396 protein-coding genes, 6 tRNA genes, 3 rRNA genes, 2 pseudogenes and 4 riboswitches (2 of these 411 only partly in view) are annotated in these 461,373 nt (G+C 61.9%); of the genes and pseudogenes, 190 read left to right on the top strand and 217 right to left on the bottom strand.

Features of this window, described 5'->3' with window-relative positions; all coding sequences use genetic code 11:
• The 8 genes from M1E05_RS15840 to M1E05_RS15875 all read right to left on the bottom strand — a co-directional run.
• Positions 1-1,099, bottom strand: partial view of an ABC transporter permease gene (locus tag M1E05_RS15840; protein WP_461163495.1) — the 5' portion only. Its footprint begins 305 nt before the window's first position; 1,099 of the gene's 1,404 nt are visible here — the first part of the coding sequence; it begins with the start codon at positions 1,097-1,099; its stop codon lies off the left edge, out of view.
• Complete coding sequence (locus tag M1E05_RS15845) at positions 1,092-2,693, bottom strand: ABC transporter ATP-binding protein (protein ID WP_461163496.1); 1,602 nt, start codon at positions 2,691-2,693, stop codon at positions 1,092-1,094. Before M1E05_RS15845 ends, M1E05_RS15840 begins: the two co-directional genes overlap by 8 nt.
• 201 nt (positions 2,694-2,894) lie before the next feature.
• Positions 2,895-4,001 (bottom strand): BMP family lipoprotein, encoded by a 1,107-nt coding sequence (locus M1E05_RS15850; RefSeq protein ID WP_461163497.1) that lies wholly within the window; start codon positions 3,999-4,001, stop codon positions 2,895-2,897.
• A 259-nt stretch (positions 4,002-4,260) separates the two neighbouring features.
• On the bottom strand, positions 4,261-5,277 hold the full coding sequence (locus tag M1E05_RS15855) for an NADP-dependent oxidoreductase (protein WP_461163498.1): 1,017 nt from the start codon (positions 5,275-5,277) through the stop codon (positions 4,261-4,263).
• Complete coding sequence (locus tag M1E05_RS15860) at positions 5,274-5,705, bottom strand: organic hydroperoxide resistance protein (RefSeq protein ID WP_458113590.1); 432 nt, start codon at positions 5,703-5,705, stop codon at positions 5,274-5,276. Before M1E05_RS15860 ends, M1E05_RS15855 begins: the two co-directional genes overlap by 4 nt.
• A gap of 32 nt (positions 5,706-5,737) precedes the next feature.
• Positions 5,738-6,172, bottom strand: coding sequence for a MarR family winged helix-turn-helix transcriptional regulator (locus M1E05_RS15865; RefSeq protein ID WP_458114440.1), 435 nt, complete (start codon positions 6,170-6,172; stop codon positions 5,738-5,740).
• Positions 6,173-6,290: 118 nt separating this feature from the next.
• Positions 6,291-7,490, bottom strand: a complete 1,200-nt coding sequence (locus M1E05_RS15870) for an amidohydrolase (RefSeq protein WP_461163499.1) — start codon at positions 7,488-7,490, stop codon at positions 6,291-6,293.
• Between the two features lie 112 nt (positions 7,491-7,602).
• Positions 7,603-8,736 carry a mannose-1-phosphate guanylyltransferase gene (locus M1E05_RS15875; RefSeq protein WP_458113588.1) on the bottom strand — a complete coding sequence of 378 codons (1,134 nt, stop codon included), beginning with the start codon at positions 8,734-8,736 and terminating at the stop codon, positions 7,603-7,605.
• 301 nt (positions 8,737-9,037) lie between these two features.
• On the opposite strand from M1E05_RS15875, the gene sdhC reads away from it, so the two are divergent.
• The 5 genes from sdhC to M1E05_RS15900 all read left to right on the top strand — a co-directional run bounded on the left by sdhC (position 9,038) and on the right by M1E05_RS15900 (position 13,456).
• Positions 9,038-9,373, top strand: a complete 336-nt coding sequence (gene sdhC, locus M1E05_RS15880; RefSeq protein WP_458114439.1) for a succinate dehydrogenase, cytochrome b556 subunit — start codon at positions 9,038-9,040, stop codon at positions 9,371-9,373.
• Positions 9,374-9,376: 3 nt separating this feature from the next.
• On the top strand, positions 9,377-9,871 hold the full coding sequence (locus M1E05_RS15885) for a succinate dehydrogenase hydrophobic membrane anchor subunit (protein WP_309106176.1): 495 nt from the start codon (positions 9,377-9,379) through the stop codon (positions 9,869-9,871).
• A gap of 115 nt (positions 9,872-9,986) precedes the next feature.
• Positions 9,987-11,792 (top strand): succinate dehydrogenase flavoprotein subunit, encoded by a 1,806-nt coding sequence (gene sdhA, locus M1E05_RS15890; RefSeq protein WP_458113587.1) that lies wholly within the window; start codon positions 9,987-9,989, stop codon positions 11,790-11,792.
• Between the two features lies 1 nt (position 11,793).
• A complete protein-coding gene (locus M1E05_RS15895; protein WP_458113586.1) occupies positions 11,794-12,576 on the top strand; it encodes a succinate dehydrogenase iron-sulfur subunit in 783 nt (260 codons plus the stop codon).
• Between the two features lie 109 nt (positions 12,577-12,685).
• Positions 12,686-13,456: an alpha/beta hydrolase family protein gene (locus M1E05_RS15900; protein ID WP_458113585.1), complete on the top strand. Its 771-nt coding sequence runs from the start codon at positions 12,686-12,688 to the stop codon at positions 13,454-13,456.
• Here the strand turns inward: M1E05_RS15900 and M1E05_RS15905 are convergent.
• The 10 genes from M1E05_RS15905 to glyA (M1E05_RS15950) form a co-directional block, all read right to left on the bottom strand.
• Complete coding sequence (locus M1E05_RS15905; protein ID WP_461163500.1) at positions 13,413-14,585, bottom strand: YihY/virulence factor BrkB family protein; 1,173 nt, start codon at positions 14,583-14,585, stop codon at positions 13,413-13,415. The genes M1E05_RS15900 and M1E05_RS15905 overlap by 44 nt on opposite strands.
• Complete coding sequence (locus M1E05_RS15910) at positions 14,530-15,078, bottom strand: 2'-5' RNA ligase family protein (protein WP_461165267.1); 549 nt, start codon at positions 15,076-15,078, stop codon at positions 14,530-14,532. Before M1E05_RS15910 ends, M1E05_RS15905 begins: the two co-directional genes overlap by 56 nt.
• A gap of 205 nt (positions 15,079-15,283) precedes the next feature.
• Positions 15,284-16,384 (bottom strand): tryptophan--tRNA ligase, encoded by a 1,101-nt coding sequence (gene trpS / locus M1E05_RS15915; protein WP_461163501.1) that lies wholly within the window; start codon positions 16,382-16,384, stop codon positions 15,284-15,286.
• Positions 16,385-16,402: 18 nt separating this feature from the next.
• A complete protein-coding gene (locus M1E05_RS15920) occupies positions 16,403-17,236 on the bottom strand; it encodes an exodeoxyribonuclease III (protein ID WP_461163502.1) in 834 nt (277 codons plus the stop codon).
• Positions 17,237-17,246: 10 nt separating this feature from the next.
• Positions 17,247-17,825, bottom strand: coding sequence for a hypothetical protein (locus M1E05_RS15925; RefSeq protein ID WP_458113581.1), 579 nt, complete (start codon positions 17,823-17,825; stop codon positions 17,247-17,249).
• Between the two features lie 88 nt (positions 17,826-17,913).
• The gene (locus tag M1E05_RS15930; RefSeq protein ID WP_461163503.1) at positions 17,914-18,747 is read right to left on the bottom strand and encodes an ABC transporter permease; all 834 of its coding nucleotides are present in this window, start codon (positions 18,745-18,747) and stop codon (positions 17,914-17,916) included.
• Positions 18,744-19,619: an ABC transporter permease gene (locus M1E05_RS15935; protein ID WP_461163504.1), complete on the bottom strand. Its 876-nt coding sequence runs from the start codon at positions 19,617-19,619 to the stop codon at positions 18,744-18,746. Before M1E05_RS15935 ends, M1E05_RS15930 begins: the two co-directional genes overlap by 4 nt.
• Positions 19,612-20,523 (bottom strand): ABC transporter ATP-binding protein, encoded by a 912-nt coding sequence (locus M1E05_RS15940; RefSeq protein WP_461165268.1) that lies wholly within the window; start codon positions 20,521-20,523, stop codon positions 19,612-19,614. Before M1E05_RS15940 ends, M1E05_RS15935 begins: the two co-directional genes overlap by 8 nt.
• A 276-nt stretch (positions 20,524-20,799) precedes the next feature.
• Positions 20,800-21,705 carry a bifunctional methylenetetrahydrofolate dehydrogenase/methenyltetrahydrofolate cyclohydrolase gene (locus tag M1E05_RS15945; protein WP_458113578.1) on the bottom strand — a complete coding sequence of 302 codons (906 nt, stop codon included), beginning with the start codon at positions 21,703-21,705 and terminating at the stop codon, positions 20,800-20,802.
• 2 nt (positions 21,706-21,707) lie between these two features.
• Complete coding sequence (gene glyA / locus M1E05_RS15950) at positions 21,708-23,009, bottom strand: serine hydroxymethyltransferase (protein ID WP_458113577.1); 1,302 nt, start codon at positions 23,007-23,009, stop codon at positions 21,708-21,710.
• 288 nt (positions 23,010-23,297) lie between these two features.
• Between glyA (M1E05_RS15950) and purU the strand changes: the two genes are divergently transcribed.
• From purU to M1E05_RS15970, 4 genes are all read left to right on the top strand, one after another.
• Positions 23,298-24,158, top strand: coding sequence for a formyltetrahydrofolate deformylase (gene purU, locus M1E05_RS15955; RefSeq protein WP_458113576.1), 861 nt, complete (start codon positions 23,298-23,300; stop codon positions 24,156-24,158).
• Between the two features lie 44 nt (positions 24,159-24,202).
• Positions 24,203-24,727: a gamma carbonic anhydrase family protein gene (locus M1E05_RS15960; protein WP_458113575.1), complete on the top strand. Its 525-nt coding sequence runs from the start codon at positions 24,203-24,205 to the stop codon at positions 24,725-24,727.
• A gap of 63 nt (positions 24,728-24,790) precedes the next feature.
• Positions 24,791-25,618, top strand: coding sequence for an oxygenase MpaB family protein (locus tag M1E05_RS15965; protein WP_458113574.1), 828 nt, complete (start codon positions 24,791-24,793; stop codon positions 25,616-25,618).
• Positions 25,611-26,567 (top strand): DUF817 domain-containing protein, encoded by a 957-nt coding sequence (locus M1E05_RS15970; protein WP_458113573.1) that lies wholly within the window; start codon positions 25,611-25,613, stop codon positions 26,565-26,567. The genes M1E05_RS15965 and M1E05_RS15970 overlap by 8 nt, the downstream gene beginning before the upstream one ends.
• Here the strand turns inward: M1E05_RS15970 and M1E05_RS15975 are convergent.
• Positions 26,535-28,250, bottom strand: coding sequence for a flavin monoamine oxidase family protein (locus M1E05_RS15975; RefSeq protein WP_461163505.1), 1,716 nt, complete (start codon positions 28,248-28,250; stop codon positions 26,535-26,537). The genes M1E05_RS15970 and M1E05_RS15975 overlap by 33 nt on opposite strands.
• Positions 28,251-28,300: 50 nt before the next feature.
• The gene (locus M1E05_RS15980) at positions 28,301-29,827 is read right to left on the bottom strand and encodes an amino acid permease (protein WP_461163506.1); all 1,527 of its coding nucleotides are present in this window, start codon (positions 29,825-29,827) and stop codon (positions 28,301-28,303) included.
• Positions 29,828-29,928: 101 nt separating this feature from the next.
• Here M1E05_RS15980 and alr point away from each other — a divergent pair, with 101 nt between their 5' ends.
• Together alr and M1E05_RS15990 are read left to right on the top strand one after the other, a co-directional pair.
• Complete coding sequence (alr, locus tag M1E05_RS15985) at positions 29,929-31,143, top strand: alanine racemase (RefSeq protein WP_461163507.1); 1,215 nt, start codon at positions 29,929-29,931, stop codon at positions 31,141-31,143.
• A complete protein-coding gene (locus M1E05_RS15990) occupies positions 31,133-32,749 on the top strand; it encodes a PucR family transcriptional regulator (RefSeq protein WP_461163508.1) in 1,617 nt (538 codons plus the stop codon). The genes alr and M1E05_RS15990 overlap by 11 nt, the downstream gene beginning before the upstream one ends.
• An 11-nt stretch (positions 32,750-32,760) precedes the next feature.
• Here M1E05_RS15990 and M1E05_RS15995 read toward each other — a convergent pair whose 3' ends face one another.
• Entirely contained in the window at positions 32,761-33,555 is a 795-nt protein-coding gene (locus M1E05_RS15995; protein ID WP_458114436.1) for a carbon-nitrogen hydrolase family protein, read from the bottom strand.
• Between the two features lie 207 nt (positions 33,556-33,762).
• On the opposite strand from M1E05_RS15995, the gene M1E05_RS16000 reads away from it, so the two are divergent.
• From M1E05_RS16000 to M1E05_RS16015, 4 genes are all read left to right on the top strand, one after another.
• Positions 33,763-34,953 carry an ROK family transcriptional regulator gene (locus M1E05_RS16000; protein ID WP_458113568.1) on the top strand — a complete coding sequence of 397 codons (1,191 nt, stop codon included), beginning with the start codon at positions 33,763-33,765 and terminating at the stop codon, positions 34,951-34,953.
• Between the two features lie 131 nt (positions 34,954-35,084).
• Positions 35,085-36,662: a multiple monosaccharide ABC transporter ATP-binding protein gene (mmsA, locus tag M1E05_RS16005; protein ID WP_461163509.1), complete on the top strand. Its 1,578-nt coding sequence runs from the start codon at positions 35,085-35,087 to the stop codon at positions 36,660-36,662.
• 45 nt (positions 36,663-36,707) lie between these two features.
• Positions 36,708-37,988, top strand: coding sequence for a multiple monosaccharide ABC transporter permease (mmsB, locus tag M1E05_RS16010; protein WP_461163510.1), 1,281 nt, complete (start codon positions 36,708-36,710; stop codon positions 37,986-37,988).
• Between the two features lie 49 nt (positions 37,989-38,037).
• Positions 38,038-39,135 carry a substrate-binding domain-containing protein gene (locus M1E05_RS16015; protein ID WP_461163511.1) on the top strand — a complete coding sequence of 366 codons (1,098 nt, stop codon included), beginning with the start codon at positions 38,038-38,040 and terminating at the stop codon, positions 39,133-39,135.
• 104 nt (positions 39,136-39,239) lie between these two features.
• Here M1E05_RS16015 and M1E05_RS16020 read toward each other — a convergent pair whose 3' ends face one another.
• Positions 39,240-39,710: a GNAT family N-acetyltransferase gene (locus tag M1E05_RS16020; protein ID WP_461163512.1), complete on the bottom strand. Its 471-nt coding sequence runs from the start codon at positions 39,708-39,710 to the stop codon at positions 39,240-39,242.
• Positions 39,707-40,966: an MFS transporter gene (locus M1E05_RS16025; protein WP_461163513.1), complete on the bottom strand. Its 1,260-nt coding sequence runs from the start codon at positions 40,964-40,966 to the stop codon at positions 39,707-39,709. Before M1E05_RS16025 ends, M1E05_RS16020 begins: the two co-directional genes overlap by 4 nt.
• 31 nt (positions 40,967-40,997) lie before the next feature.
• Between M1E05_RS16025 and M1E05_RS16030 the strand changes: the two genes are divergently transcribed.
• The 4 genes from M1E05_RS16030 (at position 40,998) to M1E05_RS16045 (ending at position 46,091) form a co-directional block, all read left to right on the top strand.
• Complete coding sequence (locus M1E05_RS16030; RefSeq protein ID WP_461163514.1) at positions 40,998-42,044, top strand: LacI family DNA-binding transcriptional regulator; 1,047 nt, start codon at positions 40,998-41,000, stop codon at positions 42,042-42,044.
• 142 nt (positions 42,045-42,186) lie between these two features.
• The gene (locus M1E05_RS16035; RefSeq protein WP_461163515.1) at positions 42,187-43,803 is read left to right on the top strand and encodes an HNH endonuclease; all 1,617 of its coding nucleotides are present in this window, start codon (positions 42,187-42,189) and stop codon (positions 43,801-43,803) included.
• A 147-nt stretch (positions 43,804-43,950) separates the two neighbouring features.
• The gene (locus tag M1E05_RS16040) at positions 43,951-45,345 is read left to right on the top strand and encodes an ABC transporter permease (protein ID WP_461163516.1); all 1,395 of its coding nucleotides are present in this window, start codon (positions 43,951-43,953) and stop codon (positions 45,343-45,345) included.
• Positions 45,346-45,347: 2 nt separating this feature from the next.
• Entirely contained in the window at positions 45,348-46,091 is a 744-nt protein-coding gene (locus tag M1E05_RS16045) for an ABC transporter ATP-binding protein (protein WP_461163517.1), read from the top strand.
• Between the two features lie 93 nt (positions 46,092-46,184).
• On the opposite strand, the gene M1E05_RS16050 is transcribed toward M1E05_RS16045, so the two are convergent.
• The 3 genes from M1E05_RS16050 to M1E05_RS16060 are packed head-to-tail and all read right to left on the bottom strand — an operon-like array spanning position 46,185 to position 49,294.
• Positions 46,185-47,366, bottom strand: a complete 1,182-nt coding sequence (locus M1E05_RS16050; protein ID WP_461163518.1) for an ABC transporter permease — start codon at positions 47,364-47,366, stop codon at positions 46,185-46,187.
• Positions 47,363-48,070 carry an ABC transporter ATP-binding protein gene (locus M1E05_RS16055; RefSeq protein WP_461163519.1) on the bottom strand — a complete coding sequence of 236 codons (708 nt, stop codon included), beginning with the start codon at positions 48,068-48,070 and terminating at the stop codon, positions 47,363-47,365. Before M1E05_RS16055 ends, M1E05_RS16050 begins: the two co-directional genes overlap by 4 nt.
• Positions 48,071-48,073: 3 nt before the next feature.
• Entirely contained in the window at positions 48,074-49,294 is a 1,221-nt protein-coding gene (locus tag M1E05_RS16060; protein ID WP_461163520.1) for an efflux RND transporter periplasmic adaptor subunit, read from the bottom strand.
• 138 nt (positions 49,295-49,432) lie between these two features.
• Between M1E05_RS16060 and M1E05_RS16065 the strand changes: the two genes are divergently transcribed.
• From M1E05_RS16065 to M1E05_RS16090, 6 genes are all read left to right on the top strand, one after another.
• Entirely contained in the window at positions 49,433-50,500 is a 1,068-nt protein-coding gene (locus M1E05_RS16065) for a Gfo/Idh/MocA family protein (protein ID WP_461163521.1), read from the top strand.
• A 314-nt stretch (positions 50,501-50,814) separates the two neighbouring features.
• Positions 50,815-51,582, top strand: a complete 768-nt coding sequence (locus M1E05_RS16070) for a hypothetical protein (RefSeq protein ID WP_461163522.1) — start codon at positions 50,815-50,817, stop codon at positions 51,580-51,582.
• Between the two features lie 87 nt (positions 51,583-51,669).
• Positions 51,670-52,893: a hypothetical protein gene (locus M1E05_RS16075; protein ID WP_461163523.1), complete on the top strand. Its 1,224-nt coding sequence runs from the start codon at positions 51,670-51,672 to the stop codon at positions 52,891-52,893.
• A 246-nt stretch (positions 52,894-53,139) separates the two neighbouring features.
• Positions 53,140-54,351, top strand: a complete 1,212-nt coding sequence (locus M1E05_RS16080) for a serine/threonine-protein kinase (RefSeq protein WP_461163524.1) — start codon at positions 53,140-53,142, stop codon at positions 54,349-54,351.
• The gene (locus M1E05_RS16085; protein ID WP_458113551.1) at positions 54,348-54,818 is read left to right on the top strand and encodes a mucin-associated surface protein; all 471 of its coding nucleotides are present in this window, start codon (positions 54,348-54,350) and stop codon (positions 54,816-54,818) included. The genes M1E05_RS16080 and M1E05_RS16085 overlap by 4 nt, the downstream gene beginning before the upstream one ends.
• A 147-nt stretch (positions 54,819-54,965) precedes the next feature.
• Positions 54,966-55,595, top strand: a complete 630-nt coding sequence (locus tag M1E05_RS16090) for an SRPBCC family protein (RefSeq protein WP_461163525.1) — start codon at positions 54,966-54,968, stop codon at positions 55,593-55,595.
• Positions 55,596-55,671: 76 nt separating this feature from the next.
• Here M1E05_RS16090 and M1E05_RS16095 read toward each other — a convergent pair whose 3' ends face one another.
• The gene (locus M1E05_RS16095; protein ID WP_461163526.1) at positions 55,672-57,891 is read right to left on the bottom strand and encodes an NADP-dependent isocitrate dehydrogenase; all 2,220 of its coding nucleotides are present in this window, start codon (positions 57,889-57,891) and stop codon (positions 55,672-55,674) included.
• Between the two features lie 151 nt (positions 57,892-58,042).
• Positions 58,043-58,513 (bottom strand): MarR family winged helix-turn-helix transcriptional regulator, encoded by a 471-nt coding sequence (locus tag M1E05_RS16100; protein ID WP_461163527.1) that lies wholly within the window; start codon positions 58,511-58,513, stop codon positions 58,043-58,045.
• 337 nt (positions 58,514-58,850) lie between these two features.
• On the opposite strand from M1E05_RS16100, the gene M1E05_RS16105 reads away from it, so the two are divergent.
• The gene (locus tag M1E05_RS16105) at positions 58,851-59,828 is read left to right on the top strand and encodes a trypsin-like serine peptidase (RefSeq protein ID WP_461165269.1); all 978 of its coding nucleotides are present in this window, start codon (positions 58,851-58,853) and stop codon (positions 59,826-59,828) included.
• 10 nt (positions 59,829-59,838) lie between these two features.
• Here M1E05_RS16105 and M1E05_RS16110 read toward each other — a convergent pair whose 3' ends face one another.
• Both M1E05_RS16110 and purH read right to left on the bottom strand, forming a co-directional pair.
• Positions 59,839-60,111: a hypothetical protein gene (locus M1E05_RS16110; protein ID WP_461163528.1), complete on the bottom strand. Its 273-nt coding sequence runs from the start codon at positions 60,109-60,111 to the stop codon at positions 59,839-59,841.
• Positions 60,112-60,162: 51 nt separating this feature from the next.
• Complete coding sequence (gene purH / locus M1E05_RS16115) at positions 60,163-61,833, bottom strand: bifunctional phosphoribosylaminoimidazolecarboxamide formyltransferase/IMP cyclohydrolase (protein ID WP_461163529.1); 1,671 nt, start codon at positions 61,831-61,833, stop codon at positions 60,163-60,165.
• 98 nt (positions 61,834-61,931) lie between these two features.
• Between purH and M1E05_RS16120 the strand changes: the two genes are divergently transcribed.
• Both M1E05_RS16120 and pip read left to right on the top strand, forming a co-directional pair.
• Positions 61,932-63,284: an MFS transporter gene (locus M1E05_RS16120; RefSeq protein WP_458113545.1), complete on the top strand. Its 1,353-nt coding sequence runs from the start codon at positions 61,932-61,934 to the stop codon at positions 63,282-63,284.
• A 41-nt stretch (positions 63,285-63,325) separates the two neighbouring features.
• Entirely contained in the window at positions 63,326-64,288 is a 963-nt protein-coding gene (gene pip / locus M1E05_RS16125) for a prolyl aminopeptidase (RefSeq protein WP_461163530.1), read from the top strand.
• Positions 64,289-64,304: 16 nt separating this feature from the next.
• On the opposite strand, the gene purN is transcribed toward pip, so the two are convergent.
• Positions 64,305-64,898 (bottom strand): phosphoribosylglycinamide formyltransferase, encoded by a 594-nt coding sequence (gene purN, locus M1E05_RS16130; protein ID WP_461163531.1) that lies wholly within the window; start codon positions 64,896-64,898, stop codon positions 64,305-64,307.
• A gap of 38 nt (positions 64,899-64,936) precedes the next feature.
• Between purN and M1E05_RS16135 the strand changes: the two genes are divergently transcribed.
• The gene (locus M1E05_RS16135) at positions 64,937-65,365 is read left to right on the top strand and encodes a hypothetical protein (RefSeq protein WP_458113542.1); all 429 of its coding nucleotides are present in this window, start codon (positions 64,937-64,939) and stop codon (positions 65,363-65,365) included.
• 45 nt (positions 65,366-65,410) lie between these two features.
• On the opposite strand, the gene M1E05_RS16140 is transcribed toward M1E05_RS16135, so the two are convergent.
• Entirely contained in the window at positions 65,411-66,724 is a 1,314-nt protein-coding gene (locus M1E05_RS16140) for a cell division protein PerM (RefSeq protein ID WP_461163532.1), read from the bottom strand.
• 273 nt (positions 66,725-66,997) lie between these two features.
• Here M1E05_RS16140 and M1E05_RS16145 point away from each other — a divergent pair, with 273 nt between their 5' ends.
• The 4 genes from M1E05_RS16145 to M1E05_RS16160 all read left to right on the top strand — a co-directional run bounded on the left by M1E05_RS16145 (position 66,998) and on the right by M1E05_RS16160 (position 69,744).
• Positions 66,998-67,459, top strand: a complete 462-nt coding sequence (locus M1E05_RS16145; protein ID WP_458113541.1) for a DUF4383 domain-containing protein — start codon at positions 66,998-67,000, stop codon at positions 67,457-67,459.
• Positions 67,460-67,701: 242 nt separating this feature from the next.
• Entirely contained in the window at positions 67,702-68,130 is a 429-nt protein-coding gene (locus tag M1E05_RS16150) for a DUF1761 domain-containing protein (protein ID WP_458113540.1), read from the top strand.
• A gap of 74 nt (positions 68,131-68,204) precedes the next feature.
• Complete coding sequence (locus M1E05_RS16155; RefSeq protein WP_461163533.1) at positions 68,205-68,825, top strand: L-threonylcarbamoyladenylate synthase; 621 nt, start codon at positions 68,205-68,207, stop codon at positions 68,823-68,825.
• Between the two features lie 73 nt (positions 68,826-68,898).
• Entirely contained in the window at positions 68,899-69,744 is an 846-nt protein-coding gene (locus tag M1E05_RS16160) for an HNH endonuclease (RefSeq protein WP_461163534.1), read from the top strand.
• A 54-nt stretch (positions 69,745-69,798) separates the two neighbouring features.
• On the opposite strand, the gene M1E05_RS16165 is transcribed toward M1E05_RS16160, so the two are convergent.
• Together M1E05_RS16165 and M1E05_RS16170 are read right to left on the bottom strand one after the other, a co-directional pair.
• A complete protein-coding gene (locus M1E05_RS16165) occupies positions 69,799-70,434 on the bottom strand; it encodes a cation transporter (protein ID WP_461163535.1) in 636 nt (211 codons plus the stop codon).
• Positions 70,434-70,760, bottom strand: a complete 327-nt coding sequence (locus M1E05_RS16170) for an ArsR/SmtB family transcription factor (RefSeq protein ID WP_458113536.1) — start codon at positions 70,758-70,760, stop codon at positions 70,434-70,436. The genes M1E05_RS16165 and M1E05_RS16170 overlap by 1 nt, the downstream gene beginning before the upstream one ends.
• Positions 70,761-70,882: 122 nt before the next feature.
• Between M1E05_RS16170 and M1E05_RS16175 the strand changes: the two genes are divergently transcribed.
• The 6 genes from M1E05_RS16175 (at position 70,883) to M1E05_RS16200 (ending at position 78,584) form a co-directional block, all read left to right on the top strand.
• On the top strand, positions 70,883-71,338 hold the full coding sequence (locus M1E05_RS16175) for a hypothetical protein (RefSeq protein ID WP_461163536.1): 456 nt from the start codon (positions 70,883-70,885) through the stop codon (positions 71,336-71,338).
• Positions 71,339-71,408: 70 nt separating this feature from the next.
• Positions 71,409-71,741: a hypothetical protein gene (locus M1E05_RS16180; RefSeq protein ID WP_461163537.1), complete on the top strand. Its 333-nt coding sequence runs from the start codon at positions 71,409-71,411 to the stop codon at positions 71,739-71,741.
• A 211-nt stretch (positions 71,742-71,952) separates the two neighbouring features.
• Positions 71,953-73,104, top strand: coding sequence for a glycosyltransferase family 4 protein (locus M1E05_RS16185; protein ID WP_461163538.1), 1,152 nt, complete (start codon positions 71,953-71,955; stop codon positions 73,102-73,104).
• Entirely contained in the window at positions 73,101-74,450 is a 1,350-nt protein-coding gene (locus M1E05_RS16190) for a UDP-glucose dehydrogenase family protein (RefSeq protein ID WP_461163539.1), read from the top strand. The genes M1E05_RS16185 and M1E05_RS16190 overlap by 4 nt, the downstream gene beginning before the upstream one ends.
• A gap of 79 nt (positions 74,451-74,529) precedes the next feature.
• Positions 74,530-76,281 carry a putative bifunctional diguanylate cyclase/phosphodiesterase gene (locus tag M1E05_RS16195; protein ID WP_461163540.1) on the top strand — a complete coding sequence of 584 codons (1,752 nt, stop codon included), beginning with the start codon at positions 74,530-74,532 and terminating at the stop codon, positions 76,279-76,281.
• 140 nt (positions 76,282-76,421) lie between these two features.
• Entirely contained in the window at positions 76,422-78,584 is a 2,163-nt protein-coding gene (locus tag M1E05_RS16200) for a putative bifunctional diguanylate cyclase/phosphodiesterase (RefSeq protein WP_461163541.1), read from the top strand.
• Positions 78,585-78,792: 208 nt separating this feature from the next.
• On the opposite strand, the gene M1E05_RS16205 is transcribed toward M1E05_RS16200, so the two are convergent.
• Positions 78,793-79,644 carry an SDR family NAD(P)-dependent oxidoreductase gene (locus M1E05_RS16205; RefSeq protein WP_461163542.1) on the bottom strand — a complete coding sequence of 284 codons (852 nt, stop codon included), beginning with the start codon at positions 79,642-79,644 and terminating at the stop codon, positions 78,793-78,795.
• A gap of 125 nt (positions 79,645-79,769) precedes the next feature.
• Complete coding sequence (locus tag M1E05_RS16210; RefSeq protein ID WP_461163543.1) at positions 79,770-80,675, bottom strand: esterase/lipase family protein; 906 nt, start codon at positions 80,673-80,675, stop codon at positions 79,770-79,772.
• Positions 80,676-81,093: 418 nt separating this feature from the next.
• Between M1E05_RS16210 and M1E05_RS16215 the strand changes: the two genes are divergently transcribed.
• Both M1E05_RS16215 and M1E05_RS16220 read left to right on the top strand, forming a co-directional pair.
• Positions 81,094-81,987, top strand: a complete 894-nt coding sequence (locus M1E05_RS16215) for a glucose 1-dehydrogenase (protein WP_458113528.1) — start codon at positions 81,094-81,096, stop codon at positions 81,985-81,987.
• A 119-nt stretch (positions 81,988-82,106) separates the two neighbouring features.
• A complete protein-coding gene (locus M1E05_RS16220; RefSeq protein WP_461163544.1) occupies positions 82,107-82,688 on the top strand; it encodes a dihydrofolate reductase family protein in 582 nt (193 codons plus the stop codon).
• A 24-nt stretch (positions 82,689-82,712) separates the two neighbouring features.
• On the opposite strand, the gene M1E05_RS16225 is transcribed toward M1E05_RS16220, so the two are convergent.
• Entirely contained in the window at positions 82,713-83,768 is a 1,056-nt protein-coding gene (locus tag M1E05_RS16225) for a LysM peptidoglycan-binding domain-containing protein (protein WP_461163545.1), read from the bottom strand.
• Between the two features lie 180 nt (positions 83,769-83,948).
• On the opposite strand from M1E05_RS16225, the gene M1E05_RS16230 reads away from it, so the two are divergent.
• A complete protein-coding gene (locus M1E05_RS16230) occupies positions 83,949-85,127 on the top strand; it encodes a serine hydrolase domain-containing protein (protein WP_461163546.1) in 1,179 nt (392 codons plus the stop codon).
• A gap of 91 nt (positions 85,128-85,218) precedes the next feature.
• On the opposite strand, the gene M1E05_RS16235 is transcribed toward M1E05_RS16230, so the two are convergent.
• Positions 85,219-86,874: an alkaline phosphatase D family protein gene (locus M1E05_RS16235; RefSeq protein ID WP_461163547.1), complete on the bottom strand. Its 1,656-nt coding sequence runs from the start codon at positions 86,872-86,874 to the stop codon at positions 85,219-85,221.
• Positions 86,875-87,049: 175 nt separating this feature from the next.
• Here M1E05_RS16235 and M1E05_RS16240 point away from each other — a divergent pair, with 175 nt between their 5' ends.
• A complete protein-coding gene (locus tag M1E05_RS16240) occupies positions 87,050-87,559 on the top strand; it encodes a DUF2231 domain-containing protein (RefSeq protein WP_461163548.1) in 510 nt (169 codons plus the stop codon).
• 299 nt (positions 87,560-87,858) lie between these two features.
• On the opposite strand, the gene M1E05_RS16245 is transcribed toward M1E05_RS16240, so the two are convergent.
• The 3 genes from M1E05_RS16245 to M1E05_RS16255 form a co-directional block, all read right to left on the bottom strand.
• Positions 87,859-88,155, bottom strand: coding sequence for a hypothetical protein (locus M1E05_RS16245; protein ID WP_461163549.1), 297 nt, complete (start codon positions 88,153-88,155; stop codon positions 87,859-87,861).
• 288 nt (positions 88,156-88,443) lie between these two features.
• On the bottom strand, positions 88,444-92,769 hold the full coding sequence (locus M1E05_RS16250) for a DUF7927 domain-containing protein (RefSeq protein WP_461163550.1): 4,326 nt from the start codon (positions 92,767-92,769) through the stop codon (positions 88,444-88,446).
• A gap of 467 nt (positions 92,770-93,236) precedes the next feature.
• The gene (locus M1E05_RS16255) at positions 93,237-93,632 is read right to left on the bottom strand and encodes a hypothetical protein (RefSeq protein ID WP_461163551.1); all 396 of its coding nucleotides are present in this window, start codon (positions 93,630-93,632) and stop codon (positions 93,237-93,239) included.
• A 104-nt stretch (positions 93,633-93,736) separates the two neighbouring features.
• Here M1E05_RS16255 and M1E05_RS16260 point away from each other — a divergent pair, with 104 nt between their 5' ends.
• From M1E05_RS16260 to M1E05_RS16275, 4 genes are all read left to right on the top strand, one after another.
• Entirely contained in the window at positions 93,737-94,864 is a 1,128-nt protein-coding gene (locus tag M1E05_RS16260) for a glycosyltransferase (RefSeq protein WP_461163552.1), read from the top strand.
• A gap of 117 nt (positions 94,865-94,981) precedes the next feature.
• The gene (gene yidC, locus M1E05_RS16265; protein WP_461163553.1) at positions 94,982-95,953 is read left to right on the top strand and encodes a membrane protein insertase YidC; all 972 of its coding nucleotides are present in this window, start codon (positions 94,982-94,984) and stop codon (positions 95,951-95,953) included.
• A gap of 3 nt (positions 95,954-95,956) precedes the next feature.
• Complete coding sequence (locus M1E05_RS16270) at positions 95,957-96,262, top strand: DUF1905 domain-containing protein (protein WP_461163554.1); 306 nt, start codon at positions 95,957-95,959, stop codon at positions 96,260-96,262.
• Positions 96,263-96,398: 136 nt separating this feature from the next.
• Positions 96,399-96,746 carry a hypothetical protein gene (locus M1E05_RS16275; protein ID WP_458113512.1) on the top strand — a complete coding sequence of 116 codons (348 nt, stop codon included), beginning with the start codon at positions 96,399-96,401 and terminating at the stop codon, positions 96,744-96,746.
• A 113-nt stretch (positions 96,747-96,859) separates the two neighbouring features.
• Here M1E05_RS16275 and M1E05_RS16280 read toward each other — a convergent pair whose 3' ends face one another.
• Positions 96,860-97,063, bottom strand: coding sequence for a cold-shock protein (locus M1E05_RS16280; RefSeq protein WP_024365339.1), 204 nt, complete (start codon positions 97,061-97,063; stop codon positions 96,860-96,862).
• A gap of 291 nt (positions 97,064-97,354) precedes the next feature.
• Here M1E05_RS16280 and M1E05_RS16285 point away from each other — a divergent pair, with 291 nt between their 5' ends.
• The 4 genes from M1E05_RS16285 to M1E05_RS16300 all read left to right on the top strand — a co-directional run bounded on the left by M1E05_RS16285 (position 97,355) and on the right by M1E05_RS16300 (position 100,723).
• On the top strand, positions 97,355-98,128 hold the full coding sequence (locus M1E05_RS16285; protein WP_461163555.1) for an alpha/beta fold hydrolase: 774 nt from the start codon (positions 97,355-97,357) through the stop codon (positions 98,126-98,128).
• Between the two features lie 14 nt (positions 98,129-98,142).
• A complete protein-coding gene (locus M1E05_RS16290) occupies positions 98,143-98,532 on the top strand; it encodes a carboxypeptidase-like regulatory domain-containing protein (RefSeq protein ID WP_461163556.1) in 390 nt (129 codons plus the stop codon).
• A gap of 98 nt (positions 98,533-98,630) precedes the next feature.
• Entirely contained in the window at positions 98,631-98,990 is a 360-nt protein-coding gene (locus M1E05_RS16295; protein WP_461163557.1) for a TfoX/Sxy family protein, read from the top strand.
• 191 nt (positions 98,991-99,181) lie between these two features.
• The gene (locus M1E05_RS16300; protein WP_461163558.1) at positions 99,182-100,723 is read left to right on the top strand and encodes an alanine/glycine:cation symporter family protein; all 1,542 of its coding nucleotides are present in this window, start codon (positions 99,182-99,184) and stop codon (positions 100,721-100,723) included.
• Positions 100,724-100,774: 51 nt separating this feature from the next.
• Here the strand turns inward: M1E05_RS16300 and M1E05_RS16305 are convergent, their stop codons facing one another.
• On the bottom strand, positions 100,775-102,016 hold the full coding sequence (locus M1E05_RS16305) for a S8 family serine peptidase (protein WP_461163559.1): 1,242 nt from the start codon (positions 102,014-102,016) through the stop codon (positions 100,775-100,777).
• Positions 102,017-102,151: 135 nt separating this feature from the next.
• Here M1E05_RS16305 and M1E05_RS16310 point away from each other — a divergent pair, with 135 nt between their 5' ends.
• From M1E05_RS16310 to M1E05_RS16330, 5 genes are all read left to right on the top strand, one after another.
• Positions 102,152-102,418 (top strand): type II toxin-antitoxin system Phd/YefM family antitoxin, encoded by a 267-nt coding sequence (locus M1E05_RS16310; RefSeq protein WP_458113507.1) that lies wholly within the window; start codon positions 102,152-102,154, stop codon positions 102,416-102,418.
• Between the two features lie 8 nt (positions 102,419-102,426).
• A complete protein-coding gene (locus tag M1E05_RS16315) occupies positions 102,427-102,819 on the top strand; it encodes a type II toxin-antitoxin system VapC family toxin (RefSeq protein ID WP_461163560.1) in 393 nt (130 codons plus the stop codon).
• 163 nt (positions 102,820-102,982) lie between these two features.
• Entirely contained in the window at positions 102,983-103,246 is a 264-nt protein-coding gene (locus M1E05_RS16320; RefSeq protein WP_461163561.1) for a DUF4190 domain-containing protein, read from the top strand.
• A 230-nt stretch (positions 103,247-103,476) separates the two neighbouring features.
• On the top strand, positions 103,477-103,755 hold the full coding sequence (locus M1E05_RS16325; protein WP_461163562.1) for a DUF4190 domain-containing protein: 279 nt from the start codon (positions 103,477-103,479) through the stop codon (positions 103,753-103,755).
• A gap of 45 nt (positions 103,756-103,800) precedes the next feature.
• Complete coding sequence (locus M1E05_RS16330) at positions 103,801-104,376, top strand: HNH endonuclease (RefSeq protein ID WP_461163563.1); 576 nt, start codon at positions 103,801-103,803, stop codon at positions 104,374-104,376.
• 378 nt (positions 104,377-104,754) lie between these two features.
• On the opposite strand, the gene M1E05_RS16335 is transcribed toward M1E05_RS16330, so the two are convergent.
• A complete protein-coding gene (locus M1E05_RS16335) occupies positions 104,755-105,474 on the bottom strand; it encodes a hypothetical protein (protein WP_461163564.1) in 720 nt (239 codons plus the stop codon).
• 325 nt (positions 105,475-105,799) lie between these two features.
• Between M1E05_RS16335 and M1E05_RS16340 the strand changes: the two genes are divergently transcribed.
• Positions 105,800-107,389: an alkaline phosphatase D family protein gene (locus tag M1E05_RS16340; protein ID WP_461163565.1), complete on the top strand. Its 1,590-nt coding sequence runs from the start codon at positions 105,800-105,802 to the stop codon at positions 107,387-107,389.
• Here the strand turns inward: M1E05_RS16340 and M1E05_RS16345 are convergent.
• From M1E05_RS16345 to M1E05_RS16355, 3 genes are all read right to left on the bottom strand, one after another.
• A complete protein-coding gene (locus M1E05_RS16345; protein ID WP_461163566.1) occupies positions 107,386-108,126 on the bottom strand; it encodes a hypothetical protein in 741 nt (246 codons plus the stop codon). The genes M1E05_RS16340 and M1E05_RS16345 overlap by 4 nt on opposite strands.
• Positions 108,127-108,585: 459 nt before the next feature.
• The gene (locus M1E05_RS16350; RefSeq protein ID WP_461163567.1) at positions 108,586-108,822 is read right to left on the bottom strand and encodes a hypothetical protein; all 237 of its coding nucleotides are present in this window, start codon (positions 108,820-108,822) and stop codon (positions 108,586-108,588) included.
• A gap of 124 nt (positions 108,823-108,946) precedes the next feature.
• The gene (locus M1E05_RS16355) at positions 108,947-109,633 is read right to left on the bottom strand and encodes a DUF2848 domain-containing protein (protein ID WP_461163568.1); all 687 of its coding nucleotides are present in this window, start codon (positions 109,631-109,633) and stop codon (positions 108,947-108,949) included.
• Between the two features lie 147 nt (positions 109,634-109,780).
• Between M1E05_RS16355 and M1E05_RS16360 the strand changes: the two genes are divergently transcribed.
• A complete protein-coding gene (locus tag M1E05_RS16360; protein WP_461163569.1) occupies positions 109,781-111,172 on the top strand; it encodes an MFS transporter in 1,392 nt (463 codons plus the stop codon).
• A gap of 49 nt (positions 111,173-111,221) precedes the next feature.
• Here M1E05_RS16360 and M1E05_RS16365 read toward each other — a convergent pair whose 3' ends face one another.
• On the bottom strand, positions 111,222-111,878 hold the full coding sequence (locus tag M1E05_RS16365) for a GntR family transcriptional regulator (RefSeq protein WP_461163570.1): 657 nt from the start codon (positions 111,876-111,878) through the stop codon (positions 111,222-111,224).
• Positions 111,879-111,910: 32 nt separating this feature from the next.
• Between M1E05_RS16365 and M1E05_RS16370 the strand changes: the two genes are divergently transcribed.
• Both M1E05_RS16370 and M1E05_RS16375 read left to right on the top strand, forming a co-directional pair.
• Positions 111,911-112,705, top strand: coding sequence for a carbon-nitrogen hydrolase family protein (locus tag M1E05_RS16370; protein ID WP_461163571.1), 795 nt, complete (start codon positions 111,911-111,913; stop codon positions 112,703-112,705).
• Between the two features lie 21 nt (positions 112,706-112,726).
• Positions 112,727-113,683: pseudogene (locus tag M1E05_RS16375) on the top strand (alkaline phosphatase D family protein); the annotation flags it as partial.
• Positions 113,684-113,818: 135 nt separating this feature from the next.
• On the opposite strand, the gene M1E05_RS16380 reads toward M1E05_RS16375, so the two are convergent.
• A complete protein-coding gene (locus tag M1E05_RS16380; protein ID WP_461163572.1) occupies positions 113,819-114,451 on the bottom strand; it encodes a TetR/AcrR family transcriptional regulator in 633 nt (210 codons plus the stop codon).
• Positions 114,452-114,484: 33 nt separating this feature from the next.
• On the opposite strand from M1E05_RS16380, the gene M1E05_RS16385 reads away from it, so the two are divergent.
• The 4 genes from M1E05_RS16385 (at position 114,485) to M1E05_RS16400 (ending at position 116,818) form a co-directional block, all read left to right on the top strand.
• Positions 114,485-115,564 carry a DMT family transporter gene (locus M1E05_RS16385; protein WP_461163573.1) on the top strand — a complete coding sequence of 360 codons (1,080 nt, stop codon included), beginning with the start codon at positions 114,485-114,487 and terminating at the stop codon, positions 115,562-115,564.
• A gap of 189 nt (positions 115,565-115,753) precedes the next feature.
• Positions 115,754-115,888 carry a hypothetical protein gene (locus tag M1E05_RS16390; RefSeq protein ID WP_461163574.1) on the top strand — a complete coding sequence of 45 codons (135 nt, stop codon included), beginning with the start codon at positions 115,754-115,756 and terminating at the stop codon, positions 115,886-115,888.
• Positions 115,885-116,124: a hypothetical protein gene (locus M1E05_RS16395; protein WP_461163575.1), complete on the top strand. Its 240-nt coding sequence runs from the start codon at positions 115,885-115,887 to the stop codon at positions 116,122-116,124. Before M1E05_RS16390 ends, M1E05_RS16395 begins: the two co-directional genes overlap by 4 nt.
• A 115-nt stretch (positions 116,125-116,239) precedes the next feature.
• Positions 116,240-116,818 (top strand): HNH endonuclease, encoded by a 579-nt coding sequence (locus tag M1E05_RS16400; protein WP_461163576.1) that lies wholly within the window; start codon positions 116,240-116,242, stop codon positions 116,816-116,818.
• 298 nt (positions 116,819-117,116) lie between these two features.
• On the opposite strand, the gene M1E05_RS16405 is transcribed toward M1E05_RS16400, so the two are convergent.
• From M1E05_RS16405 to M1E05_RS16415, 3 genes are all read right to left on the bottom strand, one after another.
• On the bottom strand, positions 117,117-117,653 hold the full coding sequence (locus M1E05_RS16405; RefSeq protein ID WP_461163577.1) for a hypothetical protein: 537 nt from the start codon (positions 117,651-117,653) through the stop codon (positions 117,117-117,119).
• A 27-nt stretch (positions 117,654-117,680) separates the two neighbouring features.
• Positions 117,681-118,901 carry an exonuclease domain-containing protein gene (locus M1E05_RS16410; RefSeq protein ID WP_461163578.1) on the bottom strand — a complete coding sequence of 407 codons (1,221 nt, stop codon included), beginning with the start codon at positions 118,899-118,901 and terminating at the stop codon, positions 117,681-117,683.
• A gap of 304 nt (positions 118,902-119,205) precedes the next feature.
• Positions 119,206-120,393, bottom strand: a complete 1,188-nt coding sequence (locus tag M1E05_RS16415; protein ID WP_461163579.1) for an acyltransferase family protein — start codon at positions 120,391-120,393, stop codon at positions 119,206-119,208.
• 638 nt (positions 120,394-121,031) lie between these two features.
• On the opposite strand from M1E05_RS16415, the gene dcm reads away from it, so the two are divergent.
• Genes dcm through M1E05_RS16445 form a run of 6 tightly spaced genes read left to right on the top strand, consistent with a single transcriptional unit; the run spans position 121,032 to position 128,393 of the window.
• Complete coding sequence (gene dcm, locus M1E05_RS16420) at positions 121,032-122,342, top strand: DNA (cytosine-5-)-methyltransferase (RefSeq protein ID WP_461163580.1); 1,311 nt, start codon at positions 121,032-121,034, stop codon at positions 122,340-122,342.
• A 3-nt stretch (positions 122,343-122,345) separates the two neighbouring features.
• Positions 122,346-123,614 carry a type II restriction endonuclease gene (locus M1E05_RS16425; RefSeq protein WP_461163581.1) on the top strand — a complete coding sequence of 423 codons (1,269 nt, stop codon included), beginning with the start codon at positions 122,346-122,348 and terminating at the stop codon, positions 123,612-123,614.
• Positions 123,607-125,394, top strand: a complete 1,788-nt coding sequence (locus tag M1E05_RS16430; RefSeq protein WP_461163582.1) for a DEAD/DEAH box helicase — start codon at positions 123,607-123,609, stop codon at positions 125,392-125,394. The genes M1E05_RS16425 and M1E05_RS16430 overlap by 8 nt, the downstream gene beginning before the upstream one ends.
• On the top strand, positions 125,391-125,831 hold the full coding sequence (locus M1E05_RS16435) for an EcoRII N-terminal effector-binding domain-containing protein (protein ID WP_461163583.1): 441 nt from the start codon (positions 125,391-125,393) through the stop codon (positions 125,829-125,831). Before M1E05_RS16430 ends, M1E05_RS16435 begins: the two co-directional genes overlap by 4 nt.
• Before the next feature lie 3 nt (positions 125,832-125,834).
• Positions 125,835-127,487, top strand: a complete 1,653-nt coding sequence (locus tag M1E05_RS16440; RefSeq protein ID WP_461163584.1) for an ATP-binding protein — start codon at positions 125,835-125,837, stop codon at positions 127,485-127,487.
• Positions 127,488-127,499: 12 nt separating this feature from the next.
• On the top strand, positions 127,500-128,393 hold the full coding sequence (locus M1E05_RS16445) for an HNH endonuclease (protein WP_461163585.1): 894 nt from the start codon (positions 127,500-127,502) through the stop codon (positions 128,391-128,393).
• Positions 128,394-128,824: 431 nt separating this feature from the next.
• Here the strand turns inward: M1E05_RS16445 and M1E05_RS16450 are convergent, their stop codons facing one another.
• Both M1E05_RS16450 and M1E05_RS16455 read right to left on the bottom strand, forming a co-directional pair.
• Entirely contained in the window at positions 128,825-129,841 is a 1,017-nt protein-coding gene (locus M1E05_RS16450; protein ID WP_461163586.1) for a hypothetical protein, read from the bottom strand.
• Between the two features lie 92 nt (positions 129,842-129,933).
• Complete coding sequence (locus tag M1E05_RS16455) at positions 129,934-131,808, bottom strand: DUF262 domain-containing protein (RefSeq protein WP_461163587.1); 1,875 nt, start codon at positions 131,806-131,808, stop codon at positions 129,934-129,936.
• 147 nt (positions 131,809-131,955) lie between these two features.
• On the opposite strand from M1E05_RS16455, the gene M1E05_RS16460 reads away from it, so the two are divergent.
• Complete coding sequence (locus M1E05_RS16460; RefSeq protein WP_461163588.1) at positions 131,956-132,438, top strand: hypothetical protein; 483 nt, start codon at positions 131,956-131,958, stop codon at positions 132,436-132,438.
• A 64-nt stretch (positions 132,439-132,502) separates the two neighbouring features.
• On the opposite strand, the gene M1E05_RS16465 is transcribed toward M1E05_RS16460, so the two are convergent.
• Positions 132,503-133,201: an 8-oxoguanine DNA glycosylase OGG fold protein gene (locus tag M1E05_RS16465; RefSeq protein WP_461163589.1), complete on the bottom strand. Its 699-nt coding sequence runs from the start codon at positions 133,199-133,201 to the stop codon at positions 132,503-132,505.
• A gap of 312 nt (positions 133,202-133,513) precedes the next feature.
• Here M1E05_RS16465 and M1E05_RS16470 point away from each other — a divergent pair, with 312 nt between their 5' ends.
• Positions 133,514-134,692 carry a DUF262 domain-containing protein gene (locus M1E05_RS16470; protein ID WP_461163590.1) on the top strand — a complete coding sequence of 393 codons (1,179 nt, stop codon included), beginning with the start codon at positions 133,514-133,516 and terminating at the stop codon, positions 134,690-134,692.
• A gap of 263 nt (positions 134,693-134,955) precedes the next feature.
• A complete protein-coding gene (locus M1E05_RS16475; protein WP_461163591.1) occupies positions 134,956-136,017 on the top strand; it encodes a P-loop NTPase family protein in 1,062 nt (353 codons plus the stop codon).
• Between the two features lie 80 nt (positions 136,018-136,097).
• On the opposite strand, the gene M1E05_RS16480 is transcribed toward M1E05_RS16475, so the two are convergent.
• From M1E05_RS16480 to M1E05_RS16495, 4 genes are all read right to left on the bottom strand, one after another.
• Positions 136,098-136,712 carry a hypothetical protein gene (locus tag M1E05_RS16480; RefSeq protein ID WP_461163592.1) on the bottom strand — a complete coding sequence of 205 codons (615 nt, stop codon included), beginning with the start codon at positions 136,710-136,712 and terminating at the stop codon, positions 136,098-136,100.
• Between the two features lie 280 nt (positions 136,713-136,992).
• Entirely contained in the window at positions 136,993-138,651 is a 1,659-nt protein-coding gene (locus M1E05_RS16485; RefSeq protein ID WP_461163593.1) for an HsdM family class I SAM-dependent methyltransferase, read from the bottom strand.
• Between the two features lie 474 nt (positions 138,652-139,125).
• Complete coding sequence (locus M1E05_RS16490; RefSeq protein ID WP_461163594.1) at positions 139,126-139,296, bottom strand: hypothetical protein; 171 nt, start codon at positions 139,294-139,296, stop codon at positions 139,126-139,128.
• Positions 139,297-139,341: 45 nt separating this feature from the next.
• Positions 139,342-140,007: a hypothetical protein gene (locus M1E05_RS16495; protein ID WP_461163595.1), complete on the bottom strand. Its 666-nt coding sequence runs from the start codon at positions 140,005-140,007 to the stop codon at positions 139,342-139,344.
• 537 nt (positions 140,008-140,544) lie between these two features.
• On the opposite strand from M1E05_RS16495, the gene M1E05_RS16500 reads away from it, so the two are divergent.
• Entirely contained in the window at positions 140,545-143,196 is a 2,652-nt protein-coding gene (locus M1E05_RS16500) for a DUF3696 domain-containing protein (protein WP_461163596.1), read from the top strand.
• On the top strand, positions 143,196-144,254 hold the full coding sequence (locus tag M1E05_RS16505; RefSeq protein ID WP_461163597.1) for a hypothetical protein: 1,059 nt from the start codon (positions 143,196-143,198) through the stop codon (positions 144,252-144,254). The genes M1E05_RS16500 and M1E05_RS16505 overlap by 1 nt, the downstream gene beginning before the upstream one ends.
• 155 nt (positions 144,255-144,409) lie before the next feature.
• Here M1E05_RS16505 and M1E05_RS16510 read toward each other — a convergent pair whose 3' ends face one another.
• The 7 genes from M1E05_RS16510 to M1E05_RS16540 form a co-directional block, all read right to left on the bottom strand.
• The gene (locus M1E05_RS16510) at positions 144,410-145,081 is read right to left on the bottom strand and encodes a helicase associated domain-containing protein (protein ID WP_461163598.1); all 672 of its coding nucleotides are present in this window, start codon (positions 145,079-145,081) and stop codon (positions 144,410-144,412) included.
• Between the two features lie 560 nt (positions 145,082-145,641).
• On the bottom strand, positions 145,642-146,256 hold the full coding sequence (locus M1E05_RS16515) for a toll/interleukin-1 receptor domain-containing protein (RefSeq protein ID WP_461163599.1): 615 nt from the start codon (positions 146,254-146,256) through the stop codon (positions 145,642-145,644).
• Positions 146,257-146,456: 200 nt separating this feature from the next.
• Positions 146,457-146,660 (bottom strand): hypothetical protein, encoded by a 204-nt coding sequence (locus tag M1E05_RS16520; RefSeq protein ID WP_461165312.1) that lies wholly within the window; start codon positions 146,658-146,660, stop codon positions 146,457-146,459.
• A 64-nt stretch (positions 146,661-146,724) separates the two neighbouring features.
• Complete coding sequence (locus M1E05_RS16525; protein ID WP_461163600.1) at positions 146,725-147,492, bottom strand: amino acid ABC transporter ATP-binding protein; 768 nt, start codon at positions 147,490-147,492, stop codon at positions 146,725-146,727.
• A complete protein-coding gene (locus tag M1E05_RS16530) occupies positions 147,489-148,472 on the bottom strand; it encodes an amino acid ABC transporter permease (protein WP_461163601.1) in 984 nt (327 codons plus the stop codon). Before M1E05_RS16530 ends, M1E05_RS16525 begins: the two co-directional genes overlap by 4 nt.
• Before the next feature lie 4 nt (positions 148,473-148,476).
• Positions 148,477-149,379: an ABC transporter substrate-binding protein gene (locus tag M1E05_RS16535; protein ID WP_461163602.1), complete on the bottom strand. Its 903-nt coding sequence runs from the start codon at positions 149,377-149,379 to the stop codon at positions 148,477-148,479.
• A gap of 103 nt (positions 149,380-149,482) precedes the next feature.
• On the bottom strand, positions 149,483-150,742 hold the full coding sequence (locus M1E05_RS16540; RefSeq protein WP_461163603.1) for an alpha-hydroxy acid oxidase: 1,260 nt from the start codon (positions 150,740-150,742) through the stop codon (positions 149,483-149,485).
• A 54-nt stretch (positions 150,743-150,796) separates the two neighbouring features.
• Between M1E05_RS16540 and M1E05_RS16545 the strand changes: the two genes are divergently transcribed.
• From M1E05_RS16545 to M1E05_RS16585, 9 genes are all read left to right on the top strand, one after another.
• A complete protein-coding gene (locus M1E05_RS16545) occupies positions 150,797-152,506 on the top strand; it encodes a PucR family transcriptional regulator (RefSeq protein WP_461163604.1) in 1,710 nt (569 codons plus the stop codon).
• A 519-nt stretch (positions 152,507-153,025) separates the two neighbouring features.
• Positions 153,026-153,934 (top strand): Ltp family lipoprotein, encoded by a 909-nt coding sequence (locus tag M1E05_RS16550; protein WP_461163605.1) that lies wholly within the window; start codon positions 153,026-153,028, stop codon positions 153,932-153,934.
• 216 nt (positions 153,935-154,150) lie between these two features.
• On the top strand, positions 154,151-154,567 hold the full coding sequence (locus M1E05_RS16555; protein ID WP_461163606.1) for a hypothetical protein: 417 nt from the start codon (positions 154,151-154,153) through the stop codon (positions 154,565-154,567).
• A 644-nt stretch (positions 154,568-155,211) separates the two neighbouring features.
• Positions 155,212-155,673, top strand: a complete 462-nt coding sequence (locus M1E05_RS16560; RefSeq protein WP_461163607.1) for a MarR family winged helix-turn-helix transcriptional regulator — start codon at positions 155,212-155,214, stop codon at positions 155,671-155,673.
• Positions 155,670-156,929: an MFS transporter gene (locus M1E05_RS16565; protein ID WP_461163608.1), complete on the top strand. Its 1,260-nt coding sequence runs from the start codon at positions 155,670-155,672 to the stop codon at positions 156,927-156,929. Before M1E05_RS16560 ends, M1E05_RS16565 begins: the two co-directional genes overlap by 4 nt.
• A 144-nt stretch (positions 156,930-157,073) precedes the next feature.
• Positions 157,074-157,616, top strand: a complete 543-nt coding sequence (locus M1E05_RS16570) for a hypothetical protein (RefSeq protein ID WP_461163609.1) — start codon at positions 157,074-157,076, stop codon at positions 157,614-157,616.
• Complete coding sequence (locus M1E05_RS16575) at positions 157,613-158,170, top strand: hypothetical protein (RefSeq protein WP_461163610.1); 558 nt, start codon at positions 157,613-157,615, stop codon at positions 158,168-158,170. The genes M1E05_RS16570 and M1E05_RS16575 overlap by 4 nt, the downstream gene beginning before the upstream one ends.
• 76 nt (positions 158,171-158,246) lie before the next feature.
• Positions 158,247-158,561, top strand: coding sequence for a hypothetical protein (locus M1E05_RS16580; RefSeq protein WP_461163611.1), 315 nt, complete (start codon positions 158,247-158,249; stop codon positions 158,559-158,561).
• Between the two features lie 141 nt (positions 158,562-158,702).
• Positions 158,703-159,116: a hypothetical protein gene (locus tag M1E05_RS16585; RefSeq protein ID WP_461163612.1), complete on the top strand. Its 414-nt coding sequence runs from the start codon at positions 158,703-158,705 to the stop codon at positions 159,114-159,116.
• 204 nt (positions 159,117-159,320) lie between these two features.
• Here M1E05_RS16585 and M1E05_RS16590 read toward each other — a convergent pair whose 3' ends face one another.
• Positions 159,321-159,524, bottom strand: coding sequence for a hypothetical protein (locus M1E05_RS16590; protein WP_461163613.1), 204 nt, complete (start codon positions 159,522-159,524; stop codon positions 159,321-159,323).
• Positions 159,525-159,757: 233 nt separating this feature from the next.
• Between M1E05_RS16590 and M1E05_RS16595 the strand changes: the two genes are divergently transcribed.
• Positions 159,758-160,462: a hypothetical protein gene (locus M1E05_RS16595; RefSeq protein ID WP_461163614.1), complete on the top strand. Its 705-nt coding sequence runs from the start codon at positions 159,758-159,760 to the stop codon at positions 160,460-160,462.
• Positions 160,463-160,694: 232 nt separating this feature from the next.
• Here the strand turns inward: M1E05_RS16595 and M1E05_RS16600 are convergent, their stop codons facing one another.
• Both M1E05_RS16600 and hisC read right to left on the bottom strand, forming a co-directional pair.
• The gene (locus tag M1E05_RS16600; protein ID WP_461163615.1) at positions 160,695-162,110 is read right to left on the bottom strand and encodes an amino acid permease; all 1,416 of its coding nucleotides are present in this window, start codon (positions 162,108-162,110) and stop codon (positions 160,695-160,697) included.
• A gap of 52 nt (positions 162,111-162,162) precedes the next feature.
• Positions 162,163-163,260, bottom strand: coding sequence for a histidinol-phosphate transaminase (gene hisC / locus M1E05_RS16605; protein ID WP_461163616.1), 1,098 nt, complete (start codon positions 163,258-163,260; stop codon positions 162,163-162,165).
• Positions 163,261-163,353: 93 nt separating this feature from the next.
• Here hisC and M1E05_RS16610 point away from each other — a divergent pair, with 93 nt between their 5' ends.
• Positions 163,354-163,857: an Lrp/AsnC family transcriptional regulator gene (locus tag M1E05_RS16610; RefSeq protein ID WP_461163617.1), complete on the top strand. Its 504-nt coding sequence runs from the start codon at positions 163,354-163,356 to the stop codon at positions 163,855-163,857.
• Positions 163,858-163,977: 120 nt separating this feature from the next.
• Positions 163,978-165,648, top strand: coding sequence for a thiamine pyrophosphate-binding protein (locus M1E05_RS16615; RefSeq protein ID WP_461163618.1), 1,671 nt, complete (start codon positions 163,978-163,980; stop codon positions 165,646-165,648).
• 13 nt (positions 165,649-165,661) lie between these two features.
• Here M1E05_RS16615 and M1E05_RS16620 read toward each other — a convergent pair whose 3' ends face one another.
• Positions 165,662-166,732, bottom strand: a complete 1,071-nt coding sequence (locus M1E05_RS16620) for a methyltransferase (RefSeq protein ID WP_461165270.1) — start codon at positions 166,730-166,732, stop codon at positions 165,662-165,664.
• Positions 166,733-167,100: 368 nt separating this feature from the next.
• Between M1E05_RS16620 and M1E05_RS16625 the strand changes: the two genes are divergently transcribed.
• The 5 genes from M1E05_RS16625 (at position 167,101) to M1E05_RS16645 (ending at position 171,800) form a co-directional block, all read left to right on the top strand.
• Positions 167,101-168,057, top strand: a complete 957-nt coding sequence (locus tag M1E05_RS16625) for a lipid kinase (RefSeq protein ID WP_461163619.1) — start codon at positions 167,101-167,103, stop codon at positions 168,055-168,057.
• A 100-nt stretch (positions 168,058-168,157) separates the two neighbouring features.
• Positions 168,158-168,541, top strand: coding sequence for a DUF1304 family protein (locus M1E05_RS16630; RefSeq protein ID WP_461163620.1), 384 nt, complete (start codon positions 168,158-168,160; stop codon positions 168,539-168,541).
• Between the two features lie 145 nt (positions 168,542-168,686).
• Complete coding sequence (locus M1E05_RS16635; protein WP_461163621.1) at positions 168,687-169,712, top strand: DUF808 domain-containing protein; 1,026 nt, start codon at positions 168,687-168,689, stop codon at positions 169,710-169,712.
• 336 nt (positions 169,713-170,048) lie between these two features.
• Positions 170,049-171,287 carry an MFS transporter gene (locus M1E05_RS16640; protein WP_461163622.1) on the top strand — a complete coding sequence of 413 codons (1,239 nt, stop codon included), beginning with the start codon at positions 170,049-170,051 and terminating at the stop codon, positions 171,285-171,287.
• A gap of 90 nt (positions 171,288-171,377) precedes the next feature.
• Entirely contained in the window at positions 171,378-171,800 is a 423-nt protein-coding gene (locus M1E05_RS16645; protein WP_461165271.1) for a VOC family protein, read from the top strand.
• A 12-nt stretch (positions 171,801-171,812) separates the two neighbouring features.
• On the opposite strand, the gene M1E05_RS16650 is transcribed toward M1E05_RS16645, so the two are convergent.
• The 3 genes from M1E05_RS16650 to M1E05_RS16660 form a co-directional block, all read right to left on the bottom strand.
• Positions 171,813-172,652 carry a sucrase ferredoxin gene (locus tag M1E05_RS16650; RefSeq protein ID WP_461165272.1) on the bottom strand — a complete coding sequence of 280 codons (840 nt, stop codon included), beginning with the start codon at positions 172,650-172,652 and terminating at the stop codon, positions 171,813-171,815.
• A 98-nt stretch (positions 172,653-172,750) separates the two neighbouring features.
• The gene (locus tag M1E05_RS16655; protein ID WP_461165273.1) at positions 172,751-173,911 is read right to left on the bottom strand and encodes a cupin domain-containing protein; all 1,161 of its coding nucleotides are present in this window, start codon (positions 173,909-173,911) and stop codon (positions 172,751-172,753) included.
• A gap of 41 nt (positions 173,912-173,952) precedes the next feature.
• Positions 173,953-174,237: a hypothetical protein gene (locus M1E05_RS16660; RefSeq protein ID WP_461163623.1), complete on the bottom strand. Its 285-nt coding sequence runs from the start codon at positions 174,235-174,237 to the stop codon at positions 173,953-173,955.
• A gap of 296 nt (positions 174,238-174,533) precedes the next feature.
• Here M1E05_RS16660 and M1E05_RS16665 point away from each other — a divergent pair, with 296 nt between their 5' ends.
• The 6 genes from M1E05_RS16665 to M1E05_RS16690 all read left to right on the top strand — a co-directional run bounded on the left by M1E05_RS16665 (position 174,534) and on the right by M1E05_RS16690 (position 179,840).
• Complete coding sequence (locus M1E05_RS16665) at positions 174,534-175,364, top strand: SDR family NAD(P)-dependent oxidoreductase (protein WP_461163624.1); 831 nt, start codon at positions 174,534-174,536, stop codon at positions 175,362-175,364.
• A gap of 120 nt (positions 175,365-175,484) precedes the next feature.
• The gene (locus M1E05_RS16670) at positions 175,485-176,183 is read left to right on the top strand and encodes a hypothetical protein (protein ID WP_461163625.1); all 699 of its coding nucleotides are present in this window, start codon (positions 175,485-175,487) and stop codon (positions 176,181-176,183) included.
• 173 nt (positions 176,184-176,356) lie between these two features.
• Positions 176,357-177,910: a serine hydrolase domain-containing protein gene (locus tag M1E05_RS16675; RefSeq protein ID WP_461163626.1), complete on the top strand. Its 1,554-nt coding sequence runs from the start codon at positions 176,357-176,359 to the stop codon at positions 177,908-177,910.
• A gap of 125 nt (positions 177,911-178,035) precedes the next feature.
• Positions 178,036-178,332, top strand: coding sequence for a hypothetical protein (locus tag M1E05_RS16680; RefSeq protein WP_461163627.1), 297 nt, complete (start codon positions 178,036-178,038; stop codon positions 178,330-178,332).
• A gap of 221 nt (positions 178,333-178,553) precedes the next feature.
• Complete coding sequence (locus M1E05_RS16685; protein WP_461163628.1) at positions 178,554-179,144, top strand: hypothetical protein; 591 nt, start codon at positions 178,554-178,556, stop codon at positions 179,142-179,144.
• A 120-nt stretch (positions 179,145-179,264) separates the two neighbouring features.
• Positions 179,265-179,840, top strand: coding sequence for an adenylate kinase (locus M1E05_RS16690; RefSeq protein ID WP_461163629.1), 576 nt, complete (start codon positions 179,265-179,267; stop codon positions 179,838-179,840).
• 36 nt (positions 179,841-179,876) lie between these two features.
• On the opposite strand, the gene M1E05_RS16695 is transcribed toward M1E05_RS16690, so the two are convergent.
• The 5 genes from M1E05_RS16695 to M1E05_RS16715 form a co-directional block, all read right to left on the bottom strand.
• Entirely contained in the window at positions 179,877-181,466 is a 1,590-nt protein-coding gene (locus M1E05_RS16695; protein WP_458113427.1) for a phenylacetate--CoA ligase family protein, read from the bottom strand.
• Positions 181,463-182,539 carry a hypothetical protein gene (locus tag M1E05_RS16700; RefSeq protein WP_461163630.1) on the bottom strand — a complete coding sequence of 359 codons (1,077 nt, stop codon included), beginning with the start codon at positions 182,537-182,539 and terminating at the stop codon, positions 181,463-181,465. Before M1E05_RS16700 ends, M1E05_RS16695 begins: the two co-directional genes overlap by 4 nt.
• A 258-nt stretch (positions 182,540-182,797) precedes the next feature.
• Positions 182,798-183,607, bottom strand: a complete 810-nt coding sequence (locus M1E05_RS16705) for an alpha/beta fold hydrolase (RefSeq protein ID WP_461163631.1) — start codon at positions 183,605-183,607, stop codon at positions 182,798-182,800.
• Positions 183,608-183,611: 4 nt separating this feature from the next.
• Positions 183,612-185,108 (bottom strand): APC family permease, encoded by a 1,497-nt coding sequence (locus tag M1E05_RS16710; protein ID WP_461163632.1) that lies wholly within the window; start codon positions 185,106-185,108, stop codon positions 183,612-183,614.
• 278 nt (positions 185,109-185,386) lie between these two features.
• Complete coding sequence (locus tag M1E05_RS16715; protein ID WP_458113423.1) at positions 185,387-185,593, bottom strand: hypothetical protein; 207 nt, start codon at positions 185,591-185,593, stop codon at positions 185,387-185,389.
• A gap of 371 nt (positions 185,594-185,964) precedes the next feature.
• Here M1E05_RS16715 and M1E05_RS16720 point away from each other — a divergent pair, with 371 nt between their 5' ends.
• From M1E05_RS16720 to M1E05_RS16730, 3 genes are all read left to right on the top strand, one after another.
• A complete protein-coding gene (locus tag M1E05_RS16720; protein WP_461163633.1) occupies positions 185,965-186,627 on the top strand; it encodes a helix-turn-helix transcriptional regulator in 663 nt (220 codons plus the stop codon).
• The gene (locus M1E05_RS16725) at positions 186,624-187,283 is read left to right on the top strand and encodes a uracil-DNA glycosylase (RefSeq protein WP_461163634.1); all 660 of its coding nucleotides are present in this window, start codon (positions 186,624-186,626) and stop codon (positions 187,281-187,283) included. The genes M1E05_RS16720 and M1E05_RS16725 overlap by 4 nt, the downstream gene beginning before the upstream one ends.
• Before the next feature lie 169 nt (positions 187,284-187,452).
• On the top strand, positions 187,453-187,965 hold the full coding sequence (locus tag M1E05_RS16730) for a DinB family protein (protein ID WP_461163635.1): 513 nt from the start codon (positions 187,453-187,455) through the stop codon (positions 187,963-187,965).
• A 49-nt stretch (positions 187,966-188,014) separates the two neighbouring features.
• Here the strand turns inward: M1E05_RS16730 and M1E05_RS16735 are convergent, their stop codons facing one another.
• The 3 genes from M1E05_RS16735 to M1E05_RS16745 are packed head-to-tail and all read right to left on the bottom strand — an operon-like array spanning position 188,015 to position 189,302.
• Complete coding sequence (locus M1E05_RS16735; protein WP_461163636.1) at positions 188,015-188,416, bottom strand: hypothetical protein; 402 nt, start codon at positions 188,414-188,416, stop codon at positions 188,015-188,017.
• Positions 188,417-188,460: 44 nt separating this feature from the next.
• Complete coding sequence (locus M1E05_RS16740; protein ID WP_461163637.1) at positions 188,461-189,138, bottom strand: hypothetical protein; 678 nt, start codon at positions 189,136-189,138, stop codon at positions 188,461-188,463.
• A gap of 47 nt (positions 189,139-189,185) precedes the next feature.
• Entirely contained in the window at positions 189,186-189,302 is a 117-nt protein-coding gene (locus tag M1E05_RS16745) for a hypothetical protein (RefSeq protein WP_461165274.1), read from the bottom strand.
• Positions 189,303-189,438: 136 nt separating this feature from the next.
• Between M1E05_RS16745 and M1E05_RS16750 the strand changes: the two genes are divergently transcribed.
• A complete protein-coding gene (locus tag M1E05_RS16750) occupies positions 189,439-189,762 on the top strand; it encodes a hypothetical protein (RefSeq protein ID WP_461163638.1) in 324 nt (107 codons plus the stop codon).
• Between the two features lie 167 nt (positions 189,763-189,929).
• Here M1E05_RS16750 and fdhA read toward each other — a convergent pair whose 3' ends face one another.
• Positions 189,930-191,141, bottom strand: a complete 1,212-nt coding sequence (gene fdhA / locus M1E05_RS16755) for a formaldehyde dehydrogenase, glutathione-independent (protein WP_461163639.1) — start codon at positions 191,139-191,141, stop codon at positions 189,930-189,932.
• Positions 191,142-191,472: 331 nt separating this feature from the next.
• Here fdhA and M1E05_RS16760 point away from each other — a divergent pair, with 331 nt between their 5' ends.
• Positions 191,473-192,555, top strand: coding sequence for a glycerophosphodiester phosphodiesterase family protein (locus M1E05_RS16760; RefSeq protein WP_461163640.1), 1,083 nt, complete (start codon positions 191,473-191,475; stop codon positions 192,553-192,555).
• A gap of 135 nt (positions 192,556-192,690) precedes the next feature.
• On the opposite strand, the gene M1E05_RS16765 is transcribed toward M1E05_RS16760, so the two are convergent.
• The gene (locus M1E05_RS16765; RefSeq protein ID WP_461163641.1) at positions 192,691-201,915 is read right to left on the bottom strand and encodes a family 43 glycosylhydrolase; all 9,225 of its coding nucleotides are present in this window, start codon (positions 201,913-201,915) and stop codon (positions 192,691-192,693) included.
• A gap of 350 nt (positions 201,916-202,265) precedes the next feature.
• On the bottom strand, positions 202,266-207,461 hold the full coding sequence (locus M1E05_RS16770; RefSeq protein WP_461163642.1) for a DUF7927 domain-containing protein: 5,196 nt from the start codon (positions 207,459-207,461) through the stop codon (positions 202,266-202,268).
• A gap of 646 nt (positions 207,462-208,107) precedes the next feature.
• Here M1E05_RS16770 and M1E05_RS16775 point away from each other — a divergent pair.
• The gene (locus tag M1E05_RS16775) at positions 208,108-208,437 is read left to right on the top strand and encodes a DUF6457 domain-containing protein (protein ID WP_461163643.1); all 330 of its coding nucleotides are present in this window, start codon (positions 208,108-208,110) and stop codon (positions 208,435-208,437) included.
• Positions 208,438-208,501: 64 nt separating this feature from the next.
• On the opposite strand, the gene M1E05_RS16780 is transcribed toward M1E05_RS16775, so the two are convergent.
• From M1E05_RS16780 to M1E05_RS16795, 4 genes are all read right to left on the bottom strand, one after another.
• Positions 208,502-208,903, bottom strand: coding sequence for an ester cyclase (locus M1E05_RS16780; RefSeq protein WP_461163644.1), 402 nt, complete (start codon positions 208,901-208,903; stop codon positions 208,502-208,504).
• A 407-nt stretch (positions 208,904-209,310) separates the two neighbouring features.
• Positions 209,311-211,638 (bottom strand): FdhF/YdeP family oxidoreductase, encoded by a 2,328-nt coding sequence (locus tag M1E05_RS16785; protein WP_461163645.1) that lies wholly within the window; start codon positions 211,636-211,638, stop codon positions 209,311-209,313.
• 122 nt (positions 211,639-211,760) lie between these two features.
• Positions 211,761-212,144 (bottom strand): DUF7882 family protein, encoded by a 384-nt coding sequence (locus tag M1E05_RS16790; protein ID WP_461163646.1) that lies wholly within the window; start codon positions 212,142-212,144, stop codon positions 211,761-211,763.
• Between the two features lie 75 nt (positions 212,145-212,219).
• Positions 212,220-213,581, bottom strand: a complete 1,362-nt coding sequence (locus tag M1E05_RS16795) for an MFS transporter (protein WP_458113407.1) — start codon at positions 213,579-213,581, stop codon at positions 212,220-212,222.
• A gap of 170 nt (positions 213,582-213,751) precedes the next feature.
• On the opposite strand from M1E05_RS16795, the gene M1E05_RS16800 reads away from it, so the two are divergent.
• The gene (locus M1E05_RS16800; RefSeq protein WP_461163647.1) at positions 213,752-214,747 is read left to right on the top strand and encodes a glycerophosphodiester phosphodiesterase family protein; all 996 of its coding nucleotides are present in this window, start codon (positions 213,752-213,754) and stop codon (positions 214,745-214,747) included.
• Positions 214,748-214,772: 25 nt separating this feature from the next.
• Here M1E05_RS16800 and M1E05_RS16805 read toward each other — a convergent pair whose 3' ends face one another.
• On the bottom strand, positions 214,773-215,123 hold the full coding sequence (locus tag M1E05_RS16805) for a GNAT family N-acetyltransferase (protein ID WP_461163648.1): 351 nt from the start codon (positions 215,121-215,123) through the stop codon (positions 214,773-214,775).
• Positions 215,124-215,297: 174 nt separating this feature from the next.
• On the opposite strand from M1E05_RS16805, the gene M1E05_RS16810 reads away from it, so the two are divergent.
• On the top strand, positions 215,298-216,968 hold the full coding sequence (locus tag M1E05_RS16810; protein ID WP_461163649.1) for a RecQ family ATP-dependent DNA helicase: 1,671 nt from the start codon (positions 215,298-215,300) through the stop codon (positions 216,966-216,968).
• On the opposite strand, the gene M1E05_RS16815 is transcribed toward M1E05_RS16810, so the two are convergent.
• From M1E05_RS16815 to M1E05_RS16825, 3 genes are all read right to left on the bottom strand, one after another.
• Positions 216,952-217,584, bottom strand: coding sequence for a ScbR family autoregulator-binding transcription factor (locus M1E05_RS16815; RefSeq protein ID WP_461163650.1), 633 nt, complete (start codon positions 217,582-217,584; stop codon positions 216,952-216,954). The genes M1E05_RS16810 and M1E05_RS16815 overlap by 17 nt on opposite strands.
• Positions 217,585-217,706: 122 nt before the next feature.
• Complete coding sequence (locus M1E05_RS16820) at positions 217,707-218,012, bottom strand: acylphosphatase (RefSeq protein WP_458113402.1); 306 nt, start codon at positions 218,010-218,012, stop codon at positions 217,707-217,709.
• A gap of 108 nt (positions 218,013-218,120) precedes the next feature.
• On the bottom strand, positions 218,121-218,876 hold the full coding sequence (locus tag M1E05_RS16825; protein ID WP_461163651.1) for a hypothetical protein: 756 nt from the start codon (positions 218,874-218,876) through the stop codon (positions 218,121-218,123).
• Positions 218,877-219,092: 216 nt separating this feature from the next.
• On the opposite strand from M1E05_RS16825, the gene M1E05_RS16830 reads away from it, so the two are divergent.
• Positions 219,093-220,853: a glycoside hydrolase family 13 protein gene (locus M1E05_RS16830; RefSeq protein ID WP_461163652.1), complete on the top strand. Its 1,761-nt coding sequence runs from the start codon at positions 219,093-219,095 to the stop codon at positions 220,851-220,853.
• Between the two features lie 436 nt (positions 220,854-221,289).
• Here the strand turns inward: M1E05_RS16830 and M1E05_RS16835 are convergent, their stop codons facing one another.
• From M1E05_RS16835 to M1E05_RS16845, 3 genes are all read right to left on the bottom strand, one after another.
• Entirely contained in the window at positions 221,290-222,582 is a 1,293-nt protein-coding gene (locus M1E05_RS16835) for an ammonium transporter (protein WP_458113399.1), read from the bottom strand.
• A 253-nt stretch (positions 222,583-222,835) separates the two neighbouring features.
• On the bottom strand, positions 222,836-223,765 hold the full coding sequence (locus tag M1E05_RS16840; protein ID WP_458113398.1) for a pullulanase X25 domain-containing protein: 930 nt from the start codon (positions 223,763-223,765) through the stop codon (positions 222,836-222,838).
• Between the two features lie 213 nt (positions 223,766-223,978).
• Entirely contained in the window at positions 223,979-224,971 is a 993-nt protein-coding gene (locus M1E05_RS16845; protein ID WP_458114430.1) for an adenosine deaminase, read from the bottom strand.
• Between the two features lie 441 nt (positions 224,972-225,412).
• On the opposite strand from M1E05_RS16845, the gene M1E05_RS16850 reads away from it, so the two are divergent.
• A complete protein-coding gene (locus M1E05_RS16850) occupies positions 225,413-226,060 on the top strand; it encodes a transglycosylase family protein (RefSeq protein ID WP_458113397.1) in 648 nt (215 codons plus the stop codon).
• A 137-nt stretch (positions 226,061-226,197) separates the two neighbouring features.
• On the opposite strand, the gene M1E05_RS16855 is transcribed toward M1E05_RS16850, so the two are convergent.
• Entirely contained in the window at positions 226,198-226,770 is a 573-nt protein-coding gene (locus M1E05_RS16855) for a hypothetical protein (protein WP_458113396.1), read from the bottom strand.
• Positions 226,771-226,963: 193 nt separating this feature from the next.
• Between M1E05_RS16855 and M1E05_RS16860 the strand changes: the two genes are divergently transcribed.
• From M1E05_RS16860 to M1E05_RS16890, 7 genes and pseudogenes are all read left to right on the top strand, one after another.
• On the top strand, positions 226,964-227,893 hold the full coding sequence (locus M1E05_RS16860) for an MSMEG_6728 family protein (RefSeq protein ID WP_461163653.1): 930 nt from the start codon (positions 226,964-226,966) through the stop codon (positions 227,891-227,893).
• Positions 227,894-227,973: 80 nt separating this feature from the next.
• Positions 227,974-228,855, top strand: coding sequence for an SDR family oxidoreductase (locus tag M1E05_RS16865; RefSeq protein WP_461163654.1), 882 nt, complete (start codon positions 227,974-227,976; stop codon positions 228,853-228,855).
• 379 nt (positions 228,856-229,234) lie between these two features.
• A complete protein-coding gene (locus M1E05_RS16870) occupies positions 229,235-230,638 on the top strand; it encodes an amino acid permease (protein WP_461165275.1) in 1,404 nt (467 codons plus the stop codon).
• The gene (locus M1E05_RS16875; RefSeq protein ID WP_458113393.1) at positions 230,635-232,020 is read left to right on the top strand and encodes an NtaA/DmoA family FMN-dependent monooxygenase; all 1,386 of its coding nucleotides are present in this window, start codon (positions 230,635-230,637) and stop codon (positions 232,018-232,020) included. Before M1E05_RS16870 ends, M1E05_RS16875 begins: the two co-directional genes overlap by 4 nt.
• A pseudogene (locus tag M1E05_RS16880) lies at positions 232,014-232,178 on the top strand (DUF1622 domain-containing protein); the annotation flags it as partial. The gene M1E05_RS16875 and the pseudogene M1E05_RS16880, both read left to right, overlap by 7 nt.
• Positions 232,179-232,214: 36 nt before the next feature.
• The gene (locus M1E05_RS16885) at positions 232,215-232,994 is read left to right on the top strand and encodes an isocitrate lyase/PEP mutase family protein (RefSeq protein ID WP_458113392.1); all 780 of its coding nucleotides are present in this window, start codon (positions 232,215-232,217) and stop codon (positions 232,992-232,994) included.
• A 150-nt stretch (positions 232,995-233,144) separates the two neighbouring features.
• A complete protein-coding gene (locus M1E05_RS16890) occupies positions 233,145-234,971 on the top strand; it encodes an HNH endonuclease signature motif containing protein (RefSeq protein ID WP_461163655.1) in 1,827 nt (608 codons plus the stop codon).
• A 249-nt stretch (positions 234,972-235,220) separates the two neighbouring features.
• On the opposite strand, the gene M1E05_RS16895 is transcribed toward M1E05_RS16890, so the two are convergent.
• The 5 genes from M1E05_RS16895 to M1E05_RS16915 form a co-directional block, all read right to left on the bottom strand.
• Complete coding sequence (locus M1E05_RS16895; RefSeq protein WP_461163656.1) at positions 235,221-235,580, bottom strand: hypothetical protein; 360 nt, start codon at positions 235,578-235,580, stop codon at positions 235,221-235,223.
• A gap of 108 nt (positions 235,581-235,688) precedes the next feature.
• A complete protein-coding gene (locus tag M1E05_RS16900; RefSeq protein WP_461163657.1) occupies positions 235,689-237,494 on the bottom strand; it encodes a gamma-glutamyltransferase family protein in 1,806 nt (601 codons plus the stop codon).
• An 82-nt stretch (positions 237,495-237,576) separates the two neighbouring features.
• Positions 237,577-240,081 (bottom strand): Tex family protein, encoded by a 2,505-nt coding sequence (locus M1E05_RS16905; RefSeq protein WP_461163658.1) that lies wholly within the window; start codon positions 240,079-240,081, stop codon positions 237,577-237,579.
• Positions 240,082-240,219: 138 nt separating this feature from the next.
• Positions 240,220-240,660, bottom strand: coding sequence for a CBS domain-containing protein (locus tag M1E05_RS16910; protein WP_458113388.1), 441 nt, complete (start codon positions 240,658-240,660; stop codon positions 240,220-240,222).
• A gap of 172 nt (positions 240,661-240,832) precedes the next feature.
• The gene (locus tag M1E05_RS16915) at positions 240,833-241,375 is read right to left on the bottom strand and encodes a nucleoside deaminase (RefSeq protein WP_461163659.1); all 543 of its coding nucleotides are present in this window, start codon (positions 241,373-241,375) and stop codon (positions 240,833-240,835) included.
• A gap of 192 nt (positions 241,376-241,567) precedes the next feature.
• Between M1E05_RS16915 and M1E05_RS16920 the strand changes: the two genes are divergently transcribed.
• Positions 241,568-245,257, top strand: a complete 3,690-nt coding sequence (locus M1E05_RS16920) for a TM0106 family RecB-like putative nuclease (protein ID WP_461163660.1) — start codon at positions 241,568-241,570, stop codon at positions 245,255-245,257.
• Between the two features lie 55 nt (positions 245,258-245,312).
• Here the strand turns inward: M1E05_RS16920 and M1E05_RS16925 are convergent, their stop codons facing one another.
• The 3 genes from M1E05_RS16925 to M1E05_RS16935 form a co-directional block, all read right to left on the bottom strand.
• Positions 245,313-246,383: an alkene reductase gene (locus M1E05_RS16925; protein ID WP_461163661.1), complete on the bottom strand. Its 1,071-nt coding sequence runs from the start codon at positions 246,381-246,383 to the stop codon at positions 245,313-245,315.
• 102 nt (positions 246,384-246,485) lie between these two features.
• Entirely contained in the window at positions 246,486-247,097 is a 612-nt protein-coding gene (locus M1E05_RS16930) for a PKD domain-containing protein (RefSeq protein WP_461163662.1), read from the bottom strand.
• Between the two features lie 344 nt (positions 247,098-247,441).
• The gene (locus tag M1E05_RS16935) at positions 247,442-248,071 is read right to left on the bottom strand and encodes a DUF6318 family protein (protein WP_461163663.1); all 630 of its coding nucleotides are present in this window, start codon (positions 248,069-248,071) and stop codon (positions 247,442-247,444) included.
• 355 nt (positions 248,072-248,426) lie between these two features.
• Between M1E05_RS16935 and M1E05_RS16940 the strand changes: the two genes are divergently transcribed.
• Positions 248,427-248,852 (top strand): very short patch repair endonuclease, encoded by a 426-nt coding sequence (locus tag M1E05_RS16940; RefSeq protein ID WP_458113382.1) that lies wholly within the window; start codon positions 248,427-248,429, stop codon positions 248,850-248,852.
• Positions 248,853-248,883: 31 nt separating this feature from the next.
• Here M1E05_RS16940 and M1E05_RS16945 read toward each other — a convergent pair whose 3' ends face one another.
• Entirely contained in the window at positions 248,884-249,627 is a 744-nt protein-coding gene (locus M1E05_RS16945) for a response regulator transcription factor (protein ID WP_458113381.1), read from the bottom strand.
• A gap of 100 nt (positions 249,628-249,727) precedes the next feature.
• On the opposite strand from M1E05_RS16945, the gene M1E05_RS16950 reads away from it, so the two are divergent.
• Both M1E05_RS16950 and M1E05_RS16955 read left to right on the top strand, forming a co-directional pair.
• Complete coding sequence (locus M1E05_RS16950) at positions 249,728-251,392, top strand: sensor histidine kinase (protein ID WP_461163664.1); 1,665 nt, start codon at positions 249,728-249,730, stop codon at positions 251,390-251,392.
• A gap of 148 nt (positions 251,393-251,540) precedes the next feature.
• Positions 251,541-251,831, top strand: coding sequence for a hypothetical protein (locus M1E05_RS16955; protein ID WP_458113379.1), 291 nt, complete (start codon positions 251,541-251,543; stop codon positions 251,829-251,831).
• A 52-nt stretch (positions 251,832-251,883) separates the two neighbouring features.
• Here the strand turns inward: M1E05_RS16955 and M1E05_RS16960 are convergent, their stop codons facing one another.
• The 8 genes from M1E05_RS16960 to speB form a co-directional block, all read right to left on the bottom strand.
• The gene (locus M1E05_RS16960) at positions 251,884-253,134 is read right to left on the bottom strand and encodes a 5-methylcytosine restriction system specificity protein McrC (protein ID WP_461165276.1); all 1,251 of its coding nucleotides are present in this window, start codon (positions 253,132-253,134) and stop codon (positions 251,884-251,886) included.
• Between the two features lie 22 nt (positions 253,135-253,156).
• Positions 253,157-255,385: an McrB family protein gene (locus M1E05_RS16965; protein ID WP_458113378.1), complete on the bottom strand. Its 2,229-nt coding sequence runs from the start codon at positions 255,383-255,385 to the stop codon at positions 253,157-253,159.
• A 107-nt stretch (positions 255,386-255,492) separates the two neighbouring features.
• A complete protein-coding gene (locus M1E05_RS16970; protein WP_458113377.1) occupies positions 255,493-255,756 on the bottom strand; it encodes a hypothetical protein in 264 nt (87 codons plus the stop codon).
• A gap of 38 nt (positions 255,757-255,794) precedes the next feature.
• Positions 255,795-256,211, bottom strand: coding sequence for an acyl-CoA thioesterase (locus tag M1E05_RS16975; RefSeq protein WP_458113376.1), 417 nt, complete (start codon positions 256,209-256,211; stop codon positions 255,795-255,797).
• 38 nt (positions 256,212-256,249) lie between these two features.
• Positions 256,250-258,325 (bottom strand): ABC transporter ATP-binding protein, encoded by a 2,076-nt coding sequence (locus M1E05_RS16980; RefSeq protein ID WP_461163665.1) that lies wholly within the window; start codon positions 258,323-258,325, stop codon positions 256,250-256,252.
• The gene (locus M1E05_RS16985) at positions 258,322-260,055 is read right to left on the bottom strand and encodes an ABC transporter ATP-binding protein (RefSeq protein ID WP_458113375.1); all 1,734 of its coding nucleotides are present in this window, start codon (positions 260,053-260,055) and stop codon (positions 258,322-258,324) included. Before M1E05_RS16985 ends, M1E05_RS16980 begins: the two co-directional genes overlap by 4 nt.
• Before the next feature lie 213 nt (positions 260,056-260,268).
• Positions 260,269-261,948: a thiamine pyrophosphate-binding protein gene (locus tag M1E05_RS16990; RefSeq protein ID WP_461163666.1), complete on the bottom strand. Its 1,680-nt coding sequence runs from the start codon at positions 261,946-261,948 to the stop codon at positions 260,269-260,271.
• The gene (gene speB / locus M1E05_RS16995) at positions 261,945-263,021 is read right to left on the bottom strand and encodes an agmatinase (protein WP_458113373.1); all 1,077 of its coding nucleotides are present in this window, start codon (positions 263,019-263,021) and stop codon (positions 261,945-261,947) included. Before speB ends, M1E05_RS16990 begins: the two co-directional genes overlap by 4 nt.
• A gap of 324 nt (positions 263,022-263,345) precedes the next feature.
• Here speB and M1E05_RS17000 point away from each other — a divergent pair, with 324 nt between their 5' ends.
• The gene (locus M1E05_RS17000; RefSeq protein WP_461163667.1) at positions 263,346-264,167 is read left to right on the top strand and encodes an endonuclease domain-containing protein; all 822 of its coding nucleotides are present in this window, start codon (positions 263,346-263,348) and stop codon (positions 264,165-264,167) included.
• Between the two features lie 137 nt (positions 264,168-264,304).
• Here the strand turns inward: M1E05_RS17000 and M1E05_RS17005 are convergent, their stop codons facing one another.
• Positions 264,305-264,880, bottom strand: a complete 576-nt coding sequence (locus M1E05_RS17005) for a helix-turn-helix domain-containing protein (protein WP_461163668.1) — start codon at positions 264,878-264,880, stop codon at positions 264,305-264,307.
• Between the two features lie 374 nt (positions 264,881-265,254).
• Between M1E05_RS17005 and M1E05_RS17010 the strand changes: the two genes are divergently transcribed.
• On the top strand, positions 265,255-266,805 hold the full coding sequence (locus M1E05_RS17010) for a sodium:solute symporter family protein (RefSeq protein ID WP_461163669.1): 1,551 nt from the start codon (positions 265,255-265,257) through the stop codon (positions 266,803-266,805).
• A 140-nt stretch (positions 266,806-266,945) separates the two neighbouring features.
• On the opposite strand, the gene M1E05_RS17015 is transcribed toward M1E05_RS17010, so the two are convergent.
• Positions 266,946-267,140: a hypothetical protein gene (locus M1E05_RS17015; RefSeq protein ID WP_309106647.1), complete on the bottom strand. Its 195-nt coding sequence runs from the start codon at positions 267,138-267,140 to the stop codon at positions 266,946-266,948.
• Positions 267,141-267,377: 237 nt separating this feature from the next.
• Between M1E05_RS17015 and M1E05_RS17020 the strand changes: the two genes are divergently transcribed.
• The 3 genes from M1E05_RS17020 (at position 267,378) to M1E05_RS17030 (ending at position 270,432) form a co-directional block, all read left to right on the top strand.
• Entirely contained in the window at positions 267,378-268,514 is a 1,137-nt protein-coding gene (locus M1E05_RS17020; RefSeq protein ID WP_458113369.1) for a VIT1/CCC1 transporter family protein, read from the top strand.
• Between the two features lie 50 nt (positions 268,515-268,564).
• On the top strand, positions 268,565-269,473 hold the full coding sequence (locus M1E05_RS17025) for a matrixin family metalloprotease (RefSeq protein ID WP_458114426.1): 909 nt from the start codon (positions 268,565-268,567) through the stop codon (positions 269,471-269,473).
• Between the two features lie 140 nt (positions 269,474-269,613).
• Positions 269,614-270,432 (top strand): peptidase M10A and M12B matrixin and adamalysin, encoded by an 819-nt coding sequence (locus tag M1E05_RS17030; RefSeq protein WP_461163670.1) that lies wholly within the window; start codon positions 269,614-269,616, stop codon positions 270,430-270,432.
• A 26-nt stretch (positions 270,433-270,458) separates the two neighbouring features.
• On the opposite strand, the gene M1E05_RS17035 is transcribed toward M1E05_RS17030, so the two are convergent.
• Positions 270,459-271,592 carry an LOG family protein gene (locus M1E05_RS17035; protein WP_461163671.1) on the bottom strand — a complete coding sequence of 378 codons (1,134 nt, stop codon included), beginning with the start codon at positions 271,590-271,592 and terminating at the stop codon, positions 270,459-270,461.
• 123 nt (positions 271,593-271,715) lie between these two features.
• On the opposite strand from M1E05_RS17035, the gene M1E05_RS17040 reads away from it, so the two are divergent.
• Positions 271,716-272,684, top strand: a complete 969-nt coding sequence (locus M1E05_RS17040) for an IS481 family transposase (protein ID WP_461163672.1) — start codon at positions 271,716-271,718, stop codon at positions 272,682-272,684.
• Between the two features lie 308 nt (positions 272,685-272,992).
• On the opposite strand, the gene M1E05_RS17045 is transcribed toward M1E05_RS17040, so the two are convergent.
• The 5 genes from M1E05_RS17045 to M1E05_RS17065 all read right to left on the bottom strand — a co-directional run bounded on the left by M1E05_RS17045 (position 272,993) and on the right by M1E05_RS17065 (position 278,536).
• A complete protein-coding gene (locus M1E05_RS17045) occupies positions 272,993-274,114 on the bottom strand; it encodes an IS110 family RNA-guided transposase (RefSeq protein ID WP_461163673.1) in 1,122 nt (373 codons plus the stop codon).
• Between the two features lie 303 nt (positions 274,115-274,417).
• A complete protein-coding gene (locus M1E05_RS17050; RefSeq protein WP_461163674.1) occupies positions 274,418-275,458 on the bottom strand; it encodes a Gfo/Idh/MocA family oxidoreductase in 1,041 nt (346 codons plus the stop codon).
• A gap of 71 nt (positions 275,459-275,529) precedes the next feature.
• On the bottom strand, positions 275,530-276,426 hold the full coding sequence (locus M1E05_RS17055) for an ATP-binding cassette domain-containing protein (protein WP_461163675.1): 897 nt from the start codon (positions 276,424-276,426) through the stop codon (positions 275,530-275,532).
• Positions 276,427-276,439: 13 nt separating this feature from the next.
• On the bottom strand, positions 276,440-277,483 hold the full coding sequence (locus M1E05_RS17060; protein WP_309106640.1) for an ABC transporter permease: 1,044 nt from the start codon (positions 277,481-277,483) through the stop codon (positions 276,440-276,442).
• 57 nt (positions 277,484-277,540) lie between these two features.
• Entirely contained in the window at positions 277,541-278,536 is a 996-nt protein-coding gene (locus tag M1E05_RS17065) for a substrate-binding domain-containing protein (RefSeq protein ID WP_461163676.1), read from the bottom strand.
• Positions 278,537-278,815: 279 nt separating this feature from the next.
• Between M1E05_RS17065 and M1E05_RS17070 the strand changes: the two genes are divergently transcribed.
• Positions 278,816-279,556, top strand: coding sequence for a GntR family transcriptional regulator (locus M1E05_RS17070; RefSeq protein ID WP_458113361.1), 741 nt, complete (start codon positions 278,816-278,818; stop codon positions 279,554-279,556).
• 32 nt (positions 279,557-279,588) lie between these two features.
• Positions 279,589-280,512: a 5-deoxy-glucuronate isomerase gene (iolB, locus tag M1E05_RS17075; protein WP_461163677.1), complete on the top strand. Its 924-nt coding sequence runs from the start codon at positions 279,589-279,591 to the stop codon at positions 280,510-280,512.
• A 47-nt stretch (positions 280,513-280,559) separates the two neighbouring features.
• On the opposite strand, the gene M1E05_RS17080 is transcribed toward iolB, so the two are convergent.
• The gene (locus tag M1E05_RS17080) at positions 280,560-281,822 is read right to left on the bottom strand and encodes an MFS transporter (protein ID WP_461163678.1); all 1,263 of its coding nucleotides are present in this window, start codon (positions 281,820-281,822) and stop codon (positions 280,560-280,562) included.
• Positions 281,823-281,990: 168 nt separating this feature from the next.
• On the opposite strand from M1E05_RS17080, the gene M1E05_RS17085 reads away from it, so the two are divergent.
• Positions 281,991-282,440 carry a MarR family winged helix-turn-helix transcriptional regulator gene (locus tag M1E05_RS17085; protein ID WP_461163679.1) on the top strand — a complete coding sequence of 150 codons (450 nt, stop codon included), beginning with the start codon at positions 281,991-281,993 and terminating at the stop codon, positions 282,438-282,440.
• Positions 282,441-282,443: 3 nt separating this feature from the next.
• Here M1E05_RS17085 and M1E05_RS17090 read toward each other — a convergent pair whose 3' ends face one another.
• The 7 genes from M1E05_RS17090 to iolC form a co-directional block, all read right to left on the bottom strand.
• Positions 282,444-283,319, bottom strand: a complete 876-nt coding sequence (locus tag M1E05_RS17090; RefSeq protein ID WP_461163680.1) for a sugar phosphate isomerase/epimerase family protein — start codon at positions 283,317-283,319, stop codon at positions 282,444-282,446.
• 20 nt (positions 283,320-283,339) lie between these two features.
• Positions 283,340-284,353, bottom strand: a complete 1,014-nt coding sequence (locus M1E05_RS17095) for a Gfo/Idh/MocA family protein (protein WP_461163681.1) — start codon at positions 284,351-284,353, stop codon at positions 283,340-283,342.
• Between the two features lie 26 nt (positions 284,354-284,379).
• Positions 284,380-285,291 carry a sugar phosphate isomerase/epimerase family protein gene (locus M1E05_RS17100; protein WP_461163682.1) on the bottom strand — a complete coding sequence of 304 codons (912 nt, stop codon included), beginning with the start codon at positions 285,289-285,291 and terminating at the stop codon, positions 284,380-284,382.
• A gap of 96 nt (positions 285,292-285,387) precedes the next feature.
• On the bottom strand, positions 285,388-286,905 hold the full coding sequence (locus M1E05_RS17105) for a CoA-acylating methylmalonate-semialdehyde dehydrogenase (protein ID WP_461163683.1): 1,518 nt from the start codon (positions 286,903-286,905) through the stop codon (positions 285,388-285,390).
• 39 nt (positions 286,906-286,944) lie between these two features.
• Positions 286,945-288,894 carry a 3D-(3,5/4)-trihydroxycyclohexane-1,2-dione acylhydrolase (decyclizing) gene (gene iolD / locus M1E05_RS17110; RefSeq protein ID WP_461163684.1) on the bottom strand — a complete coding sequence of 650 codons (1,950 nt, stop codon included), beginning with the start codon at positions 288,892-288,894 and terminating at the stop codon, positions 286,945-286,947.
• 5 nt (positions 288,895-288,899) lie between these two features.
• Positions 288,900-289,865 carry a Cgl0159 family (beta/alpha)8-fold protein gene (locus M1E05_RS17115; protein WP_461163685.1) on the bottom strand — a complete coding sequence of 322 codons (966 nt, stop codon included), beginning with the start codon at positions 289,863-289,865 and terminating at the stop codon, positions 288,900-288,902.
• Positions 289,862-290,875, bottom strand: a complete 1,014-nt coding sequence (iolC, locus tag M1E05_RS17120; protein ID WP_458113352.1) for a 5-dehydro-2-deoxygluconokinase — start codon at positions 290,873-290,875, stop codon at positions 289,862-289,864. Before iolC ends, M1E05_RS17115 begins: the two co-directional genes overlap by 4 nt.
• Positions 290,876-291,162: 287 nt before the next feature.
• Between iolC and M1E05_RS17125 the strand changes: the two genes are divergently transcribed.
• The 3 genes from M1E05_RS17125 to M1E05_RS17135 are packed head-to-tail and all read left to right on the top strand — an operon-like array spanning position 291,163 to position 292,506.
• Positions 291,163-291,516, top strand: coding sequence for an ArsR/SmtB family transcription factor (locus M1E05_RS17125; protein ID WP_461163686.1), 354 nt, complete (start codon positions 291,163-291,165; stop codon positions 291,514-291,516).
• Between the two features lie 2 nt (positions 291,517-291,518).
• A complete protein-coding gene (locus tag M1E05_RS17130) occupies positions 291,519-292,016 on the top strand; it encodes an SRPBCC family protein (protein WP_458113350.1) in 498 nt (165 codons plus the stop codon).
• A 4-nt stretch (positions 292,017-292,020) separates the two neighbouring features.
• Positions 292,021-292,506: an SRPBCC family protein gene (locus M1E05_RS17135; protein ID WP_458113349.1), complete on the top strand. Its 486-nt coding sequence runs from the start codon at positions 292,021-292,023 to the stop codon at positions 292,504-292,506.
• A gap of 122 nt (positions 292,507-292,628) precedes the next feature.
• Here M1E05_RS17135 and sucD read toward each other — a convergent pair whose 3' ends face one another.
• From sucD to M1E05_RS17165, 6 genes are all read right to left on the bottom strand, one after another.
• Positions 292,629-293,531: a succinate--CoA ligase subunit alpha gene (sucD, locus tag M1E05_RS17140; protein WP_247048407.1), complete on the bottom strand. Its 903-nt coding sequence runs from the start codon at positions 293,529-293,531 to the stop codon at positions 292,629-292,631.
• A 9-nt stretch (positions 293,532-293,540) separates the two neighbouring features.
• Positions 293,541-294,710, bottom strand: a complete 1,170-nt coding sequence (gene sucC / locus M1E05_RS17145; protein ID WP_458113348.1) for an ADP-forming succinate--CoA ligase subunit beta — start codon at positions 294,708-294,710, stop codon at positions 293,541-293,543.
• Positions 294,711-294,934: 224 nt separating this feature from the next.
• The gene (locus M1E05_RS17150; RefSeq protein WP_461163687.1) at positions 294,935-295,642 is read right to left on the bottom strand and encodes a hypothetical protein; all 708 of its coding nucleotides are present in this window, start codon (positions 295,640-295,642) and stop codon (positions 294,935-294,937) included.
• A gap of 40 nt (positions 295,643-295,682) precedes the next feature.
• Complete coding sequence (locus tag M1E05_RS17155; RefSeq protein ID WP_461163688.1) at positions 295,683-296,987, bottom strand: glycosyltransferase; 1,305 nt, start codon at positions 296,985-296,987, stop codon at positions 295,683-295,685.
• A 74-nt stretch (positions 296,988-297,061) separates the two neighbouring features.
• Entirely contained in the window at positions 297,062-299,590 is a 2,529-nt protein-coding gene (pcrA, locus tag M1E05_RS17160) for a DNA helicase PcrA (protein ID WP_461165277.1), read from the bottom strand.
• Positions 299,591-299,708: 118 nt separating this feature from the next.
• Complete coding sequence (locus M1E05_RS17165) at positions 299,709-300,497, bottom strand: inositol monophosphatase family protein (protein ID WP_458114423.1); 789 nt, start codon at positions 300,495-300,497, stop codon at positions 299,709-299,711.
• Between the two features lie 96 nt (positions 300,498-300,593).
• Here M1E05_RS17165 and M1E05_RS17170 point away from each other — a divergent pair, with 96 nt between their 5' ends.
• Positions 300,594-301,220, top strand: coding sequence for a hypothetical protein (locus M1E05_RS17170; protein WP_461163689.1), 627 nt, complete (start codon positions 300,594-300,596; stop codon positions 301,218-301,220).
• 12 nt (positions 301,221-301,232) lie between these two features.
• Here M1E05_RS17170 and M1E05_RS17175 read toward each other — a convergent pair whose 3' ends face one another.
• Positions 301,233-301,991, bottom strand: coding sequence for a DUF998 domain-containing protein (locus M1E05_RS17175; protein WP_461163690.1), 759 nt, complete (start codon positions 301,989-301,991; stop codon positions 301,233-301,235).
• A gap of 86 nt (positions 301,992-302,077) precedes the next feature.
• On the opposite strand from M1E05_RS17175, the gene M1E05_RS17180 reads away from it, so the two are divergent.
• The 3 genes from M1E05_RS17180 (at position 302,078) to M1E05_RS17190 (ending at position 303,044) form a co-directional block, all read left to right on the top strand.
• Positions 302,078-302,150: transfer RNA gene (locus M1E05_RS17180), tRNA-Arg, on the top strand.
• Position 302,151: 1 nt separating this feature from the next.
• Positions 302,152-302,646 carry a DUF6314 family protein gene (locus tag M1E05_RS17185; RefSeq protein ID WP_461163691.1) on the top strand — a complete coding sequence of 165 codons (495 nt, stop codon included), beginning with the start codon at positions 302,152-302,154 and terminating at the stop codon, positions 302,644-302,646.
• Positions 302,643-303,044 carry an NUDIX hydrolase gene (locus M1E05_RS17190; protein ID WP_458113342.1) on the top strand — a complete coding sequence of 134 codons (402 nt, stop codon included), beginning with the start codon at positions 302,643-302,645 and terminating at the stop codon, positions 303,042-303,044. Before M1E05_RS17185 ends, M1E05_RS17190 begins: the two co-directional genes overlap by 4 nt.
• Here the strand turns inward: M1E05_RS17190 and M1E05_RS17195 are convergent.
• Both M1E05_RS17195 and M1E05_RS17200 read right to left on the bottom strand, forming a co-directional pair.
• Positions 303,041-304,954 (bottom strand): ABC transporter ATP-binding protein, encoded by a 1,914-nt coding sequence (locus M1E05_RS17195; protein ID WP_458113341.1) that lies wholly within the window; start codon positions 304,952-304,954, stop codon positions 303,041-303,043. The genes M1E05_RS17190 and M1E05_RS17195 overlap by 4 nt on opposite strands.
• Positions 304,951-306,651 carry an ABC-F family ATP-binding cassette domain-containing protein gene (locus M1E05_RS17200; RefSeq protein WP_461163692.1) on the bottom strand — a complete coding sequence of 567 codons (1,701 nt, stop codon included), beginning with the start codon at positions 306,649-306,651 and terminating at the stop codon, positions 304,951-304,953. Before M1E05_RS17200 ends, M1E05_RS17195 begins: the two co-directional genes overlap by 4 nt.
• A gap of 167 nt (positions 306,652-306,818) precedes the next feature.
• On the opposite strand from M1E05_RS17200, the gene M1E05_RS17205 reads away from it, so the two are divergent.
• On the top strand, positions 306,819-307,556 hold the full coding sequence (locus M1E05_RS17205) for a hypothetical protein (protein WP_461163693.1): 738 nt from the start codon (positions 306,819-306,821) through the stop codon (positions 307,554-307,556).
• Positions 307,553-308,290: a hypothetical protein gene (locus M1E05_RS17210; protein WP_461163694.1), complete on the top strand. Its 738-nt coding sequence runs from the start codon at positions 307,553-307,555 to the stop codon at positions 308,288-308,290. The genes M1E05_RS17205 and M1E05_RS17210 overlap by 4 nt, the downstream gene beginning before the upstream one ends.
• 198 nt (positions 308,291-308,488) lie before the next feature.
• On the opposite strand, the gene M1E05_RS17215 is transcribed toward M1E05_RS17210, so the two are convergent.
• The 10 genes from M1E05_RS17215 to M1E05_RS17260 all read right to left on the bottom strand — a co-directional run bounded on the left by M1E05_RS17215 (position 308,489) and on the right by M1E05_RS17260 (position 319,787).
• A complete protein-coding gene (locus M1E05_RS17215; protein ID WP_461163695.1) occupies positions 308,489-311,515 on the bottom strand; it encodes an alpha-mannosidase in 3,027 nt (1,008 codons plus the stop codon).
• A 163-nt stretch (positions 311,516-311,678) separates the two neighbouring features.
• Positions 311,679-312,551, bottom strand: a complete 873-nt coding sequence (gene fdhD, locus M1E05_RS17220; protein WP_461163696.1) for a formate dehydrogenase accessory sulfurtransferase FdhD — start codon at positions 312,549-312,551, stop codon at positions 311,679-311,681.
• A gap of 106 nt (positions 312,552-312,657) precedes the next feature.
• Positions 312,658-314,142 carry a molybdopterin molybdotransferase MoeA gene (locus M1E05_RS17225; protein WP_461163697.1) on the bottom strand — a complete coding sequence of 495 codons (1,485 nt, stop codon included), beginning with the start codon at positions 314,140-314,142 and terminating at the stop codon, positions 312,658-312,660.
• Complete coding sequence (locus tag M1E05_RS17230; RefSeq protein ID WP_458113334.1) at positions 314,139-314,441, bottom strand: DUF6457 domain-containing protein; 303 nt, start codon at positions 314,439-314,441, stop codon at positions 314,139-314,141. The genes M1E05_RS17225 and M1E05_RS17230 overlap by 4 nt, the downstream gene beginning before the upstream one ends.
• Positions 314,442-314,494: 53 nt before the next feature.
• On the bottom strand, positions 314,495-315,127 hold the full coding sequence (gene mobA, locus M1E05_RS17235) for a molybdenum cofactor guanylyltransferase (RefSeq protein ID WP_461165278.1): 633 nt from the start codon (positions 315,125-315,127) through the stop codon (positions 314,495-314,497).
• A 72-nt stretch (positions 315,128-315,199) separates the two neighbouring features.
• Positions 315,200-315,700 (bottom strand): HNH endonuclease, encoded by a 501-nt coding sequence (locus M1E05_RS17240; protein ID WP_247048426.1) that lies wholly within the window; start codon positions 315,698-315,700, stop codon positions 315,200-315,202.
• A gap of 311 nt (positions 315,701-316,011) precedes the next feature.
• Positions 316,012-316,770, bottom strand: a complete 759-nt coding sequence (locus tag M1E05_RS17245) for an NlpC/P60 family protein (RefSeq protein WP_461163698.1) — start codon at positions 316,768-316,770, stop codon at positions 316,012-316,014.
• Positions 316,771-316,872: 102 nt separating this feature from the next.
• A complete protein-coding gene (locus M1E05_RS17250; protein WP_458113332.1) occupies positions 316,873-317,586 on the bottom strand; it encodes a C40 family peptidase in 714 nt (237 codons plus the stop codon).
• 4 nt (positions 317,587-317,590) lie between these two features.
• A riboswitch (cyclic di-AMP (ydaO/yuaA leader) is annotated at positions 317,591-317,768 on the bottom strand.
• Between the two features lie 129 nt (positions 317,769-317,897).
• Entirely contained in the window at positions 317,898-318,725 is an 828-nt protein-coding gene (locus tag M1E05_RS17255; RefSeq protein ID WP_461163699.1) for a M23 family metallopeptidase, read from the bottom strand.
• A gap of 3 nt (positions 318,726-318,728) precedes the next feature.
• Positions 318,729-318,968: riboswitch (cyclic di-AMP (ydaO/yuaA leader) on the bottom strand.
• A gap of 123 nt (positions 318,969-319,091) precedes the next feature.
• Entirely contained in the window at positions 319,092-319,787 is a 696-nt protein-coding gene (locus M1E05_RS17260) for a metal-dependent transcriptional regulator (RefSeq protein ID WP_458113330.1), read from the bottom strand.
• A 313-nt stretch (positions 319,788-320,100) separates the two neighbouring features.
• Between M1E05_RS17260 and serC the strand changes: the two genes are divergently transcribed.
• On the top strand, positions 320,101-321,231 hold the full coding sequence (gene serC, locus M1E05_RS17265; RefSeq protein WP_461163700.1) for a phosphoserine transaminase: 1,131 nt from the start codon (positions 320,101-320,103) through the stop codon (positions 321,229-321,231).
• A gap of 91 nt (positions 321,232-321,322) precedes the next feature.
• Here the strand turns inward: serC and M1E05_RS17270 are convergent, their stop codons facing one another.
• Together M1E05_RS17270 and M1E05_RS17275 are read right to left on the bottom strand one after the other, a co-directional pair.
• The gene (locus tag M1E05_RS17270; RefSeq protein ID WP_461163701.1) at positions 321,323-321,946 is read right to left on the bottom strand and encodes a DUF3027 domain-containing protein; all 624 of its coding nucleotides are present in this window, start codon (positions 321,944-321,946) and stop codon (positions 321,323-321,325) included.
• Between the two features lie 9 nt (positions 321,947-321,955).
• Positions 321,956-322,339, bottom strand: a complete 384-nt coding sequence (locus M1E05_RS17275; RefSeq protein ID WP_309106603.1) for a cold-shock protein — start codon at positions 322,337-322,339, stop codon at positions 321,956-321,958.
• 172 nt (positions 322,340-322,511) lie between these two features.
• Here M1E05_RS17275 and M1E05_RS17280 point away from each other — a divergent pair, with 172 nt between their 5' ends.
• The 7 genes from M1E05_RS17280 to M1E05_RS17310 all read left to right on the top strand — a co-directional run bounded on the left by M1E05_RS17280 (position 322,512) and on the right by M1E05_RS17310 (position 330,741).
• Positions 322,512-322,742, top strand: coding sequence for a hypothetical protein (locus tag M1E05_RS17280; RefSeq protein WP_458113327.1), 231 nt, complete (start codon positions 322,512-322,514; stop codon positions 322,740-322,742).
• Positions 322,743-322,752: 10 nt separating this feature from the next.
• Positions 322,753-325,260 carry a helicase-associated domain-containing protein gene (locus M1E05_RS17285; RefSeq protein ID WP_458113326.1) on the top strand — a complete coding sequence of 836 codons (2,508 nt, stop codon included), beginning with the start codon at positions 322,753-322,755 and terminating at the stop codon, positions 325,258-325,260.
• A gap of 5 nt (positions 325,261-325,265) precedes the next feature.
• Positions 325,266-326,921, top strand: coding sequence for a DNA repair helicase XPB (locus M1E05_RS17290; protein ID WP_461163702.1), 1,656 nt, complete (start codon positions 325,266-325,268; stop codon positions 326,919-326,921).
• Between the two features lie 80 nt (positions 326,922-327,001).
• Positions 327,002-327,712, top strand: coding sequence for a response regulator transcription factor (locus M1E05_RS17295; RefSeq protein WP_309106599.1), 711 nt, complete (start codon positions 327,002-327,004; stop codon positions 327,710-327,712).
• A 53-nt stretch (positions 327,713-327,765) separates the two neighbouring features.
• Entirely contained in the window at positions 327,766-329,190 is a 1,425-nt protein-coding gene (locus M1E05_RS17300) for a sensor histidine kinase (RefSeq protein WP_458114421.1), read from the top strand.
• Positions 329,191-329,287: 97 nt separating this feature from the next.
• Complete coding sequence (locus tag M1E05_RS17305) at positions 329,288-329,575, top strand: WXG100 family type VII secretion target (protein WP_458113324.1); 288 nt, start codon at positions 329,288-329,290, stop codon at positions 329,573-329,575.
• Positions 329,576-329,892: 317 nt separating this feature from the next.
• The gene (locus M1E05_RS17310; protein WP_461163703.1) at positions 329,893-330,741 is read left to right on the top strand and encodes a metallophosphoesterase; all 849 of its coding nucleotides are present in this window, start codon (positions 329,893-329,895) and stop codon (positions 330,739-330,741) included.
• Positions 330,742-330,765: 24 nt separating this feature from the next.
• On the opposite strand, the gene M1E05_RS17315 is transcribed toward M1E05_RS17310, so the two are convergent.
• Positions 330,766-331,776, bottom strand: coding sequence for an RNase H family protein (locus M1E05_RS17315; protein WP_461163704.1), 1,011 nt, complete (start codon positions 331,774-331,776; stop codon positions 330,766-330,768).
• 446 nt (positions 331,777-332,222) lie between these two features.
• Between M1E05_RS17315 and M1E05_RS17320 the strand changes: the two genes are divergently transcribed.
• Together M1E05_RS17320 and M1E05_RS17325 are read left to right on the top strand one after the other, a co-directional pair.
• The gene (locus M1E05_RS17320; RefSeq protein WP_458113321.1) at positions 332,223-333,920 is read left to right on the top strand and encodes a carbohydrate binding domain-containing protein; all 1,698 of its coding nucleotides are present in this window, start codon (positions 332,223-332,225) and stop codon (positions 333,918-333,920) included.
• A gap of 56 nt (positions 333,921-333,976) precedes the next feature.
• A complete protein-coding gene (locus tag M1E05_RS17325; RefSeq protein ID WP_461163705.1) occupies positions 333,977-335,071 on the top strand; it encodes a glycoside hydrolase family 26 protein in 1,095 nt (364 codons plus the stop codon).
• A gap of 93 nt (positions 335,072-335,164) precedes the next feature.
• On the opposite strand, the gene groL is transcribed toward M1E05_RS17325, so the two are convergent.
• From groL to M1E05_RS17350, 5 genes are all read right to left on the bottom strand, one after another.
• Complete coding sequence (gene groL, locus M1E05_RS17330; RefSeq protein ID WP_458113319.1) at positions 335,165-336,793, bottom strand: chaperonin GroEL; 1,629 nt, start codon at positions 336,791-336,793, stop codon at positions 335,165-335,167.
• 293 nt (positions 336,794-337,086) lie between these two features.
• A complete protein-coding gene (locus M1E05_RS17335) occupies positions 337,087-338,358 on the bottom strand; it encodes an ABC transporter substrate-binding protein (protein ID WP_458113318.1) in 1,272 nt (423 codons plus the stop codon).
• Positions 338,358-338,561: a cold-shock protein gene (locus M1E05_RS17340; protein WP_247048443.1), complete on the bottom strand. Its 204-nt coding sequence runs from the start codon at positions 338,559-338,561 to the stop codon at positions 338,358-338,360. The genes M1E05_RS17335 and M1E05_RS17340 overlap by 1 nt, the downstream gene beginning before the upstream one ends.
• Before the next feature lie 175 nt (positions 338,562-338,736).
• Positions 338,737-339,369 (bottom strand): LytR C-terminal domain-containing protein, encoded by a 633-nt coding sequence (locus M1E05_RS17345; RefSeq protein WP_461163706.1) that lies wholly within the window; start codon positions 339,367-339,369, stop codon positions 338,737-338,739.
• A 52-nt stretch (positions 339,370-339,421) separates the two neighbouring features.
• Positions 339,422-339,739 (bottom strand): DUF3263 domain-containing protein, encoded by a 318-nt coding sequence (locus M1E05_RS17350; protein ID WP_461163707.1) that lies wholly within the window; start codon positions 339,737-339,739, stop codon positions 339,422-339,424.
• Between the two features lie 253 nt (positions 339,740-339,992).
• Here M1E05_RS17350 and M1E05_RS17355 point away from each other — a divergent pair, with 253 nt between their 5' ends.
• Both M1E05_RS17355 and M1E05_RS17360 read left to right on the top strand, forming a co-directional pair.
• Positions 339,993-340,760 (top strand): uracil-DNA glycosylase, encoded by a 768-nt coding sequence (locus M1E05_RS17355; protein WP_458113316.1) that lies wholly within the window; start codon positions 339,993-339,995, stop codon positions 340,758-340,760.
• Positions 340,761-341,005: 245 nt separating this feature from the next.
• Positions 341,006-341,845 carry a siderophore-interacting protein gene (locus M1E05_RS17360; protein ID WP_461163708.1) on the top strand — a complete coding sequence of 280 codons (840 nt, stop codon included), beginning with the start codon at positions 341,006-341,008 and terminating at the stop codon, positions 341,843-341,845.
• 95 nt (positions 341,846-341,940) lie between these two features.
• Here the strand turns inward: M1E05_RS17360 and M1E05_RS17365 are convergent, their stop codons facing one another.
• The 10 genes from M1E05_RS17365 to M1E05_RS17410 form a co-directional block, all read right to left on the bottom strand.
• Positions 341,941-343,425: a threonine/serine exporter family protein gene (locus M1E05_RS17365; protein WP_461163709.1), complete on the bottom strand. Its 1,485-nt coding sequence runs from the start codon at positions 343,423-343,425 to the stop codon at positions 341,941-341,943.
• 30 nt (positions 343,426-343,455) lie between these two features.
• Positions 343,456-344,529: a lipid II:glycine glycyltransferase FemX gene (locus M1E05_RS17370; RefSeq protein WP_461163710.1), complete on the bottom strand. Its 1,074-nt coding sequence runs from the start codon at positions 344,527-344,529 to the stop codon at positions 343,456-343,458.
• Between the two features lie 204 nt (positions 344,530-344,733).
• Entirely contained in the window at positions 344,734-346,131 is a 1,398-nt protein-coding gene (locus M1E05_RS17375; protein ID WP_461163711.1) for an L-serine ammonia-lyase, read from the bottom strand.
• A gap of 62 nt (positions 346,132-346,193) precedes the next feature.
• Positions 346,194-347,525, bottom strand: a complete 1,332-nt coding sequence (gene glyA, locus M1E05_RS17380; RefSeq protein ID WP_458113311.1) for a serine hydroxymethyltransferase — start codon at positions 347,523-347,525, stop codon at positions 346,194-346,196.
• Positions 347,522-347,905, bottom strand: coding sequence for a glycine cleavage system protein GcvH (gene gcvH / locus M1E05_RS17385; protein WP_458113310.1), 384 nt, complete (start codon positions 347,903-347,905; stop codon positions 347,522-347,524). Before gcvH ends, glyA (M1E05_RS17380) begins: the two co-directional genes overlap by 4 nt.
• A gap of 451 nt (positions 347,906-348,356) precedes the next feature.
• Positions 348,357-349,490 (bottom strand): glycine cleavage system aminomethyltransferase GcvT, encoded by a 1,134-nt coding sequence (gcvT, locus tag M1E05_RS17390; RefSeq protein WP_461163712.1) that lies wholly within the window; start codon positions 349,488-349,490, stop codon positions 348,357-348,359.
• Positions 349,491-349,501: 11 nt separating this feature from the next.
• Positions 349,502-352,381, bottom strand: a complete 2,880-nt coding sequence (gene gcvP / locus M1E05_RS17395) for an aminomethyl-transferring glycine dehydrogenase (protein WP_461163713.1) — start codon at positions 352,379-352,381, stop codon at positions 349,502-349,504.
• Between the two features lie 201 nt (positions 352,382-352,582).
• A riboswitch (glycine riboswitch) is annotated at positions 352,583-352,681 on the bottom strand.
• Positions 352,682-352,773: 92 nt separating this feature from the next.
• Complete coding sequence (locus tag M1E05_RS17400; RefSeq protein ID WP_461163714.1) at positions 352,774-353,232, bottom strand: SRPBCC family protein; 459 nt, start codon at positions 353,230-353,232, stop codon at positions 352,774-352,776.
• A 24-nt stretch (positions 353,233-353,256) separates the two neighbouring features.
• Positions 353,257-353,631: an ArsR/SmtB family transcription factor gene (locus M1E05_RS17405; RefSeq protein ID WP_461163715.1), complete on the bottom strand. Its 375-nt coding sequence runs from the start codon at positions 353,629-353,631 to the stop codon at positions 353,257-353,259.
• A gap of 171 nt (positions 353,632-353,802) precedes the next feature.
• Positions 353,803-354,282: a Dps family protein gene (locus M1E05_RS17410; RefSeq protein WP_458113305.1), complete on the bottom strand. Its 480-nt coding sequence runs from the start codon at positions 354,280-354,282 to the stop codon at positions 353,803-353,805.
• 203 nt (positions 354,283-354,485) lie between these two features.
• Here M1E05_RS17410 and M1E05_RS17415 point away from each other — a divergent pair, with 203 nt between their 5' ends.
• Genes M1E05_RS17415 through M1E05_RS17425 form a run of 3 tightly spaced genes read left to right on the top strand, consistent with a single transcriptional unit; the run spans position 354,486 to position 358,101 of the window.
• Entirely contained in the window at positions 354,486-355,520 is a 1,035-nt protein-coding gene (locus M1E05_RS17415; protein ID WP_458113304.1) for a nitrilase-related carbon-nitrogen hydrolase, read from the top strand.
• On the top strand, positions 355,517-356,557 hold the full coding sequence (locus M1E05_RS17420; RefSeq protein ID WP_458113303.1) for an agmatine deiminase family protein: 1,041 nt from the start codon (positions 355,517-355,519) through the stop codon (positions 356,555-356,557). Before M1E05_RS17415 ends, M1E05_RS17420 begins: the two co-directional genes overlap by 4 nt.
• A complete protein-coding gene (locus tag M1E05_RS17425) occupies positions 356,554-358,101 on the top strand; it encodes an APC family permease (protein WP_461163716.1) in 1,548 nt (515 codons plus the stop codon). The genes M1E05_RS17420 and M1E05_RS17425 overlap by 4 nt, the downstream gene beginning before the upstream one ends.
• Positions 358,102-358,222: 121 nt before the next feature.
• On the opposite strand, the gene M1E05_RS17430 is transcribed toward M1E05_RS17425, so the two are convergent.
• The 3 genes from M1E05_RS17430 to M1E05_RS17440 form a co-directional block, all read right to left on the bottom strand.
• On the bottom strand, positions 358,223-358,768 hold the full coding sequence (locus tag M1E05_RS17430; RefSeq protein ID WP_458113302.1) for an AMIN-like domain-containing (lipo)protein: 546 nt from the start codon (positions 358,766-358,768) through the stop codon (positions 358,223-358,225).
• 296 nt (positions 358,769-359,064) lie between these two features.
• Positions 359,065-359,370 carry a DUF4193 domain-containing protein gene (locus tag M1E05_RS17435; RefSeq protein WP_309108736.1) on the bottom strand — a complete coding sequence of 102 codons (306 nt, stop codon included), beginning with the start codon at positions 359,368-359,370 and terminating at the stop codon, positions 359,065-359,067.
• 180 nt (positions 359,371-359,550) lie between these two features.
• Positions 359,551-359,772: a hypothetical protein gene (locus M1E05_RS17440; RefSeq protein ID WP_461163717.1), complete on the bottom strand. Its 222-nt coding sequence runs from the start codon at positions 359,770-359,772 to the stop codon at positions 359,551-359,553.
• A 140-nt stretch (positions 359,773-359,912) separates the two neighbouring features.
• Here M1E05_RS17440 and M1E05_RS17445 point away from each other — a divergent pair, with 140 nt between their 5' ends.
• Positions 359,913-360,260 carry a hypothetical protein gene (locus M1E05_RS17445; RefSeq protein WP_461163718.1) on the top strand — a complete coding sequence of 116 codons (348 nt, stop codon included), beginning with the start codon at positions 359,913-359,915 and terminating at the stop codon, positions 360,258-360,260.
• Between the two features lie 6 nt (positions 360,261-360,266).
• On the opposite strand, the gene M1E05_RS17450 is transcribed toward M1E05_RS17445, so the two are convergent.
• Positions 360,267-360,340 (bottom strand) — tRNA-Thr (locus M1E05_RS17450).
• A 201-nt stretch (positions 360,341-360,541) separates the two neighbouring features.
• Positions 360,542-361,432 (bottom strand): DsbA family protein, encoded by an 891-nt coding sequence (locus M1E05_RS17455; RefSeq protein ID WP_458113299.1) that lies wholly within the window; start codon positions 361,430-361,432, stop codon positions 360,542-360,544.
• 268 nt (positions 361,433-361,700) lie between these two features.
• Here M1E05_RS17455 and M1E05_RS17460 point away from each other — a divergent pair, with 268 nt between their 5' ends.
• From M1E05_RS17460 to M1E05_RS17475, 4 genes are all read left to right on the top strand, one after another.
• The gene (locus M1E05_RS17460) at positions 361,701-363,101 is read left to right on the top strand and encodes an alpha,alpha-trehalose-phosphate synthase (UDP-forming) (RefSeq protein ID WP_458114420.1); all 1,401 of its coding nucleotides are present in this window, start codon (positions 361,701-361,703) and stop codon (positions 363,099-363,101) included.
• Entirely contained in the window at positions 363,091-363,978 is an 888-nt protein-coding gene (gene otsB, locus M1E05_RS17465; protein WP_458113298.1) for a trehalose-phosphatase, read from the top strand. Before M1E05_RS17460 ends, otsB begins: the two co-directional genes overlap by 11 nt.
• Before the next feature lie 210 nt (positions 363,979-364,188).
• Positions 364,189-365,271 carry an ABC transporter ATP-binding protein gene (locus M1E05_RS17470; RefSeq protein ID WP_458113297.1) on the top strand — a complete coding sequence of 361 codons (1,083 nt, stop codon included), beginning with the start codon at positions 364,189-364,191 and terminating at the stop codon, positions 365,269-365,271.
• 235 nt (positions 365,272-365,506) lie between these two features.
• Positions 365,507-366,925: a DUF4032 domain-containing protein gene (locus M1E05_RS17475; RefSeq protein ID WP_458113296.1), complete on the top strand. Its 1,419-nt coding sequence runs from the start codon at positions 365,507-365,509 to the stop codon at positions 366,923-366,925.
• A gap of 63 nt (positions 366,926-366,988) precedes the next feature.
• Here M1E05_RS17475 and M1E05_RS17480 read toward each other — a convergent pair whose 3' ends face one another.
• Positions 366,989-368,329 (bottom strand): FAD-binding oxidoreductase, encoded by a 1,341-nt coding sequence (locus M1E05_RS17480; RefSeq protein WP_458114419.1) that lies wholly within the window; start codon positions 368,327-368,329, stop codon positions 366,989-366,991.
• Between the two features lie 341 nt (positions 368,330-368,670).
• On the opposite strand from M1E05_RS17480, the gene M1E05_RS17485 reads away from it, so the two are divergent.
• On the top strand, positions 368,671-370,431 hold the full coding sequence (locus M1E05_RS17485) for a glycoside hydrolase family 13 protein (RefSeq protein ID WP_461163719.1): 1,761 nt from the start codon (positions 368,671-368,673) through the stop codon (positions 370,429-370,431).
• A 3-nt stretch (positions 370,432-370,434) separates the two neighbouring features.
• Positions 370,435-371,469 carry a LacI family DNA-binding transcriptional regulator gene (locus tag M1E05_RS17490; protein ID WP_461163720.1) on the top strand — a complete coding sequence of 345 codons (1,035 nt, stop codon included), beginning with the start codon at positions 370,435-370,437 and terminating at the stop codon, positions 371,467-371,469.
• A 20-nt stretch (positions 371,470-371,489) separates the two neighbouring features.
• On the opposite strand, the gene M1E05_RS17495 is transcribed toward M1E05_RS17490, so the two are convergent.
• From M1E05_RS17495 to M1E05_RS17525, 7 genes are all read right to left on the bottom strand, one after another.
• A complete protein-coding gene (locus M1E05_RS17495; protein WP_461163721.1) occupies positions 371,490-371,981 on the bottom strand; it encodes an SRPBCC domain-containing protein in 492 nt (163 codons plus the stop codon).
• Between the two features lie 90 nt (positions 371,982-372,071).
• Positions 372,072-372,188: ribosomal RNA gene (gene rrf / locus M1E05_RS17500) — 5S ribosomal RNA — on the bottom strand.
• A 228-nt stretch (positions 372,189-372,416) separates the two neighbouring features.
• Positions 372,417-375,550, bottom strand: a 23S ribosomal RNA gene (locus M1E05_RS17505).
• Between the two features lie 564 nt (positions 375,551-376,114).
• Positions 376,115-377,638, bottom strand: a 16S ribosomal RNA gene (locus M1E05_RS17510).
• The 16S, 23S and 5S rRNA genes sit together here, the layout of an rRNA operon.
• A gap of 489 nt (positions 377,639-378,127) precedes the next feature.
• Positions 378,128-381,859: a 1,4-alpha-glucan branching enzyme gene (locus tag M1E05_RS17515; RefSeq protein ID WP_461163722.1), complete on the bottom strand. Its 3,732-nt coding sequence runs from the start codon at positions 381,857-381,859 to the stop codon at positions 378,128-378,130.
• Position 381,860: 1 nt separating this feature from the next.
• Positions 381,861-383,657 carry a maltose alpha-D-glucosyltransferase gene (treS, locus tag M1E05_RS17520; RefSeq protein ID WP_309107021.1) on the bottom strand — a complete coding sequence of 599 codons (1,797 nt, stop codon included), beginning with the start codon at positions 383,655-383,657 and terminating at the stop codon, positions 381,861-381,863.
• 4 nt (positions 383,658-383,661) lie between these two features.
• Positions 383,662-385,731, bottom strand: coding sequence for an alpha-1,4-glucan--maltose-1-phosphate maltosyltransferase (locus M1E05_RS17525; RefSeq protein WP_461163723.1), 2,070 nt, complete (start codon positions 385,729-385,731; stop codon positions 383,662-383,664).
• A gap of 133 nt (positions 385,732-385,864) precedes the next feature.
• On the opposite strand from M1E05_RS17525, the gene glgP reads away from it, so the two are divergent.
• On the top strand, positions 385,865-388,483 hold the full coding sequence (gene glgP / locus M1E05_RS17530; protein ID WP_458114418.1) for an alpha-glucan family phosphorylase: 2,619 nt from the start codon (positions 385,865-385,867) through the stop codon (positions 388,481-388,483).
• Between the two features lie 111 nt (positions 388,484-388,594).
• Here the strand turns inward: glgP and M1E05_RS17535 are convergent, their stop codons facing one another.
• The 8 genes from M1E05_RS17535 to M1E05_RS17570 all read right to left on the bottom strand — a co-directional run bounded on the left by M1E05_RS17535 (position 388,595) and on the right by M1E05_RS17570 (position 396,258).
• Positions 388,595-388,951, bottom strand: a complete 357-nt coding sequence (locus M1E05_RS17535) for a barstar family protein (RefSeq protein ID WP_458113290.1) — start codon at positions 388,949-388,951, stop codon at positions 388,595-388,597.
• Positions 388,952-389,018: 67 nt separating this feature from the next.
• Positions 389,019-391,133 carry a glycogen debranching protein GlgX gene (glgX, locus tag M1E05_RS17540; RefSeq protein WP_458113289.1) on the bottom strand — a complete coding sequence of 705 codons (2,115 nt, stop codon included), beginning with the start codon at positions 391,131-391,133 and terminating at the stop codon, positions 389,019-389,021.
• Between the two features lie 221 nt (positions 391,134-391,354).
• Positions 391,355-392,344 carry a 23S rRNA (guanosine(2251)-2'-O)-methyltransferase RlmB gene (gene rlmB, locus M1E05_RS17545; RefSeq protein ID WP_458113288.1) on the bottom strand — a complete coding sequence of 330 codons (990 nt, stop codon included), beginning with the start codon at positions 392,342-392,344 and terminating at the stop codon, positions 391,355-391,357.
• Positions 392,345-392,435: 91 nt separating this feature from the next.
• Positions 392,436-393,902: a cysteine--tRNA ligase gene (gene cysS, locus M1E05_RS17550; RefSeq protein ID WP_458113287.1), complete on the bottom strand. Its 1,467-nt coding sequence runs from the start codon at positions 393,900-393,902 to the stop codon at positions 392,436-392,438.
• A gap of 32 nt (positions 393,903-393,934) precedes the next feature.
• Positions 393,935-394,264: a hypothetical protein gene (locus tag M1E05_RS17555; RefSeq protein WP_461163724.1), complete on the bottom strand. Its 330-nt coding sequence runs from the start codon at positions 394,262-394,264 to the stop codon at positions 393,935-393,937.
• 91 nt (positions 394,265-394,355) lie between these two features.
• The gene (ispF, locus tag M1E05_RS17560) at positions 394,356-394,865 is read right to left on the bottom strand and encodes a 2-C-methyl-D-erythritol 2,4-cyclodiphosphate synthase (protein ID WP_458113285.1); all 510 of its coding nucleotides are present in this window, start codon (positions 394,863-394,865) and stop codon (positions 394,356-394,358) included.
• A gap of 1 nt (position 394,866) precedes the next feature.
• Complete coding sequence (gene ispD, locus M1E05_RS17565; protein ID WP_458113284.1) at positions 394,867-395,688, bottom strand: 2-C-methyl-D-erythritol 4-phosphate cytidylyltransferase; 822 nt, start codon at positions 395,686-395,688, stop codon at positions 394,867-394,869.
• An 87-nt stretch (positions 395,689-395,775) separates the two neighbouring features.
• A complete protein-coding gene (locus M1E05_RS17570) occupies positions 395,776-396,258 on the bottom strand; it encodes a CarD family transcriptional regulator (RefSeq protein ID WP_026266570.1) in 483 nt (160 codons plus the stop codon).
• A 312-nt stretch (positions 396,259-396,570) separates the two neighbouring features.
• On the opposite strand from M1E05_RS17570, the gene M1E05_RS17575 reads away from it, so the two are divergent.
• Positions 396,571-397,128 carry a hypothetical protein gene (locus M1E05_RS17575; protein ID WP_461163725.1) on the top strand — a complete coding sequence of 186 codons (558 nt, stop codon included), beginning with the start codon at positions 396,571-396,573 and terminating at the stop codon, positions 397,126-397,128.
• Positions 397,129-397,220: 92 nt separating this feature from the next.
• Here M1E05_RS17575 and M1E05_RS17580 read toward each other — a convergent pair whose 3' ends face one another.
• Together M1E05_RS17580 and M1E05_RS17585 are read right to left on the bottom strand one after the other, a co-directional pair.
• Complete coding sequence (locus M1E05_RS17580) at positions 397,221-397,901, bottom strand: response regulator transcription factor (protein WP_247048839.1); 681 nt, start codon at positions 397,899-397,901, stop codon at positions 397,221-397,223.
• Positions 397,898-399,133: a sensor histidine kinase gene (locus M1E05_RS17585; RefSeq protein WP_461165279.1), complete on the bottom strand. Its 1,236-nt coding sequence runs from the start codon at positions 399,131-399,133 to the stop codon at positions 397,898-397,900. Before M1E05_RS17585 ends, M1E05_RS17580 begins: the two co-directional genes overlap by 4 nt.
• A 207-nt stretch (positions 399,134-399,340) precedes the next feature.
• Between M1E05_RS17585 and phoU the strand changes: the two genes are divergently transcribed.
• On the top strand, positions 399,341-400,003 hold the full coding sequence (phoU, locus tag M1E05_RS17590; RefSeq protein ID WP_458113282.1) for a phosphate signaling complex protein PhoU: 663 nt from the start codon (positions 399,341-399,343) through the stop codon (positions 400,001-400,003).
• Positions 400,004-400,215: 212 nt separating this feature from the next.
• Here phoU and M1E05_RS17595 read toward each other — a convergent pair whose 3' ends face one another.
• Positions 400,216-400,962, bottom strand: a complete 747-nt coding sequence (locus M1E05_RS17595; protein WP_458113281.1) for a phosphoglyceromutase — start codon at positions 400,960-400,962, stop codon at positions 400,216-400,218.
• A 79-nt stretch (positions 400,963-401,041) separates the two neighbouring features.
• On the opposite strand from M1E05_RS17595, the gene M1E05_RS17600 reads away from it, so the two are divergent.
• On the top strand, positions 401,042-401,926 hold the full coding sequence (locus tag M1E05_RS17600; RefSeq protein ID WP_461163726.1) for a methyltransferase domain-containing protein: 885 nt from the start codon (positions 401,042-401,044) through the stop codon (positions 401,924-401,926).
• Positions 401,927-401,929: 3 nt separating this feature from the next.
• On the opposite strand, the gene M1E05_RS17605 is transcribed toward M1E05_RS17600, so the two are convergent.
• Together M1E05_RS17605 and M1E05_RS17610 are read right to left on the bottom strand one after the other, a co-directional pair.
• Positions 401,930-402,286 carry a DUF2516 family protein gene (locus tag M1E05_RS17605; protein ID WP_458113279.1) on the bottom strand — a complete coding sequence of 119 codons (357 nt, stop codon included), beginning with the start codon at positions 402,284-402,286 and terminating at the stop codon, positions 401,930-401,932.
• A 9-nt stretch (positions 402,287-402,295) separates the two neighbouring features.
• Complete coding sequence (locus M1E05_RS17610; RefSeq protein WP_461163727.1) at positions 402,296-403,480, bottom strand: trans-sulfuration enzyme family protein; 1,185 nt, start codon at positions 403,478-403,480, stop codon at positions 402,296-402,298.
• A 223-nt stretch (positions 403,481-403,703) separates the two neighbouring features.
• On the opposite strand from M1E05_RS17610, the gene tmk reads away from it, so the two are divergent.
• From tmk to M1E05_RS17640, 6 genes are all read left to right on the top strand, one after another.
• The gene (gene tmk / locus M1E05_RS17615) at positions 403,704-404,360 is read left to right on the top strand and encodes a dTMP kinase (protein WP_458113277.1); all 657 of its coding nucleotides are present in this window, start codon (positions 403,704-403,706) and stop codon (positions 404,358-404,360) included.
• On the top strand, positions 404,357-405,499 hold the full coding sequence (locus M1E05_RS17620) for a DNA polymerase III subunit delta' (protein ID WP_461163728.1): 1,143 nt from the start codon (positions 404,357-404,359) through the stop codon (positions 405,497-405,499). Before tmk ends, M1E05_RS17620 begins: the two co-directional genes overlap by 4 nt.
• Positions 405,500-405,593: 94 nt before the next feature.
• On the top strand, positions 405,594-407,165 hold the full coding sequence (locus tag M1E05_RS17625) for an alpha/beta hydrolase (RefSeq protein ID WP_461163729.1): 1,572 nt from the start codon (positions 405,594-405,596) through the stop codon (positions 407,163-407,165).
• Between the two features lie 262 nt (positions 407,166-407,427).
• A tRNA-Thr gene (locus M1E05_RS17630) sits at positions 407,428-407,500 on the top strand.
• 252 nt (positions 407,501-407,752) lie between these two features.
• The gene (locus tag M1E05_RS17635; protein WP_461163730.1) at positions 407,753-408,361 is read left to right on the top strand and encodes a hypothetical protein; all 609 of its coding nucleotides are present in this window, start codon (positions 407,753-407,755) and stop codon (positions 408,359-408,361) included.
• A gap of 132 nt (positions 408,362-408,493) precedes the next feature.
• On the top strand, positions 408,494-409,348 hold the full coding sequence (locus M1E05_RS17640; RefSeq protein WP_461163731.1) for a class I SAM-dependent methyltransferase: 855 nt from the start codon (positions 408,494-408,496) through the stop codon (positions 409,346-409,348).
• Here M1E05_RS17640 and M1E05_RS17645 read toward each other — a convergent pair.
• Together M1E05_RS17645 and M1E05_RS17650 are read right to left on the bottom strand one after the other, a co-directional pair.
• Positions 409,345-411,789: a hypothetical protein gene (locus M1E05_RS17645; RefSeq protein ID WP_461163732.1), complete on the bottom strand. Its 2,445-nt coding sequence runs from the start codon at positions 411,787-411,789 to the stop codon at positions 409,345-409,347. The genes M1E05_RS17640 and M1E05_RS17645 overlap by 4 nt on opposite strands.
• A gap of 120 nt (positions 411,790-411,909) precedes the next feature.
• Complete coding sequence (locus M1E05_RS17650; RefSeq protein ID WP_461163733.1) at positions 411,910-412,473, bottom strand: YceI family protein; 564 nt, start codon at positions 412,471-412,473, stop codon at positions 411,910-411,912.
• Between the two features lie 239 nt (positions 412,474-412,712).
• On the opposite strand from M1E05_RS17650, the gene epsC reads away from it, so the two are divergent.
• The 4 genes from epsC to M1E05_RS17670 all read left to right on the top strand — a co-directional run bounded on the left by epsC (position 412,713) and on the right by M1E05_RS17670 (position 415,832).
• On the top strand, positions 412,713-413,288 hold the full coding sequence (gene epsC, locus M1E05_RS17655; RefSeq protein WP_461163734.1) for a serine O-acetyltransferase EpsC: 576 nt from the start codon (positions 412,713-412,715) through the stop codon (positions 413,286-413,288).
• Positions 413,289-413,377: 89 nt separating this feature from the next.
• Positions 413,378-414,064 (top strand): SOS response-associated peptidase, encoded by a 687-nt coding sequence (locus M1E05_RS17660; protein WP_461165280.1) that lies wholly within the window; start codon positions 413,378-413,380, stop codon positions 414,062-414,064.
• Between the two features lie 433 nt (positions 414,065-414,497).
• A complete protein-coding gene (locus tag M1E05_RS17665) occupies positions 414,498-415,541 on the top strand; it encodes a hypothetical protein (protein WP_461163735.1) in 1,044 nt (347 codons plus the stop codon).
• Positions 415,542-415,580: 39 nt separating this feature from the next.
• Entirely contained in the window at positions 415,581-415,832 is a 252-nt protein-coding gene (locus tag M1E05_RS17670) for a hypothetical protein (protein WP_458113268.1), read from the top strand.
• 115 nt (positions 415,833-415,947) lie between these two features.
• On the opposite strand, the gene M1E05_RS17675 is transcribed toward M1E05_RS17670, so the two are convergent.
• The 7 genes from M1E05_RS17675 to M1E05_RS17705 form a co-directional block, all read right to left on the bottom strand.
• A complete protein-coding gene (locus M1E05_RS17675) occupies positions 415,948-416,793 on the bottom strand; it encodes an aldo/keto reductase (protein WP_461163736.1) in 846 nt (281 codons plus the stop codon).
• Positions 416,794-416,894: 101 nt separating this feature from the next.
• Entirely contained in the window at positions 416,895-417,350 is a 456-nt protein-coding gene (locus M1E05_RS17680) for a hypothetical protein (protein WP_458113266.1), read from the bottom strand.
• A gap of 8 nt (positions 417,351-417,358) precedes the next feature.
• Complete coding sequence (locus tag M1E05_RS17685) at positions 417,359-417,988, bottom strand: bacterial proteasome activator family protein (RefSeq protein WP_461163737.1); 630 nt, start codon at positions 417,986-417,988, stop codon at positions 417,359-417,361.
• An 86-nt stretch (positions 417,989-418,074) separates the two neighbouring features.
• Complete coding sequence (locus tag M1E05_RS17690) at positions 418,075-418,266, bottom strand: YbdD/YjiX family protein (RefSeq protein WP_458113264.1); 192 nt, start codon at positions 418,264-418,266, stop codon at positions 418,075-418,077.
• Complete coding sequence (locus M1E05_RS17695) at positions 418,266-420,563, bottom strand: carbon starvation CstA family protein (RefSeq protein WP_458113263.1); 2,298 nt, start codon at positions 420,561-420,563, stop codon at positions 418,266-418,268. Before M1E05_RS17695 ends, M1E05_RS17690 begins: the two co-directional genes overlap by 1 nt.
• 165 nt (positions 420,564-420,728) lie before the next feature.
• Complete coding sequence (locus M1E05_RS17700) at positions 420,729-421,373, bottom strand: PadR family transcriptional regulator (RefSeq protein ID WP_461163738.1); 645 nt, start codon at positions 421,371-421,373, stop codon at positions 420,729-420,731.
• Positions 421,374-421,500: 127 nt separating this feature from the next.
• Entirely contained in the window at positions 421,501-422,484 is a 984-nt protein-coding gene (locus M1E05_RS17705) for an NAD(P)H-quinone oxidoreductase (protein ID WP_458113261.1), read from the bottom strand.
• A gap of 147 nt (positions 422,485-422,631) precedes the next feature.
• Between M1E05_RS17705 and M1E05_RS17710 the strand changes: the two genes are divergently transcribed.
• The 3 genes from M1E05_RS17710 (at position 422,632) to M1E05_RS17720 (ending at position 428,574) form a co-directional block, all read left to right on the top strand.
• Positions 422,632-422,719: transfer RNA gene (locus M1E05_RS17710), tRNA-Ser, on the top strand.
• Positions 422,720-422,896: 177 nt separating this feature from the next.
• A complete protein-coding gene (locus tag M1E05_RS17715; RefSeq protein ID WP_461163739.1) occupies positions 422,897-423,682 on the top strand; it encodes a VOC family protein in 786 nt (261 codons plus the stop codon).
• Between the two features lie 317 nt (positions 423,683-423,999).
• A complete protein-coding gene (locus M1E05_RS17720; protein WP_461163740.1) occupies positions 424,000-428,574 on the top strand; it encodes an ExeM/NucH family extracellular endonuclease in 4,575 nt (1,524 codons plus the stop codon).
• 102 nt (positions 428,575-428,676) lie between these two features.
• On the opposite strand, the gene M1E05_RS17725 is transcribed toward M1E05_RS17720, so the two are convergent.
• Positions 428,677-430,656: an FAD/NAD(P)-binding protein gene (locus M1E05_RS17725; RefSeq protein WP_461163741.1), complete on the bottom strand. Its 1,980-nt coding sequence runs from the start codon at positions 430,654-430,656 to the stop codon at positions 428,677-428,679.
• A 74-nt stretch (positions 430,657-430,730) separates the two neighbouring features.
• Between M1E05_RS17725 and M1E05_RS17730 the strand changes: the two genes are divergently transcribed.
• The 3 genes from M1E05_RS17730 (at position 430,731) to M1E05_RS17740 (ending at position 434,743) form a co-directional block, all read left to right on the top strand.
• The gene (locus M1E05_RS17730) at positions 430,731-432,980 is read left to right on the top strand and encodes a prolyl oligopeptidase family serine peptidase (protein WP_461163742.1); all 2,250 of its coding nucleotides are present in this window, start codon (positions 430,731-430,733) and stop codon (positions 432,978-432,980) included.
• A gap of 158 nt (positions 432,981-433,138) precedes the next feature.
• Positions 433,139-433,226 (top strand) — tRNA-Ser (locus tag M1E05_RS17735).
• Positions 433,227-433,312: 86 nt separating this feature from the next.
• Positions 433,313-434,743: an MFS transporter gene (locus M1E05_RS17740; RefSeq protein WP_461163743.1), complete on the top strand. Its 1,431-nt coding sequence runs from the start codon at positions 433,313-433,315 to the stop codon at positions 434,741-434,743.
• Between the two features lie 3 nt (positions 434,744-434,746).
• Here M1E05_RS17740 and M1E05_RS17745 read toward each other — a convergent pair whose 3' ends face one another.
• Complete coding sequence (locus M1E05_RS17745) at positions 434,747-436,996, bottom strand: RecQ family ATP-dependent DNA helicase (protein WP_461163744.1); 2,250 nt, start codon at positions 436,994-436,996, stop codon at positions 434,747-434,749.
• A gap of 124 nt (positions 436,997-437,120) precedes the next feature.
• Here M1E05_RS17745 and M1E05_RS17750 point away from each other — a divergent pair, with 124 nt between their 5' ends.
• Entirely contained in the window at positions 437,121-438,539 is a 1,419-nt protein-coding gene (locus M1E05_RS17750) for a phosphomannomutase/phosphoglucomutase (protein ID WP_461163745.1), read from the top strand.
• Between the two features lie 13 nt (positions 438,540-438,552).
• Positions 438,553-439,104, top strand: coding sequence for a hypothetical protein (locus tag M1E05_RS17755; RefSeq protein ID WP_461163746.1), 552 nt, complete (start codon positions 438,553-438,555; stop codon positions 439,102-439,104).
• Positions 439,105-439,125: 21 nt separating this feature from the next.
• Here M1E05_RS17755 and M1E05_RS17760 read toward each other — a convergent pair whose 3' ends face one another.
• The 4 genes from M1E05_RS17760 to M1E05_RS17775 form a co-directional block, all read right to left on the bottom strand.
• A complete protein-coding gene (locus tag M1E05_RS17760) occupies positions 439,126-440,409 on the bottom strand; it encodes a class I SAM-dependent methyltransferase (protein ID WP_461163747.1) in 1,284 nt (427 codons plus the stop codon).
• A gap of 129 nt (positions 440,410-440,538) precedes the next feature.
• Positions 440,539-441,345 carry an alpha/beta fold hydrolase gene (locus M1E05_RS17765; RefSeq protein ID WP_461163748.1) on the bottom strand — a complete coding sequence of 269 codons (807 nt, stop codon included), beginning with the start codon at positions 441,343-441,345 and terminating at the stop codon, positions 440,539-440,541.
• Positions 441,342-441,866: a PadR family transcriptional regulator gene (locus tag M1E05_RS17770; protein ID WP_461163749.1), complete on the bottom strand. Its 525-nt coding sequence runs from the start codon at positions 441,864-441,866 to the stop codon at positions 441,342-441,344. The genes M1E05_RS17765 and M1E05_RS17770 overlap by 4 nt, the downstream gene beginning before the upstream one ends.
• A gap of 262 nt (positions 441,867-442,128) precedes the next feature.
• Positions 442,129-443,955 (bottom strand): phosphoenolpyruvate carboxykinase (GTP), encoded by a 1,827-nt coding sequence (locus M1E05_RS17775; protein WP_458113249.1) that lies wholly within the window; start codon positions 443,953-443,955, stop codon positions 442,129-442,131.
• Between the two features lie 279 nt (positions 443,956-444,234).
• Here M1E05_RS17775 and M1E05_RS17780 point away from each other — a divergent pair.
• Positions 444,235-444,308 (top strand) — tRNA-Arg (locus M1E05_RS17780).
• A gap of 397 nt (positions 444,309-444,705) precedes the next feature.
• Positions 444,706-446,166 (top strand): dihydrolipoyl dehydrogenase family protein, encoded by a 1,461-nt coding sequence (locus tag M1E05_RS17785; protein WP_461163750.1) that lies wholly within the window; start codon positions 444,706-444,708, stop codon positions 446,164-446,166.
• A 97-nt stretch (positions 446,167-446,263) separates the two neighbouring features.
• On the opposite strand, the gene M1E05_RS17790 is transcribed toward M1E05_RS17785, so the two are convergent.
• Together M1E05_RS17790 and M1E05_RS17795 are read right to left on the bottom strand one after the other, a co-directional pair.
• Positions 446,264-446,890 carry a hypothetical protein gene (locus M1E05_RS17790; protein ID WP_461163751.1) on the bottom strand — a complete coding sequence of 209 codons (627 nt, stop codon included), beginning with the start codon at positions 446,888-446,890 and terminating at the stop codon, positions 446,264-446,266.
• Positions 446,887-447,699: a hypothetical protein gene (locus M1E05_RS17795; RefSeq protein WP_461163752.1), complete on the bottom strand. Its 813-nt coding sequence runs from the start codon at positions 447,697-447,699 to the stop codon at positions 446,887-446,889. The genes M1E05_RS17790 and M1E05_RS17795 overlap by 4 nt, the downstream gene beginning before the upstream one ends.
• Before the next feature lie 182 nt (positions 447,700-447,881).
• Here M1E05_RS17795 and M1E05_RS17800 point away from each other — a divergent pair, with 182 nt between their 5' ends.
• From M1E05_RS17800 to M1E05_RS17810, 3 genes are read left to right on the top strand one after another with little or no spacing between them, the layout of a single operon-like run.
• Positions 447,882-448,526: an ABC transporter ATP-binding protein gene (locus M1E05_RS17800; RefSeq protein WP_461163753.1), complete on the top strand. Its 645-nt coding sequence runs from the start codon at positions 447,882-447,884 to the stop codon at positions 448,524-448,526.
• Positions 448,523-450,559 carry a YhgE/Pip family protein gene (locus M1E05_RS17805; RefSeq protein ID WP_461163754.1) on the top strand — a complete coding sequence of 679 codons (2,037 nt, stop codon included), beginning with the start codon at positions 448,523-448,525 and terminating at the stop codon, positions 450,557-450,559. The genes M1E05_RS17800 and M1E05_RS17805 overlap by 4 nt, the downstream gene beginning before the upstream one ends.
• On the top strand, positions 450,556-451,173 hold the full coding sequence (locus M1E05_RS17810; RefSeq protein WP_461163755.1) for a TetR/AcrR family transcriptional regulator: 618 nt from the start codon (positions 450,556-450,558) through the stop codon (positions 451,171-451,173). Before M1E05_RS17805 ends, M1E05_RS17810 begins: the two co-directional genes overlap by 4 nt.
• 148 nt (positions 451,174-451,321) lie before the next feature.
• On the opposite strand, the gene M1E05_RS17815 is transcribed toward M1E05_RS17810, so the two are convergent.
• The 5 genes from M1E05_RS17815 to M1E05_RS17835 all read right to left on the bottom strand — a co-directional run bounded on the left by M1E05_RS17815 (position 451,322) and on the right by M1E05_RS17835 (position 455,619).
• Positions 451,322-451,501 carry a hypothetical protein gene (locus M1E05_RS17815; protein WP_458113242.1) on the bottom strand — a complete coding sequence of 60 codons (180 nt, stop codon included), beginning with the start codon at positions 451,499-451,501 and terminating at the stop codon, positions 451,322-451,324.
• Positions 451,502-451,507: 6 nt separating this feature from the next.
• Positions 451,508-452,710 (bottom strand): EamA family transporter, encoded by a 1,203-nt coding sequence (locus M1E05_RS17820; protein ID WP_461163756.1) that lies wholly within the window; start codon positions 452,708-452,710, stop codon positions 451,508-451,510.
• 99 nt (positions 452,711-452,809) lie between these two features.
• Positions 452,810-453,337, bottom strand: coding sequence for a SixA phosphatase family protein (locus M1E05_RS17825; RefSeq protein ID WP_461163757.1), 528 nt, complete (start codon positions 453,335-453,337; stop codon positions 452,810-452,812).
• A gap of 460 nt (positions 453,338-453,797) precedes the next feature.
• On the bottom strand, positions 453,798-454,373 hold the full coding sequence (locus tag M1E05_RS17830; RefSeq protein WP_458113240.1) for a hemerythrin domain-containing protein: 576 nt from the start codon (positions 454,371-454,373) through the stop codon (positions 453,798-453,800).
• A 373-nt stretch (positions 454,374-454,746) separates the two neighbouring features.
• Positions 454,747-455,619 carry a winged helix-turn-helix domain-containing protein gene (locus M1E05_RS17835; protein ID WP_458113239.1) on the bottom strand — a complete coding sequence of 291 codons (873 nt, stop codon included), beginning with the start codon at positions 455,617-455,619 and terminating at the stop codon, positions 454,747-454,749.
• A 615-nt stretch (positions 455,620-456,234) separates the two neighbouring features.
• Between M1E05_RS17835 and M1E05_RS17840 the strand changes: the two genes are divergently transcribed.
• The 4 genes from M1E05_RS17840 (at position 456,235) to M1E05_RS17855 (ending at position 459,965) form a co-directional block, all read left to right on the top strand.
• Complete coding sequence (locus M1E05_RS17840) at positions 456,235-456,969, top strand: response regulator transcription factor (protein WP_461163758.1); 735 nt, start codon at positions 456,235-456,237, stop codon at positions 456,967-456,969.
• Positions 456,970-456,975: 6 nt separating this feature from the next.
• Positions 456,976-458,472 carry a sensor histidine kinase gene (locus M1E05_RS17845; protein ID WP_461163759.1) on the top strand — a complete coding sequence of 499 codons (1,497 nt, stop codon included), beginning with the start codon at positions 456,976-456,978 and terminating at the stop codon, positions 458,470-458,472.
• 87 nt (positions 458,473-458,559) lie between these two features.
• Positions 458,560-458,737, top strand: a riboswitch (cyclic di-AMP (ydaO/yuaA leader).
• The gene (locus M1E05_RS17850; protein ID WP_461163760.1) at positions 458,737-459,471 is read left to right on the top strand and encodes an aggregation-promoting factor C-terminal-like domain-containing protein; all 735 of its coding nucleotides are present in this window, start codon (positions 458,737-458,739) and stop codon (positions 459,469-459,471) included. Its footprint overlaps the riboswitch before it by 1 nt.
• 50 nt (positions 459,472-459,521) lie before the next feature.
• Complete coding sequence (locus M1E05_RS17855) at positions 459,522-459,965, top strand: YdeI/OmpD-associated family protein (protein ID WP_461163761.1); 444 nt, start codon at positions 459,522-459,524, stop codon at positions 459,963-459,965.
• On the opposite strand, the gene M1E05_RS17860 is transcribed toward M1E05_RS17855, so the two are convergent.
• The 3 genes in view from M1E05_RS17860 to M1E05_RS17870 are tightly spaced (at most 13 nt apart) and all read right to left on the bottom strand, a layout consistent with a single transcriptional unit that may run on beyond the window.
• The gene (locus M1E05_RS17860; RefSeq protein ID WP_461163762.1) at positions 459,946-460,614 is read right to left on the bottom strand and encodes an HAD-IA family hydrolase; all 669 of its coding nucleotides are present in this window, start codon (positions 460,612-460,614) and stop codon (positions 459,946-459,948) included. The two genes, M1E05_RS17855 and M1E05_RS17860, sit on opposite strands and share 20 nt — an antisense overlap.
• A gap of 3 nt (positions 460,615-460,617) precedes the next feature.
• Complete coding sequence (gene upp / locus M1E05_RS17865; protein WP_309107080.1) at positions 460,618-461,253, bottom strand: uracil phosphoribosyltransferase; 636 nt, start codon at positions 461,251-461,253, stop codon at positions 460,618-460,620.
• Positions 461,254-461,266: 13 nt separating this feature from the next.
• Positions 461,267-461,373, bottom strand: the 3' portion of a protein-coding gene (locus M1E05_RS17870; protein ID WP_461163763.1) for a phosphatase PAP2 family protein. It continues 736 nt past the right edge of the window; only the last 107 of its 843 coding nucleotides appear in the window; its start codon lies beyond the right edge, outside the window; its stop codon occupies positions 461,267-461,269.

Raw genomic sequence — 461,373 nt, forward strand, 5'->3', positions numbered from 1 at the left:
GGACCTTCTCCGTTCCCGCTACCTGGGCCACACCGGACATGCCAGCCAAGGCCCCGGCGAGGGCCATCACAAGGATGGTGGCGCGTGGAACGTTGATTCCTGCAGTCAGTGCGGCCTTGGGGTTGGCGCCAACTGCCCGGAATTCGAAGCCGATGGTGGAGCGGTTAAGGAGCCACCACACCAGTACAGTGGCCGCGATGGCAAGGACAAAGCCGAGGTGGAGCCGGTACTGCGTGCCAAAAATCTGCGGATAGACGGCCGTCGGATCGAGGATGGGGGAAATAGGGTTGGTCTCCCCCGGACGCTGAAATGCGGGGGTATTCAGCAGGTACCGGAGGAAGTACAGCGCTATGTAGTTGAACATGATGGTCAGAATCACTTCGTGGGCACCGGTGCGTGCTTTGAGGTAACCCACCAGGCCTCCCCAGATGGCACCGCCGATAATGCCCGCCACGAGGACCAGCAGCAGATGCAGGCCCAGCGGCAGATGCAGCGCGAAGCCGACCCAGGCCGCAAGGATACCTGCCATGATGATCTGTCCCTGGGCACCGATGTTGAACAGGCCGGCGCGGAAAGCAAGTGCCACACCCAAGCCTGCCGTGATCAGCGGCGTCGCTATGGTGAGGGTCTCCATGAACGGCGCGAACTGGGCAGCAGCCGTGTTCCCCCGGGGGTTGAACACTGACCCTTGGAACAGGGCGACATACGAACGTGTGGCTGCATTCCAGACCGCCAGGAGGAAATCACTGGGCCGGGCGAAAAGGTAGGTGGCTGTGGCTCCCACCTGCTTGTCCGTACTGGCAATGAGCAAACCGCCCAGGATCAGCGCCAGGAGAACGGCCAGGAGGGAAACCATCCCGCTGCCGGTGAAAATCTTACGGAGGAGGGTGTCAGGTCCGCCGGGCAGCGTTCCACTCTGGGCAGACACGGGCACCGCTGAAGGGCCCATCGCGCCGCCGGCCGTGTCCAGTGATACGGCAGCGGCTGTGTCCTCCGCGGGGGCCGGCGCATCAGCGGCGTTGTCGGAATTCTCGGCGCCTGTTGACTTCGTCGGCTTCTTCGAATGGTTGTCCGCCACGTGTTTGTGTTTCTCAGACATGGTCGCCTCCTTCGGCGCGGGAGGTGGAGGGTTCAGAAGATGATCCATCATCCGGTGATCCATGATGATGGGCGCGATCGGCGTGGGCTGCCTCATCGGGAGAAAGACCTGCCATCATCAGGCCCAGCACGTCCCTGCTGGTGCCGGCTGGAACAATCCCCACCAGCTTGCCCTTGTAAAGCACTGCAATCCGGTCTGCCAGCTCCATGACCTCATCCAGTTCAGTGGACACGATCATGACCGGAGTGCCGTTGTCGCGTTCGGCGACGATTCGCCGGTGCAGGAATTCAATGGAGCCTACGTCCACACCACGGGTGGGCTGGGAGGCGATGAAAAGACGAAGCGGACGCGACAGCTCGCGCGCCATGACCACCTTCTGCTGGTTTCCGCCGGACAAGGTGCCGGCGGCCAAAGCTCCGGACGGGGTGCGAATATCGAATTCCCCAATCCTGGACGTGGCGTTCTCCAGGACCTTGGCCGGGCTCATGCCGATTCCTTTGGCGAAGGGAGACTGATCGTAGAGGTCCAGTACCAGGTTCTCGGCGATGGAGAAGGTGCCGATCAGTCCGTCCACTTTCCGGTCCTCGGGAACGAATCCGACGCCGGCCTGGAGCACTTCCTTGACGCTGCGGCCAAGGAGTTCCTTCTCGTCGAGCAGGATGGATCCTTGGACCCGCTCCTGCAGGCCCAGAATCGCTTCGGTGAGTTCCGTTTGGCCGTTGCCCTGGACACCGGCCACGGCAAGGATCTCGCCCCGGGCGATGCTGAAACTGATTCCGTCCACCACGTGCTGCCCGCTGGGGGCAATCACGGTGAGGTCCCGGACTTCGAAAGTGGTTTCCTGGGGGCTGGCCGGCTCCTTGTCCAGCGTGAGGCTCACGGAGCGGCCCACCATCATGGAAGCCAGCTCAGTGGTTGAAGCCCCAGGAGGAGCAGTTCCCACCACCTTGCCTCGCCGGATCACCGTGATGGTGTCAGAGACTGCCTTCACTTCCCGGAGCTTGTGCGAGATAAAGACGATCGAAGTGCCGCCGCTCTTGAGCTGGCGCATGATGTCAAGCAGTTCGTCGGTATCCTGCGGGGTGAGCACTGCCGTCGGCTCATCCAGGATGAGGACCTTTGCGTCGCGGACCAGGGCCTTGATGATTTCGACGCGTTGCTGGACGCCCACGGGGAGGTCTTCCACGAGGGCGTCAGGATCGACGTCGAACCCGTAGCGGTCAGAGATTTCCTTGATTTTCCGCCGCGTATCGTCCAGGTTCAGGAAGCCACCCGCTTTGGTGGCTTCGGCGCCCAGTGCGACGTTTTCGGCAACTGTAAAAACAGGCACCAGCATAAAATGCTGGTGCACCATACCGATGCCGGCGGCCATGGCGTCTCCTGGCCCGCGGAAGCTGACGGGTTTTCCGTCAATGAGGATCTCGCCGTCAGTGGGCTCGTACAAGCCGTAGAGGACGTTCATCAGGGTGGACTTGCCGGCGCCGTTCTCACCCAACAGGCAGTGGATCTGACCGGGTTCAACAACCACATCAATGTGATCGTTGGCTAGCAGGGAGCCAAAGCGTTTGGTAATCCCCTTGAGTTCAAGTTTCAAAACTCTGACCAATCTCGAAGCGTCCGGCGCTTCTGGCCGGACGGGATATGTGGCTGCAGCATCAGCCTAGTACCTGCCGCTGTGGGCGGAGCCAGGCCATGCACAACGAAAAAAGGAGAATGCCAACGAAAAGCGCCACCGCCCGTCCAGTCGTAACTGTCCGGGTGGCGGCGCCTTGCGTTGGGATCAGGGCGTTGGGGATCAGACCTTGGGGCTGGCGGTGGATTCCACCTTCAGCTTGCCGTCCACAATGTCCTTCTTGATCTGTTCCAGTTCCGTCTTCAGCTCTGACGGGACGGCCGATTCCAGGTCGTGGAAGGGGGCAAGCTGGACGCCGTTGTTAGCCAGGGTACCGACGTACGGGGTGTTGGAGAACGTGCCTTCCTTGTCTTCCTTCACCACGGTCTCGACAGCATCACCCATCTGCTTCATCACGGAAGTCAGCATGATGTCCTTGTAATCAGGAGCGGTGCGGAAGCCGTCAGAGTCAACCCAGATGAGTTTGACGTCCTTGCCTGCGGCCTTGGCTTCCTTCAGCGCAGCACCAGCGCCCTTACCGACCGGACCCGCGACGGGCATGACGATGTCCGCACCCTGATCCAGGAAGTTCTGGGTCAGCTGCTTGCCCTTGTCCTGCTTTTCGAAGTCACCGGTAAAGCTGCCGTCCTGGGCTGCCTTGTCCCAGCCAAGGACCTTGACGTCCTTGCCCTTCTGTTCGTTGTAGTACTTCACGCCGTCGGCGTAGCCGTCCATGAAGATGGTGACGGTGGGGATCTTGATGCCGCCGAAGGTCGCAACTGTTCCGGTCTTCGTGGTTCCGGCAGCCAGGTACCCGGCCATGAAGGCTGCCTGCGCGGTGTCGTAGATGATCGGCTTGACGTTGCTGATGGCCGGGGTGTAGTTGAAGTCGATAATGGCGAAGTGGCTGTCCGGGTTGGCGGTGGCGATCTTCTTCGTGGCGTCGCCCAGGAGGAATCCGACCGTGAGGGTGAGGTCGCAGCCTGCCGTGACCATGGCGTTGAGGTTCGGCTCGAAATCATTGTTGGTCTTGGATTCAACCTGGTTGACCTTGATGCCCAGGTCCGCTTCGGCTTTCTTCAAGCCCTCGTACGAGGACTGGTTGAAAGATTGGTCGTCGAATCCACCGGAGTCTGACACGATGCAGCCGGCGTAATCGCTGGTCGTGGCAGTCGGGCCCCCCGCTTCAGGGGGAGCCCCGCAAGCCGTCAGCAGGAGAGCGGCCGCACCTGCGGTGGCAACGCCAACCATGGAACCGCGCTTGACGGTTGCACGCAGTGAGTTCTTCAATGTTCCTCCAGGAAAAAAGAGATAGGCGCTACGACGGTTCAATGAGTGTCCGTTTCTAATGCTCCACACTGAAATTCTGTTTTCACTGATGGGTTCGCAGCACTGCGCCGTAGCGCACTGATACAAGCAACTTTAGTGTCCTGGAACACGTCCTGGCCCATGCTGGACGCCATATCGGCATATCGTTGAGAACTTGTTACCTACGGGTAGGGGTGAGTGCAAGTCACATGACGCCAGTCTCTGAACGTCAACGGGGAACCTACAGGCGTACGAGCATTTTCCCGGTGTTTGCACCGTCGAGGAGATCCATAAATGCCTGCGGCGCGTTCTCCAGTCCGTCCACTATCGTCTCGTCATAACGGACGGTGCCCTCGGCCAGCCAGCCGGCCATCCTGCCGGCAAATTCGGCTGCATGCTGCCGCTGGCCGCCTACCAGGAATCCCCTCAAAGTGAGCTGCTTTCCGATGGCCAGCATCAGGTTGTGCGGGGCAGGGGTTGGCTCGGTGGCGTTGTACTGGGCAATCGCGCCGCACATCGCCACCCGTCCGCCGATGTTCAGGACGGACAACGCGGCCTCAAGGTGTTCGCCGCCCACGTTGTCGAAGTACACGTCGATCCCGGCGTCGCCGGCCGCTTCCTTAAGCTGATCCTTCACGGGGCCGTCATGGTAATTGAAGGCGGCATCGAACCCAAGTTCAAGCAGCCTGTCCACTTTCTCCTGCGAGCCTGCCGAACCGATAACGCGGGGTGCACCCATTGCTTTCGCTATCTGACCAACGAGGGATCCTACTGCCCCGGCAGCACCGGAAACGAAAACGGCGTCGCCTTCCTTGAACTCCGCTACCTTCAAAAGGCCTGCATAAGCCGTGAGCCCAGTCATCCCCAGCGCGCCCAGAAAGGCGGAGGAGGGGGCCAAGTCAGTGCGGGCAACCGTCGTGGAGCCCGCCGCCGCAACAGAGTGTTCACGCCAGCCCAGTGAATGCACGACGACGTCCCCCACCTTCCGGTCAGAGGACCGGGACGCGATGACCTCGCCTACTGCTCCGCCGTCGAGCGCTTCCCCCACCGCGAACGGTGCCGAGTAGGACTTGACGTCATTCATGCGGCCACGCATGTAGGGGTCCACGGAGATGAAAAGGTTCCGCACCAGCACCTCGCCGTCTGCCAATTGCGGGACGGCGGCTTCTGCAAGACGGAAGTTCTCCGGCACGGGACGGCCTGAGGGCCGGGATGCCAGCTGGATGACACGGGTGGTTGTGACGGTTTCCTGGCTCATGCGGCCACCTCCAGGATCTTGATGTCGACGTTGATGTTGCCGCGCGTGGCATTGGAATACGGGCAGATCTGATGTGCTTTGGCAACCAGCTCCTCTGCCGTTGCAAGATCCAGTGCGGGAAGGGCGATTTCGAGTTCGGCGGCGAGGCCGTAGCCGGGTCCGTGCTCCAGTGCGCCGATGTGAATCCTCGCTGCAACGGCGGAATCGGTCAGGTCGGCGCGGTATTTACGGCCAACAGTGCGCAGTGCGGAGTGGAAGCATGCGGCGTAGCCGGCGGCGAACAGTTGCTCAGGGTTGGTCCCCTGGCCGTCGCCTCCGAGCTCCACCGGGGCGGCCAGAGTAACGTCCAGCTTGCCGTCCTTGCTGCGGGCACTGCCTTCACGGCCTTCGCCCGACGCCAGTGCTTCTGCAGTGTAAAGGGTCTTCATGTGGTACCCGATCTGTTGTGGGTGGTTAATTCTCAGAGATGACCGTGGAGGGCAGAGGTCAGCCTGTCCAAGGTTGCGCGCAGCTGTTCCAGCTCAGCGGCAGAGAGCTTGGCGGCATCTGCAAGGTGCTGGGGAATCCCGGCTGCCTTCGCGCTGAGGTTCCTGCCGGCGTCGGTCAGCGTAATTTCCATCCGGCGCTCGTCAAGGGCTGACCGGCGGCGCTCCACCAGCTCAAGCGACTCAAGCCGTTTCAGAAGCGGTGAAAGTGTTCCCGAATCCAGGCCGAGCTCCTCCCCCAGTTCCCGGACGCTCCGCGGCTCGTTCTCCCATAACACCAGCATCACGAGGTACTGCGGGTAAGTGAGCCCCAGTTCCTCCAGGATGGGCCGGTAAACGGCAGTGGCTGCTTTTGACGCCGAGTAAAGGGCGAAGCACAGCTGGCGGTTGAGTCTGGGAGCATCGGTCATGCCGTAACGGTAGCCCACAATTAGATTGTGCACAACTCAATTACCGGAAGAACCACCAAACCACCACTAAAGGAAAGCGCGGACTGGCAGCAGATGCTGCCAGTCCGCGCTGAAGTGACTAGAGGTCGCGGATGGTGCGGAGCGCTGCAGCAGTGAGCACCTGGATGCCGTAGCCGAGGGCCCGCTCGTCCAGGATGTAGTCGCCGCGGTGGAGATCGTATTCTTCCCCGCCGGGGGTCTTGGTGCCTAGCCGCATCATTGCGCCCGGACGCTCGGCCAGGAACCAGGCGAAGTCCTCCCCGCCCATCGACTGCGGTGTGAGCACAACGGCGCCTTCGCCGATTTCGGCACGCGCGGCGGCTTCGATCAGGGCCGTTTCGTGTTCGGAGTTGACCACGGGCGGGACCCCACGGGTGTGCTCGAGGTGGACCTCAACCCCATAGGGAGCGGCAATCTCGTGGACAATCTCATCCAGGAGTTCGCCGGCGCTCTTCCACGCGTCGCGGTCCAGGCAGCGCATGGTGCCGGCCATAAAGCCGTTGGCCGGAATGGCATTGGGCGCCGAGCCTGCTGAAATCTGGCCCCAGACAACTGAGACCCCGCTACGAACATCAACGCGCCGCGACAGGACCGCGGGTACGTTGACGGCGATCTGAGAAAGGGCAAACACGAGGTCTTCGGTGAGGTGCGGGCGGGAAGTATGCCCTCCCCTGCCACTAAGGGTGATCTTGATGGTGTCCGAGGCTGACGTGATGGCGCCGATCCGTGTGCCGATCTTGCCGACGTCGATCCGGGGATCACAGTGAAGCGCAAGGATGCGCGGCACGCCGTCGAGCACGCCCTGCTCGATGCACGAGTGGGCACCCCCGGGCATGGTCTCTTCCGCCGGCTGGAAGACGATGCGGACAGAACCACGCAGCGGCGACTCAAGATGCATCCGGTGCAGCACGAGTGCAATCCCGAGCATGGTGGCAGTGTGCACGTCATGGCCACAGGCGTGCGTCACACCGTGGTTCTTGGAGGCGAACGGGAGGCCTGTTTCCTCAATGATCGGCAAGGCATCGATGTCCCCGCGCAGGGCCGTCGCAATGGGCCCATCGCCGACATCAACGGTGAGCCCGGTACCCTCAAGCCTGCGCGGTTTGAGCCCTGCTGCTTCGAGCCGCTCCACGAGCTTGTCGGTGGTGCGGAACTCCTTGAACGACAGCTCCGGGTGCGCATGGAGGTCACGCCGGAATTCGATCAGTTCCGGCAGGAGAGACTCCAGCCATGGCCCCACCAGGTCGGTGGGCTCAGCTTCAGTAGTGTAATTGCGCACGCAATAACTCTAGCGAGCGTACAAAGAATAGCGGCATCGCCGTCGGCCCGTTACGGTTACAGCCGGTTTTTTAGCCGGTCTTAGCCGATGGAGAGGCCGGCAGAGAAGGCCGTCAGAGGACGTCGGTGTCGCCGCTCGCCTTGAGCGCGTCAACAGCAGCCTTGACGCGCTGGGAGTGCTCCTTGGTGGTCACCAGCAAGGCATCGGGAGTGTCCACGATGACCACGTCCTTGATGCCGATCAGGGCAATGACGCGCTTGGTATCCGAGACCACCACCCCAGAGGCATTCTCCGTGAACACCCGGGCGCCTTCGCCGAGGACGGTGACATCATGTACTTCCTTTGCGCTGTTCAGCCTTCCCACCGAGGCGAAGTCTCCGACGTCGTCCCAGCGGAAAAGACCAGGCACGACGGCGACGTCCCCCGCCGCTGCTGCAGGTTCAGCCACGGCATAGTCAATGGCGATCTTCGGAAGCGACGGCCAGACGCGTGCCGTCACTTCGTCACGTTCCGGACCATCCCAGGCCTGGGCGATTTCCAGCAGGCCCTTGAAAAGTTCGGGCTGGTTGGCCTCGAGGTGCTTGAGCATGAGGGCGACCGGAGCGACGAACATGCCCGCATTCCAGACGTAATCACCGCTATCCACATACTGCTGAGCCACTTCTTCGCTGGGCTTTTCCACAAACTCCACTACCGCCTGGGCGCTGGGTGCCAACGGAACAGCCAGGTTACGTCCGGAGCGGATGTAGCCGAAGCCGGTGGACGGGTGGGTTGGTTTGATACCGATGGTGACGATCTTGCCGGCCGCGGCGGTGTGGATTGCCTGCCGGACTGTGTCCTGAAAGAGGTCGTCAGGGCTGATGACGTGATCCGCGGCGAAGGATCCCATGATGGTGTCCGGATCCCGCTGGTGCAGGATGGCTGCGGCCAGGCCGATGGCTGCGGCAGAATCCTTGGGTTCGCTTTCGAGCACGAGGTCGCTGTCGTGCAGTTCGGGCAGTTGGCTGCAGACAGCCGTCCGGTGCGCTGTTCCAGTCACTACCAGGACCTGCTTACCGGCCAGCGGCTCCAGGCGATCGTAGGTGGCACGGAGCAGCGTGCTGCCGGATCCCGTGAGGTCGTGGAGGAATTTCGGAGCTGCTGCCCGTGACAGGGGCCAAAGGCGGGTCCCCACTCCGCCGGCCGGAATCACCGCAATAAAACGGTCCAACGGTGAATTCTGGTTTGTCACATTGTCGTCTCTCATCACGGCCTACTTTAGCGGAAGCGCCTCAGGGCAGCCCCCGCACCCTGCTTGTAAGCGTGCGCAACCCCTCATTATGTGGCATTTGTCTCATCATTTCGTGAAATCCGCGCTGTTACTGGCCACCAAGGAGTGCCTAAATTGAATAAGCTGTGAGCGAAGCCTAGATTTAGGCCCGAGCTACGAGTGCTCTCGCAGCAGGCGTTCCCCCCGCGTGGATCCCACGCCAGCGCCGCTGTGTTGCAGGGAGGTTTATTCAGTGCCGACAAAACCAGCTGGCACCTTGTACCGCGGCCGTGAAGGCATGTGGTCCTGGGTAGGACACCGTATTACCGGTGTAGTGATCTTTTTCTTCTTGTTGGTCCATGTCCTGGACACCTCACTGGTGCGCGTGTCCCCCGAGGCCTACAACCATGTGATCGCTGCCTACAAGAACCCGCTGATGGCCGTGGGTGAAACGGGCCTCGTCGCAGCAATTGTGTTCCACGCCTTCAACGGCCTGCGGATCATCGCCGTTGACTTCTGGAAGAAGGGTGCCAAGTACCAGCGCCAGATGCTGTGGACTGTCCTGGCTCTCTGGGTTGTCACCATGGTGGCCTTCTCCATCCGCCACCTTTCCCTCGCCTTCGGAGGTCACTAAGCCATGTCTGCAACAGAGATCCAGCCCCCACGCAGCGGCCAGATCAGTGGCAAGCCTGCTGCCGGCGTCGTTGCTCCGCAATACCGCCGGACAGGCGGCTCCCGTGGCAACTTTGAAATGTTCGCTTGGCTTTTCATGCGGCTCTCCGGCGTTGTCCTTGTTGTCCTGATCTTTGGGCACCTTTTCGTCAACCTGCTCGTGGGCGAGGGCATCAAGGCCGTCGACTTCGGTTTCGTTGCCGGCAAGTGGGCGGACCCGTTCTGGCAGGTCTGGGACCTTGCCATGCTGTGGCTTGCCATGCTTCACGGCACCAACGGCGTCCGCACCATCATTAATGACTACGCGGAAAAGGACTCCACCCGCTTCTGGCTGAAGATGGTCCTCTACGCCGCCACCACCGTCATCATCATCCTGGGCACCCTGGTGATCTTTACGTTCAACCCGTGCCCCATGATCGACGGCGTCCCGTTGCAGGGTGGCTTCTGCCCCGCAGTCTAGGGGCTGCCCTACTGCCTGCATCGGCGCTGGCAGTGATTCCACGTTTCAGGTTTTACGGTGCAGGCTCCGCCGGCCCGTGCTTTTATAGCGAATTTTGAGAGAAAGAGCGTCTGGTATGCAGGTCCATAAGTACGACGTCGTTATCGTCGGTGCCGGTGGTGCTGGCATGCGCGCAGCGATCGAATCCGGTCAGCGTGCGCGAACAGCAGTATTGACCAAGCTCTACCCCACCCGCTCGCACACCGGTGCAGCGCAGGGTGGCATGTGTGCGGCGTTGGCCAATGTCGAGGAAGACAACTGGGAGTGGCACACCTTCGACACCATTAAGGGCGGTGACTACCTGGTTGACCAGGATGCCGCCGAGGTTATGGCGAAGGAAGCGATTGACGCCGTCCTGGACCTGGAAAAGATGGGCCTGCCGTTCAACCGCACCCCTGAGGGCCGGATTGACCAGCGCAGATTCGGTGGCCACACCCGCGATCACGGCAAGGCTCCCGTCCGCCGGGCATGCTACGCAGCTGACCGCACAGGGCATATGATCCTCCAGACCCTGTACCAGAACTGCGTCAAGCACAACGTTGAGTTCTACAACGAGTACTACGTCCTTGACCTCCTGACCGTCGAAGAAGACGCCCTCCGTGAGGATGGCACGCCGTACAAGCAGAAGCGCGTGGCCGGCGTCGTCTCTTACGACCTCGCCTCCGGTGAGCTGCACGTATTCCAGGCCAAGTCCGTGGTGTTCGCTTCCGGCGGCGCCGGCAAGGTGTTCAAGACCACCTCCAACGCCCACACCCTCACCGGTGACGGCATGGGCATCGCCTTCCGCCGCGGAATCCCCCTGGAGGACATGGAGTTCTTCCAGTTCCACCCGACAGGCCTCGCGGGCCTCGGCATTCTCCTCTCGGAGGCCGCCCGTGGCGAAGGCGCCATCCTGCGAAACTCGGAGGGTGAACGCTTCATGGAGCGCTACGCCCCCACCATCAAGGACCTTGCCCCGCGTGACATTGTGGCCCGTTCCATGGCCAACGAGGTCCGTGAAGGGCGCGGTTGCGGTCCGAACAAGGACTACGTGCTCCTTGACCTGACGCACCTTGAACCGGCGCACATCGACGCCAAGCTGCCGGATATCACCGAATTCGCCCGCACCTACCTCGGTGTGGAGCCCTACACCGAACCGGTTCCGGTTTTCCCGACGGCGCACTACGCCATGGGCGGCATTCCCACCAACATCACCACGGAAGTCCTGCAGGACAACGACACCGTGGTTCCCGGCCTGTACGCCGCGGGCGAGGTTGCCTGCGTGTCGGTGCACGGCTCGAACCGCCTCGGCACCAACTCCCTGCTGGACATCAACGTCTTCGGCAAGCGTGCCGGCATCGCCGCTGCGGAATATGCCAAGACAGCAGACTTCGTTGAGCTCCCGGAGGATCCGGAGGCGTACACGATCGAGCTGCTGAACATCGCCCGCAACGGGACCGGTGACGAGAAGGTGGCTGTGATCCGCAAGGAGCTGCAGGACACCATGGACGCCAACATGCAGGTGTTCCGGACCGCCGAAACGTTGAACCAGGTTCTGCGGGACATCGCGTCCTTCGAGGAGCGGTACAAGCGCATCAGCGTCCAGGACAAGGGCAAGCGGTTTAACCTGGATCTTTTGGAAGCCGTGGAGCTTGGCTTCCTGCTGGAACTCGCCAAGGTGATGACCGTGGCTGCCCTGCACCGGGAAGAATCCCGTGGCGGTCACTTCCGCGAGGACTTCCCCGAGCGCGACGACGACAAATTCATGAAGCACTCCATGGCGTACAAGGACGAGCACGCACCTGCGGACGGAACCGGTTCCGCAGAGGCAATCGCCGGCATCAGGCTTGGCACCAAGCCCGTTGTCTTCACGCGCTACGAGCCGATGGTGAGGAAGTACTAAGATGTCCGCTGAACTTGCTGAGCCAGCCTCCAAGATCGAACTGCCAGCGCACGTTGGAGGTGGCGGAGAGATCCCCACATTCGACGTCACCATGCGTGTGCGCCGCTATAACCCCGAGGTCTCCGCCGAAGCGACCTGGGATGACTTCAAGGTCACCATGTACGGGACCGACCGTGTGCTGGATGCCCTGCACAAGATCAAGTGGGAAATCGACGGCAGTGTCTCTTTCCGCCGCTCCTGCGCCCATGGTGTTTGTGGCTCGGATGCCATGCGCATCAACGGCCGCAACCGCCTTGCCTGCAAAACGCTTCTGAAGGACCTGGACACGTCCAAGCCCATCACGGTGGAACCCATCAAGGGCCTCCCGGTGGAGAAGGACCTCATCGTGGACATGGAACCGTTCTTCCAGTCCTTCCGCGAAGTCATGCCGTTCCTCATCAACAGAGGCCACGAACCCACCAAGGAACGCCTGCAGTCCGCCGAAGACCGCGAGCGGTTCGACGACACCACCAAGTGCATTCTCTGCGCCGCGTGCACGTCCTCGTGCCCCGTCTTCTGGACCGACGGCCAGTACTTCGGCCCCGCTGCCATCGTGAACGCCCACCGCTTCATCTTCGATTCACGCGATGACGCCGGCGACATGCGCCTGGAGATCCTCAATGACAAGGAAGGTGTGTGGCGCTGCCGCACCACCTTCAACTGTTCCGAGGCATGCCCCCGCGGCATCCAGGTAACGCAGGCAATCGCTGAGGTCAAGCAGGCCATCCTGTCCCGCAAGATCTGACGCGTTTAGTACCAAGGTCTACTAACAAGGCTCTATAGCGACGACGGCGCCCCTCACCCCAGCGGTGGGCCGGCGCCGTCGTCGTTTCAGCAGAACTGAAAGGCAAGCGATGTCACGGTCGGAGAAAATCAGCTTCGAGGGAACAACGGGCGAGATCCTGTCCGGGATTCTCGACGTTCCCGACGGCCAGGTTAAAGGGTGGGGTGTGTTCTCGCATGGGTTCACGCTCGGCAAGGACAGCCCTTCGGCCTCGCGGATGTGCAAAGCCCTGGCAGATAACGGCGTGGGGATGCTCCGCTTCGACAACCTTGGACTGGGCGATTCAGCGGGGTTGTGGTCTGAAGGATCCTTCAGCCACAAGGTGGCTGACACGGTCCGTGCTGCCGAATTCATGCGTGCACAGGGAAAAACCATTTCGATTCTGGTGGGGCACTCCTTTGGTGGTGCCGCCGTGCTGGCCGCTGCCCAGCACATTCCCGAGCTCGACGCCGTCGCTACTGTCGCGGCGCCATTCTCACCGAAGCATGTTGCCCACGTCTTTGACGCTGCCCTGGACAAGATCCTCAGTGAAGGCAGCGCCGAAGTGGACCTCGGCGGCAAACGGGTGGAAATCCGCCGGCACTTCGTCGAGGATCTTGAAAACGCCGACCTTACCGACTGCATCAAGCGCCTGCACAAGCCGCTGATGGTCCTCCACTCCCCCACCGACAACACCGTGGGCATCGAAAACGCCAGCACCATCTTCCAGACGGCACGGCACCCCCGCAGCTTCGTCTCCCTGGAAGGCAGCGACCACCTGCTCACAGGCAAGGGGCAGGCGGCGCGTGCAGGCAGGATTATTTCTGCCTGGGCTGATCAGTACCTCGACGCCGGACGGTAGCCTCCAGCGCACGCTCCGGATCGACCGGTGTTTTGCCGGGCTGCACCCGGCGGGGGCCCCAGCCTGTTATTTTTCCGGCGGGCGCCCTTTTGAGGTCCTCCTCGCGTACCTTGGACCAGGCTGCAGCCATCAGATACACCTGGCTGACCAGGTTGAACCAGATCAACAAGCCGATAATGATCGCGAACGGGGCCAGGATCGGGTTCCGGCCGGCGCTTGCGAGCAATTCCGTGCTGAAGATCTGCAGGACACCGGTTCCCAGCGCCGCAAGGATGGTTCCCTCCAGCAGCGCCCGGCGGGACAGCCGCAACCCGCCTGCCAATCGGAACATGATGACGGCCGTGACCCACGCCAGCACCAGCGGCACGCCGATCTTAATGGAGGTGGTCAGCGGCCCGGAGAGCAGCGTGTCGAGCCGGAACTGCTCCGTCACCCAGCCGGCAGCAGTGCCGAAGACCAGGGATGCGCCGGCGCTGACTACAAGCGCAACACCGAGCAGCAGAAGTATTCCTGCCTCTTTGAGTTTGAGGAGCACAGGATTCATCGTCAGCGGAGGCAACTCATGGATTATGCGCAAGCCGCCGCGCATGCCGCCAATCCAGCGGAGGGACGTCACCACTGTTACTACGGCGGCTATGACGGCTGTCCATCCCAGCCCGTCAGGGTTTAGCAGTTCCTCCGGGGCCACCAGGCCTTCCCTGCCCTCCCTTGTCAACAGTCCAGGAGCGGCAGCCGATACACTGCTGACGATTCTGTCCAGGAGCACAGGCTGACCGCGCAGCAGCAGGCCTGCAATGGAAAAGCCCGTAGTGAGGAGACCAGTGATGGAAAAGAACATGTTGAAGCCAATACCGGCGCTCAGGAGTGGTCCGCGCTGAAGGTTGTACTGCTGCATGGCCCGTACGGGGCGAAGGGCGTTGAGCCGGGCGACGAGCCACTGGACCATCGCCGTCAGGGATTTGAGGGCGCCGCCGCCAGCACGGCGGGTTTTGCCCCACTCGAGCTTCCTGCGGATAATCTCCAGCTGCAGCTGGGCCAGGTTGGTGGGCAGGGGCCTGTCAGCGGGGGTCGGGTCAGCGGGACCGCGCTGAGCTGTCCGCCCCTCGGGGGTGGTCAGTTTCGATACCAAAATCCAACTCTTCCCGTAGCTGCCAGATGCCGTTGGTGTCGTGCTCGTAGAGTCCCATGCTAACCACAGGGAAGGTGGCCCTGTAGTCCTTCAACACCGTTTCGGCCTCGTCGAGGCTCTCGGGGGCGACATCGTGGGCGATGGTCACATGCGGGTGGTAGGCAAAAGGAAGGTCACGCTCAAGAGGGCCGGTCTGGAGCCTTTCATGGAGATCCACACAAGCCCCGAACCCGTCCTCCACGTTGAGGAACACCACCGGGGAGACGGGGCGGAAGGACCCGGTTCCGGCGATGCTGACGGTGAAAGGTTCCTGGTTCCTTGCCACTTCCCGGACATGGCTCAGCGTCGCTTCCCAGTCGTCCGTCAGTGTGGTGGTGACCAGCGTGATGTGCGCCGGGACCACATCAGCCATGGGGTCGCCAAACGATGCCCGCCACTGCTGCAATTCCAATGCGATGTCCGGCGGAAAGCCCAGGATGACCCCGACGCTCATGCCTTCCGTCGGTGTATCAAGATCACGCTGTGCTTCAAGGTCACGCTGTGTCGAACGGCCCCGCTGCGCTTCAACGTCAGGCTGCGCCGAAAGTCGCCCTTGCGCGTTCTTCCGGGTCACAGCGTCATCAACTGACTTTCCCGCGCCACGTCCTGTGGTGTTGGAGACTTGGTTTGATGAGACTTTACTCGCAGCGGCCATCGGGTTAGCGGACTCCTTTGGCTCCGGCGTACGGCAGGAAACCCACCTTGGTGTAAACATCCTGCAGAGTGGCACCCGCGATGGCCCGTGCCTTGTCTGCGCCGTGGGCCAGCAGGCGATCGAGTTCAGCCGGATCCCCGAGCAACTCGTTGGCGCGCTCCCTGATGGGTGACAGATGCTCGGTGACAACCTCGGCCAGATCGACCTTCAGATGGCCGTACATTTTGCCCTGGTAGGCCTCAACGAGTGCTTCCACGCTCTGGCCGGTGATCGAGGAGTAGATAGTCAGGAGGTTTGAAACGCCGGGCTTCGTTTCCCGGTCAAACCGGATCTCGGTTTCGGCATCCGTGACTGCCGACTTGATCCTCTTGGCTATGAGCTTGGGCTCGTCCAGGAGGTTGATGAGGCCGGCAGGAGACTCAGCCGACTTGGACATCTTGGCTGTCGGGTTCTGGAGGTCATAGATCTTTGCCGAAGCCTTCTGGATGAAGGGTTCGGGCACCGTAAACGTTTCGCCGAAGCGGGTGTTGAAGCGGTTAGCGAGGTCGCGGCTGAGTTCCACGTGCTGGCGCTGGTCCTCGCCTACCGGAACACCGTGCGGCTGATAGAGCAGGATGTCCGCCGCCTGAAGCACGGGGTAGGTAAACAGCCCCACGTTGGCCTGGTCCGAGCCGTGCCGCAGCGACTTGTCCTTGAACTGGGTCATCCGCGAAGCCTCGCCGAAGCCCGTGATGCAATTCAGCACCCAGGCAAGCTGGGCATGCTCGGGCACCTGGGACTGGACAAACAGCGTGCACTTTTCCACATCGACGCCGCCGGCAATGTACTGGGCGGCCGTAATGCGGGTCCGTCGGGCAAGTTCCGCGGGGTCGTACGGGATGGTGATGGCGTGAAGATCCGGAATGAAGAACACGGCGTCGTATTCATCCTGCATCCGGACCCAGTTGACCAGCGCGCCGAGGTAGTTGCCCAGGTGCAGGGAATCAGCCGAAGGCTGCATTCCCGAAAGGATGCGGTGCCGCGCCGCCGTTTTCCGTTGACCGTCAGCAGAAGGCAAGGGCTGGGCGGAGGCCCCGGGGTCGGTCACGGTGGAAGGAGAGGTCATTCGGAGAAGCCTTAAGGGTTAGAGCCGGTAGTCCACTACCAGCGGTGCATGGTCGGAGAAACGGGTGTCCCATGAAGCGGCCCTGTCCACAACCGCCGAAAATGCTGCGGCGGCGAGGCCGGGAGTAGCCATGTGGTAGTCGATGCGCCAGCCTGTGTCCGCGTCGAAGGCCTTACCCCGCTGTGACCACCAGGTGTAGGGGCCATCAACATTTCCTGCCAGGCCCCTGTGGACATCCCTCCATCCGATTTCCTCACCAAAAAAACGGTCAAAGTAAGCGCGCTCTTCAGGCAGGAAGCCGGCACGCTTTACGTTGCCCTTCCAGTTCCTGATGTCCAGTTCGGTGTGTCCGACGTTCAGATCGCCCACCACCAAAGCGTGGTCGCTGTGCTTGGCCAGCTCCGGAAGTCGGGTGCTCATGACGTCCAGAAAACGGTACTTGTCGTCCTGCTTGGGTGTGCCGGCCTCCCCTGAATGTACGTAGGCACTGGCGACGGTCAGCTGCGCCGTTTGGCCTGCCGTATCGGTCACGTAGAAGTCCGCCTCAACCCAGCGGCCGGTGGTAGCGAAGTAATCGTCCCCGATACCTGAACGCGTGGCCACAGGGTCCGTGCGGGAAGCGATCGCGACACCGGCACGGCCTTTGGCCTCGGCTTCAGCATGCAGGATGTGCCAGCCCTCGCCGAGGAGTTCCCGCACGACGGCGTCCGGCGCGCGGACTTCCTGGAGACAAAGGATGTCGACCTCGCGGGGCTCCAGCCATGCGGACATGCCCTTCTTGTAGGCAGCACGTAGTCCGTTGACGTTTACTGATGCGATACGAAGGTAATCCTTCTTCAAAGCCGAGGTCACCCGCACTACTCTAGTCGATGATGGTTCCGCTGACGGGCTGGTCGTTACCGCCCGAGGACTTGATCATGTCCCTTGCATTGGTGGCTGTGATCTCGATTGTCTCCAAGGCACGGCCAATGGTGTCCTGATCAGCGGCTGCACCCTTTTCCCGCTCTTTCTCCACCACACGCACCTGAACCTGAACGATCTTGAAGGAGTGATCCAGCTTCAGGTCCCGCACCTCATCGGCATTGCTGCGCTCGGCCACCAGACGTGTTCCACCGCGGCCGGAGCTGGACGGTGAAGGCGCCAGGCCTGCGGCGGAGTTAAACGCGTTCTGCGCCTCTGTGATTTTTGCCCCCGCCTTTTTGGCCGCCCTTTGGATGCTGAGGACCACGAAGGCCGCCAAGGCCAGCCAGAAGAAGGCGATGATGGCGATAACCCAGCCCACGACGTCGTTCTGGTTTGCTGCGAAAATAACAGCGACCAGGAAGGCGATGATGAAAACCGTCATCCCCAGTCCGCTGATGCGGAACATACTGAACCCGCGCTTGGCCGGTTTGGAGTTACCTGGTTGGGAGGGGGACGCGGGATTGCCCAGAGATCGCATACACCAAGTATGGCAAACGCAACAGTGGCTCCATGCCCGCTTCCACCGCGGGCGAACGGACCAATGGCTTCAGGACAACTTGAGGAGCTTACTTCAGGAACAACTTGCGGAGCCGTCCGGTGGTCAGGAGTACACCCAGCACGATCATCACGAGGTAGTAGCCGATGTGGATCGGAGTGGCCGGGGTGAACACGCCCACGCTGATTTGCCGCAGCAGCTCGACCCCATGCCAGAGCGGCATCGCCTGGATGAACCACTGGATAGTCTGCGGGTAGACGCTGAGCGGGTAGAAGGTGGCGCTGAAGAGGAACATCGGGAGCATCACGAAGTTGATCCAGTCCATCTGCTGGAAGGTCTTCATGAAACTCGTAACACCCATGCCGAAGCTGGCAAACCCAAAAGCTATCAGCACCGCCGCTGGAATCATGAGCAGCGCCCACGGCGTGGTGATCAGGCCCATCAGGCCCATCACGGCGGTGAAGCCTGTGGCGTACAGCAGCCCGCGCAGCAGCGCCAGGAAGATCTCCCCCATGGCCACGTCCAGGGGACCCAGGGAGGTGTAGAGCATCCCCTGGTACAGCTTGGCGAAGTTCATCTTGAAGAACACATTCCAAGTGGAGTCGTAGACCGCCCCGTTCATGGCCGAAACCGCCAGCAACGCCGGAGCGATGTAGGCGGTGTAACTGATGTCGGAACCGCCCGGCCCCTGGACAGTACCAACAATGGCTCCGAGCCCGACCCCCATGGAAATGAGGAACAGTACCGGTTCGAAGAAGCCGGAGAGCATCACCATCCAGTTGCTGCTCTTGGTTGCCATGAGGCCGCGCGCCACTACGGCCTTTACGTTGCGTGAATAGAGAGGACCGAAGGACCTGTTGCGAGCGGCCTCGGTAACGCTGTGACCCTCCGTGAGGACGTTCATGAGGCCATCCTTTTCTCGAACTGACGTTTGGTCAGAACCCATCCCACGGCTGCCAGGCTGATGAGGAAAACGATGTGGACGATGGTCAGGAGCGGAGCCTCCTCGTAGCCGTAGCTGAAGACCCGCCCCAGCTCGGTGCCATGCCAGATGGGCGAGATCCAGCCGATCCACCGCACCACCAGCGGCAAGGTGTCGAGCGGAAAGAACGTGCCGGAGAACAGGAACAACGGCATCACGATGAAGCGCATGACCATAGCGAACTGGCCTTTGTCTTCCTTAATCGAAGCTGAATACGCCATCAGGGGCAGCCCGAAGGACAATCCGGCGAGAGTGGCCACAAGCACGGATACCCATCCCCAGCCGCTCGGCGAGGCGCCGAAGAGCGCCACAACCACGAAGTAGAGGGCGGACTGGACCACAAAGCGCAGGGTGACAGCCATGGCGTGCCCGCTTGCGATCTGTGAAGGAGTCAACGGCGAAGCATGGGGGCCGTAATAGGTGCGGCGCCACTTGAAGCCGTCCATCACGGGGAAAGTGAATTCGTTGGCTGCTGTCATCACGGAAGCAGAGACCAGCAGGGCAGGCGCGATGAACACAAGGTAGCTCACGCCGCCGAATGCTGAGGTGCTGTTTGCATCCACAAGGGTCGCCAATCCCACGCCCATGGCGAACAAGTAGGCGACGGGTTGCCCGACGCCGTACATCACGATGGTCCAGGTGTAGCCCTTCATCACGCGAAGGACCTGTTCCATATAGTAGAAAGCACCCCAGCGACGGGCGCGGGCGGCCGAGATCTCCGGAGAATGCGCTCGGCGGAGTGTAGCTGCACCCGCCCCGCCGCCTGAAGCAGTTGCTGCCTTAGGTTCAGTCAACGAGGCTCCTCCCCGTGAGGCGGAGGAACACGTCTTCGAGCGATGACCGGCGGACCAGTGACGTGAGTGGATGAAGGCCGCGGGCAGACACCTGTTCAAGGGCGGCCTCTCCGTCCTCGGCGTAAATGAGCACCCGGTCGGGAAGGGTCTCGATCCGTTCACCGATGCCCTCCAGCTCTGCACCGATGGACGTGTTGCGTTCGGACCCGAACCTCAGTTCCAGCACTTCCCGGGTGGAGTACTCCCGGATCAGGCTGGCAGGGGATCCTTCAGCCATGATCTTTCCCTTGTCCACCACAATCAGCCGGTCGCACAGCTGTTCAGCCTCATCCATGTAGTGGGTAGTCAGGATCAGCGTGACGCCTTGTTCCTTGAGCCGGAACAGCCGGTCCCAGAGGATGTGCCGCGCCTGGGGGTCAAGGCCGGTGGTGGGTTCGTCCAGCAACAGGATCCGCGGCTCATTGATCAGTGAGCGCGCAATGGTCAGGCGGCGCTTCATGCCTCCGGACAGGGCATCCACCTTGGACTTCGCCTTATCCGTCAGCTGCGCAAATTCGAGGAGTTCGTCGGCCTTGGGCCGCAGGTAGCTCATAGGCAGGCCGAAGTAGCGTCCGTAGACCAGGAGGTTGTCGCGGACACGCAGTTCCTCGTCCAGGTTGTCCTGTTGCGGCACAACCCCCAGGTGGGCACGCACCTCAGGTCCATGCTGGTCGGGGTCGAGGCCCATGATGGTGAGCCGGCCCGATGTGCGCTGCGAGACGCCACCGATCATCTTCATGGTGGTCGACTTGCCCGCGCCGTTCGGCCCAAGCAATCCGAAGGCTTCACCAGCCGGGACGTTGAAGGAAATATCGTCGACGGCGGTGACGTCGCCGTAGGTTTTGCTCAGGTTCTGCGCGGTAATGACGTACTCGTCTGTGTCTTTGCGGTCATTACGGGGAGGGCGGGAGGATGCTTTTTCTTTCGACACGAGTTCTGGCACCCACCTAACGCTAGTACTCGTATTCGAACAAAGAAAGAGTTCTCTCTCGAAATATTCATTCGATTTGGGATATTGTCCAGAGCTTGCCCGGAATGCCCAAATACGGGCCAGTCGTTAAACACGAGGGGTACCCGGCCAGTGAATGGCCGGGTACCCTTTCACGTTCAGAGCTCGCAAGCTTTAGGCGATTCCTGCGGGTCAGGCCAAACCTGCTTGCCGCTCCGCTGATTCCACTACGTTCTCGAGCAGCATCGCGCGGGTCATCGGACCCACGCCGCCCGGGTTGGGCGACAACCACGCCGCAACATCGGCGGCCTCGGGATCAACATCTCCGGTGACAACAGCCTTACCGTTGCCGTCGTCGACACGGCTCACGCCGACGTCGAGCACTATGGCCCCCGGCTTGAGGTCCTGCGCCTTGATCATGTGCGGCTGGCCGGCAGCAGCAATCACGACGTCGGCCTGCCGGAGTTCGGCGGGCAGGTCCCTGGTGCCGGTGTGGGCCAGAATAACCGTGGCGTTGACGTCTTTACGGGTCAACAGGAGTCCGACCGGTCGGCCGATGGTGACACCGCGCCCAACCACCAGCACCCGCTTGCCATTGAGGTCGATTCCGTGACGGGTCAGCAACTCCACACAGCCCTTGGGCGTACAGGGCAAAGGGGATTTCATCGGTCCGCTGACGTTGGCCACCAGCCGTCCGAGGTTCATCGGATGCAGGCCGTCGGCGTCCTTGTCAGGGTCCATGGCCTCAAGGATGACGTCCTGGTCGATGTGCTTGGGCAACGGAAGCTGGACGATGTAGCCGGTGCAGTCCGGGTTCTCATTCAGCTCCCGGACAACCTCCAGCAACTCCTCCTGGGTGGCAGTATCCGGAAGGTCGCGCCGGATGGAGGTGATGCCAACTTCGGCGCAGTCCTTGTGCTTTCCTGCCACGTACCAGGTGCTTCCGGGATCGGAGCCCACCAGGACGGTGCCAAGCCCGGGCACCACTCCCTTGGCCGTGAGTGCGGCAACGCGCTCCGTCAGTTCCGTCTTGATGGCAGCAGCCACGGCCTTGCCGTCAAGAACCTGGGCAGTGCCCTGAGAGCCAGTGGAAACCACGCTTACCACTGCTCATGCTGCGGATACAGCGGGAAGTCGGCGGCGAGTTTGTCTACTCGGGCCTGGAGTGCCTGTACGTCAGTGGCAGCACCGGACTTGAGGGCGGTGGCGATGATGTCTGCAACCTCGGTGAATTCCGCCGCGCCGAAGCCGCGGGTGGCCAGAGCGGGCGTACCGATGCGCAGGCCGGAGGTGACCATCGGCGGGCGCGGGTCGAACGGGACAGCGTTTCGGTTGACGGTGATACCCACCGAGTGCAGGAGATCCTCGGCCTGCTGGCCATCCAGCTGCGAGTTGCGGAGGTCCACCAGGACCAAGTGGACGTCGGTGCCGCCGGTGAGGACCGAGACGCCGGCTTCGGCGACGTCGGACCCGGTGAGGCGGTCAGCGATGATCTTGGCGCCTTCAAGGACGCGCTCCTGGCGCTCCTTGAACTCTTCGGTGCCGGCGATCTTGAACGCGACAGCCTTGGCGGCAATAACGTGCATGAGCGGGCCGCCCTGCTGGCCCGGGAAGACGTTGGAGTTCAGCTTCTTGGCCCACTCCTGCTTCGCCAGGATCACGCCGGAGCGGGGACCTGAAAGCGTCTTGTGAACAGTGGAGGTAACGACGTCGGAGTGCGGCACCGGGCTCGGGTGCAGTCCTGCTGCCACCAGGCCGGCGAAGTGTGCCATGTCGGTCCAGAGCAGTGCGCCTACCTCGTCCGCGATGGAGCGGAAGGCAGCGAAGTCAAGGTGGCGGGGGTAGGCGGACCAGCCGGCGATGATCACCTGCGGCTTCTCTGCAATGGCCTGTGCGCGCAGCTTGTCCATGTCGATGCGGAAGTTGTCCTCTTCCACCTGGTAAGCGGCCACGTTGTAGAGCTTGCCGGAGAAGTTCAGCTTCATGCCATGGGTGAGGTGTCCGCCATGGGCCAGGGACAGGCCCAGGATCTTGTCACCCGGGGTGATCATGGCCGAGAGCGCCGCCGCGTTGGCCTGGGCGCCGGAGTGAGGCTGGACGTTGGCGTACTCAGCACCGAACAGTGTCTTGACGCGGTCGATGGCCAGCTGCTCAGCGACGTCGACATATTCACAGCCGCCGTAGTAGCGGCGTCCCGGGTAGCCTTCTGCGTACTTATTCGTCAGGACAGAGCCCTGGGCTTCCATCACGGCGCGGGGGGCGAAGTTCTCGGAGGCAATCATTTCCAGGGTGCCGCGCTGGCGGCCGAGCTCCTGATCCAGGACTGCTGCGATTTCGGGGTCAAGCTCGGCCAGCGATTGGTTGCTGACCACTGACGAGGTCGTGGGAGTGGAAGTAGTCACGAAGAACTCCTGGCTAGGGAACGGTTACTGCTAAAGGTCAGGCTACCGGCTGGCGAATGGCTCCGCCCGTTGGTTACGGGTCCCCTGGACACAGGACGGCCGCTACGGAGAACCACAGCAAGAGGCGGCAGCATAGTGCACTGCCATCCGGCAAAACATGACCCTCGGCCCAGGCGTACGATCCGTGGTCTTCGTGAGTGCCGCTCCCTGGTGGTTAGCCACCCAACGCCAGTTGCGACCGGTTAAGCGTACAACAGGAGCCATGCCCGCGCAGGTAGGCTGGTCTCCGTGACTGAAGACCTGCTGAACGACTCGTACGTTGTAACCCTCTCCTGCCCGGACCGTCCCGGGATTGTGCATGCCGTCGCCGGCGCTCTCCTGCTGGCCGGATGCAACATTAAGGACTCGCAGCAATACGGAAGCCAGGCGACCGGAACGTTCTTCATGCGGGTGGAGGCCACCACCACCGCCTCCCAGGCAGAGCTGCACACATCGTTGGATCCCGTTGCCCGGGCTTTTGACATGCAGTGGACGCTCAACCCGGCCGGACGCAAGGTTCGGACGCTGCTGATGGCCAGCAAGTCTGCGCACTGCCTCAATGACCTGCTGTTCCTGCAGCGCTCCGGAACGTTGCCGATTGAGATCCCCGCCATCGTCTCCAACCACCGGGACCTCGAGGGCCTTGCTGACTTCTACGGAATCCCGTTCCATCACATCCCCGTCACCCCTGAAACCAAGGTGGACGCCGAGGATGCATTGCGGGCCATCATGGCTGCGAACGACGTCGAGCTCACGGTACTTGCCCGCTACATGCAGGTCCTTTCAGACTCCTTGTGCACCGAACTCACAGGCAAGGCGATCAATATCCATCACTCGTTCCTGCCCTCCTTCAAGGGTGCGAAACCGTATCACCAGGCCCATGCCCGCGGCGTGAAACTGATTGGCGCCACCGCCCACTACGTCACTGCTGCCCTGGATGAGGGACCCATTATTGAGCAGGAGGTCATCCGCGTGGACCACCGCCAGACCGCCGAGCAGTTCGTGCAGATGGGCCGGGACGTGGAAGGCCGCACACTCGCGCAGGCTGTGCAGTGGCATGCCGAACACCGTGTGCTGCTGGACGGCAACAGGACTGTTGTCTTCAACTGACGGTCGTTGACCGGCACTGGAGAGGCGTCCTCTAGGCTGTACCCATGGCTCCCCTCTACACCTTTGACGGCAACACCCCGGACGTCCACGACTCAGTTTTTGTGGCCCCCACGGCTTCGATCATCGGCAGGGCATCGCTTGCTGAAAATGCCAGTGCATTCTTCGGGGTCTCAGTAAGGGCCGACACCGCCGCGATCACCGTCGGAGCGGGAAGCAACCTCCAGGACAACGTGGTGCTGCACGCGGATCCGGGCTTCCCCTGCACTGTCGGGGCGGGCGTCAGCGTCGGGCACAGCGCCGTCGTCCACGGCTGCACCGTTGAGGATGACTGCCTTATCGGGATGAGCGCAACCATCCTGAATGGGGCAGTGATCGGCGGCGGTTCTCTCGTGGGCGCAGGCGCCGTCGTCCTGGAGGGGACGGTAATTCCGCCGCGTTCGCTCGTTGCCGGCGTGCCCGCGAAGGTACGGCGGGAACTGAGCGAGGAAGAGTTCGACGGCGTCCGGCGCAACGCCGAGCGGTACGTGGAGCTTGCCCGTGCCCACCGCCAGGAACAATCCGGGCTCTAAAGCTGGCTCACTCGACGCTAGCTGACGGGACACCATTCCGCCGCCCTCGGGTATGGTGTCTGAATGGTTCGTAGACTCGCCGATATTGGGGCCGAGGGCGTCCTGCTGGCCGGGGCAGGGCGTGCCATCCTGCTGCAGATTGCCAATCCCTCGATCGGCCACGCCGTGGCTGAGCACAGCAATTTCATGGAACGGCCGCTTGACCGGCTGCGTACCACCATGAGTTATGTCTATGCCGTGATCTATGGCTCACCGGAGCAACTGGCCGCCATGCGACGAAGCGTCAACCGTGCCCACGCGCCGGTCCGCCGCCAGGCTGGCGCCAATTCCAAGGGCTACAACGCTTTCGACGCCGAGTCCCAGCTTTGGGTGGTGGCCACCCTTTACGACACAGCGGTGACTGTTTACGAACGCATCCATGGCCCGCTCGACGACGATTCCGCCGATGCCGTTTACCGCGAGTACGCGAAAATCGGGACAGCCCTGCAGCTCCCGGACGAGATGTGGCCGGCTAACCGGTCAGCGTTCCGTGAGTACTGGAACCGAAGCCTTACCAACATGAAGGTGGACGAAGTTGCTGTTCGGGTGGCGCGGGACCTGCTGTATCCGTCGGCTGTACCGGTGTGGCTGCGGCTCACCATGCCCCTGGCCCGGCTCCTGACCGCTGGCCTCCTGCCTGACTCGCTTCGGGAGGATTTCAGGCTGCCTTGGAATAAGGGACGGCGTCGGCGCTTCGAAAGGATCGTGCGCCTGCTGGCGGTGGTCAATCCGCTTCTGCCGCAGCGGGTCAGGCATTGGCCGAGGGATTACTATCTGGGCCAAATCGACAGCGTGGCTCACCCACCCCGCTCAATCGTACCGTCAGCCGATCTACGCCGGGCAGATGCCTGAGCCTGCTGCCGGAGGCGACGGTACTTCCACCGAACAGTTCCTGCATCAACGGGCTCACCAGTACCTGGACAAGGTAACTCCATGGGGCCTACGTTCGGGGCTGGTCGAGTTCGGAGTCTTTGGACTGAAACAGGCCTGGGCGTGTGTTTTTGGCGCACTGCTCCTCGCCGTCATCCTGGCGGTGCGCCTCTGGTATCCGGACAGTGCGCTACTGGCCAGGAACGACTTCCTGACGTTGGCCGCCATAGCCATCCAGGTCCTGATGGTCGTCACCAGGCTTGAAACCCTCCGCGAGTTGCGGGTGATCTTGCTGTTCCACGTAGTGGGAACGGGCATGGAGCTCTTCAAAACGAGTGTTGGGTCCTGGTCCTATGAGGCCGACGGTCTTCTCCGCCTCGGAGCCGTTCCGCTCTTCAGCGGTTTCATGTATGCGGCCGTGGGCTCCTACATGGTGCGCGTTTACCGCATCTTTGACCTGCGATTTTCCCGCTATCCCAAGCGCTGGATCACGGCTGTCCTGGCCAGCGCCATCTATGTGAATTTCTTCTCCCATCACTATCTTGCGGATGCCCGGTGGATTTTGCTCGCCTCAATTGCTGTCATCTTCGGCCGGTGCATGATGCGCTTCCGGGTGTTCCGCAGGCACTTCAGGATGCCGTTGGTCCTATCGTTTCTGCTGGTTAGCCTGTTCATCTGGATCGCCGAGAACATCGCCACCTGGTCCAATGCGTGGCTGTATCCAAGCCAGGTGAACGGCTGGCACCTCGTGTCGCTCGACAAGCTGGTCTCCTGGTTCCTCCTGATGATCATCTCGGTGGTGCTCGTCGCCTGGGTCTACAAGCCTTATCCACCCGACCCCGAGCCCGCCGAAGGAACAGAAGAAGAAACAGGCGCTGGTCAGCCATCCATCGGGAGTTCAGTCGAGGGCGATCGGACCCAGGTCCTCTAGCAATTCACCCGGTCCCGGATTTTCCGGAGCGGACTGCCCGCCCAGATGGTTAACCACTCCCCAGACGGCGTTCAATCCTGTGGTGACTGCGCCTTCCGCCCAGCCAGCAGTAAACGAGACGTCGTCCCCGGCCAGGAAGATCCCCCGCTGGTGCTCCGGGAGTTTGTCCTGCTTGAAATGCGAGAAAAGCCGCTGCTGGTAGCGGTAATGCCCGGGCAGATTCGCCTTGAAAGCTCCCATGAAGTTGGGATCGGCTTCCCAGGAAACAGTGATGGGCTGTCCGATGATGTGGCTGGCGATATCCACACCGGGATAGATCTGCTGCAGCGAATGCAGCATGAGTTCCACACGCTGGTCCGCATCCAGGGCCAGCCACTTGAGGGCGTCATCATTCCACGTATAGGACAGGAGAATGACAGCAGGCTTGTCGGGACCGTCGTCGAGCAGGTAAGTGGCCCGGTTCAGCCGGTCCGTTAGGGTCATCGAGAGAACTTCCCGTCCCGTGCCCGGATCGATGTCCTTCCAGAACGGCCTGTCCACCATCACGAAAGTCTTGGACGACTGCATGTAGTGGGAGCGTTCAATTGCTGTCCACAGCTGGGCGGGAAACAGCGCCTCCTCGGTATGGATCCTGGTGGACAGCAACCAGGACTGGCAGGTGGTGACGACAGCCGGGTAGGCAGCTTCGCGGCCCCAGCGTTCCCGGACCAGGAAATTACCGGACGGGAGATCGCCATTGTTTGCACGGACGATCCTGTCAACAGCGCCGCGGGGCGATCCGGAATGCAGTGAGGAAAGGGAAGTGCCTTCGGGCCAGTGGGCCATGCCCGACGGCGCATGCTTCCACAGTGCCTCCGGCAGCCGCTGCGCGCCGCCGCTTATCATGCGGTGCTGATCGTCGGCGTCGGTATAAACAACCCGCAGGATTTCCAGAATGGAATTAGGGAAGTCGGTGTCCCAGCCGCCGGTCCCGAAACCCACCTGGCCGAACGCTTCCCTGTGCGCAAAACCCGCGTCCTTGAAGGATTTGCTTTCCGCAATAAACCCGTAGAACGTCTGTTCATCAAGCTCCGGGAGCAGATCGTTCCAGATTTCCTTGATCCGGGCGGTGTCCCGCGCACGAATGGCCTGCTGCATCTCACTGAACCGGGCGCCGTCGTTCACTGCATGCTTCCAGGCCTCCGCCACTTCACGGAAGAACGGCGGCAGGTCCGCTGAAGTGGTGGCATAGTGCTTCTCCCCCGCGAGCTCAATCACCGTACTGGAGGTGCCGGGGGCAAGCGGGTTGGGAAAATCTTGCGTCTGCAGCCCAAGCAGGTCCACGTAGTGGTAGAACGCCTTGCCGGAAACAGGGAAGCGCATGCCACCCAGGTCCGCCACCACCTCAGGGGCCGACGGGAAGTTGGCCGTCCGCAGCCGCCCACCGATCTGGTCGGCCTCGTACACCACCGGGCGCAACCCAAGTTTCATCAGTTCATAGGCCGTGACAAGTCCCGAAAGCCCGGCGCCGATGATGGCCACTTCTGTTCCATACAACTCCGGCGGCACCGAGCCGAGGCCATTGGGGTGGGCCAGATAGTGGTCGTAACTGAACGGGAAATCCGGGTTCAGCATGGTGATGGGGCCCGGAGTGTCCAGGGTGCTTGAAGGATCGGAAGCCGGCAATTCAGTGGCGGTGGTCATGGGAGGTATGCCTTTGTCAGTTCAGGATTGGACTGGAGATACGGAGGTAATCACGAGGACTGATATTCGGAGGACCGGTGACGTGTTAGTTCACCGTATTCCTCCTGGCTCAGTGCGGCTACCCGTGAGTTGCGGCGGCCGTAGCTGAAGTATGCGGCGATGCCCACGAGCATCCATAGTCCGAAGACCACCCAGGTATCGGCGCCGAGGTTGAGCATGAGGTAACCGCACATGGCCGCGCCGAGGATGGGCGTCAGCGGAAACAGCGGAACACGGAAGGTCCGCTCCAGTTCGGGCCGGGTGCGCCGCAGGTAGATGACGGCGACGTTGACCAGGGCAAAGGCAAAGAGGGTTCCGATGCTGGTGGCGTCCGCGAGGGCCCCGAGCGGCACGAGCCCTGCTGTGAGGGCGACGGCGATGCCCACGATGAGCGTTCCGGCCACCGGCGTTCCTGTCCGGCGGGAAACACGGCCAAAGATCCTCGGAACCAGACCATCGCGCGACATCGAGAGCAGGATGCGGGTCTGTCCATAGAGGACGGTGAGCACAATGGAGGCGATGGCCAGGACTGCACCCACCGAAAAGACGAGCGCGATCCACGGCTGGCCGGTGGTTTCCTCAAGGATGCGGACCAGGGCGGCATCAGTGCCGTCGAACCAGCCCCAGGGCCTGGCACCGATCGCAGCCACGGCAACGAGGACATAGATGGTGGTGACGATGACCATGGACAGCATGATGGCCCTCGGCAGGTCGCGCTTCGGGTTCCGCGCTTCCTCGCCCGCGGTGGAAGCGGCGTCAAAACCGATGTAGGAGAAGAATACGCTGGAAGCGGCGGCGGAAACACCGGCTGCCCCCATCGGCAGGAGAGGTTCGAAGTTGCCGGCGTTGAAGGCCGTGAAAGCAACTGCGCAGAAGAAGACAAGGATGCCTACCTTGACGACAACGATCGCGGTGTTGATCCACGCGCTCTCCTTGGCGCCACGCACCAGCAACAGCATGGCAAGCACCACGATCACCATGGCCGGGATGTTCATCATCCCGCCTTCACCCGGCGGCTGTGAGATCGCATCCGGAAGGACGTTACCGAAGACAGCGAGGGTTTCGTTTACGTATTGTCCCGCCCCGACGGCTACTGCAGCGACAGAAACCGCATATTCCAGGACAAGGCACCAGCCGCAGATCCACGCCATGCCCTCGCCCATGGTGGCGTAGCTGTAGGAGTAGCTGGAGCCCGCGACGGGCACGAGGCCGGCCATCTCGGCGTAGGAAACGGCGGACAGCAGCGCAGCGAGTCCGGCGATGGCGAAGGAGATCCAGATCGCCGGACCGGCCAGCGGTACGGATTCGCCGAGGATCACCAGGATCCCGGTTCCGAGGGTGGCTCCCACACTGATCATGGTCAGCTGCAGCACGCCAAAGCTGCGGACCAGCCTGGGAGCGTCCTGACTGCCTTCCGCCTCGCTAAGCATCTGACCGATCGGCTTTCGGCGGAGCAGCTGCGCCGTCAGCCCGGTGCGCTGCCCACCCCCTTCCGGTGCGGCGGCGGGCTTCTGTCCGGTGATGGTTGGCAGAGTCATCGTTGACGTCCGTTCGTGAGTAGTGAGCCAATTTCCCTCGACCAAGCTTGGCATGTGAGCCACCTCTCACAGTTGTGCAAAATGACCTATAGTGATCTGCCATGAGACAAAATGCACAGAACGCAAGCACTGCAGGCGCGGTGTTTTCAGGGCAGGTCAGCGTAGACCTCTCGGCAATTGCAAGCAACGTCCGTAGGCTCCGGGAGCTTTCACCTGCACGGCATTTCATGGCGGTTGTGAAGGGAAACGCGTACGGGCACGGGCTGGTGGACGTCGCCAGAACGGCAGTTTCCGCCGGCGCCGACTGGCTCGGAACCGCGCAGCTCACAGAAGCGATCACCCTTCGCAAGGACGGTATCACCGCGCCGGTGTTGTCCTGGTTGTACCTGGCTTCAGCCTCCAGCGAGGTCATCCGGGAAGCCGCCGAACACGACGTCGACATGTCAGTGGGCAGCGTTGCCCAGCTCGACGTGCTGGCCGGGGTTGCCCGTCTGGCAAAGCAGCGGGTGGCGGTGCACCTCGAACTGGACAGCGGGCTAAGCCGTGGCGGTGCGCGCGCCGAGGACTGGCCGGAACTGGTGGCTGCTGCCCGCGTGGCCGAGCTCGAGGGGACCCTCATGGTGCGCGGGGTATGGACGCACCTGGCCTGGGCCGATGTTCCTGCCCACCCCGGAAATGCCGCAGCCGTGGCCGCTTTCGAGGACGCAGTGCAGCAAGCACGGACAGCAGGACTTGAACCCGAACTGTGCCACGTTTCCAGTTCAGCGAACATCCTGGACCGCCCGGAGTTCGCCTTCGACATGGTCCGGGCGGGCCTGGCTATCTACGGATTGGCCCCGGCTGACCATCTCGACCCCGCAGCCTTCGGGCTTCGCCCCGCCTTGACCGTTACGGCACCGGTGGTACTGGTGAAGAAGGTGCCCGCCGGCACAGGGATCAGTTATGAACACCAGGCCATCACACACGAACCCCGGTATCTTGGCCTGATCCCGTTGGGCTACGCCGACGGCATTCCCAAGGGCATTTCGGGTCGCAGCGTGGTGCAGTTGGGTGGGCGCCGCGTTCCTGTGATCGGGAAGGTCTGCATGGACCAGTTCATGGTGGATCTGGGCCCCGAAACGGGCGGTGTCTGCGTTGGTGACACGGCTGTGCTATTTGGAGATCCAGGCACCGGGGCCGCGAGCGCTGATGACTGGGGAGCTGCAATCGGCAGCCATGGCGATGAGATCATCAACCGGATAGCACCCCGTCTGCCGCGTGCTTACGAGTGCCCTGATTACGAGGAACTCCACAGAGGCGCCCCCAATGTCGCCTGACGCCGGAACCGAAGGGCTGACCGCTGTTACGCTCGAACAGTTCCTGGCGCAGTTGCCGCCGGAGTTAAGCACCCTGCACGACGGCGGCAACCGCACCAGGACGCTGCGGTGGGTTGAGCCAAGCGAGCTGGAGGACCCAACGCCCTATCTGCTCGATGGCGAGTTCCTCCTCACCTCCGGCCTACCCTTCGTGGGCGAAGGCGGTGCCGCAGAGAAGGTGGATGCCTATGTGGCGAGGCTCGTTCAGGCCAGCGTGACCGCCCTTGGCTTCGGCCTGGAACCCTATTTCAAGGCGGTTCCGGACGCCGTGGTTCAGGCTTGCATCCGCCACAACCTGACCCTTGTGGAGATCCCGCACACGGTGCCGTTCGCGGCCCTGGGCCTTGAATTCTCCCAGCTGCTGGAATCAGATAAGGCCAGGCTGCTGCGGGAATTGGCGGACACCAACAGGCAACTGATGAGAGCCGTGCTTTCCGCCCGGCCGGAGCACGAACTCCTCGCCGCCCTTGTGCAGCGGGTCCCCGTGTGGGCTCTTCTGGTGGGTGCTGACGGAAGGGCCAGGGCACGTGCGGGTGCAGTCCCGGAGCTGGCCAAGCTGCAGCCACTGCTGGGCCGCCTTCTTTCCGGGAGCGGACCCCGGGTGGAAACGGATACCCTGGACTCCCCCGGCTCCTCCCAGGTATTCGGACACCCCTTGCGCAGCACGCGGGATGCCAATCTGGGCGGCCTGGTCCTGGGCAGCGACAAGCCCCTGACGCCAGCGCAGAACAGTGTGGTGTCATCCGCCGTCGGCCTCCTGGAACTTCTGGTGCGCCAGCGGACCAGCGGTTCCCTGGCGCCAAGCCAGCTGGCGACGGCGCTGCTGCTGCATCCGGACAGCCTGGCAACCGGGGGAACCCGGCACGTAAACGCCATGAGGGACCTGCTGGCGCAAAGCACAGGCTCCTCGCGCTCGGCATCTCTCCGCGTGGTTCAGGGGATCAAGACCGAGCAGGCTATCAAGAGGGATTCCCCCTCCTGGCCTGCGGGCGACAGTCCTGTCAGGGAGCTCCTGCAGTGGCGGCGGATGCTGGACACCAAGCTCGTGGAGATCACCGATTACGGCTTCACCGCAATCACGCGGCTGAAGGTGGACGACGCCCTTTTGGCCGACGTCGAAAAGCTCGGTTGGCGTCTGGCTATCGGAGATGCCACCGAATTGACCGGCCTTGCTGCCGCCCATCAGCGTGTGACCTCGCTTCGTCCCCGGGTCAAAACCACAGGCAGGAGCGCCAGGGTGGACGAGGTCAGCTGGTCAGTTGAAGGACTTTTGGGGCGCGACGCCGGGACGATGCTTGCCGCCCGGCTGTTGGAGCCGATCCTCAATCAGGACGCCGAGCGCCGCACCACACAGCTTTCAGTCCTGCGCGCGTGGCTGGGCGAAAACGGGAGTTGGGATGCCACAGCGAAGGTCCTGGGCCTGCATCGGAACAGCGTGCGCCGGCAGATCAACGCCCTGGGCGAGCTGTTGGACATGGACCTTAACCAGGCCCGCGTACGTGCGGAACTCTGGTTCGCACTCCAGTATGCCCACGAAGTTCCCGGCCTGCCGGAGGTTTCCGCCTAGTCCTCTGTGGCTCATCCCTCCCAGGAGCGGTAAAGGTCAGGCCTGCGCTCCCGAAGGTAGGGAACTGCAGACCGGGCGGCCTTTGCTGCCCCCGGATCAACGGTGGCAAACAGCAATTCGTCGTCTGAGCCAGCAGCGGCCAGCAGGGCGCCATCCGGACCTGCCACCACGCTGCCGCCAAGGAATGTGCAGCCGTCTTCCACGCCGCTGTGGTTGGCGTAGGCCACCGTCAGCTGGCTTTCGAGGGCCCTGGCGCGCAGCAGAACCTGGGGTACGGAGTCGAACCCTTCGGACAAAGCCGTAGGGACCAAGAGCAGTTCGGCGCCCCGGACCGCCGCCGCGCGTACCGGCTCCGGGAACTCGACGTCGTAGCAGATCAACAGCGACGTTGGAATGCCAAGGAAATCGACGACGCCGGGAGGCGCCTCTGCAGAGGTGAATGCCTCGCGCTCCTCGGCTCCGAACAAATGCACCTTTTCATAGCTGATTAGCTCGTTCCCCTGATCATCAACGAGGGTGGCAGCTATGCGCCAATGGCCCTCGTCAGTTACCGCGGGCAGGCTGTAGACGAGCGCAATCCCCTGCTTCCGGGCTGTTTCGGAGAGCATTCGCCGAATGGCGGGAAGTCTCTCCGGATCAAGCTCGTTCCGCACCCTAAGGGGCGCGTAGCCGACCGGAAAGAGCTCGGAGGTCAGCAGCAGGTCGGCACCGGCGGCAGCAGCTTTTCCCGCAACCTCATCCAGTGTGCGGCAGTTCGCGTCAACATCCAGCACCACCGAGTTCGCCTGCATCACGGCCAACAGCACCAGCACCACTCCACTTTCCCTGTGTGGATCCGCTCCCTCGTCGGATCTCCCTCTTCAGACTAGCGACGCTTCCGCCATCCAAGGGCGTGCATTTGGACCCGTGCGGCCGTCTAGGTGGGCAGTTTGTCCACGAGTTCTTGACCGCAGGCTTCGATGTTTGCGTTAACTTCTTGACTGCAAGGGCCGTGATGGTGCACGCTTCATTTTATGCCCGGCACACCGCGCTCGACGAAGAGCAGACCCCAAAACCCTGGTTCACAGTCGGCTCTGAGACATCTGAACCAACAGCGGATCATCCAGTGCCTTCTGAATGGTCCGTCGACCCAGGCTGACCTCGCGCGTCAGACCGGGCTCTCCACTGCCACGGTTTCCAACATCGTCAGGATCATGCTCGACGCCGGTCTGGCGTCCACCGAGCCGACCACCAGTTCAGGGCGCCGGGCCCTGAATGTTCGCCTCAACAGCAATGGCGCTGTGGCGGTCGGAATCGACTTCGGACGCAGGCACCTGCGGGTCGTCCTGGCCTCGCTCGGGTACCACATCATTGCCGAGGAAACGGTACTCCTGCCGCTGGGCCACAGTGCTGAGGAAGGCATCCGCACAGCAGTTGAACTGCTGGGAAAACTCCTCGAGGAAGGCGGCGTGGAGCGCCGCGCAGTGGTGGGTGCCGGCGTCGGCATACCCGGCCCTATCGACCGCCGGACGGGCACCGTGGCGCAGGGCGCCATCCTGCCAGAATGGGTCGGGATCAATATCCTTCACAGTCTGGAAGAAGCCCTCAATTTCCCCGTCTTTGTTGACAACGACGCCAATCTCGGCGCTCTGTCCGAGGTGACGTGGGGGCCTCATAGCGGAATCAGCAACCTCATGTTCATGAAAATCGGATCCGGTATCGGCGCCGGGCTGATCCTCAACGGTGCCCCCTATTACGGCAACGTTGGGATCACCGGAGAAATCGGCCACGCCACCATTCACGAACACGGGCTGATCTGCCGCTGCGGCAACCGCGGATGCCTGGAAACCATCGCTTCCACCACCACCATGATCGAGCTCCTCAGCAGGGGTGAGGAGAAGCCCCTGGCCCCGGAGGACATCGTCCGGAAGGCACTGGCGCGGGACTCGGCAACCCTTCGGGTAGTCGATGATGCGGGCCTGGCTGTGGGCCGAGCCTTGGGCAATGTGGCCAACCTGATCAACCCCGAAGTCATCGTTGTGGGCGGTCCGCTGGCTGGACTGGGCGCCCTGCTCCTTGACCCCATCAGGCGTGGGCTGGTCCGGCACGCAGTACCCGTCATTGGCGAAACCACCACCTTGACCATGTCCTCCCTGGGCAACCGGGCAGAAGCGCTTGGAGCTGCGGCTTTGGTATTCCAACACTCGGGAATCAGAAGGGAGTAACGTTTTTGTTATCGGCCTGTTGCGTTAACTACTTGACGACAAGGGCAGCGATCCAGTTTACTTTCTCATCAGACGGCCCTGCGATTTGCTGGGCGGACAACGAAGTCAATGCATTGGAGGCGTAAGGGCAAATGACGTCCCTGGATACGCAAGGTGAATCCCTCAGCACAGACAACGAACCGACAATCCTCGAGATGCGCTCCATCACCAAGGAGTTCCCCGGCGTTAAAGCATTGGCCGATGTGAACCTCCGTGTGAAGGCCGGCGAGATCCACGCTATCTGCGGCGAGAACGGTGCCGGCAAATCGACTTTGATGAAAGTCCTGTCCGGTGTCTACCCCTACGGCAGCTACAGCGGCGACATCGTTTACCAAAACGAGGTCCAGCATTTCAAGGACATCCGGGCCAGCGAGCACGCCGGCATCGTGATCATCCACCAGGAGCTCGCCCTGATCCCGGAACTCTCCATCATGGAGAACATCTTCCTGGGCAACGAACCCACCAAACGCGGCGTGATCGACTGGGCGGAAGCCCGCATCCGTTCCACGGAACTGTTGGCGCGGGTGGGGCTCCGCGAGGATCCCGATACTCCCATCAAGGAGATCGGCGTCGGCAAACAGCAGCTCGTGGAAATTGCCAAGGCCCTGAACAAGTCGGTCAAGATCCTGATCCTCGACGAGCCCACCGCGGCGCTGAATGAATCGGATTCCCAGCACCTCCTGGACCTGATCCTGGGCCTGAAGGGCAAGGGAATCACGTCCATCATCATTTCCCACAAGCTGAACGAGATCGAGCAGATCGCCGATTCCATCACCATCATCCGCGATGGCAAGTCGATCGAGACGCTGAACGTGAAGGCCGACGGCGTGGACGAGGACCGCATCATCAAGGGAATGGTAGGCCGGACCCTCGAATCGCGGTTCCCGGATCATGAGCCCAAGATCGGTGAGGTTTTCTTCGAGGTCAAGAACTGGACAGTGGGTCACCCCCAGATCCAGGACCGCTTGGTCTGCAAGAACTCCAGCTTCTTCGTGCGGCGTGGCGAGATCGTCGGCTTCGCCGGTCTGATGGGGGCGGGGCGCACAGAGTTGGCGCGCTCGGTCTTTGGCCGCTCTTATGGCAGGTTCATTTCCGGGCACGTCTATAAGGACGGCAAGGAAATCCATCTACGCAGCGTCCGCCAGGCCATCGACGCCGGGCTGGGCTATGTCACCGAGGACCGCAAGAGCCTCGGACTGAACCTGCTGGATGACATCAAGACCACCACCGTCTCGGCCAACCTGAAGGCAATCAGCAAAAACAGCGTGGTGGACACCGATAAGGAATTCGCCGTCGCCGAGCAGTACCGGAAGTCCCTCCGGACCAAAACGCCTTCCGTTCAGGAAGGAGTGGCCAAGCTCTCCGGTGGCAACCAGCAGAAGGTGGTGCTCGCCAAGTGGATGTTTACTGATCCGGACCTGCTGATTCTCGACGAACCCACCCGCGGCATCGACGTTGGGGCCAAGTACGAGATTTACGGCATCATCCAACAGCTGGCCAACCAGGGAAAGGGCGTCATCGTCATTTCCTCAGAGTTGCCTGAGCTCCTAGGGCTCTCTGACCGCATCTACACCATCTTCGAAGGCTCCATCACCGGTGTCCTGAACAAAGAGGAAGCCAGCCAGGAGAGCCTCATGAAACTGATGACTTCCGCCCGTAAGACCGCCTGACCCTCTGGAACACTCCAGATCCTTCCAGATACGAGGACTGAAACCATGAACCCGCTCAAGAAGCTATTTGGCGGAAACACCCGTCAATTCGGCATGATCTTCGCCTTGGTTGCCCTGATCATTTTCTTCCAGATTGCCACAGAGGGCAGAACGCTTACCCCGGGCAACGTCATCAACCTCTTCAACGGCAACTCCTACATCCTGATCCTTGCCATAGGCATGGTGCTGGTGATTATCGCCGGGCACATCGATCTTTCGGTTGGATCGGTTGCTGCCTTCGTTGGCGTCACTGTTGCTTTGGCCATCCGTGATTGGGGCATCCCCTGGTACCTTGGTGTACTGCTCGGCCTGGGCCTCGGCGTGGTGATCGGTGCCTGGCAAGGGTTCTGGACCGCCTATGTGGGTATTCCGGCGTTCATTGTGACCTTGGCTGGCATGCTGCTCTTCCGCGGCTTCAACCAGTTCGTCGGCAAGTCCAACACCATCCCTGTTCCCGCCGACTTCCAGTACCTCGGCTCAGGCTATCTACCGGAGGTGGGACCGAACACCGGCTATAACAACCTGACACTGCTGCTTGGCCTCGTGGCCGCCGCCTTCGTGGTTGTCGGGGCTATCCGCTCCCGCAACCGTGCGAAGGCACTTGGTGCCGAGGTTCCCGAAATGTGGGTCACAGTCCTGAAACTGGTCCTCATCTGTGGCGCGATTCTCTATGCGACGTACCTGTTTGCAACCGGGCGTCCAGGCACCTCGTTCCCCATCCCTGGCCTCATTCTGGCCGTGCTTGTCCTGATTTACGGCTTCATCTCCTCCAAGACCATCATTGGCAGGCACGTTTACGCGGTTGGCGGAAACAGGCACGCAGCAGAACTTTCGGGTGTGCAGTCCAAGAAGGTCAACTTCCTGGTCATGATGAACATGTCAGTCCTGGCCGGGCTGGCAGGCATGATCTTCGTGGGGCGCTCCACAGCCTCCGGCCCGTTCGACGGCGTGGGCTGGGAACTGGACGCCATCGCTGCAGTCTTTATCGGCGGTGCCGCTGTGACGGGTGGCGTGGGGACGGTAATCGGCTCGATCGTGGGTGGCCTTGTGATGGCCGTCCTGAACAACGGTCTTCAGCTGTTGGGTGTCGGCGCCGACCTCACCCAGATCATCAAAGGCATGGTGTTGCTTATCGCTGTGGCCTTCGACGTCTACAACAAGACTCAGGGCAGGCCATCCATTATCGGCCTGCTGACCAGGAACTTCAGCCGACCTGGCGGCCCCAGCACCCCACTGCAACCGGACGAGACCACCTCTACCAAAGAGGTCATTTCCAAAGAAGCCTGAACGGGCTGCAAAGCACTTCTCGCTACCCCTATAGAAAGTGAATCAAGAAATGCAACTGATTGGTAAAGCAGGAAAGGCAGCAGCAATCGCTGCCATTGCGGCACTGGCGCTGACAGCCTGCGGCCGCGCCGAAACTCCCACCACCGGAGGAACCGCCGGAGGTGAGGCGTTCCCCAAGGACTCCCCCATCGGCGTCGCGCTTCCCCAGAAAACCAGCGAAAACTGGGTCCTCGCGGAGAAGCTGTTCAACGACGGTCTTTCGAGCGCCGGTTTCAAGCCGGACGTTCAGTTCGCCAACGGTGGCGTTTCCGAACAGCAGAACCAGATCAGCGCGATGATCACCAAGGGTGCCAAGGTCATCATCGTTGGCGCAATCGACGGCGCCCAGCTGGGTACCCAGCTCAAGCAGGCCAAGGATGCCGGGGCTACCGTCATCGCCTATGACCGCCTGCTGCTGAACACTGAGAACGTGGACTACTACGTGGCCTACGACAACTTCAAGGTGGGCGAGCTCCAGGGGCAGGCGCTGCTGGACGGTTTGAAGGCCAAGAAGCCCTCAGGCCCATACAACATCGAACTGTTCGCAGGCTCACCTGATGACGCCAACGCGGCTGTCTTCTTCAACGGCGCCATGAGCGTCCTGAAGCCCAAGATCGACGACGGCACGCTGAAGGTGCTCTCCGGGCAGACCTCCTTCGAGCAGGCTGTCACCCAGGGCTGGGAGGCAGAAAACGCCCAGAAGCGGGCCGATACCCTGCTGACCGGAAGCTACAGCAATGCGACACTCGATGGCGTACTGTCCCCGAATGACACCCTTGCCCGCGCTGTCCTGACTTCCGTCAAGGCCGCGGGACAACCGATCCCTGTCATTACTGGGCAGGATTCGGAAGTTGAGTCTGTCAAGTCCATCATGGCGGGTGAGCAGTACTCCACCATCAACAAGGACACCCGCAAGCTCGTTGAGCATGCCATCACCATGGTGAAGGACATTCAGGCAGGCAAGACTCCTGAGATCAACGACGACAAGTCCTACGACAACAAGGTCAAGGTGGTCCCGGCCTACCTGCTGGAGCCGGTCATTGTGACCGCCGCCAATGTCAAGACGGCCTACACTGACGATCCGGTTCTCGGACCCATCACCAAGTAGTTCGCCTTTAGGCAAGTAGCACCGGAGCCCTGGCTTCCCTAGTTCGCTAAGGGGGCCGGGGCTCCTTTCTCTAAGACGAGCGACTCTTTAAGACTGGCTAGGGGCTAGGAGAGTTGCCGGCTCATGGCGTAGTTGGTCAGGATGACTCCGTCACGGAGGATCCGGCGATGTTCACCAACCGTAAATCCCTGCTTCTCAAAGAACTTTTTGGCAGCTTCACTGGCGTTGGTGCTGAGGCTATTGGCCCCTCGTCTGGAGGCTTCAACAAAAATCGAAGACATCAGAGCTGTTCCCACACCCGTCCGGCCATGTTCCGGCGCCACGAACATCATGTCGATGTATCCCTGCGCGTCAACATCACTAAAACCCGCAACTTCACCGTCCACTTCAGCGACAACACCATTGCGTGTGGTCTGCTTGCGCCCCCAAGACTCCACGTCGATATCCTCAGGAGCCCACACCGCAATCTGCTCAGGTGAATAGCTTGAGGAAGCAGTCACATGAACGGCCCGATAGAAGATGTCCTGGGTCGCTGCCGCGTCCCGGGACTCATAGCGGCGGAGAGTGATCGTCATTGTTCCAGCATAGGGATGTCGCTTTGCACTTTCTTCCTGGCTTTCTGCGAGAGGCGCTGGCAGATCGGTAGGAGGACCGGGGTCAATGCGAGCAAGGCCGCGCAAAGTCCAGCTACGGCCAGCATCGCTCCACGAAGGCCGGCGGCTTCGGACCATAGGCCAACATAGACCGGACCAAGGAGAAACCCTAAGTAGGACACGGTGGCGAGGAGGGATGTGGCCCTGCCTCGGGCTTCCTCACGGATGGAGCAGGATAGCATTCCCAACAGCGTCGGATACAGAACGGCCGTGCCTGCAGCGGAGACCGCCAGCCCGATCCAGGCGGTGCTGGTCGTTGTCGCAATGGCCAGAATTGCCGCGCCGAGGCTGGCGCCGACCGCGCCAAGGATCAACATGCCGCGCGCCTGGGTTGCTTTCACGGCTCCGGCACTGAAACGGGTGATAGCGACCACGGTCGCGAAAACAGCAGGGGCCGTGGAACTCAATCCGGGACCGGTTCGCAGCTCGTCTTCAAAGAACACAGCTGACCAGCTCTGATGGGCATTTTCGCCCGCGAAGGCCAAGGCGCCGAGAGTTCCGAGGAGGAGGACGGGTAGCACGGCCACAGCAGGTCTGGCGCTGTTACTGTCGCGGTCTCTCGATTCAGTTCCCTCTTCCCTCACCCCTGGATCGGCACCGGGTGGAGTCTGGACAGGAAATGCGCGCAGAAGAAACAGACCGACAAGAACCGACGCCACACCAACCACGGTGAAGGAGAATACGACAGTTGCACCAAGCGTGGCTGACAGACCGGTGCCAAGGCTGGAGACGACCACGAAGGCGGAAAACATGCCGTGGGATCGCGTAATTACCGGCCTTGCTGCTGCCTGCTCCGCAGCCCCGGCCGCGGCGTTGATTGCGACGTCGGCCGCGCCGCTGGCCGCACCTACAAGGAGCAGGCCAAGACATAGGGTAGTGAAGTCCATCGCACCCAGTGCGATGACCAGTCCTGAAACGCCTTGGGCAGTAAGGGCCGCCGCGGCTGTGAGGCGGACCCCCAGCCGATCAACCACCCGGCCGACCAGCAGCATGGCGGGCAGTGCCCCGGCACCAATGAACAACAGAGCCATCCCCAGCTGGCCGTCGGAAATGCCAGTCTGTGTTCTAAGGCCCGGAATCGACGCGCCCCAAGTGCCCCAAAAAATGCCAAATGCTGTGAACGACGTATAGGAGGCCAGAGGCAGGTTTGGAGCAGCAGACATGGATAAGCGATTCATTTGTGTAACGATACACAAGTATGCTGGGTTTATGCCATCTTCCCCTTCGGGCTCCCGGGTCACGCTCAGTGAGGTGGCCCGCACAGCAGGGGTCTCCGTGATGACGGCTTCATACACTTACAACACTCCATCGCGAGTGTCTGCTGCATCCCGGGAAAAAGTTTTGGCCGCTGCGGAATTGTTGGGCTATCCCGGACCGGACCCCAGCGCAAGATCCTTGCGTCGGGGAACCAGCGGGGCGCTCGGAGTGGTCTTGGGAGAGAGCCTTCCCTACGCATTCGACGATTCCCAGGCAACACGATTCCTTGCCGGGATAGCCGATGTTTGCGCCCGGCACGGACTAGCCATGACCATCCTTCCCACCAACGGTACGACTGAAGACGCTCAGCGCATCCGAGCGGCGGCCGCCGACGGCTTTGTGGTGTGGACGACTACGGATGATGACCCGGTCCTTGACGCCTTAGCTATGACAGGCCGCCCGGTCAGCATCCACGGCGGGCCGCTGAGAAGCGAATTCAGCCTGATAGGTATCGACGATCGGGCGGCGGCACGGGCTGTCGCCGAGGAGGGGCTCCGTCAAAGCAACCGCCCGGCCATCGTGAGCTTTCCGTTTTCGAAACTAAGGGCTGAAGCGCTCACTCTGGGGCTGCACCCCGCAGAAGCCACCTTCCCTGTGACCCGGAACCGGCTGCTTGGATTCCAGGACGCCATCACCGCCGCTGGGTTCCACTGGAGCCGAATCCCCATTGCAGTATGTTCGACCAACAGCGCCACCGAGTCAGTTCGTGCCGCCGAAAGGCTGCTCAGCAGCGGCGACCGACCGGATCTGATCCTCACAATGAGTGATGAGCAGGCCCGAGGAGTCCTCGATGCCGCTACCCAAGCCGGCATCCAGATTCCAGCGGACCTTGCCGTAACCGGCTGGGATGCGTCCGCCAGTGGGCAGGAACGGGGCCTCACGACAATAGAGCAGGATCTCCGTCAACAGGGAGCTGCCTGCGCTGAGTCCGTCATTACCGGCAACCGCATATTCCAGTCGCAACCCTGGCGCCTGCTTGCCGGGCGAACCACGCGCTAACCGCCACGAATTCTCACTACATCTCGAAGTGAAGTTGCTTCCAGCAATGGAGCGTGCAGGTCTGGTGCCGGATCACATCCTGCACGAGATACAGCGCCGAAAATGGGCCTTTATTGTCAGTGGTCGCTGAAAGACTCTTTTCATGGGGGATATGCAGGGGTCGGCGGCGGTACCGGCTTTGGCGGGCAGCCGCGGCAGGTCTGCGGGGCACGCGCATGTGAGTGTCGCGTCTGTGGGCGTCGTGTCTGTGGGCGATGTGCTGTCGGCCTTGGCGGGGATTCGTCCCTGCGGTGACGGTGCCGGGCTCATTGGGCAGTTGCGGGACCTGGAGGACCTGAAGTCCGCCGCGGCAGCGCTGCAGGCCCGCATCGCCGTGGCGTTCGACGCCGACCAGCGCCGCACCCAGCGGGAGGCCGGGGTGCCTGCTGCCGAACTGGGCAAGGGCGTGGCCGCGCAGATCGCCCTGGCCCGGCGCGAGTCCCCCGCCCGCGGCGGCCGGCTCCTCGGCCTGGCCAAAGCCCTCGCCACCGAAATGCCCCACACCCTCACCGCCCTGCAGACCGGACAGCTCAACGAATGGCGCGCCACCCTCCTGGCCAGGGAAACAGCCTGCCTTACCGCCCAGGACAGGTGCGCGGTCGATGAAGAACTCGCCGCAGACACCGGAGCGCTCTCCGGGCTCGGGGACCGGGCCCTCATCGCCGCGGCCCGCACCGCCGCCTACCGGATCGATCCCCGCTCCCTGGTCACCCGCGCCGCGAACGCCCACACCGACCGGCACGTCAGCCTCCGCCCGGCCCCGGACACCATGACCTACCTCACCGCCCTGCTCCCCGTCACCGCAGGCGTCGCCGTCCACGCCGCCCTCACCCGCCACGCCGACACCCTCACCACCACCAACACCGGCACCGGCGGGGAGACCGGCCCGGATACCCGGTCCCGCGGGCAGATCATGGCCGACACCCTCGTCGAACGGATCACCGGAACCCCCGGCGGGATCACCGGCATCGAAATCCAACTCGTCATGACCGACCGCACCCTCCTCCAAGGCCACAGCGAACCCGCACGCCTGCCCGGCTACGGCATCGTCCCCGCCCACTGGGCCCGCACCACCATCCACCCCACACACCTGCAGCCCACGGACCCCGGGCACACGGGGCCCAGCCAAAACGCTCTCAACTCCACGAACAACGCGCTCAACCCCACGGACCCCGGACAGGCTCTCGAGGCCACTCCCGACACCGGCCCCAACACAAACAAGCCCCTGAACGTCTGGCTCCGCCGGCTCTACACCGCCCCCGACACCGGCGACCTCATCGCCATGGACTCCCGCGCCCGGCTCTTCCCACCCAGGCTCCGCCGCTTCATCCAGACCCGCGACCACACCTGCCGCACCCCCTACTGCGACGCACCCATCCGCCACGTGGACCACATCATCCCCTGGCACCAAAACGGCACCACCACCACAACCAACGGCCAAGGCCTCTGCGAAGCCTGCAACCACACCAAAGAAACCCCCGGCTGGACCACCCACACCCACCCCGGCCCACGACACACCACCGAACTCCACACCCCCACCGGCCACACCTACCACTCCACCGCCCCACCCCTCCCCGGCACACCACTCCCGGGGACAGCGTTACCCGGTGCTCCCCAACGCGCTGCTCCCCAACGCGCGGCCCACCGGCAACGACGCGATCTCCTCCACCGCGCCAAGACGCGGAAGCGCGCCCGCAACAAGGAACCTGCTGCCGCATAGGGCACCCGGGAAACCACCCCCTGTCCAGATGACCGTCTCCCTCCTCACAGGCAATCCATAGCTTCTCCCGGTGCCTCACACAGCCGTTCGGAGAAGTCTTGGACCAGATGCCAGGCCTTCGGCCGGCCCAAATTTTCGAGGAGTACTGTGAGCGTCCTTGCCCGAAGTGTAGGCAATGCCTTTAGAAACAAGATCAGGACAGCCGCCGTCGTTGCTGTCCTTGCTGTGGCAATCGGTCTGGCCCTTGCCATGCTGGTAGCTAACCAGGCGGTTGCCGCGAAGGTCACGGAGTTGAACGCCTCCGTCGGCACTGTCCTGACCGTCAACCCCGCCGGTGGTCAGGGTTTTGAAGGAGGCGGGGAACCTTTGACCGTGGAGCAGGCGGCCACCGCCGCCGCAGTTCCCAATGTGACTGACGTTGTGGGCACAATGGCCCTCCGGCTTCGAAACGCCGCAGAGGTGGCAGCTCAAGCGGCTACAGGCCAGACTGGCGGGCCAGGCGGAGGCCTCGGGGGCCAAGCCACAACAACAATGACCACGAGCCTCACCCCGGCAGTTGACGCCGGGACGCTCGGCAACCGGAACCAAGAGACCGGAACAACCGGAAATCAGCCTCCACGCACGTTCGCCTTGCCCATTACGGCTACAGGAATCGGAGCGGAGGTGGACAGCACCGGGAAGGCGCTGCAGATAACCGAAGGAACAGGGCTCGGCGATTACAACACCGCCTCTACCAGCGCCCTGCTCGGGACCACGCTGGCGGAAAAAAACAGCCTAAAGGTGGGCTCCACTTTTACCATCAACGATCAAACCTTCACCGTCGCAGGACTCTTCGACGCCGGGACGGCCTTCGGCAACAATGCCCTCTACCTCACGCTCCCCCAGGCCCAGACGCTGGCCGCGCTGCCCGGCGAGCTCAGCACCATGATCGTCACCGTCAACAGCATGGAGAACGTTGACGCCGCGAAGACCGTCCTCCAGGCAGCGCTCGGCGCGGACAAAGCAGACGTAACCCAGAGCCAGAATCTGCAGACAGCCGTCAGCTCGCTGGACAGCGTCAAGAACATTTCATTCATGGCCTTCGTCGCCGCCCTCGGTACCGCCGGCCTCATCATCCTGCTAATCATGGTCATGCTGGTCCGTGAACGCCGCAAGGAAATCGGAGTACTCAAAGCCATAGGCGCACCGAACAGGACCATCGGGCTGCAGTTTGTCCTCGAGGCTCTGGTGTTGGTGACCTTGGGCAGCGCGGTGGGCGCCGCCGTCGCCTCCTTTGCCAGCGGCAGCATTGCTACCGCCCTCATCGGCTCGAGCACAACCACAACAGCGGCGCCTCCACTTCGTGGCGCCGCGGGCGGATTCGCTGGTGGAGGCCCGCTCGGTGGTGCCAACCAATTCCTGACCTCCGTCACGGCAAGCGCATCACCCGGAGTAATAGCCGCCGGCATCGCCGCTGTGTTCAGTGTGGCCATCATCGGGGCCTTGGTCCCGGCCTTGCTTACCGCCCGCATCCGTCCTATCGAAATCCTCCGAGGAGAGTAGCCATGATCGAAGTCAAGAACCTGGTCCGCACGTTCCAGAGCGGCGAACGCACCATTAAACCCGTCAACAACGTCAGCTTCGAACTCGCCGAGGGAACACTCGCGTCCATCGTTGGCAAGAGCGGAAGCGGCAAGAGCACACTGTTGTCCCTGCTAGGGGCGCTGGACAAACCCACCAGCGGAGACGTCGTCGTGAACGGCGTCAGCCTGGCAGGCATGCCGGACGGCAAACTGACGGAATACCGACGGCGGGACATCGGCTTTGTTTTCCAGCAGTTCAACCTGATCCCCAACCTCACGGCGTTGGACAATGTGACGCTGCCGATGGAGTTTGCGGGAGTCCGCCGTTCCGTGCGGACGAAGCGGGCTAAGGAGTTGCTGGAACAGGTGCAGCTGGACGTGGACAGGCACGATCGCCGGATCAACCGCCTCTCGGGCGGAGAACAACAGCGCGTTGCCATCGCCCGGGCCTTGGCCAATGAGCCGAAACTGATCCTCGCGGATGAGCCCACCGGCAACCTTGACGAGCAGACCGGCGGGCACATCATTGAGCTCCTGAGCTCGCTAAGGCGGGAGCACAACACCACAATCCTGGTAGTCACCCATGACCGTTCCCTGGCCAACAAGACCGACAGGCGTTTCCGGCTTCAGCAGGGTCGGCTGACGGAGGAAACGGCACCCAAACAGGCTCAGGGCATGGCTGCCGCCGACCCAAAGGCGGTGGCGGCAACGGCAACCGTGGGCTAAGGGACCAGGGGGCAGGATTCGGCTGAGCATGGTCGCCGGAAAAGATGGGCGGCGGCCCGGGGTTTTCTCCGGACCGCAGCCCCAACCTCGTCCTTAGAAACGTATGGCGTCGATGACCTTGACCCGTACCGCAACCGTTGCCGGTATGGCACCCGCGAGCGCCCCGACCAGCACCGCCGCACCCAGGCCGAGCATCGCCGCCTCAATGGGAAAGGGCGGATATTCGGTGAGCCCGGGCGCAATCTTGGACTCGATCCACGGGTTTTTCACAATGGCGACGCCGATCATCACACCGATCACGCCGGCCACAGCCGTCGCCACTACCGATTCCATCATGACCCCGAGGAAGATCCGCCGGGACGTTGCGCCGAAGCTGCGCCGGATGCCGATTTCCCGCACCCGGTACCGCACAGTGACCATCGAGATGTTCAGCATGCCGACGGCGCCCAACAGCAGCACGAGGCCTGCCACCCCACCAATGGCAAGTTGGGCCACGGCGAAGGGATCTCCGTAGCTGGCGTAGTCCATACGGTCTACGTGAATCTGCATGCCTGGAAACTGCTGCTGGAGATCGGAGGTGATGGCAGCCTTGAGGGGTCCGGCCTGAGCGTCCTGCACCCAGAGTTTGAATTGCCCGCCGTCGGTTGCAATTCCAGCCCGTTCCGCAGCACCCATCAGCATGAAGGCCTGAGGCGGAGCCTGGGGATGCTGGTCCGCGACTACGCCGATCATGACGGCTGTGGTTTTTGGATCGCCGGCAAGTGCAACCTTCGGGTGAGTAATCAGGCTGGGGCGGCCGGCCGCGTTGTAGAAAGCCTCTGACACCACTACGGCTGGAGCAAGGCGCTCTTCGTCGTTGGCGGCGAACCAGGATCCGGCACTCACGTCCACGCGGTGTATGACTCCATACCCAGGATCCACCAGCTGCATCTGGACTTGCTGCACTCCATACGGAAACTGGAAGCCGTGCTGAGTGTGGCCGACGTGGGTGTAATACTCCACCCCATAGCGCTGGATTATGCCCTTGTACGCTTCCTCGAGTTTGACGGGATCCGGCATCGTAGGTCCAAAAACGCTCATGCCCAATGTGGCAGACCGGCCGCCGTTGCGCTCCGAGCTTGCCTTGAGCCCTTCACGTGCAACGTCGCCCACCCCTACCACCGAGGTGAGTGCCCCTACGGACAAAGCCACGCCAATGAGTGCGAGCAGAATACGGGTTTTGTTGATGCGCAACTCCTGCCACGCTTCAACGAGGGCGGACACAACCCCGGTCATGCGGGCACTCCCACGGGAACCTCGGTCGGCGTCAACACACCGGAGTCGAGCCGGTAGCTGGCACGCGCAAGGGCAGCCACATTGACGTCGTGCGTGATGGTCACCAGCGCAGCTCCCGATTCGGTGGCCACTGTATCGAGAAGGGCCATCACAGCCTGGCCCGTGTCGACGTCGAGCGCTCCGGTCGGTTCGTCGGCGAGAATCAGCCGTGGTCCGCGGACCAGCGCCCGTGCGATCGCAACGCGCTGCTGTTCCCCGCCCGAGAGCATGTTGGGAAACGTCTCTGCCCGGCCGGCCAGGCCAACCCTGTCCAGCATGTCCATGGCCAGTCCCCGGCGCTTCCAGAAGTGGGACGGGCCGGCATACAGGAGTGGTGTAATCACGTTGTCCAAGGCGCTGCGCCCAGGCAAGAGGTTGAACTGCTGGAAGACGAAGCCTACGGAGGACCCGCGGAGCCTCGCCCTGGCGTTGCCGCGGATCTGCTCCACCGGAGTCCCCTGAAACCGAAGTTCCCCGCTTGTCGGCGTGTCCAGCAGTCCGAGGAGGTTCAGCAGCGTGGACTTTCCGCAACCGGAACGCCCGACGACGGCGGTGTGGTCACCGCTGTGCACGGTCAGGTCCACACCACGCAAAATGTGGAGCTCCTGGTCGTCCGGCAAGAGAACTGTCCGCGTTACTCCGCGCAGGGAGACGAGTTCCTCCACAGCTCAGCCTCCCATCGGGCCGGGGCCGAACTGCGCTCCGGGCTGCTCCTGGGCGGGGGCACCCGGAACAAACTCCAGCACGGACTCGCCCTCGGCCAGTCCCGAGACTACCTCCACCACCGTGCCGTCGTTGAGGCCGAGCTGAACCTTCCGCTGTTCCGGAGGCGCTGCATTGGCAGGCGCTCCCTGCGGCGGACCTGCTGCAGCACCATCAGCACCTGGTCCCGCCGGAACGCCCTCGCCTCCTGGGGCTGGGGCGCTTCCGGCTGGAGCGAGCCAAACAATTCCATCCTTAACACTGCCCTGAACAGCAGTAAGCGGCACGGTCACGACGTTGGCGGACTCCCCCGCCGTCACAGTCATAGTGGCGCCCAAACCTGCAAATACTTCGACGCCGGACGGGATGGCGCAGCTAAGGGTCCCGGTGGGGGTGGTGTCCTGCTCAGGCGCCGCCCCTCCTCCGCCTGGACCGGCCTGGGCATATGGCACTGAACGCCCCACGCTTCCCCCGCCGGCACTAGCGAGACCGCCACCGGCATTCGCAGGGGTGCCACCGGCAGCGTTGTTTTTCAAAACAACGCTGGGACAGGTGAAGGGGGCAGGTCCACCCACAACCGAGACCAGCGCCGATCCCGGCTTGGCAAGCAGCCGGAACTGCTGGGCGGCGTTGACGGAACCGGAAACCGTGAACGTGCCGGGGTTTACCGTTCCCGTCGCTTCACCCACGCCCACCTGCTGCTTCAGCAATACGGTCAGCGTTTCCAATGTCCCGGAGACAGGAGCCAGCACATCGGTGTACGTGTAGAGCGGAACGCGGGCCGTCATCTGTTGGGGAGCGGAAGCACCAGGCTCCCCCGCCGTCGTCGTACTCTGTACCGTTTCCTCGGTGGGTTCGGGCGGAAGCTCTGTGCGAACCTGGTAGAGGCGGTCTCCGAGCGCAACCTTGGCTCCGGCTTCCATGAAGATGTGCGACACCACACCGGCGGCTGTGCTTCGGACGCCGGCAGGGGCGTCGCTCTGGACGGTCGCCTTGATTTCCACCGAATTGGTGACAGTGGCGCGCGCCGCCTGCACCACCGGAATGGCGACCTGGGCGCTTGGCCCGGCCACGGCGTCGTCGGGCTTCAGGCCGTCCACAAAGGCGATTTTCACCAGGGTTACGGCAATGACGGAAAACACCGCCAGCCAGGCCACGGGCAAAATGACGCGCCTGAATACTCTCATCTCTTCTCCATTCGGTGACTCCCCACAGAACCTCTCTGCGAGAGATGCCCTCACAGCCTAACCCTCGCCGAGGACTGCCAATGGACGCGGGTCTCACCACGCCCAGGCTTTCCTCGCTGCAGTGAGAAGATGGGCACCATGACTGCCCCGATCGCAAAGCCATGGCTCTTCAGCCAACCTGACCAGGATCCCCGCACTGCCACCGGCCGGACATTGCGCTGGGGCATCATAGCCACTGGCGGGATCGCTAATTCGGTGTCCAAGGACCTGGCGCTGCTCGCCGACGCCGAAATTCATGCCGTCAGCTCACGGACCCAGGGGGCGGCGGACGCATTCGCTGCCCAGTTCGGAATTCCCCACGCATTCGGCGACGACGACGCCACCGGCTACCAGCGGTTGCTCGCCCAAGAGTCAGTGGACGTGGTGTACGTGGCCACTCCCCACGCCAATCACTTCCAGATCACTCTTGCTGCCTTGAACGCCGGCAAACACGTCCTGGTCGAGAAGGCCCTGACCATTAACGCCAGGGAGGCTGCCGAACTCATCGCCCTGGCAAGGTCCCGGAATCTCTTCATGATGGAAGCTGTCTGGAGCCGTTTCCTGCCCAGCATGCAACGAGCCTTCGAGATCGCCGCGTCAGGAGAACTCGGGCAGATCCAGTGGGTGAACGCCGATCTCGGCTTCCCGGCGGAGTACTCCCCCACCGCACGCCTCTGGGCCGTGAAAGACGGTGGCGGTGCCCTACTGGATCTTAGCGTTTATCCCCTGCTGTGGGCGTTGGGCACCTTGGGCTTCCCGCAAACCGTCAGCGCCACCGGCTCAGTGAACGACGACGGCGTGGACGCCCAGAACGCGCTGACGCTTGGATACAACCATGGCGCCCAGGCCCAGCTCACCTCATCACTGTTAGCTCATGGGCCACGCGCCGCCACTGTCGCAGGCAGCCTCGGCTACCTTCACACCATCGGATCCATCAACAATCCGCGGGAGCTCACCGTGAAGATCGGCTTCGAGGCACCGAGGATGGAGCACTTCGACGTCGTCGGGCGGGGCTATTCGTACGAACTCCGTGAGGTCACCCGGTGCATCCAACAAGGTCTCACGGAAAGCCCCGTGATGCCGCTTGATGATTCGTTGAACGTTATGAGGCTCTTCGACGGTGTGCGAGCACAGCTGGGCGTCACCTACCCAAACGACGCGCACTGACTCGGTGTGCTGACAGGGTGTGCTGATCCGGTTTCCTGAGCCGTGATGGCTTTTGTGACTCAGATTCTTCCATTCGACAGATTTCTGCACTGTGGCTATGGACTCTGGAAGGCGTACCGGCATACGCTGTTGCCAAGTCGTCATAAATGGGAGGGGGGCGACCATCTATGGGTTTTTTTGAGCCTTCTTCGCGTGCGCCCCGATCCCTGCGGTCCCTTCGTTCCCTGCTTTTGGGCGGAGCAGCAGCCGTCGCGTGGCTCGCGCTTTCTTCGCCTGGAGCCAGCGCTGATGCAGGCTCTCAGCCAGACTCAATTTTGGGCGGACTCACGTCACCTGTTTCTTCAGTAACCTCAGCCGCCGCTGATGCCTTGTCCGCTGTTCCTCCGCATTCGCCTGCGGCTGATCCTTCTCCCGCGTTTGGCTCGAGAGGGTTGCTGCAGCCGCCGGACGATGCAGTTACCAACGTTACTTCGCCGGTGCGCATAGCCGCCGAAGGTGCAGTCGGCGGTCTTGCGGAAGCCGTAATTCCGCCCGTCACCGAAGCAATTCCAGTTCTGCAACCCGTCCTGGCCCCCGTCGCCGACGTCATTTCGGGTGGACACGTGACCTTACCGGAACCGGTGGCAGGTGTCGTAACGGAGTTTGTCGGCCAGACCGCTATACCCGGACCGGATTTCCCTGACGTTTCTGACGCAGCAGGGGACCCGGAAGCGGCTTTGCCGGACATAGCTGAACCAAGTGCATCTGCTGCCGCCCCGAATGTCACTGCAGCCTTCGCCACTGGAGCTACTGGCAGGTTCTGGTCGGCCTCCATGCTGGCACATACCTCCGGTGGAAGCGGTGTTTCCGGCCAAACTGGTCCACCTGACGGAAGCAATGGACCTCCCGGACCTGAGACGGTTCCAGCCGTACCCGGATCGGGATCAGGCAGCGGCCAATCATCCGGCGGGTCTTCCGGCGGTGCTGCCTGCCTGACTGATGTCTCCCTCAATCTTCCGCAGCCGGGAAGCACTGCGGCCGACGGACCCCCTCAGCATGCTCCTGCTCCGGTGTCGCTCGACCCCGGTTCATCTCCTGACTAGTTGGGTCCTTCCTGCCCTTTTTCGCGGCAGAAACGGCCATCAGGGCAGCCATGGGCTCCCTACACCAACTCTCCAGGAGAACTTCCTATGCATGCACATCTTCGCAGAGGGCTGCTAAGCACCCTCTTTGCCGGCGGGCTACTTGCCCTCGGCGCAACCGCTGCCAATGCAGCGGACACCACCAGCGCAGCGGACGAGTCCGTAACCGCTTCGGTCTCAGCGGCTGTGGCCGCAAACACGACGTCGTTGGGCCTGCTGGGTGACTCAACGCCGTCAACCTCATCCGGGCTGAACGCCACTGCAAATCTCGCATTGGGCACGGCAGCTCCTGCCACCACCGGTTCAACGGCACTCGTGGCTGACGTCGCAGCGGACGTGAACCTGGGAACCGGCACAGGCACCGTTGACGACACCACCGTCATAGCTGATGCTGCCGCCGCCCTCAGCCTGGGCGCAGTTGACGACACCACCGTCATAGCTGATGCTGCCGCCGCCCTCAGCCTGGGCGCAGGAACAGGCACCGTTGATGACACCACCGTCATAGCTGATGCTGCCGCCGCCCTCAGCTTGGGCGCAGGAACAGGCACGGTTGACGACACCACCGTCATAGCTGATGCTGCCGCCGCCCTCAGCCTGGGCGCAGGAACAGGCACCGGCACAGGCACCGTTGCCGACACAACCGTCATAGCTGATGCTGCCGCCGCCCTCAGCCTGGGCGCAGGCACAGGCACAGGCACCGTTGCTGACACAACCGTCATAGCTGATGCTGCCGCCGCCCTCAACCTGGGCCTCGGCACCGGAACCGGAACCGGCATCCTTGACAACACCACCGCCGCCGCTGACGCCGCTGTTGACCTCGGTGTGGGCGCCGGCACCGGAGACACGGGCACCGGCACCGACGTCGCTCTGGATCTTTGCCTGCGACTTGGCCTAGGCTCCGCTGTGGATTGTGGCGGAACTGCTCCCGGCACCGACGGTCCGGGCACCGATGGTCCCGGCACCGATGACGGAACAACCGGCGGTACTGGCACGCCAACCACCCCCGGCGGCAATACCGGCACCACGCCTGGTGGCAACTCCGGCACTCCGGGAAGCACCACGGGCGCTGTTTCCGCTGGATCGGGTTCAGGGCTGGTAGTGAACACCGCGGGCCTGGTGAAGGCACCTGCAGTCGCCGCTGCTGGTGCCGGTACGGCCACAACAAGCCAGCAGACCCTTGCCAAGACTGGCGTTGATGCATCGCTGGTTCCGGTAGCCCTGCTTCTCATGTTCGCCGGCCTGCTGATGATCCTTCGGCGTAAGAAGGCCTGACGGGGCTGTTTACTCACATCTCCAGAGGAAGACAAAGGAGTAAAGGAGGCGCCTAGAAGCCAGAAACACACCTACGTCCTTGTTGCGTCGGCGGTTCGACCGTGAAGGGTCCAGGATTCTTCACGGTCGGACCATCGGCATGTCCGCTTTGGGTCACAGAATGGTGTTGAGGACCCTCCGGCAATGGGCGGAAAGCCGTCACCGTATTATTCTTGAAGTACGGCGCGACATTGTGCCCAGTAGGAGATGGGGACGACGGTGGTGGATTCGCCAAGCGACACCAAGAGCGAGGTTGTCGGCGGACGCTACAGACTGGGTGAGGTGATCGGGCGCGGCGGAATGGCCTCCGTCTACAACGCCCGGGACGAGAATCTGGGCCGCGATGTGGCCCTCAAACTGTTCGCCCCGCAGGCCCCGGACGCCGAAGAGCTTAAGCGCCAGGAAGCTGAAATAACGCTGCTGGCCACCCTTAACCACCCTGGTCTAGTCACCTTGTTCGACGCCGGAATTGATAACCGGAACCCGGACGAACCAAGGCCCTTCCTCACCATGGAACTCATCGAGGGCGAGGACCTCCGGACAAGAATCAGACGCAGCCCGGTGTCGCTGGACGAACTTGCCGTTATCGGAGCAGGCATTGCCGATGCGCTTGCTTACGTCCATGGCCTTGGCATCATCCACCGCGATATCAAGCCGGGAAACATTCTCTTGGTCCCAGGCCGGCCGGGCGAGCCAGATCGGCCGAAGCTTACAGATTTCGGCATTGCCCGCATCGTCGACGGCACCCGTTTGACTGCCACCGGGACCATGGTGGGTACCGCGGCATACCTCAGCCCGGAACAAGCCAAGGGCGCCGAAATGGGCCCGGCCAGCGATATTTTCTCCTTGGGCCTGGTGCTTCTGGAGTCCATCAAAGGCACCGTGGAATATCCCGGCAGCGCTGTGGAGTCCGCTGTGGCGCGGCTTTACCGCGCACCGGAAATCCCGCCGGATGTTCCTAAGGAATGGGCTGATCTGCTGAGGGCAATGACTGCCCTTGATCCCTTGGAGCGGCCTACTGCCGCCGACATCGAAGTAGCTTTGCGGCAGGCCCTCTACTCCACTGAGTCCGTTCCGGGACCGCTGGTGGAAGAACATACCCGCATGCTCCCAGCCATTCCGTCCCACGCGCCGCTGTCCTTGCAGGGGGATTCGCAGGACTATGTCTCCGATATCTCACCCTCCCCTGCCTCGATGGGGAATGGTGACAACCGTGAAGCTGGTAAGTCCAGGATCCGGCAGTTGGGGAAGCGCGGGCGGATTGCACTGGTTTTGCTCATCCTGGCAGTCATCGCCGCAGTATCCGCCGTCGGACTTTCCCTCGCCGCCCCCAAGGCTCCCGACGTCGTCCCGTACCCGACCGTCACCGGAACGCTCGGCGAACACCTCGAACAGCTGCAGAAGAGCGTGGAACCATGAGCCGCCATGCACTTCGGCGGGCTTGCGCCGCCGTCACAGGCTGCTTGCTGGTGTTCTCGCTGGCGGCTTGCGGACCCACAGAGCCTGAGTTGGGGCACGACGCCGCCAAGCGGCTACAGGCCCGGGTCCTCACCGTGACTGATCTTGCGGCTGCCAACGACCCGGCTGGTGCCCTCGTCGCCTTGGCGGAGTTGGAAGAGCAGCTTGACGCTGCCGGGGCCAACGGTGAGGTGTCCTTCAAACGGCATCAAAGCATTACTACCGCCATAGAGGCTGTGCGGACTGATCTTCTTGCAGCCCAGTCAGCCGCTCAGGCCAAGGCCGCGGCCGATGCTGCTGCGGCTGCAGCATCGTCCTCTCCCATACCGACCGCTCCCCCGCAGGACGCGCAAGTAGAGGGGCCCAAGAAGGACGACGGCGGAAACGATAATAAGGGCGGCGACCAGGGCAAGGGCAAGGACGGCTAGCCTTGTCCTCCGGCTACAGCCTGGCACTTTTGCTCAGCTAGCTTACTATTTTTTCTCATTCCGGCTACGTTGGTTAAGCAGGCCCATGAAGCCTGCGGAATCAGAACCGCGGACCGCAGGTCCGCCAGCTGAAGGAGTGAACTACGCATGGCAACAGTTCAGGAATCCATCAACGTCAACGTCCCGCTCAGCCAGGCCTACAACCAATGGACGCAGTTTGAGGACTTCCCGCATTTCATGAGCGGCGTCGATTCTGTCACGCAGATTGACGACACCACCGTCCATTTCAAGACCAGCATCGCCGGCGTCAAGCGGGAATACGATGCCGCGATCACGCTCCAGGAACCAGACAACCGCGTCACCTGGGAGAGCCTGGACCAGCCAAGGAATGCCGGAACCGTCTGGTTTGAGGCGCTTGGCCCAACAGAAACGCAGGTCACCGTTGAGCTCGTCTGGGAACCGGATTCAGCCGCCGAGAACATTGGCGCAGCCATCGGGCTGGATTCCCGCCAGGTAGCTGCAGACCTCAAGCGTTTCAAGAAGTTCATTGAGGAACGGGAAGTGGAAACCGGTGCATGGCGCGAAAGTGTAAGCGGTGGCGAGGTGAGCGGTTCTTCCGCCTCGGCTTCCGGCATGACATCCGCCTCGGGCACATCAGGAACCACCGTGCCCATGGAGGAAGAGATGGGCTACGGCGCCGTCCCAACCGAGCGTCCTGTGAACACTGATCCGGATATGGCTCCAGACGCTCCCTACGGCCGGCCAACCGACCGCTAAAAGGTACTAAGACAACAAAACGCCTCGCTGCTTCCCAAGGAGCAGCGAGGCGTTTTTCGTTATTAACCCGGCCGGGCTACTTCAGCGCGGCGAGGACTTCGTTGAACTTGGCAGAGGGACGCATGACGGCGGCTACCTTCTCAACGTCGGGGCGGTAGTAACCGCCGATGTCCACGGGAGAACCCTGCACAGCGAGCAGCTCGCCTACGATGGCGTCCTCGTTGGACGTCAGCGCCTCGGCGATCGAGATGAAGGACTCGGCGAGCTCGGCGTCGTTGGTCTGCCTTGCCAGTTCACGGGCCCAAAACTGAGCCAGGAAGAAGTGGCTGCCACGGTTGTCGATTTCCCCTACGCGGCGGCTCGGGGACTTGTTTTCCAGCAGGAACGTACCGGTGGCCCGATCCAGGGTGTCAGCCAGCACCTGGGCACGGGCATTGCCCGTGCTCGTGGCAAGGTGCTCGAAGCTGACGGCAAGGGCGAGGAACTCACCAAGGCTGTCCCACCGCAGGTGGTTTTCCTTCAGGAGCTGCTGGACGTGCTTGGGGGCGGACCCGCCGGCCCCGGTTTCGAAGAGGCCACCACCGTTGATCAGCGGAACGATGGACAGCATTTTGGCGCTCGTACCGAGTTCGAGAATCGGGAACAGGTCCGTGAGGTAGTCGCGGAGGACGTTTCCGGTGACGGAGATTGTGTCCTCGCCCTTGCGGATGCGCTCCAAAGTGAAGGCGGTGGCCTTCTCCGGCGACATAATTTCGATCTGCAGGCCTTCAGTGTCGAAGTCCTGCAGATACTCCCGTACCTTAGCGATCAGGTTTGCATCGTGGGCGCGGGTTTCGTCCAGCCAGAACACTGCGGGAGTCTCTGAGGCACGGGCCCGGGTGACAGCGAGCTTGACCCAGTCGCGGATGGGCACGTCCTTGGTCTGGCAGGCGCGCCAGATGTCGCCGGGAAATACCTGGTGTTCGATCAGGACGTTGCCTTCGCCGTCCACGAGCTGCATGGTGCCGGCAGCCTGGACTTCGAAGGTCTTGTCGTGGCTGCCGTATTCCTCGGCGGCCTGGGCCATGAGGCCTACGTTCGGAACGGTGCCCATAGTGGTGGGATCGAAGGCGCCGTGTGCACGGCAATCGTCCAGGACCACCTGGTAAATGCCTGCGTAGGAGCTGTCCGGCAGGACCGCCAGGGTGTCGGCTTCCTTGCCGTCCGGGCCCCACATGTGGCCGGAGGAGCGGATCATGGCAGGCATGGAAGCGTCCACGATGATGTCGCTGGGAACGTGGAGGCTGGTGATGCCCTTGTCCGAATCGACCATGGCCAGTGCAGGGCCATCTTCCAGGCCCTTCTTGATGGCAGCCTGAACGCCTTCACGGACGTCCTCGGGGAGGTTTTCGAGCCCGTTCAGGATAGCCGCGAGACCGTTGTTGGGGTTGATGCCGGCGGCTGTGAGCTGCTTGCCGTATGTCTCAAACAGTTCTGCGAAGTAGGCCTTCACTACATGGCCAAAGATGATGGGGTCGGAGACCTTCATCATGGTGGCCTTCAGGTGGGCGGAGAAGAGCACGCCCTCTTCCTTGGCGCGGGCTACCTGGGCAGCCAGGAACTCGTCCAGGGCCGCCGCACGCATAACCGTACCGTCAATGACCTCGCCGGCGAGGACGGGGAAGGCCTTCTTGAGTACCTTGACGGTGCCGTCTTCGCGGACCTGCTGGATCTGGATGGTGCCGTCGGCAGGAATAACCACCGACTTCTCGTTGGAGCGGAAATCATCCGCTTCCATGTGAGCGACGTTGGTCTTCGAGTCGGGGCTCCAGGCACCCATGGAGTGAGGGTTCTGGCGGGCATAGTTCTTCACCGAGAGCGGAGCCCGGCGGTCCGAGTTGCCTTCGCGCAGGACCGGGTTTACTGCCGAACCCTTGATCTTGTCGTAGCGGGACCGGATGTCGGTCTCTTCGTCCGAGGTGGGGTTGTCCGGGTAATCCGGGAGCTGGTAGCCCTTACCCTGCAGCTCCGCGATGGCGGCCTTCAACTGCGGCAGTGACGCGCTGATGTTGGGGAGCTTGATGATGTTTGCTTCGGGGGTCTTTGCCAGCGCGCCGAGTTCGGCGAGATCATCATTGATGCGCTGCTCGTCAGCGAGGAAGTCTCCGAATGCTGCGATGATACGACCAGAGAGCGAGATGTCCCGGGTCTCCACTTCCACACCGGCAGTCGAAGCGAACGCTTCAATCACGGGCAAGAACGAATAGGTGGCCAGCATGGGCGCTTCGTCAGTGTGGGTATAGATAATCTTGGCCATTCAGGTGTCTCCCTGGTGTATGCGTATAGCTGGAGTCTGTGTTATTTCAACAGGTCTAACTTACCCGAGGACGCGAGGTTGGCGCCCACGCCTGTGTCCAAAAGCACTTGCGTTACCGCCGCGCGGCCGCCTGGGCCCGGAAGGGCCTCGTTTAGAAAGCAATTCTCCGCAACAGGTCCCTGAGCTGGGTACGTTCGGTTGCGGTGAGATTACCCATGGCCTGGTCTTCCGCCTGCTGTGTGGCCACGGCCGCCTGGGCAAGCAGCCGCCGACCCTTGGCCGTGCCTTTGATGACCTTGGAGCGGCGATCCTGAGGGTCAGTTTCCCGTTTGACCAGCCCCCGTTGTTCCAGCCCGTCCACCAGGGCCACGATCTGGCTCGGATCCAGCAGCAGGAATTCAGCGAGTTCGCGTTGTGACGGCGCCGCGGCGCTGCAAGCTAATGACAGCACGGCGTACGACCTGATCTTCAGGTCCAGTGGCGCCAGCAGCGCGTTGGCCTTGGCACTCCCCAGCGCCCGTGCACGCGCCGTCAGGAATTCGATCTCGGTTACGAGGGGACTTCCCAACAGCCGCTCGAGGCCTCCGGGCGGCGGGATCTCCGTGGTGCGGGGCCGGGTCATTGCTGAATCCTATAGTTGATAGCCGCCACGATCCCGCCCTCGCCGACATCCTGGCTCCGGTGGAATGCATGGCGGAGTAGTACGCGGAGACAGTGCGTTAAGCCCAAGCCACTCCATTGCTGCGCCAGGCGTATGTGGAGCTGCGGAGTTCGTCGACTTCCACCCTGAAGAGTTCGTCAACGACCGACTTTGAAAAATGGGCGGAAGCTTCCTTGAGCATTGCTTGAGCAAACAGGCGCGAAACCTTCGTTTACAAAGTGGTCATATCTGGATAGGTTCAAGCTCACTACTCGGGCGGCTATTTGGGGGCCGCCCTTCCACGGGTGTAAGGAAAATGATGAACAGGTCCAGGTCTCTCGCCACGAGTTTACTCAGCCTTTCGGCTGCAGCGCTCCTTGTTATATCAGCCGGAGGGGCGGCTACGGCTGCACCTGCCGCGGTGGACGAAGGCGGTTCGAGCGGCGTAACAAGCAAAGCGGTTAATGCTTCAGGTGCCGCCGAATACTGGACCGCGGAGCGGATGCGTAATGCCATCCCTGGCGACGTTCTGGCGAACAAAGCCGTGGCCCGGGGCAACAAGTCCAGCGCGGACACCGTGGAGAGGGGCTCAAGCACCAAAATCTCCGGTCAGGCGGCGCCGAGCAAGCCCAGCCTGCATACCGATGAAGCGCCGGTGTCCCACATCGGGAAGGTCTTCTTCACCCTTCCCAGCGGGAACTACGTCTGCTCAGGCAACTCCGTGGCGTCCGCCAACGGAAGCACTGTGTCCACCGCCGGCCACTGCCTTAACGAAGGGCCCGGCGCTTTCGCCACTAACTTCGTCTTCGTTCCCGCCTATCTGAACGGCGCGGAACCGTACGGCAGGTTCGCTGCCACCTCCCTGCACACGCCCACCCAGTGGAGCTCTGCAGGTGACATGCAATACGACACCGGGTTCGCCGTCGTCGCCCCTGTTAATGGCAAGACCCTGGCGGATACCGTTGGAGCCTCTGGTGTCGAATTCAACGCCCCCCGCGGCCTGAGCTACACCTCTTACGGTTACCCCGCCGCAAAGCCCTTCGACGGCACGTCCCTGGTAAGCTGCACCGGGACAGCCAGCGATGATCCTTTCAACCCGCAGTTCAACTCCCAGGGCATTTCCTGTGACATGACTGGCGGGTCCTCAGGCGGCCCCTGGTTTATCGGCTCAGGGTCCGGCGGCGTCCAAAACTCAGTCAACAGCTACGGCTACGGGAAGAAGTACCCCATCATGTACGGCCCGTACTGGGGATCAGTCATCCGTCAGGCGTACTCGGATGCCTCATCAGCCAGGTGAGTCCAACGACTCAGGCCATCCCCAGGTCACTTCCCATCAGGTAGAGGAGACGCCTGAGGAGGTCCTTGAGTACTGGACTCCCGAACGGATGGCGCAAGCAAAGCCTGCAGGGCGGACCCTTGAGGTACCCGACCCTGCGAACGGCTCCGCCCATGATCAGGCCCAGGATCAGGACGGCACGGAACGCTGAGGTCAACAACTGAACATACGACGACGGCGACCGTCCCGCGAAGGGGCAGTCGCCGTCGTACTGTTCCCGGCTGGTGCCCGGTGCTGGGCCCACGCCGCCCGGGTTCCCTAGCCGAGCGCAGCGAGGCTAGGGAGGCGGTGGGGATTAGTGGAAGAAGTGGCGGGCGCCGGTGAAGTACATGGTGATGCCGGCGGCGTTGGCCGCGGCGATGACCTCGTCGTCCCGGACGGAACCGCCGGGCTGGACGACGGCGCGGACGCCGGCGTCGATCAGGATCTGCAGGCCGTCAGCGAAGGGGAAAAACGCGTCTGAAGCAGCCACGGCCCCGCGGGCACGTTCCGGCGCTCCAGTGGCGTCGGCGTTTGAGGCGCCCCCGGCCCCTTCGACATCCGACTGCACACTGACACCCAGAGTGTTGGCCCGCTCTACGGCGAGGCGGCAGGAATCAAGCCGGTTGACCTGGCCCATGCCGATGCCGACGGCGGCACCGTCGGACGCGATCAGGATGGCATTGGACTTGGCTGCGCGGCAGGCGGTCCAGGCGAAGGCGAGGTCGGCCAGGGTCTTCTCGTCGGCTGCCTCACCGGCGGCGAGGGTCCAGTTGGCGGGGTTGTCGCCGTCGGCGTCCACCTTGTCGGTGACCTGGACGAGTACGCCGCCGGAAACCTGACGGATTTCGCTCGGGTAGCGGCCGTAACCCTCCGGCAGGGCGAGCAGGCGGATGTTCTTCTTTTTGGAGAGGATTTCCACGGCTTCCGGCTCGAAGCCCGGAGCGATGACAACCTCGGTGAAGATGCCTGCGACGGTCTTGGCCATGCCTGCGGTTACGGTGCGGTTGGCGGCGATTACGCCACCGAACGCGGACACCGGATCGCAGGCGTGGGCCTTGGCGTGGGCGTCGGCGAGCGGGTCAGCCGAATCGGCGGAACCAACGGCGACACCGCACGGGTTGGCGTGCTTGATGATGGCCACGGCCGGCTCGGCGAAATCGTAGGCGGCGCGGAGGGCGGCGTCGGCGTCCACGAAGTTGTTGTAGCTCATGGCCTTGCCGTGCAGCTGGTCCGCCTGGGCGATGCCGGCGGGAGCTGCCTTGTCCACGTAGAGCGCGGCCTGCTGGTGCGGGTTTTCGCCGTAGCGCAACACCTCTGAGCGTTCCAGGGAAAGGCCGGCGTAGGCAGGCCAGTCGATCACGCCGTCGCCGTCTTCATCCAAGAACTGGCTGGCGGTCCAGGTGGCCACCGCGTTGTCATAGGAGGCGGTGTGCGCAAAGGCCTTGGCGGCCAGGCGGCGCCGGGTCTTCAGGTCGAAACCGCCGTCGGCTGCCGCGGCCACGACGTCGCCGTAGAACTTCGGGTCAACCACAATGGCGACGGCGGCGTGGTTCTTCGCGGCCGAGCGCACCATGGCGGGACCGCCGATATCGATCTGCTCCACGACGTCGTCCGGTGCCGCACCGGACTTCACGGTCTCCACGAAGGGGTAGAGATTCACGACGACGAGGTCGAAGGTTTCGATCTCCATGCCCGCGAGGGTTTCCATGTGGGCCGGGACCCGGCGGTCGGCAAGGATGCCGCCGTGCACGCGGGGGTGCAGGGTCTTGACGCGGCCGTCCAGCATTTCCGGCGAACCGGTGACTTCTTCGACTTCCTTCACCGGGATGCCTGCGGCGGCGATCTTCTTGGCGGTGGAGCCGGTGGATACGAGGGTGACGCCTGCTGCGTGCAGGCCCCGTGCGAGCTCCTCCAGACCGGTTTTGTCGTAGACCGAGATGAGGGCTCGGCGGATGGGAACACGGTCAAGCTGCGTGAAGCTCACAAAAGTCTCCGTCGTATGTGGGTGGGATGAAGCCAGTTTATCGTGTTGCGGGGCCCGCTCATCCGCAACGTAAAGTTCTCCTTGGAGGAGGCCGAGAGATGAATACTTACACCACTGTGCCCAGCGGCGAACAGGTGGTCCAGGAACTGCCGTGGCGTTGGAAAGTACAGGGCCGGATCTTCCTGATTGGCGGCCTGGGCTTTATGTTCGATGCCTGGGATGTCACCCTCAACGGAATCCTCATTCCGCTCCTCTCCACGCACTGGGCCCTGGCTCCCGGTGAAGCCGCCTGGATCGGCACCGCCAACCTCATCGGCATGGCCTTGGGCGCCTTCGCCTGGGGCACCATCGCGGACACGATCGGCCGCAAGAAGGCCTTCACCGCGACCCTGCTGATCTTCTCGCTCTTCACCGTCCTGGGCGCCTTCTCCCCTGATTTCGTGTGGTTCTGCGCGTTCCGGTTTATGGCCGGCTTCGGCCTGGGCGGCTGCATTCCCGTGGATTACGCGCTGGTGGGTGAGTTCACGCCCCGGAAGCAGCGCGGCAAGGTCCTCACGGCCATGGACGGCTGGTGGCCCATCGGCGCGGCTCTGTGCGGCTTTGTTTCGGCCGGACTGATCGCCCTCTTCGCCGACTGGCGGCTCACCATGCTTGTCATGGTGCTGCCGGCGCTCCTCGTGTTCTGGGTCCGCCGCAGCGTCCCCGAATCCCCGCTGTTCCTCATCCGCAAGGGCAGGCGCGAGGAAGCCGCAAAGGTCATCGACGACCTAGTGCTCGCAACCGGCGCGGAGCAGCGCGCCTACAGCCTTCCGGATGCCCAGGAAGCTCCACGGCTTTCCGCCGGCAGCGCCTGGCAGCAGTTGCGCCTGGTGTGGCAGTTCAACTGGAAAATCACGACGGCGGCCTGGGCTTTGTTCTTCAGCATCCTCCTCGTGTACTACCTGTCGCTGACCTGGATGCCCCGGATCCTGATCGGCGCCGGTTTCGAGGAGTACAAGGCGTTCCTGACGACGGCGGGAATGGCCGCCGTCGGACTTCTCGGTGTAGTGGTGGCGGCAGCGCTCGTAGAACAGGTGGGCCGCAAATGGATCCTCGCCATCACGGGGCCGCTGTCGGCTCTGATCCTGGTGATTGTGGCGTTTGTGGTGGACATTCCCTCGGCGGCGGTGTTCTGGTTGCTGGCCTTCGGCTTTGTGGTGCAGGTGGCCATCCCCGTCCTGTACGCCTACGTATCCGAGCTCTACCCGACGGAACTGCGCGGCAGCGGCTTCGGCTGGGCGTCCACGTTCTCACGGGTGGGGGCGGGCCTGGGCCCGCTGATCTTCGCGAGTTACTTCTGGCCGGAGCTGGGGCTGGCTTCATCGTTCGCCCTGGCCGGCGGGCTCGTGGTGCTGGCCGTGCTGTGGATGGTGTTCTTCTCCCCCGAGACGAAGCAGCGCCGGCTGGAGTAAGCGCCCCCTCTCCCCCATCTCCAATCTGAGCGAGCGGCCTTATGTACCCCTTGAGTGAACCCTTCGACCATGGCCTGCTCGACGTCGGCGACGGCAACCGGGTCTACTGGGAGGTCTGTGGCAATCCGGCCGGCAAACCCGCCGTCGTTCTTCATGGCGGACCTGGCTCCGGCTGCACCCCTGGCTGGCGTCAGTTCTTCGACCCCTCTCCGTACATGGTGGTCCTGTTCGACCAGCGTGGCTGCGGCCGGAGCGAGCCGGACGCGGGCGAGTACGGCGTCGACCTCAGCGTGAACACAACCCATCACCTGATCCGGGATATCGAACAGCTGCGCGTGCATCTCGGCATCGACAAGTGGCTGGTGCTGGGAGGCTCATGGGGTGCGACTCTCGGCCTGGCTTATGCCGAAACCCATCCTGACCACGTCTCTGAGATGGTGCTTTTTAGTGTCACCAGCACGTCCCGTCGTGAGGTGGACTGGGTTACGCGGGATATGGGCCGCATCTTTCCAGCCGAGTGGTCTATGTTCCGCGACGGCGTTCCGGCCGAAGACCGCGACGGAAGCCTCGTCGACGCGTACAGCAGACTGCTGGAGGATCCCGACCCTCTGGTCCGCAAACAGGCGGCAAAGGACTGGTGCCGCTGGGAGGACACGCATGTCGCAACCCACCCAAATTACCGACCGGACGCGCGGTATGAAGATCCCCATTTCCGGATGGTGTTCGCCCGGTTGGTCACTCACTACTGGCGCCACGCTGCCTGGCTTGAGGATGGCGTCCTGATCCGGGAAGCAGGGAAACTGGCCGGAATCCCGGGCGCACTGGTGCATGGCCGATTGGACATCAGCGGCCCGGCAGATATCGCCTGGCACGTCGCCCAGGCATGGCCGGACGCCGAACTCCATTTGATCGACGAGGCCGGTCACGGTACCGGTCATCCAGCCATGGTCGAAACGGTACTGGAAGTCCTGGATCGCTTCGCCCGCCTGGGCTCGCCCTTGTGAGTGAAAACCCCGCTGTTTAGCTGCGGGGCGCCAGTTGGCCGGTCTTGTGCTCGGCTGCCAGCATGGCCAGGGTCGACACCAGCAACCGTCGCTCCACCAGCTTGATCCGCTCGTGGAGGCTCTCTTCGGTATCGGCGTCCTCGATGGCCACGGCCTCCTGCGCGATGATGGGGCCTGTGTCCACCCCGGCATCGGCCCAGTGAACAGTGCAGCCCGTAACCTTCACGCCGTAGGCCATGGCATCGCGCACTCCATGGGCACCCGGGAAAGCGGGCAACAGGGCAGGATGGGTGTTGAGGTATTTGCCCTCGAACGCCTCGATGAATCCCGGGCTCACAATGCGCATGAATCCCGAGGAGACCACAACATCCGGGTTGTAAGCGGCGACGGCGTCAGTCAGCGCCGCGTTCCATTCAGCACGGTCGGAGTAGGCCTTGAAATCGACCACAAAAGTATCGATGCCAGCTGCGGCTGAGCGTTCCACGCCGTAGGTCCCGGGACGGTCTGCGCCCACAGCGGCGATCTCGACATCCAGCTCGCCTGCCTTGACGGCGTCGATGACTGCCTGGAGGTTGGAGCCGGTGCCGGAAACGAGGACTACGATGCGCATGGCTCTAGCTTAGGGGCCGCTCGCGTAGGCTTGAAAACATGAACCCCACACAGGATCCCGGCAGCATGCAGCGCGCGAGGCAGCCGCTCAGCGAGGCCGCCCAGGCCTCGCTCGCCAAGACGCACACCCTCTTCCGCCTTTTTATCGTGGTGGTCCTGGGGTCCCTCTTCGTGATCCAGCTGGATATCGCCTACGTCTGGCTGTCGGCCATCCTCACGGCGGCCAGCCTTGCGCTGGGTGTCATCGTGTTGATCCGCGCCATCACGCGGAAGGAATCCAAGCTGGTGCTGTTCGGGGTCATCACCGGGCTGCTGGTTTCCGGCGTCATGGTCATGGTGCTCCTCATGGTGGGCGCGTTCTTCAATCAGTTCAGCGATTTCCAGCAGTGCCAGCGTGAAGCCCTGACCCAGCGGGCCACCTCTGAGTGCCGCACGGAGCTGGAGAACAAGCTGCCCGGGATGTCCTGACCGGCTTGAGCTGCTGGTGCACAAATCGCCGGAAGGGAAAAGGCACTAAACAGCGCTTTGCAGATCTTCTTCCGGCACGTTCTGTTGCCGTTCCAGCCAGGGTCCTGCCGCGTAACCGATCACGACGCCGGCGCCCACTTCCGCTGCCAGCCAGACTGCCGTCCACAGCGGGTCCGGGCCGATGTCGGTGAGCCGTCCCATCCCGGCGGAACCGCGTGCCAGCCAGGCCAATGCGCCTGCCAGGACTCCGGCCACGCCGCCGATCATGGGCCCCAGGGCGAGGGTGGAAACCGTGGCAGTAAACCAACGCGCCCGGATCTTGATAGCCAGCCATTCATCGAAGTGGTTCTCCCCTGCCCGCAGGAACCACCAACCACCCAGAACCCCCGCCAGGACAGGCACCACAAGCGCCACAAACCCGTACTCGAGGTAGCCCGCAGGCAGGGCGGCGAAAACGGGAATGGACGGCAAGGGACCCACGGCGGTGGCCAGCGGCCCGGCCTGGGATCCCACCCCGAGGGCAAAGCCCGAGCCGGACGTCCATGCGAGCGCGTAGATGGCGAGGTTGGGCAGGTATCCCAGTTGCGCAATGGTGAGCACGGCACCGCCGATCGCCCCGGCGTCGAGCCCTTCATACACCGCGATAATCAGGTCCCAATGGATCAGCAGATTCACAGCCAGCAGCGCCGAGGAGAGGGCGAAGGCGGCAATAACTGCCACTGTGGCGGCTTTGACGACTGATGCAACGTACGAGCCCGCCCAGCGGGAATGCTGGCTGGTCCGCGAGATCCAGGCCACGGCGTCGACGCCGATCAGCCGGCTCCAGGAGCCTGCTTCCCGGCGTGCGCCAACCACCATGCCCAGGGCGAAAGGCACAAGCGGTATCAGGGCAGCGAACCAGAGGTTGATCGCGACGTCGGCAGTCCGGCACACGAAACCGGTGGCGGCTCCGAAGGCTCCGTATACCAACCAGGAGCCCAGCAGAGCCTGCCACAGCTGATCGGTGTAGGAGGCTCTGGCGAGGCGGCGTCCTGCACGCCAGGCGAGCAGGAACGGGATGAGGGTCAGTCCCAGGGGCGTCAAGGAGAGCGTACCGCCGTCGGCCTGGCTTGCTACAGAACCTTCAACGGTTGTGAGGTGCAGCGGCACTCCGTGAATCAACAACCATGCCTGTCCTGCGAGGCGGGCCAGGACCTCGAAGCCGGAGTTTTGGAAGCCGGACGTAGCCCAGACCGCCACGATGGGTGCAACCACCACCAGCGCTGAAATGATGGCTGCCTGCGCCGACTCGAGCGCTCCCTGCATCCACAATGGCATGGGAAGGCCACGTTCTCCGGTCTGATCAGCGCGCAGTTTCATCGTGTTCCATCGTGCCATGTAGGGGGCACTTCCCCCGGTTTCGACAGGCACCCCCGGCAACTACCAGAGTTCGTAAGTGTCCACCCCTGATCAGGAATCCATGGCCGGTCCGCAGGTGGGCGCAGGTGACGGCGCCAGTCCAGCAGAAGAGACCGGATCTGTCGCTGGGCAGAGGTACCCATCGGGCAGTCCCGAAGGAGGCGCTATCCAGCGCTTTTTACGTCCACGCGCCGTAAACTTGTAGTGTCCGCAAGTCAGTGGTTGGAGGCAGAAATGACTACCGCATCCCCACATGCCCACGGCATGCATTTTGGACGAACAGACGTCCAAAACGTGGGCATGGGTGTTGGTATCCTCTTGATCGTGGTCGGCATCCTGGGCTTTATCCCGGGTATCACCACGCAGTACGACGAACTAAGGTTCTTTGGACCCGATTCGCAAGCGATGTTCCTTAACCTGTTCCAGGTTTCCATGCTGCTCAATATCGTGCACCTGGTTATCGGCGGTATTGGTTTGGGAATGTGCCGCAGCGGTATGGGCGCCCGGAACTTCCTGATGGGATTTGGTGCGTTGTACATCGTTCTCAGCATTTACGGGCTTAGTGTCGGAGTGGATTCGGCGGCCAATTTCCTGTCGCTGAACACCCCTGACAACTGGACCTTCATGGTGTTGGGTCTTTTGATGATTGGCGCCGGCTGGATTCTCTCCCGGCATCTGGCCGAGGACCGCAGGTAACCCGGATATTCGTAAGCCGGGAATAAGGAGCCGCGAATGAGGAAAGATTCATAGCAATCTGAAATGTTCGTAACTACCGGTCGGTGCAGTTGTTCTGCGATTCCCGCAGGCAACTGCACCGACTTTGTGTGTGCATGGATAGACTTCCGAATAAGTCACAATGAGGGTTATGCAGGGTAGCAAGTGCGCCATCGTTTGAATTTGGCAGTTGTCGAATACAGATCGAATCCAAGGAGCAAGCCATGATTCCAGAGATCAACTTTTGGGCCGTGCTGTTGGCCACGCTTTCCAGCATGGTGGTTGGCTCCGTCTGGTATACCCCCAAGGTGTTCGGCAATTACTGGATGAAGACGGCCAACGTCAAACCCAGCGGGAACTCGCGGGATGCCATCCGGCCCATCGCGATAACCCTCGTGGTCAGCTTCGTGACGGCCTGGGTCCTGGCCGGTTCGGTTGCCATTGCCCAGGGTTTTTACGGTGGCAGTTTCCTGGCCAACTCACTGATCACCGCCGCGATTCTGTGGGCAGGTTTCACCGCTGCCCGCTTCATCACCCACGATGCCTTCGACAACCGGCCAGCCGGGCTGACTGTACTGAACTGCGCCCACGAACTGGTAACCATCCTGGTTATGGCCCTCATCATCGGGCTCTTTGGCATCAGCGGAGCCTGAGCGTCCTCTTTCCTGCGTGGCCGGCCCATCGTGTCCCCCTGCCCGTAACTGCGGCGCAGCCGTAAGCTCGTGCCATGGCCAGATTCTTTGATGTTCATCCTGAGGACCCCCAACCGCGCGCCATTAACCAGGTAGTGGACATGCTCCGGGACGGTGGGCTCATCGCCTACCCCACCGACTCCTGCTATGCCCTTGGTGCACAGCTGGGCAATAAAGAGGCATTGGACCGGATCCGCACCATCCGACAACTGGACAGCAAGCACCACTTCACCCTGGTGTGCAGCGACTTCGCGCAGCTGGGGCAGTTCGTGAACATCGGCAACGACGTCTTCCGCCAGATCAAGGCTGTGACGCCTGGCAGCTTCACTTTCATTCTTCCCGCCACCCGGGAGGTTCCCCGCCGTCTCCTGCACCCGAAAAAGAAGACGGTAGGCGTCCGGATCCCGAACCACAGGTTTGTCCACGCCCTTCTCGCCGAGCTGGGGGAACCCTTGCTGACCAGCACGCTGCTGCTGCCGGACCAGGCGGAGCCGCTTACCCAGGGCTGGGAAATCAAGGAACGCCTGGACAATGAAGTTGATGCCGTCATTGATTCCGGCGACTGCGGAACGGAGCCGACGACGGTGGTGGACTTTTCGGGAGGAACCGCGGAAGTTGTTCGGCGCGGAGCAGGCGATCCATCCCGGTTCGAATAGGCGCCCCGGTTTCGCTTAGGGGAAGCGTTCAATCAGGGGCAGAGTTGGATTTGAGGCAGTGGAGAGTTGAGCCATGACAGCCGTCATCCTGGCATGGAATCCGGATCGCTGGCACGACTGGGACTATGAGGCCGTCAGGAAACAGGTGACCGAAACGGGCCAGTTCCTGCGCAGCTGGAGTGTGGGCGGGAACCAGGACATTCCCCTGGGAGCAGACGCGTGGCTTCTTTTGCAGGGCCGCCTCGGCCGGGGGCTCATTGGTCACGGCAGAATCCTCTCTGAGCCGTACGCCACTGCTGGCGAGGCGTCCCTCAGCGTTGACGTCGCCTTCGACGCGTTCTTGCCTTTCGGTGAGCAAATTGCCCCGGAGATACTCCTGGATGCAGTCCAGGGTGTGCCCTGGGAGGGCATTTCTGGTTCCGGACTCACCATCGAGCCGTCCGAGGAGCTGAAAGTCCGTCTGCTGTGGAGCGAGTTGGGGCCGCCGCCAATCGCCGATCCCACCCTTCCTGCGCCTGGGACATATCCGGGAGAGGCCCTGAGCCGGGTCGAGGTGAACCGCTACGAGAGGGACCCGGAAGCCCGTCGTGCCTGCCTTGCCCATCACGGCACGGCCTGCGCCGCCTGCGGGCTCTCTTTCGAAATCACGTATGGCGAGATCGGGAAGGACTTCATCCACGTCCATCACATCGTTCCGGTCTCGCAGCTCGGGGTGGACTACGAGCTGGATCCGGTGACAGATCTCGTTCCGCTGTGTGCCAATTGCCATGCGATGGCCCATCACGGTGTGGGCATCCCCCGTACAGTCGCCGAGCTGAGGAGGATCATCTCCGGCGCCGGTTTCCTCGCGGGCCAAACCCTGACCCCCGAGGAGCTGGAGGCGCAGAACGAGGCCAGGCGAATCCTCGGCCCGCCGTAGCCGTGCCCGCCTTGGCTATACCGGCGGTAGCCGTACCGGCCTTAGCGACACATTTCAGTGTGGGCAGCAGGAGTCGCCGCGCCAGGCTTCACGGCCTTCCTTGATCGCAACTCCGGCGATGACCAGGGCAGCGATGGGGTCGGCCCAGGTCCAGCCGAGAGTGCTGTTCAGAACCAGGCCGGCGAGCAGGACCGCCGAGAGGTAGGTACACAGCAGTGTCTGCTTGGAATCGGCCACGGCGGATCTGGACCCCAGTTCCCGTCCGGCACGGCGCTGAGCCCAGGAAAGCACGGGCATAACAGCCAGGCTCACGGCTGCCAGGCCGATACCCACTGGCGAATGCTGCGGTTCGGCAAAGCCCAGCAGGCTGCGCGATGAATCGATCGTCACGATGGCGGCGAGCGCGAAGAAGGAGAAGGCAACGAGTCTCAGAGCCGTCTTCTCCCTGGCCTCTGAGTCCGGGCCGGCGAACTGCCAGGCAATAGCGGCCGCGGAAAGAACCTCGACGATGGAGTCAAGACCGAAGGCCACAAGGGCAGCAGAAGAGGCCACCGTTCCCGCACTGATGGCCACCACCGCTTCGATGATGTTGTAGGTGATTGTTGCCGCGACAAAGAACCTGATCCGGCGGGACAGGACGGCGCGGCGCTCCACGGTGGATGCCGGCGGGTGCAGTGCCTCAGCGCTCATCAGCAGCAGTCCTTCGAGTCGCCGCCGCAGCTGCACTCCGGCGCCACGGCAACGACGCCGAGCAGGTCGGTGAGCGCGTGGCCCAGTTTGGGGTCCGCCAGTTCATACTTCGCCTTGCGGCCCTCGGGGGCTGAAACCACCAGCCCGCATCCACGCAGGCAGGTCAGGTGATTCGACATGCTTTGGCGGCTGACCCCAATCAGCTCGGCAAGGTCACTCGGATAGGCAGGAGCCTCCCGCAACGCCAGCAGGATCTTCGCCCGTGTCGGGTCCGACAAGGCATATCCGAATCTTGCCAATACTGCCGAGTGCGTGAGTGTCTCCATGACAGCCAAACGTACAGGGATGGCTGGATTCACGCAAAGCTGTACAGTGCATTTCGTAAAGCTTGGGCTTCACCTGTTCGTGCGCATGTGGAATAGTGCCATCAATAAATGGGGGAATAAAAATGACGAAACGCAGGCGTTGGCTGGACATCGCAGTACCGACTTTTCTTGTAGCAGTAGCACTCACGGGGTGTGCGGCCCAAGCCCAAACGCCAGGCGAAAACCTGCAAGCATTCAGCTCCATCGATGAGGCCTACGCCGCCGTCGATGAGCTACTGGACTGCACGCCGGATCCTGTTGGCGAGCCAATTGTCCCGATGGGTGATGGCGTCCCGCTGACCTCAGCGCAGACACTGTGCTTTGAAAATGTCCAGATAGACGTCTACACGGACCAGAAGGCCCTTCAGGAGAGCTACAGGATGTTGTCTGACTCCCATCAGGGCAAAGTCCATCTCGTGCACGGGAAGAACTGGATGGTTGTGGATCTCAGCGAAATGGCGACCGGCCAGCCGTCGACGAGGGACATTGAACACCTGGCCAAGGAACTGAACGGCCTGTACGCCGTCGTCGGCGTATAGCAGGAAACCAACCCCAGCCGTTTCCGATGAGCTTTGGTCACGCTGGAAGTTCCAAAGAAGGGGCCTCACCATGAAGCGTCAGAGATATCAATTGCTGGGTTTGTGCCTGTTGACCCTTGCCTTGGGAGGCTGCGGAACTGCTCCAGGCGAAACAGACATCACTCCCGGAACCTCTGACCGCTGGTTCGTGAGCCTGTTCGACTCGAGGGGCATAGGGCCAATAGACCAGTGTTTGGAAGACCCAATTATCGAAGAATCAATTGAAAGCGCGAATCTGCCATCGACGCACTTGAGCATCAAGTTCAAGGAAGCAGCGACGCAGGAGGACGCTGAGCGAATCGCAGACTGCCTTCGACAGAGCTCGGGCGGCGGCAACGTATCCATCACCAGCCCAAAAAGCTGACGGCCCTTAGACGCAGAGAATAAGCGGCACTCTTTATGCGTAACTTTTGAGCCCGGCAGCCCAGGCCAACCCCTAGATCGCGCGGAACTCTTTCCGGCACAGCCCTAAAAGTCACGCATTCCGGTCGGCAGCAGACCTTGTTAACCCAATCTTCCCCTCGCCGTCACGCTCCCTCCCCCGCCGGGTAAGCCGCCGCCAGCACGGTGGAGGGGTGAGGATCGCAATTGTTGCCGAATCATTCCTGCCGTTGATGAACGGGGTTACGCACTCCATCCTGCGGGTGCTGGAGCATCTGCAGGAACGGGGGGATGACGTGCTGGTCATTGCGCCATCAACACAGGACGTGGAAGTCCTCGATGTTGTCCATGGCGCCTATGTTCACCGGCTTCCCTCGGTACCGCTGGCCGGGTACACCAACGTGCGGGTGGCGCTGGGAGGTGTGAATCGGGTCAAGCGAATCCTTGCCGATTACGCGCCTGACGTCGTCCACCTCGCCTCTCCATTTGTCCTGGGTTGGCGGGCCGTCCAGGCGGCACACCAGCTCGGCATCCCGTCAGTGGCCATCTACCAGACTGAGGTCCCCAGCTACGCAGCCCGCTACGGCGTCCCGTTTATGGAGAACTGGGCCTGGAACCGCGTGGAGAACATCCATCTCCTCGCCAGCAGGACGCTGGTGCCTTCCACTTTCGCGCTTAACCAGTTGCGCGGGCGCGGGATTCCACGGGTGGATTTGTGGCGGCGCGGTGTGGATACCGCGCGGTTCAGCCCTGAAAAGCGCGACGACGGCTGGCGGGCTTCGGTGGCACCCGGCGGTGAGAGGATCATCGGCTATGTAGGGCGATTGGCGGTCGAAAAACAGGTGGAAGACCTTGCCGTCCTGGCCGATATCCCAGGCTGCAGGCTGGTGATAGTCGGCGACGGCCCCCAGCGCGAAACCCTCCAGGACGCCCTCCCTCAAGCCATGTTCACCGGATTTCTCGGCGGCGACGAGCTGGCCCGCGTGGTGGCTTCCTTTGACCTTTTCGTCCATCCCGGCGAGCTGGAGACCTTCTGCCAGACCATCCAGGAAGCCATGGCCTCGGGAGTACCGGTGGTGGCTACCGGCCGCGGCGGGCCCCTGGACCTGGTGGAAAACTCCCGCACCGGCTGGCTCTATGAGCCGGGAAACCTCGCCGAGCTGCGGCGTCGGGTGGTGGACCTGACGGGCGACGACGCCAAGCGCCGCGCCTTTTCAGCGGCAGCCCACTCTTCGGTCCAAGGCAGGACGTGGCCCGCGCTCAGCGCCGAACTGGTGCGCCACTATCGGCAGGTCATGGCCGGGCAGAGCACTCCAACCACTCCGACAGCAAGGAACCCGGCATGAATATCTCCGTGATTGGCTGCGGCTACCTTGGCGCTGTCCACGCCGCCACACTGGCCTCGATGGGCCACAGCGTGGTGGGAATCGACGTCGACGCCGCAAAAGTTGACCAACTGGGGCGTGGCATCGCACCGTTCTACGAACCCGGCCTGGACGAACTCCTGCAGCACGGGCTCACCACGGGCAGGCTGAGGTTTTCCGCCGACTTCGCGGACGCCGCCGACGCCCAGGTGCACTTCCTCTGCGTCGGGACACCGCAGTCCAAAACGTCCGGCGACGCCGACCTCAGCTACTTGCTCGCCGCCACCGAGGCGCTGCTCCCCCATCTGGCCCGACGCGCCGTCGTCGTCGGTAAATCGACCGTGCCCGTCGGCACTGTCGACGTGCTCAGCGGTATCCTGTCCGGACGCCCTGACGTGCTCCTCGGCTGGAACCCTGAATTCCTGAGGCAGGGAACCGCGGTGAAGGATTCGCTGGTGCCGGACCGGCTGGTGTACGGCGTGCCTGGCGGGAAGAACTCCGTGGAAGGCCGGGGCGTAACGGCCGCCCTGGACACCGTATACGAACCCCTGCTCTGCGCCGGGATCCCGCGGCTCGTCTGCAACTACGCGACGGCGGAGCTCATCAAGTCGGCGTCGAACGCGTACCTGGCCACCAAGGTCAGCTTCATCAACGCCATGGCCGAGCTGTGTGATGCCTCCGGCGCTGACGTCAACGAGCTCAGCAAAGCGATGGGCATGGACCCGCGGATCGGCGGCCGGTACCTGCATGCCGGGCTGGGCTTCGGTGGGGGCTGCCTCCCCAAGGACATCCGCAGCTTCCGGACGCAGGCTGTTGGGCTGGGCGTGGACTCTGTGGACGAGTGGATGGGGCTGGTGGATTCCGTCAATGTCGGCCAGCGCACCCGCACCGTGGAGATCGCCCGCGAGCTGTGCGGCGGCAACCTGTCGGGCCGGACCGTTACCATCCTGGGCGCCGCCTTCAAACCCGACACCGACGACATCCGTGACTCCCCCGCCCTGGACGTGGCCCTGCAGCTCGCGGTGGCAGGAGCCCACGTGACAGTGACCGATCCAAAGGCCATCAACAACTCCTGGATGCGCTACCCGCAGCTGCGTTTCGAGCCTTCCCTCGAAGCTGCACTCGATGATGCCGAGCTGGTGTTGCTGCTCACGGAGTGGGATGAATACCGCGGGCTGTCTCCCGCCGTCGCCGGAAAGCTCGTACGACGCCGGGTGGTGCTGGATGCGCGCAACGTCCTGGACCCCGGGTTGTGGCAGGCGGAAGGGTGGACCCTTCGTGGTTTGGGGAGGAATGCAGGGCTGAAGAGCTCTTCCCTTGCGCTTTAGTCTCTGCCCCCTATGATTTCCACAAGGGGGAGGAAAACAAGATGGCTCGATTTAGTACCGAATACCTTGTTTCTATCGGATGATGTCGGATGCCCAAGGGGATGCGTCCGCTTCAGAGCTCGATTTCAGCCCGGACGCGCTGCTGATTCTTGGCCGTGACGGCACCATCCGCCGGGCGAACCTGGCGGCGGAGCGGCTGTTTGGACGGTCCAGGGAAGAGCTAGTGGGCTCGGACCACCGGATCCTGCTCGCCGACGGGTTCCTTGAAGCCATCGTCTGGGAATACGACGTCCTGCGGAAAAGCTCTGATGCGGTTCTCGGGAATCCGCCGATCGAGCCCGTTTGCCTGCGCGGTGACGGTTCCGAGTTTCCGGCCGAAATCGTCTGCTCACTGCTGCCGGCATCACAACTGCCGACTCCGTCGGGAAATGCGGCGCCGTCGCTGGCAGTATCCGTGCGGGATGCCACGTATCGGAAGGCGGGCAACGCGCTGGCAGAGGAGGCGTCCCAGCTGCGGGCGATGGCATTCCAGGATCAACTGACGGGGCTCGCCAACCGGCAGTTGTTCAACGACCAGCTGGCGCAGGCGATGCGGCGGCCTCGGCACATCGCCGTCGATCTCATCCTGCTGGACCTGGACGACTTTAAGGAGGTCAACGACATCCATGGCCACCAGGCGGGCGATCAGATGCTGATCGAAACGGCCCGCCGGCTGCGTTCCTGCGTCCGGCCCAATGACACTGTGGGGCGGCTTGGCGGGGACGAATTCGTGGTGCTCCTGACCAACGTCGCGGATCCGGCTGCAGTGGCGGAACGCATTATGGAAACGCTGAACGCTCCAGTGAGCATCGGCGGGGCGCACCTCAAGCCGAGCCTCTCACTGGGCCTCGCGTCCATGAGTGAAACCACCATGGAGCCTTCGGACCTGCTTCGGCAGGCGGATGTGGCTATGTATGCAGCCAAGGCCGGGGGCAAAAACCGGTACATGCGGTTCCGGCCCGAGATGCTTATGGTCCTGGCCCAGCGCAACGACATGGAAGCCAGGCTCCGCGTCGCGGTGCTTCATGGCGAAGTGAAGGTGCAGTATCAGCCTGTTGTTGCCACAGGTTCAAGGCGGGAAGTGCAGCTGGAGGCGTTGGCCCGCTGGGAGCGCGACGGCGAATTCATTCCTCCGGGGCAGTTCATTCCCATGGCAGAGCGCAGCGGGCTGATCAGCGATCTGGGCAACAGCGTGATGGCGCGCGCCTGCGTTGAGCTGCAGCCGTGGCTTGCCGCGGACAAATCCCGTTCCCTGAGCTTCAACGTGTCCGGCGGCCAGCTGCACGAGCAGGATTTCGCCGACGTCGCGCTGCGGATCGCTTCCTCCTGTCGGGTTGATCCTGCACAGTTGGTGCTCGAGGTGACGGAGAGTGTTTTCCTGGATCCTGGCACGCAGGTGATCGACCAGCTGAAGCACCTCCGCCGGGCACGGATGCGGGTGGCGCTCGATGATTTCGGCACGGGCTATTCGTCACTGGGTCGGCTGCAGGACCTGCCGGTTGATTCAGTGAAGATCGACGGCAGTTTCGTCTCCATGGTGCGAACCGGCGCGGAGAAACTTCCGCTGCTCAGTTCCATGATCACCATGGCGCACGCCCTGAACCTGTCCGTCACTGCTGAGGGCATCGAGACCCCTGCACAGGCTGAGTACCTGATGGACCTGGGCTGTGATTTCCTGCAGGGCTATCTCTTCTCGCGCCCGGTTTCTGACAACAGATTGGACATGGCCATGACGAGGGCAGAGACGGCCATGGCTTCTGTGCGGGGGCTGCGCGTTGGTGGCCCGCGGTGAAGCTGGAATGGCTGCAGGAGAACCCGAAGAAATGGAACGCAGAATTGATTCGCCGCCATTGATAATTGACCTTTGCACCTTATGATGTGCTTGGGGGAAGGCGCATTATGAATAATTCTAGGTCTCAAAAAAAGGGCTCTATGGAACCGTCTTTACGCCGTGCTGCCGATATCAGCGGTGAGGTAATTCCCATTTCGGGGATTGAACACCGCTCTGTGCTGGAGTCTAGCCCGGACGCGGTCCTCGTCCTGTCCGCGGACGGCACCATCAGTTTGGTGAATTCGGCAACTGAACGCATGTTTGGTTATTCACGGGCTGACTTGATTGGCGCAGATCACCGGATACTGCTGGCTGAAGACTACCGCCATGGATTCCTCAAAGTCTTCGATGCCCTCCGGCGCAGCTCGCCGGATACTCCCCTGCAGCCGTTCGAGGCGTACGGTCTAAGGGCTGACGGCAGCGAGTTCGCCGGCGAGGTGGCATGTTCCCTCTTTGAAACTTCGACCGGGACCTATATGACGGTCACGGTCCGCGACGCCGGCCACCGGAAGGAAACGGACGCCAGCCTCCGCCAAGCGATGTCGCTACTCACCGCTACGCTTGAGTCGACGGCGGACGGCATCCTGGTGGTCAGCAGCGACGGCCAGATCGCCGGGCTTAACGATCAGTTTGTGTCCATGTGGGGCATCCCCCGTGAATTGCTGGACACCCACGACGACGAAGCCGTGATGAAGTTCGTGCTGGAGCAGCTTTCCGAACCAGAGAGTTTCCTGGAGAAGGTCAAGGAGCTCTACACGAATCCGGATGCTGAAAGCCACGACGTTTTGGAGTTCCTCGACGGCAGGACCTTTGAAAGGTACTCCCGCCCACAAAAAGTCGCGAATGAGGTTGTCGGACGCGTCTGGAGTTTCCGCGATGTCACGCTCCGGCGGAAAGCGCAGGAGCAGGCCAGGAAGGCTATGAATGACCTGGCCGAACAGGCCGCACAATTGAAGGATCTAGCCTTCAAGGACCCCCTGACGGGGCTGGCGAACCGGCAGTTGTTTAACGACCAGCTCACCGAAGCCCTGCGGGATCGGGCAGGCAGTTCCGTGGACGTCCTGCTGATTGACCTGGACGATTTCAAGGAAGTTAATGACATCCTCGGGCACCATGCCGGGGATCAGATGCTCATTGAAGTGGCGCGCCGCCTTCGCTTCTGTGTGCGACCCAACGACACCGTGGCCAGGCTGGGCGGTGACGAGTTTGTGGTGCTGCTGACCGATGTTGAGAACGCTGAGGACGTGGCCGAGCGGATTGTCGATTCCCTCAATGTTCCCGTCTTCCTTTACGGCACCATGCTCCGGCCGAGCCTGAGCCTGGGGCTGGCTTCCCTGAGCGAGAAGCCGGTTGAGCCCTCAGACCTGCTCCGGCAGGCCGACGTCGCGATGTACGCGGCGAAAGCTGCCGGCAAGAACCGCTACATGCGGTTCCGGCCGGAAATGATGGCGGCCCTGGTCCAGCGCACCGACATGGAAGCAAGCCTGAGGCTGGCCGTGGACCGTGGCGATATCTATGTGAACTACCAGCCGGTGCTGACTCCGCGGCTTGACGCTGTGGTGCAGTTTGAGGCGCTGGCCCGCTGGGACCGCGACGGCGAGATCATCCCGCCCACCCAGTTCATCCCCCTTGCTGAGCGCAGCGGTTTGATCGGGGCCATCGGAGCGCTCGTGCTGCGACGTGCCTGCACCGAGATGGGCCCGTGGCTGGCCGAGGACAGTACCCGCTCCCTTGCCGTGAACATCTCCGGCGTGCAGATCCAGGAACCGAACTTCGCCGAAGGCGTGCTACGGGTTGCTGCCTCCTGCAACGTGGATCCTGGGCAGATGGTCATCGAAGTCACCGAGAGCGTGTTCTTCGATGCTGACTGCGGGGTGCTGGAGCAGCTGAACCAACTGCGCGACGCCGGCGTACAGGTTGCGCTGGACGATTTCGGTACAGGGTACTCGTCGCTGGGGCGGCTGCAGGAGCTTCCCGTGGACGCCGTGAAGATCGATCAGTCGTTTGTGTCCATGGTCCGCACCGGGGCGGAGAAGCTGCCCATCCTGAGCTCCATGATCAACATGGCGCATAACCTCGGGCTCCTGGTGACTGCCGAAGGCATCGAGACCCCGGAGCAGGCCGCGTACCTGCTGGATCTGAAGTGCGATTCCCTCCAGGGCTTCTACTTCTCGCACCCGGAGCCGGAGGCCGGCTTGGAAATGGCCACCCTGCGGACTCTGCACGCGTTCGAGTTGATCCACAAGCTGCGGGTGAAGCCGTAGCCTGGGACGCTCCCTGGCCGTTACGCGTCAGCTCTGAACGTACTGGGCAGAAAACTCAGCTGAGGGCTCAATGGGCTGGATCACGTCGATGAGTACTTGATCGGGTCCTATAAGGATGAAGTGACGCTGCCCGAAATCTTCCGATCGCATCGGCGGAACGTGCTCTGTCACGCGTTCTCGGTTCCCTGAGATCCCCTTGAGTTCGGCGCTAGCTGTCCAGCCTGACCATGCGCTCGCTGCGGTCCCAAAGCTCGCGAGCCAGGTCGGCGTCGTAGGCCTGCTTGTTAGCCTTCGCCAGCGCCCGCTTGGCGTAGTACGCGCCCGAGACCCAGTCCTCCCCCGGCTTTGACGTCGCGAGCCAGACGAGCGTGTCCGCGCCCTGCTCGGACGTGAGCAGGAACCGGTTCAGGATGGTTTTGTAGGCGTGCCTGAAGGGGCTGGTGGACTCCGCCGCGAAGTTGGTGGCCACGACGCCGGGGTGGAACGCCGCCGTCGTGATTCCTGTGGTGGTTCCTTCCAATGCGGTTCCGTGAGCGCCGAAGCGGCGGTGGAGTTCGCTGGTGAAGAGGATGTTGGCGAGCTTGCCGGAGCCGTAGGCGCGGTTGGTGGAGTAGTTGCGGGAGGAGTCGAGATCGGCGAGGTCCAGCTTGCCGAAGCCGTTGGCTGCGCTTGCGGTGTTGATGACGGTGGCCTGGCTGGCCGTGAGCACGTCCATCAGCAGGGTGGTCAGCAGGAACGGGGCGAGATGGTTCACCTGGAAGGTCTTCTCGTAGCCGTCGGCGGTGAGTTCCCGCCTGCCCATGATGCCACCCGCGTTGTTGGCCAAGACGTCAATCCGTGGGTAGTTACTCCTCAACGCCGCGGCGAGCTCCCGCACCTGGGAAAGGTCCGCGAAGTCGCTCACGAAGTAGTCGGCGTCGAGCTCTTTGGCCACCGCCTGTGTCTTCTCCGGTGAACGCCCGACGACGACAACCCGCTCCCCCGCCCTGCTCAGCGCCCGCGCGGCTGCTGCGCCGATGCCATCGCTGGCTCCGGTGATGACGATGGTGTGCTGGCTCATGGGGTCCTTTTATTTGGGGCTTTTGGGATGGCTTTCCTGGCCGGCCGGCGCTGTTACAACGACGGCGCCGCCGGATCCGTTCCGCCTCCCCTGGCGCCGGGCGGGCGGAACGGGCACCCGCATCCTCAGAGGCAGCGTGGCTGGTAGGCCGGATCCGCTGGTCCGGAAGTCCTGCCGAGGGCATGGGTGACCAGCTGGTGGACTACAGGATCGTTCGGTGTCTGGTCGTGTTCGAACACGTCGGCGGGGCACTTGTCCTGGATGGTGATGTTGGTGACCTGGCGGGCGGGGCCTGTGAGGAACTGGCTGTTGTAGGGGATAACAATCTCGTCGTACCTGGTCGAGATCACTGTGTATGACGGGCCCGCCACGGTATCGCCGATCGAGTTCAGCTTCTGCATAAACGCCGAGTCGGCCTGCTGGTCGGCACAGGCGGCGCAGTCGAGGGCGTTGGAGTCCGCCTCCGGGAGGAAGCTTGGCGGCGGCACGATCACACCCTCAGTGCCGTGGTTGGAGGGGGCAATGCCGACGAGCTGATTGACGTACTTCGCTCCGCCGAGGAAGCCCATGTAGTAGCGGGGCATCATTCCACCCTGGCTGTGGCCCACCAGATTCACCTTTTTGGCTCCGGTTGCGGCACGGACGGCATCCACGAACGGGGCCAGTTCCCTGGCTGAGTCAGCCACCGGTGCCGTTGCGTAGACGCCGTTCGTCTCGCCGTAGTTGAGGGCGAAAACGCAGTAGCCAGCGTTCTTGAGATAGGGCGACAACGTGATCCAGTTCTTCGCCATGCTCTCGAACGTTCCGGGAACCAGGATGACCGGATAGGGGTGCTCCTCACTCGGTTTACAGGACCAATCATTGGCGCCAGGAGGGGAAATCTCGACGACGGCGGCCTGGGCCGGGACCGCCGTCAGGGAGGCAGCCAGAACGAGGCCAGCGGCGAGGGACGTAATCTTCTTCAGCGGTGATTTCTTCAGCGAATTCTTCAGCGGTGATTTGCTGGCCTGGGTCTGCTTTGACTGCGACATTGAAACCTCATCGTTTTAGTGTCTATTGGTGCCGGGGTGAGAACTGAGGACGGGCGGGAGTGTGGGCCTCGTCATCGAAGGTTGGGTGTTTCGATATTAAGGAAGGCGGTCGCTTTCTCGATGCCACTTGCACGAACGTGCGGCAAGAAATGACCAAGCCCTGGGCGCCCGCTTCAACAACCCGCTCGACCTCTGGCGGCTAAGTTACTGGCGAGTAGAGCCTAGTGTGGCCAGCGCGGCAGCGCGCGCCGTTCACGCGGCGTGCACGAATGTTCACACAACCAAAAGCTTCGCCCACCCTCTTTGCGGCATGGAAGCACTCTCGCTACGCTGGAAAGGTAAGCATGCTTAGCGTCATGCCGAAACGCTGGATTCCAGCCATAGTCCGTGTTCAGACCAATCTTTGCGGAGGAGCACCATGACCGATCAGTACACGTTCCAGAACCCTGTTACCGCCTACGAGCACATCGAACCGCCCAAGCAGCACCAGCCCGAACCCGGCTTGGACGCCAAGCTGCAGCCGAAGGCCGACCTGGGCGAGGACACCTACCGCGGCACTGGCCGCCTGGACGGCCGGAAGGCGATCGTCACCGGTGCGGACTCTGGCATCGGAGCAGCGACCGCCATTGCCTTCGCAAGGGAGGGCGCCGACGTCGTACTTTCCTACCTTCCCGAAGAGGAAGAGGACGCAACCCGAATCGCCAACCTGATCGAGAAGGCCGGCCGCAAGGCGGTCAAGGTGCCAGGGGATCTCAAGGACTCCACGGTCTGCCGCGATCTGGTGGAGACGGCCCTCCGCGAACTTGGCGGAGTGGACCTGTTGGTGAACAACGCCGGGAAGCAAGTGGCGCAGGAAGATATCGGTGAGATCAGCGACGAGCAGTTCGACCATACGCTGAAGACCAACGTCTACGCCATGTTCTGGCTCACCAAGGCCGCAGTGCCGCACATGCCTGCCGGCTCCACGATTATCAACACGACGTCGGTCCAGGCGTACAACCCGTCGCCCACGCTGCTTGATTACGCCACCACCAAGGCCAGCATCAACAACTTCACCAAGGGCCTCGCGCAACAGCTGGCCCCCAAGGGCATCCGCGTGAACGCTGTGGCGCCCGGGCCAATCTGGACGCCACTGCAGGTGAGCAGCGGCCAGCCGAAGGAGGCGCTCCCGGAGTTTGGGCAGAGCACTCCCCTGGGCCGTGCCGGGCAGCCGGCGGAACTCGCCCCTGCCTATGTGTTCCTGGCGTCACCGGAGTCGAGCTTCGTGATCGGCGAGACCCTTAACGTCAACGGCGGCAGCCCCACGCCTTAGGTGTGATCGAAGCCGGACGGGCCCTTCCTCATTGCACGGGGGAAGGACCCGTCCCTTTCAGATTCTGAAGGAAACCCCGGATTTCGCGCGGGGCCCAGCCGGTTGAGATGGAGAAGAGCATGGCAAAGATCAGTGTTTTCCAGAGCATTACCCTCGACGGCGTTATGCAGGCTCCCGGACGGCCGGATGAGGACACCCGGGGTGGCTTCAAACATGGCGGGTGGGCCAACGGCTACCAGGATTCGGTTTCGATGGAGTTCGCGGCGGAGGGAATGGCGGCCGGGGGTGCTCTGCTGTTCGGCCACCGCACATACGCAGACCTGCTCGGCTTATGGACGACAACGCCGGAGCCAAATCCGTTTACAGACGTCCTCTTGAACTCGCAGAAGTACGTGGTCTCCCGGTCCTTAGACACTCAATTGGAATACGCCAACTCGACTCTGCTCGCCGGCGAGGCCGCCCAGACTGTTGCGGCACTTCATGAGAACGACGACGCCGATCTCACCATCCTGGGCAGCGGGGAGCTCGTCCGGACGCTGCAGGCGGACGGGCTGATCGATGAGTACATTCTGCAGATCCACCCGATCCTGCTCGGTTCCGGCACGAAGCTGTTTGATCAGGGCGAACGGATCGATCTGATTCTGGAACGTTCGATCACGACGACGACGGGCGTCATCATCGCTCAGTACTCGACGCACTGATACTGGAATCCTCGAGGCTAGGGCCTACTTGTTGATCGGTTTGTTCAAAGCCAAGCTGATGGTTTGTCCTGGTGCGAGCTCTCCTGACGGCACGTCATTGTAGTCGTACCAGACTCTGCCGTGGCCAGTGAGTGGACGGTTCGCCCATCCCAGGTCCGCCTGGCCCGTCAGGCCGAAACGGAACACTATTTGCTTCTCGATGTCCCCCGGTGCGGTGGTGTAGGTGAGCGGGGTCCCCTCGGCATCGGCAGTGAAGGTGCCTTGGGCGCCATCGATCTTTTGATCGCCGTGCATCAGACTCACTTTGGTGCCCGCGGGAATCGGCTTGTCAGCCACGAGGAAGGGGTTGTATTGCAGCAGTTGCGCAATAGTGGATCTGAATTGGTAGCCGAGACTGTCGAATGAGTCGCCATCGACGGTGGTGTAAAAGATGGTGTGGCCAAAGGAGTTAGCGACCATTTTTCCCTTGCCGGACCTGCTGTCCACAGGGTTCTTCTGCAGCTGGATGTGCTTACCGGCGCGGACAAAATATTGGTTGCCCTGCTCATAGACGAATGGGACCTTGTTCGCTTCTGCCAGCTGCTCCTTGGTAAGTCCGAACCGGTAGATGATGCCATCAAGAGTGTCATTGGCTTCGATCACATAGGTGACGGGGATGCCATTGGCGTCAAATGTAGCGGCCCCCTTCGCGCCGCGGATCGGGCTTGGTGCGGGGATGAGGCGAAGCTTCGTATTTGGGGAAACCGGGGTCCCTGGCTCCATCCCGTTGAACTCACTGAGTTTCGCTTGGGAGATACCGAAGGAGGCAGCCACCATTTCAGAGGTGTCCCCGGAGACGGTGGTGTAGAAATCCGCGTTGCCGAAGGAATCAGTAATTGTGGGCCCGGCCAGTGACGGCTTTCCAGGATGGGCCGGTGCTGTCCCTGCAGCGGTGGCAGTGGGTGTCACCGTCGTCGGTTCCGGAGAGGCCCCAGCGGACGTGCACGCTGCCAGTCCTGATGCCAGGAAAATTGCGAGTACAGCAACTCCCCAGCCCTTTGACCCGCACGTCCTGATGTCTGAGAAACCGCAAATGTCCATTGCCAACCCCCAAAGTGTCCGGCGCCAAGCCTAGCGGGTCAGCGGGGTCCTTCTGGGCCCTCGACCTGTGCGGTTGTGAACCCTAAGATTGTGATGCTGGGGCTAGGGCGCCGGGCGAACCTTGACCGGGGGCGGCGTCGCGCGGTCTTTCCCTGTTCGTGTCGATCCCCGGCGGTTGCCATGCACCCCAAGACACGTTTCTTCCCGGCATTCATCGCGGCAACCGTACTGGTGCTCGCCGGCCCGCTGACATCTTGCACCAGTCCCAGCCCGTCTCCGACGCCGCCGGCAGCTCCACCCCCGGCAGAGGCAGAGTCACTTGATATAGCCATGCGGTCCGTCGTCGAAAAGGGCGCCACTGCTGTCGTTGCACAGGTCCGTTGGCCTGGAGGGGAATGGTCCAAGGCCTACGGCGTCCGCGACCTGGATTCCCGGAGCCCCGCGCAGCCCGGGGACAGGGTGTCCATAGCAAGTGTCACAAAAACAATGACCGCGGTATCGGTCATGAAGCTGGTCGATGATGGCCTGATCAAACTCGATGACCATGTCAATGACATCCTGGAGAGCTTCACGACTGTGCTGAAGCCCCCGCGTCCGATCACGGTTCGTCAACTCCTCGGCCACACGTCAGGGATGCCCTCGTACCAGGACGCAATGTTCAAAACCGTCGACGACATCCTTCCCGCAACCAAACAGAGGCTGAGCCTGCAGCGGGGCCTTCAAATCACCGGCACACTCCCATGGGAGTACGTTGGTAATTTCCGCTATTCAGACTCGAACTACCTGGCCCTTGGCCAGCTTCTGGAGAAGCTGCGAGGCAAGCCCTTCTCCCAGGTTCTCGACGACGACATCATCAAGCCGCTGGGCCTGACCCACACAACTGTCGATAACCCCCTCGATGGGGCTCCCGACATGATCCAGGGATATGTAACGATCAGGGGCGAGCGCGTGGGTGGCGGACCAACACCTGACCAGCTCGGTTCACCGGCCCATGGCGTCGTTTCCACGATGGCGGACGTCAATACGTTCCTCGCGGCACTTTTCCAGGGCAAGGTGGTGTCGCCCGGCTCGCTGGAGGAGATGAAGAAGACCACCCGTGAGCCCTCCATCGGTTTAGGCCTTTGGAAATGGTCGCGGGACTGTACCGGCGCTCACAGATATGGCGGCAGGGGTGGCTACCTGACCTACCGCACGGTTGCCATCAGCAGTGCTGACGGCCGGTATCAGGCAACAATGACTATGGTCCCTCCGCCCTTGCCATCACCCCTTGAGGACCCGGAGGCTGAAAACAAGCGCGGCTTATGGACGGACCAACTGGAGTCAGCCCTCCTGGAGGCCCTGTACGGGCTCTGTGAATAGACCGCCGCTGAACGCAAGTCCCGTTGACCACTAAGGCAAGGCCCCTTAGCTGTCCCTGGGCAGTACACTTAGCCGGCAATAACTCTTGGCGTCACCGCTCCGGGTACAGCTCCTTGCTCCACAGCACACCCCCGTTGGCGTTGCTCAGGCTGACCGTGAAGACGTCGTGCTCGCTCAGGTCCACATGCCCGAAGTACTGGCTCTCGCCGCTTCGCGGTGATTCGTTGGCGTAGGCACCGGCCTTGAAGAATGCCACCTCGGGCCCGAACGTGCCGTCCAGTTGGCCGGGGCCGAAGGTTCCGGCGTTGATGGGGCCTGCCACAAATTCCCAGAATGGGTCGAAGTCCTGGAAGGCCGCGCGCTCGGGTGAGTAGTGGTGCGCGGCGCAGTAGTGGACGTCGGCTGTCAGCCACACCACGTTCTTAACCCGGTTGCGCTTGAACGCCGACAGCACCCCGGCGATCTCGAGCTCCTTACCCAAGGGGGCTCCGGCGTCGCGGTTTGCGAGGGATTCCTGGTTCACCGGGCCGTCAGGCACGATCAGTCCGAGCGGCAAGTCAGCGGAGATGACCTTCCAGGTGGCCTTGGAGCGGCTGACTTCCTTGACGAGCCAGTCGGCCTGTTCCTGGCCCAGGATGTGGGTGAGGTGCGTTTCCTTGCCGTCCGTGTTCGGGTCCTTGAACGTGCGCATGTCCAGGCAGAAGATGTCCAGCTGAGGGCCGCGGGAGACCTTGCGGTAGATGCGAGCGGGCTCGAAGCCGGTGCTCCCGTCGCTCAGATCCGCGATCGGCTGGTACTCCTGCCACGCCTGGCGGCCCCGGGCGGCGAGCACGTCCACACGGCGTTCGGTGTAGCGGGCGTCGGTGAGGATCTCCCCGGGGTACCAGTTGTTGGTGGTCTCGTGGTCGTCCCACTGGGCGATTACTGGAACGTCCGCGTACATGGCCCGCACATTCCGGTCCATCAGGTTGTAGCGGTGCCGGCCGCGGAACTCGTTGAGTGTCTCGGCCACCTTTGACACCTCCTCAGTAACCAGGTTCCGCCAGATCTGCCCGTCCGGTTCAGTCACCTGGGCGGCGATGGGGCCGTCGGCGTAGATGGTGTCGCCTGAGTGGATGAAGAAGTCCGGGCGGGTGGCGTGCATGGCAGCGTAGCCGCGCATCCCGCCGATGTCCTCGTTGATTCCCCAGCCCTGGCCTGCGGTGTCGCCGGACCAGACGAAGCTCTGCCCACGGCTCGTCCAGCCGCCGCCAGTGCCGCCACGGCCGTTCCCGCCGAGGCCGTTGGTGCTGGAGCCGGGCGCGGTACTGAAGGAGCCCTGCGCGGTTTCCCCGGCGTTGCCATCGGGGTCCTCGAAGTGCATGCTCAGCGCGAACCGGGTACCGCTGGGCAGCTGTTGGGCGTTGATCTTGGATGTGAAGTCAGTGGCTTCGCTGGCGATACTCCCCCGCAGCACCCGCTGGAAGGCGCGGCCACCGCGGAGGGGTGACCCGCCGTCGTCGACCGCCAGCAGGCTGGCCACCAGGCGGCCCGGACCCGACGTGCGGGACCACAGGACACCCGAATCGGCGGTGACATCACCGGTGGCGATTCCAGAGGGAAGCAGTAGCCTGTTACGGACCAGCGCGACGGCGGACGGCCTGGGAGCGTACGCAGCGGCGGTTCCGGCAGCGGCGGGAACGACGGCGGCAGCACCGGCAGCGGCAAGAGCACCTTTGAGGATGTTTCGGCGGGTGAAAGCAGTCATGCGCTCATCCTCGACGGCCGGAGTGAACCGCCGGTGGCTGGGGCATGAACGTCAGTACAGCAAGGCTCTGAACGGCCTGAAGTGCCCTAGATTCTAAAAGCAACGGGGGCTAGTCTTGGAGTTGGAGGCGGGTTTTCGTCTTCGCCTCCCACGTTATTGGTCCAGGGAGGCGGACATGGAGAGCAGGGCAAAAGCAGCAGGTCACGCAATTCACCAGCAGTTGGTGGTCTTCCCGCTGGGGTTGCTCACCGGCGCGGTTGTGTTCGACATCATCGGGCTTGTGCTGAACGACGGGCGCTTCACCACCGCGGGATACCTGATGATCGCGGCGGGCGTCCTGATGGGCCTTCTTGCAGCGGTTTTCGGACTCATCGACTACCTTGCAGTACCGAAGGAGTCCCGGGCCAAGCGCGTAGGCCGGCTCCACGGAATCGGCAACGCGGTGATGCTGGTGCTTTTCGCGGTCAGCTGGTTCCTCCGGGGAGGCAACGAGGACTATCTGCCAAGCACCTTGCCTCTCGTGCTGGAACTGCTGGCCATTGTCATCGCTACCGGTACTGCCTGGCTGGGCGGCGAACTCGTCAGCCGGCTGGGAGTCGGAGTTGACGACGAAGCCAACCTAGACGCACCTCCCAAGCTCACCACCGGCATCTTCCTCAGGCGCGGAGCAGGCCGAGCCCACTAAATAGTCTTCAGCCTGGTAAGCGCGGACATGGCCCCCCATCAGGCTCTGAGCCATGTCCGCGCCAGCCTATTTCTTCCCCCTGTGTCCATCTGACTGCTGCTCCATTCCCTGGCTGAGAGCACGGAGATGGAGTTCATCATCGATGATGCGCAGGAGATCGCGGACCGGATCCGGCATGTAGAGGTCCTGGGTTTTACGCAGGGAGCACTGTAACTTCAGAAGGTCTCCGGTGGGCAAGAGTGGCCACCTTCTGGATTTGTGGAATATGCGCTGGCCCTGTTGGTCCGTGCCAGTGCCGGTCATCCGGCCAGCCGCCTTGCGGGTCGAGGGAACGACGATTCATGAAGGGTCTCCCTTGGATCCGGTCGAACGGTCCTCAGGCCAGCGTCGGCCAGGGCTTGAAGCGCGTCAGGGGAAACGGCACGCAGCCGGTCCAGATTAACTTGGACGGTCAGGCTGGGCAGCATGCGCTGAGCGCGGTGTGCGATTGCAATGAGTCCACGCACATTTTCGGGAGTAAGGGTGCCGGCAGTATTCAGCGTGACAGCCGTAACATCCAGGTCAACTGCAACAGTCACAGCAAGCTTGGTGGCCATAGAAAATACCTCAAGGAAAAACCGGGTGGCCGCCTGCATAACCACGTCCAGATTATCAAAACTGGCTTTTACCCAAGTAATCCTTCGTAACCCAGACCACATGACGTGACATTCACAAGCGACATGCCGGTATTCCCTTGTGCCCGTCGCCTTCAACAGGGGGCCAACAGGGGAAAAGCAGATGCAGGCTCCCTGTCTCAGGGGGAGCCTGCATCTGTTGTTACGGCTGCTTCTTATCAGAGCAGCTTCCGGTCACCGCTATATCGGGGGCAGTGGTGAACCGAAGTTTTAGATTGTGGGGGTTGCCCCTTCCTCTGTTTGTGATGCCTGGCGCCGCCGGATGCTAACCAGAACGGTACCGGTGAGCAGGGCCAGCAGAGCGAGAACCGCTGCGCCCGTGACGGTGGCTCCAGTGTTGGCCAGCGGTGCAGGTGCGGTTGGTGTGCTGATCGGGTTGGTAGTGCAGAGCGGATCGCCAGTTCCACACGCCGCTGCTGGTTGGCCGCCGGTCTGGAACAAGAAGTTGGCCAGGGTGTTGTCTCCGCGGGCGCCGTCTGCCTTGACCTGGACTGTATAGGTCACGGTCGCCGTCTGGTCGGCAGCGAGCTCACCGGTGATGGTGAACGCGCCGTTCGTTATAGCCGAAGCAGCCAGGGCCGGATCCGAGGATACGGGAGCTGTGGTTACATCAGCGTCGTCGAGCACACCGGCGATCAGGTCGGTGTAGTCCACTGCGAACGGGCCGGTTCCGGTGTTCTTGAACGCCAGCGTGTAGGTCAGCGTGTTTCCGGCAGACACTGCAGTGCCCGATGATGGATCAACACTCTTGGTCACAGTCAGGTCCGAGACAAAGTGCGTGGTGCTGCGGTTCCGGGTGGTCCCGCCGGGTGTATCGGCGGTGATTGTATTGGTGACGGTTCCGTCGCCGGTGCCCTGCGGGGCGATGGTGACGGAGTAGGTGATGGTGACGACGGCTCCGACCGGGAGGTCCCCGGTCCAGGCCAGCGTGGGTGAGGTGACGTTCACTGTTCCCGCGGACGCGGTGGCGTCGTTGTTGAACGTGGCGTCATCCAGAACGGCTGACAGGTCATCGCTGATGCTCACCCCGGTCAGGGCTCCGGGCCCGGTCTGGGCCACCGTGATCGTGTAGGTGATCTTTTGACCGGGGGTGGTAGTGGCACCGGAACCGGGGTCCGAGGACTTGTCCACCGTGTAAGCGCCCACCGGGTGGGTGGTGGTGCAGTCCGGGGTTTGACCGTTGACCGGAACGCATCCCGGCGACGTCACGACGTTCGTCAGGATCTGGTCTCCTGCCGGGGGCGTATTGACCGTTACCGAGTAGGTGACCGTTGCCGTGCCTCCGACAGGAACTGTGCCGTTCCAGGACAGTCCGCCGTCAGCCACAGAGACAGCGCCTACGGAAGCGGCGGCGTCGTTGTTGTAGGTGGCGTCGTCCAGAACCGCGGTCAGGTTGTCCGTGAGCATGGCGTTCGCCGGAACAGAACCGGTCTGGGTAACGGTCACCGTGTAGGTGACTTTCTGGCCGGGGACAACGGTGGAACCAGTGGCCGGGTCCGAGGTCTTCACCGTGGTGTAGTTGGCAACCTCAATACCGGCGGAGTCCGCGTTGATCGTGGGAGGCACCTGCGAGTCAGCCGGGGTGTCCGCGGTGGCCGAGGCCGTGTTCACGAACGTCGACGCCACGCCTGCTCCCAGGGTGATTTCGAATTCGTGGCTCTGGGTCGCGCCCGGAGCCAGGGAAGCAATAGTGAAGCCGCCCTCCGCCGGGTACCTGTCATCGGAGACGACAACGTTTGTCAGTGTGCCCTGGCCCATGTTCGTGACCGTGATCCGGTACGGGACCGTGTCGCCGGTACGGAACGTCGGGTAGTCCACCGCGTCGTTCGCGTCGTGCCAGACACCGTTGGAGTCCCTGACTTCCTTCTTCAGCGATGCCGAGTAGTAGTTAGCGACCGTGATTGACGCTGAAGTGCGCATCACCAGTTCGGTGTGCTGGGCCCGGCCCTGGGCCCGGTTCACCAGCACATCCCCGCCGGTGACACCGGCGGTCCGGATCGCTACCGTAAACGCCTGGGTAGCCCCAGGTGCCAGTTCCGGACCGATCACGCGGACCGCGGTCGGGTTGGCCGGCTGGGTTGTGGTCCACCCGACGGTATTGCCGGTGACGTTTCCTGCAGCGCCGTTTCCGGCATGTGCCGGGTCATCGCTCAGCGAGGCCGGATCAGCCGTGGTGTAGTACACTGTGGAACCCGCGACGGCGGTGACTCCCGTTACCGCGTATGAGCCGCTGTAGGAGGTGCCGCGGCCGTCACCGTTGTAGGGCAGGATATCGATGGTGTCGGTGAAAGACTGCGGCAACGGGTCGAAAGACTTCATCGTGACAGTCCACGAGCCCTCGCCAACGCCGTCGCCGTTGACGTTCGGAATGAACGCCTCGTCAGCGGTCTTGCCTATCGAGGTGAAACCATTTGTCGCCACGGTGACCTGCGCCGTTGCCGGCCCGGTGGTAATGCCGCCAAGGGAGGCGGTTGCAGTGTTGGTGAGCGTCTGCCCCGGCGTGACCGTGCTGTCAGCAACAGCCTGGTAGGTCAGGGCGTGATCAGCATTCGTGCCCACCCCGTTCAATGTCCAGGTCAGCACCTGCTGTCCGGAACCATTAGCACTCACAACGGGTTCCGGCGTCGCTGATCCGGCAACATAAGTCACTCCCGACGGGAGGGTGTCCACGATCTGGTAGCCATCCACAGTCGCCGGGATAGCACCTGCACCGTTCGCCGAATACGTGAGCGTGTAGGTCGCCGGGGCACCCGGGCTCACCACACTCCGGTCAACGGACTTGGCGATGGCGGGCGCAGCCGTCACGATCCGAAGCACGTCCCGGAAGCCCGTGGTGCAGGGGTACCGCGATCCCGACGTGGGCGTAATGCACCCGGTCCCGTTCCACCAGTTATTCAGCGGGGCATCGAGAACGCCCGAGAAGAACGACCACACGTCCGTCCCGGCGGGCGTGCCCGGCCGGATCGTCTGGGTGACCACCGGGGTGATGTGCGGGTAGCTCGAAAATTGCTCGAACTGTCCCTGGGTGCCCGTGATGCGCATTGCCTTGACAGTGGTGAGGTCTGCCGGCTGGCTGGTCGTCCAGCCACTGCTGGAACCGCAATCGAACACGTTCGGGTCATAGGAGAGGCTGGCTGGATCCAGGGTGGGGTCGTTGCCGACGTAGTACTCGGTCGTCGTTCCGATGCCCGCGGCGGCGGGTTGTCCCCAATGCCATCCAGCAAAGGTTACGTACTTGGTGTCGAGGGCCGAGCACATGCCCACGATCCTGTCGTCAGGACGGTCTGTGTGCAGTTGCATGGCCGTGTCCATGTACTGCCCAACTGTCGTACCTGCGGCCACGCGGTAGGTGTCGTCCCATTGGGTGCCACCGCTGCCGGTGTAGCCGCGGCCCCAGCCTGACGAGTAACTCCCGGGCGTTGTCCACGCCTTCGACTCTGTGTTGTTCGACGTGTCATCCTGCGCTATCTGCCCCGAAACCGACGTGTACGTGGGCGCATCTGACGTCAGGAGTGCTGAGCCTGAAGACGCCGTATTTACCCGGAGCCAAATCGAACCGGACGCCAGCGCGACCTGGTCCACGGGCAGCCGATTGCCGGCCGAATCAAGCGTGGGTGGATTGGCCGGTGCATAGTCGATACCGGAGATCGTCAGCTGGAACGTTGTCGGACCTGTCTGAATGATGTTGCAGGTGCCCGCGGGCGCCGTCATCTGATTGGCGGGATGGGCGCCCCCGGACCATGGGTGACCGTCTGCAACGCCCGGGCCTTCAAAAGGCGTGCAGCCCTTCGGATCAACGGAGATCGCACCACCCTGAGGGGAGGCAATAGTCAGGTTATAGGTGATTGACTGCGGCCCGGCCTCACTTGCCTTCGCCTTACTTAGCGTCCACTCGTAGTCAATCAGGAAACCACCGTCGCCAAAGGAAAAGTTCGGCGTACCAACGCCCCAGCGCATGTCCATCCCGAAGGTGTTGACGATGTTGATCGGGCTCAAGTCGGCAGTCTGGCTGTCGATGGTGCCTGCCGCGGTGACTTGGCTGCCCGTGGGGCCTTCCGCCACTATGGGCGTCTGGATCACGACGGCGGTGCCTTGGTTAAGGGTTCCCAGGTTGCAGGTAAGTGTAGTTCCGTCAGCCGAGATGGATGAGACGGGGGTGACGCCGGTGGTCAGGCACAGGGTTGGAACGGCATCGAACCGCCCATTGGCGACTGTCGCCGTGAAAGTGACGTTCTCTACCGGGGCATTCGATGGAGCGGCGGCGTCGTCATTGACGTTCAACCGCCAGATGCCGGTGACGACGTCTCCAGAAGTGACCGAGGCGGGAGTTCCAGCCTCCCAGGCAGCCGTTAACTCATATACCGGGGCTGCATTCGCTGCCCCCGCCGGAAGCAACGCCAGAGTCAAAGCTGAAATAACCGTCACCACGCCGGCTGCGAGTCCGCGTTGCTTTCCTGTCCCCTTGGGAGGACCGTCCGCACGGGGCACACCACCCCGGAACTTCCCAAAACTCAGCGACTTGCGTAAAAGGTTCAACGGACTACCACCTGACGGTTGGATCAGGGTACAACTCGACCCCAATGGTTCTTTGGGTCACATCATTCGCAGCTGAACGCGCTGGAATTTGCTCCCCCCCATGTATGAATAGTAGATGCAAAAAGTTCCATGTCAATTATCTTGATTAACGCTAACAACCGAGACACAAATGTAAGGCTGCTTAGCAATTTTGGGAAAATAAGGCTACTTATAATAAACGCAAGTTTGTCCTAACAAAGCTGCAGCCTGGGGCGGTTTGGCAAGACTCATGCGCCCAGAGTACGGTCACACAGTCTTTGAGTAGGGAGGGTCTCTTGCCTGCTAACCGTTCCTTAGGTGCGCTCTAACGTTCCGACCGACCGGTTTTATTTACGCAAAGGTGAATACGATTTGCCCAATACGTACAAGGAAAACTACGCCAAGAATTCATTCGCTCGACATTCATACTTTGTTTATCTTTGGGAATGTCAGAACATCAGCAGAACGAACCCGCCCAGGGTGCAGACCATCCCGGTTGCCGTCAGGATCCACCCGATGGTCATGACGGTGTTGTCGGGCTGGTGCGGGCCGAGGCTCCACCTGCCGGGGTGGCACACGTCGTAATGGAGCGCCACTTCGCTGCCTGTTTCGAGTCCCTTCGTTTCCTCTGCGGTGAGAAGGGAATAGTGGGAGGTGTTGTCGCCGTCGGACCAGCGGAAGCCCTTGAACCCTCCGGCTTCGACAACCTCCGCGGTAGTCACAGTCCACGGGCAGCGGCGTCTCGCAAGCACCCAGCCGGCGATCAGCAGCGGGATACCGGGGATGAAGCCCACCCAGGTCATCAGTTCCAGGATGGGTCCAAGAACTTCTACGGGTCCGGGCATGATTCGATCATATCCGCCGATTTCCCAGAACTCTGCCCAGGAAGCGCACGGAGGACTAGAATCCAGCCCACCGGATGTGCCGTTCCTGACGCCAGGAGGATGCAGTGTCTACCTTCCTCTTCGCAACGCTCGACGCCGGCGGGAACCTGCCGCCCGCCGTCGGCATCGCCCGCGAACTGGTGAGGCTCGGTCACCGGGTGCGTTTCCTGGGCCATCCCCGGCAGGAGACCGCGATTAAAGCATCGGGTGCCGAATTCCGGCCGTACAGCCATCCGGCGAGGATGGCGTTGGCGGAGCAGATGCCCACGCTGCAGCAGATCTCCATGCTCGTGTCTGTGTTTACCGACGCCGGCATCGCCCAGGACGTGGTGGAGGAAGCCCGGAGGGAACGGGCTGACGTGGTGGTCGTGGACTGTCTGCTGCTGGGTGCCCTGGATGCCGCCGCCAAGGCCGGGCTATTCACAGTGGCCCTGGTTCACAGCTTCTATGCATTTTTCGACGGCCCGTTCCGCCGGACACCCATCACGGCCGCGCTGGCACTGACGGGGTTGGGCCCGCGCCGGGTGATGAGCCGCGCCAACCGCATCCTGGTGTGCACCGACCGGCGGCTTGATCCGGCCGGACGCCCCGGCAGGAAGGGCGCAGGGGACCAGAACGGGAGGGTGGTGTGGTCGGGAGCAGTGGTCGACGTCGAACGCCCGGCATCCGCTCCCGCCCCCGGTTCCACACCGCGTGTACTGGTGAGCCTGAGCACCACAGCCTTCAACGGGCAGGAAGCGTTTATGCAGAAGGCGCTGGACGCGGTGGCGGACCTGCCGCTCGAGGTGATCCTGACAACCGGACCGGCGATCAACGCCGCCAGAATCTGGGCACCGCCGAACGTCACCGCGCACGCTTATCTTCCGCACCGAGAGGTCATGCCGGAGTGCGTTGCGGTGCTCGGGCACGGCGGGCACGCCACCACCATGCTCGCTCTGGCGCACAATCTGCCTCTGGTGATCGCCCCGATGCATCCCCTGCTCGATCAGCGGATGGTGGGCCAGGCTGTGCAGGATGCCGGGGCAGGGCTGTTGATCAAACCCTCGGCGTCTGCCGAGGAGATCGCGAGCGCACTCCGCACTGCCGCGGACTCGGCGAGCCTGCATCTTGGTGCCGCGACGATCGGGCGACGGCTCCGGAGGGCAGACGGCGCCCGCACCGGCGCACTGTTCCTCGAGGAGATCGCTTGCTGATCACAGGCGCTGGCCTCTCCCCCGGCCCGAGTCCAACCATACGGATCGCTGCTGGGCTAGGCTCACGTTATGACGCCTTCCGTCGGCCGCCTGCGGCCTAACGATTAGGGATAACGTATGGACCTGTTTGAAACAATCATGTTTCCGTTCCAGTGGCTGGTGTCCGTCATTATGGTCGGCTTCCACGAGGGCCTGAGCAGCATCGGGATGCCGCCGGCCAGCGGCTGGACGTGGACGTTGTCCATCATCGGGCTGGTGCTGGTGATCCGCGCGGCTCTGATCCCGGTGTTCGTCAAGCAGATCAAAGCCCAGCGCGGAATGCAGCTCCTGCAGCCCGACCTGAAAAAACTGCAGGACAAGTACAAAGGCAAAAAGGACCAGCTGTCCCGCCAGGCCATGGCGCAGGAGCAGATGACCCTGTACAAGACACACGGCACCAACCCCTTCTCGGCTTGTCTCCCCCTCCTGATCCAGATGCCGTTCTTCTTCGCGCTCTTTACGGTGCTCGCGGGCATCAGCCCGGCCCAACAAGCCGGTGAGGGCATCGGCGCCATGAGCCCGGAGCAAGTGGCACAGTTCGATGCGTCCACGATCTTTGGCGCGCCCCTGACTGCCACGTTGCTTCACAATCCAGAGGGCAACCCCACCGCGGTCATGATCCTGACCATTGTGATGATCCTCGCTATGACGGCCACGCAGTTCATCACGCAGAAGCAGATCATGGCCAAGAACATGTCCGAAGAGGCCATGGCCAGCCCGTTCATGCGGCAGCAGAAGATGCTGCTCTACATCCTGCCGATCGTGTTCGGGGTGGGCGGCATCAACTTCCCCATCGGCGTGCTGATCTACTGGACCACCACCAACCTGTGGACAATGGGGCAGCAGTTCTTTGTGATCCGCCGGATGCCGACGCCGGGATCCCCCGCCGCGAAGGCCCTCGCCGAGCGCCGTGCTGCTAAGGGGCTTCCGCCCGTGCCCAACCCCGGAGGAAAAAAAAATCCTCACGCTGAGACCGCCGCTGCAGCTGCCATTGCGCATGCCAAGGGCCACCAGCGCGTCCAGCCGCACCGGAAGAAGAGGAAGAAGTAGCGCGTGACTGTGACTTACGGGTTCCGGGGCGAGCTATGGCATCTTCCCGAGGAAGCCGGATGGCACTTCGTCACTCTGCCGCAGGACCTGGCGGAGCAGCTCAGGCAGGATTCAGCACCGTTCCGGAAGGGCTTCGGTTCTGTAAGGGTCAACGCTTCCATCGGCGGGCACCGCTGGTCCACTTCGGTGTTCCCGGACGCCAAGACCAGCTCGTACCTGCTTCCGGTGAAAAAGGCGGTCAGGACGGCGGCGGGCATCCGCGCCGGAGACGAGGTCGACGTCGAACTTTCCCTGCTGCTCGATAGCTGATTTCGTTCCGGGGGGCTTCGCCCGCAGCGCTTTACAGCGGCTCTATCCTGCCGCATTTCACAGGACTACTATGCAGGTGCGGTGCTGACACCGCACAGCGGCGATTGCCGAAGCAACTTCATGGAAGGACATTGTCATGGAATGCATCACCTGGTTCGCTCCGATCCTGCCCGGGAGGATGGACGAGTGGAAGTCGCTCATCGAGGAGATTCACGGCCCCCGTGGGGAGGATCACCGGCGTTCGCGTGAGCGCATGGGGCTGACCCGGGAAGTAGTGAGCCACATGCAGACGCCGCAGGGGGACTTTGCCTGCCTGTTCCATGAGGGCGAGGATCTGACCAGGTCCTTCCAGGCGGTGGCCAACTCAGACGATCCGCACGATCAGTGGTTCAGGGAGAAAATCCAGGCAATTCACGGCATCACGGATGACATGCTGCAGGGCCCGCTCCCTGCCTCCCTTAGCCTGGACTTCAAGACCGCCTGAGCCGCCGCCCTGGAACGCGCGGGGGGTTAAACAAAAGCAGGGCCGGTCAATGACCGGCCCTGCTCGAAACCTTTACGGCTCCGGACTCAGAAGAGTTAGCTGAAAGCTAAGTCTTAGAGAGCCTGGATGTTTACGGCCTGAGGACCCTTGGGGCCCTGCTCGGTTTCGAAGGAGACCTTCTGGTTCTCTTCGAGTGAGCGGAAGCCGGAGGAAGCGATCGCAGAGTAGTGTGCGAAAACGTCCTGTGAGGAGTCATCGGGGGAAATGAAGCCGAAGCCCTTTTCAGCGTTAAACCATTTGACGGTACCAGTAGCCATTATTTTTGTCCTTCGTGAAGGTGGAGGAAAAGTCCCGACTTTCGGGTCCTCCGGTGTGGGGTGTTCAAAACCGCTACTTCAGAAGAACGCGGACTTTCGACCGCGCGTACTGCCTGAACTACGAACTGCTAAAAACACAACAACAAAAACGACTCTACACGAGAATCTGCGGCAGCGCTTAAAACCTCTCCGCCCGGGCGCGTCCTGCAGGTTTATAAGTTGCCAAGCGGCCCCTCTTATCTGCCTCCCAGCTCCCCTTGTAAACGGAGCGGCCGGGCGTATCGTTCTTCCATGGGACCGATTAGGGCCATCCTGCTTCCTGGGGGCGTGCTCCCCGCCCGGCCTGCCTACGAAGCGCTGATTGAGGCCTTGGGATCCGACGTCGAGGCGGTTGCCAAGGACCTGGAACTCTACGCTGACGACCAGCCTCCACCCGGCTGGAGCCTGGACACCGAGATCGACGGCGTCCTGCGCGAAGCCGACGCGCGGGGCTGGGAGACGTTCCATCTCGCCGGGTACTCCGGCGGCGGGGCGGCTGCCTTGGCCTTGGCTGCGAAGCATCCCGAACGCCTGCTGAGCCTGGCCCTGCTCGAACCGGCGTGGGCCGGCAACTGGGATTGGAGTCCGGCGCATGCGGAGTTCTGGAAAAAGTTCGAAGCGCTGGAAACACTTCCGCCGGAGCAGTTCATGCCCGCCTTTGTGAGGCTGGGAGTGAGGCCCGACGTCGTCCTTCCGCCTCCGCCAGAGGGTGACCCGCCGCCGTGGATGGCCAAACGGCCGGCGGGGATCAGGGCGTTCCTGCAGGATTTTAAGAGCTACGACCTGGACAGGCCCAGTCTGGCTTCCTTTAGCCGGCCCGTGTTCTTTGCCCTTGGCGGCCTCAGCAACCCGGATCATTACGGTGAGATTGCCAGCCGTCTGGCAAGAGTGTTCTTCCCGGACTTCCACTTAGAGGTGTTCCCCAAGCGCCACCACTTCGACCCGCCCCACCGGATCGAGCCCCAGCGGCTGGCTGAATTACTGCGGCGGCACTGGGAACAGGCGGAAGCCAGCGCGGCTGCCTGAGGCGTGAGGGGTTGGTGAGTGACGTGGCACGCTTCGCCGTAACGGTGCTGGCGGCAACCGCCCTCCTGCTATCCGGTTGCATCAACCAAGCGGACCAGGCCAGAGATTCAGGGCTTGTCGAAGGGTATGTCCTGACTGCACCAGTCTGCCCCGTGGAACGTTTTGATCAGGAGTGTCCGGCGCGGCCTGTCCCGGGCGCTGAGGTCGTCGCATTGGACGGAGGTGCCGTCCGCGCCTCAACCATCACTGACAACACCGGCGCCTTCCAGCTCACCGTTCCTGGCGGCCGCTACGTCATAAGGGCGACCAATGTGGACGGCTACGCTTCCACGGCAACTCAGGAAGTTGCCGTCTCGGACACTCCCAGACACATCACACTGGTTGTTGACAGCGGAATCCGCTGAGCCTCCTGACGGTCTAGCCCCTCCTGGCTAACAGGCATATTCTGCAAGCAAGTCAGAGCCAGCCATCACGCCTTTTCGCAACCCGGGGAGAAGTTCACATGCAGATGCCCAAAGCGTCCGACGCCGACAAGGAGCACTTCCGCTCCGTCCTGCCACAGGACGCCAACGTTGTGGTCAAGCCGATGTTCGGCAATCTCGGCGCCTTCGTCAACGGGAATATGTTCGCTGGCCTGTTCGGTCCGACCATCGGGGTCAAGCTTTCCGACGCCGACCGTGCCGAGCTTGAAGGCACCGAGCGGACTGTTCCGTTTGGTCCGGCTGAACGTCCGATGGGCGGCTATGTCGGGCTGCCGGAAGTCTGGAACGCTGACGGCGGTGACGATACTTCGAGGGAAAGAGCCTGGATTTCGAAGGCCTACGCCCATGTAGCCGGGCTGCCGGCCAAGGCTCCCAAGTAGACGGCTCCGCCGTAGAAGAGGAAGCAAACCCGGAAGTGTAAGCGGGGTTGCCCGGGCAAAGCCAAATGGACTAACACCTTTACGTTGTGAGAAGCTTCACAGGTTTTGGTGTGGTGCGCGCCACTGCCTCCATTGGCCTCGCGCAGCACCAACCGCATTACCCGCGCTCTTCCTGGAGGGAACCCATACTTATGAGCGACGTCTTATCAGCCATCAATAGCGTGATCTGGAGCGACTGGCTTGTCTATCTCTGCCTCGCCACCGGCGTCTACTTCTCCATCCGCACACGCTTCCTGCAGGTCCGGCACGTCAAGGGAATGATCCTGCAGCTGGTTCGGGGTGAGAAGTCCGCCTCCGGCGTCTCCTCGTTCCAGGCCCTGGCGATGTCCCTGTCCGGCCGTGTCGGCACCGGCAACATTGCCGGCGTCGCCACCGCGATCGCCTTCGGCGGACCGGGCGCGCTGTTCTGGATGTGGGTTGTCGCCTTCCTGGGCGCGTCGACGTCGTTCGTCGAGTCGACCCTCGGCCAGATCTACAAGACCCGCGACCCGCTGACCGGCGAATACCGCGGCGGCCCAGCCTACTACTTCTCCCGCGCATTCGCCCACACCAAGGGCGCCGGGTTCTTCAAGGTCTACGGCTACGTCTTCGCTGCCGTGACCGTTCTGGCCTGTGGCGTTCTGATGCCGGGTGTCCAGGCCAACTCGATGGCCACCGCCATCGGCGGTGCATGGACCATCGAGCCGTGGATCGTTGCCGTTGGCTCCGTTATCCTCCTGGCGTTTGTCATCATCGGCGGCGTTAAGCGAATCGCCAGCGTCGCGGCATTCGTTGTGCCGTTCATGGCCGTCGGCTACATCGTCCTCGCCATGATCGTGGTCTTCATCAACGCCGCCCAGCTGCCGGAGATCCTCGCGATGGTGTTCCGGAGTGCCTTGGGCATGGATTCCGCCCTCGGCGCCATCATCGGCCTGGCTGTGATGTGGGGCGTCAAGCGCGGCGTCTACTCGAACGAGGCCGGCCAGGGAACAGGCCCGCACGCCGCTGCCGCCGCCGAGGTGTCACACCCGGCGAAGCAGGGCCTGGTCCAGGCCTTCGCGGTGTACATCGACACGCTGTTCGTGTGCTCGGCCACCGGCTTCCTGATCCTCTCCACCGGCGCCTACCGCGTCTTCTCCGGTGGTACAGAAGACGGCGATATCCTCGCCGAGGGCGGCCTGCTGTCGGCCACGGCCACCGTAGGGCCCCAGTATGTGCAGACCGGATTCGACTCCGTCTTCCCCGGCGTCGGCGCCGCGTTCATCGCGATCACGCTGATCTTCTTCTGCCTGACCACCGTCATCGCCTACTACTACATGGCGGAGACCAACCTGCGCTTCCTCGTAGGCAGCTCCTCCAACAAGCTGATTCCCGGTATCCGGGCCAGCGTCGGACGCGTGACCACCATGGCCCTGCAGGTGTTGATCCTCATCGCCGTCGCCTACGGCTGCGTGAACACAGCCGCCGACGCGTGGGTGATGGGTGACATCGGAGTCGGCCTCATGGCCTGGCTGAACATCGTGGGCATCCTGATCCTGCAGAAGCCCGCCCTCAAGGCGCTCAGCGACTTCGAGAGGCAGCAGAAGCTCGGCCTTGACCCGGTCTTCGACCCGCAGCCCCTCGACATCACCGGGGCCACCTTCTGGGAGTCCTACAAGACGGCCCGCGCCGAGAAGGAATCCGCGCGGATCTAGCCTGCACGGCACCGTGCGCCGCGCCGTTCACGCGGCGCGCGGTGGCTGTAACTACCGAACGGCTCTGTCAGCGTTCACGCGGCCGTTTGCCCAGTAGGTGCCCGTGCCGGCAATCTTGTCGGCGGTTGATTCAACCTTTGACCGGATTATCGTGTGCGTTGCACTTGGAGTGGAGCTCCAGGCGAGCGCGGCAGTGGCTGCGACGATCGGCGAAGACATCGAGGTCCCGTTGCCGACGTCGTAACCGAAAGAGCGCTTGTTCTGGGTGCCGAGGACGAAAGTGTGGTTCGGGAAGGTGGAGTAGACGTTGACGCCGGGCGCTGCGAGGTCCACCCAGCTGGCGCCGTAGGTCGAGAACGATGCTTTGGCGTCGTTGTTGTCGGTAGCTGCGACGGCAATAACGTTGGGGTAGGCGCCCGGATAGATCTTGGTCTGATTGGCGCCGTTGCCTGCTGCGCCAACCAGCACAACGCCTTTGTTCCAGGCGTTGTTGACGGCAGCTTCGAGGGTGCGTGATGCCCGCACGCCGAGGCTCATGTTGATCACCTTGGCCCCGTTATTGACGGCCCAGTTGATCCCGTTGGCAAGGGCCGACGTCGATCCAATCCCGCTGTCGTTCAGTACTTTGCCGTCAAGGATGGCGCACCCGGGGCATGTACCGGCTACGCCGTGGGTGTTGTTGTAGGTGGCGGCGACGATGCCTGCCACGTGGGTGCCGTGACCGTAGTTGTCGTCACCGGTTTCCCCGCTGGTGAAGTTGGCCCTTGCGTCAACTTTCGGCGTGATGTCGGGGTTGTCGTTTGCCACACCCGAGTCGAGGACGGCAACTTTGATGCCGGCACCGGTGGTGACGTTCCACGCTTCGACGGCGTCGACGTCGGCGTCCGCTTTGCCCGCTGGTTGAGTCAGCGTGCCGGCGGTGTTGGTGAACTGCTGACCATTGTTTTGAAGAGCATACTGGCGGGGGAAATACTCGTCGGCCGTGGCGGCTGTCACGAGTTCGTCCGGCTCGGCGTACTCAACTGCCGCATTCCGGCTCAGAGCTTCTATCAGCTGACCTTCTTTGCCCACCGGTACTTTGACCAGTTGCGCGCGGGTACTGCCGATACTCTTGCCCTCGCTAAGGCCGTGCTGGCGGAGGGCGCCTGCCGCAGCATGACCGTCGCGGAACTTGACGATGATTTGCCCGTCGACGGCCGGCGGCTCAACCGCCGCGTTGCCCGGGGCTGCAAAAGTGATCGCGCCAAAGCCCATGGTCAAAGCGGCGAATCCGGCCAGGACAACTTTCTTCATCTCATCATTTTGCTCCCTGACACCATCGGCTAAATAGGGCCTGCCGGCACATTGACATGCGGACCTAGCATCCGCCTCCCTGCCAGATCGTTTCTTTCAAGCCTTACGCTTGCTACGATTGCTACGGAGGCAACCATGACAACCATTCCGCACCGTGAATTGCGCAACCAGAGCAGCAAGATCCTGGACCGCGTCAAGAACGGCGAGACCATTGATGTAACGAACAACGGTGAAATAGCGGCAACGTTGATCCCGCCGTCAGCATCGCCGTTTGAACGTCTTTTGCAGGCGGGACAAATACGGCCAGCCGCTAAGGACGCCGTGGACTTCCGAGTTCTGCCACGAATCACGTCTGCAACTAGGACGGCAGAGATTCTGAATGATCTTCGCGGGGACCGTTGATCATTTACGTGGACACGTCAGCTGTCCTGAAACTGGTAGTCGAGGAAAAGGAATCGTCCTCCGCCGCGGAGTACCTCACAAATGCCGCAGCCGATGGCCATCAGCTGGTGGCGTCGATGCTTCTCTACACAGAGCTCCACTGCGCAGGGCATCGCCGCGGGATTCCCGGCGAGCTCGTAAATGCGGTCGTAGGCGGCATCAATCTCCTGGACGTTGCACGATCGGACCTCATGTACGCAGCCGCCTTGCCTGGCGGACTTCGAAGCGCGGACGCGATCCATCTGTCCACGGCGATACGGTTGCAGTCAGATCTTTTGGTGGCTTACGACGCTGAGCTGTTGGACGTGGCCGTTGAGGTGGGCCTCAGCGTCCTGTCACCGGGTGCGGGGAACCGCCCGTAAGAAGCGGGCGGGTTGCACCGTTCCCTGAGAAATATCAAGCACAACCATCTTCGCCCGCCTGATTGATCTTCGGGTTCGCCTAATTGTTTGATAAATTTTGATTGCCGCTCCGCAATGTGCGGGCCGGGGGGACCCACCATTCGGAAATTGAAAGGCACTATTCATGAGCACTCCGCAGTACCAGGGCTACGCGCCCGCACCCGTGCAGGCCAAGACCAACACGCTGGCTATCGTGGCACTTATCTCAGTGTTCTTCATCAACGTGCTCGGGATCATCTTGGGGCACATCGCCCTGAACCAGATCAAGACCACAGGTGAAGGGGGCCGCGGCCTCGCTATCGCCGCTCTGATTATCGGCTACTTGTCAGTGGTCATCGGCATCATCGTCGTCATCGCGCTCGTCGGAGCCGCGGCTTCCCAGCGCTGACCGTACTTCAATAGCCCCCGTCTGGCACGTCCGGACGGGGGCTTTGCCGTCTTCTGGCAGTGGACCTGGCTGCTGCTTCCCCCGCCACCACCCAATGGTGTCGCAGCGTCGCCGTCCAACGGATTTGTTCTTTACAAACCAACTTCTTGACCTTTGTGTTGGTACGTTGTGTTTGCCGCTCCGCGATGGCGGGCCGGGGGACCCATATTCGGACTAGGCAGGCATCGCCCATGAGCACACCCCAGTACCGGCCGCAATACCAGGGCTACGCCCCTACGCCGGCCAAAACCAATGCGCTGGCCATCATAGGGCTGATCTCAGTACTGTTCATCTACCCGGTGGGCATCGTCGTGGGGCACATCGCCCTGAGCCAGATCAAGACCACTGGTGAACGCGGACGAAGCGTGGCCATCATCGCCTTGGTTATCGGCTACGTGTTGCTGCTCGCGTACTTCCTTGGGGGCATCATCCTGCTGTGGGCAGCGCACCAGTCAGCCCTGGCCCCCTAGCCCTGCTTACTGCATATCACTCACGACTCGATGGGGGACGACTGAATGTTGGAGCTGAAGCGCATCTATTGGACCAGGCTATGCCTCCGCCTGGCGTACTCAGCGGTGATGGTGTGGGTTTCCATGTCCGTCGTAGCAGCGCTCATGCCGAAAGCGGCGGCCGTTGCCGGGGCCAGCCCGGCTTCCGCCACGGAGGTTCTGCGCGGACTGTTCGACGGCGTCGTTGCCGCGGTCACGCTGCCGGGCCTGGTCGCCGTCGTGCTGGTCATTGTCGCTGCCGTCACCAAAGCCCGCGATGTCCGGCGGCGGGATCCCGTGCGGCGCTTCGCGCGCCAGCAGAGCCGCGAGGGTATGGCCCGGGCCGGCGGCCAGTGTGAGATGGAGGCAGGATTCCGGCGTCGTTGTTCCCGGCCCGCCGAGCACGGCGACCATTTCTATCCATGGTCCAAAGGCGGGTCCACAAGCCTGCAGAACTTCGTCGCCGCCTGCGCCAGATGCAACCGTATGAAGGGCGCCAAGATTCCTTCGCCGGGCCAACAGGAACGACTGGAACGACGACGGCGGGGGGACGTTGCGTTCGAAGGCCCTGTCAGTGTGGGCGAACGGCGGTCGCTCCGCTAAGACACATCAAGGGTGCGGAAGCAGAAGATGACGACGTATTGAGACACTGATCGTCCGCACTGGAAAGTCGGAGTTCGGGGAGGGCGCAAAAGGGGCGTATTAAACAGAAATGCGGCAAGGATTCCAGCCTTTACAGAATGGGATCCTTGCCACATTGAAATTCAAGAATAGACAGACAGCCTATTTCAGATTCTTGTCGTCCTGCGGTGGAGTCTCAGCATGAGGGCTAGATAAAGGCGCCTTAGACTTAGCCTTTCGATACGCCTTGGAAACGTAGTAAAAGACAATCGCCAGTGCCGCCAGAAACATCAAGATCAGCGGGCCAAAGGAAAGGACTGCTTCCGAGAAAGTAGGAACTACAGGGTCCATAACTCTAAATCACACCCATCCGCAGGAAACGACTCCGGGGCCACTGGTTACCAGCCTGAGGTTACCGGACCGTGTGGAGTGGTTCCACCCGAAAAGGCTGCGGGTCACGGTGACGGTGGTCTGGAATTGACCTCGTCCGCCGGAAGCAGAGTGGCTGAAGTTGCTAAAGGAGACACTCGACCCGGGTTCGTAGGAGTGCATCACATAGGCAGTTGCGTTGCTTGTTGACAACACCACGCCGCTTCCCGTGACGTACGATCCGGTGAGGCGTACCTTGGTCACGCTGACTCCCGCAAAGCTGAAGTCGGCGTCGCAGTTGGCGGTCACGCTGTATGTTGACTGGATCGAGAACATCCCACTGGCCCTTGCAGCAGGGGATGTGCAGTCGCCCGTCCGCAGAACCTCAACGCCGCTACCAGCACGCTGTGAGGCTTGAACCACTCCTTCACCCAGGATGATCCTGGCGAGTTCTGATTTCTTGTCCTTTCCGAGGCCGTCCAGCGCTGCCAAGGAGCTTGTAGCTGCCGCGTCTCCTGTGTTCGCCGCTGAAGTCAGCTTCTGCCTCAGCTCAGCAATAACCTGGTTCTCTGCTGCCACCCCCGACGGAGCTGCTGCAACCTTTCCAGCTGCTTCCCTCGAGGTGTCTGCGTACGCGGGTGCGACTGTCCCCGCCGCCATCAAGGCGGACAGAGAAATGGCTACGAGAGCGGCTTTGATATATTTCGACAAAATAGTACCCCCAATTACAGAATTTGACCTTACCAGCCAAACACATATTCAGACCATTGGCCAATTGGACGTCGCCCATTATTTGGCTACTTTAAAACCAGCTGAATCACAAAATCATGTGACTGGAGGATCAGAATTTATTCTGATACGGTTTATATGCGGTACTTATAATTCACGCAACGAATTGAATAGTATCTAACCGCGTATAAGAATTAATGGCACCCCAAATCGGCCAGTACCCGGTTAGCAGCTTTTGCCGCGCCGTTAACCGCGCATTCACGTCCTCCTCAGGACCCGTCCAACCGGCCTCCCTACGTTGGAAGTCATGGACAACATTTCACGCAGGTCCCTTCTTTCCGTCGGCCTCGGGGCCGGGCTGGTCGCCGCTCTGCCAGGTGCCGCCGTCGCCACCTCGATAGCCGACGACGCCGGTCTCCGCACCGATCCCTTCCTGCTGGGCATCGCCTCGGGCGAGCCGTGGCCGGACGGCTTCGTGATCTGGACCCGGCTGGCGCTGGACCCCATCGCTGAAGACGGACTGGGCGGCATGCCGTCCCGCAACGTCGCGGTCGCTTGGGAAGTGGCTGAGGACGCAAGCATGCGCACCGTGGTGGCCCGCGGCGTCGAGCAGGCCCGGATCGAAACCGCACATTCCGTCCACGTGGAGCTGAAGGGCCTCAGCCCCGGGCGCGAGTACTTCTACCGTTTCCGCACCGGCCCGCACATCAGCCAGATAGGCCGCACCCTCACCAGCCCGGCGCCGCACGAGACCCCGGCGGCGCTGGCCATGGCGTTCGCCAGCTGCTCGCAGTACGAGCACGGCTACTTCACCGCCTACGCGCGGCTAGCCCAGGACCACCCAGATCTGGTGCTGCACCTGGGTGACTACCTGTATGAGTACAAGAAGGACAGCTACGTGATCGGCGGCGGCAACCCGCGCGACCACCAGGGTCCGGAGACCTCCACCTTGCAGGGTTACCGGCAGCGGCACGCGCAGTACAAGTCCGACGCCGACCTGCAGGCAGCGCACGCCATCGCACCATGGCTGGTGGTGTGGGATGACCACGAGGTGGACAACAACTGGGCTGACGAGGTCCCAGAGAACACGGACGCAGCCCAGCTGAACGACACCACCGAGCGGTTCCGGCAGCGCCGCGCCGCCGCGTTCCAGGCGTACTACGAGAACATGCCACTGCGGGCTTCGTCCGTGCCGGCCGGGTTCGACATGAAGATCTACCGCACCATCCAGTGGGGCCAGCTGGCCAATTTCCACATGATGGACACCCGGCAGTACCGCGACGACCAGCTCGCAGGGGACGGCTGGAAGAAGAATGTGGCCGAACGCCTGGCCGCGGACCGCACCATCACTGGGGCGGAGCAGGAGAAGTGGCTGCTGGACGGCTTCAGGAACTCCACCCAGCGCTGGGACATCCTGGGCCAGCAGGTGTTCTTCGCCGAGAAGGACAGGAACCAGGCCCCGGACATCGACGACGTCTCCATGGACGGCTGGGACGGCTACGCCGCATCCCGACGCCGGATCACGAAGGGCTGGGTGGACGCGAACGTGCGCAACGCCGTCGTCCTCACCGGCGACGTGCACCGGAACTGGGCCAACGACCTCAAGGTGGACTACAAGGACCCGGCCTCCCCCGTGGTCGGCTCGGAACTCGTCTGCACCTCCATCACCTCCACCGGCAACGGCTCAGGCTCCACCACGGACCCGGTGATGGCATGGAACCCGCACCTGAAGTTCTACAACGACAACCGCGGCTACGTGAACACCCGCATTACGAAGGATGCGATGACAGCTGACTTCCGGGTGCTGGACTACGTCACCACGCCGGGCTCCCCCGTCAGCACGAAGGCCTCCTTTGCCATCCGGGACGGGGTGCCAGGGCTGGTGGCGCGGGGCTAGGGCTGGACAATGTTCACGAGCTCTGACCGGCTTCCTGTCTCCAGGTCCTCGGTAAGGACCAGCGCAGCGACCTCGGGGCAGTGATATTTATGCTCCCGGGCATTCTTTTCCAGCGGCGTCCAGTCATAGACCTTGACGCAGTTGGTGTAGGTGCGGTTTTTCGTGGTGACGGTCTCGCCGGTAGCTAGGGTGTCCCGGATGTCTTCGGCATGGCCAATGTAAAATTCCTGCCTATAGGAATCGCCGATGCGCTGTTCGGCCTTCATCCAGATGCCTGCTTTTGCCCCGTCTTTTCCATGAAGGAAGCTGCCGGCGCGGTTCAGCAATATCCCGTTCCAGTAGTTGTTCACGTCCTCGCCGAAGTACCAAACATCGCCGTTCTTGTGTTGGGCCAGGTAATCCCGGGTTTCCTCCACGAGCTGCCCGTTCTTGTATTCCTTATCGAGGTAGACCACTGCCTCAACGCCCTCAATGGTCTTGGTCTCCGGCAGGATTTCGATTTCGATCCTCTCGGTGACTTTTCCTTGCTCGGTGGTCTCGTACGTCATTTTTTTGCCGACAGGGAGGGCGAAGTATTGATTGGTGATGTTAGTGGTGAAATCGGCAGGGTTGATCTGGGGGGTGTACTCCGCGGCCCTGCTCCTTTTGGTGTTGTCAAAGAGAAAAAGCGCCGTCCCGCCACCAATCAGCAGCAGCACGACGACGAGAGCAAAGATTATTCTGGTTCGTTGATTCATGACCTTTCCCACTCCTTCTGAGTAGAAATTCCTGCCGGCGGTCAGAGCACCGTTGCTTGCCCATGGCCATAGGAAAAAGGTAGTGCAGCCAGTCCTGAACTTGAATACCCTCGGCGAACACTCCGAGTGGAGAGAGGCGCCTTGCAATAGCATCGGTGAAGGTACTATCTGTCTCAGCGAGGGGACATCGCCCCACATCACTTGCGGAGTCTTCTGGGGAGACCAAATGCCGCGCCGGGATCCCGTTCGCCGCTTCACACGCCAGCGCCCGCCCGGAAGGAAAGACTGGAACGACGACGGCGGGACGACGTTGCGTTCGCCGGCGCGGTTAGCGTCGGCGAACGGCAGCCGCTCCCCTGACCGGATAACTCCGATGACGTCCGGCAACCCTCCACCGGCAAATCCCCACCTAGCCAGCAGGAAGGAGCCCGGAATAGCGACGATCCGAAGCCCCTAGACCTAGCCTTCGGAGGGCTCGCCCGAGCTGTCTTGTTCCCGCACGTCATCCTCGTATGCGTATGGCCACTGACGGCGCACCGCTACTTCGTCCCAGCCAGCCTGCAAGCGATTGTGCGCCCGATTTGCCAGTATTTCGAGGGATCGCACAATTTCCCGTGGCGGCAGCTCGGGCCTCCCGGCAAAGTAGCCCAGCAATACGTTCACAGCAGTCGCTTCCTGGGGTGTCATTCGAGCCATGAGGCAACCGTAGAGCGCGAGGTCCGAGTAAGAAAGGCTCGGGGAGAACGTAGTTTTCAGGATCCAGTTCGGGACGGGCGGCGGTAGTGCTGGGGTCACGACCGAGCACTCCGCCGTGAGCCGGTCAGCCGATAGGCTCGGGCATCTGCTCTACGACGTACTGGGCATCCACCGAGGTGCCTGTTACGGGATCCGACATTTCTACTTTCCAGCTGCGGGCGAACTGGTCGACGCCGTGGGTCATTGCCACTGTGCCGGAGATGAGGACCGTACCGGGCTCGTTGAGGCCGCGTTCGCTGAGGACGTCCAGCCAGTAGTCGGGGCTCAGCAATGCTGCCAGCGAGCTGTCCTGAATGAGTTTGTCCGGGGTGTCACCCTCCCCAACCCATCCCTTCAGGGTGATCTGGTCCAAATGGTCCCGCACGTCATCGAGCCGCCAGGCCTTACTGCCCAGAACGTCCGGGCTCGCGTTCTTGCTCCAGGCCACCCCATGGACCTCAAGCTCGCGGTCTGTGTGGTCGCACGCCACCGTCAGCAGGACACCGTCCTCGGCAATCACCAGCGCCCATTCAGCTTCCCCGGAGGTCCGGCCGTGCTGCACCCGGACTTCGGCAACCTGCTGCGCCAGATACGGCGAAACCGGGTACAGCGCCGGCGTGGTGGCTGGGCCTGGCACTCCCAGTTCGGCCAGTTCGGCAATGTGGGCCTGCACTTCCTTCTGCTCCCGCCCTGCATAGCCGGCGTTCAGGAGGTGCTTGACCTGCACCTTGCGGGTGCTGCCGTCGGGAAGTTCGAAGATCAGAGTCGTCATGTCCTGTCCATTCTTTGCGTGTCCTGTTGAAGAAATTTACAAACCAGTAACCGAAAACGTTGGCTAATGTACAACCAGTATGCGTAATGTATACATTTAACGCCAGCGTGACAGGTCACCTGCAAACTTCTCGTGGAGGACAACACCATGGCCAACGTCCCAGTTCCGGCTTCCGGCTCAGCGCTGCGTCCGGACAAGCCGATTCACCCCAAGGGCCTGTACAAGGCCTTCGCCGCCAGCCTCACCGGTACTGCCCTTGAGTGGTACGACTTCGCTGTCTACTCGGCCGCGGCCGCGATCATATTCCCCATCGTTTTCTTCCCGTCGTCCGATCCCCTGACCGGCACCATCCTGGCTTTCTCCACCTATGCGGTGGGTTACGTGTCCCGCCCGGTCGGCGGCATCATCTTCGGCCGGCTGGGTGACCGGATTGGCCGCAAGAAGGTCCTGGTGACAACCCTGATGATTATTGGCGTGGCCACCGTGCTGATCGGCGTGCTGCCCGGTTACGACAGCATCGGCATCAGCGCACCGATCATCCTGGTGCTGCTGCGCTTCGCCCAGGGCGTTGGGGTTGGCGGCGAATGGGGCGGCGCCGTACTATTCTCCAGCGAATACGGCGATCCCCACCGGCGCGGTTTCTGGGCGTCTGCAGCCCAGGTGGGCCCGCCTGCCGGTAACCTCATGGCCAACGGCGCCCTGGCCGTCCTCACCCTTACCCTTACCGAAGAACAATTCATCGGCTTCGGCTGGCGCATCGCGTTCCTGGTCTCAGCCCTGCTGGTCGGTTTCGGCCTCTGGATCCGCCTGAAACTGGAAGACACCCCGATCTTCAAGGCCATCGAGGCTCACGGCGAACAGCCCACCGCACCCGTACGCGAGGTCCTCAGCAAGGAACTCCGGCCGCTGGTCGCCGCCACACTTTGCCGGGTTGGCCCTGACGTGCTCTACGCCCTTTTCACTGTCTTTACGCTTACTTACGGCATCCAGGCCCTCGGGTACGAACGCAGCCAGGTGCTCACCGCAGTGCTGATCGGTTCCGCATTCCAGCTGTTCATGATCCCGCTGGCCGGTGCAGTATCCGACCGCTTCAACCGCCGCCTGGTCTACGGGACCGCGGCCGTAGTGGGCGCTGTGTGGACGTTCATCTTCTTTGGCATCCTGGGCGGGGACAACGAGCCGATGCTGATCGCCGGAATTGTGCTGGGCCTCATGGCGCACTCCTTCATGTACGGGCCGCAGGCGGCCTTCATTGTGGAGCAGTTCTCCCCGAGGCTTCGTTCCACCGGCAGTTCCCTGGCCTACACTTTCGCCGGCGTGATCGGCGGCGCCATCGCCCCGCTGATGTTCACGCTGCTGCTGGCTCAGTTCGGCACCTGGATCCCGGTGGCCATCTATGTAGCCGTCGCAGCTGGCGTCACCGCGGTGGGTCTGGCGCTCGGCAGGGACTCCAACACTGTTGAAGACGAGGACTACCGCCTGCTGCTTGAAGGAACCGCAGCAGCGCCCCAGGAGTCCGCGGACAGCAACTCCAAGTAACTGGTCCAGCTGATAGTGCGGTCGTCAGGTGCGTGTTCAGGTGCGAAGTTCAGGTGCGAAGCAGGATGTCCCGGGTGACAGCCAGGTGATGGTCAATGGCTTTCTGCGCCCTCGCCGCGTCGCCGGACACCAGGGCATCGAGGATGTCCTGGTGTTCGGCGCACACCTGCTCGCGCCGGCCGCCGGTGCGGAAAAGGGCCGAGATACCCACCAGGATCTGCCGGACATGGAGCTTGCTGTACGTGCGGGAGATGAGTTCGTTTCCCGCGGCATCAATGAGCAGCTGGTGGAAGAGGGTATCCAAACGGATGAACTCCTGGGCAGCCTCCGCGTCCAGGTCCTGGGGAAGCTTGGCCTGCCGGTCCAGCGTTTCCTGCATCGTCCCGGCAGGCACCTGGCCCTGTTCGATAACCAGCCGTGCTGCATGGCTTTCCAGCACACCCCGCAGTTCCATCAGCTCCGACATTTCGCGGCCCGTTACAGGGGGAACGTAGGCCCCGCGCTGCGGAATCAGTTCCACCAGACCATCGGAGACAAGCAGGAGGAGTGCCTCCCGGACCGGAGTGCGCGACACACCGATCTCGGCGGCCAGCTCCTGCTCATTGAGGAATTTTCCCTGCACATCCGGATCGATGAGGATATTTTCACGCAGGTACGCGTACGCCTTCTCCCGGCCGGACGCCGCAGTCACCGAACTTTTTCGCATACATTATGTATACAACAGACTGGAGTTATTTCATGCGTTTAGCCGTCGCCCAAGTAATCACCGGAGCGGATCCCCTAGCGAATCTGGAGCTGGTTCGAGAATACGCCACGCGGGCCAAAGCCTCCGGCGCAGGGCTCGTGGTGTTTCCCGAAGCGGCGATGCAGGCCTTCGGCAACAGCCTGGCGGACATTGCAGAACCCCTGGACGGGCCGTGGGCCACCGCCGTCCGCAGCATCGCCAAGGATCTGGACATCGCCGTCGTCGCGGGCATGTTCACGCCGGGAACGGGCGGCCGCGTGCGCAACACGCTGCTGGTGACCGGTCCGGGGATCGACACGTCCTACGACAAGATCCACCTCTTTGATGCCTTCGGCTTCGCCGAGTCCGATTCAGTGGACGCCGGCACATCACCGGTGACCTTTGAACTCAATGGCACGGTGATAGGCCTCGCCACCTGTTATGACGTGCGCTTCCCCGCACTGTTCACGGCCAACGCCCGCGCCGGCGCCCAGGTCAACATCGTCTGCGCTTCGTGGGGTGCCGGCGAAGGCAAGGCCGAGCAATGGGACCTGCTGATCCGGGCCCGCGCTGTAGACAGCACCACGTTCGTGGTGGCATGCGGACAGGGCGATCCCGCGAGCATCGGCCTGCCGCCCACCGGCGCCGCGCCCACCGGCGTTGGCCGTAGCGCCGTGATATCGCCCCTCGGGTCACCCATATTCACCTTGGGCACGGAGCCGGAACTCGCTGTTTTAGACATCGATCCGACGGTGGTGGAAGACGTCCGCGCAAAGCTGCCCGTGCTGGCCAACGCCCGAAGCCTCTGAGGCGAAACAACTATGAATACAACCTCCACCTTGCAGGGTTACCGGCAGCGGCACGCGCAGTACAAGTTCGACGCCGACCTGCAGGCAGCGCACGCCATCGCACCGTGGCTGGTGGTGTGGGATGACCACGAGGTGGACAACAACTGGGCGGACGAGGTCCCGGAGAACACGGACGCCGCCCAGCTGAACGACACCACCGAGCGTTTCCGGCAGCGCCGCGCCGCCGCTTTCCAGGCGTACTACGAGAACATGCCGCTGCGGACCTCGTCCGTGCCGACCGGGTTCGACATGAAGATCTACCGCACCATCCAGTGGGGCCAGCTGGCCAACTTTCACATGATGGACACCCGGCAGTACCGGGACGATCAGCTCGCCGGGGACGGCTGGAAGAAGAACGTGGCCGAACGCCTGGCCGAGGACCGCACCATCACCGGGGCGGAGCAGGAGAAGTGGCTGCTGGATGGCTTCAGGAACTCCACCCAGCGCTGGGACATCCTGGGCCAGCAGGTCTTCTTCGCAGAGAAGGACAGGAGCCAGGCGCCGGACATCGACGACGTCTCCATGGACGGGTGGGACGGCTATGCCGCGTCGCGCCGCCGGATCACGCAGGGCTGGGTGGACGCGAACGTGCGCAACGCAGTGGTCCTCACCGGCGACGTGCACCGCAACTGGGCCAACGACGTCAAGGTGGACTACAAGGACCCAGCCTCCCCCGTGGTCGGCTCCGAACTGGTGTGCACCTCCATCACCTCCACCGGCAACGGCTCCGGCTCCACCACCGATCCCGTGATGGCCTGGAACCCGCACCTGAAGTTCTACAACGACAACCGCGGCTACGTGAACACCCGCATCACGAAGGATGCGATGACCGCTGACTTCAGGGTGCTGGACTACGTCACCACGCCGGGCTCCCCCGTCAGCACGAAAGCGTCGTTCGAGATCCGGGACGGGGTGCCGGGGCTGCAGGCGCGGGGGTAGCGTCCCAGCGAAGCGCCCGACCGGGTTTTGCCGGCCGGGCGCTGCTCGGCAGTCATCCGGATGCCGGCGTTTGCCCCGTCTTTTCCGTGGAGAAGGCTTCCGGCGCGGTTCAGCAATGCCCGTTCCAATAGTTGTTCACATCCTCGCCGAGGTACCACACATCGCCGCGAGCAGTCGCGCTGCTGCGCTTCGCGCTACCGCGAAGGGCTGCGGGAAGGTACGCATTCCCGTTGTCACGAGCCCGCCCTCGTACAGAAGCATCAACGCATCGGCTGTCTGGGCAGCATCGGCAACGGACGCTTGCCTGCACAGTTGCTCGAGCAGGTCCCTCAACCACTTCTTTTGGCGGATCGCTTCCGCCGCAATAGGGCTCTCCGGGTCATCTGTCTCTGCCCGCGCGTTGATCGCGCAACACCCTTTGTCGCTGTTGTCGATGGCCCACCGCCCGGAGATGTCGAAAATCGCGAGGATCTGCTCGTTGCCGGCTGCGGGTACCTGCGCGAGTTCATTTTCGAGGTACTCACGCCACCGGGCGTCACGCCGTCGGAGGTAGGCCACCGCCAGGGCCTCTTTCGAACCGAACTGGTCGTACAGTGTCTTCTTGGTTACGCCAGCCGCCGCGGCGATCGTATCCACCCCTACCGCGTGGATTCCTTCTCGGTAGAACAGCTCGGACGCGGCCTGCAGAACCAGTTCCGCTCCTTTCGTGTACTTGGGCAGCTGACTCGCTTCTCGGGCCAGCTCTTTACGGCGATCTTCGGTCATCATGCATCCACTATACCGTTCTGTATACTAATTGGCATGAGTAAACAGAGCGGTATACCCCAACGCATTGTCCTGATCGGTGCTTCCCTCGCTTTCGTTCTCAGTTGGAGTTCCGGTTTTCTCGTAGCCAAGATCGGCACCGCCGGCGCCCCGGCGCTCACGGTGGTCCTCTGGCGATTCCTCATTGTCGCGGTGATCCTGGCGCTCGCCCTCGCCGGAACCGCCCTCCGAGAAAACATCATCCGTCGTCGGGCGGGCGGCATCGGTTCGCAAAACCACCCCGGGAGACCCTCCCGCGGCTCAGTCATTCCCGGCGCGGACCTGCCGGCTTGGCGCGACATCCGTCCCCATATCGTCATCGGCTTCTTCGCCCAATTCGGCTACGTCGTACCTATCTACCTGGCCATCGCCGCCGGCGTCTCGTCGGGGACCACCGCGCTCATCGATGCCATCCAGCCACTTGTCGTCGCCACTCTCGTCGGCCCGCTCCTCGGGCTCCGCGTCCGCGCCCTCCAATGGCTTGGACTCGTGTTCGGCGCCAGTGGCGTCGCCCTGATCGTGGCTTCGGACGCATCCGCAGTCGCGTCTCCGGGCCCCGCTTACTTACTCCCGCTCGTCGCCCTCGCGAGCCTCGTCACGGCCACCTTCGTGGAGCGCCGCACCTCGGCACGCCTGGGCGTGGTTGCCACCCTGTCCACGCATGCCGCCGTCACTCTCGTGGCGGTTGCCCTGCTCGCGTGCCTCACCGGAACCCTAGCCCCGCCGGCCACCCCTGCCTTCTGGATCTCCACCCTGGTGATCGCGATCGTCCCCACCCTCGTTGCCTACGCCCTGTATTGGTTCCTCCTCCGCCGGATCGGCATCACCAGGCTTAACGCCCTCCTCTTCCTGGTTGCCCCTACCACCGCAGTCGCCGGGGCCCTCCTGTTTGCCGAACCGTTCACTCCCGCCACCCTCGCCGGCCTGGTCCTCGGGTCCGCCGCCGTCGCACTGGTCCTGTGGCCCGAGCGTTCCTCCACGCATTCCCCCTGCGCTTCCCCAGCCGATTCGGTCGACGCCGATTTCCAGACAGGCGAAGCGCCCCTTCACCAGCGCCTTGAAGAAACCAGTCGCTAGGGCAGGAGCCGGAGGTGTGCGGACGAGGCGTGCGTGAAGCGAGGTTGCTGCCGAGCAGAACCAATCCGGGATGGTCCGCCTGGCCTGGCGGTCGAAGATCACTACGCCCAGCCCGGGTGGCCAGTAGGCAATATCTCCGACCTTTGTAGGTGGTGTTGACGTTTGTCAGAATCGGCCAGAGGGCGAGGCATGAAGGAACTTCTGCTGCTCAACCAGATCGTATACCTCATAGTCATCGGGAGCAGGGAGGCCTCCTTCGCTATCCAGGACGGGGCTCCGGGGCAGAGGTTGGCCGGGACCTCGCGGAGCGCTACGAGGACTTGAAGACCGTCCTCAACGTTCACCTGCGCCGCGAAGTCACCGAGGTGATGCCCGTCGTGGACAGGGTACTGACCGAGAAGGAATTGCAGGAGGGCGCGACGCACGGCATCGATCAGCTCGACAAGAAGTTCCTGGTCGGCTACCTCGGGATGGTGTTGGCCACGAATCCACCCCAAGACCAGAAGGAAATGTTCAAGGACGTCCCACCCCCGGAGGGGCAACGCATCGGAATCCCATAGGGCTGCGGGCGGGTCTCGTCGTGAAACAACCACAGCCTGGCAGGAGCGGTACGATCTGTCTCACCGGTCGGTCGTCAGCATGGACGACGCTGACGATTGATGGGGGAACTGCTCGATGGTGGAACTGAAACGTATCTACTGGGGCCGGCTGGCGCTGAAGCTGGCATACACGGGTGTGATCTTGTGGTTAGCCGCCTCAGTTGTCCTGGCGCTCATGCCGAACAAGGCTAACACCGCGGTTGGTCAGGGCCTGCCTTCTGTGACCGCCATTTTTCGCGGAATGTTCGATGGCGTCCTGACTGCGATCGCTGTGCCCGGCATATTCGTCGTCGTCCTGACCATAGCGGCGGCCATCATCGTTTCCCAAGACGTTCGACGTCGGGACCCGGTGAGGCGGTTCACGGGTCAACAGCGTCGCCAGGGTATGGCACGGGCGGATGGCCTGTGTGAGATGGAGGCGGGGTTCCGGCGTCGCTGTTCCCGGCCCGCTGAGCACGGAGACCACTTCTATCCATGGTCTAAAGGCGGATCCACAAGCCTGCAGAATTTTATCGCCGCCTGCGCCAGATGCAACCGTACGAAGGGCGCCAGGATCCCCTCGCCGGGCCAGCAGGAAAGACTGGAACGACGACGGCGGGAGTACGTTGCGTTCGAAGGCGTTGTCAGCGTGGGCGAACGGCGGTCGCTCCCCTAAGACACGCCAAGTGCGCGGAAGCCCCGAGAGATGACGAGGTGTTGAGACACTGCTGGCTGGACCCGCACCAGTTCATGGAGAGCAGCCTTGGAGGCAGCAACAGTGACCACATGGATGTTCGTGGCCGAATGTCCGATCCCCAACGATGTCGCGGGACTAATGGTCCCGGGTGAGCGCCCAACCGCTGAGTTGAAGGCGTTCCGGAACAATGGAGTTGCGGTTGGGGTGGCCACGGTTCCGCGCGCGCCGCGGTTTCGTGACTCTCTCCCCCCGCCATGAGGGTCACGCTGGTTTCCTGCTAGATCCCCTTGATCTTGGCCTGGACCAGATTGGCAAAGGGCAGCCTTCCGTAGAGGCTGACAAACTCTGCCTGGTATGCGGCTTCAGCGGAATTGACCTCGTCCGCTGCCAATTCTTTCCAGGCGATGATCAATGACGGAGATCCGGCGAGCTGCCAAAGAAGCCTCCCGCCCCAATGGCCAACGGGCTTGCCGCGGCCGAAGTCAGCGAACTCTTGAATGCGCTTTCGGAGTCCCCGGTTGCCGCTGCTTCCCGGACCAGCTTTTCCGATGTAGAGGACATCCGCGTCCTCAATCCATTCCTTTTCCAAGGCGGGTTGGAGCAGGGATGGATCCTGCTTCTTGAAGTGTCCTCCCACGCTTGCCGCAAGGAACAACCGTTCGAAGCCCTCGGGTTTGAGCACTGCATAGATTCCAGGGATCTGTGGAATCTGCTTGATTTCCAGTTGTTCGAACGATTGAAATCCCATAAATCCGTCGTTTTGGAGCGTTAATTGGTTGATCTGCAATGGGTATTCCTTATTTCGTGGCGTCATGAAAGTTTGCTTGCAACAGGGCTTAACTCAAATCCGCAGCAGCTTCGGCAGGTAGCCCTCACCTACGACGGGAATCCCATAGCTGCGGGCCTTTTTCGCCTTGCCGGACAAGCTGTCCGGATCTGCGGCAACCAGCAGCTTCACCGCTTTTGTGATGGCAGGGTGAGGGGCAAAACCCGCGGCGCGAAGGTCAGCTTCGATGTCAGAACGATCCCGCGACATTTCACCAGTGAGGACAACTTTGTCACCTGCTGCCAGCGCCAGGGACTGGACTGCCCCTCCCGTTTCTTCGTCCTGCCCGATGACGGGCCCAGCAAGTCCCTGAGTAATGGACTCTTGGCTGATGTCGAGGAGATCGCCCACAAGACGAATGTCAGCTGCCTCCTCGGGAGTGATGACTCCGTCTTCCCAGGCGGCGGCGAGCATGGAAATCATGTACTTGATGTGGAGCTGTTCCGCGGTGCTTCGGCTTAGGCCCAGGGAATCGGCAAGGGTCACGAGCCCATCCGCCTCAGACGCCGAGATCTGCCGGTCCAAGAGTGCCCTGTCAAGCATTGCCAAGTATGCACTGTGTTCGTCAGAGCCCCCGACCTCTGGCAGGCGGTTGACCAGTCTTTCCAGGAAGTGAGGTTGGGGCTCGCTTCCTGAACGACGAAAAGCCCGCGGCAGACGTTTCGGCTCCACCGTGGGCCACGACGCAAAGTAGGCCCTGTCCAGGGAGGCGAACCATTCCGGATTCTCCCCATCCATCCGGATGTAGTTGCTGAGAACATGGGCGGCCGCTTCTGCGTCGTCACCGGCCGAGTGCGCGTTTTCGAGATCCAGCCCGAAGCTGTCGCAGCAGTCCTTCAGTGAGCGGCCCGCACCGGGAAGGTAATGGCGGGCCAGCTTCATCGTGCACAGGCATTCGTGAACTTCAAACGGCAACGCCAAACCCGCGCGGTCCATTTCGTGTGAAACGAAGCGATAGTCGAAGTGAACGTTGTGGGCGACCAGTACTCGGCCGGCCAGCAGCTCCATCACGTCATGGGCGATGTCACCAAAAACTGGAGCATGCAGGATGTCGGCAGCCCGGATGCCGTGGATGTGCTGGGGCCCCAGATCCCGCTGTGGATTCACCAGTGTCTCCCAACGGTTACTGACCGTACCGTCCGGATCGACGTGCACCACAGCGATCTCGGCAATGCGGTGGCTCCCTGGAAAGAGTCCGGTTGTTTCCACATCGACGACGGCGAATCCTGCGTTCATGGTGTTGTCCCCTAATTGACTACTGCGTCCACTGCGGAAGAGTTCTTGGTCCGCGCCTGTGCCACTATCGCATTTAGCTCTGACATCTTGGGGGTACGCCACTACAGTTTGGGTGGTATTCCTTGGCACGGGCCGTGACAGCGACTAACGTCACGGTTGCGGGGTCAGACTCCTAGTTCCCGATTGGTCACCCGACGTCCACCTTGCGGGGTTAGCGGCAGCGGCATCCCCAGTACTAGATCGCCGCCGTTGAGTCCGTCGGACCCGGTGGTTGAGTCCAGCGGTCTCCTATGGAGGCCACAAACTACGCGCCGCGGCCAGCAGACGCCAGTTGACGCTCCGCCACGTGCTCACGGGCTGGGTGATCGCCGGAGGACTCCAGCCGTTTGTTTGCCCAGCGGCGGAGGGGCTGCTCCACCAGGCGGAAGGACGCGTAGGCCAGCAGCACGGTCAGGGCCGCAGCCAGCGCGATGCGTAGCGGCAATTCCGGAATCAAAGGCATCAGCAGGAGGTACACAGGGATGTGCCAGAGATACATCGCATAGGACAGGTCACGGCCGGGTCCGGCAAGCCAGGGGTGGCTGAGGACCCGTGCCATGAAGCCGGCGGGCTCCAGGACAAGTGAGCCGATCAGCATCGCAGTCAACAGGGAAAGCACTGTGGGGCCGGCGGCCCAGAAGGCGTCGAACCAAGGGCCCGGCGTGTCCGGTTCCTTCAGCAGGAACAGCGCTGCCACCAGGGTGAGGGCCGCCAGCGGCGCACCCCGCCGTGCAGCAGACTGAAGGGAAAGGTGAAGCGTGGAACCCGGGCGGATACTGGTGAACAGCAGGGCCAAAGCACACCCGATCAGCAACTCATCGGCCCTGGTGTCCGGCCCGTTGTACAAGCGCCCCAGCGGCGCACCGGCCAAAACCAGCAGGGACCGTTCCAGCAGGAAGGCCGCCGCCAGGCCGGCAGTAGCCCAGGCGACGGTCGGGACTCTCCAGAACCGCAACATCACCAGCAGGAGCAGCGGCCACACCAGGTAGAACTGCTCCTCCACGGCGAGAGTCCAGGTTGGGCCGAGAGTCTCCCCTGTGATGGAGCCGCCGAACACGCCGACGTGGGCCAGGTTCATGACGTACGCGGCCGCCGGCAGGACAAACCCCGCTTGACCGCCCCACGCGGAGTCCGGACAGACTAAACCGACGGCGACGATCACCGCGCACAACGCTAGGAGTGCGGGCCAGAGCCGGGCCAGCCGCTTGGCATAGAAAATGCCGAGCGGCAGCCGTCCGGTGGCTAGCCGCTCCTTCAGGATCAGCAGGGTGATCACAAAGCCGCTGAGCGTGAAGAAGACGTCCACGCCGATGAAGCCGCCCGGAAGGAGTTCCGTAGCCGTATGAAAAAAGAAAACACCGATCACAGCCACGGTGCGGAGCCCGTCGAGGGCGTGCTTCCGCCCGGAGATCAGCCCGTTTTCGGGGGCTGCGGGACGTTCTCGGGCTGACAATTTTCCACTGCTCGACCTAAAATCCATCCGTCCAGCCTACATAACGTTTCGGTAACTGCCCTGAATGAAGTCTGGACACATGCTTGAAACGTGGGACTGAGCCCCTCGAACTCACACACGTCTTGATCTCGAGACCGCACAGGCCCAGTCCCGTCGACAGTAGAGCGATGCGCGGACTCACAGCAGCAGCGCAAACCCTGAATCGGTCTATTGCACGCTAGTCGTTGGGGATTAGTTCAACGTCCCCGCTTGGCCACTGCCGCGCCTCAACGCTTCTCCAGCCGCGTCGGCCGGCACCTGATCCTGCCTTCATCGACGCCGCCCAGCTGCCAGAGAACATCTCACTGGAGCGCGGCAGCACCTGGCAGGAATTCGACCATGGGTGCCGGCATCCACCTTGCGGTTTTATGAGGCGTGGCGTTACTCGAACGAGGCCAAGGAACGCGTCCGGCCAAGCAGGGAGTCCGCTTGCCCGGCCGCTGCCAACCGAATCTTTTCAGGAGCCACCGAAGCCGCGGCGTCCTCGTCGAGGGTGGTCTGCTTTCGTCCAAGTCAGCAATGAGGAGGGCACGGATCGAATCCATGTTCGATCCGCGCGCCTTTCGCGTTCCAGGTCAAAAACCTGACAGGATGTCGCCATGACGTCACATTCTCCCGAGCAGGTCAAGACTCTTCTCACCCATGCACTGGAACGGTTCAAGAAAACCGAGCTGGCCTCAGCATTAGGGGTGGAAACCCGAACCATTGCCCGATGGGCTGCCGGAGAGAACACGCCCAAACCTTTCGTTGGTGCAGCGCTGGAGTCGCTGCTGACGCCCTCCTCAATCCAACTTCACGAAAACCCGGACTTCACGTTTATCGACACCTTCGCCGGAATTGGCGGAATACGCCAAGGCTTTGAGAAACATGGTGGCCAATGCGTGTTCACGGCTGAATGGAATGCATTTTCCAAAAAAACCTACACGGTGAACTTCGGTGAAGGGCACGAGTTCATCGGGGACATCGTCGGCCAGCAAGGCAACGTTCCAGCCCATGATGTCCTGCTCGGCGGGTTCCCATGCCAGCCGTTCTCCATCGCCGGCGTAAGCAAGAAGAACTCACTCGGACGCCCTCACGGCTTCGAAGACCCGACCCAAGGGACGTTGTTCTTCGAACTTAAAGAGATTATCAAAACCACCCGCCCCGCGGCATTTGTGCTGGAGAACGTGAAAAATCTGAAGTCTCACGACCGCGGGAACACTTTCAAGGTCATCATGGCAGTGCTTCGGGACGAATTGGGCTACGACGTCTATGAGAAGGTGATCGACGGCGGACACTTCACCCCGCAGCACCGTGAGCGCATCATCATTGTCGGGTTTTCGAGGAAGACCGAGTTCACGTGGGACGACTTGGTCCTCCCTGAGAAGACCAGCCACAAGCTCGGGGACATCCTGCACCGAACCGACGGCACCGAACCTGTTCTGCCGCACGATGGCGACAAATACTTCAACCATGCAGAAAATAAGGTCAACGACAAGTTCACCTTGACGGAGAACCTGTGGAAGTACCTGCAGGATTACGCCAAGAAGCACAAAGCTGCCGGGAATGGGTTTGGCTTCGGGCTCGTCAACTCCGAAGGCCGTACTCGCACCCTCTCCGCCCGCTACCACAAGGACGGCTCGGAAATCTTGGTCGAGCAGCTAGGACAGCGCCCCCGCAGGCTTACGCCCCGCGAATGTGCCCGTCTCATGGGCTTCGATGACTCCTTTGTCATCCCCGTCTCGGACACCCAGGCCTACAGGCAGTTCGGCAATAGCGTCGTCATGCCCGTATTCCAAGAAGTCGCGCGCATCATGAAACCGCACCTGATGCAGGTCAAGGCGACTCTAGACGCGGAGCAGGCGGAACTTGAAGCAGCCAGCGCACATGAAGACTCGGCCACAACGGCCGCTGTGGAAGCAGCAGCCTGAGCAGTGATCAATATTGGGGACTATTTCCAAGGCTTCGCTGTCAAGGTCCTAGCCGACGTTGACGTCAACAAGCTCTCATCCAACCAGCACGAGTTCAATGGCAGCAAAGGATTCCGGAAACTCCTGGGTACGCCTGTCGGCAAGAACTACCTGCCGACTAAAATGGCTTACCTCGATGATGATCTGGAGGAGATGCCTGAGCTCTTTGAAACGTCACTGACCTGGTACGACACTCGGGAGAAAGACGAAACTAGGGGGCCGGAGTACCGACTCCTCTATCTCTCGGAGGCCGAGCACATCATCTACCGCGCCACGGCCGGGGACGTGCTTTTCCTTGTCAAGGAAGAAGACGGGAACCTGATTCTCGTGATTGCCAAGCAGGGATCGACGATCCTGCGGCAGCTGCAATGGATCTTCGACGTCCAGCGAACCAACGAAGACCTGTTCGTCGCCACCGATATGGGCAAACAACCCGGTCGGGAGGAAATGGCCAGCGAGGAACTCCTCGCCCTTCTCGGCATCGACGTAGATTTGGGCGACGACGACCTGCTGGATTCCATCCTGCGGCGCTTCAACAAGACCATGTGGCCGTCTACGCTGGAATTCGCCAAGTACGCTCGCTCCATGGTCAAGTACGCCGAGCCGGTTGTAGATCCAGATGAGACCCTGATGCGCTGGGTGAGCATGGAGCATCGGATGTTCCGCACTCTCGAGAAACATCGCATCAGTGAAAGCATCGCCAACGGATTCCTTGGACAAGACGGTGCGGTGGACGTCGACGCGTTTCTCAAACTGTCGCTGTCCGTTCACAATCGGCGGAAATCCCGGGCAGGGCTTTCCTTAGAGGAGCACATTTCTGCCATCCTCAGCGCCAACGGTGTTCGGTTTGAAAAAAAGGCCAAGACTGAAGGTAAGAAGGAACCCGACTTCCTGTTTCCCTCCAAGGCCGCATACGACGACCGGACATTCCCGCCCTCGTGCCTGACGATGCTGGGATCCAAAACCACACTCAAAGACCGGTGGAGGCAAGTCCTCAACGAGGCAGACCGCATCCCGGATAAACACCTGCTCACGCTCCAGCCTGCAATTTCCGAGGATCAAACGGCCGAGATGCGCGCTGAAAGGCTCCAACTCGTGATCCCACGCGAGTTGCACACCCAGGGATTTAGCCAAGCGCAGCAGATATGGCTGATGGGGCTGGATGATTTCATTATCGAGGTCAAGGCCCGGGAAAATTTAGCCACTCGCCCTGAACGGTCCGCCCATGGCTGAGTGGAAAATCCAGGATGCCCAACTGTTAGTAAGTGAGCAGGCCATCTGGCGGCCAGCCACGGTGCAGGAGATTGCCAAAGCGGCCGCCGACCCTAGCCAAAATATCCGTCCGGCCACCGGACTGCGCTTCGGGCGCATCGCACTGGCCCCGGTCGTGGTTCTTCGAGGAGCCTTGCCCGATGCGGCGAGTGTATGTGTAGGTGTCCGGCGGGGCACCTCGTTCATCCCAGTTCCCGGCGCCGACGCCCAGGGGGTTATCCATGACTCCCGTTGGCATCCGTTGGACGTGGCTGCATCGCGCGCCTGCTTCGCGTTCCTCGATAAGCACGCACTTGCCCAGGACTCCGAGATCTCCCTCGGTACTTATCTAGCCGTAAAGGCCGACGCCACCGGCGCGGGGCTGGTGGTTGATGACACGGGACCGGACGACAAGCTATCACCGGCCAGTGTGGCCAGTGATTTCACTGCCCTAGGTTTAGGGATCGATCTGTTTCCCTACCAGCAGATTGGCGCGGAGTTTCTCGTAGCTATGGCCGGACGAGGCGTCGGAGTGCTGTTGGCAGACCAGATGGGCCTCGGCAAAACCGCACAGGCGATCGCCCTGCTGCTGGACCAGCACAATCACGGCCCCTCCCTGATCGTTTGTCCAGCGTCACTGCTGCGGAACTGGTCCCGGGAAATTGGGCACGTTGCTCCGGCCCTCACGGTCACTACCCATGCAGGGCCGCTGCGTACCGGAGTGGCTAGCGGCTTGACCGGGCATGACGTCGTGATTACCTCCTACGAAACCTTGGTGAGCGACCTGAGCTTCCTTACCGACATTCCCTGGAACGTCCTCGCTTTGGACGAGGCGCAGATGATCCGCAACCCGGAGACGGCCCGAGCCCAGAGCGTCAAGTCCATGAACCGGCGGGTCTCCCTGGCGCTGACCGGGACACCGGTGGAAAACCGTCTCCTTGACCTGTGGTCCATCGCCGAGTTCGTCGTACCCGCACTGCTTGGCACCAAGGAAGTCTTCGAAGAAGCCTTCCCTGACGAGCTTGAACGGGCCGAATCTCTCGGACAAATCATCGCTCCCGTCACGCTCCGGCGTCTAGTAGCTGAGGTCGCAACCGACCTGCCAGAACTGGTCAACACCGAAACCGCCTTCGAACTGCCCTCGGACGCGACACACCGCTACACTCAGGCGGCCTCCGCCAGCGCCGGCCCCCTCGCTGCCATTACAGCGCTGCGGGTCCTGTGTGCCCACGCGGACGGGCATGGGTGGGATCCGGGGGACAGCACTGCTCCCAAAGTCGAGCACACGATGAGAATCATTGCAGAGGCCTTCAGTAGTGGGGAAAAGGTCTTAGTCTTTGCCTCTTTCCAACAGGCCCTCGACCGGATGTTCGAGACCGTGGAGAACCGGCACCCCAACGCCTTCCTGGCCGTCCTAGACGGAAGGGTTTCGGTATCGGACCGGCAAACGATCATCGACCTCTTCACTGCGTTCCCGGGTCCAGGGGCTCTACTCATGAACCCCCAAGCCGCCGGCATCGGGCTCAACATCACGGCAGCGAACCACGTCATCCACTTCAACCCCGAATGGAACCCCGCGCTGACCAGCCAAGCCACGGCACGCGCCCACCGCAGAAAACAGACCCTGCCGGTCACCGTCCATCACCTCTTCTACGAAAATACCGTGGAAGAGGATGCGCTCCTCCGCTCCGACTGGAAACGCGCCCTCGCACGACGCGTGGACGACGGCGCGATCACCACGAGAAAAGGACCCACAGCATGACGCGGCTTGGCGAGGTCAGGAAACTCCTCAGCGCAAACGATCTCGGCCTTACGGGGAGCCATCAGTCTGGTATCACCATCCCGAAAAATCCGGACATCCTTGCGTTCTTTCCTCCTTTGGATTCTGCCGTCTACAACCCTGACTTCTGGATGAGTGTCGCAACACCGCAAATAGGTCAGCATTGGTCGCTGCGCTTCATCTACTACAACAACGAAACCCACGGCCAAGGAACTCGGAACGAGTACCGGCTGACGCATACCACCCAAATGCTTCGCGCCTTATCAGCATCCGCGGGAGATGTGCTTGCGTTCCGACGCAACAGCTTCGGCGACATTGAAGCCGTGCTCCATGAAGCCAAAGACCTAGCCGAGCCAGCAGCCACGGAAACAGTGCTGCGCAATGGATGGCGCATGATCATCACCAACATCGAGGACTGAATTATGACAAAAAACACGAAAATCGTTCTTCCCGACACGACGCGAGTCATCGAGGGTTTCCGCGATACCGGATACACCTTCGAAGCATCGATCGCTGACATTGTAGACAACTCGATCGGCCCCGGCGGCGCGCAGAATGTGTCTATCAGGATAGGACTGGACACAGAGAACGACCCCATCGTGGAGGTTGCCGACGACGGAGTCGGCATGGACCTCGACGGCTTGGAGAATGCCATGAGATATGGCGCCGACAGGCAAGAGAACCCGAACAGCCTGAGCAAGTTCGGCCTCGGGCTGAAGACGGCATCCACGCAGTTCTGCCGCCGGCTGGTTGTGGTCTCACGTCCTCTCGACGCCGAGCAGTCCTACGCAGCGGCTTGGGATCTTGACACGGTGGCAGAAACTGGCCGCTGGGTCCTAGAACACGATGTCGCCGACGAGACTGAAGCAGCGGCCCTCGACGATGCCTTGGACGAGCTGTCCTCCTTTGCTGGCAGTGGCCCGGGAGCTGGCACGCTGATCATATGGGACAAGATCGATCGGCTCCTCAGGACGCGAAACGGCAAGGAAGCCAAAAATCGCCCCATCGCCATGAAACGCAGCGAAGCCACCCTGCGTGAGCACCTGCGCATGGTCTTCCAGCGCTTCTTGGATCCCGACGACAGCAGGGCGCGCAATGTCAACATCTACTTGAACGGTGAAAAGCTCCGCCCTTGGGACCCCTTTGCTGAAGGCGCAGGTGGGGACATGGTGAAGCAACAGAAGTTCACTTTCGAGCTCTCCGAGGGAGACCCGCACACCGCGCTGCTGCGCGCCTTCATCCTGCCCCGAAAGGACGAAGTTGAAGATCTCCAGGCATGGCAGGAAGCCGCGGTATCGCTGGGACGCCAAGGAATCTACCTGTACAGAGAAGGCAGGCTCATCGATGGGCCAAGCTGGCTCGGAACTGGAGCGGCGGAAACACACATCAACAACCTCAGGGTCGAGCTGTCCTTTGACGCCCAACTGGACCCTGTGTTCGGGGTGGGGATCAAAAAATCCGGAGTGCACATCGATGAAACGCTCGTCGAGCAACTGACAGACATCCTCGCACCGCTCCGGCGTGAAGCCAACAAGCGCTCCCGGGCTGGAAACGCAAAAGACGCCGCAGGCGGCATAAGCAGCATTCGGCCGACGGAGGTCACCCTGGGCCGGCTTAAGGGCAACCTCACTATCCCGACTATCACTGCGGGTTCCGACGGTGCTGTCGTAATGGTGAACAAGACCGGCAATGTCCCAGTCATCGGAGCCGACGGTCAACCGTCTGGAATCATCAACGTCACCGTGGAAGACGAATTCGCCTCCATGAACGTCGTCCGACGGGAATCGCTCAAGGACGGTGTGCTCTGGGATATGTCCCTCTCAACCAACAACATCCTCCAAGTAGAACTGAACGCCGGACACGACTGGTACCAAAAGGCCTACCTCCCGGTCGCGTCCAACAGCACCATGGCTCAGGCCATCGAATTTCTCTTCTACGCGATGGCCCAAGCTGAGCTCGATGCCACGAACGCGGATTCTCAGGAAATGTTCGAAGAAATCCGGGTCGACATCAGCCGCAACCTGCGCAAGCTGGTTAAGGACCTGCCATCTCCCAAAACACCCGACGACGCCTAACCCGGCCTGCCAGTGAGTCACACCCTCGACATCGCGTTGGCACGGCTGGGCGCATTCATGGCACTGCCACTGGAACCATGCGCCATCTCGCAAGCAGGCATATCCGGTACGGGAGCACGCCTTGCGAGCCTCGAGCCTGGCCGCGGACTGGTCATCGCCCTCTCAAGGACTCTGACCAGTGCCACGGCAACCGTCATGCCCGAAGACTCCGCTGGTGGGCTCGTTCGCCAGCTCGGGCAGTGGACCCAGGATAACCCGGACGCATGGAGAACTGCCGTCAAGGAAGTTAGCGCCCAAGACGTCCAATTGACCCTCAGCGTCAATCACGAAATACTCGACGACCCGCGGGAGCCACCCGGCGGTCTCTGGCGGGCCTTCAGCATTGAATCCTGGGCGCGGATGCCAGCACGGACGCCTGAAGAGATCACCCACAGCCTCATCACCGTCGCGTCCCCCGTCTTGGCCCTAGCACTGATCGGGCTCCTCGGACAGGACGACGGGATGGAGCTGCCTTCGTTCGAGCCATTGCCCGAAGGCGCGGTAACCACTGTCAAAGTGAACCGCTATGAACGCAACCCCATCAATCGTCTCCGTTGCATTAGCCACTATGGAGCCGAATGCTGGGTCTGCGGTCTCGAATTTGGAGAACGCTACGGTCCGGCCGCCGCGGGTTTCATCGAAGTCCACCACCGGATCCCTGTCTCGGCAATGGGCTTTGGGTACCTCGTTGACCCCATCCGCGACCTCGTGCCGCTCTGCAGCAACTGCCACTCGGCCGCGCACCGTCGCAACCCGCCCTATCAGCCGTCGGAAATACGAGAGCTCCTCGGCCTGCCGCCAAAACTTCCATCGCTCCCTGTGGTCGAGAGTCCCCCCGCCACACACAGCTCAGCCAAGGGGGTTTGAGGGAATGAGCTTGCCAGCTGCCAAGGCAGTGTCCACACCCACAGCCTGCCCCTAAGCCAAACGGTCAGCATTGTGATCGGGCCTATGCCGGGCGTGCCGCAAGCCCCTCCGATAGTTCATTCAGAAACCGCTGGAGCTGCTCTTTCAGAACGGCGCCCTCAATACGAGTGCCTTTGGCTCCGGTTGAAAGCAAACGTAAGCACTGGCTACCGGCACTAAACGGCTGGCATTTGCGAGAACATCTCCACACGGAGATGATGAAAAGATTCCTCGACCGGCTCGTACCGATTCCGCGCGCGTAACCCTCCCGGCCGCGGCCAGGATGTGCGGACGCCGGGTACCCTCGCTTGCATCGCTGAATCAGGCAGCGTCTGGCAAGGGCCAGACCTCATTCACCCACTGACGACTGCGATTCCAAAGGATGCGTGGTATCAGTTCAGTCGCTTGTCCAGCTCGCTGAGAAAGTACAGCATCGCATAGTATCTCGAACGATAAACGTCGGTCAGAACCATCTCAGGTTTTGCTTCAAACCGGATGCCTCGATCGTTCTTGAGCTGAATAGCCAGCTCAAATTTTTGTGCCAGAGGCACGGGTATTATGCGCGACCAGTCAGAGGCCGCATCCATGAGCGTGGGATCCAGCAGACAGTAAATTTCTTCGACTGCCTCTGCTGCGAAAAGGATTGGGGAGCCGTCGTTGAGGTCCTCCGCGGCCAGGTCACCGCCGTCGAAGAAACCGAGACGGTTGCCGGATTGGATGAATACACCCTCAATGGCCTGTCCTTCCGGGCCCAGAAGGTTGCAAATCATGGCCAGGTCGTCAAACTCCCGGGTTTGATCGATAACAGCATCGAGGTGATAGAAGCCCAGCCCATCACGACTAGTGTCAAAGTATTTGCGACCCAGCAGTGCCACGGCTTTCGATTCGCCTAGGATCGTACCGAGGGCCTCTGTAAAGTTGCCGTCATTTCCTAGGCCTTGGGTTTCACCAGATACCCAATCATGGCCGCCCCAGTAGACATGGGATTCAAGGAAATCGGCACTAAATTCCGCGCTGTCGGCTATGGCCGATTTGAAGATCGCGGTGGCCTCCGGCGAGGCTTGTTGTTGGACCGTCTCCTGCCATCTATCCTGCGAGTACTCGGGATATGATCCGACAAACATGGCCTCTCCGTAGGGTCCGAAAATCCGGTGACAGAGACCTTGGACAAGCGCAATGGACGCCAGGTCCCCTGATGTTGTTGCGAGCTCCCGTTCATATCGGGAAACAAGCCACGTTGTTTCCGATTTCGAAACTGCGGCCGGGGCGACCCAATCAGGAATCTTCCGTGGCGACATATAAGCCACCTGACCAATTGCAAAAGCCAAGGCAGGTCTGACGCCAACATGCTCCAGCCGCATTCGCAGGCCATTCGCGGCCCCATGCATGATTCCCATAGGGAGAATCATGCATCAACTCCGTCAAACCAACGACTTATTCCCGTTGGCCTAGTCTTTTGTGTCCTGCCGGTTCCAAGGGATTACGCAGAAACCGTTGCCCATCAGCCTTCATCCTTTGCGACAGCACAGAGGTCGTCCGGGTTCCAGACCTGCTTGGCAATGTCGCGGTACAGGTTTCCTCGCTCGATGACATCAGCAGCCTTGAACTGCTCACAATGCTTGAACGGGAGCCCGCTGGTCTTGACGAAGGACATAAATCCGGGGTTTTTCTCGTAGCTCAAGGAGTTGAGGCTGGCAGCCAATAAGTTCTGACCAAAGTAGTGCGGCAGCTTCTTCTTGTAGGGGTCGTCGTTGTAGCTCGCGTTGAACTGCTTTGGAAGGAGTAGCAGGTCGCCGATGCGGTTGCGATGTCTGGTGAAATCCGCTTCGTGACTGAACTCGTCGGTGTGTCGCTCGGGGTGGTCCGCCCAGACATGCTCGACCTCGTAGCGCACCTTCGTCCCGTTGGTCAACTCAATGTAGCAAGAGCTGCGGCCGGACCTGACGCTGATGTAGTCCGTGATCCTCGCGAGGATCTTGTGCAGCTGGCCGCGGTTCTGTTGGTGGACGTACAGGTTGTCGTTGCCGTCAAAGTCTTCGTCGATCTTGAGCAGACTGTCCCGTAGGGCCGTAGCGAGTTCAGGGACCGTGAGTCCCCGGATATCGCGCATGACGTTGAACATCGCGTACTGCATCGTTGAGTAAGCGGTGGCACGAAAGTTCCAGATGCGCCAGGCGAGCAGGATGTCCGTAAAGCGGCCGACGATCTCCAACTTCTGGTCAATGACATGCTTGCTATCCTCGACCACGAGTGGGGCGAGAAGCAGCTGGTCCTGCAGCGTGAAGCCTAGGTCAGCGTTGTATCGAATGAATCGCAGGGGGCTGTCCGGATGGAATGTTCCCTGAGATGCCTGGAGAATGCGCCCGTACTGGTGACTGTAAAAGTCGAGGTCGCGGGTGACGAATTCGTGGAAGTCTTGGCGGGACTTGAGCCCAATACTCTCGTGGGCGCCGCGGAGCCAGCGATGAAATTCCGTTCCGATGCGGTCCCAATCCTCCGGTCTAGCGCCCTTCTTGCGTTCGCGGATCTTGGTCGAGTATTGGCTGCGAAGCCAGGTCTTGAGAAAGTCCGAGCTTGCGTCGTCGGCGTGGTCGTCAAGGGTGCGGAGTCGTTTGCGCCAGATGTCGTTTGCCGTCGTGCGGGGCTTGCCCTCTTCCATGTTGGCCAAGAGATAGCCCTTGAGCATGTCGGCCGGAGTGAGTTTGAGGCCGCGGTCATTCATCGTCTCAAAGATTGCATACGCATCGTCGTCGGAATAGGCGGTGATTTGCACGACCTGGACCCGATCTTTGAGCCAGTCGATGAAGAATGGCAGAGCTTCTTGCCTCAGTTCGTCGGGGAAAAGCCCGTCCAACTCGCTGAAACGTCCGACGAGAGTGTGGACTGATTCCGGCGCCTCAGCATATGGCTCATACTCGCCGGCCTCGAAGAGTCCCTCCATGCAGTCGGTGCGGTCAGGAACATCTAGGTTGAATGACTTCTCGCCGAACTTCTCGGAGAAGATCAACTGGTCAATGTCGACTGCATCGTCCCGGCCGTGCTGCAGGCGCCGCAGGTAGGTGAGCAGTAGGGTAAGGCTGGTCAGTCGCTGTTGGCCATCAACAATAAATGGCTGGCTGCCTTTCTGCGAGACGATAATCGAGCCAAGGTAATACCCTGGGTACCCAGCGACGTCCTTTCGGGCGTGATCAGGCTGGTAGAGCTCGAGAAATTTTCGGGTCAGGTCGGCGACGAGCTCGGCGAGCTGCTTGGTTTCCCATTTGTACTCGCGCTGGTAGTAGTCGATCGAATACTTCTTCTTCTCCAGCACCTCTTCGATCGTTTTGGCCACGCCGTCGACAGTGCGATCAATATCATTCTTTTCTCTGATGCTCACATCATCCCCTTTTCCGCCACTAACTGTTCAGCTTCCCGAAGCCTATCTGCGGACTAGCCACCATTGACTTCCTTGGCTGCAGAAGCCTTCGTCAGCCTCCTATTCACTATTTACCATCCAATCAACCAAGAAGTTGTCAGCCCCCAAGTGAGCGTGAGATCCACGACCTTAACCCCGAGCGTCCAAAACATCCGGATTGAAGACGCTGGTGAGGTCCACCAGATATCTCTGGTCCAGAAGGACACCCACGCCGGCAAACACTCCACCATGATGGCCTTCGACAACGCCACCGTGACCGAGGTGAACGCCGGCGCCCAGGCCTACCGGATCGCCACAGGTGCGCTCGAGGCCAAAACCCAGGCTGCGATGCTTCGGGACGGTCTGACAGCACGCGTCGGGGAGATAATTGTTACCCACGAGAACAACCGTCGCTTGTCCACCAACAGGGGCAAGGACTTCGTGAAGAACAACGATGTCTGGGACGTCCACAGGGCCCACAAGGACGGTTCCCTCACCGTCCGCCACCATGGCCACCAAGGCACCCTGACACTGCCGGCAGAGTACAAGGCCAATCGAGGTAGAGGTATCGAGGATCAGAGAGTAGTCCCACGTTCCCGGATTCCAAGCTAAAGGAGCAAAGTTATACTGGTCCACTCGGCTCATCCTACTGACCCAGCTATGCGGGTGTATCGCCTTACACGCGAAGGACGGGACGCCCGTCTTTCGCGAAAATGAGCTGTTCGACCTGATCGGGTTCAATGTCCAACTCTTGTGCCCATTTGGCCATGCATTCGGTGTACCGGCGGTAGCTGCTGGCGCTGTGCCAGTTGAGCCGAAGCGGGCCAACCTCTTTGCAGTGGTTTCTGAACCATTGCGCCACAATACTGTCCATGATCGGCATCGTGGGCATCTGGTCGGCGGCCTTTGTGGCGAAGCTGATGAACTTAGTTGCGAACGCCGGCCCCCACTGGTCGAAGAACTTCCTGTGGCTCTGCCTTCTGTCTACGACGTGCTGGAATGCGGCATTCCCACCATTCGTCATCGCGATCTGGGCGAGAGTGTGCAACTCGACGGCGAAGTCCTTCCCGTTCTCGGGATCGGTGTTCAAACGGATGACACGCTCTGCGCGGTACGGGCCGAAGTTGGCTTTGGCGTAACCCCAGAGGTAGCTGGCGATGTATGCGTCAAGCGCCGAGTCCCGGTCCTTGATGAGCTTGAATGTCTCCAGCACGCACGAGCGGCCAATGGGGTTCGGAAGCGTTTCCAGAATGGCGCTGTCGTCGAGGTACCTTTGCCAGGTCTTCTGCTTCCACTCGAAGGCGTCCTGAGGTGGGCGGTCGTTGGCGTCCCACTTCTGGAATCTTCTTTGCAGGTCATCGGGCACAGCTGGCATGGTCGGTCTCCCCCGTTTACATGGTTCTCTAACCTTCGCACGGGCCGCCTCGTGCCAGGTTGTTGGGGCATGTTGTTCCGGCCGCAAGGATGACCTGTCGCACCCGACCCTATCTGTGGGGCGACAAATGGGCCAGGCTTACTTTGGCGGCCGGATTATGGCCAGTCTTATTTAGCTAGCAAGAGATATTGTCAATTCTTCTTCATATGTACTTGTAAAATCTCTAATACGAAGCACATTCGGCAGGGGTCTGATTCGCTATCAACCTCTCCCCTAGCCACGCGAAGTGGTCTGAATGCAAGGTGGTATGAAGTGGACCTTAACCGTTCCGAGCTGGAACTGGAGTCGATAGTTCGTAGGATCATCGATGGAGAGCTCGACCTCCAGCCAGACTTCCAGCGCGGGGAGATTTGGGACAATCGCCGCCAGCAGCGGCTTATCGACACCATTTTGCGCAAGTGGTATGTCCCCGCGGTTCACATCGTTCAGAGCCAGGACGGTGTTGAAATCGTGTTGGACGGACAGCAACGTTTAGCGGCCATACGCGATTTCTTCCTGAATAAATTCAGGGTTGATGGGTTCACTCAGCCTGCAACACCGGAAATTGAGGCTCTCCATGGACTTTATTTTTCACAGCTTCCCGAAGCAACTCGGCGTGCGCTTAATCGCTTTGCTCTTCCCGTGGTGACTTTGAAGAATTTTAGCCCTCAAGAGCCAAATGAACTATTTTTCCGATTAAACCAGTCCTACAATCTCACTCCTTCCGAGAAAAGGAACGCGCTTCATGGGCCCGCTAGAGATCAAGTAAAACATCTCGTAACCACCCTCGAATCGGTTGGACTCCTCAGTCGGGAAATTGTTGGATTCTCAAATGGACGACTGGCTTTCGATGACATTATTGCTAGAACCTGTCTGGCGCTTGAGCGGGGTGACCTAACTCAGCACATCAACAATAATGTTGTGGAGTCATTCTATCGCGGCGACAAATTCTCGGAAGAAACTGTGCGGGGTGTCGAAGAGTCGGGCCGCCAATTGCTAAGACTCATCCAAGTTAGTCACGAGCGGATCCGGTTCAACAAAGCAACGCTTTTCTCATGGCTCATTTTTTGCTATTGGAGGCCGCGATTAGGAGGGCAGCCCCTGCCGTCTGATCTTCTTGCAGGTTTTGAAGCCGAGCGTACTGCCCTAAAACGGGGCATTGAAGGCGACCTTCCCGACCCACGGGACCCCATCTTGGGCGCAGTCGCCCTATATGACGACCGAGCCTCTTACAGGGTTACCGACGTGAGCTCCGTATTGGCCAGAGATCTGGTACTACAGATATACGCAGAGGACCGTTATGGCGTCCAGAGCATCTGTGGAAGCGGTATGTTGCTGGGCAAGCTACGAAAGGGATACCGGGACGACGCTCAGCATCTTATTTTCCAGCACTTGGAGTTGAGCGATTGGAGCCAGCTTCTGCATAGGTCGAAGGAAGCTGCAACACGATGAGAGTGCGCGCTGAAAGAGAAGTCTGGCGCAACGCCCGAAGGCAGCACAGCTCTACGACTGTCGCCCCTGTTCCTCTGCCGTCTGGCAAGGATCTAAGACTTTCCGTGCCGTGTACAGTTCTAGCCGGGCTCAACGGAGCAGGAAAGACAAGGGCTCTCCGGATCCTAAGTGATTCGGTGCCGCAACCAACCCTTTTGATCCAACTTCACGAGCTCTGTGAGCATGCGAGGGCCAGTCTTCGGTCCCGGGTCGACGTATTGGACATGGAGGAGGAATCAGGCCCAATCGATTTGGACTATAAGATGGTCCAAACTCTCAGTAGAATAATTGGTCGTGACTACGAGTATGTCCAGTGGTATTCACTGGAGTTTGAACCTAACGAGGAATATCGCGACAGTTTTCAATGGCCTGGTGGTCAAATACTTGTCCCGCACTTCAAAGTAAAGCATAGAGGCATTGAGTACTCATCACTGGACATGGGGCTTGGTGAGTTCTCAGTGCATCTTTTGTTCTGGGTGTTTGAAATATATCGAGATGCGGAAGACCTCCATGTCCTTCTTGACGAGCCCGATGCATTTTTACCTCCGGTGACGGCCGAGCGTCTTGCTTCTCGACTAATCCAAACAGCAAATTCGCGAAGTTGGACGCTTACAATTGCCACTCATTCCGAAGCGATCATTGAGCTCGCTTGCGAAAACGACTCCTTCGTTCTTTTGCGCTCAAGTGAGGACGGCATAGAAGCCTATGCTTCTCAGGACTATGGCGTGGAAATCGCCGCAGAGCTTCTCCCACCTCGTGGTGTCTCGGCTGTGCTCTTCTGCGAAGACGAGTCCGCTGCGGCGCTAACCCGAGCAATCCTGCACACTCATAGGAGCTGGCTGGCAGCTTCCACTGCTGTGATTTGGAAGGACGGCGACGGGTACCTCCGTATGCTGGCCAGACACCTCCCTAGATACAAAGGGATGAGCATATCGTTTGGACTCATCTTCGACGGCGACCAGCGAGGGAAAGTCGAAGATGCCGAAACCGCTACCGGATGGCCTTCCCTCTTCCTACCCAGCGGAATCTCCCCGGATGCATTGTTCCGGTCTCTTTCTCTATACCCCTCTGCGTTGGCCTCATCCCTTGGCGTGGAGTCCCACAAAATAAATATCGCCCTAGATGCCCTCCAAGGGGCTGATGATCATGATTGGGTCAATGGTATCTGTGACCGTTTTGGGGCAAGAACGTTCGTGTTAGACGCCCTGGCGGATCTGTGGGTTATAAAAAATAGCCAAGACACCGCTGACTTCCTAGAAGAACTTCAGACTAGATTGGGGGTCTAGTTGTCAAGGACCGGTGCCAGCCAGAGGGAACGCAGAGACTCATAGAGTCCGCGCGGCCCGCGGCGGCTCTCCAGTGCTTTTCATTTTTCGGGGAGGGGAACATCCGACTCTTGAACCGGCAGACTGCGATTCTCATATAGTTCACGCACGCGGACGTGTTCATCCACGGGGGTCGCTTCAAGAATTGTCTCGATAACGGAACGCATGAATTGTGCGGCACCGATGTCCTCAGGGACTACGTTATTGATGAACCTTACGGTGTCGGCAGGATCTGAGTCATCCCAGTCGATCAGGATAAGAGACGTGGCAGTATAGCCATTACCGTCTCCCCTGTCCCTGAGCTTTCTCATCATGTCAATGGTGCGAGTGAAGGCTCCAGGCTCCTCCCGCACTATACTGCCGCGCTGAAGGAAAGCAAAGCCGACAGCCGATAAGGGGTACCTCGCTCGAAGATTGCCAGCATCTCCATATGCTTCTTCGAAACGGTTAGATAGGTTCTTCCCAAAGGAAGAACTCATGGCTTTCGTCGAAAGAATCAGTTCTGGACCCCTGTCCCAGCGGGCAATGGCGACATCGACCTGCTTTACATAGGCTCGACCCAGAATTCGTGCGTCTGCAGCCCCTAGGCCTTTAGTCACCAGTAGTTCGCGCACCTCCTCGGCCAGCCTGCGCGGCAACTTAGCCAAGAGTGCCATGACATCCTGGGATATAACGCGGGGCCTGGAGGCCCGTGGCCAAACCTCATCCGCTCCGAATCCGGAACGCCGGAGCTCGTGTGCAAACCAAGCGTCTATTGCTTTAGCAAACCTACCGCTTTGCGTCTTGTCTCCGGCAGCGAGTGGCACTGCTAGCAACCGGCAAAGAAGTTGATAATCAGGCACAAACGCTGGTTCGTGGCCGACACCGTGGGACCAGGGGCTCTGCACGGATGTCTCGGCGAGGATGGCGTCGAAGTCCGAAAAGGCGTCGTTATCCTTACGCACGGGCTGCCGACTTGGATCGCGCCTTTCGACGGCCCAGGAGGGATTCTCGGGCCCTCCTCAGATCACTTATCTGCTCGTCCGTCAGTTCAAGTCCTGACCTGAGCACTAAATTGTCCACCAACTCCATTGCCTTGGACATTTCGCCATTTCTCAGGGTGGAATCCACTTTGGTTCGAATGGCCCGAAGCTCTTCGGCAAGCTTGGTGATCAACGCCGGACTGGGCATGGGCAGCAGGTCCGCTTCCCCAGGTTCAACCTTGAGCATTCCGCCTCCATAGGCCCGCCCCACCGTTTCGGCACCGAGAACGGTCAAAGTGTTAATGGATGCTAGCGGTAGGAATTCGCGACCTAGCTCCCTATTATCCAGGGATAGATACACTCCGTGGACTGAATTAAGGTGATGAACTCCTGCATTATTGGTCGTCAAACGTGGAGTGTCAGCGTTCATGTATGTGAGGAAGAGATCTGGTATAGCCACGAGCGGCACCCTCCACCAGGGTTTGCGCACGCGGCATTTGTATGCGGTGTGCACCCCAGCTTTTTCGCCTTCTTCAATAAAAACCTCTCCGGCTGCCGACGGATGGCCAGCAGGCCGGAAGAGATAGGTCGGCTTGCCCTCTTCACTCAGCTGACGTAGCTGACGCGAGCTCAATTCCAGGCCGCGGAGGTGACGGCTTCCCGGCGGCGAGATGCGTACTAGGTCTGACCTGCTAAAGCCGCGTTCCTTGGCCTCTTGCCATGTCGTAGTGAAATATGAATTGTTGCCAGTAACAGCCCCCAACGAGGTCTCGCCCCAATGTTGAAGGAGTGAGAATTGCGGGCCGCTTAGAACGGTCTCATAGATTTGACGGGCGCTCGTCCCAACCATGGAAGCCGTCCACTTTTCCCCTGCCACTGCGGGAACCCAAGTACTGGGTTGGTCCATCGAAGGAAGATCGTTAACCGTCGCCGCTTGAAACAGAGTGAACCGGTCTGTGGGTCCTTGTCTGAAACCCTCAGCCAGAAGCAGGACTACTTCTTCTTGTACCGAAGGAAAGACACGTTCCCCAAAGAGGACAAGCTCGACCTTGAAAAAGCTGTCCAGAAGGAACTTTCGAATTGGCGCTGCATAATTTACGGACAGGAGTTCGGCAGGAAGAACGAGACCTAGACGGCCGCCCTCGCGTAGGAATCGTGACGCATGAACAACGAACGCGGCCCAGCTGGATGCGAGCTCGCTGAGACGGACACCTCCAGCTGCAGCGGCTGCCCGCGACTTACCACGGGATTCACCTGCGTGCTCGTGGTATCGGATGTAGGGAGGATTTCCAATGACAGCGTCATAGTCGGCTGTCGGTGCCAAATCAAAGAAGTCAGCTACTTGAATGTCGGCGTTCAGGCCAGCCTCCGCAAGCAGAATGCGGGCAAACCGCGCGGACGTATCGTGAAGCTCCACGCCTGTCATGTAAGGGGTGGGCAAGCCTCTATCCTTGGCCATCATTCCAGTTGATAGGAGAAATGAGGCTTCACCACACGAAGGCTCGAGCACCCTTCCTGCGGACCCAGTCAAGGCCCAAGTCGAAATGAAGTCGCTGACAGGAATGGGTGTAAAGAAGGCTCCTCGCGACTTCCGGAGCTCACTCGTGTCGTCTTCTCGCAAAACATCTAGCACTCCCCAAGTCTTCCACAGGAGCCCGTCAATATAGGCGTCGACACCGCCAGCGATCGACCCGGCGGGATGTCCTGGGCGTCCCTCGCCTGGAACGGCGAAGTCAACGGGAATGCGTCACACGTAGCGTAGGAACCGCTGCGTTTGATCATTCCCGATGAATGTTCGATTCATCCGGCCCGGATACTCACCTCATGGGGTAGGAGTTCGTCGAGTTAGAGCACACTTCAACCTGACGTTAGGCGGCGCCTCAAACACGTCAAAATAGGGTCCTAAGGCGTTCCAATCTGACAGAAAGCCAGCGGAACTGGCTATGTGAGCGGTGGTTGCAAGCTTGCAGGAACATCCGTTTTTTTGTATCCGGGAACTTCCTTGAGCGACATGCGTGGCGCGACGGCTCTTCGCAGGCCTCAGAGATGAACTAGGACCCCACTTTGTCGAGAGGAGTGATGACCCCTTGACGGTGGGCAATTGAGTTCAAGCTATCATCACCGGCCTCGACCACTCCCCCGAAATCTCGTCATCTGAATTCAGCTCAGCCCATTCCAAGGCTGCGACGATGTGCCCCTCGTCGGGGAGGGCTTGCTGTTCGCCCGGCGGAAGTTTGTCGTAGGTGTAGGCGGCCACTGCCATGGGTAGCGTGCTCACAAGAGCCCCCTCTCTCAGAGCCAGGTACTTCGGCCTGCAAGTGCCCTACGCGGCGTCGCCGAAGATCTTCCTCTGGACGGCGAGGTTGCGTCGCAGGGAGACAACAGCATCATTTGTTGCGTCCTCAGGCTGGTCTGGTTCTGGTGCCTGTGCTTGCCCCCGAAACGCACTCAGATCAGCGCCATTCGCTTCGGCGAGTTTGCTTGTGTAGTCGTCAACGAAATTCACAATCGATCTCCCCTGCTCCGTGCTCAAGTCGAGCGCGCAGCTGCCATGTTCCTCGGAATATTGCCTGAGCACATCAAAGTCTGAGATGAGTTTGTCGAGAATCTCCACGTCAAGGCGCCGTTCACGAATTGCATCCTGATATCTATCAAAGGATTCCCCGAAATTGCTGATGCATTCCGGCATGGCCATTTTCCGCTCGGCCTTTTTTTTCACTGTGTGCACTACGCCTCCGGTAACAAGGGCAGCTGTCACCAAAGCAGCGGAGGCGACGATGATAACGCGTTTGCTTGGCATCCATTTCATGCGTGCTGCGGCATCGGCCACCTTCTCCATGATTTCGCTGGTATCCGGGACTTCATCCAGATGTGCGACTATCTGTCCCAATGCGTTCCGGACGACACTGCCTCTCCGAAAAAGCTCGCCCATATTTATCCCTGCCTCAATAAGTGGCGGTATATAGACATTAACTGGTTGGATTGTCATCGATCATCCTTCGCCCAAGGGGCAGCGCGTCCCCTTCTTGGCCAGATAGTAGGAATAAAACCTGGTCGTCCATGTCACAGTCGTTGCCCGCAACGAGCACCCCGCGGTTAGGCTAACACCCCTCGAGCCAAAGGTCGGCCTCCAGCTACGCCGCATGCAGATTCAGCGGCAGCAAGGGCTCCCTCCCAAGTGACCAAGCGTGGGCCGATCTCCTTACAGTCGTTTCCGAACCACGACGACGATACTGTCCATCAACGGGTTGTGGCCACCGACGGATACCCCGGCCCGCTGGCCGCGAGATCCGCCTCGTCGCTTATGTTGACGGACGTGGATATGGCATGACTGTCTTGTTCAGCGCGTGGTACGCGGAGTTGCAGTGGACCTTGGCCTTCTTTGCGTGAATAAGAGCACATCTTGCGTGTCACGAGCAGTCATGAGTCGAGATCGAGGTGGAAAACACAGGCAATATCGCGGGACGTCTCACAAATACCCATTAGTCTGAACGTCAACCGTTCCGTCACCACGCAAGGAAACCAGATGCCGTCTGCCACTAACGTTCGGGGTACCGGGAAGAAGATAGTCGCGTTGTGCGGACAGGTAGGCTTGGAGCGGGGAATTGATCTGGCTCTCGAACTGGTCCATGCAAGGTGGAGTGCACGCTCTCTCAACGACCTCTGGGCCAAGTCGACAATGGAGTTTGACGCTGCCGAGCGGAAGACACTTTCCCGGGCCGGATCGTTCAATTACGAGAACACGTCCAAGCTCATGGCGCATTTGGGCGTAGAGAATGTCAACTTCCCCTTCGCCCCTCAAGTGGCACGTGAGATTTACCTGCTCACAAGTCACGGGGAAGCCACGGATTCCGAGCTACGCCAGTTGTTGCACGAGCTCTTCGAGTGGCTCCTTTCGATGAAGCTCTCGAAAGTAAGTCTCGCTGGCCTCCAACACATAACGTCCGAAACACATGCCCGATTACTGGCAGCTTTGGCCGTCCCGACCGCGTCCGTTTTTGACCCGGCTTGCGGCATGGGCTCCGTTCTTCTCGAGGCTGCTAGAAGCGGCAGCCGAGAATTGTTCGGGATGGAGATCGATCCAGCAGTGGCCCGCCTGGCACGGATGAGACTTGAACTTGCCGGCCATTCTGCTGAGATCCGTGTCGGAGACGCCCTGCAAGAAAGCTGGCCTCGACATGTCGAAACTATCGTCATTGACCCCCCATACGGCATCAAGAGAACGGGTCTTCAAAGCCCCCTTGAATCGCAGTTGGAGAAGACGATCGGAAGAAATCTCGAGACATCGTGGGTCATGAAAACGGTTCACGACTTGGCAGAGGGACAGCAGGGCCTACTGCTCCTTCCACTTACTACCACCTTCGGTTCTTCGGGGGAGTTCTTGATTGGCTCTCTCCTTGATGTGGGATGCATTGAAGCGGTGGTGCGTCTTTCTGCTGCGGATGGAGGACGGTCAGGAATGCTTCTTTCGCTGTGGGTGCTACGCCGGCCATCTCGCCACGTGGACAGCCGAGAAGTCTTGATGATTGACGGGGACACAATTAGCTCGCCCCTCACCGGGTCGCGCGGACTCGCCGAAGAGTCAATCAACGTGATCGCGGATGTCTTCCGTCGGTGGCGTGCTGATAGCGGCAAGCCAAGCGACACCACGATTGCAAAATCCGTTCCTTACGCGCACATACACCGCGAAAACGTATTGGATCCCGCAAGATACCTGGACAAGAACCCGAATTCGCGGGGTCCTCGGCTCGTTGCTCCCGTACATCTTCTCAGCGAATTACGTGTATCCAACTTCAAGGCATTTGGCCGGTCAACTAGCGTCCCATTTAGGCCCCTGACCCTGCTATACGGGAGGAATTCCTCAGGTAAATCCTCTGTACTCCAGGCCATCCAGTTGTTGCGGCAGTCACTCCCTGAGGACTGTCTCGTAACTCAAGGACAACATACGGATGCTGGATCGTTCAGAACGTGCGTCCATAACCATGATGTGGATAGGGCGATCCACATCGGGCTAACTTTTGGGAATAATCCCGCCGTCACAATCCGGGACGGAGACCCCTCTCCGGCGCTAATACGGCGCGTGGATTACTCTTTCTCGATGGGCGGCAATCAATGCGCGGACAGAGTTGACGCTAAATACTCGCTAGGCTCCGCGGCCTTTGGTTACCAAATCAAGCCTGCTCATGAGGACGAGAGGGCAGCTAGTGAGCTTTCGCTGGATATGCATCAAATTCAGCAACTCATGAACATCGTGGCCGACGCAGATAGCACCTATGCATCCCGGCCGCAACGAAGCAGTCACGCCAGCAACGGAGCCGTGACCAGGCTGCTCAAGAAAATAAACCTGGATGGGATAGACGTAGCAGCCGACGGATTGGTTCCCGGGACAAGCATTGCGACCGACCTATCAAGGGGCGGCGTTACAGAACGGGAGCTGACCACAACCGAGTCGTACGTCCGCAAGGGGCTTAAGCTTGCAGCGGGAATCGGGCGGGAACTCGTAGAAATTCTTGGTCCCATGTCGTACCTGGGTCCTCTTCGCCAAGCACCACAGCGCGTACATGTTCGGTCAAACGCGGCTGACGCGAGTAGCGAACTGGCGTTGTCACTCTTCGACAACCGCTCCGAGCAAGTTCAGATCTCCGCTTGGATGCAGAAAATAGGCATTCCCTACGAGTTAGAAGTGCTGGCCCTAGATGCGGGAAAGGGATCCGACATTTTGGGAAACCCCTTGGCTATCTCCCTGACGGACAAACGCTCTGGAGTCATCCTGAGCCCATCTGATGTTGGGTTCGGTGTTAGTCAGGTGCTCCCTATCCTCGTTGAGCTATCTGCCCGACAGAGCAGCCTCATTTGTATCGAGCAACCCGAGATCCACCTGCATCCAGCAATGCAGTCCGAGATGGCGGACTTACTGATCGAATCGATCGACCCTACCGGGCGGGCAAACCAAGTAATTGCGGAGACCCACAGCGAGCATCTGGTTTTGAGAATACAACGAAGAATCAAGGAAAGAGCCTTGGATCCGGAACTAGTATCGATCCTCTACGTCGACCAAGATGACGAGGGAGATGCCATTGTTGTTCCGCTGCGAATCGACCGTGAGGGTGACTTCGTCGATCCTTGGCCCAACGGATTCTTCGAGGAACGCCTCGACGAAGTCTTTGCGAGGCTCTGATGCTTGCCAACGTTGCCCTCTCACCGCATGCCATTCGGGAACTTTCCGATTTCGGTACTGCCTCAGTGGTCCGAAGCTTGAATCGGACCCTTCGCGACACCTTGAGTGCCCACGGGTCCCTTCACCTGGCAAACGCCTCTGAGAAGGAGAAACTTCTATCCCTCCTGAAGGGCGACACCGGAGTGCCACCTCATGAGGTGGCTGCGTGGAAGGAGACGATTCTTTCTCTCGTGGATCAAGGACGTCTCCGCGTTGGTCGACCTGATGTGCCATTCGGAATGGGTGACATCTCCAGTCTCGAACAACTGGCTACCTTGGCGGAACTTCACCCCGAATGCCCCGTCTATGTCCTTACCGAGGGCCAACTGGATCTCCTATTCCCGGGACGACGTGAAGGACGCTCTCCGGACAGTGCGATCTATGTGTCGGGCGTGTCCATCGGTGAGGCCGAGGCTATCGCCACGCTGACTGACGCCGCGCAGCGGGGTAATTTCCCGCGCGGCTCGAAGAGAGACGATTTCTGGGACCAGGTTCTGGCGCCATTGGCACGGTCCGCAAAGAACATTAGCATCCTCGATCGCTACATTTTGAAGGGGATGCAGACCCGCGAAGACAATCGTCCTCAGTCCAACCGTTGGGATGAAGACGTTCTCACTTGGCTGCTACGCAAGATCGATTGCGTCGAGGGCCCCGCTGTGGAAGTTGACATATGCGCGGGCATCGGCCGACAAGGAACACCGCACACTCCCGCATACGCACTGGCACTACTCCGCCGCTCATGGAAGCCCGGAGACCGCACTCGAATCACAGCCATAAATCTGCACGTTGGCGAGTGGGAACGCCCCGACGGCTGGCTCCCGCATGACCGCCATATACGTTTCGGCAAGGTGAGCGTAGTTGCCCTTCCGGGCGGCCTCGACAGACTCAGTAGCCACACGGTGAGGGATTTGGATGGAATGAATTGGACATATAAGTGGAACGTCGATCAGGCTCAGAGTTTCCGTAGCGCCGAGGCCAGAGTCCGGAAGGCACATCCTAGGTTGACCTGCACACCGTGATGGGTGTAGCTACGGGCAGATGCTCGTCGAGATGGCCTACTGGCCAAATTGTGCCAATTGCCAGCAGCAATAGTTTGGGCGTGCCTTTCTGCACTTCTGGCAATCACGACCATAGAAGTGAGGTCCGCACTCGACCCGCCGCAACATAAGCGACATTAGGGTGTGCCTTTTGGGCGTGTTAAAAGGATTCTGTCCCGAGGCTTCCATGTGTTCCAGCCAGGGATCTCTCTATCGAGGGCTGTGCGCTGGTCTTTGGGCATGGCATCCCTAATGGCCTCTTGGCGGCGCGAGTGCAGCCATACTCCTAACACCCGTTCATGTTCGGAAGCACTGGCTCGGTGCCTGGGCCACCGCTGGTTCTCGACTCTGAAGGTCCTGAGCTGGCCAAGCCTTTGCTCCCAGCGCTCGGCATCGATCCGTGGACGCTGATTAGCCGCCCAATCAGGTAAGCCTGCCATAAGGTCCTGCTTCGCTTGGCTGAGTGTCCCCGCCTTAAGACGCGCTCGCTGATCCGTCAGCCAACGGGCTAAACGACGGGCTACATGATCAGGATTCTTCGAGGTAGGGTAGCGCCCATGCTTATCCCGGAACTCCTTAACTCCTTCCAAATTGGCCTGCCATACTTTGCCAATTGGATGCGTTTTCGAGGCGGGTAAATTCCTATCATGAGCCGTTCTCAAACTCGGATCGCGCTGCTTCTGTATGTGGATATGTCTATCAACCGTCCCACGCACCACCCCACAAAGCTCTGCAATCTGCTTAACAGTTAGCCCCTGCCGATACATCAGGTCCCACTCAGGATGTAGGGAGCCAGAAACGCCGGTCATGGGTAAAAGACTACAAGGGGGAAAGTGAGTCTTAGCCGCTAACGCTCCACCAGTGGTGAAAGTAGATGTTGAGGCGGCGGACAAGATGCTCGGTGGGCCACGTTGTACATCTCAGTGACATCCACCTGACTCCCTCACCGATTGGCTGCCACTAGCCATCAATCATGAGATATCAGACAGTTTGGTTCTGAGACATCGGAGACCGAAACCCGTGAGCCACGGGAAGCCGGCTATCCACAGGGGAAGCTCTGTCCCGTCGCCCTCGGCCCGGAGGCGCAGCGCGAGTTGGGCCAGGAGCGCGGAAGCCCATACCAGCAGGAAGGTCGAGCCCACGATATTGAGGACGGGTAGGACCATCTCGGGAAAGCCAATTGAATGTCGCGATGGTTCATTCGCCAGCCATCGATCTTCTCAACCAAGGCGGCTTGATAAAAGTGAACCCGACTCACCTACGGGACGTTGTTCGGTAGCAGAATGAGAGCCATTGGGACTTGCAGCTAAACACCTGCAAGGAAACCGGTTACGGACATACTTAGATCGCACCGAAAGGCCAGGGACAATCAGTAGTACTCGACTTCTCCTCCACCACCAGTCCACTCACACTTGGTGCAGCGCAGATATCCATAGCCGGTCTCGCGTCTGGGATCAGGCACTGCAAACTGTTCCATTTCACCGATGCCAGCACCACAATCGGGGCAACCAGCGTAGGGACCATAGCCTTCGCTAAAAGCAATGTCGATACCCCACGTATCCAAGGTGCTCTGCACCGCTTTAATTAACCGTGCTCCGTGCTCCAGCCCGAGAATTTCCCGAGCAATCCTCTCTCGAGCGGCCTCCGTCCGGCCATCGATGTACTTCTTGTAGGCGAGCGTGGTTGGCAATGGGGTGTCATCCAGCACGACGATTAGAAAGCGCTCCTCCTCGACCCGAAATTTACCCCACGCGGCTTGCCTTTCTGCTGTCACCCAATTCGACTCTGCTGCGGTTGACGACCAAAAAAGAACGAACACGTCAACTGTTTCGAGTGCCGCTTCGATTCGTCCAGGTATCACCTCGCCATTGAGGATGCTCAATTCGTCGAAAAAAGGTTCTGCGCCCATCAACATCAGTTCGCCCTGCACCAGACGGACAATTGGCTTATCGTCACTCTGGTGCGACAAGAAGATCCTCTGCATCCTGCAATCCTAGTGTTAGACCCTCCTGGAGCTATTACCTGAGGCGTTGGAAGCCGCTAGACCGCGAGTCGTCCATAGTGCGTTAACTCGTGGTTGAAGACCAGAAACTTTTCCAAGTGAGCGCTTGCAACGAATGACCGAGCGAGCCTCTCGGATGAAATGGTCCTACCGGAAGAGCTGTGTACGGGTTTCTCGGACCACTAGAGATTCTGGACATATCCCGTTGCTAACGTCGAGATTTCCCCTACCATCAGCCGGCGGTAGGAACCCTTTGGCTTTGACAGTCCTGCCGCGCTGTTGCCAGCCGCTATCTTGACGCTGTCCGGATTGGCGGCAGCCATCTCGCCCAGAGCCCACATCACCAGAATGATGAGCGTGCCGGCTACGAGGTAGGAGATCAGCACGGATCCCCGCAACGCTCAGCGTTGCGGGGTTCATCTACCTATCGTTTGGCAAGGCGCCCGTCCCTCACAGCACCTTGGACAGGAACGCCTTGGTCCTTTCCTGCTGTGGGTTGCCCAGCAGCTCGCGTGGCGGACCTGACTCCACCACTACGCCGCCGTCCATGAAAGCTATGGAGTCCGCCACTTCCCGGGCGAAGCCCATCTCGTGGGTCACCACGATCATGGTCATACCGCTCGTTGCCAGTTCCTTCATCACGTCCAGTACTTCACCGACCAGCTCCGGGTCCAAGGCACTGGTGGGTTCATCGAAGAGCATCAGCTTGGGGTCCATGGCCAGCGCACGGGCGATGGCCACGCGCTGCTGCTGCCCGCCGGACAGGTGCGCCGGGTAGTGATCCGCCTTGTCCCCGAGCCCCACGCGCTCCATCAGCTCCCTGGCACGCAGGGTGGCCTTGGCTTTCGGAACGCGTTTGACCCGCATTGGCGCCTGGATGATGTTTTCCAGCGCCGTCATGTGCGGAAACAGGTTAAAGCGCTGGAACACCATCCCGATGTCCCGCCGCTGGAGCGCCGCTTCCTTGGGCCTGAGCTCATGGAGTTTCTCGCCCTTTTGCCTGTAACCCACCAGCTGCCCCTCCACGAAGAGGCGGCCGGCGTCGATCTTTTCCAGGTGGTTGATACAGCGCAGAAACGTCGACTTGCCGGAGCCGCTGGGCCCCACCACGCACAGCACCTCGCCGGTCTGGACTTCCAGGCTGACACTGCGCAGAACATTGTTTGAACCGAAGCTCTTCGAGACCCGGTCCGCCTGGACCATTGGTGTAGTGCTCATCCCTTGCCTCCCATTTCGTTGCCGAGCGGCGCCGCCGTGACAGCCGCCACCGCGGGGTCCATGTCCGCCACCGGGCCCGTTTGCCGCCGTCCCGTGCCGCGGGAGAACCGCTTTTCGATGAAGTGCTGGCCCACCATGAGGACCGAGGTGAACAGCAGATACCAGATGGACGCCACGATCAGCAGCGGGACCGGCGTAAAGGTCACCGCGGAGATCCCGCGGGACACCCCGTAGAGGTCGATGCTGAGGGGAATGGCCGCCACCAGCGACGTTGTCTTCAGCATGGAGATCACCTCGTTACCGGTGGGCGGAATGATGATCTTCATGGCCTGGGGCACCACTACATATCGCATGGTCTGCCCCCAGGACATCGCGAGCGCGGTCGACGCCTCCTCCTGCCCTTCATCCACGGACAGCAGCCCCGCGCGGACGATCTCGGACATGTAGGCGGCCTCATTGAGCGCCAGCCCGATCACCGCGGTGATGAAGAGGTTGGTGAACACGCCGTTCTCAATGGTGATCCACGGCTCCATGAACGGTATCCCGATGGTGAACACCGGGTAGATCAGCGCCACGATGCCCCAGAACACCAGCTGGACGTACACAGGGGTCCCGCGGAAGATCCACAGATACAGCCAGGCGATGCTCTTGACCACCGGGTTGGGCGAGAGCCGCATGATGGCCAGGAGAAGCCCCAGGATGATGGCGGCGATCATGGACAGGACCGTGAGCGCCAGCGTCACCCACGCCGCCTGGCTGACCCGGCGGTCGAAGATGTACTTGCCCACGTCCGCCCAGCCGTAGTCGGGCCGCTGGGCGGCGTCCACGATGAACAGCGCGATCAGAAACACCAGCACGACGGCGATCGAGATCCGCCAGGGGTGGCGCAGGGGAACCGCCACAATGGCGTCCCCCTGCGTTTCAGTTTCGCCTGTGGCGGGATTCGGCCGGGTCGCCTCGGCAGGCTTGGAAACAGTCACCTGGTTACCCGTTCGACGACGCCACGTTCAGCGCCGCCGTCTTCACGCCGCCGCTTTCCACGCCCCACTTGGACAGGATCCTGGTGTAGGTGCCGTCGTCGATCAGGGCCTGGAGTGCCTTCTGCAGCACAGGGGTGAATTCGCTGTCCTTATCCACCGGGATGCCGTACGGGGCCACTTCGAAAGCGTCCCCGGCGGTCTGCAGCTTCTCCTTGGTCTGGGAGATCGCATACAGGGTGACGGGCGAGTCGGCGCTCATCGCGTCCACCTGGCCGACAACCAGGGCGTTGGTGGCCTGGTCCTGGGCGTCGTACTTGAAGATCTGGATGGCAGGCTTGCCGGCATCGGTGCAGGCCTTGGACTTGGCCGGCACCTCGTGGGTGTCCTCGTACGTGGTGGCCTGCACTGCAACCTTCAGCCCGCAGGCATCGTCCGGGTCCACGGTCTTGCCCTTCAGCGAGGCCCACTGGATACCTGCCGAATAGTAATTGACGAAGTCCACCTGCTTTTCGCGTTCCAGCGTGTCAGTGAACGATGACATCCCCATGTCGTCCTTCCCGGCCTTGACGGACGGGAGGATGTTGTCGAACGTGCCGATATCGAAGTTGACCTTCAGCCCGAGCGACTCGCCCAGCGCCTTGGTGAGGTCCACCGACCAGCCGGCCGGGGCGCCGTCGGCATCTTTGAACTCGTTGGGCGGGTAATTGTTGGCCATTCCCACATTCAGGACGCCCGCGGATTTCATTTTCTCCGGAAGCAGGGCCGCGAGCTCCTCGTTCTTTGGCACGGCTGCGTCTGCGGCGGCGGATGCTTTATCCGCGGCGGGAGGGGCGCTGTTGTCCACGCAGCCTGTCAGCAGGAGTGCTGTTGCCGCGGTCAGGGCAGGGAGTACGTATCTGGTGCGCATGTGGATCCTTAGATTGGTTGAGTTGAAGGTCCGGCACCGCGAGGCTTCTGGGTGCGAGGCTCAAGGGTGCGATTTCCTCTGATTGCTGGAGCAAGTCAGGAATTCAGTGGGGCATGATGGCGCCATCGGAACGGACGGCATGACGCACGTCGCGGATAACTTCCGGGCCTCTGGCCTTCAACTCGGAGATAGTGGATACGCCTACCAGCGTCATGGTACGCCTCAGTTCGTCGGCGAAGATGTCCAAAACGCGGGTGACTCCCTGTGATCCTGCCGCCACGAGTCCGTAGAGATAAGGTCTGCCGATGGAGCAGGCGTCAGCCCCCAAGGCCAGGGCCTTCAGGATGTCACTACCGCGGCGGATTCCCGAATCAACGTAAATTTCGATCCCGTCCCCCACACGTTGCCGCGATTCCTGGAGGACATCCATGGGGCTGAGCATGTGATCCAGCTGGCGGCCGCCGTGGTTGCTCAGCTGCACAGCGTCCAGTCCGATTTCGGCCGCCCGGGCAACGTCATCGGGGTTGACGCATCCCTTGAGGATGATCTTGCCCGGCCATGCCCCCCGCAGGCTTTCCAGTTCATCCCAGCCGCTACTCGCGTCGGAATGACCCAGAATCTGCTGCCACATCGACGGCGTCACTACCGTTGACACTGAACCGCCCGGAGACAGGTTGGGAAAGCTGATGCCCTCCGCCTTGAGGAAGTTTGCCCACCACGCCGGACGCCTGGCGATGTCCATCACTGTTGAAAGAGTTAAAGCCGGCGGCGCCGTGAAGCCGTTGTGCAAATCCCTCTCCCTGGATCCGAGGGCACGCGTGTCCACTCCCACGATCAGTGTGCGGTAGCCGGCCGCCAGGCAGCGGGCCAGTTTGTCCTTCCGGGCTTGGGAATCGGGGGTGACACCGAGGTTGAACCAGCGGTCCAGCGCAGGAAAGTCCGCGGCAATGGTTTCCATGGGCACAGTGCTCAGAGCCGCCAAGCCGTAGGGGATCCCGGCGTGTTCTGCTGCACTGGCGACGGCGTGCTCCCCCTCCGGGTGGAAGAGCCTGGTGGCGCCGGTGGGAGTGAGCGTCAGGGGCAGGGCGCTCGCCTTGCCCAGCAGCGTGGTGGAAGTGTCCGGCCCGGTCACCGGTCCCCAGCTGGGCATAAGCCCCCACGAATCAAACACCGTCCGGTTACGCCGGAGCGTCACCTCGTCCTCCGACCCTCCTTCCAGATAGTCGAAGATGCCCGCGGGCAGCACCTGACGCGCCGCCTGCCGATACTGCTCCACGTTGAACGCATGAGCCAGCACCCGGCGTTTGCGTGAGAACACGGGCGGCCTCATCTGGACGAGCTGCCTGGCATCACTGAATTTCAAGGGGCGCCTTTCGGTTGACGGGCTTGCGCTATGGTTCAGCGTAGGAAGATCGCCGTGTCCGAGCTATGGATAATCCAACGAATCGAGGACACCTTTATTAGGACCAAGTACCAAGGTCAATCAGGGCATGCCGCTGCGTCCCGGCCTGCTGGTGCGAGCCATGCCCTGCCCACCCTCGCGGCCTTGGCCACTGCGGTGGGTTCGGAGTTGGTGAGCCTGGTGGACATGCCGGCGGACGACGGGCAGATTGTGGCGGGTTCGGTGTTCTACGACTCCACCGCCAAACCCGCGGCCTTTCCCAACGCCTTGGCTCTGGCCATAGGGCTATCCCTTACGGGCAAACGGCTTGGCATCCGGCTGGAGGAGCTGAAGGCAGCCGGGTACGTGGGGCTCGTTTACAAAAGGAACGGAGCACCGGATCACGCGCTGCGGGAGCTGGCGCGGCCATTGGGACTTGCCCTGTTCCGGGCCTCGGACTCGGTGCCCTGGACCCACCTCAGCGAAATCATGGACGCCGCCATCGACACGCATCTCCACGCAGGACGCACGCTGGTGGATATCCGGCCGGGAGACCTCTTCGATTTGGCCAACACGGTTGCCGCCCAGGCCGGGGGCGCTATCGCCATCGCGGACCCGGCCCAGATGGTGCTGGCCTATTCAACGCTCCCGGACCAGCCCATCGATGAGACGCGCAGGACGGCAATTCTGCAGCTGCAGGTTCCGCACTCGGAAGAGAACGACGCCGACTACCGCCGTGTGCATGCGGCGTCCGGCGTGGTGGAGGTGGCCACCGCGGAACCAGCGCTCACGCGCTCGGCCATTGCCATCCGGGCAGGCGGCACGGTCCTGGGCTCGCTGTGGCTCCTCAGATCGCTTGAGAACGTCGGGGCGGAGGTCGAAAGAGTCCTGCAGGATGCTGCCAATGTTGCCGCGCTGCATATCCTGCACCGGCGGACCAGCTATGTATCCAATCTGTCACGGCAGATTGATCTGGTGAAGCCGCTGCTGTTCGAGCCGGAACAGGTGGAACTGACCGCAATGAAGCTGGGCATTTCTGCGTCCGAGGTGCGGATTGCTGCGTTGAGCACTTGGCCGCCAGAAGTAAAGGCGCCCGAATCCCTCCACTCCAGGCTGCGGCTTTTTGACGTGATCCGCACCGCCTGCGCTGTCCGCCTGCCATCTGCGGTCTGCGGCCTGGTAGACAACATCGTGTATATCGTCCTCCCCCAGACTCCCCAATCTTCCCCGGAGTTCCAGCGGAGTGCCGTCCTGCGCATAGTCCAGAATGCCGCGCGTCAGTTGTCCCGGCCAGTACTCGCTGGGCTGGGAATTACCTCGCCCATCGACGTCCTCGAAGATTCCCGGATCAATGCCGAAGCGGTTCTCGCGGAACTGCTCCGCAACGTGGACGAGGGACGCATCCAGACGGAATCCGACGACATCGTTGCGGATAACGAGTCGCTGGGATCCAGACTTTATCTGCGGCAGATCGTCACGGCGTTGACCGCATCCGGCCAGCTGCCGGGGGCTCTGGCCGCGAAGATCGCCAAGTACGACGCCACCGGCAAGAAGTCGTTCGAGGAAACGCTGCGGGTCTACCTGGACTGCGGCGGAAATGCCATTGTGGCTGCCGAGCGTCTGGGGCTCCACGTCAATACGGTCCGCTACCGCCTGTCCCGCGTGGGGGCTCTGTTCGGAGTCAACCTTGACGATCCGGAGACGCGGCTGCTTTTGTGGCTCCAGCTCTGGGCACGGCACAACTGAGGCCTGCGATGCGGACGCGTCAAGCTAGGGTCTTGCCCTCACGACGTTAAGCAGCATGAATCGGACCGGTGGCGGGAACCAAGCCAGCGCAGAAAATGGAAGTATCGCTGCGAACGACAGGCAAAGGGGCAGGGCGTCGAAACGCGGGCGCTGGACGTCTGCTGGCAGTTACGAAAGCTGACTGCGGTTGGCGCAGCAGTCGCCGTCGGACTCGAGGAAACGCTGGGAAGCGCGGCCGCTTCCTCTTTGTACGCATGCGCTTGAGGGGAAACGTCTGCGATGTCATTCTCATGCTATCGGATGCGATCTCGGGGACAAGGTGTAGCATCCGATCTACGGGCATCTACGCCCGTGACGCTTATTGGGGGAAGCGAACATGCTTGCAACTGTCGGCTGGCGCCATGTACCGCCTCTGCGCCGCGCGATTCACACCGAATTCCCTCCATGCGCGTCCATCACCGCACCCACCCCGCACGATCCGCATCGCACGTCGGTCAGGTGTCCTCTGAAAGGACTCTCATGAGCCACCCCAGCCTCTCCCCCTACCCGCCGACATACGGCTATGGGCAGGTGCAGCAGAGCAACAAGTCTTTCCTCGTGACTTGGTTGCTGTCCCTTTTCCTCGGCGTTCTCGGCGTGGATCGGTTCTATCTTGGCAAGGTCGGGACCGGCATCGTGAAGCTGGTCACCTTCGGTGGTCTGGGAATTTGGGCCCTGGTCGACCTGATCCTGGTGCTGGCGAACAAAACCCGCGATACGCGGGGTCTTCCGCTGGAGGGTTACGACAAGCACAAGAAGGTGGCCTTGATCGTCACCGCCGCCGTCATCCTCCTGAGCATTATCTTCAACCCCGGCCGCGGCGGGTCTGGGGCAACTTCCGCCTCAGACGTTTCCACTGTGAATGGCTCCGTTGCGGCCACCTCTACTGCCATGGCGACGCCCACCAAGGATCCCGCCGTGGCAGCCGCCGAAGCTGAAACGGCTGCTAAAGCGAAGGCTGATGCCGACGCAGCTGCCAAGGCCAAGGCAGAGTCTGACGCAGCTGCCAAAGCTGAGGCGGACGCGGCGGCTAAGGCCAAGGCTGAAGCGGACGCCGCTGCAAAGGCTCAGGCTGAAGCTGAGGCCGCTGCCAAGAGGGGGACGATCAGTCAGCAGAACGCTCTGAGTAAAGCTGCTGATTACCTCGATTACAGCGCCTTCTCGCGCACCGGACTGATCGGGCAACTGGAGTACGAGAAGTATTCGGCCGAGGACGCGACCTGGGCTGTGGACCGCGTGACCGTCGACTGGAACGAGCAGGCAGCCAAAAAGGCCAAGGATTACCTCGAATACTCCTCGTTCTCGCGTTCCGGGCTGGTCGACCAGCTGCTCTATGAGGGCTTCACCCCGGAGCAGGCCGAGTACGGAGTGAGCACGACGGGTCTCTAGCGGTCTAGCTCAGTTCCATTTGTGATGGCGTCGACGCCGTTGCCGCCCTTGGAACTGCGCCACGGGATACTTGCCTGCCTTCGCGGCCGAAGACCCATGGACGCTGGTCTCTAACAACTTCGCCATTCGTGCTCGTCAGCCTCCCAAGAGTGTCCGAACTCGCAAAGGTGCGGCAGAGGCATCGATTTTTGCTGAAACATAATGAGGGGAATTCATATGAAACTCACTACAACTTTGGCCAGCGGCGCACTCCTGTGCTTGGCCCTTTCGAGCTGCGCTGCGGGGTCTCCACAAGCAGTTCCGACTGTCACGCACACCGTCACGCAGACGGCCATGGCAACAGTGACGGCGACCGCCACGGTAACAGCTGAACCTGTTGCTCCTGCCATCGTGCCGGCCCCAGCGCCGGCTCCTGCTGCTCCAGCGACTGCGATTATTCCTGCCAACGCTGCGGGAATGAATGCGGAGGCACTTGACGATGAGCTATCGGCGCTGGGCTTCAAAAAAGTCGTTTACAACTCTGACAGCGGCAAGACCGTGCTATTGCTCAGTAACTGGACAGTTACTGGGATTGACAACGCAGGTGCGGAACAAGACGTCGACAAGGCAGTAGTAGTTCACGTAACGAAGTAGTTTCCACGCCCTCCCGAGGTAACGATTCTTGAGGACAGGACTGCGGGCGCTGTATGCCGAGACTAGACTCGGCTGGTTGCAGCCACGTTGCCCTTCCTGCTGTTCTCATACCGGTGGGCTCGCCGTTGTGTTTCCACAGGCGGCCCTCTTCGCCCATGAAGTAGACGCCCTGACCGGCCCTCTGGACGAGGACTGGGTCCGGAATTCATTGTCCTGGCTTCCCCTAGTGCATGAGGTTCCCCGTGATTCATTGAGGACCGGACGCGCGACGGTCTCAGGATGCCGGCCCACGCGTGGAAAGGCATCCTGAAAGGCCTGTGCACGACGACCCGCAGGGAAACCGGAACCATCCACGCTCCCACGCTGATCCTGTGGCGCCTAGGATAACCTGCTTGCACGCACCGGCCAGCAAATTCTGGCGGACCGAATAGCGGGCTCGGAGTTGAACGTCTACCCCGACGTCGCTCACATGGTTCCGTGGGAGTGCCCCGATCAGGTCGCGCAGAACGTGACAACGTTCCTCAGTTCCCTCGACTAAGACCAGCGCGGCTTCCGGCCAGTTGCAGCCCTTCTCCACTAGGAGCATAATGGTTAGCGTAGCTAATTAGCACTGCTAAGCATTCCGCAGAAGGAGCAGCGGCATCATGAGCACCACCGAAACGTCGAACACGGAGCCCAGAGACAGCATTAAGCCAGACATCCTGGCCATCGACCTTCGGACTGCAGTGATGCGCACCTCCCGCAGACTCCGAGTCGAGGCAACAGGCGACGTCATCACACCCGGCCAATACACGGTCCTGGCCCAGCTCAACGCCAACGGCCCGCAAACCCTCCGAACCTTGGCCGAACGCGAACACGTGCAGGCGCCCTCCATGACCAGAATCGTCAATGCCCTCACGGACCAGGGATTTGTCACCCGGACAGCCCACCCCGACGACGGCCGCCAGATCCAGGTGGGAATCACCCCGGCCGGGGAGTCTGTCCTGGCTGAGGCCCGCGAACAGCGCACAGCGTGGCTGGCCCAGCGCGTCGCTGGCCTCAGCGCCGAGGACCGCGAAATCCTCAGTCGCGCAGCACACATCATGCAGGAGATGGCCGGCAAATGAGCGCCATGTTCCGAGCCCTGGAGAACCCCAACTACCGCATCTGGGCGAGCGGGGCACTGGTTTCCAACATCGGAACCTGGATGCAGCGGGTGGCACAGGACTGGCTGGTCCTGACGGTCCTCACCAACCATTCGGGCGTCGCCGTCGGCATCACCACGGGCCTTCAGTTCCTTCCCATGCTGCTGCTCGGACCGTACGGCGGTGTACTGGCCGACCGCTACCGCAAGCGCACCATCCTGCTGTGGACCCAGCTGGCCATGGGCCTGTGCGGGCTGGCCATCGGACTCCTGGTGGTGACCGGCACCGCCCAGCTCTGGCACGCCTACCTTGCCGCCCTCTGCCTCGGGCTTGCCAGTGCGATTGACGCACCGGCACGCCAGTCCTTCGTCTCCGAACTCGTGGGACAGGACAAAATAGCCAACGCCGTGGCCCTGAACTCCGCTTCCTTCAACACCGCCAGGCTCACCGGCCCCGCCATCGCTGGTGTCCTGATCGCCTGGGTGGGCACCGGACCGATATTCCTCCTCAACGCGGCCAGCTTCGCCGCCGTCGTCATCTCGCTGTTCCGGATCCGCGCGGCGGAACTGGCTCCTAGCTCCCCCGCGATGCGCGGCAAGCACCAGGTTGCCGAGGGAATCGGCTACGTGCGGCGCCGCCCCGATCTGGTGCTGATCCTCGTCCTGGTGGGCCTCCTTGGAGCGTTCGGTATGAACTTCCCTATTACCAATGCACTGATGTCCACTACCGAGTTCGGAGTTGGGGCAGGCGAGTTCGGGCTTTTGGGCTCCATCATGGCGGTCGGTACGCTGGCCGGTGCGCTGTTCGCTGCGCGCAGGGCGGGGCCACGGTTGCGGTTCCTGCTCGGCGGGGCGCTGGGGCTGGGGTTCTTCACGCTGGTTGCCAGCGTATCGCCGTCGTTCTGGCTCTATGCAGCAGTCCTGATCCCTGTGGGCCTGGCGTCCATCACCTTCCTGAACAGTTGCAACACCAGCATCCAGCTCTCGGTGGAGCCGCAGTTCCGGGGGCGCGTGCTGGCCCTGTACCTGGCCGTGCTTCAGGGCGGGACTGCCTTGGGGGCTCCCCTGATGGGATGGATCGGCACCGAATTCGGCGCGCGCTGGTCTGTTGCCGCCGGCGGCATCATCGTCCTGCTGGCCGGCCTGGCCGCCGTGATCGTGGTCAGCCGGAGGAACCGGCTCACCTTCCGGGATGCGCTTCGGGTCGCGTTCAGCCGGAACAACCAGCCCGCCGTTTAGGGATCGACGGCGACCCGCCAGCTGGGCGCCTAGCTCAGAGGGGTGGCAATGGCCCCCTCCCGGGCGGAAAATTGGAATCCAAGGCTGGAGCGAAAGAGGCGGCTGGAAAGGAACCATCGCCGTTCCCCGTGGGAAGGGCGGGCAATGGACAATTACGAGGGATTCATCGAGCGGCTCGACTCTGCCACCGCCAATCTCGAGAGGCGGAGGGACCTGCTGGATAGGTCCCTGGACGTCGTGCAGGTACTGTTCAAGCAAAACATTACCGGCCTTCAGCTGTGGAGCCAGCGAAGAGGGCGCGTCAGCGATTTGCTGGACAGTTACGGCGGGAAACCAGCCGGATACCGCGCCCTCGGCGAGCTTAACGACGCCGCCGTCAAGATGGAGACCCTGTTCCGGAACCGGACGCGACGGATCGATGAGCACATGGCCGTAATCCGCGAGCGCTCCAACATCATTGATAATTCGCTCGGCGAATTGGAGAAAAGCAGGGCGAAGCTCCACTCGTCCCGAATCGTGTCGCAGGACAGGGAAAATCTCAACAAAGCCATCGCGGAGCTCTCCGGCACCCCTGACAGGGCCATCAGCTCTGTGCCCGACGCCGGCCTGCGGGATGCTCTTCAGGAAGCGCGCCAGGCCATCATCCTGGCCGAGGCACTATTGGAAGTTAAAGGAATCCAGTCATGACGCTTTCAACACCCGAGCGGAGAGTCCTCGCCGACTTCACATCCGAACAGTGGATCGGGAGGCCAGGCCAGAACGCTTTCAGCCGGTTCATCGGAAACGGCCTGATGGGCCTGGTGGTGTGCTTGCTCCTGATGATCCCCGTTCCTTTTCTCAGGAACCCCGGAGCTCTGATCCTGTTTACCGTCCTATTTGCAGCCCTCTTCACAACCGTGACGGTCAGAACCAGATTCTCCAATGAAAACCAGTTCCTCCAGGAACTGATAGCCGATGTGAACGAGACCATCCTCCAACTCACCGGCAACCCAAAGGACCAACTGTCAGTCGAAGACTTTCAGGAGCTGATCGAGACGGGGAACAAACTCCCGCTGACCATCAACGGGCTCTCGGGAATTGACCTCCGCGTCATCCAGAAACGCACGCAGGATGCTCGGGATCCTGCTGCAAAGTGGGATCCAAAAGTCACCACAACAACCCGTGTGGTCCTAACCATCACTCCGCCCGATTACGGGATCGAGAGCTTCGACCGTTTACTGGCTGCCGCCAAAGATATGTGAGCGGTTCATGTGAGCATGGCCCGGTCCGCCGTCATCGCGGCCAGCCACAGGAACCGCCGGTTGGGATAATGGATTCATGACCGATCAGGATCAGGACCGGGACCCCTGGGAGGAGTTCGACAGGCTTAAGCCGGCCGCCCCCGACCGTGTGCCAGGCTATCCCGGCGGAGAGCCGCTGGGCTTTGGCTTCCGGACCGGCGTGCGCAGTGCAAGCGTGGCCTTCGGCTTCGCCATCTATGCGCTGGCCCTCGGAACCGCACTGGTCCTCACCGGCGTCGTTGTCTTCATTAGCCAGGGCCAGTGGCCGCTGCTCGGACTGATGGTGCTGATCGAAGCCGTCTTCGTCCTTGGGTTCATCCGGCTCGTAAAGCAGGCCCGCAACCGTCGCTGACCCAAGTAGCCCCTCCCGCAGGCAACGAGTGCCGGGGTCGGGGATCGCTCAACCCACCCACCACGCCTATGTACTCCGCGTTCTGAAGAGCGTAGTTTCTGAAACGGAATCGATGGCGCCATCACGATTAGGGGGTCGACAATGGGGAAGTCGGCGCCGTACATTGCTTCACTCACCCTGGCCGTTGGCCTGTGCAGCTGCACGTATGAGTATCCCGGCCCTCAGGAAACTTCAAGGGCCGCTGCGTCATCAGCTGCACAGACCGCTGCGCCGGTCGGCACGGGATCGTCACCGATTGCAGGAGCGGAGCCGACAACCTTCACAATGGACCCCGGATATGTCCCCGGCATGTGGGGCGACTTAGCCGGCGACGGCGGAGTCAGGGTTCTGGAGGAACGCGGGCTCACATATCGGGTGCTTGAGTATCTGGGCCCGGGCAGCGGCTATGGCAACGGCAGGGACGTGGACCTCAGTACAGGGCTTCAAGGGTGGGACATCCTTTATACGATTCCCGGATCCGGAAGGAACGTTGATGTGAAGGCCGCGAACCGGTAGAGATCTTCGTCATGCGATCAACACCATCCCCGGCTGAAACTCCTCCCGCACCTCCGTCGCAGCCATAAAGCTCAGGCCGTGCCGCGCCCGCGGCATCGCGCCAGAAGGGCGCGCTCGGCCAGACCGGACGCGCCCTCCAAGCGCTGAAACCCGCAGTGGTTACAGCGCCGGAATCAGTCGATGAGCACCTTGGCGCGCTCCGCCTCAGGGAACCGCACGTCGTAGCAGGTCAACAGCCCGAACCGCCCCCCTGGGCTCGAACACCACAGGGGCCGTGGACGGGCCGGGCTTGATGAAGGTGGAATAGCCGAAGCCCTGCGCGTCGAGAAAGTGGATCTTCCGGTCCGGTGACCGACCTCCGGCAAGGTTGAGGAAGCCGTGGAGATCGCCCGGAAGTACGTCCTGCATGGCGCATGTTTATGGGCTTGTGCAGGGAGGAGACGAAACTAAAATTGACTATATGGTTTTTCATGAAATAGCAAGTTTTTCTTATCTCTCACAGTGATGCCATGACCATACCAGGGCCCCCAGGGGCAAGCTCAGAGCAGACTGCACCCCGGCAGCAACATGCAAAGAAGCAATTAAATGTCGTCGGGCTTATCGCGCTAATTACCGCGGTTCTAGGGTTCATATTCGCCTGTATGCCTGGCGCTCTCATCGTTGGCTGGGTATTGCTGCCGATTGCGTTCATTTTGGCTATTGTCTCCCTCTTCGTCAAAGACAAACCCAAGGGGATGGGCATCGCGGCTCTGATTGTCTCGATTGTGGGAACGATCGTCGGATTCGTCGTCTTCTTTGCCGTTGTTGGATCGTCATTTGACAACGCAATCGGCAGTGGCGACACCACAGTCGCACCGCCGTCCGGCGATCCGGGTTCTAGTGCCGAGGCGACAGAAAAGGATGCAGGCGCCGAAGCGGGAACTCGGGAAAACCCTTCTCCGCTAGGTTCGGTTATCGAGTCTGACGATTGGCGAGTTGTGATCAACTCGGTCACCCTTGCCGCGTCCGATGCAGTAATCGCAGCCAACCAGTTCAATGACCCACCCGCTGAAGGGTCGGAATACATTCTGGTCAACTACTCCGTCACGTATATCGGCGATGACCCTAACGGGCAAAGGCCCTCCTCTGTCTCAGTCGATTACGTCACTGCAGATGGACGAACCATCACCAGTTTCGACAAGTCTGTTGTTGAACCAGAGGCGATCAATACCTCGAACATTCTCTACAAAGGTGGGACCGAAACAGGAAACACCGCCTTTGAAGTGCCAAGTGCCACAGCAGGCCAAGGCGTCCTCGCTGTCAGGGCGGGCATGCTGGGCGAAACGGTTTTCGTAGCCGCGCAGTAGCCCTCAGGGACAAGTCCAATACCGAGCCATATCAGTTGAGCCGTTTCTGGAGAGCTGCGTCCCTTATCGCGAACAAGGCGCGGCCAACAACTTGGTTTCGCCCATTGCGCCTGATCATAAAATGTAGTCAATGTACCGGATCCCAGGCCCGGCATGCGCGCAGAAGGGGCGCGCCCGGCCAGACCGGACGCGCCCTCCAAGCACGCAACGCGAAGCGGTTACAGCACCAGACTCAGTCGATGAGCACTGATTGCTTGTCACAGTCCGGAGATTCGACAGCTGGCGCAACCTTCCCCGACCGGTGGTTGAGCCAGTTAGCCACCGCCAGAAGCGCTACGAGTCCGAAAGTGCTCAGGAGCTGGGGACGGGAATCCTCGCCGATGAAGCCCACCGTGAATATCGCAGCCAGGATCAGGAGACCGAAACCCGTGAGCCACGGGCAGCCGGCCATCCGCAGGGGAAGCTCAGTCCCGTCGCGGTCGGCCCGGAGGCGCAGCGCGAGCTGAGCCAGGAGCGCGGACGTCCACACCAGCAGGCAGGTGGAGCCCACAATGTTGAGCAGGACGGGAAGGACCATCTCGGGGAAAGCCAACTCCAGCACAACCGTGACAACACCGAAGGAGACGCTGGCCAGGACCGCAACAACCGGAACCCGGGCCTTGGACACCGAAGCGAGCAGGCTTGGTGCTTCGCCCCGCTCGGCGAGGGAGTAGGCCATCCGGGAGGCACCGTAGAGGTTGGCGTTGAGCGCGGAGAGCAGCGCTGCGACGGCCACCAGGGTGATGGCGGCGGCTGCGCCGGGCATACCCGCGGCCTCCAACACGGCGGCAAACGGGCTCTTCAGCCCCGTCGACCCCACGGGAACCACCGCCGCGATAATGAAGATCGCACCGATGTAGAACACCAGGATGCGCCACAGTACTGTCTGGACTGCTTTCCGCACGCTGCGGGCCGGTTCCGCGGTCTCAGCTGCCGCCACGGACACAATCTCGGTGCCGCCGAAGGCGAAAGCCACCACGAAGAGTGCAGTGGCAATCCCGGCAAAACCGTTGGGAGCGAATCCGTCTCCCATGAAGTTGGCCAGCCCCGGCGATTGAACGCCCGGCAGCCAGCCGAAGAGCAGCGCGGCGCCGACGAAGAGGAACGCGACGATGGCCGCCACCTTGAGCAGCGCGAACCAGAACTCGAACTCGCCGAAGTTCTTCACACTGGTGAGGTTCACTGCGGTGAGCACCACGATGAACACGAAGGCCATAAGCCACACCGGCAGCCCGGGGAAGATGGTGGACAGCAGGCCTGCTGCGCCCAGCGCTTCCGCGGCGATGACAACCACCAGCTGAAGCCACCAGAGCCAGCCCACAGTGGCACCAGCTACCGGCCCGTAGGCCTTGGCGGTATAGACGGAGAAGGCACCGCTGTCCGGATTGGCGGCGGCCATCTCGCCGAGAGCCCACATCACCAGGATGATGAGCGTTCCGGCGACGAGGTAGGAGATCAGCACGGCCGGGCCGGCAGCCTGGATACCTGCGCCGGAGCCGATGAAGAGGCCCGCGCCGATGGCGCTTCCGAGCCCCATCATGGTGAGTTGGCGGGGTTTGAGGGCGGCGCCGAGTGCACGGCGGCCAGACGTCGTTGTCTGTTGTTCCATGGGGATTCCTCTGGTTGTTGGGGAACGGAATTGGTTTGAGGTCAGGAGTTTGTCAGGCGGTGTGGGCTTCCAGAATGCGGAGCACACGGTCATTGGATGCGGGGCTGGCAACGGTGATCCGGACGCCGTCGCCCTGGTAAGCCCGGACCATGATGCCCGCCCGGTCAAACGCGTCCAGCAGCTTCGCCTGGAGGCGGTCATCCGCACGGATCCACAGGAAGTTTCCCTGGCTCGCCTGCAGCTTCCAGCATTGGGCTTCCAGCTGCGCGGCCATCCGTGCGCGCTCCCGCTTGACGGCGGTCACCCGGGCTTCCATCTCCTCCCCCGCGTCCAGCGAAGCGATGGCCGCCTTCTGGGCCAGCGCGCTCACCGCGAAGGGAAGGGCGGTCCGGCGCAGTCCCTCAGCGATGGCTGGCGCCGCCACGGCGTATCCCACGCGCAGGCCGGCGAGTCCGTAGGCCTTCGAGAAGGTGCGCAGGATGGCGACGTTCGGGTACCGGCGGTAGAGCGCCAGGGAACCGGGACCGCTGCCCGCTTCGGCGTATTCCACATAGGCCTCGTCGATCACCACGAGGATGTCGGAGCGGACGGATTGCAGGAAGGCCTCGATACGTTCATGGCTGATCGGGACGCCGGTGGGATTGTTGGGGGTGCAGAGCAGGATCACCTTCGTGCGGTCAGTGACGGCCGCGGCCATCGCATTGAGGTCGTGGCCCTCAGCATCGTCCAGCGGAATACGGACCGGCCGGGCGCCTGCAAGCTCAACCAGGATGGGATACGCCTCGAAGGAACGCCAGGCGAAGATCACCTCATCTCCGGCATCGCAAAGGCCGGTGATGATCTGCTGGAGAACGCCGACGCTGCCGGGTCCCACCGCGACCTCTTCGGCGGTGACGCCGAGGTGGCTGGCAATCCGTTCACGGAGTTCGACGGCGGCCATGTCAGGGTAGCGGTTCATGGAACCCGCCGCTGCGGCCACCGCAGCGGCGGCAGCGGGAAGCGGCGCGTAGTGGCTTTCGTTGCTGGCGAGGGCTGCGATGTCCGTGCCGGCGCTGCGCCGGCCCGGGACATAGGGCGGAAGGCCGACGACGGCGTCACGAAGGGTCGGAAGCGCTGTCTCCGGTGCGGTCAGGAGCTGATCACGGGTCATGAAGATCGATCATGAGAGTGACCTGCCCCACATTGCAAGATACCCTCTACCCATTGGGACTTCTGCTCAACTTCTACTTTCTACGGTGAAAATATGACCACCCCGAACCCCCGCACGCTGGATTCTCTCGATGGCAGGATCATCCTGGCCCTCGACAAGGATCCCGAAGCCAGCGCCCTGGCACTCTCCCGGACGCTCGGCGTCGCACGGAACACTGTCCACGCCCGGCTGGCACGACTGGAGCGCAGCGGCGCACTCCGCTCCTTCAGCCGCAGGCTGGATCCCGCCGCGCTGGGCTATGACCTGATGGCCTTCCTCTCACTGTCCATAAGCCAGACCCGGACAGGCTCGGTGGAAGACGGGCTCGCCGCCATCCCGGAGGTCATCGAGGTCCACGCCACCACCGGGGACGCGGACCTCATGGCCAAGGTGGTGGCACGAGGTACGGCCGATCTCTACCGCATCACCAACCAGATCCTGGAAATCGACGGGATTGAACGGACCAGCACGGCCATTTCCATACTGGAACTGATGCCACCCCGCTACGACGGCCTCCTGAGCCGGCTCTCGAAGCAGGAATCCGGCCCTTCCGACTAAGCACGGGTGATGCACACCACATCTGGGCGTATTTTCAGTTGTGCCTCCAACTTTCTGCCAATTGTCCCAATCAAAATCGACTCTCTTGCCTATCTGTGAAGCAGGCCACATGATTCCTGCATGACTTCAATTACCGTCTCCGGCCGCGTAGCGCAGGTTCTCAGCAGCTATCTCAGCGACGTCTTCGGTGTCATGGGCAACGGAAACGTCTACTTCCTGGACGCCGCCGAAAAGCTGGGCCTCCGCTTTTCCGCCGTCCGCCATGAAGGCGCCGCCATCGCCGCGGCCGACGCCTACTACCGTGCGTCAGGCCGTCTCGCAGCAGGCACCACCACCTACGGCCCCGGCTACACCAATGCACTCACCGCCCTCGCAGAGGCGGTCCAGGCGCAAACCCCCGTCGTCCTGGTCACCGGGGACGCCCCGAGCAGCGGCGCCCGGCCCTGGGACGTGGACCAGGCGGCCATCGCCGCGGGTCTCGGAGCGGCCACTTTCACCGTCACCCGCGAATCTGCGGGCTCCATCACTCAGCAGGCGGTGGAGTACGCGCTCACCAAGCGGACCGCCGTCGTGATTGCCATTCCGTATGACCTCGTGGCGCTCGAGGCTGCCGAAGAGGAGCTTTCCGGGCCGCTGGCACCGGCGAGTGACGACGTCGACGGCGGCCTCCTGCAGGTCGCCAGCCTGCTCGCCGGGGCGAAGCGGCCGTTGATCCTCGCCGGCCGTGGTGCCCATCTCGCCGGAGCCGGTCCGGAGCTCGGGGAGCTCGCCGACCGTCTGGGGGCACTGACCGCCGGAACCGCCCTTGCGCTCAACCTCCTCCAGGGCGAGGGATACCTCGGCGTCGCAGGCGGCTTCGGCACGGATACCGCGGCCGGGCTTATGAGTGAGGCCGATGTGGTCCTGGTGGCCGGGGCGAGCCTGAGTCAATTCACCATGCGGTTCGGGCATCTCCTTGGCCCGGACAGCACTGTTATCCAGATCGACACCGCCCTGCAGCCGACGCACCCCCGGGTGGATACCTTCGTCCGTGCGGATGCCAAGTCTGCTGCCGGACACATCCTCCGGCTGCTGGATGGCCCGGCCTCGCCGGACATCAGCCACAGAGAGGCCTGGCGTGCGGAAGCCCGCACGCGCCTGACCGAAGGCGCGGCCCATCATCCGGGCTCCGCCGAGACCCCGGACGGCCGGCTGGACCCGCGCTCCCTCGCCACGGCACTGGATGCCATCCTTCCGGAGCGCCGCACAGTGGTCCAGGACGGAGGGCACTTCCTCGGCTGGGCACCCATGTACTGGCGCATCCCGCGGCCCCAGGACCTGGTGATGGTGGGGACCGCCTACCAGACCATCGGGCTCGGCCTTGCCAGCGCCGTCGGGGCAGCCCGCGCAGTGGAGGACGGCCGCACCCTGGTCCTGGCCTCCGGCGACGGCGGTTTCCTGATGGGCCTGTCCGACCTCGAGTCGCTCATCGCAGCGGCGAGCAGCGCCGTCGTCGTGATCTACAACGACGCCGCCTACGGAGCCGAAATCCACCAGTACGGCTCCCAAGGCCTGACCGAAAAACCCATGCTGATCCCCGAAGTGGACTTCAGCGGCATTGCCCGCGCGCTCGGTGCCGAGTCGGCGATCATCCGTTCGCTGTCGGACCTTGCAGAGCTCCAGGACTGGATCGACGACGGCGCCAAGGGAACCTTCGTGGCCGACTGCCGGATCACAGCGAGCGTCCGGGCCCCGTGGCTGAGCGAGTGGATGGAGGCCTCGCAGGCGGCGAAGGCGGTTGTGGCGGGCTAACCCGTTCTACGGACTATCGGCGAACAAGCCGCCACAGCGACGTGACCTCGGCCGTGCGCGCCTCGAACAGAGGATCATCACGGTCCGATGCCTTCGGATGCGTTGGCTTAGCATCCAGCCGTTCCACCACCTTCAGCCCAGCCGCCGTGATGGCGGCCAGCAGGTCGTCACGCGTCCGCAGGCCGAGGTGCTCGGCCAGGTCGGAGAGGACAAGCCAGCCCTCACCGCCCGGCTCCAGATGGTCGGGGAGTTCGTTCAGGAAGCGGAACAGCATCCTGCTTCCGGGGTCGTAGACGGCGTTGTCCAGGGTGGAATGCGGCGTGGCCGGAATCCAGGGCGGGTTGCACACGATGAGGGGCGCCCGCCCGGGCGGGAACATGTCGGTCAGGACGGCCTCAGCACGGTCCTGGACGCCGAGGTTCCGGAAATTCTCAGCGGCGCAGGCGATTGCACGCGGTTCGTTGTCCGTCGCCACCACGCGGTGGACGCCACGGCGCGCGAGGACGGCAGCGAGCACGCCCGTGCCGGTTCCGACGTCGAACGCCAGTGTGTCAGAGGGCAGCGGGGCGGCGGCCACGAGATCCACATACTCGCTCCGGGTGGGGAAGAACGTGCCGTAGTGCGAGTGGATGCGATCCTGCAAAGCGTCGACATAGACGCCATTCCGCCACCATTCGTAGGCGCCGATGGCGCCCACAAGCTCCTGCAAGGACACCACGGAGGATTCGCCGATGTCACCGTAGGCTGCAGCGGCGGCCTCCCGGATGTCGGGTGCGCGGCGCAGCGGCACCACCGGGCCCTGGTCAAGAGGTACCAGCAGCAGGCCGAGAATGCGTGCACGATGCGAGGCGGACTGGCGGTGCCGGTAGAACTTTTCGGCCGGAGTTCCTGATGTCTTTCCGGCCCCTATCCGCCGGTCCAGTGCGTTGAGAATCTGCCGTGCGTTGTGGAAGTCACCGTGCCAGAGCATCGCGATCCCCTGTGACGCCATCCGGTACGCATCATCGGCGGTGAGGGAGTCGGAGACCACTTCGACGCGCGTCGGCGCCGGCCTGCCGTTCGCCGAACGCCATCGCGCGGTCATGCTGACACCAGCCTCGGCCCAGGTCACCACGGCGGGCTCATCCACCGCAGCCGTCCGCGAGGACTCGGGGGCCGACGTCGGGATTCCCACGGGAGCTGGCTTGTCGCTAGTGATAAAGATCCGTTCCAAGCGTGAGAGGAGCCGATCGGCGACTGACGATTGCGGCGGTGATTCCACGACGTGGATGGCTGCGGCCCAAGATTCCGGACCGTCATCCGGCCGCGAACCGAGCTTGGTCGATGGCCTCTGTGGCCATTCAACCTGCATTGTCAGGATACAGGTGTGCCGTGGCCGCCGAGCGCGCGAGTCCTGGATCCCACCCAGTCCCCTAAGGGAATTTCATAGGTCAACCGCCTAGCATGTCCCATATGAAAGCTGCCCGGGACGCCCGCTCCGCCGCCGTCGTCATCAACGCCGGATCACGCCGAGGGGCGGCCCACGAACTTGCGGTGGACACGATGAGAAATGCAGGCGTGCCGGTCTCCGCCGTGCACCATGTGCTGTCGGGAGCAGAGCTCGCCGGGACGCTTGACCGGGTGGTTGCGGACGGGCACGACCTGATCGTTGTCGGTGGCGGCGACGGGACTTTGACGTCCGCCGCCGGCCGCGTCGCCGGAACCGACGTTATGCTCGGCGTTCTTCCACTGGGCACCGCCAACGACTTCGCCCGCACGCTGGAGATACCGAATAATCTTGCCGAGGCGTGCGCTACCGTCGCAGACGGGAAGGTGGTGGACATCGACCTCGGCCGGGCCAACGGCGAGCCATTCCTCAACGTCGCGTCCGTTGGCCTCTCGGTGGCTGTTACCGAAGCTCTCAGCCCCCGCCTGAAGCGGTACATCGGGCCGCTGGCATACGCCATTGCCACCCTGAGCGCTTATGCCCGACACAAGGCGTTCCCGGCCCGTCTCGAGTTCCCCGATGGAGATCACGAGCCGCTGGAGTTCGAAAACCTGCTTCAGGTGGCCGTCGGCAACGGCCGGCACTACGGCGGCGGCAACACGGTCTCCCCCACGGCCGGGATCGACGATCACACCCTCGACATCTACGCCATCCTGGCGGGGCCGCTCCGTGAGCACGTGAGTATCGCCCGGCTGCTCAAGGACGGCAGCTTCATCAAACACGACCGGGTGCACCACCTGACCAGCCGACGTGTCCGGCTGGTCACCGAGCAGCCGCTGCCCGTAAACCTCGACGGCGAAATCGCGACCACCACGCCCACCGACTTCACCGTCCAGCGCAACGCCGTCCACGTCGTGGTACCTCAGAGCAGCACCAGCGCGCTGTTCGACGGACCGGGCGCCGGGAACTGGCCGCCCGTTTAGAAAGTCTGTTGGCTCACGGCTCTTGAAGGCCCTTGCCTCAACCGCCTATCCTGCACGGAAAGGCAGCGTGATATGCCGGTCATCGCTTGGGAGCGTGCGGATGAACCTACTGAGTCAGATCTTCGCCGGGGCCACCGCCTTGGCCCTGATCGTCGTCGGCCTTCTCGAGATTTTCGCTCACGGCGACCGCCGCTTTTACCGGATCTTTCTGATCAAACCGGAAGATGTTCAGGCCGTCCGGATGTGGGCGATGAACATTGGCGCCTACAACATCGCCTTTGCCCTGGGCATCGCCACAGGACTGTGGATGCTGAACTTCTCCGGCAATGCTGCCGGCGGATCAGCAATCGTGATCTTCTGCTGCACGGCCCAGGTCCTCCTCGGCATCTGGCTGTGGATTACAGAGAAGAGGCTGCTCACCAGCGCTATCGCACAGGCGCTCGGTCCAGGCCTGGCCCTGGTCTTCTACCTGTTCTTCCGATGATCCCGGAATGCATCACAGCAGTTAACGCATGCCACTTCGGTTCGATGGCTGCCCGCCGTCGATATACTCCAAATATGCCGATTACACGCCTCGACAGGGGCATTCACACTCAGCCGTCCGCCCTCGAGCCGTACGGGGACGACCTATGAGCGGCGGTCTCGTCGCCCTGCTGGACGACATCGCAGCCCTGGCCCGCATAGCGGCCGCCTCGGTGGACGACGTCGCTGCCGGAGCGGCCAAGGCGGGGGCCAAGGCCGCCGGCGTCGTAATCGATGACGCCGCCGTCACCCCGCAGTACGTGTCCGGGGCGGACCCGTCCCGCGAACTGCCCATGATCAAGCGGATATTCTGGGGTTCGCTCAGGAACAAACTGCTGATCATCCTGCCGGCCCTGCTGCTCGTCAGCGCCTTCGCCCCCTGGGCCATCCCGTTCATCCTCATGCTGGGCGGCACGTACCTCTGCTACGAGGGTGCCGAGAAGGTCTGGCACAAGATCCGCGGCCACCACACCGCGGAGGAAGAAACGCCGGCGGTCGAACGCGGCCCGGAGGCCGAGGCCAAGGTCATCAAGGGCGCCATCACCACCGACTTCATCTTGTCCTGCGAAATCATGGTCATCTCGATGAACGAGGTGGCCGCAGATTCCCTGTTGTCCCGGGCTACTATCTTGGTGGTTGTTGCCATCGTGATCACGGTGGCCGTGTACGGCGCCGTCGGACTGATCGTCAAAATGGACGACATCGGCATGCACCTGGCCGCGAAAAATTCCGCGGGTTCCAAGCGGGCCGGCGAGCTGCTCGTCAAGGGGATGCCCGCCGTGCTGACCGCGATAACCTTCGTCGGGACCATCGCGATGCTTTGGGTTGGTGGCCACATCATGCTGCAGGGAGCATACGACCTCGGCTGGCACGGCCCGTATGACATAGTCCATGTCCTCGAGCACCCTTTCGAGGGGATCGCGGTTGTGGGCGCCTTCCTGGCCTGGCTCGTGAACACTTTGTGCTCGGCCGTCATCGGACTCGCCTGGGGCCTCGTCGTCATGGCGATCGTGCATCCGCTGCTGAAAGCGCTGCCGTTCGGCAAAAAGAAGGGCGGGCACGAGGAGGGCGACATCCGCGCCGAACTTGCCGGCTATCGGCCGACGAAACGTAACGCTGATCCCTCGCCTTAGCTCGTATTCACCGGGGGAAAGAATGATGCCCGGCGACAACTGACGGCTACCCCATCGCCGCGGGGTGGCCGTCAGTTTCAGTTAGCTGCAGGTGTTAGTGCTCGGCTTCTCGAGTTGTAGCCGAGTCCCACCCTACGCGTGCCGCCTCCCAGGGTGACGGCCCGAAGGGTCATCAGCGTCTAAGCCGAGTAGGTCCTGCGTCCGGCAGGTGGAGTGTCGATAGTCACTGCCTCTGGACCGGGAGAAGGCGTAAACGTCGGGTAAAATTGAGGGAGGAATTGTTCGGCCAGCAGCGCCCGGTTCCCTCCTCTCCCCCTTGAATGGAACCCCTCCCCCATGTCCTCCGCGATTTCCGCGCCGGCGCCCCAGCGTTTCCCGTTGGCAGCCATGATGGTCCTGGCCACCATCGCCTTCACCGCCATCACCACTGAACTGCTTCCCTCCGGCCTGCTCCCCCAGATCAGTGCCGGCCTGAACGTGTCCGAGCCGGTTGCCGGTTACCTTGCCGCCGCCTACGCCGCCGTCATCGTGGTCACCGTGGTGCCCGCCGCGCGGCTGCTCGGCAGAGTACCGAAGCGGCCCCTGCTCGTGGCGCTCGTCCTGACGTTCGCACTCAGCAACGCCCTGGTGGGCCTCGCCCCCGACTTCACCGCAGCGATGGGAGCCAGGCTGGTTGGCGGCCTGGCCCACGGACTGCTCTGGACCACCGTGGCCCCCTATGTCACCCGGGTGGTCCCGGCCCATAAGTTAGGCAAGGCCCTGGCCATCGTCTTCAGCGGCAACAGCCTGGGCCTGGCAATCGGGGCTCCGATCGGCACCGCACTGGGCGGTTTCCTCGGCTGGCGCGCGTCATTCCTGTTCCTCGCCGGCTTCAGTCTGCTGCTCGCCGCCCTGGCCTTCTGGCTACTGCCGTCCTCCCGCCGCGCCGCCGGCGAGGCCCGCCCCTCGCTGCGCAAGGCCATCGCCCAGCCAGGAGTGAAGCCCATAGCCATAGCGTGGCCGCTGATGATCCTGGCCCACTTTGCGCTCTTCACCTACATCGCCCCCTACATCCGCGACGCCGGCCTGCCCGACTACGCCATCAGCCTCGGACTCACAGTCCTGGGTGTCTCGGGCCTGCTCGGCATCTGGATCGCCGGACTCACCGTCGATTCCCATCCCCGCCGTTCGCTCCTGATCACGACGGCGGCAGTCTCCGTCTCGATGCTCCTGTTGCCGTTTGTGGGTGGCAGCCTTCCCTTTGCCCTGGTGCTCATGACGGTCTGGGGCGCAGGCCTCGGAGCCATCGGCATCTACAACCAGTCCGCAATCCTCCGGGCTGGCCGGGAAAACAAAGACGCCGCCAACGGCCTCACTGTCCTCACCATCCAGCTGGGCATCACCATCGGCGCCCTCTATGGCTCCGCGGCCCTTCTCGTCGCTGGCCCGCTGCTGGTGCCGGCTGCCGCAGCGCTTCCGGTCATCGCCGCCCTGCTCGTCACCTTCGGTGGCAAGACGGCTGCCTATCCGCCGGGCCCGCGTGAATCTCTCTGGAAGAGGCCACGGCCGGTCGACGAATCCGAGGGCAGGCGCTAGACGGACGGCCGCTACGGCTGCAGAACCAAACGATATGCGCGGGGGTTAAGCATCCCCATTTTGGGAGCGATGCTTTAGGGTGGTCGCATGATTCATCCCCGACTCGATTTCATCACCCTCGGCGTACGCAACGTGGACGCTTCGCGCAGATTCTACGCCGACGGCCTTGGCTGGCCCATCCACAAGGAGGTTCCCGGCGAAGTGGTGTTTATTCAGGTCAACCACGGCCTGATGCTGTCCCTCTGGGATGCCCGGCAGATGCAGGCCGAGGCGGGCGTGGATGCTCCCGGAGGCGTTCCCTGCTTCATGTTCAGCCACAACGTGGAAAGTGCCAAGGACGTAGACAGGGTGTTGTCCGAGGCCGAACTCGCTGGGGCTACCATCGTTGCGCCATCTAAGACCCAGCCTTGGGGCGGATGCGCCGGCTACTTCGCCGATCCAGATGGCTTCCGCTGGGAGGTGGCCTTCAATCCCACCTGGCGAGTGGACGGCGAAGGAAATGTCACCGTCTAAAACACCAGTCCTTCAGCCTGCCGAGATAGAAGTGACCTCGTAGACCAGGGCCGAGCTCATGGCTGTTCCGCGGCAGGTCAGCTGGTGGGGCTGGGCGCGGCGGGCCTGCAGTTCGACGTCGACACGCGCCGGGTGGGGCGGGCGCCCGGTAATGCTGATCCGCCAGTAATCGCCGTCGCGGAAGGTCCCCGCGACCAAATAGTCATTCCGACCGGCCGGGCCGAAACGGCTTAGCATGGCCGCGACTGCGGCCTGCTGCGCTGGGAAGAGATCCGTGTAGCCGCGCAAATACTGCGCGTGGATACGTCCGGCGAGGTGTTCTTCGATGGTGGCGACAGATGATTCGGCATCCAGACGGCCGTAGTAGACGCCGTCGGGCGCGACAACGACGTTGCCTGCGAACCTGTCACCGCCTACGTGCGAGCACTCCCACACGAGCTCCGGCCAGCGCTCGCTCAGTGCACGTCCAACGGGCCGCCCCCAGACGGCACAGCATTGGTCGCGCTGACTGTGGGTGCAGACCAGGATGACGGGCGGATGGCTGAGCTCTCCGGGGCTGCTGAGGGCAGAGGCAATCTCGGCCAGATCCTGATCCTTGCTCCACGTTCCCCACTGCTGGCGATAGGCGCCGGAGTCCTCATGGCGCAGTACGGCCCAATGGCTCTGACCCTCACGCCGGCGGGGGCCTGGCCGCCTCACCAGCAGCACCCGCGCCCGCGCCGCCTTTGCCGCGGAGAGCACGAGTGCTTTGGTCTCAGGCTCGACGTCAAGCCCCTCGAAGCCATTTAGCGGCCACCCGCCCCGGTACTCGATGAGGACCCAGACAACGCCATGCGACGCCGTGCCTGCAATCGGGTCGCCGCGCAACCGTGCGCTTTCAGAGCAGAAGAAGCGCTCCGGGGCCGCCACTGCGGCGGAGTCACTGTTTAGATCACTGGTCAAATCACTGTTCAAGGGGAAACGAGGACCCCCGCGCGCAAAAGTCTTTCAACGAGTTCGACGCCGAGATCACCCGCGGTGTGAATCTCCCCGTCGAGGAGGCGCGTCACGGACGGCAGATCGGTCTCCGGGAAGTCGAGCCAACCCACGCGCGTGGTCAGTCGCGATCCCTCCAGCCGTGCTTCCAGGGCATCGCGAAGCCGCACCACAGACTGGGGGCTTAGGCTGTTGACGGCCGCGAGCTGGGCCAACGGACCCAGCGGTGCCGGGCGAGCCTGTCCTCGCCGGGTGCGGTGGAACAGGGCAGTGGAATCAGCTTCAGCGAGGGCAGCGGCGAGGTGCTCGCGGACGACGTCGATCTCGGCACCCGGCCCGTCAACGCCCAACGGCAACGTACGGCGCATCTCGGGATCGTCGCCCAGCGCTGCAAGGGCGGCCTGCGCGAGCTGTTCGGCCAACGCGTAGCGGGTCCAGCTGTGGACTCCGAGCGTGAGGTGGATGGAGACCTCGCCCTGCGCCTGCGCGGCATGCAACCAGCCACGCGGCAGGTAGAGGACATCCCCTGGCTCGAGCACAGTGTCAATGTAGGCCTCGCCCTTCGCGGCGTCGGCGACGGCGGAACGGCGATCGGTCCAGGGCTGATCACGCAGCGGGTCCGGGTGGACGGGCTCGTGAATGATCCAGCGCTTGGTGCCCTCAATCTGCAGAACGAAGACGTCGTGAACGTCATAGTGATCGTCGAACCCACGGTTCTGGGGCGGCGTGATGTAGGCATTGGCTTGCACGGGATGCCCGAGCTCGGTGCTCAGCCTGCTGCTGAAGTCCGCGACCGGCTCCCACGTGCGGTGCAGAGCCTGCAGCACGAGCGTGGCACCGTCGGCGAATTTCCGCCAAAGAGCGGTGTCGTCGAGCTGGTCGCCGATGGTGGCGCCGACGCCGGCGGGAGAAGTGAATGACGAGTCCGGAAATGTAGTGCCGCCCTTGGCGACGCGGAGAAAAGGTGTGCGCAGTCCCCGGCGGGAGATCATTTCGTCCGCGGCGTCGGCAGAGAACAGGTCGGAGAAGTCGCTGATGCCACGCGTGAGCAGCGCTGTGCGCCCCCAGATGTCCCCAGCGAACCTCTCACGGCCAACGTTAATAAGACGTGTCTCCAGGACCCCGGCGCCTTCCATGGCGGCGGGGTCCTGAAAGTCAGTGCGGGTAGTGCTCAAATTCACATGCCCCGTTCTGCGGCTCCTCCGTCAGCACCGCCGTCAGCACCGCCGTCGGCTCCGCTATCGGCACCGCCGTCGGCTCCGCTGTCCGCACCACCAGCGGCTCCGCTGTCAGCACCACCGTCGGCTCCGCTATCGGCACCTCCGTCGGCTCCGCTGTCGGCACCTCCATCGGCTCCGCTGTCAGCACCACCGTCGGCTCCGCCGTCGTGCATACCTGGGACGCCGGCCGCGCCACCGTCGGCGGGGCCTTCCTGGTTCGGATCCTGCTCTGGACTGGTCATGCTTCCTCCCGAGAATCGAATCACTAGGATCAGCTCCGTTTACCGGCACCTGATCACCCAACCGGGCGATCCTTTAGCGACACCGCCCGTGATCACACTAACGGCACGGACCTACTGCGGAACAGTCCTTTTGCACCTCTGAAGTCAGAATCTTAGGGGGCCGCTCTTGGGGCGGCGAGCGCCGCCGTCGTACTCTCCCGCTGTATGCAGCAGATGCGTTGTTTTCCGGCTGACCACGCCCTACCGTGAAGAGACCGTCAGCCGAACTGACCACCTCATCACCGCGGGAGCAAACCATGGCGAGACTGACCGGCCGGACCGTGCTGATCACCGGAGCGACCGACGGCTTGGGCTACGCGCTTGCCCACCGGCTCGCGGACGACGGCGTCGCACTGGTTCTGCATGGCCGTCGGCCCACCGCCCTCAAACAGACCGCCGACGACGTCCGCCGTCACGGCGTCGAGGTGTCCACTGTGCTGGCCGACCTGGCCGAGCTCGACCAAGTACGCACCATGGCCGATGAACTCACCGCCGCTGGAATCAGCATCGACGTCCTGGTGAATAACGCTGGAGTCGGCGTCGGGCAGCCTGACACCACCACACGGGCCAGCACCGTCGATGGCAACGAGCTGCGGTTCGCCGTGAACTACCTCGCGCCTGCACTCCTGATGGCCCGGCTCCTCCCGGCCATGCGGCAACGGCCGGGATCGCGGATTGTGAACGTCGCGTCCGCGGGACAGCAACCCATCGACTTCGACGACGTCATGCTCACCCATGGGTACGACGGAACCCGTGCCTACCGGCAAAGCAAGCTCGCGCTCGTCACCCTCGGGTTCGTCCTCGCGGAGCGGGTCCCTGCACGTGAGGTGACTATCAACAGCCTCCACCCTGGGACCTACATGCCAACCAAGATGGTGCTGGAATCAGTGGGCCGCAGCATCGACACCCTTGAAACAGGGGTCGAGGCCACCGCACGGCTTGTCGGCGATCCGGGCCTCTCTGGCACGACCGGCGAGTACTTCAACATCACCCAGCCTGCCCGCGCCAACGCCCAGGCCTACGACAACACTGCCCGTCAGCGGCTGATCGAGCTCACAGAATCCCACATCGGCCAGCCCATTCTCTGAGGGCCGTCGTACGCTCCCCCGAAGGTGCCGCACCGCCCAGACCCATCCCGCTCCCCGCGTGCAACGAATCACAAGCAACCAGCGGGAAAGCCTCGTTGGCCCCTGACGAAGGAGTCAATTGTGAATCGAAATATCAAGGTGGCCATCGGGGCTTCCGCCGCTGCACTGGTCGCCGCCGCATCGCTGGGAGCGGGGCCGGTCCTGGCCCAGAATTCCAAAGGGTCGGAAAAGACCGTCACCCTCACCGCCGACCTGAAAGAGCTGAATGGCTCCGGTGCCTCCGGCACTGCAACGGCTGTGGTGAGTAACCAAAAAATCAAGCACATCGAGGTTCACGCCCACGGCCTTAGTCCTGATGCCCCGCACGCGCAGCACATTCACTACGGCGAGCAGGCCATGAACGAGTGCCCCACGCTCGCACTGGACAGCAATGACGACGGACGCATCAACACCGTGGAGGGCATCCCCGCCTACGGTCCCGTCGTCGTCTCCCTTAACACCACCGGGGACACCACTCCTGCCAGCTTCCTGGACGTCAGCCGGTTCCCCGTCTCCACGGACGGCAGCTATGACTACAGCCGCGACAACATCGAGTTCACGGATGTTGCAGGCACCGGCTACCCGGGCCCCGGCGGGTCAGGCACAGCCAAGCAGATCGCCGACTCCATCCGCGCCGGAGAAGGTGTCCTGGTAATCCACGGACTGGATTACGACGGGAACGGCACCTACAACTTCAGTGACCCTGAAGGGGCAAGCGAACTTGACCCGAACCTCCCGGCAGAAGCGACCGACCCCGCGGCGTGCGGCGTCCTGCGCTAAATCCACCGCCCAACCGCCCCAGGCTAAACCCCCGATGGCCCGTCCTCAAAGACGGGCCATCAGTCTGTTTGCTGGCAGCAGTTCGAGCACAGCAGCGCGCTCGTCGGGGTTTATTGTTTTCGGCTTGGCCACGCCCTACCGTGAAGGAACGATCAGCGGAATGCGGGTGGGGCATGCGAACTAGTTCTTGGTCACCGCGACGCCTTCCGTCGTGCTTTCTGGTTGTCCTTCTCTTCGGCGGCCTCAGCGTGGCCGCCGAAGAGCCCGCAACCGGACCTGGCACTGCTACTGAGCAGGGCTACGAAGCATTGGACCGCTTCCTGCAGGAGCAGATCGACGGTATCGGCATTCCGGGAGCTGCCGTCGTCGTCGTCCAGCACGGTGTCCAGGTGCACTCGGCTGCATTTGGCAACGCTGACTCCGGACGGCCCATGACAGTACAGACCCCGGTGCTGCTGGCTTCAACCACGAAGTCCCTCACCACCATCGCGGTGATGCAGCAGGTCGAGGCCGGCCGCCTTCAGTTGGACGAACCCGTCCAGACCTACCTGCCCTGGTTCACCTTGAAGGACAGCCGCAGTTCAGAGATCACCGTCCGGCATCTGCTGCATCAAGCCAGTGGAATGGCTACCAAGGACACTGCGTTCGAAGCCTCCACCGCCCAGGACCCTGCCGCGCTCGAAGAAGGTGTGCGCGCCTTGTCAGATTCCGCTCTTGCGGGCTCCCCGGGTGAAGCTTTCGGGTACGCCAACGCTAACTTCAACATCTTGGGTGTCCTGGTGCAGACGGTCTCCGGGCAGCGGTTCGGGGATTACATGGATCAGCACGTCTTCGAGCCCTTGGAAATGGCGCATGGCCATACGACCCGGGCCGACGCCCGCGAGGACAACATGGCTGCCGGTCATTCGCTGTGGTTCGGCTCATTCTGGCTTCAGACCGAGGTACCCGCGGGCACCACCGGAATGCCCTCCACCACCATGTTCGCCTCGGCCGAGGACAAGAGCCACGAGCTGATCGCTCTGCTGAATGAGGGCCTTTACCGCGACCGGCGCATCCTTCAACCCGAGAGCGTGGAGGCCATCCTTGAGCCGCGGGTGCGGATTGACGAGTCCAAGGAATACGCCATGGGATGGTTCACCCGGCCGCTGGTGGAATCCGTCGATCCTAGACTGCAACCCGATCCTGACACCTTGCCCTTGCTGGTGGAGCATCAAGGGGAATGGGGCAATTCGCACACTTACCAGGCCTTGGTTCCAGCCTCCGACCTTGGCGTCGTCCTGATGATCAATGGGAACGACACGTCGGCCCCGTCCCGGCTCAAGGCCATCGATACCAACGTTCTGCGCATCCTTCACGGGCAGTCCCCCATACCGACGGTGGTGCCCGAGGACTGGCTGCAACGCTACAGCTGGGCGGTCTCGCTGGGGCTCCTGCTGGCCGAGCTGCTGAGCTTGTGGCTTTCCTTCAGGGTTCTCCTCCGTCGGGATCCCCGGGCCCGACGGCGGTGGCCGCCTCTAGCGCTAGGTGCTGCCGCGTTGGTCCTCGACGGCTTCGCGCTGTGGCTGTGCTTCATCTACGCGCCCACCAAGTTCGACACCAGCCTGGCCGTCATCGTCCGCCAGTTCCCCGACGTCGGGCTCACTCTGGTGCCGGCGCTCGCGCTGGCCATTATCTGGCCGGTCCCCCGTACCCTGTGGCTGCTCGTGAAGATGCGGGCACGTTCATAGCTGCGTCGGGCAGATCCAGGGGTGGCGGCAGTCCTGGACCGAGCGTACGCAAACTGCTTGACATCCCAAGTGACGAGGCCGATGGTTGGCATGTCCAGCACATCCAGACCATCCAAGGAGCAGATATGGAAGCCACGCCCTATGGTGTAGTGCACTTCTTCCCGGGAGGCACCAAGGAACAGTACGAGGCGTCAATTGCCGTCACCCACCCAGGCGAGGGGCGCCTGCCCGAAGGGCAGATCTTCCATGCCGGAGGCTCTTCTGCCGGTGGTTGGACGATCATAGGTGTCCATGAGTCGAAGGAGAGCTGGGAGACATTCCGTGACGGCATCCTGCTTCCCCGGATGCAGCAGGGCATCGAGGGCGGATTCACATCCCCGCCCGAGGAGACGGTCGTCGATCTGTACAAGATCATGCCGTAGCGGACCTGGTCAAAACGTGGTTCTGGGTCAGGGAATCTGACCCGGGCTCCTACGTTTCGGCAACCACTGACACTCTGCGCAAGTATTGATTCAATGCTGACCGATTCCGGTGGGCACTTCAGAGGTTGACCCGGCAACGTTGTGCCTGCCGGCCGTATTGGCCGGCTGCCGTGATCGTCCGAGTGGCGGTTCCGGCAAGGGAACGGAGCTTGGGGGGTCCGATGATGGGCACAAAAGTTGGTTCATGCCGGCGGGCTGGAACACCATCTACCGGCCAAGCCGCCGCAGGGCATGGTGCGCGGGTCATCCCAACAGCACTCGTCGTGTTCTGCTCGGCGGTCCTCGTCGCGAATCAGGCGCTCCCGGCTTCCGCCGCCGACACCCTGACCACCGTGACGGTTTCGCAGGGGTCGCTTGGCTTCAGTTCTGCTCCCGGTTCTGCCACCCTCGGTCTGGTGGAGCCGGGCACCACAGCCGCAATAACCCTGCACGGCATTCAGGTGAGCGACAGCCGAGCTGGAATCTCCGGCTGGAGCGCCAATGTTGTCCTCACGGATTTCACGGGTGATGCGACTGGCGCTCGTCTATCCGCCGCAGGAGCCGTTTACACCCCGACGGCAGCCACCACCACTGGCACCGTCGCCGTCACGGCAACCCCGGCGGTCAATCCAACCACGCCCAGGATCATTCAGACCGCCACGGGAGTGTCCGGCAACAACACTGCAACCTGGAACGCGGGACTGACCGTAGACGTACCAAACGACGCCGTACCGGATACCTATACAGCAACGCTGACATACTCCGTTTCCTAACCAGCCGTCAAATCTCCGCGAAGCGGCTGGCATACATGGTGGGACAATAGAGAAACAAACGGCGCCAGCCAGCAGGAGCTACCTGCAGGTCTCCTGCGCGGCCGGCCACAGGAGCCCGTGATGACGCGAATTCTGATGATGGGTCCTCCCGGAGTGGGCAAAGGCACCCAGGCGGCGCGACTGGCAAGCCACCTCCAAGTTCCATGGATCTCCACGGGAGACTTGTTTCGTGAGCAAGTGCGCAACAAAACGCTGCTCGGCCTCCAGATTCGGGACTTGATGGGATCAGGGCACTACCTTCCAAACGAGATCGCAGATGAGCTGGTTTCCCGCCGTCTCGCCGAACTCGACGCGCAGGACGGATTTATCCTGGACGGCTACCCGCGCACCGCAGCGCAAGTGCAGGCACTGGATCTTGTGCTCACTGCATCATCCGTGCAGCTCACCGCCATTGTCGTTCTGGATGCCGGCAGATCTGACATCATCGACCGACTTCTCCAGCGCGCCGGCGAGCAAGGCCGCGCTGACGATACTCCCGAGGTTATCGACCGCCGCCTGCAGGTTTATGCCGACGAGGCCGCGGAACTTTTCGGCTGTTACGCCGATCGCGGTGTCCTGCTCCACGTGGACGGCATGGGACATCCCGACGCCGTCGCGGAGCGAATTTGGGAGGCACTGCAGCTACCGAAAGGCTGAGCGAGGCGCCAAAGCCAGGCGCCGCCGTCGTACTCCCTATGCCGCCTTCTTCTTCACCTGGAAGGTGAGGTCCAAGCCCCAGTCCTGGGGAGCCGAGGGGCCGAGTTGCCAGACGTACTCGTTCTTGAGCTTCGCGCCGTCGGAGCGGAACGGGCCTGTGTGCAGCGGATAGAACGCAACGGTGGGCAGGCTCGTGTCAGGTGATGTGAGGATCGCATTGTTGAAATCGCCGTTCATGCGCCTTAGTTGCTCCACGATGTAGGTCCTGTAGGCAGCCTCGTCCAGGGTGCCATCTTTGCTGGCTTTCGCGGTCAGCTGCAGCGCGATGTGAAGTTGCCGGTCTCCCCGCTCGTCTTCGAAACTGACCAGACGGTGGTTCTCTACCGCTGAAAGAAGGGCCTGATCGCCGCTGAGGACGTCGCGCACAGCATCCGGCGCGACGACGGCTCCGTTGAAGTCGACGGACAGGTCGCTTCTGCCGTAGTGGAAGAGCAGTGGGAGATCGAGGAACTGCTGCCTGATGACGTGTTGCAACCCGAATTCCTTGAGCACGGCATTGAGGTCGCGCACGCGCATTACGTGCCCGCGGTCGTGGATGTTGTAGCGGATCCGCGGATTGACGTTCTCTTTCCGCACGATCGTGACCACCAGCTCTCCGTCCTCGTTTGTTTCCATGAGGTAGTCGTAGGGGTTGAACTGGAAGATCATCGGCAGCACACCGTACTCCGCCTGCTTGGTCAGGCGCGCTGACAGTTCAGGGTTGGCGGCAATGGCCTGACGGAGCGCCACAGTGTAGTCCGTTTCGATTGCCAGGTTGATCTCAAGGTCGGAGGCCCCGTAGGAGCCGAAGGCACTGTGGGCGTACTTGGTGATGTGCGCCCGCATGTTCTCGCTGATGCCCTCGCCGCCGAACGCCGCCACGATGTCATAGGCTTCCCAGTTGATCCGGTCATCTTCGAACAAAGCCTTCAGGAACGGCGGGTAACTGAGGATGATGTATGTGTAGTCCGTCCCGAACTCCAGCATCGTCGCGATGACCTTGTTCCGGTCAGGGCCGATGGATTTGATCATGGTGACGTCAGTGAGGGAAGTACTGACGTTCATTCCCGTCGCCCACGCCCCGAGTGAGAAGCAGTTGAGCACGAACGGCTGCTTCGTGAGGGTCTCCGCAGTACGCGAGAAGCCGACCTGGAGCAGCTGCCGGGTGGCCAGGCGTTCGTCGAGGCCGCGCACCCAGCTGGTGGGAACGCCTGAGCTTCCCGAGGATTCATCAACCACCACACCGTGGCGGGGAAGTACGCCGTTGACGCTGCGGGCCGGAATGGGCCAGCGTTTGATGTAGCTGTCTTTGTCCATCTCCGGCAGTGCGGCGAATGCCTTCGCAAGGGTGTTGCCCTTGAGGGAAAGCCTTCCCGGCACACCACGTTCGAGGAGGAAGGCTTTATAGGCCGGCACCCGTTTGGCGGCCATTTCAAAAGTCCGCCAGGCCCTCCAGCGTCCGGCGGCCCACCGGAAAGGCTCAATGCCCGGCATCAGCAGGATCCGGTGAGTGGACACCCTCGGCGTGAAAAGCCCAACGAACCTGTCCATCAGAAACACGAAGGTGAAAATCAGCACTTTACTCATGGAGTGGCTCCTGTGGAGACGTGTCCCTCGGGCAAAAGACCGAGCAGCATCGAGGTGGCGGGGCGGCGGTGTGCAGTTGGAGGCGTGGAGCTGTAACCGAATCTGAAGAGCATCCACGCCATCCTGTTGCCGGTTTCGTGGATTCCTGCCTCCGCAACAAAATCCGCGTGAGAATCCGGGTTGGTGATGACTGTGCCGAAGGGATGCAGGTAGACGCCTCTTTCAGTGAAGAAGAGCCAGACCCGCATAAAGGTACGCCCGGCTTCGAGATAATGGGCAGGTTCGGCGAACGGCCCTTCGAGCCATCCGAGCTGTCGCACTCCGCGCATTGTGCGCAGATACATGGACCGGATGAGGCCGCCGACTATCGGGAAGGACCACAGCCCGCGGTTCCGCATCGCGAAGCGAAGGACCCGTCCCGGCATGATCATGGTTTCAGCGCTCAGCCCGTCGGACTTTGCCGCCGCTTCATCCTTTGAGAACCGCAGCCACTGCATGATCTCCGCGTAGACGGCGTCGTTCCCTAGATCAGAAAAGAGAGTCTTCTGATTGATCTGCACCAGCGAAGAGACCTTGCGGGCATCAGCCGTCGAGCGGAAATCGTATCCTTGATCGGCGGCGATGGCGGAGGCTGCCTTGAGAATCTCGTCGCCCACAACCCTGTTGTCATAGGGCCGCCGGGACGTCTGCCTGGATCTGAACACAGCCAGCCGACGTTCAGCCGCAGACCGGGTTTCAACGTTCTGGCTGGCCGGTTCCAGCCGCACCGTGCCGATAAGATGCAAACGGTCTACGGCATCGAAATCCATTTCCGAGTGGTCAAGGGTCTCGACGGCGCTGTAGCCGCGGGCTGCAGCGACCACAGACAACGACTCCAGGAAGACGCCTGCGCAAACGTGGGCGAAAGGGATACCAAACGGTTCGGCAGGCAGCCCTAGGTCGAGGTCATAGTAAATCTGTGCCGTTGTTTCGTTGATGGGCCGGAGCTTCATCGGCTGGGAGTTGTGGGGCGATGGATACCAGCGGACGTCCTCGACGATATCGAGCCACACAACCTCGGCATCGCTAGGCACGTGGCCAGCCTCTGAGACACCAGTAACCACAGCTGGCCACGGGAGCACTTCCCTTCGGTGAGTAGTTCGGAGAGATCAGCGAACTGTGACAACAAGGACTCAGGGAGCGTCAGCACGTGCACCTGCAAGTTGCCGATCATCCCCCGCCTTGAAGGTATCCCGACACGGCCACCTGCACTATGAAATTAAGGCAATCCTGCGGGAATCTTGCGGGCCGGCGCTGTCTCGTCGGCCCGGGTGGATTCCAGACGACGGCGATTACAGACGACGGCGGGCGAAGTCCCGGATCACTTCGGCCAGGAGCGCCCCGCGGTCGGAAGATGGTCCCTCATGGCCGAGGGACGGCACAACGGCCAATTCGGCATCGGGCAGCGTCTGATACAGCCTTACCGAGAGCTCGAGCGGGATCAGTTCGTCGCGGTCGCCGGCAAGCACCAGCGTCGGGGTCTGGATTGCCTGAAGCTCCCCTTGATCGAGACCTTCGTAGCCCAGCCACATCTTCGCGGTCTGTTCGATCAGCGTCTGCCAATGCCGCTCTCCCCCGCGGTGCAACTTCTTGACTTCGGCTGCCCACTCGCCGAGTTGGGCGTCGAGGTACGCGAGGTCAGGGACGCCGTCGTCGTCAGCTCCGAGCAGCGCCCGGTGAGCCTCCCGGAGGCCGCCGGCGTCGAAGTCAGGATAAGCGGCTCCCACGATGAGCGCCCCGGCGAACGTAGGGTGACTGGCGGCAAGCTCCATGGCAACCTGTCCGCCGTCGCTCCATCCACCCACCAACGGGCGCTGGAGTCCCAACACTTCAATGAGCGCCGCGATGTCGTCCGCGATTCCGCCGTAGGAGAGCTTCCCGACCGGGTTGGTCGACCGACCGTGCCCGCGGCTGTCCGGCATGATGACCCGGAACTCGCCGTCCAGCAACGAGGCAATCGGCCTCCATTCCGATCCTGCGCCCAGCCCACCGTGGATCAGGATGATCGCTGGTCCGTCGCCGCGGTCCTCGTAGTAAATCGAGGCGCCGTTCAGCTCGAGGCGGCGGCCGCCCTCGTCGTCGTTTATGCCCTCCAAAGACATGCGCTCAATGGCCGAGCGGGGGCGGCGGGACCTGGTCGTCTTTCCCGATGTTCTGGGTGCCGACCGGTTCGCCCGGCTGGTTGTTGGATCTCCTCGTGATCAGCCAGGTGATGAACCACAGCACGATACCGAGGGCCATCAAACCTCCGGCCACCTGGTACTGGATCGGGTTCCGGCCCACCCATGGACCGGCGAGGAAGGCACACAGCAAGGCCGCCAGCAACGGCAGCTGCCCCGGCGAAGTGAAGAACACCTTCCGGTCCGGATCCCTCTTGCGGCGAAGCACCAAGCAGGCCACGTTAACCACAGTGAACACGCAAAGGAGCAGGAACGCCGTCGTGCCCGAAAGGTTGGCGACAATATTGCTTTCGGGATCACTGCTGACGTACCAGATAAGCCCCAGCGCGAGGACGGTGGAGAACACGATGCCGGCCCACGGCGTCCGGCGGGTCGGCAGCACCTTTCCCAACGGCCGCGGCAGGACGCGCGCCTTGGCCATGCCGTAAATGAGACGGCTGGCCATCAGCATGTTGATCAAGGCGGTATTGGCGACGGCGAACACGGCCAGGAACGGGAAGATCCTGTCGATCGGGAAGTCGGGTGAGCCCTTGTGCACCACTTCGAGGAGCGCGGCACCTTCCGCCTCGCGGATGTTCTCAAGCTCGGTGGGCGTGAGCACGCTGACCACCGAAACTGCCACCAGCATGTAGAGCAGCACCGCTATGCCGAGGCCGGTGAGCATGGTCCGCGGGAAGATCTTCTCGGGCTCCTTGGTCTCCTCCACCATGTTCACCGAGTCCTCGAAGCCCACCATGGCGAAGAACGCGATGGAGGTGGCTGCGGTGACGGCCAGGAACAAGCCCTTGTCCTGGTAATCGTTGAAGACGAAGATCTCGCCGGCATTCCCGGTGCCCTGCGTCAGCACAAAGAAGCCGACGCCGATCACGATGCACAGCGCGATCATCTCCACCAGGGTGAGCACAACGTTGAACTTCACGCTCTCCCCCACGCCGCGCAGGTTGATCGCCGCGAGCAGCAGCATAAAGCCCATGGCGACGGCGGTGATCGTCTCCCGTCCGGGCACCCCCATCCAGCCGTTGATCTCCATGCCGCCGAAGAAGTTCTGGGCAAGGACGTTCGCCGAGGTGGAGGCGCTGGTGATGCCGGAGCAGACGACGGCGAACGCGACCAGGAACGTGACGAAGTGGATCCCGAACGCCTTGTGCGTGTAGAGCGCCGCCCCCGCAGCCTGCGGATACTGTGTGACCAACTCCAAATAGGAGAAGGCCGTCAGCGTCGCCACAATGAAGGCGAGCAGGAACGGCAGCCATACGATCCCGCCGACTTGGCCTGCCATCGTTCCAGTGACCGCGTAGACGCCGGCGCCGAGGATGTCACCGACGATGAAGAGGAGCAGGAGCTTGGGTCCGAGGACCCGTTTGAGCTTCGGTTCGTCCTTCTCCGGCGTTACGTCGAAGACTTCGTCACGTATGGTGCTCATGGCTGACCTCCACGGCCGGTACACGTTCCCCTATAGGCGCGGCCGGGCTCCCGGCCCTATGAGACCTACTTCACTGTCTCTCTGTGGGTGCCGTATTGGCAAGATGGTGGCGGAACCCCTACTGGCTGGCTGGAGCGCAGCAATCCATCCGCTAACGGTGTGGGGGCTGTCCCTGCCACGTCTGCATCATCCCTCGATCTGGCGCGCCAACTTCCCAGGCGGGACTTGCCCGCCTGGTTCAGGAGCGCAGTGTTCAGTCTGAGGAAGCGCTGATGACCTCAAAGCACCTTTTCGGCCAGAGGCTGGCCGGGCGCCGGAGGCTGTTGTGGCCGGGCAGCTGAGGCGCTGGTGCCCTCAGCGGCAAAATCAGAACCCTCAGCCGGATCCTGGGAGTGGGAGCGGATCTCGGGAAAATCCCGGGAGTCGTCTCCTTCAACCGGAGCCTCGCTGTGGATCCGGATATCGTCTGGATCTGATGTGCCCATTTCCCCATCCTTTGTTCGCTCGTATCTGACAGGCCTACCGGCGTCGCCAGTCCAGAAGAAAATAAGTGCCTGTTCCCATCAACAGGAACCCAGAGACGCCGACGACAACAGTCTGCGCCGCCACTCCTGCAATGAGAAGCACTATTCCGATCAGGCAGGCCATGGCCGCGAAGTAAGTACTTGTCCCGGGCGGGATTAGGCTCCCGCAGACTCCCGCCGATGGGGTATGCAGCAGTGCTGCCGCACTGATAGTTGGCGACTCTCCCGTGCCGCACGGGCGGGGCAGACTGACGGCCCTCTAAAGTTGAATATCGTGAACTTAGAGTGCTAAACAGGTTCCGCCAAACCTATGGAGGTGTTTGAATTTCCGTATGAATTCCTCATCAATTCCAACCCAGGGTCCGGACGCGATGTCGCTGGCGGACCCTGTACGGCGCTCTCTTTACCAGACACTGATACGCAGCCCCGCCCCCATGAGCCGGGACCAGCTGGTCAGGATGCTGAACCTGGCCCCCAGCACGGCCACGTTTCATCTGGAGAGGATGGTGCGCGACGGCCTTCTGGAAACTGAAAGCAGGAAGCTCGGCCCCAAGACCGGGCCTGGCTCCGGGCGTCCCACCAAACTGTATAGACCGGCCGCCGACGAGATCCACGTTTCCTTCCCCGCCCGGGAGTATGAATTGGCAGGCCGCCTGCTGGCTTCTGCCATCCAAGCTTCGATCCAGACCGGCGAACCTGTGGAAGCGGCCTTGCAAGCCGTCGCCTATGCCGAGGGCCAAAAGTTAGGGCTTCTAGCAGGAAACCTTGAGAAAGCCTTGGTTGACAACGGTTTTGAACCGGAGGCCGACTCCCAAGGGCTGGTCTTAACAAACTGCCCGTTCCACCGCCTCGCCAAAGACAACTCCCGGCTCGTCTGCGGACTCAACGCCGCCCTCCTCGAAGGCACTCTTGATGGCTGTAATGACAAGCAGCACCGCGTTGCGCCAGCATCCGAGGGCTCAGCCTGCTGCGCCCGGCTCACGACAACAGAATGAACCAGGCCGCGGCATGTGCCATCCAGGCCTTCGTGGAAGAGCTTGCTGCAACCAAAGCCGGTCAGAACAGCGACAATTTCTTCGACTTCACTATCCCGGACAACGCCGGGCGCCGACGTAACCTCGAGCTGTATCTGCAGGAGATGTTTCAAAGGGAACCAAAGGTGCTGCTCCTAGGGGAAGCACCCGGATTTCGAGGGATGCGAATTACTGGAGTCCCGTTTACCAACACAAACATTCTCCAGGGCGGAATTGACCACTTCGAACTATTTGGGCCGGGAAAGGGCTACATCCTTCCGCCCGGAGCCCCAGCTGTAGCACCGGAACCGACAGCCACCGTGATGTGGCGGGTACTGGAGGAACTTGATTTCCTTCCTCTGCTTTGGAGCGCCTATCCGCTCCATCCCCACCTTCCAAACCGATGCCTATCGAATCGCACTCCCACTACCGCTGAAGCATTGGCCGGTCAACCTTTTTGGCTGACCCTGACACATTTGTTCGGCATCACCTCAGTGGTGGCCGTCGGAAACGTGGCCTACCGCAGCATTCTTGCCAGCGGAAGATCGGTGCCCAAAGTGCGGCATCCCGCCCACGGGGGCAAGGCCAAGTTCCGGCTGGAATTGCAGGAACTACTGGATGCAGGGATCACTCCTTAGCCCGGCCCCATCCGTGGCGGGCCCATGGTCCTTCATTCAAAGGTGAGAATCGACCTTCTTGGCGACCATCGTTCACCTCGGCGCTACCTCCAAACCCGGCTGAGCGGCCTCTCGGGCTGAACCGTCCCACCAAATTGCTCCCGGCCCGGAGCATTGGCATACTTCACGCATGTCCTCCCTCCCCGTGACGGCCGCCGACGACGTCATCAACCAGCCAGCCCGCGCCCAGTTCGAGGCCTTCCTCAACGAACACCGCAACGCACTCAACGCCTGTCTCGACGGACTGACCGAGGAGCAGGCTCGCAGGCCCCTGGTGCCGTCCCGCACCACGCTGCTGGGTCTGGTGAAGCATGCCACGTTCGTGGAGAAAGTCCTGTTCGACGAAGCCATTACATGCCGTCCCCGGTCCGAGATCGGTATCCCCGCCACTCCCGATGAGTCGTTCATCCTCGACGACGGCGACACAATCGCCACGGTCCGGCAGGCACACCTGGAGGCCTGCGAATCATCGCGCCAGCTGGCTGCCTCACTCGGCCTCGACGATCTGCTCCACGGCAACCGGCGCGGCCCGCTCCCACTGCGCTGGATGTTCCTCCATTCGATCCGCGAATTTGCCCAGCACTGCGGCCACGCAGACATTCTGCGTGAGCAGCTGATCGATCAGCAGACGGCTGGCGCCTGAGGGCACCCACTCTTACCGTGGCCACTTTCTAAGGAGCGGGCACAACCAGCTAACGGTATGTCGTACCAACGCTGTCCAATTGATCAGGTGAGCGGAGCCATGCCAAGGCGCCAAAGATGAGGGGCAACTCGGCCAAGGCGTAAATACCGTGGAACAGATAGTGGCTGACGGTTTGCTCCGGCGAGAACGGGAGAGACGGCAAAGGCAGGACGCTGAGCACGCCGCCGCCGAAGAAATGCAGCAGCCCCCAGAACAGCAGGGCAATCGTCGCCGGGCGCCGAAGCCGCGTGAACCATCCGGCCACCAGAAGGGCAGTCACCAGGAACGGGATGAACGATTCCGGACTTAGAAAACCCTGCCCGGGCAACTCGGTGAGGTTGTGAACGAACATCCCGGCCCACCCGATCCCTGCGCCCGCAGGGACAACAAGTGCCCAAATTGAGGGGCTCATGCCGCTGCCCGACGGTTCTCGGCCTCCAAACTGCACATGCTTGCTCAGCCTGCGGCCACGGTGGCCGTATACGGACGCTCCGCAATCGTCCACATGAAAACCCCGACAGTTGCCACTGCCAGGGCAAAGGGTATCGCCAGGAGAACAGCTGCCGTTTGCTCATTGGCCGCCAGGAGAAGCACGCTGCTGACAAGGAGGAAAATGCCAAGCCAGCGAGGGAGCACGCCGGAGCGAAGAATAAAGACACCGATAAGCACGAAGCCGGTAATGACAGCCAGCAGTCCTGGAATCACGAAGAACGGCATCCAGGGAAAATCGCCATTGAAGAAAATGGCTTGGATGAGTCCGCCAAGGAACAACACGGCGAGGCCGGCAAATGCACACATTACTCCCCCATCCGCCAGTTTCTTGAAGCGGCTGATTTGACGGGCCACCCAGGTTAGACCGGCAATCCCGATCAGTATCAGAATTGTTGCCACTGGAGAGATCAGCGGAACAATGCCCGTAGCTGAACGCATTTCCCGGGTTTCGCACTGGAGGCCAATACATCCGGCGGGTTCCAGGGAATGCAAGAAGACAGCAAGGCCACAGAGCAGCCCGCCCAATACCGCAGCCACTCCGGTCCAACGGGGAATCTGTTTCTTCCAGACCCGGTCTTGGGAATTTCCTAAGGTCATGGCCGCCCGCAATTCATCGGGAGACCAGGGAATAATTGCTCTCATGGTGGCCCTGACGCCGTGCACAGTCAACACCTAACACGCACCCCTTTTCAGGGGTGTTCCACCCGATGTTCCGCAATTTCGGCGAGTTGCTTCGTGACGGTGCCCCATCCGTCGTCGAATCCCATTTCCTGATGGAAGTTTCGGTCTGCGTTGTTTTTGTGCATCACGTGGGCGAAGTACTCCGTGCCGCTCGGGTGATCCTTCAGCGTGATGATTGCCGTAACTCTTCAAGGACCGTGCCCGGTTCGGTGCGAACGCCTAAACTGAGACTTAAGGTTCCGCCGTTCCCGGGAGCACATCATGGAGACCGAATTCGCCGACGTCACCGGTCATGATGTCACCACCATCACCTGCGTCTGCGGGAACACTGTCGACGGCGAAGGCCTGATCCAGGCCAATGCAGAAGGTATTCCTGTTCACGGTGACGACAACACTCCTGTTCCAGCCGGGCTGGCAGAGTGGCCGGAAGATGAGGACATCTACACACTCTGCCCCAAATGCGGCCGGGTATACCGCGACGCCGTTATTGAAGAGACAGGCACTGCGCCGGTGGCTTTCCGGGTGGACACAGCCCACGGTCCGGTTGCTGAGGCCATCCGGATCCACTGGGAGCAAAACCCGTAGATCAAAGCCAATCCTGCCTTTCTCAGCGGGGCGGCTCTCCGACCGCTGCTGCGGCGACTCGACGACCAAGGTGAAGACGGAAGACCGTGACCCTGGCAAACAAGCCAAGGGTCACGGTCTTTACAATCACCTCCCGCTGTGTGGAGGCCACCAACTCCGGAAGGGACTCAGCTCAAATACCCGTTCGGGTCCAGGACATACTTAGTGGCGGCACCGGCGTCGAACTCCGCGTAGCCCTTGGGCGCCTCCTCCAAGGGGATGGCCTTGGCGTTCACATTCTTGGCAATGCTCACCTTGTCATGCAGGATGGCCATCATCAGCTGCCGGTTGTACTTCATCACCGGGCACTGCCCCGTGGTGAAGCTCAGGGACTTGGCCCAGCCCGTGCCCAGGCTCAGGCTCAGTGAGCCCTTCTTCGCGGCCTCATCCACGCCGCCGGGATCGCCGGTGACATACAAGCCCGGGATGCCCAGCGCGCCGCCTGCCGCCGTGATCTCCATCAGCGAGTTCAGCACCGTCGCCGGCGCCTCCTTGGCGTCACGCCCGTGGCTGCGCGCTTCGAAGCCCACCGCATCAACACCACAATCCACCTCCGGTACACCCAGGATCTGTTCAATCTGCTCCGCGGGCCCGCCTTGGGTCAGGTCCACCGTCTCGCACCCGAAGCTGCGTGCCTTCTCCAGCCGCTCCCCATTGAGGTCGCCCACGATCACGACGGCGGCACCCAGCAGATGGGCGCTGGTAGCCGCTGCCAAGCCAACAGGTCCGGCACCGGCAATGTATACGGTGGATCCCACGCCCACCCCCGCACTCACAGCGCCGTGAAAACCGGTGGGGAAGATGTCCGAGAGCATGGCCAGGTCCAGGATCCTTTCCATGGCCTGATCCTTATCCGGAAACTTCAGCAAGTTCCAGTCCGCGTACGGGACAAGCACATAGTTGGCTTGGCCTCCCACCCAGCCGCCCATGTCCACGTAGCCATAGGCGCTGCCGGGGCGGTCCGGATTCACGTTCTGGCAAATGCCCGTCTTGCGTTCCTTACAGTTGCGGCATCGGCCGCATGAAATGTTAAAGGGAACCGAGCATATGTCTCCCACCTTGATGAATTCGACGCCGGGACCCACCTCCACCACTTCGCCGGTGATTTCGTGCCCCAGCACCAGGTTGGTTGGTGCCGTTGTGCGTCCGCGGACCATGTGCTGGTCGGAACCGCAGATGTTGGTGGCAACAGTTTTAAGGATGGCCGCGTGAGGCACCGGACGCCCCACGTTCGCCGGGTTGACGCCCGGTCCGTCCTTGAGTTCGAAGGTCGGGTAGTCGACGTCGATCACCTCGACCTTGCCTGGCTCTTTATAAGCAACGGCTTTATTGCCAGTCATTTCAATCTCCCTCTTGTCCTCACGGCGAGCGATAGGGCGGCGCCGTGATTTTCGACATTTTCGATGGACCTCAACTGGTGGGCATTTCCGACGCAATCAATTGCTGGGGGCTTCCAGGAGTTGGGGATCTGTCCAGTTTAAACAACCCGGTGCGGGCCGTCTACGACACTCTAAAAGTCTCTTCTGCGAAAGCGCTTTACGCTCCCGGCCTCCATCCACCCCCGTTAACCTTGGCTCCAACTCCCCGCACACGGCAGGCCACCTGGACGGCATACGTTGGACGGGTCCCGGCACCGTGCCGGCCATTCCTTACTCAGGAGGAACCCTTCCAATGCGAAAAGTTCTGACAGCAGCGGCCGCCGCCGCGCTCCTTGTTTCCCTGGCGACCCCCGCTGTCGCCTCCCCTAACACAGAAGCCGGCCCCGCGCCGACGTCGAACACTCCGCCGTCAGACGCTTCCGGAGACCCGATTGCCATCAAAACCAACGAGCGCAACGGCTCCTTCGACCTGCAGTCCCACCGCGGCGGCCGCGGCGAGTGGACCGAGGAATCACTGGCTGCGTTTGCCAACTCCCTCGAGCTGGGCGTGACCACCCTGGAGCTGGACACCCACCTGACCGAGGACGGCAAGGTGATCGTCTGGCACGACGACACCATCCAGGCCAACAAGTGCATAGACACTGCCCCGGCTGTTGCGGGCGACGCCGAGTTCCCGTACGTGGGCGACCGCGTGGCCGAACTGTCCCTTGCCCAGGTGGAGACCCTGAACTGCGGATACACCCAGCTGGCCGGCTACCCGGAACAGGACGTGATCGAGGACAACCGGATCGCCGAGCTCACGGACGTCTATCAGTTGGCCCGGGACTATGACGCACAGAAGGTCCGCTTCAACGTCGAGACCAAGGTGGAAGACGGCAAGGCCGGCGGCGAGGGCATGGTTGCACTCACCAAGGCCGTTGTCGCAGAAATCTACAAGGCCGGCATGGCTGAGCGCACCACCCTGCAGTCCTTCGACTGGTCCTCACTGAACCTCACGCGGGAGATCGCGCCCGACCTTCCTCTCGTGGCCCTGTCCAGCGGCGATGCCTGGCTTGAGGTCGGGAAGCCTGGCGCCAGCCCCAATCTGGGCGGCCTCGACATCGACGACTACGACGGTTCACTCGCCAAAGCCGCAGCCGCCCAGGGTTACGACGTCGTCTCCCCCACCTTCCGCTCCGTCACCCCAGACATGATCGCCGAAGCCCACCAGCTGGGCCTGCCCGTTATCCCGTGGACGGTCAACACCACCGAGGACATGGAACGCCTGATGGACCTCGGCGTGGACGGAATCATCACCGACTACCCCACGCGCCTGCGCACCCTGATGGACGAGCGCGGACTCAAACTGCCGAAGGCGTACAGAGCCACCGCCTAAGACCGCGCCGCTTAGGACCGCACCGCCCAAAGGCCAGGAGTACGACGGCGGGCCTGCTGCAACCGCAGCAGGCCCGCCTTTTGTGTCGGTCAGCCTGCTTCTAGACTGACCCGCATGGTAGAGACCACTTAGCTTTTATTTCTTTACCGTGACCTTCACAGTGGCCACCGGATCCCCGTCCGAGCCCTTGGCCGTGATAGTTGCAACGCCTGCCGGGGTGTCAGCGGGGATGGTCAGGGTGACCTTCGCCGCGCCCTTCTCGTCCGTCAACACCGAGCCGAGCGTGGTGGCCGCGTTGCTCAGGGCCACCTTGTCCCACCTGTCGAATCCGGCCACTTTGAAGGTCAACACACCGCCGGGTTTGACGCTGTCCGCGCTGGCCTTCAACGACGGCACCACGTCCGCCGTGATCTTCACTGTGACGGTACGGATCTTGTCGGCATTGCCGGCCTCGTCGAAGGACCGGTAGCTCACCACAAAGTCACCCACAGCGGAGAATTTCACCGAGTCACCTGCCGGGACACCGGTCCAGGCGCCCTGGTTCAGGGTGTACTCGATCCTGGCGATGCCGGACAACGTGTCCCTCGCCGAGAAGAGCACACTCACCGGGTTCCGCGGCGTTCCAACTGCCGAGTCGGGTGTGGTGAGAGCCGTCGTCGTCGGCGTGATTTTGTCGATTTTCACCGAAGCACTGCCCGCAGACCCATCAACTACCACGTTGTTCTTAAGCAGGCGGTGGTCAACGGTATGCGGTCCGCTGATGGAGATGGTGAACGGCTGCGCCGCGGACTGCCAGGGCCCGCCGTCGAGACGGTACTCCGCTGCGTAACCTGACGGCGCTGTGACGGTCACGGTCACGTCCTTGGCATACCAGCCCTCCGCGGACGGCTGGGCAGCCGACGTCAAAGTCACAGTTGCCTTCGCGACGGCGGCTGCCGGCACCAGCGCTGACTGTGCTGCGCTCATGTTGCCCGCAGCATCCACCGCACGGTACTCAACGGTAGCCGCCCCTGCACCAACGGTGATTTCTGCTCCCGCACCTGCCACTGGCGTCCACGCCTCGGCGCCGTCAACGCGATACTCCAGGCCAGCCACACCGGAACCTGGCTCCGCGTCGGCTCCGGCGAATGTGACCTTCCGGGCAGCGGCGTCCACCATTGCCGACGCCGAGGGAACCACGCGATCGATCTTGAAGGCACGGTCCACGACGGCGGATACGTTACCCGCCGCGTCCACGGCACGGAGCTTCAACGAGGGACTTCCATCAGCGAGCACCAACGGGGCGAACACGTCCCAGGTCACGCCGCCATCGCGGCTCACTTCGATCCGCGGTGCCACACCGCTGTCATCAGTGGCAGTTGCCGACACGTTCACAATCGACTTCCACCACCCGTTCGTCCCGTCAGGGGCGTCAGGGGCGACCGTCACGGTCAGTTCCGGCGCCGCCGAGTCCGAAACCACAACCTTGACCTGCACGTTCTTGTGCGCATCAGCCAGCTCTTCGGCTGCTGTCATGTTGAAGACCGGCTGGCTGTCAAAACCGAAGTGCACCGTTGCTGCCCGGGCATGCCGCCCTGGATCAAACAGGCCTCCGTCACCCTGATCGCCCGGGCCGGATACCTCTCCGATGGTCCGCGAGTGGAAGACGATGACCGGGTTTCCGTGCTCGTCCACGGTGAAGGAGTTGTGGCCGGGGCCTGCCTGCCCGGGAACGTCCGCAGTGGTCAGGATCGGATACGGGTTCTTGGTCCATGACGCCGGGTTCATCAGATCGGCACCCTCAGAAGCCGTCAGCAACCCGATGCAGTAAGCCGCGTCCACGGTCGCCGCCGAGAAGGTGAGGAACACTTTCCCGTCCTTCTTGATCACGGCCGGGCCCTCGTCCACCGACTGGCCCGCGTTCTTCTCCCACGCCATGGTGGGCGTGGAGAGCAGGATCGACTTGCTGGTCAGCTGCGAGGGATCGGCGGGATCGATGGTGGCCATCCGCAGGTTCGAGGCACCGGGCTTTTCGGCCCACACCACGTAATGCTTGCCGGCGTTCTCGAAGTACGTCATATCCAGCGAGAAGCCACGGAAGGCCTCCGTGTCACCGGCTGCGGGCTTCATCCGTCCCAGTTCGCTCCACTTGCTGCGGTCCATCAGGTCGCTGCCATCGAGCTTCAGCACCACGGGCCGGATGCTCCACACACTGCCGTCGATGCTGGCCGTGAAGAACACGTACCAGCTGTCGCCCACCTTGTGAAGTTCCGGCGCCCAGATGTACCGGTTCAGGGCGGAGGTGTTCTCGTCCCAGATGGTGACCTCGGGTGCAGTGCCCAGCCCTGCGATCGTCGTCGCCCGGCGCAGGGTCACACGGTCGTAGCCCTCCGGGTCTCCGCTGCCCACCATCGGATAGGAAGCGGTGAAGTAGTAGTACCCGTCATCGCCCTTGATCACATCCGGATCGGCCCGCTGTGCAACGAGCTTCTCCGGGTAGGTGGGCCGCTGCACCGTGCCGTTGACCGTGTACGTTCCCGGCTTTCCGGATTCGACGGCGGCAACATCGGCAGCGTTCCACTGCACACCCATCTTTGTGGTGGAGCCGTTGTTGTACTGCACGTCCGACGTCGTGGGCAGCGCGAGCTTCGCACCGCCGTCGAGCTTCACATCACTGAACGGAGCCACACCGGTGTTGAAGAGACGGCTGTACTTGGCGATGACGCGGTCGTACTCACCCTTGGTAAGCCCGATGGACGACGACTCCAAGGCCCCCGCGGGGAACGTACCTTGACCTGGTGCGGGCACCGCCGGCACCTCAGCCGGGTCGCTGAAGGAGGTGAAGTTCTTCGTGGTGACCTGGTACGTCTTGCCGTCGCCCAGTGCCACAAACGTCAGCCTGTAGGCCGCGCTGCTGTTGTCGTACTTCACCGCAACCGACTTCGCCGCCAGATTCCTGCTGTTGAAAGCGACCAGCCGCTCCCCTGTGAACGCGGTCAGGTCAGCCGAGTCGTAGACGTAGATCGACGAGGAGTTGCTGTCCACAGTGGCGACGAGCCCGAAGGACCCGTCAACCTTCCGGAACAACGTCGGTGAACCGAACTTCACAGCGCCGAGGGTCGGGTAGAGCACTGCACGGCCGTTGTTCAGGCCGGCGTACGCGCCGCCGTCTGCGTTCTGGGAAGCAAGGTGCAGTGCATCGGTGCGGGCAGTGTTGCCCGACTGGATGTACGTGCCGATCCGTCCGGCATCCGCTGCCAGGACCTTCACGGTGTAGTTGCGGACCTCGGTCAGGCCGTTGGCCGTGAAGGTTGCCGTCAACACGATCGAGGCTTCAGTGGACGGCCGGGTGACCTTGCCGTCGGTGGAAAGCACCTGCGCGTTCGAGGACTCCCAGCTGACCGCGACGTTCGCGACAGTTGTCGGGAGGCTGATGTCCTCCGTCACGACGCCGAGGGCCGGGTTGTAGGAGTCTGCCACCAGTTTCAGGTCCTTCTGCGGCGTGTTCGCCAGGATGGTGAAGGTGAAGGTGCGGGTGGTGGTCTGGCCTGCGAGTTCCAGTGTCGCGGTCAGGGTGACCGTGACATCCTCGGTGGCGGGCCGGGTGACCTTGCCGTTCGCGTCCAGGTGCGCCGGGTCCGAGCTGGACCAGGTGATCCTGGACCCCTTGGTTCCGGCCTGCGGCAGTGTCAGGTCAGCCGCGATGGTCTCCGGGCCCAGGTTCAGGGCGGCAGCATCGGCATCCAGGGCAGCCTTGGCCACCGCCGGATCCGAGCCCGAGTAGAAGGCGTTCGCCACATCAGCATCAGAAAGCGCCGTGCTGTAGACCGACACGTCCCGTACTCCGCCCTTGTAGAAGTTATCCGGATATGAAGACCGCCCGATGTAAGCGACCAGGCCAGTGCCGAAGTCGCTCACGTTCCGGGTGGTGGCCACGGTGCCGATCTTGACGCCGTTGTAGTAGCCCGTGATCGAACCGGGCTTGATCACGGTGGTGTACAGCGCCCAGTCTGTGCCCGTCGCCGGACCCGCAATACCCTTGGACGCCGTCGTCGGGGAGATACCTGCCTCGGTACCCCATGGCGCGGACGCGTTCAAACTGTCAGTGATGACCGATTTGAACAGCCCCTGCTGGTTCCGTGGGTTCAGCAGCCAGTACTGGCTCGGCGGGTTGGCGGCCGAGCCGAAGAACATCGCAGCGTAGTTCCCTGAGCCTGTCTCGTTCTTGAGCCACGTGGACACCGTCAAGGTGTTCTGGCCATCAAACATCCCGGTGGGTAGCTTCACGTGGGCCGCACCGCTCGTCGACGAGCCACCCGGCAGCATCAGGTCCTTACCGGCAACCGTCGCCCCCGAACCCACAATTGTGGCCGTCTTCCCGTTCCCTGAAGCGTCCGGAACAGACGTTCCTGCAACGGCCGAGAAGTCATAGCGGGCCAGCAGCTTCTGCCCCACCACCTGCGGTGAGGACTTTGCCGACGCCGGGGAATCACCGATGGCGTTGGTGGCCACTACCGTTGCCTGGTAGCTTCCGGTTTCCAGCTCAGAGAAGCGTGTGGAGGTGACGGAGGCATCCACCTGGGAGGTCCGGTAGACGGCACCATCCGACCGGTAAAGGGTCACGTTGTAACCCGTAATGGGCGAGCCGCCGTCGCCCGGTTTTACCCAGGAAGCGGTCAGTGCGGAGGGGCCATCCACCGTGAGCGACGGCGCGGCCGGAGCGGCCGGAGCAACCGCATGACCGGTCGAGGAGACGGTTACGGTGATGCTGACGGCAGCCTTGTCCGGCGCCACTTCCTCGCTGGTGCTCATGTCCAGGACGGGGCGTCCGTCCCCGGCCCAGTGCACGCGGCGCAGGTAGGTGTCCCGGAAGGAGGTGTTGGAGGATTTGGCGTGGTAGACCATCACCAGGTTGCCGTCCTCGTCAGTGGTGAAGCTGTTGTGGCCCGGACCCAGTTGGGCGATCGCCGGATCGCTCTTGAGAACGGGGGTGTTGCCCTTCGTCCAGTTGGACTGCTCGGTCAGGTCCACTTCTGAGGACGCGGTGAGCAGGCCGACGGCGTAGGTGGTGTCGATGTTGGAGCCGGAGTAGGTGAGGATCACTTTGCCGTCGCGCTTGATGACGAACGGACCCTCGGCAACGTTGCTGGTGTTGGTGTCCCAGCCGTACTCCGACGTCACCAGCTTCTTCGGCTCGCTGATCAGGCGGGTCGGGTCGGCCGGGTTGATTGTGGCGATCCAAATCTCGGCGTCGCCGGTCTGGGTTCCGATGTAGCGCTGGGACCAGGCAACGTAGGACTTGCCGCCGTCCTCGAAGTAGGTCATGTCCAGGCTGATGCCGGGGTGGCTGGCATCGCGCTGCAGCGGGGTGCCGTCGGCCTTCAGGACCGGCTTTGCGGGTTCCCAGTCGGCGGCAATCGTCGGATCGCCCCCGGTCTTCAGTTTCTGGACGTGGGCCTGAACCTTGGTCCAGCTGGCCTGCCCGATGCACGGTGCGAAGAAGGCGTAGAGCTCTCCGGCCACCTCGTGCAGCTCGGGAGCCCAGAAGCAGCCAGCAATGTTTGCGCTGCCGCCCGTTGTAGCGACGGAGTGGTCGGCCGCCGTCTTCAGGCCCTCGATGGTGCTGGCCCGGCGCAGGTACATGTTCGTGGCGTTGATGCCGCTGCCGGCGTCGTCGGTGGAGATAAAGAGGTAGCTGTTCTTCCACTTCAGGATGGCCGGATCCGCCTCCGCGCCGATGAACGGACTCGAGTACGCCCGCTGCCGGACAGTTCCGCGCACTGTGTAATCGCCGGGCACCGCGGTGTTGACGGCGGCCAGGTCTTCGGCTTTCCAGTCCACCGGCAGTGAGGCCTTGGAGCCGTCGGAGTAGTCCAGCGCCGCGGCGAGCCCGTTGAGGTCCACCTGCGAGTTCCGTTCGACTTCCTGGTTCGGAACCGAGACGGCAGTGTTGGTGATCCGCCCGTACCTCTGGCCGAGTGCGGTGGCCACGGTTTCCGTAACCGGTAGGACGTTCGACGGCGCGGCGCCGGGAATCGCGGTGGTGACAGCGGCGTCGTCGAAGGTCAGCGTTCCGGTCCCCAGGTCACCGCGGCTGCCGGGGATGCTGAGGCTCCCGAACGACGTGTGGTAAGCCGTGCCGTCGTCGGCAGTCCACGCCACGCGGTACGCCGACGCCGCGGAGTCCCATACGGCCTTCGGCTTGTTGACCCCGCTGGTGACGCCCAGGTCAACCAGGCCGACCTCCGTGTACGTCTTCAGGTCCGGGGAGGTGAAGTACAACAGCGAGCTGGCTGTGGAGGAGTCATCGGATCCGTTGCCCAGTGCCCGGGTCGCGACGATTCCGTACCCGCCGGCGTCCAGCTGGAAGACGTAGGGGTTCCGCAGGGTGCGGGTGTTCAGAATGTCCAGCGAGCCGGTGGGTGCCGCCTTCGCGAACAGGATCCCGTAGTTGTCGTTCAAAGGCTTGAAGTCCCCGGTCGAGGTGCCGAGGCCGAGGTGCATGGAGTAGGCGAGCTTTCCGCTGTAGGTGGCGGTGTCCACCACTGCGCGCTCGTAGCTCAGAACGTACCTGGCCAGTTGCTCAGGCAGGACTGTAACGGTGAAGTCCTTGGTGACCTGGGCATCGATTGAGGGGTCAGAGGACCGGAGCGTCAGGGTGACCTTGGCGGTCACAGGGGCGCTGCCGCTGGTGCGCAGCACGTTGTCGGTGACGGAGACATCGGCGGTGCCGGTGCTGTAAGCGACGGCGTGTCCGGCCTGCGCAGCCGGCAGGGTTGTCCCCGAGACAACGGTGGGCCGGAGCACGTAGCGCTTGGCGGCCAGGGTGAGGTCGGCCACCGGGTTCTGGGCAACAACAGTCACCTGGTACTGGCGAGTGACGGTCTTGGTGCCGAGCGTAAGGGTTGCCGTGAGCGTTACCTGGGCGTCGGCGTCGGTGGGGCGGGTAACCTGGCCGGTGACGGAGATGACGGCAGGATCCGACGACGCCCAGCTGATGGCCGATCCCTTGGCGCCGCTCGTGGGGAGCGTGAGGTTGCCCGTCACCTGGGTCGGGCCCAGGTTGATGGCGTCGGCATCTGCCTGGAGGGCGGCGTCAACGACTGCCGGGTCCACGGTGCTCAAGTAGTAGTCCTTTATCTGTTCTGCTGTCTTCGCTGTGCTGTGCACGAGGACATCCTTGACCCCGCCCTTATAGAAGGGGTCGGGGTAGGACGACCGGCCGATGTAGGAGACCAGGCTGGTGCCGAAATCACTTACCTTGCGCGTGGTGGGGACGGTGCCGATCTTGGTGCCGTTGAAATAACCGGTGATCTGGTTGGGTTCAATCACGGTGGTGTACAGGCCCCAGGAATTGTCCGTCACAGGACCTGCGACGCCTTGCGCGGCGTTGGTCGGTGAGATGCCGGCCTCGGTTCCCCACGGCGCAGAGGTGCTGTTGCCATTCGTGATCACGGACTTGAACCGGCCTTGGGAGTTGCGCGGATTCAGCAGCCAGTACTGGCTCGGCGGGTTGTTTGCTCCGCCGAAGAACATTGCGGCGTAGTTTCCGGAGGCAGTCTCGTTCTTGAGCCACGCGGAAATGGTCAGGGTGTTCTGGCCATCGAACGTGCCGGTGGGCAGCTGCACGTACGCCGCCGTGCTGTTGGCCGCGCCTCCGGGCAGGGTCAGGACGTTGCCGGCGACAGTGGCCCCGGTGCCTTTGATTGCCCCGTCACGTCCCCACGGGGACGAGTCCGGAACCACGGTGCCGGTGACCTTCGAGAAGTCATAGTGGAGCAGGGTGTCGCTGCCCGCGGGAATCATGGAGATGGTGGCAGTGGCGGTCAAATCCGTGCCGGTGACTGCTCCGGTCACCGTGACGTTGCCTTCCCGGGTGTAGTAGTCAGCGGGTTCCGGAGCGTTCCATGTGACGGCGAGATCCCGGGTGCTGTTGTCTGCGAAAGTCACCGTCGCGGTGCGGGGCAGCTTTGCAGGGGTTCCGACGACGGCGGCTGTCCTGACCTCGGCGACGGACGTCGCCTTGGGCAGATAGGCGCCCATGAGGGCCTTCTGCTCGGCAGCCGTGATGGGCATGATGGTTCCGTGCCGCGGGGCCGGGGACGGCAGCGAGTATCCGGTTGGGACCGCCCAGTTGGCGTTCTGCAGGCTCTGGGAGAACAGCGGAATGTACTTACGGCCGCCGAATTCGTCAACGAACAGGTAGTAACCGGGGCCGTTGACGTCGCCGTCGTTCGCCTTGAACACGGTGGGACCTTCGACGGCGGCGGTGCCGGCCTTCTTGCCGATGCAAGTGGCGTCGAGCTTCCAGGTGTCAGAGGTGGCGGAAGTAACCGTGGTCACGGCGGTGAGGCTGGTGGAGTGCTCTTGCATAATGTCCAGGCAGCCGCTGGCCTGGGCCTCGTCCTTGGTGAAACGGTAGTAGGTGCCGTTCTCGGCGATCACGGTGCTGTCGATCCTGGACTTGCCGGTGTTCTGCCACACCTTTGCCGGGCTGAACGTCACGAAGTCCCGAGTGGTCGCGTAGAGCATCTGGTTCGGCTGACCCTCGCTGTGGTCAGCGGTGGTGTACAGCTTCGATGCCCAGAAAACAACGTATTCGCCGAGGGTGGCGTCATAGTAGGCCTCGGGCGCCCAGGTGTTGCCGGCGTTGTCCGGGGAGACCTTCACGTGGCGCTGATCCGACCAGTTCACGAGGTCATTGGACTCCCAGATTTCGATGTACTGGCTGCCCTGCCGCTGGGAAGCATCCCAGGTGGTGCCGCTGCCGATCGAGAGGTCCGTGGCAATCATGTAGAACTTGTCGCCCTCCGGGGAGCGGACGATGAACGGGTCGCGCAGGCCCTTGGTGCCCATGGTGGAGGTCTTCACCGGCTGGCCGCCGTTGAGGGTCAGCCAGTTGCGGGCATCGTTGCCGTTGCTGGCGCCGAAGTAGATCTTCTCACCGGCGATGGAGTCGCCAGTGAAGTAGGGAAACATATACGCCTCGAACTTCGGCGTCTCAGGGAGGGCCGGAACCACGGCGCTGAACGTCTTCGTGGTGGACGCGTCGTTCCTGGTGATGGTGGCGGTCAGCGTGACTTCGTCAGTTGCCTGTCCGGTCGCGGGGCGGTGCACGACGCCGCTCGGGTCGACCACTGCGCTGTCCTCTGAGGCCCACGCGATCGAGGTGCCTTCCGCGCCTGCCGCTGGCAGAGTGAGGTTCCCGCGAACATCGTTGATGTTGGTTACACCGAGAGCGCTGGCGGCTGCCTGCACTGCGGCAGCGTCCTCAGGTGCGACGGCGAGCGCCGGTTGCGCCGGCACGATCATCAGGGTGGAGGCGATGCAGAAAGTAGCAAAGGTGGAAGCCACCCGTAGCCAGGTACCGCTCGTTGTCATGAACACTCCTCTGTGTTTGACTCCCGCCCGGTGCATTTGGGGAACTGACTTGCACTGTGGCGGGTCGAGCGATGTGAGCGCTCACAAGTTGGAACTTTAGAACGCCTGGGGACTTTAGGCAATAGGCAGGTACCAAAGTTGCCCGGTGCAAGGGTAACGGCGGTGATTGTTACGCGCGTCCCCATAGGCAAAGGCGGAATGTGTTACCTGAGGCGAAGCAACGGGTTGTAAAACGGATGCAGGCTCCCTTTATTCGGGAGCCTGCATCTGTTCGACAGCTGGTTGCCTCAACCAGTGTCTCGTTCCGGTCATCGCCGCGTCGGGGGAAGCGGCGATGACCGAAGTTTGGGTTAGAGCAGAACTCCTTCTTCTTCCTGTGCGGCCTTGCGGCGGATAAAGATTAGGCTTCCACCGGCTGCCAGGAGCAAGGCCCCGAGGAGCAGGAGTCCGCCGACGGCCTGGGCGCCGGTGTCGGCAAGATCAGCTCCAGGCGGGATGACCGGCACCATCAGGGGATCGATGGGATTGTCGGTGCAGAGCGGGCTGCCTGCTGCGCAGATGGGCTCTTCACCGGTGGCCGCAACAACGTTACCGAGGCTGTGGTTGGCACCCTGGGCGTAGGGCTTAACCGTGACAGTGTAGGTCACCTTCGCGGTGTCTCCCGAGGCCAGTGCCCCGGTAAACAGGATGGTCTCGCCGCTGGTGGTGGCACTTACGCCGTTGCCGGTGCTGTTTGGCCCGGCCTTGAGGGTCGCGTCGTCGAGAACGTCCTTCATATGGTCCGTGTACGCGATGACCGCTTCAGCCGCTTCCTCATTGGTGGAGGTGTTGGTGAACGTCACTGTGTAAGTAACGTCCTGTCCATCCATGACCTTCGTCCCGGACCCCGGATCGGCGGTCTTGGTTACCACAATGTTGGAGACGTAACTGAGCGTGCAGGCTGGGCGTTCTGCATTTGTTGGTACACACTCCGCCGCAGGCTCGGCACCCTCGTTGACCAGGAAGTTTCCGAGCCGATCATCACCGCGTTCCCCGTCAGGGTTGACTGTCACAGCATAGGAGACGGTGACCAGCTGGCCGGGCGCCAGCGAACCGGCGACGGTGAAGCGGCCGTCTGCCACGGGGGTAAGGGTGAGGGCAGGGTCAGAGCTCACCGGTGCGCCGGTGATGGTTGCGTCATCCAGTACCTGGGTCAGGACGTCGTCCTTGTTCACCGCCACCTCACCTGTTCCGGTGTTCTGGAAATGCAGGGTGTAGGTCATGACCTTCCCCGGCTGCACGGCTGTGCCAGATACCGGGTCAACGGTCTTCCAGGCATCAAGTTCACCAATGAAGTGCTCGGTGGCCGGCGGCGGGCAATCCTGCGCAACCAGACACATCGGTACGTCCGGAGTGAGGATGTTCCGGCCGCTGTTGTTGCCCCGTTCGCCGTCAGGGTTGATGGTTACCTGATAGGTGACGGTGACGGTTTGTCCCGGCTGGATCATGCCTGTGGTCCGGATCTGGTCGCCCGACCTCACCGCCGTGACGGCCGGGACTGAGGAGAGCGGCTCCGAGGACACGATGGCATCGTCGAGGACGTCCGCGAGGTTATCGGTGGAGTCCACCGGACCTTCCGCCTGACCATTGTTAGTGAATGAAAGGGTGTAGGTTATGACCTGACCGGCCCTCACTCCGCTGCCTGTGGCCGGGTCCGAGGACTTGGACGGCACTACGTGGGGCAACAGCGTGATCACATTTACAGGAGGATCACAGATCTCCGGTGCCGTGCATAGAGCCTGGGCGGAGTTGGAGAGCGAATGGTCCCCGGCGTTGGTTACTCTCACGGTGTAGGTGATGATCGCGCTCTGCCCGATGCCCAAAGCTCCCGTCCAGTTCAGGGCCGGTGCCGAGTAGGAGAGCTGGCCGGTGGTTGAGGTTGCATCGTTGTTGAATGCCGCATCGTCCAGAACTCCGGTCAGATCATCAACCGCCGCGGCGGGTGCATTTGCTGGATAGTCAGCTGCGCCGTCGTTCGTGACCGTCACGGTGTAGGTCACGGTTCCACCGGTGTTCACGCCTGTGGTGGCATTGGAGGTCTTCGTCACCGAGACGTGATTGATGGGGTTGGTGGTGCGGCAGGTTGTGTCGTTGGGAAGGCAGTTGGCATCCCCGCCGAGCACGTTTGCGAGCACATGATCACCCTGCTGGGCGAATGCATTCACCGTCACCGTGTAGGTGATTGTATAGGTGGCCCCTGCCGGGACGGATCCAGCGATGTCAATCCGTGATCCGTTCACCACAGCGGTGAGGGCAGGATTGGACGCTGTCGGGCCGGTCGTTATAGTCGCGTCATCGAGGACGCCGGAGGCATCATCGAACTCGGCTACCGTGGCGGCAGCCTGGCCGGTGTTTTCGAAGTGCAGCGTGTACGTCACTGCCTGACCGCCGGTCACAGATGTCCCGGAGGCCGGGTCCGCACTCTTGCGTGTCTGCAAGGCCGAACCGGGAATCCGGACCGACCGGCAGGGATCGACGGCGTCCAGGGCGAGTCCCGCCGGTACACACGCGACGTTCACCAGACTCTGGTCCCCGCCGGTTGAATCGTAGGTCACCGAATAGATGATGGTCGCGGTGCCCCCGGCAGCAAGCGGACCGGACCAGTTGAGCTCCTGCGCCCCGGAGTCAAAGGAAACCGTCCCCGCACTAGCGGTGGCGTCGTTGTTGTAGGCAGCGTCGTCGAGAACGTTGGAGAGGTTATCGGAAGCTGTTCCAGGGGCGGCGGCCGTGAAGTCACCGGGTCCGGCGTTGGTGACGGTGACTGTATAGGTCACAACTCCGCCGTCGACAGGCAGCTCTGTTGTGTCCGCGGTTTTCGAGATGGTCAACCGTGGCAGCTCCGTCGTCGTGTCTGCACAAGCCGAACCGTCTGCTTCAGCGTCCGGGACGCAGGCACTGTTGCTCACCTGGCCATCGCCGCCGGGCTGCAACGTGGCGGTGTAGGTGATGATTGCGGTCTCGCCAACCTTCAACGGACCGGACCACGTCAGACTGCTGCCGGTGAGTGCCGGCTGCGCCGAGGTTGACCCGTCGGAGAAGGACACTGTGGCGTCGTTGTTGAACTCCGCATCATCCAGCACACCCGAGAGGTCATCAGTGATGGTCGCCGGCGCCCCGGCAGTGTAGTGGCCGGTTCCGGTGTTTGATGCGGTCACGGTGTAGGTGACCGTGTCCCCGGGGCGGGTGTCCGCGGTGGCGTCCGAGATTTTCTCAAGCGACAACGCCGGATTTAGTACGGTCACAGCGTAGTCCTCGACCTCACCGCCGGCGGCGCTGCCTGTCGGCTGGGGATCACCGATGACTTCACTGAAGATCCGGAACCGGGCATAGGTGTCTGCCCTGGCGGTTCCGCCCGGAAAGTCCAGCTGGTAGCTGTTCGTCCCTGAGTTCGCCGGGACCGTCACCGTCACCCGTTCCGTGGTCTGGAAGGCACCGTCACCGTTCAGGTCGATCCAGCCGGCCAGCGTCACGTCAGCGTTCGAGTCATTCGTCGCGGACACCGAGACGGTGGAGGCCTGGTTCCGGGTGATGACGATAGGGCCTGCAATGCCGTCCTCGTCAGCACCGTCGCCCGTTGCGGTGGCACCTGGCTGGCCGTCGGGCTCGATGTCCCGGAGAGTGCCCAGGGTGGGGCCACTGGCGACATGCGCTGCACCGTCGGCGGCAATCAGCGTGCCGTAGGAGGCGGGTGCGTCACCGAACTCACACGTGGGCATGAAACTGATGTCGTCGATCGCCAGGTCGTTACCGCTGCCGCCGGGTGCGCTGTTCATCAGCTCCAGCCGTACTGTTGACTGCGAAGCTGCGAACTGCAACGCGAACCGGTGCCACTCCAGCGACGAGGTACCCGCAATGTCGCCTGTGTCCAATTCTGACAACACCACTCCCGTGGCGGGATCCACTACCCGGAACTTCACGTTCGGCAGAATGGGAGATCCTACGTTGTTCGCATTCGTGATCCACGCGGCGAAATCGTAAGTGGTACCTGGAACCAATCCAGTGAACGTTCGCTGGAAAAAGAGCCCGGGAGTGAATGAAGCGTTGATCACCATCATCCGGCCGTTGGCATCGTCCATTGTGTGATCTGAGGCTGTATGCCACCACCCGCCTGCGGCACCCGGCAGGGCTGACAGCAGCGCATATTCGCCGTCGTTAACAGCGGCGGAACCTTCGTAGAGGTACGTCGTCTGACCACCGGGCAGGGGTGCACCGTAGCCTGTCCCTGCACCGAAGGTCTCTACGAACGGCGCCGCGCACGAGACAGGAACCAAAGTGGCGACGCGCGCGAGGTAGTCTTCCACCTCTCCGTCGGTTGCTGCACCCAATGCGCGTTCGTCTACGGCCGGGGTGTTGGGATCGTCCAGGAGCTGGTCCGTTGTGAGACGTAACCTGATGGGCGGCGTAGCGCCATCCTGGAACGCGGTCAGCCCGGAGAATTCCAGACTGGCGCTGGTTGCACCAGCTGGCACCGCAACCGAGGTGAACTCGTTGGCTTCGAAACTGCCGTTGTCGTTCGCGTCGATCCACCCGTAGAGGGTTGCATCGGCCCCGGAGCTGTTGGTGACTGACACCGGAAGCGTCGCGTTGGTCGCCCCAGGGTTCAGGGTAATTGGTCCGGCGACACCGTCTTCGTCTGTACCGTCACCGGTGGCGGCTGCGTTGGGCTGACCGTCGTGTTCAAGGTCAACCCTTGCCCCGAGCATCAAGGGCGCGGTGCCGGTTGCCGCGTTGAAACCGGTCACGATGTGGCTGGGCCCGTCATCAGCTTGAAGCGTTCCTGTTGGTGCGTCGCCGAAGTCCTCGCAGGGGCTGTCGCTGCCAAACCGGAAGTTGTCTATGAACAGGCCAGTGTTTTGTGTCGCAGGTGCGGTCTGGTTCTGCAGCCGGATTGTTGCCGATGTGCCAGTGGCAGTGAAGGTCTGGGTGAAAGTGGACCAGGTGACTGTGTACGCCCTCGTCTCCGGTACTCCGGCCGTGCCGTTGCTGACGGCGTCAACCGAGGGTGAGAGCGAGGCCAATGAGGTGAACCCTCCACCTTGACTCAGCAGCACGGACCCACGCGAGGCCCCCGCTTGGAGACCGCTGTAATCGATGGAGAACGTGTACTCCGCTCCCGGGACCAGACCAGTGAACGTCTGCTCCATCGTCGCCGGCGCAGTGCCCCAAAGATCGATGCTCTGATCCCCATCGCTGGCGTTGTTGTAATACCGGAGAATGTCGACCGTACCCGCGACCGTGCTCCAGCCACTCATCGTGGCTTGCGAGGTACGGAACATGTTGTAGCCGCTGATGTAGGCGTCGCCTGCCACCCGGTTGTCCGGGTCCTGGATGTTCGGCGTCTCAAACGAACCGTTTTGGGCAAGGCTGCATGCCGCAGATACTGCTGCGCTGGCGGGGACCGCGGTGGTAAGGGCGTTGGTGAACGTCAAAAGGCCGAGCAGCAGCATAACAACTGATGATGCAGCGACGGTGCGGGTCGCTTGGGGCAGGCACCGTAAATTCCCCATGACTAAATACGGACTCTGACTTGGATAGTTCAACTGCGTACCACCTGACGGTTGGATGAGGGCATCAACGCGCCCTAACGATTCTTGGGGTCGCATCATTCACAGCTGAAGGCTCTGTAATTTGCTCCCCCAGCGTAAATACTAAAGGTAAATTTTGGTCTGTCAATTATTCTGTTTTAACGCTAACAACCGCAAGAGAATGCAAGGTTACTTACTAGTACAAAATCATAAGTTGGCTTGTTTATAGGCCGTCTTTGTCCTGACATGGCCGGGCGGCTTGGCCACTAGATCCCGCTCCTTCAAGGAACTGGGCGGCAGCCCTCCTAAGGCATAGCCAAATACATAAGCACTTCAATTCCTTTATTGACTTCAAAGGGAAGCGACGATTTTGCAGAAGGGATATAAAGCCTTCCTTGGAGATATATGTATTAGGCAAATGTCCACTTTTATCAGCAGCAAACAAGGCAGCAGGGAACTCTGACGGGCGCCCACACAGTTCTAACCACGGAGAGAGTGAAAGATGACGCCGCGGCTGGGACGGATGCCGGCAAGCTCTCTCCGGTGACTTAGCGGACGAAGCCTTGTAGTGTCTTGGGCACCGGACCAGCGCATGTATTCGTGCGCACATCCCAAGCAAGGAGGAACGATGGCTGCCGCCGATGACGAACTACAGATCCTTAATGAGTGGAGCCAGCGGCTGTCCCAGGCTCTGCAGCTCCTGGATCTCGAGATCGACCAGGAATTGCTCCTGGATCTGGCCAGGAAGTCTGCGGATTCGGTGATTCACGCATCCGCTCCGGTTACTACCTTTTTGGTGGGCTACGCTGCCGGACTCGAAGCCGGTACGGGAAGCGCTGGCTCCAAAGCGTCGTCGGGAGCCGCGATCCGCAAGGCCGCCGATGTCGCCTTCCAGCTGTGTGATCGCGGAGCCGACGGCGGCCCGGCCAGCAAGGGCTGGGCGGACACCGCGCAGTAGCGGCATGTCCGCCCCACCTCTGCATCACCGGGGAATGTGAGCTCCCCCTGGGACAATCTGTCTCTCAAGCTCCTGGCTTGGACAGGGATTCGGAGAGCAGTCCGAGTTGTCCCAGGAACTCCATCTGGTCAAAGTAGAACGTGTGCTGTTTAATCAGGCCACCCTCTATGTGGGCAACGTCGCAACTCCTGACCCTGATGCTTTTGCCTGTGGGAGGCAGGCTTTCGCCGGATGGCAAGGGCAGCGGTCCTGTGTTCGTTCCAGTGACAAAGCCCTCATCGATCGCTACATTCCCAGCCTCATACTTCGCCACGTACTCATAGTCGACGTCAGGGAATGATTCCCCGAATTGCGACAGGTAGCTGCTGATTGCTTCCTGCCCGGTGATCTCGCCCTGATCGGGAGTTATGGCCACGGCATCCGCGGCGTAACATGCTGCCTGGGCGCCTTTATCTTTAGCTGTCATGGCCGAGGTTAAGCGGTCCATTACCTCGCGCGCCTGTCCCATTTTTCGACCTCCTTCTAAAGGGCGGCCGCACGGAAAGGGCGGGCCGCTCCATGGCTGGGCTTCTGTTCAGGCAGAAGCCGACTCCAGTACACGCCCGGCAGGGGAGAGAGTCAATGGCTCCAGCCAGGAGATGCTGTGCCGGAGTCCGTCTCCCCAGCAAGGCCTGTTAATGGACGTAGTTGAACTCGAGAAGCTCAGTTCCTCGGCCGGTTTGAAGCCCAAACGCTCGTAGAGGCGGCGCGATTCGGAGGAGGGCGAGAGGACGATTCGAGCCGCTCCGATACTCCGCGGGGATTATCGTCAGTGGTTCCCTCACGAATAATCAGCATGGAAGTACTTTAGTGGGCGCCGTCAACCGACGGTGTCTACCCGGCCGCGGACGGCTCATCGGCCAGCTTCGCAGCTGGCTCCAGCCGGACAATGACTCCCTTGGAAACCGGCGTGTGGCTTCCCTCGGCAACGCTCTCCAGCGGAACCAGCACATTGGCTTCGGGGTAGTAGGCTGCCGCGCACCCGCGGGCGGTGGGATAGGAAACCAGCCGGAAGTTCCGCAGCACCCGATCAACGCCGTCAGCATAGACGCCATGGACGTCAACGTACTGCCCGTCGCTCAGGCCAAGCTCGGCAAGATCCTCCGGGCTCACAAACACCACATGGCGTCCCTTTTTGATCCCCCGATAGCGGTCGTTGTGCCCGTAGATGGTGGTGTTGAACTGGTCGTGTGAGCGCATGCTTTGCAGGATCAGCGTCTTGTCCGGCCGCTCCAGGTATTCGAGTTCGTTGACTGTGATCATGGCTTTGCCCGTTGGCGTGTTGAACGTCCGTGAATCACGCGGGCCGTGCGGCAGAAGGAAACCGTCCCGCTGCCGGATCCGTCCGTTGTAGTCGTCAAAGCCCACCACCACGCGCGAAATGTGGTCACGGATGAGGTCGTAGTTCCGCTCGTAGCCTGCCCAGTCCGCCTGGATCCGGTCACCTACCACGTTCGCTGCGAGCCGGCTGATGATGGCCACCTCGGATAGAAGCTTCGGCGCCACCGGATCGACTTTCCCGTAGGAGGCGTGGATCGCGCAGACAGTATCCTCCACTGACACAAACTGTTCGCCGGACTCCTGGATATCGATCTCGGTGCGTCCGAGGGTGGGCAGGATCAGCGCTTCCTTGCCAGTAACAGTGTGCGAGCGGTTGAGCTTGGTGGAGACCTGGACTGTCATCTCCGTGTTTTCCATGGCCGCTTCAGCGGCCTTCGTGTCCGAGATAGCAGCCACCAGGTTGCCACCGACCGCAACGAAAACCTTGATCCCGCCGTCGCGCATCCGCCGGATTGTTTCGACTGAATCCGCGCCGTGTTCACGCGGCGGCTCGAAGCTGAATTCCTTGCCCAAAGCTTCCAGGAAAGCGGGCGGCATCTGCTCCCAGACCCCCATGGTCCGATCGCCCTGGACGTTGCTGTGGCCACGGATCGGGGAAGCTCCGGCGCCGGGTTTGCCGATGTTTCCGCGCAGCAGCAGGAGGTTGATGATCTCCTTGATGGTGGCGACAGCCTTTTTCTGCTGCGTGAGCCCCATAGCCCAGGTGATGATGACCTTATCGGCCTTCAGATAGCGCCCGGCCAGTTCGTCGATTTCTTCGCTGCGCAGGCCGGTGGCCTTGAGCACCACGTTTTCGTCAAGGGTGGCGAGGTGATCCTTAAGCTCCTCCAGGCCCTGGCAGTGCTTCTGGAGGAAGTCATGATCCAGCACTGTTCCGGGGCTTTTTGCTTCGGCTTCGAGCACCCGCTTGGAGATTGCCTGCAGGAGCGCCATGTCGCCACCGATGCGGATCTGCACGAACTGGTCCGCGAGCTCCGTCCCCCGCCCGATGATGCCCTTCACCTTTTGCGGATTCTTGTACCGCATGAGGCCGGCTTCAGGCAGGGGGTTGATGGCGACGATCTCAGCTCCGGCCTCCTTGGCTTCCTCCAGTGCAGTCAGCATGCGCGGGTGGTTGGTGCCCGGGTTTTGGCCCATCACAATGATCAGGTCCGCCTTGGCGAAGTCGGCGTAGGTGATGCTGGCTTTGCCGACGCCGATGGTCTGGCCCATGGCCCAACCGGAGGACTCGTGACACATGTTGGAGCAGTCAGGGAGGTTGTTGGTGCCATAAGCCCGCACGAACAGCTGATACAGGAAGGCGGCCTCATTGGACGTCCGGCCGCTGGTGTAGAACGCGGCCTCATCCGGGCTGTCGAGGCCTTTGAGCTTGTCCGCAAGGATGGAAAAGGCGTCGTCCCAGCTGACCGGGCGGTAGTGGTCCTCCCCGGCCGGCTTGTACACAGGTTCCGTGAGGCGTCCCTGCATCCCCAGCCAGTACTCGGTTTGCCCGCGAAGTTCGCTCACGCTGTGCTCGGCCCAGAACTCCGAACCGATCACCACCGGCGTGGCCTCCCAGGTGACGGCCTTGGCGCCGTTCTCGCAGAACTCGAAGGTCTTGCGGTGGTCAGGATCCGGCCAGGCACAGCTCATGCAGTCGAAGCCGTCTTTCTGGTTCAGCGCAAGCAGCGTCTTCCGCGACCGTTCGAGTCCCATATGCTCAATTGCCGGCTTCATGGAGTGGTACACACCGGGGATGCCTGCCGCCCACTTCTTCGGGTGGTCCTTCACCTCGACGTCTTTCTCGTCGACCTCTTCCACCCGCGGGTTTTTGTCCGTCACGCTGCCCACCTCTTGGCTGTCAGAACGGCATTCAATCGGCTCCACGTATTCAGCACCGAAATGCGGCCGGTTGCCGTTATTTCAGGATTAGCAGGTGCGGACAGGCAGCGCAAGCACAAGAATCAGTCCCGCTGGCCCGCGGTGGCGTTACTGTCCGAATCAATCGAACTGTCCACTTCATCTTCCAGGCGCCAGGAGTCGATCTCGCCCTGGGAAGGCAGGACAAGTCCACCTGCGCCCTTAATCACCGTCCAGTAGGTTTCGGCCAACTTTTCGTTGAGTTCGGGAAGCTTCTCGTCGTCGTACTCAAAACGCAGGGAACTTGCCGGTGAAATCCAGATCACTGTAGTGACCGGTTGTCCGTCAGAATCACCGGAACTGCGAAGGAACATTCCATCGCCCAAGGAGAGACGCCGGATCAGTACGCTTTGTACCGCCCGGCATACCTCTTCCTCGAAGTCCATCACCATGTCCCGCCCGTAGCCCCCCACTATCAGCCTTGGCATATAAAATCCCCTTTATTTAGTCTCCGCGGACGATGTACTCCAACCCTACACACGCCAACTGATTACCCGGCAGTACTACTCTGTCCGCTCCCGCCAGAGCAGCGCCACCACGAAAGCCACGGCGCCGAGCCCCAGCATCACAAGTACCATAAGGCCCCAATTCGCCTGACTGACGCCGCTGCCATAGAGGAGGCCGATCAATACAGTGGCAGTGATCGCGCCAAGGTACCGGGAGGTCTGGTAGATCCCTGCCGCCACTCCCCTTTCCTGCGGCCTCGTGGAGACAAACATTCCCTGGCTGGAAGAAATGCTCACCATTCCGTAGGGCACACCCAGCAGCGCGGTGAGTGCAAGCACCAACGGAACGGCGAGGGACCCGGTCAGGGACCACATGGCGCCGGAGGCAAGGGTCAGGAGTACGACGCCGGCGATCAGCACCCGCCGCACACGGAACCGCTCGATCGCCCGGACGGCGAACGGCGTCGAGACCACTGACATAGCTGCCAGGGGCAGCATCAGCAGGCCCACGATTCCGGGGTCGTAACCCCCTGCTTCCTCCAGCAGTTGAGGCAGCCCGAAGAAGGCGAAGTAGTAGAGGCCATTGAAGAGGGCGAAGCCCACATAGACCAGCAGGAGCGGCCGGTTCCTGCCCAGCAGCCGCAGGTCCAGGAACGGCGGGCTGAAGCACAGCTCACGCCAGACAAACAGCACAGCCAGCAGCATACCGCCGGCCAGAAGCCACCAGCGGAAGTCAGGAAGAACGTTCAGCAGGGACATCATCACCAGCATGAGTGAACCTACGAAAGCCAGGATTCCCGGAATATCGGAGTCGCGCAGCAGCTCGGATAGTTTGCCGCGCTCCCGCTCGGTATCGGCGGGTGCGTACTTCCAAACCAGGAACAGAGCTGCGAGCGATAACGGGACATTGATCAGGAACAACGCCTGCCACCCCAGCAGGCTCACGAGCACACCACCGATGACCGGCCCGACTGCAGCTGCGGAGGTGTTGGACATCTGGATCCTGCCAAGCGGCCGGGTTGACTCGACGTTCGCCAGGCGAGCAAGTGGCCCCACCATGACCACTGCACACGGATAGGCGCTCGCTGTCCCCAGCGCCATGAAGGCGCGGGCAACGCAGACCAACAGGAAGTTCGGTGAGAACGGGGCGAGGGCACACGTCACAGCCACCAAGGCCATACCGAACAGGTAGAGCCTCCTCGGTCCGAACCGGTCCGCCAGCCGGCCCATTACCGGCTGCCCGGCAGCTGAAGTGAGGTAGAAGACGGTGATGACCCAGGTGACGGTAGGGACATCGAGCCGGAAGTCCGCGCGCAGCACCACCAGGGCGACGGCGATCATGGACGAGTTCAGCGGGTTCAGCGCGGTGCCGAGGCTGAGGCCGGTGACGGCGAGTCCCGTCCGGGGAGTGTTGCTCACGGCAACAGTCTGGTCCACAGCATGGATGCACCACGAGTCTGTTACAAGTGATTTGCGTCCTAGCGGTGCTGTCCAGGATGTAATCAGAGGCGATTGTGAGAAAATCGGAGCTATCGTTTCTGGTCTGATGCAGCTCGGACCTTCGGTGATTTCAATAGTGTTGGGAAGCAATGAAGAGAGTCATGGCTTGCGGCATATTGCTTGCCATCGCCCTGTCAGGCTGCAGCGGAAGCCCCACCCCGCCGTCGGATGGCAGGTTCTTCGACCTGCAATCGCACCGCGGTGGCCGCGGCGACTGGGCAGAAGAGTCATTGACTGCCTTCGCCAGGTCGCTGGAGCTGGGCGTGACCACTCTTGAACTCGACACCCATCTGACCGACGACGGCAAAGTGATCGTGTGGCACGACAGGGTCATCCAGGCCGCCAAGTGCAAAGACACGGCCCCGGCCACCCCCGGTGACATGGAGTTCCCTTACGTCGGTGACCGTGTGGCCGAGCTGTCCCTGGCGCAGGTCAGGACGCTGATCTGCAGGCCTATAGACGTCGCCGGCCAAGCGAATCAACACGACGGCGAAGGCAGCAGGATTGCCGAGCTCAGGGACGTCTACAGACTGGTCCGCGACTACGATGCCACGGAGGTCCGGTTCAACGTGGAGACCAAGGTCCAGCGGGGCAAGGACGGCGATGACGGAGCACTGACCAAGGCAGTGGTGGACGAAATCTACCGGGCCGGAGTGGCAGAACGGACTACTGTGCAATCCTTCAATTGGTCCTCGCTGAACCTGGTCCAGAAGATCGCCCCGCAGCTTCCCCTGGTGGCCCTGTCCCATGGGCCCGAGTGGCTGGGAGTCGGAATGCCCGGGGAGAGCCCCGAGCTAGGCGGCATCGACATTGACGACTACGATGGCTCCCTCGCAAAAGCCGCTGCCGCCCAGGGCTACGACGTCATTTCGCCTGCGGTCGAATCGGTCACCCCTGAGATGATCGCAGAAGCCCACGACTTGAAGCTGCCGATCATTCCGTGGACCGTCAACTCTACCGAAGAGATGGAACGCCTGATCGATCTGGGCGTTGACGGGATGGTAACGGACAACCCCGCCCGCCTTCGGTCTGTCATGGAGGAGCGTGGGCTGAAGCTGCCGAAGGCCTACAAACGTAAAGCCTGAAACGGCAACGTGAGCGAGGCTGGCTTCAGGACCTTGCGCCTTGGGCAAGGGCTGCGTCGAGGAACTCCAGATGGACAGCCGTGACCGGGACCCTGCTCTCCTCGTACTCCGGGTGCTTGGTTAGGAATTTCTTGATGTACGGGCAGACCGGGACTATTTTCAAGCCCTCCTCCACAGTCTGATCAAGAGCCTGTACAGCCAGCTTTTTTGCGAGACCCTGGCCGCCGTACTCCTCATTAATGACGGTGTGGTAGAAGATACGCTGGCTGGGATCTGGGCCGTAAGTCCGGTAAAGGGCCTTGCCAATGACCTTGCCGTTGTCCAGCACTTCGAATCGTTCGCGCTCCGGGTTGTGCCGGATGGTAATCCCCAACATCTGCATCTCCTTGGTTCTTGAGGCTTACTACTGCCTCGCCTGGTTGCCCCCAGCCTAGCCGTGGCCAGCACGGGAAGTGGAAGCCCGGGCTTTGCCCGCACCTTCGCTCCAGCTACTCTGTAACTCACGGCTAAAGCAACCTGGCCGAGGATCGTTCCGCCGGGGAGCAGCACAATGACGCACCAGCCAGCCGACACCGAACTTCGAGAGACAGCCTCAGCCTGCTTCGGTTGGGAAACGCTCAAAGATGGCCAACTCAGCGGTATGCGCGCGCTTGTCGCGGGCCGCGATGTGCTGGCCGTGATGCCCACAGGCTACGGAAAATCAGCCATCTACCAGGTCGCAGCGCTTCACCTGCACAGCGAAACGCAACGCCCCGCCGTCGTGGTTTCCCCTTTGATTGCCTTGCAGGAGGATCAGGTGGAGGGACTGCTCGAGGTGCTGGGACCCGGCGCAGCGGTGGTCGTCAACTCCTCGCACAGTGACTCGGAAATCCAGGACGCGTGGGAATCCGTGGAAGACGGAGATGCCGCTTTCCTCTTCCTCGCACCGGAGCAACTCGCTAAAACCGGAACGGTGGAGCGGCTCGCAGCGCTGAATCCGTCGCTGTTCGTGGTCGACGAGGCCCATTGTGTCTCTTCCTGGGGTCACGATTTCCGTCCGGACTATCTGCGGCTGGGCGAAGTGCGGGCTCAGTTGGGCAACCCGCCGGTGGTCGCCCTCACCGCCACCGCTTCTCCCCCGGTCCGCGACGATGTTAAGCAGCGCCTGCGGATGAACGATCCGCTGGTCCTGGTGCATGGTTTCGACCGAGCCAACATCGGACTGGAAGTGATCCGCCATCATGAGGATAAGCAGAAGCGGAACACGGTCACAGAGCAGGCGGCACAACTCGTATCCAGCCTCCAGGGTCCCGGACTCTTGTATGCGGCCAAACGCAAGGACACGGAAAAGTACACCCTGAAGCTTGCCCAACGCGGGCTCCGCGCCGAGGCGTATCATGCTGGCCGTGCCGCCTCAGATCGCGAGCGCATCTATGACGACTTTATGGACGGCAGGCTCGACGTCGTAGTCGCCACCACCGCGTTCGGCATGGGAATCGACAAGCCCGACGTCCGTTTTGTCATCCACGCGGATATCCCCGAATCCTTGGACAGTTACTACCAGGAGATCGGCAGGGCAGGGCGCGACGGCGGGCCGGCCGTGGCGGTCCTGCACTACCGTGCCGAGGACCTGGGCCTGCGCAAATTTTTCAGCACGCACACTCCTGATGAGGAATCCCTGCTGGCAGTCCTTGAGGCCCTCCGCGCCGCCGACAACTTCCTCGCTGCGAAAGCACTGGCGGAATCAACAGGTTTTTCAGCCCGGCGAGTCACTGGCTTGCTGAACCAGCTCCAAGAGACCGGCTCCGTCAAGAGCGGCAAGAAGGGCGCAAAGCTCAAAGCGAAAGCCGCGCTGTCCGAGGTGGTGGACCGCGCCGTCGAACTGGCCGAAGCCCGCCAGCGCGTGGATACTTCACGCATCCAAATGATCCGCGGTTATGCCGAAACAGATGGCTGCCGGCGTCAGTTCCTGCTCAGCTATTTCGGCGAGGACCTGCCGGAGCCGTGCGGAAATTGTGACACCTGCACAGACGGGTCGGCGTACGACGTGGATGACACTACGAGCAACGGTGAAGACGAACCCTTCCCGCTGCAATCCAGCGTGGTCCATAAGGAATGGGGCCCTGGCCTGGTGATGCGGCACGAGGACGACGTGATTACAGTCCTGTTCGAGCAGGAGGGCTACAAAACGCTTTCCCGCCAGGCTGTGGAGGAAAACCACCTGCTCAAACGAGAGGCCTGAATTCGTCCAGGGTCAGGAATTCGTGCTGGGCTGAGGGCGACAGGGTGAGCCGGACAAAGGCTGCCAGCTCTTCAACGCGTTCCGTTAGGTCCTCGCGGGCCGTTAGAACGTTCGACACCATCTGAACACCGGTGAAGCTTGCCACGAGGTACCTTCCAAAAGCACCCGCGTCTACCTTGCTGGAGATCTCCCCGGAGGCCTGGCCCTCAAGCGTGAGCTGTTCCATGATTTGCATCCAGTCGGTATAGGGGCTCCTGATGCGTTGACCGAAGGTTGATGACTCCAGAGTCAGCCGGATCCCTGCCCGCACCACAGGATCAGTCTGGAGAAGGCTGGCAAAACATGAGCACAGCGCGCAGATAGTTTCAATCGGTCCAAGGCTGCGGGAAAAGACGTCGGCAGCTGACTCTTTGGTCCGGGCATGCTGGTCTTCAATGACGGCCAGGGCGAGGAGCTCCTTGGATTTGAAATGGAAATAGAGGGCGCCCCGGGTCACTTCCGCTGTCTCCGCAACCATTTGAAGGCTCGCAGGGCCGTACCCCACGTCTTCAAACACGGCGGCCGCACCGCGAACTATCGCCTTGCGGGTTTCCACAGCCCGGTCCTGAAGTGGCACGCAGATTTCCTCTCCCCAGTTTCCGCTGCTTTCCCAGCTTCCTCTGCGCAGGGTCCGGATCCGGAGGCGCAGCGAACATGGTCAGTCTAGGCGTATCTGCGGCCGATCAGTCGACAATCCGGTCAGTCGACAATCCAGAACTCTTTGAATTCCCCGGTCGCCGGCGTCACTGACTCCTCGACGTTGTCCACGCGGCCAGGCGGATGGCCTGACCTAAGCCAGTTCCGGAAATCCAGCACCAGCGGCTGGGGACCTTCGACGACGACGGCGACAGTCCCGTCGTCGTCGTTCCTCACCGTCCCGGTGAGTGCAAGCTCGTCTGCTTTGCGCTGGGTCCAATACCGGAAACCCACGGCTTGGACCATGCCTTCAACACGTGCCGTCAGCCGCACATTTTCTGCTGCGTCCGGTCCGGAACTCTCACCCATGCCTCCAATGTAACCGCCGTTCTCGGGCCGTAGAAAGAGCCCCTGTCCCGGGACCCGTTCCCGAGGCAAAGGCTCTTTCTGCTGACCGCACCGACCTGCTGCGCGGCCCTAGCTGGCTGGCCGCAGCGAGGTGATCATCTTCTTGATGTCCTTGTACTCCTGGGTTTCCATGTAGGCGTGCGGAGTGTCCACGTGCGGCTCATTGCCCGGGGTGGTGTCGAAGGGGTTGTAGACCCCGGAGAACATAGCGGCGTTTGGCGGCCAGGTGAAGAACTGGAAAATCGGGCAGGCGTCAGGGCCTGTCGGTTCCGGGCCTGAAGTGATCCCGTAGGCAAGAACATTCATCTTCATCGGATCCGTCTGGGTGGCATCCATCCTGGATTCGAAGATGAAACGCGGGGTCTCACCGGACTGTGCCAGAGCGGGAACGGGTTCGGAATCCAACATTGCGTATGGCTGCCTGTCGGTGCACGTCGAACCGACGGCCATATGGGTACGGAGGGTCGCCAGCGGCTTTCCGTTGGGGTTCGTGATCTCCAGGAAGACGCCACCACTGGCAGGAGTTTCACCGGCCGGATCCTTGATGGTCCACGTTGAGGGGTAGTCAAACGTCAAATCGCCGTCGGTCGTGGTGTACGTGGCCCAACCTTCTGATGGCGTTGATGCTGTCTCGGTGGCTGAAGCGGTGGCCGTCAGTGTCGACGTCGACGTCGGGCTTGCGGAGGCCGTGGAAGTTGCGGTGGGGGTTGGGGAACCGGCCGCTCCTGTTCCGGGGGCCGACGCCGGCGCTCCGCAGGCGACCAGCAGGAAGGAGAGGCATAGGGCCCCTGAAAGGGCAAGGACGGATGGTGCGGTGCGGTGCATCTGTAGCTCCTGGTTATTCATGAGACCGCCAATAATTCCTCAATTGTGGACTGCCGAAACTTGGGGGAGAAGCATTAATTCCAATCGATATCGAAACGTTGCCGACGTAACGAAAACCGCTAAACAGGGCGGCTGCAGATGGAGGGTTCGTTGCCCGCTTGTGGCATCTGTTCAATAATCGGAACCGTTGACCAAGGCTAAATGAGGAGAACTGCGATGACGATCCAGATGGAACCGGCAAACGAATCTTCAACAAGCACTGAGGACGACAACGGTGAACTGGAGGCCGGCCGGGACTGGTTCCACAGCGCCGTCGTATACCAGATCTACCCCCGCAGTTTCGCTGATTCCAACGGGGACGGGATTGGCGATCTGCGCGGCATCATCAGCAAGCTGGACTACCTTCAGAAACTGGGGGTCGACGTCGTTTGGATCTCCCCCATCTACGCCTCGCCGCAGGACGACAACGGCTACGACATCAGCGACTACCGAACTGTCGACCCCATCTTCGGCACCCTTGGAGAGCTTCAGGAATTGAGCGACGGACTCCACAAGCGGGGAATGAAGCTGGTCATGGACCTCGTGGTGAACCACACCTCGGACGAGCACCCCTGGTTTGTGGAATCCCGCTCGTCCAAGGACAACCCGAAGCGGGACTGGTATTGGTGGCGCCAGCCACGCGACGGCGTCAAGCCCGGAACTCCGGGCGCGGTACCCAACAACTGGGGGTCCGCTTTCTCCGGTCCGGCTTGGGACTACAACGAAGCCACCGGGGAGTACTACCTGCACCTTTTCGCAAAAAAGCAGCCCGACCTCAACTGGGAAAACCCCGAGGTGCGGGCAGCCGTGTACGACATGATGAACTGGTGGCTGGACCGGGGCGTGGATGGCTTCCGCATGGATGTCATTAACTTCATCTCCAAGGACACCTCGCTACCCGACGGCCCACGCGCTGACGGCAAGCTTTATGGCGACGGCAGCCCCTACTTCATGTCAGGGCCTAGGATCCATGAATTCCTCCGCGAGATGCACCGGGAAGTCTTCGCAGGCCGGGACAAGCCCCTGTTGACTGTGGGGGAAATGCCCGGCGTTACGGTGGAGGACGCCATTCTGTTTACGGACCCTGCCCGGAAAGAAGTGGACATGGTGTTCCAGTTCGAGCACGTCGCTTTGGATCAGGAGGGAGGCAACAAGTGGCGCCCCAAGAAGCTGGAACTGACCGAGTTGAAGCGTTCCCTTGGCCGCTGGCAGGATGCCCTTGCCGACCGGGGCTGGAACAGCCTTTACTGGGGCAACCACGATCAGGCCCGCGCAGTTTCAAGGTTCGGCGACGACGGCCAGTACCGTGAACTGTCCGCGAAGATGCTCGCCGGCGTCCTGCACCTCCACCGCGGCACACCCTATGTGTACCAGGGCGAGGAACTGGGCATGACAAACATGACCTTCGGCGCTATCAGCGATTACCGGGACATTGAGGTGCTCAATCATCACCGTGAAGCCACAACCCACCTGGGGCACACTGATGCCGAGGTCCTCGCTGCCCTGGCTCCGCTGAACCGGGACAACGCCCGCACGCCGGTCCAGTGGGATGCCACCCGGCACGGCGGGTTCACCACGGGATCCCCCTGGATCGCGGTTAACCCGAATGCCAACCACATCAACGCTGCATCCCAGGTGGACGATCCGGACTCGGTGTTCAGTTTCTACCAGAAGGTCATCGCGTTCCGTCATGAGGATCCGGTGATCTCCGACGGCGACTTCACCATGCTGCTGCCCAATGACCCCCACGTCTACGCCTTCCGGCGCTCGCTGCCGGGCGTTGAAATCCTGGTGCTGGGAAACTTTTCCGGCACGGAACAAATTGCCCACGTGGATAAAAGCTGGGCCCAGGCAGAACAGGTGTTGGGCAACTACACCTCCAGGCCTGACCTTCTCCTCAAGCCGTGGGAACTGAAGGTTTTCCGCCGGCTCGGCTGAGGTCTGCGGGACGGGTAAGGGCTGTCGGGCGTGGCCTGTTCTTCCGAAGCTGGCCTGTTATTCAGAATCGTCCGGACGTATCCTGATGTCGCCGTCCAACAATCGGAACCGAGCCACCATTGAGGGGGCACCATGACTATCCCACCTACCCGCGAACCTGATCCCTTCCCGCCGGAACCTGGCCCCCATCCGGGATCACCCGATCCTACGAACCCATTCCCGCCGGAGCCGACTCCATCACCGGAGCCAAATCCAGCTCCGTCCCCCGGGCCCCTACCCATTCCGGATCCCGGGCCTGTTCCGCCGCATCCCGATCCCACAAGGTTGTAGCGGAACAATGATGTTTTAGGGGCAGCATCGCATTCGACAGGACAACCCGCCAGTGTTTAAAGCATTGACGGGTTGTTCTATGTTGAGATCCCCGGGGGTCAGCTTGTCATGGCCGGCTGGTGGCCGATCCCAGATTCACCGGGTCTTCGTCGGTGAGGTACGCATCCTCGGCGTGGGCGGCGAGGTCGATGCCGCGCAGCTCATCCTCCTCGTGGATCCGCAGGCCAATCGTCATGTCCAGGACCTTTGCGATAACCCAGGTCAGGACGAAGGAATATGCAAGCACTGCGCCGGTCGCCACAGCCTGGATGCCCAGCTGCTGCGGCCCACCGCCGTAGAAGAGGCCGCTGACTCCATTGGGGGCGCTATCCGTTGCGAAGAAGCCCACCAGGAGTGTGCCGATGATGCCACCCACCAAGTGCACACCAACGACGTCGAGCGAATCGTCGAAGCCGAGCCGGAACTTCCATTCAATCGCCAGTGAGCAGACGGCACCGGCGATGGCGCCGATGGCGACAGCACCCAGCGGGCTGACGGCCCCACAGGCAGGGGTGATTGCAACGAGCGCCGAGACGAGCCCGGAGGCCGCGCCCATGCTCGTGGCCGCACCCCTCCGCAGCCGCTCCACCAAGGCCCACGCGAGTAAGCCAGCAGCCGCCGCGACAGCCGTGTTAAGGAAAACTACGGACGCCGACTGCCCGGCGCTCAGGGCCGAACCGGCGTTGAAGCCGAACCATCCGATCCACAGCAGGCCTGCACCAACGAGTACCAGGGGCCGGCTGTGCGGCTTGCTGTGTTCCATCTTGGGCCAACCTGAACTGCGGCCCAGGACAAGGGCCAGTGCCAGGGCCGCGACGCCGGCATTCATGTGCACTGCTGTTCCGCCGGCGAAGTCGATAGCTTTGATTCCGCTCGCTATCCAGCCACCGGTGACTGAACCGTCCGCGGAGGTGAAAGCAAAGACCCAGTGGGCGATCGGGAAGTAGACCAGCGTGGCCCACACACCCGCAAAAACCATCCATGCCCCGAATTTCATGCGTCCAGCAGCGGCACCGGCAACCAGGGCAGTGGTTACGCAGGCAAAAAACAGCTGGAAGGCTGCGAAGAGGGCCGGAGGTATGGCCGCGTCGGGGTCCTCCACCAGCAACTTGTCCATGCCCAGGTACTCGCTCACATCCCCAACGAGGCCGAGTCCGCCAACAGAGTTTCCGAAGGACATCGAATAACCGAAAAACGCCCACAGTACGGCCACCAGGCTGGCACCGCCAAAGCACATCATCATCATGTTCAGGATGCGGCGCGATCCCACCATGCCACCGTAAAAAAGTGCCAAGGCGGGGATCATCATGCAGACCAACGCGGAACTCGCGAGGATCCAGGCGACATCTCCAGGGTTCATTGGGGTAACTCCACTCATAGTCGGGTCCGGGCAGCTTGCTGAGACCGACGCATGCCGTCACCTAACATCTTTATTCCTGGACGATGCCTTTGGGTTTCGCCAGCGTTTAATTCGTTGGAATGTTGGGTTACCTGATGAACCGTGTACGGCGATGATGATGAGTGGAGTCCCACTGCGGTGGAAAGCACAAGAGCCGGATCCGTTGCCCGGATCCGGCTCTCAAACCCCGAGCAGCAGGGTCAGGCGAAGGTGCTTACGAGTAGCGGATATCGTGCGTGCGGTGATCGTACTGGATGGTCAACGGTCCGCCGACGTGGTGCAGCTCATGGTTGGCGCCGTCGAACGCTCCAAACGCACCGTAGTTCTCATCCCAGGAACGGTTGAGCGCGATCTTGAAGGTGTAGTACCCGGCGGGCAGGTCAGCTGAAAGCTTCCACAGCTGGTCCAGCTGATCCAGCTCCAGCTGGACCTCGTCATACTGCGGTGCCCAGTTGTCCGGGGCACCCAGGAGGGTATTGAAATCACCGGCGACGGCGACTGCCTCCGGCTGGTCAAACGTCTCGACGGTGGTTGCCGGTGCCGTATGGTCAGCCGACGCTGCGTCGACGTCGGGGACAACCGTCGGAGCAACGGACCCGGACTTCTTGGCAGCAGGCTTGCGGGTGCGGACGGCCTTCGCCACCGGCTTCACAACGTCCTCGATCAGTTGCGTGGCTTTGTCCTGCACCTTGTCTGCAACCTTGGCAGCTTTCTTGGCGGCAGGCTTTTTGGCTTCGGCCTTTTTAGGCGCCGCCTTCTTCGCCGCCAGGTGGGCAGGTGCCACCGTGGGAACGGGAAGATCGGCCGGAACGGGAGTACCGGCGTCGAGCGCTGTCCCAAAAGCGGAAGGGTCCGGGAAGGCGACAGTAGCGCGCAGGCCGTCGTCGGTGATGGTCCAGCCTGAACGGCCTTTGACCAGCCACCCTGCCTTCACGAGTTTGGCGGTTGCCGAGGTAAGGGTCTTGTGTCCGCGGGGAATGCCACCGCTCAGCAGCACGCCCTCATGTTCGTTGAAAGGAACGCGGGCAGTTGCTTCGCCCAGCACGGCGCCGGCGTTCGCCGATTCGCCGGACCACACCCCTTCGGCTAGAACCTCCAGCACGGCTTTCAGACGAAGGTTGGTGTTTTCAGCGGTGTTCCCCATGGGTCTCCTTTAGAAGCGATTGATGCACCAACAATTTTGCCAAGGAAATATTAAATTAGCCCACTGAAAACGGTTAACTCTGTGTGTCGTGAACCACTGTGACAGCAGAAACGGGGCGTTTATCCTGTTTACCGGTCAGTAACCGTTATTGTGTCGGCTTTACCGGGGGCTCGGCCGCTTGGCCGTTGGAGAGCACATCAAACGGCACACCAATCAGACGCCTGAAATACCCAGCTCCGCCAGCAGTTCGGCCTTCCGCTCCTCCGATGCAAACGAAGACCGGATGGAATTCGAGGCGAGGCGTACGCGGTCAAACTCCGACAGCCCCAGCACTTCCTGCAACTCCCTGAAGTTGTCATCCATATAGCCGCCGAAATAGGCAGGATCGTCCGAGTTCACGCAAACGTTCAGCCCCACCGCCAGCATGTCGGGCAGCGGGTGTTTAGCCAGGGAATCCACCGCCCTGAGCCTCACATTCGAAAGCGGGCACACGGTAAGCGGAACCCACTCCGCCACCAGACGTTCCACCAGCGCAGAATCCTCCATGCACCGGATTCCGTGGTCGATCCGCTCCACGCCCAGAACGTCAAGGGCCTCCACAATATACTCCGGCGGCCCCTCCTCCCCGGCATGGGCAATCAGGTGGAGTCCCGCATCCCGTGCCATCGCGAAGAGCCGCTCGAACTTCGCTGGAGGATTGCCTACTTCAGCTGAATCAAGCCCTATGGCAGAAATCGGCGCTTCCATGGCGAGCAGGTGCTCGAGTACGGCGAGCGCTGACTCCTCACTCAAATCGCGAAGGAATGCAGCGATCAGCAAGGTGGATATTCCGAATTCTTCTTCCGAGGTGGCAAGGACCGACGCCACCCCGTTGACGCACGTTTCGAGCGGGATGCCTCGCGCCAGGTGGGCCTGCGGATCCATCATGATTTCCGCATGGCGAACGCCAGCCTGTGCAGCCCGGGCCAAGTACGCACGGGTCAGGTCCGCGAAATCCTGCTCCGTCTGCAACACGGACATGTTGGCGTAGTAGAGATCCAGGAAGGACTGAAGATCAGTGAACTCGTACCGTGCACGGAGCTCGTCCAGATTCGTGTACGGCAGCTGGATTCCGTTGCGCTCGGCAAGCGCGAAAATGAGCTCCGGTTCAAGCGTCCCCTCAATGTGCAGATGCAATTCCGCCACCGGCAGCATCCCCGATGGCATGGGTTCCGGCTCGGGCGAAAGGGAGTCATCAAGCGGCAGGTCAGCGCCGTCGTCGTGCGTGGTCATCTCGCAAGAATAGTCGTCCGGCGCCAAAAAAGATCGGGGGTGATGAACTGGCTTCAGCGGAGGGCCTCAGGGCCGTACTGGGGCAGGCTCGGGGCCATTGGTCGGGCGGGATTGGCTGCCGTTCGGCGGCTACCCGCGACACACCTTCCGGCTCACGATTTGGCTTCCGCAACCACCTGTCTTAGCGTGGAAGACAGGCCCGCCAAGCGGGACCAGGCCCGCCAAGCGGGACCAAGAATGCCCGGTGCTGCCACTACCAGATACTGCCCGGCCGGCAGACACCGAATACGACCTCTATTTGTCAGGGGCGGGCAGTGGCGCAACGACCTCCGGGGACGGATCGAGCGCAGGTGGCCCTCAGGAGCATCCTCACCCATGAAATCATCAACTCTCACTACTGCCGCGCGCCGTGGAATCACTGTGGCCGCCGTTTCCGTTGCAGGGCTCGCTCTATCTGCAAACGCAGCCAACGCCACAACCGCTGCTCCCACAAACACTTGGGACGCCCTTGCCGAGTGCGAGAGCGGCGGGAACTGGAGCACCAATACGGGTAACGGCTACACCGGCGGCCTGCAGTTCAGCTCGAGCACGTGGGCTGCCTACGGAGGCACGGGGTCAGCAGCTGATGCGAGCCGCGAACAGCAGATCGCGGTAGCTGAGCAGGTCCAGGCCAGCCAGGGCTGGGGAGCCTGGCCATCCTGTGCAGCCCAGCTCGGTTTGAGCGGGGGCGCGACGGCGACGGTTCCGCAAAGCGTCCCGGTCCAGCAGGTTCCCACTGAAGTTCCGGCCACGGCAGCCGTGGCGCCGGTTGAAAGCGCTCCGCTCGAATCCGCTCCTCGCCACGCCGCCGCCGTTCCGCTCAGCGGCGAGACCTACACCCTGGAGAAGGGCGACACCCTCAGCAAGGTCGCCGAAAAGCTCAACGTCACAGGCGGTTGGCAGACCCTTGCCGACGCCAACCTCGATACGCTCGCGGACCCTAACCTGGTCTTCGAGGGACAGGTACTGCAGCTGCCGGCGTAGCCAGGCAAACGGGTAGTACCTCGTCCAAAAAGAGAAGTACGACGCCGGAGCGTCCCCCATGAGGGAACTCTCCGGCGTCGTACTGCTTTGGGTTATGGGAAAAGCTCTTGCTTCTTGTGGGCTATGCCGTTTGGTGGCTATGCGGCGACGGGCAGTTCGCGGACGATCCGGACTTTCCACGCGGTGTCGTCGCTCGTGTCCAGCAGCGCCACGGTACCCAGTGCAAGATGCAGGGCGACGCGCTTGGCGGCCAGCAGCTCCAGATAGAGCTGTTCGTTCATGCGCGAAGGAGAATCAATGACAAACTTCACGGCGTTGCGCATTTTGCGGTAGTTGTCGCTGCGCTCACGGTGCATGTGGAGCTCCAGCTCATGACGCTGGCGGAGCTTCGGCTCATGCTTGTTCAGCCAGGAAACTGAAGCATGGACTCCAATTACGAGGGCAAGCGAGACTGCGTAGATCCACCAGCCGGTGGACAGCAGGAAGAGCGGAAGGTTGGCGATAGCCACAACCGCAATGATCACCCGGGCCGCCACAATGCGGTTCAACGCCTGCGCCACAGAGCCGAGGGCGGCGCGGAAACCGTGCTGCTCCTTGATCGCTGCGGCGGGATCAAGGGTGAATTCGTCAAGCACCAGAATGCCGTTCGCGTCCGGGCTGAGCATCTGTCCGTACTTTGGCTGCGGTAAGGCGGCTGGAGTGAGTGTCATGGGAGTTCTTCCGGGCGGCGGGCGGCTGATTAGGTCCATTAATTTTAGTCCTGCTACGGCGTGTTGTCGCTGGTGTCTCACCATATGGTCGAGTACGCTACGCCGCACACTTCTCCAACCATGATAAGGCATCCCATTTTCTGCTGTCGGGCGGCCATTTGGACTCTAACCGCGGCGGCTCCACACTGGAAGGATGCAGACCTTCCTCCCGTACCCAGATTTCCACCAGAGTGCCGCGGCTCTTGATCCCGCCCGGCTCGGCAAACAACGCGTCGAAGCCTTGCAGATCCTGCGCGCCCTGGTCATTCCGGAGTACGGCTGGCAGTCCCACCCCGCAACCCGGATGTGGATGGGCTATGTCCCGGCCCTGACGCTCTACGGCCTGGCCATGGTGGACGAATGGACCATCCGCGGCGGCCCCGACACAACCCGGGACAAGATCATCGAGTTTGCTCCGCAGGCCGCCCATCCTGCCTATGCCGAAAAGATCCTGATGCCTCCGTGGCTTGGCGATGCAGATCTTCACCTGAGCCACCGCTCCAAACTGATCGGCAAGGAGCCGCGCTTTTACACCGAGGTTTTCCCCGGGACGCCTGCAGACCTTGAGTACGTGTGGCCCGAACCAAAGCATGTGTTCCTCCCTGAAGACCCCGAGGAGAACCTGCTCTGGATTCTTCGGGCGCCGGTGGGTGATTCCGATCCCGAAAAAATCGACACCGTCAGCCTGCCGGCAGTGAGCCGCTCCGGGGCTGTGGCAGCTCCTGGCAACGATCCCGAGGGCGAGGACTACCAGTTTGTTTACGCGGAGACGGGATCGAGGCGTCCCGCCAAGCAGGCCAAGAAACTGCCGCCGAAGCAACTCGTGAAGAAGCCGTCCCGGAAGCGCCAGCGCCAGGAGGAGGCCTTCCGCACCCTGCCCGGCAAATCAGACGTTGCCATACCGCTGGGAGAGGGAGGCTCTTTCGCAGTAGGCAAGGTTCTGGGACGCCCCATCACGCTCCCGGACGGTAGCTTTGGGCGCAACTTTGAGGTCACAGAAGTCATCAGCCGCTCCGCGTTCGACTACCCGGCCCTGCTGCAGGATCCCCGGGTGTTCTTCCCGGTTCCCGCGCCGCTGGCCTAATCGCCGAGGTACGCCCACCGGCGAAGTACGCCCAGAGACGAAGTAGGCCCACGAAAGAGGGCTCTGGCAGACTGGCGGGCATGACAGTGCTTATGGCCGGTTGCGGCGATCTTGGTACCGAGGCGGGGCTGCGTTTTGCCGCTGCCGGCCATCGGGTGGTGGGTTGGCGACGCTCACCCCAGAAACTTCCGGGCGAAATTGAGGGAGTCGCGGCCGACCTCACATCGGCCGAACTGCCGCCCGTCCCTGCTGACACCTCATCTGTAGTCATTGCCGTTGCTGCGGACTCGTCAACCGAGGCAGCCTACCGGGCTGCCTACGTGGACGGGCTTGGGAATGTTTTGGATGCGCTCAAGCGTGATGCCGTCAGACCCCGCCGAGTGCTGTTTGTCTCCTCGACCGCCGTCTACGGCGATGCCGACGGCGGCTGGGTGGATGAAGACACTACGCCGGCTCCTGGCGGATTCTCCGGCCGCATCATCCTCGAGGCAGAAGAACTGCTGCGTGGCCGCTTTGAGGGCACTGACACGGATACCGTGGTGCTGCGCCTGGGCGGGATCTACGGCCCCGGGCGGACGCGCCTGATCGATCAGGTCCGCAGCGGTAGCGCAGTCATCCCAGCCGAAGTTCGCTACACCAACCGCATCCACAGGGACGATGCAGCTGCAGCCATCGTTCACTTGTGCACCATGGAAGCCACTCCCCATCCCGTTTACCTGGGAGTGGATAACCATCCCGCCGACATTGGCGAGGTCCTGCTGTTCCTGGCCGAGGAACTGGGACTCCCCCACCCACCATCCTCACCACGGGAACTTGAGGGCTCAGCTGGCCAGCCGGGCAGGGGCGGCAACAAACGGTGCAGCAACAAGCGGCTCCTAGACACAGGCTTCGAATTCAGCTTTCCCACTTTCAGAGAGGGGTACCGGGCACTTTTGGAGGGCAAAGGCGTCCGGCACCCGTAACGATGGCGCACCCGTAACGGCGGGAACCAGCAACGGCGGGGCACCAGTAACAACCGAGCGCCGGTAACGGCGGGGCACCAGCAACGGCGGGGCACCAGCAACAACCGAGCGCCGGTAACAATACGCAATTGCGTGTGCGTATATTGCAACACTCTGTAACGAATGCGGAGGCTGGGGCGCTCTCGACCTAGCGTGAGGGGGTCCGACTTCCCGGCCCCTCCCCCTGAACCGGAGCCCACAGATGCCGCAACACCTAAGCACGGCCTTGCAACCACCGCAGGCGAGCGCGTCCACAGACTCGTCGGTTGAAGACCCGTTGGCCGCAGACCCATTGGCCGCAGATCCGTTGGCTCAGGAAGGCAGCGGGCTGCTGCGAACCATGGGTCCGCGGCACCTGATCATGATTGCCATGGGCGGCGTGATTGGCTCCGGACTGTTCCTTAGCTCCGGCTACACCATCTCGCAGGCCGGTCCGTTTGGAGCAGTGCTCGCCTACCTTCTTGGCGCCCTCCTGGTGTATCTGGTGATGGCCTGCCTGGGCGAGCTTGCTGTCGCCTATCCAGTCGCGGGAGCCTTCCACATCTATGCTGCGAGGTCCATCGGCCCAGCAACCGGGTTCGCTACGGCGTGGCTCTACTGGCTCTGCTGGGCAGTGGCTCTGGGCTCTGAATTCACGGCCAGCGGGATTCTGATGCAAAGGTGGTTCCCGGGAGTTGACGTCTGGATCTGGTGCGTGGTGTTCGCCGCGCTGGTTTTCGGCCTCAATGCCTTCTCCGCCAGGTTCTTCGGCGAAGCAGAGTTCTGGTTCTCGCTTGTGAAAGTTTCGGCCATCGTGGCGTTGATCGTCCTCGGCGGTGCGGCCCTGTTCGGCATCCAGCCCCTGAACGCCGACGCCGGCCCTCCCCTCCTGCTCACTAACTTCGTGACGCCGGACGGGCTCTTTCCCAATGGACTGACAGGAGTGCTGGTAACCACGCTTGCGGTCTTCTACGCCTTCTCGGGGTCGGAACTGATCGGCGTTGCCGCTGGCGAAACCAAGGATCCGTCCACGTCCATTCCCAAGGCCCTGCGGGCAACGGTACTTCGCCTCCTGATCTTCTTCGTCGGCGCAATCACCGTCATTGCGGCGACAGTTCCCTACGGGCAGGTGGGCCTGGATGAAAGCCCCTTCGTCACTGTCTTCAGCGGTCTGGGCGTGCCTTACGCTGGCGACATCGTGAACTTCGTGATCATCACAGCCCTTCTGTCCGCCGGTAACAGCGGCCTTTTCTCATGCGGACGCATGCTCTTCTCTCTCGCCGACGAAGGCCATGCGCCGAAAGCCTTCCGTCGCGTCACCCGGCGTGGGATCCCGCTGATCGCCCTGGGCGTGAGCATGGTGGGCGGCCTGGCTTCCCTGCTGTCAAGCGTGATGGCTGCCGAAACTGTTTACCTTGTGCTCGTTTCCATTGCAGGCTTCGCAGCGGTGGGCGTCTGGATGTCCATCGTCGCCTCGCACTTCTTCCATCGTCGGGCTTTTGTGCGCGACGGCGGCGACGTCACCACGCTGCCCTACCGCGCCCCGTTCTTCCCCTTTGTACCGTTGCTGGCCTTTGCCATCTGCCTCATATCCCTCATTGGGCAGGCAATTGATCCCAATCAGGTAGTGGCCCTGGCCTTCGGCTTGGCCTTTGTGGCCGGTTGCTACCTGTACTTCCGCTTGCGCTACGGCGCGGGCAAAACCGGGCCACGCACCGCCGTCGACCCTTCCTCCACAACGAAAGAAAGCGAAGTGTCCCGATGAGCTCATCCACCTCTCCACTGCTTTTTGCCCTGTACGAACAAGCGAGCGCCGGCTGCGGCGGGGCGCCCAGCTTGTGGACCCACCCGCTCGATGACCGCCTGCAGGTGAACTCCTTGGACCGGTGGCGGAACGTGGCAGTAACCGCCGAGGAGGCCAACCTGGACGCCCTCTTCTTCGCGGATGTGCTGGGCCTTTACGATGTCTACGGCGGCTCGGCCGACGCCGCGCTCGAATGGGCGGTCGAGGCGCCCGCGAACGATCCCTTTATGTACGTGCCGGCCCTCGCTGCTCTGACCGAGCGACTTTCCTTCGTCATCACCGCCTCAACCACCTACGAGCACCCCTTCTCCATGGCCCGGCGGTTCGGCACCCTCGACCACCTCAGCAACGGACGCATCGGCTGGAACATCGTGACGTCCTACCTCTCTAGCGCAGCCCGCAACTTTGGTATGGATGAGATGCTCAAACACTCAGACCGCTATGCCCGCGCCGACGAGTTCATGGATGTCTTTTACAAACTGTTGGAAGGCAGCTGGGCGGCGGACGCCGTCGTCGGCAGTAAGAGTCAGAAGCTGTACGCCCGGCCCGGTTCTGTGCGTCCCATAAAGCACGACGGCGAGCACTTCCGCGTCGACGGACCGTCGCTGACGTCGCCGTCACCCCAACGGACGCCGACCCTGTTCCAGGCAGGCTGGTCACCGCGCGGCCGCGAATTCGCAGCGAAGCACGCCGAAGTGATCCTGCTGCCCAAGAAGGACCCGCAGGAGATCGCTGCAGGGTTGGCGGATATCAACCAGCGAGCGCTTGCCGTGGGCCGGCCCGTAGGAGAGGTGCGGTCAATGGCTTTGGCGCGGATCATCACTGCGCCCACCGCCATTGAGGCGCAACAGAAGTACGACGAGCTGCAGCGGAACTACCATGTGGAGGCCCAGCTGGTCAGTTATGCAGGCGATACCGGAATCGATCTCAGCAAATACGCGGACGACGAGCCGCTCACCACGGTTTCCAACGGGCTGACTTCATACGTCGTCAAGGGTGGCACCGGAGAGAAGCCCCTGACCGCTGGCGATGTCCGTAAGAAGTTCGCCGACGTCACCCGCGGCACAGACCTGCTGTTCATCGGCACGCCGTCAGATGTTGCCTCCCAGATCCAGGATCACGCTGCCGTGTCCGGGCTGGACGGATACATGATCAACCCGCTTGTGAGCCCGGGATCGCTCAATGACTTCGCGGAGCTGGTGGTTCCGGAACTCGTGGAGCGCGGGCTGTACAGTGCCGAGCTGAAGCAGGGGACGTTGCGCTCGAGGCTTCGCGCTGATGGTTCTGATCTCTTGGCTGATTCGTCGTACGGTGCGGGATTCAGGCAGGGCGTGGAAGTTTAGGCGTACTCGCGATGATCGTCCTCATCCGGACGTTCCTCAGCTTCTCCCTGGAACTGGAAATAACAGGGCGGTGGCCATGGCAAAAGACATCTCACGGTGACCGGGAGCGTGGGCCTGCGGGTGCGGGTGCTGGTTCGGGTGCTGCAGCACGGGGGTAGGCGCATGGCGACAAGACAGCACGCTAGGCTCGCCCTATGACTGCATCCACCACCGCAAAAGCCGCCGAACTCCTTCGCCTGCATGAGGCACCCCAGATTCTTCAAGTCGTGAATGTGTGGGACTGCATTACCGCCAAAGTGATTGCAGACCTCCCCGGTACGTCCGCCCTGGCAACGGCCAGCCATTCAATCGCGGCGTCACTGGGCTACAAGGATGGCGAAAGCATACCCGTGGATCTGATGGTTGAGGCTGTAGGACGGATCGCCGCGGTCACAGAACTTCCCGTTTCAGCTGACCTCGAGGCAGGTTACGGCGATCCTGGTGAAACCACTCGGAAGGCAATCGGCGTCGGGATTGTCGGTGCCAACATCGAGGACCAAATGCAGCCCATCGACGACGCCGTTCTCCAGATGACCTCCGTCATCAAGGCTGCGGAGTCCGAGGGCATTGATTTCGTCCTCAACGCCCGCACCGACGCTTTCCTCAAGGGTAAGGACCGCAACCGGGCCGACGTTTTGGCTGACGCAATCGAGCGCGGCCGAAGGTATCTCGACGTTGGCGCAACTGTTATTTTTGTTCCGGGCCTCCTCGACGAAGCCACTGTTGCTGCCCTTGTGGAGGGAATCGGCTGGAACAAGGTATCAGTCATCAATGTGCCGGGGTCCTTGCCGCCCGCAAAGCTCCAGGAACTGGGCGTATCGAGGATTTCCTATGGTCCTTGGACCCAGCGCGTAGCCCTCACGGCATTGGCGGATACCGCCGCTGAGCTGATGGCTGGCGGCACCCTGCCCGAAGGGATTCGGGTACTTAACTAGTTCTCGACTCGGCTAGGTCATTCCTTGCGATGCCAGTCGTATCGTTTGCGTTTTCGGGACTAACTAGTTCGCGTTTTGGGGTTTGACCTTTCGCATTTCGGGCTTGAAACCTGGGCTTATTTTGTCAGACCCTGCTGACAGAGTTATTCCATGGAAGCCGTTGGAGAACACGCCCCGAACCAGGCCACGCGCCTTGGGCTGTTCTCCAACGCCCGCTTCCACCAGGAATCAGCTTTTGCCGTTGCAGCCTCCAGCCTTCCTGGGTCCAGCCTTCCCGGGTCCAGGCTTCCGGGGCGGGCTGCGCTGCGGGCAGTGCCGTCCGCCGCGGCATCCCAGCCGGGCGTGGTTCCGGAGGAGCGAGCCGTCCCCGTGACGCCGGCTTTGGACGGCGGCGTCTCCGGTGCGGTGGCGGCCAGTCTTGAGCTGTTAGGAACGGCGCAGACGACGGCGGCCGGTGAGCTCGCGCTGTCCGGCTTCACCGACGCGGCGGACTTCGCCGGCCAGGTCGAGGAACTCTCCCGCACCGTGGAATACCTCCAGGTCCTAGCCGCCGCAGCCGTGGACCGCACCCGCCACGAAGCCGCCCGCCCTCAAAATTCCACAGCAGCCGGTTCCACCAACGGCTGGACCACCGGCTGGGGCACGGAAACACCCGAGACATCTCCCGGGTCTGCTGTGCCTGCCGGGGACGGGTGCCGGAACACCGCCGAGTTCCTCCGGGCCAGGCTGAGGATCAGCGCCGTCGAAGCACGACGCCGCCTGGCCCTGGCCGCAGCGCTCGTACCCACCACCGGAATCACCGGCCAACCCATCCCGCCCGCCAGAGAAGAACTCGCCACCGCCCTCGCCACCGGAACCATCCCCTCCCGCGCCGCGACCATCATCACCCTGGCCCTCGAACGCGCCCAACACATCGCAGACCCCCACACCCTGGCACGGATGGAACACGCCCTGACCCGCACCGCCGCCACCGAAGACCAGGACTTCCTGACCCGCATCACCCGCCGCTGGGCAGACGCGATCGACCAGGACGGCGCCGAACCCTCCGAAGAAGAACTCCGCCACCGCCAAGGAGCCTTCATCCGCCCCACCCGCCGCGGACTCCACCACCTCGAAATCTTCGCCACCACCGACCAATTCGAAAACCTCCTCACCGCCATGAACACCGCCACCAACCCCCGCCTCCACACACCACCAGAACCCGGGACACCAGGAGCCACCGTTGGCGAAGCGACAGAAACACCTGCAGCTGCAACCGCGGCGGAGACAGGTGAGCGGGGAACCACAACATCAGTGGACGGCGCAACCCGAGAGCCGGTAGCCCTGGACCGCCGGACCCGGCCCCAGCAACTCCTCGACGGCCTCATCGGAGCCTGCAAAACAGCCCTCACCACCACCAGCCTCCCCGCAGCCGGCGGCCTCAGACCCCAGATCATGGTCACCATCGACTACCGCGACCTCCTCACCCGCCTCCCCAACCCCACGCAGACAAACGCCAGCACAAGCGCCAGCACCAGCGCCGACGATGAGACAGGCCCCGGAACCGGTTCCGGTTCGGGCACAGGCACGTTCGCGTTCACCGGGCCCGTGACCGCCTCCACCATCCGCAAAATCGCCTGCGACGCCGACATCATCCCCATCCTCCTCGGCAGCGAAGGCCGCATCCTGGACATCGGCCGCACCACCCGCATCTTCCCGCCCCACATCCGCAAAGCCATCACCGCCCGCGACCAAGGCTGCACCTTCCCCGGCTGCACCATCCCCGCCCCCTGGTGCGAAGCCCACCACACCACCTACTGGTCACACAACGGACCCACCAGCACCGAAAACGGCACCCTCCTCTGCACCCACCACCACCACCTCATCCACAAAGAACAATGGACCATCCACATGCCACACGGCATCCCCTGGTTCATCCCACCACCACACATCGACCCCACCCAACAACCCCGCCAAAACCACTACTTCCACCAATAACCACGGAAGCCGAGCCAACAACCGGAAGTGGATCAAACGCGGGTGCAGCCGTCCTCCCGGTGACCGATGAGGGAGGGTTTACGGGGACACAAGAATGCCCCAAGCGGAACCATCAAATTCCGATTGGGGCAAACTTGCCTTCGGGAAACTCGTCGCGTGCGCCGCCCAGAAGCTTGGACGGACTTGTTTGCCGGGCCCTCTCTTCATGAGTGCTGCTTCGCAACCTTCACGGAAGGGCTTGCCCGAGCCTTAGTCCTCAGGCAGCTCAGCGGGCTCGTAGCCTCCAGGCTGAGCGTCCTGCCAGCCGCGGTCTTCCACATAGGTAGCTACCAGCGTTCCCACTCCATCCTGCAGGGAATTAGACGGGTCATCATACAAAGATCCTTCCGTAGCCCGGCTGTGGAGAATGAGTTGTTCAGCCTCAATCTTCGCTTCCGGAACTGTCGCCCCGACGATCGCCGTTCGGGCAGGCAGTTCGGGAGTATGGATGATTTCGGCGCGGGTCTCCGAGAGGGGAATGGTTTCCCCGGCGTTTATTTCATCGTGCGGGAACTCGAACTCGGCGTTGTCCGGGGCGGCAGGAATCGTGTACTCAAGGAAATACGTCATTGACCCAGCCTTGCAGAAAGCCCGTACAGCCGGAAGCCCAAACCTCGTGGCGCGTCCAAGTCCCCGTGGAGGCCAGGGGCCCCAAATAAGAGACCCCCAGACAAGGGTTCATCGCCCGGCAGCATACCCTTGGGCGCCACGGGGATTGGCCGCAGCTTGCAGTATCCCGGTATGGGGATCCCGGGTCACAGCGGACAATCGGCCTAACGTCCATCCTCCGGCCACGGTGATCCGATGCCCTCGGTCCTCCAGAGCGGCAATGACGTCAGCACCTAGCCGATCTTCGAGAACCGCCCCACCAGGTTCCCACGTACGAGGCCAGAACGAACCGGGCATAGATGTTGTGTGAAACGTAGGCGCATCGATGGCCTGTTGCGGTGAGTAGCCACCCACGATGGTCCGCAAGAGGTAGGGCAGCTGCCACTGGTCCTGCTGATCACCGCCAGGAGATCCCAGAGCGGCCACCGCCTTGCCGTCGCGAAGGACCAAACTAGGGGTGAGAGTCGTCCGCGGCCGCTTTCCGGGCGACAGAGTTGAGGGAGTTCCGGGCTCCAACCAGGTCGTCTGCAGGCGCGTGCCCAGGCAGAAACCGAGTTCTGGAATCGCTGGCGACGACTGCAGCCAGCCACCAGAGGGAGTTGCAGAGATCATGTTCCCCCAGCGATCAACGACGTCAATATGACAGGTGTCGCCGCGGGTCTCCCCCGTCGGCTGCACTGTAGGTTCGCCCAAACCTGGGGGCACCTGTCCCGGTGTCGGCGGAACGTAATCTCTACGAAGAGGTGGCATGTACCGTCTTCGGCCGGGCACACTTCCCGGCCGGAACTCCAAAGAGGCGTCCTCTGTGATGAGTCGCCTGCGCTCCTCGCAGTACTCGGCTGACAGAAGGTACTCGAGCGGCACATCCGTATCGCCGTAATAGGCCTCGCGGTCGGCCAACGCCAGTTTTTGCGCCTCTAAAATCGTGTGGATTCCAAGTTCAGTGGAGGGATCAAGGTACTCGTCGTCGAATGTCTCAAGAATCGCGAGCGTCTGCAGAAGCGCCGGACCCTGCCCCCATGGTCCTGTCTTCGCTATGGTGTGGCCGCGGAAATCGAAAGTCCTCGCGGGCTCGTAACCCGCCTCAAATCGCGCGAGGTCCTCCAACGCCAGCACCCCCGAGTGATCACAGCCGGACGAATGCCGGTGCGGGGTCTTCACCGAATCCGCCATCGCATGTGCAATGAAACCCTCCCGCCACTCACGTCTGGCAGCATCAATCCGGTCCTCCCTCGACCCCGGGCCGGAACTCCCAGCCTCGACCAGTCGCTGAAGCGTGCGGGCATACGCCGGGTTCCTGATGAGTTCACCATCCGTGGGTATCCTGCCGTTCGGGATCCATAATGCCGCCGACGTGGGCCAATGGTCTCTGAACAGCTCAGCGACGGCAGCGATAGTGTGCCCGACGCGCCCCAGCATCGGATGACCGTCCCGCGCGTATCCGATCGCAAACTCCAGCACGGATTCCAGCTCCCACGTTCCGTGGTCCCGCAAGAGCAGAAGCCAGGCGTCGACGGCGGCAGGAACCGCTGCGGCCAGCGCCCCTGATCCCGGAACCAGGTCAAGGCCTTGAGCCAAATAGTGTTCCCGGGTTGCCCCCAGTGGCGCCGGGCCTTGGCCCATCAGAACCACCGCCTTTTCTGGTTCAGCCGCAGTGGCAAATACGCCGGTTACGTCACCGCCCGGCCCATTCAAGTGCGGTTCGACAACATGGAGCACGAAAGCGCCTGCGGCGGCGGCGTCAAAGGCGTTGCCTCCACGTTCAAGCACGGCTTGGGCTGTTGCCGTCGCCGTCCAATGGGTAGAGGCACTCATCCCGAACGTGCCTTGCAGCGTGGGCCGCGTAGTGAACGGAGCCGGCTCGGTGAAAGTCATGCGTCAATGCTAATTCTCGCTGGCCTCACTGCCTCGGCCCCGCGCTGAGCCGTTGGTTGGTTCGGCAGGAGCCAGCCGTGTCCTATTTCCCGAGCCCGGCCTTCCGCAAGGCTTCAGCCATCGCTGTGTTCACGGGCGCAGGTTTAGTGGATTGTGCCGGTTTGCTGGATTGGGCCGGTTTGCTGGACTGGGCCGGTTTTCCGCCCTGAGCAGGCCTGCCGGACGAGGCCGGTTTGCTGGATTGGGCCGGTTTTCCGCCCTGAGCAGGCCCGCCGGACGAGGCCGGTTTGCTGGATTGGGCGGCCTTGCTGCCGGAGGCAGGGCGAGCAGGGCCCGGTTCGTCTTCAAGCCTTAGGGTGAGTGAGATCCTTTTCCGCTCAGGATCTGCTTCCAATACCTTGACGCGGACAACCTGGCCGGACTTCACCACCTCACGGGGGTCTGACACAAAACGGTTGGCAAGCGCGGAGACGTGGACCAAGCCGTCCTGATGCACTCCCACATCAACAAAGGCGCCGAAGGCTGCCACGTTGGTGACCGTCCCCTCCAACACCATGCCGGGCCGGAGGTCCGAAATCTTCTCGATCCCATCAGCAAAGGCCGCAGCGGCGAAGGCGGGCCGCGGATCACGCGCTGGCTTCTCCAGCTCCGAGATGATGTCCTTCACCGTGGGCAACCCGAAAGCGCCCTCGACAAAGTCCTGGGCGTTGATAGTCGCCAGTGAACCCGCGGCAATGGAAGTACCGTTGCCGGCACCGGAAGCAGCCGTTTTCACACCGGCGGCGGCCATGATCTTGCGCGCCACTGGGTAGGCCTCGGGGTGAACACTTGAGGCATCAAGGGGCTCAGGTCCGCCCATGATGCGCAGGAACCCGGCACACTGTTCGAAGGCTTTGGCTCCGAGTCTCGGGACTTTCTTGAGCTCGCTGCGCTTAGCGAACGGCCCATTCTCGTTCCGGTAGGCAACGATGTTCTCGCTGAGCAGCGGACCCACTCCGGCTACCCTGCTGAGCAAGGCCGGCGAAGCCGTGTTGACGTCCACACCCACGGCATTGACGCAGTCCTCCACCACAGCATCAAGGCTGCGGTCCAGCTTGGCGGGCGTGACGTCGTGCTGGTACTGCCCGACGCCGATCGCCTTCGGCTCGATCTTCACGAGCTCGGCCAGCGGATCCTGCAACCGCCGCGCAATGGATACGGCACCGCGGAGCGAGACATCCATCCCGGGCAGTTCGGCCGCCGCGAGGGCGGATGCAGAATAAACGGAAGCCCCGGCCTCAGACACCACAAGTTTCTGCGGTTTCTTGCCTGTGCCGGCACCCACCCTTTTGATGAGTTCAGTGGCCAACTTGTCCGTTTCCCGGGATGCCGTTCCGTTGCCGATGGCGATAAGTTCGACGTTGTGCTGCCGGGCCAGGCGCTCAAGAGTTACCAATGACTCGTCCCACTTGCGCGCCGGAGCGTGGGGATAAATGGTTTCCGTGGTCACCACCTTGCCGGTCCCATCCACCACCGCAACCTTCACGCCCGTCCGGAGTCCCGGGTCCAGGCCCAGCGTGGACCGGTTGCCGGCAGGCGCAGCGAGCAGGACATCCCGGAGGTTATTGGCGAACACCCGAACGGCTTCATCTTCGGCGGCGGCGAACATGCGCGTCCGAAGGTCGGCAGTCAGCCGGGCAAGGACGCGGGACCTCCACGCCACCTGGGCGGTCTGGATGAGCCAAGAGTCCGCGGGGCGGCCACGATCAGCTACCCCGAGGAACCTGGCCACAGCGGATTCGTAACGGCCGCGCGCAGCGGCGAGGGCGGCGTCGTCGGACGGTTCTGCTTCGGCGAGATCGAGCTCCAGGACGCCGTCCTTCTCGCCCCGTAAGAGCGCCAGTACGCGGTGGGACGGCATGCCGGAGGGGGCCTGGGAGAACTCGAAGTAGTCTGCGAACTTCTGGCCTTCTGACTCCTTGCCCTTCCGGACTCGGGAAACCATCCGGCCCTGGGCCCAGAGCCGTTCCCGGAGAGTGGCAGCGAGATCGGCGTCCTGCGCGACACGTTCCACCAGAATGGAGCGCGCTCCGGCGAGCGCCGCAGCGGCATCATCAATAGAGTGCTCCCCGTTCAGATACTTACCGGCCTCGCGCTCGGGATCCAGTTCGGGCCGCTTCAGCAGGGACTCGGCCAGCGGCTCCAACCCAGCTTCCCGGGCAATCTGGGCTTTAGTGCGCCGCTTGGTCTTGAACGGCAGATAGATATCCTCGAGCCGGGACTTGGTGTCAGCCGCGACGACGGCGGCGTGGAGTTCCGGAGTCAGCTGGCCTTGGGCAGTTATTGCCTCCAAGACAGCCCGACGGCGGCCCTCCAGTTCGCGCAGGTACCGGAGGCGTTCCTCAAGCTCACGGAGCTGGGTGTCATTCAGCGTCCCGGTGGCTTCCTTGCGATACCTGGCGATGAACGGCACCGTTGATCCGCCGTCGAGCAGCTCCACAGCAGCCTTTACCTGCCAGGGCTTGACTCCGAGTTCCTGGGCGATCTGGGCATGGATCGCGGTGTCAGGCGAAGCGGAAGGAGACGGTTGTTGCTGTTGCTGGTTCACCCGAATCATTTTGCCTTACCCCGCCGACATTCTGTCAGGCCAGCCCCGGAGGGCTGTTCGATCGGGGCACTTTTGGTGCAGAAAGAAGCGCCACAGAGTTGTCTCCGTGGCGCTGGTTTGCCTATGAGTTTGTCTGACTCACGAGCTGCTGGACTGCATCCTCTTGCGTTCCGAGATGTGCTCCACCAGTTCGCCCACTTTCTCCTCAGAGTAATTGCGGGCGATGTCTCCTTGGCTAATGATGCCTACCATCTTGTGATCGGCAATAACCGGGAGACGGCGGATCTGATACCTTTCCATCATTTCGATGGCTTCGTCAATGTTGGCGTCGGCGTCGACCCAGTGGGGCTTGCCGGTGGCGAGCTCGCGGGCCATCATCTCGCCTGGATCACGGCCAGCGGCAACACATTTGAGCACGATGTCCCGGTCGGTGATCATGCCCTTCAACTTGCCGTCATCACCACAGATCGGCAACGAACCGCAGTCAAGATCCATCATCATGCGGGCGGCATCCACGAGGGACTGATTTTCAGTAATACACTGGGCGTTCGTAGTCATGAATTCACGGACTGCACTCATTGGTCCTCCTTCATCGATTGGAATATCGACGCAGGCCCCCGGCTTGCGCCGACAGATCCAGCCTACGCCGGGGCGGTCACCAAGTCGACGGGGTATAAGCGCCTCCTCTGGGGTCCTCAACGAGGTGGTTCAGCGAAGTTGCTTTGTGAGACGCGTGCCGGATCCCGGCAGCCTACTCGGCGATGTCCTCTGCCCAGAGCTCGGGGTGTTCCTGCTGGAATGCCACCATCATGTCGATGCACCGTTGATCATCCAGAACCACCACCTCGACGCCGCGGGAACGCAGGAGCTCAAACTCCCCCGGGAAGGTCCGGGCCTCGCCCACCACTACCCGCGGAATCTTGAACTGAATAATGGTTCCAGTACACATCGCACACGGTGCAAGGGTGGTGTACAGCGTGGTGTCCCGGTAACTCTTCTGCCGGCCGGCTGCGCGAAGGGCTGACATCTCCCCATGGGCAATGGGATCGCCCTTCTGGACGCGCTCGTTGTGCCCACTGGCAATCACTTCGCCTCCCCGCGCCAAGGCCGCACCGATAGGAATTCCGCCTTCTCGCAAGCTCTGTACGGCGGCATGGACCGCTGCTTCGAAGCCAGGACCATCGGCCAAGAGGGCGGCAGGGCGCACTGGTGCGCCGGGCTGGTTCAGGGGAGGCTGGTTCAGGGGAGGCTGGTTGAGGGAGGGCTGGTTGAGGGAGGGCTGCTGGTCCGTCATATGCCTCAGACCCTACCTGTCTGGACCGGGTCGCAACAGAGCTGCTGATCCCGAGGCAATAATGTCAGCCGCCTTTGATAGCTTGGCAACAGAACGTCAGCCAACGGAGTTAGCGGAATTTTGCAACCCAGCTCCAGCCGACGGCAAGGTGGCAGCAAATGTCACGACGCATCAACGAGGAGCGGGGACAGCGTGTTTCTTCTTGAACCAGAAGGTCCGGGGCGGGAACAGGACCTGGTGTTCTCCGCGAGCGACCTCGTGACAGCGGCCACGTGCGAATATCAACTGCTTCGGAAACTCGACGAAAAACTCGGACGATCCCCCAGCGCTATCTTCCCGGCCGACGCGATGTTGGAGCGAACAGCGAAGCTTGGCGACCTTCATGAACACAAAGTCCTGGACAAGTTCGTTGAAGAGTTCGGTCCTTGGGACCCGTCCCGGCAACGCGGCGTGTACGACGTCGCGCCCGCCTCTGAAATGGACCGCGCCACGCTGCTGGCCAAACATGCAGAGTCCATCGCCGCTCTGGAATCAGGCGCCGACGTCGTTTTCCAGGCTGCTTTCTTTGATGGCACCTTCCACGGGCGCTCTGACTTTCTCGTGAAACAGCCTGACGGCCGCTACGCCGTTTACGACACCAAACTCGCCCGGCACGCAAAAGTCACGGCATTGCTCCAGTTGGCTGCCTATGGTGATCAACTGCTGGGAGCAGGTCTCGAACCCGATCCCCTGGTCACGCTGATCCTCGGTGCCACAGTAGTCGCCGCGGATGGCAGCTTTGAGAATGTGCGCAGCAGCCACAAACTCGCGGACATCCTTCCGGTTTTCCGGGAGCGGCGTGAGCGCTTTCTGGAACTTGTTGGCGAACACCGGGCTGCCCCGGCCCCCGTGAGCTGGGGAGCATCTGGAGTCGTTGCCTGTGGAAGGTGCGATTACTGCCAGGAACAGGTGAAGGCGACGGACGACGTCTTGCTGGTGGCCAGAATGAACTCCAGCCAGCGCAAGAAACTTCATGAGCAGGGTATCTTCACTGTGCATCAGCTCGCCGAAGCAGATTTTCCTGACGCCAATCCCCCGCTCCTGCGACTGCAGGATCAGGCGCGGATGCAAACCGGTTTCGGTCCGGTGGACGGAAGCGTCCGTTACGTCAAGGACGGCGAAGAACACGCCCTGAGCTACCGTGTGATGCCGGAAAACAGCTTGAGGGAGCTGCCACCTCCCAACGACGGCGACATCTTCTTCGACTTTGAGGGAGACCCCCTATGGCAAGAAGATGCAACCGGCACCTGGGGGCTTGAGTATCTGTTCGGTGTGGTTGAAGCGCCTCTCAAGCCCGGCGTAGCGGGAGTGTTCCGGCCCTTCTGGGCCCACACCCGCGCCGCCGAAAAACAGGCGTTCCTGGATTTCCTTGACTATGTCCAAGACAGACGGGCCACATATCCGGACATGCACGTCTACCACTACGCCGCCTACGAAAAGACGGCGCTGCGTAAACTCTCGGTGATGCATGTCGCCGGTGAAGAGATCGTGGATCAATGGCTCCGCGACGGGCTCTTGGTGGATCTCTACCAGACCGTCCGCAACAGCATCCGCATCTCCGAGAACTCCTACAGCATCAAGAAACTTGAACCCCTGTACATGGGCAACAATCTCCGTTCCGGAGATGTCACTGACGCCGGAGCTTCTGTGGTTGCCTACGCTGACTTCTGCGAAGCACGCGACAATGGACTGGACGATCTTGCGGCTGAAATCCTCGCCGGAATTTCCGACTACAACCAGTACGACTGTGTTTCCACGCTGGAACTGAGGAACTGGCTTCTCGGCCTTGCCCGGCAACGTGGCATCGAACCTGATGTATCCTCACCGGCAGTTTTAGCTGACTCCTCGCAAGCGGATCACTCTTCAAAACGAAGAGATAAAAGTCAGGCGGTCGCGGCCGGTTCTGGCCCTAGGACCTCGGAAGTCGTCCTGCACACGTTCTTGGACGAGTGGGCAAAATCCCGGACACAGGCCGCAAAGGTTGCCGGCACCATCGAGGACAGCGGGCCCGACGCCGATAGCCATGCCGTTGCGATGGTGGCAGCGGCTGTCAGCTATCACCGCCGCGAGCGGAAGTCATTCTGGTGGGCCCATTTCGACCGGTGCGAGAACGGTCCCGAAAGCCATCATCACGACCGGAATGTCTTCCTGGTCGAGCGGGCGGAAATCTTAGACGACTGGCGCAAAGAGGGAACCAGGCTGCCCGAACGCAGAGTGAAGCTCACGGGCAACGTCAGTGCCGGGTCCGATCTGCGGGTCGGCAGCACATGGTTCCGAATGTACGATCGCCCGCTCCCGGCCGGGCTGAAAGGCACGGGGAAAGACGGCTCCGGTCGCGGCGGATGGTTCGGAACGGAAATCCTGGAGTTGGGGCATGAAGATGGCCAGGACACCGTCGTTATCCGGGACAGGCTCCACAAGAAGGTCGACCCCTATCCGGCGGTACCCATAGCCCTTACAGAAGACCAGCCTCTCGCCACCAAAAGCTTGGAGCAGGCTCTGGCATCGTTGGCTGACCAGGTCGCTGCCTCACTGTTGGACAGCAAGCCGGGCCACCCTCGTTTCCCGGAGCACCCGGGCCTGGATCTGGTTCGCAGGGTTCCGCCACGCCTTCGGAACCGTGCTGCTCTGCCGGACGTCGGACAAGGCCCGGACCGTTTCATCGATGCCATCACCGATGCTGTCCTGGACCTCGACCGCTCCTACGTGGCCGTTCAGGGCCCTCCTGGCACGGGCAAGACACACGTGGGTTCCCACGTGATCGCCCGGTTGGTTGACCGTGGCTGGAAGGTGGGGGTAGTTGCTCAGTCTCATGCCGTAATCGAGAACCTCATGCGGACTGCCGTGCAAAAAGCGGGAGTGGACCCGCGAAAAGTGGCCAAAGACGTCAAGCACAGCGAATCCCTTCCGTGGGCCAACCGATCTGCCGCCGATGTGGAGCGGCTCCTCAGTTCCCCCGATGGGGCGCTGGTAGGCGGAACTGCCTGGACCATGACCGGGGCCGCGGTCCCCGCTGGTTCGCTGGACCTGCTGGTGATAGACGAGGCCGGCCAGTTCTCGCTCGCCAATACCTTGGCAGTGGCTCAAGCCAGCCCTCGGCTTTTGCTGCTCGGCGACCCCCAGCAGCTTCCCCAGGTAAGTCAAGGAACGCATCCGGAGCCCGTTAACGAGTCCGCGCTGGGCTGGATTTCCGACGGCCATGCGACGTTGCCGCCCGAGCTGGGTTACTTCCTTGCGGACTCGTGGCGGATGACTACAGAGCTGTGCAGGGCAGTCTCAGAGCTTTCCTACGACGGACGACTGCAGTCCTCACCCGCAGCGGATCAGCGCATCCTCGACGGCGTCCCGGCCGGAATCGAGACCGTTTTTGTTCCCCACACGGGAAACACCACCTCCTCCGTAGAAGAAGCGACAGCAGTAGTCCAGCAAGTCCAGCGGCATCTCGGTCTTAAATGGCACGACGACGGCGCCGGGAGCCGTCTGCTCGGCGAACCGGACATCTTGGTGGTCGCAGCGTACAACGCGCAGGTAAACGTGGTCCGGGATGCCCTGGACCTCGCCGGGCTCAGAGCGGTACGGGTGGGAACCGTGGATAAATTCCAGGGGCAAGAAGCCGTCGTGGTGGTCGTCTCGATGGCATGTTCTGCCGTCGCTGACGCTCCCCGGGGCATCGAGTTCCTGCTATCCCGGAACCGGATCAACGTTGCAGTTTCCCGGGCCCAGTGGCGTGCCGTGGTGGTGCGATCTCCCCAGCTGACAAACTACCTTCCCTCCCATCCGGAGGGCCTGGCGCAACTTGGCGGATTCATCGGCCTGTGCCAGCGGGGAACCGAACACAGTTAGATGCACCATCACAATGCGACCGTTTACGGTACCCCGCTGCCACTGCAGCTGGATGTTAGTTCTGGTACGCGGGGTAATCGGTATAGCCCTCGGCACCATCACCGTAGAAGGTCGCGGGGTTTGCCTCGTTCACGGGAAGGCCTTCCCGCCACCGGCGGACCAGGTCAGGGTTGGCGATAGCCGTGCGACCGACCACGACGGCGTCGGCATGACCGTCCGCCACCAGTCCCATAGCCTCATCGCGGGTGGTCACCATGCCGAAGCCGGAGTTGACCAGGAACGGTCCCCCGAAGCGCTTCCTGAGGCCCTGAATCAGCTCCCCTGAAGGATCCTGGTGGAGGATGCTCAGGTAAGCGAGGTTCAGCGGCTCGATCGCATCAACCAACGCTCCATATGTGGCCAGGACATCGGATCCGTCCGTTTCCAGAACGCCCTGAATATTGTGTTCCGGCGAGATGCGGATACCCACGCGGTCGCCGCCGACTACAGCAGCCACAGCCTGGGCAACCTCGATGACGAACCGAGCCCGGTTTTCAGGAGAGCCACCGTAAACGTCATCGCGCTGGTTGGATGCCGGGCTGAGGAATTCATGGAGAAGGTAACCGTTGGCGGAGTGAAGCTCAATGCCGTCGAAGCCAGCCGAAATAGCGTTCACTGACGCTTGAACGAACTCCTGAATAACTGCAGGCAGCTCCCCTGTTCCCAGCGTGCGGGGCTTTGGGTAGGCCAGCTTGCCCAGCGGAGTGTGAATTTCGCCTTCAATCGCAATGGCGCTCGGGGCGATTACTTCATACCCGCCGTTCACAGCTTCATGGCTGACCCTGCCGGCGTGCATGATCTGGGCGAAGATTCGGCCTCCTTCGGCATGAACAGCTGAAGTGACTCTCCCCCATCCTGCCTGCTGCGCTTCAGTAACGAGTCCGGGCTGCCCCGAATATCCCTGGCCTGCATGGCTGGGGTAGATTCCCTCGCTGATGATGAGCCCCAATGAGGCCCGCTGGCGGTAATGCTCCGCCACTAAAGATCCTGGAACACCCTCTTTTCCTGCACGGACGCGGGTAAGGGGTGCCATTACAAGCCTGTTGGGCAGTTCGAGCTCGCCAAGAGTCAGCGGAGAAAACAACATGTGCAAATCCTTTGGTTGTGAAGAGTGTCCACCCACCGCAACTTGTTTGCACAAGCAACTATTCCGCGTGAGACGCAGATCACCCTCCGGCCCAATACAGGACTACGGGATGCTTGGAACGCCAGGACATCCTTGGCCCTGTGGATTCTCAATGCAGTCGTCAGCGTAGTTGCGCGTGGTCGACCTCCACACGCTGATCGTTTGGGGAGGCGAACTGAATTGACCCTCTTCCGGGATAGGCAAAGCCGGTCCATTGTTTACTGAGTAGGTGCCCTGGAAATAGGTGGTCAGGACAACCTGAAAGTCTCCGGTTTCGGTATAAACGTGGCTTGTCCGGGTCTTTTCGCCCCAACGGTCCTCGGGCAGAGGACCACCCATCAAGGTGGTGGGCCCAAGGCTACCGCCATCCCCGTAATCCCATTGGTATTGCACGGGTTTTGCGACGATCGCGACACTCTGGCCGAGCATATCGACGGTGAAAGTCTGCTCCGCCGCTTCTGCATAAAAGTTGGTCTCGGCGCCCTTCAACGTGTGCGGATTGGGCTGGATCCCCGAAGTTCCTGCCACAACAGGCAATTGCTCAAACTTGGTCTGGATCTGAGCAGCAATCTGACCTAAGACATCCGCGGGATCTTCTGTGTAAATGCATCGGTCCGGCCTGATGGACGACCAGATGGGGGGATCGAAGACTCGAAGCGATGAGAACCAACGCACTGGCCTCCCTGACTCCCCCTCGTTACATTGAGGAGCGCCGGCAAGACAGGCGACGTCGTAATTGTTCTTTCCATCATCAAGACACAGGTACTCAAATTTATAGGTATTTGGGTCGTCCGGAAGTGTGTTCGGTGAATCCACCCAAACCCCTGATCCCGGATCGAATCGCCAGACCCCGATTCCGGGTCCATTCCACGACAGATCCGAATCTCCTGCTTGAGCCTTCACCGCCGGCAGATATCCCAGCGTAGCGAAAGCCAGGAATGCAATGAGGGTTAACAGTGACAGCGCTTTCCTCCCCCAGGATTCCATCCACTATCCGCCTAATCTGTCGACATTGGTGACTAACCATTCGCCGCTGACAAACCTAGCAATGAGCAGGTCACCCAGCATGCTCGTTTCCTCGACGGTTTGACCAACGGTTGAATCCGCATTGCGAAGTGTCCCTGCACGCTGTTGGGACTGAATAGCAACTTGATACTCTCCTGAAGGCGTCTGCGTAAACTTCGTTTGTAGTGCATGGACTTCGATGCTTGCCCTTCAACCCAGCGTCCCTCGCTGTTCCACTTCTCTACGGCTGGAAAGATCTTGTCGCATATCGCGCATGAGGAGGCCGGAGCTGCCAGAGACTTGATAGGTTCCAGGTTTCCTGTCTCGTACGCATAATTCATCAGCGCGTACCAGTACTTCGCGAACGCTTCCAGGCCTTCCTTGGTCTCGGCCTTCGCCGCCTCGGGCATAACCGGCAGCGGGACGTTCTGCGCCTTGCCCTTAGCATCAGCCGGTTTGTAGACAGCAGTGGGAGTCGGCGAAGGAGTTGGGGCCGATGTTGACTGGGTAGGCGCGGGGGTCGAGGGCGTTCCGCCTCCGCCAGGGGCGCCGCCGGCACATGCTGAGAGTGCCAACGCACCGGCGGTGACCACGGCTGCCGCTAGAACACGTAGACGCATATAGACGGAATTGCGAGCAGTCATGAGCAGCTGTCCCCCGATAGGTTTCGTGACACGTGGTCCGAACAATGCTTAAAGGGTAGCTGAGGTGACATTTACTCAGCCGAAGTTATCCACAGGCACCTGAAGTAGCTTTTTACCACCATGGCGCCCAAATTAGAAGTCACATGGAGTGGGACAAGGCCGTAAAGCCTCCATGACTGGAGAATTCTCGCTGCAAAACGTCGTTTATCCAGCCCCGGCGTCCACAAATTACATTTCCTAAACGCAGCAGAACCGGAGAACAGTCTGCGAGACCACGATGCACACCGCTCTGCACCCGGCTGCATCGCACCACTGGGAGAACGCGAGGAGAGCCCGGGAAACCTAGACTGGAACCATGGCAGATCGGCTGACCCCTGAACGGCGCAGCTGGAACATGTCCAGGATCAGAGGCAAAAACACCAAGCCTGAGATGCTGGTCCGCCGGTTTCTGCACGCCAAGGGGTACCGCTACCGCCTACATGGGATCGCCTCCGGCGGAAAACTGCCCGGCAGGCCAGACCTCGTCTTTGCCAGTCGCCGCAAGGTTATCTTTATCAACGGCTGCTTCTGGCACTTTCATGAGTGCCGCGTAGGGCAACATGCACCAAAGGCCAATGCAGACTTCTGGGAAACCAAGCGAACCAAGACGAGAAAGCGCGACGCCGAACAACGCCTCCTGCTGGAGGGCTCAGGTTGGGATGTGCTCACCGTATGGGAATGCGAGCTCAAGAACCTGACCCAATTGGAACATCAACTGGATGAGTTCCTGTCAGCTGGCTAAAAGTTCCTGTCAGCCGGCGCCTAAAGCTGAATCATTCCTGGGATGGAGCAAGCCTGTAACCAATGCCCCTGACCGTTTGCAGCCACCGGGGGTTCTGCGGAGTGTCGCCGAGTTTCTTTCGCAGGTTTCCCATGTGGACCTCAACGGACCGTTCGTCGGCGTCGGAAATGTACCCCCCGACGTCGTACGGCTCGTCGCGAAGCCGGCGCACCAGCTCCGATTTTGTCCGAACGCGCCGTCCGGCTTCCAACAGCGCGTACAAGAGCGTGAATTCAGTCCGTGTCAGGTTGAGCTCCACCCCGTCCACAACGACCGTTCGTGCTTCGTAGCTCAGCTCCAGGCCATTGTGCACAATCAGCTGCTCAGAGGACGGTGCAGCCGCCGGTTCGGACGCGGGAGCATCTAAACGAGGCCGCCGCATCATCGCCGCGACACGAGCACGCAGTTCCCTTGGCCGGAATGGCTTAGTCAGATAATCGTCCGCACCGGACTCAAGACCGATGAGGGTATCGAGCTCTTCCGCCCGCGCGGTAAGCATCACAATGTAGGCGTCAGAGAACTGGCGGATCTGCCGGGCAACCTCAAAACCGTCGATATCGGGCAGGCCAAGATCCAAGGTAATAACGGCCGGGTTCAGCCTCTTGGCCGCCTCAACGCCTTCTGAACCGGTACTGGCAGCATGCACGTCGAACCCTGCCTGCGCCAGGACGACACGCACGAGTCCTCGAATGTCCTCATCGTCTTCAATGACAAGACCTACACGTGATTCGCTCATCGCAGCCCCCTCAGTCCGCTAGCCCCGTCTGCAGTATAGCTCCCGACGGATACCCTGTTGTTATGAATGCAGATAACCGCCCCATTTCGGCATTATGCGCATGAGTGTAGACAAAACATGGAATATCCCTTCGGGGCGCCTGATGTTTTTCAGGCGGCCTTTCCATAAGTACTCTCTGCGTGGCCGCGTGGGCCTCAGTCAAATGCCGTTGTCAGTGACGACGGCCCTTACTGCGGTGCTGGTTATCGCCTATTTTCCGTCGTCCCTGGCCCATCCGCTTTTCATCAGCTTTCTGGTTTCACAGGCTGTCATCCTGGTTCTTTGTTACGCCGTGCCTTGGGAGCGGCTCCCGTACCCCAGTTTCCTCATCGTTCCGTTACTGGATTTCGTTTCCATTGGGCTGGGCCGGGAGGGCGGCCAGGAAGGACTCGCCGGCATCAGTCTGATGGCCGTTCTCCCTGTGATCTGGTTGTGCGCCTCGGGCCTGTATCCCCGTGCGGCCATCGCCGCCTCTTTTTTTGCTCCCCTGGCCATCATCTGGGTTCCGCTGGTTGTCCACGGGCACTTCAATGGGCAGGACTTTGCCCGCTCCCTGCTGCTGCCTGTTGTCACCTTAGGGATCGGCATTTCCGTTAGTGTCCTTACGCTCAGCATGATGCGGCAGCAACGGGATCTTGAGGCGAAAGACGAACTGCTGAGCACCGCCCTGGCCGCGAGCACCCGGCAGGAAGACATCCTCAACACCGTGCTGGAAACCGTCCATCTGGGCGTCGTCGCCGTCGACGCAGACGGCCACGACATCCTGATGAACCGCAAGCAGCGCGCGCACCACAGGCTCGCCACTCCTCCCGGCATCAGCGATCCCAATGAAACGCAGCTGCTGGTCTTCGAAGCCGACCGCGTCACCCCGGTGCCGGCCGAGTCCCGCCCGGTCCGTCGCGCTGTTAAGGGAGAGACGTTCACGGACTATCTGGTCTGGTTGGGGAAGGGCGAGGACCAGCGGGCCATGACTACCAGCGCGCGGGCCATGAAGGACCGGGACGGTAACTTCGCTGGCTCTGTAGTGGTTTTTGGGGAGGTGACCGAACTCGTCAACGCGCTGGCGGCAAAGGACGATTTCGTGTCCAACGTTTCGCATGAATTCCGCACACCACTGACGTCGATTCTGGGATACGTGGAAATCCTGATGGACGAAGGCAAGCTCACGGAAGCGCAAACCTACTTCCTCAAGATCATCAGCCGCAACTCAGAGCGCTTGCTGTCCCTTGTTTCGGACCTGCTCGCCAGCCGGAGGGGACAGCTCATCGTCAGTCCGCGTCCGGCAGACATGGCCGAGCTGGTGCGGGCAAGCGTGAGTGCTGCCATCCCGCGTGCCGACAACTCCGGCGTGCGGCTCCTCGCGGAAACTCCGCCAACGATGGACGCCCACGTGGATTCGTCCCGGATATCGCAGGTATTGGACAATCTGGTCTCCAACGCCATCAAATATTCTCCTAACGGGGGCGAGGTGGTGGTCTCACTGAGGCCGGACGACCGGTATCTGGTGTGCGAGGTCAGGGACATGGGGATGGGAATGAGTGAACATGACCAAGCCCACGCCTTCACCAAGTTCTTCCGGTCCAGCACTGTGCGCAGCACCACCATCCCCGGGGTGGGCTTGGGGCTGTCCATCAGCAAGGCAATTATCGAAGCCCACGGCGGCACGATCGAGCTCGAAAGTGCCGTGGGCGAAGGAAGCACCTTCACATTCAGAGTCCCGGTGTAAAGCCCCTGTGTAAACCCGCCCGTGTAAGCCACTGGACAGCCAGTTCCCAGGCAAGCTCACAGGAGACAGAACCCACTCCTGCCGGTACCATTTATTCAAACCGGCAGGTGGTCTCGCCAAAGGTAGAACTGACCTAGGAGAGTAAGCGATGCCCCGAAAACGGATGACCAAAGCAGGAACGCCTGAGAGCGGATCCGACGCCGGTAACCCGCTAGCGACCGACAAATTCCTTGATGTTGAAACGCTTCGCCATCAGGCGTCGGACATCATCGATTCGATCCTCGGCGAGACTGAGCCGGAGGGTTCAGAAATCCGGGACAGGCTCAGGTTGTGCCTGAGCCTCAATGCCGGAAATCCAGAGCGCGCGCTACTTCAGCACCTCATGTCCCTCCGCAGCCGGAGCCAAGCAGCCCGAAAAATTGCCTCAGAAGTAGGGTGACCGCAACTGTAGGATGACCCCAACCGTCGGCGGATCTCCAAGCGGGTTGATCTCAGGCGGGCTGTGATTGCCGCACCACATCGCCCCACGATTCCCGGGCAAGGTCCGCAATGGAAGCCAGGATCTTGGGCGCGGGCAGGGACAAGTCAATGGGATACTCCACGACGTCGATATCCGTGTTCAGGATCCGGCGCAGCTTAATTTCGCCTTGGCCCGCGTACACCAGCCAGGCGGTGGGAACCTGCAGCGCTGTGCAGTAGGCCAGCATCTGGAAGTGGTCCGCTGAGACTGATGCCCCAATGTCCGACGCCGCGCGGTACTTTGCGTCGTAGACCGCCACCGGCCGGCCGCCCAGTAGGTGGACGGCGTCGGGAGTGACCGTGAGCCGGTCAGAATCCCTGACTGCCTCGTTGAGCATGGCGTCGTACCGCAGCCTGGTTTCCCCAGGGTAGGCAGCCATGGCTTGCCGAAGCGCTGTCCCCACGAAGTCGGCGAAAACCCGCGACATGTCCACCACAAAAGCGGCAGTGTGCTGGTCTCCCTCTCCGGCCTCGGCCGAAGCATTCCTGAGAATGACTTCAGACAAGCGGAGCACAGCGTGATACCGCAGGTTCATCCGGCTTGCCCGCCAGCGCGGCAGCGGAGCGCCCGACTGAAGCCGGGTGACGGCGTCGAGCTTTCCTTTGAGCTGGCGCAGCCTGCTCAACACGTCCGGACGCACCCCGGGGACTTTGGACATGCGGTCAAGGGCAGCCCGGAGGATTCGGTTTTCCGGGATGTCCTCAGTGAACTCGTCATAGGAAACTTCAAGCGGTACCAACATGCCCGGGCGGCGGGAGATCTGGTCCGAAATCCGGATCCGTCCCTTCACTGTACGCAGGGATTCATCGACGTTCAGATAACCCTGTAACAGGCCGCGGGTCAGTGCGCGCTCCGCCAATTGGGCGAGGGATTCGGCCAGAGCGCTCCAGAGCTCGGAGTCCTCCACTGCGTTTACAGCGTCGTCGCGGAAGCCCTGATTGCCTGCGTAGCTCAGCAGGAAAAGGAGCCGGCTCAAACCCAGCCGGTCTTTGGGCCTTACGTCCAACTGAACGGTCCCGGTCCGGACCGACCCCACCATTCCCACCGGTTCGATCCGATATAGGCCGAGGCCCATCGGCGACGCCTTGGCCAAGCCGCTGGCGTTGATGAACGCAGCGCTGGCGGGGTCGAGCTTGTCCACGACGCCGCCGGACAGCTCATCCAGGACTATGTGCTGCCGCTTTTGGATTCCCCTCCCGGCCGACTGACTCTGCTTGGCCAGCTTGGCAGTCTCCAAGATGCGCTCACCGGTCTGCAAGGCGCTCCAGCAGCTGGTCCAGCCCGAACCGCTCTTCCAGTTGAGCCCGGTTCAGCTGGCCGTGATAGTGCTCCTCCAGGAGCGGCATCAGCTCGTACTTCCAGATCCGGCGAAGCCCTGAGGGCGTCTGGGCCGCCTTCTTCATAAAGTACGACGGCCCGATCATCAGGTCACGGTCCCACTCATCGATGGCCTCGTTGAGCGCGTCCAGGAGCAGGGCCGGTGTGGTATCCAGCTTGCGGGATTGCAGGAAACGCAGCAGCGTGCCCTTCACCGGCTCAGTTGTCGGGTGCAGCTCAATGAAGGAGAAGCGACGGCGGATGGCGGCGTCCATCATCGCGATCGAGCGGTCGGCGGTGTTCATGGTGCCGATGATGTAGAGGTTGTCCGGCAAAGTGAACGGCTCGTTGGGGCTGTATTGCAGGTAGATGCGGTCGTCACGGTACTCCAGGAGGAAGTACAGCTCGCCGAAAACCTTGGCCAGGTTGGCCCGGTTCATTTCGTCGATGATCAGGAAGTACGGCTTGGTCTCATTGCCCGGCTTGGCTGCCTCCTCGGCCAGCCGCCGCAAGGGCCCGGCCACCAGCTTGAAGGACACCTGCCCCTCGTCGGTTTTGTCCGGGCGGAAACCCTCAAAGAAGTCCTCGTAGGCGTAGGAAGGGTGGAACTGGACAAGCTTCACACGCTCGTCGGTGGTGTCCCCGGCCAGTTCCGCGGCGAGGTGCTTGGCCAGGTAGGTCTTACCCGTCCCCGGCGGGCCGTAAAGGACCAGCTGCCGGTTTTCCTCGAGAAGTTCAGCGATCTCCTGCAGCGGTTCCAGGTCCATGTGTAGCGACGCGGCGAATTCCGGCGTCAGCGGACGGAACCCCTCCGGAACGGGATCGACGACGGGGGCCTGTGCGGCGTCGTCGTCCTCGGCTTCCGCCTCGGCCGGCAACAGCGCCTGCAGGGCCTGGATCACCCGGGTCACGTCCACGATGATGCCGGAGGCGGCGAGTTGCCGCTGGACATGGCGGGGAAGGTTGGTCATGATGTGCGTTTCGTCGAACCAGCGCACCTTCCGGTGCATCCGCCGGTTGTCGTCGTTCTGCTCCGGTTCGCCTAGCACCACGCCTATTCGGACACTGCCGGAACTCTGGTAGAGGGCAAGGTCGCCGGGCTTCATGACGCTCAGGAAACCAAAGACCGCAGTCTTGGTGTCTTCGCGTTCCACGTAGCCAAGGTGCTTGTAGTCCTCATCCACCGCATGCTGGACCAGCCCAGCTGTAACGCCGGGGTCAAGCAGGCGGAGGTGTTCGACGTCGAGAGTAACTTTCTCATCGCCCTGCCAGGAGGTGAGGAGCTCGCTGTTGTCGTGGTGCGTTCGCAGGAGCCAGGCGCGGCGCCCAGGGTCCCCGACTTTTCGCCACTGGCTCACAAGCTGCCGGGAGTACCAGTCGATGCGCTGCCCGGCCTGATCGTCCAGGTGCAGGCGGATCCTGTGAATGTCAGCGGTGATTTCCTCATCGCTGTCACCTTTGGCCCCGCCTACCAAGGACGCGAAAGCGTCCCTGATTTCCTGGCGCTCAACATCAGCTACAACGGGCTCGAAGTAGCTGGGCCAGGCGAGGTACTCAATGCTTCTACGGATAGCCGGCTGATCCTCAGGCGTTCCGACCGCAAGCTGGTGGAAGGACAGGGGGTCCTGCAGCGCTCCGGCGATAACAGCTGTTGGCTGCTGGTCCACGTGCTGCACAAAGCGGCAGAGCCACTTCAGGTGGTCCCAGATTGTCCAGTTGAATTCGGCGGTGCGGTCCCGGATGACGCCATGGTCCGTCATGCCCTGGTACAGCTCGTTGGGCAACTCCAGCGGGGGTTCCAGCCAGGAAGCTGCTTCGGCCACCCGTGCGCGCTTGACCTTGAGCGACTTGACCTCGTGTGCCAGCGGCAGGGACTGGAGGAACAGCAATTCCACGGCCAACTGCTTGGCGTTGCGGGAAGCGTCCTGCAGGTTCTCCCGAAGGTTGGTCATCATCGGTGCTTTGGAGTCCGAAACCCCGCGCTCCAGGCGTTCCAGGAGCTCTGAGGCAGCGTCAGCGGTCCAGGTCAGCGTGAGGCCGTCCAAGGCCGAAGGTCTCCCCTGCAGACCCGCCCCAAGTACGAACCAGGCAGCATCTTCGATCTCCTTGGAGATACCGAGGGCACGGGGCATGGAAGTCTTTAGGGCAGGGGTCATCCGACAAATTTACAGCCTTAAGCTGGGTGTCAGCACCATAAAAGTTATATTTCAGAAGCCGCAGCGGCGAGTCGTAGCCGACACGGCTTCACTTGCTTGCCGGCTGGTTACTTTACTGTTGGTAACTTCTTCCGGCCGAAGGCAAAATAGCTTCCCGGACCGATGAAATTGATTAACGTGGCAAGCCTCCACATCGTCTTGCTGCCCCTGATCTGTTCAGCTGGACGCCGGGAGATGTCACGCTGCGCGGCAAGGAGCAGGGTGAGCTGGATGGCTCCCACCACCACCGTCCCAAAGCGCGCCTGGGGCGGCATGTCCTTCCACTTCATCCGGTTGAAGGATTTCTTGTCAGCCCGTCTCTTGCTTGCCATGCTCGGCTCCTCTTCCGGTTCTGATTCCTACGTTGAAGCTAATGGACGAAGGGAGCAAGCCTCTGCTTTTGATCGGGGGTCAGCCTCAACACCCGTCCACTCGCCTCATCCACAAAGGCCAGGTGGGTGGTGGCCTTGACACAATCCTCGCGAGTGACGGGATCTTGCACAAGGTAGTGGATATCGAAACTGGCGCCTTTGACTGCACCGATCCAGATTTGCACCACCGCGGGCACATTCCGGTATTCGAGGGTACGCATGTAGCGGATCCGATGCTCCACCACCAAGGCCAGGGTTCCCTCCTCAACGTCGTTGAAGAGGGCAACCTGGGGTTCGATTCCGGGCAGGCCTGCTCCACGGGGCGGGCCGAAGGCGGCAATCCGTGCCTCCTCCAGCATGCGCACCACTTGCACGTTGTTGATGTGGCCGTAGGCATCCATGTCCCCCCATCGCATGGGTACGAGTACCTCGAGGCGACGGGCTTCCGGGGCGGTCAGCTGCGCACCCCTGCTGACTCGGCGGTGAAGGCCGATTCTTCGGCATCCTCACCGGCGAACTGAGACATGTACAGGCGGTAGTAAGCGCCCTTGAGCTCCAGCAGCGCCTGGTGGTTGCCTTGCTCCACAATCCTGCCGGCTTCCATCACGAGGATGGTGTCGGCGTCGCGGATGGTGGACAGGCGATGCGCGATAACAAAGCTCGTACGGTCAGTCCTGAGGGCTGCCATCGCCTTTTGCACCAAGACCTCGGTACGGGTATCCACCGAGCTGGTTGCCTCGTCCAGGATGAGCAGCGACGGATTGGCGACAAAGGCTCTTGCGATGGTGATGAGCTGCTTCTCACCGGCGCTGACGTTGTTGCCCTCCTCGTCAATGACGGTGTCATATCCCTCGGGCAATGCCCTGACGAACCGGTCTACGAAGGTTGCCTTGGCTGCTTCCATCACCTGGTCATCTGTGGCGTCCAGGTTCCCGTACTTGATGTTGTCGTAGATGCTTCCCCCGAACAGCCAGGCGTCCTGGAGAACCATGCCCACCTTGCACCTCAGTTCGGACCGGCTCAAATGCGTGATGTCCACGCCGTCCAGGGAAATACTGCCGCTGTTCAGTTCGTAGAAGCGCATCACAAGGTTCACGAGGGTTGTCTTGCCCGCACCGGTGGGTCCCACGATCGCCACTGTGTGGCCCGGCTCGGCGTTGAAGGAAAGGTCCTCGATGAGGGGCTTGTCCGGTGTGTAGCTGAAGGTGACGTTGCGGAACTCAACGTGGCCGTCAGTCTTGGCCGGCAGGTGCTCCGTGGCTGTCTCGGCGTCCTGTTCGTCGGCGTCGAGCAGTTCAAAGACCCGCTCGACGGAGGCGACGCCGGACTGCAGCATGTTGGCCATACCCGCCATCTGCCCCAGGGGCTGCGTGAACTCACGCGAGTATTGGATGAATGCCGTGGCGTCGCCCAGACTCATCCCGCCGGAAGCCACCCGCAGGCCGCCGACAACGGCGATGCCGACATAGCTCAGGTAGGAGACGAACTGCATCACGGGAAAGATGATTCCGGAGACGAACTGGGCTCCGAAGCTTGCCTTGTAAAGAGCCTCGTTCCGCTCATCGAAGCGGTCCAGCATGTCGGCGTCACGCCCGAAGACCCGCACGAGGTCGTGACCGGAGAAAGACTCCTCGATCTGACCATTGAGCTGGCCGGTGTTCTTCCACTGGGCAGCGAAGAGCTTCTGACTGCGGCTGCCGATGATTCCCGCGGCGACGCCTGACAGCGGCAAGGCCAGCAGGGCAATCAGGGCGAGCTGCCACGACACAATGAACATCATGATCACGATGCCGATAACGGTCAGGAGTGAGCTGATCAGCTGGGCAAACGCCTGCTGGAGTGCCTGCTGGATGTTGTCGACGTCGTTGGTCACCCTTGAAAGGAGGTCGCCGCGCTGCCGGGTATCGAAATAGTTCAGCGGAAGCTTGTTCAGTTTCTTCTCGGTATCGTCTCGGAGCTTCCGGACGACGCGCATGACCAGGACGTTCAGGACATACCCCTGCAGCCAGAGGAACACGTTGGCCACAAAGTACATCATCAGGACGACGCTGATCAGAAAGGCGAGTTTCTGGAAATCGATGCCCACTCCGGGTACGAGTTCCATCCTGCTGACCATGTCGGCGAAGTTATCCTGGCCCTGGCTCCGCAATCCTTCGACGAACTGGTCCTTACTGACGCCGGCAGGAAGTTGTTTTCCCACCACACCGCTGAAGATCACGTCCATTGCCTGGCCGAGGATCTTCGGAGCGACCACATTCAGGACCACAGCTACAGTCACCATGGCCAAGACCAGGTAAATACCCGCGGCCTCGGGCTTCAACAGGCCCATCAGCCTCTTGGCGGAGGGCCAGAAGTGTTCAGGCTTCTTAGCCGGAACGGATCCGAACATGCCGCCGTCGGCCTCGCCTGGTACAAACTCTTCCTCGACGAAGTCATCGTCGTCTTCCAACGCATCCGTTACTGGTGCGTCCGCTGACTGGACGAGATCTTCCTCGCCGGGGCGGGTGGACATCTTCTCGTTGGTGCTCATGCCACTTCCTCCGCGCTCAGCTGGGACTCAACAATTTCCTGGTAGGTGGCGGAGTTCTCGAGCAGTTCATCGTGGGTGCCACGGTCCACGATGCGGCCCCTGTCCAGCACCAGAATCTCGTCGGCGTCGGCGATGGTGGACACGCGCTGGCCAACGATGATGACGGTGGCATCGGCCGTTTTCGCTTTCAGGGCCCGGCGCAGACGTGCGTCCGTTGCGACGTCAAGCGCCGAGAACGAATCGTCAAAAAGGAAGACCTTGGGTTCCGTCACCAGTGCCCTGGCAATGCACAACCTTTGCCGCTGGCCGCCGGAGACGTTGGTGCCGCCTTGGGCGATCCTGGCGGCAAGACCATTCTTCTTGTCCCTCACGAAATCCGCCGCCTGCGCTACCGTCAGGGCGTCCCATAGTTCCTCATCGGTGGCCTCGGTCTTGCCGAAACGCAGGTTGTGTTCGATGGTGCCGGAGAACAGGTAGGGACGTTGTGGCACCATGGCCACCCTGTCGGTGATTTCGGAGCGGTGCAGGTTGGTGACAGGTACGCCGTCGAGCAGTACTTCACCGGACGCGACGTCGTAAAGCCTGGGGAGCAAGGACAACAGACTGGTCTTACCCGCACCGGTTGAACCGATGATGGCCAGGGTTCTCCCTGGCTCAGCCGTGAAGCTGATGTTGCTGAGGACAGGCTCCTCGGCCCCCGGGTAGGCGAAGGAAACGTCGCGGAATTCGACGCGGCCGGATTTGTGGGTTGGCGCCACCGGGCTAAGGGGCTCATGGATGGACGGCTCGACGTCGAGCACCTCGCCGATGCGGTCAGCGCAGACTGAAGCGCGCGGAATCATCATGGCCATGAAGGTGCCCATCATCACGGCAATCAGGATCTGAAGGAGATATTGAAGGAAGGCTGTCAGTGCGCCTACCTGCATTTCGCCTGCCTCCACCCGCTGGCCGCCGAACCAGAGGACAGCGGCGGTGGAAATATGCAGGATCATGCCGATGGCCGGGAACATAAGGACAAAGAGGGCACCGATCTTCAAGGAAACGTCGGTGAGTTCCTTGTTGGCTTCACCAAAGCGCTCTGCCTCATGCGGTTCCCGGACGAAGGCGCGGACCACTCGGATGCCGATGATCTGCTCGCGGAGGACTCCATTGATGCGGTCTATCTTCGTCTGCATCGAGCGGAAGAGCGGCATCAGCCGAACCACGAGGTAGCCCACAACCAGAATCAAGACCGGTACTGAAACCCAGACAAGCCAGGACAAGTTGAGGTCTTCGCGGAGTGCCATGATGATGCCGCCGATGCACATGATGGGCGTGGCCACCATAAAGTTCAGACCCATCAAGACCAGCATCTGCACCTGTTGGACATCATTGGTGCCACGCGTGATCAGCGTAGGCGCACCGAAAACGTTGACGTCCTTTGCCGAGAAACTGCTGACTTTCCGGAAAACCCCACGGCGAAGGTCGCGGCCGATTGCCATGGCCGCCTTGGAGCCGTAGTACACCCCCGCTATCGCAGTAGCCACCTGTACCAACGCGACGCCCAGCATCAAAGCTCCGGTGCGCCAGATGTAGTCTGTATCGCCGCGCGCCACGCCTTCGTCAATGATTTGGGCGTTGAGGCTGGGAAGGTAGAGGGCGGCGATGGTTGATGCCAACTGCAAGGCGATGACGGCAACGATGTACGGCAAATACGGCTTGGAAAAGCGCCGTATGAGGGTGAGGAGCATGCCCACGGGTCCTTAAAAGAAGAAGAGCACAGATTGGATAAGAGAAGTAATAGCAGCCAGCGCTGACAGTATTAGCGTTCTCACTCTACGAAATCTGTTGCCTGTGCGAAACATTCTCCGGAAAAGATCATCCGAATGGAGTATTTCATCGCGCATGCGTGGTTGTGGCTTCCCCAGTCGCCACTAGGCAGTTCCTGCTGGTTCCGCTGGAGCTTACTGGTCCAGGTGAGTGGGGGCGAACATCTTGAGCAGGGTCTCAACCACGACGACGTTGGGTCCCTCTGCAGCAAAGGCTGTCTTAAGGGCGTCCCCCACTCCCTGCGGTTCAACACGGGTGGCAGGAACGCCGAAAGCTTCGGCAAGCTTCACGAAGTCAGGTCGGGCAAGCTCCGTGGCGGTTGCCTTTCCGAATGCATCGATCATGTACTCACGCAAGATGCCGTAACCGCCGTCGTCGACGATCAACCACGTAACCGGCACATTATGCTGTTTGGCGGTGGCCAGCTCAGAGATGGAATACATGGCTGAACCATCGCCCGAGACTGCAAGCACCCGCGCAGCGGATCCTGATCGACCCGTTGTGGCCAGACCGACGGAACCACCTATGGCGGCCGGGAATCCAAAGCCGAGGCCACCGGCGCCCTGGGCAGAGTGGAACTGCCCATCCTTGGCGTCCCAACAGCTCCAACCCCAATAAGCGGAGATGGTCATGTCCCAGAAGGTCTGCATATCCGCCGGGACGGCCTCGCGGATATCAGCCATAAAGGTGAGCTCCTTGGCCAGGTCCTGGGATTCCAGCCGCGCCCCGACTTTGGCCAGCGCCTCCCGGACCAGGTCCTCGGGGGTTGAACCGTGCCAGTCAGGTGCGACGGAGACGCCGGCACGTTGCAGGGCTTCGTCCAGCGCGCTGAGGGCCTGCCCTGCGTCGGCGCGGATCCCCAGGCCGGGGCGATTGGATTCGAGGACCCGGGGTTCGGCGTCGATCTGGATAATGCGGCCGCGCGGTTCAAACGTGAAGTAGTTCGACGTGACCTCGCCCAGTGACGAGCCGATAACAATCAGCACGTCGGCGTCTTCGAGGACGTCTGTGACGAACCTGTCCTCGATCCAGGACTGCAGGGAGAGCTCGTGGTTCCAGGGGAAAGCTCCATTTCCGCCTGGAGTGCAGATCACGGGAGCCCGAAGCTTTTCGGCCAGGGCCAGAAGGGTTTTCTCCGCCCTGCCACGCCGCGTGCCGCCGCCGGCAATGATGGCGGGACGTTTCGCCGTCGCCAGCCAATTCACTGCCTCACGGATCAGCTCCACGCGCGGCGGATTATCAGCGGCCTCGGCGAGCGCGTCCTCAACCGGGGGCACCATGATGGGATCGAGCAGGACATTCTGCGGAATCTCCAGCCAGACCGGCCCTTGCGGGGAGGAAATGGCCTCTGTCCAGGCGTCCTGAATGGCCGACGGGATCCCCGAGGCGTGCTGGATGAGCCGTTGGCTCTTGGTGACGTTGGCAGCCGACGCCTTCTGGTCGTCAAGCTGATGGAGCATGCCTTTCCGGCGTGCCCCAAGTCCTTCGAGAGGAATCTGGCTTGCAACCACCACCATGGGAACCCCGGTCGCATAGGCTTCCTGCAGCCCCGCCAGTGACATGAGGGCCCCGGGGCCGGTGGACAGGAAGAGAACGCCTACTTCTCCGGTTGCCCGCGAATAGCCGTCAGCTGCAAATGCAGAATTGTTCTCAACCCGCGAGGAGACGAAATGCAGGTTTCCCCGGCCCATGGCATCAAAGAGCCCCAGGGCGTGCTGGCCTGGAATGCCGAAAACGGTTTTGGCACCGAGCGCCTCGAGGGTTTCGACGACGAGATCCCCGCCGTTGCGGACTGGCGCCTCCGTACCGGTCACTGCGCATACTCCTCGGTGGAGGACGGCGCGAAGCCGGCAGGCCGGTGCGATTCCTGGCCGAGGGCCTGCTGAGCGTATCCGTTGGCGGCTCCGAAGCGGTCCCCTTCGACGGCATTATCTGCCATCAGCGTCACCATTTCGTAGGCCACGTGACTGGCGGCGACTCCTGTGATCTCGGCATGGTCGTAGGCCGGAGCGACTTCGACGATGTCGGCTCCTACGAGGTTCATTCCACGGAACCCGCGAAGAATTTCCAGCAGTTCCCGGCTTGAGATGCCGCCCGCTTCCGGGGTGCCCGTGCCTGGTGCAAAGGCAGGATCCAGGACGTCGATGTCCACCGAGATATATAAGGGGCGGTTGCCGATCCGGTCCCGGACTTTGGCCACTGTCTCCAGAACGCCTTGGTAGTAGACGTCCGCAGAAGTGACGATGCCGAACCCAAAGCGGTGGTCGTCGTCGAGGTCTTTCTTGCCGTACAGCGGACCACGGGTACCAATGTGGCTTATGGCTTCGGTGTCAAGGATGCCCTCCTCCACTGCTCTGCGGAAGGGCGTCCCGTGCGTGTATTCGGCGCCAAAGTACGTGTCCCAGGTGTCCAGGTGGGCGTCAAAGTGGAGCATGGCGAGGGGCGCGCCGGCACGTTCCGCGGCCGCCCTCAGCAGCGGAAGTGCGATGGTGTGGTCCCCGCCGAGGGTGACGAGCTTACTCCCCCGGGCTGTGAGATCGAGGGCGTTCTGCTGAATGGTCTCGATGGCCTCGTTGATGTTGAAGGGGTTCACAGCCATGTCCCCGGCGTCCGCCACCTGAATGTTCTCGAAGGGGCTCACATCCCAAGCCGGGTTGTACGGGCGAAGCAGACGGCTGGCCTCCCGCACATGGTTGGCGCCAAATCGTGCGCCGGGCCGGTAGGAAACTCCCGAGTCGAACGGCACGCCGACAACCGTGACATCGGCCGCAGCAACCTGGTCCAGCCGCGGCAGACGCGCGTAGGTGGCTGCCCCTGCATAGCGCGGAATACGGGCCGAATCGATCGGTCCGATGTTGCCATTTGCTTCAATACGGAGCTCTTCCAAAGGAATGCCTCTCCTTCGAGGATGGATCACTGGTTGTGACTGCCATCATACACTCGAAGTTGTCTTATGTGCATCAACTGTTTACTTCCCCGACTGGGTTTTGTTCCGCTCCCGGCGATCCCGCCCAGTTACCGAATCCCTGTAGGGGAATTCGACGGCGGTTTGCCCCCGACACGCGTTCGGGCCACCGGTAACTGGGCGGGAAGGTGTTTGCACCGGCGTGGTGGGACCTTGCCCACTCAGTCTGACCGAGACCCCGCGGGGTTATGCACATAGCCGGCTCTGGCACTTTCGAATCGACACCTCCCCCGGTCTCCTTGAGGCATGGATCCCGTCCTTTACCTCAGGGAGATGGGCGGCGTGGCCCGAGTCCACCAACTGACGAAGGCGGGTTTCAGCCGCGGCGACCTTGCCTCCCTGGAATCGGCAGGAGCGATGCGGCCCAAGCGTGGAGTCCTGGCGCTCCCCGGTTGCGACCCGGATTTCCTGGCGGCCGTCAAGAACAACGCACGGGTCAGCTGCGCCAGTGCTGCAAAGCACTACAGCCTCTGGTTGCGGCGCGCCCCGGACAAGCTGCACCTCAGTTGTAATCATGGCCACGGCGAGGGCTTTGTCCGTCACCGGACCGAGCGCTTTCCGACGTCGGGCCCCACCCCGCTTGCCGCCGTCGAAGACGTCATCCTGCACGCGCTGACCTGTCTTCCCGTTCCGATGTCTACAGCCCTGGCCGCTTCCGGAATGAGGCTTCACGGTGTACCCCTCGCGCTCCTGGAGTCCGAGTTGACTGCAGACCGGTCCGGAACCGCCCTATCGGCACTTCGGCTCGTGGATCCGAGGTGCGAGTCATTGGTTGAAGTCGAGGCACTTCAGCTGTTTTCAGGCCAGGGGTGGCATGTGGAACTTCAGGTACCTCTCGAGGGCATTGGCCGGGTGGATTTCCTGATCGAAGGATTCCTCATCGTGGAAGTTGACGGGTTTGCCTACCACTCTTCACGTGAGGCAATGCGTAGGGACGTTGGCAGAAACAACGCCTCGGCCCTGAGCGGCTATCCAGTGCTCCGCTACATGCCCGAACACGTTTGGAACGAACCCCAGAGGGTCCTGGCGGAAATTCGCGCAGTGCTAAGAGGCAGGATCATCCGCTGAATGTCGGTCCCGACCCTTCCCGCCCAGTTACTCCCTCCACCCGGTCGGATTCGCCGGCGTTTCCCGGGCGACACGCCAATCCAGTACCAGTAACTGGGCGGGAACGCAGCGAGGGCCGGGGCGGGAAGGCAGCGGGACTAGCGGCTGGCGGCAGGAACCAGGATCCAGAGCACTTCCACAGGCTCATTGGTCGGGTTGACCCAGGTGTGCGGCTCGCGGCCCGGGAAGGTCACGGTATCGCCCGAGCTGAGCTCATACTCCTCGTTGGTGAGGATCAGCTTGATGGTTCCCTTAATGACGTGGAGCACGTCAACGTCGCAATCAACGGCGTAGAGCTCGGATTCGCCCCGCCCTCGCGGCTCGATCACGGCCTGGATGAGCTGAATCCGCCGCTCCGAGCGAGCCGTAAGCAGCCGCTCCACAATGCCCTGGCCACCAAGGGAAATACGCGGGCCGTGATCCTTCTTCGTCAGGTGGGTTTCCGGGGCTGCAAACAGATCGCCGATGGAGATGGAAAGCACCTGGCAGAGAGTCACCAGGGAGGCAACCGACGGCGAGGTCAGGTCGCGTTCGACCCTGCTCAGGAAGCCTTTGGTTAGCCCGGTGGCGTCTGCGACCTGTTCGATGGTGAGCCGCTGGGATTGACGCGCTGCCCGGATCCTTGAACCGATGGCAACCGGAATATTGCTGGGTTCAACTGGTAGAGCCTTCATTTCTGAACCTTTCACGGCTGGCCGCTCGGCCCATCTCAGGAGTCATCCTAACGGCCAGGAACGAGTGTGACGCGGCAATTCGTCACCCGTTACCGCGCGTCTTGACCGTTACCCACGTCACAGTTTACTCTCTTAGGCAACAAGTGTTGTCTATCAGCAAACTCAGTTGATCCGGGCCAACTGCCTAGTCAGGCGAGTAGGCGAAAATCCCGGCAATCCGTCCTCACAACCAAGGCGGTCAGCTGCAGAGACAAACCCGTCTCCAGGCGAACTGCGTGCACTCCTCCGTGCCTCCCCTCCAAGCAGCGGTTCCCTCTACGTCGGCAATTTGCCGTCGAAGAGGAACCTCCAAGCAGCTCCAAGGAGCCCTTCTCATGGATGCAAATTTCATCAATATCGCCATCGTGGTGGCCTATCTGGTCGCCATGCTGGCTTTCGGCTGGTGGGGAAAGTCCCGCACCAAGAACAACAGCGACTTCCTCGTAGCTGGCCGCCGTTTGGGCCCGTTCCTCTACACCGGCACTATGGCAGCGGTGGTCCTCGGCGGCGCTTCGACTGTGGGCGGCGTTGGCCTCGGCTACAAGTTCGGAATCTCCGGCATGTGGCTGGTGGTGGCCATCGGAGCCGGAGTGCTGCTTCTTAGCCTTCTCTTCGCCGGAACTATTCAAAAGCTGAAGATCTACACCGTGTCCCAGATGCTGACCTTGCGTTATGGAAGCCGGGCTACGCAAACATCAGGAATAGTGATGCTCGCGTACACCCTGATGCTCTGTGCCACATCCACCGGTGCGTACGCCACCATCTTCGTGGTTCTCTTCGGCTGGGACAGGGCTCTCGCCATCGCGATCGGCGGGGCAATTGTGCTGGTGTACTCCACGATTGGGGGGATGTGGTCAATTACTTTGGCTGACCAGGTCCAGTTCGTGATCAAGACTGTGGGCATCTTCCTCCTGATGCTCCCCTTTACGCTCAACGCAGCGGGTGGCCTGGACGGCATCCGCAGCCGTGTGGAAGACAGCTTCTTCCAGATCGACGGCATCGGCATTCAAACCATCATCACGTACTTCGTGGTCTATACCCTTGGGCTGCTGATCGGTCAGGACATCTGGCAGCGCGTCTTCACCGCCAAGACACCCCAGGTTGCCCGTTGGGGCGGCGCCACTGCAGGCATTTACTGCATCCTCTACGGCGCAGCCGGCGCGCTGATCGGCCTCGGTGCCCGTGTCGCACTGCCGGAAATCGACGTCGCGAACCTGGGCAAGGATGTGGTTTATGCCGAGGTGGCAACCACCCTGTTGCCGATCGGGATTGGCGGACTGGTCCTGGCAGCGGCTGTTGCGGCGATGATGTCCACGGCTTCGGGGGCCCTCATTGCAGCCGCTACAGTAGCCCGTGCCGATGTACTCCCCTTCGTTGCCAGTTGGTTTGGCAAGGAGATCAACACCGAGGACAGCGAGAATCCCGAGCACGACGTGAAAGCGAACCGCATGTGGGTACTGGCGCTCGGCGTGGTGGCCATCCTGATCGCGATCATCACCCAGGACGTCGTAGCCGCCCTGACCATCGCCTATGACATTCTTGTAGGCGGCCTGCTGGTGGCCATCCTCGGTGGGTTGGTCTGGAAACGCGGAACAGGAGTTGCTGCGGCGACCTCCATGGCGGTCGGTTCCGTTGTGACACTGGGAACCATGATTGTCCTGGAAATCAACGCTGCCGCACCATTGGACGGGATCTACGCTAATGAGCCCATCTACTTCGGTCTGATCGCTTCCGCCGTGTTGTACGTCGCAGTATCGCTGCTGACCAAGCCCACAGACCCCCGCGTGATGAGGACCTGGTTTGCCCGGGTAGCTGGCCGCACAGAGGTGGAAGAGCCCGTTCCGGCTGACGCACTGCAGCCGGCTGTCAGGAAAACGGTCCTCTAACCCGCTGTTCCTCAAAATAACTGACCTTCAGAACAAAGTGCCCTTCAAAAAAAGGCACAATGCGCGACGGCGGTACCTCCCAGGGTGGGACCCACCTTCGGGACGTATCGCCGTCGTGGCTTAAACCTCGGCGTTAACTGTCAGTCTTCCTCGAAGTCCGGCTCACGGAAGTCGTCGTCCGTGTCCAGCGGCACCACTCTTTCCTCTTCGTCTAGGGCATCGTCCTCCACATCCCATTCCTCCACAGGTACGTCCTCGGCGAAGTCATAGGCGGGATCGGATTCGACAGTCGGCCTGACGGGCTGGTTGTTGGGAACTGGTTCAGTGGAATCCATAGTGCAACCTCCGTGTAGTAAGACATCGATCGATAGGACTGTAAAAACATCACAACACCGACGGCACAGGGGGTCAATAGCGGGAGAACGCCCACTCGCACAGCCGGGTCCGTGCCGTAATTTTGAGGCATTCCTAAACTTCACCCTAAGGATTACCGGCCGAAAATCCGCGCAAATGCGGGGTACGCTGGAGAGGCAATGAGGCCGAACCATGCCTCGTCAAGCCCAGGAGTCTTCGTGTCTCAGCACGCTAAATCTGATCACCCCACCGATCCACTGCCCTCAGCGGCCGGAACCCCCAGCCCCGCCGATCTCAAACGGTGGCGGCAGTACCTCGCCGATGAGCGGGCCGAAGCCGCCGTTTACCGTGACCTCGCCCAAAACCGCAGCGGTGAAGAACGCTCCATCCTGCTGGCTCTCGCGGAAGCTGAAGGCCGCCACGAAGCACATTGGCTCAGACTGCTCGGCGGCCACGCAGGCAAACCCCGGCCGGCATCATTCCGGAGCCAGATCCTCGGATTCCTGGCCAGGCATTTTGGTTCAGTTTTTGTCCTTGCCCTCGCCCAGCGTGCTGAAGGCCGTTCTCCTTATGCCGAGGATCCCTCGGCCACTCCTGCCATGGCAGCTGATGAACAGATCCACGAAGAAGTAGTGCGAGGCCTCGCCACGCGGGGACGAAACCGACTGGCCGGCACCTTCAGGGCAGCAGTCTTTGGGGCAAACGACGGGCTGGTCAGCAACCTTTCCCTGGTAATGGGCATGGCTGCCTCGGGCGTGGGCAGCCAGGTGGTGCTGCTCAGCGGCGTTGCCGGATTGCTCGCAGGGGCACTCTCCATGGGGGCTGGCGAGTTTATTTCAGTGCGGTCCCAGCGGGAACTCCTCGCAGCCACCCGCCCCACCCAGATCACCCTGGCCGCTGCCCCCTCGCTCGACATCGAGCACAACGAGCTCCTGCTGGTGTACCTGGCCCGGGGAATGTCCCGCGAGGCTGCGGAACACAGAGTCAAGGAACGCATGGGCATGCTGCCTTGCGATTGTGATCCGAGCCTGTCGCTCCATCCTGAGAGCGGCGAGGCTCCCGATCAGCATGAAGCCGTGGGCACGGCGTGGAGTGCAGCCGCTTCGAGCTTCTGCTTCTTCGCCTCCGGGGCCGTGGTGCCCATCCTGCCGTTCGTGTTTGGCCTGACGGGTGTGGCGGCCCTTGTGGTGGCCTGCGTGCTGGTGGGCCTGGCTCTGTTGGTGACAGGCGGCATCGTAGGCCTCCTCTCGGGAACGTCTCCTGCGTCCCGCGGACTGCGCCAGTTGGCCATCGGCCTTGGTGCAGCCGCCGTCACTTACCTCCTGGGCATGGCCTTCGGCGCGGCTGTGACGTAGGTGGTGACGTAGTGGACGGACCTTCCAACGGGGACAATCTCCGGCAGCACATGACACCTCACCCACCGCCTAAGCACCGGAGTCCCCTCCGGAAGGCCGGGCATTGGCTCCGGAACGTTCTGGTCACTCTGCTGATCGCCGCGACGGCGTTTCTGGTGGCCGGGCTGGTTTACGACGATCCCCGGGTGACCGGACTGTTGGGAATGGATTCCGGGAGGCACTCTCAGTCTGAACCTATTGCTACAGCACCCGTACAACAGACCGAAGCTGCGGGGGTGGCCAGGCCGGCCGACGCCCCTCCTCCAGGGCTCGAGGAAAGTGACGCTCCCCTGGGTGTCCCGGAATTGCAGTCGGTTACCAGCCAGTCCTACAAGTTCCTGGTGGTGAACGACGACGGCAGTCCGGTGGGCTATTCGCCTTGCCGGCCGCTGCATTACGTTGTGAATGAAACCCTTGCTCCTGAGGGCGCCGCCCATCTCGTTCATGACGCCATCCGCACCATAAGCTCGGCAACAGGAATCACCTTTATCCATGACGGCGAAACGGCCGAAGAACCCTCGGGTGAACGTGATCCCTATCAGCCTGCCACCTATGGAGACCGCTGGGCCCCCTTGCTGATTTCCTGGACCACGCCGGAAGCCGCTCCCAAGCTCAAAGGCCAAGTGATCGGGACCGGTGGAAGCACCCATTACAGCTTCAACGGCGGCCCCAAATCATTTGTCACGGGCAGCCTGGAACTGGATGCTCCCCAGATTGACCTTGAGTTGGAACGCGCGGACGGCGCCCAGTACGCGACTGCCGTTATTCTCCATGAACTCGGCCACGTAATGGGACTGGAGCACGTGGATGACCCTCTCCAGCTGATGTATCCGGAAATCGGCACTCCTGACGGACTGGCGGCGGGAGACCTGAGCGGCCTGAAGGAACTGGGACAGACCCAGTGCCGCAAGGACCTGTAGACGCGGATCCCTGCTGGGCCTAGGCTGACTCCAACCATCAGTTCCGGCCACCTCCGTCAGCCGCCCAGAGGGCAGGGGTCATCAAAATTCACATGCCATCCGGGCCATCTGGCCCTTCCGCTCAACACTTGCATCAACCGGTGACGCACTGGGGAACCCGGCTGATCGCCTTCTTTGCCGCAACCGTTATGTTCATTTCCGTCGGCGTGTTTCTTTATGGCGGTTTCAGACCCCTGACATTGCTCGGCCTCGGTTCCGGTTCTTCCGGCTGGGCCCCGATGATGGGCCAGCGCAGTGCACCAACACCAGGCCTGGACGAAGGTCCTGAGCCATTGGGCGCCCCTGCACCTTTGACAGAGCTCAGCAGCTCCTACGTTTTCCTCCATTCCAACGAAGGCACGCCGGTCAGCTACTCCCCGTGCCGGCCCATCCACTACGTCGTGAATGCCGAAGCGGCACCACCGGGCTCAGGCCCTCTGATTGAGGCTGCGGTACGGCGGATCAGCGAGGCCTCGGGCTTCCGTTTTGTTTTTGACGGGCATGTAGATGAGCGGCCTGCGCTGGACCGTTCAAGCTTCCAGCCCGACCGCTATGGGAACATGTGGGCACCCGTCCTCATTTCGTGGACTGATCCTGAAACAGTTCCCCAACTCAGCGGGGACACGGTGGGGGTCGGCGGCAGCACCCGAGTGAAGCATTCGTCCGGACACGTGGGCTACGTCAGCGGGCAGGTATCGCTTGATGCGCCACAAGTTCGGAAAATCATCAGGACCACGGGCGGAAGTGCACGGGCTATTGCCATCATCCTCCACGAACTCGCCCATGTCCTGGGCCTCGGACACGTTCCCGACCCTTCCCAGCTGATGTTCGAGCATGGAACGCCACTGAGGGACTTCGGGCCGGGCGATCTGACCGGACTGGCCAGGCTGGCGGAGGCACCCTGCACCAGAATGCTATGAGCACTGATTGAGGCCCTGTTCCGGTGTCAGTAACCCTCCAGGACCTGAAGTGCTTCCTCCACCGTGTCAACCAGATGCACTTTGGCAGCCATCTCGCGGCCCTCAGCCAGGCCGGCCAGCAACTGCCAGGCGGGATACCGTTCCTGCCAATGCGCCCGCCCCACCAAGATCATGGGTTTGATGGTCTCGGGCACCCCATAGTAGTTCTCACACGCGTCCTGGAAGATCTCCTGGACTGTACCGGCGGACCCGGGCAGGAACACGATGCCGCCGTCGCACAACTCGAGGAGGATGGCCTCCCGGATCGCGTTCGCGAAGTACTTGGCAATGTGGCTGGCGAAGTAGTTGGGCGGCTCGTGGCCGTAGAACCAGGTCGGAATCCCCAAAGACGGCGTCCCGTCCGGATGGCGTTCGACGACGGCGGCCGCCTCCCGCGCCCAGGCAGAGACCGAGGGCCGGTATCCGGGAACGGCCGCCATGCTGGCAAGCTCCTTGCGGAAGGTTGCTTCCGGAATTTCACTGAGATAGGCCCCCATGTTTGCTGCCTCCATGGCACCCGGACCGCCCCCGGTGGCTACGACGTGACCGCTGCGGGCGAGCAGGCGTCCAAGGGTTCCCGCCGCCGCGAACTCAAGTGTTCCACGCTGGGCAGCGTGCCCTCCCATCACCCCGACGGTCACCTGGCCTGTGCTCGTCCCGTTGCGCCGGAATGCTTCGAGCGCCTCCCCGATTGAGTGGTCATGAAGGGCTGCAGCGAGCGTCGCGTCGATCCGGCGGCGCCCTGGTTGGATGCTCCACTGATACACCTTGGCGTCCGGTGAGGCCTCGTACCGTGCGTCAGCGATACCCTCATAGAGTTCGCGGGCAGTGTAGAGACGGCTGCGGTAAGGGTTGAAGGGAACGCCGTCCAGGCGCGGAAAAATCAGGGCTCCGCGGCTACGCAGCGACGCCTCCACGCCGTCGTCGAAAGTGCAGCCGAGGAAGATGCTTCCCTCGGCGTCGAGACTCAGCAGCGGCTCCGCCCTGCCGCGAAGATCAAGCGATTGGGCATGCCACCCGTGCATGGAACGGGCACCGGTAACCACCAGCCTGTCGAAGCGTTCCAGGCTGTCCACGTCCAACGTCCGGGGGCTCGGATTCAAGCTGCCGTGGGCGTCCATGGAGCCAGCCTAGCTGTATTGACCACGGACATTAGTGACGCTCGGCGTGGTTTGGTGACATGAAGAAGACCTCCCGGTGGAGTGGGGCTTGTCTAGAGTCCAATTCCACGCACGGAGGTCTTCATGTCCCACCCTAACGCTTTCCTGACCCCACGTGGCAGGCTGCACCTCGCGCAATGTGTTGTTGAGCAGGGCTGGAGCCTGCGCCGCGCAGCTGAGCGGTTTCAGGTCTCGGTACCCACGGTTGCGCGCTGGGCACAGCGTTACCGCGAGCACGGTCCGGCCGCGATGACCGACCGTTCCAGCCGGCCGCACTCCTCGCCGCAACGGACCGCAAGGCGTACGGAGCGGCGGATCATTGCCGTGCGCGTGAACCGCCGGTGGGGTCCGGCAAGAATCGGGTATCTGCTGGGCATCCACCCCTCCACCGTGCACCGCGTCCTCTCCCGCTACCGGCTGGCGAAGCTGACCTGGCTGGACCGAGGCACAGGACGAGTGATCCGCCGCTACGAACACGCCCAACCCGGAGACCTGGTCCACGTTGACATCAAGAAACTCGGCAGGATCCCCGACGGCGGCGGGCACAGGGCCCTCGGCAGGGCCACCGGAATACAGAACAGGACCAGGACCCCGTCCAACCGAAGGCCCGGCTACCACTACCTCCACAACGCCGTCGATGACCATTCTCGCCTGGCCTACACCGAAATCCTCACCGACGAGACAAAGGAAACCGCAGCAGCGTTCTGGCAGCGAGCCAACGCGTGGTTCCAGTCCCGTGGCATCACGGTCCAACGGGTTCTGACCGATAACGGAAACTGCTACCGGTCCCGCCTCTTCGCCGAGGCCTTGGGCCCGGATGTCAAGCACAAACGCACGCGCCCCTACCGGCCCCAAACCAACGGTAAAGTCGAACGGTTCAACCGCACCATGCTCGAGGAATGGGCCTACGCCCGCCCCAACCGATCAGAAACTGAGCGTGTTGCCGGATTCCCGGACTGGCTCCATGCCTACAATCACCACCGAGCCCACACTGCCCTCAAAGGTCAGACACCGGCCAGCCGCGTCACTAACCTCTCCGGTCAATACACCTGATATGTAGGTCTCGTTTGTCAAGAGCATGAGGAAGCGGTCCGCGGGCGGGGTTGCCTGGGACCGCTTCCCTTTGTGGCCGGGATGGGCAGCCGATGGGTGGTCAGCGTGTCGTTGGCGACGGCGCGGTCAGACTGATATGCGCGGGTTGGTTACCGCAGGACGAGGTGTTCGGCTGGAGGTTACCGCTGGTCTAGCAATGACGGGCGTGGTCCGTTTCTGGTTGCCCATAGGTGTATCGCGGGTTTACTCCACGCGCTGCAAGGAACCACTCACGACTTAACTTCCCGGGGTTTCTCCTTGCCCCTGAATCAGGGGCTGGAAGCTGACGAGCGGGGGCCAGCGTCCGCCTGATGTGCGCCGGCGGCAAGGGACCAACACCAGCCGGCAAGCTCACGCGCGACGGCGACGTTGGCGATGACCGGACGCTTACGGCGTTCGAGATAGTTGATCCAGCGGTTATGCAGACGCCGATTACCGGCATGGCCGCGGGTCCGTGCTTCAGAGCTGGCTTCTTCCCACCGTGACCGCATCAGCCGTGACGGATTGTTGTATGGTCTGCGGTGGTGCCAAGCGGCTTCAACGAGGAGCCGCCGGGCGTGGGTGTTGCCGGTTTTAGTGATGGACCCCAGAGACCTGGACGCTCCCGAGGAATGCTCTGTCGGGACCAGCCCGAGGTAAGCCCCGATCGTGGCGCCGGTAAAGCGGTCCCAGTCACCGATCTCCACGGCCAATCCGAAGGCAGTCAGGGTCGAGATTCCCCGCAGGCACTGCAGCGCCCGGACAATCGGCGTGTATTCACTCCCGTAGGCCATCGCTGCGATGGCCTCATCGAGGCGGTCGCGGCGATCCGAGATCTCGTGCATCGCCTCAAGAGAAGACTCATAGGTCAGTTGACGGGCCGGGGCTTCGAAATGCTGCCGGGCCAACCAGAGCTCATGGGTTCCGGTCCAGGCCTGCCCGCCCGAATACACAATGCCCTGGCGCAGCAGGAGCTTGGAGATCCGGTGCCGGGAACGCATCAGGTCCCCGCGGACATCTTCCCGGGCGCGCACCAGGTCCCGCGCCGCTTCCTGGTCAGCTGACGGGATCCGCACCGCGGTAATCTCACCAAGTTTCAGCAACCGCGCCAGATGCAGTGCGTCCTTAGCGTCAGTTTTCACCCGGTCCCCGGACGGGCGCTGAAGCTTGGACGGAGCCGCGACCACCGTATCGATCCCCGCCGCGAGCAGGAACCGGGCCAGCCCAAAACCCGTCGGGCCGGCCTCATAGACAACCCTCACCGGGGTAGGCAGGGATACGATCCAAGCAAGAATCTCGCCATGGCCCGGAGTCATCCGGTGCGGAACGACTTCACCGGTCTGCCCGTCCAACGCGCATGCGACAACGGTACGGGCATGGACATCCAAGCCAACGCTTGTACGCTCGAACATAGCTGGAACCTCCAAATTTCAAATGTGGCTCTACCTGTCCGCCAAGTGTGGCAGGCAACCCACGCCTTGCTTTGAAAAGGAGGTTCCAGCCCCTTCGGGCCACACTTCCCGGTCCTTCTGACAAAGGCCATCAGCGCCGGGACCAGGATCCGGAACGCCACTACACCCCAACAAACGCCCCCCGAACCTGGCGATCCGGATCCGCCCGGCGACAATGGCATTCAGAAGGACCCACCCTTCGGCAGCCAGCCCCTCCTGCCTCATATCGTCTAGCCTGCCGGGAGGTCCCGGCGCCCAGACCCTCTAGCGGTCCACTTCCTGCGCCACAGTAACCGGGATCCCCGATTCAAGGGAGGCCTGGGCAGCATCGGCTACGCGTGAAGCAGCAACGGCGTCTTCAGGAGTGCAGGGGTTCTCCCGCTTGCCCAGGATGACCTCCATAAAGGCCACCAACTCGCAGCGGTAGGCCTGATGAAATCTCTCGGCGAAGGTTTTGTGCGGTGTTCCTGATGGGAAGGTGATCCCCGGCTCCGCAGATGCCAGCGCTGCCTGGTCATCCAGGCCCACCATGACTGATCGGGCGGAGCCTTGAATCTCCAAGCGCACATCATGGCCGGCCCCGTTGTAGCGCGAGGCAGACACCGTTCCTACAGTGCCGTCGTCGAACGTCACCAAAGCGAGAGCCGTGTCCACGTCCCCCACCGCGCCGATGGCGGGGTCACCATTGTTCGAACCCTTGGCATACACCTCGACGATTTCCCTGCCCGTCAGCCAGCGGAGAATATCGAAGTCGTGGACTGAGCAGTCCCTAAAAAGCCCGCCGGAAGTGGCCAGGAACTCCACGGGTGGCGGGCTCATGTCGCACGTGACTGCCCGCAAGGAGTGGATCCAGCCCAGTTCCCCTGCCGTGAAGGCACGTTTCGCTTCGACGTATCCGGCGTCGAAGCGGCGCTGGTGTCCGATCTGGACGACTCCGCGATTTTGCCTGATGTGCTCCAGCACGGGCAGCGAGTCCGAAACGTTCATGGCCACGGGCTTCTCGCAGAACACAGGTATTCCAGCCTCCACCCCGGCCCGGATGAGGCCGGGGTGCGTGGCAGTACCGGTGGCTATGACCAGGCCGTCAATGCGGGAATCAAGGAGCTCCTGGACGGTGGGTACGAAGCCGGCACCCAGTCCGGCCGCCACGGATCGGGCATGCTCGGCAGCGACATCCGTGACCTTCAACCGCACCTCAACTCCGGCCATAGGACCGTCGGATCCCTCGTTCAGGGAAGCGATGTTGTTGGCATGCATCACGCCAATGCGTCCCACCCCAACGAGTCCTAAAGTAATGCTGTTCATCCTGCTCCTGCGGGTCTGTCCGGGGTTCTGGTGCGGGTTCGGTCTGTGAGACCGGTGTGTGAGGGGCTGGACTAGCGCGTCGTTCCCGCGACTTCGGCCTGGACTTCCTTGACCACATCGCTGTGGCCGCCGAGCTGTTCCAGTTCGTGGGCAAGCTCGGCGAGTTCGGCGCCGCCTGCCATTTGCGCCGTCAGTTCATCGAGCGTGATGTCCTTTTTGTCGTAGTAGCCGATTGACTTGCCGCGTTTGAGCAGCAGGAACCGGTCGCCGACGGGGAATGCGTGGTGCGGGTTGTGGGTGATGAAGATGACGCCCAGGCCCCGGTCCCTTGCCTGCAGGATGTAGCGCAGCACCACGCCGGACTGCTTGACGCCGAGCGCGGCGGTGGGTTCGTCCAGGATCAGGACCTTCGCGCCGAAATACACCGCCCTGGCGATCGCGACACACTGGCGTTCACCGCCGGAGAGCTGGCCGATGGGCTGCTCCACGTCGCGGAGGTCGATGCCCATCTCGGCGAGTTCCTTCTTGGTGATGTCCTTCATTTTCTGGACGTCCAGGCTCTTGAACGGGCCGAAGCCGCTGGTCAGCTCGGAGCCGAGGAAGAAGTTGCGCCAGATGGGCATCAGCGGAACCACGGCGAGGTCCTGGTAGACGGTGGCGATGCCGGCATCCAGGGCATCGCGCGGAGAATCGAATTTCCGTTCCTCGCCCATGATGTGGAGCACGCCTTCGTCATGCTGGTGAAGGCCGGCGATGATCTTGATCAGCGTGGACTTGCCAGCGCCGTTGTCCCCGAGCACGCAGGTGACGCGGCCGTTGTCCACTGCCATGGTGACATCGCGGAGGGCCACGATGTTGCCGTAGTGCTTCCCGACGTTCTCCAGGGACAGCAAGTGCACCGGGGTATGGGTCAGCGGGTCCTTCTCGTCCTTGAGCAGTTGCTGCTGGTCGATCTGTTTGGCGTTCATGGTGTAAACCCCTCTACTTAAGTTCCGCGCGGCGTTTGACGATCAGGTTGACGATGGTGGCGAGCAGCAGCATGAGCCCGAGGAAGAACTTGAACCAGTCCGGGTTCCACTGCGCGTACACAATGCCCTTGTTGGCCATCCCGAAGATGAAGGCACCGATAGCGCCGCCCACCGCTGAACCGTAACCACCGGTCAGGAGGCAGCCGCCGATAACCGCAGCAATGATGTAGAGGAACTCGTTGCCCACACCCTCGCCGGACTGCACTGAGTCGAAGGCGAACAGGTTGTGCATGCCAAGGATCCAGCCACAGAAGCCAACGGCCATGAAGAGGCCGATCTTGGTGCCCTTGACGGGTACACCCACGGCGCGCGCTGCGTTGGCGTCGCCGCCCACAGCGAAGATCCAGTTGCCCACCTTCGTGCGCAGCAATACCCACGAGGCAACGGCCACAAGGGCAATCCAGATGAACACAGTGATCTTGACGTCTACGCTGCCGATCGTGACGGAGGAGGCGAAGATGGCCTGGGCGGACTTGAACCCGTCCATGTTGGAGATCGACGGCGACGAGACTGAGCCTCCAATGAGGCGGGTCAGGCCCAGATTCAGTCCGGTCAGCATCAGGAACGTGGCCAGGGTGACAATGAAGCTGGGGAGCTTGGTCCTCATCAGGATCCAACCGTTTACATAACCGATACCCACGGATACGACCAGGGCCAGGATGACGCCTACCCAAACGTTCGTGGAGAAGTACCAGCTGAACATCGAGGCAGTGAGAGCCGAGCTGATGACCGCCACACCTGTGGAGAGATCAAACTCCCCGCCGATCATCAGCAGGGATACGCCCACGGCCATGATGCCGATGGTGGAACTGCCGTAGAGGACGGTGGCGATGGCGTTCGGCTGCAGGAACGTCTGGGAAACGAGGGCAAAAAAGACAAACAGTACGACGGCGCCAACCAGCGCGCCCACTTCGGGTCGCCCCAGCAGATTCTGGAGAGGATTGCGGACAGCCACGCGTTCATCGACGGCAGGCGGTCGGATCAAAGTCTGAGTCATGATGGTTCTCCTTAGTGCCTGGCCCGGGAGCTCCCGGGCCAGGCTGGAAAGCTTGATCTAGCGGATGCCTGCTTCGGCGAACTTAAGGGCGTCTGTTGCTGCAGCCTTATCGATGATGGCCGGTCCGGTCAGCACCGGCTGCCCGCCACCGATTTCGAATCCGCCGCGCTTGTTCTGCCAGAGGGAATCGATGGCCCCGTACCCTTGGAGCCACGGCTGCTGGTCCACAGTGAACTCGATCTCGCCGTCGGCGATCTTCTTGGCAAGTTCCGCGTTCAGGTCGAACGAGGCCACCTTGGCCTTGCTGCCCGCCGAGGAAATGGCCTTCAGGATGGTCAGGGTGTAGGGAGCTCCCAGCCCAATAACGACGTCGGCATCAGCTGTGGCCTGGAGCTTGGCAGTAACGGTGGAGGAAACCTGGGCCATGTCGGTTCCGGTCACGTACAGGATTTCAGTACCGGGCACCTTGGCTTTCACGCCGGCACAACGGGCCTCAAGTCCTACGTGGCCCTGCTCCTGGATCACACAAACCGGGTGCTTCAGGCCGAGAGAGCTCAGCTTGGTTCCAACGGCTTCGCCGGCCAGTCTCTCGTTCGAGCCGAAGTGGGTGAAGGCACCCAACTGTGCGGAGACTGATTCACCGGCGTTGAGGCTGACAATGGGAATGCCTGCATCCGCGGCCTTCTTCAAGGCGTCCTTCAGGGCATCGGGCTTGGCCAGTGTCACCGCAATACCGTCAACCTTCTGGTCCACGGCCTGCTCAATCAGCTGCGCCTGCCGGCCACCCTCAGGATCCGAGGTATAGAGGAGCTCCACATTGTCCTTTGCCGCTGCTTCCTCGGCACCCTTCCGGACGATGTCCCAGAACGTATCTCCAGGCGCGGCGTGGGTGATCAAGGCAATCTTGATCCTGTCCGTGGAAGCCACTTGGCCGGCTGCCCCGGCGTTCCCTGAATCGGAGGGCTTGCCTCCCGTGCTCGAGCAGGCGCTTACGGCCAGTAATGGAACAACGGCCGCCGCCAGGACAGCCTTCCGCCACGAAAATCTCTTCACGTTTGATCTCCTTAAATCGGCTTCGTCGTCAGCTCCGTTGCCTCAGCCCGCTCGCCGTCTGTAGATGATCTTGGTAAGTGGCAGCAACAAAGTCAATAGTTTGTCCTGACATTAGGATGTTTTTACGAAGTAAAGCGCTTTCCCTTGCAGTTATTACCGTGGCAAGATGCGCTCCCTGCTATTATTCAGAAAAGGCAGTATGTCCTATCAAGCGAACATGCAACCTGACAGGAGCGGCCTCCTGAAGGCAGGTAGGCCGCAGCAAAAGGGAGCGCTCATATGGCGAAGCAGCTAAACCTCAGTATCGACCGCTCATCCCCGGTGCCGCTTTACCACCAGGTGGTCCAAGGTATTGAGTCAGCAATTCATTCCGGGCTGCTGGAGCCCGGAAGCCGGCTGGAAAACGAAATCGACCTTGCCGCCCAACTGAACCTTTCCCGGCCCACCATGCGCAAGGCCATGGATGAACTGGTCCGCTCAGGCCTGCTGGTCCGTAAGCGTGGAGTGGGAACGCAGGTGGTGTCCAGCCAGGTCCGCCGCCCCCTTGAACTCTCCAGCCTCTACGACGACCTCACCAACAATGGCAGCAAGCCAACAACAGATGTCCTGATGTTCGCCCATGACGAGGCGGATGCTCCCACCAGGGAAGCGCTGCACTTACCGGCGGGCGCGAAGGTCTACCACTTCACGAGGCTCCGGAAGGTAGGTGGTAAGCCGCTTGCACTGATGGAGAACTGGGTTCGTGACGATATCACCACCATCACTGAGGCCCTCCTGCGGGAACAGGGCCTGTACGCCATACTCCGCAACGCCGGCGTTAATTTCCGGCTGGCAACACAACGCATCGGGGCGCTCGTGGCCAACGATTACCAGGCTCCCCTGCTCGAAACACAGGTGGGCTCAGCACTTGTGAGCATGGAGCGCACCGCGGTGGATGACACCGGCCGCAATGTTGAGACGGGTCATCACGTTTACCGGGCAGATTCCTACAGTTTTGAAATGACCCTCGTCCAGCGCTGAGCGAGGACTGACACGAACCGGAGAGTTTACTTATGGCCGAATGGGTGTACCCACTGGGAACCGCTGCTGAAGGTGAGTGGGACGTCTCGCTCGGAACCTCGGACTCATCCCTCGCTGTTGAAGGATGGGAACATACGGGGCTGAAGGTGGCCACCCTGGCCGCCGGCGCCGTCGTCGAGCTTTCCGCAGCGGCAGAGGAGCGGATCGTCATCCCGCTCAGCGGTGCTTTCACTGCTTCCGTAAATGGCAGTAAGTACGAGCTGACCGGCCGGGCGGACGTGTTCAGCGGACCCAGCGACGTGCTGTATTCAGGCACCGGCAACGCCGTCACCATCACAACGGCCGACGGCGGGAGGGTGGCAATTGCGACTGCCCCCGCCAAGGTCGAGTACCCGACGAGGCTTATTACCGCTGCCGAAATACCGGTTGAACTCCGCGGTGCCGGTAACTGCTCGCGCCAGGTCCATAATTTTGGCACCCCGGCGGCGTTGGAGGCGGACCGTTTCATCGTCTGCGAGGTCATTACGCCCGCAGGCAACTGGTCCTCCTACCCTCCCCACAAGCACGATGAGGAGAAAGAAGGCGAAACGCGCCTCGAGGAGATCTACTATTTCGAGACGCAGGTGGCGGCTGGCGGCTCCGGTCGCGGATCTGATCACGGATCTGATTATGCGTACGGCAATGCCGACGCTATCGGCTACCAGCGGGTCTATGCCTCAGATGAGCGCCCCATCAATGTGACGGCGGAGGTCCGTACCGGCGACGTCGTCCTGGTCCCCTATGGCTGGCACGGGCCTGCCATGGCCGCCCCCGGCTATGACCTGTACTACCTCAACGTCATGGCGGGTCCCGGCCAGGTCCGGGACTGGCTCATCAGCGATGACCCCCACCACGGCTGGATCCGGCAGACCTGGGAGGGCCAGGACGTGGATCCCCGGCTGCCTTTCGGAGGCTAAACGGCCCGATCTGCTCCTGGTGCTGACCCCCTTCAAGGAACCGCCTGTCAGGGGACAGCAGCAGGCTCGACATCGACGTGCTTCTTTTCGGAATCCTGTGACTCCCGCTCGGCATTGGACTGAACCGCTGCGGATTGAGTGGACGCGCTTTCGAACGCCGCGCTTGTCCGGGCACTCGCCGCTGCGAATGCCATCACTGCAAGCCCCAGCAGGGTCATCACCGCCCCGGCCCAGATAGGTGAGGTATAGCCCAGGCCCGCAGTTATAGCGACCCCGCCCAGCCACGCGCCAAGCGCGTTGCCCACGTTGAACGCGCCGATATTTGCGCCGGATGCCAGTGTGGGCGCACCCTTCGCGTACTTCATCACGCGCATTTGCAGGCCGGGGACAGTGGCGAATCCGAATCCGCCCATCAGGACAAGGGATGCGACGGTCAGCATCTGGTTGCCGGAAGTCAACGCGAACATGACAAGCACCGCCACCAACACGGACAGCACCACAAGGAGAGTGCGGTCCACGTTTCGGTCTGCAGCCTTGCCGCCCACCGTATTGCCGATGAAGAGGCCCACGCCGAAGACAATCAGGAGCCACGGCACAGCAGAAGAGGAGAAGCCGGAGACCTCTGTAAGTGTGTAGGCGATATACGTGAAGGCACCGAACATTCCGCCGTAGCCGAGCACCGTCACCACAATGGACAGCCAGACCTGGCTCGAGCGGAAGGCCAGCAATTCACGGCGCAGGCCACCGGGAGCCGCATCTGCGTGGCTGGTTTTAGGAACCAGGGCCAGGATGCCCATCAGCGCAAGCACTCCTATAACGGTGATGGCCCAGAAAGTGGAACGCCAGCCTGCCGCTTGGCCGAGCATCGTTCCGAAGGGGACGCCCAGCACGTTGGCGGCAGTGAGCCCAGTGAACATAATGGCGATGGCACCGGCCTTTTTGGTGGGGCCAACCATATCGGCCGCCACCACAGCTCCAATGCCGAAGAAGGCACCATGGGCCAGGGCTGCGATGATGCGCCCGAGCAGCATGATTCCGTAGTCCGGGGCCACGGCAGAGATGAGGTTGCCCGCGATAAAGAGCACCAAAAGCGCAGCCAGCACGGGTTTGCGTTCGAAGCGGGTCACTCCCGCAGTCAGCAAGAGCGCGCCGACTACTACCGCGAGGGCATAGCCGGAGATCAACCAACCGGCTGATGCTTCAGAGACGGTGAAGTCGGCTGCCACCTCCGGCAGTAATCCCATGATGACGAACTCTGTCAGTCCGATACCGAACCCGCCAAGCGCGAGGGCGATCAGGCCAATGGGCATAGTAGCTCCTGGGAAAGTGCGCGGAAGAGTGCGGGGCGCGTAGGCTAGTAGTTGCACGCGCGGTATTTATTGTTGCACAAGTAGATATCACGCGCAAGAAGATATAACGCGTATGCAACTATTATCTGGCAGGCGTGCCCTATACACGCTGCCTGGGAGGAAAAGCTGATGGGCATCAAGGATGACGCCGTTGAGGTTCGGGCGCAGGGCTGGCGCACGCTGGCAGCGCTGCACGGCCTTATCGAAGCCGAACTGGAGCGCTCTCTCCAATCCCAAGCCAAGTTGTCCGTTGTGGAGTACACCGTACTCGATGCACTCAGCCGACAGGATGGCTGGCACATGCGAATGCAGCAGCTCGCGCGGGCCACCGCCCTGAGCGCCAGCGCGACCACCAGGCTGGTCAACCGCCTCGAGGACCGCGGCCTTCTGACAAGGATTTTGTGCGCCGACGACCGGCGCGGCATCTATACAGAACTAACGGAAAACGGCGTCAAACTGCTGGAGACGGTCCGTCCGGTCCACGATGCAACGCTCGAAAGGACACTGAGTAAAGCCCGGGAGATTCCTGAACTCGCGCCGCTGGTTGACACGCTGCCGCGGCTGCACGCGGGCGTGTAAGGGCTATGCGCTGACTTTTTGCACGTACTGCTTCATGGTTTCCAGCTGGTAGCGGGAAACCTCCTCGGCTGCGTCGTCTTCGGCGAAGACGCTGGAGACCATCACGGTGTTGTCCCTGTCCAGGAAGCCGATCTCCTTGAGGCCGCTGAAGAATTCGTCCCAGTTGACGTCGCCGTCGCCGATTTTCAGGTGCTGGTGCACCCGGACAGGGTTTCCTGGCGGGTTCGTGATGTAGCGCAACCCATGCGAGGCGTGATGGTCCATTGTGTCCGCGACGTGGACCAGACGCAGCTTGTCCCCTGCGGCCCGCATGATCTCCAGCGGAGCGTCCTTCATATGGAAGCTGTGCGAAGCGACGTACACCAGCCCCACGTTCTTGGAATTCAGCCCACGGATCACCCGGATGGCGGCGAGTCCTTCCTCCACAAAATCGTCCGGATGCGGGTCGATGAGCAGGTCGATGCCTTCGCGTTCGATGATCGGCAGGAGCTCCTCCATGGAACGGTAGAAAGCACGCTCGGACTCCTCAGCCTTCTCCGGCCGTCCGCTGAACTCAGTGTTGATGGTCCCCACGCCGAGGTCCACCGTGATCTGGATGGCGCGCTTCCAGTATCGGACGGCGGCTTCACGGGCATCTTCATCGGGTCCGGACCAGCGAAGCACCGGCAGGACCGAGGCGATCTCAATCCCGGCGTCCTTGCACGCCTTCCGCAACTGGCCTACCAGCTCGTCATCGGCCTTGGGATGGTTGAAGAACGGGATGAAATCGGCGTGGGGTGTCAGCTGCATGTACTGATAGCCGAGGTCGGCAACCAATCCGGGGAATTCCAGCAGACTGTGGCTGTGATGGAAAGGCGTGGGATCAAGGGCGATCTTCAAAGCGGTGGCTCCTTCACTTTCTAGTTGTAGAGTGCCGGCTTCGCGTTCAGCTTGACCGCTACCTTCTCGCCGTTTTTCTGGGCTTCCACGCCGGCTTCACAGCAGGCGGCGGTGGCGTATCCGTCCCAGGCGGAGGGACCGCCGAGTTCACCACGGCGCGCCGCGTCCACCCAGGACTGGATTTCGACGTCGTACGCTGCCACGAAGCGCTCCTCGAAGCCTGGGGTCACCTGGCCGCCCCAGCGTCCGGCGGTCCGCGTGTACAGGCCCCGGTCACCGCCGATATTGACTACGCCCTCCTCGAAGGTGGCTTGCGTGGCGACTTCATAGCCGAACCGGGCGTTGACGAAGATTTCCACATCGGCGAGGACGCCGGACTCGGTTTCGATCAAAACGTGCTGCGGATCGTGCTGGCCGGCCGGAGCGTTCCTGCTGGCCTTGCCCAGCCGGACCTGCACACTGGTGATTTCCTCGCCCGTAAAGAAACGGACGGCGTCGAACTCGTGCACCACAGAGTCGTTGATGAGCATCTCGTTCGTGAAGCCCGGCGGGGTGTCGGGGTTCCGGTGCTGGTGGTGAAGCATCAGCAGTTCGCCGAGATCGCGGTTGCGGATCACGCTGCCCAAGGCAGCGTATTCGGCGTCGTAGCGCCGCATGAATCCGACCTGGATGCGCTTGTGTCCCAGTTCCTGCTCCGCCTGCACCACCCGCCATGCCGATGCGGCGTCCGGCGTCAACGGCTTTTCGCACAGGATGGGGAAACCCTTGGCCAGCGCTTTGAGCAGGATCTCCTCGTGCAGAAAGCCGGGGGTTGCGATCAGGACCGCGTTGACGTCGCCATTATTGAGGGCCTCCTCGGCATCTGTCAGCGCCACAGCTCCCGGGATATCCGCCACGGTGGACTGAGCGCGTGCCAGGTCAACGTCGACGACGGCGGCGACTTCAGCGCCGTTGATGCGGCTGTTGAGACGCTGGATGTGGTCCGCGCCCATGCGCCCGGCGCCGATGACGGCAACGCGAAGGGTTTCAGTCATTTGTTCGTTCCTTTGAGTGAAAGTTGCTAGTTGACTGCGGTGCGTGAGCCGCAGGAGAGCAGGTAGTTACGCGTGCGCTTGGCGATGGGCATGGGCACATCAAAGGCCACGGGATACATGTCCTGTTCAACGATGCCAAAGATCGGCCGGTTCAGTGCCTCGACAGCCTCAATGACTGCGCGGAGATCGGGCAGACCAGTGGGTGGCTCCGTCATGACGCCTGCCAGGTTGGCGGCCGCCCAGGTCATGTTCTCCTCGTTCACCTTTCTGAGGATGTCCGGGTTGATCTGCTTCAGGTGCAGATAACCGATGCGGTCCGGGTAATTCTTGATGAGTTCCAGGCTCGAAGCGCCGCAGTACTCAGCGTGGCCGGTGTCCAGGCACAGGTTGAGGTACTTGCTGTCGGTGGATGCCAGGAGGGTTTCGATATCCTCTTGCGCTCCGACATGGGAATCGGCGTGCGAGTGGAACTGCTGCTTCAGGCCGAAGTCCTCCAGGAGCGTCTTGCCCATCCGGTTGTGGCCTTCGAAGAGATCACTCCAGCTCTTGTCGGTCAGCTCTCCGCTTTCCACCGCTTCCCCGGTGACGTCATCGCGCCACATCGCCGGAATCACCACGATGTGCTCACCACCCATGGCCGCAGTGAGCTCGGCAACCTTGCGTGCGGGCTCCCAAGCCGTTTCCCACTGGTCCAGCCCTCGATGGAAGGCGGTGAACACGGTTCCTGCGGTGACTCTCAAGTCCCGCTGCTTCAGTTCCTCGGCGAGGCGTGCGGGGTCTGTCGGCAGGTAGCCGTACGGGCCCAGCTCAATCCACTTGTACCCGGATTCCGCCACTTCATCCAGGAAGCGTTCCCAGGGAGTCTGCTTGGGGTCATCTGCGAACCAGACACCCCAGGAGTCCGGGGCGGTGCCGATGATCAGCTTGTTATCAGTCATGTTCTTTCCTTTTGCATCGGTTGCTGAGTTGATGCCCTTTTGGAGGTGCAGAACGCCATCTGCTCAGCACTCGATGTTGGTAGGGCGCGGAGCGGATCAGTTGGAGGGGAAGTTGTAGGAGGCGCCGGAGGCGTGGGTGGGTTCTGGCCAGCGGGAGGTGACCACCTTGCCGCGGGTGTAGAAGGAGACGCCTTCGGGGCCGTAGATGTGTTTATCCCCGAACAGTGAGGCTTTCCACCCGCCGAAGGAGTGATGCGCGACCGGGACGGGCAGCGGGACGTTGATGCCGATCATGCCCACGTGCACGGAGCGCTGGAACTTCCGGGCGTTCGCTCCGGAGGAGGTGAAGATCGCTGTGCCGTTCCCGTACGGGTTGGCGTTGATCAGGGCGATCCCTTCGTCCAGGCTGTTGACGCGGACGACGACGAGGACCGGCCCGAAGATCTCCTCCGTGTACGCGGTCATCCCGGCCTTGACGTGGTCGATCACTGTCGGGCCCACCCAGAACCCGTCCTCATGCCCTGGAACCACCAGGTCCCGGCCATCCACCACCATCGCAGCCCCCGCCTGTTCGGCTTCGGTGACGATCCGCACGATCCGGTCCCGGGACTCCGGCGTGATCACAGGGCCCATCTCCGCCCCGGGCACCGTCCCGTTGTCCACCTTCACGGCCAGGGCCCGCTCCTGAACCTTTTTGACCAGCAGTTCAGCGGCGTCCCCCACGGCGACAGCGACGGAGATGGCCATGCAGCGTTCCCCGGCGGAACCGAACGCGGCCGCGGCGAGATGGTCGGCGGCGTTATCCAGGTCAGCGTCGGGCAGGATGATCGCGTGGTTCTTCGCCCCGCCCAACGCCTGGACCCGCTTCCCGTGCCTGGTGGCTGTTTCGTGGACGTACCGGGCGATCGGGGTGGACCCCACGAAGGAGATTCCGTCCACGTCCGGGTGCGTCAACAACCCGTCGACCGTTTCCTTGCCCCCGTGCAGGACCTGGAACACCCCGTCCGGCAGGCCGGCGTCCTTCCACAGCTTCGCGATCAGCATCGACGCCGACGGGTCCCGCTCCGAAGGCTTCAAAATGAACGCGTTCCCGGTCGCGATCGCCATCGGCGCCATCCACAACGGCACCATCACCGGGAAATTAAACGGCGTGATCCCCGCCACCACCCCCAACGGCTCCCGGAACGAAAACACATCAATGCCAGTAGAGACCTGGTCCGAATAATCGCCCTTGAGCAACTCAGGGATCCCGCACGCGAACTCCACCACCTCCAGGCCCCGCCCGATCTCGCCCTTCGCATCAGAAAGAACCTTCCCGTGCTCGGCAGTGATCAACGCCGCCAGCTCATCCACATGGGACGCCACCAGCTCACGGAATCTGAACAACACCCCCGTACGCTTCGCCAACGAAATATCACCCCACGAATCAGCAGCAACCCGCGCCGCAGCAACCGCCGCGTCCAAGTCAGCACGGTTCGCCAACCGCAACTCCCCGCTGACGGCCCCGGTAGCAGGATTGTAAACGGGCTGGGTGTGGCCGCCCTTACCCGGCGTTTCAGCACCGTTGATGAAGTGGTTGATCGTGGTGGTGCTCTGGTCAGTGATAGCGGTCATGATGCTCTTCCTTGAGTTCTGGAAAGTTCGAAGGGGGATTCAGCCGAGCAGCTTGCGCTGACGGGTCTTGTGGTCGGTGTAGGTCTTGAAGGCCTGCCGCGTGGATTCCAGCTCGGAAACCTGGGAGACAGGAACATCCCACCAGGATTCAGAGGCGGGAGCGTCCAAAAGCGGATCAGATTCCACATGGATCAGGATGGGGCCGCCCTCTTCCGGCGCAGCCTTGGCGTCGCGGATGGCCTGTTCGAGTTCGGCGATGACCTTCTCCCCCGGCTCGATCCGGATCACCTTTACGCCAAGGCTTTCGGCATTCAGGGCCAGGTCCACCGGAAGTCTGTCACCGTCGTCGAAGCTGTGCTGTTCCTCATCCAGCGCCCGGTACTGGGTGCCGAACCGCTGGGAACCGAGGGATTCGGACAGGGACCCGATGGAGGCGTAACCGTGGTTCTGGATCAGGACCACAATCAGCTTGATCCGTTCAGCGACGGCGGTGACCAGTTCGGTGTGCATCATCAGGTAGGAGCCGTCCCCCACCATCACGACCACGTCCCGGACAGTTCCGCCAGAAGCGCCTTCGGCCAGCGCCGCGCGCTTCACCCCGAGGCCACCGGGAATCTCATAGCCCATGCAGGAGTAGGCGTATTCGACGTGGTACCCGAACGGGTCGCGGACACGCCACATCTTGTGCAGGTCCCCAGGGAGGGAACCTGCTGCGCAGATCACCACATCCTGCGCTTCCATGGCCCGGTTGGTGGCGCCGATGATCTCGTTTTGGGCCGGCAGCGGGGTGAAGCGTGTGTCGAAGACTTCATCCACGGTGGTGTCCCAGCGCTGCTTTTCCGTCGCAATGGTCTGCTCCAGGTCCGCACCGACGCGGTACCCGCCCAGGGCCCGGTTCAGCTTAACCAGAGCCTTGCGGGCATCAGCCACGATCGGCAGCGAGGTGCCGTGCTTGTAGGCATCGATGGGTGCCACGTTGATGTTGATGAACTTCACGTCCGGGTTCTGGAACGCCGTGCGCGAAGCGGTGGTGAAGTCCTCGTAGCGGGTGCCGATCCCGATGATGAGGTCTGCTTCCGCAGCAATTGCGTTGGCCGCCGTCGTGCCCGTGGAACCTATGGCCCCTAATGAAAGTGCGTGGTCCCAAGGCAGGACGCCGACGCCGGCCTGGGTGTTGCCTACCGGGATTCCGGTGAGTTCGGCGAACCTGGCCAGTTCATCATTGCCGTAGGCGTAGAGCACCCCGCCGCCAGCGATGATCAGCGGACGCCTCGCAGCCTTGATTGCCTCTGCAGCGCGGCGGATATCGTCGTCGTCGGCATCGGGGCGGCGGATTCGCCATTCATGCTCGGCGAGAAACTCCTCCGGGACGTCCAAGGCCTCTGCCTGGACGTCCTGCGGAAGGGAAATGGTGACAGCGCCGGTTTCGGCCGGGTCGGTAAGGACCCGCAGCCCGTGGTGGAACGCTGAAAACAGCTGCTCCGGCCGGGAGACGCGGTCAAAGAATTTCGACAACGGCCGGAACGCGTCATTGACAGTGATGTCGTAGGCGTAAGGCTGCTCAAGCTGCTGCAGCACCGGGTCAGCAGCGCGCGTGGCGAACGTGTCGCTGGGCAACAGCAGCACCGGAAGCCTGTTGGCGGTGGCAAGCGCAGCGCCAGTGAGGAGGTTCGAGGAGCCCGGACCGATCGAAGTGCTGACAGCGAACGTCTGGCGTCGGCGGGTGTGCCGGGCGTAGCCCACGGCCTGGTGCACCTGGGCCTGTTCGTTGCGGCCCTGGTAATACGGCATGATGCGGGGATCCTGCTGCTGGTACTGCTTGAGGGCCTGGCCCACACCGGCGACATTGCCGTGGCCAAAAATTCCGAACGTTCCAGGGATCAGCCGCTCCCGGTAGTCAACACCCCCAATGGAATCAACGGTGTACTGCTTGGAGAGATATTCGACGACGGCCTGCGCCACTGTCATTCTGCGTGTAGCTGTTGCCATATGAGTTACTCCGTTACTTCTGCTGGTGTGCCAACGCTGGCATGGCTGAGGCGGCTGTTCCGGAGGAGGGAAGCGGCAGTGGCTACGGCGCCGGCCACGTCCCCATCCTGCGGGTACAGCAAGGTGCGCCCGACTGTAAGGCCCTGCACGTTTGGCAATGACAACGCAGCCTCCCAGCTGGCGAAGATCTCATCCTGGCTACCGTCAGGATCGCCACCCAAAAGAACCGTCGGCATAGTGGTGGCGGCCATAACCCGTTCCATGTCGGCCACCACGGGCAGCTTCATCCAGGTATAGGCGCTGGTGGATCCCAGTCCCTCGGCGATGGCCACCGATTTGATAACGGCTTCGGTAGAGAGATCGTTACGCACCCGGCCATTCTCGCGCAGGGACAGGAACGGCTCCACCATGGCGATCAGCTTTCGCTCTGCGAGTGAGTCAATGGCCTTAGCTGTTGCTTCGAGAAGCGATACCGTGTCCGGATCACTGAGGCAGATACGGGTAAGCATCTTGCCACCGTCTGCACCCAGCGCTTCAAGTGCCGCGGCGGTGTGGCCGGTGAAGCGGTCATCGAACTCGTTGACGAGACCCGCCAGGCCGCCTCTGTTCATCGAACCGAACATGAGTTTGCCGTCAAGGGCACCCAGCAGAAGCAGGTCATCCATCACGTCCGGCGAGGCGAGGATCCCGTCGACGTCCGGGTTGGCCAAGGCTATCTGAAGGCGGTCCAGGAGTTGGCGGCGGTCCGCCATGGCTATTGGATCAGCGCCAACGCTCAAGGCTCCCCGTGCGGGATGGTCGGCGGCCACAATGAAGTTCTGTTGGCCGTACTTGGGGCCCGGGTGGCGGCGCCTCGTTTTCGCGGCACGCGCTATGGCATCAGGGTCCTCAAGCCGGATGGTGCTCAGGTGCTCATAGCGGCGGGGATCGTCGTTGACCGTCCCGGTAGCGTTTCCGGCGGCGACCGTCACAGCGATGCTCCTTCTGCGGCGTAGTTGCCCTCTGCGTACTCCGCAGGGACGAGGCGGCCGCGTTCCGACAGCAGGGAGGTCACCTCGGCCGGTGTGGGCATCGCATCTGCGCAGGAGAGGCGGGAAGCCACGATGGCTCCGGCCGCGTTGGCGTAGTCCAGGATCTGCGGGAGGGGCCAGCCGGCAAGGAGTCCGTGGCAAAAGGCGCCGCCAAAGGAGTCCCCCGCCCCCAGGCCGTTGACAGTAACAACAGGTACGGGTGCGGACACCACACGTTCAGTGCGTGTCTTGGCCATCACACCCTCCGGTCCGAGTTTCACAACGGCGATTTCGACGCCCGCAGCCAGCAGGCGGTCTGCCTGCTCGTCCGGCGTTCCCTCGCCCACAGCAACCGCGCATTCCTTGTCATTGCCGATGGCGACAGTGACGTGCGGCAGCACCTTTGCAATTTCTGCACGGGCGGCAGCCTCATCGGGCCAGAACATCGGACGGTAATCGAGGTCAAGGATGGTGTGCTGTCCCGCTTTCAGGTCGGTGCGGGGCCGGGCCCCGTGAGCCTGGAGGTGCGCTTCCCTGCTGGGCTCCTGGCAGAGGCCTGTCACCGTGGACCAGAAAATCCCGGCTTCCTTTATTGCGGCGAAGTCCAGCTCATCACCGTTGATCTGCAGGTCAGGCGCGGTTGGAAAGCGGTAAAAATAGAGGGGAAAGTCATCCGGGGGCTTGATGGCACAGAAGGTTACCGGCGTCGGCCATTCCGTAACCGGGAGGACAAAGGAATCATCAACGTTGAACTTGCGGAGTTCCCTGTGGAGGTAGTTTCCGAAGGCATCGTTTCCGGTCCGGGTGATCACAGCAGTGCGCCGTCCGTGGCGGGCCGCGGCAACGGCAACGTTGGAGGGAGAGCCGCCGAGGTACTTTCCGAAGGAGGTCACGTCCTCAAGGTCAACGCCAATTTCGTTCGGGTAGATGTCTACGCTGATTCGCCCGATCGTGAGCAGTTCGTGGGTCACGGTAATCGCGGACCTTTCTGGTTTCAACTCTGTACCACTAGCAGCCAGGGTTCCGGCAATTTCAGCCCCGTCCGAAGCGGAACTACACGCTCTACTTTGCCCTATGTCTCATGTCCTGTCAAAGGTTTGTACTGACATATTTACAACTTGTTTTTTCACAAATAGTGGCGAATGGAGCTTGCGGTATCCCCGCTCTTTGATTAGTCTTAAACAACCAAAAGGTTGATAAAGCTATTGGTTGATTACGCTTCTAAAGGAGCGAATGGAAGGGAGGTGGGGAAACCGGAATGGACGGCGACGACGCACTCCTCAACTCGGCATTCCTCGCCTTGGCTGACCCAGTGCGCCGCCGCATCATCTCCCGGCTCAGCCGGGGGCCTGCCACAGTCAACGAGCTGGCCGAACCGTTTGAGATCACCAAGCAGGCCGTCTCCAAACACATCCAGGTTCTCGAACAGGCGCAACTGGTCACCCGGACCCGTGATGCCCAGCGCCGCCCCGTACACCTGAATCCCGCACAGCTTGAGGCCCTTACCGCATGGATTGACCAGTACCGCCTGGTCCGGGAAGGGCAGTTCCGAAACCTCGATGCCGTGCTCCGTTCCAATGCCGCCGCGAGCGGCAACCAGGCAAAGGATTGATCATGAGTAACGCCCTGAAACTCACCGTCCCGGACGGTGCGCCCTTTATCGACTTCGAACGCGAGTTTGATTTCCCTGTGGCCGACGTCTTCCGGGCCCACAAGAGCCCTGAGCTGATCGCTCAATGGCTCGGTCCGCGGGGCACCAGCGTTGAAATCGACCACTACGATTTTCGAAGTGGAGGCAGCTACCGGTACCACCACACCGGGCCCGACGGCGTGAGCTACGCCTTCAGCGGTATCTTCCACACAGTGCGCGAGAACGAGTTCGCCATCCAGACCTTCGAGTTCGACGGGTATCCGGATGTAGTCAGCATCGAGTTCCTCACTTTTGAGGACCTGGGCGGCAACCGGTGCCGGCTGAAGGGCCACTCGGTATACCCCAGCCAGGAAGCCCGTGACGGCGTGGCCGCCTCCGGCATGGAAGGCGGCATGTCCGAGGGTTACGAGCGCCTCGATGAACTCCTCGGCAGCGCCGTTCACGGCGATCAGGGCAGGTGAGCATGTGAGCAATTCACTGAAACTCGTCGCCCCGGAAAACGAGCCCTTCGTGGACACCGAGCGTGAGTTTGAGTTCCCGGCGTCAGCCGTCTTCCGTGCACATTCCGATCCAGAGCTGTTCCGGCAGTGGATCGGGCCGCGCGGCTTGAATACCAGGATTGACGTCTTCGACTGCCGGTCCGGAGGAGCCTACCGCTTCGTCCAAAGCGGTGATGACGGCGTCGAGTACGCCTTCCGGGGTGTCTTCCACACTGTCCGCGAGAATGAGTTCGTGCTGCAGACCTTCGAATATGAGGGATACCCCGATGTGGTCACGCTGGAGTTCGCGAGCTTCGAGGATTTGCCGGGCGGTCGTTCCAAACTCACCGGCCGCTCCGTGTACCCCAGCGTGGAAGCCCGCGAAATGTACCTCTCAGACGGAATGGAAGCGGGCATCGCCGCAGGCTATGAACAGCTGGAAGAGCTGTTGGGCCCAGGAAACACGAATTAAAGTACGACGGCGTCCGTCACCTTCCCATGGAAGGCGACGGACGCCGTCGAGTCCCCAGGCGCTACCACTGCTCGCAAGCTCGCAGCGGGTCCCTTGCGCCTGTGGGCCCTGGTTTGCAGTGCCTAGAGGGCTGCGTAGACCTCGCGCAGCAGCTTGGCGGTCTCGGACGGCGTCTTGCCGACCTTCACGCCGGCCGCCTCGAGGGCTTCCTTCTTGGCCTGGGCGGTTCCAGCAGAGCCGGAGACGATGGCACCTGCATGGCCCATGGTCTTGCCTTCGGGAGCGGTGAAGCCAGCGACATAGCCGACTACCGGCTTGGTGACGTTGGCCTTGATGAAGTCAGCGGCGCGCTCTTCAGCGTCGCCACCGATTTCGCCGATCATGACGATCGCCTTGGTTTCCGGATCAGCTTCGAAAGCCGCCAGAGCATCGATGTGGGTGGTCCCGATAACCGGGTCTCCGCCAATGCCGATGGCAGTGGAGAAGCCGAGGTCGCGGAGCTCGTACATCATCTGGTAGGTCAGGGTGCCGGACTTGGACACCAAGCCGATGGGGCCCTTACCCGTGATATTGGCCGGGGTGATGCCCACGAGGGCCTCACCCGGAGTGATGATGCCGGGGCAGTTGGGGCCGATGATGCGCGTGACCTGGTTGCCTTCGGCGTCAACCTTGGACTGTGCCAGTGCCCAGAACTCGGCGGAGTCCTGCACAGGAACGCCTTCAGTAATGACGACGACCAGGCCAATGCCTGCCTCGATGGCTTCGACGACGGCGTTCTTGGTGAATGCCGGCGGGACGAAGACGATGGAAACGTCAGCGCCGGTCTCGGCCATGGCTTCCTTGACGGTGCCGAACACGGTGATTTCGTTCTCGCCGTGCAGCACGGTGGTACCGGCCTTACGGGCGTTGACGCCACCCACGATGTTGGTGCCCGCCTTGAGCATCAGGGCGGTGTGCTTGGTACCTTCGCCACCGGTGATGCCCTGGACGATGACCTTAGAGTCCTTGTTCAGATAAATAGACATGTCAGTCCCTTACTTAGCTGCGTAGGCGAGCTCGGCGGCCTTGTCGGCGCCCTCGTCCATGGTGGCGGCCAGCGTAACCAGCGGGTGGTTGGCCTCGGCCAGGATGCGGCGGCCTTCCTCGACGTTGTTGCCGTCAAGACGGACCACCAGCGGCTTGTTGGCTGAGTGTCCCAGTTCGGCGAGTGCGCCAACGATGCCCTTGGCAACTGCGTCACAAGCTGTGATACCACCGAAGACGTTCACGAACACGGACTTGACCTGCTCGTCGCCCAGGATGACGTCAAGGCCTGCAGCCATGACCTCAGCGGAAGCTCCGCCGCCGATGTCCAGGAAGTTGGCGGGCTTGACGTTGCCGTGGTTTTCACCGGCGTAAGCTACGACGTCCAGAGTGGACATCACCAGGCCTGCACCGTTGCCGATGATGCCAACTTCGCCGTCCAGCTTGACGTAGTTCAGGTCCTGCTCTTTGGCCTTGGCCTCAAGAGGATCGGTGTCTTCCTTGTCCTCAAGGAGGGCGTGCTTTGCGTGGCGGAACCCGGCGTTTTCGTCCAGGGACACCTTGCCGTCCAGGGCAACGATCTCGCCCGCTCCGGTCTTGACCAGCGGGTTGACCTCCACCAGGGTGGCGTCTTCCTTCTTGAAGACATCCCAGAGCTTCAGGATGACGGCGGCGACTTTGCCGCGCAATTCCTCAGCGAAGCCTGCTGCAGCAACGATTTCGTCAGCCTTGGCCTGGTCGATTCCGACGGAGGGATCGATCGAGATCTTGGCGAGGGCCTCGGGACGTTCGACGGCGAGCTGCTCAATTTCCATGCCGCCTTCAACCGAGCACATGGCCAGGTAGTTGCGGTTGGCCCGGTCCAGCAGGACGGAGAAGTAGTACTCCTCGGCTATGTCAGCACCCTGGGCGATCATCACCTTGTTGACGGTGTGGCCCTTGATGTCCATGCCCAGGATGTTGGTGGAGTGCTCAAACGCCTCATCGGCGGACTTGGCAACCTTGACGCCGCCGGCCTTACCGCGGCCACCGGCCTTAACCTGTGCTTTAACAACAGTTACGCCACCGATTTTCTCGGCAGCTGCCTTTGCTTCTTCAGGGGTGTGCGCCACGATGCCAGCAAGCACGGGTACACCGTGCGCCTCGAACATATCGCGCGCCTGATATTCAAACAGGTCCACGGTTTAGTGTCCTTCTACGTCGAAGTAGTTTCTGTACAGCCGGACCCCACGTACTCGCGGTTACCGGGCTGCGGATTGAAAGCACCCTGGGACAAGCTTGGAAACGAGCCACACGGCGCAGTGCTCCTTCCGGAACTCTAGTCCTTCGCGGGGACCAGCCCGTTCCAGAGTACCGGTTAAGTGAGTAAGGACACTATTCTATGGAACGTAGAAAAAGTGCGGGATTACGGGGTTTTTCCGGCTTCCGAGGGGCTTGGTGAAGCTGTTTTACCGCTGTCAAAAATAAGTTCGTAACGGTCCCGCGAAACGAAGAAAGCGACCCCTGCGGAGACGTTACCGCAGGCAACACCGCCGTTGTAGGCAGAGCAGCGCAAACCGTTGCGCTCAATATTCTGGCCGTCAGCCAGGACAGGAAGCTGTGAGATCGGGCCGCTTCCTGTGCCCTTGGGGCCGGTTTCGGATTCCAGCTGGGTCACGCCGGAGCGGCACTCGCCGTACCCTGCCTTCTCCGGTGTGAGCAATGCAACCCCGCCCAGGTATCCCACTCCCGTACCGGCGCAGTCATCCTTCACGTCAGCTGGCTCAGGTTTGGGATAAACAGCCAGTTCGCAATGGGCTACGGGCACGGTGGGGAACTTGTTGTTGGCGCTGTCACCGTAGCCGTTCTGCTCATAGGGCAGATTGATGTGTTCCCCCTTCGCAGAGGTCAGGGAGCACGCGGCGTTCCCGTCAGCAGTGATGAAACTGACGGCGTCCCCGCCCGAGGAAAAGAGTGCAGGGTCTGCCAGCGGAGCCTGTTTCAGCTGTTCAAGGGCAGTCAGTGGCGGCGGGGGGACGTAGTTCGGATCCTTCGCCTGAAAGCTGCAGCCGGTGGCAGCCAAGAGCAGGAAGGCGGCCAGTATCCCCAAAAACGTCCGTCGCATGGCACCCATTATGCCCGTGGGCAGACTGTGCCTGTTGATGGAGAGAGGACTAGGGGTGGGGTGAACTGGCCTTGCCGGCTGAGCGGACAACTTCTTCGATGACCTCTACAGCCCCACCAGCCCCGTCCTCTGCCTCGAACTGCTCCTGAATGGCGCGGGCACGGGACTTCCACCCCGAGTCGGTGAGTATGGCATCTACCGCTTTTGCTATCGCCGACGGAGTGGGAGACTCAGTCTTCAGGTTGATACCCGCCCCCGCGTACTCCAACCTCGCGTTGACGTCGCTCTTGCCCTCGTTGATCCCGGCAGCCACCACCGGCACACCATGGGACAGACTCAGCAGCACTCCCCCAAAGCCCCCATTGGTGATAAAGACGTCAGCTAACGGAAAGATCTGGTCGAAATCAACGAAGTCTTCCACCACCACATTGCTCAGCGGATAGCGTTGCCTGAGCTCCGCTGTTCCCACGCCTCCGGTGGCCACAACAATCAGGACGTCCCGGTCCTTCAGCGCCTTTATCGCAGGAATCATCAGCTTATTGGGGTCCTTGTTGTCCACGGTTCCCTGCGTTACCACGGCGGTATGGGCGTAGCGCCCAGCGGGGATGGTTGCTTCGGAACCATCCCCCGCCACCCCGTAGGGCAGAAGCGCACCGACGTACCGGACTTTGGGATTGACGTTTCTGCGGGGGAAATCAAGGGAAGCAGTTCCGGTTTGAATCACGGCATCAGACCATCGGTATGTCTCGTCGGCTAAAAGTCCTTTACGGCTTGAGAGCCCGTAGTGTTTCAGCTGCCGGACATAACTTATCCACGCGGGCCGGAGGACGATTTGGGTTGACGCGAGTCTTGCGGCGGCCTGGAGCATCTTCTGGGGAAGTGTTTTTGCGGGTGAGAAGCCGAAAAACAGAGGAGGGACGAGTGGGTCGCTTTCCATGTTTCCCACCGCGACGAAGCTGACGACAGGCTTGCCCAGCAAGGTGCCGACGAGCCGCTGGATGAACATGGAACCGTCCATGACGACGGTATCGAATGGAAATTCCTTCTGGACGTCCCGGATATCCTCAAAGAATCTCGAAGCGTTGCTGGCAAAGATCCGCTCTGCGTCGAAGCGGATGGCTGCCGGTCCTTTGAGCTTGGCCCGCTGCGGATAAAGCTCATTAAGGTTGTCAGCCGTGTGCTCAATGGCCCGGTCAAAAGGGAAGTGCCGGACGCCGAGCTCAGCCAGCTTCCCCGCGAACACTTTGCCAGTGTAAAAGCCGACGTCGTGCCCGCCGTCTTTCAGGCGTTTGGCGATTCCAGTCATGGGATTGAAGTGCCCCGCGATTGCCTGGCTGGCCAGCAGAATCTTCACACCATTGCCCCCTAGCGTTCCTCAGCTGACTGTATGCCTGTTGGCACTCCCCCACAATGCCCTTGGAAAGACGGTCAGGCGTCCAGCTTGGTCAGGGGCGCGTACCGCAGCAGGAGCCGCTTCTCACCCACGTCGAACTTCACCTTCGCTACGGTCTTGTCCCCGGCGCCTTCCACGGCGAGCACCGTTCCGTTGCCGAAACTCGTGTGATTGACTTTGTCCCCGACGCTGACGGCAACAACTTCCTTTTGGGGTTGCACCCTGTTCTTGGCGACGGCGGCCGGAACGTCGGCGTTGAAGCCGGCAGTTGGGCTGGCTGCCGCACCCCGCGATGTCCCCGCTCCCCAGAATGATCCACCGTAGCGGCTGGAACCGATGGGTGCACCGCTTCCCCAGCCTCCGGACTGGCGGATGGAACCTTCCCGTCGCCATTCCACGAGTTCGGCCGGGATTTCCTCGATGAACTGGCTGGCCGGGTTGTACTGGCTCTGGCCCCACATGCTGCGGACCTCCGAACGGGTCACGTACAGGCGCTTCCGGGCCCGGGTCAGGCCTACGTACGCCAGCCTGCGCTCCTCGGCAAGTTCCTTGGGATCAGTGGCGGAGCGCTGGTGCGGGAACAGCCCGTGTTCCATACCGGTGAGGAAAACCACCGGGAACTCCAATCCCTTTGCGGTGTGAAGGGTCATCAATGTAATCACCCCAAGCCGCTTTGCTTCGGCCACGGCGGCGGCCGCGTCTTCGGCGTCACCGCCGGGCGCGTCGGGAATCTGGTCGGCGTCTGCCACCAACGAAACCTGCTCTAGGAAGGCCTCCAGGGAACCTTCGGGGTTGTCACGTTCATATTCCCGTACGACGGCGACCAGTTCCGCGAGGTTCTCCACGCGGGACTCGTCCTGCGGGTCAGTGCTGGAACGCAGTCCGGCCAGGTAACCGGTCTGCTCGAGGACAGCTTCCAGGGCTGCGGCGGCGCCGGAACCTGCTGCAACTACTGAGAGGTCATCGAGCAGTTTCACGAACCCAAGCACTGCGTTAACGGACCGTGTGGCCATGCCCGGGGCTTCCTCGGCGCGCCTGGCCGCAGCCATGAAGGACATCCGTTCGCGCGTGGCCAGCGCTGCCACTGCACCCTCGGCGCGGTCGCCGATACCGCGCTTGGGTTCGTTGAGCACACGGCGAAGGTTGACGTCGTCGTCCGGGTTAACCAGGACCCTCAGGTAAGCGAGCGCGTCCTTGATTTCCTTGCGTTCGTAGAACCGGGTGCCGCCGACCACCTTGTAGGGCAGCCCGACCCGGACCAGAACATCTTCTATGGAGCGGGACTGCGCGTTGGTGCGGTAGAAAATGGCGACGTCGCCGGGACGGAGGTTGTCCTCGTCCTGCAGACGGTCGATCTCCTTGGCGATGAACTGGGCTTCGTCGTGTTCGTTCTCACCCACGTAGCCGATGATCTTCTCGCCGTCGCCCTCTGCCGTCCAAAGCCTCTTCTCAGGCCTGTTCGGATTGCGGGAAATGACCGAGTTCGCGGCATTGAGGATGTTCTGGGTGGAGCGGTAGTTCTGTTCCAGCTTGATGGTGCGGGCATCCGGGTAATCGTTCTCAAACTCGACAATGTTGCGGATATCCGCGCCGCGGAAGGCATAAATGGACTGGTCGGAATCACCCACCACGGTGAGCTCGGCTGCCCCTTCTCCCTCTCCCACGATTTCCCGCACCAAGGCATACTGGGCGTGGTTCGTGTCCTGGTATTCGTCCACCAGGACATGCCGGAATCGCCGCCGGTATGACTCGGCTAACGCCGGGAAGGCGCGGAACATGTAAACGGTCTCGGCAATGAGGTCATCGAAGTCCATGGCGTTCGCCTGGCGCAGACGCTGCGTGTAGCCCTTGAATACCTCCGCAACGGCCTGTTCGAAGGGGTCGTTGTAGTTGGCGCTGGACGCGTAGGAGTCAGCGTCGATGAGCTCATTCTTGAGGGCGGAGATCTTGTGCTGAATGGCCTTGGGAGCGAAGCGCTTGGGATCCAGGTCCAGCCCTTTGGACACCAGGGTGATGAGCCGGAGCGAGTCCGCGGAGTCGTAGATGGAGAAGTTGGATTTCAGACCGACGTTGGGTGCTTCACGGCGCAAAATTCGCACACAGGAGGAGTGGAAGGTGGAAATCCACATGGTCTTGGCCCTGCCGCCCACCAACGCCTCAATGCGTTCACGCATTTCCGCGGCCGCCTTGTTGGTGAAGGTGATGGCCAGGATCTCCCCGTGATGGGCACGGCGGGTGGCGATAAGGTAGGCGATCCGGTTGCTGAGAACGCGTGTCTTGCCGGAGCCCGCGCCCGCAACGATCAAAAGGGCACTGCCCGAGTGCTTAACAGCCTCTTCCTGCTGCGGGTTGAGCCCGTGGAGAAGTTCGGCGGCGTCAGGGTTCCTGGGCCTGCCCTCCCGTGAGGTTTTCTCCGTTGAAAGGTGGCTTCCGCTGTCCGTTTCAGGTTCATTGCCGCCGCCATTTTCAGGCGCCGAGCCACCGCTGCCGGCGCGCACTTTAGTCAGTGCAGCCGGGTGGGAGGCAGCTTTGAAAGGACCGTCCGCGTACGGGTCAAACAACATATCCATGATGGGTACAAGTCTAGGCGGTGGGGCCGACAGCAAGTTCGCACAGGCAATCCAGGCCCGAATCACTCCAGTTCAGGCTCCGGTTCCCGGCTCTGATCTCAGACCGGGGTTCTTATCCGACCGAACCGGACAACAACGCCTCACGGAGCTCGCGGACCGCCGTCTGCCCTCCGGCCATAAACCAGTCCAGCCCGTTGACCCGAACCGTATCCGCGGAGCCGCCAGCGGCCCGGACGATCGCTTTCCCCGGGAGCCAGTCCCACTCGGGGCAGCTGTGCTGGAACCAGCACCCCAGTTGCCCGTCAGCCACGCGGCCCAGGTCGCAGGAGCCGGAGCCGAGCATTCGAAGGGCGGCAGCGGACGTGGCAGCAGCGTGCCACGGCATCGCGCACATGGGGTCCGCCAGCCAGCCGGGGTGGATGTACGTGGCTGCGCCAAGTTCCGCCAAGGGAGTGCCGGAGCGCCCTGCGCCGTTGGAATGAAAGGTGGAAAGGCGTTCACCGTTCAACGTTGCGGTCCGGGCAAGCCCGCCAAGCCACAGTTTGTCCTCCTCCGGCTGGAAGATCGCGCCCAGCACCACCCCGGACGCGTCTTTCAAAGCGATAGCGGAGCACCAATACGTCGAACCGTGGAGGAAGTTGTAAGTGCCGTCCACGGGGTCGATCACCCAGGTCCGTCCGCTGCTCCCGGCGATTGAAGTACCCTCCTCCCCCAGGATTCCGTCCTCGGGGCGGCAGCGCTGCAGCTGCTCCAGCACGTAGGCTTCAGCTGCGTGGTCTGCTGCCGTGACGACGTCGGAAATCGACGTTTTACGCTGGCCTTCCAGCCCTCCCTGGCGCATCATCAGGGCGAGGGTTCCGGCTTCCCTGACCAGTGCTTCTGCCAGCTGGTAGTCGTCCATGGACGCGGAAAGTTCCGCGGCGCTGTGCTTGCCAAGTTTGTGTCTTCCAAGTTCGGTCACGCGTCCCAGCCTATCTGCACGGGCAATAATGGAGCCATGGCCAAAACACCCGCACAGCGGATCAAAAAGCATGGAACCAAGGCTGAGATCCCTCAGCACCATCTTCCTGCTGTGATGAACCCAAGCACGGCGCGTAGCCCCCAGAAGGCGCAGAACAACAGCAATCTGATCCTTATTGCCGGTTTGGTGGCCAGCCTCTTCCTCTTTTGGTATCTGCACCTGCTTACCCTCGATCAGCTGACCCAGCTTTCGGGCGGGCTGGCTATGCCGGATTCCCTGTTCGGCGGCTTTGATGCCTCGTACGTCGAGCAGTTGCGCCAAGCCATGGATGCGGATGCCGTGGGACAGCTCAACTACCTGCACAAGACGGCTGGAATCCTGTTTCCCCTCATTTTCGGCTTTACCTGGCTCCTGCTGATCGGCACGAACGTTGCCCGAAAGCCGCTCCGCTGGGCTCTCTGGGCCATCCCCCTTCTCTTCGTCGCTGTCCGTTTGTGGGGCAATGCGGCCATCGATTCCATGATGGCGATGTCAACGCCCGACGCCGGTGCTGTTGCGCTTGCCTCCACGCTCACCGTTGCCGGCTGGGTGCTCTTTTTGCTGAGCCTGCTGGGCGGCGCGGTTGCGTCTTTCCTGGGACGGAAGCCCCGGAAACACCGATAGAAGGGTCCCCGCTTACTGAGCCTGGATGCGCGCTGCTTTCCGGATCTTGCGCTCTTTGTGGACCCGCTGGGCGATCACCAGGCCCGCCGCTGCAATGCCAGTGGTCACCGGATAGCCCATCAGCCGCTCCAGGGTACCTGGCTCCGGGACGTCCATCCGGGTGATGCCACCCACCACGAGGGCAGACAGGGACACCACTCCGCAGCCGAGGATGAACCATGCCAGCGGTGTCTTGCTGAGCCAGATGGCGCCAAGGGTGGCCAGTCCCAAGGCACCCGCGATGAAAAACATCAGCGCCCCGGCAAAATGCAGCGGAGATCCAACGTCCTCCGGAACCAGCCCCACCAGCATTGTTCCGGCCCCCGCTGTCGCCATGAAGAGCCGGACCACTATGGCTGCATGCCAGGGTTTCTCGCCCGGCAGTGCTCGCACGCCCGGCTTGGCTGCAACGCAGAGCAATCCTGAACTGAGCAGCAGCGCGCCCAGCAGAATGCCAAGCCCTTGGACAAAGAATGAAGCGTTCATGAGGAGGTGCAGCGGAGAGCACACAGCCCGACCATCGAAGATTCCGCAGGTCACCGCGCCCAGATCGCTGATAAAACCCGTTCGGCGGTCATACGGCTGCGGGCCTGCCCAGGCACCGATCACGGCCGATTCAGCCGCAAAATACTGAAGAACACTGAGAACGGACCAGGCTCCGATGTATTGCCGCGTCGAGGCTGTATCAGGAATATAGACAAGGGCGGTGGCTGGCAACGGGGCAGAACTCATGCCAAGAGCGTAGTACGCGCCAGCACCTTGTATGCTTGTAACCGTGCCCGAACAGGATGGCCTCGTGCCGGCCGGTTCGGACGCCCGCCCTCGTAGCTCAGTGGATAGAGCACGGCTCTCCTAAAGCCGGTGTCGTTGGTTCGATTCCAATCGAGGGCACTTGAATTCGCACACGCCGGACGCCGCTTCCGCTGTAGACCTGCGCGCGTATCTTGTTGGCTCTTGGTCGGTGGACCGTACCCTATGGGATCGGTCCGCGGACACCCGCGGTACGTTCACCGGCGTCGCCATTTTTAGTGAAACGGACGACGGCGGCCTCCGCTTTCGCGAAGAAGGAACGGTGCACTGGGCAGCTCCTGGCGGCGAACCCTTCACCGGCCCTGCGCAACGTGAGTATGTTCTGCACGCCTCTGACAGGCCCGACACCCTTGACGTTTTCTTTCCGGACGGACGCCCCTTCCACCGGATGAGTTTCCTCCCCGCTGATGACTCCGAACTCCATTGGTGCGATCCCGATACCTATCGAGTGAAATACTCGCTGGTCAGCCGGGACGAATACCGCTACAGCTGGGACGTCAGCGGTCCCGGGAAGAACCTCTTGCTGGAATCGGTGCTGCGCCGCGCCGTCGTGCCAGGCGCCGGAGGCGGGCGATGACACCGCGCATCGTGGTTTCCGCCGTCTGTGTCTTCGACGACGCCGGGCGCCTGCTCACGGTCCGCAAGCGGGGCACCGACAAGTTCATGCATCCCGGCGGCAAGCCTGAACAGGGCGAAACTGCGGCGCAGGCTGCTTCCCGTGAGCTCCTCGAGGAGGTAGGGATCGCCGTCCCGCCGGAGCATCTTCGGCTCATGGGGGTCTGGATCGCAGCGGCTGCGAATGAGGCCGCCACGGACATCGAGGCTACTGTGTACACCGCTCCCGGCGTCTGGTCGGCCCACCCCTCAGCAGAAATTGCTGAGATCCGCTGGCTGGATCTCACCGCCGAGCTTCCGCGGGATCTGGCTCCGCTGCTCACAGACCACATCCTGCCGGCCCTGTCCGGGACAACCTAGAGCTCGGGAACGGCCTCTTCGGCAACGGCGTGGGCCTCTGCGAACTGCGTGTGATAGAGCTCGGCATAGCGGCCATCGGCTGAAAGCAACTCGGTATGCGTCCCGCGTTCCACGATTCGGCCTTCCTCCACAACAAGAATCATGTCCGCTGCACGGATGGTGGACAGGCGGTGGGCAATCACGACGGCGGTGCGCCCCTCCAGCGCAGCCCCCAACGCAGCCTGGACTGCTGCCTCGTTGGTGGAGTCCAAGGCAGCTGTAGCCTCATCCAAAATCACCACCCGCGGCTGTGCAATGAGCAGGCGGGCAATGGTCAGACGCTGCCGTTCGCCGCCGGAGAGCCGGTATCCGCGCTCCCCCACAACCGTGTCCAGTCCGTCCGGGAGGGACCTGATCATGTACTCCAGCCGCGCCCGGCGCAGCACGTCCCACATGTCGTCTTCTGTGGCCTCGGGCCGGGCAAGGCGTAGGTTGGAGGCGATGCTTTCGTGGAAAAGGTGCCCGTCCTGGGTCACCATTCCCAATGTCGCCCGCATCGAGTCGAAAGTGACGTCGCGGACGTCTACTCCGGTGCCGGGCAGGGTGCCACCGAGGCGCACGGCGCCGGAATCGACGTCGTACAGCCTGGCGAGCAGCTGGGCGATGGTGGACTTACCTGCTCCCGAAGATCCTACGAGTGCTACGGTCTGGCCAGGCTCCACCCGGAAGTTGATGCCGTGCAGCACTTCCTCCCCACCCCGGGTGTCCAGGGTGGACACGTCCTCGAGGGAAGCCAGCGATACTTTGTCCGCGGATGGGTAGGCGAAGCGGACGTCGTCGAACTCCACGGCCACCGGTCCCGGTGGTACCTCGACGGCGTCGGGTTTCTGCTGGATGAGGGGCTTGAGGTCCAGTATTTCAAACACGCGTTCGAAGCTGACCAATGCACTCATGATCTCGACGCGCGCATTGGAAAGGGCGGTCAGGGGCGCGTAAAGCCGTGTCAGCAGCAATGCCAGCACCACGACGTCGCCCGCGGCCAGCTGGCCGCCGAGCGCCAGCCAGCCACCCAGCCCGTACACCAAAGCGAGCGCCAAGGCGGAGACGAGTGTCAGTGCGGTCACGAACGTGAACTGAAGCATGGCTGTGCGGACGCCGATATCCCTGACCCGGCCGGCGCGGACCGCGAATTCCCGGGATTCTTCATCCGGGCGCCCGAAGAGCTTCACGAGGGTGGCACCGGGAGCCGAGAACCGTTCGGTCATCTGCGTGCCCATGGCCGCATTGTGCTCGGCGGCTTCGCGTCGAAGGTCCGCCAGCTTCGACCCCATCCGGCGGGCCGGGATGAGGAAGATAGGCAGCAGGACCATGGCCAGCACTGTCACCAGCCAGGATTTCTCCAGCATCACTACGAGGGTCAGCAGAAGCGCCACCACGTTGCTGACCACCCCCGAGAGGGTTCCGGCGAAGGCCGCCTGCGCCCCGATCACATCGTTGTTGAGCCGGCTCACCAGCGCCCCGGTCCGCGTCCTGGTGAAAAACGCTATGGGCATTTTCTGGACGTGGTCAAACACCCTGGTGCGAAGGTCAACGATCACGCCCTCGCCAATGGTGGAGGAGAGCCAGCGTGTCAGCAGGCCGATGCCCGCTTCCGCCACCGCGACGGCGGCAATCAGCACAGCGAGCCAGATCACTACTGAAGCCTCAACTCCAGCGATGATCGCATCCACCACCTGGCCCGCAAGGAGCGGAGTCGCCACAGCCAGGACCGCCATGACGATCGAAAGCAGCACGAAGACAAACAGCTTCCGACGGTGCGGGAGGGCAAAGCCGAAGACCCGCTTAAGCGTCTCCTTGGAGAACGATCTGGAGCCGCCTGAGGCCCGGCTGATCTTGTAGAGGGAGCTCCAGGCCACCCCGTCCATGCTCATCGGTTACGCCCGGTCCTTGCGGCGGAACGGTCTTTCGCGCTTTCAACAAAACCGCTCCCGGACGATTCCGTGACCGTTCCGGCGAGGACGTGCCATCTGACATCGAGACGGACATTTTCGAGCAGGCGCCTGTCGTGGGTGACCAGCAGAAGAGCCCCGTCGTAGCTTTCCAGGGCCTCCTCCAACTGCTCGATGGCGGGAAGATCCAAGTGGTTGGTGGGTTCGTCAAGGACCAGCAGATTGACTCCCCGCGCCTGGAGCAGGGCGAGCGCAGCCCTGGTCCGCTCGCCAGGGGACAGTGAGTCGACAGGCCTGGACGTATGATCCGCTTTCAGCCCGAACTTGGCCAACAGTGTTCGGACCTCGGCCTGCGTCATGTCAGTAAGCACAGCCTCCACTGCGGAGGAGAGCGTCAGGTGTCCCGCGAGGAGGCCACGTGCCTGGTCAATCTCACCGATGGCCACCGAGGCACCCATTGACGCTGTTCCCTCAACGGGTTGCTGCGACCCCAGCAGGAGCCTCAAAAGGGTGGACTTTCCGGCGCCGTTCGGGCCGGTTATCCCGATCCGCTCCCCCGCATTGAGCTGCAGGTTCACGGGACCCAAGGTGAACTCCCCCTGCCGCACCACAGCGTCCCGCAGCGTAGCCACTACGGAGCTGGAGCGGGGAGCCTGCCCGATGCTGAACTGGAGCTGCCATTCCTTGCGGGGCTCCTCCACTTCATCCAGCCTGGCGATGCGCGATTCCATTTGGCGCACTTTCTGGGCCTGCTTTTCCGATGATTCGGTGCTGGCTGCGCGCCTGATCTTGTCATTGTCCGGGCTTTTCTTCATGGCGTTCCGGACACCCTGGGAGCTCCATTCCCGTTGCGTACGGGCGCGCGACACCAGGTCGGCTTTGGTGGACTCAAACTCCTCATAGCGCTCCCGGGCGTGCCGCCTTGCGACGGCGCGCTCCTCAAGGAATGCCTCATAGCCGCCGTCGTAGACGGAAACGGAATTCTGGGCAAGGTCCAGCTCGACGATGGTGGTGACACAACGGGCCAGGAATTCACGGTCGTGGGAGACCAGGACCACACCGCCACGAAGGCCCTGCACAAACGCCTCAAGCTTTGCCAGTCCCTGAAGGTCCAGGTCGTTGGTGGGCTCGTCAAGGAGGACGACGTCGAAACGGCTGAGCAGCAGAGCAGCCAGTGCCACCCGTGCTGCCTGGCCGCCGGAGAGACCCGTCATAAGGGCATCGGTGCCGGTTTCGAGGCCGAGATCGGCCAGGACCGGAGCGATACGCTCCTCCAGGTCCGCTGCCCCCGAAGCCATCCACCGGTCAAAGGCCAGCGAGTAGGCATCCTCGGATCCCGGCGCTCCGGATCCCAGGGCCTCGGCCGTCGCCTCCATGGCCATCGTCGCTTGGGCGCACCCGGTCCGGCGCGCAATGTAGCCGCCGACGGTCTCGCCGGCGATCCGTTCATGCTCCTGCGGCAGCCACCCGACAAAGGCATCCGACGGCGCCAGGCTGACGGTGCCGTCCTGCGGCTGATCCACACCGGCCAGAAGGCGAAGCAACGTCGATTTTCCGGCTCCGTTGGCTCCAACTACTCCTACAACATCGCCCGGTGCCACGGTGAGGGAAAGATTTGAGAAAAGGGTGCGGTGATCGTGACCGCCGGAAAGGTCTTTGGCAACAAGGGTTGCAGTCATTGGTCCATCCTCTCACCGCGCCAAACAGCGGAAAAACATCCGGACGTAGAAGAACCCGTTGATCCGGACTTGGGGGGTGTACGGACCAACGGGTTCGACCATCTAGCATAGTTGATACATCCCGCCGGCGCAAAGCCGGGCACTCCTCCCAATGCAGGAAGCCGTCCATGCCAGTCCCCGCCAAGGCTTTCCAACGATGGCTCCAAGGAGTTGCACCATCAGCGAGCATGGCCGATATCAGCCGCCTATCGGGCATCAAGCGCACCACCTTGGCGCAGCAACTGGTTCGTGGCAAAGTGGCCGAGTCAACCCTCGTCAGCGTCAGCCGCGCCGTCGGCATCAACCCAGTGACTGCACTTGCCGTCTTTGACACGTTCGCAGACCTGCGCAAGGAACAATCACCACCGAGGCCGGCGGAGCTGGTCAGCCAGATCGCCACGACTGATCTGCTGCATGCGGTAATTGCACGTTCGATCCCGGACGATCCGGGATCGCCGCCGGTGCCGCAGCCGCCGCTCATCCCCGCACCTCACGCAACCTCCGTGAGGAACTGGGTGGACGCCATCGACGACGGCGAGTTGAGGCACCGGGTCTCAGCCGCTACCGGCATCGCCCCCCAAAATTATTCTGCCCAGCTGACAGCCAACCGGCTGACCCCGGAGCTGGCAATTGCAACTGCCGTGGCAGCGGGTGTGGCTCCAACGAGCGGTTTGGTCGCAACCGGCCTCATCACCGAAGAGGAGGCAGGGTGGGCCCCTGAAGCACGGCAACGCGCTTTGGCCGGTTTGTCTGACGGGGAACTCGCTTCCTTGGCGGGAGACCGGCTGCAAGCCATCGGCAGGACACTGCGCCGCCAGGAACAGGACCATGAGCGAACAGAAAAAATTTGGGAGAACCTCGGATGATCGAAATCCTGCAGTGGTCCACGCTGGCGGTATGTAGTGCTCTGGCTCTGGCCCGGATACCCAGCGCCCTCCGTGGCCGTAACCGTTCCCTGTTCGCCATCTTTGTCCTTGCTGCGCTGGCGATCCTCCTGAGCATCGAACAGCCGTACATGGCCGTGGATTTCTGGCTGGGTTCCGAAAACTACGCCAACCTGGTTCTCCGGTTCATCATCTATGTGACCGTCTTTCTTGCTGGACGGGGTGTGGCCAAGGCATTCGATGACTCCCGGGCCCTGCGCCGCCTTACCGGGCCTGTTGGTGCCGGCGTTCTTGGCCTCATCATGCTTGCCACCGTTGTTCTTTTTCTCCTAGCAGACACAGCCGGTTCCTCTACCGGACTGGCAGCCCTTCCCGGCAGGAGCCCGGAAAACGGCCTGCTTATCGGGCTTTACGCTGCTGCCGGTCGGCTCTATCCGGCGTATGTAGCGGCATGCCTGTTGCCAGTGACGCTTAGGGCTGTGACCCAGTCACTCCCGGGCGCCGTTCGCTGCGGGGCGGCCCTGCTGTCCCTTGGATTCGTTGCACTGATGCTGGGCATGCTGTTCCCCGTCATCCCGGCCTCCCTTGGATTCCTCCAGCCGGTCATCAACTACACAGCCGTCCTGGCCCTCATGGCCGGACTGGCCAGCATTTGGATCGGCAGGGTCCTGCTGAGGCGGACCAAGCCGTCACTGAGGTCATTTACCGAAAAGTAATCACAGGACTTTCACAAAATCATTAGAACATGAGACAATCATGAATGTGTGAACACCTTGTAGCGGCGTCGGGGGTAGGGATAATCTGCTCGATGCCCGCTCGGTGTAAGCAATGTTGGGGGGATGAGTGGTGGCGGGCTGTTGGGGACCGCCCCCACTCAGCCTATTTAACCGCCTCGTCGGGGTAGAGAGCGTCCGCTACCGCACGAACCTCAGCGTCACCAACTGGAACGGCCGCAGTGTCAACTCAGCAGAATCATTGCCGGCGCTGACGCCAGGGGCATCAACCGGACGTTCCAGCAGGTCAACGGAGTGCACCGACGCAACCGGGAAGTTGGCTGTAATCAGGCCAGCGGACCGTTCCCCCAGTGATTCATAGAGCCTGACAATCACATCCCCGGAGCCGTCTTCTGCGAGTTTGACGGCCTCAATTACCAGCGCCTGGTTGAAGACCGAAAACAACGGCTCCACAGGCTGCCCGCCCCTGACGATCCGCGGGGCCAAGTTCGTGCGGTAGCCCTCTTCGACTGCGTCCGCTATCGTCGCTCCCGGACGGATGCTGACTGTGAGCTCATGCACCCCCCGGTCGGCTGCAGGATCAGGAAACTTCGCAGCCCGGAGCAGCGAGAGGCGAACGGTGGTGGTGGTGCCGCCGTCGTTCCTTACACTCCGGGTCACGTCATGGCCGTACGTGGAGGAATTCGAGATCGCCACGCCGTAACCGGGTTCGGCCACGTGGATCCACCGGTGGGCACAGATTTCGAACTTGGCGGTCTCCCACGATGTGTTGAGATGGGTCGGACGGAACACATGGCCGAACTGCGTCTCGGACGCAGAGCGGTCAGCCCGCACATCCAGCGGGAATCCGAGCTTAAGCAGCTTTTGACTCTCCTGCCAGTCAATGGCAGTTGAAATGGTCAGGGAGTCGGCTCCCGCCTCCAGGGAGATCCGCTGGGTCACCGCTGATGAGCCGGCCAGCCGCTCCACGACGACGACGGCGTCCCAGCCGCCGCGTTCGAGCGTTACAGACCGCGCCTCCTGCAGTGAGGTGACGTTGCGCCGGTAGAACTCATCGATGTCCCAGGCATCCCATTCGTTGGGAGTATCGCGGTGGAGTTCCAGATGGTTGCCGAACTGGCCGGGTGCTATCGCTTCGCGTCCGCTCGAGTAATCCATGAGTGAGGTCAGGAGTCCGTTGCCATCCACTACCGCTCGGATGACGCCGTTATCCAGGACGTACCCTCCTGCTTTTTCCGTCACTGTCACCGGAGTCTCTGAGCGCACTGGTTCCGCTGCCGCGAGCGCCGGGACCCCATTGCGTTCATGAGGCGCGGCATTCAGGAGGAACTTTTGATCGCCTTCCCCCAGCAGGGCAGCAGCTGCATCTCCGATGATGGCGTCGAGGCTTTCCATGACGGCCGCGTAGTTCCGCTCAGCGTCCTGATGGACCCAGGCGATCGAACTGCCGGGCAGGATGTCGTGAAACTGGTGCAAAAGGACCAACTGCCAGAGCCGTTTTAGCTCGGCCTGGGGATAGTCAAAGCCGCCGCCGGTGCGCACGGCGGCGGTTGCACACCACAACTCCGCTTCCCTCAGCAAATGCTCGCTGCGGCGGTTCCCCAGTTTGGTCTTGGCCTGGCTGGTGTAAGTGCCCCGATGCAGCTCCAGGTACATTTCGCCCACCCAGACGGGCAAGGGGCTGTACTCTGCTTCGGCTTCGGCAAAAAAGCTTTGGGGGGTCCCGATGCGGACCCGCGGCGAGCCCTCCAGATCAGCCGTCCGGTGCGCCGCTGCGACCATTTCACGCGTCGGTCCGCCTCCGCCGTCGCCATAACCGAAGGGAACGAGGGAAACGGTGCCGCGCCCGTGGTCCCGGTAGTTCCGTTCGGCATGGGCAAGGTCCCGCCCGCTCAGTTCCGAGTTGTAGGTGTCAACCGGCGGGAAGTGCGTAAAGAGGCGGGTACCGTCGATTCCTTCCCACTGGAACGTGTGGTGCGGCATCCTGTTCACCTGGTTCCAGGAAATCTTCTGCGTCAGGAACCACCGGCTTCCGGCCGCTTTCACGATCTGCGGAAGGGCAGCCGAGTAGCCGAACGAATCAGGAAGCCATGCCTCCTGGGAGTCCACGCCGAACTCCTTCAAAAAGAAGCTCTTGCCCTCAATGAACTGGCGCGCCATGGCCTCTCCGCCGGGCATGTTTGTGTCCGATTCGACCCACATTCCCCCCACGGGGACAAACTGTCCGGACGCGACTTTCTCCCGGATACGGCCGAAAAGCTCGGGGTAATACTCTTTCATCCAGGCCATTTGCTGGGCCGACGAGCAGGAGAACACAAAGTCAGGGTATTCGTCCATCAGCGCCACAACATTTGAGAACGTCCTGGCGCATTTGCGGATAGTTTCCCGGACGGGCCACAGCCAGGCTGAATCGATGTGGGCGTGACCTGTTGCAACGAGCCGGTGGGAGGACGCGTAGGCCGGCCGGGCCAGAACGGCGGCCAGCGCCTTACGGCCCGCAGCAGCAGTACCGGCGATGTCCTCCGGGTCCATGACGTCCATCATCCGCTCAAGGGCCCGGAGAATCTCGTGGCGGCGCGGAAGCTCCATCGGGAGTTCGTGCATCAGCCCATGGAGCGTCCAGACATCCTGCTGAAGCTCCCAAACCGTCTGGTTCAACTCAGCGATGGCGATGGTGCCGAGCCTGTACTGGGGCTCAGTTCCTGCGGTTACCTTGTCGCCATAGGGAGAGGGCGCAAAAGTCCAGCCCTGGGCCACGTCGGGGTTGGCGGCGGCTTCCACGTAGAAATCAATCGCCATGCCACTGCCCAGGAGCTTCAGCGGAACGTATTGGTTCCGCGGCGAAATGGCCTTAATGATGGTGCCGTCGGGACGCCAGGCGATCCCCTCACACTGGAAGCCGGGAAGTTCCGTTGTGAATCCGAGGTCGACGACGATTTCCACCGTTGTGTCCGGCAGCGTACCCCAGGAATCCGGCACCTCACCCTGCAGCCGAAGCCATTTTGTACTCCACGGCTTTCCCCAGGGGGCTCCGTGCTCCTGGGGCAGGAACTCCTGCCGGAGGGCTTCCATGACTGGAAGGGGCTCGTCAGGAACATCCCAGCTGCTCAGGGACAGTTCTGTGGTGCGGGTATATACGGCAGCACTGATACGTTCGCGCATAAAGCGGTCGAGACGCACTTCCGTGATCCGGCGGTCGTCGTGCACGTGATTCCTCTTTAGGCTCGTATCCGGGTAGCTGCTGACAAAGTCTCTGGCTGGGCCGTCACAATCAGCGTTCGCGCGGTCCAGTCATCCTCCCTGGCAGAAGACTGTTTCCATTCGATGGATGAAATCTTCTTGTCGGAAAGGGTAACACCAAGCCCGGATCCTATCCTGCCAGCGGCGTTGGAACCGTGATCCTGTGCTCCCCCGCGTAAACGTTAAGGCTGGTTGCCCGGCTGAAACCCACCAGCGTCATTCCGCTTGCTTCAGCCAGTTCCACAGCAAGGCTGGACGGAGCGCTGACCGCAGCCAGAGCCGGAATTCCCGCAAGCCAGGCCTTCTGGACAAGCTCAAAGGAGGCCCGTCCTGAGACCTGTAGTACGGTGCCGGCGAGGGGCAGGAGCCGCTCCCGCAATGCCCAGCCCACCACTTTATCCACAGCGTTGTGACGCCCTACGTCTTCCCTGAGGCAGAGGAGTTCAGCATCGCCGTCCTCCTGTATCCGGAAGAGGCCTGCAGCATGGACTCCCCCCGTGGAGTCAAACAATGACTGGGCCGCGCGAAGCCTCTCGGGAAGGGAAGTGAGGGTGGCGAGCGGTATCGGCGTGGCGTCTGCCGCCGGGCTGAACCGGGACGATTTCCGTACGGCTTCGATTGAGTCTGTGCCGCAAATGCCGCAGGAACTTGATGTGTAGACGTTCCTCCCGGTTTCGGGAACTGCTACGTCAGGCCGCAACTGTGCCTCCACCACGTTGAAAGTCTGCACCCCGTCCTCGTCCTCGCCGGCGCAAAACCTCAAGGAGAGGAGCTGATCCGGATCCCAGATGACACCCTCGGAGACGAGGAATCCGGCCACGAGGTCAAAATCATTCCCCGGTGTCCTCATAGTTACGGAGAAGGAGAGAGTTCCGAGCCTGATCTCCAGAGGCTCCTCGACGGCCAGGACGTCCTCTTTGTGCCGGACCGGAAAGTCGATTGCGCCCGGAGAGCCGTCCATCACGAACTTGCGGATCTTGCGGCGTACGCTCATGCGTCCCATGGGTCAACCCTGGCTTTCGTTCATGTCTCCATCATTGCAAGCGCGGGCGGGCTATGCCAGCGAGCGCTGTTCACAAGGAAACGAGCGCTGTTCACAAGGAAAACGGTCAATCCAGGAGTGCACTCCAGTCCACAGGACCATCCGCCGCTGCGCCTTTCCTTGCAGTCCTTTTGCCGGGCTTTTTCCCCGCTGTCTTCCCGGCTCCCGCGTCGGCACCGGATCCCGGGGCGGCAACGCTTGATCCCCAGGGCAGGGCGAAAGCGGGAACCAGCTCCCCGAGTTGCACCCCGTGAGGCGGCACCACCAGCACGCCGTCAGCCGAGGCAAGTCCGCGCATCATGCCCGGTCCCGCATGCTTCGCCGGCGACGCCATGCCATAGAGCAACCGGTAAGGCATCAGCCGGGTCCGCCCGGGGTCAGGCTCGATGGTCGTCCCGCTTGGTACTTCGCTGACGGGCGGCATCGGCTGGTGTCCAAGGGCAGCCAGAAGGGGTGCCCCCACGGTGGACAGGGCCAGCATCGCTGCCAACGGATTTCCCGGCAACCCCAGTACGAACCTGCCGTCAGGCAACTCGGCAAGCACCACCGGGTGGCCGGGCCGCATGGCCACTCCATCAATCAGGAGCCGTCCGCCCAGGTCGGCAACTGCCTGCCGGAGATGGTCGGTGCCGCTGCGTCCTGTGCCTCCGGTGGTGATGACGACGTCGGCCGGGAGGCTTTCCGGGGCCGGGAGGCTTTCAGGGGCCGGCAGGCTCTCCGCTGCAGGCAGGCCGCCGTCCGGTTCAGGAACGCTGTCTTCCAGGCCCGCGCGCCAATCGGCATAGCCGTCCCCGATCTTGGCCTGGGACGCGCAGATCCCCCCCAGCATGGCCACGACGGAGGCCAGTTGCGGTCCGAACGTATCCCGAACCTGCCCCGGCGCAGGCAAGCCGTCACTGACCACCTCCGCGCCTGTCAGGAGCAGCTTTACCACCGGTTTGCCCAGAACTTCGACGGTGTCATGGCCGGCAAGGGCGGCAAGCGCAATGTGGGCGGGGTTCAAAACCGTGCCGCTCCGGACAAGCGTCTCCCCGTTCATGGCCTCCTCCCCTGCCTTGCGGATGTGCTGGCCATTCCGGGGCTCACCTGGACGTGCGCCCCCGCCTACAGCAAGGACCGGAAGGCCGTCCTCGTCAGTTGTCAGAACTCCGCTCTCACTCCGTAACACCGCTTTTGCGCCGGGCGGGACAAGGCCCCCGGTCACAATGGGGCTGGCCTCATGGGGAGCCAATCGCTGTCCCGGTTCCGAGAGGATCCACGGTCCGGTGCCATTCACCGCCCAGCCGTCCATAGCCGAGGACGCGTAGTGGGGGATGTCCTGCAGCGCCACAATGTCTGTTGCCAATGTCCTGCCAATGGCATCGGCTAGCCTGACTGGCCCGGCCGGAATGGGGCTGGCGCAGTTGAAGGATGCCTGCCTGGCCTCTTGCCAGGTGTGGGCAAGGTGCTGGGGAGGCGTGTCGACGCCGTCGTCGGGCGATTCTTTCTCTGTGCGGGGCTGGGAGTGGTCAGAGGGACTTTCCCCTTCGGCCTCCGGAAGACCCGTTGTCATGCGCTGGGAACTCCAGTGTTTGCCGGCGGCTCGCCCGCGTAGTCCTTGGCCACGGTGCGGGCCACGCCCAGGGCGGCCTGCATCGAATGGGCATCGTTGGCCTGCCCGGAACCCGATGCCAGGCCGGCGGCAAAACCGGCAATGAACGTGGTCAGCGGGGCAGCGGGTCGCACGATGGAGTGGGCCGCTACTCCGGCCACGGCGAGCACTTCGTTGATGTCCACTTCGACGTTCTCCAGTTCGAAGGCCTGAAGCAACGCCCGGCACCACTCTTCCAGCGTCTCGTCCTGGCTTTTCACGAAGTGCCTCCAAATTCACCTGCCGTTGCGGACGCCACAACCAATGCGGGCCTTTACTGCTCCCGGTTGGACACCCCTAATGCGGCGGCATCGTCCCACGTGTCCACGTCGTCCGTGGACCCGGCAGGAACGGTAACCAACCTCACGTCAAGCCTAGCAAGGAGCGAGAAAACGGAGGCGTCCCTGAGTCCGCCCCGCAAACGGGCCTCGTCGACGGCGCGTTGCAGTGAATCCGTCCGGTAGAGCCCGGCCAGAGGCTGTTTCCTGCCTTGCGGGCTCACCGCCATCACTCCGTCGCTGCCGGAATCCGGGTTGGCGGCAGCAGCGGAAAAGCCAAGGTTTTGCCGGAGCACACCTACCGCGACGGCGGAGCGGGGCATGTCGCACGCCAGAATCAGTGTCAGCGGTGACGGCCTGCCGGTACGCCCTTCGGCCAGCGCTGCCACCCCTGCGGCAATCGCCGACGCCGGACCCGAATACGGCGGGTCCTCCCTCACGGCGAGGACCCCTGCTGGCAGCCCTCCGGGGTCCGGGCCCACTACCACCGTCTTAGCCGCTCCTTGCGCGGCTGCAATCGCACGCACAAGGAGGGTTTCGCCGTCGTACATCAACCCGGATTTGGGCACTCCGCCCAGACGAGAGGAACGGCCTCCGGCCAGGATCAGGGCATCAAAGGCCGCAGACATTGGTTCCACAAGACAAGCCTAAGCGGCCGGTGCGGGCCAGAACGCAACTCTGCCCGCGGGCTCGTGAACTCCCTACGCGGCGGATTCAGGGAGGAGGAAGGGATCCCATTCGGGCGTGGGCTTCTCAAGTTCTTTGATCTGCCAGATGGTGCCTACCGGAGGCGCGGGGGAAAACCTCAGCTTCCAGCCCATCTCGGATGGGGTGTGGTCTCCCTTGGCGTTGTTACAACGCAGACAGGCGGCTACAAGGTTGTCCCACGAATGCGCGCCACCCCTGGATTTTGGGTGGACGTGGTCAATGGTGTGGGCTGCCTTGCCGCAGTATGCGCAGCGGTGTCCGTCGCGGCGCAGCACGCCCCGCCGGCTCACTGCCGTCGCAGTGTTGTACCTTGGCCGGATATAGCGGTTGAGCAGGATCACGGACGGTCGGCCCAGGATCTCCTGCGGCCCGACGACGGGATCGTCGCCCTCGGCCACCACGCTGGCTTTTCCAGCGAGCACAAGCACCAGCGCCCGGCGGAAGGTGACTACCGCCAGCGGTTCATATCCAGCATTCAGAACGAGTGTGCGCATGCGCATACCTCTTCACGGCCGCACCCGTCAGGGGCACGAGGGCCGGCTGCCCTCGGCATGTCCGGGCTAAGGATCGACATCACCAGAGTAAACACTGAATGCCCGAATTGCCGAATCCAGCCTTTGCGGCGAGCCGCAATTCCGATTACGCTCCGTCTCCGAATCCTTGAGCGATGGGCAACGTCGTCGTGAAAAAAGCAGAAAGACCCCCGTCCTAAGACGGGGGTCCTTCCGAGAAGTTTCTCCTGGCGGCAGTTCCAGACCGTATGGGTCCAGAGCCAGGATGGGCTGCTGTTTGCTTGGAGCCGGTATTAGCCGCCTACGCGGATGAAGACCGGGCCGGAGCCGACGTTGACGCTGAACAGGGCGGTGGTTCCGCCGTTCCAGCCACCGTGGACTGCCTGGCCGTTGCCGACGTAGACCGCGATGTGGGCCATGCCCATTCCGCCGTTCTCGTAGTAAGCAAGGTCACCGGGCTGAGCTTCGGCAGCGCTGACCGTGCGGCCGAGGGACAGGTAACCTGCCGGCCAGCCGTGGTAGTTGATGCCGACGGCAGCCAGGGAGTTGGTTGCCAGCATGGTGCAGTCCTGGGCAACGCCGAGCTGGGCGTAGGCGGCAGCGGCGATTGAAGCGCCCATGCCACTTGAAGCTGCGGGTGCGGGAGCGGAAGCGGTAGCAGCGACCGTTGCCGTAGCGGCAGCGGCGGGAGCTGCCGGGGCGGCTTCCTGCACCTCGACGACAGGCTTGGGTGCTTCGACGACCGGAGCCGGCGTCGTGGAGACAGCAGGCTTCTCGTACGAGATAGCAATCGTGGAAGCGGCTGAAATTGTCGCCGGGGTGGCGGACTTCACTTCGAGGGTGGACGCAGAGGTGGATTCGCGCTGAACGCTCGTGTCTGCCGCGTTGGCGGCAATTCCACTGGTCAGGACCAGACCGGAGGCAGCAGCGATAACCGCAGCCTGACGGCCCACACCACCGGCGTTATCGCCGACGGACTTGGCAATGACAGCCAGCGAGTTGGTCTTGGTGACCTCGGCGCGGTGCCGTGCAATGGTTGCACGTGTAGTCATTAATTTTCTCTCTTTCGTATTCCTCGGACCGCGCTGGGCAGGCCGTGGGCTATGGACGTTCCGGCATCTTGGGGGTAGGCCGGAACGCCCCGAACGGGTTACTTAGCGAAGGGTGTAAAACGAGGAGGTGCCTGTTGCAGACACCGCGTGCAGGATGGTGCCCTGCGAGGGGTTCAGCGCGCTGATCATCATGCCGTTGCCAACGTAGATACCAACGTGGGCACCGCCGTTTTGCATGACCAGGTCACCGGGGGCGGGAGTGGAAGTGGGCGTCATGGACGTCCAGGCATTCGTACGGGGGATGCTGATGCCGGCCTGGGCGTAGACCCACTGGGTAAAGCCTGAGCAGTCCCAGCCGCTGGGAGTGGTGCCGCCCCACAAGTAGGGGCTGCCGATGCCGGTGTAGGCGATTGCTGCCAGGCCCGATGCAGCCGCTGACGAGGCGGCCGGCTTGTCGGTGGTGGCAGTCAGCTCGATTGCCGGTTCCTCGGACTGTGCCTGGACAGTCTCGATCTTCGGCGCTGCTTCGGTGGTCACGGACGGACGCTCAAAAACGACCTTGGCGGTCGGCTCCGCGGTTACCGCGATCTGAGTGGACTGTGAGCCTGATTCCGCGGTGGCGGCAACTCCAGGATTGCCCTCCGCCGCACTGGCTGGCAGGCCGGCAGCAAGAATGAGCCCTGAAGCAGCTGCAATGACAGCAGCTTGGCGACCAACGGTTCCCGCGTTGTTAGCAACGGCTTTAGATACGGAACCCAAGGGGTTCATGCGCACCGATTGAGCACGGTGGCGCGCAGCATTGTGGCGTGAAGACACGAAAGTAGCCTCTCCCAATGCCTACGAGGTGAGCTGTCGGATTCGGATGGGAGTCACCCGGCCACTTGGCTTCCTGAGAAGCTTCGCGACTTAACCCCAAGGTCTTCTTTCGAAGACCAAAATTGGTTCCCCCGCCTCTGCCAGACGATGTAATGCGAACGGACCTTGAGCGGTGGCAGAGTTAGGCAATCCACTCAAGAGCGCCAACTTCGGAAAAGTTGGCGTGGTTTAGACGGTACAGGACTTTGGATTGAATGTCACATTCAGGTCACGGCATGTCACAGAAATGTGAGAGTAATCCATCATCTAAATCAGAGCCAGCCCATGGGGTCGACAACTTCGCCGTTGACCATTACTTCGAAGTGGAGGTGGCAGCCGGTTGACGCGCCTGTGGTCCCGCTCAGGGCCACAGTGTCGCCCCGGGTTACTGTCTGGCCCACCTGGACATCGGACGAGGACAAGTGGTTGTACGTGGTTTCGAGCCCGTTACCGTGATCGATGACCACGCGGTTTCCGCCTCCGAAGGGATGCCAGCCGGCAAAAGTGACCGTGCCGCTGGCTGCTGCATGGACGGCGGTACCGCACTGGGCAGCGAAGTCCTGGCCGCGGTGGAATTCTCCGTAGCCGCCGGTGATGGGGCTGACGCGGTAGCCGAAGGGGGAGGCAGTTATGAGCGAATTCAGTGGGGCCCCAAGGCTTCCGGCAGACGCTGCCCGGCTGACGCTGCCGGCGGACTGCGCGCTGAGGAGTTGCTTGAGCTTGCCGTCGGGATCACCGGTGGTGGAAACGGTGGTGCGGCTGAAATCAACCTTTGCGCCCGCAGCTGCGGAGACTTCAGGCTGGACAGAGGCGGAAAGGGCAGCACCCGTGGAGCCGACGCCGCCGGTGGCTGCCAGGGGGCTTGTGGCCGGAACCGTGACTGTGAGGATCAAGCCTGTGGCTGCCAGGGCGATGCCTGCCTTTTGCCCTACACCACTGGCGCCGGCGAATTCTGTGACCTGACGAAAAGGGCTGCGTTTGCGGCGTGCATCCCGGTGCGGGTCCCGGGGACGGCCAGCGGCGGCGACAGCTTCGGATACTTGCAGCTCCAAAGCAGGACCGGTCGCACGGCGACGGCCCCTGGCGTTCTGGGTGGTCAAAGGTCTTCCTCTCTGGATAGCCTGCGAAGTTAGCTGTCGGATTCGGATCAGAGAGTGCAAAGATCCGGTCCGCCACGCAAGCTTTCCGGCACAGAGGAACCCTAAGAGGGACCCTTCGTTGGTGTGCTTGCTGCTGGCGGACTTCACCCCAAGGCTGTTTCTCAACAGCCGGTTGTGGTTCCTCCACCTCTGCCAGTAGGTGACTCGTGCACCTGATCTGCTGGCAGAGCTCGGCTTCAGATCAGGTAACGCTTTAGTATCGGCGCTAGTGCTCAACTATAGGCGATTAAATGGCGCAGTAATAATTTCGTTATATTTGGTCTGCTCCCACGCACACTGTCCCGGGCGGCCGCTGATGAGGGACGGTCAGCTGACCGTAACAAACACGTGAGCCGCAACTTCGGGCGGAAGTTCCAGCGCACCTTCGATGTCCGGCACGCGCACTGAGATGTATTCGCCCACTCGCTCCAGCGAAATGGTTGCCCCGGGCCGGATGCCACCTTCGTCCAACTGAACGAGGAGTTCGGGCTCCACCTGGATCGGTTCGGCAAGCCTGCTGATCCGGACATTGGAGTTGACCCGGTAAGCCGACATTGCCACCAGGAGATTAACTGCCCCGTCGCTGAGGGGCTGCGAGGCTTCCCCGCCCAGTGCAGCGAGCCCGGGGATGGGGTTCCCGTATGGGGACTCCGTTGGATGGTCGAGCATTTCGTAGATCCGACGTTCCACCCGCTCACTCATTACATGCTCCCAGCGGCATGCTTCATCGTGGACGTATGCCCAGTCCAGACCGATCACATCGGCGAGGAGGCGCTCGGCCAGGCGATGCTTGCGCATGACCTCTGTGGCGCGTTTCCGGCCTGTTTCCGTCAGCTCCAGGTGGCGGTCACCCGAAACAACCACAAGCCCGTCCCGCTCCATCCGCCCAATGGTCTGCGAGACAGTGGGCCCCGAATGACGCAGTCGCTCTGCAATGCGGGCACGAAGCGCCACAATGTTTTCTTCTTCAAGCTCCAAAATCGTCCGAAGATACATCTCGGTTGTATCGATCAGATCCGTCATCCAGCTCAGCTCCTCGAGCTCAGTATCTTGCGTCCGTCAGCCGTACCTCATGCCGGACCGTGCCGGCGGTCCCATGGGGCCTCCGCAACGCAGCCCGGCCCCGGTGCTGTACGTCAGGCCAGCTTAACGTATTTTGAACTACTCCGGATAATCACTACCCAACCAAATGAGCGACGGTGTTGGTCATGACCGCAGTGTGACGATCAAATTCCGTCAGTGGGCCCCGTCAGGCAGAATAAACGGGAGTCTTAGTTGCAGCAACCGTTACCTGCCGGGCCATCTCCTACGTCCAAAGTCGAAAATTGGAGCCATTGTGAGCGACACCAGCATCACTATTCCCGCCAACCTCCTACCCAAGGACGGACGGTTCGGTGCCGGCCCTTCCAAGGTCCGTCCGGAGCAGATGGATGCACTGGCCGCGGCTTCGGCAACGCTGCTGGGAACCTCCCACCGCCAGGCACCTGTAAAGAACCTTGTTGGATCCGTCCGTCAAGGCCTGAGCGAGTTCTTCCAGGCCCCGGAAGGCTATGAAGTCATTCTCGGCGTCGGCGGGTCCACTGCATTCTGGGATGTCGCCGCATTCGGGCTGGTGGAACGGAAAGCCCAGCACCTGTCCTTTGGTGAGTTCGGTTCGAAGTTTGCCGCTGCCACCAACAAGGCGCCCTTCCTTGAGACCTCCTCAATCATCAAGGCTGAGCCCGGCACCCGGCCCGCCCCTGCTGCTGAAGCCGGCGTTGACGTCTACGCCTGGCCGCAGAACGAGACCTCCACCGGTGTTGCCGCCCCCGTCAAGCGTGTCCTCGGCGCTGACGAGGGTTCACTGGTCCTGGTGGACGCAACCTCCGCTGCGGGCGGGCTCGCCGTGGATGTGGCCGAAACTGACGTCTACTACTTTGCGCCGCAGAAGAACTTCGCCTCCGATGGCGGCCTGTGGCTCGGGCTGTTTTCCCCGGCAGCTTTGGAGCGGGCAGCCCGGATCAAGGCGAGCGGCCGGTGGATCCCCGATTTCCTCGATCTTCAAACGGCAATCGACAACTCCCTGCTGAACCAGACCTACAACACGCCCGCGTTGGCCACGCTGGTGACATTGGACGCCCAGGTGCAGTGGCTCAATGCCAACGGAGGCCTGGACTTCGCAGCGAAGCGGACAGCAGACTCTGCCGGCCGCATCTACGACTGGGCGGATGCTTCCGAGTATGCGACGCCGTACGTCGTCAATCCTGAGGACCGCTCCAATGTCATTGCCACCATAGACTTCGATGACTCCATCGACGCTTCCGCGATCGCCAAGGTGCTCCGCGCCAACGGAATCGTTGATACCGAGCCCTACCGCAAGCTGGGACGCAACCAGCTGAGGATCGCCACGTTCGTTGCCATCGAGCCCGATGACATCACCGCATTGTTGGCCAGCATCGATTACGTGGTAGCTGAACTGAAGAAGTAGCAGCCTGCAAGTCCTGCAGAGAAAAGATCTAAAGACAGCGTCCGACGGCGCCGCCCGGGATTACGTCCGGCGGCGCCGTCGCCGTCTTTGGTTAAACGGTTCCCTCTGTGGAAGGGCCGGCCTCATCAACGGGCTCAGCCTCATCGAACGGCTCAGCCTCATCGAACGGCTCGTCCTCATCGAAAGACTCAGACGACTCGGCTGAAGGCGCCGTCTCTGGATCGGAAACTTCCGGCACAGCGTCAGCCACTGCTGCGGCGATAAGCCCCTTTGCCGCGGCGTCAATCCCGGTGTCCGCTTCTTCAGAATGTTCTTCGCTGATAATCTCATCGTCTTGGCGGGCATCCTCGGGGCGCACGCGCTCCGCCCAGGGAACCCATTCAGGGGCAAGAATCGAGTCCTCGGACGGAAGCAGACCCAGTTCATTGACGGTCACGGTCTTGGACCGGGAGTTCCTTGTCAGAACGGCGTACCACTGCCAGCCCTGATAGCCGGCAAGCTTCGATTCGAAAAGGTGCGTTACAACACGGTCCCCTTCCGTCCGGGCAGCCAGATGCCGACCGACCTGCGAGGCCGGGGCGATTCCCTCTACTGCTGTCCTGGCAACATCCACGGCCGCAGCCAGAAGCGCATCCGGTTTTCCGGTACGCCAGACCGGCACGCCTGTACGTCGCTTTGCAGGCTTTGATTCAGTCTGATCGGATTCCGAAGTCATGTGGGGGCCTTAAGCGTCCAGCTCGTCGGCGACCTTACGCAGGGCAGCGGCAATGGCCTTGCCCTTGTTACCCTCCGGGTACTTCCCGGCGGAAAGCGTTCCCGAGAGGTTGTCCAGCACGGTCACCAGGTCCTGGACCACCGGCGCCAGGTCCTTTGCGTTGGTGCGCTTGGCCTTGGCTATGGACGGCGTCTTGTCCAGGACACGCAAACCCAAGGCCTGGGCGCCCTTCCGGCCATCCGCTACGCCGAACTCAACACGTGTTCCTGCCTTGAGTTCCGTGATGCCCTCGGGCAGCGAAGACTTGGGCAGGAACACCTCTTGGCCATCTTCCCCTGCAAGGAAACCGAAACCTTTGTCCTTGTCGTACCACTTGACCTTGCCGGTGGGCATGCAATCAACCTTCTTCATTCTTCTGCGACTGGGAAACAGCCGTCCGCCGCCGCTAATTGGGCGGGTTTGGGCATGACGCCTGATCCATATTGGTCTGTTACGTCAACATTATCCTGCCGGGCCCCTGTTTCCTGCTTTCAGCCCGTCGGAGCCAGGCTGTTAGCGTTGCATCATGATTCCCTCCCGCTTCCAGCGGCCCTTCCAGATCTTGGCCGCTGCCGTGGCCATTCTGTCCCTGATCGCAGTTGGCGCCGTTATGGCCCTGGCTTTTGCAGGCATTGTTGCACCTGTCTGGATTACGTCGACGGCGCTGTATGGCTTACCGCTCGCGTTCCTGCTGATGCTGGCCCTGATTGCAGACGGAGTGGTCCGCCGGCGGGCAGGAAAGCCGTCCGGGCGGTAACGTTGGACTGATGTCCCTTATTCGCGCGCTCAGCAAGGAATTGGAGGCGCGCAGCGATGAATCGTTGCGGGCTCTTTTCTCCGCGCGACCGGACCTCATCTCTCCTGGCGTACCGGATTTCGCAGCCTTGGCGGCCCGCGCCAGCGGCAGGGTCAGCGTCCAGCGTGCCTTGGAGCGGCTGAACCGCCCCCAAATGCAGGTGCTGGAGGCACTGCACCTGTGCACCAACACTGACACCGGCCACAGCGCCTCCGCACCGGTCCTGAAAAAAGTGATCGCTGGTTCCACCCTCTCGGTGATTGAGCAGCTGCTGCACTCGCTTCAGGAGCTGGCACTGGTGCAACGTGCCGAACCTCCCCACGGTACGCCGCCTGCGGCCACCAGGCATCGCTTTTATCTCCCCGTTGGGAGCCTCAGGGACGTCGTTGGAATCTATCCGGCAGGGCTGGGTCGGAGCTATACCGAACTGGTCCGCCTGCAACCGGCCTTTTCCCAACGCGTAGTGCAGATCGTGGCAGAGCTGCGGGCAGCAGGTGCAGACATCCATCCCGCCACGACCCCCATGGACGCGGCCCTGTCCCTTCAGCATTGGACCTCGTCGCCCGAGTCGCTTCAGGAGATCCTTGCCTCTGCCCCGGGCCGGACCACTGCCCTGCTCGCCCGGTTTGGAAACTGGGCGATGGGAGCTGTTCCCCAGGCACAGCGCCGGACGTCGCTGGCAAACGAAGGTCACGACGTCGGGCCTGTCGACTGGCTCTTGGCCAGGGGCCTGCTTGTCCCCCTGGACGCTGCCCATGTGGAACTCCCCCACAGCGTGGGCATGTCCCTCCGCGGAGGGGCAATCATCGAGCACTTCACCCTGAAGCCACCGGTACCGAAACTCGGGTTCACCACCTCGGCACTGCGCCGCAACGCCGCCCTTGGCGCGATCGCCGAAACCCTTCGCCTCACCGGCGAGCTGCTCTTTGTTGTCCGTGGCCAACCCCTGGTAACTTTGCGCAGCGGGGGCGTCGGGGTACGCGAAATGAGGCGCCTTGCAGAGGCGCTGCGGATTGAACTGCAGCAAGCCAACCTGCTCGTTGAGCTGTGCGCCCTCGCCGGGCTCTTACGGCTCGACGTCGACAGTTCTTCGTGGGTTCAGCCGCCCCAGCTGGAGTGGCTAACGCTGCCCCGCCAGGAACAGTGGCTGTGGCTCGTCAATGCCTGGCTTGCCAGTGAACGTGCTCCTTCGCTCGTCGGTCAGCCCGTGTCAACCCAAGGAGCCGCCACAAACCGAGGAGCGGCGGGCAGCGTCATCAATGCACTGTCCGCGGAGGCCCAACGGCCCGATGCCCCGATCGTGCGCAAACGGATCCTGGAAATACTCCATGAGTTGACTGTTGAGGCTGCGGCGCCTGACGGGAAGGCCCCGGTGCTGGATGCTGCCGCGGTCCTGGAGCGCGCCGAATGGGCCCAACCCCGGATGGCCCGGCGCTTCGGCTCCCTGATCCGTGGTGTCCTGGCCGAGGCGGAGATGTTGGGCTTGATCGGATCCGGGGCACTCAGCCAACTTGGCGCTGCCGTGGCCTCAGGCCGGCCTGACGATGCTCTGGATATGCTGGGCGAGCACCTGCCGGCTGCCCTGAACCATGTGCTACTGCAAGCGGATCTTACTGCTGTTGCGCCTGGCTATCTCGCGCCGGAACTCAGCGAAAAGCTCCTCGTGATGGCCGACGCGGAAGGCCAAGGACCGGCAACCATCTACCGCTTCTCCGTACCCTCCATCCGCCGCGCCCTCGACGCCGGAATGGACGCCTCCATGCTCTTGGAATTCCTGCGCAGTCATTCCGCCACGGCGGTCCCCCAGCCGCTGCAGTATCTGGTGGAAGATACCGCGGCCCGGCACGGGAGGCTCCGTGTTGGGGCGGCAGCAAGTTTCGTCCAGGCCGATGATGAAGACGCTCTCCTGGAGCTGCTCAACAACTCCAACGCTTCCGGCCTGGGTCTGGTCCGACTCGCCCCGACAGTCCTCGTTTCGTCCTCCACTCCCCGGGAGACCGCCCAGGTTCTGCGGGACTTGGGTCTCTCTCCAGCTCTGGAAGACCACGAGGCCGCCGTCGTCCGGTTGCGGCGGACCACCGCGGTGGCCGGCAGTGGCGTTCCCGTATATACGGCGCCCAGAACAGCGCCCCTGGAATCGGATGTGAACGCCCAGCTCGCGGTTCTCCGGCAGGACCGCAGTGAAAACGGCGCGCGGCAGTCAACCGTTCCTGGGGATTCCCGGACAAAGGGCCTTGCAGAGGGGCGCAATAACAGTGAAGAGGTCACTCAACTCGGGCTGGAGACGCTCCAAAAGGCGATCCGGCTCAAGCAACGCGTCACGATGAACATTGTGGACAACCTCGGGAACGCGAACAGGGAAACCGTTGTTCCGGTAGCTGTATCCGGCGGCAGGGTCCGTGTGTTCGACCCCCACAAAGAAATTGAGCGGGTTCTCTCCATCCACCGCATTATCGACGTTGAACCAGCAGAGGAATAGCAACAGTGTCTGACGGCCCATTAATCGTCCAGAGCGATAAGACCATCCTCCTGGAAGTGGACCACGAACTTGCCACGGAGGCCCGCCATGCGATCGCGGCGTTTGCCGAGCTGGAGCGGGCCCCGGAGCATGTCCACAGTTACCGCCTCACTCCCTTGGGTCTCTGGAATGCCCGCGCCGCGGGACTCGACGCCGAACAGGTCCTTCATACGCTGCTGAAGTATTCGCGGTTCCCCGTTCCCCATTCGCTGCTGGTGGACGTCGAGGAAACAATGTCCAGATACGGCCGGCTTCGTCTGGAGAAGGACCCGCAACACGGGTTGGTTATGCGCACCGATGACTATCCCGTGCTCGAGGAGGTCTCGCGGGCGAAGAAGATCCAGCCGTTGCTCGGCCCCCGGATTGACGGCGAGACGGTGGTGGTCCATTCGTCCGCACGGGGGCAGCTCAAGCAACTGCTGCTCAAAATCGGCTGGCCCGCAGAAGACCTCGCAGGCTACGTTGACGGCACACCGCATCCCATCCTCCTGAACGAGACAGGATGGAAGCTCAGGCCCTACCAGCAGCTGGCGACCGAAAACTTCTGGGCCGGCGGCAGCGGCGTCGTCGTACTTCCCTGTGGTGCGGGAAAGACAATCGTTGGCGCGGCGGCCATGGCCATCAGTTCCACCACTACGCTCATTTTGGTGACCAACACGGTAGCGGCCCGGCAGTGGAAGGACGAACTGCTGAAGCGGACATCACTGACTGAGGAGGAGATCGGCGAGTACTCCGGGTCCGTCAAGGAGGTCCGGCCTGTCACCATCGCCACATACCAGGTCCTGACGACGAAGCGAGGGGGCCTGTACCCGCACTTGGAACTCGTGGACGGAAATGACTGGGGCCTCATCATTTATGACGAAGTCCACTTGCTGCCCGCTCCGATTTTTCGGATGACAGCCGATCTTCAGGCCCGCCGCCGCTTGGGTCTCACCGCTACCCTGGTCCGGGAAGACGGCCGGGAAGGCGAGGTCTTCAGCCTTATTGGTCCGAAGCGCTACGATGCGCCGTGGAAAGACATCGAGGCCCAAGGCTATATTGCTCCCGCCGATTGCGTCGAAGTCCGGCTTGATCTTCCTCGCGATGAGCGGGTTGCCTACGCCATGGCCGACGACGCCGACAAATACCGCCTGTGTGCGACGTCAGAAACGAAAACCCGGCTGGTGGAGGATCTCGTGGGCCTGCATCAGGGCGAGCAGCTGCTGGTGATCGGACAGTACATCGATCAGCTTGACGACATTGCGGAGAGGCTCCAGGCACCTGTGATCAAGGGTGAGACGCCGGTGCGGGAGCGGCAGAAGCTTTTTGATGCCTTCAGGTCCGGGGAACTCACAACCCTCGTGGTCTCCAAAGTGGCGAACTTCTCCATCGACCTGCCCGAAGCCTCGGTGGCAATCCAGGTTTCAGGGTCCTTCGGCTCCAGGCAGGAGGAAGCCCAGCGGCTGGGCAGGCTCCTCCGGCCGAAACAGGATGGCCGCTCGGCCCGTTTCTATTCTTTGGTTGCCCGAGACACACTGGACCAGGATTTTGCCGCCCGCAGGCAACGTTTCCTGGCCGAGCAAGGTTACGCATACAGGATCATGGACGCCAAAGATGTCGGCAGGAACCCCCAGGAAGCCTGAGGGACGAAGGGTTACGTTGCCCGTGAAACATACTGCTTTCGTCCAGAAAACTCCCAGACACTGGGAGCATTATGGGAAGTATGAAAAAGAATGGGCCCGAAGCCAAGCTCCTTGTTGTCGATGACGAACCGAACATTCGCGAGCTGCTGTCCACCTCGCTTCGATTCGCAGGCTTCGAAGTGGTCTCGGCCGGGAACGGACGGGACGCCCTGGCTGCAGCTGACCTCCATGCGCCGGATCTCGCCGTCCTCGACGTCATGCTGCCCGATATGGACGGCTTTACTGTCACGCGACGCCTTCGGGCCGCGGGCAAACACTTCCCCGTCCTTTTCCTTACTGCCAAGGACGATACGGAAGACAAAGTGACAGGGCTGACCGTTGGCGGCGATGACTACGTGACCAAACCCTTCAGCCTGGACGAGGTGGTTGCCCGCATCAGGGCGGTGCTGAGGCGCACCCAGCCGCTGATCGACGACGATGCGGTCATCCGTGTAGACGATCTGGAGCTCGACGACGACGCACACGAAGTCCGTCGGGGTGGAACCGTTATTGAACTCTCCCCCACGGAATTCAAGCTTCTGCGGTACCTCATGCTCAATCCGAACAGGGTGCTCTCCAAGTCCCAGATCCTGGACCATGTGTGGGAGTACGACTTCAACGGAGACGCTTCGATCGTGGAGTCCTACATCTCCTACCTGCGCCGGAAAGTGGACATCGACCCCGATGCCCCGGCGCTCATCCAAACCAAGCGCGGCGTTGGATACGTACTGCGAACGGCTGAGAAGCGCTGACGTTGCTGCACCGCTGGAAGTCGGCCTCCCTTAGGTCGCAACTCGTGGCCATCATGATGGCGCTGATGCTGGTCGCCCTGACTGTCACCGGGGCTGGAACCCTGACGCTTCTGCACAGCTATCTGCAGGGCCAGGTGGATGACAAGCTCAAGGCTGCCCTCGACTCCGCGCGCCGGCAGCAGTCATTCAGCCAGTTGCAGGAACAGAACCCGTCTGTGCCCACCGACTACTCGCTCATCCTGTACAGCCCCGGCCAGCAGCCCTTCCCGTTCGGCGGCAGCAAGGTTTCCCGTCCTGCCATCGACGGCATTTCCCCTGCCCAGGCTGATGCACGCAAGAATGTCCCGTTCCAGGTGCGCGGGACAGACGGCGGCAATTGGAGGGTCGTGGCGGTTAATGTGCTGGATGGAAACCAGCGCAATGCAGTGGTGATTGTGGGGCTTCCGCTGGCTCCGGTGGACGAGGTCATGGAGCATGCCGTCCTGGTGGTCGTTGGCGTGGGGCTCCTGACATTGGTGTTGGCGTTCTTCATAGCCACCTGGACTGTCTCGCGCTCCTTCCGGCCGCTGGGGAGGGTTGAAAAAACAGCTGCGGCGATCGCCGCCGGAGATCTTTCACGGCGAGTGGACGTTGAAAACCCCGGTACCGAGGTTGGCAGGCTGGCAAGCTCGCTCAATGCCATGCTGGCGCACATCGAATCGGCCTTCGCTGCACGCCTCGCCTCAGAAGAGCGCATGCGGCGTTTTGCAGCAGATGCCTCCCACGAGCTCCGCACACCCTTGGTTACCATCCGCGGCTTCTCGGAGCTGTATCGCCACGGCGCCCTGGCTTCAAAGGAGGATGTGGGCACCGCTATGGGCAGGATCGAAAGCGAAGCCAAGAGAATGGGCAGCATGGTGGAGGACCTCCTGCTCCTGACGCGCCTTGATGAACAGCGCCCCCTGCAACAAAAGCCGGTTGACCTGATGCTCATTGCTCACGACGCTGTGGTGGACACCCAGGCCAGCCAGCGTAAGCGGGACATCAGTTTAATAGGGCTCGACGGCGGCCCCACCGCACCGGCGCCCGTCCTGGGAGACGAGGCCAAGCTCCGCCAGGTTGTGGGCAATCTTGTGGGCAACGCCCTCCGGTATACCCCCGAGGGCACCCCCATTGAGCTCGCTGTGGGCGTCAGAGCCGACCACGAGGGCGGCCGGCGCTCTGTTATTGAAGTTCGGGATCATGGACCCGGCATCCCCGACGAGGAGGCACCCAGAATCTTCGAGCGCTTCTACCGCGCGGACACCTCAAGGACCCGCGAAACGGGAGGCAGTGGATTGGGACTGGCCATCGTGGCTGCCATTGTGGGCTCTCATGCCGGAACTGTCAGGGTTGAACACACGGAAGGAGGAGGCGCCACGCTGGTTGTCACCCTCCCGCACCATGATGGTCTGGCTGACACGAAAGATGACGTCGAAGTTATCCACATACAGGGATAGGCCATGACAGTGGCCTCCGCCGTCTCCGTAGGCTTGATGCAAGGGCCGGGACAACCGGTTTTGTGTTACCCACTAACAAGCATCGAGAGGCATCTCCATGACCATCATTTCCGTCGATACCGAACTTCTCCAGGTCAAGTCAGCAAATGTAAAGGCCACCGTGGACCGCATCAGCTCGGATGTCCAGACAATGAAACGCGGCCTGGACGAGCTGCAGGCCACATGGCGTGGTTCGGCTGCCACCAACTTCCAGTCCCTTGTTACCGAGTGGACGCTGACACAGGGCAAAGTGGAGGCGTCCCTGGCATCCATAAATCTTGCCCTGAGTTCGGCGGCTGCCAGTTACGCGCAGGCTGAACAGGGCAACGCTCAGCGGTTCAGCTAGGTGCCGTTTCTGTTAGTGCCCTTTAGGTCAGCTCCGCCAGCGTTGCCTGCTGGCATCTCCGCTCTGCCCACTCGTCAGGTCACCGCCGCGAAAGCTATGCTCGGAACTGAATGGCCAACCTGCAGGGTCGGTGAACGAGGGGATGCGTGTTTGCCATGGGATTCAGCAAATCTTCCATCCGCGTAGGGCTAGCGGCAGTCTTGTTCTGCCTCGGCATGACAGCTTGCCAGCCGGCCTCACAGTCTGATGAAAGATCGGTCCACTTCACTGCGGCAGGAGATATCGGCGTCGGCAAAGGTGCAACAAGGGTCCTCGACGTGATCGCTGATTTGAAGCCGGACCTCAATATTGCACTTGGCGATCTTTCCTACGAGGCCGGCATCGAGGAAAAGTTCTGTGACATGGTGAAGGAAAAACTTGGCAAGGAATTCCCGTACCAGCTGATCACCGGGAACCACGAAAGTGACGGGCATGACGGCGATATTGCCAACTTTGTCAAATGCCTGCCCAATAAACTGCCAGGGCTGCAGGGAGAGTACGGGACTCAATGGTACGTAGACGTCCCGCAGGATAAGCCCCTTGTCCGATTTGTTCTGGTGTCACCTGGAATTGATTTCCATGGGGGCGAGCGGCTTGATTACTCCGAGGGAAGCGAGCGTTGGAGGTGGACTGAGGCCGCCATTGACGGTGCCCGGGAGGCAAACATTCCTTGGACTGTGGTGGGTATGCACGCTTCGTGCTTCAGTATGGGCCGCTACGAATGTGAGCCCGGAGCACCCTTGATTAACATGCTTGTCAGCAAGAAAGTTGATTTGGTTCTCTCCGGCCACGAGCACGTTTATCAACGGACCCACCAATTGAATGTTAATGACAGCTGTCCCCGACTGGTTCCGGGGAAGGTATCGGGAAATTGTGTGGCGGACGACGACAACGAAATGAAGGAAGGTCAAGGAACGGTTTTCGTTACCAACGGCGTTGGTGGAGTCTCGCCTAACGAAGTTTCAGATACTGATTCTGAGGCCGCGTATTTTGCTGTCTGGTCAGGAAAGAACCGCGATCCTGCACAGGGAACGCTCGACGTAAGAGCCACGGCTTCCCGGCTCGATGTCCGCTTCGTCCCTGCGGCAGGATCTTCCTTTACGGACGATTTCGTACTTGAGAGGTAGCTGAAGCTGAGGGGACTGGTGCGCTTATGCTTCCTCTGTCCCCTGGTGAAAGCGGATCCGCCATTGAGCCCCGTCAAGAACCCAGAGGGAGCTGCGGAGCGTCGTCCCGGTCCGCGTGTGGCTGCGGTAGGTCAAAAGCACCGCAGTGGGGCAGATACGGTCGGCTGCCAGAAGTTCCAGCTCAGTCCTCGACCCCGGATTCTCCTCCAGCTCCGTCATCATCGCGTCCCGGGTCCAGAGCCGCCCTGAGCTTCCGATCTCAGTAAAATCCCGATGCAGCAAAACTCCAGTCCGCCCGATGTCTGCCCGCACTTCCGGGCTGAGTAACTCGCGTTCAAGCTCCTCCACGATAACTTCCGGGGCAGGCTCGGCGGCAGACGGCAGGGCAAAAGGATCGGCGTCGAGTTCGCTGAAAAGGTCAGGTTCCTCGTAAAGTGCCGCCTCCCCGTAGCCATGCGAGGGTTCCGGGCGTGAGGCTCCCGCCTTCGTAGGCACGGGAGCTGCAGGTAGAGCCTCCAGGGGCTCCCTGCGGGGGGTGGCTTCGCTGGTGCCTGTCCCAGCTCCGTGGACGCCGGGGAAACCGGGTCCCGTTCGGACGGCAATACCCTGCTGATAGGCGGTAGCGGCTGCCCGGGCACGTTCATCGGCAGCCTCGTTCAGCTCGTGACCGGCATGCCCCCGTACCCACTCAAAAGTGTAATTGCGTCCGGTCAAGGCCTTATCAATCTCTTTTAGAAGCTCGACGTTGAGCACAGGCTTGCCGTCCGCCTTGCGCCAGCCCTTGCGCTTCCATCCCGGCATCCACTTTGTAACCGAGTTGATGACGTACTGGCTGTCGCACAGGATCCGCAAGTCCTCGTCCGGCAAATGGGCGGTTGCATGGAACAAATCCAGCACGGCCATGAGCTCGCCTTGATTGTTGGTGCCATGCGGCCATCCTCCGGCTCGCCAGCAGTCCTCATCTACGAACCAGGCCCATCCGGCCGGACCAGGATTTCCTAAAGCCGAACCGTCGGCCGCTGCAATTATCGTCACCTGAACATCCTGCCAGAACAGTCCGACAGTGAGCAGCTTGCCCCATGTTTGGTGGCGACCCGGGCACTGCCGTCAGAGCACCTCTGGCCCGAACACTACGAAGACGACCGCAATTATGACCTGATTTTTTTCTCGGCCTCCTCGTAGCTGCCCGGCCAGGTTTTGTAACAGCCAATGATGAAATAGCAGGTCCCCCGGGTTCTAGGGGCAAAAGGCCCGGTTTTTAAGTGACGCAGACCTCAAAATGGCATTGTTAGCGCGCGCACATACACATCGTTTCAATGTCATCTGAAAGACAGGCCGAGCACCCTAATGCCGTTACCAAAGTGTGACATAGGGGATACCCGCTGGTAGTCTCGGCTACCGACATCGACGGCCGCAACGCAATGGCATCCATTGATGCCCGTGTCGACAGCCGGTCCCCCAGCCAAGGAAGTAGTTCAAACTTGAATACGACCCCCCAACGAGGACGGCATGTCCTCGTCCAATCAAACACGCCCCCGGCAGCTGAACGCCGCAGGTTGTCCCCCCTGGCAGCCAAGGCCCTTGCCCTCGGAGGCGCGGTGTCTGTCCTCGCCACCGCTATCCCTGTTGGCCTCGCGGCAACGGCAGCCACATCGGAATACGTAGTCAATGGAGGCTTCGAAAACGGCACGACGGCCTGGAAGACCAATACGGCAGCCCAGAGCATCACTGCTGTTTCCGGCGGCCGTACCGGTCAGGCAGCATCGTTGGCGACGTCCACCAGAGGTGACGTCGTCCTGAACGACAAAGTCGCTACTATCCCCACGACCACCAGCGGAAAGACTTATTCCGTAAGCGCATGGGTAAAGACTCAGACGCCTGGTGTCTCAGGCCAGCTCCGTATCCGCGAAGTATCTGCATCCGGAGTCAAATCTCATTCAACACCTTTCAAGCTGAGTGACACCCAATGGCACGAAGTGAAGCTTTCAATGACCACTAGCTCCAGTGGCGGCCACCTGGACCTGAATGTTGTGGGCACCTACTTCGCCACAACAAGTAAACTCCTCGTCGACGACGTCTCTCTGAAGGACGCCTCGACCGGCTTGGCTACTACCTCGGCAGCACCCGCCCCGACGACGACGTCCCCGGCGCCCACCACCTCGGCACCCGCACCCACGACGACGTCCCCCGCGCCGACGACCTCGGCATCCGCACCCACCACAAGCACTCCGGCACCAAGCACCAGCGCCCCGGCACCCGCACCCACCACAAGCACTCCGGCACCGGCACCAACGACGGCCGCTCCGGCGCCGGCGCCGACGGCGGCTGCACCCGGTACAGCGACCCTCACAGGTACCCAAACACCGGAGATGGGGATTCCCAGCAAGGTACTGGTCGGAGCCGCCTATGGCGGAAATACAGATCCTGCCGATTTTGAGCAGAGGATCGGCGGAACCCTCCAAATCCGACGGACTTTCTGGCGTGGGGACAACGTTGACTCAGCCGTCCGCATGGCCACCGGTGACGTAGCCAAGGGTCGTCTCCCATGGCTCAGCTTCAAGCTGCCGTACACCTGGTCAGAGATGGCTGCCGGTAAAGGCGACGCTTGGGCCAAGGATCTCACGCAGAAGCTGGCCGCCCTCAACGCGCCTGTCTGGGTCGCCTTCCACCACGAGCCTGAAGGGGACGGGGACGTCACCCAATGGGTTGCCATGCAGCGAAGGCTGGCACCAATCGTTCACGCCAACTCCAACAACATTGCGTTCAGCACCATTCTTACCGGCTGGCACCAGTTGTACGGTGATTCGCAGTACTCCCTGGACGCCCTCTACCCCGGCGACGGATTGGTAGACATCATGGGCTTTGACCCGTACAACGAATACGGGGTAGTCAAGGACGGAAAGACCATCACGAATCCGTTCAAGTTCAATCTTCCAGCTCTCTCGGCCTTCGCGAAATCGAAAAAGGCGGCCTGGGGCCTGGCTGAAACAGCATTGACTGATGAGGCTTCCAGGGTAGACCCGACCTGGATGGACCGGACCTACTCCGAGCTTTCCGCCAACGGAGCAATCGCCATGACGTACTTCAACACCGAAGTCAACGCCTATGGTTCCTGGCTCATCAATGACCCGGCCAAGACTCAGCAGTTTGCTGACATCCTCAGGCGCGCAGAGGAATAACACGTCAGCGCTAGAATCAGACTCACGAGCTTGAGCAAGCGTGGGGAGGGTGCTGGGTGAAAGTGATCGCCGCGGTCAGGGCCGTCCGGCTCGACGGCGATCGCGCACGCCGCACCCTCCTCTCGCCTCAGCGTTGTGTCAATGAAAAAGCGCTTGGACCAACGGGCAGCATCCTTGCCCGGAAGCTGATCCGAGTGGCCCTCGCGCTGCTGCTTCTCATCCAGCTGGTAGCGTGCGACTTCCCTTTCGGCCGGGATCCCGGCGCAGCAACACCCGTTCCCCCGGCCTCCCCCACCCCCGTTGTAGAACCGATGCCGGCCTACTCGCACCCACCCGAAATGGGAATTCCGAACAAAGTGCTCGTGGGCGCGTCCTACGGAGCAAATACGGATCCGGCCGAATTCGAGCAGAAGATCGGCGGAACTCTGCAGATCCGCCGCACCTACTGGGATGGAGACAAGGTGGACTCCGCCGTCCGGACCGCGAGTGAAGACGTCGCCGTCGGACGTATCCCCTGGATCAGCTTCGAACTGCCGTACAACTGGGCAGAAATGGCCGCAGGCAAGGGCGACGACTGGACGATAGACCTTATCCTGAAGCTTGCCGCCCTGAAGGCGCCCGTTTGGATTGCCTTCCACCATGAGCCTGAAGGCGATGGGGAAGTCAGAGACTGGGTCGCCATGCAACGCCAGTTGGCACCGATAGTCCATGCCCACTCCGACAACGTGGCATTCAGTACTATCCTCACAGGCTGGAATCAGCTCTATGGTGAAGCGCAGTACTCCCTCGACGCCCTTTATCCCGGGGACGGGCTCGTGGACATCATGGGCTTTGACCCCTACAACGAATACGGCGTAGTCAAGGACGGCGTGGTAATCACTTACCCGTTCGACTTCGGCCTGCCCACCCTCGCCGCCTTCGCCAAATCAAAAAAGGCGGCCTGGGGCCTTGCGGAAACCGGCTACACGGACGACGCCGCGATGGCGGATCCGCTCTGGCTGGACCGCACTTACTCTGAGCTCTCGGCGCATGGGGCAATAGCACTCACCTACTTCAACACCGAACTTAACGCCTATGGATCGTGGCTCATCGACAGCCCTGCCAAGATCAAGGCTTTCTCCAACATCCTCAAGCGGGCGAAGGAAAAGTAGCCGCTTCGCACCTCGGCAGGCCATGGACACATAAAAGTACGGCCCCCTCAAAAGAGGGGGCCGTACTTTTGATCTTCAGGCTAAAGCAGGGGGTTAGAAACCGCCCATGCCGCCCATCTCGTCGCCGCCACCCATGGCCGGAGCGTTCTTCTCCGGCTTGTCGGCCACAACGGCCTCTGTAGTGAGGAACAGTCCGGCGATGGAAGCCGCGTTCTGCAGGGCAGAGCGGGTTACCTTGACGGGGTCGTTGATGCCGGCAGCCAGCAGGTCGACGTACTCGCCGGTTGCAGCGTTCAGGCCGTGGCCGGCAGGCAGGCCGCGGACCTTGTCCACAACAACACCCGGTTCGAGGCCGGCGTTGAAGGCGATCTGCTTCAGCGGAGCGTCAATGGCTACACGGACAATGTTGGCGCCTGTGGCCTCGTCGCCCTCGAGCTGCAGGTTGGCGAATGCCTTCAGGCCGGCCTGAATCAGAGCAACGCCACCACCGGCGACGATGCCTTCTTCAACGGCAGCCTTGGCGTTGCGGACAGCGTCCTCAATGCGGTGCTTGCGTTCCTTGAGTTCAACCTCGGTTGCGGCACCGGCCTTGATGACTGCAACGCCACCAGCCAGCTTGGCCAGGCGCTCCTGCAGCTTCTCGCGGTCGTAGTCCGAATCGGAGTTCTCGATCTCGGCACGGATCTGGGAAACGCGGCCAGCAATCTGGTCTGCGTCGCCTGCACCTTCAACGATGGTGGTCTCATCCTTGGTGACAACAACCTTGCGGGCACGGCCAAGGAGTTCCAGGCCGGCGTTCTCAAGCTTGAGGCCGACTTCCTCGGAGATGACCTGACCGCCGGTGAGGATGGCGATGTCAGCCAGCTGGGCCTTACGGCGGTCGCCGAAGCCAGGGGCCTTGACGGCTACGGACTTGAAGGTGCCGCGGATCTTGTTGACGATGAGTGTCGCCAGGGCTTCACCCTCGACGTCCTCGGCAATGATCAGCAACGGCTTGTTGGACTGCATGACCTTTTCCAGGACCGCAACCAGTTCCTTGACGTTGGAGATCTTGGAGTTGACCACCAGGATGTACGGGTCCTCCAGGACGGTCTCCTGGCGTTCTGCGTCGGTGACGAAGTACGCGGAGATGTAGCCCTTGTCGAACCGCATACCCTCGGTGAGCTCAAGCTCGAGGCCGAAGGTGTTGGACTCTTCGACGGTGATGACGCCTTCTTTGCCCACCTTGTCGAGGGCTTCGGCAATCAGCGCACCGATTTCGTCGTCACCGGCCGAGATGGAAGCCGTGGCTGCGATCTCTTCCTTGGTTTCAATTTCCTTGGCATTGTCCAGCAGCTCGCGGGTTACCGCTTCGACTGCCTTCTCGATGCCGCGCTTGAGGGACAGCGGGTCCGCCCCGGCTGCTACGTTGCGCAGGCCTTCCTTAACCAGGGCCTGTGCCAGCACAGTTGCCGTGGTGGTGCCGTCGCCAGCGACGTCGTCCGTCTTCTTGGCAACTTCCTTGACCAGCTCGGCGCCGATCTTCTCGTAGGGATCGTCCAGCTCGATCTCCTTGGCGATGGAAACACCATCGTTGGTGATCGTGGGGGCGCCCCACTTCTTTTCGAGGACGACGTTGCGTCCACGCGGGCCGAGGGTGACCTTGACGGCGTCGGCGAGGGTGTTCAGGCCCCGCTCGAGGCCGCGGCGTGCCTCTTCATCAAATGCAATGATCTTGGCCATAACGGCAGTAGTCCTTTCGGGACAGTCGTTAAGAATGAACCCAGCTGCGGTGCCCGCGACGGACGATCCTTCCCCCTTGGCCTCTGTACACCAATGGTTGGAATCTCACCCCAGTCAGGTATTTCTTTCGCTCCTGTGTCCGGCTTCCGTACCCGGCGACCGGCCTGAACCGGACACCGCATTAGCAGTCGATACATAGGAGTGCTAACTCAATAATTAGCACTCCACCGGGGAGAGTGCAAGCAGAAGCCATCAGAGCGGTTCAATACCGGGGCCGGCTTCACTGCCAGCGATCATCCTGCGTCCTTGGCTGCGGACTCGGTACCGGACATTTTGGCCGTATTATCCGCTCCGTAGGTGAACACCATGTAGTTGGCACTCGTGATGTCCCCGCTGGAGTCAAAAGCTATGGCACCCGATTCGCCGTCGTAATCCACCGTCTTCCCCGACCGGATTCCGTCTGCACACTCCTGATATGTCTTGCAGGCCAGCGCGTCCGCTGCCCGATCGGCTTCGCTCGCCGCCCGTCCTCCCGAGACGGCAAGCAGGTGTGAGGCGATGGAGGCGCCGGCGTCGTCCTGCGCTGCGGCCGCCGCGATCGCGGCCAGATTTACGGCATCGTAGGTTTCCGCAGCGAAGGTCATGTCTTTGAGCTGCGCGTTGACCGCCACCAGCTCGCCTTGGAAGTGGGCGGACGGGAAAGTACCCGGGAGCACTCCACGGGAGCCATCGAGGGCCTTGGAACCAAGCCTTGAGCCATACTGGTCCACGGCCCCGTCGCTCAGAATCAGCTTCTTCCCTCCCAGGCCTGCATTGTTCAGTTCAGCAATGGCTCCGACGGCGTCCTGGCGCGCAACCAGTATGACGGCGTCGGGCGCCGAATCCTTGGCCTTCGCCGCGGCCCCCCGCGCATCCCCTGGCGTGAATTCAGCATCCACGGCAATATCCAGATCGGCCTGGCTGGCCGCCGACTTCAGTGCGCCCGAGACGTCGGCCCCATAGCTGCCTGCTTCATGAATCACCGCCACGCTGCGGGCACCACCGTCCTTGGCGAGTTTGGCCAGCACCGAAGCCTGGGCGACGTCAGCAGCCGCGGTGCGGAAGTAGTAGCCACCGCTCTTATATTTGCTCAGTGCCATTGCCGTATTGGCCGGCGAGATCAGGGTGACGTTGGCACGGGCGAGCACATCGATGGCTTCACCTGCATGGCTGGAATCCGTTGGGCCGATCACGACGTCAGCCTTGGCAGCGACCAGTTCCCTGGCCTGTCCGGAGGCATCCTCGTTGACCATCTCCGGCAGCAGCTCAACAGGCTTCCCCTTATGGCCGCCGGCAGCATTGATCTCCTGCACCGCAAGCCGGGCGGCCGTCCGCTGGGAATCATTGAGGAACGACCGGTCCCCCACGTTATCCAGGATCAGGCCAATCCGCAGGGTTCCGTCACCGCTTGCCTCGGCCTGCGCCAGACGCGCGTTTCCGGCCTGACCGGCGCATGCAGTAAGGGCAAGGACAAGGCAGGCACACGCCGTCATGACCGCCCTGGCGGCGGCTCGTTCGGCCCCCATCAGGCGGGCCGGACGTTTTCTGCCTGCGGGCCCTTCTCTCCTTCGCCCACTTCCAGCTCAACACGCTGGCCCTCTTCGAGCGCGCGGTAGCCGTCGCCCTCTATCGCGGACCAGTGGACAAAGACGTCATCCCCGGATCCGTCCACGGTGATAAAGCCGTAGCCCTTTTCGGCGTTGAACCATTTGACGGTTCCCAGAGCCATGTTGTCCACACTTTCATTGCTGCTTCCGGCCCACGTCACTGTGCTGCGGTCGCGTTATTGCCGTCGCTGTGCTGCCCATACTTCAAGGCGTCGTTAATCACTGTAACGAACCCCGGGCCCGCTGTCCGGCGGCTGGCCGAATGGTGCCCAATAGTTATTCAGGCCTAACTGACACCTACTCGTAGCCGGGTCCGAGAACCACCACAAGGGGCTGCTGGAACTCTGCCGAATCGACCAGAGTGGGGATGCTGAGCAATGTCCCCAAAGCCGCAGCTGCTCCCTTTTGGCCCTCGCCCTTGTAGTAAATGACGGAAGTCTGCTGCGGCAACCCGCCCCAGTTTCCGATCGGGTCCGTCGTCCAGCCGTCTTTTTGGATCTGCTCTGCCACTCGTCCGGCCAATCCCGGCGTCGTGGTCCCGTTGTAGACGGCGACATGCTGGCTCTTGTCAACCAGCGGAGTGGTCGGCTGCGGACTTGGCGATGGAGGGTTGGATTCCGCGGTGGTAGCCAGAGGAGCCGGGCTCTGGGACGGCTCAGGCGTTGTCGAGGGGGTGGCGCCGGCCTCAGTCGTGGGGGCGGATCCGGAGGCGGAGCTGGATCGTCCGAACATGGCCAAGGGATCCGCAGTGGAGAGACCAAGTTTTGGGAAAAAGAAGAAGGCCGCCAGTCCAACGGCCAATGCGGCTACGCCAACAGCCAGCACGGGACCCAATTTACGCTTGGAAGGACCAGCAGCCACCCGGTGGACACCTTGGCGCGACGATGCCTCCGGAATTCTGTCAAATTCATCCCGTGCGTACTTGGTCATGATTGAACGGTGTCCTTGCTGGTAGTCGCTGATTGCTCAGCGCTGGCTCACTTTAGGCGTCCGAACCCAGGCGGCGTGCAGTACGTGCCCGCTGGCGTGACGTACGTAGTCTACGCAGTCTCTTCACGAGCATCGGGTCATGCGCCAAAGCAGCTTCAGTATCAATCAGTGCATTCAGGATCTGGTAGTAGTGCGTAGCCGAGAGGTCAAACAGCTCCCGGATGGCCTGTTCCTTGGCACCTGCGTACTTCCACCACTGCCGCTCCAGTGCGAGCATCTGCTGCTCCCGATCGCTCAGGGATGACTCGCCGCTAGGCTCTGCTGCGGGCTGTACCTGCTGAAGCAGATGATCCTGTACGGGTTCGGCCACGGCACGGTCCTTTGCTGGTCCTGATGAATGCAACTGATTCTGCAAGTGGGTAGCGGACTGCGCCTGGCTGGTTCCGGCGGAGAGTCCCGCTCCCATATTACGGAGGAATAACACTCTTGTCATTTGGGCTGCAACGACTCGCTTCTTCTTCAACTCGGAAGTGGCCCGCATATGCCGGGCCTTCGCCTGCTATCTGTCCAACCTTGGGTACCCTGCTACCTGTCCAACCTTGGGTACAGGGACAATAGGAACTGTGTTTGACTCAGATGCTTTGTTCGACCTCGAGCCGGCGGCTTCGGACTCTATGGGATTTGCCGAGCTTGCGAGCCTCCCGCTCTCCGGCCTGGTAGCTGAAGACTGGGCAGAGGCACTCGCCCCGGTGGAGAGCGAATTGCGCAGCGTCTTGAGCTTCCTCGCCTCCGAAGTGGAGGCCGGGCACACTATTCTGCCATCGCCGTCGAACGTTTTGCGCGCGTTCCGGCAACCCCTCATGGCGGTAAAGGTCCTGGTGGTGGGGCAAGACCCCTATCCGACCCCCGGTCACGCCGTCGGATTATCCTTTTCGGTGGATAGGGCTACCAGGCCCATTCCCCGGAGCCTGACCAACATATTCACTGAACTCCAAGCTGATCTTGGCCTCCCCCCGCGGGTTCACGGAGACCTCAGCGGTTGGGCGGATCAGGGAGTCCTTTTGCTCAACAGGGTAATGACCGTCCGGGCCGGTGCTGCGGGGTCCCACCGGGGCAAAGGCTGGGAAAAGATTACGACGGCGGCCATCGCCGCTGTGGCCACGCGCAGGCGTGCGGACGGCAGCACCCCTCCCCTCGTGGCCATCCTTTGGGGCAAGGACGCTGACACCGTCCGTTCCCTCCTGGGGAACACACCGGTAGTGGCCAGCGCTCATCCGAGCCCGCTGTCAGCGTCCCGGGGGTTCTTTGGTTCCCGCCCGTTCAGCCGGACCAACGCCCTGCTGCAAGAGCAGGGCGCCGAGCCGGTTGACTGGGAACTTCCGGTCCTCTGAGTCAGCTCTGTGTGGAGCCCCCCAGCCTTACGGGCATGTCTGCGTTGGTGCGTTGAGCTGCTGCCCGGCCATCCGGAAATAACGGGCGGCTGAGTGGGTGCTCCCATGTCCCCACAGATTGCCGGGGAGCCCCGGAACGTGTAGCTAGCGGCAGTAGAGGTGCAGTTTAGTCCCTGCAGCGTGCCACAACGGGTTCATAAGTAACCATGTGCGGCACGCCATTAACTTAGCCTAGGCTTACCTCCATGACGTCACTTCCCGCTGCCACCTCCGCGACGCGCAACTCGCGCCCTCAGACCGCACTTACAGTTCTCCGGCGGGAAGAGCTGTCACCGCACATGGTTCGGATCATCGCCGGTGGTGAAGGATTCTCCACGTACACCAACAATGCGTTCGTGGACCGTTATGTGAAGATCGCCTTCCCGCAACCCGGGGTGGCCTATCCGGAGCCGCTGGATCTGTGGACCATCCGGGAAACCATGCCACGCGAGCAGTGGCCGCATACCAGGACCTATACCGTCCGCTGGGTTGATGAAGGGGCCCGGGAACTGGCCATTGATTTCGTGATCCACGGAGACGAGGGCCTGGCAGGACCCTGGGCAGCAGCAGCGGCGCCCGGTGACACCATCATCTTCACCGGCCCGGGCGGCGGTTACAACCCGGATCGAGCAGTCGATTGGTACCTTTTCGCCGGCGACGAGGCGGCCTTCCCTGCCATTGCCGCTGCCATCGAATCTTTGCCGCCAGAGGCGCTCGGTAAGGCCTATCTGGAAGTAGACAGCGAGGCGGACATCCAGGCAGTGGCGGCGCCCGTAGGGATGGAGCTCAACTGGCTCCTGCGTCGCGGAACCGCGGCGGGTTCCAGCGAGCTCCTGATCGATGCTGTACGGAACGGCGAGTGGCTGGACGGGCGGGTGCAGGTTTTCGCGCATGGGGAACGGGGCTACATGAAGGCCCTGCGTGACGTGTTCTTCGTCCAGCGTGGCCTTGAGCGTTCCCAGGTTTCCCTGTCCGGCTACTGGGCCAAGGGAAGAGTGGAAGATGACTTCCAGGCCGAGAAACAGCTCCCGATCGGAAAGATCTGAATGGATGAGATCTGGAGCTGACGCGTCGTGAACAACGCGACACCTAGCGCCTCCTGAACGACGCGGCACCTAGCGCCTCCTGAACGACGCGACACCTAGCGGCGTCTCGCCCTCCTGCGCTCATTGCTCGCCAGATTCCGCGTGAGCGGTCTGGCCAGGGTGTCGCCCAAGACGATTCCCGCGGCGACTCCGAGGACAATAGCGCCGGCGTTCAGCATTCCCCCGGCACCAATGAGGATCTGCGATTCCTCGATGGTCAGCACGTACATGGAGCGGAATATGGTCAAGCCAGGAAGCAGGATCAGGGCAGCCGGGACAGCGACTACAAGTTGGGGAGCCCCCATTTTGAGCGCCACAACGCGTCCCAGAAGGCCTATGACCACCGCTGCCAGAGCCGGAGAAAACCTGTCGCCGACGCCGAGGGCAGTTGCCCCCCACAGCACCAGATAGCCGACGACGCCGACTCCGGCAGTAGGCAACAGGAGCTTCCACGCGGTTTGTTCCGTGATACCGATGGCCAGTACGGCAACAGCCGTGAGAATGATCAGGGCCCACCAGTCGTACGCCGGCGGGAATGTTTCTGTTACTTCGATTTCTTCCATGCCGGTGACGGTACCCACTACCAGCGCAACGGCAATCCCAGCGACCAGGGCCCCGAATGTGAGGACCGTGGAGAGGAATCGACCCGCGGCAGTCACCGGGAATCCGTTAATGGCGTCTTGGACCGATGAGACGAGTCGGCCCGTGGGAAGCAGCAGCAAAATACCTCCGACCACGACGATAGCTGGCTCGATCGGGACGCCGAACTGATACAGCAGCAGTGCTATGAACGTCACGACAAAAGCGCAGGAGGCCGTGATGAAGAAGTCCGGTACCCGCCGCTTGCTGAGCTGGCGGGCCAGCAGGCTGATGAGCAGGTTGGAAAGAAAAGCAATTCCGGAGGCGCCCACTCCGCCACCAAGAATTCCCACAAAAACAGCCGAGAACACCCCGAAGGCGACTGTCACCATCCAGCGCGGATACGGCTTGGAGCTGTGGATGATTTCATCGAGACGACGGACAGCTTCATCCCGCCCCACACCGCCTGCCACGACGTCCGTCACCAGCTGGTGCACCTGGGCGAGCCCTGCGTAGTTGTTGGTCCAGGACCTGACAACGCGCAGCAGGGAAATGGGGGTCTGGTCCTTAGGCGCATAATTAATCGCCACCGACTGATTGGTGATGTCCACCTCGATGTTCTTCAATCCCAAGGCGGCCGTTACGGCAATGATGCTGGTTTCCACCTCGAGGGCACCCGCACCGTACCGGAACATCGATTCAGCCAGGTGAAGGGCGAAGTCGATCGTCTTACGGGCTGACGTATCCACTCCGCCAACCTGGATCATCGGGTTGGCATAAGGGCTTCCCGCCAGCCGGTCAACGATACTCAGGGGCGCCGTGGGCGGATTCTCCCCCTGCACGAGCCGGCGCAGCATGCGTTTGGCAGCGACATTCTGCTGCAGTTGCGACGGCGAGAGCGGCTCAGTCTTGGGCAGCCCGTCCGTGTGCGGCTTACGCCGGCCGTCTGTTTCCTTTGTCATTCGGCCTCCCTCCCTGGCGTTGACGCTGACTTAATAGAACTGTTGTCCTGTCCGACGGGTGTAGAGCTGGCGTGCCACTCGTTCTCCGGCCACCATCCACGCCTTGTATTTCAAGGGGTTCAGGATCTGGTCATAACAGCCCACGAAGTCCGTCACCGTCTTGCTGAAGCTGGTCTTGAACAGCCCGAGGCCGTGGAACGGGTTAGACGTGTCCTTGAGCTGGTCGCTGGGCGGAGTCCCACAGAAATCGTATTCAGTGCACCCGAGGTTCTTCAGCTGGTTGATGGCCGTCCATTGCACCAGGTGGGAGTCGCCATACTGACTGCGCTTCTGCAGCGACCCACCGTCCTTGTACGTTCCTTTGCGTCCGTAGTTGACCACAAACGCACCCACGGACGGAACTCCGTTCTCGTAAACGAAGAGCAGCCTGCCTTGACCCCTGTTGATGAAATTCGTCCAGAATTGCCGGTAGTACTCGTACTCACGGACCCGCACCTGGGATTTAGCCTCGACAGTTGTGGTCATGAGCGAATACATGGCTTTGAAGTTTTCTTCGCTGGGTTCTACATTCTGCACTTCAACTCCCTCCCGGATAGCACGGCGCACAGCGTTCCGGCCCCGGGAATGGAGGTTCCGCAACAACTGGTTCGGCTCAGGGGAGATATCCAGCAAGGCGGTGGAATCGTTAGGCTGCAGGTTATGCGTCTTGCTCAGGCCTGCACCTTCGATGACTTGGCGCGCAGGATCCGACAGGACAATGTCGGGCTCGATCTTCACGGCAAAGACGCCCAGCTTCGCCCTCTTGATCAGATCAGCGTTTGCTGCGGCGATCCCGGGGATGTCCTCGACGTCAGCAACATCCGGGCCCTTGATGAGGTACCAGATCTTGCCCAGCAGCGGAATGGACTTTTCCAGGGCCAAGTTATAGCTGGTGTAGTCAGCGGTCTCATATACGAGGTGCAGTGGCTTCCAGCCGAAGTGCTGTTTGACTTCAGCGAACGCCTCGGACTGCAGCAGATTTCCACCATTGGGATTTGCAGTCACATGGTTGTCCCAGTTGGCGATCTCCTCGGCGGAGGCAAAACGGGCAGTAAATTCTCGCAAGTCTGCGGTGTCCAATCGTTGCGTTCAGTAAGGCGGCTAGTCCCAGGCGTGCAGCCTCAAGTGTATCGGCCGGCCCTGACCCAAGGACCAACCGCAGCTCGGATCCGGCCCGGCCTGCCAATGGCTGGTACGTCAACGCGGGCAAGGCACCCTGGAGCCCGCCTAATGCAGCCTTTGGCCCTGTGGACTTTGCGTTTGCGGGCCTCAGCACTCCACTACGTTGACCGCAAGGCCGCCCATGGCGGTTTCCTTGTATTTGGAGCTCATGTCCCTGCCCGTTTCCCGCATGGTGACGATCACTTCATCGAGTGACACGCGGTGTGATCCGTCACCCCACAGCGCCATCTTGGCGGCATTGATTGCCTTGGCTGCGGCAATGGCGTTGCGTTCAATGCAAGGCACCTGCACCAGCCCGCCAATCGGATCGCAGGTGAGGCCCAGGTTGTGTTCCATCGCAATTTCGGCAGCGTTCTCCACCTGGGCGGGAGAACCGCCCATCACTTCGGCCAGACCTGCCGCCGCCATGGATGAAGCCGAACCAACCTCCCCCTGGCAGCCAACCTCTGCCCCGGAGATCGATGCTTGTTCCTTATAAAGCACGCCGACGGCGGCCGCCGTCAGCAGGAACCTGACTACGACGTCGTCGCGATCAGATTGGGTGGCCTCTTCCATCCCCGGCGCAAAATGCAGGGCGTAGTAGAGCACGGCCGGGATAATCCCGGCAGCGCCATTGGTCGGCGCAGTGACCACCCGGCCGCCCGAAGCGTTTTCCTCGTTCACCGCGAGCGCGATCAAATTGACCCATTCCTGCCAATACTTCGGGTCCCGGTCCTTGTCCTCCTTCATGAGCCGCTCATGCCAGTCGGGCGCACGACGGCGGACCTTGAGTCCGCCGGGCAGCAAGCCTTCGCGTTTAAGACTGACGGCGACGCAGCTCTCCATCACCGAATAGATGTGAAGCAGCCCCTGCCTGATCTCCTCTTCCGGTCGGGACGCCCGCTCATTGACGAGCATGACCTCGCCGATGGACAGTCCATTCGCCTGGCAGTGACGCAGGAGTTCAGCGGCGGTCCGGAAAGGAAACGGCAACTCCTTCTTGGATTCTTCGAGCTCTTGCTGGGCCGCGTCTTCTTCTCCCTCGCGGACAATGAAGCCGCCACCAACAGAGAAGAAAGTAGCCTGATGCAGAACCTGACCAGCCGTATCGGACACGGCAAACTTCAAGCCATTTGTATGCCTCGGCAGGATGGTAAGCGGGTGCAGGATCATTTCTTTCACCGCATAGGGAAAGGACACCGAGCCCGCCAGCTGCAGTTGACCCGTGTCAGCGATGGCAGCCAGTCGTTGCTCCACCTCAGCGGGAAGGATCAGCTCCGGGTGGAACCCTTCCAGCCCGAGAAGGATGGCTGTCATGGTCCCGTGGCCGTGCCCGGTTGCGGCGAGGGAGCCGTAGAGGTCCACCCGCAGACCAGCCACGCGGTCAAGGACTCCGCTGGCCCTAAGTTCCGCCGCAAAAACAGCGGCAGCCCTCATAGGACCCACAGTGTGTGAACTGGACGGTCCTATGCCTATTGAAAAAAGGTCAAAGACTCCAACAGCCATGATCTGTTCCTAACTGGGTAAAACTTTGTTCCGGCAGAGGACTCTGCCGGATGCCCTCGCTTTTATGCGAGGTTTGCGACGCGCGGGTAGAGAGGGTGGGCTGCGGCGAGCGCCTCTACGCGCGAGCGCAGTCCCGAAAGGTCAGAGCCGGCGTCGGCGATCAACGCCTGGGCGATGATGTCGGCTACCTCCCTGAAGGCGCCTTCCCCGAAGCCGCGTGTAGCGAGGGCGGGCGTGCCGATGCGCAGACCGGAAGTCACCATCGGCGGACGCGGGTCAAACGGCACAGCGTTGCGGTTGACGGTGATGTCGATTTCCGCAAGCCGGTCCTCGGCCTGCTGGCCGTCCAGTTCACAGTGGCGCAGGTCAACCAGCACAAGGTGCACGTCGGTGCCGCCGGAGATCACATTGATGCCCTTTGCCGTGACGTCCGGCTGGACGAGGCGTTCGGCGAGGATCCGTGCTCCGACCAGGACGCGCTCCTGGCGTTCCTTGAATTCGGGCGATGCGGCAATCTTGAACGACACGGCCTTGCCCGCAATGACGTGCACCAGCGGGCCGCCCTGCTGACCCGGGAAGACGGCCGAGTTGATCTTCTTGGCGATGTCGGCGTCGTTGGTGAGGATGATTCCACCGCGGGGACCTGCGAGGGTCTTGTGCGTCGTTGAGGTGGTGACGTGCGCGTGGGGAACCGGTGACGGGTGCAGTCCGGCGGCGACCAGGCCCGCAAAGTGTGCCATGTCCACCATGAGGTAGGCCCCCACGGAGTCAGCGATCCGGCGGAACTCAGCAAAGTCGAGCTGGCGTGCATAAGCGGACCAGCCGGCAACGATCAGCTGGGGTTTGTGCTCGTTGGCGAGCCGCTCCACCTCTGCCATGTCAATCCGGTGGTCCTCTTCGCGTACCTGGTACGGAATGACGTTGTACAGGCGTCCGGAGAAGTTGATCCGCATGCCATGGGTGAGGTGGCCGCCATGGGCCAAGTTGAGGCCCATGATGGTATCGCCGGGCCTGATCAGGGCGTGCATAACGGAAGCGTTGGCCTGTGCGCCGGAGTGCGGCTGGACGTTGGCGTACTCTGCGCCAAAGAGGGCCTTTACCCGGTCGATCGCCAGCTGCTCCACCACGTCAACGTGCTCGCAGCCGCCGTAGTAGCGCTTGCCCGGATACCCCTCGGCGTACTTGTTGGTCAGCACCGAGCCTTGGGCCTGCATCACGGCGACGGCGGTGTGGTTCTCCGAGGCGATCATCTCCAGGCCGGTGCGCTGGCGGGTCAATTCGTCGTCGATCTTCGCAGCGATTTCCGGATCCAGATCAGACAGCTGTGCGTCAAGGCTGGGTGAAATGACCTGCTCGAATGCCGCCGGAGCGGTGCCTGCGGCCGGGGTGCTCACAGTTCTCCGCCGTTCTTGGAAGCGTAGTCCTCCGCGGAGAGCAGGGGGCCCTCGGACTCCGCAGCCACCTTGAACAGCCAGCCCGCACCGTACGGGTCGTTGTTAATCAGCGCCGGGTCATCGACGACGGCGGGGTTCACTTCAGTGACTTCGCCGGTCACGGGGGCGTACAGGTCTGAGACGGACTTGGTGGACTCGACCTCGCCGCACGTCTCCCCCGCCGTCACCATCGATCCGAGCTCGGGAAGGTCAACATAGACGATATCGCCGAGGGCATCCGTGGCCACGGCGGAAATCCCAATGGAGACCAGGTTCCCGCTTTCGCGGGCAACCCACTCGTGCTCGTCGGAGTACTGCAATTCAGGGGCAACCTTTGCCATGTCTTTTCCTTTACGTTTGAAATCTAGTGGTTCCGTAGAACGGCAGGAAACCGAATTCCTCCGCGTGCTCGCTCGTTCCTCGCTTAGACGCACGCTTCCGGAATCCGCTCACCTGCCGCTTCGTGCCAGTGTTCCGTTGGAAAAACACTGGCCCTTCAAGATCTATTAGTCCGAGCTATCTCCAGGCCGTGGGTTTCGACTAGCTGAACCCCCGGCAGGCGCTCATCCCCCAGCACCTTTGGCTTTCGAAAGAGTGAAAGCTGCTGTGTACGGAAGGTGAGCTTTCCTTGAGGGGCTGGCTGGCCCCTTGGGGCCGGCATCCGGCAGCGGGCGTCTAAGGGAGCGTCACGTCCGACCAGCGGGCGTCTTCGCGACCGAGCCCGCAGAGGATGTCGGTCCCGAGGGCTGACACAACCAGCCCAGGATGTTGGATCCTCACCGGATGGTAGGGCTACTTTGCGCGCTTGTAGAACGGCAGTGCGACTACTTCGAACCGCTCCGCCTTACCCCGGAGGTCGATGTCCAAGGCTGTGCCAATTTCGCCGTGCTCGACGTCGACATAGGCCATCGCTACCGGATAGCCGAGCGAGGGGCTTGGTTGGCCTGAGGTCACTTCACCAACAACGGCCCCGTCCTTCAGTACCGGGTAGTGCCCCCGCCCGGCACGGCGCCCCAGTCCTTTGAGCCCCACCAGCTTGCGTCCGGTGCTGACGCCGGCGCCGGCTTCCTTTTTGGCGGCCAGGGCGGCCTTGCCCACAAAGTCGCCTTCCTTGGACAGCGCGACGATTCCGCCCAGGCCGGCAGCGAACGGATCGCCGTCGATCGAGAGCTCGTTGCCGTACAGCGGCATGCCTGCCTCGAGGCGCAGGGAGTCCCGGGAGGCCAGGCCTGCCGGCGTCAGCTCCCCCTCGTCAGCAATCGCGACGATGGACTGCCAGAGAGCAGCGGCGTCGTCGTTATCAATGAAAATCTCGAAGCCGTCCTCACCGGTGTAGCCGGTACGGGCCAAAAGCAGCTCCTGGCTGCTTCCCCCCACGAGGAAGGGGACCTCGACGGCTGCGTAGTACTTCAGCCCCTTCACCAGGTCGTGCTGGGCGGCAGGAACCAGGCGGAGGAGGATTTCCTCAGCTTTCGGTCCTTGGACGGCGATCAGGGAAGTAGCGGCGGACACGTCCCCCACGACGACGTCGAAATCCGCAGCGCGCTGCGCCAGCGCCTCAGCCACTGTCTTGGCGTTGCCTGCATTCGGCACCACCAGGAACTTGGTGTCCCCGCGGCGATAGGTGATGAGGTCGTCGATGATGCCGCCATCCTCGTTGCAGATGAGGGAGTACTTGGCCTTTCCTACGCTCATCGCAGAGATCTTTCCCACGAGGGCGTAATCCAGGAACGCAGCAGCGTCAGGCCCGGTGACCCAGACTTCGCCCATGTGGGAGAGATCGAAGATACCGGCCGATTTCCGAACTGCGTGGTGCTCCGCTAGCTCGGAGCTGTACTTGAGCGGCATCTGCCAACCGCCAAAATCTGTGAAGGAGGCGCCGAGCTTTTTGTGCTCCTCGTACAGGGCAGTGTAGTTCTCAGTCATGGTTGCAGTCCTCAGTTGGCGGAGTCGGCGGAGTGGTCCTCGAAGGCTTCGAGTGGCGGGCACGAGCAGATCAGGTTCCGGTCCCCGGCAGCGCCGTCAATTCGGCCCACCGGCGGGAAGTACTTGTCCTGCTTCAGCGACTGCACGGGGAAAACAGCCTGTTCTCGGGGGTATCCCCGGTCCCAGCCAGTGCTGATCGCTGCCGCTGCCGTGTGGGGCGCATTCCGGAGCGGGCTCTCGGCCACGGAGAAGTCCCCGTCCGCCACCTGGTCGATCTCGGCGCGGATGGAGATCATGGCCTCAATAAAGCGGTCCATTTCACCGAGATCCTCCGACTCTGTGGGTTCCACCATAAGTGTTCCTGCTACGGGGAAAGCCAGCGTCGGAGCGTGGAAACCGTAATCGATCAGGCGCTTGGCAACGTCCTCAGCCGTGACGCCTGTCCTTGCCGTGAGCTCGCGGAGGTCAAGGATGCACTCGTGCGCCACCAGCCCTCCTTCGCCGGTGTAGAGGACCGGGAAGAAGTCGTTCAGCCTGGCAGCAATGTAGTTGGCTGCGAGCAGGGCAGACTTGGTGGCGTCTGTCAGGCCCTGGCCGCCCATGAGCTTCACATAGGCCCAGGAGATGGGCAGCACGCCCGCGGAGCCAAAGCGCGAGGCCGAAATGGGAACGTCGTTGCCTTCGGTCCAGGTGGCCGCGTTCCCGGGCATGAACGGGGCCAAGTGTGCCTTGGCTGCAACAGGTCCGACGCCGGGTCCGCCCCCGCCGTGCGGGATGCAGAACGTCTTGTGGAGGTTGAGGTGGGAGACGTCGCCGCCGAACTTGCCGGGCTGGGCCAGCCCTACGAGTGCATTCAGATTGGCGCCGTCGATGTAGACCTGTCCACCCGCTGCGTGGATGGCATCGCATACCTCGCGGACGTCGGCGTCGTACACACCGTGTGTGGACGGGTAGGTGATCATGATCGCGGACAGCGCGTCCTTGTGGGCATCGATCTTCGCCTGCAGATCAGCGTGGTCAATCGTTCCGTCGGAGGCGGTGGCAACAACCACCACTTTCATTCCGGCCAGGACAGCAGATGCCGCGTTGGTGCCGTGGGCGGAGGCGGGGATGAGGCAGATGTTGCGTTGGGAATCGCCGCGGGAGCAGTGGTAGCCGCGGATGGCCAGCAGGCCGGCAAGTTCCCCCTGGGAGCCTGCGTTGGGCTGGATGGAGACCTGGTCGTAGCCTGTAATCTCCGTCAGTTCGGCCTCGAGGTCTGCGATGAGTTCCCGCCAGCCCTCAGTCTGGGAATCGGGAGCGAACGGATGGATGGAGGCGAATTCCGGCCAGGAAATGGCTTCCATCTCGGCTGTCGCGTTCAGTTTCATGGTGCAGGAACCCAGCGGGATCATGGTGCGGTCCAGGGCAAGGTCGCGGTCAGAGAGTTTGCGGACGTACCGCAGCAGCTGGGTTTCGGACCGGTGGGTGTTGAATACAGGGTGCTGCAGGAAGTCGGAGGTACGCTCGACGACCGGCTCCAGCCCAAAGGACTTCTCTGAACCGGTGCCTGCCTCCACTACTGCGACGCCGAAAGCGGCACAGACCGCGGCGACGATGTCTGCCGTCGTCGCTTCATCCGCGGAGATCCCCAGGGTGTCCGCATCGATGGCGCGGAGGTTGATCCCGCGGGCCTCGGCAGCGGCAAGGATTTCAGCAGCCTTGCCCGGAACCGAAACCGTGATGGTGTCAAAGAAGCTGGTGTGCAGCACGTCCAGGCCGCCGGCTGTCAGGGAGGCGGCCAGGGACTTCGCGTGCCCGTGAGTGGTCTCGGCGATGGCTTTCAGGCCGTCCGGACCATGGTAGACGGCGTACATGGAAGCAACGATTGCCAGCAACGCCTGGGCCGTGCAGATGTTGGACGTGGCCTTCTCACGGCGGATGTGCTGTTCACGGGTCTGCAGTGCCAGACGGTAGGCCGGGGTGCCTGCGGAGTCCTTGGAGACTCCCACCAGGCGGCCGGGCATGGACCGCTCGAGGCCCTTTTGAACGGCCATGTAAGCCGCGTGGGGGCCGCCGTAGAACAGCGGCACACCGAAGCGCTGGGCCGAACCGACGGCAATGTCTGCGCCCTGTTCTCCCGGAGGCGTGATGAGGGTCAGTGCCAGCAGGTCGGCAGCGACCGTTACCAGGGCGCCCCGCTCTTTGGCGTCCGCAATGACCGCAGAGTGGTCAAAGACCCTGCCGGAGACGCCCGGCTGCTGCAGCACCACACCGTTGATGACGCCGTCGGGCAGTCCCTTGGAGAGGTCCGCCACCTCCACCTCGAAGCCCAGGGCCTCGGCCCGGCCTTTGACGATGGCAATGGTTTGCGGCAGGCAGTCAGCGTCGAGGACCGTTTTGCCATCAACTGCAGCCTTATTCTTGTTGGCCCTGCGCATCATGAGCACAGCCTCTGCCACCGCGGTGGCTTCGTCCAGGAGCGAAGCGTTGGCAATGGGCAGGCCCACCAGGTCCTGGACCATGGTCTGGAAGTTCAACAGGGCTTCGAGGCGGCCCTGTGAAATCTCCGGCTGGTAGGGGGTGTAGGCCGTGTACCAGGCCGGGGCCTCGAGGATGTTGCGGCGGATGACCGGCGGAGTCAGGGTGTCGTAGTAACCCTGGCCGATCATCTGGACGGCTGTTTTGTTCTTCGCCGCCAGCTTGCGCAGCTCCGCCAGGGTTTCAACCTCACTCAGTGCCGGAGAAAGCGCCAGCGGAGAATCCTGGCGGATATCTTTCGGTACCGCGGTGTCCACCAGCGCATCAACGGTGTCGTAGCCCACTGCCTTGAGCATGGCGTCAACGTCCGACTCGTGGCGGGCGCCGACGTGCCGATCTACAAAGGACGTGGAGGCTGATTTAACAGTCACAAGGAACTCCAAAACTAAGGCGGCGCAGGGTACGCCACATTGACTGGGTTCCTCCCCGCTCTGTATTGGACCTGAGAGTTTCCGCGCAGCCGTGCTTTCGCATGGCTCCGCTTGCACCGTCGGTGAGCACAGTTTGTTCGGCAGAAGCCCCGATATGATCCCGGTGCTGGAGCGGACAAACTTGCTGCTTTCCAGAGTTGCCTTGCCGCGGCGGTACGTGGGCCTGAGAGATTCCTGGGGAGGGTTTGCTCCTACGGCGCCTGCTTGTACCTACTTGCAGGACTCTCCCGCCGCAGATCAAAGGCATATATTTAGTTTGCGGTGACAACAGTCACAGAGGCTATTGTCCTATGTCCCGGGCTGTGGGGCAAATGTGAGTTTGGCGGGCCCGGTCAATCGCTTTCCACGTAGATCTTCAGGGCGTCGAGGAGGCCCTCTGTACCCTCTTTGCGTCCTTCGACGTCATCTTCGCTCGTAAAGTAGACGCCCTGTTCGGTTAATGTCAGCTTTGTGCCGCTCCCGTCGGGCTCAAGCTCCACGCTGCTCAGAGACACAGACATTCTCTGGCCGTCGATAAGCATTTCGTAGCTGTAGACGATCCTCTCGTCCTGGACGATGTCGTGATAGGTCGCATGCATGGTGGAGACGAATCCGCCTTCCGGCCCTCCGACATCCGTCTCACGGCCACCCTCGCGGAAGTCCAGGCTGGATTCGCCCTGGACCCATGCCGGTGGCCCGCCGAACCACTTCTTCTTGCTCGCAAAGTCGGAGAACGCACGGAAAACGCGCGACGGCGGGGCGTTCAGTTTGCGCTCGAGTGTGAAGCTTGCGTGCGTGATGGGAGTCTTCATCGGTTTCTCCTAGTTGTCTCGTGCCTAGTTGTCTTCTGGTTGTGATTTGGATGGATCATCTGATTCAAGGAAAGCTTCGAGCCGGTCCATGCGGCGCTCCGCAGGAGTCCGGCAGGCAGCGAGCCAGTTCTCCGCAAACCGGAGGGTCGCGGGGACGATGCTGCAGCTACGGACCCTGCCGATTTTTTCGGTGTGGATGAGCCCGCAGTTTTCCAGGACCTGAAGGTGCTGCACAATCGCAGGCAGGCTCATCGCAAAAGGTGCTGCCAGGTCCGACACCGAAGCCGGCCCTTGGCAGAGCCGGACGATGATCGCCCGTCGGGTTGGGTCCGTCAGCGCCTGGAAAACAGAATCAAGCTGGGCTCTTCCGGACTGGTCGGCATGCTGATTGTTAAGCACATACTTAAGTATCGGCTAAACGCTCCGGATGTCAAGAGTGGCTGAGCGCTCCGCGGGAAACACAAAAACGCCCGACGCCGGGGGAAGTCCCGGCGTCGGACGCTCTAGGCGCGGCATGGGCCACGCGGACCGCTCTGTGACGTGAGTACAGAACGTGGAGTTTGGACGGACCTACTGTGAATCGGGTCGGGTCACACTGGCGGTCGCCTTCAGGTTCTCGGCACCAACCAACCAGGCGAATTGCTCCAGCTTTTCAATGAATGTGTGAAGCAGATCAGCCGTCGTCGGGTCTTCGTCATCCACCTCGTCATGGACTTTGCGCATGGTCCCGACGGCAGCCTCAAGGGCTGCGACAATCCGGTCGATGGCGTCTTTGGTGCTGATCAGGCCTTCCGGGAACTGGGCCAGGCTCGTGGACTCGGACACCGTTGCACTGCGTCCGTCCGGCAGGGCATGGAGTGCCCGCATGCGTTCAGCCATGTCGTCCGCAAACAAGCGTGCCGCATCCACGATTTCATCCAGCTGAAGGTGAAGATCCCTGAAGTTGGTACCCACGATGTTCCAGTGGGCCTGCTTTCCCTGGATGTGCAGTTCGATGAGGTCCGCAAGCACTGCCTGCATGTTGTTGGTCAGGGTGGGTGACGCTTTCATATGCTCCTCCTGAATGCTTTTCCGCCGTATGTTCCGGTCCTTCGAAGCTATCCCAGCGGCAGCGCCGGTGCCAGCAAATCTCGCCCGCGGCTTAAATCAAATGAATTTTGTTCATTTTTCCCTTGCCCTACGCCTCAACCTTGGGGATACTAAATGAACGTCATTCATTTAGTGACGACCGTCTCACTGGAGAAATCACCACCATGATTGAAATAACCTGCCTCGCGCCTCTGGCATCACCTGCACGGATGACGCCTTCCACTCGTCTGCCCTTGAGGGTCGGCGTGGTTCAGCACCGCTGGCACTCAACCGCGTCAACCCTTCGGGCGGAACTTGATGAGGGAATAGAACGCGCCGCACGTCTGGGAGCCACTGTTGTCTTCCTTCCCGAACTTACTCTTTCCCGCTATCCCGCAGATGTTCTTCCCGAAAACGACCTGACTCTCCCGCACCAAACCCGGCCACGGCCGTCCGACGCAGCCGAGGACCTCATGACAGGCCCCACCTTCCGCTTTGCCGCTGAGGTTGCTCGGCGACACGGAGTCTGCGTCCATGCCTCGCTCTATCAGCAAGCGGAGAATCCCGACGGCTCCGACGACGGCCTCGGCCTGAACACCTCGATCCTGGTGTCCCCGGAGGGAGAATTGCTGGCACGGACCCATAAGCTGCACATTCCTGTCACGGCCGGGTACTACGAAGACAAGTTCTTCCGCCAAGGCCCGGATGCCGAAGATGCCTACCAGGTCCACTCCCCTGCCGAACTCGGTGGCGCAAGGTTGGGTATGCCCACATGCTGGGATGAATGGTTCCCCGAACTCGCCAGGCTCTATTCCCTTGGCGGAGCAGAGTTGCTGGTCTACCCGACTGCCATCGGTTCCGAGCCGCTGTTCCCGGACTTCGACACCCAGCCGTTGTGGCAGCAAGTGATTGTCGGCAACGGAATAGCAAACGGGTTGTTCATGGTTGTTCCGAACCGCTGGGGACAGGAAGGAAGCCTGAACTTCTACGGTTCTTCGTTCATCTCGGATCCCTACGGAAGGATCCTGGTTCGGGGACCCCGGGATGAATCGGCCGTGCTGGTAGCGGACCTGGACCTTGACCAGCGCCGGGACTGGCTCACGCTCTTCCCCTTCCTGGCCACCCGCCGGCCTGACACTTATGGGCGTTTGACCCAAGCCATCGATCCGTCGGCCCCGCTCGGCCTCGAGGCCGCTGTCCCCGTGGAGGCGACGGCGTGACATCCTGGCGCATGCCCGCGGAGACTGAGGACCAAGATCGGATCTGGATGGCCTTCCCCACCGGCGGCTATACCCTCGGGGATGGCCGCGAGGCCGCCCACGCTGCACGTAAGACCTGGGCAGCGGTGGCCAACGCCGCTGTCGTATTTGGACCTGTCACCATGCTGGTTAACCCTTCCGACGTCGGCATCGCCGCTCATTACCTGGACCCGGCCGTCGAGGTGCTCACGGCAGATCTCAACGACGCCTGGATGCGTGATATCGGTCCCACATTCGTCCTCGACAACCGTGGCCGCCTTGGCGCGGTGGACTGGGTCTTCAACGGCTGGGGTGCGCAGGAGTGGGCAAGCTGGGACAAGGACGCCTTGATAGCCGGTGAAATCGCGGGAAGGTCAGGAGCTGAACATGTTGTCTCACGGCTGGTCAACGAGGGCGGCGGAATCCAGGTGGACGGACAGGGAACCGTGCTGGTCACCGAGACCGTTCAGCTCGATCCGGCCCGCAACCCCGGCTGGGGGAAGGCGGAGGTTGAAACTGAGCTTGCCAGAACTATCGGCGCCACTCACGTGATCTGGCTTCCCCGCGGCCTGACCAGGGACTCCGAACGCTTCGGTACCCGCGGCCACGTGGACATTGTTGCGGCCATTCCCGCACCGGGAAAGCTTCTGGTCCACTCCCAGCAGAACCCTGAACACCCCGACTTCGAGGTATCGCAGGAAATTATCGAGTTCCTGCACACCACCCGGGATTCTGCGGGAGGTGAATGGGAAGTCACCGAGGTCCCCGCCCCTGCTGTCCTCACAGACGACGAGGGTTTTGTGGATTACTCCTACATCAACCATCTGGTGGTCAATGGCGGAGTCATCGCGTGCAGTTTCGAGGATGCCATGGATGAGAAAGCACTGCGCATCCTCGCCGACGCTTACCCCGGACGCCGCCTCGTCAGTGTTGACGCCCGCGAGCTCTTTGCCCGCGGCGGCGGCATTCACTGCATTACCCAACAGCAGCCTGCTGCCTTCCAGAAAGGGCTCTCATGAGTCAGACAGTTCAGCGCCATGAGGATGCCGCTACCGGCGGCCCCTCCTCCGCTCACGGTATCTCCGGCAAAGGCCTGAAAGGCGGACAGCTTGGGCTGCTCGCCGTCGTGGTCCTCGGCATCTCCACCATCGCCCCGGCCTACACGCTTACCAGCGCCTTGGGCCCCACGGTCAGTGAAGTGGGGTTGCAATTGCCCGTCATTTTCCTCATCGGTTTTATTCCGATGATCCTGGTGTCGCTCGCTTACAGGGAACTCAACGCCGATTCCCCTGACAGCGGGACCACCTTCACCTGGGTGACCAAAGCCTTCGGCCCGTGGGTGGGCTGGATGGGTGGCTGGGGCCTGCTGGCAGCAAACATTATTGTGCTGTCCAACCTGGCGGGTGTGGCGGTGGACTTCTTCTACCTCTTCCTTGCGCAGCTGACCGGCAATGCCGAGCTGGCTGACCTGGCCGCAAACAAGCCGCTGAACGTGATCACGTGTTTTGTCTTTGTGGCCCTGGCCGTCTGGATCAGCTATAGGGGGCTTCACACCACAAAGATCGTCCAGTACGGATTGGTCGGATTCCAGTTGCTGGTGCTGGGGCTGTTTGTGGCGATGGCGTTCGCTAACTGGTCAGCGTCGGAGACCGCCATCCCCTTCAGCTGGGAGTGGTTCGACGTCACAAGGATCGAGACTTTCGGCCAGATCGCTGCAGGGATCTCGCTGTCGATTTTCGTCTACTGGGGCTGGGATGTGTGCCTCACCGTAAATGAGGAGACCACCAACGGCAAGAGGACGGCGGGCGTCGCCGGCACCCTGACGGCCGTCGTCGTCCTGGGCATCTATCTCATGGTGACCATCGCCACCATGATGTTCGCCGGAGTAGGCACCGAAGGGCTGGGCCTGAATAACGAGGAAAACCATGCAAACATCTTTACGGCTCTGGCATCGCCCATCATGGGACCGCTGGCCATCTTGATGTCGCTTGCCGTCCTGTCCAGCTCCGCGGCGTCGTTGCAGTCAACGTTCACCTCGCCCTCACGGAGCCTGCTGGCCATGGCGCACTACGGTGCTTTGCCCAAGCCATTCCGGCGGATGACCAAGTTCGCAACGCCTGGTTTCGCCATCTTTGCAGCAGGCATTCTCTCTGCCGGCTTCTATGCAGTGATGCACGTGATCAGCGAAAACGTCCTCAATGACACCATCCTCGCCCTTGGCCTCATGATCTGCTTCTACTACGGCCTGACGGCGATTGCCTGCGCCTGGTACTTCCGTCAGAGTGTCTTCAGCAGCACCCGCAACTTTCTGCTCCGCCTCGTCTGCCCCCTGCTGGGAGGAGTCGGCTTGTTTGTGGTGTTCTTCCAGACGGCGGTAGACAGCTGGGCGCCGGAATTCGGCAGCGGATCCGAGGTATTCGGCGTCGGACTCGTCTTTGTCCTTGGCATCGGCATCCTGGCCATGGGCGCAGTGTTCATGGTCATCATGGCTAAGTTGCGTCCCGGATTCTTCAGGGGCGAAACCATCCGCAGGGACACGCCAGCACTGATCGTTCCCGAGTAGGGGTTCTGCGCCAGTAGGGGCCGCTCAGAGGGAGAACGGCCGACGACGAGCCCTGGCGGGACTACCCGCCAGGGCTCGTCGTGGTTGGCAGTGCGTCGTCGCCTGCTGTCCGGTTATCCGATCACCAGAAATGCGCGACGTCGACGACAAGGCGGGAACCGGCGCCCGGACCGTCCAGGGTGAAGACGCGGAACGGAAGCCGCGCCCGGACACCCAGGCCAATGCTCGTGTAGCCTTCAAAGCTTCCTGCAAAAACTACTTGCCGGAAGGTCTGGTAGCCCGAGACATTGGAGAGTTCAGCCTTGGCTGGCGGGTTATAGGTTGGGTTGTTGTTCTGGTCGTAGGACGGAGCGTTGACCGTAGCCTGGATCCTCGCGCCGCCGTTTACCGGAATGGTAAAACCGGAGCCATCTTGAACAACTGCTGGGACGTAACTCACCGTATAGCCGGCGACCGGACCGTTGAGGTCAACAACCAGCCGGTCAAAGCAATAGTGGCGCCCCGTCCGGACGTTGGTGACAGACGCGGTGCTCATTGCCGGATTGGATTCCGTCGTTGACCCCCACACCTGCCCGCAGTATGCAGCAGCCGAGGCGGGCCCCGGTGCCAATAGGCCTAGCCCGGCTGCCATAAGAATGGCAACGAGCCACGCATGAATTTTTTTCATTTGGGCCACCCCCTCGAGTGAATTGGATACCTCAAGCGTAGGAGCGGAAAGCGCGGCAGCCGAGGGATGTATCCGCTTCGGCACCTAACCGTTAACAGCAGGTTTTGATGGTCACAAGCCTGTAATGAACCGGGCGGTTCGGGCCCCCAATGACCCTTTCCTGCCCGCCTTTATGACCGTTTTCGTTACCTCGAATAACGACGACGAAGCGCCGGCGTCCTCGATGGACGGCCGGCGCTTGTGCTGTTGCTGTTTAGTTTGGGAAAGGTGCAGTCCGTGACCGCTGTTGCGGCCTTCTAGCCTTCGCAGTCGCGGCAGTACTTCATGCCGTTCTTTTCAAGGGCAACCTGTGACCTGTGACGGACCAGGAAGCAGGACGAGCAGGTGAATTCATCCGACTGCTCGGGTACAACAATGACCATCAGTTCTTCGCCCGAGAGATCAGCGCCGGGAAGGTCAATGCCCTCGGCCGTATCATTCTCGTCGACGTCGATCACAGCGGTCTGCGCGCCGCCGCCACGAGACGCCTGAAGGGCCTCCAGCGATTCAGCGGGGGATTCTTCTTCTGTCTTGTTGCGTGGGGCGTCGTAATCGGTAGCCATAGCGGGGGTTCACTTTCGTTGCTGCGCAGCGCCATTTCAGGCACCTCAGTGAAGCAGTTTAGGCCATTACCACGTGAGTTGAAGAATAGTGTGTTCAACCCAACAAATTACGTCGGCAGAAGACAGTTTAAGTCGCAAAGCCAAGGCGCCGAACAAGGTGGCAACCCTCGCCTCAGACGGTCACTCCTCAGGAGCGTTGACCGCTGCTTCATGGGCCTTCCTGGCATGGTCCCCGGCCAGCGATACACCACTGAGCGCCGGCAACCATGCCCAGCGGGTGACGTCGGCCAGTTCCGCGTAAGACCTGCCTTCCATGGCGGGGCCGGACAAGGCCGGCGCCGTATCCCGCTCGACCAGGGACCGCAACCATGACCGCGTCCGCGGCAACGTCCTTTTCGTCATGCTGACCAAACTAGGGCCGAATTATTGTGGGGACGTTTCCGCACGATCTCCCCAGGGTTACATCCCCGCACAGAAGGTTTAGCTTTGCATAAGGAACTCGAACCGCTGGTACACCTATACGGAACGCTGGAGGCAAAGCCATGGCCGTCAAGCTGAACAAGAGGGCACTGGAGCACGCGCGCAGCCTCATCAAGAAGGGGAAAGTCGAACGGGATATCCGTGACGACTGGAGCGAGCATGCGCCTTCCACTGATGACGAAAACAAGTACCTCGACAAGCACGGTTTTGACGACTTCGCGAAATGGCATCTGGGACTTGACGGCGAGAAATCCGAGGGCACAAAAGGGAGCGTCAGCTTTCCCTTCGGCGACTTTAAGAAAGCCCACCGTTGCGCGATCATCTCCCTTGAGAGCCGCGCCGCACAGTACGACCACGATGACATCGCCAAGGCAGCGAAAGAGTTGCTTGAGCTGATTGACGGGGAGTAAAAAGTGAGCCCCCTGTCGGATTCGAACCGACGACCCCCGCTTTACAAGAGCGGTGCTCTGGCCAACTGAGCTAAGGAGGCGTTGCGCCGTCATATTCGACAGGCCGTCAGAAACAGTCCGTCAATTCGGCGCTAGACAAGGTTATCCCACGGACGGGCTGCAGGTAAAAACGGGGCCGGCCTGAGGTTCAAGAACCGCGGGGTAAAACGATAGGCCCAGCTCCGGAATCTTCCGAAGCTGGGCCTCTGCCCGGGCTAGTGCCCAGGATCGAATCCCTCAGGTTAGCCCTTGGCGTCGATCGCTGTCTGGACAAACGGGATGAGGTCGACGTTCGCGCTGTCTCCCTTGCCCCACTGCTTTCCATCAACAAATGCGGTCGGAGTTCCCGTGACGCCTGTTGCTGCGGCCGCCTGCGTCGCGTACTTCACGTAAGGACGGAATACTTTGTTGTCGACACAGCTGTCGATGTTCTTTGCCCCCACATCGGTGGCAAGCTTCTTCAGCTCGTTGTCAGAGAGGCCGGCTCCGCCTTCAGCAGGCTGCTTTTCGAACAGCGTGTTAAGGAAGTCCGCGTATTTCTCGGGGGACTCGTTGACTACACAGGCGGCGGCATTGGCAGCGCGTGAGGAATAGTTGGTGGTCGACTTGCTGTCCAGGAAGCCCAAGGGACGGTACTCCAGGCTGATCTTCCCTTCGTTCCGGAGGTTGGTGAGGTCGGCGCCGTACGTGTCCTCAAACCTCTTGCAGACGGGGCAGATGAAGTCGATGTAGACCACAACTTTTACGGGCTTGCCTGCTTCTGCGTCAGCGCCCGGGGCTTTGATTTCCGCAGGCGGTGTAGCCGGGGCCGCCGGGATGTCAGCAATGTTGACGGTTGCGGGATCCGACTTGGCAACTTCTGTATTGGCCAGCAGGGTGACACCGCCATGCACGTTTGCGTTGGCAGGGGTTGGTCCTTGGTCCGCAATGGGAGTGTTGTCCCTCATCGACGTTGTGATAACCAGGGCCACCACGGCCAGAATGGCCACAACGGCAACCACGATGCCCCAGCCGATCAGCAGGCGGTTGCGTTTGTCTTTCGCCATCTGTGCCTCACGGATCTTGCGGGCATTCTCGCGTGCCTCAGCAGTGCGTTCTGCCTTGGACTTCCGGACTTCGTTTGCGGGGCTCATTAAGTTCCTCGTGTCGATCGGGTCCGGGGACCACCCGGTAGCAACTTCACTATTTTAGGCGAGAAAGCTGGGAGCTTGCACTTTCAAGTTTCTCCTCCACGTTCCCAACGGACGAATAGCTCCGAAGATTCCGTGCAAGTAGGGTGGATTTGAGCCACAACAACCCCAGGGAGCACCAATGCACAGACCTGCACGCGGGACAGACGATGCACAGGCAGGTGGCGCGCCGTCCGGAAAAGGCCGGGCATCTTCCGCTAAATACGACTTCATGGTGGTGTCCAACCGCCTGCCGGTGGACCGCTGCCCCAAGGAAGACGGCGACGGCTGGCGGCGCTCTCCCGGCGGACTTGTCACGGCATTGGCCCCGATGATGACCAAGACCGAAGGTGCCTGGGTGGGATGGCACGGAGCACCTGATGAAACCGTCCAGCCGTTCAGCCACGACAACATGGACCTGATTCCCGTACAGCTGAGCGAGGACGACGTCGAGCTGTATTACGAAGGCTTCTCCAATGCGACACTGTGGCCGCTGTACCACGATGTCATTGCCCCGCCGGAGTTCCACCGTACCTGGTGGGACGCCTACCGCAGAGTCAACCGCCGGTTCGCCGACGCCGTCGTGCGTCACGCCGGACACGGGGCCACTATCTGGGTGCAGGACTACCAGCTTCAGCTGGTTCCCCGCCTGCTCCGGGAGGCCAGGCCCGATCTGCGGATCGGCTTTTTCAACCACATTCCGTTTCCCCCGCCCGAGATCTTCGCCCAGTTGCCTTGGCGCCGTGCGATCATCGACGGCCTGCTCGGTGCGGATCTGGTGGGCTTCCAGAGAAACAGCGACGCCGGAAACTTCATGCGGTCCGCACGCCGGTTCCTTGGTGCGAGCGTTAAGCAGCAGCAGGTCCATGTAAAGGGCGGCGACGGCGAAATCACCCACATCGCGCGCGCCCAGGCCTTTCCCATCTCCATCGATGTCAAGCACATCGGCGAACTTGCAGCCAAGCCGGAGATCGTTGAACGTGCCCGCCAGATCCGGCGGGACCTGGGCAATCCGAAGATCATCATGCTCGGCGTCGACCGTCTGGATTACACCAAGGGGATCAGGCACCGGCTGAAGGCCTACGAGGAACTGCTGAACGAAGGCAAGGTGAAGGTGGAGGATGCCACCCTCATCCAGGTGGCAAGCCCCAGCCGTGAACGGGTGGAGCACTACCGGCTGCTGAGGGAGGAAGTCGAAGGCACCGTTGGCCACATCAACGGAACCTACGACACCATCCAGAACACAGCCGTCCGCTACCTCCACCACAGCTACCCGGTAGAAGAGATGGTGGCGCTCTATCTGGCCGCCGACGTGATGCTTGTGACGGCGCTGCGTGACGGCATGAACCTGGTGGCAAAGGAATACGTCACGGCACGCACCAACAATGACGGCGCCCTGGTGCTCAGTGAATTTGCCGGTGCGGCCGACCAACTGAAGCAGGCCCTCCTGATGAACCCGCACGATATTGACGGACTCAAAGACACCATCATGCGGGCCGTGAACATGACAGAGAAGGAAGCCGCGAGGCGGATGCGCTCCATGCGCCGTCAGATCCTTGACCACGACGTCGATCATTGGTCTGCGGACTTCCTGCGCGCGCTCAACGAGAAAGTAATCCGCGATGACTCCTGATCCCATTCAGCCCGATGCCGCTGACTCCCCAGCCGCAGGCAAGGCACAGCTCACCCTGGCTCCGGAGCTCCTGGATGCCATCCGCCGGATTGCCTGCACCGACCACCTCCTGGTTGCCATGGATTTTGACGGCACGATGGCACCGCTGGTGGACCATGCCGACGACGCCCGCGCCCTCCCGCAATCGGCAGCCGCCTTCGCGGCACTGGCGGCCCTCCCCCGCACCAGCACTGCACTGATCTCGGGCAGAGCGCTCGACAGCCTCCGGGCCGTGGCATCACCGCCCGCTGAAACCCTTTTGATCGGAAGCCACGGGGCAGAGGCCTGGCTGGGCCCGGACTCTGCACAACTGACCCTCGACGCGGAACAGCGTGACCTCCTCGCTGACGTCCGAAGGATCCTGGAAGAGATCGTCGACGTCGCTCCCGGAACCCTGCTTGAAGACAAGCCTGCCGGGGTCGTGCTCCATACGAGGCTGGCTTCGGACGACGTCGCCGAAGACGCTGTTGCCGCCGCCCGGGCGGCACTTCAGGACCGGCATGGTGTCTACCTGAAAAACGGCAAGCGGGTCCTGGAGACGTCCGTGGTCCATGCCTCCAAGGGCGAAGGCGTGGAGTTCCTGCGGCAGTCCTCAGGCGCTACAGCCGTGGTTTTTGTGGGGGACGACACCACGGACGAAGACGCCCTGGGCCGGCTTGTCCCCGGCGACCTTGGTGTCAAAGTCGGCTTCGACTTTACGCAGGCGGAGTTTCGGGTGGAGGCCCCCGTCCACGTAGGAGAGTTCCTTGAGGCGCTCCTTCGGGAAAGGACCCGATGCCTGGCCCTCGGCGCTGATCCGGAAAGTGCCGCAACGGACAAGCCGGACAACGCCGGGTAAGAGACCTCACACGTGACATTCGTAACATTTATGACCGAATTCACTTTTTCTGACATACTCTTCAAGGTGATGTGGCGCACATAACCGTGCGGCGTCACTCGATGCTCCCCGGCTTCCTTTAGCGGAAAACGGGGAGCATATAACTGAATTACATGAACCATTCACTACGGATCGTCCGGCACGTACCTGCCGGTGAAGGGATTGATAACTGTGGCAACAGTTACTTTTGATAACGCTACGCGTCTGTACCCGGGCACAGAGAAGCCCGCTGTTGACAAGCTCAACATTGAAATCGCCGATGGCGAGTTCCTGGTCCTCGTTGGCCCCTCCGGCTGTGGCAAGTCCACTTCCCTCCGCATGCTTGCGGGGCTGGAAGATGTAAATGCCGGCCGCATCCTCATCGGCGACCGCGATGTCACCGATGTTCCGCCGAAGGACCGCGACATCGCGATGGTTTTCCAGAACTACGCGTTGTACCCGCACATGACTGTTGCTGACAACATGGGCTTCGCACTGAAGATCGCCGGCGTTTCCAAGGAAGAGCGCGCCGAGCGTGTTCGCGAAGCCGCCAAGCTTCTTGACCTCGAGCCGTACCTGGACCGCAAGCCGAAGGCACTGTCCGGCGGCCAGCGCCAGCGTGTTGCCATGGGCCGTGCCATCGTGCGTAACCCGCAGGTGTTCCTCATGGATGAGCCGCTCTCCAACCTGGACGCCAAGCTCCGTGTCCAGACCCGTACCCAGATCGCATCCCTGACCCGCCGTCTTGGCGTCACCACCGTATACGTGACCCACGACCAGGTTGAGGCCATGACCATGGGCGACCGCGTTGCTGTTCTCAAGGACGGTCTGCTGATGCAGGTCGACACCCCGCGCAACCTCTATGACAAGCCAAAGAACGTTTTCGTTGCAGGCTTCATCGGCTCCCCCGCCATGAACCTCCTCGAGCTCCCCGTCGTCGACGGCGGCGTTCAGTTCGGTGGAACGGTTTACCCCGTTCCCCGCAACGTCCTCGAAGAGGCACACGGCAGCACCGTTACGTTGGGATCCCGCCCTGAAGACCTCGAGACGGCCCCCGCCGGAGAAGGCCTCAAGGTTGAAGTGGACGTCGTCGAAGAGCTCGGTGCCGACGCCTACGTCTACGGCCACACCACGCTTGACGGCAAGGACCACGACATCGTGGCACGCGTCGACGGCCGCCGCCCCCCGATGAAGGGCGAGGTCATCTACGTCCGGCCGCAGTCGGGCCACGTACACCTGTTCGACACCAAGACAGGCGATCGTCTGGGCGCCTAGTCCCCACCGGTTCCCTAACCTCGCTCCGCTTCGGCCAGGGAACCCTGCCGGCGTGGGCCCATCCACCGGTTCCCTAACCTCGCTCCGCTTCGGCCAGGGAACCCTGCCGGCGTGGGCCCAGGAAAACAAAATGAACGACGGCGGCCCTCCTCACCGGAAGGCCGCCGTCGGGCGTTAACGCCTGTTCCTGACCAGGATTTAGGCTCGCTGGCCCTCTCTACGGAAGAATTGCTTCATGACCGAGGAAAACAATGCCCAATGGCACGACGAACCGACCGACTACGGCCAGATCGGGAAGCTGCCTCGGTTCCAGGCGGCCAGCGCGAATGATGAAAAACACGCAGGCGTATCGAGTTCCCTGAGCATTACCGCTGCAGCCGCCGACCCCGAGCTCTTGGACCTTCCGTGGCACATTGCGTTGGAGGAATGGCCGGCGGAGAATCTCGCGGCCCTCCCCCGGGGCATCTCGCGGCACATTGTACGCTTCGCACACCTCGGTCATTCGGTCATCGCCATCAAGGAGACCTCCGAACACGTCGCCCGCCACGAATATCACATGCTCCGCAAGCTCGCCCGGCTCGATGTCCCTTGCGTCGAACCCGTTGCGGTCATCACGGGCCGCACCACCCCTGACGGCAGGCCGCTGAACCCGGTGCTTGTCACGCGGCACCTGAAATTCTCGATGCCATACCGGGCCCTGTTTTCGCAGATGCTCCGAAAAGACACCCTCACCCGCCTCATTGATGCCCAGGCACTTCTGATGGTGCGGCTTCACCTCATCGGCTTTTATTGGGGCGACGTTTCGTTGTCGAACACCCTGTTCCGCCGTGACGCCGGCGCTTTTGCTGCTTACCTCGTGGATGCTGAAACCGGGGAACTCTATCCTGACCTCTCCACCGGGCAGCGCGAGTACGATCTCGAAATTGCCAGGGTGAATATCGCCGGAGAACTGATGGACCTCCTCGACGGTGGCCTCATCGAAGACAAGGTGGACCCGGTCGCCACCAGCGAGCTCATTATGGACAGCTACCGCCGGCTCTGGGCAGAACTCACTGAGAAGGAATCCTTTGAACTCGGCGAGCGGTGGCGGGTGGGCGCACGCATCAGGCGCCTGAATGAACTTGGTTTTGATGTGGAGGAATATGCCATCAAGACCACCCAGAACGGCTCAACCATCCAGCTGCAGCCCAAGGTAGTGGATGCCGGCCACCATCAGCGCCGCCTGCTGCGCCTCACGGGCCTGGATGCCCAGGAAAACCAGGCCCGCCGCCTCCTCAACGACATGGACACCTTCCGCGCGGACAACAATCCCGGGATGGACGAGGAATACAGCGCCCACCTTTGGGTCAGCCAGATCTTCGAACCGATCGTCCGCTCCATTCCCCGGGATCTCTCAGGGAAGCTGGAGCCGGCCGAGGCGGTTCACGAGGTCCTGGAGCACCGCTGGTACATGTCCGAAAAACAGGAGCGCCACATACCGCTGGCCGAAGCCGTTCAGTCCTATATTGACTCCATCCTGCGCCATCGCCGCGACGAGGCAGCCATCATGCTGAATCCCGATACCGAGCTTCTGAAAATCCTGGAAGTGGAAACTGAAGAATCACGGTACGGTGCCGACGAATCCATCGACGAATATCCCGACGTTGACGACTGACTAAGATCGCAACGGCCTTTCGATCCACGGAAGTTTTAGCACTAGCGGGTTAAGTGGAATGGCTTAGATGGCCTTGCCGGGGTTGAGGATTCCCAAGGGGTCAAAGAGCTCTTTGATGCTGTGCTGGAGCTTGCGCAGCGGTTCGGGCTGCTCGAGCCCGAGCCAGCGCAGTTTGTACTGGCCGATCCCGTGCTCTCCGGTGATGGTTCCCCCCATGGCCAAGGCCACGGAGATGGATTTGTCCAAGGCCTCGTTCAGCCGCTTCATGTCATCCTCGCCTACGGAGGCATCCGTCCGTTCCACCCAGAACGTCGGATGAAGATTGCCGTCCCCTGCGTGGGCCACGACCTTGAGCATCACGTTGAACTCTGCGGCCATCAGCTCCAGGGCGGCTACATAGTCCACCAGTCTCGAGCGCGGAACAGCCACGTCTTCGCCAACCCTGTATTCGTCGTCCACCTCAGCGCCGCGGCTGTGGCGCCTCAGGGCCACCAGCCTCTCGGCTTCCTCGCTGAAGGCTGTGCTGACCAAGGCCCCTCCGGCTGTCAGAACATCCCGGATGATTTCGGCTTCCACGGCAGCGCCGAATCCGTCGGTCTGGATCAGGAGCAGGGATCCTCCCCTGGCGCTCAGGTCCGAACCATGGATGGCATCCAGCTGGCGCAGGGTGGCGCCGTCGAGCAATTCCATGATGGCCGGCTGGACCCTCGCCTTACCCACCGCAAGGACTCCGGCTGCTGCGCTTCTGAAGTCGGGATGAAATGAAGCGATGGTTTGAACTTCAGGGGGAAGGTACCTGAGCCGGACAGTCACGCCAACAACTATGCCCAACGTGCCCTCCGAGCCAACAAACAGCCCGGTGAGGTCATAGCCCGCAACGCCTTTGAACGTCTGGTGGCCGGTGTGCAGGAGCGATCCGTCTGCCAGAACGACGTCCAGGGCAAGGACGGAGTCCCTTGTCACACCGTATTTTGCGCACCTGAGGCCGCCGGCGTTGGTCGCAACGTTGCCTCCGATTGTGGAAACCCTGTAACTTGCGGGGTCCGGTGCATACATCAGGCCGTGTTCCGCGGCGGCATCGTTCAGCCGGGAGTTGATAACGCCCGGCTCCACCACGGCTGTCTCATCCTCCGGGTTTAGAGCCAGGATGCGGTCCATTCGTTCAAGGCTCAGGACAACGCAGCCTTCGCTGGCGTGGGCACCGCCGGAGACACCGGTCCCTGCCCCGCGGGCGACGATCGGCACGCCGTGGCTGGCACAGAGGCGGACCACTGTTTGGACGTCATCAACGGATTCCGCCCATACAACGGCCACCGGAAGGTGGTAATCCAGCACCGGTGCCTGATCCACCGCAACAGCAGCGAGGGACGAGTCGTCCGAGGCTACCTTCCGGGGATCCAGCATGCTCCGCAACCCTTCAACAATCGTGGACACACTGCCTCGCTTCCTGTCACAACCCGGACTCCAGTCTAGACCGCGCCCGGTCCCAAAGCGGGAGAACCCGTCACGTTACTGACCAAGCTCCAAATCGCCTGCAAACGCTTCCACTATTTGGCAATAAAACAGGTCGACAGGAATGTTTATCTGCTTATTCCTGAAGTTGAACCTTGACGATCTTCAGTCGCTATTTTGCCGTGTTTCAGGGAAATAATCAGTTTGCTTCGCGTCTAAAATCCATTCATTAGTGTGACGCCCATTACTGGAAGCGTTTTCAGTTTTTTCACGAGGGGGTCTACCATCGATGCATGTCAGTCGACTCTCTACTTCAGACGCCCGCTCCTCTCGCAGGACCCCTGACCCTGATTCATGGGAAAGACGAGGCTCCGGGGTGGTGGCGTTCCGCCGTCATCTATCAGGTGTATCCACGCTCGTTCCGGGATCTGAATGGCGACGGAATCGGAGACATCGCGGGAATCACCGCCGAGCTCCCGCAGCTCGCCGATCTCGACGTCGACGCCGTGTGGTTGTCACCCTTCTACAGGTCCCCCCAGCGGGATGCCGGATATGACGTCAGCGACTACTGCGACGTGGATCCCCTCTTCGGGACGCTCACCGACTTCGATGTAATGATTGCAGAAGCCAACCGACTGCATCTGCGCGTCATTGTGGATCTTGTCCCGAATCACTGTTCTGACCAGCATGTAGCCTTTCAGGCCGCGCTTGCATCCGCTCCCGGCAGCCCTGAACGGGACATGTTTATCTTCCGGGACGGGAATGGCGCTTCGGGCGAAGAGCCGCCGAACAACTGGGGGTCCCACTTCGGCGGACCTGCCTGGACCCGGGTCACGGAGCCGGACGGCACTCCCGGACAGTGGTACCTCCACCTCTTCGACTCCTCCCAACCGGACTTCAACTGGGATAACCAGGCGGTCCATGAAGAATTCGAACGGGTCCTGCGCTTCTGGCTTGACCGCGGCGTCTCGGGCTTCCGCGTTGATGTTGCGCACGCGCTCGTCAAAGCACCCGGACTTCCGGATTGGGGAGGCAGGGCGGACGGCGGCAGCTCGGATGGATTCCCTGGCCATGAAGCCCCAATGTTCGGGCAGCCTGCGTTGCACGCCATTTATCGCAGGTGGCGCCAGATCCTGGAAAGCTACGGTCCGGACAGGATCCTTTGCGCCGAGGCAAATGTTGATCCGCTGCCGCGTCTGGCTGACTGGGTCCGTGCCGACGAGATGCATCAGGCCTTCAACTTCCCCTATCTTCACGCAGGGCTTGATGTCCACCGCCTTCGCGGTGTCATCACAGAATCGCTGCTCACCCTCGACGCCGTGGGCGCCCCCAGCACCTGGGTCCTCTCCAATCATGACGTCATCCGCCACGCCAGCCGCTTCGGTTACAACGGCCCTGGACCCCGGGACGGAGACGGCATAGGGGTCTGGGATCACCAGCCCGACGAAGCCCTGGGCCGCCGTCGTGCAGCCGCAGCATCCATGTTTATGCTGGGCCTTCCGGGTGGCGCCTACCTTTACCAGGGTGAGGAACTCGGACTCCCCGACGGCATCGACATCCCCGATGCCCAGCGGCAGGATCCCACCTTTGCCCGGACCGGCGGAGCAAGACTGGGCAGGGACGGCTGTCGCGTACCCCTGCCTTGGAGTGCAGAGGAGCCGCACAACGGCTTTGGCAATGGGCAGGAGCCTTGGCTCCCCCAGCCCGAAAGCTTCAAGCAACTGGCCCGCGATGCTCAGGCTGCATCCCCATCGTCGCACCTGAACCTGTACCGCCGCATGCTTTCCACTCGACGGGAACTGGGGCTCGGCGCCGGTTCCCTGTCCTGGTTGGAGAATTACTGCACTGCCTCATCCCTCGCCTACCTCAATGGCAGCACGCTGGTCGTGATGAATCTCAACCACGAGCCCCTGGACTTGCCGGGGGGAAGGGTGCTTCTGCGTAGCGGGTCTGCTGCACCTGTAAGTGACCAGTCCCTTGCCGACCTCGGACATCGGCTAGGCTCAAATGAAACTGTTTGGATGAAGATCACAGTCGAGGACGCGGAGAACTAGAGTATGGCCGGCATTAAGGACGTAGCGGAACGGGCCGGCCTCTCCATCGCCACCGTTTCCCGCGCCCTGAGCGGGAAGGGACCTGTCTCCTCCCGCAGCCGGGAACGCGCCCGGGCTGCCGCCGCCGAGCTGGGTTTCGTGCCTTCCTATCATGCCTCCAGCCTCGCCTCCGGACGGAACCACAATATAGGCGTGGTGGTTCCGTCCGTTCACCGCTGGTATTTCTCCTCGGTGATGGAAGGCATTTCAGCGACCCTGATCGACGCCGGTTACGACCTCACGCTGTACAACGTCAGTGAAGGGCCCAAGCATCGCCACAGTGTCCTGAACGACTTCCTCCTGCGCAAGCGTGTGGACGGCGTCATTGCGGTAGCTCTCAAGCTAAGCGAAGCCGAGATCCGCAAGCTGCTCGCCGTCCACAGACCGCTCGTTGGCATCGGCGGAACACTGCCCGGGGCCGCCAGTATCAGGATTAATGATTTTGACCTCGCGGCGGACGCCACCAATCACCTGATCCGCTTGGGCCATACCAGGATCGCGCATCTGACGGGTGGATCCGCTTATGAGCAGGATTTTGAACTGCCCGGCACCAGGCAAAGGGGATATGAGAAGGCTATGCGGGATTCCGGCCTCGCTGTTCGCCCTGAGTGGCATATCCCGGCCGATTTCACCATCCAAGGTGGCTACGCCAGCGCGCGGGCACTCCTGGGAAGCACGGCGGAACGCCCCACAGCTATTTTTGCCGCGTCCGATGAAATGGCTATCGGGGCAATTCTTGCTGCCCGCGATTTCGGCCTCCGTATCCCTTATGACCTTTCCGTCATCGGCTTCGACGGCCACGAGCTCGGGGAGGTGTTTGGCCTGACCACCATTGACCAGGGCGCACGGGACCAGGGTTCCCTTGCTGTTAACATGCTGCTCTCGGGACTCGAGGGCGATGCCGGCCACGTCGCCGCCGAGGCCGAGTATCCTGCAAAGTTCCTGATCAGGTCCAGCACCGCGGTTCCCCCGGAGGATTCTCCGCGCACCCGCCACTAATTTGTTTGTAAGGGCTCGTCCTAGTCCGCTGCTCCGCCCATGAATCGGACGAACCGGCCCAAGACTTGGGGCCAGGCCCCCATCCACTTGCTACGGGCCTGCAGTGGATCGTCAGAACCTTCCCAGCCACTGTGCACAAGCCTGACCTCTGTTCCGCCATTGACAGCCTTGAAAGCGACCCGGAGCTCTGTGGACCAGACGGCAGTGCTGTCGGGGTGCCAGCTGGCATGGAAGGAGAGTGGTGGCTGCCAATCGTCAATCGACCCCCAGACGGAGGTGCGGCCATCAGCGGCCGTTTCGAGTATGAGGTTCTCTTCGAACTCCACATAGGATCCAACGCCAAAGACGCTGATGGTTTCCATAGGCCACCACAGGTGGGTGTGCTCCGTGAACCCAATGAACGCCTGGGAAACCGGGCCTGGTACCACCACGGTGTTCACCATGGGTTCGAGCGCTTCAGACGCCGGCGGTAGATCATCATCCAGGGGCGCGTGGCTAAAGAGGTTGTTCATGGTCACCAACTGTACCGGCCCCTAAAAGACTCAGGCCCTTAAAAGACTCAGGCCCCGACATTCCTTGTCGGGGCCTGAATCATAAATAATGTCCGGCGGTGACCTACTCTCCCACACCCTCCCGGGTGCAGTACCATCGGCGCTGTGGGTCTTAGCTTCCGGGTTCGGAATGGGACCGGGCGTTTCCCCCACGCTATGACCGCCGTAACCCTGTGTCCCGTACCCCTGGGGGTGGGAAATCTGGTGGTTACAACATGTTCTCTCTGCCCTTTGGGGGGCAGGTGTGGTGTTGTTATTCAGTTGTGTTCCCTTGTCAGCAAACCGGTGGTGCGGGTTTGTTGGTTGGGAACCACATAGTGGACGCAAGCAGTCTTGTTTTCTTTTTACCGCCCCCTGGGTGCAAACGCTTTTGAAGTTCGTTTGCGGGGGTGGTGTGTGGTGTAAGTTATCGGCCTATTAGTACCGGTCAGCTTCACGAGTCGTTAGTCCTCGCTTCCACATCCGGCCTATCAACCCAGTGGTCTGGCTGGGGGCCTCTCACACACAAGGTGTATGGAAATCTCATCTCGAAGCGAGCTTCCCGCTTAGATGCTTTCAGCGGTTATCCCATCCGAACGTAGCTAATCAGCGGTGCACTTGGCAGTACAACTGACACACCAGAGGTTCGTCCGTCCCGGTCCTCTCGTACTAAGGACAGCCCTTCTCAAATTTCCTGCGCGCGCAGCGGATAGGGACCGAACTGTCTCACGACGTTCTAAACCCAGCTCGCGTACCGCTTTAATGGGCGAACAGCCCAACCCTTGGGACCTACTCCAGCCCCAGGATGCGACGAGCCGACATCGAGGTGCCAAACCATGCCGTCGATATGGACTCTTGGGCAAGATCAGCCTGTTATCCCCGAGGTACCTTTTATCCGTTGAGCGACGGCCATTCCACAATGTACCGCCGGATCACTAGTCCCGACTTTCGTCCCTGCTCGAGATGTCTCTCTCACAGTCAAGCTCCCTTGTGCACTTACACTCGACACCTGATTGCCAACCAGGCTGAGGGAACCTTTGGGCGCCTCCGTTACTTTTTAGGAGGCAACCGCCCCAGTTAAACTACCCATCAGGCACTGTCCCTGACCCGGATTACGGGCCGAAGTTAGATGTCCAAAGTGACCAGAGTGGTATTTCAACGATGACTCCACCCGAACTGGCGTCCGGGCTTCAACGTCTCCCACCTATCCTACACAAGCCACTCCGAACACCAATACCAAACTATAGTAAAGGTCTCGGGGTCTTTCCGTCCTGCTGCGCGTAACGAGCATCTTTACTCGTACTGCAATTTCGCCGAGTTTATGGTTGAGACAGCGGGGAAGTCGTTACTCCATTCGTGCAGGTCGGAACTTACCCGACAAGGAATTTCGCTACCTTAGGATGGTTATAGTTACCACCGCCGTTTACTGGGGCTTGAATTCTCAGCTTCGCCTTGCGGCTAACCGGTCCTCTTAACCTTCCAGCACCGGGCAGGAGTCAGTCCGTATACATCGTCTTGCGACTTCGCACGGACCTGTGTTTTTAGTAAACAGTCGCTTCCCCCTGGTCTCTGCGGCCCCTGCACGCTCCGGACAGCAAGTGTCCATCACGATGGGGGCCCCCCTTCTCCCGAAGTTACGGGGGCATTTTGCCGAGTTCCTTAACCATAATTCTCTCGATCGCCTTAGTATTCTCTACCTGATCACCTGTGTCGGTTTGGGGTACGGGCGGCTAAAACCTCGCGCCGATGCTTTTCTAGGCAGCATAGGATCACCGAATCCCCCCTTACGGGAGTCCCATCAGATCTCAGGCATCATGAACGGCGGATTTGCCTACCGTTCGCCCTACATCCTTAGACCGGGACAACCATCGCCCGGCTCGGCTACCTTCCTGCGTCACACCTGTTAATACGCTTACCTCCCAGGATCAGGTCCCGCGCTCCACCAAAAACCTCACACCACAAGGGTGATCGGTCAGGTCTCGGGCGGTTAGTATCCCCTGTTCAGCATGGACGGTTTTTCGCCGGTACGGGAATATCAACCCGTTGTCCATCGACTACGCCTGTCGGCCTCGCCTTAGGTCCCGACTTACCCAGGGCAGATTAGCTTGACCCTGGAACCCTTGATCATTCGGCGGACGGGTTTCTCACCCGTCTTTCGCTACTCATGCCTGCATTCTCACTCGTGTAGGCTCCACCGCTGGTTTACACCGCGACTTCACTGCCCACACGACGCTCCCCTACCCATCCAGACGCCTGAACCACAAGGGCTTAGCAAAAATCTGAATGCCACAACTTCGGCGGTGTACTTGAGCCCCGCTACATTGTCGGCGCGGAATCACTTGACCAGTGAGCTATTACGCACTCTTTTAAGGATGGCTGCTTCTAAGCCAACCTCCTGGTTGTCTTCGCAACTCCACATCCTTTCCCACTTAGCACACGCTTAGGGGCCTTAGTTGGTGGTCTGGGCTGTTTCCCTCTCGACTATGAAGCTTATCCCCCACAGTCTCACTGCTGCGCTCTCACTTACCGGCATTCGGAGTTTGGCTGACGTCAGTAACCTTGTAGGGCCCATCGGCCATCCAGTAGCTCTACCTCCGGCAAGAAACACGCAACGCTGCACCTAAATGCATTTCGGGGAGAACCAGCTATCACGAAGTTTGATTGGCCTTTCACCCCTACCCACAGCTCATCCCCTCCATTTTCAACTGAAGTGGGTTCGGTCCTCCACGACGTCTTACCGTCGCTTCAACCTGGCCATGGGTAGATCACTTCGCTTCGGGTCTAGATCACGCCACTGCAACGCCCTGTTCAGACTCGCTTTCGCTACGGCTTCCCCACACGGGTTAACCTCGCGACGTAACACTAACTCGCAGGCTCATTCTTCAAAAGGCACGCCGTCACAACTACACAGCAAGCTGCGGCTGCTCCGACGGATTGTAAGCACACGGTTTCAGGTACTGTTTCACTCCCCTCCCGGGGTACTTTTCACCTTTCCCTCACGGTACTGGTCCGCTATCGGTCATTAGGGAGTATTTAGGCTTATCAGGTGGTCCTGACAGATTCGCACGGGATTTCTCGGGCCCCGTGCTACTTGGGATACTCTCCAGGCGGTACACAACATTTCGGTTACGGGGCTCACACCCTCTCTGGCCGGCCTTTCAAGACCGTTCACCTATGCCCGTACTCTCACCTCACTGTCCCGGCAGAGACAGAACGGAAAGTCCCACAACCCCGACCATGCAACGCCCGCCGGCTATCACACATGGAACGGTTTAGCCTGATCCGCGTTCGCTCGCCACTACTAACGGAATCACTGTTGTTTTCTCTTCCTGCGGGTACTGAGATGTTTCACTTCCCCGCGTTCCCTCCACGCACCCTATGTGTTCAGATGCGGGTCACCAGATCACTCGCGCGTCTGGCGGGGTTTCCCCATTCGGACACCCTGGGATCACAGTCCGGTTATCGACTCCCCCAGGCTTATCGCAGATTCCTACGTCCTTCTTCGGCTCCTAATGCCAAGGCATCCACCGTGTGCTCTTAAAAACTTGACCACAAAAGATCAAAAAAACATTTCGAGAGAACCTATGGGAACCACACCACAAACACAGCCACACCAAACCCCGAAGGGAACAGCACAACCACATCCGCAGCACAGATCCAGGTTCATATTCTTGGAAATTGCTTCTTATAAAAGATGCTCGCGTCCACTATGTAGTTCTCAAACAACAACCCCATGCCACACACCCCACACACACCCCCACCAAAGGGAGCAAAAAACGTGCATGATCGGTCCGACCAGGAAACCAGAAACAAACAAACCCGGACAAAGAGTCACCCCTTCCCCCGGCCCTGTTGCCTCAGGACCCAACAGTGTGCCAAACACTACCCAACAACCCGCACCGGAAACCTTCCTGAACCCCGCACCCCACCCCAATAAAGGAGAAGAGCAACCAGGATCCGTACTAATAACCGGCCCGTGCCACCAGGCACCTATTCGTTGATATTCCACCCTTGAGCACCCACCGCAGAACAATCGCCTGCGCAATGGGCCTTTACTCCTGACAACCCCTCCACACTCACATACATGAGGCAAGGTGACTGTAGGTGCTCCTTAGAAAGGAGGTGATCCAGCCGCACCTTCCGGTACGGCTACCTTGTTACGACTTAGTCCCAATCGCCAGTCCCACCTTCGACAGCTCCCTCCCACAAGGGGTTAGGCCACCGGCTTCGGGTGTTACCAACTTTCGTGACTTGACGGGCGGTGTGTACAAGGCCCGGGAACGTATTCACCGCAGCGTTGCTGATCTGCGATTACTAGCGACTCCGACTTCATGGGGTCGAGTTGCAGACCCCAATCCGAACTGAGACCGGCTTTTTGGGATTAGCTCCACCTCACAGTATCGCAACCCTTTGTACCGGCCATTGTAGCATGCGTGAAGCCCAAGACATAAGGGGCATGATGATTTGACGTCGTCCCCACCTTCCTCCGAGTTGACCCCGGCAGTCTCCTATGAGTCCCCACCATCACGTGCTGGCAACATAGAACGAGGGTTGCGCTCGTTGCGGGACTTAACCCAACATCTCACGACACGAGCTGACGACAACCATGCACCACCTGTGAACCGGCCCCAAAGGGGAAGGACTGTTTCCAGCCCGGTCCGGTCCATGTCAAGCCTTGGTAAGGTTCTTCGCGTTGCATCGAATTAATCCGCATGCTCCGCCGCTTGTGCGGGCCCCCGTCAATTCCTTTGAGTTTTAGCCTTGCGGCCGTACTCCCCAGGCGGGGCACTTAATGCGTTAGCTACGGCGCGGAAAACGTGGAATGTCCCCCACACCTAGTGCCCAACGTTTACGGCATGGACTACCAGGGTATCTAATCCTGTTCGCTCCCCATGCTTTCGCTCCTCAGCGTCAGTTAATGCCCAGAGACCTGCCTTCGCCATCGGTGTTCCTCCTGATATCTGCGCATTTCACCGCTACACCAGGAATTCCAGTCTCCCCTACATCACTCTAGTCTGCCCGTACCCACTGCAGAACCGGAGTTGAGCCCCGGTCTTTCACAGCAGACGCGACAAACCGCCTACGAGCTCTTTACGCCCAATAATTCCGGATAACGCTTGCGCCCTACGTATTACCGCGGCTGCTGGCACGTAGTTAGCCGGCGCTTCTTCTGCAGGTACCGTCACTTTCGCTTCTTCCCTACTGAAAGAGGTTTACAACCCGAAGGCCGTCATCCCTCACGCGGCGTCGCTGCATCAGGCTTTCGCCCATTGTGCAATATTCCCCACTGCTGCCTCCCGTAGGAGTCTGGGCCGTGTCTCAGTCCCAGTGTGGCCGGTCACCCTCTCAGGCCGGCTACCCGTCGTCGCCTTGGTGAGCCATTACCTCACCAACAAGCTGATAGGCCGCGAGTCCATCCAAAACCACAAAAAGCTTTCCACCCCCCACCATGCGATGAGGAGTCATATCCGGTATTAGACCCAGTTTCCCAGGCTTATCCCAGAGTTAAGGGCAGGTTACTCACGTGTTACTCACCCGTTCGCCACTAATCCAGGAGCAAGCTCCCTTCATCGTTCGACTTGCATGTGTTAAGCACGCCGCCAGCGTTCATCCTGAGCCAGGATCAAACTCTCCGTTGAAGTAAAACAAAAACGAAACACAACCAGGAACCACGGGAAAACGCGGAAACCCGGCCGCACAAAATTTGAAACCAGCCAAAAAAACCAGACCATCCACGGGGTGGACAACCTGGCCAATTCAACCAATCAATAAAACAATTGGTATCAACAAACTTGGCACACTATTGAGTTCTCAAACAACAGACACACCCGGCACCACCACAACCAAAACCCAGCCGTGGATCGCTCCGGAGCAACTTTTCAAACTTACCCGCTAGCTTCACCCTAGTCAAATCGGGGATCCTGACTCATTCTTGCCTGAGGCATCTGGGTCATCTTCACCGACCAACTCCGGGGAGCAGCGCGGGTATTAACGTTACCACCACTTTGCCCCGGAGACAAAACCTCTCAGCCAGGAGGGCCATCCGACCAAAAGGAGCCCGGAATCCTCTCGATTCCGGGCTCCCACTGGTTGTCTCGGCAGCTGTACCAGCTCCCGCAGGCCGTTCTTTACATCACGATGGCCGGCGGCAAACCTGGCAGGGTGTCGGTAGCCGGCTTGAAGTAAGCAGCCCCGAGCGGAGGCAGCGTCACTTTCAAGCTGGCCGGCTGCCCGTCGACGCCGGGCCCGGTTGCTTTCAGGGTGCCCTTGTTCTCCACCCCGGAACCGCCATAGGCAACCGCGTCCGTATTGAGAACTTCCTCCCAGACGCCTGCTGACGGAACCCCGAGCACAAAGTCCTGATGCGGGCCGCCGGAGAAGTTCACAGCCACCACCACGGGACTTCCCTTGGTATCCCAGCGGATGAAGGTGAGGACGTTCCGATCAGCGTCACCGCCGTTGATCCATTGGAAGCCGCCGGGTTCGTTGTCCCGTTCGTACAGAGCCGGCGTCGAGCTGTACAACTCGTTGAGGTCCTTAGTCAGGAGCTGAACTCCACGGTGGGCAGGGATGTCAGCAAGCCACCAGTCAAGGCCGTGCTGTTCGGACCATTCGGCTTCCTGGCCGAATTCGGTGCCCATAAAAATGAGCTGCTTTCCGGGATGCGCCCACTGGAAACCGAGGAAGGCACGGAGGTTGGCCAGTTGCTGCCAGCGGTCACCGGGCATCTTGCGCAGCATCGACCCCTTGCCGTGCACCACTTCATCATGGCTGATGGGCAGAAGGAAGTTCTCGGTGAAGGCATAGACAAGGGAGAACGTGACAGTGCCGTGGTGCCATTTACGGTTTACTGGGTTTTCGGAGATGTACTTGAGCGAATCGTGCATCCACCCCATGTTCCATTTGATCCCGAAGCCCAGTCCGTTGTGGCTGGTGGGCGCGGTAACGCCGGGGAAGGCCGTGGATTCCTCCGCGATCATGACAGCACCGGGGTGGGTCTTGTAGACGGTGGCGTTGGCTTCCTGGAGGAAGGAGATGGCTTCAAGGTTTTCCCGGCCGCCGAACCTGTTGGGCTGCCACTGGCCGTCTTCCCGCGAGTAATCCAGGTAGAGCATTGACGCGACCGCATCCACCCTTAGCCCATCAATATGGAACTCATCCAGCCAGTAGAGGGCATTGGATACCAGGAAGTTGCGCACTTCAGTCCGGCCGAAGTCGAAGATGAGTGTTCCCCAGTCGGGGTGCTCGCCCAGGTTGGGGTCTGCGTGCTCGTAGAGTGGCTGACCGTCGAACTGCGCCAGCGCCCATGAATCCTTGGGGAAGTGTGCGGGGACCCAGTCGAGCAGGACACCGATGCCTGCCTGGTGGAGGGCATCGACGAGGTGGCGGAATTCATCGGGGTGCCCGAAACGTGACGTGGGGGCGAAGTACGATGTGACCTGGTAGCCCCAGGATCCGCCGAACGGGTGCTCGGCAACAGGCATAAACTCGACGTGCGTGAAGCCAAGCCATTTCACGTATTCCACGAGTTCCTTGGCCAACTGGCGGTAGTCCAGTCCCACACGCCAGGAGCCCAGGTGGACTTCGTAGACGCTCATGGCGGAGTTATGCGGATCGCGCTCCGCCCTGGCAGCCATCCATTCGGCGTCCTGGAAGTTGTAGCTGGAGTCAACAACGCGTGACGCGGTCAGCGGCGGAACCTCGGTGCCGAAGGCCAGGGGATCAGCCTTCTCGACCCAATGACCGGCCTTGGTCTTAATTTCGAATTTGTAGCACGCCCCTGCTACAACGCCGGGGATGAAGAGTTCCCATACACCTGAGGAACCGAGTGAGCGCATCGAGTACTCCCGCCCGTCCCACGCGTTGAAATCGCCCTTCACGCGTACAGCCTCTGCGTTGGGTGCCCAGACGGCGAAGGAGACGCCACGGATCTCTCCCAATGAAGAGGCGTAATTCTGGACATGCGCTCCCAGTACTTCCCAGAGCTTTTCGTGGCGGCCTTCGCCGATGAGGTGCAGGTCCACTTCTCCGACAGTTGGGAGGTAGCGGTAAGGATCGTCAGTGGCCTGCGGCAACCGGTCCTCGTAGGTGACCTCGAGGCGATAGTCCGGAACATGGCCGGGATCAAGGGGGTCCAGGACAGCGACCCATATGCCGTGTGCTTCATGGGACATGGGGAAAGTTCCGGCAGCGGTGACAACGGAAACAGCCTCCGCCAGGTGCTTCACCGTCCTGATGGTGACGTGGCCGTGGTCGTCCAGGTGTGCACCCAGGACGGAGTGGGGAGCGTGGTACTCCCCCGCAGCGACTTTCGCCAGGACATCGGGATTCACGTGTAGAGGCGCCCCGGGCCGTTCGGTGCGTGCTGAGCCTGTCATGTTCTTGTTACCTTCCGCTGCCGCTCCGGCGGATGTGCCGGAGCCTGTACTGCTGAGGAGACGCTGGGATGCGTTCACTGGAATGGCCAGCCAACCTGGCCTGTTCCGCAATTCATAAACGACTTCGTAAAGTGCCTTATCAAGCCACAATGCCACGAACAAGGGGGATTCGCGGTCAATCGTTCCCGGTGTGACCTCCGCATAGCCAGCGAGGAACGCCTCGGCGCAGTCATCCACCCAGGAAACGGGCACTTCGGTTCCTGCTTTTTCCCGGACGGCTGCACCGGCGGCGTAGTCGAAGGACCGCAGCATGCCCACGACGTCCCTGAGAGGGACGTCTGGCTGGTTTCGCTCGGAAATGGGACGCAGCGGTTCACCCTCAAAATCCAAAATCGCCCATCGGGCGTGATCTTCTCCGGTTCCGGGAACCTGCAGAATCTGCCCCAAGTGGAGGTCCCCGTGGATCCGCTGCAGCGGGCCTGCCTCACAACCGTCCAGACGTTTGAGCAGGACTGCCAGTTCGTCGTCGTACGGCCCGACGGCGGTGCCGGCCTCCGCCCAGGACTGCCGCACGCGCTGGGCTACCCCAGGTGCGATGTCCTGGCCCGGGGAGGACTCAGCCGTGAGACCAAGGGTCTCGGCGAGCCTTCGGTGCACGGTGGCTGTAGCCACGCCAAGATCATGGGCTTCCCTGGAGAAATCCCTACCGCTGGTAGCGGCATCCACTGCGAGGCGCCAGGCATCAAGCCCCCCGGCAAGAAACTCGTGGGCCACGGCGAGTTCCCCGTGCACCGCCTCTCCCTGCCCAATGTGAGAGGCGGCCACCCCATCCGGTCCTGTGACCGGGGCTTCCCATTGTCCGGTGACCCAGCCAAGGGTGGCAGGCACTTCGACGGTGCGGGCAGCAGTCAAGGCTGCCCCCACCTCCACTTCGGGGTTGCGTCCTGCAGTGAGAACACGGAAGAACTTAAGGATTGCTGCCGATTCGCCGTCGTCCACGATGACAGAACTGTTGGACTGCTCACCGGAGAGGACCCGGACCTTGCCCTCGGCCGTTGGCAGGCGAAAGCCCGAAGGCACAAGGTGGCCCTCGGCAGTTCCGCCCGGGGCGGTGCTCTCGGTCCGCATGAGGTCCAGCCAGGAAGAAACGAAGTCGCGGTCGTGCACGGCATCGTAGATCCAGCGGTGTCCCAGGTCGGAGTGGACACTTTCGCCTACGAGGGCTGATTCGGCTCCCGGCAAGGGTTGGTCACGGTAGCTGAGGGGCACCTGAACCACATCCGTGCGGCTGGCGCCGTCGGCAGTTGAGTAGGTGACCGCAACCATGAACACTTCATGGCCGCTGCCTTCCCTTCCTTCCAAGGTGAGTCCGCCCACGGGGGCAAGCGAAAAGTCTGCGCCTTTAACTGGGAACCACCGCTGGGACGGAAGCCAGGCCGTGAGGAGTTCGCTGAGTGGCGGGTTGAGTGTTGTTGTCCTCATGTCAGCCCTCGATGGAAAGGATCGGCATCGCCTGGGTGTAGGGGGACGATGGGTTGGACGCCGCCGAACGTACCCGCAACCAGAAAAAGTCGTGGCTTCCCAGGGTGAGCGTAAGGTTTCCATCGTCGCCGATGGGTGGGAACGTCTGGCCGCCGAAGACGTCGCGGAGCCCGCGGCCGGCCAGATGCGGCACCCGGAGCGTGGTGGCTACGGGATGCTGCGAGAGGTTGAAGGCGCAAAGAATGGTTTCGCCGTCCTCCCCTGCCGAATTCCCCTCCGGGAGTTCACGCAGATACGCAAGTACGACGTCGTGATCCGCTTCAATGTGCCGGAAACCGCCGAGGCCGAAGGCCGGATGGTTCCGGCGGACGCTCAGGATTTGCCGGGTCCACCGCAGCAGCGAGCCCGAGTGTGCAGCCTCAGCCTCCACGTTGGCCATGGAGTAGTTATACACGAGGGACTGAATGACGGGCAGGTACAGCTTGCCCGGATCCGCATGGGAGAAGCCGGCGTTCCGGTCCGGGTTCCACTGCATCGGAGTGCGGACCGCGTCGCGGTCTTCGAGCCAGATGTTGTCCCCCATTCCGATCTCGTCCCCGTAGTACAGGAACGGGCTTCCAGGCAGGGAGAGCAGCAACGCGTTGATGAGCTCAATCTCCGACCGCGAATTGTCCAGGAGCGGGGCAAGCCTGCGGCGGATGCCGATATTCGCCCGCATCCGGGGATCCGGAGCATACCAGCCCAGCATTGCCGCGCGTTCGTCCGCTGTGACCATCTCGAGGGTGAGTTCATCATGGTTCCGCAGGAACGTTCCCCATTGGGCGCCTTCGGGAATGTCCGGCGTATCCCTCATCGTCTCGATGATGGGTGCAGCCTTCTGGTCCCGAAGTGCGTAATAGAGCCGGGGCATGATGGGGAAATGGAAGGCCATGTGGCACTCCGGCTCTTCCTCCGTACCGAAGTATTCCACCACCTCGTTGGGGGGCTGATTGGCTTCGGCGATGATGACGCGGCCCGGATAGTTCTCGTCCACCATTTTCCGGAGCCGGCGCAGGAACTCGTGGGTTGCGGGCAGGTTTTCGCAGTTGGTCCCCTCCTCTTCAAAGAGGTAGGGAATCGCATCGGCACGGAAACCGTCGATGCCCTGGTCGAGCCAGAACCTAACCACATCGAACAGTGCGTCGATGACCCGGGGGTTCTCAAAGTTCAGGTCCGGCTGGTGGCTGAAGAAGCGGTGCCAGAAAAACTGCCGGCGGATGGGATCGAAGGTCCAGTTGGACTCTTCGGTATCGACGAAGATGATGCGCGCGTCCTGATACTTCTCATCGGTGTCGCTCCAGACATAGAAATCTCCGAACGGCCCGTCCGGATCCTTCCGCGACTCCTGGAACCAGGGATGCTGATCGGAGGTGTGGTTCAGCGGAAGGTCGATGATCACGCGGACTCCGCGGGCATGTGCCTCTGCCACCAACCGCTTGAAGTCGCTGATGGTGCCGAACTCGTCCAGGACGGAGTTGTAGTCCGAGATGTCGTACCCGCCGTCGCGCAGCGGAGACTGGAAGAACGGCGGCAGCCAGAGGCAGTCCACACCAAGCCACTGCAAGTAGTCGAGCTTTTCGATCAGTCCGTGAAAGTCCCCCGAGCCGTCGCCGTTGCCGTCTGCAAAACCACGGACAAGGACCTCGTAGAACACGGCCTTCCGGTACCACATCGGATCATGGGGTAGTCCGGGCGCGTTCAGCTCGAAGCTGCTCTTGGGCGTGAAGTGATGGGTAGGGTTCTGCGGGCTGAAACTCACTAGGCTACCTCCGGATGCTGAAAATGTGGGCAGGTTCGATGTGCGCGTCAAGCCTTACGTAGTTGTACTCCCCCCACTCATAGCTCTCCCCGGAAACCAGGTCATCCACCCGGAACCCGCCGCCGGGCATCAGGTTTTCCGGATCAAGGTCCAGCGCGGCCAGATCCAGCGCCACCGTACTCTCCCGGGCGCTGTGCGGATCCACGTTGACCACAATGATCAGAGTGTCCTTGGTGCCGTCCGGGAGGGTTTTGTGCTTGGAGTACACGATGGTTGCTTCGTCAGTGCTCTGGTGCAGAGTCAGGTTCTGCAGGTCGCCGAGTGCAGGGTGGGTGTGCCTGATCTCATTGAGCCGTGTGATGTACGGCGCCAGGGTCCGTCCCGAGGCGGCAGCGGCATCCCAGTCGCGGGCCTTGTACTCGAACTTCTCGTTGTCGATGTACTCCTCGGCTCCGGGGCGGGCCACATGCTCATACAGTTCGTAGCCGGCGTACATTCCCCAGATCGGGCTTGCCGTTGCCGCGAGGGTGGCCCTGATCTTGAAAGCGGCCGGGCCTCCGTACTGCAGGTACTCCGTGAGGATGTCAGGTGTGTTGACGAAGAAGTTGGGCCGGAAATAGGCCGCAGACTCATGACTGACCTCCTGGAAATACGTCTCCAGTTCGGTCTTGGTATTCCGCCAGGTGAAGTACGTGTAGGACTGCTGGAAACCTGCGCGCCCCAATGCGTGCATCATGGCAGGCCGGGTGAAAGCCTCGGCCAGGAAAACAACTTCGGGGTGTTTTTTGTTGACCTTGCGGATCAGCCACTCCCAGAACCAAACCGGTTTGGTATGCGGGTTATCAACACGGAAAATCTTGACGCCGTGGCTTACCCACAACAGCACAATGCGAAGAATCTCGTTCGACAGCCCTGAGGGGTCGTTGTCGAAGTTCAGGGGAAATATGTCCTGGTACTTCTTTGGCGGGTTCTCGGCGTAGGCAATGCTGCCATCCACCCGCGTTGTGAACCATTCCGGATGTGACTGCACCCAGGGGTGGTCCGGGGCTGCCTGCAACGCCAGGTCCAGTGCAACTTCAAGGCCCAGTTCGCCTGCCCGTGCCACAAAAGAGTCGAAGTCCTCGAACGTGCCGAGGTCCGGGTGGATGGCGTCATGGCCGCCTTCCTTAGCTCCGATGGCCCAAGGTGAACCGGGGTCGTTGGGCCCGGCGATCAGCGTGTTGTTGGGCCCCTTACGGTGCTGCACACCAATGGGGTGGATCGGCGGCATGTAGATGATGTCGAATCCCATGGCGGCCACGGCTTCAAGGCGCTTTGCGGCGGTCTGGAAATTGCCCGAAATCCACTCGCCGGTCTCGTGGTTCCGGACCGCGCCTTCTGAGCGGGGGAAGAATTCGTACCAGGCGCCGCGGCCTGCGAGATCGCGCTCCACCAGGAGGGGGAACTGCTCTGAGGTGGTAACCATGTCCCTGATGGGCTGGCGTTCGACGACGGCGGCTACTTCTGCGCTGAAGCCGCCAGCCAAGCGTTCCTCAGGGGACAGCGACGTGTCCGACAGCACTACGACGGCGGTTCGGAGTGTGCGCCGATCGGCCGAGTTCCGGCTCGAGTCCTCGGCAGCTTCGGCGAGGAGTGCAGCACCTTCGGCGAGCATAAGCTCCACGTCAATGCCGGCCTCGACCTTGACTTCGGCGTTGTGGTGCCATGTTCCGTAACGGTCGTTCCAGGCCTCAATGACAAAAGACCAGTTGCCGGTGGACGTTGGGGTCAGGATGCCTTCCCAGAGGTCTGTGCCCTTGCCGCGGTCACCGCGGGGCGGAAAGAGCCGGACGCGCTGCCGCTCTTTGCCCTTGGGGTCCAGGAGCACTGCGCTGACGCCCAACTGATCATGGCCCTCGCGGAAGGCGGTGGCTGCCACCACAAGATCTTCGCCGGGCAGGGCCTTGGCAGGGAACTTCCCGCCCTCGACGACGGGCTTCACATTTGTGATCGGGAAACGGCCGAATTGCAGGCCGTCCGTGATCAGAGCCTTGGGCTTTTGCTTGGATGAGGCACTGGTTCGGGAATTAGTCACAGGCTCGACGTTATCGAGAAATCCGCTGAAATGCTAAGGAAGCGATCTTTTTTCGGCTAAGCGATTCGTCATTTACACAAATGAAACCTCCACATGTTCCGAGGAGTCCGAGTTGTCCGTTAGTGTGGCGCAGGTGAAGGCAATCCGCAGATTTACCGTCCGAACCGTTCTTCCGGAGTCGATCCGACCGCTGGCCCGATTGGCGGGCAATTTGCGCTGGTCGTGGCACCGTCCCACGCGTGAGCTGTTTGAAGGATTGAACCCCAGGATCTGGCGCGAAAGCTCCAACGATCCGGTGACATTCCTTGGGCTGGTGAGCCGTGAAGAACTTCAGCGGCTGGCCGCTGATCAGGATGTTGTCCGCCGGGTCCAAGAGGCGGCCGAGGACCTGGACCGTTACCTTGAACAACCCCGCTGGTACCAGGGCCTTGGCGAAGACGCTCCGGCCTGCATCGCCTACTTCTCCCCCGAATTCGGCATCACTGAAGTGCTTCCCCAGTATTCGGGCGGTCTCGGGATCCTGGCCGGCGACCACCTCAAAGCTGCCTCCGACCTCGGAGTCCCGCTGATCGGTGTGGGCCTGCTTTACCAGGCGGGCTATTTCAAGCAGTCCTTGTCCCGTGACGCCTGGCAGGAGGAAACCTACCCCGTCCTGGATCCCGATGGGTTGCCCTTGACGCTCCTTCGGGAAGCATCGCCCGATGGCAACGGCAAGCCCCTGCAGATCTCGCTTCCTCTCCCCCATGGCCGGCGCCTTCTGGCGCATATCTGGCGTGCCGACGTCGGACGCGTTCCCCTTTTGCTGTTGGATTCAAACGTTCCCGGAAACGACGACGCCGCCCGCAGCATCACGGATCGCCTTTACGGCGGAGGCGGGGACCACAGGCTTCAGCAGGAGCTCCTGCTGGGAATGGGCGGAGTCAAGGCTCTGCGCGCCTACCAGCTGCTCACCGGCATGCCGGCCCCTGAGGTGTTCCACACGAATGAAGGCCACGCCGGATTCCTGGGAATCGAACGCATCCAGGAGCTCATGTCGGCAGACCACCCGCTCAGCTGGGAGGAAGCCTTGGCAGCCGGGAGGGCGTCAACGGTTTTCACTACCCACACTCCCGTGCCCGCCGGAATCGACCGCTTCGAGGCTTCCCAGATCCAGCACTTCTTCGAAGCCGGCCTGGCCCCGAGCGTCCCCGTCTCCAAGATCCTGGACCTGGGCCGTGAAAACTTCGCGGGCGGGAACGCATCCGTCTTCAATATGGCAGTCATGGGCCTGCGGCTGGCGCAGCGGGCCAACGGCGTGGCAAAACTCCACGGCGTGGTTTCACGTGAAATGTTCTCGGCTCTCTGGCCGGGCTTTGACCATTCAGAAATTCCCATCACGTCCGTTACCAACGGCGTCCACGTTCCTACCTGGGTTGACGGGCGCGTCTCCAAGCTCGCCAGGGAGCAATTTGGCCCTGAAGCGGAGGCCGCGGGCCGCTGGGACCTGGCCTACAACGTCAGTGACGAGGATGTCTGGGCACTTCGCCGCGAGATGAGGGTGTCCCTGGTGGAGGATGTGCGCCGCAGGCTCCGGGCGTCATGGAAAAAACGCGGCGCGGCCGACGCAGAGCTCAGGTGGACCGATTCCGTGCTGGATCCGGACGTGTTGACCATTGGTTTTGCCCGGCGTGTTCCCACCTACAAGCGACTCACTCTGATGCTGCGTGAACCTGAGCGGTTGAAGGCGCTGCTGCTCCACAAGACCCATCCCATTCAGCTGGTTATCGCCGGCAAGTCCCATCCTGCCGACGATGCTGGCAAGAAGATGATCCAGGACCTGGTCCGCTTCACCGACGATCCCAAGGTGCGGCACCGGATCGCCTTCCTCCCGAACTACGACATCGCGATGGCCAGGACGCTCTTCCCTGGTTGCGACGTGTGGCTCAACAATCCGCTGCGCCCGCTGGAAGCCTGCGGAACGTCGGGAATGAAAGCTGCCATCAACGGCTCGCTGAACCTCTCGGTGCTGGATGGCTGGTGGGATGAAATGTACGACGGCGAGAACGGTTGGGCCATCCCGACGGCCAACAATGATGCTTCTCCTGAGGAGCGCGACGACATCGAGGCTGCTGCACTCTATGAGCTCCTCGAAACCCAGGTAGCGCCGCGGTTCTATGGCTCTACGGTGTCTGAAGGCGCAGGGGCGGCGGGACCCTCCCAGACCGCGCCGGAGAAAGTTCCAACGCACTGGGTATCGATGATCAAGCACACCATGGCACACCTGGGGCCGGCCGTCTCGGCAGACCGGATGTTGCAGGACTACGTCAATACCTTGTACAGGCCTGCCGCCGTTGCCGGCCGGGCTGCCACGGCCCACTCGTTTTCACAGGCCAAGGGCCTCGCCGCCTGGACGTCCAAGATCCGGGCTGCTTGGCCCCAGATCCAGGTTGAGCACGTTGACTCCGTCGGCGTATCCGAGGACCCGCAGATCGGCGACACCCTGCAAGTCAACGCGTACGTGGCACTGCATGAGCTGACCCCGGACGACGTGTACGTGGAGGTTGCTTACGGCCGGGCCGAAGAGACGGACGAACTGGCGGATATCACGGTGGTGGAACTTGTTGCCAAGGAAGATCTGGGCAAGGGGCGGCATCTCTTCAGCGGCTCCCTGCTGATCGATCGCTCGGGCTCGTTCGGCTACACAGTGCGGGTACTTCCGAAGCACGAGGCTCTGGCTTCGAAGGCCGAGCTGGGCCTGATCGTCAACGCCTGATCGATTAGCTGAGTAGTCCTGCAGGTCAGTCATCCTCTGCGTGCTCTCTCGTTCCTCGCTTAGACGCGCGCTTCCGGATAACTGACCTGCAGATGCGATCGTTAGCCGGGGCTAAAGGCAGACAGTGATTACGGCCAGGTCCTTGCCAGCGTAGCTTTCGGCATCCTGGAGGGTTTCGCAGATGATGCCGAAGAACCGGTCTGTGCGGAAAGTGGCCGGTACCTGCCAGATGACAGTGACCGGCTTGTTCCCGTTTTCTGCGACGGCGTCGGCAAAATCGTGGAGCGAGTCGTTCAGGTCATCGAGGTCCAGGGCGTCGTATTCGGGGAGGTCCAGGGCCTCGCCGAACGTCGCCAGGACAGCTCGCTTGGTGTCAGCCGCAGGGATCAGGAGGAACCGCCGCCCGGCGTCGTCTGCCTGGGCCTTCAATTCATCAATGGTCCACGTGTCAGCGGAATAGATTTTCACAAAATGCCCTTACGTACGTTCAACCAAAGTTCAGCAACCAGGAAGCCATCCGGCGTCCGGCGTGGGCTTAGGTCCGGTAAATACTGATCGTATTCGCCTGGACTACATCCCGCTCACCTGAGGACACCATGACGCCTTGGCGGCGGTCATGGAGTGAGGAAGTAGTGAGGCGCAGCTCGAAGGCCCGCTTTCCTGTGCCCTCCTCATTAAGGACCTCGGGCAGCCTGATCTTGAAGTCCTGATTGCTTCCGTTGATCACTACCAGACCGTCCACCTGTCCGTCTTCGGAGCCCAACAGGAGCTGCACAACGCGGTGCTGGGGGTCGTTCCAGCGTTCCATGGACATCGGATCGCCGTTCTCGTCGAACCAGTGCAGATACGCCTGCTTGTCCCGGGCAGGGTAATCATGAGGCTGGCTGGCCAGGAATTCTTTACGCAGGCGGATCACACGCTTGGTGGTGCGGAGCATGGCGTGTTTTTCCGGTGTGTTGGTCCAGTCCAGCCAGGTGATGGCGTTGTCCTGGCAGTACGCATTGTTGTTGCCCTGCTGGGTCCGGCCGATTTCGTCGCCCGCAGTGAGCATGGGTACCCCCAGCGAGATCATGAGCGTAGCCATGAGATTCCGGCTCGTTTGGGCACGTTCTGCAAGGATCGCTTCATCCTCGGTACGGCCTTCGAATCCGTGGTTATAGCTGCGGTTGTCGCCGTGGCCATCACGGTTCTGCTCGCCGTTTGCCTCGTTGTGCTTACGGTCGTAGGACACCAGGTCCGCAAGTGTAAAGCCGTCGTGGGCAGTGACGAGATTGACGGAAGCCATCCTGGAACGTCCCGAAGGCTCGAAGAGGCTTGCGGAACCCGAAATGGAATCGGCCAGGCGTGCAACGGAGCCGCCGTGTCCCCCGGCATTCATTGCGGCACGATCTGCAAGCCAGAACGAGCGAAGGGCGTCACGGTAGTGGTCATTCCAGTCCACCCAGCCTGGCGGGAAGCGGCCGGTCTGCCAGCCGCCGTAGCCAACGTCCCAAGGTTCGGCGATCAGCTTGGTTTCGGAGAGAACAGGATCGGCCGCTACCGCCACCAGGAACGGATGCCCTGGGTCAAAATCGTTGGCGGCATTCCTGCAGAGGGTCACGGCCAGGTCGAAGCGGAAACCATCAATATGGAACTCATCCACCCAGTACCGCAACGAATCAAGGACGAGCTGCACAACGCGGGGTTCCCCGAAGTTCAACGTGTTGCCGCAGCCGGTGGTATCGATGTACCTCCCGTTGCCGTCATTGCGGTAGTACTGCATCTCGCCCAGTCCGCGGAAACTCAGGGTCTGCCCGTCGCGCCCGCCCTCGGCAGTGTGGTTGTAGACGACGTCGAGGATTACCTCGAGCCCGGCAGCGTGGAGAAGCTTTACCATTCCCTTGAACTCGTCCTGGACGGCATGCGGACCCGCCTGTTGGGCGGCTCGGGTCGCGTAACCGGGGTGGGGGGCGAAGAAGGCGGCAGTGTTGTAGCCCCAGTAGTTGGTCAGACCCAGGTTCTGAAGGTGTGGCTCGTCCAGATGGAAATGTACGGGCAGCAACTGGATGGACGTCACGCCGAGGCCAGTGAGGTGCTCGATCATTGCCGGGTGCGCCATACCTGCGTAGGTCCCGCGCAGTTCCTCCGGAATGTCTGGATGCAGCATGCTTTGCCCACGGACGTGTGCCTCGTAGAGGATGGTGTTGCGCCACGGTACGCGAGGGCTTCTGTCGGATCCCCAGTCGAAGCCGTTGGCCATGCGGACGCTGGTAATCAGCCCTTCTCTCTGGTCCACCGCCCGGCCGTAAGGGTCAAGCAGCAGCGGCTGATCACCGGCGTCGTCAAAATCAATGGTGGGAAGCGAAAGGGGCAGGGCCCTTTCTCCTTCAACTGGCCGGAAACCGTAACGGGACCCCACGGGCATGCCCTCTACAACGCCATGATGGACGCCGTTGGTGAGGTTGGGCAGGGCCGCCAACTGCCATTTTCCGCCAGGCGGCTGGAAGGCAACCTCCAAAGCTGACACGCCGGGAGCGTAAACAGCGACGTTCACGGAGGCATGGTTGTGTTCGTCCGTCGCCGGGGAACCCGTGCGATGAACGCTAACACCGAGGGGGAACGCCCGGGAGGCGTCTACGGTTGAAGCTGTGTCCAGTAGCGGCATGACCATCGATTAAAGCTTAGCGGGACGGAACAAATGAACCGTCTTATCAACTTAATTATTGGCTGGCGGTGACTCCGGACGCGGAAATCCTCCCCCACCTAATGGTGAGGGAGGATCTCTGTTTTTTAGTGCAAATGTGAGGGAGGGTTTCCGTTTTTATTGCGAAAGGTGAAGGAGCGCCTCCGTTTTTATTGCGAAAGGTGAGGGAGGGTTCCCCCTGCTGGCGCTTACTTTGTGGCGCGCTGCCTGGACACTTCATAAAGCGAAATGCCCACTGCCATGGAAGCGTTGAGCGACTCCATGGCCGAGTCGATGGGGATGGAAACGATCTGGTCGCAGTTTTCGCGAACCAGGCGGCTGAGGCCCTTGCCTTCAGAGCCAACGACAATGCAGACGGGCTCCGTTGCGAGGGTCAGGTCCGGCAGGGAGACGTCGCCGTCGCCGTCGAGGCCCAGGACGAAGATGCCCATGCTCTTGAACTGCTTCAAAGCGTTGTTCAGGTTGGCCGCACGGGCTACGGGAACGCGTACGGCTGCTCCGGCGCTGGTCTTCCAGGCCGAGGCGGTGACTCCAACGGAGCGGCGTTCCGGGACGATGACGCCGTGGCCGCTGAAGGCAGAGACCGACCTGATGATGGCGCCCAGGTTGCGGGGGTCCGTGATGCCGTCGAGGGCAACGAAAAGGGGCGCGTTGGCTACGTGGCCCTTTTTCCAGCGGTCAACGGTCTGTTCTGCGAGATCGTAGGCGTCCTGGTATTCGTAGGGCGGGATCTGCAGCACAAGGCCCTGGTGAACCGCATCTTCGGTCATACGGTCCAACTCGGGCTTGCCAGTCTCCAGCAGCGGGATGCCCCGCTCGGCAGCCAGCTTCAGCGATTCCTTGACGCGATCGTCCATCTCGATGCGGACGGCCACGTGCAGAGCCTTGGCGGGGATGCCGGCGCGGAGGGCTTCGACTACCGAATTGCGGCCGGTGACTACTTCTTCAGTAGCCCTTCCCTTGGGGCCGGTCCGTGCGGCCCCTGCGCTGCGGGCGCCCGTTCCCCGCTTCGCTGCCGACCTTTCGGAGAGCTGCTTGCTTTTGTGTGCCTTGTGATACGGACGGTCCTCCGCCTTGGGCGTGGGGCCCTTACCCTCTAGGGCTTTGCGGCCGTGACCACCTGTACCGACGGTGGGGCCCTTCTTTGCTTTGACCGACCGGCGACCGTTGTTGGCCATGAGTTCCACCCTTGATTGTGTTGACTAAGTCTGCATACCAGTCTACTGAATCAAGTTAAATCGAATTCCAGGCCTGCTGGGGCCATACCCGTCAGTCCCGCTGCAGGCTCCAGGTGGCACCGTCAGGCCCGTCTTCGACGATGACGCCCGCCGCCTTGAGCGTGTCCCGGATGGCGTCAGACTTTGCCCAGTCTTTGTTGGCGCGGGCCTCCGCCCTTGCCTCGAGCTGTGCCTCGACGAGCTCCGTCAGGGCAGAGTGTTCCTTGCCCTGGATCGCTTCTGGCATCTGCACCGCGTCCAAACCCAGAACCTTGGTCATAACCAGGACGCTGTGCAATGCCGCTTGGACGGTTAGGTCTTCGCCATTGGCAAGCGCCGTATTCCCAGTGCGGACCGCGTCGTGCAAGGCCGCCAGGGCCTGCGGAACATTCAGGTCATCGTCCATGGCTGCCGCAAAGATCTGCAGCCACTCCGTTGAAGGCTGCTCCTGCAGCTTCGCCGGCCCTCTGGCCCCGCCCAGCTTTGCCCCGGCCTTCGCGATGAACCCGTCAATGCGCTCAACAGCCGCTGCAGCTTCCTGAAGCGACGTCGGCCGGTAGTCCAGAATCGAGCGGTAGTGGGCCTGCCCCAGGTAGTAGCGGACGACGCGCGGCGGCGCCAGTTCCAGCATTTCCGCCGGACTGACGGTATTTCCAACAGATTTGGACATTTTTTCGCCCTGATAGGTGACCATGCCGTTGTGCATCCAGAAGTTGGCGAAGCTGTGCCCGGCCGCCTGTGACTGGGCCATCTCGTTTTCATGGTGGGGAAAACGCAGGTCAAGGCCGCCGCCGTGAATGTCGAACTCTGTGCCCAGGTACTTCGTGACCATGGCCGAGCATTCAAGGTGCCAGCCGGGGCGGCCGGCGCCCCAGGGCGAAACCCAGCTTGCCGTCGTCGGCTCCCCTTCTTTGTGGCCTTTCCACAGGGCGAAGTCCCGCGGATCCCGTTTGCCCCGGGGATCAGCATCCGTTGCGCCTTGCATGTCATCGATGCTTTGCCGGGTCAGGGAGCCGTATTTGCTCCAGGATCGGACATCGAAGTAGACGTCACCGGAGCCATCGAGTGCAGGATAGGCATGGCCGCGCTCAACCAGCTGCTGGATGAGCGCGTGCATTTCAGGAATGTGGCCAGTGGCACGTGGCTCGTAAGTGGGCCGGGAAACGCCGAGGGTGTCGTAGGCCTTGAGGAACTCCTGCTCGTACCGGTAGGCCAGGGCCCACCACTCTTCCTCACGCCCAGAGCCTTCCTCGTCCTCGAAGTCAGGCTCGAAAGAGGCAGCGGATTTGGCGAGGATTTTGTCATCGATATCTGTCACGTTGCGGACCACGGTCACGCGGAAGCCGCTGTACTGCAACCAGCGTGTCAGCTGGTCGAACGCGATGGCTGAGCGGATGTGCCCTACGTGGGGCATGCCCTGGACCGTGGCACCGCAGTAGTACAGGCTCACTTTGCCAGGTACCAGGGGAACGAAGTTCCGGACTTCGGCGGATGCGGTGTCGTAAAAGCGGAGGGTCACCGCTCCAGATTAGCCGATGCGGCTGCAGGCCCTTACTTGCAGACCTCGCCGATCCTGTTGTTCTGCTCCTTGAGCTGCTGCGTCTGTTCAGTGCTCTTGGTGCCCAGCGAAGTGCCCGCTGCCTTTTTCATGATGTCCGCCATTTTTTGGATGGGATCCGCCACCTCAGGAGCCACCTTGTCCGCGACTTCCTGATAGTGCTTGGCGATCTGGTCGGCCTTCTGCTGCTCGTTTCCACTGGGCACAAAGGAGTCGCCGCTGAGGAACTTACAGCTTTCCTCCACGCTCATCTTCGGGGAGCCTGAACAGCCGGTCAGCAGTACTGCTGCAGCAAGTACGACGGCGGCCAGCGGCTTGTTCACGGGAAGTCTCCTGAAAGGTCTGGAAGCAGGGTCAATCATTAAGGGTAGGCGACTGTGCTGGGTTAGCCGGTCCGGGCCGCGTCGGTCCCGTTCAGCTGATGCGGTAAACGAGCGCGGTGGCCATAGCGGAAATGCCTTCTCCGCGGCCTGTAAAGCCGAGACCGTCACTGGTGGTGGCGCTTACGCTGACAGGCGCTCCGGCCGCACGGCTGAGGACGGCCTGGGACTCTTCGCGCCGTGGACCAAACTTAGGCCGGTTGCCGACGAATTGAATGGCTATGTTGCCGATTTCGAAGCCCTCGGCCCGAACGATTCTCGCCGCCTCGGCCAGCAGGGTTACACCGGACGCGCCGGCCAGTTCGGGTCGGCCTGTTCCGAAATGGGTTCCGAGATCACCTACCCCGGCTGCGGAAAAGAGTGCATCAGCCGCGGCATGTGCCACAGGATCACCGTCCGAATGGCCGGCCAGTCCGCGTTCACCTTCCCAGTGCAGCCCGCCCAGCCAGAGGTCACGCGGCTCGTTTTCAGGCGCGAAGGCGTGAACGTCTATCCCGATGCCTGTCCGCGGAACGAGTGGAATGATTGGTTCTGCCGCAACCATGTCAGCCCTCCACCCAGCGGATACCCAAGGGACCTTCGAGCAACCCCTCGGCAAGGATGAGGTCCAGTGGTGTTGTGATCTTCAGAGACTGGCTGGCTCCGCGGACGGCATGCACCGGGACGCCCAGAAGCTCCACCAGCATGGCGTCGTCGGTAATGGCCGCGGACTGCTCGTCGTCAAAGCCCTCTGCAGCCTCGTGGGCCCGAAGCAAGGTGCCCAGTTCGAAGCCCTGAGGTGTCTGCACTGCCCGCAAATATTCACGGGGAGCAGTTCCGGTGACGATTTCGGGAGCGATCCGGGCGTCGTCGCCATTGGTCACCGCGACTGTCTTGACGGTGTCCACCACAGGGATCACGGGGATCACGGCAGTAGCACCGGCTGCCAGCGCGTTGACCACCCGGTGAAATACGGTCTCGGGGGTCAGCGCCCTGGCTGCATCGTGGACCAGGATGGCATCCGTGCCGCTTTCAACTGCACGAAGGGCGGCCCGGACAGAATCAGCCCGGGTAGCGCCGCCGTCGACCATCGTAAGGAGGGGTCCGCCGTCCACGAGTTCAGTGCTGAACTCTTCGCACAATCTGCGCAGTTCCGCGTCACCCTTCGGCAGTGCTACGCAAACCTGGCGTGCGACGCCTGCACCAACGATTCCCCTCAAGGTATGCATCAGGATGGGTTCGCCACCAAGGGGGACCCGCGCCTTAGGGATACCGTAACCAAGCCGCTGCCCTGATCCTGCAGCTACAACGATGACAGCGACCGCGGGCGTAAGTGAGGCGGCTCCGGAATCCAGTCCTGTCGCCGCAGATTCTTGTGGTGAACTCATGGGGATAACACTACGTGGCACTTCCCCAGCCGCATGAAACAGGGCAAAAAGAAACCCCGGCGGCACCTTGCCACCGGGGTTCAATTCTTAGGAAGCCAAGACCTCGTCGAGAACGCTTGCAGCCTTCTCTTCATCGGTCTTTTCAGCCAGTGCCAGTTCTGAAATCAGAATCTGGCGGGCCTTGGCCAGCATGCGCTTCTCGCCTGCGGAAAGGCCGCGGTCGTGATCACGGCGCCAAAGGTCACGAACGACCTCTGCTACCTTGATGACGTCCCCGGAAGCAAGCTTCTCCAGGTTTGCCTTATAACGACGTGACCAGTTGGTGGGCTCTTCAGTGAACTCGGCTCGCAGCACATCAAAAACGTGCTCCAAACCTTCTTTGCCCACTACGTCACGGACCCCAACAAGGTCAACGTTCTCTGCTGGAACTTCAATGGTCAGATCACCCTGAGCCACCTTGAGCTTGAGATACATCTTCTCTTCGCCCTTGACAGTGCGCATCTTGATTTCTTCAATTTTGGCTGCACCGTGGTGAGGGTAAACTACTGTCTCGCCGACCTCAAAAACCATGTGGACTTTCCCCTTTCCCGCAGACCAGTTTATCACGATTCAGGCATATGACCGGCACCGAAAGGGCTCCGGAACCGCATGAATACAGGGAAAAGGGGCAGAATCAGCTTCCTGTGACCCCTTGACGGATGCGGATAATAGTGCATGCGGCCGGTGCTGCCAAGGATCTCCCCGTGGCCGCCGCAGCCCACGAGTCATCCCCCGCGAGGTCCTGAATGGGGCTTATTATGTAGAACCGGAATCCTCGTTTCGTAGTGTTTACGGCTAGGCTATGGCCTGAATAATGTTTCAAACTCTCGAGGAGTACTTGACGTGCGTTTCACTGCGATCATCCGGGGCCAGCGCGGCAGGCTTGTAATGGCTACTGCCGCTCTTGGTGTCAGCCTGCTGTCAGTGACAGGCTGCGGCTACATCAACCCTCAGCAGACCGCCCAGCAGTACTCTGCGTCCGACGGGATCCGTGCCGACGTCGGACCGCTGCAGATCCGGAACCTGATGATCGTCTCCACAGGCGAGGACCAGCCAGGCCGGGTCGTCGGTGCTATCTACAACTCCTCATCGGCCGACGTGAAACTTACCCTCAACGGCGCGGCTGGGTCACAGACCGAGATCCCCGTAGCCAAGAACTCCTACACCCTGCTGAACGAGAGCACGGACCCGGCCATTCTCAGCACCACCGGAGGCATTCCGGGCTCCCTGGTGGAGGTTAAGCTCCGGGAAAGCGGAACCGGCCAGGACGCAGAAGCGATGGTCCCCGTGCTGGATGCCACGCTCCCTGAATACCAGGAATACCTGCCCGAGGGCAGCGAACCCACCGGCACTACCTCCCCGGAGTCGACGCCGACGCCGACCAGCAGCGCCAGCCACTGACCTTCCGCAGGCGCAACCGTCCGCGGAAGCAAATTTAACGAAAAGGAGCGGCTCCCCAAAAAGGGAGCCGCTCCTTTTCGTTTCTGGACTTCTTACGGTTCGAACTTGTAGCCAAGGCCCCGCACTGTTACCAGGTATCGCGGGTTCGACGGGTCCGGCTCGATTTTGCTGCGGAGTCGCTTGACGTGGACATCCAGGGTCTTGGTGTCGCCGACATAGTCGGAGCCCCACACGCGGTCAATCAGCTGCCCACGCGTCAGCACCCGGCCGGAGTTACGCAGGAGCATCTCCAGCAATTCAAACTCCTTCAGGGGAAGGGACACCTGGGCCCCGGACACGCTGACGACGTGCCGCTCCACGTCCATCCTGACCGGCCCGGCCTGCACTGTGTTGGAGATCAGCTCCTCGGGTTCCGCCTGCCGCCGGAGCACCGCCCGGACCCGGGCAACCAGTTCCCGTGATGAGTATGGCTTGGTGACATAGTCATCGGCCCCCAACTCCAGGCCCACCACCTTGTCGATCTCAGAATCTTTGGCAGTCAGCATAATCACAGGAACGCTGGAGCGTTGGCGGAGCTGGCGGCAGACTTCGGTGCCGGATTGACCGGGCAGCTGAAGGTCCAGCAGCACCAGGTCGGCGCCGTTGCGGTCGAATTCGGTGATGGCGTCCAAGCCGTTATCGACCACTTCCACTTCAAATCCTTCCTTACCCAGCAAGAAGGAAAGGGGGTCGCTGAACGATTCCTCGTCCTCAACAATCAGAATCCGGCTCAAGCACTGGCTCCTTGCTCATGGACGCCTGCGGCGTCGCGTCGTTGTTGTGTCTTTTGGCGGCCGGGCGCGGCTGCTTCGGTGGGCTTGGCGGAGTCAGCTGCATCGCCGTCGTCCTGCCCTTCCATTTCGGGAAGCCGCAAGGTGAACGTGGATCCTTGGCCGGGCTGGGACCAGAGCGTTACTTCGCCTCCGTGATTCGAGACGACATGTTTGACGATGCTAAGACCAAGGCCGGTGCCTCCGGTGTGGCGGGAGCGGGCCGCGTCAACACGGTAGAACCTCTCGAAAACCCTTTCCTGGTCCTCGGATGAGAGTCCGTCGCCTTGATCGGTCACGGACACCGAGATGAGGCCATGGCTGGCTTTCACGCCGATGCCCACCCTGGTGTTCTCGGGGGAATAACGGATGGCGTTGTCGATCAAGTTCCGCAGCGCCGTGACCAACAGGTCCTGGTCACCGAAGACCATGGCTTCCACCCGTCCGCCGATCACGATTTCGATATTCTTGCTCTCGGCTGGCAACTGCGATCGGTCCACGGCCTCGGAGATCACTGAATTGATGTCCACCGGATGCCCCTGTTGGGCCACATTCGCGCCCTGCAGCCGGGATAGTTCGATGATGTCCTGCACTAGGGCCGCCAGCCGGGCTGATTCCTTATGCATCCTTTGCGCGAAGCGCCGCACAGCCTTCTCGTCGTCAGGTGAGGCTTCAAGCGCCTCCGCAAGCAGGGAGATGGCACCGACGGGAGTCTTCAGCTCATGCGAGACGTTTGCGACAAAGTCGTTGCGGATCTCTTCGGTCCTGGTGATTTCAGTGCGGTCGTCGGCCAGCAGCAATATGTACTCTTCGCCGAGCATTGCAGCCCTGAGCTGGACAATGATGGTGCCTTGCCCCAGTGGCCCGCGGGGCAGTTCCAGCTGTTCTTCCAGAATTACGCCGTCCCGCCGCACCCTGGCCGTCATGTCCAGCAACTGCTTATGCACTACGGTATGGCCGCGGACCAGCCCATAGGCATAGGCGGCTGGACTAGCGCGCACGACGCCGTCAATGGCATCGACCACAAGGAACGCACGTCCCAGCACAGCAAGGACTTCCGCGGCCCCATCGGGCAGGGCCGGCTCATCAAAGTCGCCATCGACCAGTTTGCGCTGCTGCTCGCTGATCCGGAATGCGAGGACGCCAAAAATGCCCAACGACAGCCCGACCAGGCCGGCGATAACACCGATAAGCATAGGATCCACGGCTCCAGCTTATGCGGTACAACTCGTAGGAAACGGGCAATAGCTGCGATTGAGCCAGCGGTTCAGCTAACGTTCACTTATTGACGCCTAACAGTTCACCGGACGGTGACAGAGTTATCAGTTGGACTGCCGGAACGGTGACACGAAACCTGCCGGTCACACTGGTGGCTTGCACAGTTTCAAAGGAAAGGACGCCTAGTGCGTAAGGTTTTTCAGGAAGAGCTGACCCAGGTGGGCGTACAGCTCGTCGAAATCTCGAAGCTGGTCAGCGAGGCCATAGAGAAGGCGACGACGGCCTTTGAAGGCGCCGACGTCGACCTCGCCCAGGATGTTATCGCCGCCGACGCGCGGATCGATTTCCTGCAGAACAGCCTGGACGAGCGTGCCATCGACATCCTTGCACTGCAGGGGCCGGTAGCCAGCGACCTGCGGATGATAGTGGGTTCCCTTCGAATGAGCGCTTCGCTGGAACGCATGGGCGATCTCGCCAGGCATATTGCCCAGCTTGCCCGGCTTCGGTTCCCGGCCAACGTAATTCCAGACCAGCTGTCCGAGACCTTCAAGCATTTCGCCGAGCAGGACCTACTGATCGCGCGCAAGCTCACGGAGCTCCTGGAAACCCGCAACCTGGAAGTCGCCCGTGACATCCTCAAGGCCAACAGTGTGGTCAACGACCTCCACCTGAGCGTCTTCAAAGCGATTGCCCGGAGTGATTGGAACGAGTCCCCGGCGACTACCGTGGACGTCGCCCTCGCCAGCCGGTACTTCGAACGGTTCGCTGACCATGGCGTGTCGGTGGCCCAGAAGGTCACCTACCTTGTGACTGGCGCCTGGCAGCCGAACAGCTCAGAAAACGCCTGACTCTGCGCCCGTTGAGGGCAAGCAGAAAGTCCGACGGCGGGCGGTCCACTCAGTGGGCCGCCCGCCGTCCTTCGTTTAACTATTGCAAAGTCAGGATCCCGGCTGAGCCGCGTCCAGGGGGCCCACGCGTCAGGGTTCCCTGACCGAGCTTGCGAGGTTAGGGGGACGTTGGGGAGGACGACAGAGCAGGCAGCGGGATTCTCGACGAAGCGCTACCGCTTGCCCTGGTTGGCAACCGCCATGATGGACGCAGCTGCGGCGTCGGGGTCAAGGTAAGTGCCACCCGGGATCAGGGGCTGGAAGTCCTCATCCAGCTCATAAACCAAGGGAATGCCCGTGGGAATGTTGAGGCTCGCGATGTCCTCGTCGCTGATGCCGTCGAGGTGCTTGACCAGGGCCCGGAGCGAGTTGCCATGGGCGGTGACAAGAACGGTCTTGCCCTTCTTGAGGTCTTCCTTGATGTCCGATTCCCAGTAGGGCATCAGACGGATCAGGACATCCTTGAGGCACTCCGTGCGTGGCACGGCGTCGCCGAGCTCCGCGTACCGGGGGTCTCCAACCTGGGAGAATTCAGCGTTGGCGTCCAGCGGCGGTGGCGGAGTGTCGTAGGAACGGCGCCACATCATGAACTGCTCTTCGCCGTATTCAGCGAGGGTCTGGGCTTTGTCCTTGCCCTGCAGCGCGCCGTAGTGGCGTTCGTTGAGGCGCCAGTCGCGCTTGACGTCGATCCAGCCGCGATCGGCTTTGTCAAGTGCAAGATTGGCCGTGTTGATGGCGCGCTTCAGACGCGAGGTGTAAAGAATGTCCGGGAGAATATCGTTCTCTACCAGGAGCTCCCCGCCCCGAACTGCTTCCTCACGGCCTTGCTCGTTAAGGTCGACGTCCACCCAGCCGGTGAAAAGGTTTTTGGCGTTCCATTCGCTGTGGCCGTGGCGCAGCAGAATCAGCTTGTAAGTCATGGTTTTCATCCTAGCCGAGCAGCTATGCGTGCTGCCGAGCGTTACATCCCGTTGCCTGAAGGCCGTATACCCTTGCAGGGTGGTGCAGAAAGCAGAGCGGGTGATTGCACCCTTTGGAACCCGCGACCTAGCGGCTCCCTTGGCGCGGGCAGGAAATCAGCGGGCAGGAAAACCGGCGCGGGCAGGCAAGCCGATTGGCAACATCACCCGCGGCACCACCAATCCCAACCGCATGCGCCGCCTGGACCGCTGGCTTACCGGCCCCCAAGCATGGCGTCTGCGTTCCGCCGGGGATCCCCTCGTGGTCGATCTGGGGTACGGCGCAACGCCGGCAACCGCCGTCGAACTGTTTGACCGCCTGTCCACCGTCCGCCCCGACGTCCGTGTTTGGGGAATCGAGATTGAACCGGAACGGGTCCGGGCAGCCAGGGCCCTTGAACGGCCGGGCTTGGGTTTTGTGCTGGGTGGCTTTGAGCTCCCCGTTCAGGGCCGGCCCGTACTGGTGCGCGCCTTCAATGTGCTGCGCCAATATGAAGAAGCCGACGTCGAAGGTATCTGGCGGCTGATGCGGGGCAGGCTTTCAGCGGGAGGGTTGTTCATCGACGGTACCTGCGACGAGATCGGACGGCGCGTCACCTGGATTGCGGTCGGCAGGCAGGGGCCTCTGAGTCTCAGTATTTCCTTGCGGTTCGGTAGCTTCGACCTGCCGTCAGAGGCTGCGGAACGATTGCCGAAAGCGCTGATTCACCGCAACGTTCCCGGTGAAGCGGTCCATGCGCTGCTCCAGGCTATGGACAAGGCCTGGCTTGATTCCGGACCGTTGCAGCCGTTTGGGAACCGGCAGCGCTGGATATCCATGTGCAGGGCACTCCGCGACGACGGGTGGCCGGTTCAGGATGGTGCGTCACGCTGGCGTTTGGGGGAAATTACCGTGGATTGGGAAGCAGTGGCTCCCGGACCCTGACCCTTACCAGGGACCGTAGGGGCCGGTGTTCCGGCTCCCGCCACGTCCCGCATCCTTAACGGCAGGGCGGACATCCGCCAGGTAAACAGAAGCGGCTGTGACCGCCGCGAGCCCGAAGAGGCCAAGGGTTCCGAAGAGGCCGCCACGGGGTCCTGTGAAGACCGACAATGCACCTATGGCAAACGCGACGCCGGTCATCCCAAGCCAGAACGTCTTGGTCCGCTTTGACACGGCTTCAAAGGCGTTGGCCCTGTGGCGGAGGCAATCGAAGAAAGCCCACGCCTCAATGCCGAAGGCAACAACGGCCAGGAGGAAGTACACTCCGTTTTCGACATACGCAATCATCAGTTTTCCGTCCACCACTCCAGCCTAATGGTCCAGAGCGTCCAGCGCCTGCGCCACGTCAGCCCAAAGGTCCTCCACATCCTCAATCCCCACACTCAACCGAAGGAGGTTATCCGGAACGCTTTCCGGCTCGGCGGTGTGGCGGCGGCGCCGTTCCATCAGGGATTCAACCCCGCCCAGGGACGTTGCCGGCAGCCACAAATCCAAGGCGGCAATGACCCGATCAGCCGCTTCCTCACCGCTAACCCCCGCCGACGCCGCGACCTGAACACTGATGATGGAGCCAAAGCCTTTCATCTGGGCCTTGGCCCGCTCGTGACCCGGGTCCGATTCCAGCCCGGGATACCGGATGCTTTCGATGCGCGGATGTTGGCCGAGACGTTCGGCCAACACGGCCGCTGATGCCTGGGACTTGCCGATCCGCAGGGCAAGAGTGCGCAGTCCCCGGAGTGCCAACCAGGCCTCAAAGGGCCCGGCGATCCCGCCGTGGATGGAACGGTGCTGCAGCAGCGTCTCCCTGAGACCGGCGTCGGACGTCACGAGGGCACCCAGCACCACGTCGGAGTGGCCGGCGAGGTACTTGGTCACCGAGTGAAGGACGACGTCGGATCCGAAGGCGAGCGGCTGCTGCACCAAAGGAGTGGAGAAAGTGTTGTCGGTAACCACCAGCGCATCCACAGCATGGGCGGCGTCGGCCAGGACTGCTATATCGGCGATGCCAAGCATGGGATTCGTGGGGCTTTCCAGCCACAGCATATTGGCGGCCGATCCTCCGGCGGGTGACAGCTGTTCCTTAACTGCCTCTGTATCCGCTATATCCACGGTACGCAGTTTAATGAACCCCTTGCCTGCCAACTCCTGCGCCATCGCCAGTGAACCCGAGTAGCTATGGGTCGGCATGACCAGAATGCCTCCGGCCGGGATGAGTGAGAATGCTGAGCTGACTGCGGCGAGGCCCGAGGAGTACAGCAGGCCCGGGAGCTCAGCACCCTCCAACTGCCCCAAGGCCTCCTCGAACGGCTCCCAGGTGGGGTTGGAGTAGCGGCCATAGCCTCTGTCGCCGGATTCCACCGGGCCGGTGCCAAAGTAGGTGGAGGAGAGCACCACAGGAGGGTTGACCGGTTCATTGCGTTCACGGGGTGGGCGCCCGGCGGCTACAACCACCGTTTCGGCTGAGAGCGCGGCGACCTGCTGTTGGGAGAGAGTCATGGAGAAAGCGTACGTCGGGTGTCCTCAGCGGCTAAATGAACCTTGGTGGCCTGCCTGGCGCAGCTTGTTGGGCCGGGAACGCTGTCGATAATTTCTTAGCCCTGATGTATATCCGCTGATATAGATGTTTGTAGCACCGCATTGATCAAACAGACAAGAGTCCACCCGTTCACGTGTCTTGCGGGAGGCGAATTATGTCGTGCATTATCGGTAGGCTAGTCAAGTGACTACCCAGAGCCCCGGACTGTTCATTGCCTTCGAGGGCGGCGACGGCGCCGGCAAGTCAACCCAGGCGGCTGAGCTGGCCCGCACGCTGGAGGCACGGGGCATGACCGTCTTGCGCACCCGCGAACCAGGCGGAACACCAATTGGGGAAAAACTCCGCTCCCTGGTGCTCGATCACGGACACGGCCACATTGACGCCCATACTGAAGCCCTGATTTTTGCCGCCTCCCGCGCGGCTCACGCCAGCCAGGTCATTCGGCCCGCCCTGGAGCGGGGTGAAACAGTTCTCACCGACCGGTACATAGATTCCTCGGTCGCGTATCAGGGTGCAGGGCGGTCCCTTGGCGCTGACGCTGTCCGCAGCCTCAATGAATGGGCCACCTCCGGTCTGCTTCCGGACCTGACCGTACTGCTCGACGTCGATCCCGGCGTCGGACGTCAACGCCGCACAGCGGGGGATGCTGCCGAAGACCGGCTGGAATCCGAAGCCGACGAGTTCCACGCACGAATCCGGGAAGCCTTCCTGAATCTTGCCTCTGCCCGTCCCGAACGCTACTTGGTCCTCCCCGCGCATCTGCCGGTGGGAGAACTTGCGGCCAGGATCCTGGCGAGCGTGGACGCTCTGCTGGCGACATCCCAGCGGAGTACCGCGTGAGTGTCTGGGATGACCTGCAGGGCCAGAGCGCGGTCGTCGACCAGCTGCGCCAGGCCGCCGAGGGTGACGGTTTGACGCACGCCTGGCTATTTACGGGACCACCGGGGTCCGGCCGCTCCAATGCCGCCAAGGCGTTCGCGGCCGCACTGAACTGCGACCAGGAAGATGTCACCAAGCGCGGCTGCGGCACCTGCGCGGCCTGCCGGACCATTCTGGGCGAGACGCATTCAGACGTAACTTTCGTCCGCACCGACAAAGTCACCATCACTATCCAGGAGTCGCGCGAGCTGGTCGCCAAGGCCGGCAACAGGCCATCCTCGGGCCGGTGGCGGGTCATCGTCGTCGAAGATGCAGACCGCATGGCGGAACGCACCACCAACGTGCTTCTCAAGGCCATCGAGGAGCCCACGCCCCGCACCATCTGGATGCTGTGCGCACCCTCCCCCGCTGATGTCCTGGTCACTATCCGCTCCCGTTGCCGTCCCGTAGCGTTGCGCCTCCCGCCGGCGGCGGATGTTGCCGCCCTCCTGGTGAAGCGCGACGGCGTCGAGCCGGGACTCGCCGAACGGGCGGCTCGCGGGGCCCAGAGCCATGTGGGAATCGCGAGGCGGCTGGCCCGGGATCCGCAGGCACGGGAGCGGCGGCTGGAGACCGTTCGTTTGCCTTTGGGCCTGCGCGGGATAACGGCTGCAATCCTCATGGCCGAGAAACTCGTCAAGATTGCCACGGAGGAAGCCAACAGCTCCAACGAGGAGCGCGATGCCGCGGAAAAAGCCGCCCTCCTGGCGACGCTCGGCGCACCCGAAACAGGAACTCTGCCCCCGGCGATGAGGAGCCAGGTCAAGCAGCTCGAGGACGATCAGAAGCGGCGGGCCAAGCGGTCCATTACGGATTCCCTTGACCGTACGCTCACCGATCTGCTGTCCTTCTACCGCGATGTGCTCATTATCCAGATGGGGAACGCCGTGGAATTGGTGAACGTTGAGTTGAGGAGTGAGCTGGAGGAATTCGCGGCCCGCTCCAGCGCCGAAGCAACCCTCATAAGGATGGAAGCCATCAACAAGGCCCGCAATCGAATTACCACCACCAACGCGGCGCCTCTCCTGGCAGTCGAGTCCATGGCCGCCAGCCTCATCTGATTCAGCCAGGCGTCCGCTGACAGCGGAGCATACAGTGAGCCTTCCCGGCCGGCACGGCCGATCGGGGCAGGCCGATATTTTGAAGGAGAACCGCATGAAGCCTGCACGGCGCCTGCCCGCACCACCCAGATCGGTGGTGACCGCAGCGCGGACTGCCGGCGCGATGGCGCTGGTTCTGCTGCTCGCATCGTGCAGCTTCTTCGGACAGCCCAAGGACTCGAAGCGGGATGACGCAGCAGGGCAGGCTGACCCCGCCATCATCGACGCAGCCCCGGCAGAACTGCGTACGTACTATGGGCAGCGTGTCTCGTGGACATCGTGCGAGGAGCAATTCCAGTGCGCCAAGGTGAAAGTGCCCTTGGATTACGACGAGCCCGAAGGCGAAAGCATCGAGATCGCCGCCTTGCGCCTGCCTGCCAAGGGCAACAAGAAGGGGAGCCTGCTGGTGAACCCCGGCGGCCCCGGCGGTTCCGGCTATGACTTCGTCAAGGATTCTGGGGCCACCAACATCTCTGACCGCGTCCGGTCCAACTACGATCTTGTGGGTTTTGACCCCCGCGGTGTGAAACGCTCTGCCCCGGTCACCTGTCTCACTGACCAGGAACGTGACGCCGTCGCGCAGCAAAACTACAATCTGGACCTTGACGCCGATCTGCAGGCCTACCTTGAGGCCAACAAGGCAACAATCGCCAAGTGCGTTGAGAAGACCGGCCCGGTTCTGGCCCATATCGATACCATCAGCGCAGCCAAGGACCTGGATATCCTCCGGGCAGTGGTAAATGACCGCAAGCTCAACTACCTCGGCTACTCATACGGCACCTTTCTCGGCTCCACTTATGCCTCCCTTTTCCCCGACAACATTGGCCGCGTGGTGCTCGACGGAGCCCTGGACCCATCGCTGAGCAACGAGGAACTTACCCGCGGACAGGCACGTGCTTTCGAGAAGGCCATCCGCGCCTACGTTTCAAGCTGCCTTCAGCAACAGGGCTGCCCCGTGACGGGAACCGTGGATACGGCCGTGCAGGAGATTCGTGACCTCATCCAGAGCGTCGCCGCCAATCCGCGCCAGGCAAAGGATGGCCGCGTTGTCACGGGCTCGACATTTGTGAGCGGCTTCATCCTGCCCTTCTACAACGACGACAACTGGCCGCTGCTGACCAAGGCCCTCGACGACGCCATGAAGGGCGACGCGTCAACCATGCAGCAGCTCGCGGACTTCGGCGCTGACAGGAATCCTGACGGCACTTACTCTTCGAACAGCGGCTTCGCCTTCACCGCAATCAACTGCCTTGACTACCCGATGGTCACAGACACCGAGGGCATGCGGGCGGAGGAACAGTTACTGAAGCAGGATTCACCCACACTGGGCTATTTCTTCGCGTACGGCGGCACCAACTGCAAGGACTGGCCATACAAGAACGTCCGAACGCCGGCACCAGTGGAATACCCCGGTTCCGCTCCCATCGTCGTCGTCGGCACCACCGGTGACCCCGCGACGCCGGTTGAATGGGCAGAAGCCCTGCGCAAGCAACTCGGAAATGCCTCACTGGTGACCTGGAAGGGCGAGGGCCACACGGCTTACGGGCGGTCCAACAGCTGCGTAGAGGACGCAGTGGACCTCTATCTCATTGACGGCAAATCCCCGGTGGACAACACCGTCTGCTGAAACTGGTTGCCGAAACTTCCAAAACCCCCGTCACGTTCCGGCCTGCAGATGCTCTTACTAGTTAGACGGGCTTCAAACCGTCTGTAATGGGAGCTGTTTTGCGACTGGGGCGGCCTAAACATGGGGGGCCGCTTTAATCGTAGAAGGTCCGGAGCCAGGTAATCAGGCTCCGGACCTGCTTCATTTTGACCCGGAACCTTGAACTCGATTACAGTTGTTTCTTGCATGATCCGGCCGGTTCGTCCGGCTGAGTTCGTGCGGTGCTTCCTTAGCTCAGTCGGTAGAGCGTTTCACTCGTAATGAAAAGGTCATCAGTTCGATTCTGATAGGAAGCTCGAAAAACCCCGTCGTTCCAAGGAACCGGCGGGGTTTCTTTTTCACCTGGCCCATACTGATCCCCTAAATATCGACGGCAAACAAAAAACTCCACCGGTAGACTCGGAGCAGAAGCACCAACAGGGGGAGGTCTTCATGTACAGAATTCCGCGCACAATGCGTGTGGCAGTCTACGGAGCGGCTACCGGCCCGGTACTTGCCTTCCTGCTGCGGGCAGGCCGAAGCCGCGAGAAGCTGCAGGAGTTGGGCGCGTGAGCTTCTTCCAGGATCTGCCGCAGCCACCAGAGCGTCCCCGGGCTCCCCGGCACGTGACCCCGGTGTGGCTTGCACCCCCGGCAAATGAACTTCCTGGTGTCTTCCACGTCGGAAAGTTCCTCCATCGCGCGCCCGGTTTCGTGATGGCGGTCAAAAGCGCTGAGGTCTTCTCGACCGGGTGCGCAATCCATGTTGTTTGGACCGTCCGCAGGACTAACGAAAGCGACCGGGAGTGGGCTTCAGCGAGTGGGCGGTTCTTTCGGCATCCTGCACCGGGACCAGGTTACGTGGAGGACCCCGACTCGGCGCTTCTCTTCGGAGTAGCTTTTCCTGACGGCCGGAAAACCACTTCGACGCACATCAGGCCGGGAATGTTCGACGGTAGCGAACCAGTTACCGGCCCGGTCCTGATGGCCAGCGGTGAAGGCGGCAGTGGCAGCGAGGACGAGCTTATAGGTTCCGCAAGGTTATGGGTGTGGCCGCTGCTGGAAGACGGCGACCTTCGGCTCGTGGCGCAATGGAAAGAAGCCGGAATGCCGGAACAATCCATCCTTCTCGAAGGCCAAAAAATCGCGGCTGCTGCCCGGGACGTCCAAGCGTACTGAGAGCTTGGCCAACTCCCTACCGCGGACACCTTTACATCTCTGCTTCTCCTCGCCCACAATGAGTCGCATCAGCCAGCACTGGGCCAGCAGCGCGCTGTCACTCAATACATGCCACATCAAAGGGGCCATGACATGGATGACAACACAGATGTTAAAGAGGCGGACCGGGCGCTGAAGCAAAGGCACCGGGCCATGTGGGCCCAGGGCGACTACCCGGCCCTGGCCAGTGAACTGATTCCGGACCTCGGGGCCATCCTCGTCGACACCTGCGGAATCAAGCCCGGTCAGCGGGTCCTGGACGTTGCCGCGGGCGCAGGCAATGCCGCTATTCCCGCCGCCATGATGGGCGCCCGGGTAGTGGCCAGCGACCTCACACCGGAACTGTTCGACGCCGGCCGCCACTTGGCAGCCGATCGCGGCGTCGAGCTGGAATGGATGGAAGGTGACGCCGAGGCCCTGCCGTTCAAGGACAACGAGTTCGACGTGGTGATGTCCTGCCTGGGTGTCATGTTTGCGCCACACCACCAGGCGGGCGCGGACGAGCTGGTCCGGGTATGCAAGCCCGGCGGGACCATCGGACTGTTGAACTGGACGCCCGAGGGGTTCCTCGGGAGGATGTTGGCAACGATGAAGCCGTTCGCTCCCCCGCCCCCACCAGGCGCCCAACCCCCTCCCCTCTGGGGCAGCGAGGACCACGTTCGGGAGCTCTTCGGCGACAGAATCACAGCCGTCCAGGCCCGCAAGCAGACGGTGACCATCAGGAGCTTCCACAGGCCGGAGGACTTCCTTCATTACTTCAAGTCCCACTACGGCCCCACAATCTCCGTCTACAAATCCCTGGGGGACGACGCAGAGAAGGTCAACGCATTGGACAAGGCCCTCACGGAACTGGCCGAGGCTTTCAGCGACATCCACGGCGATTCGCCGTCGCAGATGGAGTGGGAATACCTGCTGCTCACCGCCAATAAAGCCCGCAACGGAATTTAGTCCTGCAGGTCGCTTATCCCTGTGATGTAGGCAACGGTGGCCGGCCCAGGGCTTCCGTCGAACGTGTAAGCGTAGTCGACATAGGAGCCCCCTGGGTGGGCGCCCCAGCCACGAACTGATCCGTCATTCAACAGTGCAAACGTACTTACGCCTTCGGTGCTCTTGACTTCCTTCACATGGGTCAGCCCCAGTACCGGCGTGGGCACAGCTACGTCCGTCTCGTCCCCGCCCGTTCCAAGCAGGATCTTGGCGTGGTAACCCCAGGCTCGGACGGTCCCGTCACTCAGAACTACGAAGGAATTGTTCCGGTTGCAGGTAATGTCCTTCGCGTTTTTGATGCCGATAGGCTCAACCGGCAGCATGCTTGTGGTCGTAGTTCCATCGCCAAGCCGCCCGCTCCCGTTCCAGCCCCAGGTTCGGACCGTTCCATCACCCATTAGCGCGCACCCGACAGCTCCAGTGGAGATTTTTCGTGCCCCAAAAAGTTGGGGAACCTCCACTGGCGAGGAGCTGCCTTGGTACGAGCCGTTACCAAGAGGCGAGTCGCCCCAACCCTTTACCGTTCCGTTCGTAAGGAACGCATAGACGTTGCGGCCTTCAGCGGAGACCTCCCTGACGCCCGCCAGACCCTGGATTTCGACGGGGGTGGACGTGGGGCTGTACCCTGTGCCCCGCATTCCCCAGGCCTTGACCGTCCCGTCGTTCATCAGCGCATGGACAGTGGAGTCATCGACTGCAATGGACTGAACACCGGTTAGGCCGGGAACCTCGGCAGGTATGGACCTCGTGGTTGTGGAGTTAGCGCCCGTACTGGTGCCATCACCAAGCTGTCCATACTGGTTCTGACCCCAGGCCCACACAGTTCCGTCGTTTCGCACCGCATAGGCGTTGGCAACGTCGATTGCCACCTGCTTTACGTCTGTGAGCCCCTTTGCCTGCACCGGCAAGCTGCTATGGGTAACAGTTCCGTTGCCGAGCACACCGGTCGTGTTGTAACCCCAGCCCCATACGGTCCCATCCTTGAGTCTGGCCAGCTTTGTGCCGGTTCCGGTGACGGAAGCAACACCGGCAAGTCCCTTGACTTTTGATGGGTAGTCATGCGCGGTGGTTGTTCCGTTGCCGAGCTCGCCGTAAGTATTCCGTCCCCAGGTATAGACCGCATCGATTGGCGTCCCCGCCACAAAGTAGCCGGCTGAGTCGGCGATGAGGTGCACCGGAAAGTCGGAGTTGTTGGTCAGTAAGATGGTGCCGTCGCTCCCCACGAGGGTGTTGACGAGGTTAGGTACGGTCTGGCCCCGTACGAAGTTCAGGTTTGATGTGTCTGGCTTGTGTGTCCCACCCGGGTAGACGGTAATATTCCCGGCAGATCCCGGGCTGGTGACCGTGACATTGAGTGCCATGGCTGCAACGCCGACGGCCGGTATTCCGCCCCGGCCGGTGACCTTCACACGAATGGTTCGATGTGCCTCAACAGCCGAATTGTAGCGGGTATCCAATTGCCGGAAAGGCGTGCGGGCAGCGAAGGCGCCTGCTTCCGCGGCGGTACCGGCGAGGTAATACCCTGCGGTGTCTGCCAGGAGGTGGACCGTTGAGTTCGAGTTGTTCGTGAGAGCAATGGTTCCGTCAGCTCCGACAGGACTCTGGACGAAGTTGGGTACCGTCTGGCCCGCTACGAAGTTGAGATTGGAAGTTCCCGGCTGGGACGTACCGCCGGCATAAACAGTGACGTTTCCGGCGGTTCCCGGGTTGGTCACCGTGACGTTTACGGCCACTGCCGAAACACCCGAGACGGGAATCCCCCCGCGGCCGGTGACTTTGACACGCATCGTTGCCCACGGTGCGATGGCATTGTTGTAGCGCGTGTCCAGCTGCCTGAAAGGAGTCTGCGAGGAGAATGCTCCGGGGTTCGTGACGGCACCGCCCAGGTAATAGCCTGAACTGTCCGCGATGAGGTCCACGTTGGAATTGGAATTGTTGGTAAGGGCGATGGTGCCGTCCGAGCCAATAGGAGAGATGACGAGGTTAGGGACTGTCTGGCCTGTGTTGAAGTTGAGGTTTGACGTACCTGGCTGTGCAGTGCCGCCGGCGTAGACGGTGATGTTGCCCGCTTGCCCCGTGTTGGTGACCGTGACGTTCAGTGCAACGGCGGACACCCCGGAGGCAGGAACTCCGCCCTGGCCCGTCACCTTGACCCGAATGGTCCCCCAAGCAGGAACAGGACGGCCGAATCCACCGCGCCCAGTACGCGTGTCCAGCTGCCGATAAGGCGTCACCGAGACAAAGGCCCCTGGAACGGCAGGATCAGGCCTGCCACCGAGAACGGCAATATTGTCGGAGTCGCTGCCATCGGCGTTCGCCGCACCGGACACTGCAATGGAAGTGCCGAGCAAGGCCAGAATGACGGCCGCCCAAAGAACAAGCCTGAAAACGAATGCGCGCACGAAGGTCCCCCCGCCAAGCGACCGCGGAGTGCCGTCGTTATCGCAGAGTATAGCCTGTGAGCGCCAACAATGCCCCACTCTGTGCGAGACAGAGGAAAGGCTGGTTGGATCAGGCGGGAGCTATGCGGACGGTTCCTCGACCTTTACAGCGGAGATCTCAAACTCAAGCGTGATTTTGTCGGAGATCAGGACCCCGCCGGAGTCCAGCGCCGCGTTCCAGGTAAGGCCGAAGTCCTGCCTGTCAATCCGGCGCGACCCTTCAAATCCCGCGCGGAGGTTGCCCATCGGGTCACGTTCGACTCCCATGAAGTCCAACGGGATCGCGATGTCCTTGGTGACGCCGCGGATGGTGACAGCACCGCCCACAATAAAGTGGCCGTCGTCGACCTGGTCCACGCGGTTGCTTGAGAACGTGATTTCCGGAAACTGCGGTGCGTCAAAGAACTCGTTAGTGCGCAGGTGCTGGTCCCGGTCCGCGTTGCGAGTATCGATGCTGCCCACCTGGATGGTCATGCGTGCGGAGGAACGCTCAGGGTTTTCGCCGTCGACATCGATGACGCCCTCAAAATCATTGAACGCCCCGCGGACCTTGGTGACCATTGCGTGGCGGGTGGAAAACCCGATGCGGGTGTGAGTGGGGTCAAAGCGCCACGTGCCCGAAAAGTTCGATGCGATTTCAGCCATTGGAGTGCCTCCTGTGCAGGCGTGCCGGCACAGGGACTGTGCTGCGGAAAGGTGTAGCAACAGTAACAGACCGCCGTCCCTCGCCTGTTGGGACGACCGCACTGCCGCTAAACGTTACGCCCCGGATCCCTGCCCGGAGCCTGGCAGTTGCACACCTCTGAGAGGCCTGGAAATATCGTGCGGCCCGGACGGGTTGGAGCGTTTGAGTGCACCACCGCCTCAACAGGGAATCGAGACACATGAAATGGTTTTCACTGCTCAGGGAGGACCTGCTGGCAGCACGGTCCCAAGATCCCGCTGCGACGAGCGCGGCTGAGGTAGGCCTGCTCTACTCAGGGGTGCATGCCTTGTGGATGTACCGGCTGACGCATGTCCTCTGGCAAAGGCCCAGGACAAGGGGTATAGCCCGCCTGCTTTCGCAGGCTACCCGTGCTTTGACGGGCATAGGGATACATCCGGGCGCTTCAGTTGGGCGTCGTCTCTTCATCGACCACGGGACTGGTGTTGTGATTGGTGAAACAGCCGTTATCGGCGACGACGTCCTCATCTACCAGGGTGTAACTCTCGGCGGGAAGGCCCTGGACCAGGAGAAACCTCATCCGACTATTGGCGACAGGGTCATGCTGGGTTCTGGTGCAAAAGTGCTCGGCCCGGTGGTGGTCGGAAGTGATTCGGCGATCGGCGCAAATGCTGTTGTTGTTACCGATATCCCCGGGGGTGCGATCGCCGTGTGCATACCGGCTCACTGGCGCTTTCGTGATGCAAATGAAGTTGTCCCCCGGGATGTCTTCATTGATCCAGTACTCCTGACCTGATTTGTCACTTCTTCGGCCGCCCCATTCCATCACCTACGCGATGGGATGGATTAATGGGGCACAATGAACCCATGTGCGGCCGATACGTGATGTCCCGAGCCACCGGCGATCTCCTCGCATACTTTGATGCCCAGGAAGCCGAAGGACGCTCAGCACCTCCCAGCTGGAATGTGGCGCCCACCAATGACGTCCCCATCATCACTGAAAAACCCGCCGAGGAAGCCCCGAAACGCCGTCTCCTAATTGCCAAGTGGGGACTGGTGCCGTCCTGGGCCAAGGACACGAAGATCGGCTCCAAGCTCATCAATGCCCGGAGCGAAACCATCCTGGATAAACCTGCGTTCAGGAAGGCCGCCATCAAGCGCAGGGCACTTATTCCCGCCGAGGGGTATTACGAGTGGGAGAAGACAGAGGATGGCAAGAAAATCCCCAACTACCTCTACTCCCAGGACGATGAACTCCTGGCCTTCGCTGGACTCTACGAGTTCTGGCCGGATCCGGCCTTGCCCGAGGACGACCCAAACAGATGGCTGCTCACGTTCACAGTGCTGACCACCACTGCTCAAGATTCCCTTGGCCATGTCCATGACAGATCACCCGTTATCGTTCCGCGGGAGATGTTCGCAGACTGGCTGAACCCGGAACTGAGTGACAAGGAAGAAGTGCAGCAATTGCTGGATTCCATGCCTGAGCCGGTCCTCACTCCGCGGATTGTGAGCGACCGGGTGAACAGTGTGCGCAACAACGGCCCGGAGCTCATCGATCCAGCCGATTGAGGCCGGATGAGGCCTTTGGCTTAGTCGGATGAGGCTTCGGCCTCAACTGGATGGGTTGGTGGTCCTGTCCTCCTCCGCAACCAGTCCTAGGGCGATGGCTGCGGGACCTCACAATTGATCTGAGGGTTAGCCCCGACATAATTCAGTGGACCAGCGACGATAGTCACCGCAATGGTTCCTGCCTCAGCGCACGTAGCAGGTGAGCCGGCGAAATATCCTCGCTGTGCACACGCCGCCACGCCGATTGCCAGCCAGAGTACGAGCAAGATCCCGACAATACGCATGTTGTCCTCCAATGCCAGACGGTACCTCACTCCGAATTATCCTCCCGAATGGAGAAAAGCCCTAGGCATATGGCCCCCAAAAACCGGCTTACTGGCAGGATGGGCCAGCTCTTACCTCCGCGGCTCCGGAATGAACCTATGATGCTCGCATGGGAGAGAAGCAGCTGATGGACCAACGGCTGGCCGAGATAGCCCAAGAACTCTATGGGCTGCCTCTGGAGGAGTTTGTGGCAGCACGCACAGCGGCCGCCAAATCCGCGGACAGGGAGATGGCGACGATTATTCGTGGCCTTCCTAAACCTTCCGCAGCGGCCTGGGCTGTGAATATGTTCGCGCGGCATGATCCTGATTCTGTCCGCCAGCTCAGCGAATTGGGCCAGTCCATGCGTGCCGCCCAGGACAGCCTTGATGCGGTGGCCATGCGGGAGCTTGGCCAGGAGCGCCGGCGCCTGCTATCCGAGGTCATGGACACTGTCCGTACCGCTGCCGAACAGCGCGGCAGGAAAATAAGTGACGCCGTGGCCACGGAAGTGGAGGAGACTCTGCGGGCGGCCACCGCTGACAGCGGTGCTGCCGCTGCCGTCCGAAGCGGCCAATTGCTGAAGGTTCTGTCATCCGACGGCGTCGATCAGGTGGACCTCGACGGCGCCGTTGCGGTTCCCCAGGTGCTGACCGATGCGCTACAAAGTGAGACGCGGAATGAGGGCAAGGGTCAACGTCGGCCCGAGCCTGCGACGACGATCATAGCCGGGCAACGATCGGCAAAGCGAGGCGGCCAGGATCGCGCTCGGGATAGCGCCGAGCGAAACGTTAAGCGGGCGGATGGACGAGCGGACAAGCCTCGCCTCCAGGCAGTCCAGCCGACGCGTCGGCCCGCCTTGCCTTCTGCCCTTGAGAAAGCCCTCGCTTCCCTTGCCGAGGCCGAAGCCGTGACACGCTCGGCAGGTGAGGACGCCGCCGCAGCTGAAAACCGCCTGGAGGAGGTGGAGGCGGAATTGGGCCGGCTTGCCGAACGATCACGGAAGCTCAGGGAGGAACTAAAAAACCTCGACCGTGAGCTCGATAGGGTCCGCAAGGAGCGTGAAACGGCAGCCATCGAAACCCAGCAGGCCAGCCGGGCGGCCGACAAGGGACGGCGGACGGAAGAGTTGGCCCGCCAGCGCGTACTGCGGCTTCGCAACACGCAGAACTGAAATCTCTAAATTGTCGGAGCCCCGCTTCACACTGGATTCATGAACAGGAAACAGATCAACAGCATTGAAGTCAACGGCGCGGAACCGCTGGCTGCCGCAAACGCTGGCGACGCCGCGGGCGGGCAGGAGTTCCATGTCACTTTCTACAATTCCCAGCACGGACGCGTCAGCACTGAAATTTTCGACGACGCCGCCAGCGCCGAGCGCTTCGCGGCCCGGATGATCTGCGAGGAGGACGATTGGGCAATTGTCGATCCAGTCCCGCTGCAGCAGAACCGGATCGCGGCATAAGAATATTGCTTATGCCATCTTGAACATCGCGGCATGAAAAGGGTCCCGTGCACCCAGGCACGGGACCCTCTCAAGTCAGATGGCCGCAGATCACTGCAAGACCCAGCTCTGAAATCTAGGCGAAGTCGGAAACTGCCGGATCCGGGCCGATCCGTCCGCCGCCTTCAGCCGTCCTGTCCAAGGCGTTGATGGCCTGGATATCTTCAGCATCAAGGATCACATCCAGGGCAGCATAATTCTCCTGGATACGGGATTCGGTGACGGACTTCGGAATAACAACGTTTCCAAGTGCCAAATGCCAGGCGATGACAACCTGAGCGGGGCTGGCATTGTGCTTGCCGGCAATCGCGGTGATTACCGGGTGCTCCAGAAGCTCCCCGCCCTGGCCCAGCGGAGACCATGCCTGGGTCAGGACGCCCAGGGAGTTATTAAAGGCGCGCAGCTCGGTCTGGTTGAAGAACGGGTGAAGCTCGATCTGATTGATTGCGGGCACAACGCCGGTCTCATCGATCACTCGCTGCAGCCCCTCTTTGGTGAAGTTGGAGACGCCAATGGCCTTAACCCGCCCGCGCTTCTGGAGTTCGATGAGCGCCTTCCACGTGTCCACATACTTATCCTGCTTGGGCTGCTCCCAGTGGATCAGATACAGATCCAGGGACTCCAGGCCCAGGCGTTCCAGCGAGTCCTCAAAGGCCTTCAATGTTGATTCATAGCCCTGATCGGAGTTCCACAGCTTGGTGGTGACGAAAATGTCCTCAGGCGCGAGACCGGAACGCTCAATGGCCCTGCCCACACCAGCCTCGTTGCCGTAAATCTTCGCGGTATCAATGTGGCGGAAGCCGGCTTCAAACGCCTGGACCACTACCTTCTCAGCTACATCGTCCTCAACCTGCCAGACCCCGTAGCCGAGCTGGGGAATGGTATTGCCGTCATGAAAGGTCAGTACGGGTGAAGTAGTCATGCATTTCATCGTGCCAATAAAGCTGGCGGCCGGGCCAGTGCACGCGCCCGGATCAGCTACCCGCGTAACCGGGAATAAGCACCGTCCGGGCTAACGCTGAGTTATGACTCCGGCAAGGAATCTGCCAAACGCTGCTCGGCGTCGGCAATCTGCTCGAACACTGCTTCCGCCCGCCGTCGTACGGAAGCCGCTCCGACGGGCACTGGACCGACAGCGAGGCGCAGCATAGCGGCAGCCTCCGCTGTGGTGGCCAGCGAGTTGCCGGCCTTGGACAGTGAACGGTGCACACCCGCAAGGGCACCCGGAATATCGAGGCCGTCGCTGGGTGAGCGACGCTGGGCCTCGACGCAGACCAGCCGGACGCGCGGAGAGAGCGCAGCAAGTTCATTGGCAATGTCCACGAGCTCCTCGTAGAGCTGCGGGTCTTCCACGCCTTCCAGGACCTGGTGGTAGCGATCCAGGCCACGGTGGAAGCGGTCATGGGCGCGACGCCAGAGACCCTTGCCGAGTTCAGCGTCGTCTTTCCGCCCTTGCCGTGCGGAGGTGAAAAAGCCCAAGCGATGCCCTAAAGGTACTGGCCAGGACCGTGGTCCGGGTCCTCCGGCCTGCCGGGGACGGGAGCGCCCTGCCCGGGACGGGCCGCGGGTGCACGTTGGGGCTGGCCATTTTCGCCTATGACAACCCCCGGGGCGATGACAGTACCCGGCGGCAGCTGGCGCAATTGCATCTGGGCCATGGAATGTTCACGGGCAGCGTGCTGGGCGGCAATGGCGGTTTGGATCCCGTGGAAAAGCCCTTCGAGCCAGCCGACCAGCTGCGCCTGGGCAATACGAAGCTCGGCGTCCGAGGGAGTCGCATCATCGGAGAACGGAAGGTTGATCCGCTGTAATTCCTCAACGAGTTCCGGGGCCAGCCCGTCCTCGAGTTCCTTGATGGAGCGCTCATGGATTGCAGCGAGCCTGCCGCGTGCGGCGTCGTCCAGGGGAGCCGACTTCACCTCATCCAGGAGCTGTTTGATCATGGTGCCTATCCGCATGACCTTGGCGGGCTCATCCACCAGATCCTGGACGGCGTTCCTCGGTTTGGAATCCGGCCCGGCCGCCGCTACCTCCACAGAGGGCTGACTGCCGTCATCGATGGGTGTCCCCTCCACAGGGGTCTCTTCTGCTGACTGAGTGTCTGCGGGATCGCTCATGGGTTCATACTCTCATGACCGGCGGATACGTTACGCCTGTCCGGTGAGGGATGAACGACGGGGCCGTTCATCCCTCACCGTTTACTTCAACAGCATCGTCCTTGCGGATTGTTGTCCTGACGGTCGGTCCTGTCGCGCCAGAACTCCCGCTCGCTCAGTGGCGGGCCGTCATGCCCGGATGCCTCGTGGTGCTCCAGGTATTTCCGGTACGCGTCGGCACCGACCAGGGCGCCAAGATACTGGGCAAAGCCGCGGAACCCTGCCTTCACTCCGTTCATCAGTGATGTCCGGATCTCTCAAGCCGCTTATCCGCAGGAAGCTTGTTCCATTCCGCCATCAGCGCACGTTCTGAAGGGGTTGGAATCAGGCCAGCGGGTGCGTAGACCCGGGATGCGCTCGCCTGGTCCTCGTGATCCTTGTTGGGGATGCCCGAGGCTGCGTTCCTGAAGGCCTTCACAGTAGCCCGCACCGCGGTGATGATGACGATGATGCTCAACGTCACGAAAATCACCGACAGCCAGCCCTGCACGGTGGTGTTTCGCACAACGGCTTCCATCGCTGTCACCGTCTTGGCCGTACCGAAGGAGGTCTTGCCCTCGTCGAGTGCCTTGGAGAATGCGGCGTTATTCGCGAAGTAGCCCACAGCGGGGACCGGAGAGAAGATCTTGTGGAAGCTCGCCGTAATGGTGACAACGGCAGCAAACGCAAGCGGCGCCGCCACAATCCAGATGTACTTGAAGGACCCACGCTTGGCAGCAATGGCCATGCACACCGCCAGTGCAATAGCGGCCAGCAGCTGGTTGGCGATTCCGAACAGCGGGAAAAGTGTATTGATGCCGCCGAGCGGATCGGTGACACCCATCAGCAGAACAGCGCCCCACGCTCCGACCATGACGGCTGTGCAAAGCCAGGCCCCGGGACGCCAGGACGCTTCCTTGAATTTGGGGACAAAGTTTCCGATGGAATCCTGAAGCATGAACCGCGCAACACGCGTGCCGGCGTCGACCGCTGTGAGAATGAAGAGCGCCTCGAACATGATGGCAAAGTGGTACCAGAACGCCATCATCGAAGTGCCGCCGATGAACTGCTGCATGATGTGCGCAAGGCCCACGGCCAGCGTCGGAGCCCCGCCTGTCCGGGAAACGATGCTTTCTTCGCCGACGTTTGCCGCTGTCTGCGCCAGGAAGTCCGGTGTGAGGTTGACGCCGGACAAGCCCAGGCTGTTGACCCAGGCCGCTGCAGTTTCTATGGTTCCCCCCGTCAGGGCGGCCGGAGAGTTCATGGCAAAGTACAGGCCGCGGTCGATGGAAATGGCGGCAACGAGGGCCATGATGGCCACGAACGACTCCATCAGCATCCCGCCGTAGCCAATGAGCCGGGTCTGGCGCTCCTTTTCGATGAGCTTGGGGGTGGTACCGGAAGCGATGAGGGCATGGAACCCCGAGAGCGCCCCACAGGCGATAGTGACGAACAGGAACGGGAACAACGCGCCGGAAAATACCGGGCCGTTGTCCCGGCTGGCGAACTCGCTGAAGGCCGGGACGGTAATTTCCGGGCGGACCACAATGATGGCCAGGGCCAGCATCACAATCACGCCGATCTTCATAAACGTGGAGAGGTAGTCACGCGGCGCCAGGAGCAACCAAACGGGCAGGATCGCAGCAATGAAGCCGTAGACAATGAGGCCCCAGGCGATAGTGACCTTATCCAGGTGGAAGAAGGCGGCACCCCACTCTGTGCCAGCCACAGCACCGCCGCCAATGATTGCAGCCATCAACAGCACGAATCCGATGATCGATACTTCCAGGACCTTGCCCGGACGGATGAAGCGCAGGTACACCCCCATAAAGAGCGCAATCGGGATGGTCATGCCCACCGAGAAAACGCCCCAGGGGCTTTCGCCGAGGGCGTTCACGACGACGAGCGCCAGGATGGCGACGATGATCACCATAATGAGCAGCGTGGCCACGAGGGCGGCAGTGCCGCCGATCAGGCCAAGTTCTTCGCGGGCCATCTGCCCCAAAGAACGGCCACCGCGGCGCATGGAAAAGAACAGGACAAGGTAATCCTGGACGGCACCGGCAAGAACGACGCCGATGATGATCCAGATGGTGCCCGGAAGGTATCCCATTTGAGCCGCGATGACAGGTCCGACGAGGGGACCGGCGCCTGCGATGGCAGCAAAGTGATGTCCGAACAGGACGTTGCGGTCAGTGCGGACATAGTCTTTTCCGTCCGCCTTGTATTCAGCTGGTGTGGCGCGGCGGTCATTCGGCTTGGTGATGTAGCGTTCGATCACCTTCGAGTAAAAGCGGTATCCGATCAAGTACGTGCAGACCGAGGCAAAGACAAACCAGATGGCGTTTACCGTTTCGCCCCGGACAATGGCGAGCATGAACCAGGCCACGCCGCCTAAAAGTGCAATTGCTACCCACAGCCCGATCTTGGCCGGGGTCCATTTAGCGTCTTCAGCTTCCTTGGCCTCATTCACCGCGGTAGCGGGAAGGGCCGGATCGCCTTCCAAAAGATCCTCCGACAATGTGTTCGGCGATTCTTCTTCGTACGTTTTTCCCACGTCTCCTCCTTGAGAACCCGGTAGAGCGTTGTGCTCGTTTTCGCCGGGCGGAGCCCCACATCCCCCGACGCAGTGCTCACAGTACTTGACGTCACCGCTCGTCGGAACATCATTACAAAGGGTCAAATTGCGTGACAACCGAGCCGCCCGGGGGTTGACGCCAGCTCACGGGGCAGGCCTGGCAATCGAAGGAGGCCCGCCGTTGGCTTGGCTGAGGCTGGCTTGGCTTGGGCTGGCTTGGCTGAGGCTGCCCGGGCTCGCGTTTCCGGCGCTCCCATTGGAGTTCTGCGAGAGCTGGATCATGCGGGCTTCGCAGAGGTCAAGCCACCGGACCTCCGCCTCTGTCTGGAAAATCAGCGAGTCCAGCACAAGCAGCGACGCGGTATCCACAGTGCGCTGGTTCGCCGCTGTGTCCCTGCGGGCTCTGGTGTACTCCTGGAGCGCAGCCATTGAAGCGGTCCGTTGAACCTGAATGATCGCACTCACATCTACTCCCGGCAGGGTAACCGCCAGGGCGAGTTTGATGGCGAGTTCGTTTCGTGGCGGACTGTCCCGCTCCACCGGCGCGGCGAACCAGCTCTGAACCTGTGTCCGGCCCGCCTCGGTGATGCTGTAGATGACGTGGCCGGCGCCGTCGTCGCCGTCTTTCTTCACGAGACCGTCACGCTCCAAACGGTCAAGCGTGGTGTAGACCTGGCCGATATTCAGGGGCCAGGTGGCCCCGGTCCGGTCCTGGAATTCCACCCGTAACTGGTAGCCGTAGCGCGCCTGGTCCTGGAGCAGGGCCAGAAGACTGTGACGAACGGACATTCGGCTCCCGCTGATAGCCGGACACCGGTACGCACGCGCCCCCAAGCTAGACGCGTGCATACCGCGTATGGAACAACCCTAGCGTTGTGGAACCCCAGGACAAAAACCCACGCCGCAAATCTCGGATTTAGATGACGAGCAGGACTTTGCCCATGTGTTCACCCGAGTCGAAGTACTCGTGGGCGGCGCGCACCTGGTCCAACGGGAAAGTTTTGGCTACCAGAACCTTGATTCTGCCATCGGAGAGCAAGGGCCAGACTGACTCCCGGACGGCGTTCATGATGACGGCTTTTTCCTCCGATGGCCGCGGACGCAAGGCGGTCCCGACGATCGCTGCCCGTTTGCCCAGGAGTTTCCCGAGGTCCAACTCCCCTTTGGTCCCGCCCTGAAGGCCAATCACGATCAACCGTCCATAGTCAGCGAGCGCGTCGACGTTCTGCTTCAGGTATTTGGCCCCGACGACGTCGAGAATCACATCCGCGCCCCGCCCGCCGTTTTGTGCACGGAGGCTCGCACCAAAATCTTCCTCGGCATAGTTGATGGCGATATCGGCGCCGAGGAATGCTGTTGCGGTGCTGACCTTCTCCGCCGTTCCGGCAGTTGTGGCAACTTTGGCCCCGAAGGCCTTCGCCAACTGGACGGCCATGGTTCCGATGCCGCCGGTGGCACCATGGATCAGCACAGTCTCGCCGGGCTGCAGTTGCGCCGTCATCATGAGGTTGGAGTAGACAGTAGCCGCTACCTCGGGCAGCGCGGCTGCAGTGACCAGGTCTACGCCGTCGGGGACCCTCAGGACCTGCCCGGCGGGCACGGCCACCTGCTCGGCGTATCCCCCGCCTGCGAGCAGCGCCACTACTTTGTCCCCCATGCTGAACGGCTTGGCAACGTCGGGCCCAAAGCCGGCGATCCGTCCTGATACCTCCAGCCCGGGAATTTCCGAGGCACCCGCCGGAGGCGGGTAATAACCCTTCCGCTGCTGGACATCCGCCCTGTTAAGGCCTGCGGCGACGACGTCGATAAGCACCTCACCGGGACCGGGAACCGGTGCGGGGACGTTCCGGATTTCCAGGGCTTCAGGCCCTCCGGGCTGCGAGATGTAGACGGCCTTCATTGAAAACTCCCCGTTACCTAGCTGATTCCTGCGCCCGGACCCTGGTTCCGGCTGCACTTTTTCCATTGTCACCGAAAGGCTTGCCGGAATTGTTTCAGCAACACTGTTTTTGTCGCAGCCAACTGCCTATGAAACACTACTGTTACTGGAAGGTTGTCCGAGCGGCCGAAGGAGCTAGTCTTGAAAACTAGTGTGCGGTAACCCCGTACCAAGAGTTCGAATCTCTTACCTTCCGCGAACAAGTGCCCCAGGTTCTGAATTTCATCAGAACCTGGGGCACTTTTCGCTTAAGAGCCATTGAAACGGTCGGTGCCTCGGCATAGTGTCTGTCCTGTCGCCGCTGCCCCAACAACCATGCGGTGGTGGCCCATCGCTGTTGATGCACTCAACACTGACCTATCTAGGAGCAATCATGCCCACTCCTGACATCCACCCAGGTGATCCCTGCTGGATCGACCTCATGACCTCGGATGCGGAAAAAGCGAAGTCCTTCTATGGCGAACTCTTCGGCTGGACTTTTGAGACCGGCGACCAGGAGATGTACGGCGGCTACGTTTCGGCCGCCAAGAACGGCAAGGCAGTAGCCGGCATTATGCCCAAACAGGAAGACCAGGCCGGCATGCCCGACGCGTGGTCCACCTACCTCGCCGCGGAGGACGTCGCGGCGACCGCCACCGCCGTCGCTGAACACGGCGGTCAGGTGTTCATGGAGCCCATGGATGTGCCCGAGCAGGGACAAATGGCATTCTTCGGGGACCCGGCGGGTGCTGCCTTCGGTGTGTGGCAGCGCCGTGAGCACAAGGGGTTCCAGATTGCGGCCGAACCCGGCGCCCCGGTCTGGCACGAACTCCATGCGAAGGACTACCCCGCCGCGATCAGGTTCTACCAGGACGTTTTTGCCTGGGAGACGGAGGTCATGAGTGACGCTCCGGATTTCAAATACACCACCCTTGGAGCCGGGGATGCAGCCCGGGCAGGAATCATCGACGCTTCACTGTTCCTGCCTGAGCATATTCCGTCCCACTGGCAGGTGTATTTCGGGGTTGAGGACACCGATGCCGCCGTCGAGAAGGCGGTTTCCATGGGGGCCTCCGTTCTGGAGCCGGCCCAGGACAGCCCGTTCGGCCGGGTAGCTACCCTCGCCGATCCTACGGGCGCCACCTTCAAGATCATTGAGGCTGTGGACCAGGGCGCCTAAAGCAGCCAGGGAGGCCTCCGAGGCGCCTAGTTCCGCACCTTGGAGGCCTTTCAACAATTTGCTGTAAAAATACCGGCCGGGAGCTTCCCTCGAAGCTACTGGCCGGTATTCTTTTGGCATGTGAGGGGTGAAACGTTTCGCTGGGGGACGTTTCATCGAATGCACGCCCAGGTCATCCTGCGTTCATTTAACGCTGTTTTCATGTGCCGGAAACTACTTTGACCAGGAGTACAGGCCGGTCCCGGTGTCCGTTGGTACAACCCGGATGCCTTCAATGAGGTCCCTCACCCAGGGCCACCTAACGAGAGTCAGAGCGAATGCACCGTACACCTTGGAAAATCGCGCTGGGTACAGCACTGGCGGCGGGGCTCATCGCCCCGCTGGCAGCTGTTCCGGCCGTGGCGGCAGAGGTCTCACCAGCCGCAGGCAGTTCACCAGTAATCATCAACGAGGCCTACCTCAGCGGCGGAAGCGCAGGGGCGGCCTATAAGAACAAATTCGTTGAGCTTTACAACGGCTCCGACGTCGCAGTGCCACTGGACGGCTGGTCACTCCAATACAGGGCGGGCGGAGGTACAGGACTGCCGAACAATGTGGCTCCCCTTAGCGGCAGCATCCCCGCCAAGGGCCACTACCTGATCAAGGGCGCCACCAACAGCGCCACATCAACGGCAGCCGAACTGCCCACCGCAGATGTTGTGGCCACTGGCTTCAACCCGGCGGGAACCACCGGAACAATCGTCCTGGCCAGGCAGACAACCGCCATAAACCCGTTGCCTACGGGCTCAGTGGTTGAAGCGGCGAACATCGCTGACCTGCTGGGATATGGGACCACCAACACCTTCGAAACCCAGGCAGCCACAGCCCCTGGCGGAAACACAGACGTTAAAAGCCTCAACCGTACCGGCGGGGCGGACAGCAACAGCAATTCAGCCGACTTCACCCTGAGTGCCTCGATCACCCCCACGGCCGCCGGCGGAACAGGAAATCCGGGTCCAGGAGATCCTGGCCCTGTAGATCCCGGTCCCACCCCGGCGCCCATGGTGAAAACAATCGCCGAAATTCAAGGCGCAGGCCCCGCCAGCCCTCTTGCCGGCAGCACTGTTACCACCAGGGGCAAAGTCACAGCCGCCTTCCCTACCGGCGGCATCGCCGGTTTCTACCTCCAGACGGCGGGAAGGGGTGGAGACCTCACTCAGGCCAACCACCCGGCGTCGGACGCTGTTTTTGTCTACTCGCCCTCAGCGGTGGGGTCAGTCCAGATCGGCGACTTCGTGGAGGTGACCGGCGCAGTCAGCGAGTTCTTCGGAATGACGCAGCTCACGGCGTCTGACGCGGGCCAGGTGCGCAAACTGACTGAACCTGCCGCCGAGGTGAAAGCCACCGGCTTCAGCCTTCCCGCAGAGGAAACCTTCCGGGAATCCCTCGAGGGCATGCTTCTCGCTCCGCAAGGTCCAGTCACCGTCACTGACAACTACTCACTGAACCAGTACGGCGAGATCGGCCTGGCGGGCGGCACTGCCCCGCTGGTCCAGCCAACCGCAGTGGCCCCTTACGGATCCGCTGAGTACAACGCCGCCGTCGCCGCCAACGCTGCGCGCGGCATCAAGCTCGATGACGGCGCCACCACAAATTTCCTCAAGGATGCGGCCACCAAAGGACAGGTCCTGCCGTACCTCACTGCCACTGATCCTGTGCGGGTCGGAGCCCCCGTCACGTTCACCACCAACGTGGTGCTCGGCTATGCCAACAACGCGTGGAAGCTCCAGCCGCTGACAGCATTGACCGCCGGTAACGCTGCCACTGCCCAGCCCGCAACCTTCGGTGGCACCCGGACAGACGCTCCCGCGGCCGTCGGAGGAAACCTGAAGATTGCCTCCTTCAATGTGCTGAACTACTTCCCCACAACCGGCGACCAGGTGGCCGGCTGCAATTTCTACACCGACCGCAACGGAAACCCGATCACGGTCAAGGACGGCTGCAACGTCCGCGGGGCGGCCAACGCTGAGAACCTTAAGCGCCAGCAGGACAAGATCGTCGCCGCCATCAGCAAAGCCGGCGCCGACGTCGTTTCTCTTATGGAGGTGGAGAACTCCGCCCAGTTCGGCAAGGACAGGGATGACGCCCTTGCCAAGCTTGTTGAGGCCCTCAACGTCGAAACGCCAGGGGTGTGGGATTACGTCCGCAGCCCGGCCAATGCTCCGCCGCTGGCTGACGAGGACATGATCAGGACTGCTTTCATCTATAAGAAGGCCACCGCCCTCCCAGTAGGCGAATCCATCATCCACAACGACACCGTTGCTTTCGCGAGCGCCCGCAAGCCGCTGGCGCAGGCGTTCAAACCGTCAGGCGCGGCTGATGACAAGAAATTCATCGCCATCGCCAACCACTTCAAGTCCAAGGGCTCACCTCCCCCGGCAGATCCCTCGGACACGGACAAGGGTCAGGGCAACGCCAACCTCGCACGTACAGAACAAGCCAAATCCCTTCTGGCATTCTCCAACGAGCTCCAGCGCTCGCAGGGCACTGACAAGGTCTTCCTGATGGGAGATTTCAACGCCTACGCACAGGAGGATCCGCTCAACGTTTTCCGGGCGGCCGGGTATGTAAACCAAGACGAAAAGGCCCGCAACACGGACGGCTCAGCCAAACACTCCTACCTCTTTGGCGGACTGGTGGGTTCCCTTGACCACGTGCTAGCCTCCCCCGCCGCCAATGCGGTTGTTACCGGCGCTGACATCTGGAACATCAACTCTGTGGAGTCAGTGGCTCTGGAGTACAGCAGGTACAACAACAACGTGACCAACTACTACGCTCCCGATCAGTTCCGTGCCAGCGATCACGATCCCGTGGTGGTGGGCCTGGACCTGACTACCGAAACTCCCGCGACCGCAGAGCTGAACTTCCTGGGCATCAACGATTTCCATGGCAGGATCGACAGCAACACGGTCCTGTTTGCCGGCACCATCGAGAAACTGCGTGCCGCTGCACCGGGTCCCACCGCCTTCATCTCGGCGGGCGACAACATCGGTGCCTCACTGTTCGCCTCGGCTGTCGCCAAAGACCAGCCCACCATCGATGTCCTCAATGCCCTCGACCTGAAGGCCTCGGCAGTGGGAAACCATGAGTTCGACGGCGGTTTCGCCGATCTCCGGGACCGAGTCATTGCCGGGGGTGCCAACGCCAGGTTCGCGCACCTTGGGGCGAATGTGTACAAGAAGGGCACCACCGAGCCGGCGCTGCCGGAGTACACGGTGCTGGACATGAACAGCGTCAGGGTTGCTGTGATTGGAACCGTCACGCAGGAGGTTCCGTCGCTGGTCACTCCCGGTGGGATCACCGAACTGGAGTTCGGTGATCCCGTCGACGCAATCAACCGCGTCGCCGCCCGCATTACCGCTGAAGACCTTGCCGACATCATCATCGTCGAAAACCACGACGGCGCCGGCTCGGGAGCACCCGAAGGCGCCACTCTGGAGGAGGAAGTCGCAGCAGGCGGCCCCTTCGCACGGCTCGTCAACCAAACATCCGCAGAAGTGGATGCCATTTTCAACGGGCACACGCACAAGGAGTACTCCTGGGACGCGCCTGTTCCCGGCGTCGAGGGCAAGACACGCCCCATCGTCCAGACCGGCAACTACGGCGAGAACGTCGGCCAGATCCAGCTCACGGTAGATACAGCCACCATGGCCGTGACCGGGTACAAAGCCGGCAACGTCAAACGGTTCGTGCCCACTGCCACTGAAACGGCGGCGGACATTGTCGCCAAATACCCGCGCGTGGCAGCAGTGAAGACCATCGTGGACAAGGCCATCGCTGACGCCGCGGTTGTCGGTAACCAGCCGGTCGGCAAGGTCACCGCGGATATCACCACGGCGTTCAGCCCTGATCCCGCCGGCGGTCCTGCCAAGCGTGATGACCGCGCCAGCGAATCCACATTGGGTAACCTCGTGGCCGATTCCCTCGCTGCCAGCCTGGGAACGGCGGAACTCGGCGGCGCGGAGATCGGCGTCGTGAATCCCGGCGGTTTGCGGAACGAGTTGTACTTCGCACCTGACGGAACCATCACCTATGCCGAGGCCAACGCCGTACTGCCGTTCGTGAACAATCTATGGACGACGTCCCTGACCGGTGCGCAGTTCAAGACGCTGCTGGAGCAGCAGTGGCAGACGAATCCCGACGGCACGGTGCCCAGCCGCGCCTACCAGCAACTGGGGCTTTCCAAGAACGTCAACTACACGTTCGACGCCGCCCGGCCCGCCGGAGACCGCATCACCTCCATCCGCGTGGGCGGGGTCCCAGTTGATCCGGCGAAGGCCTACCGGATCGGGACGTTCAGCTTCCTCGCCACAGGAGGGGATAACTTCCGGGTCTTCAAGGAAGGAGCCAACACCAAGGACTCGGGACTCGTGGACAGGGATGCGTGGATCAAGTACCTGCAGGAACACAATCCCGTATCCCCCGATTTCGCGCGGCGCAGCGTGGCCGTAGTGAACACGACGGCCACTGACGTCAAAGCGGGCGAGCCTATCTCGCTGGCTGTCTCCAAGCTGGATCTCGCCTCACTCGGCAGTCCGGTGAACACTTCCCTGAAGGCCGTCTTTGTTGACGCTTCCGGTGTGTCCACCGAGCTTGGCAGCATCGGCGTCTCCGGCGGCGCCGCCACTGTGGACGTCAAGGTACCGGCCGGTGCCGCGGTAGGAACGGCAACGCTTGTCCTCACCGCTGCGGAATCCGGGACAGTGATCAAGACCGATGTCCGTGTGGCGTCCAGCGGACCCGTTCCTCCTGTCTGCACCGCACCGGTTCCGCCCGCCAAGTGGTACGACGTCCGCGGCTGGATCAGGTACGCCTTCGCTCTCATTGAGTACCGGAAGTGCCTGAAGGGCTGATCTATCAGAAGCAGGGGCATGCCTTCCGATAACGGGAGGCATGCCCCCTTTGCCTTGCCCTGACGGCATCAGGAAGGAGGGAAGCCTCAGTCAGGCAGAAAGTCAGAGTCCCAAGATGGCGCGGGCGATCTCGTCGGCGTCCCGCAGGGTCCGTTGCCCGCTCGGGTAGACCGGTCCATGTTGCTGCCTGGCTTCGGCTGCAATCGCGGTGCCCCATTGCGCCGCCGATAACTGCAGGCCAAGAACATAGAGGCCGTTTGTAACAGAGCCGTTCGCGGCCACAGCCCGGTAGGGATGCGGCTGCACATCCAATCCGGAGGTTTCCACCGGAGTACCCTCCGCTGTCATCATGAGCCGCGGCCTGACGAGCCCGTCGGCCAACAGCTGTTCCAGCAGCGTGGACTTGTTTCGGGCCACCCTGTTCGCCGGGGCCAGCGCTTCAAGGAGAGTGCTGGCCTTGACGCTGCCGGTCCTGACCCAGGGGGAAGCGGCCGAGAACTGCCGGGACGTCCTGTCGAGGCCGAACTTGGGATCGGGGCCCACAAAACTGACCACTCCGGCACGGGCGAGAGCAGCCAGCTGCTCCGAGCGAATGGCAGGCGGACCGCTGGCCAGCCCTTCGACGAACGACTCGAACCAGCCGCGCAGGCCGCCGACCCAGGACTCATCGGTGATGCCGCCGTCGGCCACTGCCGATTTCAGCACCGCCCGCCCGTGATGCAGGGCGCCAATGGTCATTTTGACGGGATCGTCTTCACCGAGGGCTGAGCGGCGGGCGTCGTCCTCCAGATAGTCCACGACGGCGGCGTCGAGGTCACTGCGGGATGCGAAGGACCTTCCGGCCAGCGGGGCGGCCAGCCCTAGAAGGTCAAGTCTGCCGGAAGGCACCACATGCGCCGCGACCACCCGGTCCACTTCGTTTTCCCATTTGACGGTGCTGTGCGCGTGGGGACGCAGAACCTCCTCAAGCGCCTCCAGGAACAGAGCCGGTTCGTTCACGGCAACGGGGCTCGTCCTGACCAGCGTTGTGTAGCAGGCCCAGAGGGCATCGCGGTGCAGCAGCGGCCACAAGTCATGGTCGAACGAGGGGACAATGCCGGCTGAGGCAAACCTGGCCAAGGCTGCGTCTGTCAGGTATCGGAGGCTCACGGCATGGGGATAATAGCCCGCCAAGGCTGCCTTGGCGCGGTACGGCGTCCCCCGGCGGGAGGCTGCGATGATCTTTGGCTCCTGGCCCGAGGGCAGGTACTCCAGTGCGTAGCGCCCGGAAGAACCGGGAGCGCCCTGACTCACGGCATCCACGTACTTCCCGCCGCGTCCCTCGGTGAGTTGGCCCATCACGTCAAAGAAGTTCAGACCCATCCCGCGGACCAGCACGGGTTCGCCCGCCGGGACAACGGACCAGTCCACATCCGCTGGTGCCGCCGGAGGGAGGTAGAGCAGACCGAACTGGCGGGCGCCTGCCTGCAGGGCGCGCTGCTCCGCGTTGAGCCTTGCCTCCAGGTGCCCCAGGGCCAGGACCACTGACTGAACGGCGAGGGAGCCGCCGTCGTCGAGCCCGACGTCGAACGTTCCGTTGCCGTTATGCCGAACCGAAACGGCGGAGGTTTTGTGGAACTGGATGGTGACGCCGTCGGGAAGACGGCCGAGCAATTCCTCCAGCGTGGTGCTCAGGTACCGGCCGTACAGGGCACGGCTCGGAAAATCTCCGGCTGCGAGGGTGGAGAGCTCGGCCCGCTCCTCGGCGGTCAGCGATGGCAGGGGCTGTTGCTGCTGGTCCTGGCGCCACCGATCAAAAGTGCCGCCCGCCAAAGGAGGGGCCAGCTGCGGGTCCTGGGGGATCAGCGTTGGGTAAAAGGACTGGGTGTTCATGAGATAGAGCCTGGATTGACCTGACTGCCACACGTGGCCTGGTCCGGCGGGATAGGGGTCCACAACGTCAATGTGGAGGCTTCCAGCATCGGGATGGCCCTTTTCGGAGGCAGGGCGGGCTGCCCAGTTGGCCAGCAGGCGTTCCAACACGCTGGTACCCCTGGGTCCGGCGCCTATCAGTGCCGTCCGGATCCTTTGAGATATGCCCACGGCATCCAGCGTATCCGCATGTGGCGTGCCTGCTTGACTTGCTAGCGGTGTACCGATGTTGCTTGGATGGGCCCATGACCACCACCGAAGCTGACCAACAGCCCGCGTCCGGCCACACCTCGGCTCCGGCGACAGCCCCCGAGCCCATCGACGAGAACATCTGGCTGGAGAAGATTTACGGCGAGGAGCAACTGGCCTGGGTCCGCGAACAGAACGCCCGTACTGAGGATCTGCTTGAGGACTCCGATTATGCCGAACTGGAGGAGCGGGTCCTCGAAGTCCTTGATTCCACGGACAAGATCCCCATGGTGGGCAAGCATGGAAGTTGGTACTACAACTTCTGGAAGGACGGCAAGAACCCCAAAGGCCTGTGGCGGCGCACGTCTTGGGACAGCTACTGCAGCGGGTCCCCCGAGTGGGACGTTCTCCTTGACGTTGATGCGCTGGCTGCCGAGGAAGGAGAGGAATGGGTCTTCCACGGAGCTGACTTCCTGAGGCCGCCTGCAGGCGAACAGCACCGGCTGGTGCTCCTCGCCCTCTCCCCCGACGGTGGCGACGCCAACCGGTACCGGGAGTTCGACGTCGTCAACCGCACCTTTGTTGACGCCGCTGATGGCGGCTTCGACCTGCCTACGGCAAAGGGCAATGTCTCCTGGCTGGACGCGGACACACTCCTGGTGGCCTCCACCGCGGAAGAACTGCCGAAAACGGCATCATCCTACGCCCGAACGGGTGTGATCCTGCGGCGGGGCGGCTCGCTGGCCTCCGCTGAGCGGCTCTTTGAGATCCCCGAGGACCACATGATGGCGCTCATCTCCCACGACTCCACACCGGGGTTCGAGCGCACTTTCGCCGTTGACTGGATCGATTTCTTCAACCGGCAGACATCAGTACTCCGCGATGGCTCCTGGCTGCGGATCGACGTTCCCACTGACGTCAACCTCAGCCTCCACCGTGAATGGTTGCTCTTCAGGCCGCAGGGCGACTGGACAGTCAACGGCACCACGTATCCTGCCGGATCACTGCTGGCCGCGGACTTTGAGAATTACCTGTCAGGCGGACGGGAACTGGTGGTCCTGTTCGCTCCTGACTCAAGCACGTCTCTTCAATCGTGGAGCTGGACCCGCAACTTCCTCCTGCTGAATCTGCTCCGGGACGTTTCCTCCGAGATCCGCGTCCTTGATCCGTCATGGCCGGCCGAGGAAAGCGGTTCAGCCTGGGGTTCCTCCGCACTGGACGCCTGCCCGCCCCTCCATGACGTCACGGCCTACGCCGTGGACGATGAGGATGAGGACCAGGTCTCCGCGGACGACTTCTGGCTCGTCGCAACCGGGTTCACCACCCCCAGCACCCTGACCCGCGGAACGTTGAAGCGCGAGGGCAATACGGTGGGCAGCACCCATGAAGTGATCAGGTCCTCGCCGTCGTTCTTTGACGACTCGGCCTACGAGGTCCAGCAGCACTTTGCGGTATCCGAGGACGGCACCAGGGTGCCGTACTTCCAGGTGGCATCCAGGGACCTGGTCCTCGATGGGCAGAACCCCACCCAGCTTTCCGGTTACGGCGGCTTCGAGATTTCCCGGACCCCCGCCTACAGCGGAGCCATCGGACGGGCCTGGCTGGAGCGTCGCACTGTTGGCACCGCAGGCTCTGACAGTGGCGGTTCTAAGGGTGGTAAGGGTTCAGACGGTGCAGCCGGCCACTCCCGTGGCGGAGTTTTCGTGGTGGCGAACATCCGCGGCGGAGGGGAATACGGCCCTTCGTGGCACCGGGCTGCGCTGAAGGAGAAGAGGCACCGCGCCTATGAAGACTTCGCCGCGGTGGCAAGGCATCTGGTTTCCCGGGGCGTAACGTCACGCGAACGCCTGGGCTGCGTGGGCGGTTCCAATGGTGGGCTGCTGGTGGGCAACATGCTCACGCAGTACCCGGAATTGTTTGGCGCCGTGTCCTGCGGTGTGCCCCTCCTTGATATGCGGCGCTACACGAAGCTGTCCGCTGGCCACTCCTGGATTGCCGAGTACGGCGACCCCGACAACCCTGAGGACTGGCATTTCATCAGGACCTTTTCGCCGTACCACCTCCTCAGGGACGGCGTGGACTATCCGGAAACATTCATCTGGACGGCAACCTCAGATGACCGTGTCGGCCCGGTCCAGGCGCGGAAGATGGCGGCCCGCATGCAGGCCATGGGGATTCCCAACGTCTGGTACCACGAAGCACTCGAAGGAGGCCATGCAGGTGCATCGGACAACCGCCAGGCCGCAGCCCTCCAAAGCCGAAGCCAGCACTTCCTGTGGCGGGCCCTTGCCGGACGGGCCGGATGATCCAAGCTGGAACGGGCCCGCTGTCCGTCGGCAGGGTGGACTGAAGGATGCAGAGGAGCTTTCCGGCGTGCACTTCCAATGCTGCGGGCCGCATTCCCGAACCGTTTTGCACTGCATGGCCCGTTCTGCGTATCCTTGGTGGGCTAGTAATAGCAATTGGAGACGTGCCAGAGCGGCCGAATGGGCTTCACTGCTAATGAAGTGTGGGGCACAACTCCACCGGGGGTTCAAATCCCCCCGTCTCCGCGTTGGGTCCCGGTCATCGACCGGGACCTTTTGCGTAGGGCGACAACCTGACGCAGCCCTCCAAAGGACCGTGTGAGGATAAGCGGATGGCAAACAACAGCAGTGTGGCGGCAGCCTCCTGGAGCCCCCGGCTTGCCTTGCTTGTGGCGGCCACCTTCTTTATGGAATTCCTCGACGGCACCGTGCTGGTCACCGCCATTCCGAGTATCGCCAGAGATTTCGGCGTTGCACCAACCGACGTCAACATCACGATGACCGCCTACCTCATGACGGTGGCCATGGGGATTCCCATCAGCGCCTGGCTGGCGGAAAGGCTCGGGGCCCGGAACGTATTCTGTGTCGCCATAGCCACCTTTACGGCAGCTTCCCTGCTCTGCGCCCTCAGCCAGGACCTGACAATGCTGACGTTGAGCCGGATCCTGCAGGGCGCGGGCGGCGCGATGATGGTCCCGGTAGGAACACTGGTGGTGCTCCGCGGGACACCCAAGCAGGACCTGCTGCGCGCCACCGCCTACCTCGTCTGGCCCGGGCTCCTGGCACCGGTGTTGGCTCCCGTCATCGGCGGGGCGCTGACCAGCTACCTGTCGTGGCAGTGGATCTTCCTGATCAACATTCCCCTGGGGCTTGGCGCCTTCCTGGTTGCGCTGCGGCTGGTTCCGCAAGGAGCCGGCAACCGGGACCGCCGCCTTGACTGGCCCGGGCTGGCCCTCACAACGTTGGGCGTGGGGTCCGTAGTGGTGGGGCTGGAATATGCAGGCCATCATCCCTCCGATGTCCTCCCCTGGGCTGTCGTCGGGTTCGGGTTGGCGCTCCTCGCCGCTGCTGCCGGCTGGATGCGCCGCAGCGGGCATCCCCTCTTCGACCTGGGAGTTTTCTCCACCAGGACATTCCGTGCAACGGCCACCGGAGGCTTCATCTACCGGCTCACCATCAGCGCCATCCCGTTTTTGCTTCCCCTGATGTTCCAGGACGCCTTCGGGTGGGACCCTTTGCATGCCGGAGCGATGGTGGCCGCCGTATTCGCGGGAAACATCGGCATCAAGCCAGCCACCACCCCGCTGATCCGGCGTTTCGGCTTCAAGCCTGTGCTGGTGTTTGCCTCCTTTGCCTCGGCCATCACCTTCGTTTTATGTTCAATGCTCGACGCCGGCACTCCCGAAGCGCTGATTGCTGTGCTTCTGGTGGTCAGTGGAGCTGCCCGTTCCATTGGCTTCTCGGCCTATGCCTCGGTGCAGTATGCGGACATCGTCCCGGCGCAACTGCCCTCAGCCAACGTGGTGTCCGCGACCCTGGTGCAACTGGCCGCAGGCTCGGGCATTGCTTTGGGTGCCCTCTTCCTGCGTATTTTTGAAAGCACCGGCGCCCTGGGCTGGGACTCCATTGCACCGTACCGTGGCGCGTTCCTGGCGATGGCTGCCCTGATGCTCTTGAGCACTTTGGACAGCCTGTCCCTGCAACGCCACGCTGGCGCCGAAGTAAGCCGCGGGCGGCAGCCCGAGCGGAAGGCAGCGCCTTAGCTCCTAGCCTGCCTGCGCCAGCACCAGGGGCAAAACTGCTCCGGCGCCTGCTCGTCGGAGGGCGCGGGCAGCAACCGTGACGGTCCAGCGGCTGTCGGTGAGATCGTCCACGAGCATGATGCTTTGGCCGGAGAGTGGTTCCAAAGCGGCAGCGAGCGCCGGTCCCACAGCCAGGCGATCCCAGACGCCGGCGAGCCGGTAAGCGCTGTTCCCTCCCCTGGCGCCGGTAGGACCTCCGTGCTCTAGCTGAAGCTGGCCCAGATACGGAATGCGGCCTACCCCTGAAATGCCTTGGGCCAGTGACTCCACCAGGACCGGCTTGCTCCTGGAGGGAATACTGACGATTCCAGTAGGCCTGCCTGCCCCGCTCCAACCCGGCGCACGCTCGCTGCCCGCACCCCACTCCCGAAGAACCTGGACGCACGCCTGAAGCATGGCCGGGTCGATCTCCCGGTCAGGGGCGCCGGATGCGAAGAGCTCGCGCAGGGAACCGCCCCAGCCAAGGTCTGTGAGCCTTCCAAGAACACGTCCCTCAGCTACATTCTCATCCGCTTTGATTTTGCCCTTCACCTGTACGCCCAGCCGGTCCATCCCGGTGGGCCACTGAAGACGGGCCTCCAAGGCCACACCTGCGCGGCTGAGCGTGGCCCCCGCAGCCTCAGTTGCTGAGGAGTTGATGTCGGTAGGGAACCAGCGCCCCGCACAGTTGTCGCAACGTCCGCAGGCCCTCGCCGTCGCATCATCGAGGACCGAGGTGATGTACTCCATCCTGCATCCGGCGGTGTCCTGGTAAATGACCATGGAGTCCTGTTCGTCCACCCGTGCTTCAGCAATACGGCCGTATCTTTCTGAGTCGTAAACCCAGGGCATCCCGGTGGCGCGCCAGCCTCCGCCTACCCGCTCCACTGCTCCATCCACGGCCAGAACTTTCAGCAGCAACTCCAGCGGTGTCCGGCGCAGGTCCACGCGTGCTTCCAAGGCCACCGTGGACACAGCGCTTCCGGCGTCCGCCAGGGCAGTGAGGACAGCAGCAGCCTTTTCTTCGGAAGGCATGGACGCCGTGGCAAAGTACTGCCAGATATCCCGGTCCTCGGATCCGGGCAGAAGAAGTACGTCAGCGTTGGCCGCCCCTCGACCGGCACGGCCAACCTGCTGGTAGTACGCCACGGGCGATGACGGGGCTCCAAGGTGCACAACGAAGCCCAGATCCGGCTTGTCAAAACCCATGCCCAGCGCGGAGGTGGCAACCAAGGCCTTGACCTGGTTGTCCTTAAGCTGCTGTTCCGCCCGTTCCCGGTCCGCGGGGTCAGTTCGCCCCGAATAGGCCAGGACCTTGTGACCGGCTTCAGCCAGCAGCCGCGCGGTATCCTCCGCAGCGGAGACGGTAAGCGTGTAAATGATGCCGCTTCCTGGTAACTCCGCAAGATGCGTCAGCAGCCACCCGAGCCTGTCGCGGGAATCGGGGAGGTTGAGTACCCCCAGCCGCAGGGACTCCCGGCCCAGGGCGCCACGAATGGTCAGTACATCCGCGCCGAGCTGTTCTTCAATATCGTGAACCACCCTGGAGTTGGCGGTAGCTGTGGTCGCCAGAACCGGAACAGTAGTCGGAAGTTCGGTGATCAGGTCTGCGATGCGCCGGTAGTCGGGCCTGAAATCGTGCCCCCAGTCCGAAATGCAGTGGGCCTCGTCAATGACAAGCAGGCCGGTCCGCCGGATCAGTTCCGGCAACTGATTCTCCCGGAACGAGGGATTCGTGAGCCTCTCGGGTGACACCAGCAGCACGTCCACCTCATCCGCCGCCAAGTGCTCCCGGACGGTATCCCACTCGAGCTGGTTGGCCGAGTTGATGGCGACAGCCCTGACTCCGGCCCGTGCCGCGGCGGCCACCTGGTCCCGCATCAGCGCCAGCAGCGGGGACACGATGAGGGTGGGCCCGGCACCGCGACGGCGGAGCAGGAGTGATGCCACGAAATACACGGCGCTTTTCCCCCAACCGGTGCGCTGGACCACGAGCGCCCTGCGCCCGTTGCCAACGAGTGCCTCGATAGCCTCAAACTGGCCATCGTGGAAGTCAGCACCAGGATGGCCAACAAGCTCCCGCAACACTTCAAGCGCCTCGCCGTAGATGGCAGAAGCGGATGAGGATACAGATCCGGCATCGGCGGCAGGAGCGGAAGGAAGATCAGTGTCTTCAAGAGCAGTGTCTTCAAGAACAGTCTCTTCAAAAACAGGGGCATCTCGGTTGTTGAGCATTGCTTCAGTATCCCAGCCACCTCTGACAGCCCAAAAGAAAGCGCTCCTTCCATGTGGATAACAGGACAGGCCTGCCCCGGAAAGGGGAACAGGGCGTTTCCCGCTTCAACGTAAGATGGAACGCGTGACTAGCGACCAGACAAAGACTTTTGACCTCTCGGCGGCCTTCAAGGCCTATGACGTTCGTGGCATTGTGGGCGAATCCATCACTGCGGAAATCGTCGAAGCCGTTGGGGCAGCTTTCGTTGACATCCTGGCCCTTGAAGGCAAGACGGTTCTTGTCGGCGGGGACATGAGGCCATCCTCTCCGGAGTTCAGCAAGGCCTTTGCCAACGGTGCAGCCACGCGGGGCGCCAATGTCCAGTTGCTGGACCTGATCTCCACCGACGAGCTCTACTACGCGTGCGGCGCCCTCAATGCGGCAGGGGCCACTTTCACGGCCAGTCACAACCCCGCGGCCTATAACGGCATCAAAATGGCCAAAGCCGGAGCCGTTCCCATCTCCTCGGAAACCGGGCTGAAGGAGATCCAGGCACTCGCTGAGGAGTACCTCGCAGCGGGCACGATTCCTGCCGCCCCCAGCCGCGGCCAGATCGGCGTCCATGATGTTCTCAAGGACTACTCCAAATACCTTCGCAGCCTGGTGGATCTCAGCAGTTCACGCCCCCTCAAGGTAGTTGTGGATGCAGGCAACGGCATGGCCGGCCTCACCACTCCTGCTGTCCTGGGCGACACCCTGCTGCCCAAACTCCCCCTCGAGATAGTGCCCCTTTACTTCGAGCTGGACGGTTCCTTCCCGAACCACCCGGCGAACCCCCTGGAACCGGAAAACCTCCGAGACCTCCAGGCCGCCGTCGTCGAGCACGGGGCAGATATCGGCCTGGCCTTTGATGGCGACGCGGACCGCTGCTTTGTCATCGACGAAAAGGGCGAGCCGGTGTCGCCGTCGGCCATCACCGGTATGGTGGCGCGGCGCGAAATCGCCCGGGCCAAAGCCCTGGGCGAAGAAACCCCCACCATCATCCACAACCTGCTGACATCAAAGGCAGTGGCGGAACTCGTGGAGCACGACGGCGGCCGAGCCGTCCGCACTCGGGTGGGCCATTCCTTCATCAAGGCAGTCATGGCCGAGGAAGGCGCCGTCTTCGGAGGCGAGCACTCGGCACACTTTTATTTCCGCGATTTTTGGAACGCGGACACCGGCATGCTCGCGGCCATGCACGTGTTGGCTGCTCTGGGTGAACAGCAGGGTCCGTTGTCCGAACTCGGCCGCGAATACGAACCCTACGTATCCTCCGGGGAGATCAACTCCGAGATCGAGGACAAAGCTGCCGCAGTGGAACGGGTCCGCAACAACTTCGAGAATGAAGATGTTGAGATCGACCACATGGACGGCAGCACCTTCACCGCCAGGGACGGCAGTTGGTGGTTCAACCTTCGCCCCTCAAACACTGAGCCGTTCCTCCGGCTCAACGCTGAAGCCGTGGACAGGGCCACCATGGAAAGCCTGCGCGACCGCGTCCTCGCCCTGGTCCGGAGCTAGTCCGCCCTTTGCCATGACTGATGCATCCCCGAACACCAGTACAACCGGAGACGCCGCGTTCCACGGAACATCCCGGCCTGAAGCCTCCGAGCCTGTAACCTCCGACCCGGAAACCTCCTGGCGCAGCTCGGTGGCCCCGGCCACTGCGACGGATCTGGAAAACCTGCTGGGCACCGGAGTCGGCGCCGCCCAGGAACAACTCGGACGGAACGGCGGGTTCCTGCCTTTTGCGCTCGTGGTGGAGAACGACGGCGAGGTCCGCCTGGTGGCGGTCACGCCGTCGGACGCCCCGGCCGGGTCCGACGCCGACTTTGATGCCGATTCGATGATCAGCGATCTCAGGGAGCTGCTCAAGCAGAACCGGGACGATTTCCGGGCAGCGGCAGTGGTCTGCGACATCACCCTGCTTGAAGAGGACACCGACGCTATCCACGTGGCGACGGAGCACCGGGACGGGGCTGTCTTTTCCGCCGTCCTTCCGTACACGACGGAGGCCGACTCGGGTGAGCTGACTTTCGGACAGCTCGCAGCCGACTCAGATGAACCCACGGTCTGGGTGGACTAGCACCACTCTCTACCCGTCGGGTTAGAACCAGGCCGTCCTGCGCAATGGCGGCTGGTCCCCTCCAGCCTTCTGAACCAGGATCTGGTTTACGCCGGTGGTGCCGTCCTCAAAGCCGAGGGCACTTGCGGCCATGTACAGCCGCCAAACCCGTGCGCGTCCTGCCCCGCCGGCCTCTACCGCTTCATCCCAGTGATCTTCGAGGTTCCGCACCCACGCTCGGAGCGTCAGCGCATAATGCCGGCGGAGGGCTTCAACGTCCAGCACCTCCAGGCGGGCCGCCTCAAGGGCCGTGACCATCTCGCCCAAGCTAAGCATCTCGCCGTCGGGGAAAACGTAGCGGGGAATGAAGGAGTCAGGGTCCGGATCCGTGGGCCCGGCGTTCCACGAGATGGCGTGGTTGAGGAGCCTGCCGCCGGGGCGCAACAGGTCGCGCAACTGGGACGTGTACCGTGGCATCTGCTCGCTGCCCACATGCTCAGACATTCCAATGGAGCTGATGGCGTCAAACGGACCATCGTTGACGTCGCGGTAGTCCTGGATCCTGATCTCCACTCTGTCGGTCAGCCCGGCTTCAGCCACCCGCTTGCTGGCCAATGCCGCCTGTTCTGCCGAAAGGGTGACCCCGACGACGTCGACCCCGTAACGCTGGGCGGCATGGAGGGCGAAGCTGCCCCAGCCGCAACCCACGTCCAGCACGCGCATGCCTGGTTGCAGGCCCAGCTTGCGGCAGACAAGATCGAGTTTGGCCTCTTGGGCGGCGTCAAGGCCGGTCTGCTCGTTCTCCCATACCGCGCACGAGTAGACAAGTGACGGACCGAGCACCAAGGCGTAGAAATCATTGCCGACGTCGTAGTGGTGGGAAATCGCCGCGGCGTCCCTTTTTTTTGAGTGCCGACGGCCGTGGCGGCCGACATTCGCTTCTTCCGGGGGCGGCGCCGGATTGGGCCCCAGAGCACCCAGCCGGACCGCCGTCCTGACCAGCTTCAGGACTTCACGAGCCGTCAATGAGCGGGCAGGGGCACCCTCGGCAAACTTCGCGATGGAATTCAAAGCGGCAAAGGACTCAAAGATGTCACCGGGTGCATCAATGTCGCCGGAAACGTAGGCGCGGCTCAATCCGAGCTGCCCCGGGGCCCACAGTATCCGTCGCAGGGCCCGCCTGGATCGGAAGATTACCAATGGAGCCTCAGGCGGGCCTGCCTGTGAACCGTCCCACGCCTGTACACGAACCGGGATGTCCTCGGCTCCCAAGACAATAGCCAGTGCTTGCGCGAGCCGTTGTGCCACACCCGTAGTTTTCGTCATCTGCATTGCCTCTCTCCCCATGCCATGGCCTGAACTCCAACCTACTCCCCAGAGGTATCAACGTGAGGTGACCGCGGCGGAAGACACGCCCGGTCGCATCATGTGCGAATCGACGTGCGCAATCAGCGTCTAGTCGGACCGCGGGGCAGGGCGTAGCTCCGCGTGCACCTCGCCCGCTGCCCAAAGGCGGACCATCGCACTGAACAGTTCTTCGTTTTCAACATTCCAGACGTGATGCATTCCCGGCGCGATCCTGAACACTGCGTGCGGCAGCAGGGAGCCCAAGCCCGCGAAGGAAGCAGACACAATTGCCGGCTCCTTCTCCCCTGCCACGGCCAGCAGACGGCCAGGGAAGAATGCCAGTTCTTCAGGGACTGCGCCCGCATACACCTCCCGGAGCATCCGTTCCGCATTGGAACGCCGGACCGACAACCCATGACGGACGTATAACTCCACGGAATCTTTCGGCAAACGGAACGCCTTTGTTTGTCCCCGCCAGAACCAGGCCCTCTCCCAGAACGCGAACTGCAGGGCTGCAAGCCATCGGGTAGGCCCCCGGACCTCTGCCATCACCGCTCCGCTAACCAGCACGGAAGACGCAATTTCGGGGTGCCTGGCGATGAGGTGGAGAGCGACGACGGCCCCCATGGACAGCCCCACGACGTGAACCGGCCCTGGTTCTGCCTGCTCGGCGATGAAGGCGGCCACTGCGTCCGCTGTCCCTGCCAGGTCTGTCCATTCCTCTGCCACCCTGCCTCCAAAACCAGGCAGGTCAGGGGTGAGGATCCAGTAGTCACGAAGTGCTTTTACCTGCGGGTCCCACATCCAGTTGGCGACGTTTCCGCCGTGCAGGAACACAATGGTCCCGCCGGTCGGAGCCCCGGCATCTGCTGTGCGGGGATGGACCTCGGGGTAAGTATCTGCCTGCGCACTCATACCAGTTCCTTTTCGATGTCCTGCAGCCATTCGAGTTCTGCTTTCAAGTGCCGGATCCCGTTCCTCAAGGTGGCAAGCTGAAAGTAGAGCGCCTCCCCCGGCGTAGCGGCACGGCTTGCAGCCAGCTGCTCCTGCAGCGAGGCAAGATAGCTGAGGGCAGCCTCCCGACGGCGGTCAAACAGATTGTGCAACTGCTTCTCATCGAGCTGGGCGGCGAAAAACACCCGCCCAAGGAAGGCATTCCGTTCAGCGTCCGGTGCCGGATCAGTTTCGAGCCACTCAAGGAGCGCCGCCCTCCCACGCTCAGTGATCCTGTGCACCTGTTTGGACGGAAGACCATCTTGCTGCACGGTTTCCGCGCTGCAGAACCCATCTTTGACCAGCGCTGTCAGAGTCCTGTAAATCTGCGCCTTATCGGCGGACCAGAAGTGGTTCACGGTCGCGTCAAAATGCTTCTTGAGTTCGTAGCCCGTCATGGGCGCGAGGCTGAGCAAGCCCAGAATCAGGCGGGAAAGTGTCATAACCTATGGTGACATATCTACTAGTAGATTTGTCAACTACTAGGCTTAGGAGTGGCTATGCCTGCCCTCCAAACTCCCCAAGGGAAACAGTTCAGGCTCCGAGCGGGATCCGCCGACAGGGGCCCCAAAACCGGCTTAAATACAGCGGCTCCGCACCTTTCCAAAGAAAGGTGCGGAGCCGCCGTCGTAATCAAAGCCTCCTTCTGGATCCACGCTGCCGAAGGGCCCCAATCGAGTTGCGAGATTGGGGAGGCAATGGGGACTAGCTGAGACGGGCCTTAAGGCGGGCCAGTTCAGCCTGGAGCGCATCCGGCAGCGAGCCACCGAAGTTGGCGTACCACTCCTCGATGGAGGCCAGCTCGGTTGCCCACTCCTGCGGGTCCACGCGAACGGCTTCTTCCACCTGGGCAGGGGTCATATCCAGGCCGGTCAGATCAATCGAATCCCCGGTGGGGACGAACCCGATGGGGGTTTCGACGGCGGCCGCCTTACCCTCGAGGCGCTCCATGGCCCACTTGAGGACACGGGCGTTGTCCCCGAAACCGGGCCAGGCGAATCCGCCTTCCGGCGTGCGACGGAACCAGTTGACCAGGAAGATCTTGGGAAGCCGCGCCGGGTTCGCCTTGGCCGAAAGGTTGACCCAGTGGTTGAGGTAGTCACCGGCGTCATACCCGATAAACGGAAGCATGGCCATCGGGTCGCGCCGCACAACGCCTACGGCACCCGCGGCTGCCGCCGTGGTTTCCGAGGAGAGGGTGGAGCCCATGAAAATTCCGTTGGACCAGTCAAAGGACTCGGTGACCAGGGGAATAGTCGTCTTGCGGCGTCCGCCGAACAGGATCGCTGAAAGCTCGACGCCGTCCGGGTTGTTGTACTCCTCGGCCAGCATGTCGATCTGGTCGATGGGCGTGCAGAAACGCGAGTTGGGGTGAGCCGCGGGCCGGTCCGAGTCCGGCGTCCACGAGTTCCCCTGCCAGTCCGTGAGGTGGGCAGGAACGTCATCGGTCATGCCCTCCCACCAGACTCCGCCATCGTCGGTCAGTGCGACGTTGGTGAAGATGCTGTTGCCCTTGGCGATGGCGCGCATGGCGTTGGGGTTGGTGCCCCAGCCGGTTCCGGGAGCTACGCCGAAAAGGCCGGCTTCCGGATTGACGGCGCGCAGTTCGCCTTCCTTGCCAAACCGCATCCAGGTGATGTCGTCACCAAGCGTTTCGACTTTCCACCCATCAATGGTGGGATCAAGGAGGGCAAGGTTTGTTTTGCCGCAGGCGGACGGGAAGGCCGCCGAGACATAGTACGTTTTCTGCTCAGGTGAGGTCAGCTTGAGGATAAGCATGTGCTCAGCCAGCCAGCCCTCATCGCGGGCCATGACTGAAGCTATGCGCAGTGCGTAGCATTTCTTGCCCAGCAGGGCGTTGCCCCCGTAGCCGGAACCGAACGACCAGATGGAGCGCTCTTCGGGGAAGTGCACAATCCACTTGTCAGGGTTGCAGGGCCAGGCAACGTCGGCCTGGCCGGGGGCGAGAGGTGCGCCGAGGGAGTGGAGGGCCGGAACGAAAAAGGCGTTGTTTGCCGTAATACGGTCCAGGACCTCGGTGCCGATGCGGGCCATGATGCGCATTGAGGCGACAACGTAGGCGCTATCGGTAATCTCGACACCGAACTTGGGGTCCTCGGCATCGAGGTGTCCCATGACGAAGGGAATGACGTACATGGTGCGGCCGCGCATGGAACCAGCGAAGAGGCCGCGGAGCTTCTCCTTCATCTCATCCGGGGCCATCCAGTTATTGGTGAAGCCGGCGTCGCGCTTGTTCTGCGAGCAGATGAAGGTCTGCTCCTCGACGCGTGCAACATCCGCAGGATCGGAGAAAGCTGCAAACGAGTTGGGGAACAAATCCTGGTTGAGGCGGGTCAGAGTGCCGGCAGCGACGAGTTCCTCGGTGAGCCTGGTATTTTCCTCTTCGGAGCCATCGACCCAGTGGATGCGGGCAGGCTGGGTAAGTTCAGCAACCTCCTCGACCCACGCCAGCAGGCCGGCATGTGTGGTTGGTGCTTTCTCAAGCAGCGGCAGTCGCGCCAGATCGCCCATTGCGGTTCCCTTCCTCGGGTTCAGTGGTGTGTCCTAAATGCTAGGTGTCCAACCGCCTGTAAATTTCGCCCCGAACGCAGGGTCGAACATAGGTGCCTATGGAAAAACCGCGTGAACTCAATGAAGAGCGCTATCAAAATGCTGGTTTTTTGTGAGTAAGCTCACATAGACCGGTCTAGTCGCGCAGATTACATGCGTTTCGATTTGGAAGTACGGCCGGATCTCGCGTAAAGTAATTCGAGGTTCGGCAGAGAGCGAAGTTCTCCAAGAGCCGCGAATGCGCCCATAGCTCAGCTGGATAGAGCGTCTGTCTACGGAACAGAAGGTCAGGGGTTCGAATCCCTTTGGGCGCACGATACACGAAATCCGCACCGGTTCGCCGGTGCGGATTTTTTTGTGTGCTGCATCAGGAGCGCCGCTGCAGAATCATGGGGCCGCGCTTGGCCTCAGCCACGCCTGGACTCCCCGATAACGCTCTGTCGCCCTCCAATAAGCAGCTGAGGCCCCGTTTGTTCCCCCGTTTGTCACGGAGTCGGGAGCGTCATTCCGGCACCCTTCCAGCAACGGCCCCGACGGTCCGGTGCAGCATCTCCCCTACGCCGGCGTCCACAGGCATGTCATTAGTGTCCCAAGTGTGAGCTAAAGCTATATACCGGTCTAGGCCTCAGTGTAATGCCTCGTCATGATCGCCTTGACGATAGTCTTTCGCCGCCTTCAGACACACCCTCGTCCCGGGCGTAGTCTGGAGCAATGATGGCGCAAAACGTACGGGAGTTCGATGTCATTGTTATCGGGGCGGGGGCAGCCGGGGAAAACGTCGCGGACCGTGCCGTACAAGGAGGGCTCACCACCGTGCTGGTCGAAGCCGAGCTCGTGGGTGGCGAATGCTCCTACTGGGCTTGCATTCCCTCCAAGGCATTGATCCGCTCGGGAACAGCGCTTCATGGCGCCCAGACAGTTCCGGGGGCTGAGGAGGCAGTCACCAGAACCCTCGACGCCGCTGCCGTCCTCAAGCGCCGGGACTACTTCACCGCCAACTGGCAGGACAACGGTCAGGTCAAATGGGTGGACGATTCGGGTATTGAACTGATTCGCGGCCACGGCTGGATCACGGGTCCACGCAGCGTTGAGGTAGCAGGACTCGACGGCGTCAGCCACCTGCTCACAGCCCGCGAGGCAGTTGTCCTCGCCACAGGATCCTCGCCTCACACTCCTCCGCTCGAAGGCCTGGGCGACCTGGACTACTGGACCACCCGGGAGGCAACCTCCGCCCAGGCGATTCCGAAAACCCTGGGGGTCCTGGGCGGCGGCGTGGCCGGGACTGAACTCGCGCAGGCCTTCGCCAGGCTGGGATCTTCAGTCACTGTGGTTGCCCGTGGCACCCTGCTGGGCAGCTTCCCCCGGGAAGCTGCCGAACTGGCAGCTTCCGGCCTCCGTGCTGACGGCGTCGAACTTCGCCTCCATACGAAAACCGTCAGCGTTACCGGCAACGACGACGGTTCAGTGACCCTTCTCCTTGACGACGGCACCACGGCTACCGTGGAAAAGCTTCTGGTCGCGACAGGCCGCCGCCCAGCCCTCGAGGGACTGGGGCTGGAAAGCATCGGGCTTGAACCGGACGGACATGGCACCCTGCAGCTCAGCACTGATGCCAGCGGGCTGGTGGAGCATCCGACCAACAATGGCGGATCCGGCCCTTGGCTGTATGCCGTGGGTGATGCCGCAGGTGCCGTGATGTTGACGCACCAAGGCAAGTACGAGGCCAGGGCAACCGGTGACGCCATTGCGGCCCGGGCCAAGGGCGAGCTGGAAGGAAGTCCGGCCCCCTGGAGCCGTTTTGCCCAGACCGCCAACGAGCACGCGGTCCCGACTGTAGTGTTTACAGACCCCGAACTGGCATCGGTGGGAAGGTCCGTGGCCCGCGCGGAAAAGGATGGATACCGGGTCTCTTCAGTAGAGCTGCCAATCCTTGTTGCGGGGTCTGCTCTCCATTCAGAACGCTATGAGGGATGGGCCCAGCTAGTGATCGATGAGGACCGGCAAGTCATCCTTGGCGCTACGTTCGCTGGACCCGACGTTTCGGAACTCCTCCACGCCGCCACCATCGCCATTGTCGGTGAAGTTCCCTTGGACCGGCTCTGGCATGCCGTGCCGTCATATCCAACGATCGGCGAGGTCTGGCTGCGTCTGCTGGAGAAGTACGGTCTCTGAAGCAGGAGCTCTAACTCTCAAACTCCTGCAAGCGGCGTTCCCCGGTGGTCGTTAGCTGCACGGCGCGGCTAGCCGTCCCAGGCATTCCTTCCAGGTGCTATCCGTTGAGGGGCCGGAGCGCCGACTCCACGAGGACGAGTTTGGGCCCGTACTTGGCATCCATTTCGTTTTGAAGGGCGCCGTCGTCATAGAAAACATTGAGGATGAGGTATCCATTCGCGGTCCAGGAAACCAGGATGGACGACTCATGGGAGCTGTAAATTTCGGCTCGAATCAGTTCGAGCTGCACCTCGCTCCCTGGTCCGGCAGACTCCTCCCATAGTTTGGGTCTGGTAGGACCAGGCGGGTCGTGGAGCGACAGTGGGACCGGATCTTTTGTCTGGGTGAAGTGGACCCCATCCCACGTCCCGGCCACCACATACGAGCCCCACGTGTAGCCGGAAGCGGTCTCCTCGTCGTTCACCTTCGACCAATCCCAATTCGCCAGAGCGGGACCGCTACATTGCGGCGGATACGACTCCGCAATGAAGCCCAGACAGAGCTGCGGCGGTTCGGCCCCCTTCTGCAGAACCATTCCCTGCCCCTGGAGTTCCCCTGCCACCGGAAGCGGCGCGGTGGTACCCGCTGGATCTCCAACCGACGCCGCCGGAGTGGCACAGCCGCTCACCAGGAGCGTTCCGAGAGCGATAGCGCCCCACTTCCGGAACCAAGGTGCGGCAGTCATGAGTAACTCACGCTCAGCAACAACGCCTTGAGCTGGGAGTACTGTTCACTGCCCATCCAGGCCTTGGCCGCCTCCCGGCTGGGGAAGGCCAGGTGCGGCGGCGGGTTGAAGATGGCCCCGGCCATGGCGCCCCCGTTTCCCATCACAAGCAACCCGCAGCCGGAAGTCACTTCTCCCTCGTCAAAGTTGCTGGATCTGCTGAGCGACATGCTGTACCAGTCTTCACCCCCGACGTTTTCCACCTTGAACCCGAACCAGGGGGTAGTGCCGTCAGCTTGACGCATGTCGGGAGCATTTGCCTTGTCCAGCACCGTGCGGTGGACGGGTCCACCCGCACATCCGATCCCGTCTGCGCCGCTTGAGACCCGGAGGAGATCATTGCCTGTGCCGTCGGAGACGATCGCCTCAACAGGCTGCCATGGAGGACCGTCCCGGCCTGGCCCGCGCTCGGTTCTGACGGACCAGCCGGCCGGGTAGGAGAAGGAGATGTGCCCATCCGGGAAGGTGAAGGACTGCAACGAGGGCTCCACAGGCGCCACCGGCTCCACGGGCACCACCGGCTCCACGGGAGCAGGCGCTTGAGGCGCTGGAACTGCTGAAGGTGCAGCGGACAACAGGGGCTCCGGGCCAGCGGGAGCAACAGTGGCTGACATCGTAGGTTCCCCGGTTGCAGTGGAGGTCACCCCGGGAGCCTCACTTCCGGCATCTGCGATCTCAACTCCCCTCTGCGGACCGCAGGCGGAAAGGGTAAGGCTGATGGCGAGACCGACCATGGTTACTGCTCCAAGAAAGCCGAGTTTAGATGTCATTTTTTATGATCCCCCAAAGGTGTGCGTTGACTGCGGAGCTCCCTGCCCCGCTTGACCTTTAAGTGTCCAGGTGAGGCCTGTTGGTTACAGGCCGGATCCGAAAACATCCGGGAGTTCGCTTAGTTGAACTGACTGGTCAGTTCAACTAAGCTTGGAGCAGATTCCGTCCTTGAAAGGTCCTCATGCTCTCCGTAGAAAACCTCCGTGTCCAGGGCCGCAGGGAGGACCTTCTGCCCGCCACCTCCCTTCAGGGCCGGCGAGGTGAGCTCCTGCTGGTCACTGGTGAACGCCAGGACCAGCGGACAACTTTGGCCCTAAGCCTGAGCGCACGAATGAAGGCAACGGCAGGCTCCGTCAGCTGGGATGGCGCCAGCAAGACGAAGAAACTCCGGATCGCGAGCGCACTGGTGGACTCCCCCGGAGTCAATGAACCCGAACAGCACCTGACCGTCCGTGATCTCGTCACCGAGGACCTTGCCCTGATTCCACGCCGGTACCGCGGGGCTTTGCTCAGCAGGCCCTGGTTGAAGATCAATCGCTTCGAGGACATCGCCGAATTGTGGACTGAGCAGCTTCCACCGCTGCGACGGGTTGAACTGCTGACCGCTCTGGCCCTCGCCAACCCCGATACGGACCTTTTGGTGGTGGACTCCCCCGACCGCCACAGTGCAGACCCGGGAGGCTGGCTTTCGACGTTGGAGGAACTGGCGCACGACGGCGGGCGGCCGCTCGCCGTCGTCGCCACCGTCAGCACGCTCCCGGACGGCTGGACGGGACCTTCAGCGGTCATCGGTAACGACATCCTCGAGAAGGAGAACTCCAAGTGACTGTGCTTCGGCTGGCCCGTTCCGAACTCAAACGCATGACCGGCGGGCTGCTGCCGAAACTAACCCTTCTCGCCCTGATCATGGTGCCACTGCTCTACGGCGCGGTGTACCTCTACGCGAACTGGGATCCCTACAGCAATCTGGACCAGATCGATGCTGCCCTGGTGGTGGCGGACACGGGAGCCATGTCAGGCAACGGCACAGAGCTGCAGGCGGGGAAGGAAGTGGCCGATAGCCTGGTCAAGGGCCATGTGTTTAACTGGGAAAACGTCAGCAGCAGCGATGAAGCCGATCAGGGCGTCGCAAGCGGCAAGTACGCCTTCGCCCTGAAGATTCCAAAGGACTTCTCGGCCAACCTCACGTCCCCTGGCCGTTTTGATGCCGCCAGCCAAGCCATGCTGAACGTGACCACCAACGACGCCAATAACTACCTCCTCAGCACCATCGTGGACAAGCTGACCACCTCCGTTCACGCCTCGGTTGCCCAGGAAGTGGGCGAGGAAACCGCCAATCAGCTCCTCACCGGCTTCGGGATCATCCACACCCAGGTCACCAAGGCGGCAACGGGAGCCGGACAACTCTCCGGCGGAGTGAGCCAGCTCCGTGACGGGACGGTGACGCTCCATACGGGGACGAGCCAGCTCAGCCAAGGTGTTGCTGAGCTCTACGTCGGCCAGCTGAAACTTAGCGACGGCGCCAATCAGCTCGCGGCCGCAGCAGGACAGCTCGACGGCGGGCTGCAGCAGCTGAAGGACAAGACGGCCACCTTAACCACCGATTCTCAACGGCTGGCCGACGGCGCAGCGCAGGTGGCCGCGGGAAATGCCGCCCTGAACACCAAAGTCCAGGACGCCGTCGGCCAGCTGACTGCAGCGGATCAGGGCTTGCGGGAACGCCTAGTGGCTTCCAACGCCAAGCTGGTGGAGACGGGCGTGCTCAGCCAGGAACAGGCCAACAAGGTCCTGGCAGACTTCGAAGCTGCCGCTGCTTCCGGCCCGGTGGCAGATGCCACATCAAAGATTCAGGCGGACGCTGCGCAAATCCAGCAGCTGGCGGACGGATCTGCCGCCGTCAGCGACGGGGCTTCCAAGCTTGCCGCCGCCGCCCCTGCCCTGACCGACGGAATAGCCAAGGCATCGACGGGAGCCGATCAGCTGGCATCGGGTTCAACTGCCCTGGCTGCGGGACAGCAGACCGCCTTGGACGGAGCGGCCCGTTTGTCCACGGGAGCACAGGAGCTCGATTCCGGCGCGGCCAAGCTTGAAAGCGGCGCGGGAACAGCAGCCGACGGCGCCACCACCTTGGCCGACGAGCTCGCCAAAGGCGGGGGGCAGGTCCCCAATCCCGATGACTCCCAGAAGAGCAGCCTGTCCAAGGTCATTGCGGATCCGGTTGCGGTAAGCAGCGTCTCCCAGGCCAAGGCCATTTCCTATGGTGCGGGGCTGGCTCCGTTCTTCCTCACGCTTGCTTTGTGGATCGGCATTTTTATGCTGGTCCAAGCCATGCGTCCCATCACCCAGCGGGCACTGGCTTCCAACGCCCCTGCCTGGAAAATCGCCGTCGGCGGCTGGTTGCCGTTCCTCACGGTTTCCGTGTTGCAGGCGAGTTTGCTCACTCTGGTGGTGGACGTCGGGCTGGGACTGAACCCTGCCCATCCGGTTCTGATGTGGCTGTTTATGCTGGCGGCCGCCATGGCGTTCAGCTCCCTCATCCAGGGCATCGTGGCGCTGCTCGGCTCCCCGGGAAAGCTGGTGGTACTCATCCTGCTGGTGCTTCAGCTGGTCTCGTCCGGCGGCACCTTCCCCTGGCAGACCACGCCGCAGCCCCTCCATGTTGTGCACGACGTCCTGCCCATGGGCTACGTGGTGACCGGGATGCGCCACTTGATCTACGGGGCCGACCTCTCGCTGATCCTTCCGACGGTAACGGGTCTCCTTGGCTACACTGTGCTGGGGGCCGTGCTGTCCACGCTGGCAGTCCGCAAGCACAAGTTCTGGACCCTGAAGTCGCTGAAGCCGGAGATTGCAATATGAGCACGCAGGAAGCCGGAGAGCGGAAGTTGCGCCCCGGCAGGACCAATGCCACGAGACAAAAGTTGTTCGAGGCTTCAATGGAACTGATCGGCGAGCGCGGAGCGGCCGGCGTCACGGTGGATGAGATAGCAGCTGCAGCAGGCGTTTCTAAAGGGACGGTGTACTACAACTTCGGCAGCAAGTCCGATCTCATTGCCCAGCTGCTGCGCCATGGTGTGGACATCCTGCTGACACGGCTGTTGAGTGCGCAGGACAATTCGGCGGACCCGCTCGAAGCGATGGAACAGATGATCGGCCAAGCCATGGACTTTATGGCGGAGTATCCTTCGTTTGCCAGGCTCTGGGTCAGTGAAAACTGGCGGACACCCAGTGTTTGGCAGGACACCTTTGCTGAACTCCGCGCCGTCTTGCTGGAGGTCATCGGGGCGGCGATTGAAAGGGTGGCTGCTGCGTACCCTGTGGACACGTCAATCTCCCGCGGAAGCCTGGAAACTGCGATTTTTGGCGCCTGCTTTGTGGTGGGCCTGGATCGGCAGACGTACCACCTGGAACGGACCAGGGAACAAAGCATTGCGGCGATCATGGCAATTATGCGCGGCTATGTCCTGAAATAGCCCACCCTTCGGGGAAGATGGGCACCATGGGGAGCAGTGGGAGGACAGCGATCGGCGCGGCCTTCGCCGCCGTCGGCCTGCTGGTCCTGACTGCCATCACGCTCGAAGAAGCGGTCCTCTTCGCCTTCCTCGGAGCAGTGGCGCTGGGTTACCTGGCGTCTGTGGTCCAGGTGGTCACCCGCGGGCGGAACCTGGCCCTGCTGGCGGGAGGCATCGGGACGAGCCTGTTCATCGGCTTCGCGATCGCCTTCCTGCGGATGTGGGGACTGGCTTTCAACCAGGATGCGGCGGCACTTGGTACCGCCGTCACCACCCAGGATTCGGACATCTATTTCTACTTGGCCGCTGTATCCGGCTCGGGAACATTGCTGGTGCTCTTTGCCGGAGCAGTGTGGCCTTCAGGCAAAAGGCTTCCGTCCGCCCGCAAGTCATCTCCGTCCTCGCGCAGGAAGCCCGTTTCGGCCTCCCGGCGTCCCGTCTCGACGTCGTCCGCCTCCAAACGGCCCGCTTCCTCGCCGTCAACCGCGCGGCCACGGAGCTCCTCAGCGGCGTCCAAACGCGCACCAGCCGCATCCAAACCCAAGCCTCCAGCCAAGGGCGCCGGGGCAGCGAAGGCCACGTCCCGCCGCTGAGCGTGCCAGCGGCGCTGCCCGGGCGTGATCAGCGGCCCCACTGGTCCCAGGACAGCGGTGGCCACCCCTCCCAGCAGGAGCACCCCACCAGCCACTTCAGCGGGAGACGGCACTTCGTTCAGGACCAGCCACGCAGTGCTCATGCCCGCTACCGGGACCAGGAGCGTGAAGGGAACTACGGCCGACGACGGGTACATGCTCAGCAGCCGGTTCCAGATTCCGAAGCCCACCAGAGAGGCAAACACCGCGGTGTAGATGGCGCTCAGCACTGTGGCAGGCTGGAGATTGGCGAGCGTCCCAATCACCGCATCGGATCCGTCCACAAAGAGGGACAGGCCGGCAAGCGGCACCGGCACTAAAGCTCCCGACCACACCACCAGGCCCAGCCCCGAGGTGGCCTTCGCCTTCCGCACGATCACGTTGCCGACAGCCCACGACAGGGCAGCGGCGAGCACGATGATAAACGGCAGGACAGGCGCCACCATGCTGCGGCCCGCCGCCACTACGGCCAGCCCTGCGATGCCCAGGACGACGCCGGTAAGTTGGCGGCCGCTGGGCCGCTCCCCCAGGAACCCGGCCGCGATCAGCACCGTGAGCAGCACCTGGGCCTGCAGTACCAGCGATGCCAACCCTGCCGGCATACCCAGCGCCATGCCCACATACAAGAGGGCGAATTGCCCCGTACTCATAAACAGCCCGACGCCGAGGATTACGGTCCAGCTGACGTCGGGTTTGCGGATGAAGAAGATGCACGGGAGAACAACGAGAACGAAACGCATCGCCACGAACAGCAGCGGGGGCACGTCGCCGGCACCCTCGGGGTGCAGGCCAAGATCGATCGCTACAAAATTGACGCCCCACAGGACGGCAACGAGGACGGCCAGCACGCTATGACGTATGTTCACGCTCCCACTGTGCCAGTTGGAAGCCGAATATCACGCGAGGTAATGCTGATCCTGGGGCGAGCCCTCACCGCCGTCGAAATCCAGGGGCATCCGCCCCCTCTAATGCGCTCGCGGCACCTTGAAGTGGGTGAGCCGGGCGTCCTGGCCATCCAGTTCCGCCCAGGGCTTTTCGGTCTCCAGGACAGTCAGGCCGCTGGTGGGAAACCGGGTGGCTGCATCCATATAGGCATCGTGGTCGGAATCGCGGGAGGCCAGATGCATTGCAAGATCCTGCACGCCGGGCATATGCGAAATGACCATAAGTGTGGTGACGGTGTCCGGCACATGGTTGATAACGGCCAGCATCCGCCGGGCCGACGCAGCGTACAGTCCGCCCTCAAGCTTGGGAGTGGGTGCTTTATCTCCGAGTTCGCTGCACACCCACGTACAGGTCTGCCGCGTTCGCAGGGCGCTGGAGCACAAAATAAAGTCGGGAACCACGTCATGTTTGAGCAGCCATTTGCCGGCCAGCGGAGCTTCCCGGTGACCCCGCTCTTCAAGGGGCCGGTCGTGATCGGCAACCCCGCCAGGCCAGTCGGCCTTGGCATGGCGCATGATCACCAGCCGCTTAATATGGTGCTCACTCATGCCCCCAAGCCTATAGCCGAGTGCCAGTGGCTGCTGCCCACTCTTAGGGCCGCAGGGACAATGAAGGGTTAGCCGCATCTATTGCGCCTACCACCGCCGGCGGGCTGCCCTTACGCCGGCCCGTTAGCCTCGGCGATCGCAACCGCCTCCTCAACACCCGCCGTCCAAGGTTCTCCGTGGCCTGGCAGGACCAACCGGGCTTGTGTCCTCGCTAAATGCTTAAGAGACGCGAGATTCAGTGCGCCCCGCTCATGGAGAAGGAGCGTGACGGAGGCGCCTGGCAACGCCTAGATGACAGCGGCGACCACATTGAGGGAAGACCCGAATCAACGAGCGCAAGCCCTTCCGGACCTTCAACTACGTAAAAGTTGACGAATGCGTCTGCGAAACGGTGGACGTTGTCGGCGACCTGAGTGAATGCCATGGTTGCTCCCTCCCCGCAGATCCTACAGCGCGCTCTTTAGCCTGTGTGGCGCCCCGTGAGCTTGTCCAGCAGCCGGTCAACCATTCCAACACCTGGGCCAACAGTCTTGTGGAACAACTCGGAGTGCGGCGCAGCGGGGTGTGGACGGGTAGGTGCCAATTTCTTGGCCTTCTGTACTTTTTCGCCCATATCAACGAGTCTTTCGGCAGGAATGTGAGCACGTAGTTTCGGGAACTGTTCGGACTCCTCGTCATTCGCATGGTGACGCAACTTCGCCTCCAACTGCTGAACCAGTTCCATAAAGGTCGGATCAGAAGGATCCACGCCTTCCACCTGCTTCATCAAGTGGACAATCTCGTCGTGTTCCTTCTTGTCGTGCTCGACCTCCTCGGCACCGTTTGGCACGTGCTCTTCTATCGCAGGGTAAACGAACATCTCCTCGGCGACGGCATGGCGCATCACTTCGGCGATCAAAGTATCGGCCAAGTCTCTGCGCTGGCCGGCATCTGACGTTGCCTCAATCTGTCCGAACAGCTCCACCATCTGCTGATGGTCAGCGGTGAGGATGTCCACCACATCCGATCCTTGGCCACCAGCGTTGGACTGGTTCATGACACGCACCTCCTGCAGATCGTTTCTCCTACCCTGGGTAAGAGGTCAAGCTACCACCGCACGTCAGTGGGATCCATAGGTAAGTCTTCTCCAAGGCTTGCCGGGATCGGCGGTCAACCGTCTCCCGCCAGGAACCTTAGCCGCGGAGGCACACACTCAATAGTCACGCACAAAAGCGGCATTCTGCGTAGTGCCGCATCGCCGTCGGCCCACGCCGTCAGGGTTCCCTGGCCGAGCTTGCGAGGCTAGGGAGACGGTGGGGAGGAACGAAGGAGGAAGCGAGCTGGCAGGATTCCTTGTCCGAGCTTGCGAGGTCAAGGAAGCCAGCGAACGCTAAGGCACGGCAGAATGCCGCTTTCGTGCGTAGCAGAGGCTAGATCGAGTATTCCGGAGCGGCCCAGACAATGACCTCCGGGTGCTCATAGAAGCGGTAGCCCTGGCCGCGGACGGTGCGTACAGTGTTGGCCAGACGGCCCAGCTTTGAACGGAGCCGGCGGATGTGGACGTCGATGGTGCGCTCGTTCGGCACCTCTTCGGCATTGCGCCACAGGCCTTCAAGGAGTTCGTCGCGGCCAACGGTTCGCGTGCCGTTTTCCACCAGGTAATTGAGCAGTTCGAATTCCTTGAACGTCAGGTTCAGCGATTCGCCGTCGAGGTGGACTTCACGGCGGGCAAGGTCGATCAGCACACCGGAAGGGCGGGGATCCTGCGGCTGGGGTGTGCGGGCCGTTTCGGGGCGCTGCCGGGAGTTCACGGTGGGGTCACCGAAAGTTGAACGGACGACGTCGAGTGCGGATCCGGGGGCGTTAGAGGGCGCTACGGCAACGGCGGCGTAGCTTTCAGCACCGGAAACGAGGGACTGGGCGTAGGCGCGGATTTCCTGGGCCAGCTTGGCGATGGAAGTCCCGGACGCGGCGGCAGTTTCCTCGTCAATACCCATGTACAGCACAAATCCGCGGGCAACGTTCTCATTGGGAACAGGACGGACAGCGGAGCCGTTGGCCGGAGCGATTACCGGAGTGGGGGCGGTGGCAGGCGCCGGATCGACCGGTGAGACAGCGCGGAGCTGGCCGTAGGAGGTGGGGTTGTAACCCTGCGGGACGAAGCCGGGCGCGGCGTAACTGCTGCCGGGAGCCGCGGGAGCGAGGGCAGGGCGGCCACCAAGACCTGGGCGGACACCGGCGGGCGGAGCGCTCTTGTTGGCGTTACGGACGGAGATGTGGACGTATCCAGATGCAACTGACATGAATGCTTACCTCAATGTGAATGGCCGTCATCGCGGCTCGAATGCTCGATTACCCCGCAATGAGAACTGGGGAGGGGCGCCCGACGCTGGGCTGGGGGCGAATGCCTAAACAACTGTTCGGGGTAGGAAAGTCAGGCGTGCATTCGACAACAGCGCATGTCAAAACCAGCGGATGTGCTGGTCTGAGATACTGCGGCTGCAGGTGCTGTTGAGTTCTTGTTCACAATGAGAGTGTGCAACGTAACAATGACAACTTGCAAGTAACAATGGACCGGTTCGTCCGCATCGTGAGACAAAAGGGCGTTATGTGACGTTAATCACCATTCTGTGACGGCGATAAAATAACAGTTGTTTTTCTGTATGAACGTTCGGGAAAGCAGCTTTTCCGAAGAAAATTCTCACTTTTGCCCACTTTTTTCGCTTATATTCAGTTGCTTTTCTAATACCGAAACACACTGCCTCTAACGGCTGTCAATGTCCAGCCCCTTTACACGGCCTCCTGAAAAGTTCGCTCAATTTGCATCTGCTAGGCAATTCGGGAAGGCGATGACCCTCACAGGCTGCACACAGGAAGCGCAGAGCCCTGGCAATTCCGCGGGGCCAAAACTTGAAGGTATGCCAGCACCTCACACCACAAATCTGCCGCAGCTCACCCACCCGGACGGCTCCCCCATCCGTGCCCTCGTAGTCGACGACGAACCAAGCCTGTCTGAACTGATGAGCATGGGTTTGAGGATGTCCGGCTGGTCAGTGGCAATAGCAGCGGACGGACCGGCAGCGGTAAAGCTCGCCAAGGAGTTCCGTCCCGATGTCCTGATTCTGGACGTGATGCTTCCCGGATTCGACGGCGTTGAGCTGCTGAAGCGGATACGCACCTTTGCTCCTGGGGTCCCGGCGCTGTTCCTGACAGCCAAGGACGATGTGCAGGACCGCATTACGGGTCTGGCGGCCGGTGGAGACGATTACGTGACAAAGCCATTCAGCATGGAGGAGGTCCTCTTGCGCCTGCACCGGCTGGTTCAGCGCTCAGGCGTTGCTGCCATGGACACGGCCGAACTGGCCGTGGGTGATCTCCTGCTCAATCTTGACACTCGGGAAGTTACCCGGGGAGGCGAGGACCTGCAGCTGACCGCCACCGAATTCGAGGTGCTTCGCTACCTGATGGAAAACGCAAAACGCGTTGTCAGCAAGGCGCAGATCCTGGACAACGTCTGGAATTACGATTTCGGCGGCCAGGCCAACATTGTGGAACTCTACATTTCCTACCTGCGGAAAAAGGTGGACGCCACCCTGCCGCCAATGATCCACACAATGCGCGGTGCGGGCTACGTCATCAAGCCGGCGGTCTGAACCACCGTGCCGCCCCTGACCTTCTCCGGCAACTGGCGCCGGCCGTCGACCTGGCACCTGCGAACCCGGCTCGTCCTTGTTGCCATGGCCCTCCTGGTGGCTATTTGCGGAGCGACCGGAATAGTCAGCTACGCCTCCATGGACTCATTTCTCACCGGGCAGTTGGACGGCAACCTTAAGGTGGCTTCGGCTAACGCTGGCAGGCCCCCTTCCAGTAATCCCAACGGATCCCCGGATCCGCTGAATGCACGCGGGTCCGGGGCAGGCACTATGTTCGCCCGAATCCAAAACGGCAAGGTCAGCAGTGCCGGATTCGTGGCCTGGGGTGCAGGCCAAACGGACCTGTCCCCCCAAGACAACGCTGCTCTGCTGAGCCTGCCAATGGACGGCAAACCAGTTACGCGGACACTTGCAGACGGGGACTATCGATTGCTGGCACTACACATGCGGGATGGGGGTGTGCTGGTAACCGGTCTCCCACTGGCAGCCAAGGAGAGCACACTCAACTCGCTGGTCTGGACCATGACGGCGGGGTCGCTCGCGGGAATACTGCTGATCGGTCTGGTGGGGACAGGGATAATCCGCCGCAACCTGAAACCCCTTGAGCAACTGTCCGATGTGGCCACCCAGGTCTCCCGGTTACCCCTCGACGCCGGCGAAGTGGCACTCGCCGTGCGGGTCCCGCCGTCGAGCGCTCATCCCGGAACTGAAGTAGGCAGGGTTGGCCACGCCCTGAACCTCATGCTGGACAATGTTTCCCGGGCGCTTGAGTCCAGACAAAGGAGCGAGACTAAGGTCCGGCAGTTCGTGGCGGATGCCTCCCACGAACTGCGGACCCCCCTCACCGCGATCCGTGGCTACACCGAGCTGATGAGGATGACGGAAAAGCTGACTCCCGACGGAACGAAATCCCTCGCAAGGGTTCAGAGCCAATCCGAGCGGATGACTGCCCTCGTGGAGGACCTGCTCATGCTGGCCCGTATTGATGAAGGGCAGCAGCTGCGACTCACTGATGTGGATCTTACGCAGCTGCTGGTCGAAACGGTCAGCGATGAGCGGGTGATGGCGCCTGACCGGCATTGGAAGCTGGAGTTGCCGGGAGGTGGCGTAATCGTGCGCGGCGACACCTCGGGATTGCGTCAGGTCCTGATGAACCTTCTTTCGAACGTACGGAAGCACACGCCGCCCGGCACCACGGTGGTGGCTGGTTTGGCGAACTCTGAGGAGGGAAGTGTCGTGATTTCCGTTACTGACGATGGTCCCGGCATCGACCCGGGATTCGTTGACACCGTATTCGCACGTTTTACGCGTGCTGATACCTCGAGAGCCAGCAATCGCGCTGGAGGAAGCAACCGTGAGGATGAGGGATCCAGCGGGCTCGGGTTATCGATCGTCCACTCGATCATGGAGGCGCATGGAGGCAGCGTTGAGGTCGCTTCCCGACCTGGCAGGACCAGATTCTTACTCAGGTTTCGTCCGCAAGGCACCACGCCGCCGTCGTGATCTCTGTTACCAAAACGTGACTTAGGCCTTCAATTCCTGTAGCGTCGTTGGGGTGCGGCTACCGTTCTGGCCGCATTTCCGGTTGGACGCCAAACTCTGCCGCTTCCCGGATACCGCATGACCAGGCAGAGACGGGGGACCCAGAGTCTCCGGGCATTTGCGCAGCATTCCGCCCTTGGGGTGAAGCCGACACGTGATTTTCCGTGCGGCCGGATGACCTCATCCGAACCCGACAGCTAACTCCGTAGGCGTTGAGAGGCAATCATGACTGAACCCTTGGTACAAACGCGCCCTGATAACCATCCGGAGCACAAGAATGCACCGGATCAGCCTTCAAAGCATGGGATCTCAAGGCACCGCGCGGAAAGCTCGAAAACCCCTTTTTCACTCTCCCGGTTCAGTTCAGGCCTGGGCGGCAACGGCTATCGTCTGGCTGTCGTCGCTTCGGCCTGTGCGGTACTGATTGGCGTGGGTGCCGCCGGGCAGGCCTCAGAGCCGGCCACGCCGGCTGCTGCTCCCACGGCGCAAGCTCCCACCACGGCCGACGCCGAATCACGAATCGACTTCGAAAAGTCCCTGGTCAGGGCGGAGGCCGCTCCTTCTCAGGCGCCGGTGGAGCCACAGGCAGCTCCAGCACCTGCCCCGGAGCCCGCACCCGCTCCCGAGCCCGCCCCCGCACCTGTAGCGGTTGACGATCCTGCAGCCGCCCAGGCGTACGCCGCGAGTCAGCTAGGCGCCCATGGATGGGCTGCGGACCAGATGCAGTGCCTCACCACACTGTGGACCAAAGAATCGGACTGGAAGACCACTGCCACAAACCCCAGCAGTGGCGCCTACGGAATCGTCCAGTCGCTTCCCGCCGAGAAGATGGCGAGTGCCGGCGCTGACTACGTGACCAACTTCCGGACCCAGATCAACTGGGGCCTCAACTACATCAAGGAACGCTACGGCTCCCCCTGCGGCGCGTTGAACTTCCATTACGCGAACAACTGGTACTAAACCAACCAAAAGTTCGAAACCGCCGGATTCTCATCGGGCATACTGTGACCATGAAGTTCACCACCACCATCATGGGCAGCGGTAACACAGCCGGAATTGTGGTTCCTGCCGAAATCCTGGAGGCGCTCGGGGCGGGCAAGCGTCCGCCGGTCCTGGTAACACTGAACGGTAAGAGCTACCGCAGCAGCATCGCCGTCATGGGCGGGCAATTCTTGGTCGGTCTGAGCGCCGCTAACAGGGAACTGACCGGGGCTGCAGCCGGAGACACCGTGGAAGTCGGGCTGGAGCTCGACACCCAACCACGCGTCGTCGAGGTCCCCGACGATCTGGCTGCCGCGCTCGCCGCTGAACCTGACGCGCAGGCTTTTTATGCGACCCTGAATTACAGCGCGCAGCGTCGTTATGTGGAACCTGTCGCGAGCGCCAAGCCCGGGGACACACGCTCGCGCCGGATTGCGAAGGCAGTGGAGAACCTCAAAGCCGGAAAGAAATAACGTTCTTCCCATTGGGATCCCGAAGGACTGTGGCGGAGACTGCTGAATAGTCGCGGATGTGCAGGACGCCGTCGGGAAGCTCTCCGGTGTTAGGCCCGACAGCAATGGTGCGGATGCCCGCCGCTACACCGGCCGCGATCCCGGCGGGGGCGTCTTCAAATACCAGGGCATCACCCGGGTCAACCCCAAGGAGCGACGCCGCCAGGAGGTAGCCCTCAGGGTCCGGCTTGCCGCGGGTAACGTCAGCGGCGAAGACTGCAGAGACGGGGATGGTCAGCCCGGCTGCAGCCATTCGCACTTCGGCCAGCCCTCGGAAAGCCGACGTCACCAGCGCCACAGATTCAGCCGGAAGACTGGCCAGCAGCTCCACAGCCCCCTGCACCGGAACGATCCCCCTCGTCTCAGCCAGCTCCATCCGCCCGAGCTCCTCGGTGAGGGCTTCGACGTCGGATCCGGCGGGAGCATAGCGCCGGACGGTATCGATGGCCTGGACCCCGTGCGAGGTCTGCAGGATTTCGGCATAGTCGAGGCCGTAGCGGCCGGCGAATTCGCCCCACACCCGCTCCACGATGCTGGTGGAATCAACCAGGGTGCCGTCCATGTCGAACAGGACACCGCGGGCGGTCAGAGTAGTGCTGTGCAGGCTCATCCGTTATCCGGCGATCCCGTACAACCTGTCGCCGGCATCGCCCAGACCGGGCACGATGTAGGACTTGTCGTTGAGTTTTTCGTCGATGGAAGCCAGAACGATTGTGACATTGGCGTCCGAGAGTTCTTCCTCGAGCCTTGCCAAGCCTTCGGGAGCTGCCAGGAGGCAGATGCAGGTGACGTCCGAAGCGCCGCGCTTGAAGAGGAACTTGATGGCTTCACGGAGTGTTCCGCCGGTGGCCAGCATGGGGTCCAGCACGAAGATCTGCCGGTCGGTCAGGTTCTCCGGGAGCCGTTCCGCATAGGTGATGATGTCCAGGGTTTCCTCGTCCCGGGCCATTCCCAGGAAGCCGACCTCCGCCGTCGGGACCAGCTTGGTCATCCCTTCCAGCATGCCAAGACCTGCGCGGAGGATGGGAACCACCAGCGGCGTGGGCTTGGTGAAGGCTGTGCCCACCGCAGTGCTCACGGGTGTCTCGATGGTCACAGGCTGGGTGCGGACATCCCGCGTGGCTTCGTAAGCCAGAAGAGTTACCAGCTCCTCTGTGAGCTGCCGGAATACCGGCGAAGGGGTCTTTTTGTCCCGCAGAACGGTGAGCTTGTGGGCGACCAGTGGGTGGTCCACGACGAGTGTGCGCATGGGGTCAAAACTATCACCCGGAATTCTGCTCTCCACGCCGGCTGCGCACCACATCATCCGTCGCGGAGTCGGTACCGTCAACCTCGGGCTGCACCAGGTGTGCGGGTTGGTCGAACCTAG

The sequence above is a fragment of the Arthrobacter sp. R4-81 genome (genome assembly GCF_054792365.1).

Excerpts from the sequence above, each read along its gene's own strand:
- M1E05_RS15855 (WP_461163498.1), bottom strand. The coding sequence starts at position 5,277 with ATGAGCCAGGAAACCGTCACAACCACCCGTGTCATCCAGCTGGCATCC.
- M1E05_RS15860 (WP_458113590.1), bottom strand. The coding sequence starts at position 5,705 with ATGAAGACCCTTTACACTGCAGAAGCACTGGCGTCGGGCGAAGGCCGT.
- M1E05_RS15865 (WP_458114440.1), bottom strand. The coding sequence starts at position 6,172 with ATGACCGATGCTCCCAGACTCAACCGCCAGCTGTGCTTCGCCCTTTAC.
- M1E05_RS15875 (WP_458113588.1), bottom strand. The coding sequence starts at position 8,736 with ATGAGAGACGACAATGTGACAAACCAGAATTCACCGTTGGACCGTTTT.
- sdhC (WP_458114439.1), top strand. The coding sequence starts at position 9,038 with ATGTGGTCCTGGGTAGGACACCGTATTACCGGTGTAGTGATCTTTTTC.
- M1E05_RS15885 (WP_309106176.1), top strand. The coding sequence starts at position 9,377 with ATGTCTGCAACAGAGATCCAGCCCCCACGCAGCGGCCAGATCAGTGGC.
- sdhA (WP_458113587.1), top strand. The coding sequence starts at position 9,987 with ATGCAGGTCCATAAGTACGACGTCGTTATCGTCGGTGCCGGTGGTGCT.
- M1E05_RS15895 (WP_458113586.1), top strand. The coding sequence starts at position 11,794 with ATGTCCGCTGAACTTGCTGAGCCAGCCTCCAAGATCGAACTGCCAGCG.
- M1E05_RS15900 (WP_458113585.1), top strand. The coding sequence starts at position 12,686 with ATGTCACGGTCGGAGAAAATCAGCTTCGAGGGAACAACGGGCGAGATC.
- M1E05_RS15910 (WP_461165267.1), bottom strand. The coding sequence starts at position 15,078 with ATGAGCGTCGGGGTCATCCTGGGCTTTCCGCCGGACATCGCATTGGAA.
- trpS (WP_461163501.1), bottom strand. The coding sequence starts at position 16,384 with ATGACCTCTCCTTCCACCGTGACCGACCCCGGGGCCTCCGCCCAGCCC.
- M1E05_RS15925 (WP_458113581.1), bottom strand. The coding sequence starts at position 17,825 with ATGCGATCTCTGGGCAATCCCGCGTCCCCCTCCCAACCAGGTAACTCC.
- M1E05_RS15930 (WP_461163503.1), bottom strand. The coding sequence starts at position 18,747 with ATGAACGTCCTCACGGAGGGTCACAGCGTTACCGAGGCCGCTCGCAAC.
- M1E05_RS15960 (WP_458113575.1), top strand. The coding sequence starts at position 24,203 with ATGGCTCCCCTCTACACCTTTGACGGCAACACCCCGGACGTCCACGAC.
- M1E05_RS15965 (WP_458113574.1), top strand. The coding sequence starts at position 24,791 with ATGGTTCGTAGACTCGCCGATATTGGGGCCGAGGGCGTCCTGCTGGCC.
- M1E05_RS15970 (WP_458113573.1), top strand. The coding sequence starts at position 25,611 with ATGCCTGAGCCTGCTGCCGGAGGCGACGGTACTTCCACCGAACAGTTC.
- M1E05_RS15975 (WP_461163505.1), bottom strand. The coding sequence starts at position 28,250 with ATGACCACCGCCACTGAATTGCCGGCTTCCGATCCTTCAAGCACCCTG.
- M1E05_RS15980 (WP_461163506.1), bottom strand. The coding sequence starts at position 29,827 with ATGACTCTGCCAACCATCACCGGACAGAAGCCCGCCGCCGCACCGGAA.
- alr (WP_461163507.1), top strand. The coding sequence starts at position 29,929 with ATGAGACAAAATGCACAGAACGCAAGCACTGCAGGCGCGGTGTTTTCA.
- M1E05_RS15990 (WP_461163508.1), top strand. The coding sequence starts at position 31,133 with ATGTCGCCTGACGCCGGAACCGAAGGGCTGACCGCTGTTACGCTCGAA.
- M1E05_RS16000 (WP_458113568.1), top strand. The coding sequence starts at position 33,763 with ATGCCCGGCACACCGCGCTCGACGAAGAGCAGACCCCAAAACCCTGGT.
- mmsA (WP_461163509.1), top strand. The coding sequence starts at position 35,085 with ATGACGTCCCTGGATACGCAAGGTGAATCCCTCAGCACAGACAACGAA.
- mmsB (WP_461163510.1), top strand. The coding sequence starts at position 36,708 with ATGAACCCGCTCAAGAAGCTATTTGGCGGAAACACCCGTCAATTCGGC.
- M1E05_RS16015 (WP_461163511.1), top strand. The coding sequence starts at position 38,038 with ATGCAACTGATTGGTAAAGCAGGAAAGGCAGCAGCAATCGCTGCCATT.
- M1E05_RS16020 (WP_461163512.1), bottom strand. The coding sequence starts at position 39,710 with ATGACGATCACTCTCCGCCGCTATGAGTCCCGGGACGCGGCAGCGACC.
- M1E05_RS16025 (WP_461163513.1), bottom strand. The coding sequence starts at position 40,966 with ATGAATCGCTTATCCATGTCTGCTGCTCCAAACCTGCCTCTGGCCTCC.
- M1E05_RS16030 (WP_461163514.1), top strand. The coding sequence starts at position 40,998 with ATGCCATCTTCCCCTTCGGGCTCCCGGGTCACGCTCAGTGAGGTGGCC.
- M1E05_RS16035 (WP_461163515.1), top strand. The coding sequence starts at position 42,187 with ATGGGGGATATGCAGGGGTCGGCGGCGGTACCGGCTTTGGCGGGCAGC.
- M1E05_RS16045 (WP_461163517.1), top strand. The coding sequence starts at position 45,348 with ATGATCGAAGTCAAGAACCTGGTCCGCACGTTCCAGAGCGGCGAACGC.
- M1E05_RS16050 (WP_461163518.1), bottom strand. The coding sequence starts at position 47,366 with ATGACCGGGGTTGTGTCCGCCCTCGTTGAAGCGTGGCAGGAGTTGCGC.
- M1E05_RS16060 (WP_461163520.1), bottom strand. The coding sequence starts at position 49,294 with ATGAGAGTATTCAGGCGCGTCATTTTGCCCGTGGCCTGGCTGGCGGTG.
- M1E05_RS16065 (WP_461163521.1), top strand. The coding sequence starts at position 49,433 with ATGACTGCCCCGATCGCAAAGCCATGGCTCTTCAGCCAACCTGACCAG.
- M1E05_RS16075 (WP_461163523.1), top strand. The coding sequence starts at position 51,670 with ATGCATGCACATCTTCGCAGAGGGCTGCTAAGCACCCTCTTTGCCGGC.
- M1E05_RS16080 (WP_461163524.1), top strand. The coding sequence starts at position 53,140 with ATGGGGACGACGGTGGTGGATTCGCCAAGCGACACCAAGAGCGAGGTT.
- M1E05_RS16085 (WP_458113551.1), top strand. The coding sequence starts at position 54,348 with ATGAGCCGCCATGCACTTCGGCGGGCTTGCGCCGCCGTCACAGGCTGC.
- M1E05_RS16090 (WP_461163525.1), top strand. The coding sequence starts at position 54,966 with ATGGCAACAGTTCAGGAATCCATCAACGTCAACGTCCCGCTCAGCCAG.
- M1E05_RS16095 (WP_461163526.1), bottom strand. The coding sequence starts at position 57,891 with ATGGCCAAGATTATCTATACCCACACTGACGAAGCGCCCATGCTGGCC.
- M1E05_RS16100 (WP_461163527.1), bottom strand. The coding sequence starts at position 58,513 with ATGACCCGGCCCCGCACCACGGAGATCCCGCCGCCCGGAGGCCTCGAG.
- M1E05_RS16105 (WP_461165269.1), top strand. The coding sequence starts at position 58,851 with ATGAACAGGTCCAGGTCTCTCGCCACGAGTTTACTCAGCCTTTCGGCT.
- M1E05_RS16120 (WP_458113545.1), top strand. The coding sequence starts at position 61,932 with ATGAATACTTACACCACTGTGCCCAGCGGCGAACAGGTGGTCCAGGAA.
- pip (WP_461163530.1), top strand. The coding sequence starts at position 63,326 with ATGTACCCCTTGAGTGAACCCTTCGACCATGGCCTGCTCGACGTCGGC.
- purN (WP_461163531.1), bottom strand. The coding sequence starts at position 64,898 with ATGCGCATCGTAGTCCTCGTTTCCGGCACCGGCTCCAACCTCCAGGCA.
- M1E05_RS16135 (WP_458113542.1), top strand. The coding sequence starts at position 64,937 with ATGAACCCCACACAGGATCCCGGCAGCATGCAGCGCGCGAGGCAGCCG.
- M1E05_RS16140 (WP_461163532.1), bottom strand. The coding sequence starts at position 66,724 with ATGAAACTGCGCGCTGATCAGACCGGAGAACGTGGCCTTCCCATGCCA.
- M1E05_RS16145 (WP_458113541.1), top strand. The coding sequence starts at position 66,998 with ATGACTACCGCATCCCCACATGCCCACGGCATGCATTTTGGACGAACA.
- M1E05_RS16150 (WP_458113540.1), top strand. The coding sequence starts at position 67,702 with ATGATTCCAGAGATCAACTTTTGGGCCGTGCTGTTGGCCACGCTTTCC.
- M1E05_RS16155 (WP_461163533.1), top strand. The coding sequence starts at position 68,205 with ATGGCCAGATTCTTTGATGTTCATCCTGAGGACCCCCAACCGCGCGCC.
- M1E05_RS16160 (WP_461163534.1), top strand. The coding sequence starts at position 68,899 with ATGACAGCCGTCATCCTGGCATGGAATCCGGATCGCTGGCACGACTGG.
- M1E05_RS16165 (WP_461163535.1), bottom strand. The coding sequence starts at position 70,434 with ATGAGCGCTGAGGCACTGCACCCGCCGGCATCCACCGTGGAGCGCCGC.
- M1E05_RS16170 (WP_458113536.1), bottom strand. The coding sequence starts at position 70,760 with ATGGAGACACTCACGCACTCGGCAGTATTGGCAAGATTCGGATATGCC.
- M1E05_RS16175 (WP_461163536.1), top strand. The coding sequence starts at position 70,883 with ATGACGAAACGCAGGCGTTGGCTGGACATCGCAGTACCGACTTTTCTT.
- M1E05_RS16180 (WP_461163537.1), top strand. The coding sequence starts at position 71,409 with ATGAAGCGTCAGAGATATCAATTGCTGGGTTTGTGCCTGTTGACCCTT.
- M1E05_RS16190 (WP_461163539.1), top strand. The coding sequence starts at position 73,101 with ATGAATATCTCCGTGATTGGCTGCGGCTACCTTGGCGCTGTCCACGCC.
- M1E05_RS16195 (WP_461163540.1), top strand. The coding sequence starts at position 74,530 with ATGATGTCGGATGCCCAAGGGGATGCGTCCGCTTCAGAGCTCGATTTC.
- M1E05_RS16200 (WP_461163541.1), top strand. The coding sequence starts at position 76,422 with ATGGAACCGTCTTTACGCCGTGCTGCCGATATCAGCGGTGAGGTAATT.
- M1E05_RS16205 (WP_461163542.1), bottom strand. The coding sequence starts at position 79,644 with ATGAGCCAGCACACCATCGTCATCACCGGAGCCAGCGATGGCATCGGC.
- M1E05_RS16210 (WP_461163543.1), bottom strand. The coding sequence starts at position 80,675 with ATGTCGCAGTCAAAGCAGACCCAGGCCAGCAAATCACCGCTGAAGAAT.
- M1E05_RS16215 (WP_458113528.1), top strand. The coding sequence starts at position 81,094 with ATGACCGATCAGTACACGTTCCAGAACCCTGTTACCGCCTACGAGCAC.
- M1E05_RS16220 (WP_461163544.1), top strand. The coding sequence starts at position 82,107 with ATGGCAAAGATCAGTGTTTTCCAGAGCATTACCCTCGACGGCGTTATG.
- M1E05_RS16225 (WP_461163545.1), bottom strand. The coding sequence starts at position 83,768 with ATGGACATTTGCGGTTTCTCAGACATCAGGACGTGCGGGTCAAAGGGC.
- M1E05_RS16230 (WP_461163546.1), top strand. The coding sequence starts at position 83,949 with ATGCACCCCAAGACACGTTTCTTCCCGGCATTCATCGCGGCAACCGTA.
- M1E05_RS16235 (WP_461163547.1), bottom strand. The coding sequence starts at position 86,874 with ATGACTGCTTTCACCCGCCGAAACATCCTCAAAGGTGCTCTTGCCGCT.
- M1E05_RS16240 (WP_461163548.1), top strand. The coding sequence starts at position 87,050 with ATGGAGAGCAGGGCAAAAGCAGCAGGTCACGCAATTCACCAGCAGTTG.
- M1E05_RS16245 (WP_461163549.1), bottom strand. The coding sequence starts at position 88,155 with ATGGCCACCAAGCTTGCTGTGACTGTTGCAGTTGACCTGGATGTTACG.
- M1E05_RS16255 (WP_461163551.1), bottom strand. The coding sequence starts at position 93,632 with ATGCCCGGACCCGTAGAAGTTCTTGGACCCATCCTGGAACTGATGACC.
- yidC (WP_461163553.1), top strand. The coding sequence starts at position 94,982 with ATGGACCTGTTTGAAACAATCATGTTTCCGTTCCAGTGGCTGGTGTCC.
- M1E05_RS16275 (WP_458113512.1), top strand. The coding sequence starts at position 96,399 with ATGGAATGCATCACCTGGTTCGCTCCGATCCTGCCCGGGAGGATGGAC.
- M1E05_RS16280 (WP_024365339.1), bottom strand. The coding sequence starts at position 97,063 with ATGGCTACTGGTACCGTCAAATGGTTTAACGCTGAAAAGGGCTTCGGC.
- M1E05_RS16285 (WP_461163555.1), top strand. The coding sequence starts at position 97,355 with ATGGGACCGATTAGGGCCATCCTGCTTCCTGGGGGCGTGCTCCCCGCC.
- M1E05_RS16295 (WP_461163557.1), top strand. The coding sequence starts at position 98,631 with ATGCAGATGCCCAAAGCGTCCGACGCCGACAAGGAGCACTTCCGCTCC.
- M1E05_RS16300 (WP_461163558.1), top strand. The coding sequence starts at position 99,182 with ATGAGCGACGTCTTATCAGCCATCAATAGCGTGATCTGGAGCGACTGG.
- M1E05_RS16305 (WP_461163559.1), bottom strand. The coding sequence starts at position 102,016 with ATGAAGAAAGTTGTCCTGGCCGGATTCGCCGCTTTGACCATGGGCTTT.
- M1E05_RS16310 (WP_458113507.1), top strand. The coding sequence starts at position 102,152 with ATGACAACCATTCCGCACCGTGAATTGCGCAACCAGAGCAGCAAGATC.
- M1E05_RS16320 (WP_461163561.1), top strand. The coding sequence starts at position 102,983 with ATGAGCACTCCGCAGTACCAGGGCTACGCGCCCGCACCCGTGCAGGCC.
- M1E05_RS16325 (WP_461163562.1), top strand. The coding sequence starts at position 103,477 with ATGAGCACACCCCAGTACCGGCCGCAATACCAGGGCTACGCCCCTACG.
- M1E05_RS16330 (WP_461163563.1), top strand. The coding sequence starts at position 103,801 with ATGTTGGAGCTGAAGCGCATCTATTGGACCAGGCTATGCCTCCGCCTG.
- M1E05_RS16340 (WP_461163565.1), top strand. The coding sequence starts at position 105,800 with ATGGACAACATTTCACGCAGGTCCCTTCTTTCCGTCGGCCTCGGGGCC.
- M1E05_RS16345 (WP_461163566.1), bottom strand. The coding sequence starts at position 108,126 with ATGAATCAACGAACCAGAATAATCTTTGCTCTCGTCGTCGTGCTGCTG.
- M1E05_RS16350 (WP_461163567.1), bottom strand. The coding sequence starts at position 108,822 with ATGGCTCGAATGACACCCCAGGAAGCGACTGCTGTGAACGTATTGCTG.
- M1E05_RS16355 (WP_461163568.1), bottom strand. The coding sequence starts at position 109,633 with ATGACGACTCTGATCTTCGAACTTCCCGACGGCAGCACCCGCAAGGTG.
- M1E05_RS16360 (WP_461163569.1), top strand. The coding sequence starts at position 109,781 with ATGGCCAACGTCCCAGTTCCGGCTTCCGGCTCAGCGCTGCGTCCGGAC.
- M1E05_RS16365 (WP_461163570.1), bottom strand. The coding sequence starts at position 111,878 with ATGCGAAAAAGTTCGGTGACTGCGGCGTCCGGCCGGGAGAAGGCGTAC.
- M1E05_RS16370 (WP_461163571.1), top strand. The coding sequence starts at position 111,911 with ATGCGTTTAGCCGTCGCCCAAGTAATCACCGGAGCGGATCCCCTAGCG.
- M1E05_RS16380 (WP_461163572.1), bottom strand. The coding sequence starts at position 114,451 with ATGATGACCGAAGATCGCCGTAAAGAGCTGGCCCGAGAAGCGAGTCAG.
- M1E05_RS16385 (WP_461163573.1), top strand. The coding sequence starts at position 114,485 with ATGAGTAAACAGAGCGGTATACCCCAACGCATTGTCCTGATCGGTGCT.
- M1E05_RS16390 (WP_461163574.1), top strand. The coding sequence starts at position 115,754 with ATGAAGGAACTTCTGCTGCTCAACCAGATCGTATACCTCATAGTCATC.
- M1E05_RS16400 (WP_461163576.1), top strand. The coding sequence starts at position 116,240 with ATGGTGGAACTGAAACGTATCTACTGGGGCCGGCTGGCGCTGAAGCTG.
- M1E05_RS16405 (WP_461163577.1), bottom strand. The coding sequence starts at position 117,653 with ATGACGCCACGAAATAAGGAATACCCATTGCAGATCAACCAATTAACG.
- M1E05_RS16410 (WP_461163578.1), bottom strand. The coding sequence starts at position 118,901 with ATGAACGCAGGATTCGCCGTCGTCGATGTGGAAACAACCGGACTCTTT.
- dcm (WP_461163580.1), top strand. The coding sequence starts at position 121,032 with ATGACGTCACATTCTCCCGAGCAGGTCAAGACTCTTCTCACCCATGCA.
- M1E05_RS16430 (WP_461163582.1), top strand. The coding sequence starts at position 123,607 with ATGGCTGAGTGGAAAATCCAGGATGCCCAACTGTTAGTAAGTGAGCAG.
- M1E05_RS16435 (WP_461163583.1), top strand. The coding sequence starts at position 125,391 with ATGACGCGGCTTGGCGAGGTCAGGAAACTCCTCAGCGCAAACGATCTC.
- M1E05_RS16440 (WP_461163584.1), top strand. The coding sequence starts at position 125,835 with ATGACAAAAAACACGAAAATCGTTCTTCCCGACACGACGCGAGTCATC.
- M1E05_RS16450 (WP_461163586.1), bottom strand. The coding sequence starts at position 129,841 with ATGATTCTCCCTATGGGAATCATGCATGGGGCCGCGAATGGCCTGCGA.
- M1E05_RS16465 (WP_461163589.1), bottom strand. The coding sequence starts at position 133,201 with ATGCCAGCTGTGCCCGATGACCTGCAAAGAAGATTCCAGAAGTGGGAC.
- M1E05_RS16475 (WP_461163591.1), top strand. The coding sequence starts at position 134,956 with ATGGAGGAGGAATCAGGCCCAATCGATTTGGACTATAAGATGGTCCAA.
- M1E05_RS16480 (WP_461163592.1), bottom strand. The coding sequence starts at position 136,712 with ATGGCACTCTTGGCTAAGTTGCCGCGCAGGCTGGCCGAGGAGGTGCGC.
- M1E05_RS16495 (WP_461163595.1), bottom strand. The coding sequence starts at position 140,007 with ATGACAATCCAACCAGTTAATGTCTATATACCGCCACTTATTGAGGCA.
- M1E05_RS16500 (WP_461163596.1), top strand. The coding sequence starts at position 140,545 with ATGCCGTCTGCCACTAACGTTCGGGGTACCGGGAAGAAGATAGTCGCG.
- M1E05_RS16505 (WP_461163597.1), top strand. The coding sequence starts at position 143,196 with ATGCTTGCCAACGTTGCCCTCTCACCGCATGCCATTCGGGAACTTTCC.
- M1E05_RS16510 (WP_461163598.1), bottom strand. The coding sequence starts at position 145,081 with ATGACCGGCGTTTCTGGCTCCCTACATCCTGAGTGGGACCTGATGTAT.
- M1E05_RS16515 (WP_461163599.1), bottom strand. The coding sequence starts at position 146,256 with ATGCAGAGGATCTTCTTGTCGCACCAGAGTGACGATAAGCCAATTGTC.
- M1E05_RS16525 (WP_461163600.1), bottom strand. The coding sequence starts at position 147,492 with ATGAGCACTACACCAATGGTCCAGGCGGACCGGGTCTCGAAGAGCTTC.
- M1E05_RS16535 (WP_461163602.1), bottom strand. The coding sequence starts at position 149,379 with ATGCGCACCAGATACGTACTCCCTGCCCTGACCGCGGCAACAGCACTC.
- M1E05_RS16550 (WP_461163605.1), top strand. The coding sequence starts at position 153,026 with ATGAGCCACCCCAGCCTCTCCCCCTACCCGCCGACATACGGCTATGGG.
- M1E05_RS16555 (WP_461163606.1), top strand. The coding sequence starts at position 154,151 with ATGAAACTCACTACAACTTTGGCCAGCGGCGCACTCCTGTGCTTGGCC.
- M1E05_RS16560 (WP_461163607.1), top strand. The coding sequence starts at position 155,212 with ATGAGCACCACCGAAACGTCGAACACGGAGCCCAGAGACAGCATTAAG.
- M1E05_RS16565 (WP_461163608.1), top strand. The coding sequence starts at position 155,670 with ATGAGCGCCATGTTCCGAGCCCTGGAGAACCCCAACTACCGCATCTGG.
- M1E05_RS16570 (WP_461163609.1), top strand. The coding sequence starts at position 157,074 with ATGGACAATTACGAGGGATTCATCGAGCGGCTCGACTCTGCCACCGCC.
- M1E05_RS16575 (WP_461163610.1), top strand. The coding sequence starts at position 157,613 with ATGACGCTTTCAACACCCGAGCGGAGAGTCCTCGCCGACTTCACATCC.
- M1E05_RS16580 (WP_461163611.1), top strand. The coding sequence starts at position 158,247 with ATGACCGATCAGGATCAGGACCGGGACCCCTGGGAGGAGTTCGACAGG.
- M1E05_RS16585 (WP_461163612.1), top strand. The coding sequence starts at position 158,703 with ATGGGGAAGTCGGCGCCGTACATTGCTTCACTCACCCTGGCCGTTGGC.
- M1E05_RS16590 (WP_461163613.1), bottom strand. The coding sequence starts at position 159,524 with ATGCAGGACGTACTTCCGGGCGATCTCCACGGCTTCCTCAACCTTGCC.
- M1E05_RS16595 (WP_461163614.1), top strand. The coding sequence starts at position 159,758 with ATGCCTGGCGCTCTCATCGTTGGCTGGGTATTGCTGCCGATTGCGTTC.
- M1E05_RS16600 (WP_461163615.1), bottom strand. The coding sequence starts at position 162,110 with ATGGAACAACAGACAACGACGTCTGGCCGCCGTGCACTCGGCGCCGCC.
- hisC (WP_461163616.1), bottom strand. The coding sequence starts at position 163,260 with ATGACCCGTGATCAGCTCCTGACCGCACCGGAGACAGCGCTTCCGACC.
- M1E05_RS16610 (WP_461163617.1), top strand. The coding sequence starts at position 163,354 with ATGACCACCCCGAACCCCCGCACGCTGGATTCTCTCGATGGCAGGATC.
- M1E05_RS16615 (WP_461163618.1), top strand. The coding sequence starts at position 163,978 with ATGACTTCAATTACCGTCTCCGGCCGCGTAGCGCAGGTTCTCAGCAGC.
- M1E05_RS16620 (WP_461165270.1), bottom strand. The coding sequence starts at position 166,732 with ATGACCGCGCGATGGCGTTCGGCGAACGGCAGGCCGGCGCCGACGCGC.
- M1E05_RS16625 (WP_461163619.1), top strand. The coding sequence starts at position 167,101 with ATGAAAGCTGCCCGGGACGCCCGCTCCGCCGCCGTCGTCATCAACGCC.
- M1E05_RS16630 (WP_461163620.1), top strand. The coding sequence starts at position 168,158 with ATGAACCTACTGAGTCAGATCTTCGCCGGGGCCACCGCCTTGGCCCTG.
- M1E05_RS16635 (WP_461163621.1), top strand. The coding sequence starts at position 168,687 with ATGAGCGGCGGTCTCGTCGCCCTGCTGGACGACATCGCAGCCCTGGCC.
- M1E05_RS16640 (WP_461163622.1), top strand. The coding sequence starts at position 170,049 with ATGTCCTCCGCGATTTCCGCGCCGGCGCCCCAGCGTTTCCCGTTGGCA.
- M1E05_RS16655 (WP_461165273.1), bottom strand. The coding sequence starts at position 173,911 with ATGGAAGGCGCCGGGGTCCTGGAGACACGTCTTATTAACGTTGGCCGT.
- M1E05_RS16660 (WP_461163623.1), bottom strand. The coding sequence starts at position 174,237 with ATGACCAGTCCAGAGCAGGATCCGAACCAGGAAGGCCCCGCCGACGGT.
- M1E05_RS16665 (WP_461163624.1), top strand. The coding sequence starts at position 174,534 with ATGGCGAGACTGACCGGCCGGACCGTGCTGATCACCGGAGCGACCGAC.
- M1E05_RS16675 (WP_461163626.1), top strand. The coding sequence starts at position 176,357 with ATGCGAACTAGTTCTTGGTCACCGCGACGCCTTCCGTCGTGCTTTCTG.
- M1E05_RS16680 (WP_461163627.1), top strand. The coding sequence starts at position 178,036 with ATGGAAGCCACGCCCTATGGTGTAGTGCACTTCTTCCCGGGAGGCACC.
- M1E05_RS16685 (WP_461163628.1), top strand. The coding sequence starts at position 178,554 with ATGATGGGCACAAAAGTTGGTTCATGCCGGCGGGCTGGAACACCATCT.
- M1E05_RS16690 (WP_461163629.1), top strand. The coding sequence starts at position 179,265 with ATGACGCGAATTCTGATGATGGGTCCTCCCGGAGTGGGCAAAGGCACC.
- M1E05_RS16695 (WP_458113427.1), bottom strand. The coding sequence starts at position 181,466 with ATGAGTAAAGTGCTGATTTTCACCTTCGTGTTTCTGATGGACAGGTTC.
- M1E05_RS16705 (WP_461163631.1), bottom strand. The coding sequence starts at position 183,607 with ATGTCTTTGGAGGGCATAAACGACGACGAGGGCGGCCGCCGCCTCGAG.
- M1E05_RS16710 (WP_461163632.1), bottom strand. The coding sequence starts at position 185,108 with ATGAGCACCATACGTGACGAAGTCTTCGACGTAACGCCGGAGAAGGAC.
- M1E05_RS16715 (WP_458113423.1), bottom strand. The coding sequence starts at position 185,593 with ATGGGCACATCAGATCCAGACGATATCCGGATCCACAGCGAGGCTCCG.
- M1E05_RS16720 (WP_461163633.1), top strand. The coding sequence starts at position 185,965 with ATGAATTCCTCATCAATTCCAACCCAGGGTCCGGACGCGATGTCGCTG.
- M1E05_RS16725 (WP_461163634.1), top strand. The coding sequence starts at position 186,624 with ATGAACCAGGCCGCGGCATGTGCCATCCAGGCCTTCGTGGAAGAGCTT.
- M1E05_RS16730 (WP_461163635.1), top strand. The coding sequence starts at position 187,453 with ATGTCCTCCCTCCCCGTGACGGCCGCCGACGACGTCATCAACCAGCCA.
- M1E05_RS16735 (WP_461163636.1), bottom strand. The coding sequence starts at position 188,416 with ATGAGCCCCTCAATTTGGGCACTTGTTGTCCCTGCGGGCGCAGGGATC.
- M1E05_RS16740 (WP_461163637.1), bottom strand. The coding sequence starts at position 189,138 with ATGAGAGCAATTATTCCCTGGTCTCCCGATGAATTGCGGGCGGCCATG.
- M1E05_RS16745 (WP_461165274.1), bottom strand. The coding sequence starts at position 189,302 with ATGCACAAAAACAACGCAGACCGAAACTTCCATCAGGAAATGGGATTC.
- M1E05_RS16750 (WP_461163638.1), top strand. The coding sequence starts at position 189,439 with ATGGAGACCGAATTCGCCGACGTCACCGGTCATGATGTCACCACCATC.
- fdhA (WP_461163639.1), bottom strand. The coding sequence starts at position 191,141 with ATGACTGGCAATAAAGCCGTTGCTTATAAAGAGCCAGGCAAGGTCGAG.
- M1E05_RS16760 (WP_461163640.1), top strand. The coding sequence starts at position 191,473 with ATGCGAAAAGTTCTGACAGCAGCGGCCGCCGCCGCGCTCCTTGTTTCC.
- M1E05_RS16765 (WP_461163641.1), bottom strand. The coding sequence starts at position 201,915 with ATGACAACGAGCGGTACCTGGCTACGGGTGGCTTCCACCTTTGCTACT.
- M1E05_RS16770 (WP_461163642.1), bottom strand. The coding sequence starts at position 207,461 with ATGGGGAATTTACGGTGCCTGCCCCAAGCGACCCGCACCGTCGCTGCA.
- M1E05_RS16775 (WP_461163643.1), top strand. The coding sequence starts at position 208,108 with ATGGCTGCCGCCGATGACGAACTACAGATCCTTAATGAGTGGAGCCAG.
- M1E05_RS16780 (WP_461163644.1), bottom strand. The coding sequence starts at position 208,903 with ATGACAGCTAAAGATAAAGGCGCCCAGGCAGCATGTTACGCCGCGGAT.
- M1E05_RS16790 (WP_461163646.1), bottom strand. The coding sequence starts at position 212,144 with ATGCCAAGGCTGATAGTGGGGGGCTACGGGCGGGACATGGTGATGGAC.
- M1E05_RS16800 (WP_461163647.1), top strand. The coding sequence starts at position 213,752 with ATGAAGAGAGTCATGGCTTGCGGCATATTGCTTGCCATCGCCCTGTCA.
- M1E05_RS16805 (WP_461163648.1), bottom strand. The coding sequence starts at position 215,123 with ATGTTGGGGATTACCATCCGGCACAACCCGGAGCGCGAACGATTCGAA.
- M1E05_RS16810 (WP_461163649.1), top strand. The coding sequence starts at position 215,298 with ATGACGCACCAGCCAGCCGACACCGAACTTCGAGAGACAGCCTCAGCC.
- M1E05_RS16820 (WP_458113402.1), bottom strand. The coding sequence starts at position 218,012 with ATGGGTGAGAGTTCCGGACCGGACGCAGCAGAAAATGTGCGGCTGACG.
- M1E05_RS16825 (WP_461163651.1), bottom strand. The coding sequence starts at position 218,876 with ATGCACCGCACCGCACCATCCGTCCTTGCCCTTTCAGGGGCCCTATGC.
- M1E05_RS16830 (WP_461163652.1), top strand. The coding sequence starts at position 219,093 with ATGACGATCCAGATGGAACCGGCAAACGAATCTTCAACAAGCACTGAG.
- M1E05_RS16835 (WP_458113399.1), bottom strand. The coding sequence starts at position 222,582 with ATGAACCCTGGAGATGTCGCCTGGATCCTCGCGAGTTCCGCGTTGGTC.
- M1E05_RS16840 (WP_458113398.1), bottom strand. The coding sequence starts at position 223,765 with ATGGGGAACACCGCTGAAAACACCAACCTTCGTCTGAAAGCCGTGCTG.
- M1E05_RS16845 (WP_458114430.1), bottom strand. The coding sequence starts at position 224,971 with ATGCCATCGGGGATGCTGCCGGTGGCGGAATTGCATCTGCACATTGAG.
- M1E05_RS16850 (WP_458113397.1), top strand. The coding sequence starts at position 225,413 with ATGAAATCATCAACTCTCACTACTGCCGCGCGCCGTGGAATCACTGTG.
- M1E05_RS16855 (WP_458113396.1), bottom strand. The coding sequence starts at position 226,770 with ATGACACTCACTCCAGCCGCCTTACCGCAGCCAAAGTACGGACAGATG.
- M1E05_RS16860 (WP_461163653.1), top strand. The coding sequence starts at position 226,964 with ATGCAGACCTTCCTCCCGTACCCAGATTTCCACCAGAGTGCCGCGGCT.
- M1E05_RS16865 (WP_461163654.1), top strand. The coding sequence starts at position 227,974 with ATGACAGTGCTTATGGCCGGTTGCGGCGATCTTGGTACCGAGGCGGGG.
- M1E05_RS16870 (WP_461165275.1), top strand. The coding sequence starts at position 229,235 with ATGGGTCCGCGGCACCTGATCATGATTGCCATGGGCGGCGTGATTGGC.
- M1E05_RS16875 (WP_458113393.1), top strand. The coding sequence starts at position 230,635 with ATGAGCTCATCCACCTCTCCACTGCTTTTTGCCCTGTACGAACAAGCG.
- M1E05_RS16885 (WP_458113392.1), top strand. The coding sequence starts at position 232,215 with ATGACTGCATCCACCACCGCAAAAGCCGCCGAACTCCTTCGCCTGCAT.
- M1E05_RS16890 (WP_461163655.1), top strand. The coding sequence starts at position 233,145 with ATGGAAGCCGTTGGAGAACACGCCCCGAACCAGGCCACGCGCCTTGGG.
- M1E05_RS16895 (WP_461163656.1), bottom strand. The coding sequence starts at position 235,580 with ATGACGTATTTCCTTGAGTACACGATTCCTGCCGCCCCGGACAACGCC.
- M1E05_RS16900 (WP_461163657.1), bottom strand. The coding sequence starts at position 237,494 with ATGACTTTCACCGAGCCGGCTCCGTTCACTACGCGGCCCACGCTGCAA.
- M1E05_RS16910 (WP_458113388.1), bottom strand. The coding sequence starts at position 240,660 with ATGAGTGCAGTCCGTGAATTCATGACTACGAACGCCCAGTGTATTACT.
- M1E05_RS16915 (WP_461163659.1), bottom strand. The coding sequence starts at position 241,375 with ATGACGGACCAGCAGCCCTCCCTCAACCAGCCCTCCCTCAACCAGCCT.
- M1E05_RS16925 (WP_461163661.1), bottom strand. The coding sequence starts at position 246,383 with ATGTTGTTTTCTCCGCTGACTCTTGGCGAGCTCGAACTGCCCAACAGG.
- M1E05_RS16935 (WP_461163663.1), bottom strand. The coding sequence starts at position 248,071 with ATGACTGCTCGCAATTCCGTCTATATGCGTCTACGTGTTCTAGCGGCA.
- M1E05_RS16940 (WP_458113382.1), top strand. The coding sequence starts at position 248,427 with ATGGCAGATCGGCTGACCCCTGAACGGCGCAGCTGGAACATGTCCAGG.
- M1E05_RS16945 (WP_458113381.1), bottom strand. The coding sequence starts at position 249,627 with ATGAGCGAATCACGTGTAGGTCTTGTCATTGAAGACGATGAGGACATT.
- M1E05_RS16950 (WP_461163664.1), top strand. The coding sequence starts at position 249,728 with ATGAGTGTAGACAAAACATGGAATATCCCTTCGGGGCGCCTGATGTTT.
- M1E05_RS16955 (WP_458113379.1), top strand. The coding sequence starts at position 251,541 with ATGCCCCGAAAACGGATGACCAAAGCAGGAACGCCTGAGAGCGGATCC.
- M1E05_RS16965 (WP_458113378.1), bottom strand. The coding sequence starts at position 255,385 with ATGACCCCTGCCCTAAAGACTTCCATGCCCCGTGCCCTCGGTATCTCC.
- M1E05_RS16970 (WP_458113377.1), bottom strand. The coding sequence starts at position 255,756 with ATGGCAAGCAAGAGACGGGCTGACAAGAAATCCTTCAACCGGATGAAG.
- M1E05_RS16975 (WP_458113376.1), bottom strand. The coding sequence starts at position 256,211 with ATGCGATGGGGGGACATGGATGCCTACGGCCACATCAACAACGTGCAA.
- M1E05_RS16980 (WP_461163665.1), bottom strand. The coding sequence starts at position 258,325 with ATGAGCACCAACGAGAAGATGTCCACCCGCCCCGGCGAGGAAGATCTC.
- M1E05_RS16985 (WP_458113375.1), bottom strand. The coding sequence starts at position 260,055 with ATGCTCCTCACCCTCATACGGCGCTTTTCCAAGCCGTATTTGCCGTAC.
- M1E05_RS17000 (WP_461163667.1), top strand. The coding sequence starts at position 263,346 with ATGGATCCCGTCCTTTACCTCAGGGAGATGGGCGGCGTGGCCCGAGTC.
- M1E05_RS17005 (WP_461163668.1), bottom strand. The coding sequence starts at position 264,880 with ATGAAGGCTCTACCAGTTGAACCCAGCAATATTCCGGTTGCCATCGGT.
- M1E05_RS17010 (WP_461163669.1), top strand. The coding sequence starts at position 265,255 with ATGGATGCAAATTTCATCAATATCGCCATCGTGGTGGCCTATCTGGTC.
- M1E05_RS17015 (WP_309106647.1), bottom strand. The coding sequence starts at position 267,140 with ATGGATTCCACTGAACCAGTTCCCAACAACCAGCCCGTCAGGCCGACT.
- M1E05_RS17025 (WP_458114426.1), top strand. The coding sequence starts at position 268,565 with ATGACACCTCACCCACCGCCTAAGCACCGGAGTCCCCTCCGGAAGGCC.
- M1E05_RS17035 (WP_461163671.1), bottom strand. The coding sequence starts at position 271,592 with ATGGACGCCCACGGCAGCTTGAATCCGAGCCCCCGGACGTTGGACGTG.
- M1E05_RS17040 (WP_461163672.1), top strand. The coding sequence starts at position 271,716 with ATGTCCCACCCTAACGCTTTCCTGACCCCACGTGGCAGGCTGCACCTC.
- M1E05_RS17045 (WP_461163673.1), bottom strand. The coding sequence starts at position 274,114 with ATGTTCGAGCGTACAAGCGTTGGCTTGGATGTCCATGCCCGTACCGTT.
- M1E05_RS17050 (WP_461163674.1), bottom strand. The coding sequence starts at position 275,458 with ATGAACAGCATTACTTTAGGACTCGTTGGGGTGGGACGCATTGGCGTG.
- M1E05_RS17055 (WP_461163675.1), bottom strand. The coding sequence starts at position 276,426 with ATGAACGCCAAACAGATCGACCAGCAGCAACTGCTCAAGGACGAGAAG.
- M1E05_RS17060 (WP_309106640.1), bottom strand. The coding sequence starts at position 277,483 with ATGACTCAGACTTTGATCCGACCGCCTGCCGTCGATGAACGCGTGGCT.
- M1E05_RS17070 (WP_458113361.1), top strand. The coding sequence starts at position 278,816 with ATGGCGAAGCAGCTAAACCTCAGTATCGACCGCTCATCCCCGGTGCCG.
- iolB (WP_461163677.1), top strand. The coding sequence starts at position 279,589 with ATGGCCGAATGGGTGTACCCACTGGGAACCGCTGCTGAAGGTGAGTGG.
- M1E05_RS17080 (WP_461163678.1), bottom strand. The coding sequence starts at position 281,822 with ATGCCCATTGGCCTGATCGCCCTCGCGCTTGGCGGGTTCGGTATCGGA.
- M1E05_RS17085 (WP_461163679.1), top strand. The coding sequence starts at position 281,991 with ATGGGCATCAAGGATGACGCCGTTGAGGTTCGGGCGCAGGGCTGGCGC.
- M1E05_RS17095 (WP_461163681.1), bottom strand. The coding sequence starts at position 284,353 with ATGACTGAAACCCTTCGCGTTGCCGTCATCGGCGCCGGGCGCATGGGC.
- M1E05_RS17100 (WP_461163682.1), bottom strand. The coding sequence starts at position 285,291 with ATGACTGATAACAAGCTGATCATCGGCACCGCCCCGGACTCCTGGGGT.
- M1E05_RS17105 (WP_461163683.1), bottom strand. The coding sequence starts at position 286,905 with ATGACCGCTATCACTGACCAGAGCACCACCACGATCAACCACTTCATC.
- iolD (WP_461163684.1), bottom strand. The coding sequence starts at position 288,894 with ATGGCAACAGCTACACGCAGAATGACAGTGGCGCAGGCCGTCGTCGAA.
- M1E05_RS17125 (WP_461163686.1), top strand. The coding sequence starts at position 291,163 with ATGGACGGCGACGACGCACTCCTCAACTCGGCATTCCTCGCCTTGGCT.
- M1E05_RS17130 (WP_458113350.1), top strand. The coding sequence starts at position 291,519 with ATGAGTAACGCCCTGAAACTCACCGTCCCGGACGGTGCGCCCTTTATC.
- sucD (WP_247048407.1), bottom strand. The coding sequence starts at position 293,531 with ATGTCTATTTATCTGAACAAGGACTCTAAGGTCATCGTCCAGGGCATC.
- M1E05_RS17150 (WP_461163687.1), bottom strand. The coding sequence starts at position 295,642 with ATGGGTGCCATGCGACGGACGTTTTTGGGGATACTGGCCGCCTTCCTG.
- pcrA (WP_461165277.1), bottom strand. The coding sequence starts at position 299,590 with ATGTTGTTTGACCCGTACGCGGACGGTCCTTTCAAAGCTGCCTCCCAC.
- M1E05_RS17165 (WP_458114423.1), bottom strand. The coding sequence starts at position 300,497 with ATGGACGACTACCAGCTGGCAGAAGCACTGGTCAGGGAAGCCGGAACC.
- M1E05_RS17170 (WP_461163689.1), top strand. The coding sequence starts at position 300,594 with ATGGCCAAAACACCCGCACAGCGGATCAAAAAGCATGGAACCAAGGCT.
- M1E05_RS17175 (WP_461163690.1), bottom strand. The coding sequence starts at position 301,991 with ATGAGTTCTGCCCCGTTGCCAGCCACCGCCCTTGTCTATATTCCTGAT.
- M1E05_RS17190 (WP_458113342.1), top strand. The coding sequence starts at position 302,643 with ATGACACCGCGCATCGTGGTTTCCGCCGTCTGTGTCTTCGACGACGCC.
- M1E05_RS17195 (WP_458113341.1), bottom strand. The coding sequence starts at position 304,954 with ATGAGCATGGACGGGGTGGCCTGGAGCTCCCTCTACAAGATCAGCCGG.
- M1E05_RS17200 (WP_461163692.1), bottom strand. The coding sequence starts at position 306,651 with ATGACTGCAACCCTTGTTGCCAAAGACCTTTCCGGCGGTCACGATCAC.
- M1E05_RS17205 (WP_461163693.1), top strand. The coding sequence starts at position 306,819 with ATGCCAGTCCCCGCCAAGGCTTTCCAACGATGGCTCCAAGGAGTTGCA.
- M1E05_RS17210 (WP_461163694.1), top strand. The coding sequence starts at position 307,553 with ATGATCGAAATCCTGCAGTGGTCCACGCTGGCGGTATGTAGTGCTCTG.
- fdhD (WP_461163696.1), bottom strand. The coding sequence starts at position 312,551 with ATGGGACGCATGAGCGTACGCCGCAAGATCCGCAAGTTCGTGATGGAC.
- M1E05_RS17225 (WP_461163697.1), bottom strand. The coding sequence starts at position 314,142 with ATGACAACGGGTCTTCCGGAGGCCGAAGGGGAAAGTCCCTCTGACCAC.
- mobA (WP_461165278.1), bottom strand. The coding sequence starts at position 315,127 with ATGTCTGCGGCCTTTGATGCCCTGATCCTGGCCGGAGGCCGTTCCTCT.
- M1E05_RS17240 (WP_247048426.1), bottom strand. The coding sequence starts at position 315,700 with ATGCGCACACTCGTTCTGAATGCTGGATATGAACCGCTGGCGGTAGTC.
- M1E05_RS17245 (WP_461163698.1), bottom strand. The coding sequence starts at position 316,770 with ATGACTACACGTGCAACCATTGCACGGCACCGCGCCGAGGTCACCAAG.
- M1E05_RS17260 (WP_458113330.1), bottom strand. The coding sequence starts at position 319,787 with ATGACGGATCTGATCGATACAACCGAGATGTATCTTCGGACGATTTTG.
- M1E05_RS17270 (WP_461163701.1), bottom strand. The coding sequence starts at position 321,946 with ATGACTTCGGAATCCGATCAGACTGAATCAAAGCCTGCAAAGCGACGT.
- M1E05_RS17275 (WP_309106603.1), bottom strand. The coding sequence starts at position 322,339 with ATGCCCACCGGCAAGGTCAAGTGGTACGACAAGGACAAAGGTTTCGGT.
- M1E05_RS17280 (WP_458113327.1), top strand. The coding sequence starts at position 322,512 with ATGATTCCCTCCCGCTTCCAGCGGCCCTTCCAGATCTTGGCCGCTGCC.
- M1E05_RS17285 (WP_458113326.1), top strand. The coding sequence starts at position 322,753 with ATGTCCCTTATTCGCGCGCTCAGCAAGGAATTGGAGGCGCGCAGCGAT.
- M1E05_RS17295 (WP_309106599.1), top strand. The coding sequence starts at position 327,002 with ATGAAAAAGAATGGGCCCGAAGCCAAGCTCCTTGTTGTCGATGACGAA.
- M1E05_RS17300 (WP_458114421.1), top strand. The coding sequence starts at position 327,766 with ATGATGGCGCTGATGCTGGTCGCCCTGACTGTCACCGGGGCTGGAACC.
- M1E05_RS17305 (WP_458113324.1), top strand. The coding sequence starts at position 329,288 with ATGACCATCATTTCCGTCGATACCGAACTTCTCCAGGTCAAGTCAGCA.
- groL (WP_458113319.1), bottom strand. The coding sequence starts at position 336,793 with ATGGCCAAGATCATTGCATTTGATGAAGAGGCACGCCGCGGCCTCGAG.
- M1E05_RS17335 (WP_458113318.1), bottom strand. The coding sequence starts at position 338,358 with ATGGGGGCCGAACGAGCCGCCGCCAGGGCGGTCATGACGGCGTGTGCC.
- M1E05_RS17340 (WP_247048443.1), bottom strand. The coding sequence starts at position 338,561 with ATGGCTCTGGGAACCGTCAAATGGTTCAACGCCGAAAAGGGCTACGGC.
- M1E05_RS17345 (WP_461163706.1), bottom strand. The coding sequence starts at position 339,369 with ATGACCAAGTACGCACGGGATGAATTTGACAGAATTCCGGAGGCATCG.
- M1E05_RS17360 (WP_461163708.1), top strand. The coding sequence starts at position 341,006 with ATGACGTCACTTCCCGCTGCCACCTCCGCGACGCGCAACTCGCGCCCT.
- M1E05_RS17365 (WP_461163709.1), bottom strand. The coding sequence starts at position 343,425 with ATGACAAAGGAAACAGACGGCCGGCGTAAGCCGCACACGGACGGGCTG.
- M1E05_RS17375 (WP_461163711.1), bottom strand. The coding sequence starts at position 346,131 with ATGGCTGTTGGAGTCTTTGACCTTTTTTCAATAGGCATAGGACCGTCC.
- gcvH (WP_458113310.1), bottom strand. The coding sequence starts at position 347,905 with ATGGCAAAGGTTGCCCCTGAATTGCAGTACTCCGACGAGCACGAGTGG.
- gcvT (WP_461163712.1), bottom strand. The coding sequence starts at position 349,490 with ATGACTGAGAACTACACTGCCCTGTACGAGGAGCACAAAAAGCTCGGC.
- M1E05_RS17400 (WP_461163714.1), bottom strand. The coding sequence starts at position 353,232 with ATGAAGACTCCCATCACGCACGCAAGCTTCACACTCGAGCGCAAACTG.
- M1E05_RS17410 (WP_458113305.1), bottom strand. The coding sequence starts at position 354,282 with ATGAAAGCGTCACCCACCCTGACCAACAACATGCAGGCAGTGCTTGCG.
- M1E05_RS17415 (WP_458113304.1), top strand. The coding sequence starts at position 354,486 with ATGATTGAAATAACCTGCCTCGCGCCTCTGGCATCACCTGCACGGATG.
- M1E05_RS17425 (WP_461163716.1), top strand. The coding sequence starts at position 356,554 with ATGAGTCAGACAGTTCAGCGCCATGAGGATGCCGCTACCGGCGGCCCC.
- M1E05_RS17430 (WP_458113302.1), bottom strand. The coding sequence starts at position 358,768 with ATGAAAAAAATTCATGCGTGGCTCGTTGCCATTCTTATGGCAGCCGGG.
- M1E05_RS17435 (WP_309108736.1), bottom strand. The coding sequence starts at position 359,370 with ATGGCTACCGATTACGACGCCCCACGCAACAAGACAGAAGAAGAATCC.
- M1E05_RS17440 (WP_461163717.1), bottom strand. The coding sequence starts at position 359,772 with ATGACGAAAAGGACGTTGCCGCGGACGCGGTCATGGTTGCGGTCCCTG.
- M1E05_RS17445 (WP_461163718.1), top strand. The coding sequence starts at position 359,913 with ATGGCCGTCAAGCTGAACAAGAGGGCACTGGAGCACGCGCGCAGCCTC.
- M1E05_RS17455 (WP_458113299.1), bottom strand. The coding sequence starts at position 361,432 with ATGAGCCCCGCAAACGAAGTCCGGAAGTCCAAGGCAGAACGCACTGCT.
- M1E05_RS17460 (WP_458114420.1), top strand. The coding sequence starts at position 361,701 with ATGGTGGTGTCCAACCGCCTGCCGGTGGACCGCTGCCCCAAGGAAGAC.
- otsB (WP_458113298.1), top strand. The coding sequence starts at position 363,091 with ATGACTCCTGATCCCATTCAGCCCGATGCCGCTGACTCCCCAGCCGCA.
- M1E05_RS17475 (WP_458113296.1), top strand. The coding sequence starts at position 365,507 with ATGACCGAGGAAAACAATGCCCAATGGCACGACGAACCGACCGACTAC.
- M1E05_RS17480 (WP_458114419.1), bottom strand. The coding sequence starts at position 368,329 with ATGCTGGATCCCCGGAAGGTAGCCTCGGACGACTCGTCCCTCGCTGCT.
- M1E05_RS17485 (WP_461163719.1), top strand. The coding sequence starts at position 368,671 with ATGTCAGTCGACTCTCTACTTCAGACGCCCGCTCCTCTCGCAGGACCC.
- M1E05_RS17490 (WP_461163720.1), top strand. The coding sequence starts at position 370,435 with ATGGCCGGCATTAAGGACGTAGCGGAACGGGCCGGCCTCTCCATCGCC.
- M1E05_RS17495 (WP_461163721.1), bottom strand. The coding sequence starts at position 371,981 with ATGAACAACCTCTTTAGCCACGCGCCCCTGGATGATGATCTACCGCCG.
- M1E05_RS17515 (WP_461163722.1), bottom strand. The coding sequence starts at position 381,859 with ATGAGGACAACAACACTCAACCCGCCACTCAGCGAACTCCTCACGGCC.
- glgX (WP_458113289.1), bottom strand. The coding sequence starts at position 391,133 with ATGGTCATGCCGCTACTGGACACAGCTTCAACCGTAGACGCCTCCCGG.
- rlmB (WP_458113288.1), bottom strand. The coding sequence starts at position 392,344 with ATGGCCAACAACGGTCGCCGGTCGGTCAAAGCAAAGAAGGGCCCCACC.
- ispF (WP_458113285.1), bottom strand. The coding sequence starts at position 394,865 with ATGGTTGCGGCAGAACCAATCATTCCACTCGTTCCGCGGACAGGCATC.
- ispD (WP_458113284.1), bottom strand. The coding sequence starts at position 395,688 with ATGAGTTCACCACAAGAATCTGCGGCGACAGGACTGGATTCCGGAGCC.
- M1E05_RS17570 (WP_026266570.1), bottom strand. The coding sequence starts at position 396,258 with ATGGTTTTTGAGGTCGGCGAGACAGTAGTTTACCCTCACCACGGTGCA.
- M1E05_RS17585 (WP_461165279.1), bottom strand. The coding sequence starts at position 399,133 with ATGCTTATCGGTGTTATCGCCGGCCTGGTCGGGCTGTCGTTGGGCATT.
- M1E05_RS17595 (WP_458113281.1), bottom strand. The coding sequence starts at position 400,962 with ATGACTTACAAGCTGATTCTGCTGCGCCACGGCCACAGCGAATGGAAC.
- M1E05_RS17610 (WP_461163727.1), bottom strand. The coding sequence starts at position 403,480 with ATGACTCTCTCCCAACAGCAGGTCGCCGCGCTCTCAGCCGAAACGGTG.
- M1E05_RS17625 (WP_461163729.1), top strand. The coding sequence starts at position 405,594 with ATGAAGCCTGCACGGCGCCTGCCCGCACCACCCAGATCGGTGGTGACC.
- M1E05_RS17640 (WP_461163731.1), top strand. The coding sequence starts at position 408,494 with ATGGATGACAACACAGATGTTAAAGAGGCGGACCGGGCGCTGAAGCAA.
- M1E05_RS17650 (WP_461163733.1), bottom strand. The coding sequence starts at position 412,473 with ATGGCTGAAATCGCATCGAACTTTTCGGGCACGTGGCGCTTTGACCCC.
- epsC (WP_461163734.1), top strand. The coding sequence starts at position 412,713 with ATGAAATGGTTTTCACTGCTCAGGGAGGACCTGCTGGCAGCACGGTCC.
- M1E05_RS17660 (WP_461165280.1), top strand. The coding sequence starts at position 413,378 with ATGTCCCGAGCCACCGGCGATCTCCTCGCATACTTTGATGCCCAGGAA.
- M1E05_RS17665 (WP_461163735.1), top strand. The coding sequence starts at position 414,498 with ATGGGAGAGAAGCAGCTGATGGACCAACGGCTGGCCGAGATAGCCCAA.
- M1E05_RS17670 (WP_458113268.1), top strand. The coding sequence starts at position 415,581 with ATGAACAGGAAACAGATCAACAGCATTGAAGTCAACGGCGCGGAACCG.
- M1E05_RS17675 (WP_461163736.1), bottom strand. The coding sequence starts at position 416,793 with ATGACTACTTCACCCGTACTGACCTTTCATGACGGCAATACCATTCCC.
- M1E05_RS17685 (WP_461163737.1), bottom strand. The coding sequence starts at position 417,988 with ATGAGCGATCCCGCAGACACTCAGTCAGCAGAAGAGACCCCTGTGGAG.
- M1E05_RS17690 (WP_458113264.1), bottom strand. The coding sequence starts at position 418,266 with ATGAACGGAGTGAAGGCAGGGTTCCGCGGCTTTGCCCAGTATCTTGGC.
- M1E05_RS17700 (WP_461163738.1), bottom strand. The coding sequence starts at position 421,373 with ATGTCCGTTCGTCACAGTCTTCTGGCCCTGCTCCAGGACCAGGCGCGC.
- M1E05_RS17705 (WP_458113261.1), bottom strand. The coding sequence starts at position 422,484 with ATGAAGGCCGTCTACATCTCGCAGCCCGGAGGGCCTGAAGCCCTGGAA.
- M1E05_RS17715 (WP_461163739.1), top strand. The coding sequence starts at position 422,897 with ATGCCCACTCCTGACATCCACCCAGGTGATCCCTGCTGGATCGACCTC.
- M1E05_RS17720 (WP_461163740.1), top strand. The coding sequence starts at position 424,000 with ATGCACCGTACACCTTGGAAAATCGCGCTGGGTACAGCACTGGCGGCG.
- M1E05_RS17730 (WP_461163742.1), top strand. The coding sequence starts at position 430,731 with ATGACCACCACCGAAGCTGACCAACAGCCCGCGTCCGGCCACACCTCG.
- M1E05_RS17740 (WP_461163743.1), top strand. The coding sequence starts at position 433,313 with ATGGCAAACAACAGCAGTGTGGCGGCAGCCTCCTGGAGCCCCCGGCTT.
- M1E05_RS17745 (WP_461163744.1), bottom strand. The coding sequence starts at position 436,996 with ATGCTCAACAACCGAGATGCCCCTGTTTTTGAAGAGACTGTTCTTGAA.
- M1E05_RS17755 (WP_461163746.1), top strand. The coding sequence starts at position 438,553 with ATGACTGATGCATCCCCGAACACCAGTACAACCGGAGACGCCGCGTTC.
- M1E05_RS17760 (WP_461163747.1), bottom strand. The coding sequence starts at position 440,409 with ATGACGAAAACTACGGGTGTGGCACAACGGCTCGCGCAAGCACTGGCT.
- M1E05_RS17765 (WP_461163748.1), bottom strand. The coding sequence starts at position 441,345 with ATGAGTGCGCAGGCAGATACTTACCCCGAGGTCCATCCCCGCACAGCA.
- M1E05_RS17770 (WP_461163749.1), bottom strand. The coding sequence starts at position 441,866 with ATGACACTTTCCCGCCTGATTCTGGGCTTGCTCAGCCTCGCGCCCATG.
- M1E05_RS17775 (WP_458113249.1), bottom strand. The coding sequence starts at position 443,955 with ATGGGCGATCTGGCGCGACTGCCGCTGCTTGAGAAAGCACCAACCACA.
- M1E05_RS17785 (WP_461163750.1), top strand. The coding sequence starts at position 444,706 with ATGATGGCGCAAAACGTACGGGAGTTCGATGTCATTGTTATCGGGGCG.
- M1E05_RS17790 (WP_461163751.1), bottom strand. The coding sequence starts at position 446,890 with ATGACTGCCGCACCTTGGTTCCGGAAGTGGGGCGCTATCGCTCTCGGA.
- M1E05_RS17795 (WP_461163752.1), bottom strand. The coding sequence starts at position 447,699 with ATGACATCTAAACTCGGCTTTCTTGGAGCAGTAACCATGGTCGGTCTC.
- M1E05_RS17800 (WP_461163753.1), top strand. The coding sequence starts at position 447,882 with ATGCTCTCCGTAGAAAACCTCCGTGTCCAGGGCCGCAGGGAGGACCTT.
- M1E05_RS17810 (WP_461163755.1), top strand. The coding sequence starts at position 450,556 with ATGAGCACGCAGGAAGCCGGAGAGCGGAAGTTGCGCCCCGGCAGGACC.
- M1E05_RS17815 (WP_458113242.1), bottom strand. The coding sequence starts at position 451,501 with ATGTCCGAATCCTGGGTGGTGACGGCGGTACCAAGTGCCGCCGCATCC.
- M1E05_RS17825 (WP_461163757.1), bottom strand. The coding sequence starts at position 453,337 with ATGAGTGAGCACCATATTAAGCGGCTGGTGATCATGCGCCATGCCAAG.
- M1E05_RS17830 (WP_458113240.1), bottom strand. The coding sequence starts at position 454,373 with ATGAACCAGTCCAACGCTGGTGGCCAAGGATCGGATGTGGTGGACATC.
- M1E05_RS17835 (WP_458113239.1), bottom strand. The coding sequence starts at position 455,619 with ATGTCAGTTGCATCTGGATACGTCCACATCTCCGTCCGTAACGCCAAC.
- M1E05_RS17840 (WP_461163758.1), top strand. The coding sequence starts at position 456,235 with ATGCCAGCACCTCACACCACAAATCTGCCGCAGCTCACCCACCCGGAC.
- M1E05_RS17850 (WP_461163760.1), top strand. The coding sequence starts at position 458,737 with ATGACTGAACCCTTGGTACAAACGCGCCCTGATAACCATCCGGAGCAC.
- M1E05_RS17855 (WP_461163761.1), top strand. The coding sequence starts at position 459,522 with ATGAAGTTCACCACCACCATCATGGGCAGCGGTAACACAGCCGGAATT.
- M1E05_RS17860 (WP_461163762.1), bottom strand. The coding sequence starts at position 460,614 with ATGAGCCTGCACAGCACTACTCTGACCGCCCGCGGTGTCCTGTTCGAC.
- upp (WP_309107080.1), bottom strand. The coding sequence starts at position 461,253 with ATGCGCACACTCGTCGTGGACCACCCACTGGTCGCCCACAAGCTCACC.